The following is a 461,373-nucleotide window of genomic DNA, read 5'->3' as shown; positions in this document are numbered from 1 at the left end:
TGACCCTACACAAAATCAGCAAAAAAATCGTCGGCTACAAAGTGCTGAGCAAGGACAGCGCCGAAACCGCCCAACCGGAAGCGGAAAAGCCGTCGCTGGAGTCGATGCACGAAAACGTCGAGCGGCCGGAAGTGCTGGTCGGCTCCACTTACAAAATCAAGACGCCGCAGTCCGAGCACGCCTTGTACATCACGATCAACGACATCATCCTCAACCAGGACACCGCCCACGAAGAGCGCCGGCCCTACGAAATCTTCATCAACTCCAAGAACATGGAGCATTTCCAATGGGTACTGGCCTTGACCCGGGTGATCTCGGCGGTATTCCGCAAGGGCGGCGACGCCACCTTTTTGGTGGAAGAGCTGAAAGCGGTGTTCGACCCGCGCGGCGGCTATTTCAAAAAAGGCGGCGTGTTCATGCCGTCCTTGGTCGCCGAAATCGGTTCCGCGATCGAGTCGCACCTAAAGCATATCGGCATGATCAAGCCGGAGAAACTCAGCGATCATCATCAGCAGTTGTTGGACGAAAAGCGCCGCGAGTTCGAGGCTTTGCACGGTTCCAGCGAGGGGCAGGCGTTTCCGGAAAAGGCGGTGCTTTGTAATAAATGTTCGACTAAGGCGATGGTGTTGATGGATGGGTGTATGACTTGTTTGAATTGTGGGGAGTCGAAGTGTGGGTGATGTTGAGCCTGTAAGCAAGATATGTGACGTTTTTTATCTACCAAATGCTTCAGAAACGTTATACTAGACACTACTGGTGATGTCATCCATGAAAAAATTTGATAAATTGCTTAGAGAGCTGGAAGACATGGCCAGTGGCGCAAACACTTCGTGCAAAGACTTTACCGGATTGTTAAAAAAACTTGGTTTTGACATTGAAGATTGTGAAAGTGGCGGTCATAAAATTGCAAAGCATTCAGCCATTAAATTACTTGAATATCCCGATTACAACTGTGGACATAATCCAGGAACACATGTTAAACGCGTATACGTAAACAAATTATATAAATTTGTTAATAATTATAAAGATGTTATCAAGGAGCATTTAAAATGAAATTCGATCCAGAAGCATACACTATTTCAATTCGTAAGGAAGAACATTATGGTGAAATTTTATATGTTGGCAGAGTATCCGAATTTCCAAACATTAGCTCATTCGAAGAAACCTTTGAAGAAGCTAGGTCGTTAGTTATTGATGCCATTAAAACTCTGAAAAAAATAGCTGATGAAACACAGGCTGAGTTACCGAAACCTTATCCAGTACCATCAGATGAGTTTAGCGGTCGTGTTACGCTGAGATTGCCAAAATCCTTGCATGCAAAAGTATCAAAATTTGCAGAACAAGAAGATGTGAGTGTTAACCAATATTTAGTTACTGCTATTGCAACTTATGTCGGAGAAACGGATGGCATATCTAAAGTTGTCTCTGCAGCAACTGTTTCGGTTGGTCAAATAATTCATCATGCGATCAACACTGCGGTTACCACTGTCGCATCATGGATAACTATTCCGAGTTCAGGGAACGTGGTTATTACTAAATATGACAAAACACCTTACTTAACACTACCCTCAGGGTATAGCGGAGGGACACAATAATGGCTGAAGTAAAACAAATAGCGTACACAAACAAGGAACTATTATTACTTCTCTTGAAGGATCAAGGAATTAATGAAGGTAACTGGATATTGGGAGCTCAATTGACTTTTACTGCTATGAATATTGGCCACTCACCTGATGGCTCTGATGTATCACCTGCAGGTGTAGTCGGTGTTACCGGTGTTGTTATTGAGCGAGTTCCTGAGCCATTGCCGTTTTCGATAAATGCCGAAGAAGTGAATCCTACTAAATAGCCGCGTAAGGTGGGCACGGTTTCTGTGCCCACGCGGAATTTAAAACTTGTATGAATATTGTTTCGCTATCGCGAAGCCTGATTTAACGCCGGTTCGCGGACCGGCAACCGCGATACTTTCTTTTGTTTGGCCAAAAGAAAGGGCCGTAGGATGTGCTGAACAAAGTGAAGCGCATCGGTCACGTAATCGGACGCGTGTTTTAATTTTAAAGCCGGGTAGGGTGGGCACGGTTTTTGTGCCCACGCGGGATTACAAGTTTGAATCAATAATGATTCGCTACTGCGAAGCCTAATTTAACGCCGGTTCGCGGACCGGCAACCGCGATACTTTTCTTTGCTTGTCCAAAGAAAAGTATCCAAAAGAAACGACACCCCATGCCGCTTGAATCCTGCGCTCCTCCGGGTTTGTGCGGGGTTTTCGGAAGGGCTGTCCTAGCCCTCCGAAAACGCGCGGCATCCCTGCCGCGCCCCTGTCGGGCTGATCCGCCCAAACCCTCCGGTGCTCGGCGCGGCATAAGGGGATTTGATATGCGCTTCGCGCGAAAAGGTGCGGCCGCGTTGCGGCCATTTTTGACTGGTAACCAAGCTCCGGCTTGGTTACCTGATCTTGGAAGCTGTTGCTTCTCGATTAAATTAACGAAAGCTGGAGCTTTCAAGATAAAGTTCCCAAACTGGAGTTTGGGAACCAGAAACTGTATTAGTTGTTTAGATATCGTGAAGCCCGATTTAACGCCGGCTGGCGGGAAGCAAACCAATGAGCATTATTCTGCTGCCCGGTAAGCCGCTGATTACCTGCGAGACCGGTTCGGGGTTGGTCCCGTTATTCCGCCCCGAGCATCGCGGATTTTGACGAGATTAGCCCGAAGGGGCGATGCATGGATGCATCGCGTTTTACGCAGGGGCTGGGAAGCCCCTTCGGAAAACCCTCGGCAAAATCGAGAAGCGCAGGACAAATCGGCAGGACAGCCGATTTGCATGCGTAGCATCCGAAGGGCGAGGCTCTGGGATGAGCCGAGTGAGCTAGGCGGAATGCCGGGTGTCGTTTCTTTTGGGTACTTTTCTTTCGACTGCATGGATGCAGGAGGTAGAGCAATGCAGGAGCAATTGCCGAGGACAAGTAAAGAAAAGTATCCCGCTTGTCGGTGCGGGAACCGGCATTCAAAAAGCATCCGCCGCGATAGCGACGCTACTGAGACAAGCGGTTGTCGATAATTCAGGAGCGATCCGGTAGCCGGCACAGTAGCTATTCGCATATGCGTAATCGGACGCATGTACAAATTGGTATAGAGTTGCTGTAATGGTTTGGCTCGCGCGTTGCCTGTTTTAACGCCGGTTTTATCGTGCGGATGTGAAAACGGTTTGCTTCGTAATGCAAATTAGGCATCGCGTTGGATTCCAAGCTTGTTTAACGAAAACTGAGGTAGATGTGAAACTATCGTCTTTGATTTTATCTGTGTTGATTTTAGCGGCCTGTTCAACTCACCAACTAAAAACGGCATCGCCGGAAAATGTTTCAAGTTATGGCAAGGATATTAAGCTCAATGTCACGGGCGCACATTCTGAGATTGTCGATAAACTTACGCGTTATATTCAGGCTTCGCTTTTAACCGAGGGATTTAATGTTGTCGCCGACGAGAATGCTACCCACCTGGATGTAGCGATTTCGGAATTCGATCCCGGTAACGCTGCATTGCGCTTGACTATAGGTTTTGGCGCTGGCAGGGGATCGTTGGTTTATAACGCCAAATACACGAAAAACGGCAAGCTGTTGGTCGATTACGACGGAGCGGAGCGCTTCACCGGCTTGGAAATCGCACCGGGAACCAAATATGAGACTTTTAGAAATTTTGGCGGCGAGGAAACCTCGACGCTGATTTTGCTGGAAGAAGCCTCAAAACATATCGTTGAACAGGCCACGGCAAATAGGCGATAAGCCGACAGCCGTCTCGGCTTCGTCAACACCCGTAGCGAGGCATAACCAGCCGTATGTTTTATTTCGAACGCCTTGGTTTTTTAGGCTTGCACTAAGGCGCGCTTACGCCGGTTCGTGAACCGGCAACTACGATTCTTTCGCTACAAGCCATCGCAGGTTTTCGCCCTGTAAGCCAGCCTAGTGGACGCGCAAATCCGCGCCGGGCGAAATTGTGCTCGGCCAAAAAAGAATGTATCCAAAGACTGGCCATCCCATGCGACTTAGCTCGCTCGGCATGTGCTTGTACCTCGCTGCTTCGGGCGAATCCGCTGGCGACGCAATCGAAAGAAATTCGGCTGTCGATCCGTGAATCGACGTAGATTAACCGTCGCGATAGCGACAAATAATAAACCACGATCAATGAAACCCACACTCACCATGCAAATCTGGGTCGATGCCGACGCCTGCCCCAAGGCGGTCAAGGATATTCTGTTTCGGGCGGCGGAACGCTGCCGGGTTATGACGACCTTGGTCGCCAACCAATCGCTACCGATACCGCCTTCGCGCTATATCCGCATGTTGCAGGTCGGCCGTGGTTTCGATGTGGCCGACAATGAGATCGTCCGGCGCATAGCGGCAGGCGATTTGCTGATCACCGGCGACATTCCGTTGGCAGCGCAGGCCATCGCCAAGGGCGGTCATGTCATCGATACCCGCGGCGAAGCCTACAGCCGCGAGAATATCGGCGAACGTTTGGCAATGAGGGATTTCATGGATGGCTTGCGCGCCAGCGGCGTCGATACCGGCGGGCCGGCGGCGCTCAGTGCGCGCGATGTGCAAAACTTTGCCAATCAATTGGATCGGTTTTTGGCCCGGCAGGCCGACACGCGCTAGACTGCGGTCGAGAGTTGTCGTTAACCTTTAGTCGGCGCCGCGATCTGTCCGAAAGTTGCGATTTGCGCTAAATGCGAGCTTCGGTCATCCGGATTCGTTCCGCAACAATTTACAGCCACAACGAAAAGCCTTGATTTTCTTGACATAGGAAAAAGCCCTTTCCAAACTCTCGTGTACGGCTGCAGCAACAATCCGCCGACCGATCAAAAGCAGGTTGCCGACCATGCCATTGCGGATAGCCGAGATGGTCAAGCCAATTCGAGATGCACGACTGGAGATGCGTGTGGCGCGTAATCGCTTCGACGCAGATCAATGTTCTCATTATGCTAGTACTCGTTCCAGTGCTTGCAGCTGACACCTAACGGTTTGTCGTTTCGGTGCAGCCATTGTGCCGGACTGCCGGCCGAACGTTGCTAGCAAATGCGGTCAAATTTACATCCATATCACTGGAGAACCTTCATGAGCGAGCAAGCTAAGCATTTTCGCCAACTAATCGAAGCGCAGTTGGCAGAATGGATTGCCCAGGCCGATTTGTTGAAAGCCAAGGCTAAGCATTTGGCGGCCGACGCCAGGACAGAATTCGATCAGCAATTGCATAAACTGGAAGCGCAAAAGACGGAATTAACCGAATACTTGCATACGTTAAATCAAATCAACAAAACCGAATGGAACGATATCAAGCAAGAGGCCGAAAACAAATTTCATGGTTTTTGCGGTGCGGCCAAGCAATTCATGGATCAGTACAAATGAGGCGATTTCCAGCATCAGAAACAAGTACAACGACATTTTAATCCTAGTTGGCATTGCTTAGATTCTTGGGCCAACAGAAAGAGTGTCGGGCATCAATGGCAAATATTGGCTTGAAAGGCTGTTTATAACGCCGGTAGCTATGGATCGTGTTGTGCGAATGTGAAAGAGGGGGGGAAGGTTTTTTAACTCGTTTTTCGAAGCGTTGGATCAGGGCTGCCGATAAAGCCGGCGGACGCCTGAGCGCCCGCCGTTTTGAATGCGCCCGACTTAGTCGTCGTCCGGCCCGTTATGACAGGTGTAGCAGCCGACCGGTTCGCCGCGTTTGACCGTCTTGGTTCCCCATTCGGTGTTCCAGGTTCTGTCGGCAGCGGCGCGAGACAATACCGTACCGCGCAGGGTTTGGCCGTGGCAGGCTTTACATTCGCCGGGTTGGCGTTCGTAAAAAGCCGGATGACCGCGGTCTTCGTCCAATGCCCAACGGCTATCGCCGACGTTGTGCATGCCATGCGGTCCGGCCAACGTCGGCGCCAAACTGCCGGGTTTGTGGCAAGTCGAGCATTCGCTGATCGTACCGACGTGGCCTTGTAAGTCGGTAGCCGTAATGTCGTCATTGGGATGTGCCGCGTCGCCCGGCCAAATCGCGTGGGTGCTGCCGTGGCAGCCTTCGCAAGCAATGCCGCTATGGCCTTTGCTAAAGCGGAACAACTTGCCGTCGTTCTCGGCGAAGCGTTTATTGCCGGCCAATAGCGGCGAGGCGGCCGGATCGTTGCGGTCGTATGCGTGCAGCAAGCGTATGCCGTCGGTAGCCAGATCGGCATTGATCGCCGGCTTTGCCGAGGCGGGTATCAGATGTTTGACCGCATCGCCGGTGTGACAGGATTGACAACGCGGCTCGTCCGACCAGGCCTTGCGTTTCAAGTCGGTAGTGCGTTTGTCGATAGTACCGTATGTCTTTAAATTGTTGACGGCACCCACGGCTTGCATACCGCCGTGACAGTTTTGGCAAGTCACCGTATCGGTCATTGCCCCGCGTAAACATTTGGTTTCCGTGCCCGGATGGCATTGATAACAGGCTTGCTGATCCGGGGCCGGCACGCCGTTTAACGCGGGGTCTAAACCCGCGACCGGCGCCGGTTGGTCGTAAATGGTTTTGCCGTCCACTTGGCTGATTTTGTTGCCGGCGTGATACGCATGCATGACTTCGGACATCCATTTGTGGCCGACTTGATTGCCGGTCGGACGGCCGTTGCCGGCCAAATCCAACGCGGGGGAATAATGGCAACTGGCGCACAACACGGGTTGGTTGGCCTGCAAGGCGGTACGGTGGCGATTGTCGTGCAAGCGCAAGATATTGCTGCGGGTCTGCACTTCCACATCGGCCGCGTTCGACCAATTTTGCCCCTGCGCGGCTTTCTTGCCGGTGGCGTGGCAGTTGCTGCAGGTGGTTTCGTCGGAAACCGGTACGACTATGTCGGTAAAGGCCAGTTCGACGTTTGGATTGTTTTTGTCGTATGCGCTAATCCGCAGCATCGGGTAAGGATTGTTGTTGCCGTTATCGTCGGTCGGCAAAATCGGTATGCCGGTAGCGGAAAATAAATTCAGCGAACTGTTCCAATTCAGGGAACGCAAGCTGTCGTCCTGAGTATCGTTTGGCATGTATAAGCCCAACAAGCCTTGCCCTTCGGCCAATGCCGCACCGTATAACAGTTCGGCATTGGATTTATCGCTATTTGCGGCTTGATCCCAAAAATTGGTTTTATGCAAAGAGCTGCTATTGATCGAGCCTTGGCTATCGGCAACCGGCGCATAACGCAACTGCAAGGCGGAACTATTCAACACATGCGGCTTTCCGGCCGCATCCTGCGCGACGACCTGCGCGTTGACGACATTGAAGGGCGGTAAAATCGAAAACACCGTAAAGTCTTTGTCGACGCAATGCATCCCTAAGTCGTTGCTCGCCAGCAGTTTGAAATTGCGGAAAAACGTCAAATCGGTGGTAGTGTCGCCGCCGCCCGAGTTATTACCGGTTTGATACTGAAATTCGAGGGCGTTGCTTTTTTTCTTGGCGCGGGTCACCAAACGTACCGATATGCTGCCGCTGCCCTGGGGTAGGGTCAAGGTCACTTGCTGGTTATTCCACGAACCGACGGCGGATTTGTTCAAGCGCTTACCACCCAACAAAATCTTGCCGGGCTTGTTGCCTAAATTCTCGCCGGTTATGGTTAAGGTTTGCCCTGGGGCGCCGGAGTTGGGAGATAAAGCGCTGATGCTGGGTGTTTGCTTGGAATGGGCATCGGCGTTGGCTGGAAGATAAATTGATGTGAAAACAACAATTAACATCAGGAACGCAAAGTGCTGGAGTCTAGCCATGTCAGTCTCCAAAAGTATTTTAGGAAATACTAATTATGCGCGGCTAAGCAAAACTTTGCATGATTTTTTCATTAAATAATTTGTGGTTATTTTGACCATTCTGGCTGCCGAGCATGCGCCGAAAAACCTGGATTCGGCACAGACGATAAAACGTTTCGATGGATGCCGTGTGTTTAGCGTACAAGAAATTCTCAAAGCGATACCGGCCAGCGCCAAGATTTCGATACGATTTACCCTTGCAATTCCGTACGCCCGGCGGGGAAAATGGCTGCTCGACCCTATGTTAAAGCCAAGGAGCGCGTTATGAGCAGTCCCGCCCGTTATATCCGCTGGTTCCACGAATTGACCATCCACGACATCCCGCTGGTTGGCGGCAAGAATGCGTCGCTGGGCGAAATGTATCGAGAACTGGCCGGGCAGGGGGTAATAGTGCCGAACGGTTTTGCGGTCACTGCCGAGGCTTACCGTTATCTGTTGGATCAAGCCGGGGCGTGGGATGATTTGCACGCCTTGCTGGATAGGGTAGACGCCGACGACGTGGCCGATTTGGCCCGCCGGGCCGGACAAGCGCGGGAACTGGTATACGCAGCGCCGCTGCCTGAGGATTTGCAGGCCGAGATTTTAGCCGCATTCGCCGAATTGCAGCGCGAATACGGCGACCAGCTAACCGTCGCAGTGCGCAGTTCCGCCACGGCCGAGGACCTGCCGACCGCCAGTTTTGCCGGCCAACAGGATACTTATTTGAACATACGCGGCGGACAAGCGCTGCTGGATGCCTGCAAACGCTGCTTTGCCAGTTTGTTTACCGACCGGGCGATTCATTACCGTATCGATCAGGGGTTTGACCATTTCAAAATCGGTTTGTCTATCGGCGTGATGAAAATGGTGCGTTCGGATTTGGCGGCCAGCGGGGTGATGTTTTCGCTGGATACCGAATCCGGCTTCGAAGATGTGGTATTCATCACCGGCGCGTACGGTTTGGGAGAAAACGTGGTGCAGGGTGCGGTTGACCCGGACGAGTTTTACGTGCATAAACCGACGTTCAACCAGGGTTTCCGTGCCGTGCTGCGCCGCAATTTGGGGGCCAAGAAAATCAAGATGGTCTACAGCGACGGCAGCACCCGCGAGCCTATCCGCAACATCGTAACCTCGGCCGCCGAACGCGCCCGTTTTTGCATCAGCGATGCCGACGTGCTGCAACTGGCCGATTTCGCGCTGAAGATCGAACGGCATTACGGCCGGCCGATGGACATGGAATGGGCTAAGGACGGGCTGGACGGCAAGTTGTACATCGTGCAGGCTCGCCCGGAGACCGTGGCTTCCCAGCGAGAACCCCAATGGCTGGAGCAATTCGAATTGCTGCAACGTGGCGAGGTGCTGGTCAAAGGCCACGCAGTCGGCAGCAAAATTGCACACGGGACGGCGCGGGTGATTACCCGGCTGTCGCAATTGACCGATTTTAAGCCAGGCGAGGTGCTGGTGGCCGATATGACGACGCCGGATTGGGAGCCCGTGATGAAAACCGCCGCCGCTATCGTCACCAACCGCGGCGGGCGTACTTGCCACGCGGCCATCATAGCCCGCGAATTGGGGGTGCCGGCAGTGATAGGCTGCGACAACGCCACGGCGGCGATAACTAACGGGCAAACCGTGACGGTGTCCTGCGCGGAAGGCGACGTCGGCAAGGTTTATGCCGGCCACTTGGAATTTAACGTGCTGCGCACCGATTTGAGCGCGATGGAGCGGCCGAAAACCAAGATCATGTTGAATCTGGGCAATCCGGAATTGGCGTTTAAACTGAGCTTTTTGCCCAACGACGGGGTCGGTTTGGCGCGGATGGAGTTCATCATCACCGAATACATCAAGGCTCATCCCATGGCTTTGCTGCATCCGGAAAAAGTCGCCGACGCAGCCGAACTGGCGTTACTGCAAGATTTGACTGCGGGTTTTGAGCGGCCGGCGGAGTTTTTCGTGCAGCGTCTGGCGGAAGGTGTCGGCAGCATCGCCGCGGCGTTTTATCCCAAGCCGGTGGTAGTCAGAATGTCCGACTTTAAAAGCAACGAATACGCGACCTTGCTGGGCGGGCACTGGTTCGAGCACGACGAGGCCAACCCGATGATAGGTTTTCGCGGAGCGTCGCGTTACGTGCACCCGGCCTATGCCGAAGGTTTCGCGCTGGAGTGCGCGGCCATGAAACGGGTGCGTGATGACATGGGGTTGCACAACGTGATCTTGATGATTCCGTTCTGCCGTCGCATTGAGGAAGCCGAGAAGGTGTTGGCCTATATGGCCGAATGCGGTTTGCGCCGCGGTGCGAACGGTTTGCAGATTTACGTGATGTGCGAGATTCCGAATAACGTAATCTTGATCGACGAGTTCGCCAAATTGTTCGACGGTTTTTCCATCGGCTCCAACGACCTGACGCAATTGACGCTGGGCGTGGACCGGGATTCGGAAATCGTCGCTCACGATTTCGACGAGCGCGATCCCGGCGTCAAGACCCTGATTAAGTTAGCCGTGGAAGGCTGCAGGCGCAACGGCAAGCATTCCGGCTTATGCGGGCAAGCACCGTCGGATTACCCGGAAATGGCCGACTACTTGGTGGAAATAGGCATAGATTCGATGAGTTTGAATCCGGATACCGTGCTGAAAACCACCCAACGGATTGTCGCGTTGGAACGCCGCCGAGAAGCGAGTTGAACCCGTAGCCGTTCCATCCCGGCACGCCTTATGTCGGTTTTGTCAATGCAGCGTGGCTTGCACTTCCTGCACAGGCGTAAACATCTGCATGTGTTCGTTGGCGTTGAACAACACCTTTTGTTCGGTAAAGAATTCGGCGGCGGCGTCTATCGCGTCCAGAATCACCGCGTGGACGTATTCCTCGGCTCGCTCGGATTGCAGCATGTTGGCCGGCACCGCCGCTTCGAAACGGGCGATCAGGCTTTCTTGGTCGTAGGCCCGCAATCTTAATCCCAGAAAATCGGCTTGTTCGTGGACCCCGGGTAGCATGTAAACGATGTCCACCGTAGGGCTGCGCTGCTGGGCCGGATGATTGCGCAATGCAGCCAACTCACGTGCAACTTTGATGATGGCTTTGGCCACCACGCTGTCTTCCAATGCTCTGTCGGGCATCATCGAGCTGATATATAAGGCCATATTGTCCTCTAAACTGAATGGTTTCGTATTACTGAAAGCAAGTTTCAGGCCGCAGGAAAATGACGGGTTCCTTGCATTGGTTCGCCGTTTAAGCGCTTGATAATGCCCGTACTTTTAATTGAATAACAGATAACGCCGCATTCGTTGTCGCGGATTTTTGTAGCAAACGCGCGGGTTTTTATGCAGCGCGCGCTCGGGTTAGCGTAAACCCGACAGTTCACTCGGCGAGCAGTTGGGTCGCATAAACCCGCAATTGCTCAAGAATTTCGAGATTTACTCCCGGTCGCTGCGCCAGGTCTTGCAATTGTTGCAGGTAGACGCCCGGAGCGTTGTCCGGGCCGTCTACCTGCAAGCGTTGGCGACGGAAGGCGCGCCAAGCGGCTCGTTCGGCGTCGCTCAAAGTGTGCGGATAATTGCGGGCTCGGTAGCGAAACAGCATTTGCGCTAAGCGGGTGTCTGTAAACTGCAGGTTCAATTCGGCTAATCGAGCCGGCGGCGTTTGCCGTATGGTTTGCATGGCGGCTTTGTCGGCGTGACTGAAAAAACCGCCGCTATAGATCTGCAAGTCCGGATCGTCCGCCGGATCGGCAGGGTCGCGCACGAATACCTGCTGCAGCTTGGTCTGCAACTCGCGGCCGAATCCGGCTTGGATCTGTGCCAAATGCCGTTGGCATAAGCCGATGTCGATCTTCAATCGCTCGGCGTCGGCCGGGCGCACTACCTTGAGCGGCGCCAACACCGGAGATTTATTCACGTGCACGGTTTTGAGCGCGATGCGGGCAACGCCGTCCGGCAGTTCATCATTCGCCACGAATAAACGCTGTTTGATTCCATCGCTGCTGAGTTCCAGCAAGGCCGTCGGGTCGACGCTAAGGTCGTAAACCACAACCTCGTTTTGATTCTTAGGATGCAGACATAGCGGCAACACGATGGCGATACAGTGGTTTTTGGCCGGGTAGCGGCCGGAGACATGCACCAGGGGCGTAAAGCTACCGACATTCAGCAAGCGTAGCGCCGCTTGTTTGCTGCGGTTTACATACAAGTACTGGTACAGCTTGGCTTGCTTGCGGCCTATCAATTTGGCCAGAGCGATGGTGGCGTAGACGTCCGACAAGGCGTCGTGCGCGGCTGCGTGGCCTATGCCGTTGGCGGCGGTTAACAGCTCCAACCGGAAACTAGGCGTTCCATCCTCGTCCAGCGGCCATTCCACGCCGTCGGGCCGCAACGCGCGAGCGGCTCGCACCACGTCGATCAAATCCCAGCGCGAATTGCCGTTTTGCCATTCCCGTGCATATGGGTCGAAAAAATTGCGGTACAGCAGATTGCGAGTGACTTCGTCGTCGAAGCGGATGCTGTTGTATCCCAAGCTACAGGTACCTGCTTGCACCAACTCCGCGTGAATGCGGGCGATGAATTCGGCTTCGCAGCAGCCTTGCGCGTTGACCGTTTGCGGGGTGATGCCGGTGATCAAGCAGGCTTGCGGGTGCGGAAGGTAGTCGTCGGCAAGTTTGCAATACAGCATGACCGGATCGCCGATGGGATTGAAGTCCGTATCGGTGCGTATGCCGGCAAACTGACTGGCCCGGTCGCGTTGCGGGTCGGTGCCGAAGGTTTCGTAATCGTGCCAAAAAAAACTGTTTGCGCTCATGGCCTGAATGTAAAGTCTTAGCAAATACCTGGGATTTTTTCCGCAAAGCGGCTTTTGCGGCTCTCGGCATCGGGATTTTATTTTATAATTGCCGGCTAGTTTTATGAGACTCCGATAGGAAAGAATTATGAAAAAAACCTCGCTATTCGTTTCGGCTGCGTTGTTGCTGTTCAGCGGTCTGGTCAACGCACACGGTCCGGTCAGAGGCAAAATGACCGCCACTATCACCATCGACGCACCGGCCGCTAAAGTTTGGGACGTGATTAAAAACTACGACGATATGTCTTGGCATCCGGGCATCAAAAGCGTCAAAGCCGACGCCGGCAACAACAAAGGCTCCGTGCGGGTATTGACCTTGGCCGACGGTACCATTACAGAAGAGCTGAAAGCCTATGACGATGCCAAAATGTCTTACAAATACAAAATCACCGACATGAGCTCGACCGGTACTATCAAGCACGCCGGCCAGGACGAGGCCTTGCCCGTATTGCCGGTCGGCAACTATGCGGCCGAGATTTCGGTGGCGGATAAGGGCGGTAAGGCCGAAGTGGAGTGGGTAGCCACTTATTACCGCGCCTACGTCAACAACAATCCGCCGGCCGAACTGAACGAAGAAGCTGCCGACAAAGCGGTTACCGACGTGTTGACTACGGGTTTGGAAGCCATTGCTAAAAAAGTAGCCCCCGGCAGCAGCGCTAAAGCCAGCACCGAGTTAAAACGTTAACCGCGTCTGCAACGGCTTTCGGCGTGCGCCGCTGAAAGCCGTATGCGTTTTCGAGCCCAATATGCCCAACTATTCGTTTGCCGCTATCGTACTGCTGACATTGATCAGCAAAGTAGCGTCGGCCCAGCCTTTCGCCTTCATCACCAATCAGCTTGATAACAGCGTATCGGTGATCGATACCGCATCGCAAACTGTGGTGCAGACTGTCAAAATCGACGGCAAACCGGCCGGTGTTGCAGTCAATGGGCCGCGTCGCCACATCTATTTCAGCACCCCGGAAGGCGGCGGTTTCGCGGTGATGGACCGCGACTCCTTCCAAATTTTAAACAAGGTCAAAGTCGGCGGTGCCTCGTTAGGGATTGCCGTGGATAACAGCGGCGAACGGGTGTTCGTAGCGGATTGGTACGAACATTCGGTGGCGGTATTCGATACCGAAAAGTTTGTGCAAAAAGCCGTGATCAGCGTGGGCAAGTCGCCGTCCGGCATGACGGTTAGTCCGGATAACAAATGGCTGTACGTTGCTAACCGGGTGGACGATTCGGTGTCGCAAATCGATCTGAATAAATTGACCATACGCAATACCACCAAGGTGGGTGCCCACCCTTTCGGGATAGCGGTGGACAGCCAAGGTAAACGTTTGTATACCGCCAACGTAGAAAGCGACGACGTGACCGTTTTGGATACGAAACGCTTGAAACGGCTGGCGACCGTAAAAGTCGGCGCTCGGCCTTATGCCGTTACTTTGGCGCTGAACGACAAGCTGTTGTTCGTCACCAATCAGGACGACAGTACCGTTTCCGCCATCGATACCGCCTCGCTTAAAACCGTGGCAGTGATTCCGGTGGGCGACAAGCCGGAAGGTATCAGCACTCATCCGAACGGCCATTTAATCTATGTGGCCAATTGGTTTGACAACAATGTATCGGTGATAGACGCGGTATCGTTGACAGTGGTCAACACCATTGCCACCGGCGAGGGTAGCCGGGCATTCGGGGAGTTTATCAGCCCTTAACCGCGTGATACACTGCGCGCCGTTTTAATTTCCGTGTAAAAGACTATGGCAGAGACCGTTGAAGAATTGACGATACGCTACGAAGACGGCGGTATCGAGACCGTAAAAGAGTTGGATAAAAAAATCCTCAGCAAAGGGGCTTGGGCGACGGTCATTTTCCGTTATCAAGATTGGGAGCCCAGCAAAAACCAATATAGCGCCGACCGATTCAGCATACGCCGCTATCAAAAACGGAACGGCGAATATCAGCAAAAATCCAAATTCAACATTTCCAGCGAAAAGCAAGCGCAGGAAATCATCGATGCATTGCAGGGCTGGTTAAGCGAGCAATAAACGGGAGGGCCGAAAAAGGGCATTCGGACGTTCGGCTATTTACTGCCGTCGTCCACCCATTCGTAGATTTCGGTTAATAGAGGATCGCACTTGCAGCAGCTGCTGCCGCAATTGGATTGTGTAGGACTCAATCTAACCTTGCCCTTATTAATCCACTTACCCAACATGCCGCGAATCGCATCGGCGTCCACGCCGAAACGCAACACTAAATCGTTCAAACTGACCCGGCGCTTGTCTTGAAGATAGTTGCGCAAGTCCGACAAGATCACGTTAGCGCCCCATGCCGCTGATTGGGTTGCCGGCTACCGTAATAGCGCAAAATCCCGATTACCGCTACAAACAAAATAGTAAATAGAACTATCCAAAAAACGGCTAGGGCGGGTTGTTGCGCGAAGTTAACGGCTTGATAAAACACGGTCGCCGCCATATAAGCTAGAAAAGTCGTCCAGCAGCCGACGAATACGGCCCAGGCAGGGCTGGTTTCTTTGTAAATTGCCGCGCTGGCCGCCACGCACGGGGCGTACAGCAAGATAAACAGCAAATACGCGAAGGCCCCGGTTTTACCGGCGAATTGGTTTTGCATCACGCCGAAGGTTGCGACTTTAACTTCTTGCCGCTCTGCCGCTTGAGCGGCGTCGGAAATGGCTGCAATGCCTAAACCCAAGGGATCCAGCACTTTGTCGGCCAAATCGGCCAAATTCTCCGGCACCGTCTTGCACGCGGCCAACAGCGCCTGTTTTAATTCGAACTCCGGTGCGGCTTCTGCCTCCCCGGTTTCGGCCATCTGGCTATATAAGGCGTCCAAAGTACCGACGACGGCCTCTTTAGCCAGAACGCCGGTAAAAATTCCGACAGTGGCGGGCCAATTATCTTCACGGATGCCCATGGGGCTAAACAAAGGGGTTAATGTTCTGCCGATTTGGCTCAATACCGATTGGTCGCTGTTTTCCCGGCCGAAACTACCGTCCGTACCCAACGAGTTGAGTATGTTTAAAATTAATACCATGGGGACGATGACTTTGCCTGCGTTGAAAATAAAGGTTTTCAATCGGTCCCAGGTTTTAATGTAAATCCCGCGTAGCGTAGGTAAATGGTAAGTCGGCAATTCCATTAAAAACGGGGTGGGTTCGCCTTGCAGCAGGGTGTGGCGCATGATCAAGCCGGTCAATACCGCTACGAATATGCCGAATAAATACAGGCCGAACACCAGATTTTGTCCGCCGACCGGAAAAAACGCCGCCGCGAACAACGCATAGACCGGCAAGCGCGCACCGCAGGACATGAATGGGTTCATTAGGTTGGTCAGAATCCTATCGCGCGGATTGTCCAAGGTGCGGGTGGCGATGATGGCCGGCACGTTGCAACCGAACCCGACTATCATAGGCACGAACGATTTACCCGGCAGGCCGATTAAGCACATGAAGCGGTCCATCACGAACGCGGCCCTGGACATATAGCCGGAATCTTCCAGCGCCGATAGGAAAATAAATAGAAATCCAACGATCGGAATGAAGGTAGCGACCACCTGCACGCCGCCGCCTATGCCGTTGGTCAACAAAACCACCAGCCAATCCGGCCAGTCGAGGCTGCTCAACCCTGCGTTCAAGCCGTCCACCAGCAAGGCACCGACCGCTTGATCGAAGAAGTCGACGAAGGCGCTGCCGACGTTGATCGTGAACATGAACATCGCGTACATGACCAACAAGAATATCGGGATGCCGAGAAAGCGGTTTAACACGACGGCGTCTATTTTGTCGCTGGTATGGCGCGAAACTTCGGACAATTTACAAACGGCGGCTTGCACCAATTGATTGACTAGACCGTAGCGGGCGTCGGCGGCCAGAATGTCGATTTCGTCGTCCGTTGCCGATTCTATTTGTTTGCGTAAGGTTTCGGCATGAACCAAGGTTTCCGAATCGGCCAATTGTTTCGCCAAAGTGTCGCGTTCCAGTAAGCGTAAAGCCAACCAGCGGGCGTCGTAGCGAACCGACAAAAAAGCCAGCCTTGGGGTCAGTTGTGCGACCGCCGCTTCGATAGCCGAATGGTAGGGGACACACAGCCGGGGCGTTTGCGGTTGTAAACACGCTTGTTCTATCGCTTGCTTCAATTCGGCTATACCTTGGCCTGTCGCTGCGGTAACGCCGATGACCGGGCAGCCCAGATGCTGGGATAACTCGGCTAAATCGATCTTGATGCCGCGTTTTTTGACGGCGTCCATCATGTTGAGCACCAATATCATCGGCACCCGCATTTCGATCAGTTGCGTGGTCAAATACAGGTTGCGCTCGATGTTGGAGCCGTCGACGATGTTGATGATGATGTCGGCTGTTCGAGAAGCTACGTAATCGCGGGCGACTTTTTCGTCCAAAGATACGTTGTCGTCGTCGACTTCCAACGAATAAGTGCCGGGTAAATCGACAACGTAAACTCGATTGCCGCGAAATGGGTATTCGCCGGTTTTCTTTTCTACCGTGACGCCCGGCCAGTTGCCGACATGCTGACGGGCGCCTGTTAAGGCATTGAACAGGGTGGTTTTGCCGCAATTCGGATTGCCGACAATGCCTACGGTAAAACCGTCGCTCATAATTTTTCTATCATCAGTACCGAAGCTTCGTTTTTACGTAACGACAGCGAGAATCCGCGCAATTTGATTTCCACCGGGTCGCCCATCGGCGCAAAACGCGTGATCGTGAATTCGGTGCCGGGCGTCAAGCCCATGGCCAGCAGTTTTTTGCGGTACGCGCCGCCTGCCTGATCGAAACCGACAATGCGGCCGGAATCGCCGGCCGCTAACATCTTGAGTGAAGTCATCATAATGCGTCGCCACCTATAGCCAAAAGACAATTAATAATGGTTCTCATTAAAGCGAACTATAGCATAACGGCTTTGTGCTTTGCAGTAAGTAAATCGCATCGCCTTGTGGAACAAAGAAACAATCAATTCGCCGTTCGTGGCGCTCATTGCTAAAGTCGCGTATTAACAGTCGACAGCGTGGGCGTAAGCAAGAATAGGGCTGTACAAGCGCAAGGCCCACTCTTCGAAATTGGGCGAACTGGTGTTGATTAAGTCGTTGAAGTCGGCAAAAAACCGGGCAAGGTAAGGGTCGAAATGCACTTCGCCGGCATTCCAATCGCCGCCATGGTATTGAACCCTGGCCTGCTCTAAAGCTTGATCGCCTTCGCCGCTTAACCAGACAAACGCTGTTCGGCATGCAATCGGCAAGGGTTGCAGCATTCCCGCATGCCAACTTTGCAACAGGTTTTGAAACAACTCGGCTGCTGTAGGCTCATCGATAGGCAAAAACACCACCGTGCCGTCCGAGCCGATTACCGTACTCTGCAGTGTCAGGCCGTCCGCGCTGGCGGCTATATGGACTATCCAAGCGCGCAGCAACTTGTGATATTGGATATGCGATTTTTGATACAAGGATTGACTGGTGACCTGCGATAAGTGATAAACGTTTGCCGCGCTGTCCAATTTGAGGCCGGACAATGTGGCGGCAAATTTGACGGTGACTTCGCCTGGTAAGTGAAACGTTTTGTTGATTTGCCGGGAATAAGTCGGCGAGTCGAGTTTTTGGACCCACTCCGCATATCGTTGTCGGCTTTGAGAGGCCGGATGAGCGATATTGTCGAATGCAGCTGCGGCAAATCCCGCCAAGGGCAGCTTGCCTTGGCCGACGAGTTGCTGGTGCCGCTCGCTTAAAATCCGCGCCGACTCGCCCGTCTCGGCATTCAATAAGTCGCGCAACAAAGTTTCGCTTTGTACATAGCGGTCGTCAACCTCGCAGCCGAAGGGCTCATCGTCTTGATTGGTTGCGGTTTCGCCGGCAAAACAGAGCTTCAAGCTGTGCAGGCAATAGCTTTTGACCGGTGCTCTAAGGAATTGAGCCAACTGTTCCACACCCAGTTCGTAATCCGCGCCGTTGAGCTCGGCAAAAACTTCGGATGCATCGGCTTGGGCAACTGCTGCAAACCATTCTTTTGCGTAAGTGAATAAGCGTTGGTCTCTACCCGGCTTGACGTACTCCAGGCTGAACGGTTGCAAGGGATGCTCCAAAGTAATGGCCGCCAGCAAGGATCGATTGCCGGGCAAACGCCAACTCTGTTCGATAAAGTCGTGCAATTGACCGATCAATACCGACGGCGGTTTTACGCTATTGTCGCGCACGCTACGGCCGACCCAGCCGATATAAAGCGCTTCGCGCGCGGACAGCAGGGCTTCCAAAAATAAATACTGATCGTCTTGGCGGCGCGAGCGGTCGCCGGGCCGGTAAAAACCGCGTTGCGCCATTAAATCGAAGCCGTGCGGGTAATGGCTGCGCGGATAAGCGCCGTCGTTCATGCCGAGCAAGCATATCATCCGAAACGGGATGGCTCGCATCGGCATCAGGGTGCAAAAATTGACGCTACCGCTCAAAAAACGTTGTTGCAAATTGGGTTCGTCAATCGCCGACAACCAAGCTTCGCGTACCACCTGCAGCGATAGGGTATCCGAATTGTCGCAACCGCCTTGGGTACAGGCGCGTAGCCAGTTCGTAAGGGCTTGCCTCAAGGTATCCAGCATTTGCGCGTCGCGTTCGCTGTCGGACAGGAAAAAATCGTCCAGCAACGCCTGTAAGCGTTCCGACCATGCCGCGGCGCAAAGCGGCTCGTGCAACTTTTTGAAATAGGCGGTGAGTTGATCCAGCAAGTCGCATAGCGGACCTAGCCATTGAGCCTCCAGACCGCCGATTTCATCATACGGCTGAATCCCGTTAAACGCTGAGCCGGCGCCGACCGCATAACCCAGCAACATGCGGCGCAGACCGAACTGCCAAGTATTTTCGGGCAACGCGTTAGACATCCCTCCGCTTAGTGTCCGCTGTTCGGCATCCAAGCCCCAACGAATGCCGGCTTGCTCCAGCCACAAACGAATTTTTCCGACCGCTTGCCGGTCAATCCCGAATCGTTGACAAAGAGCCGGAGCTTCCAGCAAGGTCAACAATTCGCTAACCTGAAAACGCGATTCGGGCAGGCCGAGCAAAATCTCCAAGGCAGCCAGTAAGGGATGTGCGCCTCGCTGTTGTTGATCGGCCAGGCTAAACGGAATATAGCGCGGATCGTCGCCGGAAATTTGCCCGAAAACGGCGCGGATGTGCGGTGCGTATAGATTGATGTCCGGCACCATCACCACAATTTCGCGAGGCGCTAAAGGTTTGCCGGCCGCTACGGCGGATTCGAAACGCGCCAGCAAGCTGTCGTGCAGAATTTCGACTTCGCGTTGCGGGCTGTGGGCGACATGGAAGATGAGCGAATTATCCAAGGCGTCTAAGACTAAAGGTTGTGCCGGCGATGGCTCCAGATCGAGCACCGCTTGTTGCAGTCGTTGCAGCAGCGTGCGCTGCCCCTCTTCCCCGTAATCTTGAAACAAATCGATTTTTTGCTGCGGCCAGGGCCAATGGGCATACGCGGCAGTGTCGTCGAATTGGTCCAACAAACGGATGTAATCCCGGCCTTGTTTTCCCCAAGCGGCAAGGAGGGGGTTGGCGTGCAAATGCAGCGCTTCGGGATTTAGACTATCGCTCATGCCCGCTTTATGGCGTTGCCGGCGCTGTTTGGCCTTCAATAAGTCCTTGTCTTCTATGATATCCGCCCAGTAGTGACGGCACGGGTTTTGTACGAATAATACGATTTGGCAAAATTGCCCCAATCGTGCCAACACCTCCAACGTTTGCTGCGGCAAAGACGACAGGCCGAATAAAACGATGCGTCTCGGTAACGACTGCGGTCGCTCGGACAAATCGCCGATTCGCCGCAGGAAGGCCGTATGCACCGCCGCGCGGCTGGCATAGTCGGCCGTTTCGCCCAAATCCAGCAATACTTCGCGCCATAAAGCCGCTTGCCAAACTTGATCGTCCGGGATTGGGCAAGCGTTACCGTGTGCGTCGCGCAATTGATCGGCGCCCCGGGCCCAGTCGGCCATCCAATCCGATCGATACACTTGGTATTGGTCGAACAAATCGGCCAATTGTTCGGCCAATTGCCGGCGTTTGCGCTGGTCGGCGTCGCCGGACAGAAACTCGGCCAAAACGGCGAACGAGGGTTTTTGTACCAATTTCGGCAACAGCCGAAACAGCCGCCACGTCATGGGCGCTTTGGATAAAGCTTGCTGTTTAGGAATCTGCTCGCCAAGAACCGCCCGGTAAACGCTCCAAACGAATAACGAAGGCAGTTGAAATTTCAGCGCCGCGGCAATCCCCAGCGAACGATTCAGGGCTAGGTTTTGTTTTAACCATTGCCCCATACCGCTGCTTTGCACCAGGAACACTTCGTTTTCCAGCGGAGCCAGCGGGTGCTCGCGCAACCAGTATTCGACTACGTCGCGCAAGGTTTCCAGTTGATTGGCGTGTATGACGGCAATACCGCTGGCTAAAGAAGGGCTTTCGGTTGCGCTCATGTCGGCTCTGGCGCTATCAATGACCTAAGGTCAGCAACATTTGCTCCAGCTGGTGTATTTGCAGATCGCAAACTTCTATGCTGTCTTTGACTTGCCGCTTGAACATGAGGCTGATGGATTCGCCGGCATTTTCCCGCTCCGCGTATTCGGTCAACAGATGGCAAGCGTCGTTCATCGCGTGCTCGGCGTCGTCGAGCTGTTCGGTGTCCTGAAGTAGGTTGGAAGCGCTTAACATCATCAAACGGCTGCTCAATTCGTTTTGACGTCTGAACACCGACTCCGCGTAAGCGGCAAAGCTGTCGAAGGGTCCTGAAGCGGGAATAACTGCGGAACAAGCAACCGTCGTCAACAACGTTGCCACAGCCGCCGGAAATAAATTGAATCCGGGATAAGCCATTAAATATCTCAAAGTGGGTTAACCAATCCAGCCAGTCGGCGAAAATCCCGCAGCCGCTCGATCATCCACAATTTCACTGGAACCGTAACGCAGCAGTATAGCTCAGGCTATTCGCCGAAATGCTTATCGACGCGAGTGCCGTCGCGCCGCAATTTTGGCGTGAATATATTATCGGAAAATTAACCCGCTGCCTTTCCACCTTGGTGAATAACCCCCGATACGCATCTGATGCTGGAGAGGAAAACGGTAAAACTGGTACTATAGCCCGCTTCAACATCAAGACAAATCGAGGAGTGGGTTTTGACACAGGTTCAGGATGTTTCCGGTTCAATGACCGCGATGGAAAAGCGGGCGACAGTGTCATTAGCCGGCATTTATTCGCTGAGGATGCTGGGATTGTTCATGCTGTTGCCGGTATTGTCTTTGTTTACCGAACAAATGCCGGGCTCGACGCCCAAGCTGGTCGGTTTAACCATGGGAATTTACGGTTTGACGCAAGCAATCCTGCAAATTCCTTTCGGCTTGTTATCCGACAAGTTCAATCGGAAAACGGTCATTATCATCGGTTTATTGCTGTTTTTACTGGGTAGCGTGGTGGCGGCTCTAGCCGGCGACATCTACGGCATTTTAATCGGACGCGCCTTGCAAGGTTGCGGCGCGGTTTCGGCGGCGGTCATGGCTTTGGTCGCCGACTTGACTCAGGAAGTAAACCGCACGAAAGCCATGGCAACCATAGGCGCCAGCATAGGCGTTTCTTTTGGGGTCGCGATGACGTTAGGACCGGTCGTCGCCCACCATTTCGGCATCGCCGGCATCTTTTGGCTAATCGCGTTTTTGGCGATCTTGGCGATCTTGGTTGTGTTGTTCGTAGTGCCGAATCCGGAAAAAATTTCCGTGCATCGCGACGCCGAGTACATCCCGTCAGAATTGAGTTCGGTCATCGCCAATGCCGACTTGCTGCGTTTGAACTACGGCATTTTCGCACTGCATCTGATCCTAATGGCCAGCTTCGTCGTCGTGCCGTTGATGATGCGCGACGCCGGTTTGGATAGCGCCAGACATTGGTTGGTCTATTTACCGGTATTGGTGACTTCCATGGCGGCAATGATACCCTTCATTGTCGTCGCCGAGAAAAAACGCCGGATGAAACCGGTGTTTATCGGCGCGATTGCATCATTAGTCATCGCCAATCTCGGCTATGTGTTGTTCGGCAGAGACTTGGCCGGCTTGATTGCCTGCTTATGGGTGTTTTTTTGCGGCTTCAATTTGCTGGAAGCAACGTTACCATCGTTGATTTCCAAAACCGCGCCGGGGGACTTGAAAGGTACCGCCATGGGTATCTATTCCAGCGCTCAATTTATCGGTGCATTTCTAGGGGGAGCCTGTGGCGGTTGGTTGTACGGCGAGTATGGCCCTACGTCGGTGTTCGTGTTTTCCGCGGCGGTTGCCGCCAGCTGGGTAGCCGTTGCATATTTCATGTCGCCGCCGCGCTATTTGGTGAATTTGTTGTTGTCGTTGAAAGAGGTCGAACCGGAACGGGGCAGCGAGTTTTCCCGCCGGTTATTGGCCATCAACGGCATCGAAGAAGTGCGGCTGCACTTCGAAGAAAATACCGCATACTTGAAAATCGACAGCCAAGTGTTGAACAAGAACGAATTAAACGTCTTTTTAAAGCAATGGCACTGAGTTGTCCTTGACTTGAATTTTACTCACGGAGTGCAACATGTTGAACAAAGTCATGCTGATCGGGCGTTTGGGTGCAGACCCTGAAGTACGTTTCATGCCCAGCGGCGATCAGATTACCACTATCCGTCTGGCCACCAGTCGGCGCTGGAAAGACCGTAACACCGGAGAGCGCAAGGAAGAGACCGAGTGGCACCGAGTCGTGTTTTTCGGCCAAACGGCCAAAGTTGCCAGCGACTATCTGCGCAAGGGCAGTCAGGTTTACGTCGAAGGGCGGATTCGGACGCAGAAGTGGCAGGGGCAAGACGGCCAGGACCGCTACACGACCGAAATCGTTGGCGAGACGATGAATATGTTGGACAGCCGTAGCGGCGGGACGGCCAGTTATGCCGACACCGCGCCGCCGCCCGGCCGTGACGCCGATAACCGCCCGCCTGCGTCTGCGCCTATGTCCTCGCAGCCGTCGCCTGCCAGTTACGACGATTTCGATGACGATATTCCGTTTTGAATTCGCGTTCCAGCTTCAATAAAACGAACGGTAACAGGGCTATATGGAGGTTCCATGGTTCTCGCGGCCGAGGTTATTCCGAGAGTTTTCATGGGAGCAATGCCGTGGTTGTTGCGAGGGCGCGCAGCAGTCCATGCCCGATGAACTTACGGATATTGTCGACGCTGCTGCGGTTTACCAAAGGGCTAACCCGGCTCGCTACGGCGGCTGCGCACGTAGCGTAACCAATCTTCTTCGGTATCGATGTCCCATTGCGAGGCCAATTCATGCAAGCGTAAACCCAGCTTGCCGGCGCATTGCCGAGTCGCTTGCATGACTTGCTCGCTACCCCATGGCATATCGGTGAACAACTCCGGCACTACGCGGCTCATGCCGATTAGGGTATAGCCGCCGTCTTCGCTGGGCGCAATCACTACATCTTGCTCTGCGCTCAGCAGTTCCAAACCGTAGCGCAAATCATCCGCCGCCAAACTTGGGCAATCGCAGCCGACCAACAAGGCGTGCCGGTAGGTTGACAAGGCAACGCTCAAGGCATCCAGCATCTTAGCGCCTAAATCGCCGTCGCTTTGCTTTCTTAAGATCAGGGGGTAAGTTTTCGCGCATTCCTGAAAAAAAGGATGGGAACAGTCCGGCGCGCAATACAGTATGACCGGACATAATCGTTGTTCGAGCGCGCGTTCCAACGTCATCAGCGTTAAATGCTTATGTGCGGCGGCGGCTTCTTGTGCGTTGAGCGCCGGAATCAAGCGGGTTTTGACTTGGCCGGGTACCGGCGCTTTGCACAAAATCAACAACACACTATCGGGAAACAAATAATCCATGCGTCAAAACTTACGTTTAAAGTGAAACGGTAGCAGCATAAGCCGGAAAAAACTTAATCGGTGCGGATCGCGAAGTTCGGATAATCCTATAGTAATCTCGGCAGCGGGCAAACTCGCTTTTGTGCATAAGGTGCCAAAGCAACGATCCCAGCAGGATAAGCAAAAACCGTAATTACTGTCCGTTTCCGAACGTAGCGAAGAATGATGAATCCTATGCAGGGCCGGGGTGACGAGCAATTGACGCAAAGGCTTTTCCCAAGCCGCCGGCAGGCTGACGTTGCCGTGATTGAACAATGCGCAGCCGTTCAACACGATTTCGAATACCACCACTGCCGCCGGCGGTACGCCCAAAAGTGCCGTCACCAGCACTTTATAAATCATGGACAAAACGATTTCGAAGGGATGAAAGCGTAGTGCCGTGGTGGTATCGAAGTCTAAATCCGAGTGGTGTACTTGATGCAATTGCCAAAACCACTGCCAGCGGTGCGCTGCGACATGCTGGGCGTAAATCGCACAATCCAAGCAAAGCAGACTCAATAAGCCGGTTGGAATTTCGGGTAGACGGAATAAATTAAACAGCCCGAAGCCATAGGCACTAGCCGTTTGTGCGGCCGACCAAGCAGCCGAACCGAGCGTGATTCTCAGTAACACGGTATTCAAAGCAGCCAGACCCAAATTGATAGGCCAGCGCCGGATTCGCGCCAAGCGCGGCTGGCGCAACGGTTTCCACCATTCCCAACTTGCCATGACGGCGAAGATTACGAAAAACACGCCAAAGCGGAGTGCAGCTTCCATATTAAGAGTCCTTATAGTATTCAGCGGCCAACAACGCCGGATCGGCGCCGCAAAAATAACGCCAACGCCAGACCCACATCGCGATAACGGTACGTAAAACCCCGAATTGTCGCCAACGCCGGGCCGAGGTGAGCACTTTCGCCCGCAAACAACAAGGCGGGGCAAGCGATTTTAAGAGCTTGCTCAACGCAATGTCTTCCATCAACTGGATTTCCGGGAATCCCCGCACTGCTTCGAACGCGGTTCTGCGCACGAATATCGCCTGGTCTCCGGTCGCGATGCCTGTCAGTCGCGAGCGCCAGTTCATCATGGCCGCGATCACGGTAAAAATCGGCTCCGCACTAGCGAAGCCGAGGTCGAAGCGGCCCCAAACACCGCCGTTAGCCAGCGCTTGACGAATCGTTTGCGGCGCTTGCGGCGGCAACACCGTGTCGGCGTGCAAAAACAGCACTATGTCCGCACGGGCCAGCGCCGCGCCGGCGTTCATCTGCCGGGCTCGGCCGCGCGGGCTGCCGAGCAGGCAGTCGACTAAGGGCAGCGCGATTGCCGCGCTGGAATCGTTGCTGCCGCCGTCTACCGCAATGATTTCGCAATCCGGACGCAAGGCTTGCAAACCGGTCAAATGCGCTTTTAATCCTGCGGCTTCATTGTAAATCGGTATCACAATGCTGATGGAGGCTGTCATCCGCGCATCCAGGCATGGTAGCGCTGCAAAATTGTGAGCAACGTGCGGGGGGCATGATTGCGTTTCCAAACGCCGGCTACGTGTTGGTTGGCCTCGGCCAGGGTAGGGTATATGTGTATGCTGCCTAGGATTTTGTTCAATCCTAGGCCGTTGCTCATGGCTAACACAAATTCGCCGATCGATTCGGCCGCATGCCGGCCAACGATGGCGGCGCCTAAAATTTTATCGCTACCGGGTACGGTCAAAACTTTTACGAAGCCAGCGGTGGCGCGATCGGTTATAGCCCTATCCAGGTCGGCTAGTGAATAGTGCGAAACCTCGTAAGCGACGCCTTCGGACTGGGCATCTTGTTCGTTGAGTCCGACCCTGGCCACTTCAGGATCGGTAAACGTGGCCCAAGGCACCGCCGAGTAATCGGTACGAAACGCTTTGATTTGGCCGAACAGCGCGTTGATTGCGGCATACCAGGCTTGATGCGCCGCGGTATGCGTAAACTGGTAAGGCCCTGCCACATCGCCGACGGCAAAAATAGTAGGGTAATTGGTGCGCTGATAAGCGTCCGTAGCGATAGTGCGCCGAGCGGATAACGCTAACCCCAAGTTTTCCGCGCCGTAACCCTCCACAGTAGCGGCTCGGCCTATCGCCAACACGACCCGGTCGAATGCGATTTCCACTTCCCGTCCGGCGCATTCGGCGATTATGCGTGCCTGTCCGGTCGAATGATCAAAACGTTTCGCGGTGTGGCCTAGACGCAAGTCCACGCCGTCGGCGACCAGGCTAGCGGCAATACATTCGGATACTTCGGGATCTTCCTTGATCAGCAAACGCGGCAACATTTCCACTTGGGTGACTCGGCTTCCCAACCGGGCAAACGCTTGTGCGAGCTCGCAGCCGATAGGCCCGCCGCCCAATATCAAAAGTCGATCCGGCAGTTGTTGCAGGTTCCAAATCGTATCGGAGGTTAAATAGTCGATATGCTCGAGTCCGGGGATGACGGGGACTACGGGATGAGCGCCGGCGGCAATGACGATGGCGCGGGTGCTGAGGGTTTCTACCCCGGAGGCGCTGCTGACCTCGACCTGCCATGGCGATACGATATTCGCCGTGCCTTGTATGACGTTTACCCCTAATGAACGGTAGCGCTCTACCGAATCGTGCGGCGCCACTTGCGCGACCGCTTGCCGCACTTGCCGCATTACCGCGGGAAAATCCACTTCCGCTGAGGCGTTTTTGAGGCCGAACTCGCCGGCCCGGCGGATTAGCGCGACTAACTGAGCCGATTTCAACAACGCTTTGGACGGCACGCAGCCGGTGTTTAAGCAATCGCCGCCCATCCGCTCTTTCTCGACCAGGGTAACCTTGGCTTTTAGCGCGGCGGCTAGATAAGCGGTGACCAAACCGCCGGCACCGCCGCCGATGACCACCAGATTGTGATCGAAACGGGCCGGTTTGGGCCAGCGGGCAACAATTTTCCGTTGTTGCAGATAGTCGAGCGCGCGTTTGGCCAACAGCGGAAACAAACCCAACAAGGCAAACGAGACAATCAGGCCGGACGACATGATGTCGGCCGCCGATTCGATTTGCGCCAATTGAGTGCCGGCGTTGACGTAGACCAGCGTGCCCGCCAGCATGCCGGCCTGACTGACCCAGTAAAACGTGGCCGTTTTCATCGGCGTCAAGCCCATGGCCAGATTGATCAGAAAAAACGGGAATATCGGTACCAGGCGCAAGCTGAACAAATAATAAGGCCCGTCGCGTTGCAGACCCGCTTCTATCGCTTTTAGCCGGGAGCCGAATTTAGCCCGTACCCAATCTCTAAACAAAAACCGGGCCGCCAAAAACGCCAGGGTAGCGCCTATGCTGGAGGCGAACGATACCAGCACGGTGCTCCAGAACAAGCCAAAAATGCCGCCGCCGGCAATGGTCAACACCGCCGCTCCGGGCAGAGAAAGGCCGGTCACCGCGATATACAGGCCAAGATACCCCATCATTGCGGCAAAAGGATGGTTAAGGCGATAGGCTTCGATTTCGTTTTGTTGCGCTTTTAAATTTTCCAGCGTTAAGTAATGCGGCAGATCGGAAAGCAAAAACATCGCAATCAGTACGCCGAGTAACAAGGCCAGCTTTATTTTGGATGCAGTCATGGCAACCCCTCAATTCAATAACATCGGCGCCGGCTTACGCTAACGCACCGCCGCAACTGCTGCCTTGCCCGGCGGTACACCCGAAACAATGCCCGGCCGTTGCTATGGGGGCGCCCGGCAAATCGGCGACCTGCAGTTCGGCGATATGGCGCCTGGCAGCGTCGAAACCGCCGAGCGGCATGGCCAGCATTTGGTTGAAATCGCAGTCGTAAACATAGCCCTGCCAGTCGACGCTTAACGTATTAAGACACATCAAATTCGACAAATTTTCGCGCCGGAAATTTTGCCTCAGCAAGTCCAGGTAAGCCGGTAGTCTACCTTGACTCAGCAAGGTGCTGCCGAAACGTTGGATAGGCATGTTAGTCATGGCAAACAAACGGTTGAAGACAATACCGTATTCTTGTTGCAAATGGTTTTTGTAGGCTTGTTCCAAACCCAATTGTGCGGGCGGCAGCGTAGGGCCTTGCGGGTTGTATACCAGATTCAGCGCCAAGCCGCTGTCTACTCGGCCGTAGCCTAACCGGTTCAAATGCTTGAGTGCGGCGATGCTGTCGGCAAAAACGCCCTTGCCGCGTTGCTTATCTACATTGTCCTGCAGGTAACAGGGTAGGGAAGCGACTATCTCGACCCGTTGTTCGGCTAAAAACGCGGGCAAATACCGGTAGTCCGGATGCTGCAAAATCGTTAAATTGCAACGATCGATAACGTTTAAGCCTTGTTCGCTGGCTTGTTCCACTAACGCTTGGAAGTTCGGGTGCATTTCCGGCGCCCCGCCGGTCAAATCCAAGGTGTGCACCGCGGCGGCGCGGGCAAAGGCCAAGGCTTGCGCGATAGTCTGCGCGCTCATCGATTCTTTGCGTTTAGGGCCGGCATCGACATGACAATGTACACAGCTCAGATTGCACAAATACCCCAGATTGAGTTGCAGCACTTGCAGCGCGCCGCGGCGTAGCGGCGGAAAGTCGCTATTTGTTAAAAAAGGCGTGACATCGCGCATGCTTAATCCTTGGAAAACCAAATGTCGCCATAGGCTGAGGAAGCCGTACCGTGACTGTCGTCCGTATCGGTCATAATGGCGATGGCATCTATGGCGGCAACGTCTTGGTTGAAAAGGGTTTTAAAGTCCTCTCTTACCTGGCGTTTTTCCGTAAGCCAAGTATGCAAGGGGGCGGAGGCATCGCGAACCGCCAACATCATCGCCTGCCGACCGGCATAAGCATTAGGCCATTGACTACCTTGCGGGCTGGAACCAGTCCAGACATAGTTGATGGCCTTAGTTTGCCAAAAGGCCCAGCCACCCTTGACCAGCACGTAAATCCTCGCCGCATAATCGTCGCCGCCCTTGCTTTGTTCGTTGAGTCCGGACAAACGCCGCTCTATGCGCCAAGACCAATTCAGGAACGGTGTTTGGGTTAGATCGACGCTTTGGGTTTTGAACAAGCCGGAAGCGCTATCGCGACTCTCGGCGATCAAGGCGGGCTGGCCTGCGGCAATTCCAAAACCATACTGGGTGTGGCCGTGGAATGCTTTGGTTTCCCAACCTTGCAGCCGGTAGTTGCCGAATTCGCCCAAGTAAATCCGCTCCTGAGCCGGCGAAGAGAACGTGCTGAAGAAACTCAACAGGACAAAAAATAACACTTTCATAAGCTTGTTCCGATAAGAGCGCTTCGGTTTGCATACGACCCAATCCGGCGCCGGGAAATTCCCCGAATCCGTAAGCGGGGAATGAATTTGTAACAGAGGTTATGCGAGACGGCTTCTAAACTTGGTGACCTTTGAAGTTAGCAAAAAAGTGTAGGTTAGGCTAAGGCGTGATTTTTTCCATTTCCCAGTCGCCGCCCAGCGCTTTATACAGAGAAACCAAATTTAAGGTAATGGTACGTTCACTGCGACCTGTGCGTCTTGATACGTATAGGGTGCGTTGCGCATCGAGCAGCTCCGGATAAGCAGTCCAGCCTGGTGTTACACCGTCATTAACCGAATACTGCCGCCGCCACTTTGTCGGTTTTTAGTTGGACTCTACGACAATGATTTACTGTTCCGAAGTCGCGTCATCATGGCAAGACAGGATTTCGGCAGGGGCGAATACCGGTATTTCCGTTATCCGCTAGCGGATGTAATTGCTGAATTGCATCGCGCGTTGTATCCCCAGCGGAAGTGAACAGGGCGATGCAGGCATATTCGCCGTGCAGCGCCGCCCCCTACAGGGTAGGCGGCGTCACTATGCGCCGTGGCGTGAGTCGTATCCGTTCCGGTCAGCGCTACGCCCCGGGCATTATCTTTCACGATGCCGAATAACGGCATGCATCTAATTTAATCGCAAGAATCGGAGTCTCGAATATCGAATTTATCAGTATTGTCATACCGGCTTTTATTCGACGCAGGAGCAGTCGTCATGCGATATTCAACTAAGTGAACTGTTGTAACCGCCGGTCTGACGGCGATATTACTGATTTACGTATCGGAGAGTGTTAGCGGCGAAGACCCCAAGGTCGTCAGGCGATTTGCTATGACTGCGAAAGAGCGGTTAGGCAGCAAAGCGGCCGACAATCAACGCGTCAATAATTGCAAGGTGCCGCCGGAACGGCGGGGCGGTAAAATCCGTCCCGCTGGTTTAATGTTTTGACGCCGGATCGAAAACTCTCAATTAACAAGTAATGGAATTAACGCAAATTCACCGCTCCGGCGGCGATTGACTCACGCTGTTCGGTCACCGCCTCATTGGCGTATGCGCTTATCGTTCCGGTCTGACGCCAGGCATCGCGGGAGCGCAAGCAATTCAGTTGATTCGCATTGAGAACCCTTTTACCGATTTTCCAACCGATAGGATGTGCCATGGCACTAAGCTTAATCATAGGCAACAAAAATTATTCGTCCTGGTCGTTACGTCCCTGGTTGTTCCTGAAACACCACGGCATAGCGTTCGAAGAGGTGCGAATTCCCCTGTATCGCGACGATTCGCCGGCCCGCATCGCCGAGTTTTCACCTGCCGGCAAGGTGCCGGTGTTGTTGGACGATGATCTGACTGTATGGGATTCTCTGGCTATCCTGGAGTATCTGGCCGAACGCTTTCCGCAAACCCAGGGATGGCCCGCATTACCGTCTGAGCGCGCCAAAGCCCGTTCCCTGGCGGCGGAAATGCATGCGGGTTTCGCCAACCTGCGCAGCCACTGCGGCATGAATTGCCGCCGCCAACCTGCCGCCAAGGTGTTGCCCGACGTTGTTCACAAAGAAGTCGAGCGGATCGACCGCATCTGGCACGAATGCCGGGAAACCTACGCCGCCGACGGCCCCTGGCTGTTAGGCCGATTCGGTATTCTCGATGCCATGTACGCACCGGTCGCCTTGCGCTTTCATAGTTACCGATTGGGAGCGGGGCAGGTGGCTCAAGCTTACGTCGATACGGTGCTAAATCATCCGGCTGTCAAGGAATGGATAGCAGCGGGGCAAGCGGAAACCGAAATCATTCCGGCGTTCGAAGAATGAAGGCGAAGGTTTGGGGCGCGTTGTTGGCCGTTTATCTGGTATGGGGATCGACGTATTTGATGATCCGCTTTGTAGTCGAGACGCTGCCGCCATTTTTGTCGGCCGGATTGCGTTTTGTGGTGTCCGGCATCATTTTGCTGGCTTGGCGGCGTCTGGCCGGCGATGCCGTGCCGACCTGGCGGCAGTGGCGTTCGGCCGCCATTGTCGGCACTTTGTTATTGCTCGGCGGCAACGGCTTGGTCTGTTGGGCCGAACAAACCGTCCCGTCCGGCGTTGCCGCGCTGATCATCGGCGCCGTACCACTGTTTCTGGTGATTGCCGACGCGCTCAGGCCGAACGGCGTCAGACCGACGCTACGCGTATTGGCCGGTCTGTTCATCGGTTTCGCGGGGATTTACCTTCTGGTCGGACCGACGGCGTATTCGGACGGTATGCCGTTAAACATGGCCGGTGTGGCGGCGCTTTTACTGGCCAGTTTGCTTTGGGCAGCCGGTTCTATCTACAGCAAGACCGCGGATTTACCGAAATCGGCGTTGATGACGACGGGCGCGGAAATGCTGGCCGGCGGATTGGCCTTGTTGGTGGTCAGCGTCCTCAGCGAAAAATGGAGTGTCTTCAGCCTTGCCCAAGTATCGATCGACTCATGGCTGGCCTTGGCATATCTGATCGTATTCGGCTCGATGATCGGTTTCGCATCTTACGCTTGGTTGCTGCAGAATGCGCCGATTTCGCTGCTTGCAACCTATGCCTACGTTAATCCGCTGGTGGCGGTTTTTTTAGGCAACTGGTTCGCGCAAGAACCGCTAACGCCGTACATCCTGAGCGCAGCGGCGATCATCATCGGGGCTATCGTATTCATGAACAGCTCGCGCGGTTCACCGGCCAAGCCGGCAGCGGCGCGAGGCGTGGGGGAATGACGCACCTCAACCGGCTGACGAATCGTCTCTAGGCTCATCTGTCCACGACGTTCGCCAGCTCGTCGTCGAAAATACCGGGCATTTCATTGTGTATGGATCAACCCGCGATACTGTGTGCGAGCTACAGGCGTTTTTGAACACTATGCGAGATGAAATTTAGGCTATTTGCATTCTAGGCTTGGAAAGCAGCTCGACTCATGTTTTCAGACTGCACTGTTTTGTGCAAAACACGGTTGGATTGTAACTGGGTGTAATAGCTTGTTATGTGTAAAAGTTGGTTGGGAGTAATGCCCGTTATCGGCCAATACCTGTCGGTCGGGGTCACAATCCAATTTCCATAATTAAGTCATCTTTTGACCCATTTGGCTGTCCGGTATTCGGCGAGCCAATTGAAAATATCACTGCTTCACTACGGCCAGCAGTGGTCGTCTCGACTTTATCGATTCGATGCCCGTAATGGGGCAAGCTCTGCTGGAAGCTGCAACGGAAGCGAATTAGCGATAATGGCTTCCCATAGTTGATAGACTCGGCTGGTGTTGGTTAGCGGAATCATTCCACCTTTGAATGTTTTATCTAAGGCTTTTGCCTGTAAGTATGCTCTGCCGACTGCTTCAAGCGGAAAATGCTCGCGTTTCAAGCGTGTCTTGTTATATCCCCCAAGCCGATCTCGTAAAGATTTCTCTACTTCTTTTGCATTGTCTAATTCCGACACTGTATCTTTGTCTGCGTGGTGAAGCAGCAGCCAAAGCTCAAAACAAGGCTTGCTTAAAGCGATGGATACGCCCTTTTCTTTAGCTTCTTTGATGATTCGCCTAAATTCTTTTATGTGCGGGCCACTTACATAATGGTCAGTGTCTAACAGCATCCAGCGTTCGTCTTCCTCTTCGTGTTCGATACTCTCCAGACGCTGTAGAACATCAATAGCGTGGCATCTGTTCTCATCCAAAGGTGTTTCAACCACATGTACTTGCACCCTTGCGAGCCGGAAAAAATCGAAATATTGCTTCGGCGCATAGGAGTCATCGCTGGCGACAATAAACAGCCTGTCGTCGCGCAAAGTGCCAATATCTCTGTTTAACGGCCTAGGCTTTAGGTCTTTGATTAAACTCATTGAGACAAATTTTCATTTCCTAACAATGCGTTCAAATCGCCCAAAAATGGAATGGCACCATATCGACCTTGCAGGTAACGCCTACGAATGTCTTGGTCTGTTCGAACGTTAAAATCAGCCAAGGAATAAAGATGACTGGCTCCGGCTTGGTCTTTTTCCACAAACCATATTTCATCGCGACGCAGCAGTTCCAAATCCAGCAAATTCGATTCGTGCGTGGTGATTATGATTTGATGCCTACCACCTTGGCAGGATTTTAGAAAAAACTCCAAAAATTGCTTGGCAAGAATAGGGTGCATGCTACGGTCAATTTCATCAATAAAAAATACCGCATTGCTTGTTTGCAAGAAGTGTAATGCTGGCAGGAGATTTAATAGACGACGAGTGCCGTCGGATTCCTCACTCAAGTCCAATGAAATTACCTTGCCCGGTTGGTGCTCATGAGCTGCTTGAATGCTTAATCGATAAAAATGGTTTTCCTCGATACGCTCGATCAAAAGTTCATTGCCTTGTTCAAGGCTAATGACGGCGGTACCGTCTTTATCTTCAACTATATCTTCCAATAGCTTGGAAACGAATTTTTTTGGCAAAAGGTTACGTAACTCTTCTTCGCTGATTTCGGTTTTTTGCGGTTGCAAATGTGTTATCCCGGTAGAAGCTGCTCTAAGAAAATCTCCGGCAAATGTTAAGAACGTCGAATCACTAGCTAATAAGTGTCCAAGCGAACCGAAAGAGGAATCGGGCCCGATGAATGTCAAATTGTCATCGAACCAGTTAATTACATTTGCTAACTCACCGTCATAATCTGCGCTATCCAGTGTTGCCTGAATGGTTGCTAGGAACGATTGGTTTTGCAGTCCGCCGACTGTAAACAGAGCACCTAGCTTACCCTTCTTAAATTTTGTCTTGCCGGCTTCAACACGTACATTGCCTTGTTCATCAGTTATTCGTTCATACAGACTTTTTTGTTTAGAGCCGACTACTTCGTACAACCATTCTTCAATAATTTTATAGTCGTCGATTTTTGCTCCATAGCGGTAAAGTTTACTATCAACAATAAATTGAAGATCGAACACAGAAGGTTCGTCCGCTTCAGCTCCAAAGCGGAATTTTTCCCGCTCCATGCCGCTGTTTTTTTTCCTTGGCTTGAGAGCGATAGTTCTGAGATAGCGGAGCGCATTAAAAAGGTTGGATTTCCCTGCGCCGTTTGCGCCGTATAGAACAGCTGTTTTAAGTACTTTTTCTTTGGTACCAGGAATAGAACATGCATGATCTTCATGACTGCCACTAAGACGATTGCTGGCAACCAGCGACAATGTCTGTTCTGAAGAAAAAGAACGGAAATTGGAGACAGAAAACGAGATAATCATGTGCTTATATGTGGCTTTTTCACAGAATTTAATGCTTAATGATGAAATATTAGGTGATATTAGCACGGAATCTGTGATTTTATCGCATCATAATTATTACGTATTTGCATGCATTCGGTTTGTAAAACGTGCACCCTGATCGCTTGCGAGTTCGATATAGCTTGCGAGCATTACGCGCTGCTGGCCGGATTCGTGAGGTCACTAGTGGCTGCTTTGTAGCCCTCCAGTTCGCAGAATCTGGCTTTGGTCGACTGGCGGCTTTGGAGAAGCGCGAGTGGCAAAAATGGGTCGGGATAAGACGATCCTGCCTTGCCTTACCAAACGGTGAATTTTCCGCGCACTGAAATCCAACCAAACCAAACTGGACTTAACATTACATCCCAGCGGCTTTCATTCCAAGCTCAGAATGCACATGGCCGAAATTTATTTAGCCGATATTCGCCGCCCGACACTTTAGTGCCGAAATTGGACGTGCCAAGACTATCGGTTACTTTGTTTCAAAAGGTTGAGCACTGTCCGTTTCCCAGCCGCCGCCCAGCGCTTTATAGAGGGCAACCAGATTCAAGCTGACTGTACGTTCACTGCGTACCTGTTCATCTTGGGACAAATACAACGCGCGTTGTGCGTCGAGTAAATCCGGATAACCAGACCAGCCCTTGGCATAGCGTTGGTTGGCGAGCTCGACAGCCCTTTGGTTTGCGCTGACTTCTTGTTGCAGCAAGCGGTAGTGCTCTTGCTCTTTTGCATAGGCTAGCAGGGCGTTCTCAACCTCTTCAAAGGCAGTGAGGACGATTTTTCGGTAATTCAGCAATGCCTGGTCTTGCGCCTCCGATTGAGCGCTGAGATTGGCGAGTACTCGGCCGGCATCGAAAATCCGCCATTGCACAGTTGGACCGATAGACCAGGTGCGGCTAGCGGGCAGGAAAAAGTCGCTGACGCTGACGCTGGTGGCACCTACCGATCCGGTGAGAGAAAACTTCGGGAACAGCTCGGCTTTGACTTGGCCTATGCGGGCCGTCTCGGCGGCCAGCAAGCGTTCGGCCTGCAAGATGTCGGGGCGGCGCAGCAGCAGGTCCGACGGCAGCCCGACCGGCACCTGGGGCGGCGCTGCCGGAATAGCCGCCGTTACGCCCAGCTCCGCACTCAAGGCAGCGGGATTTTGCCCCAGCAGCACGCCCAGGCGGTGAATCGACGATTGCAGCGAGGTCTCGAGCGCCGGCGCTTGCGATTGTATGTTCGCCAGCAGCGCCAGCGCCCGTTGTAATTCCAATTCCGCCGCCGATCCGTGATTCACGCGGCTGCGGATAATCTTGACCGTTTCTTGCTGTGCGTTAATCCGGTCTTGCAGTATCGCCAGCTGCCGCTGTGTGCCCCGAGTTAGCGTGTAATAGCGCGCCACCTCGGATAGCAAGCTGACCAGCACGTCGCGGCGGCCGTATTCCATCGCGCTCAACTCGGCCGTTGCCGCTTCGATTGTCCGGCGTTTGCCGCCGAACAGATCGATTTCCCACGCAGCGTCGAAGCCGGCTTTGTAAACATCGTTTTCAAACGGGATGTTGGAGGATGTAGGCAGCGATCCCAGAATAGGCTGATTTTCGCTTTGTTTTTGCCGGGCATAGGCGCCGGACGCGCTCAGCGTCGGCCATAAGTCCGCCTCGGCAAAGCCTTGCTGCGCCCGGGCCTGACGGACGCGGGATTCGGCGATGCGTAGGTCGAGGTTGGCCGTAACCGCACGCTCGATCAGGGCGTTTAATTCGGCATCGCCAAACAGCTTCCACCAGTCGCCCGGCCTATCGTTTTGGCTGGCGATTTCCTTGGAAAGCTGGCCGCTCCATTGTGCGGGTGCATTGGAATCCGGAGGCCGGTAATCCGGACCAACGATACATCCGCCGGCCAGAAGCATGAACAATGCGGGAGTCGCGGCTTTTATTTTCATAGGCGTATTGGTCTTGAAGTCTTAATTGAGTAGCCGACGGTTTTCAACATTCAAGCCAAGCGGCGGCGGAATAAGTAATTGGCCGCACTCAAGGTCGCGATGGCGATAATCACCAGTGGATAGATGTTGGGCAACAGCGCCATAGGGCCTATGTCCTTGAGGAAAACGCCCTTTACGATGACGATAAAATGGAGCAGCGGATTGATCCAGTCCAGGATTTGCAGCCAGCCCGGCATGTTGTCGACCGGCGAGGCGTATCCCGATAGCAGGATGGCCGGCATCACAAAGCAAAACAACCCCAGAAATGCTTGTTGTTGCGTCGCGCAAACCGATGAAATCAACAGCCCGAATCCGGACAGCGCCAGACAATAAAAAATCATGCAGCCGTAAAGGAGCAACAACGATCCGGCAAACGGCACGCGGTAGACGAAAATGGCGGCCAGCAAAATAATGGTTCCCTGCATCACCCCCACCAACACGGCCGGAATAATTTTGCCGATCATGATCATGGCGGGCGTCAACGGCGAGACCAGCAATTGATCGAGCGTGCCTTGTTCGCGTTCGCGGGCGACCGAAAGCGCGGTGACGATGAGTGCGTTGATCGAGGTGATGAGGGCGATCAGGCTGGGCAGGATGTGCCGGAGATAATCCAGATTGGGATTGAACCAATGCCGGACAACCAAGCTTGACGGTGGGTATTTTTGCGCGGTTGCAAACCGTTCATTGCTGTAGTCGTTGACGATTTGTTGCAGGTAGCCCAGGGCGATTTGGCCGCTGTTGGAGCGGCGGCCGTCGAGTATGGCCTGAATCCGCGGTGTGCGGCCTGCGGCGAGGGCGCGCGAAAAATCCTGGGGAAAACGGATCACGATCAGCGCTGTCTGGTTGTCAATGGCATTGCGCACCTCGGTTTCGCTGTAAAGCGTGATCAGTTCGCTAAAGGCCCGGGCCTGCGAGAAACGCTGCATTAATTCCGCGGACTCGCGGCCGGAATCTTCGTTAAAGATGGCCAGCGTGTTGTTTTTGACTTCCAACGTCGCCGCAAACGGGAACAGCGCCAGTTGCAGAAATACCGGCACTATCAACACCATGCGGCTTTGCCGGTCTTGCAGCAGCATTTCGAGTTCTTTGACGACGAGCGTCAGGATACGTGCAAACATGATTACTCCAAACGGCGATGGGTTTTTAGCGCCGTCAAGCCGATGAAAAAGCTGCCGGCAAACACCAGAAACAGTCCGCTGTCCAATAAAACCGGCGCCACGTTGCCGGCTTGGAAAAGCGTTTGCATGGCGTTTACAAAATAGCGGGCCGGGATCAGATAGGTGGCGGCCTGAATAACGGCGGGCATGCTGCGGATTTCGAACAGGAAACCCGACAGCATCATGGCGGGCAGGAAGGCGGCATTGAGGGCGGCTTGGGCGGCGACGAACTGGTTGCGCAGCACGGTGGAGAGCAACAGCCCCAAGCCAAGGCTGCTGGCCAGAAACAGCGAACCTATCGCCCACAAGATCAGCAGCGAACCGCGAAACGGCACGTGCATCATTAAGGCCGCAACCCCGACGCACAAGAACAGCGAGACGATGCCCAGCAGGTAATAAGGCAGCAATTTGCTTAACAGCAATTCGGTACGGGTAACCGGCGTGGACAGCAGCGCCTCCATTGTGCCGCGTTCCCACTCGCGCGCCACCACCAGCGCGGTCAATAGCGAGCCGATCACGGTCATGATGATGGTAATCGATCCCGGAATCAGGTAGTTCCGGCTGTCGGCGGAGGGGTTAAACCAAAAGCGCGGTTCGATGCTGATAGCGGCAGGCGGCGTTTCGCCGCGTTCGCCGGCGCGTTGCCGCAGCCAACCGCTCCAGGCGCCGGTTACATAGTTTTGCACGAAGTTGGCGGTGTTGGGTTCCGTGCCGTCCGTTATTGCCAGCAGCGGCGCGGTGCCGGCCGGCTGCTTGAGTTTTTCGGCAAAATCCGCCGGCACCACCACAAAGCCGCGGATCCGACCTTCTATCAACGCCTGCTCAACCTCGGCCTGAGTTTCGGCGGCGTGTACGACAAAATAGGCGGAGCCGTAAAGATTGTCGGCAAAGCGCCTCGCTTCCGGGCTGGTGTCTTCCAGCACCAAGCCGATATGTACGGAGGTGGAATCGAGGTTGATGCCGTAACCGAAGATAAACATCATCACCACCGGCAGAACGAAGGCGATGAGGTTGCTGCTGGGATCGCGCAGGATTTGCCAGGTTTCCTTTCGGCAAAGGGCGCGCAGCCGGCGAAAGGACACGGGCGATTTCATATCGGGACCTCCGCGGCATGTTGTTGCACCAGCGCAATAAACGCGTCTTCCATCGACGGATCGGGATTGTGCGGCGACGCGATTTGTGTCTTGAGTTGATCGGGGGAGCCGGCCGCGATGACTTTGCCGCGATACACCAAGGCGATGCGGTCGCAATATTCGGCTTCGTCCATGAAATGCGTCGTCACCATGACGGTGACGCCTTTTTCGACGATGCCGTTGATATGGGTCCAAAACTCGCGGCGGGTTACCGGATCGACGCCGGAAGTGGGTTCGTCCAGAAACAGAATCGCCGGCTGATGCATGACGGCGCAGGCCAACGCCAAGCGCTGTTTGAATCCGAGCGGCAGGGTATCGGGAGTCGTGCCAAGGTATGGTTGTAGCTTGAATACTTCGATCATTTTCGCTACGGCGGTTTTTTGCCCGGTACCGCGTAAACCATATACGCCGGAGAAGAACTTCAGGTTCTGTTCGATGGTGAGATTGCCGTATAGCGAAAATTTCTGCGCCATGTAACCCAGGCGTTGCCGGGCTTCGCTGCCGCTGGTTTTGAGATCGATGCCCATGACACGCGCCGTCCCGGAGGTAGGCGTCAGTAGTCCGCACATCATGCGAAAGGTCGTCGATTTGCCGGCGCCGTTAGGACCGAGCAGACCGAAGATTTCCCCGCGTTTGACGGCGAAATTGACCTGGTCGGTCGCGATAAAGTCGCCGAAACGTTTGCTTAGCGCTACCGCTTCCACCACCGTATCGGCATCGCCGAGCAGCGGCTGCAGGCTTTGTGCCAGCACCGAATCGCCGCCGGGGCCGCCGCCCAAGGCCTCGATAAACGCATCCTCGAAGCGCGGCGCGACGGTTACAAGTTCCGCCGCGTCGCCGGCATCGAGTTCATCGAGGGGAGGACGGCCCGCGCCGCCGCGTAGCACTAGCCGAACGGCGTGACCTTGAATGACGCCATCCGAAACTTCGGGCCGGCGCAACGCTCTAGCCAGCAATTGCCGGCGATTGCCGCTCAGCCGTCTGATTTGCAGGCTGCGATCGTGAATACGCTGGGTGAGATCCGCCGGCTTGCCGGAGAAGATCAATTGTCCGTCGTTCATCAACAGCACTTCCGCGCACAATTCCGCTTCGTCCAGATACGCGGTGCTCCAGACTACCGCCATGCCCTGAGCGATCAGTTCATGCACCATTTTCCACAATTCGCGCCGCGAAATCGGATCGACGCCCACGCTGGGCTCGTCCAGCAGCAGCAACCTGGGACGGCCCAACAGCGCGCAGGCCAGGCCGAGTTTTTGTTTCATGCCGCCGGACAGGTTTCCCGCCAATCGGTTGGTGAAGCGGGCCAGATCGGTAAATGCCAGCAGACGCTTGAAGGTGGCGACGCGCTCGTCACCTATTAGCGCCCGCAGATCGGCGTGGAGTTCGAGGTTTTCGAGCACCGACAAATCTTCGTAGAGGCCGAATTTTTGCGGCATGTAGCCGATGAAGGCACGTAGTTTGTCCGCATCGCGAATCGGGTCGCAATGGTCTATGCAAATAGTGCCGGACGTCGGTGCCAGCAATCCGGCCATCAGCCGGATGAGCGTGGTCTTGCCGGCTCCGTCAGGCCCGACCAAGCCGGTAATTTGGCCGGGCCTGATGACGGCCGAGACGCAGTCCAACGCCGGTTTGGCCGCAAGCGGGAAGTTTTTCCGGACAGAATCGAGCGTTACCAGCGCATCGCCCGTCATGGAATTACCGTGCCTGCCGCACTTTCATCGAGCGTGACGGTTACCGGCATGCCCTGGCGCAGCCCGTCGTCGGGATTTTCCACAACGATGCGCAAGCGGTAGACCAGCGAGGTGCGCAATTCCTCGGTTTCCACGGTCTTGGGGGTAAATTCGGCACGAGGGGAAATGTAACCTATCCGGCCCTTATAGTGCTTGTCGGCCGAGGAATCGCTACGGATTTCGGCCTGCATGCCCGGATGGATGCGCCCCAGGTCGGGCTCATGGATATAGGCGCGTACCCAAACCGGATTCAGCAGGGACAGCGTGAAAACCGGCGTGCCTGCTTGCAAGATGGCGCCGGCCTCTTGTGCCCGGGTGAGAATCACGCCGTCGGCCGGTGCGGTTAATACCGTATCGTTCAATTGCAGTCCGGCAGTTGCCAATGCCGCTTCGGTTTGAGCCAGATCGGCTTTGGCTTGGCTAATATCCTCGCTGCGAAACCCGGCTTCCAGGAGTGCCAAATTGTCGCGCGCGGATTTAAGCCTCGCCTGGGCCTCTCTATGGTTGGCTTCCGCATTGTCGCGCTCTTGGGCCGAGACGCCTTTGTCGGCCAGCAAGTCCTCGGCCCGCTGGAACAAACGCTCGGCATTGACGGCGGTGGCTTCGCGCTCGCGGACCAGCGAGCGGGCCTGGGCAATTTCCTGCGGCCGATTGCCGGTTTCCCGCAGCTTCAGACGCGCCCGCAACGAGTCAACCTGAGCCTGAACGCTGGCGGCCTGAAGGCGATAAGGCTCGTCGTCCAGCCTGGCCAGCACTGCGCCGGCTTCGACTTTATCCCCCTCGTCATAGTGCAGTTGCGCCAACTTGCCGGAAACGCGAAAACCCAGGGTGACTTCGCGTATGTCGACATTGCCGTACAGTGTCGGCAAGGTGTCATTTTCGCCCCGATACGTGCGATAAACCCAGACTGTACTACCCGCAATGGCGAATAAAACGATGACGAAAGATAGGGTCTTTTTCACTAGGATGCCTCATCAATGATAGGTACATGCGAGAGGGTTACGCTGTTGTCCGCAATGCTTGACCGGATCGGTGCAGTACAATTTAGCGGCATTGTTCTACTCGCCCAAACTGTAATTCAACCCGGCTTCACCCATGCCACGCCGAACCGAAGCAAGGAGGCGGCGGGCGAGACTCAACAGGTCGTCGATCGCGGTGTAGGCCACCGGAATCACCACCAGACTCAGCGCGGTCGATGTCAGCAAGCCGCCGATCACGGTAATCGCCATCGGTGCCCGGAAACTCGGGTCCGCGCCCAGGCCGAGCGCGATCGGCAGCATGCCGGCGCCCATCGCGATGGTCGTCATCAGGATCGGTTGCACCCGCTTGCGGCAACTGTCGATCACCGCGTCCAGCCGGCTCAGACCGTGCTCGCGGCGGGCAATCATCGCGTATTCGACCAGCAGGATCGAGTTTTTGGTGACGACGCCCATCAGCATCAACAGCCCGATCACACTCGGCATCGCGAAGCTGCCGCCGGTCATCAGCAAGGCCAGAAAAGCCCCGCCCAGCGATAAGGGCAGCGCGCCGAGAATGGTCACCGGCTGACTGAAGTCGCCGAACAACAATACCAGCACCACATAAATGCACAACACGCCAATGGCCATCGCCCCGCCGAAACTGCCGAACAACTCGTTCATCCGTTGCGCATCGCCCGATTCTATCGTGCGCACGCCGGCCGGCAGATTTTGCAGCGTCGGCAATTGCATGGCCTCGGCCAACACGTCGCCGACCGCCCGCTCGCCCAACTCGATGTCGAAGGTGGTATTGCGCATCCGGTCCAGCCGGTCGATTTGCTGCAAGCCGCCGGCCAGGCGAATGTCGGCCAGGGTGGCCAAACTGACGCTGCCGCCGCGTCCGGCCACCCGCAGTTGGCCGATTTCGTCCAGACTCCGGCGGACGGATTCGGCCAGCCGCACCCGAATCGGAATTTGCCGTTGCGGCAGATTCAGCTTGGCCATCACGTTGGAGTAATCGCCGTAACTGGCGACCCTCACCACGTCGGCCAAGGCCTCGACCGTGACACCCAATTCGGCGGCCTTGCCGAAATCCGGAGTGATTTGAATTTCCGGGCGTTGCAGGCTGGCGCTGGAGGTAATGTTCCCGAGACCGCGCAGTTGCCGCAACTCAAGCTCGACCGCATCGGCGGCCCGGCGTAAGGCTTGCGGATCGTCGCTGGCCAGCGTCAGTTGCAATTTCTCGCCGCTGCCGCCGGCACCGACGGCCACCCGCACGCCGGGCAGATCGGCCAGTTTCTCGCGAATCGCCGCCTCGACCGCCGCTTGTTTATACGGGCGTTCGGCGCGGTCGCGCAGACTCAAGGTCAAGGTGGCCTTGCGCACTTCGTAGTTGGTGGTGGCGGCATCCGCGCCGCCGCCACCGCTACTGGAGACGCCGGCCGCGGTGAACACCTGGGTGACGTCGGGCAATTCGCGCAAGCGGCGTTCGGCCTCGACGGCGACACGGCGGGTTTGCGCCAGCGAACTGCCCGGCGGCAATTCCAACGAAACCTTGGTCTGACTGTTATCCGCCGCCGGCACGAAGCCCTTGGGTAGCAAGGGCATCAGGCTCAAAGAACCCACCACGAACACCAACACGCCGACGCCGACCGTCATTCGATGGCTCAGACACCACTCGACCGCCCGCAGATAAATACGCATCGCCGCGCTGTCGCCGCTATCGCGTTCCGGATGCGGCTTCAGCAGATAGGCCGCCATCATCGGCGTCAGCAAGCGCGCCACCAACAACGACGCCAGTACTGCGGCGGCGGCGGTCATGCCGAATTGGCGAAAGAATTTGCCCGGTATGCCGCCCATGAATGCGGTCGGCAAGAACACCGCCACTAGGGTAAACGTGGTGGCGATCACCGCGAAGCCGATTTCGTCGGCGGCGTCCATCGCCGCTTGCAACGGCGTCTTGCCCATCCGCAAGTGGCGGACGATGTTTTCGATTTCGACGATGGCGTCGTCCACCAAAATCCCCACCACCAAGGCCAGGGCCAGCAGCGACAGAATGTTCAGGCTGAAGCCGAAATACCACATCGCCGCGAAGGTCGGCAAAATCGACAAGGGCAAGGCGACCGCCGCGACCAGCGTCGCCCGCCAATCCCGCAAAAACCACCAGACCACAATGACAGCCAGGAAGGCGCCTTCGTAGAGCAAATGCATGGAGCCGGTAAAGTTGTCTTCGACCGGCTGCACGGTGTCGAAGGCCTCGCGGATTTGCACTTGCGGATGCGCGGCGGCAAACTCGGCCAGCGCCGCGCGCACCGCTTCCGCCACGGTGACTTCGCTGGTGCCTTTGTTGCGGACGATGTCGAAGCCAACCACCGGCTTGCCGTCCAAAGTCGCGTAGGTGGAACGCTCGGCGATGGTATCGCTGATGTCGGCGATTTGGTCCAGTTTGATGTGGCTGCCGTTGCTCAGCGGAATGTCCAGGTTGCGCAGCTCGCCGGCCGTCGCCACCCGGCCCAGGGTGCGCACCGCTTGCACGCCGCCGCCGATGTCGCCGCGGCCGCCGGACGCGTCTTGCTGTACTTTTTTCAGTTGCGTCGCCACCTCGCTGACCAGCGCGCCCAAGCCCGCCATCCGCACCGGGTCCAGGTCAACGTGCACCTCGCGATCGACGCCGCCGGTGCGGGTGACCTTGCCGACGCCGGTCACCGCCAACAAGCGCTTGCTGACGTCGTTATCGACGAACCACGACAAGGCCGCTTCGTCCATGTTGTCGGCGCTGACCACGTAGGTCAAAATTGCGCCGCCGGCGGTCGTGGTCTTAGAGACGATGGGCGCCGCCATCGCCGACGGCAATTCCGAGCGGGCGCCGTCCACCGCGTTGCGCACTTGATTTAGCGCCTCCTCGGAATTTTTATCGATGTTGAACTCGACCTTGATCGAAACCGAACCGTCGGTGATCGTGGTGCGCACGTGCTCGACGCCGCCGATCGCGGCGATCTTGTCTTCGATCTTGCGCGCCACTTCGGTTTCCAACTGCGCCGGCGCCGCGCCTTCCAGAGTAGCGGCGACGGTGATGGTCGGCACTTCGATGTCCGGAAAGTTTTGTTTGCCCAATTGCTTGAGACCCATGCCGCCCAGGATGGACAGCACCGCGAACAACAACAGACTGGGTACCGGCTTGCGGATGGCCCATGCGGAAAAATTCATGATTTTACTCCCGCGCCCGAAACCGCTCGACACGGCGCTTGGGCGCTGATAAATGGTGATGCGTTCGGCATCGTGGTTGAAAAAGCTGCCGTTGGCAGGCGCCCGCGGGCGCTTTAACTGACGGATTGCTTAGACCCGGTTTAGATCTTGGGCGTAACGTTGACGATGTCGCCGTCCTTTAAAAATGCGCCGCCGCCGGCAACCAAATGGGCATCGCCGGCAATCCCCTCGCGGATTTCCACCCAGTCGCCCACCCGGCGGCCGGTCACCACGTTGCGCTGTATCACCGTTTGAGTCCCGGTGGCGACCGAGGATTCGGCGATTTCGAACAAATAATCGCGGCCGTCCCGTAAAACCAGCGCGGTCTGCGGCACTACCAAGGCAGCCTGTTCGCCGACGGCGATGCTGCCTTGCAAATACATGCCCGGTTTGGCGGCGGCATTGGGAATATCGACGTAAACCAGCGCGTTGCGGGTAGCGTCGTCCACGGTTGGCGCGGTCATCCGCACAGTGCCGCTCACCCGGCCGCCGTCCGGCAAGCTCAATTCAACGGTTTGGCCGGGCCGAATTTGAGCGAGCTGCTGGGCGTTGACCTCGGCCCGCCACTCAACCCGTCCCTGCCGCACCAGCCGGAACAACTCGGTGCCCGCCGTCACCACATCGCCCATGCCGGCGCCGCGCGCCGAAATCACGCCGTCGTCCGAGGCAACGATGTGGGTCTGGCGCAAGCGAATCCGCTGGTTTTCCAACTCGGCTTCCGCCAAGGCCAGATCGGCGCGGGCGGTTTGTTCGGCGATAACGTATTCGTCGATTTTCTGCGACGATAGCGCGCCACTGTCTTGAATTTCGCGGGCGCGGGCGGCGTCGGCGCGGGCCTTGGCCAAATTCGCCCGGCTTTTATCGACGCTGGCTTGTTGTTTGTGCAGTTCGGCAACGACGGTGTCGTCGGCCAACACCGCCAAATCCTGACCGCGCTTGACCCGGTCGCCAACATCGACCAAGACTTGCTTGATGCGCAAACTGCCGATTTCGGCGCCGATTTTGGCTTCCTGCCAAGCCGCCACCGCGCCGTTGACCTTGATCGTGGTCGGCCAGTCTTGCTGACTGGGCGTCAGCGTTTCGACCGCCAGCACCGCCTTGGATCTGGCGGCGATCGCCGCCGGCGCGGGCGCGCTGGTCAGGGCCGGTAACGCAATGCTCAGTCCGGCCAAGGTCAGGCCGGCAATCCAGGTCGGTAACGAAAATGTTTGATGGATATTCATAGTGACTCCTCGCTCCGGGTCTCGCCCGCGCTCAATTGCGTATCCTGGGCGCGCCAACCGCCGCCCAAAGCCTTGTACAACGCGATCCAATACCGCACGCGATTTTGTTGTTGCGCGATGTAACTGATTTCTTGCGCGATCATTTGCCCGCGCGCATCTTCCAACGACAGCAGACTCAGCCCGCCGGCCCGCCAATTCAGCTCGGCCGCCCGAAAATACTGGCGGTATTGCTCGGCGCTACGGCCTTCGACGCGTTCCCGTTGCTCGGCGCCGTTCAGATTGACCAAGGCTTGCTCGACTTCCTTGATCGCGGCGCGAATATCGCTCCGGTAACTGGCCCATGCGCTGGCATAGGCGGCTTCGGCGCTATCGACCTTGGAGCGCAATTCGCCGCCGTCGAAGATCGGCAAGGTCACGGTCGGGCCGATCGACCAGGTGTTGCTGCTCAGGGTCAAGCCGGTGGTTTCGGTTTTGCGCTTGCCGATCGAACCGGTCAGGCTGACGCTGGGATAGCGCTTGGCGACCGCGTTGCCAATGTCGGCGCTGGCCGCCGCCAGCTTGCGCTCGTCGGCGGCCAGATCAGGACGCTGAGTCAATAGATCGGCCGGCACGCTATCCACCCGGAATTGGGTCGGGGTCGGTATACCGCTGCCTCGATCCAACCAAGCGCGCAACTCGGTCTCGGCCAGGCCGGTCAACGCCACCAAGGCTTTAACCGTGTTGTCGCACTCGACGCGTTGGGCGATCAGACTGGATTCGCTGGCGTGCAGGCTGGCCTCGGCCAAGACCGCGTCGGCCGGTGACGAAAAACCCGCGCCGGCCAGGACGCCGGTCAAGCGCGCGGTATCTTGCTTCGAAGCGATCGCGTTTTGATAGGCTGTCACCGTCAGTTGGCAGGCCCGGTAACCGACGTAATCGCTCGCCACTTCCGCCGCCAGACTCACTTTAGCGTTGTGTCGGGTCATTTCGGCCGCATCCAGCCGGGCCTGCTCGGCTTGGCGGCCGAAGGCAAATTTGCCGAACAAATCCAGCTCCCAGCTGGCGTCCAGGCTGCCGGACAGAATTTGGGTAATCCCGCTATTGAAGCTTGACCCGCTAGTGCCGGTGGTTTGCGCGCTGGTTCCGCTAGAGGAGCCCCCCTTGGAACGACTGAATGCGCCATTCGCGGTCAAGCTGGGCATGCCGCCGGCTTCGGCGCTGGCCAGGTTGGCGCGCGCCGAAGCAATGCTCGCCACCGCTTGATCCAGCGTCGGATTATCCTGTTCGGCGGCCTGTAGCAAGCGGGTCAACACCGGATCGTTGAACTGGTGCCACCAGTCCAGCCGTTCCGCCGCGCCGTCGGCCTCGGTGCGCCGAACTTGCCATTGCGCCGGCGTGTCGACGGCCGGTCGAACGTAATCGGGGAACACGCTGCAGCCGGCCAGCGCGCCGCCGGCCAGCATCGTCATGATCGCGGCCTTCATGACGGCCTCCGGCCGGCAATGCCGTATAAAAACACCTTCACCACGAATTCGACGTGGGCGCGCGCATCCCAGTCGGCCTCCAGAATGCCGAACAAGGCTTTGTTTCGCGGCTCGGCAATCAACATTTCCAAAAACAAGGCCGCCGCCGGCTCGAACTCCACTGCCGACAACCCGGTATCCCCGGCGTGCCGGTGCAGGTAAGCGGCGATCATCTCTTGAATGCGCTTGGGGCCGGTGTTCTTGATCAGTTCACTCAGTTCCGGAAACCGGCAGGCTTCGGCGACGCCCATTCGGTAAAACGAGATCATGTCGGGCTGCATGACTTTGCCCAGCAGCTTTTCGCCGAGCGCGATCAAGCCGTCGCGGCACGACAGATCCTGTAAATTTTCGATACCTTGCATTTCGGAAATGTCGGTTTCGACCAGCCTATCGACTGACGCCAGCATTAATTCCGCCTTGTTTTTATAGCGTTCGTAAATGGTCCGGGTCGAAACCCCGGCCGCCACCGCGATTTTGGCGATGCTGGCGGCGGCATAGCCCTCGCGCATGAACAACACCAGGGCCTGATCCAGCAAATGATCGTTGCGCTCGGCTTCGGTACCGGCTTTCGGCCGTCCCACCTTGGGTTTGTTAAGCGTTGTCGCTGTCATGGTCTGCTCCGGGAAAATAAAAATAAAACGTTTCGTTTTTATTATTTCCGAACAAACTCTTTTTGGCAAGAGCTAAACCCAAAAATTTACAGCTGTTTTCGCAAATTTACGCTTTCCGGCGCGGCTGACTTAAGCGCGTCGGGGTGGATAGCGGGAGAGTAGTGGAGATCGGTAAGCTTTTTTTCGAGCGCGGCCCGGCATTGGGCATGAAATATTCGGAAGATTATTTTGCCGCCGCCATCGAAGCCGGCCGGTTGCGTTCGGCGGACCCGCGGATTGCAGCGATGCATTTTCGCGGCTTATTGGAGTCGGAAGTATACGAGCCTTGGTTGCTGAACATCTTGCATGAACTCCCGCCTGATTTGATTCACGACGTGGTCGATCACGCCGTCGACGTGTTCATGAGGGCATACGGGCCGAATGGCAACTGAGCGACAGGAAGCAATGACCGGCCTGGGATGAAAGCAGTGTTTTTATCGCAACAGGTGCCGGTTCGGAATAACCTGGACATTCGTTGCTGCCAGATGCAAGACCGGCTCTAGCTCCGACTTTCAAGTACCAAATTGTCGAGCTCGGCGCCGGCCGGTTTAGAAAAAGACTCTGAATAACCGTTGAATTTGCTCGAATTCGTATAAATACGGCTTAGCAACGTCGTGATTGGCTGCGATGACTATCAAATCGTGCGAGAACACCGAGGTGTTGTACCAATTGAAGCTGCCTTCTATGACGATGTAGTCGTCGATGACGCAGTATTTCGAATGGATGGGTGAGTAGGGTACCGGAAGGTCGTCTCGCCCGTACACCAAGCCAACTCTGATTCCGGCCCATTTCAGGCGCTGCACCGCAGGCAGCAACGGTCGGTTTTGTTCTTCGTGCATCGGTCGTTCCACACCGACCCGACCTTGTCTGGCCAGATGCCCGTTGAACAGAATTTGTACGTCGACGCCGCGTTGTTTGGCTTGAACGAGGGCGTTGATCACGCTGTCGTTGTGGTCGCCCAACAAATCGCCAATCAGAAACAAGCAGATTTTGATCGAATGCCGAGCCCGGTGAATTTCCGCCAAAATGGCGTGATGCGGCCTATACAGCTTGCCATTGGCCATCGTCTGCCGGCCGAAGGTATACAGCAAATTGAACGGCGCCAGAGGATCGATGCCGTATTTCTGGATAACCCCGCCGCGCTGGCTTTGAAAAATGTTGTCCAGCAAACGGCATACACCCTTGGAGTGAAACGTCATGCCGGATTCCCAGTTGGCCCACCAACGATCGAAGGTGATGTTGAACGAACCCAGGATGCAGTCTTCATCGTTGAAAATGACGAATTTGGTATGCATGTCGGGTTCGACTTCGATCAGGTGATGTTTGGGCGTGCAAAACACCCCGACCAATTCTACGCCGGAACGCTTCAAATTGGCGTAAGTCGGGCTGTTGGTCAAGGTCATCTTGCGCCAATCCACCACGCATTGCACCCATACGCCTTGGTGACTGGCGTGTACCAAATGATTGACGAAGTCGTTGTCGTCTATGCAATCCACACTGACTTTAATCGTGCACAAACGATTCGGATTGTCGCGCTTGGCGATAATGACTTTATCGATATGATCGTGGATGAAGCGTTTGGGATGATAAGGGTGGTATTGCTGACCCTTGGTAAATTTCGGAATCAGATGCAAGGATTCGAAATGATGATTGTACCAATCCACGTCCGCTTGCAACTGTCCGGCGTCCAGTTCGTAGGTGCGGTAATGGTTGACGGTTGCGTGCTCGTCGCTAATGGTGCGTTGCTGATGTAAGCCGTCTTGCAGTTGGTACCAATCCATGAATATGTATTCGTTGCGCGACGGAATTGAACGCTCGCCCAGATGCACGACAAACGCAAATTTAATGCAATTAATTTTTCCGAACTGATTGGAATAGGGGTGTACGAAAAAATCCCGGCTAGCCCGTTTGTGGCGGTCCCAATGCACGTCGAAAGCATCGGTATCGACGACAAAGGTTTCGCAAATCGACTCGCGGTATACCCGCAAAATGATTTTCAGATTGGCGGACATGCCGTAATGCATGTCGAATTCTATTCGCCCCCAGCGCAGGCTGAACGTATCTTTAAAATCGTTAACCCGCTGAAAGAAACCTCCCAGCTTTCCAAACACCGGTTTTGCGTATTGTTCTGCTACTGGCATAGTGCGATCCAAACTCAAGCTAAGCGGAATTATGCACCAAATAGGCTTTCGTATCAGAACTGCCGTTTAGAGAACGGCATTTTTTTATCTGTCAATCGTCCGGAGCAAGGAAATGCACAAAAATCTTATTGACTTCATTCACGAAACTGATAATTTTAAACCGTTATTTTTTTTCAAATAACAGGTCCGGATAGCGGCTTTTACCGTGCTAATGGACTGGCCAAACATCTCTCTCGTAGATAGGAGGTTTTTATGAATAAAATAACCCCTCACTTGATCAGAGACTTAGATTCCACCTTGCCTGCAGGCACCGAATGCTATCTATGTTCTACTGTACGTAGGGCCTTGGCTAAACACCGTAATGGCAAAGAACCGATGGCTTATATTCCCAAAGACCAAGCGATCTCCATATTGGCTTCCCGCTTGGGCCGCGGCCTTGAAAGGTTTCTAACAAAAGACGTACGGGCGATGTTGCCTCACTCACAACTGTTCAATCCCGAAAAACTGGCTTGATCGAAGTTTATTTAACATTGCTGAACACTTAATCCAGATACCGATAATCCCCCTTTTTAGGGGGATTTCTTTGTGGGCGTATAATTTGCTTACCGGAGTTCGGCGTCATTCACTTACCGCAAACCTTATGTCCTTAATCCAGCAAAACAGCATTCCATTAACCGGCCAAGCCTTAATCGATACCGACCATGGCGAGTTCATCGCGCTGGTCAATCAATTGGATAGCGCGAGTAACGCCGAATTTCCGGCCTTGTTCAAGCAGCTCTACCAACATACCGAACGGCATTTCGACAGCGAAAACCGTTTGATGGAAGAGTCCGGTTTTCCGGCGGAAAGCGAACACAAAGGCGAGCATCAACGGGTACTGTCGGAATTCAAACAATTTCAAACCCGAATCGACAAAGGCTTGATTCCGTTCGGACGGGCCTTCGTCAAAGAGCGATTGCCGCAGTGGTTTGCCTTACACGTTGCCACCATGGACGCGGCCTTGGCCGCACATGTGAGATTGAATTCGGCGGCGCTGAAGCTTGATTGATTTTACCGAAACGAATGAATTGGCCGTTCCGCCGCGGCTCAACACCAAGCCGAAATACCGCGTAATTCGTAAAACTCTTTAACGAAATCGTCGAAGCGGTGCGACTCTATCGCATCGCGCATACCTTGCATCAATTCCAGATAATAATGCAGATTGTGGATGGTATTGAGCCGCGATCCCAGCATTTCCTTGCATTTGTCCAGATGTTTAAGATAAGCCCGCGAATAGTTTCGGCAGGTATAGCAACTGCAATGTTCGTCTAAGGGCCGAGTATCGAATTGGTATTGGCTGTTGCGAATTTTGATTACCCCGTAGCGGGTGAATAAATGGCCGTTACGAGCATTACGAGTCGGCATGACGCAATCGAACATGTCGACCCCGCGCCTGACCGCCTCCACTAAGTCTTCCGGAGTACCCACCCCCATCAAATAGCGCGGTTTGTCATGCGGCATGTTCGGCATTAATCCGTCCAGGGTGGCGAGCATTTCATGCTTGGGTTCGCCAACCGACAAGCCGCCAATTGCATAGCCGTCGAAACCGATGTCGGTCAATCCGCGAATGGACTCGTCGCGTAACTCCGGATACATCCCACCTTGTACGATACCGAATAACGCAGAATCGTTGCCGTCGTGAGCCAGTTTGCTGCGTTCGGCCCAACGCAAAGACAAGCGCATGGAGTCGGCTGCTTGCTGAAAGGTGGCGGGGTAGGGGGTGCATTCATCGAATATCATCACGATGTCCGACCCCAAATCCCGCTGCACCTGCATGGATTCTTCCGGGCCCATGAAGATTTTGCCGCCGTCTATCGGCGATTTGAACATTACGCCTTGCTCCGAAATTTTCCGCAAATCCCCCAAACTGAAGACTTGAAATCCGCCGGAGTCGGTCAAAATCGGTTTCTGCCAGCGCATAAAATCGTGTAAGTCGCCGTGCGCTTTCACGACCTGCATGCCCGGGCGCAACATCAAATGAAAAGTGTTGCCGAGAATAATTTGCGCGCCGAGCGCGTCCAGGTCTTCCGGCGTCAGCGATTTAACCGTCCCGTAAGTGCCTACCGGCATGAAGATCGGCGTTTCGACGATCCCGCGAGAGAAGGTCAGTTGGCCGCGGCGAGCTTTTCCATCGCGGCTTTTAAGGGTGAATTCCATGAAGTTACCGTTGAATGTTAACTGACGAATTATCCGAATTTTTGCCCTATCATGCCAGCTCGCTAAAACGGATCGGCGAGTCGTTTCTCGCCAACGCGTTGTCATAAGCTTGTTACATTGGCGAGACATCATAGAAACAGGTTATTGGTTGGTGTTAGCTCAGCATGATGTTACTTCCGGAAGGCTCATTCGATTTCGCATTGCAGGATGTTTTAAACAGGAACGATCACTTTCAATCGGTAACGGAAGGCGATGCCTGCGTCGGCAAAGTCGCGAGCTTGCTTCTGTATGTAGAGCCTGTCATGGCCGATAGCGGCTGTCTGCAGGTCTTGCAACGTTTCGTATCCGACGAAACCTTGCAGGCGGTCGCGATAGTCGACGACAAGCACAATGCGGTCGGCATTATCGATAGAGGTAAAATTTCCGACATCTTCTTACGGCCGTTTTCTCGCGATCTCTTGGGCAAAAAAGCGATTAGCGAGATTATGGATAAGCAACCCATCGTAGTCGACATAAAAACCGGCATCGACGACGTGGCGCGCATCATCATCGATTCCGGCGTTCGCCACATGGTAAATGGATTCATTATCCACGACCGTGGCGTTTATGTCGGCATGGCTACCGGCCTGTCTCTGCTCAAGGAAATAACCCACCGCAAACAGCGCGAACTGTTCATCATGGCGCATTACGATCTGTTGACCGGACTGCCTAATCGCTTGTTGTTCAAGGACCGTTTGCTGCAGGCTTGTCAAAATGCCAAACGGCTGGGCCATTTACTGGCGCTGATCTTCGTAGACGTCGACCGTTTCAAAGCCATCAACGACTCGATGGGACATGCGTTCGGCGACAAATTGCTGCAAAACATCGCCTCCCGGCTGGCCGCTAGCGTCCGGCAAAGCGATACCGTCGCCCGTTTGGGCGGCGATGAATTCGTGATCGTCCTGCAAAACGTCAAATCCTCTCAAGACGTATGCGGCATAGTCGGCGATATTGCCGAACAACTCCGTCAACCTATCCCGATTTACGAACGCGAAATTCACGTCACGACCAGCATGGGAATCGCCTTGTACCAGGATTATCAAGACAGCGCGGAGGAATTGGTACGCAAGGCTGACATTGCCATGTACGAAGTCAAGCAACGCGGCAGAAACGGTTACCTACTGTACGCGCCGGATATGGAACAACAAGACGACATCCGCATGTCGTTGGAAACGCAGCTGCGCATGGCGATAGACGGTGGAGAGCTGTCGCTGTACTATCAACCGCAAGTCGATCTCAAACAAAATTGCATGATAGGCGTAGAAGCCTTGTTGCGATGGAATCATCCGAATTTAGGCAGCATTTCGCCAGCGGTTTTCATACCGATTGCGGAAGAGACCGGCTTGATCATTCCGATAGGCGAATGGGCGTTAAAACAAGCGGTACAGCAGCATTTGGAATGGATTGCACAAGGCCTGCCGCCGCTGAGAGTGGCGGTCAACATTTCCGCCGTGCAATTTCAAGCCGATGGTTTTGCCGATAAAGTACGACGAATCGTTGCCGATAGCGGAATCGATCCGGCCTATTTGGAACTGGAGCTTACCGAAAGCGGGGTAATGAGCAGGGCGGAGCTGGCCATCAAGACTTTAACCGATCTGCGGGCGCTCGGGGTAAAGCTGGCAATCGACGATTTCGGCACCGGCTATTCCAGCTTGAGTTATTTGCGTCGGTTCCCTATCGATAGAATTAAGATCGACCAATCCTTCGTGCGCGACATTCACAACACGCCCGCCAATGAAGCCATAGTGAAAGCCATAATCGCCTTGGGCGACAGCTTGGGCTTGGAAATGCTGGCGGAGGGCGTCGAAAACCAGCAAGAATTAGCTTGGATCATGTCCCACCACTGCCGGGAAGCTCAAGGTTATCACTTTGCAAAAGCGCTATCGCCCGCAGATCTGCGTAGTTGGTATGCGCAATCGATAGTAATCAAATGTCCATAAACAGCATGGGCAAGCCGTAAGTCATCACGAAATAGCCAAATGCGGTAATCACGCTGGTACCGGTGCGGTAACCGAAAAATTGCCTGAAAATATAACTGACGATGGCGATGTACCAAGCCACTAGCGCTATCCCAAAGCCGATCGATACCTCTTCGCGATAGGATTGATGAGTCATGACCATCCAAAGATCCAACATTTCCGCGCCTATCGCCAAGGTCATGATGAAATTCTCGCAAACAAAAATCGACGTGAACAAATGACAGTAGTACTGCCATTTTTTCATCAGGACCAGCAACGTCGCGATGGTCGAAAAAGCCATTACCGTTCTTAACAACACCTCCAAGGTACCGTCTGCCGGATCGGCGATCAAACTTTCCACGATAATGCCGGATAGCAAATAAAAAGCGACGACTTTCCACATAAAACTGCGGGTTGGCGTCAAATGCGCCGGATTATTCAGAAACCAGCAGCTGGACAAGTATTGCAACAACAATGTCATAACTGAAACTAACGAAGTTAACCGAGCCGATTATTATATCCTTAGATTGTGTGCTGTTTTGCATGACCGTGTAGGCAAGCCAAACCGGCACGGTTAACCGGCGTTATCAATACGACGCGGCCCGGCTGCAGAGCACTAACCTGTCGGGTACGCTGATCTTCACAACGCCTTGGATTAGCGGGTGGCCAAATTGACGGTCAGAAGCGTTGCAACGGCAGGACCGTCTTGATCTTGAGTTGAACAAGACCAAAACCCGTATTGTGGATGCCAAATAAGAAAGTTTTAATTTCTTGGGTTTTGCCATCGGAGTAAGCAAGGGATTGAAGTCGGGCAAAAGTTATACGCATGTCTGCCCGGCACCGAAATCGCTTGCGAAAATCAAAGACCGTATAACGCAGTTGACCGCACGCAAACGTACGGCGATACCGTTGGAAGATATTGTAGGCAGTATGAATACCAGCCTTCGCGGTTGGTCAGGCTACTTTCACTATCGCAATTCCAATGGTGTACTGGGAAAAGCCCGCGTAGGTGCGATTAGCCTTGCGTAATCGCACGAATGTTTCGACATCCATTCCTCCGATTACGCGTTCGCTAATCGGAGCTCTAAATCGGGCGGCACAAAATTAGCGGCCAACCAGTTCCGTGATTACTCAAAAAAGTCATGGTAGGCGCGTTGCACCCACTGCCGGCCTTTCGTTTGCCGAGGCTATTCAATAGTTTCTTCGCAACCGTCATTTCGCATTCACTATCCTGTTGAGTCGACCGCAGGCATCGAAATCGTTTGCCTATTAAATTACCAAGCCTTTCATGTAACCCAACTAGCGTTTTTTAGTTTTTTGCTTTCGAATAACGTAATTGCCTAGCGACTTCTTCCGGTTCAAGCAAACCATCCAAGGGTAATGGGTCGATTTCCCGAAATAGGTTTAATTGGTGACCAGAAATATTCATATTAATCGGCTCGCCGTTCGTAGCGTTCCATTTCCAAATCGTTACCGCCTACCCAATCCTGACAATAAAAGCCTTGTTTTACATAACGGTGGAAGCTGGAATAAGGCCAGTCGCTTACCTTGGTTACCCAACCGTGTTTCACCGGATTGAAATGTAAATAATCTATATGGCGTTCATAATCGCGTTCGTCGCGAATGCAATGCTCCCAATACCGCCTTTGCCAAATTCCACGCTCGCCTCTTTTTACCCTGACTTGGGAACGTCGTTCACTAACCGGTAACCCTTTAGAGAACAGCGTTTTAATCATTTTCCAGCGACCTGAGAAATCCTCATCCCCTTCGGGTAAAGTCCAGATGGTATGCATATGCTCCGGCAGTACCACCCAAGCATCAATGTAAAACGGCTTTGCCGTTTTGCAATGCCGCACCGATTCCCGCAACAAATCGATCCGGTCAACCAATAATGTATTCTTCCGTTTCAGCAAATTCACCGTAAAAAAATAACAACCGCCCGGCACCCGATAACGTCGATAATTCGGCATGGATTGTCACGTCATTCGTAGGGCGGAAAAGCGATAGCGCATTCCGCCAAATCACCCCAGCCAAACCCAAACCAACGGCAACCGGAAAAATTCAACCTAAAATTCACGGCAAAACGCTCCTAAATGTCGGATTTCGCTGTGCTCATCCAACCTACGGGTCTGCAATAAGCGAATGGCTCCGCGAATCACCGGCAATATCTCAATCATCCGCCGCCGGTCGTAGGCGATCGGCAATCCCAGTGCCACCATACGGCGGAACCGCGATGCGTTCCGCCTTACGGCCTTTAAATTTGTCAAGTGATAAAAATTTTAAATTTAGATTCGTCTTTTATTGAAACTCTTCCCGCATCGACATCTATAAAAATGTTGCGGCATTGGCACCCGATACCACCTTGAGGCTTGCTAGGAATTACACCACCACACTTACCGCATTCGTAGTAAATGTCTTCCCTTGCTGGATAAGCCTTATCGGGATCGAATTGTAAATAATTTCTACTCATAAATTATTTTACCGATTCAAAATGTTGATAAAAAATAAAATGCCAGCTTCGTTGTCTACATTCTTGGTGGATATAGAATTCGAAGAAATAGTGTTCAATTTTATCAATTCGCTTGTTGCTTTTTAACGAAACTGTCTTTGAAAAGACAGTATGTTAAGATAAAAATAAATAAGCGTACTTTTGCAATTAAACACTGCGCCCTACAAGTTTGGGCAGATTGGGTTATCTAAACACTCTTTCAAATGTCCAGAATCCAATAGTTCTTTGACCGTAACTGGCAACTCAAACTGCATCCCCCCTCCGGGTTGATCAAACCAAGGGACAGTTGGACCCGCATCTACTTGTATGGGCTTAACGACTTCATAAGTATTTAGTTGCAGAGATATATAAGACTCCGGCAATGCCCTCTCAGGAAAGGGCGTTCCTTCTGGCGCAACAAAGTTCACCATATCTATCGACTCGAGCACCTGGAATTAAGGTTGCGGGGGCAGATGGACCGTCAAACCCTCGATTTGGGGGCCAGAACATGTCGTCCGCTTTCTGTACACCCCCAACCCCTAATGGCATTTCCCCCGATGCAGTAGTAGCCAAGTCTACCATCGGCAATGCGACTGGCAAATACGGAATGGCGGCGGAACCTCCGGTGATTAGTTCGTAGCTCCGATTAGCAAAGCGTAATCGGAGGAACGGAAGTTGAAACATTCGTGCGATTACTCGAAGCTAATCGCACCTACGCGGGCTAGCAAATTCACCGTAAAAAATAACAACCGCCCGGCAGCCGATAACGTCGATAATTCGGCATAGATTGTCACGTCTTTCGTAGGGCGGAAAAGCGATAGCGCATTCCGCCAAATCACCCCTGCCAAACCCAAACCACCGGCAACCGGAAAAATTCAACCTAAAATTCACGGCAAAACGCTCCGAAATGTCGGATTTCGCTGTGCTCATCCAACCTACGGGTCTGCAATGAGCGAATAGACCCGCGAATCACCGGCAATATCTCAATAATCCGCCGCCGGTCGTAGGCGATCGGCAATCCCAGTGCCACCATACGGTGGAACCGCGATGCGTTCCGCCTTACGGCCTTACGGCCCTTATTTCTTTTGTTATTTTCTCTAAGAATGGATTAGCAAAACCTTCAAAATAATCCGGTTGTCGTATCAAAAAATTCTTTGTAAATTCGTACGCTTCCTGTTTCTTCTCCAGCAAATATAAACATGCTGCAAATCTTTCAGGATATCCACCAAGCGTTTCAATATTCTCTTGAAGTAATGGTAACAGAGCCTCGTAATTTGCAATGGAGCATGCATAACTCAATCCCACAGTAAAATAAAGCTCAGCTAAGCGTTTACACTCCGATTCAATAAAATTTTGGCTTTGCTGCGAGTTAAAAGCAAATGCTCTCTCACCAGGAGTTATTGCTTCTAATGAACCTAAATTCACTGAATAAGTGGCAATACTACGGTCATATTTAACAGGATATTTTCCAACTTTAAGCGCAAATAGCTTCTCAATGGGAATTACGTGTAAGCCAACAAACGGAATAATCTCAACACGATCGGGATATACGGCAGTATTCAGGCCAATCCAACAAAGGAATCCATCATGAATTAACCAATCAACACATTCTTTACGAAATCGCTTAAAGCCTCGAAGCTCAAGGGCATCGAAACATTTAAGGCGAATCATTTTTTTAAGTTGTAAATTACTGGACATTATATAGCCTATTTAAAATTACAAGGTCGATCAATATCGCAAGATCGTAGGATAGCCCGCGTAGGTACGATTAGCTTTGCGTAATCGTACGAATGTTTGGATTTTCATTCCTCCGATTACGCGTTCGCTAATCGAAGCGTGTATTATCCAACCGTGCTTTTCAAAGGATAATACATCATGAAAACACACCTGAGGGGCTCCTCGGGTTTGGGTCACTGGATGCCGCATCGGAGCTTGGATTTCTAAATCCCTCGCGTAGACCATTGCAGCAGTGACCCGCCCTCGATCAACGATCGAACAGTCTCTTCGGCCCGGTTTCCGGCAGCCAGTTCGTAGCTCCGATTAGCAAAGCGTAATCGGAGGAACGGAAGTTGAAACATTCGTGCGATTACTCGAAGCTAATCGCACCTACGCGGGCTAGCAAATTCACCGTAAAAAATAACAACCGCCCGGCACCCGATAACGTCGATAATTCGGCATAGATTGTCACGTCTTTCGTAGGGCGGAAAAGCGATAGCGCATTCCGCCAAATCACCCCAGCCAAACCCAAACCAACGGCAACCGGAAAAATTCAACCTAAAATTCACGGCAAAACGCTCCGAAATGTCGGATTTCGCTGTGCTCATCCAACCTACGGGTCTGCAATAAGCGAATGGCTCCGCGAATCACCGGCAATATCTCAATCATCCGCCGCCGGTCGTAGGCGATCGGCAATCCCAGTGCCACCATACGGCCTTTAAGGTCGATTAACCCGCGCCGGAACGTTTACCTTACCTTGAAACGTTTGGGACGGGGTTAATAAACCCCGTCCCGCTCAGTTAATGCCGTCTGTAAAGCCTAGCGGATCTCTTTGGGTGAAGCGGGTCTGGTTCGGGTCGTAATAGCGGGCCCGGTAGTAAATCAGCCCGCTGGCATCCGGTTCCCGTCCGCTGTAGCCCCGTATGGGCGCACGCTATTGGCGCCGCCGATCTTGGTGCCGAAGGCGTCGAAGCGTTGCGTGGCGGTGACTGCCTTGGCGGCGTCGGTTACGGCCAGCACGGAACTCAGGCCGTCCTGGTGGTAGTAAAGCGCGGCGGCCAGCGGGCTGGCGACGCTGCCGGTCAGCCGGGCCAAGGGCTGGTCGAGGCCGGCTTGCACCTAGACGGCACTCGGGCTGTACCAGTTTGTACCCGAGTATTCGGCGTAGATGTTCGGGCCGTCGTACAAATAGTTGGTAACGGTAGCGCCTTCGGTTTTTTGGATGCGCCGGCCTTGATGGTCGTAGCGGTATTGGCCGGTGGTGGTGCCGTTGACCTGAATTTGATTCAGGCGCTGGAAGCTGTCGTATTGGTATTGGCTTTGATTGCTACCGGTGCAACTTTGTCCGCTAGGCCGGGTGACGGTGCCGCCCTTTTTGTGGGCGATTTTGTTTAAGGAGTCGTCGGCGTTCCAGACCAGGGTTTGGTCTATACCGTTCGGGTAGCGGGCTTCGATCAGCCGCCCTCCGGCGTCGTAGTCGTAGTTAGGCGCCCACAAGCCGATCAGACCGGGCAGGGCGGTGGCATCGCTAGGGCCGCTTTCCTGCGCCAGCCGCCTCGCTTGCAGCGCGTAAAACAGGTTGCCCACCAGCAAGCTGATAGCCACGCCGGGCAGAATGCGGCCGAACGATGAGAATGAGCTGGATCAGGTTATCGACGAACAAGCCGAAGAAACCGTCCAAGTCGCCTTCATGCCACCAGCTGAGCGCCATCGCCACCGCCTCCGTTTAGGTTTCGAACGACAATTTGCCGGCGAACGCCGCTTGCCAGTCGTCTGCGAAGGCTCGCACTGCTGCGTCGGTAGCGGGCTGGCCCAGCATTTGTTTGGCAATGTCTATCGGCAAGGTCGCCGCGGCGACGCCGAGCTGCATCACTTGCAACACTTGCCGCACGTTTTTGAAACTGGCGACCAGCAGTTTGCAAGGCAATTGGTAGCGCTCCACCAAGTTTTGCAGATCGGCGACCACGCCGACGCCGTCGCAGCCCTGGTTGTCGATGCGATTCAAATACGGTGCCAGATAATCGGCGCCGTTGAATGCGGCCAACATGCCTTGTTGCACGTTGTAGATCGCCGTCGCCAACACCGGAATATCGCGCTGCTTGACGAGTTTGATCGCCGCCAGACCGGCGGCGTGAGCCGGAATTTTGACTACGATGTCGAACGGCAAGCGGTGCAAGCGTTCGGCTTCCTGCACGATGCCTTCGACCGTCTCGCTTACGACTTGCACGTGAAAGCGGCTGCTTGGGCCCAAAATATCGAGCAACTGCGGCAGCAGCCGGTTCAGGCCCAGGCCGCCGGCCGCCAGTATGGTCGGATTGGTGGTGACCCCGGCTAGCGGCAGGGACGGGGCCAGCGGTTTGATTGCCGCCAAGTCGGCGCTGTCTAAGTAAAGTTCGATCATGAGGCGCGGAAAGTTGTTATTGAGTTGGACGGGGATTATTTAAAATGCGTCCGGTAAAAGCAATCTCGCCTCGACAGACCGACTATGCATTCAACCATTTCGCCGCCGACCAACCCTGGCCAAGCCGTACCGCTTCAGGAACATTCGGTCATTTTGCCTATGCTGCGTTCGATTAAACGACCGATCGCCGCGCTGACCTCGATACACCGTGCCCACGGAGATCTGGTGCTGGGACGATTTTTCGCGAAGCGGATTTTGTTCGTATGCGACCCGGCGGCCATCGAGCAGTTGTACGGTTACGAAGGCAAAGGCTTGTTGAACCGGGATTTTATTTACGAAGCCAAAAAAACCTTTTTCGGCGACGGCTTAGTCAATAGCCGTAGCGACTTGTGGAGCAAGCAAAGGCGATTGCTGCAGCCGTGGTTTACCAAGGATGCCGTCAAAAGCTGGGAGTCTATCATTTCAGCCGAAACCCGGGCGATGCTGCGGCAGATGCAGACTGCCGGGCAAACCGAGGTGGATTTGAGCGCGCGGATCAAGCTGTTGATTCAACGCATCTTCATCCGGATTTTATTGGGCCGCTCGGTCGACGAGCTGAGTAACAGCGCCGAGTTGATCCGGGTGATAGATACCATCAGCCAAGAGCTGCTACCGCAATTGGGCACCGAAATCATGTTCGGCCGGCTGAAGCGCTTTCTGCCGCTGAGAACCCGGCGGTACCGGCAAGCGGTGGCCTATCTGCGCGATTTCATCCGGCAGCAAATCGACAACAGGCCGGCTGTTCCCGGTCAGGATATGATTTCGCTGTTCATGCAGGCCGAAGATCGTAACACCGGCTATAAAATGTCCGCAGCCCTGCTGCAGGACGAGGCGGTCAACTTGTTCTACGCCGGCCAGGACACCACCATCAATACCTTGTTATGGTTCTTCTATCTGACCGGCAAGCACGCGAAGGTGCGGGAAAAGGTCGGGGCCGAGGTGCGCGCCTTGCCCGCCGACGCTACTGCGGCTCAGGTGTTGAGCGGGTTGCCTTATACCAAAGCGGCGATTCAGGAAACCTTGCGCCTTTATCCGCCAACTACCGCATTGTCCAATCAAACGGCGGCGGATATCCGGTTAGGTCCATACACCATTCGCAAAGGCACGACGATTATGTTCAGCATGTATGCCACGCATCGCAATCCGCGCTTTTGGGATCAAGCGGATAGCTTCGACCCGGAGCGGTTTACCGGCGACGGCGCGGACCGGCACCCCAAGTATGCGTATTTTCCGTTCGGCGGCGGTTTGCACAATTGTTTGGGCCGGCACTTCGTCGAATTGGAAATGCTGTTGATCATCGCCGAGTTTTTTCGGGTGTTCAGCTTCCAAACCGACATCTGCGCCCAAGAAGCGATAGGGATTACCCTGAAGCCGGACAGGCCGATTACAGGAAAAATAAAGGCCGCCGGCTGAGGCCGAATTCCCGGCGATAGAGTCCGCAGCCTATACCGGGCGGCTTTTCCTACCGCGTTGTCAGGTTATTTTTAGCGCAAGTTCAAGCACTTCCGTCATTTCAGCGCGATTGAGCGCACCGGGCGATGCTTGTATGATGCGAGATTCATTCCAAAAGCCGGAGCAATAGTTCATGACATCCGTCAAATACCGTTCAGTGTTTTCGCCGTCCACCGCGCAACAACGCCAAGACAATTTCGAAAATTATTGGGCGTTCTCCCAGCAACACAGCGGTGAGTTGTTCGAAGCCGAACAGGATTTGGCCAACAAGCGCGCCAGGTTGCAATATTTTCAAGACAACCCGGTCAGACTGCGCACGCCGTTGGCCGACCCGGACGCGTTTTACCGCAATTGCGTCAAATTGAAGGACGATCCCGCGAGTTTGGATAAAAAAACCTTGTTGCTCACCGGCATTTATAAATTTGCCCGTCACGAGTGGGTCGGCATCAAAGGCGCCTGGGACGTGGTACCCGACATGGCCAACTCGCACAGCGTGGAAGATAAAATCAGCCGGGTCCATTTGGCGGAAGAGTTTTGCCATGTGCGTTTTTTTCACGAAATGTTGCTGACCTGCGGCTTGGACAAAGTGGAATGGCAACCGCTGCCGCCGTATCAGGAATGGATATACGAACAATTTCCCAAGTTGCCGGGCTTTTTGATGGATGCACCGGCTTTTGTAACCGAATTGATGGGGGTGACTTTCTACTGTCATTTATATCGGTTGTTCGACGAGGTGTTGGCCGACGAACCGGAAGTCTGCGAACGATTGAAAGCCATTTTGGATGAAATTACCGTCGACGAAATCGCTCATGTCGGGCAACGGCGCAATTTCATCGGCTCTGTCGGCATTAAAATTTCTCAATGGTTGGTCAAGCCGTTTTATAAGCTGTTTTTCGCCGACATACCGGAAGTCGGCCGGTTATTCGACATCGAACAAATGATCCGGGATGGCGAGGGTTTCGATTTTAACGGCTTGGCCGAGCATTTAATTGAGCGCACGTGGATTCCGTCTTATTGCAAAGCTTGATCGGTGCGCGCTTGCTTTCCGTCCGCTTCGAATGTCTGCCCGGCTCTGCATAACGAGGTCAGCGATAGCGTTTGGCCATCTCGCTCAACGGCAACGCTTTGATTTTACCGGCGTGCCCGGCGCTGCCGAACGCTCGATAACGGCTTGCGCATAAGGCTTGCATCGCGTCGCGGGCGGCGGCGTAGATCTTACGGGCGTCCAATTCGGCGGCGTTGTCGGCTTGGGCGACAAAACGGCGGATAGCGCCGGTCGAGGCCATGCGCAAATCGGTATCGATGTTGATTTTGCGCACCCCGTAGCGGATGCCTTCCACGATTTCGGCTACCGGTACGCCGTAGGTTTCCGGAATATCGCCGCCGTAGTCGTTGATGACCTGCAACCACTCTTGCGGTATCGAGCTGGAGCCGTGCATGACGAAATGCATGTTCGGCAAGCGCCGTTGCAAGGCTTGCAGACGGGCGGTCACCAACACGTCGCCGGTAGGCGGCCGGCTGAATTTATAGGCGCCGTGGCTGGTGCCGATTGCCACCGCCAACGCGTCTACGCCCGTCTGTTCGACGAATGCGACCGCTTCGTCCGGGTCGGTCAACAATCGGCTGTGGTCGGGCGGATTTTCTGCGTCCGGCCTGGCTTCCAACGAACCCAAACAACCGATTTCGCCTTCCACGGAAACCCCGCAAGCGTGTGCCATTGCAACGACGCTTCCTGTCACAGCCGTGTTGTATTCAAACGAAGCCGGGGTTTTCATGTCGGCGAGTAAGGAGCCGTCCATCATCACCGAACTGAAGCCGTTTTGGATTGCTTGCGCGCAAGCGGCCGGGGTCGGGGCATGGTCGCGGTGCATGACCACGGGGATGTGCGGATAGCGCTCGACCGCGGCCTGAAGCAAATGGCGCAGAAAAATCTCCCCCGCATAGCGATTGGCTCCGGCCGAGCCTTGCATGATCACCGGGCTGTCGCAAGCATCGGCCGCTTGCATGATGGCCTGGACTTGCTCCATGTTGCTGACGTTGAATGCCGGCACGCCGAAACCGTGTTCGGCGGCATAGTCCAATAGTTGTCTTAGCGCGATTAACGCCATTTCGAATACTCCAGGAATGGATGTTGCGAGAAAAGTGTGTCGTACCGGCAAGCTTATAAACCGGCAGCCAACGCGATAAAAGCGCAGGCGGGCCGCCGTCGGAATCACGCGGCGATGCCTGTTTGATTCGCTTGAATGGCGAATTTTAACGTTAGCGGGGATTAAGGTGTCGGAGTTATCGACTGCGATGGACGGTTGGACTCGCCCATCGGGGTCGGGATTTGCGACGGGCAACCTTCGCCGGGTAGATTAGGTGCGCGTTTTACGCAATCCGGACCAGACAAACAAAGTCGAGCCGAACAACCAGAGTGCCGCGGGCACAGGCACGCTGGAGATGACCTCGATATTGCTCACGCCCCAGCCTTCGTCCGAAAGGCCTTGCAAATCGCCGTAGTCGAAACTGATGACATTGTGGCCGGCGATTAGGCTGATCCAGGTATCGATCAAAACTTCGCCGCCGTTACCGGTGACTTCGTTCGGGTAGGTCAGGGTGGTATCGACGCTGCTACCCGCCGGTGCAAACAAATTGACGTTCTCGCCGCCGCCGCCCAGTGCGTACTGACCGCTAAAAATTTCCGTGCCGTTCACCGACAGTATGAAGGTATCGCTACAGCAGTTACCGGCTCCGTCCAGCGTCAAATGCCCGCGCAAATCGAAACTCAACGAGGCCGCACCGGCGTAAGCGGAATCGAACGAAACGCTATAACTGCCGCCGGACAATGGGAACGCGGAATCGGGTAAAGTCCATGTACTTGCTGGCGCCGCCTGATTGGTCAATAGCAAGGCTAACGCCGATAAACCGACTGTGTTGAATTGAAATTTCATGCATGTCTCCTGATTTGCACTAATTTTTTTATCGTGAGACTACGGGCCCAGCAGTTTGAATGTAGCGACGGCGAGTATATTCAAGCCGGATTTTCGCGTCTACCATTCCTTATAAGCGGCAATGGAATTTTTAACCGCTGTGGTCTATAAGCAGTTTGTCGTGATGATGGTTGTGTCACGGATTTTAACGGCGGACCGCGCTTCGCCATGCAGTAAAATAATTTGTATTAGCAAATATTAATTCACTTGGTTTATGAGCGAACGAGACGAGACCCGTATACACGTCAATGAATTAAGAATCGGCATGCGTGTGACCGGATTCGAAACCCTGGATAAACGTTCGCCGTTTTTGTTGGATGTGGTCGATATCCGTACTCAAGCCGATATTCAAGCCATACAAAAGGTTTGCGATTACGTCTTTATCGACGTCAAATTGCAGAAAAAACAACACGGTTATATCCCAACCCGCGCCACGGACGCTAAAACCCAGCTCAGTTTTGCCAGGGCCTTCGACCAAACCGCCACTACCTTTCAACAGACCGGCTCCTTAATCAAAACGGTATTGGACGACATCCGTTTCGGCAATCCGTTCAGCGTGGAGCAGGTTAAAGCAGCCGTGGAAAACACCGTGAATGCCGTGTTGGCGCAAAGCGACGCCATGTTGTTGTTGACGCAGTTGAAACAAGAGGACGAATACACCGCGCAACACAGCATGAATGTCTGCGTCATGGCGATTTTGCTGGGGCGCGAATTAGGCTTGCCTATTGCCGAGCTCCGGGACCTGGGCGTTTGCGGTTTGATGCACGACGTGGGCAAAATGAAAGTACCGTTGCACATTCTGAACAAACCCGGCAGGTTGGATGAACAGGAACTGGTCATCATGCGCAACCATCCTGTACTGGGCCGCAATATTTTGATGTCGGCCCGCAATCTCTATCCGGGAGCGGTGGACGTGGCTTACTGCCACCACGAACGATTGGCCGGCGGCGGTTACCCGCGCGGTTTGGAGGGCGCTACGCTGTCCAAGTACACGCGGATAGTGACGGTGGTCGACACTTACGACGCGGTTACCAGCGATAGGATTTATAAAAAAGGCATACCGCATTTAAAAGCCTTGGGAATACTGGTCGACGGCATGAAAAAGGAATACGACAGCAGCTATGTGACCGAATTTATCAACTGCATCGGGTTTTACCCGCAAGGCAATTTGGCGGAATTGAGTAGCGGCGAGGTGGCTTTGGTGGTGGAACAGAACCGCAACGACCGGTTGAAACCGAAATTACTGATTTTGTTGAACGAGCGCCTCGAACCTTGCGAGCGGAAAATACTGGATTTAGCTGCAAAGCCGCTGGATCAACGCGGCCAGCCGTATCGGATCAAGCAAATCGTCAGAGCGCAGGAGCATGGGATCGATTTGATCGCGCTGCAGCAACAAGGGGTATTTACCCAATCTTATCCGAGTATTTAGCTTTCTCATGCGCAACGGAGTTAAGCGGCATGATTAAAATCATCGATGCCAAGCAATTAACCATCGGGATGTATGTGTGCGGATTCGACCGGAGTTGGTGGGATTTGCCGTTCTACCGGACTCGGTTTTTGCTTGTCTCCCTGGCCGACGTTCAGCAAATTCAAGCCTACTGCCGGCAGGTTAAAATCGATACCGAAAAAGGCCGCGATTGGGTGCCGGTGCAAACGATGCCCGCCCCCGAGCCACTGCAAGTCTGGCTATTTGATTGTGCGGCCGAATTAGACAAGGCCTTCGGCCCGGACGAACACTGTTCGGCCTTAGACGGCGGCGACCGGATCGTAGCGCAATTGCATTCCGGCCTTAAAACCCATGGCGACGATCTGCTGCTTTTATGCTTGCAAGCCGAAATCTTGCAGGACCGGCAAGTGGCGGACCTGGCGAAAGCGCTATTGCTGTTAGCCTTGGGATTGGTTTGGAAAGCCAAGCAAGAAGAAGCGTTGCAGTTGTGTAAGGATGGTTTGCGCCTGTTTCGATCCGCTTTGCCGGAAAGTGATGCAGACCCGGCCGCGGCGCTTGCTAGCGATAACCGAAACGCAATCAACTTTATTCAAGACTTTTGCGCTTTGTCGCTGGAAACTCCGTCCGGTCGCGAGTCGGGATTTGCCGGCGCGGCGGCCTTACTGGCCGGTCCAAAACTCAAAACCTACGATCCGCAACTGGCGGCGCATTTCATTGACGCTTTGGGGCTGTACCAACCGGGCGACATCGTAGAATTGAATGGCGGCGAACTGGCCATGGTGAAGACGATTTGGCTACAAACCCCGCGGCGAGCAACGGTGCGGCTACTGACCGATCCGCATAAACGTTTGTTGGAAAATCCGCAGGAATTAAGACTTTATTTGTCGGCCGCCAAAGCGCAAGCCATTGCGCGCATTTTAGCGGCCGACGAGCCCATCTTAGATCTGTTGACACAGCAGGCCAAACGCCAAACTGACAGCTAGCCGGGCCACCCCCGCCTATCGCTAAATTTGTACCGGTTGCGACGTTTAGAATTCGCATTTAAACCCCGCTTGCACCAAGCGCGGCGCGCCGGGCTGAATTCCGCTCACCCGGTCGGTAATGTAGGTATCGTCCAGCATGTTTTTCATCGCCATCTACAAGCTCCGATTAGCAAAGCCTGTTGCGGCTGGGCAATGCCGCTTAATCTGGCGGGTGAGACCCCGGCCCGGTAACTGCCGAGTATCTAGCCTTGCAGGCAGCCTGGTAGCAGGCTGCTTGATGCGTAGGTACTGGCGAGGAATAATGCTAACGGATAATGCCGACCGTGAAGGTGTTGAGTCTCGAAAGCTATAGTTGGAAAGGGCTAAGGGTTTTCGCTACCCCGCAAGCAACAAAGTCACTGGCGCCACGGCGAGTCAGTGGTTTCCACCCGCGATCTTAGGCCGTTTCGAGCCGGATAGTGAGATTAAATCGACGGCCGAGTCATAGATGGATGTACGCAATGCGTACCAAATGGGGGGCCTTTCCCGCTGGGAAAAGCCATAAGGTACGCGGAGCGTACCCTTGGCTGTGAACGGTTTTTGAACAGTTGATGAACGAGAATTTATCGGGCAAGGCTTCGGAAAAACCGCTTTCCGAACGCTTGGCAGACTAGGTGCTGCAAAACAAACAAAACGCCAGAGGCTATAACCGGGCGCTGTTTATGAGGTTGCGCGATGAGATCAAACAGGCCTTGGACGACGGCTGGACGGTGGCGCAGATTTACCGGCTGTTGTACGAGGAAGGCAAAGTGCCGTTCAGCTATCAGGCGTTCCGGCTGTATGCGAATAGCTTGATTTTGAATCCGGGGCAGACGCGAAGGCAGGCAAAGGGCGATAAGCCGGAGCCCGCCGCCAAGCAGGCGGCGGACAAGGTCAAGGGGTTTGTGTGGAATCCGAACCCTAACAAGGAGGATTTGGTTTGATGGGTAAGGCCGTAAGACATACGGGCGATAAGGTACACACCTCGGATAGGTTGTACCGAGCCAGCGGCGAGGCGCAACGGTCGCGAGCGATGCGCCTCCTTGCGTCGGCACATCCTATCGGCCATCAAATTTAGCGCACGTTATCGAGTTCGATGCCGCTAGGTGGGAGGAGTCCATCCCATTGCCTTACACCCCGGCACAAAGTTAATCCGCCGTACGGCCGTACGACCTTTAGATTTCAGTCGCAATATATTTTGCGAGAAGCAAAATTTCTTCATGGGCTTGTAAGCAGATGTCAGAATTTATTTTACTCCATTCATTTAAAAAGTCTTGAAATTGCATGGTTATATTACCTTCTAACTCGGTCATTAATTGTTTAATAGTTAGAAACCAACTACCACCTTCAGACCTACTAATATACCAGCGCATCCCAGAATATCTATTTACTATTTCTTTTAATTCAGCCTCAAGATTTGCCTTTTCGTTTTTCCAGCGCCACTTAACTACTGGTGCAATATATTTATCAGAGTCCGATGCCATAACTGGAATAAGTGCATTTTCTAGTTCTCCTATTTGAGAAAGCACTTTTATAAAATCGTTTTCCGAAATATTTTTAACGTGCATATCGGTCCAAATTTACCTATAAATCACTTAGAAATAGTTACGCCAGTTGGGTTTATGCTTTTAATTATGCGAGTCCAATCTCCTTTTGGGATTGGTGTTGATGCGAATTCAGGGTCATAAACATACTGACCATCCGTATAAACATCATGGTAATAGCCTTGATAGTAACCTTTATTGACTGGAATAAGAAGCATGCCAGGTACAACCGGTTCTACATGCAAAATATTACCGCCCTTTGCAAAATCGTATATTTTTCTTGAAATTTCATAACAATCTAAAGTATTTGAACTTCTAAATTGCTGCATATAATTTTGAATATCAGCGTTTGGAGGATTACTTGGGCTAGGTGGTCTTATTCGATTAATCAAATTTTGATATAAATCACTATTGAGAATCCCATCAATTGCATTGTCAGACCAATGTAATCCAGACGGATCAATCCTTGAAATAGGATTATTCCCAACATAGGTATAGGTATTAATTCCGCCAGCCAACCCAATCGGATCGCTCTGGATATACCGGCCCAGCGCCGGGTCGTAATTTCGGTGGACATTGTAATGCTTTCCCGTTTCCGTATCGTAATACTGCCCAGGGAAGCGCAGGTTAAAGGCCAAGTGGTTGCCGTCACCATCCGGGTCGTCGTTGGCTGCCGTTTCACCGAACGGTGCGCCTTGCCATTGCCAAATCAGGGTATTGCTGCTGGGGTCGGTGATTTTTCTCGGCGTACCCAGGTGGTCGGTATGGATGTAACCGGCTAAGGCAACACTGCCGTTGCTTTGCGATTTGAGTAGCGCGACCGGGATGTCGTCCAGCCAAATCGTTTCGGTTAACCGGCTTTCGCTATACGCCGATCAGGCGTCCGGCTTCGTCGTAGACGGATACCGAGGGGCCGTTCACCGTCAATTTGGCCACCCGCTGATCCAGAGCGTTGTGAAGGTACACGCTGATCGGCGTACCCGACAGGTGAGCGCCCAGCAGCCGGCCGCTGTTGTCGTAGACAAACCCGAGCGATCCTTCATTGAGCAAATGGCCGGCCGCGTCGTATTGGTAACTGCGGTTAACCGTGCCGGTCTGGCTGTCCAAGCGATGGTTGTTGGCGCCATAGCCGTATTGCGTCAGGCCCGATGGCTCGCTTTTACTCAGGCGGTTGCCGACGGCGTCGTAAGCAAAGGTTTGCCGGCCCAATTACCCAAGGCGTCGGTGACGCGATCCATGTCGTCGTAACCGAAGGTTTGTACCTCGGCGCCGCTCGATGCGGATTCCAAGCGGTCGGCCCGCTGTCGAACGCTAGGCTCACTCGATGGTTTTAATCCAACGGCAACGTTCGTTGACGATCGGTGCCGTGTAGGGATTGGCAATGCCTTTGGCGATCAGCGCGATGACCCGGTCGTCGGTGTCGTAGCCGACGTGGGCGTCGAGCGGATTAGCCAATTTACCCAAGCCGAATGCGTCGTAAATTTTCGCCACGTTGATGTTGATGTTGGTCACGTCTATGCACAACCGGGAGTCGAAATATTTGTTGACGAAATCGTGGGGCAGGGCGTAGCTCAGCAAGTCGTTAGGATCGCTGAAGGCGATGATGTTGGTCCGGGCTAAAATGCGCTCCGCATACTTGCCGCCTTCCGGTTGGCAGTATTCGGCTTGCCGGTTGGTGACGGGCGGAATCTTGCGGCCCAATTGCAGCATCGGCAATTGGTTGGACATCATGTAAATCGGTACCGATTTGTTTTTCAAAACATTGGACAAGGCGGTGGAATAGGCGGCGTTGTCGTTGTTCGCCAAAATGGAAGCGATACTCTGCAAGCCGTCTATGGTGATGCGGCTGCCCAGGCTGTGCGATACGAAGGCGTAGCTGTCGTTGTAGAACGGGGTGACGTTTTTGGACCAGCAGACTTGGTGCACGTCGTCCGGCAGGCTGTTCCAGTCGCCGTTGATCATCCAGCAAAACGACTGCGCGAACGCGGTCAGGATGTCGTCACGCTTTTCGCCCAAGTAAATGATAGGATCGGGGCCGGTGTCGTTGGAGAACTTTTTCAGCAAATCGTTGACTTCGGCACGGCGGAAGGACTGCTCGCCGGAGTTGTCGTAGGACAGCACTTCCTTGTCTTTGGCGGTGATTTCCGACCAGGTCAGTTCGTAAAACAGCAATTCTTGCTGCTGGTCTTTATCCAAATAACGATTGATGCGTAAATTGCCCAGACGCTTGTCCGGGGCTTTAGGATCGGCCAGGGTGATGTTTTTGTATGCCTTGGCGGTGACGGGCAAGTCCAGTTCCTTGGACAGCTTCTCCAAAAATTGGGTGGAATAACCGGGCAGATGATTGCCGACTCCGTGCACCATCAGCACTTTCATCTTGCGGCCCGGTGTTTCCAGTTGCGGTTTCAGTCCGCTGAAGCGTTCGCCGGTAATTTCGCACAAACGGGTATCTTCTTCGTCCTGCTTTTCCAGCAAGGCTTCGGCAAAGCCCTTGCCTATGCTGGAACAGCCGCTCAGGCTGAGGATAAACGGCAGCGCGACAAGGAAATTAACGATTCTGTTCATGCGTTCGACTCTTTTACCTTAAAAACTGAGCCAGCCGGCGCCGAACTCCGACGCGAACACCAGGCTGACTATGCTCATCAATTTGATCAGAATGTTTAGCGCCGGTCCGGAGGTGTCTTTGAAGGGATCGCCGACGGTATCGCCGACCACCGCCGCTTTGTGCGCGTCGGAACCTTTACCGCCGAATTGGCCGGTTTCTATCCATTTTTTGGCGTTATCCCAGGCACCGCCGGCATTGGCCATCATTACGGCCAATAAAAATCCGGAAGCGGTGGTACCGATCAATAAACCGGCCAGGGCTTCTTTACCCAAGACGAAACCGATCAGCAACGGCACGGTAACAGCCATTAGGCCGGGCGGCAACATTTGCCGCAAGGCGCTGTTGGTGCTGATGCCGACGCAGGTTTTGTAATCCGGTTTGGCCGTGCCTTCCATCAGGCCCGGAATTTCCCGGAATTGCCGACGCACTTCCAACACTATCGCATGGGCGGCTTTGCCGACCGCCATCATGGTCAGCGCGGAAAACAAATAGGGCAGCATGGCGCCGATCAGGATGCCGGGCAGCATGGTAGGGTCCAGCAAATTCAATTGTTCGACGTCGGCGGCGCTGACGTAAGCGGCCAATAACGCCAGCGCGGTCAGTACCGCCGAGCCGATCGCGAATCCCTTGCCGGTGGCGGCGGTGGTGTTGCCCAAGCTGTCCAAGGCGTCGGTACGCTGGCGGACTTCGGCCGGCATATGGCTCATTTCGGCGATGCCGCCGGCGTTGTCGGCCACCGGACCGTAGGCGTCGGTGGCCAGGGTAACGCCCAAGGTGCTGAGCATGCCGACCCCGGACAAGGCGACGGCGTACAGACCGGCCGATAAGCTGCCGTCGGCTTTGAAGCCTAGCCAAATGCTCAGCAAAATAGCGATAGCGACGATAATCACGGGAAACACCGTGCTCATCATGCCGACCGCCAAGCCTTGAATGATGGTGGTTGCGGCACCGGTTTCGCTGGCTTCGGAAATCGAGCGGGTCGGGTTTTCGGTGTAGGCCGTGTAGTATTCGGTGGCATGGGCGATGCCGTTGCCGGCCAATAGGCCGACCAGAATCACCAGCCAGTAGTAAAAGCTGACGCCCGACAAGAGAACGGTGAGCAGGCTTAACAGCAATACCGCGGCGGACGAGGCCCAAACCGAGTGTCTAAGGGTGTCCAGCAAATCTTTCAAACTGGCGTTTTCGTCGACGTGTTTGACGTATTTGCAAAAGAAGGCGGCGAATTTAGAGGTGGACGATACATGCAGGTCTTTTTCGCCAATCACGATGAAGATGCCGAACAAGGAGGCGACAATACCGGCCGCCGCGACCAGGAACGGCAGAGCCACATAGCCGCCGGCCTGTTCGGCGCCTATTGTCAGCCCCAACGTGGCGCAGGCGATGACCGAACTGCTGTAGCTTTCGAACAAATCGGCGCCCATGCCGGCCACGTCGCCGACGTTATCGCCGACGTTATCGGCGATGACCGCCGGATTGCGCGGGTCGTCTTCCGGTATGCCTTGCTCGACCTTGCCGACCAGATCGGCGCCGACGTCGGCGGCCTTGGTGTAAATGCCGCCGCCGACCCTGGCGAACAAGGCGATGCTGCTGGCACCGAAACCGAAGCCGGTAATATAGCTGAGCCGGTTGGGGTCGTCCGCGAAAATCAGATAAAGCGAGGTCATACCCAGCAGCCCGAAGCTGACCACCGACATGCCCATGATGGCACCGCTGCCGAAGGCGACTTTCAGGCCCAGTTGCAGACTATGGCTGGCGGCTTCGGCGGTGCGCAGATTGGCGCGCACCGCGGTATACATGCCTAGGTAACCGGCGCCGGCCGAAGCCACGGCGCCAAGTACGAAGGCGGCGGCGGTTTGCCATTGCAAAAAGCCGGCGATGATGCCGGCAACCACCACGACGAATACCGCCAGTATTCGGTATTCGCGATGCAAAAACGCCGCGGCGCCTTCCTGAATCGCCGCGGCAATGCTGCGCAAGGTGTCGTTGCCCTGCGGATACGCCAGCACTCGTCGCAGCTGCCAGAGTACGAAACCGATTCCGGCCAAAGCCATGATCAATGCGAAAACGATTGCCAGCGATGCGTCTGCCACAGTGTTACCCCGTTGTTGGTTGTTGTAATAGGACAGCCGAATTTTATGCCAAGCCTTGACGTTTAGCGAATTTGCCGCGTAAGCAATGCGCGTCAAGCGGGTGGGATGAAGTCCAGGTCTATGGCTTGAAAGGGCAGGCCGGCCAGTGCTGGCGAATAACGCCTCAATAGTTGCAGGCGTTCCGAACTCAGTGCGCCGGCGATTTTGTTCAGATCGGTCAGCTTGATGCCTTGGCGCACCAAGTACAGTAAATAGGTGTGGCGAATGGCTTCCGCATTGACTTGCGGCGTAGGCAAGCCGAAGTCGATCGCAAAACTGCACAACAGACTATCCAGCGCCTCGGCCCGTGGCCACTCGGTAAAGTGTGCGCCAAGCCGGCACAAGTGAGCGACCGCGGCGGTCATCGGCAGGTTGCGTTGGCCCGGCACCATGATCATCAGGGTTTCGGCGTTCAAGCAGTCCGGACTTAAGCTGACGATCTCGGCCAAACTCAAGCCGTTGCACAGCAAAGCCACCACGGCGTTCAGCGGCGGCTCCGAACCGCGGTATAGCGCCAGCACTTCGTTCCGGCTCATTTCGGTCGGCCCATCCACCGCCGGCAGCGCAGCAAAAGTAGGGCCGGCCAATCCATTTTGGGCGGGATAATAGGCGGCTTCCAAGGCCGGTTGGGCCTGCGCCGGCGGACGCCAACCCAAGCTTTTGGCAGTGGGAATTTCAGGTTGTTCGGCGCGCCGCAAGAATTCCCAAAGCAGTACCACAGTTAGCGCCAAGGCGAAACTTCCGCCGGCCGCCCAGCCGGCTTCGAGCGGATAGTCCGGGCCTATCGGCCGATCCGGCAAGCTGGCCCAGGAGACGACTTCTACTTGCGGATACGTTTGCCGTTGTTTGATGTCGATGTCGGCCAAACGCTGTTTGATGCCTTGCGCCACAGTTTCCAAATTGGCGAGATCTTGCTGCATCGCTTGCTGTTCGGAAAAGCCGGAGGCGTATTCGGCTGCCGCTTGTTTGTGGGCGTTCAGTTGCGCTTTTAGCGAGGCGACCGATTGTTTGGCGGCCAGATAAGCGTTTTGCGCTTCTTGTAATGCCATGTGTTGACCTTGCTCGGATTTCGCCGCGATTTTGCGTTCGATTTCCGCCAATTGCTCGCGCACTCGGTTCAGGTTGGGATTCAAGGCGATATAGTCGGCGGTGAAGCGGCCTTCGATCTCCGCCATCTGGTCGCGCAATTTTTCGGCTTGCTGCAACAGCACCGCCATTGCTTGCGAATCCGACTCCGCTACCACCGGCCGGCCTTCGCTAATGGCGGCCGATAGGGTATCGAGTTTGGCCTTGCTGCCAACTTCCGCCGCCAGCGCGTCGTTCAACGCTTTATTCAAGCCTTGCAAGCGGGCGTGCGCTTGGTTGTCGCCGCTTTCGGCGGACAGAATGTTGTGTTGCATGCCGAACTGTTCGATGCGGCGCCGCTGCTCGGCGATTTGCCGTTCGGTACGCTCCAGTTGCCCGTGTAATTGACCGGCCAATTTGTCGGAATTTTCCGCGGTAGCGTCGCCGCGTACTTTCAGGTAACTGGCTATCCAAGCGTCCAGGGCCAACTCCAGACGTTTAGGTTCCGGGCCATCCGCATAGAGGTGCAACAAATTGGTGTCCGGCTCGGCCGAGACCGAGAACTGACGGCGTAAAGTCTGCGGCTCCCAAGATTCGGCGTGGCGGGTAACTTCCTGCAAGCGTTCTACGGTCGCTTCCATAATCGCGGAGCCTAGCAGGATTTCGGTTTGTATGCCGAGGTGCTGCAGATCCGCCGCCGGACTGGCTTGGTCCAGGTCGGTTGCCGAGGTGGTCAGCAGGGTGGCGGAGCTGCGATATTGCGGCGTTTGCATGAACACGGCGGTTTGCGAGACGGCCAAACTGATCAGAAAAACGGCGAAAAACAGTTTGCTACGGCTGATGCGCGAGGTATTGCGCAATACGGGCCGGAATTCGACGGTTTGTTCGTGCATGATTTAACCTCGGCCTCGGTAAGATGGAGTGACCTAACCTAACTCCAATCGCGGGAATTTGGCAAGCGGGCTGAGCGGCTTTAACGTATCTTTGCAGAACATTGCTGCAGTGCGATGACGGAGGCCGGCAGACGGCAACCCATCGCAACCTTCAGGCTAAAATCCGGCAGCTGATTTGGTCGCCGCCTTTGGCCTTTGAGGCATACAACAGGATGTCGGCGGCTTCCACTCCGCTGGTTTCGTCGATATCCCGAGTGGGCCAAACGGTCGTCAAGCCGGCGCTGACTGTGACTATAGGCGCAATCGGAGACTTGACGTTAGGGATTTTTAACGAGCGAATATCGGATAACAGGGATTCTACGATTTGTTCGGCTTCGTCCAGTGCGGTGTTACCCAGTACTACGCTGAATTCTTCGCCGCCGAAACGTGCGCATAAATCGCTGGGCCGGCGGGTATAACGGCTCAGTACCGCACCGATTTTTTTCAAGCATTCGTCGCCGGACACGTGGCCGTAGTTGTCGTTCAAGGCCTTGAAATGGTCGATGTCCAGCATCGCCAACGAAATCGGCTGGTTTTGCCGCTGGCAGCGCTTCCATTCGCTACGCAAGAATTCGTCGAAATGGCGGCGGTTGGAAATGCCGGTCAAGCAGTCTATTTTCGACAGTGCCAATATCTGTTCTTCGGTGCGCTTGCGTTCGGTAATGTCTTGATGAGCGATGATGGTATAGCCCGAACTTACGCATTCCAAAGGATTGACCTGCATTTGAAACCAATAGCGAATATTTTGAAATTCGCAAGGATATTCCAAAAGAAAGGACTCTTTGAGACCGCCGATCACACTACGGATGCCGTCAGACGCTCGCGCGGCCAGCTGGTCGCCGGCTCGGGCCGCGTCGTCGCAGGCTTTCAAGTAATTGCTGCCGAACCAACTCCTGGGCAACAAGTTGTCGGAGTCGGAACCGAATTTGTCCCAACTCTTGTTGGTGTAATGGATAACCCCCTCCCGATCGATGACGGCGATGCTATCGCTGATGCTGTTGAGCAGGCATTGGAAAAAGGGTTGGGTGTCAAACATTTTTAAATATGCGGGTGAGCGAGCCGCGTTCGGCTCACGGATTTGCGGGCCAGGTCCGGTAAAACGCTAAGGCGGGCAAAAAAAGGGGACTTGCATGTCCCCTTTTTCCGCTGGCCCGATCTATTGATTGAAGGTAGAGCCGGGTGTGGCTGGCAGTTTAGGCATGGTTTGTTCCGGGAATTCGCCGGTTAACGCATTCAGAAAGGCGACGATGTCGGCAACGTCTTCGTCCGGCAGGTCTTTATCCAATTGCAATTTAGCCATCAGCTTGACGGCTTTGTCCAAGGTCGGTACCGAACCGTTGTGAAAATAAGGCGCGGTCAAAGCGATATTGCGTAAAGTCGGCACTTTCCAGAAATGTTCGTCGCTGTCTTTTTTGGTGACTTCGGCCAAGCCTTTGTCTTTGCTGAAGTGGTATTGCGCTTCAAAATAGCCGTTTTTATGCATTGGGAATTTTTGGAAGCTTCCCGGTCCGTTGAATGCCGGACCGCTGTGGCAACCGGTGCATCCGAGTTCAACGGCTTTTTGCATGCCGCGTACTTGCTGTTTGCTCAGCGCGGAGGTATCGCCGCTGACGTATTTGTCGTAAGGGCTATTGGGGGTAATCAGGGTTCTTTCGTAAGCCGCTATGGCCTTGGTGGCGTTATCTTTGCTAATCGAGTTTTGACCGAAGGCTTTCTCGAACGCAACTTGGTAACCCTTGATGGTTTTTAGGCGGGCAACCACGTCGTCCCAGCTTTTCATGCCCATTTCTATCGGGTTGGTGACCGGGCCGGCGGCTTGTTCTTCCAGACTGGCGGCGCGCCCGTCCCAAAATTGCACGGCATTGAACGCCGCATTCCAAACGGTAGGCGCGCTACGTCCGCCGGTTTGACCGTTGACGCCCATGGAATTCGGCCGGTTGTCTTCGCCGCCGGCCATGGTGTTATGGCAAGACGCGCAGGCTACGGTACCGGTTGAAGACAGGCGCGGGTCGTGGTAAAGCATTTGCCCCAACGCTACTTTCTCCGGTGTCGTAGGGTTGTCGGCCGGAGCCGGAGCAGTGGTAGGCAAGGCGTCCGCCGCCATCACGGACAGCGAACCGGCCAAAGCGATTGCAGAGACCAGTAACTGAATCTTAAACATGTCATCCTCCGAAGTTGTTATTGTAAGTAACGAGTTCAAATTGTAAGGTATTGCCAAGGACTAGGTAAATGTTATTCGGCTCGCACTCAAGGCGAGTCCTACCGAGTTCGTCGGCCGGTTCAGCCTATGTCCGGCCGGTGCACGTTCGGATTTTTCCTGCCTATTCGGCCGTGCGACTACCCCTGCATAAGCGGAGAAATCGGTTCCTCGCTACTCGGTAGTTTAAGCCTATGCGATTGATGTTACACTTTTGGACACTATTCACAGGGATCTTACATATGCAGCTTGCAATCAGCGTTCTCGGCAACAAGACCGAGGGCTTTCTTCCCGAAATACTTTCAGCGATCAGCACTTGCCAATGCAGCGTATTGGAGTTGATAACCGCCAATCTGATCGAACTGACTTCCGTGTACATATTGGTGGAAGGCAATTGGAATCACGTCGCCAAGCTGGAGGGTTTGCTGGCGGCCCTGGGCGATCGTTTCCACGTGCAAGTCGCCTTTTTACGTCCGGAGGATCAAGAGCAGGAACAGCCGGTTTACGAAAAAGGCGTGCCTTATACGCTGGAGACGATTTCGGTGGAAAAACGCGATTTGCTTTATGCGGTGACATCGTTTTTATGCGGACGCGGCGTGTTGATAGACGAAATTCAAGCCAGCTTGCATCCCGCCGCCATTGCCGACAACGCGGTGTTTTCCACGCGTTTTACCTTGCTCGTTCCGCCGCATGTGCGCATCTTGTCTTTGCGCGAAGAGTTTTTGGATTTTTGCGACGGTTTGAATATCGACGCCATTCTCGAACCTATTAAACGTTAAGCCATGACTACCGTAACTCTTGGACAAGCCGTTCCCGATTTTCAGCTGCCGGCCACCGGCGATAAAACCCTGGCCCTGGCCGATTTCCGCGGTAAGCGGCTGGTCTTGTATTTTTACCCCAAGGACAACACGCCCGGTTGCACTCAAGAGGGTCAAGCCTTCCGGGATTTGAGCGATCAATTCGAACAGGCAAATGCGGTGATTCTCGGCGTGTCGCGCGATAGCGTGAAAATGCACGAGGGTTTTAAAACCAAACAGGGATTTCCGTTCGATTTATTGGCGGATCAGGAGGAAAGTTTGTGCCAGCTGTTCGACGTCATCACAATGAAAAATATGTACGGCAAACAGGTACGCGGCATAGAGCGCAGTACCTTCTTGGTCGACGAGCAGGGCGTGCTGCAAAAAGAGTGGCGTAAGGTAAAAGTCAAAGGCCATGCCGAAGAGGTGCTGCAAGCCGTACTCGCGTTATAGCGAACAACGGCGTGCGGTAGGGGCGAAGCGATTAAGCCCGGCCACAGCAACGTTTGAATTTTTTGCCGCTGCCGCAGGCGCATAGGGCGTTGCGGCCCGTGTCTACGGTATTGTTGATTTTGCCGGAGGCTTTGATGACACCGTCCAAATACTGCCAGTGCGCGCCGTTTTTCACGAACCGGCTGATTTCATGCATGACGCAGGCTACCCCGTCCTGAGCGTAATAGGCTTTGAATTCCACGATACCCTTTCGGTCGCCGCTCGCGCCTTTTTTGCAGGCAACGATTTGTAAACGTTGCCAATCGGCGGTTTCTTTGCTGAAGTCAATGGCAATCGGCCGGCTGCCGGGATCCCAACTGGCCAGCAAATATTCGGCGTTACGCTGGATGTAAGCGGTATAGCGCGAACGCATCAAGGCTTCGGCGGTCGGGGCCGCCGCGCTGCCGTTGTGATAAGGCGCGCAGCAGTCCGCGTAACTACGCCCTGAGCCGCATAAACAAAGGTCTTTATCGAGATTGGATTCGTTCATGGCCAAATTTTAGCGGATATTCGCGTCGAACAACGCGGATTTTCCTGTGTAGCCAGGCCGTGAAGCTCGAAGCGGCGAGTCGGAAAGTGTTATCGGATAGGAGGTAATAGGTGCGAATATCGTTAAACGCGCAAATCTTCGTGGGCGCGGCAATTGGGGTGGCCTTAGGGCTGACATTTGCCACTATCGGCCGGCAGGCTGCCGGCGTGGAATTCGGCATTTATTTGTGTTCGCTGGTCGGCACCTTGTTTATCGACTTGTTGAAAATGATCTTGGTACCCTTGGTTTTCACCTCGATTGCGGTTGGGGTAGCCAATTTGCGCCAACACGAGCAACTGCACCGGGTTTGGATTTCCACCTTGAGTTTTTTCGTGTTGTCCATGACCTTGGCCGTGTTGCTGGCACTGCTTGCCGCGAATGTGTTCCAACCGGGCAAAGGCTTGCAACTTGCGATGTTTGCGCAAGCTGAGCATCAGATTGCCGCCCAACACATGAGCTTCGGCGAATTTGTCGCCGGCTTTTTGCACGGTTTATTCGTCAATCCGTTTGCCGCCCTGGCGCAAGGCAACGTGCTGGCCATCGTGATGTTTGCATTGTTATTGGGCATTGCGCTGGTAGTGGGCGGGGAACGCTACCGCAACATTCTGCAGTTGTTGCAAGAGGGCCTGGAATTGATGTTGAACATGGTAGCGTGGATCATGCGGCTGGCACCGTTCGGGATTTTGGCGCTGCTGACCCAGCTGTTGGCCACTCAAGAGCTTTCGGTGCTGCGCAGTTTGGCGGAATTTGTCGCAGTGGTTTTAGGCTCGATCTTGTTGCACGGCTTCGTAGTCTTGCCGCTGCTGTTGTATGCAATAGCCAGGGTCACGCCGGGGCGGTTTTTCCAAGGCGCCAAAGAGGCCTTGATTACCGCGTTTGCCACCAGCTCCAGTTCGGCAACGCTACCTATTAGCTTGCGCTGTGCGGAGCAGCATCTGCATGTCAAACCCGGCATTGCCGGTTTCGTGCTGCCTTTAGGCGCTACCGCGAATATGGACGGCACCGCCTTGTACGAAGCGTCGGCTGCCTTGTTCGTCGCCAACTTGGCCGGGGTGGAACTGGATTTGGCTCAACAAATGATCGTATTTTTTACCTCGATTTTGGCGGCGATAGGGGCGCCCGGCATTCCCAGTGCCGGCATGGTGACTATGGTGATGGTGCTGCAGTCGGTCGGCCTGCCGGCGGAAGCCATCGCCATTTTGTTGCCTATCGACAGGCTGCTGGATACGTTTCGGACCATGGTCAACGTGGAAGGCGATATGGTCGGCAGCTTAATCGTGCAACGTCTGGTGAATTCCAAATAAACCGACCAGGCAGCGGCCGGAGGGTTATCCGCGCCGCTGCCGTTCGGGCTTTAGGCTTCGGCTTCAGCCGGAGCTTGTGCAGCTTTCAGCAGGTCCAGGACGGCTTGGGCATGGCCTTCCGGATTGACCGCATACATCGCTTCCATCAAATTGCCGTCTTTGCCGATGACGAAGGTCGAGCGGACGATTTTCCACTTTTTGACACCGTCTTTTTCCACTTCCTGCCAAACCCCGTAGCTATCGCACAAGTCGCCGCCGGTATCGGCCAACAGCTGAACGTTCAAGCCGTATTTGCCGATGAATGCGCGGTGGCTGGCGCAATCGTCTTTACTGACGCCCACGACTACGGTATCCAGTTCGGCAAATTGCTCGGCTAGCGCGGTAAAGTCGTTGGCCTCGATAGTACAGCCCGGCGTGTCGTCTTTCGGGTAAAAATACAGCACCACGTTTTTCTCGTCGCGAAAGTCGGACAAATAAATCATTTGGTTGTCTTGATTGACGGCGCGAAAAAACGGCGCTTCCTGATTTTTTTCTAATAATTGTGACATCGGTTGCTCCTCTTGTAAGCGGTTGCCGGCCGATTGAACGCTGGAAAACGGCGGCGGATTGCGGCATCGCTTGGCGATTGCCGTGTATCAGGATAATCCCGTGGCGGATTCAACGCCAGTGCTCAATTGCGGCAGCCTTGCGACTTGACTTGGTGATCGAGGAAAGAATGCGGAGAAATAGGTGGAGACGGCGTAGTTTGCTATCGAAACAGGCGAGGCGAGTCGGTGTGCGGCAAATACCAAAGTGCCGCATAGCCGCTCAAGCATTACGCTCGAGCGGCGCGAGGCTTATTGGCCGGCTTTGGCCATTTCGGCGCGCATTTCGTCGATCACGGCTTTATAGTCGGGTTTGCCGAAAATCGCCGAACCGGCCACGAAGGTATCGGCGCCGGCCGCTTTAATTTCGCGGATGTTGGCGGTATTGACGCCGCCGTCGATTTCCAGGCGGATGTCGAAACCGCTGTCGTCTATGATTTTTCTAGCTTGACGCAGTTTAGGCAAGGCGGACGGTAGGAAGGATTGGCCGCCGAAGCCGGGGTTGACCGACATCAATAAAATCATGTCCACCTTATCCAGCACATGATCCAAATAGGACAGCGGCGTGGCCGGATTGAATACCAGACCGGATTTACAGCCGTGATCCCGGATCATTTGCAAGGAACGGTCGATATGCCGCGAGGCCTCCGGGTGGAAGGTGATATAGCTGGCGCCGGCTTTGGCGAAATCCGGAATGATGCGGTCGACGGGTTCTATCATCAAATGTACGTCGATAGGCGCGGTGACACCGTGTTTGCGCAAGGCTTCGCAAACCAGAGGCCCGATGGTCAGATTAGGCACGAAATGATTGTCCATCACATCGAAATGCACGATGTCCGCGCCGGCTTTTAAGACATTGTCCACTTCTTCGCCCAGGCGCGCGAAGTCGGCGGAGAGAATGGAAGGTGCAATTAAGTCGGCCATTATTTGATCCTCGTCGGGTATAAAAAACGGCCGCGTAACTTACGGCCATGCGATTAAAAAGCGCGCTATCGTATCGAAACGGCCTTTAGGCTGCAAGCGCAGTGTAAAGAAGCGAACTGATGAAGAAGTAATTTGCGGCATGCACATAAAGCTTAGAACTAGCTTACAATTAGCTATCGCCGCTTACCGAAATGCAGCCTATGGCGGGTTGCAATGAAACAGCAAGTTCGGGATCGGTTGAGGTTAGCTATCAGGTATGCTTTAGCTAGCCGGGCAAACAAACTGGGTATTCAGATCGGGCCGAGCCGGCCGATAATCTTTACAACTTGCCCGGGTTTCTATTGGGTTTGAATTCGGTGTTATTTATCAATGCTATGTTTTAGGTCGGCGCAAACAATGACAAGCACTTCTCGCGTTCTTGCTCGATACGGTTTTATAGAGTTGGCACGCTCCGGTTTTGGAAAAATGCGGCGTACTCTTAAACGCAAATCGGCGGTTAATTCAGCCGGCCGCCGGCGGCTAAGCAGCTCTTGGTTACCCGTGATCGCCTGCGTTTTTTATTTCGGCGAAGCCAGTTTTGTGTTGGCCGATGATGAAATAGGCGGGGTTCAAGCGCTCCCCGCCCCCGACTTTCCGCCGTTGCTGGCCAATGAAATTGTCATACCCGCCGATTCGCCGATCGGCATCATTTTAACCAGCCAACGCCATCCGCTGTTGCGCCGCGCCGATTTCAAAAACGAAGGCGAAGTGGTTAAAAGTATCTATGGAAAAGTCGAGTTCCAACCGATTTGGTTTTCCAAACATGTGCCGGAAAAAAATTTAACGGATTTACTCGCGCTACTCTCCAATGCCGAAGCAGACGGCTTAAGCCCACTGAATTACGATGTCGATTCCGTGCGCGAATGGATAGAACACCCCCCTTTGGACGCGAATACAACGGCAAGTTACGACGTTGCTTTGACTGTTTCGCTAACGCGATTTTTGCGCGATTTACGTCAGGGAAGGGTGGATCCCAGAAGCATGCCCATGCCTGCGCACATTGCGCCTAAGCCGGATGTGGACTTAGCGTCGCTGTTGCATCAGTATCTGGCGCAACAACGCCTGACCGATCTGGTTAGCGAGTTTGAACCCAAAGCGCGCCAGTATCGGCAACTCAAACACATTCTCGGTGAGCTGAGGCGGCAAGCGGTTATCGCGGCCAGGGGCCAATTGGTTTTCGCTAAACCGCTAAAACCCGGCGACAAGCATGCCAATGTTGCCGAGTTAAGATCCCGGTTGCACAGTTTGGGTGTATTGGCCGATCCTGCGGATGCGGCGAGCGAACGCTATGATGCCGTTCTGGCCGACGCGGTAAAAAAACTGCAACGGCAAGCGGGGTTGAAAGCGGACGGGGTAGTCGGAAACGCCACTGCAGCCTTGCTGGCTCAGTCCCCTGCGGAAAAAATTTCGCGTATCGAATTGGCTATGGAGCGGGCGCGTTGGATTCCCGATCCGACCGAAGGACCGATGATAGTGGTAAATATTCCGGCGTTCGAGCTATGGGCTTTCAATTCCACGGACGATCAAGCGCCGCTGAACATGAAAGTGATTGTGGGCAAAGCGCCGGAAAATCAAACTCCGGTGTTATGGGAAGAAATGAAATATTTGGAGTTCATGCCGTATTGGAATATACCCACGACGATCTTCAAAAAGGAAATTTTGCCTAAAACCGTCAGCAACAAAGCCTACTTAGCCAGTCAGGATATCGAATTGGTTAGACACTATAACCGCGAAGATCAAGGTGGCGGCAGTTACCTCCGTGCCCGGCAGAGACCGGGAAAAAAGAACCCCTTGGGACGGGTGAAATTTGTATTTCCTAATGCGGCGGACGTGTATTTACACGATACGCCCGCTCAGTCGGCTTTCAATCGCCCGCGTCGAGATTTGAGCCACGGCTGTGTGCGGGTTTCTCAGCCGGAGCAACTAGCCGAATTTGTTTTGGGCGGCCAAAAAGAGTGGGATAAAGAAAGCATCAAACAAGCGATGACGGGTGCTAAAACCCGTCACGTCACGTTAAAGCGCTCCGTGCCGGTATTGTTTTATTACGGCACGACTTACGTCGACCACAAAGACCAGTTGCATTTTTATCCGGACGTATACGGACAAGACGAATATCTGCGTAAAGCTTTGGATCAGTTACAAAACATCCAAGCGTCGGAGCCTAAACCCAACGATTCGCTAAGATTGTCCAGCAGCGCAGACCTGACTGTAAGCCCTTAACGGCTGATACAGTCAAGCCGATCCGGCTGGCTCGCGAATTTGATCAGCCGGCATCCATTACAATGCTCGCGGAAAGGAGAACCTAAAGCGACCAGGTTCTGAAGGTACCGGTGTCGAGATGGATGAAATTCGACTCGGGATAATAGCCGACGCCCCCCCTGTGCATGGCGATTGCCGCGTTATGGATGCGGCGCAAATCGAAGCGTTCTATGCGTATGTCGACCGCACGGCCGTACATGTGAAAACTGTTATTGGCAACGCCGGTATGTTCGGCGTGCAGCTTGGCGTTGGTTAACGGCGAGCGGTAACCGCATACCACGTTAAACGGCCGACTGAGATCCAATATTTGTTTTAAATCGTGCAATTGATCCAGTAATTGCGGATCTACCGGATGTATGTCTCCGGTGCGGTAATCGCGCAACAACACGGAGATTTCGCCGAGTGCGTCGTTTAAATAGCGGCCGCGCTCGAAATAAGTGACGTTTAATCTGTCGCCGGTGTGCGGATTTTGAATGGCCAACGATCTATGACTGTCCAATCTGGATCGGTTAGCGAGTATCAACGAATCTTGTTCCGGCTCATAGATCGATGTATTAAAGCGGTTCGGTTGAACCCGCGCATATTGCTGCCCGTTCGGACTGGTTACGCTACGTTTATATTCGGTGGTAAGGATCCGGTTGGATTTTTTGCTGTAAACGTCGCGTACCCTGGAGTGGTTATTGACGCGTCCGGCGCTGTTTTTCACGCGCTTCAAAGACGCCGTCGAAATTTTGCCGCTTTTATGTTTGCTTGAAACGCGAATTTTTTGCTTGGGCAGGCGGACCGCGCTACGCGCTTTCCGACCCTTGTCTTTGCGAATTGTCTCGACTTTTGCCGCGTGTGCAATTCCCGGTACGGCTAAAGACAAAATGGCGCCAGCCGCCAGACGGCTGAAAAAGCTGCGTCGAGATACCATCGCCTTGGACTCGTCTTGGGGGGAATTGTCGACATCAGGTTGTTGCATCCTTAAATCTCCTACTGTTCGTGCAATCTCTTTCACTAACGTTACCGGGCCGTTTCCCGGCCGCATCGGTAATGGGTGCAAGTATAGCATTGCTGGGAGCCGAACGGCTTCGTAAGCAAAATCCTACGCTCAATGCCGATCATCCTACCGATACTGTACTATTTCGCCACGTCTGGCGGCGGAGGCGTCGTTGCCCTAGTGGTTTGAATGGCAATTTGGAAATGCGATAAAACAGTGCCGACAAATTTTAAACACACGGACAAACCGTAGGCAACTTCCGAAGTCTTTCGGCCGGAATCCGCTAAACCCGTCTGCAAGCTGATTTTTCGCGCATGGTCACGACGATTTGAATCTCTTGTGACGATTTTGTGAGAACTTCCCGGCAAAATCTCATTGCCTAAAGGCATCCAATTCAGAGGATTTTTAAGGAGATTTACGATGAGATTAATTCAAAAAACTTTATGGGTACCGGTGTTGATTCTGGCCAATGCCATTTGGCCTTATCCGAGTGCGCACGCTGCAGAGGTGACGTTTACGGTAACGAATTTGTCGGCCGCCCAAGGTGTTGCGATAAGTCCGGTATTTTTAGCTTTTCACGACGGCTCTTACGATGCTTTCGACCAGGGTAGTGCGGCGTCGGCGGCGATTGAAGCGGTTGCCGAATTAGGCGATAGCAGCGGTTTGGCCGCAGCGTTTGCCTCTGCTTATGCCGATGGCGTGAGCGGTTCGGCGAGCGCTACGGTGAATGCTTTCGGTCCCGGAATCTTTTTGCCGGGCGGCAGCGGAAGTATCACGCTAAATTTGGATCCGGTAAAAAACCGTTACTTAAGCTATTTCGCCATGGTGGTTCCGTCCAACGACAGATTTATCGGCAACGACGAGCCGATGGAAATTCAGTTGTTCGACGAGATGGGACATTTTCTCGGCTTGAATTTCGTGGAGACCGGCGCGGGAATTTGGGACGCCGGAACCGAACTCGACGCTGCGGAAGGCGCGGCTTTCCTGGTGGGATCGAATGCAACGGTAAGCCCTGCGCAAAATGGGCTTATTAGTTTCGACCACGATTTCTCCGCATATGCCGGTTTAGCCACGCCGGGCGGTTATAACTTTACCGATTTGCCGGGAACGGCCACCCCGTTACTAAGTATTAGCGCGGTATCGCAAGTGCCGTTGCCGGCGGCTGTTTGGTTGTTCTGCAGCGCGCTGCCCGCCGTGATGTGGCGCCGTCGCAAACCTGCGGCAATAACCGGTTAAAGCCGTTGGGCTATCCGCTAAAAGCCGCCGTCGTAGACCTGCAATTGCAGGTTAGCCGGCGGCTTACCGGTCGGTTGGTCGGTTTTTAACGGCAAATGATGATACAGGAGTGTGTTGCGGTGAATGTCGATCGTTTGCGTATGTTCTCCGTTCTCGGCGTCCGGGTGCCACAGCGTGACTCGGTATTGGCCGGATGGCACGGCTAAAAGCCACCGGCCCTCGCGGTCCGATTGCGTCAGATATTCGGCGTCGGTAACGTAGATATAGCCCAACATCCAATCGTGAATGTTGCAGCCCAGCGTGACGATACCGGTTTGCTCGAACACGATGGGTTCGACCGGCGTTCCGCTGTACAGTTTGATTTCGAAACGCTTGGTACTCGAAAAAGAATAGACGTGGTGTTTGATATCGTCGCTATTCGGAAAATAAACCGGTGTGCCGCGTTTAATGGCCAAAATATGCGGGACGAACTCGCGGCTTTTTTGATCCAGCTCTATCGACACCGCTTTGAGCGAGGGGTGCTGAACCGCGCTTGCCGGTTGCGGGTGCGCGCTTACCACGACGTGGCTTACCGGATTTTCGCCGTCCGTTACCGTGCCGGAAAGTTCCAGGCCGTTCGAGACCTGCGTCAACATCGCACCAGCCATGCTTAAAAAAATACGCGATAAGCAAATTGCCATAATAATTCCTGTTGATCGGCGGGCTGTCCTAGATTAAGGCGAGACGGTCTATTGCTGACGATGCGGCTGAATTCCAGATTGAACTGGTGGCGTCGGGCCAAGGTTACATTGTAGTTTGCCGTAAGCGCATATCCGTGTTCGCGATTGTCCTCTTGCGGCATAAAGTCGTTTTGACCGCTACCGAAATATTCGTGGCGTAGACTTAGGCGGTGTGGGCCAAGCGATTTGCTGAGCAGCAGCGACGCCGCCCAAAAACCGGCGTCGACCGCTCTAAATCCGTTGCGGGTTTCGCCCATTTCGGTACTACCCTGCAGGCCTTGGCTTATCAAAGTAATTTGCCCGGGGAGTTCGGTCTTGACGCTTAACGACCAAAAGCGGGTATGCCAAGCATATTGGCCCTCCCTAAGGCCGGTAGGCTCGGCCAGATTATCGTAATAAAGGGCTCTTAACGTAAATTTTCCGTGAAGGTCGGCAGTCAGTCCGGCGTAATAGCCGGCGTTACCGTCTATTTCCACGAAAGGGCGCGTGTAAGCGGCTTGTTTGGGGAAATGCCGTGTTATACCGACGCCGACCGGCAGGCGTAGCCGGTCGTGCAGCGTCGCTTCATAATCGCTTAAACTCCAGCCCCGCCAAGCCAAAAGTAGGCCGGCGGTATCGTTGTTGGCGATGCCGGCGGCGAATAGACCGATATGGCCGCCGTTCGCTAAACGATAAGCCAAGCGGGTTTCGGCGCCGAAACTGCGCAGTTCTTGCCCGACCCAGGCATTGATCACCGAGGAATTCAAGGTATAAGGACTGCTCCAAGCAGTGCCGCTGTTCTCTAAGGAAATAGGCGGAAAAAACATCCCCAGCCTGGCGTTGAAATTCCATGCTCCGAGCGGTACCGGGCGGTAAGCGAAAAAACCTTCGCTCACATCGAGCGCTTGCTGCTGCCGATTGGCATATTTGATTGTCAAGAAACCCGACCAGTCCCAATTCAGGCTGGCTTTTAGGCTGGCTGCGGCTTCGTTAATGCGGATCGTCTCGCTGTCTGTGCCGTATCTAAACTTTCCTAAGCCGTTTTGCAATTCGCCGTTTTGCGCGTTGCCGGACATAAAACGCAAGTCTAATAAACCATGCCAGTCAAGCTCCGGGAACGACGGTTCGGCGTGTAAATCGAATGCGCAACCGATGCTCAGAAGGAAGGCAGTAGCGGCCAAGCCGCCGGGGGAGGGGGTGCGAAATCGAGCAACTAAGCGATCCGTTAACGCTGCTTGGCACATGAAGACGAGGCTATCGGCAAATCGAATCGGAATTCGCTTCCTTGACCTAACCTGCTATCCACGTAGATTCTGCCACCGTGTAAACGTGCAATTTTGTCTACCACCAACAATCCGAACCCGCCGCCTTGATTTCTGGCCTTACGGGATAAAGGCGAGCTCCAGTCGAACAGAGTAGGCAAATATTGCGGGGCGATGCCGACACCGGAATCGCGGACGTTAATCCACAAGCGCGTTCGATCGGCTGTAACCGATATGTGTATGCTACCGCCGTTGGGCGTATGTCTTAATGCATTGTCTATCAGATTGGTCAACAAGCGCTCGATTAAACCGATGTCGGCATCAGCCGGCGGCAACTCCGGGCGGAGTTCCGCCGTCAAGTCGATTTGCCGTTGCTGCGCGGCAAGCTGAAATTTTTGGCTCACGTCTTGTAGTAGTTCGGCTAGACAAAAGTGCTCCGGATTTAATCCGGTTTCGCCGCATTCCAGTTTGGCCAGTTCGAACAATTCTTGCGCCAATCGACTGACTTTTTCGGTTTGTCTTAAGGCGGTTTGTAAGAATTGTTGTTGTTCCTGCAGCGGTAGGCTATCCGCTTTACGTTGCATGGTTTCCAAAAAACCGTACAACGAAGTCAAAGGTGTGCGTAAATCGTGGGAAACGGTAGCGACCCATTCGCGCCTTTGCCGATCTTTCATTTGTAATTCGCTGAACTGGGCCGCCAACGCCGCGGCGCGATTAAAGGTTTCCGCCAAACGGCCGAATTCGTCGTCGCTATTCACCGGAATCTGCGTATTCACGTCGCCTTGCAACATGCGTTCCGTCGCGCCGGCCAGCGCTCTAACCGGTCGCGATACGTTGCGGGCTATCAGCACGCTGCCGGCCAAGGCGACCAGCAACCCTAGCAGCATTAAGCCGGCGGTAGCGTTAAACAGCGGCCAGTAAGGGGCTTGAGCGCGGTTAAAATCGATTTGTAAGACGGCAACGATCGTGGGATCTAGCGCAGCGCTAGGCAAACGCTGGATGCGGCTAATGTAGTCGAAATCGCCCGATGCCATCGCGGCTTCCGGACGGTTTTGCACAAAATCCGCGTTCAATAATTGTTGCGTTAGCCTGCCTTGCATTTTTTCTGGCAATGAACTGGTCAAAATGCGGCTTTGACCGGCGCTTAATTCGACCATGCTAATCTCTAAGGGTAACGGCGATAATTGTTTAAATTGTTCTACCCGTCTTTGATCGACTTGCTGGGCAATCGCTACCCAACCTATGGGAAGCGGCGCCAGAACCGGTACGATTGTCCATTCGTAAAGTTTGTTGTCCAAAACGCCGAATACCACGGCTTTACCGCTATTTTCCGCTTCCGCCAAGGCATCCGGAAACACGAAGCCGCTATCTTGTAAAGAATTTTGCGTGTCGGCGACGATTTCTCCTGTCAAATCAATGAAAAAAGCCCGTTGAGCCCTAATCCGTAAGGCTAGGTTTTCCAACGCCGAAGCGATGGTTTTAGCATCGCTGCTACCGAGGGTGGAGCGGAATCCGAAATCCGCCACTAATATGCGGGTTTCCCCGGCAATTCGCTCTCCGCGCTCCAGCAGTAGACGTTGAAATACCTGTTCCGCGTACATCAGATTTTGCGCCAGTTGGCGGATTAGATTGTCGCGCGATACTTGGTAGACGCTGACGATGGTCAAGGTTTGAATGGCCATGAATAAACCGGCAAAGAACAGCGCGATGCGGTTTTGGAAATTCAACGTCATAGCGCGCGAACCCTCTAGCTCCGGTTTATTAGGCGGTTTCGTCTTGCGGGGCGAATTTGTAACCTATGCCCCATACCGTCAAAATGCGTTTCGGATTTGCCGGGTCACGCTCGATTTTGGCGCGCAAGCGATTGATATGCGAGTTTACGGTATGTTCGTAACCGTCGTGCGAATAACCCCAGACTTGATTTAACAATTCCAAGCGGGTAAACGTCCGGTTCGGATGACGCACGAAAAAATGCAGCAAGTCGAATTCCCGCGCCGTTAACGATACCGGCCGGCCATTGAGATGGATGCTGCGCGCTTGAGTATCCACTCGCAAATCGGCTATTACGATTACGGTTTCCTCCGAAACGGAGTGGGTGTGTTTTAGAGCGTCCACCCTGCGTAGTAAGGCGCGCACTCTGGCTACCAGTTCGAGTGCGGAAAAAGGTTTAGCTATGTAATCGTCGGCCCCCATCTCCAAACCAACCACGCGTTGCACTTCCGCGGATTTGGAGCTGACGATGATGATGGGTGTGTAGTTGCTGGCGGCGCGTAAGCGCCGGCATACTTCCAGGCCGTCTATGCCCGGCAACATCAAATCTAAAATCAGCAGGTCGTAACGTTGACTATTCAAACGTTGCAGTCCGCTTTCTCCGTCCGGGGTATGCTCGACCGAATAACCTTCGTCGCGTAAAGGCTCCGTCAACAGCCAGGCGATGCCGGGATCGTCTTCGACTAGCAAAATGTGCTTGATCACAGTGCCTTCCTTCATGATCGCAAAACAGGATAGGGTTAGGCCGCTAGGCTAACAAACGATGAAAGCTGCTGGCTGGAGTCTGCGAATAGACGGGACATTATCGGCGAATATCGCGTTTATGCTTATCACGGAAGTTTCAAACATTCGTGAGAAATCCGTGATATTTATGTTTTTAGGCATGCGCAATTCAAATGTTAGAGTGCAAATGGATTTTTTACATTGCAGGCTATTGTAATTAATAAGCGTTTAGCGTTAGCCTGTAGGCGTATTCAAGGTTTGACGATAGCTGTCGACCTCGCTCCATTGGGATTTATTGCGCTATTGCCCGGCTTTACCGGGACGAAGCGGCCGCCTAGCTGAAAAAGTCCCGCTTTAGACGAGGCTGGTGTGAGCCTATCTCTCAACCAAGTCTCCTATTGGAAATAGTGAAGCTTTTTTCCGTGCCAGCAGTTTGCTGGAAGCTTTGCCTGCAGTTTTGCTGTAGGTGTTTACGCTCAACCCAATCGGCTGAAACGGAATCAATTATTAGCATGCATGGGGTTAGCAAGCGCATTCAATTATGGGTAGTAAATATGACTGAAACCGAACTGTCCATTTTAATTGCCGACGACAACGAAATGAATCGTTGGCTGTTGGCCGAGCAGCTCAACACCTGGACCAATCAGGTGACGTCGACCAGCGACGGCACCCAAGCTTGGGAAGCCTTGCGGGAAACCGTTTATTCCTTGATTTTTCTGGATGTCAACATGCCCGGCATCAGCGGTCTGGAGCTGGTGCAAAAAGCCAGAATGGCATCGGCAAACCGTTTGACCCCGATTATCGCAATCACCGCACACGTGCAGCGTCGCCAACCCCATTTGTTTATCGAGGACGGCTTCAACGATTGTTTGATCAAGCCTATCGTGCTGGCCGACTTGGAGCGCGTCATCGGTCAGTGGTGCAAGCCGCGCGAAAGCGTAAACGGCGATTATTACGTTAGCGCAGTGCTTAATCGCTTGGAGAACAATCGCGAAATGGGACGCAAGTATCTGCAAAAGCTGTTCGAAGAGGTACCGTCGCAATTCGTCAGTTTGGAGCAATACTTGCGCGACCGCCAATGTTCTAAAGCCTGGGAGGTTGCCCATAAATTACATGGATCGTTTTGTTTTTTCGGTTTCGCCGACTTTCGCGCCGTCGCCGAAATTTTGGAACAACATCTGATGGACGCGGACATGATTAAAGCCCAACAACAATATGTCTTGTTATCTGCCAAATTCGAAAATTTAAAGGCTGCGGAAAGCGAATTGTTAGCTCGGTTGAATTGAGTGCTAGCTTGACGAAAGAGCCCGGCATGCATCCCGTCTGCAAAATAGGAACTTTTCAATAAAAGCGCGTGTTTAAACAAAAATCATTCCAAACCGTTGCCGGCGTCGATTTGCATCTCGAAAGTCTGGTGGCCGACGACGGCGCTTTCCCACGTTATTGGCACCTGCTGTCGGCGAACGAGCGGCAAGCCGCTCAACGCTTCCAATTCGAAGAGTTGCGCCGCCGTTACGCGATTTGTCACGGCAAATTGCGCGTTTTATTGGCCGCTTACTTGGATATGGCCCCCGAAGCAATCGAATTTGCCCGTCACGCTTTCGGCAAACCTTATTTAATCGGCCGGCAACAACAAGCCTTGGCACTGCAATTCAATTTATCGCATTCCGGAGATCGTATGCTGCTCGCAGTCGGGCAACGACAGTTGGGGGTGGACATCGAGATGTGGAACCGGCGGCACGAGCCTGGCTTGCTGGCGCAAGAATGTTTATCCGCGGACGAGCTGGCTTATTGGCGGCGATTGCCGGATCAATTGCAAATACCGGCTTTTTACCGGTTTTGGACTCGCAAAGAAAGTTTGCTGAAGGCGGTCGGTGCCGGTATCGGCAATGGTGTTACCGATGTGGTGACGAGTACGGAGGGCGTTCCCAAGTTCTTGTCGCTACCGCCCCAATGCGGGACGATAGCGGATTGGTGCTTGTACGATGTGGCCGTCGGCGACGATTGCAGTGCCGCATTAACGGTTTTGGCTTAATCGCTACGGTTTGCGGATTGGCCTACTATCATGCCGTCCTCCATGTGTAGAACGTGATCCATACGCCCGGCTAATTCCGAGTCGTGGGTAACTACCAAAAAGCTCACCTGTAACTCCTGATTCAATTCCAGCATCAATTGGTAAATTTGATCGGCAGTTTTGCTGTCTAAATTTCCGGTCGGCTCGTCTGCCAGTACACACTTGGGGGTATTGACCAAGGCTCTGGCGATAGCGGCGCGCTGCCGTTCTCCGCCGGACAATTCGCCCGGCTTGTGTTGCAATCTATGGCTTAAGCCGACGCGCGTCAATAAGTCGGCGGATTTTTCCTGCGCGATTTTGATTGGCTGTTTGGCGATTAATAACGGCATCGCGACGTTTTCTAAAATGCTGAATTCGCCTAACAAATGATGAAACTGGTAAATAAAGCCAAGGGCCCGGTTGCGCAGCCGGCTTAATTTGCCGGCGCTGATGGAGCCAAGGTCTTCGCCGTCTAGCGTGACGCTCCCGGAAGTGGGTTTCTCCAGACCGCCCAGCAGATGCAGCAAAGTACTCTTGCCCGATCCGGACGCGCCCATAATCGCGACCCGTTGACCGGCGGTCACCTGTAAATCCACGCCTTTGAGCACGTCGACGTTCAAGTCGCCTTGGTTGTAGCGCTTGGTCAACTGCCGGCATTGCAGAATGATCGAATCACTCATAGCGAAGTACCTCGGCCGGATTGATACGCGAAGCTTGCCAAGCCGGGTACAAGGTTGCCAGTAGCGACAGCGAGAACGCGGCTACAGTGATCCAATACACGTCACTCCAAATTAATTTGGACGGTACTTCGCTGATGTAGTACACGTCCGCCGGCATGAATTTGTGGCCGAAGGCTTTTTCTATGGCCGGGACTATGGTTTGAACATTGAGCGCCAAGCCTATCCCGCCCAAGGTGCCGATAAACGTGCCTATGCTGCCGATGACGCAGCCCAGCACGACGAAAATGCCCATTACCGAACCGTTGCTCAGGCCCTGGGTTTTCAAAATAGCGATGTCGCCGCGTTTGTCCGTTACCACCATCACCAAGGTCGAGACGATATTGAACGCCGCTACTGCGACGATCAGCAGCAAAATAATGAACATCGCCCGTTTTTCGGTTTGTACCGCGCGGAAGAAATTGCTGTGCGCTAGTGTCCAATCGCTGACCCGGTAATCCGAGCCTAACGCGTCGGCCAAATCTTGGGTGATTAGCGGCGCATTGAACAAGTCGTCCAATTTCAGCCTTAATCCGGTCACCGCCGGTTCGAGGCGGAACAATTTAGCGGCATCGTCCAAATGCACCAGCGCCATGTTCCGGTCGTATTCGTACATGCCGACTTTGAACACGCCGACCACGGTAAAGCGTTTCAAACGCGGCAAGATACCAGCCGGCGTAGAATTCACTTGCGGGGTAATGATAGTCACCTTATCGCCGACGAATACGCCCAAGTAACCGGCAAGCTCCGCGCCTAACACGATGCCGAATTCACCCGGTTTCAGATCGCTTAGTTGGCCCAGTTTCATGTTGGCCCCGACTTCCGATACATTAGGTTCGAAATCCGGCAAGATGCCTTGCAATAGGGTGCCGCTGACTTGACGGTCGGCATTGACCATCACCTGGCCTTGAATATAAGGTGCGGCGCCTTCCACATGCTCCATGCCGTCGAGGCGCGCGGCGACGCTTTGCCAATCGTCCAGTTGTCCGAAACGCCCGCTAACCGTGGTGTGGGCGGTCATGCCCAAAATGCGCTCGCGCAATTCCGCTTCGAAGCCGTTCATCACCGACAGCACGGTGATCAGAGCGGTGACACCCAAGGCGATGCCGAGAACCGAAGTTAAGGTGATGAAGGAAATGAATTGCGTCCGGCGTTTGGCACGCGTATAGCGTAAGCCGATATATAGAATCAGCGGTTTGAACATGGAGTAGGGGTGTTAGGGGCGTTTGCAGTCGTGGCAATAGCCGTATAGGTACAAGCTATGCTCGGTGAGTTGATAACCCAACCGATTTGCAATTTCCGCTTGGCGTTTTTCAATGACTTCGTCGGTAAATTCGTCCACTTTACCGCATTTGACACAGACCATATGGTCGTGGTGGTTGCCTTTGTTCAATTCGAAAATGGAGTTGCCGCCTTCGAAATGATGGCGATTGACTAAGCCGGCCGCTTCGAATTGGGTCAGTACCCTATAAACGGTTGCAAGACCTATATCTTCGCCTTCCGCCAGCAAGATTTTGTAAACTTTCTCGGCGGACAGATGTTTGTCATCGGCCTGCTTTTCCAGAATTTCCAGGATTTTAACCCGCGGTAACGTGACTTTGAGACCGGCGTTGCGTAATTCCTGTGTTTCCATAAGCTCATTCTCTTGAATCGGTGGCGCGGCATTGTAGCGGTTTTTCGCCCGAGCCGTTGGCTGAATTATGGGATAATGGAGAAGCCGTGTGTTCTCACTTGATCCCGATACATGAAAATAGCCGCTCTTGTTATAACTGCTACAGTACCGTTTGCGCTTGTGGGTTGCCAAACCATACTCTCTAATTTACCCGGCGTCTACAGCATCGACATCGAACAGGGGAATATCGTCGATCAGGCCATGGTAGATCAACTACGGCCGAACATGACGAAAAGGCAGGTGCTTTACATCATGGGGTCGCCGATGCTGTCCGATACTTTTCACGAACAGCGTTGGGATTATTTGTATTCCGATCAGCCCGGCGGGGAAGCGCGTATGCAAAAACGCATTTCCTTGTATTTTTCCGGCGAAAATCTGGTCGGCGTGCAAGGCGATTTTCGCCCCAGCGCAATGCCGGTCGTCAAGCAGTCCACCGAGACCACGGTCGATGTGCCCAAACGAGAGTTGGACAGCACCATGGGTGAAAAAATTACCGGTTTGTTTAGCTCGGACCCCGACACCGCCGCCGTCGCAGAGCGCTCCCGCGAGGCGGTGAATGCGGCTAAAGGCGGCTTGGAAGATAGCGCCGAAACTCAAATTAACGAAGCCGCCAAATCGGCAGGCGGGCAAGATAAAACCCTGTGGGAAAAAATTTCCGGCATATTCGATTCGGAAGCGGACGGCAAAGCCGAGTCCGGCTCTGCCAACGCCAACAGCAAGGATGCGGGCAAATAAAAATCGTAGTCGCGTAATTTTCCTGCCGTTCGACACCGGATAGGCACTATCGTTGTGGCAACCCTAGCCGACGAGCGTACGAAGCGCTGGCGGCTTAACCTTCGCCGGCTAGCGGAAACGCGCTCAAGCCTAGAGGGCAAGCCTGCAGCCGGGCGCGTAGCATGGCGAACCCGGCACCCGCTCACTATTTCAACAATTCCGCCATTGCGATGACGTTTTTGGCCATTTCGCCCATCGAAATCTTTCGGTCCATCGCCAGTTTGCGGAGCGCGTGGTAGGCCTGATCTTCGGTATAGTTCTGCGACTTAATCAAAATCGCTTTGGCGCGATCGATGAACTTGCGTTCCTCCAGTTGGGTTTTGGCTTTTTGCAGTTCTTCTTTCAGCGCTTGTTGCTCGCGGAAACGAGCGATGGCCACATCGATGATGGCTTTGATACGCTTGGGCTCCAAGCCGTCTACGATATAAGCGCTGACCCCGGCTTTGATCACTTTATTGATGGTTTCGGTTTGCTGATCTTCGGCAAACATGATGACCGGCACGGCATAAAGCTGATTGATGTCCAGCACCATTTTCAGGATCAGGTCGTCCGGACTGTACAGGTTTAATACCACCGCGTCCGGTTGCAGGGCCTTGATGACTTCCGGCAAATTCAAAGACTGCAGCTTCAGCGTAGCTACTTGGTAGCCGTGCTGCTGCAAGCATTTTTCCAGCATCAGGTCGGATTCGAACTCATCGACCACTAACACTTTCAGCGCTGTCATGGTCACTCCAGCTCGATTTTGACGACGGAGCCGTCCGGCAGGATTTCTGTAATAAAGGTTTTAGGTTCTTCCAGGAAGTACAACAATCCCAGCAACAGCAAGCAACAGCAGCCTAACATTAAAAAAAACGTGTTGGTCGGAACGAAGGTTAACACGATCAAAAACACGATGGAGCCGGCGTTGCCGTAGGCGCCGACGATACCGGCCACTTCGCCGGTGATAGCTCGCCTGACTAAGGGAACGAAGGCGAATATGGCGCCTTCCGCCGCTTGCATGAAAATCGCGCACAGCAAGGTCACGCAGACCGCCGCGCTCACCGACCATTGCTCGGAAATCAAGGCCATCAACAAATAGCCGCCCGTTAATCCGGCGATAAACAGCGTCAACGATAATTTACGGCCGATTTGATCGCTGAGTAAGCCGCCTGCCGGTCGAGCAAAAATATTGGTAACCACGAAACTGGAAGCCAATAAACCTGCATTCAGCATGGAGATATGCTGAGTTTGGTTGAAAGTATTGAAGAAAAACATCGGCAACATAGACAGCACGGCCAATTTGGAACCGAAAGTAATCAAATAAGCGATGGCCAATATCACTACTTGCCGATAATGATATTGGTGAATGCTGGGAACCGGTTGACTCAGGCGTTCGGCGTTGTGGTTGACCAGATGTTTGGCATGCAGCAGAAACACGGCCCAAATCACGGCATGGATGCCGGCGGCCCAGGACGGCGACAGGATGGGATCCGCCAGGGCGGAAAGCTTCCAGGTCAGAAGCGATAAGGTGGCGTACAGGGGAAGCAGGCTAAAGACGTACAAAAACAGGTCGTTAATGCTGCTGACTTCCATGCTGCTGGCGCGTTTACCTTTCAAGCCCGCTAGCGCCGGCGGCAAGTTTTCGACCTTGAAATAGTAGACGACGGAAAAAATGATGGCCATGCCGCCGGTAACCGCGACCGCGTAGCGCCAACCTTGATCTTCTCCCAAATACAAAGCCAAGCCCGGCAAACAAATGGCGGCAATAGCCGAGCCGAAATTTCCCCAGCCGGCGTAAATGCCTTCGGCCGTGCCGACTTGGCTGGACGGAAACCAGTCGCCGATAACGCGCACGCCGACCACGAAGCCCGCGCCGATGAAACCGAGCAGAAACCGCGACCAAGCCAGCTCGGCGAAATTGTCGGCTGTCGCGAACATGAAGCAGGGAATGCTGCAAATGGCCAGCAGTACGCTATAACTGATTTTGGCGCCGAATCGATCGACCACCAAGCCGATAATGACGCGGGCCGGAATAGTCAAAGCCACGTTAAGCAACAGAATGATTTCCACGTCGGCGTTGCTGATGCCCAGGTCCTGTTGGATCAACACCATTAACGGGGCGTGATTAAACCAAATCACAAAGCTGATGAAAAAAGCCATCCAGCTCATGTGCAGGATTTTGGTTTTTCCTTGCATGGAAAGCAGGTCGAAAGGGATAACTGGCATGAAATAATCCAATAAACAAAACCGATACAGTTTGTGCGAGAAAGGTGTTGGCACGCAACATTAAAACGGTTGCGTAAAAAGAAAGCAATTTGGATTCAATTCAACACGCCTCAGGAGCCGTCTAATGCTCGAATAGTGCGCACCAATTTGGTTCATTTAAGCGGTGTCTCTGGCCAGATCGGTGCATTGCTGTCAATCGTATGCTTATTGAAATCATTAACTAATTGAATTAAAACAATAATATAAACTGGTATATATATTGCTGTTATCCGATTAAGTCTCCCGCTGAGCTTATCTTGTCATTGTTACCTGGACAAAGGCGTCCGTTTTTTTGCACATATGCAACTAAAACGGGTCGCCTTTTTTTTTGCTCCAAAAAAATGCGAACGAGCGGGAAGCACTCTTGAAATCCACGAGCCGGCGCAATTTCAAGCGGGGGCCGGAGTCAGCAAATTTATTATTTCGAGGTTGGCATGAACAACAAACAAACCTTGGTTGTTATCGGTAACGGTATGGTCGGACAACATTTTCTGGCCGGATTCGCCAATAGCGCCGCCAAAGAGCAATTCCGAGTCGTCACTTTTTGCGAGGAACCGCGCCCGGCCTACGATAGGGTGCATTTGTCCGAGTATTTTTCCGGCAAAACCGCAGAAGATTTATCGCTGGTTCCGGAAGGTTTTTTCGAAGAAACCGGCATAGAAATTCTGTTGGGCGATCGGGCCGCCGGCATAGATCGGAACAACAAAACGGTAACCTCTGCCAACGGGGTAACGATTGCATACGACAAGTTGGTATTGGCGACAGGCTCTTACCCCTTCGTGCCGCCGGTTCCCGGCCACGAACGCGAACGCTGCCTGGTTTACAGAACCATAGAAGATCTGGAAGCAATCCAAGCCGCCGCAGCGCAATCCAAAGTCGGCACCGTAGTCGGCGGCGGCTTGTTGGGTTTGGAGGCGGCCAAAGCCCTCAGAGATTTAGGTCTGGATACCCATGTGGTCGAATTTGCGCCGCGCCTGATGGCCGTGCAACTGGACGAGGGCGGCGGTGCAATGTTGCGCCGCAAAATCGAAGCGTTGGGCGTAAAAGTGCATCTAAGCAAAAACACCACCTTGATCGACGACGGCGAAACCTGTTTGCACAAAATGAATTTCGCCGACGGTGAAGTGTTGGAAACCGACCTGATATTGTTCTCTGCCGGCATCCGGCCGCGCGACGACATCGCCCGCAGCTGCGGACTGGAGGTCGGCCCGCGCGGCGGCATCGTCATCGACAACCAATGCCGCACCTCCGATCCGGACATCTACGCGATCGGCGAATGCGCATTGTGGAACGGACAAATTTTCGGATTGGTTGCGCCCGGTTACACCATGGCCCGCACCGTGGTCGCCGACTTGAGCGGTGAATCGGCTGAGTTTACCGGCGCGGATATGAGCACCAAGCTGAAATTGATGGGCGTTGATGTGGCCAGCATCGGCGATGCGCACGCCAAAACCGCAGGCTCTCTGGTCTATACCTACCAAGACGGCCGCGGCGAAATCTATAAGCGCCTGGTGACCAGTGCCGACAACAAATTGTTGCTGGGTGCCGTGCTGGTCGGTGATGCCAACGGTTATAGCACCTTGTTGCAATACAGTTTGAACGGTATCGAACTGCCGGCCAATCCGGATTCTTTGATTTTACCGCAGCGCCACGACGAGTCGGTCGGCTTGGGGCCGGACGCTTTACCGGAAAGCGCGCAAATTTGTTCCTGCTACGCGGTTTCGAAAGGCGATATTTGTTCGGCGATTGCCGCCGGTTGCACCACCGTACCCAAGCTGAAGGCGGAAACCAAGGCCGGAACCGGCTGCGGCGGCTGCGGGGCGCTGTTGAAATCGGTACTGGATTGCGAATTGAAAAAAGCCGGTTTCGAGGTCAATACCGACATATGCGAGCATTTTCCGCACACCCGGCAGGATTTGTACAACATCATTCGGGTTGAAAAAATCAAAACCTTCGACGAACTACTGGACAAACACGGCCGCGGTTTGGGCTGCGAGGTCTGCAAGCAAGCGATCGGTTCCATTTTGGCCTCCTACTGGAACGAATACGTCTTGGAAACGCCGCACTTGGGCCTACAGGATACCAATGACACGTTTTTGGCCAATATGCAAAAAGACGGCACTTATTCCGTGGTACCCCGAGTGACCGGCGGCGAAATCAGCCCTGACATGCTGATTGCGCTGGGCGAAGTAGCGAAAAAATACGGCTTGTACACCAAGATTACCGGCGGGCAACGGGTGGACTTGTTCGGCGCCAGGGTCGAGCAACTGCCGATGATCTGGGCCGAATTGATTGCGGCCGGCTTCGAATCCGGCCACGCGTACGGCAAATCGCTACGTACCGTGAAATCCTGCGTCGGCAGCACCTGGTGCCGCTTTGGGGTGGACGACAGCGTCGGTCTTGCGGTCGAGCTGGAAAACCGTTACAAGGGCTTACGCGCGCCGCATAAAATCAAAATGGCGGTGTCGGGTTGCACCCGCGAATGCGCCGAAGCGCAGGGCAAGGATATAGGCGTGATCGCCACTGAGAACGGCTGGAATCTTTATGTATGCGGCAACGGCGGCATGAAACCGCGCCACGCCGATCTGATTGCAACTAACTTGGACAAACAAACTCTGATCAAATACATCGACCGGGTATTGATTTTTTACGTGCGCACCGCGGACCGTTTGCAACGGACCTCGGTTTGGATGGAAAACATGGAAGGCGGGCTGGATTATTTGCGTTCGGTCATCATCGACGACAAATTGGGCATTTGCGCCGAACTGGAACAGCAAATGCAGTACGTCATCGATACCTATCAATGCGAGTGGAAAACCACGCTGGAAAACGAAAGCAAGCTAAAACGTTTTCGCCACTTTATTAATAGCGATGCCGCCGACGAAAACGTGGTATTCGTCGAAGAACGCGGTCAAATCCGCCCGGCAACCCCGGAAGAAAAACAACTGCGCACAGCTCAAGAGGAGATTGCTTAATGACAACCTGGATAGACGTTTGCCATATTGACGATTTGCAGCCGGACTCCGGTGTCTGCGCGTTGGTCAAAGGCAAGCAAGTGGCGATTTTTTATCTGACCCGGCCGAAAGCGGTCTACGCCATCGGTAATTTCGACCCGTTTAGCGACGCCAACGTACTGTCGCGCGGCATGATAGGAGACCTGGGCGGCAAGCTGATGGTGGCTTCCCCGATGTACAAACAACATTTCGATTTGACCACAGGGGTGTGTTTCGAAGACACACAAATCAGGGTGCCGGCTTATCCGGCCCGGATTAACGGCGATAGGGTTGAAATCCAGTTGGGGGAATAACGCATGAATTATCAGTATTACATTGCCGACGTATTTACCGACCGGATTTTCAACGGCGCACAAATTGCCGTATTTCCGGCCGCGGACGGGTTGGACGGCGACACCATGGCGCGCATCGCCCGCGAATTGAATTTATCGGAAACGGTGTTTGTGTCGCGTTTACCGGACGAAGCAAATACTTGGCGCATGCGCATTTTTTCGCCGTTCAAGGAAATCGACTTCGCCGGTCACCCGGTAATCGCCACGGCATACGTGTTGGCGGAAAGCGGCGAACTGCAATTGCCCAAACAGCTTACTCACTTGGTTTTGCGGCAAAACGTCGGCGATATAGAGGCTAACGTGACCAGCCGGGACGGCAAGCCGGTCTTCATTCAGTTCAGCCGCTCAGGCGATGCCATCATCGACCGCTTCGCCCCGACCGACGAAGAGTTATGCCAGTTTCTAGGCCTGCAAATTTCCGATTTGGATCATAAAAAATACTCGCCGCGCTTGGTTTCTTGCGGCATGCCGTATTTGATCGTGCCGGTATGGAATTACGAATCGGTGCGCAAGGCTCGTTTCAACTATGCGGCCTGGAGTCAATCCATCGCACCGCAAACCGCCGCGCAGGAAATTTTGCTGTTCGCGCCGAAATCGCCGAATCCGGATGCCGATTTCAACGCTCGCTTGTTCGGCCCCAACATCAGCTTATACGACGATCCGCCGGTCGGCAGCGCGATGCCGGCCTTTTGCCACTATCTGTGCTCGTTCGAGCATACCCAAAAAGGCACCCACACTTTTTCCGTAGAACGCGGCGAAATCAAAACCCGGCGCAGCTTGCTACAGCTGGAAATGGACAATAAGCAGCAGGAAAGGCTGATGGTGCGCATCGGCGGCCGCGCCGTGATTTTTGCGGACGGGTGGATTCATTTACCTGATTAATAGAGTTATCGAGGCCACAGCTTATGTTATTCGGTCGCAATCAGAAAAACCCGATCGTCATCGCCGACAAACAAGTCGTCAAGTGGACCTATTCCACTTGCAACTATTGTTCTACCGGTTGTTCTATCGAAATCGGCACCGATAAAGACGGCCAGCCGGTTGCCAACCGCGGGGTCGGCGGCGCCGACGTAAACCGCGGCAAGTTATGCGTGAAAGGCATTTTCGAGCACGAAGTGTTCGAAGCGGCAGGGCGCGGCGAAAAACCCTTGCTACGCCACGCCATCCACCAAGGCTACGATATGGTGAATTGGGATGTGGCGCTGGATCATATGGCCGCACAAATCCGCCGTATCCAAACCCGCTACGGGCGCGACTCGTTCGCGATCGTGTCTACCGGGCAATTGCTGACCGAGGAATTTTACACGCTGGGTAAACTGACCCGCGGCGTGATCGGCACCAACAATTACGACGGCAACACGACCTTGTGCATGGCCTCGGCGGTATCCGGCTATAAACGTTCTTTCGGTTCCGACGGCCCCCCCGGCTGTTACGAAGATTTCGAGCACACCGACTGCTTGATGGCCTGGGGCTCGAATTTGCCGGAACAACATCCCATCATTTACTGGCGCATGAAGGAAGCCCAGGAAAAGCGGGGTTTTCCGTTGATCGTGGTCGATCCCAGGGTAACCATGCTGGCGCAAAACGCCGACATCCACCTGGCGATCACGCCCGGCACCGACGTGGTGTTGCAAAACGCCATGATGCACGTGATTTTGGCCGAGGGCTTGGAAGACCGGGCCTACATCGAAGCCAATACCACCGGCTTCGAGCAACTGGAAAAAGAAGTCCAGAAATACGATCCGACCACGGCTGCCAAGATTTGCGGCATAGACGAAGATACCATCCGTTTGGTAGCGCGGATGTACGCTAAAGCCGACAAGGCCATGAGCATCTGGACCATGGGCATCAACCAAAGCACCCACGGCTCGGACGGCGTGGTCGGCATCAATAATCTGAATTTGATCACCGGCAACATAGGCAAGGCGGGCGGCACCAGTTTGTCCATCACCGGCCAATGCAATGCGATGGGCACACGCGAATGGTCGTCTTGCTCCGGGTTGCCGGGTTACCGTGCGCTGGAAAAAACCGAAGACCGGCAGGAAATCGCCGATTTTTGGGGCATAGACGCGGAATTTTTCCCCAAAAAACGCGGCTTGACCGAAACCGATATTTTTCCGGCGATCGAAGCCGGCGAAATCAAGGGCTTGTGGCTAGTGGCCACCAATCCTATGACCTCCATGCCTAACACCGCACGAATTCGCAAGACTCTGGAAAAACTCGAGTTCTTGGTGGTGCAGGACGCTTACGTCGACGTGGAAACCATCGAATACGCGCACCTGTTTTTACCGGCGGCGATTTGGGCAGAAAAAGAGGGCGTGTATACCAATACCGAACGCCGGGTCAACATCGTTCGTCAAGTCAAACCGCCACACGCCGACAGCAAATCGGATTTGGACATTTTCAACGAGCTGGCCAAACGTTTCGAACAAGGGCGAAAAATCCACTTTCCGGAGAAACCGGCCGAGGTGTTTGCAGAAATGAAGGCGTTGTCCAAAGGCCGCTTACTGGACATCTCCGGCATGGATCACGATTTGATCGAAGAAAAGCGCGGCATCCAATGGCCTTATACGGAGGCACAAGCCCGAAACGGAGAAGCCCCGCAAACGGCCGGCGTGCGCCTGTATACCGAGCCGGCCAGCTTTAGTTTTGCCGACGGCATGGCCAAATTGATTCCGTTGCCGTTTATCGACAATAACGAAGTGCCGGACGACGAATTTCCGTTTTGGCTGAATTCCGGGCGGTTGGTGGAACATTTTCACACCCGGACCCGGACCGGCAAGATAGGCAACAACAACAAATTCAGCCCGACGCCGTTCATGGAAATGAACCCGGACGCGGCGGCCGAATTGGGGATTACCCACCAGTCTTACGTCAGAGCCGTATCGCGGCGCGGCGACGCGGTGGTGATGGTTATGCTGACTCAGCGCGTGCCGAAGAACATGGTGTTCATCCCGTTTCACTTCTTCGACTGCGTCAACCGGTTGACCTTGGGCTTGTTGGATCCGCATTCGCGTCAACCGGCTTTCAAACAGTCGGCGGTGCGGATAGAGCACATCGACCAATTGCAAGCCGCGCGCTTGAACAAAGAACTAAGGGCTTATTGAGTCCTTGCCGGACGACAGCGCCGTCGCCGGCTGGGATTAGGTTAAGCCGGAACCTTTGCCTTCGAGTCAGACGAGCGACAATTAGCGTTCCGCTCGCCGATGCGCAATCGGCATACCACGGCGCCGCGGGTGCGGCGCGACTCCACGAATCGAACGGCACTCGGGCTTGTTTGTCCCGGGTCGGCCAAATTTTCGGCGCATTTCGCCGGTAATCGAGATTGACTATGTTTGAAGTAAGAAACGACGAACCCGACTACGCGTTTTTGTGGGATAAGGAAACCAAAACGCAAAACCGCTACGGACAAGACATCGAGTTGGCAAAGGCAGGCGACGATTTGCACGGCAAGAGCCTGAATATCAACGGCGACAGCGGCATCGGCGACAATCCCAATCGGTATAAGCAACACGGTTTTTTCTTTACCGCCGACAATTGCATAGGTTGCCACGCCTGTGAATCGGCCTGTTCGGAGAAAAACGACAATCCGGCCCACATCGCCTTTCGTTCGGTCGGCTTCGTGGAAGGTGGGACTTATCCGAATTATCAGCGCATCAATATTTCGATGGCTTGCAACCACTGCGACGATCCGGTGTGCTTGAAAGGCTGCCCGACCCGCGCTTACACCAAATTCACAGAATACGGCGCGGTGCTGCAAGATCCGGAAATCTGTTTCGGCTGCGGCTACTGTACCTGGGTATGCCCTTACAATGCGCCGCAGCTGGACCCGGTCAAAGGTCAGGTCAGTAAATGCAATATGTGCGTGGACCGTCTGGAAGTCGGCCTCAAGCCGGCTTGCGTCAGTGCCTGCTTGGGTAATGCATTGGATTTCGGCGTGGTCGAAAACATTCCGGAAGGGCGGGTGCAGGCCAAAACCGAGATTCCCGGCTTTCCCAGCGCCGAGATTACCCACCCCAACATCCGGTTTCAGCAAACCCGTTCCACCCATCGGGAAATGACCCGCACCGACAGTATGCCCGTCAAATATCACCGCGACGATCAGGTCGGTCTATTCAAACCGGTGGTGGACCGCAAGCACGGCGAAGCGATGCACTGGAATTTGCGCAAATTGCTGACCAGTCACGAGAGCGCGCACGTGATTTTCACCCTGTGTACCCAAGGCACGCTCGGCGCTTTCTTGCTTATGCTGCTAGGCCCTAGCCTCGGCTTGCCGGAACTGGCTTTGGTCAAGCAATCCCCGGTGTTCGCCCCGTTATTGGCGAGCGTCGTGTTGTTGTGCAGTTTGGGACTGTACAAATTGAATATGCATCTCGGCAAGCCGCATCGTTTCTACCGCGGATTCAACAATTTGCGTCTGTCGCCGGTCAGCCGGGAGATTGCCGGGGTGTCGGCGTTTTACACCGGATTGCTGGGTTATAGCGCGTTTGCGCTGTTCGATAACGGGTTCACCGATTTTATTGCCGGGATGTTCGGCATGTTGGCGCTGATCGGCGGCCCGGTCGGCTTGTTTTACATGTACAAACTGTACCGGATTCCGGCCCGGCCGTTTTGGAACCATTACCAAACCGGTACCGCGTTTTTCGGCAGCATGCTCAGTCTTGGCGGCTTGATCGTCGCGGTGGCGGCTTTGACGAATTTGCCGCTGTCAACAGCGGGTTTGCCAGCGCTGAGCGCCGGCTTGGCCGCCGTCATCGCTACAGGGCTCAGCCTGGAAGCGTTCGGACACCTGATGCATGCCCGCGACATGCAAGCCCTGGGCAACGAAGGCGCCGCTTCGCACTATCAACAAACCACGTTTTACGGTAAATCCTATTGGTTGCGTAACGGCCTGCTAGCCTATGCCGTCGTTCAAGCCTGGATGTTATCGCTAACCGGCGTTTCCGGCGGTTTCGGTCTGGCCTGTGCGCTAGCGTTGGCGATGGCGATGCTGATATCCGCGGTGTTCGGCCGTTCGCTGTTCTTCGTATTAGTGATTCCGACCACGATGCCGGGGGCGTTTTTCTGGAAAAACCAAGGTTTCGTCGAGCACGCCCGCGAAACCGGCCTGGCCGACGCGCCGCAGCACGGCGTGGTATACGAGCGCCACCACGCATTCGATGTCGGCGAATTGATGGCAACCATCAAAGCCCACTCCCTAGACGACATGATTAAGCACATCAAATGGATTTTCGGTAAATGATTCAACCTTAACCTAGCGAGGCATAAAGCATGCAAGCGGACCAGCGTATCTTTATATTGCAAGATTATTTGCAACCCTGTGCGGACGATCCCATTCGCTCGCTGGTATTGCAAACCGAGCACGCCGCCATCGTCGCCTGGCACGTCGCGCCCGGTCAGGAAATTGCCGCCCACGTACATCCGGGCGGGCAAGACACCTGGACGGTCATTTCCGGCGAAGCGGATTATTATTTGGGTGGCCGGCAAAGCATGAAACTGAAACCCGGCGACATCGCGGTGGCTAAAGTCGGCGAAGTACACGGTGCTTTGAATTCCGGCAGTGAGCCTTTCGTCTTCGTCTCGGTTGTGGCCGGCTCGATGCCGGGTTACCAGTTAGCGGATAAATAGCTAGGCAAGTCGATGAAAAGCCACATCCAAACCATGGTCCGCCAACTCGCCGCCGGCTTGCTGGAACGCGACGAACCCTTGCGTTTGGCCTTGCTGTCCGCGTTGGCCGGCGAACATCTTTTATTGCTCGGCCAGCCGGGTACCGCTAAAAGCGAAATGGCCAGGCGTTTGCATTTGGCGTTCAGCGACGGCGGTTACTTCGAACGCTTGCTGACTAAATTTTCGGTGCCGGAAGAGCTATTCGGGCCGCTGTCGATCAAGGCCTTGGAGGAAGACCGCTATCTGCGCTTGACCGAACGTTATTTGCCTAGCGCCAGCATTGCCTTCATAGACGAAATTTTCAAGGCTAACAGCGCGATATTGAATGCATTGTTGACGCTATTGAACGAACGCGAATTCGACAACGGCGATGCCCGGCTCAAAGTGCCGTTGATCTCGGTGATCGCTGCCAGCAACGAGTTGCCGGAGGATGATAGCTTGCTTGCCCTGTACGACCGGTTTTTATGCCGTTATCAGGTGCAGGCGGTCAGCGATGCGCAGTTTGTCGCGTTGTTACAGTTAACCGAAACCAAGGCTCAGCTTGACGCCGGATTGCGCTTCAGTCGCGACGAGATTGCCCGAATTCAAGCCGACGCCGTCACAGTGACCTTGCCGGAGCAGGTATTAACATTGCTTCAAGAGTTACGGCAATTTCTGCAACAAAACGGCCTACAGGTCTCGGATCGGCGCTGGCGCAAGGCCGTCAAACTGCTGAAAGTCGCCGCGTTTACCGACGACAGGCGGCAGGTGTCGATTTGGGATTGCGGTTTGCTGCAACATTGTCTGTGGTCTGAGCCGGAACAACGCGAAATGCTATTCGCATGGTACTGCCGTTACGTCGGCACCGGCAGCCAGTTAGGCTTGCCGGCCCTGGACAAATTGGTGGCGACTTGGGAAGCCGCCTTGCAGCGCGACAGTCACAGCCAAGTGCAACGGCTGGACCATCAAGGCCGGCCGGTATTTATCGCTGCCGACGGCCGCACCACTCTACAGCCCGTCACCCATAATGCGGTCATGCGCGACGGCCAGCTTTTGTACCTCGCTCCACCCGGCACCGAGGAGCGCAGCAATGACGGTACGGGTTACAGCAAGCAGGAACTGGCGCAGCGCTTTTTCGACCGCTTGTACCAACAGACGCATTTGGACGGCCAATGGGTACACCTGGACCAATACGTCGCCAATCCGGCCAACCGCTTCATCGAACGGATAGAAAATGCACCGTGCATGGAGCCGTTAAAACACAGTTCGGCCTTCATCGCCGCGCGGCTAGCCGAAACCGGACGTTTGACGGTGGAGCTGACCGCTTTGCGCGACAGCGTGCAAAACCAAGTCGATTCGTTAGCCGCTACCTTGCGCGATCCGCTATGGCTGCCGGCCGAGTTTGCGCAAACGGCGGCGGCCGGCTTGCAACAAGCCTTGCGGCATGTAACACAATTGCTTGCCCGGCTGCAGGCGGTGGCCGACGGTTACGCCGGTTTGCCGCAACTCGGCTGATGTTTCGCCGCTTCGAAACCCGCTTTGCCTTGCTGGACGCATTGCCGGACAGTCTTTATAGCCCGGTCGTTACCCATAGCCACGGTGAATTATTGGCACGCAGCGCTGCGGTGCTGCACTGGCGCGCTTGTCTGCTGGCCGGTCAATTACCGGAGCCGGACGCCACCGATTGGCCGGAACGCAACATTCGCCATACTATTTTGATGCGCCTGGAAACCTTGGAAATCGTGCAGTATTGCCGCGGCCAAGCGGAGCTGACCGACAGCATCTTGCTGGATCTACTGGAAGGTATAGGTAGCGCCGAGGATTATTTCGCTCTGAAACCGGACGGTTTCGTCGACAAATTGGCCCAGCGCCAGAAAATCAAAAACCAAGACTCGTCGTTCGCCGATCCGGAAGGACTGGCCGACCACGTCGAACGCTCGGGCGGCGGGGGTGAGCCTAACTTATCGTCACAGGCCCCCACCCGCCCATCCGAACCATTGCCGCAAGCAAACAACGTTGTCGACGAATCGCGATTGAGCTTGAATTCGCTGCCCCCCGGGCTGGCGGATTTGCCAAGCGAACCTAGCCCGGCCCAAAATGAAAATACCGATGGCAGCGTAGCGGCAACCCCGCCGTCAGGCAGCACTTCTTCAGGCCCCGGCGTTGAGATAGAGAAAATAGTGAGCGAACCTCTCGAACGCAACTGGCGTGAACTGGCACAAACCTGGCAGCAACTATCGGCCGTGTACGCCGAATTGGGCGGCTTGCTGGGCCGAGGTTGGGATTTGACTCAAGGCGTGTTAGCCGTGCACGGCTGGCGCGACATCGTGCGTTATCGGCGTTTGTTGCAGGACTCGCCGGAATTGGTCGAATTGATTGCGCTGATCGGACGTTTACGCCGTTCAATCGGCACGGAGAACTTACAGGCACTGGCCGAACGCATCGTCGCGCCGTTACGACGCCCGTACCCCGAGCCGCGGCCGCAGCATAATCCCCACCCCCCTATGGAAACCGGCGGCATCGAATTAGACGACGACTTGACGCGCATGCTACCCAGCGAACTGTCGCAACTGGGGCATCCCAAACTCAAGTGGTTATGGCATGCGCGTCGAGCGGAGCGGCGCTTGCTGACTTATTGCCGCCATGGTTTGCTGCCTGAGCCGCTTTGGGAGGAGCAGGACTTGGATGTGGACGCGCAATGCCCGCCGCAAGTCCAACCCGGCGGCTTGGGGGCCGGACCCATCATTGTATGTTTGGATACCTCGGCGTCTATGCACGGCGCACCGGAAACGATCGCCAAAGCCATTGTGTTGGAGGTGTTGCGGCTGGCCTACGCGGAACACCGGGCTTGTCATATTTACGCATTTAGCGGGCCGCAGCAGATACTGGAGCACGAACTGGATTTAACCCGCGGTGGCTTGAAGCAGCTATTACAATTTTTGCAACATAGCTTTCACGGCGGTACCGACGTCGTACAACCTTTACTGAACGCCTTGGCCAAACAACACAACGAAGCTTGGCTAAATGCCGATATTCTCCTGATTACCGACGGACGCTTCCCTTTACAGGCTCCGGCGTTTGAGCGCATCGAAGCCCTAAAACGCCAACAAGGCTTGCGCATTCATGGACTGTTGCTGGGCAACTGGCGCAGCCGGGCTTTGGAGGCCCTGTGCGAGCCTTTGCATCGGTTCAACGGAATGCAGTCCGGCGCAGAGGAACTTGATTAGGAGATGACCGAGCTAAACTTGTCGCCCGCCGATCACGCCGTTCGTTCCAGCAACGCATTGCGGGCCTCGGTGATCCGGATAAACTGCTCATGGCTGCCGCCGACGTCGGGGTGGGCCTTCTGAGCCAGCCGCCGAAAAGCGGTTTTGATCTGGGTGGGATCGAGCGCTCCGTCTAACGGCAAATTCAGGACTTGGCGATGTTGCCGGTCGCTGAGTCGGCGGTCGTGGTTTGGCGGTTGAATTCGGCTTTGGTTGTAGCGTGTTTGGTACTCGAATAGCCTTGCCTGCGCCGCGCGGCGTTGTTTGAGGGATTCCCGACGCAACGCCACTTGATCGTCTTGCCATTTTTGCCGCGACATGACCGCGCAAGCGGCAAAATCCATCCAACCTTTTGCCTCAAGTTCATCGAGATTAAACGGTCCGACCATATCGTAAGGCTCCTCCAGCCAAGCGTTTCGGCCAGCCGGCCCGGCTTCAATCCGCCCGATCGTCACGGTATCGACAATGCCGAGCGAGCCGTTCCAAATGACCCATAGCTCTTCTTGTTCCGGCCACGGACTGTGATGCATGCTTTTTCTCCGGTTGGCTGATTGAAAAGGTTTTTCAATCAGCAGCAAATTGAATACCAAGAATCCGAGCCTTTGTGAAAACAGCGCTATCCGGCGTCTGTCGGAAGCAAGCGCTAACGGCCTGAAATGGATATTTAGTCGTTCATTACCGATGAGGCACGGGAAAACGCACAAAATGTAATTTTTTCGACAAAGTAAAGCTTATTGCAAAAGGTCAAGCGGCACGGCTTGGGTAAGTGTTTCATCGTGGGATTAAATCCTTGCGTATAATCGGTTTTTCACTCACGTGCGATAAGGATACTTATGTTTGACTTAGAACTGTTTTTTGCCAATCGGGTGCAGCAATTACAGGCTTACCCTCTGTATTCCAGGGTGATGGAATTACCGAAACCGCAGCGATGGGCGGCGTGGTTGAGCGCGTTTTTGTTGAGTCAAATACTGGTGTTCGGTAGTTTATATCTGCTTTTCGGTTCGTTAGTCGTCATAGGGTTTTTCGCAAGTATTTTGGCCGGTTTGGCGACAGGGTTGGGCGCTTTGCCGGCCTTGTTCCTGAAAGATATATCGGCGCGGTTGTTTAACGGCATGTTAGGCGCTGCAGCGGGGGTGATGTTGGCGGCTACCGCGTTTTCTTTGTTGGTACCGGGAATTGACTTTGGCGAACAAGCTTGGCCGGGTAAAGGTTTGCTGGTTGTTTCGGTCGGCATGTTGTTGGGTGCGCTGTTTTTACATTTCGCGGATCAAAAGCTGCCGCACTTGCATTTTGAAACGGTTGCCGAAGAAAGCCTGGATTCCCTGCAAAAGATTTCGCTATTTATCATCGCGATAACCATACATAATTTTCCGGAAGGCATGTCGGTCGGAGTAAGTTTCGGCACCGGGGACCTGCACAACGGCAGCGTGCTGGCCATTGCCATCGCGTTGCAAAATATCCCGGAAGGCTTGGCCGTCGCCTTGCCGTTGGTCGGCTTAGGTTACGACAAATGGAAGGCTGTCGGTATCGCGACCTTGACCGGCTTAGTGGAACCGGTCGGTGGATTGTTGGGCATCACCATGGTGACGGTTTTTTCTTCGTTTTTACCGATAGCGATGGGATTCGCGGCCGGCGCGATGTTATTTGTCATCAGTGAAGAAATTATTCCGGAAACGCATGCCAAAGGCCGTTCCAGGGTTGCGACCTTTTCGTTGATGGGCGGCTTCATCATCATGATGATACTGGACAAGATAATCGGTTGATGGTTTAACGGGCCCAGGCAACTAGAGCTTTCATTATTTTCCGAAAAATCCACACATGGAATTGACGATCAATTGGTTCGGTTATTGGCATACGGCCGATATAAAGCAGGCGTTGTTTCCCATTTTTAGCAGTTTTGTCGTGATTGCAGCGGCCGAGATTGGCGATAAGAGTCAGTTGGTTTGCATGGTGTTGGCTTCGAAACATCGTAGCGCACCGGTATTTTGGGGAGCGGTTAGCGCATTTGCTACGCTAAACACCTTAGCCGTATTGTTTGGCGCTGCTTTGGCGCAATGGTTGCCCGAGTATTTGCTGGCAGCTTGCGTAGCGCTGATGTTTGCCGGGTTTGGCTTACACGCTATTTTCGCTAACGCGGAGGAAGAACAAGAGGAGGTGGTCGAAATCAGCCGGCGCGGTATGTTTTTGACCACATTGACGCTGATTACGGTAGCCGAATTTGGCGATAAAACGCAGTTGGCAGTAGCGGCTTTAAGTTCCACGGCAGAGCCGTGGGCGGTTTGGACAGGCGCTACTCTAGCCTTGGCGCTTACCTCGGGTTTAGGCATTTTGGCCGGTAAAACCCTGTTGAAACGCATGCGTTTATCGTTGTTAAAAAAAATCAGCGGTATTATTTTTATCGTTTTGGCACTCAGCGCGGCTTATCGGGCGCTGATTTCGCTGCCGACTTGGGTTTGGGACAAGATATGTTTCTCGGCGTTTGTCTAGTGTAAGACTGAATCGGAAATTGGGTGGCACGCATGGTTTTTCCGCAATACCGATGGCAGGACGTATTGGGAATGGTATCGACGGCCGTGCTGTATGCCGCATTAGGAAAATTAGTCTTAAATTACTTTTCGGCAGAAGGCAACGTGACGTTGGTATGGTTCCCGTCGGGCCTGGCTCTTGCCGTGTTGATTTTAAAAGGTCCGCGAGTTTGGCCGGGAATATTTGCCGGTGCGCTTGTCGCAGGCCTGATGGTCAACGACGGCTGGGGATTGAGCGCAGCCATAGCGGTGGGAAATACCTTAGAGCCGCTTTTGGCGACGTGGTGGCTGACGCACACGACAAAATTTTCTCCGGATCTTAACAAGCCGGAGCACTTTTATTATCTGGGCATCATCTCGATCTGCTGCAGCTTCATCAGTGCCAGCGTAGGCCCTGTGGCGATCATGAGCCAAGATCTATTACCCGTGGAAGCATTACCGATTGCATTGCTGCACTGGTGGATGTCCGACGTGTTAGGCGTAATTTCGGTGGTCCCGGTCCTGTTGGTTTGGCGCCAATGGCCCAAGGAATGGTTTACTCCGCAGCGATTGAAAGAAACCTTGGCTTTTTTGACGGTTTCCGTAGTAACGGCGCTGGATGTTTTTCTCGGCATGTTCCAGGCGCAACTGGGCGATCTTGCCCGCGATTACTGGATATTCGTCGTCATGTTCTGGGGGGCGACGCGTTTTGCTCGGCATGGCGTGCAATGGGTGGCGATTGTGACAGCAGTGACTGCACTATTGGGCGCTGCATCCGGTAACGGCTATTTTGCGCACGATTTTGAAAAAAGCGGCTTGGTCAACTATTGGTTATTCCAAATGGTGTTTTCGGCGTTGGGGACCTTGTTAGCGTTGATTTTGCACGATACCCGGCAGACCAGTGCCCGATTAGCCGCCAGCGAGCATAGGCTGCAATCGATTATCGACGTATCCCCGGTATCTTATGCGCTGATCGACGCAGAACAGCGCATCACCTTATTGAATCCGGCATTTATCTCTACATTCGGTTATACGGTTCGCGATATTCCGAGCTTGAGCGATTGGTGGGAAAAAGCCATTCCCGACAGCGCCAATAGAAATCGGATGCAACAATTGTGGGTAAAACGCTTAGGGAATGCCGGCCGGCCGGGAGTGGAGTTTGAGCCGGTAGAAATGGAAGTCAAGTGTAAAAACGGCGGGATCCGGCACGTGATTGCTACGACAGGCCAACTCAGCGGGGTATTCGAGAACGAGTACCTAACGATATTTTTAGACGTAACCGAGCAAACGCGGATAGGCAAGGCCTTATCCGACTCGAACGTTTTTTTAAATACGATACTGGAAACGTTACCGATTCGAATCTTCTGGAAGGACAAAGAGCGGCGTTATCAGGGGGCGAATAACCTGTTCGCGATGGATGCCGGCTGTGATTCGGTAGCCGAACTGGTCGGTAAAACGGACGATGATTTAGTCTGGTGGCAGATGGCGGAACGCTATCGAGCCGACGACGTAAGGGTCATCGAAACCGGTGAAAGCGCTTTCGCTTACGAAGAGCCGCAAATCAATAAGTACGGCGATTTAATATGGCTGCGGACTTCTAAGTTTCCGTTGCGCAATAGTAACGGCGATATTATCGGTTTATTGGGAACATACGAAGACATTACGATGCGTAAACGCATCGAAGATCAGCTCACCTGGCGTACCACTTTTCTGGAAGCCTTGCTGGATTCGTCTCCGGCCGGCGTTCTGGCGGTCGATACCCAAGGTAAAAAGTTGTTACAGAATCGACGTATCGCCGAGTTTTGGGAAATTCCTCCCGAAATAGCCGATGACGTTAACGACGAAGCTCAATTGGCGTTCGTCACCGATAAAACCAAACATCCCGATCAGTTTGCCGAGCAAGTCGCATATTTGTATGCGCATCCGGATCAAGCGAGTCGAGATGAGATTGAACTGATCAATGGTTTGGTCTTGGAGCGCTTTACCTGGCCTATTCTGGATAGACAAAACAATTGTTACGGGCGAATCTGGTATTTCAACGATATTACCGAACGACGCAACTCGGAGCGCAATTTGCTGCACAAGCAATATTACGAACGCGCATTGCTCGATAACTTTCCGTTCGTCGTTTGGCTAAAAGACCAAAACTGTAAATATTTGGCGGTGAACCGCCGCTTCATCGAAAGATACGGCATAGACGCCGACCAGGTAATCGGCAAAATGGATTTCGATCTTTTCCCCGGCCGGATTGCAAAAAAGTGTTATGAGCAAGATTGCGAAGTAATGCGTTCCGGTCAGCGCAGATACCGCGAAGAAAGTCTGTCGTTTAAAGGACAGGAGCAATGGCAGGAAATTTACCAAGCCCCGCTATTCGACGATGAGCGCAAGGTTTTGGGGACAGTCGGATTCGCGCGCGATATTAGCCAGCGTAAAGCGCATGAAGATGCTTTGAAATTAGCGGCTTCGGTATTCGAGAACAGCAACGAGGCTATGCTGATAACCGATGCCGACAATAGAATTCTCAATATCAATCCCGCTTACGAAAATCTGACGGGTTATCGCCGGGAACATGCGATTGGCCGCATTCCAAACATTCTAGTCAGTGCAGAGCAGCAGGCCGGGATGCCGGAGGCCGTTGATCAAGCCATTTCCGCCACTGGAAAATGGCGAGGGTTGTTAGTCGCACGGCAAGCATCCGGAGAGCGTTACAGTCAAGAAGTACTGATCAACGCAATCTTCGATTCCGGCGGGCATTTGTTCCGCAAAGTGATTATTTTCTTGGAAAGAAAATCCACACCGCCGGCCTAGGAATGATGATGCACCGGTGCGTGTAAGCCGGAGGGTGCGAAGTCTAATGGGCGTTGGAAACCAGTTCTTTTACGTATTGATACAGCAAACGCGCCGATTTCGGTGGTTTGTTTTGCTCCAGCTCTTTCAGGGAATTGCGTTGCAATTGCCTGACATATTGCACGTCGGCATCCGGAAACTCATCGACAAGACGAGTCAGCTGTTCCTTGCCATTGTCGCTTAATAGCAGATCGCGCCAGCGTTCGGATTGGTGGTGTTCGCGAACAGCGTGAGCGCTTTTGTTGCTGATTCGATCCAAATGTTCTTTAACTTGATCCACCAATTCCAACTCTTTTAGTTGCGCGGTAATGTATTTCAGCGAGCGCTTACGGGCCGCCGTTTTACCCATCTTTGCAACGTCCAACAGCGCCGATTCTATCGCTTCCGGTAAGCCGAATTCCCGAATTTGTTCCGGCTTATGTCGGCTTATCGCTTCCACCATGTCGAAAATCGCCCCCAATTCCTTTTTCAATTGGGTTTTGTTGGGGCGAATGGCGTAATATTCGACACTTTCCTCGCCGTCTTCGTCGAAATCCTCGTATTCAGTCATTTCTTAACAGAGTAATTAACAAAATTACAAAAGCAACCACTACGCTGAGCGGCAAAATTACACTAGGCCAATCGGCCGTCCGCGCTTTACTGTGGGTGATCGCCGATTTTGTTTTTGGCAACCACCAAAGAAATAGCGCTATTCCCAGCATTGCTATCAGCGCTTGTTCCGATAAGGACACATCCACCTCCAGCGGGATTTGAAGAAGTCATAAGCTCCGGAGAGCCAAGATCTTCCGTTTTGGAATGGGTTTAGTACCTTTCGTCACCACAGGCAACGGACATACCGACATGCGACTGGCGAATTCTATCAGACATTCCGTAAAAACTGCCGGCAATAGTGATGAGCTTGCTACAGGACAAAGATCAAAGTTTTTTCTAAACTCTACGGTAATCTGTCTGGCCGAGCGATAAAATACCCAGAGCCTGGATTCGGGTTTGGAACGGTAGTACTCTGTAGACGTGGTTGCGTTAACGTAACGGCTAATTCCAAGCGTATGGATAGACCATTTCAATAATTTTTTGAAAGATGAATAGGATTTTCCATTATCAATTTATGCAGGGCGACCGGCTTCAGTCAGCGCCGAGCGTTTAATCGCGCGACAGCCTGCTCGTATATGTTCAATTCGCAATGAATGTCTGATTTGGAATCTCATAGTCAACGACGCCACTTAAGGTATGCCATCGCATTACCTTCCATGCTCATCGGAAAAGATAAAGCGGTTCCGTGCCGGATCGTGGATTTCTGTATGGGCGGTTTTTTTCTGGAAGTCGATAACAGCGGCGATTATCTTAAAGCGTTGTCGGCAAAGCAGCGGGTGCTGGTAAGGTTTGTGGTTCAAGAGCACGATACCTTCGAAGTCGATGCGGAAATCGTGCATGTCAAACCGTCCGGTGTCGGTGTTGCGGTGGATCATATGCCGCCGTTGGCGTATAGCGCATTGTTGAAAGAATCAAGAACCGCCGGTAAATCGCAAAAGAGTGGCGGCGTTTCCAAATCGGCCAGAGAAGTCGAACAAGCCCATTGGGAGAAACGTTTCCTTGAGTTTCTAACCGCCAATATCCCGTTGTTGCTCAATGAATTTTTTCAGTCCCTTCATTCCAATATCGTTCTTTACAACAGTCAAAAGCTGTATTTTGCCAATCAGTCGCAGCTTGACGATTTCATTTCCGATTGGTCGGAAAGACGGCAAGCAATTATCGACGCGGTTTCCGAGTCGGTATGCAGTCAAGTCGAATTTATCGAGGAAAAAAAAGCCGTTAAAAATGACATTGTCATCGATAGCACTTCTATGCAGTTGGTCGATAAAAGCGAATTCGAAGATTGGTTGAATATCTCCGCCATCATCAGAGAATTGGATGCTCAATTCGAAGCAAGCCTCAACGCAATCAATTGGCAGCTGGCCCGTATCTACGGCCACTCGGTGGCTACATCAAGCAATCCGCTAAGACCTTCAGTGCTATGCGACAGTTTTCGTGAGCTGACTTTGTCGCTAAAAATGAGTAACGACTTGAACTTGATGGTATACAAAGTTTTTCACGCCACGTTGCGTTCGGGGTTGCCCGAGTTTTTTCATAAGGCACAAGACTTTTTACAAGGACAATCGGCCTTGGCCCGCGAGCTTCAGCCGGCTCCGGTAGTGGTCACGCGCGGATCTCAGCCCGTTTTCTACTTCGATAACGAAAATGTGGTACCAATAGAATTTTCATTAGCCAGCCAAGGGATAAATCCAGGCGCTACGGCCGGCACTCGGCCGGCACAAGCGGTAACTGTCGGCGCCGGCCAGCAGGTATCGGAAGCGGTTTCCGCCAAACTGATCCACGCGTTACAAACCCTGAATCAGTTTGTCGCCTCGTCTACAACCCCAAGCACGCCGGCATCGGCAGCGCAGCAACCCGGCGCATATTACCCTCTGTCCGATTTAACGGCGGCTATCAATCGGCTTCAGCTCACCTTGCTGGCTAGTAATTTCGATTTTTCACAACCGATAGACTGCAAAGAAAAGCTCTCCAAATTGCTGGCTAATGCCGAAGGAGCGGCCAAGGCCTTTAGCGGTAGCAATACCAGTTGTATCGAGATGCTGGATCATTTCTTCGATGCCGTCGGCAGTTACAGCTATGTTTCTCCGCTGCTAAAACGTTATCTGAATACCATGCAATTACCTTTACTGACGCTGTGCCTGGAAGGTATCGATTTCTTCGGAGACGACGAGCATCCCGCACGCGAGGTTGTCAATCAATTGATGCTGCTGGACTCGGCAATACAGCGTAACAAAGCGGTGAAAACCGTTCGAGTCAAGGAGACGGTCGACGAGTTGATCGGCAAAATCGTCAAACAATCGACAGCCAATCCCGATACGTTTAAAGAAGTGGCGCACGAATTGAAATGGTTGGCAACCGAAGTAACCAAATCGACTCAAGTGGTGATCCATCGCTTGATCGAAGTTTACGAAGGACGGCAAAAGCTGGAATTTGCCAGACATGCCGTGCAACAAGCGTTGAATGAGCGTTTGTTGCAGGCCCGGATTCCGACGGTGATTGTGGAATTACTGGAGACGGGTTGGCAGCAATTGTTGACTGTCGCCGAACTGACCAAAGAACAGCGGCCGGAAGAACGCGCGGCCTATTGGGGCGTGTTGGACGATTTATTGGCTTGGTTCAACGCTGACGATGCCACCTTAACGATGAAGCGCAGCGATATACAGCGCACCCTGGGGATCATCGACGATAAGCTCAAATCGATCTTTGCCGACGCCCGGCTACACCATCAACTCATTTCCGAGCTTACCGTTACGTTATTGGGAGTAGGCGAAAACGCTGCTAGAAAGCCGGCTATGAAAGTGGGCTATCAACCTCAGCCAACCGAGATCGTCGATCCTTTCCCTACAGTAACCGATTCGTTTTTACTGCAGGTTAAACAAATGCATGTCGGCGATTGGCTATCTGTAACGTTGCAAGACGGTAGCAGTGAGCCGATGAAGCTGATTTGGATAGGCGAATTTCTGAAAAGATACGTATTCGTTAACCGCGAAGGATTGAACAAGCGCGAATTCAGTACCAACGAGTTGGCCGCCATGCTGCGAACTTACGCCGCCAAACCTATAGAAAACTTGGACGTACCGTTAATAGAAAGAGTGACGGAAGCGATGCTGCAAAACATGCATCAGCAAGTCGTCGCCAGCGCAATTACCGATGCGGTTACCGATACCTTGACTCGGGAAGAATTTATCAAGCAATTCAAGCACGAAATTAGTAATTTAGGCCAGTCCGGGCATACTTTGTGCCATATCGAAGTTCAAGATTTCAGGTTGATCACCAATGTCTGCGGTTTAGCCGGCGGCGAACAATTACTTAAAAAAATCGCCGACTTGGCGCGCGCGCAACTGCCGGCTCATGACTTTTTGGCGCGTTTAGGCGAACAATCGTTTGCGGTATTGTTTAAAAATTGCACCTTGGACCAAGCATTCGGGCGCGCCACCGAGCTAGCCGATCGTGTGGCGGACAACCATTTTCAATGGCAAGACAACAGTTATGCCATAGGCGTCAGCATAGGCCTGGTGTTTTGCGATCAAAATAGTTTTGACGTCAGACAATTACTGCAACAAGCCGACTCAGCCAGCATGTTGGCGGAACAATCCGGGAAAAATCGGGTGCTGGCGTTTGCTTCGGACGACGAAGACATACGCCGTCAGAACAGTATTCACGAATGGATAGGCCGAATCGATCGAATATTTGCCGAAAACAGATTATTTACGCGCTGCCAAATGATTACCTCGATAGGGCAGAATCGAGGCCGGCATACGCACTACGAAATTTTATTGGGGGTAAGAGATGAGGAGGGGCGTATCATTCCGCCGGATACCTTCATACCGGCGGTGGAACGTTGTCAGCGTATGCCTGAAATCGATCGTTGGGTGATCGAAGACGTGTTGGCATGGATCAATAATCGCGCCGACGAGTTTGGCCGCATAGACGGATTTGCGATCAACCTTTCCGGGCAATCGGTTAATAACGAAACTTTCCTGGAGTTTTTAGTGGCTAAATTGGCGGCTTTAAGCGACTCGATTGCGCAAAAACTCACGTTCGAAATTACTGAAACCGTCGCTTCGGAAAATATTGCATTCACTATTCGGTTTATAGAAACCATTAAGCAATTCGGCTGCAAAGTTTCGCTGGACGATTTCGGCTCCGGCTATTCCTCCTACGCCTATCTGAAAAACCTGCAAGTTCATTATCTGAAGATCGACGGGGCTTTTGTAAAGGATTTAGCCCACAACCAAGCCGACGTGGCCATTGTCCGATCAATGAACGAAATCGCTCATTCCCTGGGGCTGCAAACGATAGCCGAATATGTCGAGAATGCTGAAATTCAGCAAATATTGGAGGAAATAGGCGTCGATTACGGGCAAGGTTATCATATTCACAAGCCGGCTCCGCTTGCCGAGTTGACCATCATACCGGCACCCGATAATCCGTTGAATATGCTGAACGACGACCGGTTTTGGGAGATTTGATTTTTCTTTTGAGCGATAACGCCGCTAACTGCGCGATCAGCGTTGAATTTTTTTGACTTCGCTAACCACGCTGCCATTGGCAAAACGGGTGGTAATCAAATCGCTTTCCGCTAATTCGCCGGCGGACTTAACGATCTTATCCCGGGCATTTCTGACGATGGCGTAGCCTCGCTCCAAGGTCGCCAAAGGACTGACAGCGTTTAAGGTTTGGCTGGTTCCGCCTAGTATTTGTGTCAAAGTAGCCAATTTAAATGCCACGCGCTGCTGCAAACGCCTTTCGATGTTTTGCAGTTGTTGGTTTAAGAATAAGAGGTGCCGCGTCGGTTGTTGCCGGTAAAAGGCTAGCCGCGTCAATGCAAATTGCCGGCTTCGATAGCTTGTGCAATTTTGCATGGTCAAGGTCAGACGTTGCTCCAATTCGTCCAAGCGTTGCGCGTTGCGCTGTAGTTTTTCTCCCGGGTGTTGTATTTTCAGCGCCTTATTCAGCCAAGATAACTGCAGGATTAATTGCTGCAGTTTGCGTTGCCAACGCTGTGCAAGCTGTTGTTCCATATATTGAAAACCGCTCAGCCATTCTTGTTGATGCGGAACTGCGTGTTCGGCGGCGGCCGACGGCGTGGCTGCCCTAAGGTCGGCCACTAAATCAGCGATGGTAAAGTCCACTTCGTGGCCGATACCGGCGATCACCGGTATTTTGCTGGCGGCTATAGCGCGGGCCACGCTTTCTTCGTTAAAAGCCCAAAGGTCCTCCAAACTGCCGCCGCCGCGCGCGACGATCAATACGTCGGCTTCCATGCGTTGGTTGGCCAGTTGTAAGGCGCGGCAAATCTCGCCTTTCGCAGCGTCGCCCTGGACGGCGGCCGGGTAAACTATCACGGGTACGGCGGGGAAGCGGCGTTTTAGTACGGTGAGTATATCGTGTATGGCCGCACCGCTAGGCGAGGTGACGATACCTATGGTACGCGGAATTAACGGTAAAGTTTGTTTGCGGGTTTCGTCGAACAATCCTTCCGCGTAAAGTTTGGCTTTTAATTTTTCAAATGCCAGCCGCAACGCGCCGTCGCCGGCTGGTTCGAGCTGTTCCACCACTAATTGATAGTCGCCGCGCGGCTCGTATAAACTCACTTGAGCGTTGACGACCACTAAGTCGCCGTTTCGCGGCATAGGGGTGAAACGGTTTTGTTGGCCGCGAAACATGGCGCAACGAACTTGTGCCTGCGCGTCTTTCAAACTGAAATACCAGTGACCCGATGCCGGAACACTGAAATTGGAGATTTCGCCCTGAACGGAAACGGTTAAAAAATGCTGCGCCAGCAAGCGCTTGGCTTCCCGGTTGAGTTCCGAAACGGTATAAACGGCGTCTTTAGCGGTCAAGGTTTACGGCCTAAAAAGTTTGCCACTCCAAAACCGGCGTAAATACCGAGCACCATGACAATCGCATCGGTATTGCCCAAACCGATGCCGGCAAAAGCCGGGCCGGGGCAGTAGCCGGTTAAGCCCCAGCCTACGCCGAATAATGCCGCTCCCATCAGTAAGCGCCGGTCCGGACCGGTTTTGTCGGTCAAATGAAAGCGGCTGGCAAAAATCGGTTTATGTTGTCTGAGCACCCAACGGAAACCCGTAACAGCAACGGCTAAGGCGCCCGCCATGACTAAAGCCAAACTGGGGTCCCAATTACCGCTTACATCTAAAAATGCCAACACTTTCTGCGGATTGACCATCTCGGAAAGGGCCAACCCGACACCGAACAGCAATCCGGCCAGGAAGGCAAACAACGCTTTCATGCTAAAACTCCCAGCACGTGACGCACTAAATAAACGCTTAATATGCCGGTCAGCATAAAAGTTAGGGTGGCAAGAATAGAACGAACCGACAATAAGGCGATGCCGCAGATGCCATGTCCACTGGTGCAACCGCTGCCGATGCGGGTGCCGAGACCAACCAGAAAGCCGCCGGCTGCGATCAAGGCCGATGAAGCATTTTGCCGAATGGGGAGTTGCGCATCGGTCAATTGAAACCAAGCGGCACTTCCCGCCAATAAGCCGAGCAAAAAACACGCGCGCCAATAGTAATTTGCCGGGTCGGGCTGAAATAAACCATTCATTATGCTGCTGACTCCGGCGATACGGCCGTTGCACCATAACAACAGAACAGCACTTAAACCAATTAACGAACCGCCTAAAAATGCGGAAAGCGGGGTGAAATTTTGCAAATTCCTTCCTCTTGATTGAAACTAGCGGGCTATTTTACGGTGGTTCCTCTGAGATTGCAGCGGCCGAGTGCAGCCGTCAACTAAGGAACTGCATGCATGGGTTAAAATCGAAATCCGGTTTACTTTGTTCGGTAAAGGAGCTTTATGCACGAACACCAAATCAGCAATTGGCAACATAGTCACGACTTTTCCCGCATTAACCGCAAGAGCGAAACGCGTACCCAATGGGTGTTGTTACTGACATTTGCGACGATGTTAGTGGAGATCGTGGCCGGGCTCAACTTTCATTCCATGGCGTTACTCGCGGATGGATGGCATATGGCTACGCATGTGCTGGCATTCATGATTGCTATTTTTGCCTATCGATACAGCCGGATACACGAAGGCGACCGGACCTTTGCTTTTAGTTCGGCGAAAGTCAGCGTCTTAGGCGGCTTTGCCAGTTCGGTGGCGCTTGCCGTAGTCGCTTTGATGATGATTGCCGAATCGGCGGAACGCTTGATCGTGCCGGAGCGGATTTTGTTCGACGAAGCCATTTTGGTCGCGGCTATCGGTTTAGGCATCAACCTACTAAGCGCTTTATTACTGAGTGATCACGGACACGCGCACGATCATCATAGCCATCATCACGCCCATTCCGACAAACACGAGCACCATCACCACCACGACCATAACCTGAAAGCAGCGTATTTGCATGTATTGGCGGACGCTTTAACCTCGATACTAGCGATAGTCGCCTTGTTGGCCGGCAAATATTACGGTTGGACCTGGTTGGACGCCGCCATGGGGTTTGTCGGGGCCGGCGTCATCTTGGTATGGGCTTGGGGATTGATTAAGGAAACCAGCCCGTTGCTGTTGGATCACGGCATAGACGAGCACTACTTGCAGGCCATTCAGTCAACGTTGGAAGACGATGGCGAGTGCATCGTTAGCGACATTCACGTATGGCGGATCAGTCCGTCGCACCATGCGGCCATCATCATGCTGGTGACGCAGGCGCCGAAGTCACCCACGTATTACAAAAATCTGCTGCGCAGCTTCGTCCATCTCGATCATCTCACTATCGAAGTGAACACCTGCAACGGCGCCGAATGTCGGCCGGAACAGCACGCATCTTGCCATTCACATCGTGAGTAAAGCGTGCCGCAAAGCGGTCTGTAATTGCATGACTCTGGCCGAACTTTGCGCAGCGCTGTAGGGCAGGGGAGGGAACTTACCCCAGATCGGTGCCGGCCAGGCCTTATCGCCGCGGTATCGCGCCACATGATGGATATGCAGTTGCGGTACTAAATTGCCGATCGCGGCGATGTTGATTTTATCGGGTTCGAATAAATGGTTTAGGGTCTCTGCCAGCATGCAGGACTCGGTCATCAGTTGTTGCCTGTCCACCTCCGCCAATTGGTAAATTTCCCTAACGTCCTCCCGTCTGGGTACCAGCACGCACCAAGGAAATTGACTGTCGTTGATGAGCAGCACTCGGCAAAGCGGAAAATCGCCGATCTCGATACTGTCTGTCTGCAATTGAGCGGCTAGCTGAAAATTCTCCATAACCATCGTATCGACCAGTTGAAAAAGGCTTTATTGTAACGCTTGAAGACCGCCGTAAAATGCGTTATGGTAATAAGTAAGCCTTTGAAAGGTAAATCGGATTTAGATATTTAGTTCAGATCACAAACGCAATAAAGGTGGAATATGTCTACCCCAAGCTACGTTTTCTCCGCTTCGTCCGAACGGGACGGGGCTTATATTTCGTTTCGATTTCTACTGGGTTTATACGCTATAGTTCCGCTCTGTTTGTTGACGATAGGTCTGGACAGTTGGCTGTTTAACCGAGAGTTACTCGATACGTTACCTAGCAGCCCCGGGCATTACCTGTTGTTCCAGATATTGTTCGGAACCCCGCATATTCTCGCCAGTAATCTATTACTGTTTAGCCATAAAGAGTATCGCCAGCGCTACCGCGGCAAATTGATCGGGATCACTTGTCTAATCGTGTTGGTATTCGGTCTCGGCAGTTTATGGCTATCGCATCATACCTTGTATTTATTTAGCGCTTGTTGGACCGTATATCACGTACTCAAGCAACAGCACGGTGTCGCCAAAGCGGTATGCCGGTTACCCAATCATGCGTTCTACCTGCAACTTTGGCTGGGCATAGCCGCCGGCATAGCCATCTATTTCGGCGTTTTTCTGAAAAACAGCCTGACGTCGGAACAAGCCCAATGGTGTGCGGATCTCGCTTGGATTTTCTGCGCGGCATTTCTTTGTAGCACTTGGTTTTGTCAGCGTTATGTCTCTAGCCAGTTGGGCTTGGCGTTTTTATGGGCAAATTGCTTGTTGGTGGTCGCAAGCTGTTTGGTTTATAGCCTAGGCTACTATTTTTTCGCGATTTTAATGCCGAGATTGGTGCACGACATTACCGCTTACAGCTTTTATATCAACCACGACATCAACCGACACGGTAGCCGTCCGGATAACGACTTGCACCGTCTGGCAAAAAGCATGAAATTGCCGGCGTGGTTGGTATTGCCCTTGTTGTCGTTCTTGTTAACTTTTATCTTGCAGGCCTACGGCGACAATTGGATTAACGCAATCGCACAAACCTTGTTCGCCACAGAATGGCATAAGGCGATATCAATCGGCCTCATAGGCTATCTGGCTTTGATGCATTACTACACGGAATCGTTTCTCTGGACTAGCGGTTCGCCGCTTAGGCGTTATATTCGTTTCAACAGTCCTTAATCGCTTTTACGAAAGAACATAAATTTGTCGCTACGTCTCAAATTTAAGGCGTAAAGCGTCGTTGTCATATTTTTGTCATCTATCGGCAATAAATTGGCGGGCTCCCGTACTCTTGCGGCTTACGCTCCCAATGAAAATCAGTCAAATCTCCAAAATAGTCACATTGCTGCTGCTGGTGGTTTTAACAAGTTTCGGTTCGGCGGTAGTTTGGTCACTGAATCAATTGAATACGGCATTCGAGACAGTCGAGTTTTTCGGCCAACAGAAAAGTCGGATTTACAATGACATCAATCAACAGGTTTATGCCTATCTATATAGCGGTAACGCTACGGTTTTAACCGATTTGGAACGAAACATCGATGCGTTGAAGACCGAATTTCTCGGCCGCGACGCTTTGCCTGACACGGTAAAAAATCGCTTGGTAGAATCATTGACCCGGTTTGTCGACATCGCTTTACCGGAATTACGCGCGGTCGGCAAATTGGCCGAACCCCAGCTGTTGCTCATCAATAACGAACAACAGTTGGCGGCGCAATTGCGTGCATTATTGCGTTATGTGGAAAAAGCCGACTCAAGCATGTTGGATGTGCAAAAACGTTATTGGTTAGTCATTGGTCAGGCACAAACCGACTTGCAAGCTTTGGGGCGATTGCGCCAACGCTTTTTTATCTCGGGTGCTACTGCGCCTGACGACCGCTTGTTGAATCAGGTCAACGGCCTAAACGATTTGATCATGCAGTTGACTCAGTTACCCTCACTAAAGATCGCGCAAACGGCCGATACGTCGAATAGCGATACCGAACATTCTGATAGCGATTCGGACGCATTGCGCTCCGAACCGATAGCCGAAATTCGGTCGTTAGCGCAACGTTATGCAAAAGATCTGGACAATGCCAAGGCTTTGGTTGAGAAAAAAAGCCGGATTCAAACCAACATCGGGCAAGCAATGCAAGATTTCAAAGGGGTTGTTGCCGATTTGGAGCAAGACATAAACACACACTATCAAGACGTACAGCGCGTGTTATACAGCACGATGTTCGTTTGTACAGCGGTTATCTTTGGAATGTGTTGCGCCGCGTTATGGGGTATTCGGCATTTGGCTGGGGTTATAAGCCGTATGACCGCTTATTTAACTCACTTGGCCGACGGGGACTTAAGAACGACTTTTCAGGCTAAAGGAAGCCGAATCCGGGAAATTCTGCTATTGGAAGACTCGTTGGCCAAACTTTACGCCTATTTGAATTTAATGATTCGACAAATTGACGTCGAATCCGCTGCGATCCGCACTTTCGGCGGCAGCTTGGAACACGTGGCACTCAATTTAAAGAGCGTGATAGCCGATCAACAGCAAGCGACGGAAATGGCCGCTTGGCAGATGGACGATTTAGCCAAATCCTTCTGCTGCGTGGCCGAAAACGCCAACAAAGCTCAACAAGGGACGAATACCGCTCAATCGCTGATCAGCAAAGGAGTGGAAAGTATTCAAATGACCCAAAAGCAAATGGACGATTTGGCGGCCGTTATTCATAGCAGCGCCGAGTCGCTCGCACAATTGCAGGGCGACGCAAAGGCGATCGAAACGGTGTTGAACATGATACAAACCTTTGCAGAACAGACCAATCTACTCGCTTTAAATGCGGCTATCGAGGCCGCACGTGCCGGAGAGCATGGTAGAGGTTTTGCTGTAGTGGCGGAAGAAGTAAGAAATCTGGCGGCAAATACTGCAGCATCAGCTCAGCAAATTCAGGCTTTAGTCCATCAACTGGGTAAAGCTACCAATGCTACGGTGATTTTGATGGGGAACCAGCAGCAATCGGCGAATAAAACGGCTTATTCAATGCAAATGGTCGGAGAAATATTCAAAAATATTCAGGAAAGCATGGATAAAATTTACATGCAGAGTGGACAAATAGGCGAAGCGACGGTGCGCCAATCCGAGGTGATTCACAGTTTGGCGCACAACTTCGAACGCACGGCAACTTTGTCCAAACAAACTACGCAAGCTTCGGAATCGAATCTGGTCAGTGCATCGTCATTGACCGAGGTATGCGAACGTTTGCATCAGCTAGTCGCTAAATTTACCTTGAGCTAGAAATACTGCCGCCTTTTTGCATTTTGTTGTAACCGTAAGTTTTTGTTCAGCAGAATGCTCAATTTTGCGAAAGGCGTTAGTGAAATATCTCGATATTATTTAACATAATATACATTATGCGAAGTATCGCGCTAAAAACTGGTTCAAGGCTTGTGATCTCCTCGGCATTACCGTTTCAGCAGCATTGGTGCATTACGCCCACGGTTTTCTCACAAGCGTCCGGCCCGATAATCGGCAAACGCTGTTTCTATTTCTTCGGCAGTGTTCATCACGAACGGGCCGTGCTGCACGATGGGTTCGCGCAGCGGCCGGCCGGCAAACAGGAGCGCTCTGCCGCCGGTAACGGCTTTCAGCATCACTCCGTCTGAATCTGGTCGATTGGCCAAAATCGCCAACTGTTGCGCGGCAATTTTGCGTTCCGCAATCAGCATTTCGCCGCGGTAAACGTAAACGAAGGCGTTGCGGTCTGCTGCTAAGGGTTGCGAAAATTCGCCGCCCGCCGGCAAATGCAGGTCCAAAATCAAGGGTTCGGTCAGCGGTTTTTGCACCGCGCCCGCTTGACCGTGACTGGTGCCGGCGATGATTCTCAGTTTGCCGCCGCCAGGCCATTCCAGTTCGGGAATCTCTTCGCTTTGCACGTCGCGGTAGCCCGGCGCTTGCATTTTGGCGGCAGCCGGCAGATTGATCCACAATTGTACCCCTTCCAACACACCGTCTTGCTGCTCCGGCATTTCCGAATGCACAATGCCGCGTCCGGCCGTCATCCACTGAATGCCGCCGCTTTTTAGCAAACCGCTGTGCCCGGCGTTGTCGCTATGCCGCATGCGACCGTTCAGCAAATAAGTCAGGGTTTCGAAACCGCGATGCGGATGTTCCGGAAAACCGGCAATATAATCGCCCGGCCGATCGCTACCGAACGCATCCAACATCAGAAACGGATCCAGCCGCTTATGCAGACCTTGTCCGAACATCCGGGTCAGTTTGACCCCGGCGCCGTCGGCAGTAGCCTGCCCCACTACCAATTGTTCTACGGTTCTGGAGTTTAGAACCGGCGTCAAGTGTTCAACGTGCATAAATTTCTCCCGGAACATGAATTTACAGCGCCAAGGCCGCTATCTCTGCCTGCGCGTCGCGTAAGGCCGCATTCAGGCTTTCTTCTCCCATGGCAAGGCCTTCCGCGTAAACAAAAGTCAAGTCGTTAAGACCTAAAAAACCCAGCATGGTTTGCAAATACGGGGTTACCAAATCGTTAGGCGTATCTTTATGCCGACCGCCGAACGCCAGCGCCGAATACACCTTTTTGCCGTTCAGCAGGCCTTGCGGGCCGTCCGCGGTATAGCGAAAAGTTACGCCGGCCCTCGCAACGGCGTCCAGCCAGGCTTTGAGCTGAACCGGAATGCCGAAGTTGTACATAGGTACGCCCAATACGATTCGGTCTGCCCGCTGGATTTCGTCGATCAGCCGGTCGAATCCCGCGACGGTATCGCGCTGCGCCGCGTCTCGCTGCCCATCCGGAGTAAACAAGGCTTGTAAGGCTGTCGAGTCCAATACCGGAGCCGGCGTCTGCACCAGATCGCGGCGGGTTAACGAGCTGCCGGCGTTTACTCGCCGCAATTTGTCGACCAGTAAATCGGATAAACGGCTGGAATGGCTACGCTCGCCGTTGATACTGGCATTGATTTGCAAGATGTTCATAGTCGTCTCCGACAAGTAATAGTGTGAATTAACTATAATTCGGAACAAACTCGCTGATAAGAGGGCAAAATGAATAACAATGTTCCGCCAGAGCAACAATTGATCCATGTGCAACCCAACGATTTATGGTTGTTCGCCAAGGTGGCCGATTGCGGCAGCTTTTCCAAAGCTGCCTCGATGCTGGGCTGGCCTAAATCCTCGCTATCGCGGCGCATCGCCTTGTTGGAGCAACGTCTGGGCGAACGTTTGCTACTGCGCACCACCCGTAAATTGGCGCTAACCGAATTGGGACTCAGGTTGTTGCAACACGGCCGACAAATCGACGAGGAAACCAGCGCCGCGGCCGCCTGGGCAGCCCACCGGCAAATCACCCCATCCGGCCGGCTTAAAATTTCGTTGCCCGGCGATTTGACGCAATTGACCTTAATTCCGCTATTGGCGCAGTTTGGCGAACGTTATCCGGAGGTGAAACTCGAACTGGATCTCTCACCGCGACGCGTGGATTTATTGGCAGAGGGTTACGATTTGGCAGTGCGAGTCGGCTCTTTGCCGGACGATGGCGCGCTGGCGGCTAAATTGTTGTATCGGCAGGCTTTCGGCCTTTACGCGGCGCCGAGTTATCTCGAACGCCGCGGTACGCCCGACAATCCGGCGCAATTGTTGGAACACACTGTATTGCAGCTGATACCGGCTAACCGCGAACCCGGCCCGTGGCAGCTGACGCGTAACGGCGACACCTGGCAAGGTTTGCCGCCGGCGGCGCTGTCGGCCAATTCGCCGGAAGTGTTGGTCAAACTGGCCCGCCTGGGCCGAGGCATTGTGGCAGCCCCGCAAAACTATGCGCAAGACGCGGTGACGCTGGGCGAGTTGCAGCGGCTTCTACCGGATTGGCAGTGGCCAAGCGTAGAGGTTTGGGCGGTTTTTCCCGGTCGCCGGCTGATGCCAACCAAGACGAGAGCGTTTTTAGACGCGTTGACCGCATTCCTGCAGACGCCGTAGCCGGCACCTTTTTGCTCAGTCCTGACAAGGACGCTGCAGACACTGTGAACCCCATCAACAAATTCAACCCAGCATTTCACTCGGGAAACTAATTGGCACCGACACCGGACTAACCCGCATACGGTTAAAGGCGAAAACCGGAAGCTTTACCGTCACAACCGCTTACTCTGACGATTGACCGGGATTTCCCCGGCATATCGCCCCCCTCTCGGAGGTGCACATGAACAGGATGCAATATCCAAGTGACTGGCCCGACATCGATCAGGCGCTATACGGCCATTCCGTCAAACTGATCAACGCCGCCATTAACTTGCTGGGGGTTAAACTACGGCTACACGCCGAGGAAAGTGCGCTGATGCAAGGCGACATCTTTTTGTTCAATCACTTTTCCCGCTTCGAAACCTTCATTCCACAGTTGTTGATACACGAACACGTCGGCGCGCTGACCTGCGCCATCGCTTCCGGCGAATTTTTCGCCGAAGATACTGTACTGGCGCGTTATCTGAAACGAGTCGGCGTCTACCCGCACGATCATCCCCGCCTGTTTCCGCTGCTGGCCCGACAAATCCTCAAGGGCCGCAAAGTTGTCATTTTTCCGGAAGGCGGCATGGTCAAGGACCGGCGGGTGATCGACAAACAAGGGCGGTACAGCATTTATTCGCGCATGACCGGCGACCGCCGCAAGCACCACACCGGCCCGGCGGTATTGGCGCAAGGCGTGGAAACGATCAAAACCGTCATCAGACAGGCGTTTGCCCGCAACGATCAAGCCGAGCAAGAACGCTGGCGGCAGTGGCTGGCGATGGACAGTTTGGACGAATTGCGCGCGGTGGCGCAAAAACCGACATTGATCGTGCCGGCCAATATCACTTTCTACCCGATACGCAACTCCGAAAACCTGCTATTCAAAAGCGTGGAACTGTTCTCTCACCACATGAGCTTGCGCCAGCAGGAAGAACTGCTGATCGAGGGCAACATCTTGCTGAAGGACACGGACATGGATATACGCCTGGGCAAGTTGATCGACCCGTGTTGTGTGTGGGATTGGCGCATGCATTGTTTAATGGGCCGAGTAGTGCCTACCATCCAAGACGCCGACCAGGTGTTCAATTTCCATCGGTCGCCGCGCAATTGGAAAGAACGTCTGTTGGGACGCTATTTCATTCGTAACGCCAATTGTTCTCGAGACCGGTACATGGTCGCGATATACCGCAATGCAACCGTCAACTTGGCCCACTTGGCATCCACCTTGATCATGCGTTACATCGGCGAAGGCCGGGCGCACATCGAAAAACGGCATTTTTACACGGTGTTGTACATCGCCATCAAACACTTGCAAAACCAACCGGACATCTATCTGCACGACAGTCTGCTGTCGCCGGCCGATTACGCCAACTTGCTGCATAACCAGAACGCCCGTTTCAACCAGTTCATCGAACAGGCGCAAGCCTCCGGATTGTTGTTGGAACAAGAAGGTTATTTGCATTTTCTGCCCAAATTGTTGGAAGACCACGATTTTGACCGGGTTCGTTTGGAAAACCCCATCGCGGTTTATCAAAACGAAGTCGCGCCGCTCAGCAAGATTCGAGACACCCTAGCCCAAGCCGACGCGCAATACCACGATCTGGAAGCACAGCAAATGGCCGCCTGGCTGTTCGAAGACGAACAGATTGCCTTGAAACACGAAGTACAGTGCTACAGCCAAGCGCATTTCGACAGCCTGGACCAACAGGAAACCGCATGCGCCGATCCGGCGCCCTTTTTCATCAGCCCGGTCAACAGCAACGAGTACGGCATTTTGTTGGTGCACGGGCTGATTGCCAGCCCGGCGGAACTGCGCGAGTACGGCCACTATTTGGCCGAGCAAGGCTATACGGTATTGGGTATACGCTTGCCGGGACACGGTACCTCCCCTTACGCGTTGCGCGATTTCAGTTGCGAGGACTGGCTGGACAGCGTCAAGCGCGGCTACAACATCCTCAAATACTCCTGCGATAAAATTTTCCTGATCGGCTTTTCGACCGGTGCGGCGCTGGCCATGACCTTTGCCGCCCGGCAACACATAGATGTTCAAGGCATAGTCGCGGTAGCCGTACCGATCAAATTCGAAGACAACCGCTTCATGTTGGTGCCGCTATTGCACGGCACCAACAAATTGGTCAAATGGCTATCCAGTTTCGAAGGGGTAAAACCGTTTTTACAACACGACAGCGAACACCCCGACATCAACTATAAAAATGTGCCGGTGCGCGCGCTTTACGAACTGCGCCGCTTGATTCAACAACTGGAAGCGGCACTGCCCGGGGTAAGCGCCCCTACGTTGCTGTTGCACGCCAATCAGGACCCGGTGGTGGATCCGGTGAGTTCCGCTATAGTCTACAAACGCCTGGGCGCCCGCTACAAACAGCTACTCAGCATCCGTGCCGAACGCCATGGCGCGCTGATGGAAAATTTGGATCACACCTGGAGCCGCATCGACGAGTTTCTAAGCCGCTGCCGGCACTCCCAGCTCGCTTCGGCGGCACTTGCCTCCCCGGAATATGAGGAGAATCTATCATGAACAAGGTCGTAATCAGTACCTATCTTAGAAGCCCGTTCACACCCGCACACAAAGGCGCATTAGCCGGGCTGCGTCCGGACGATCTGGCCGCGCAAGTGGTTAAAGCCTTGGTGGCTCGCTCAGGCGTCGACCCTAACGACATCGAGGATCTAATTCTGGGCTGCGCCTTTCCGGAAGCCGAACAAGGGATGAATATGGCCCGCTTGTTGGTGCATCTGGCCGGATTGCCGATGAGCGTGGCAGGCACCACGGTCAACCGCTTTTGCGGTTCCTCTATGCAAGCGATACACATGGCCGCCGGCGCCATAGCCCTCGGCGCCGGCGAAGCCTTCGTCTGCGCCGGCGTGGAATCGATGAGCCGGGTACCGATGGGCGGTTTCAACCCGTTGCCCAATCCCGACCTGTACCGCGATTTTCCCGGCGCCTTCATGAGCATGGGCGAAACTGCCGAGATCTTGGCCACTCGCTATGGCATCGCGCGCGCAGCGCAAGAACGCTTCGCGCTCGACAGCCAACGGAAAGCCGCGGCAGCGCAAAGCGCGGGTTGTTTTGCCGACGAAATCGTCACCGTTCAGGCTAACGGCCGTGTGGTAGCCGACGACGGCTGCCCACGGCCCGAATCGAACCTGGAAGCCATGGCGGCGCTAAACCCGGCCTTTCTGGAACAAGGCAGTATTACCGCCGCCACTTCGTCGCCGTTAACCGACGGTGCCGCCGCAGTATTGGTGTGCAGCGAAGCTTACGCCGACCGGCGCCACCTGCCGAAACTAGCCCGCATCGTCGCGACCGCGGTATCCGCCTGCCAACCGGAAATCATGGGCATGGGTCCGGTCGCGGCAAGCGGTAAGGCTTTGCAACGAGCCGGCCTGAAATTGGCAGACATGGATGTGGTGGAGTTGAACGAGGCTTTCGCCGCCCAAGTATTGGCCGTGTTGCAAGAACTACCTATCCCCGCCGACAGACTGAATCCGGACGGCGGCGCCATCGCCCTGGGACATCCCTTGGGGGCCAGCGGCGCGCGCATTACCGGCAAGGCTGCCGCTTTGCTGCAACGCAGCGGCGGACGGTATGCGCTGGCCACGCAATGCATAGGCGGCGGCCAGGGTATTGCGACCGTTCTGGAGAACGTGTCATGAAAGTACAACGGGTGGCAGTCATCGGTGCCGGCGTGATGGGCAGCGCGATAGCCGCGCATTTGGCCAATGCCGGTACCGACGTGGACCTGTTGGACGTCCCGGCCGAACAAGGACCGCGCGACGCATTGGCCGAACAAGCGATAGCCCGCCTGTTGAAAGCCGAACCCAAGCCCCTAATGCTGCCGGGCTACGCCAAGCGCATTCGTCCCGGCAATTTAGCCGATCATTTACACCGCTTACAGGATGCCGATTGGGTAATAGAAGCCATAGTGGAGCAACTGGAGGTCAAACGCGAACTCTACCGACGCTTGCACGCGCATTGCGGCCCCAACACCTTGATCTCGTCCAACACCTCCACCCTGCCGCTAAGTCTGCTGATGCAGGACAGTTCGGCGGAATTTCGCCGCCGCTTCATGATCAGCCATTTTTTCAATCCGCCGCGTTACATGCGTTTGCTGGAATGCGTACCCCATCCTGAGCTGGATATCGGCCTGCAGCGGCGCATCGAGGAATTTGCCGCGACCGATTTGGGTAAAGGCTGTATTCGCTGCCACGATACCCCTGGTTTTATCGCTAACCGGATAGGCACCTATTGGCTACAGATCGCCTTCCGCGCCGCCGAACGCCACCTGCTTGCCATAGAAGACTGCGACGCGGCCATGGCGTTGTTCGGCGTGCCGAAAACCGGGGTGTTCGGCTTGTTGGATCTGGTCGGTTTGGATTTGATGCCGAAAATCCTGGGCGGCTTCAGCCGCATGCTGCCGGCTGACGACGCGTTGACGCCGCTGTGCCGGGTGCCTTACCGCTTGCAAGCCTTGTTGGATGCCGGCTATAGCGGTCGCAAAGGCCAAGGCGGATTTTACCGCTTGCACCACGACGCTGGCGGCAAACACCGGCAAGCCGTCGATTTGAACAGCGGCGAATTTCGCAACGTCCGAAAAGTGCGCTTGAAAATCGGCCACTCCGCAGCCGAATTACGCGCATTTCTGTGTTCCGACGACGCGTTAGGGCGCTTTAGTTGGGAGGTGTGGGCGCACACGCTTTGCTATGCCGCCGGCCGGATTCCGGAAATTGCCGATACCCCCGAGGCGATAGACGCGGCCATGCGCCTCGGATACAACTGGCACTACGGGCCGTTCGAGCTACTGGATTTTTTGGGCGCCGATTGGTTTGTCGCGCGCCTGGCGGCCGAGGGCTTTGAAATTCCCGACTGGCTGCACAATGCCGCCCCTGTCTACCGTTACGGCAAGCATCAAGCCGAGTGCCGCGGCCCCGGCTACGATTATCGCCCTATCGTCCGACCGGCGGGCACGCTATTGCTGAGCGACATCAAACGGGGTAGCCGGCCGCTACTGGGCAACGCTTCGGCCAGCGTATGGCACATCGGCGACGAGGTAGCCTGTTTGGAATTGCATAGCAAGATGAACACGCTGGCCCCCGACCTGCTCGGCTTGCTGCCGCAATTGGTTTCCGACCTGCGCGGCAGCTTTGCCGGCCTGGTGATATACAGCGATACCGACTACTTTTCCGCCGGCGCCAATCTGGCTTTGATCGCCCCGGCGTTGCAGGCCGGCGATTGGGAAGCCATCGCCAATATCGTCCGTTTGGGACAAAACAGCTTTCGCGCCTTGAAATACGCACCGTTTCCGGTGGTCGGCGCGCCGTCCGGCCTAGCCTTGGGCGGCGGCTGCGAAATCCTGCTGCATTGCGATGCGCTATGCGCACACGCCGAAACCTACATGGGGCTAGTGGAAGCAGGAGTCGGCTTGGTCCCCGGCTGGGGCGGCTGTAAAGAGCTGCTGGGGCGTTGGCTGCAATTCAACAAACGGCCGGGTGGGCCGATGCCGGCCATTGCCCAAACCTTCGAGCTGATCGCGACGGCCAAAGTCAGTAGTTCCGCCGCCGAAGCGCAAAGCCGCTTATTTCTCGGCCGCGACGACCGCATCGTCATGAACCGCGATAGGGTTTTGGCACAAGCAAAAGCTATGGTGTTGCAATGCGCGCCAAGCTATCAAGCGCCTACCCCTTACAGCTACCGGTTACCGGGCGCCAGCGGCGCGGCGGCTTTGGACATGCAAATCCGCAATCTGCGTAAAGCCGGCAACATCAGCGATTACGACGTCGAAATCGCTACCCGCTTGGCACGCGTCTTGACCGGGGGCGATACCGATATGAATTTAGAACTGAGCGAGCAGGACATTCTGGATTTGGAATTAGCCGCCTTCGATGCCTTGGTCCGACAAAGCAGCACCCAAGCCAGGCTGCAACATTTGTTGGAAACCGGCAAACCCCTGCGCAATTGACCGAGTTGCGCGCCGCCCACCCCAGTAGGAGACGCCCGTCATGAACCTGTATTTAAGTGCCGGATTGCTGATCTTGGCCGTAGGCCTGATCGGACCGCTACGCCGCCGTGTGATGGTACGGCCTGTTTTCAACGCCATGCGCCGCAGCTTGCCGCCGATTTCGCAAACCGAACGGGAAGCCTTGGAAGCCGGCAAACCCTGGTGGGACGCGGAACTGTTTACCGGGCAGCCGGACTGGCGCAAGTTGCACGCCTTACCGGCGCCAAGTTTAAGTCCGCAAGAGCAAGCCTTTTTGGACGGCCCGGTCCAAACCTTGTGCGCCATGCTGGACGATTGGAACATCACCCACCGGCGCCGGGATTTGCCGCCCGAAGTCTGGCACTACATCCGCGAACAGCGCTTTTGCGGCATCATCATTCCCAAACACTATGGAGGACTGGAATTTTCCGAGTTCGCTCATTCGCAAATCGTCATGAAAATCGCCAGCCGCAGCACCAGCGCGGCCGTCACGGTGATGGTGCCCAATTCCCTGGGCCCTGCCAAGTTATTGTTGGCCTATGGTACCGAGGCACAAAAAAACCATTATCTGCCGCGCCTGGCGCAAGGCCTGGAATTGCCGGCTTTTGCCTTGACCAGCCCGGTCGCCGGCAGCGACGCCGCCTCGATGACCGATACGGGCGTGGTGTGTTACGCCCCGTTCGGCGCCGAACCCCGCGTACTGGGGATACGCCTAAACTGGGAGAAACGCTACATCACGTTAGGGCCGGTTGCCACCGTATTGGGTCTGGCCTTCAAATTGTACGATCCCGAACATTTATTGGGCGAACGCGATGAAATCGGCATTACTCTCGCCCTGATTCCCACCGACACGCCCGGGGTCAGTATCGGCAGACGACATTTCCCGCTGGACTCCGGCTTTCAGAACGGACCCAATTGGGGTAAAGACGTGTTCATTCCGCTGGACTGGGTGATCGGGGGGCAATCGCAATGCGGCAACGGCTGGAAAATGCTGATGCAATGCCTGGCTACCGGCCGCGCCATCTCCTTGCCAGCCTTGAGCGTGGGGGCGGCCAAATCCGTGTCGCGCTTCTGCGGCGCTTACGCCCGCGTCCGTCGGCAATTCGGTGTCCCCTTGGGAGCGTTCGAAGGCATAGAAGAAGTATTGGCCCGCATGGCCGGCACCACTTATCTGACGGACGCCGCCCGGCAGGTGACGTGCGCCGCCTTGGACGCCGGGGAGAAACCGGCGGTGATTTCGGCAATTTTGAAATACCACCTGACCGAAAGCATGCGCAAAACCGTCAACGACGGCATGGACATCCTGGGCGGCGCCGGGATTTGCCTGGGACCGAACAATTTCCTGGGTCGGGTCTATCAAGTGGTGCCGGTGGCGATTACCGTGGAAGGCGCCAACATCCTGACTCGCAGCTTAATGATTTTCGGTCAAGGCTCGGTGCGCTGCCATCCCTTCGTACAAGCGGAAATGCAGGCCTTGGATAACCCGGATTCGAACCGAGGTCTGATCGAGTTTGACCGGGTCTTACGCCGGCACACCGCATTTCTGCTCGGCAATCTGCTACGCGGGATCTACTATGGATTCGGCGGTTGTTATTTCAGCCGCGCTCCCGGCGACCGCCACACCCGCCGTTACTACCGGCGCATCAACCGACTGAGCACCGCCTTTGCACTGAGCGCGGATTTCGCCTTATTGGCGCTGGGCGGCGGCTTGAAACGCAAGGAACGCATTTCCGCGCGCTTGGGCGACGTACTCAGCTATCTGTATCTGTGCTGCTGCGCCTTGAAGCATTTCGAAGACCAAGGCTCGCCGCCGGCCGCCCTACCCTTGCTGGACTGGGCGTGTCAACACAGTTTGCACCGTGCGCAACAAAGCCTCTTGGCATCATTTTGGCTGTTCCCCACCCGTATTCCGACATTGCTGCTGCGCAGCTTGCTGTTTCCGTTCGGCAAACCCTATGCACCGCCGGCCGATCGCTTGTGCGGCCAATTGGCACAGCTATTGATGACAGACAACCCCGGCCGCGACGATTTAACCGCCGGCATTTTCCTGAGTCCGTCGGCGAACGACCCGAGCGGGCGCATCGAACATGCTTTCAAAGCGGTAATAGCCGCAGAAGCCGCGGAATCCGCCGTCAAACATGCACAAAAACAAGGCCGCTTAGCGCGCGGTTATCCGGACGAGGCCTTGCTGGCGACAGCCCTGAATGCCGGGATCATCGACGCCGAACAAGCCGAGAGGCTACGCGCCGCCAACGCGGCCCGGGCAAACGCTATCAAGGTGGATGACTTCGACCCGGCGGATTTGGCGTTGACACCGCGATAGCTCGCCGTCTTCGCTTATTGCCGTACTTCCTGCAACCGCGCGCCGGCTTTTATTCGTCTCTAACGATATGTCTAAAGGTCAAATTGATTCTGGCGCTTTTCGCCGTTTTCGACTTGGGCAATTCGTGCCGCCAATGATGCTGTATGCTACCTGCCATCAGTAACAAATCGCCGTGTGCCAATTCCAGGTCCAGGCGCAACCGTTTATTTTTGTGTCTAAAACGCAATAAACGCGTTTCACCGAAACTTAGCGAGGCTATCATCGGGTTTATTCCCAACTCTTTTTCGTTGTCGGCGTGACAACCCATCGAGTCCCTCTCGTTTCTATACCAATTCGCCAACACGCTATTGAAACGGTGACCGCAAGCCAACTCAACGCTGCTGCGCAACTCGGTCAACAACGATGTCCAGGGTATAGGGCTGTGTTCGACACCCGAATAGCGGTAACTCGCGGTTTGATCTCCGTACCAAGCCGTTAAGCGCGGCACCAAAATCCATTTGCCGCAGATTTTTAATTGTTCCTGCTGCCAAGCCAAGCCGTTCAGCAAGTTTTCGAAAAGTTCGTCCGCGCGCCGCGCTTGAATAAACTGGCGCCGACAATAGAGCTCGCCGTCCACCGGCAACAAGTTATCGCCGTCGCCAACCATCAAATCGTTAACGAAATCATGAGTTGGGCCGCCAAAATACGCAATATCATCACTAGCGGATAAACCGTGGCATAGGCAATCGACACCGCGGCGCAGGGATGAAAGGTGTTGGCAAAAGCCAGGGCCGGAGGGTCGGTCATACTGCCTGCAAGCAAGCCGCAGAGCGACAAAAAATTAATCTTAAACACAAACCGGGCCAGCAAGCCGACAAGTAAAAGCGGCAGCAGGGTAATCAAGGCCGCCCATCCCATCCAAATAAATCCGTCGCCTTGTACCAGAGTCTCGACAAATTGGTCACCGGAATGCAAGCCGACGCACGCCAAAAATAACACGATGCCGACGTCCTTTAAGATCATGTTGGAGCTTTTCGGCAAATGCCACGTCATCGTGCCCCAATTACCGATGCGGCTTAAAAGTATCGCTACCAACAGCGGCCCGCCGGCCATACCGAGTTTCAACGCAGACGGGACCCCGGGCAAATAAATCGGTAAGCTACCTAGGATGACTCCTAAAGTGATTCCGATGAAAATCGGCATGATTTGCGGATGACTCAATTCTTCCAAGGAGTTTCCCAATGCCAATTCGATCGCTTGCAGGGCGTCCGGACTGCCGACAACCAATAATTCGTCGCCGAACCGCACCCTGACCGCCGGATTGGGGGAAAATTCCACGTCCGGTCTATGCACCCGCGAAATCGTCACGCCGTAGCGAACACACAAGTGCCCCACCGTCTGATGAATGGCGCTTTCGTTGGTAACCACCAGGCGCTTACTCTGTAAAGTCGTATTCAGCTCGTGCAAGACAACATTGGCTTTGGGGCCTACCAGCATTTCCATACGCTCCAGATGGCTGATGTCGCCGACCAGCCTGACGACATCCCCGACCTGCAGTACAGTATCCGGATTGGCGATAGCTACTTCGCCTGCTCCGCTGGGCAAAATGCGGGTAATAACGACGCCCATGGCTTCGAAAAACGGAATCTCGGCGATTTTACGCCCGCTCAAATTAGGGTTTTCGACCGCTAGATCGCGCCAAATAGGCAAGGCAACCTGTTGTTGATGCCGGGCGAATTCGTCCGCTTCCACACTGACGTCGACGCTGAAGAGTTTCTTGACGACCAGCATCGATAAGATGATCCCGACGATACCGAAAGGATAGGCCACCGCATAGCCTAGACCCGGCATTTTCAGCGTTTCGGCAGTCACTCCCGACATTGAACCCAAAACTTGTTGGGCGGCCGCCAATGACGGCGTGTTGGTAGTGGCGCCGGAAAACAGCCCCACGGCCACCGGAATCGGAATATCGGCGCCCCAGCTAATCGCAAGCGTAACGGCTGCGCCTAACATCACGATGCCGGCCGCTAATCCGTTCAAACGTATGCCATACTTAAAAAAGGACGATACAAAACCGGGGCCGACTTGCAAACCGATCGCGTAAACAAAAAGAATCAGTCCGAATTCGCGTAGAAAATGCATAACCTCTGCATTGATGTTCAAGCCGAAGTGGCCGAACGCCAATCCGGAGAACAAAACCCCGGAAATTCCCAAGCGAATACCGGCCGCTTGCAAGCGTCCTAACACTAGCCCGGTCGAAACGACCAAACTGACGATCAACATTGCGTGCGGGACTGAATCTTGATGAAGTAATTGCGCGAGCCAAGACATAGCTATCCTGTGTTGAAGGCTAAACGAGTGTGATTGTCGGACATGTTGAGCCCGCTTATGATGTCTAACGGCCGAGCGACTCATCGACTATCCGAATTGTATATCAAGCCACTGAGGTATAAGCAATGAACGTAAATTTCGGCAAACAATCGGCAATCACGCTCAGTCTATTATTGATCGCAAGCTCCTCCGGCCTGGCTGCCGACCCCTCGGCCGGCAAGACCCGAGCGGCCGCCTGCCAGGGTTGCCACGGCGCCAACGGCGTCAGCAATAGCCCGTTATGGCCTAATTTGGCCGGTCAAACCGCCGCTTATCTGGAAGCGCAGTTAAAAAACTTCAAGACCGGCAAACGAAACAACCCCAGCATGAATCCGATAGCCGCCGACTTGTCGGACGCCGATATACAAAATTTAGCCGCGTATTTCGCCGGACTAGCGCCTAACAAACCCAAATCCGGCGCCAGCGCAGGTGCCGACAAGGTCGCGATGTGCATGGGCTGCCACGGTCAGCAACTACAAGGAAACGGGCAAATTCCCCGCCTGGCGGGCCAGCAGGCGAAATATCTGATCAAGCAACTGGAAGATTTTAAAAGCGGCAGCAGACAAGCAGGCCCTATGAACGCCTTGGCAAAATCGCTATCCGCCGAAGATATCCGCACGGTTGCCGAATACCTAAGCGGGCAGAACTAAAGGAGAGCTGAGCTGTTCTAACCCGTCTTGCCGCGTTGCCGACTATCCCGACTGCTTGAATCTTTAGCGGCAGTGTCTATAGTTGCGAATCGGCTTGCGGGTCACCCGAACGCAGGTCTACGACAACGCGAACTTTTGCCGATCTTCAATCGCTAAAGTCAGGAACGATACAGTAAAGGTGAATACGATGGTTAGAAATAGTCGCATCCTGATTGTGGACGACGTAGTCGACAATATCAGAGTTGCCATGAATATTCTCAAGGAAGAGAACTACGAATTTTCGTTCGCACAGAACGGCGGCGAGGCCCTGCGGCTCATATTCGAAGTCGGCGAAAGCTTCGATCTGATTCTGTTGGATATTATGATGCCCGGCTTGAACGGCTTCGAAGTCTGTAAAAAATTAAAAGAAAACCCCACCACTCAGGAAATACCCATTATTTTCCTGACCGCGAAAGTCGACGTTGATTCCATCACCCAAGGTTTTTCGATGGGCGCGGTCGACTATATCACCAAGCCCTTTCATGCCGCGGAATTATTGTCCCGAGTCGCCACGCATTTGGAGCTGTACCATTCTCGCGAGCTCTTGCTCAAACACAACATCAATCTCAAAGCCAAGGCCAAGCATGAAAAAAACCGCTTATTAAGCGAATTGGAAGACAGTCAAAAAGAGATGATTTTCATCCTGGCGGAATTGATGGAAGCCACCTCGGACGAAACCGGCAAGCATATCAAACGGGTCGCGGAAACTTCAGCGCTACTGGCCAAATACCATCCCTGTTTGAACGACGAGGATGTGGATCTGCTTTACCATGCTTCGCCCATGCACGACATCGGCAAAATGACCATCCCGTTGGAAATTTTGCATAAGCCGGAACGCTATTCGGAAGACGAGTTTTCCTTGATGAAAAAGCATACCATCAACGCTTACAGCTTGTTGTCGCATTCGGACCGCAAGCTCATCAAGGCCGCGGCCATCATCGCCCACGAACATCACGAAAAATGGAACGGTACAGGCTATCCGCGCGGTTTGAAAGGGCCGGACATCCATATTTACGGCCGCATCGTCGCATTGGCGGACGTATTCGACGCGTTAACCCACAAACGCCATTACAAAGAAGCCTGGAAAATAGAAGACGCCGTTGCCTACGTGCTCGATCATAGAGAAACGCAATTCGACCCCGAATTGGTGGATATTTTTCAAGAGCATTTAGACGAGTTTATTACCATCGCTATTTCGCAGTGACAACGCTTCCAAGCCCGCATCCCATGATGGCAGGCCGACACTACTCCCGCTCCTCTCTGCTTACGCTCGTTTATGTCCTGCTGCTTTTTCTAGCGTGCTTTTTCCACTGCTCCGCGTGGGCGGGCGAGTTGGAAAAAATCGCCATTCAATTGAAATGGCGGCACAGCTTCCAATTTGCGGGTTATTACGCCGCGATCCAACAAGGTTATTACCGAGAGGAAGGCTTGGAGGTTAGCCTCAAAGAAATCGACTTTAGCCAAGATTTCGTCGAACAAGTTTTACGCGGCGAGTCCCAATACGGCGTGTCCGATAGCACCTTGTTGATATACCACTTGAAAGGTCGTCCGGTGTTGCTGGTCGACCAGTATTTTCAACATTCGCCGCTGGTATTTCTGACCCGCCGCGATTCGGGCATAGTCAGTCCCTACGAAATGGCCGGTAAAACCTTGGCTTTCAATACGACGAACCAAGGGGACGCGTCTTTGAACGCTTTGCTGCTGAAGACGCTGGGTAGTTTGGACAAAATACGCGAAGTCCCGTTTTCCGACAACGTCTATCAAGACTTCATCGCCGGAAAAATCGACGTGGTTTCGGCTTATTCGACCTCGCAGCCTTTCTTGATGCAGGAACGGAATATAGACATCAACATCATCAACCCGCAAAACTACGGTATCGATTTCTACGGAGACAATTTATTTACCACACAGCAAGAGTTGACGGATCACGCCGGCCGAATCGCTCGCGTTAGTCGGGCTACCCGCAAAGGTTGGCGATATGCGTTGGAACATCCGGATAAAATCATAGACTTAATCCGGCGAAGCTATAATCCGGCCCTTTCAACCGCCTATCTGCAATACGAGGCGGCCAATACCCGGCAAATGATCATCCCGGAATTGATTCCTATCGGCAGCATAGATCCTTCCCGATACCAACTGGCGGCCGAGGATTACCGTAGGCTGGGTTTTGCGGACAAAGACAGCGTCGAAGAAAGTTTTTTTTATTCGACCAACCGCAGCGGCCAAGCTAACAAAATCGCTTTATCGCCCGAGGAAGAAGCCTGGATCAACGCCCATCCGGTAGTCATCTACGGTGCGGAGCGCGATTGGGCTCCCTACGATTTCATGGACCAGAAAGGCAGACATGCCGGATACAGCGCGGATTTGATCCGTTTGATCGGCAAATATTCCGGTTTGAACTTCACCCCGCAATTTAACGATTGGAGCGATTTACTCGCAGAAGCGCGCAAAGGCCGTATCGATTTGCTGCCGGCTCTTTATCAAACCGACGACCGCAACGAATTTCTGGCGTTTACCGAGCCTTATCAGCAAATACTCAGCTATTTTTTCGTACACGAAAGCATCTCCGCCAACAACTTGGAAGACTTGAACGGCAAGACTATCGCGATACCCAAGGATTTTGCGCAAATTCAGCAAATCAAGCAACGCATGCCCGGATTGAAGATATTGGAAACCGACAGCCTGATGGCCGCCGTGCATGCGGTCATAGAGCGTAAAGCCGACGTGTTGCTCGAATCCTATCCTGTCATGCATTACTTATTGCAACAGCAAAACATCAGCAGCATTCAGCCGTTCAAACCCTTTGCCACCAGCGACATCCGCATGTTGCGCATGGCGGTGCGCAAAAACCAGCCGCAACTATTGTCGATCGTACAAAAAGCGCTGGCGGCCGTCCCCGAATACGAACATCGCCGACTTGCCGAGCAATGGTTCGGCTTTAAGGAGTTTTCCTCCCCCACTCTGCAACTTAACGACGCCGAACTGGCCTGGCTAAATGCCCACCCGGTCCTGCGCTTCGTAGGCGATCCCAATTGGCTGCCTTACGAAGGCTTCGACAACCAAGGCCGATACATCGGCATCGTTTCCGAGTATCTGCGCCTGTTGGAACAAATATTAGGCATAGATTTCCAGGTGATTCCCACCGCGACTTGGGCGCAATCCCTAGCCAAGGCGCAAGCCGGCGAAGTAGACATCATTTCCGAAACCGTCAATTCGAATCTGGCTAAACAATGGGTGTTTACGCGATCTTATTTAAGTAGTCCGGTCGTGATCGTGATGCGCGATGACGAAGACTATGTGGACAATATCGAGCAAATCAAACACCGCAAACTGTCGCTGATTGAAAACTACGGCTATAACCCCGCTCTAAAAGCAGCCTATCCCGACATCGCGTTTAGCGAGGTGCAAACTATTCAACACGGTTTGGCGGCGGTTTCTACCGGCAAAGTCGACGCGTTGCTCTGTACCCTGGCACAAGCCAGTTATCACATCGCCAATCAAGGCTACAACAATGTCCGAATCGTCGGTAAAACCGAATTTGCCACTGAAATGGGCTTTGGGGTCAGGAAGGAGTTAGAGCCCTTAGTGCCTTTGCTCAACCGGGCGCTGGATGCCATTTCGCAAACCGAGCATCAACGCATCAATAATATTTGGGGTAAGGAACGGTTTGCCCCCAAAACCGATTATTGGTTGTTAGCCAAAATCGTCAGCGCATTTCTTTTGATACTCGCGCTAGTGTTTTTTCGCAACCACAAATTGTTGAGCGAAATCAAACGGCGGCAGGAAAGCGAGCGGCAAGTGCGGCAACTCAATCAACGCTTGGGGCTAGCCACCAGCGTGGCGTCGTTGGGCGTTTGGGAAATCGTATTCAATAGCCCGCCTAAAGTCATTTTCGACAACAAGATGCTGGAAATATACGGACTCGAACCTTCCAGCGAGTTGAATCTCCAGGACTGGTTACAACTCATACATAAAGACGACCGGGCGGCCGTGCAGCAGTCGATTCAAAAATTACGCATCCGCCGCGGCGAGGACCACATCGAATTCCGGATTGTTCGCCCCGACGGCGAAATTCGCAACATATACAGCGGCGCTAGAAGCACCAAAATGGAAAAACAAGCCGTCACCATCATCGGCGTGAATTTCGACATTACCCCTAGGAAATCGATTGAATTGGCTTTGCAAAACGCCAAATTGCAGGCGGAGAACGCCAACCGGGCAAAATCGCAGTTTCTCGCCAACATGAGCCACGAAATCCGCACGCCGCTCAATGCCATCATCGGCTTTACCGAACTGCTTAGCGAACAGGTTAAAGACGCCAAATTAAAATCGTTCGTCAATACCATACAATCGGCCGGCCATACCTTGCTGGCACTGATCAACGATATTTTGGATTTATCCAAAATTGAAGCCGGCAAATTGCGCATAGAAAAGAAAGTCTGCAACCCGCACGAGCTTTTTACTGAATTGGGACAAATTTTCATGATGAAAATGCGCGAGCGGGATTTGGACTTTATTTTGGATATAGACCCTAAAATTCCGGAGAATTTATTGCTGGACGCCACTCGTTTACGGCAAATTTTATTCAATTTGATCGGCAACGCGGTCAAGTTCACCGAACGAGGCCATGTTTGTCTGCGCGCGCGTTACGGTAACGAAGACCGTATCCGCAGCAGGGTGGATTTATACATAGACGTGGAAGATAGCGGTATCGGCATTTCCACCGACAAACAAGAAGCTATCTTCAACGACTTCGAACAAGTGGAAGGCCAAGACGTCAGACGTTACGGCGGTACCGGCTTGGGCTTGGGCATCAGCAAACGCTTGACAGAAATGATGGGCGGCACGATTTCTTTGAAAAGCGAGCCCAATACCGGCTCCACTTTTACCCTGCATTTCAAGGACGTCGATATTTCCACCATCAATCCGGAACCGCAACGGATTAAAACAGACGTGCCGGTCGAATTTCAGCCGGCAAGCATTTTGGTAGTGGACGATGTGGAAGATAACCGTAGTTTGCTGCGGGAGTGTTTTTCCGAAACGCCTCTGCGCGTGTTCGAAGTGGAAAACGGTTTACAAGCCGTACAGCGGGCGCGTCAAGGCGATATCGATCTGATCTTGATGGACATACGCATGCCGGTCATGGACGGTTATCAGGCGGCCGAAAAGATAAAAGCCTTTTCCGACGCCCCCATCATTGCGTTGACCGCATCCGTGATGCAAGACGATTACGAACGAGCGAAAAACTCCAATTTCGACGGTTATTTGCGGAAACCGGTATTGAAAAGCGATTTATTTACCGAACTCAAACGCTTTTTAGCGCACGAGTCGCAAGAAGCGCAAACCGAGTCTGCCGTAGGCCTGAGCCTCAATTCGTCGGAACTTAACGCGTTACCCGCCGTGCTGGAGGCCTTGGAAAATCTGGCGGCCAACTGCAGCGTGATCAGCCGGAACAACAATATGGCGGAAATCGAAAAATTCGCCAACGCGGTACTTAATCTTGGCAATACTCAAAACATACGCTGTATCAAAGACTATGCGTCGACACTGCAAACCTACATCGACAGCTTTGACATTGTAGCCATCAAACAAGCTTTGAACGATTATCAGAGCTTGATTCAGCAGTTATCCGCCGAAAACGCCAAAAATATCGGATGATCAATCGATCTGCATCAAACCATCTAATGTCAAACCGCAACTGGGTGCGAAAACCTGCATAAAAAACACGACTTCCGGCTGTTGCAACTCGTGAATATGCTTTGCCAACTGCTGCGCGGCCAGTTCGAACTCGGTATTGCCCGCTTTTAATTCGGCTTGACACTTTAAATAAGCCGAGATTTTGTCGGCGGCTTTGACCAAAACTTGTTGGTCGTCAGATAAATAGTGATGACAAATTAACGGCCGAAAATCCGCGCGCAGCCTTTCAGGTAACAAATTCAGCAATTCCGTTTCGGCTTGTTGTTCGATATTGCGATACGCGCTAAGGATCGCCGGGGAATGATATTTAATCGGCGTCGGCAAATCGCCGGTAATCACTTCGGTAACATCGTGGTACAAAGCGGCGCATGCGACGGCGTTGGCGTCCACCTCGCCGGCGAAATAACGGTTTTTGATCAACGCCAAGGTATGCGCAATTACCGCGACTTCCCAACTGTGCTCCATCACGTTTTCTTGCAACGCATTGCGCTTCAAGCCCCAACGCTTAATCCAGCGTAATCTGGAAAGATAAGCGTAAAAACTACTTTTGATTTCGCTAACGTTCATCGCTGTTAACGAAATTTACAAATTGACCCGCTGCGATTTGATCGGCACAACCACTCGCCTTCGCTCTTTTGTTTCTAAATAAGAAACAAGCCATGAAGCAACCATCCTATTGTAAATAACTCTCATAGTTATATAGTTAAGCCGTGCCCAACAAAAAGTAATTTAAACCCAGATACTTATGAACAATGAATCCGATTTATTAAAAGACGTTATTACCGGCATCACGGTGTTAGCAGGTATACACGTTTTAATGTCCGGCGAATTCGCCTATTCCACCCTATTGTTCGGAGCCGCTTCTCTTTCCACTAATTTGGGTTTAAAGCGAGACAAGTTGGACAAATGATTTTCTCCCTGCCTCTGTAGTTTTACCTCGCAGTACCTAAAGCTCTGCACACTCCATAGCCCTCACTCCGCTCAAGGTGAGGGCTTTTTTTGTGCGCGAATAATACTATTTATTATTGCTCACGCTGTATATCACGTAAGCGGCAAAGGACATTGTCAGTATGTAAATAGCGGCCGAAATCATATAGGCTCCCAATATGGTGATTATCGATGTAATTATTGTTTTTGAGATTGATTAAAGTGCCTATAACGGCTGTTCAACAGGCAACCTTGCATCAAAACGGTTTTTGAGCTTGGTCGCAACAAAAAACCGTGGATTATGGTAGCTAACTACGGCCGAAAAAGCATTAATTGATTGGAATAGCCAGTCTTTTGCTGCCCCAAGCGCCGGGAGCCGCCTCAAAAACCCCCGCACAAATACTGCCGCAAAAGCGACAAGCGCCGTGCTCGTCCAAATTCCATTCCGACAGCTGATACCAGTTTCTGCCTATCAGCATTCGCTTACATTGCGCACAATACGTGCTATCGGCCGCCTTATTATGGACATTACCCACATAGGCGTATCGAATCCCGTTCTTTATGGCTATGTCTCGCGCCATCAATAGCGTGGCAGCCGGAGTAGCCGGTTTATCCAGCATCTTCCAATCCGGATGAAAGGCGGTGAAATGCATGGGTACATCCGGCCCTAATTGCTCTACCACCCATTGAGACATCGTTTCCAACTCGGATACAGAGTCGTTAAGTCCCGGGATCAGCAACGTCGTCAACTCAAACCAAACCTGGGTTTCCCGTTTCAAATAAAGCAAGGTTTCCAGCACAGGCTGCAAATGGCCACCGGTAACCTTTTGGTAAAACTCCTCGCTAAACGCTTTCAGATCGATATTGGCCGCATCCATATACCGATAGAACTCAATACGCGGCTCGCTGCAAACATAACCCGCGCTGACCGCGACCGACTTTATCCCAAGTTCCCGGCAAGCTTGAGCAGTATCGATCGCGTACTCGTGAAATACCACCGGATCATTATAAGTAAAAGCCACGCTACGGCAATGATGGGTTTTAGCGGCTTGAGCGATTCGCTCCGGCGCTGCCGAACCGGTTAGCGTATCCATCTCCCTGGACTTGGAAATGTCCCAGTTTTGACAAAATTTACAAGCCAAATTGCAGCCCGCTGTTCCGAACGATAGAACCGGCGTACCCGGCAAGAAATGATTGAGCGGCTTTTTTTCTATGGGATCAATCGCAAAACCGCTGGAGCGGCCGTAACTGGTCATCACGATTTGCTTGTCGAGGTTTTGTCTTACAAAACAGAGTCCTCTTTGTCCATCGTGTAGCTTGCAATAGCGCGGACACAAATCACATTGCACCCGGCCGTCGTCCAAGCTGTGCCAATATCGAGTAACCGCCACTCCGGAATCAATTAATGTAGCCATACTACCCCCCACTCGAGCGGATTTTAAAAAACAAACGAACCGAATCCTTCCCCATGCATAAACCCATTGCCGCAATGATGGGCATATACCATAATCCATACGCGCATAGAGCGCTCAAAACACCTTATCCCGCGAGTCTGCGGAGGCCGCTATGATGAGAAATCCCGCAGTAGCCGGTAGCTTTTATCCGGCCGATCCCAGCGTATTGCAAGATATGCTCAATAAATTCTTAACCGGCGATGCAGAGCCGGCTCCGCCAAAGGCCATTATCGTCCCTCATGCCGGCTATATCTACTCCGGACCGATAGCGGCCAGTGCTTATGTGCGCTTACGCAAAGCCCGCGACCGCATTCGGCGGGTCGTATTACTGGGACCGTCGCATAGAGTAGCATTCGGAGGATTGGCCTTAAGCCATGCCGATAGCTTCGCTACACCGTTGGGCGCGGTTCCGGTCGACAGGGTTGCTGTCGAAAAAATGAGTGAACTGTCGTTTGTAAGCTACTTGGAACAAGCGCATAGCGCGGAACACAGTTTAGAAGTACACCTGCCTTTCTTACAGGCCAGCTTAAGCGACTTCGCGTTGATCCCGTTAATTGCCGGCGATGCCACCCCTGAGCAAGTAGCACAAGCATTGGCTCTGCTATGGGGCGGCAGCGAAACCTTGATAGTGATCAGCTCGGATTTAAGCCACTACCTCGATTACAACAGCGCGCAAGCCAAAGACCGCCGGACCAGTCAATTGATAGAAAGTTTGAATTATCGCCGGTTAACTCCCGACGCGGCCTGCGGCTGCGTGCCGGTATCCGGCTTACTTAGACTGCTTGAGCAAAAATCGTTGTCGATAAAAGCAATAGACGTCAGAAATTCCGGCGATACCGCCGGAGACAAACATCGGGTAGTAGGTTATGGCGCCTATGTGGTTGAATGACGACGAACAACAATTCCTGTTGAAACTCGCCCGCGCATCTATTGAACACGGCATCGAAACCGGTAGGCCTTTAAGCGTTGACCCGGCCGCCCTTCCCGCTCGCTTATCGGAGAAAATGGCCAGTTTCGTCACCCTGGAGCGGCTCGGTCAGTTGCGCGGTTGCATAGGAATGTTGGAAGCCGTTCGGCCCTTGGCTATCGATGTCGCGGAAAACGCATTCGCGGCCGCATTTCTCGATTCGCGCTTCCCTCCCATTACGCCGACGGAAATGCAGAATGTGGATTTACATATATCGGTGTTAAGCGCAGCCGTGCCGATTGCCGCCGAATCGGAAAATGCTTTACTACAGCAATTACGTCCCGGCGAAGACGGCGTCATACTCACGGAAGGTCGCCGCCGCGCAACTTATTTACCGGTCGTCTGGCATCAGTTGCCGGCTCCGAAAGACTTTATAGAGCAGCTCAAAACCAAAGCGGGACTACCCAAACACTATTGGTCGGATTCAATACGATTTTTCCGATATAGCACGCAAACGTTCTAACCGGCTTTGGAATTTTCAGGTCGGTAAATAGCGACATAAACCGGCACACCCTAGTTTTTCCCCGTTTCTATTCCCCGGTCAACACCCAGTCCAAGTCCGCCCCTACCCCGCGACAGTGTTAAAGCTGAGTTAATAACCTTGTTTGCATCCGACATGGAACCTTATAATAGGGGAATTTTCCGCTTGCGGATGCATTCTGTGTCGATACGACACAGCACATCATTTCCGCTCAATACTATTTAGGACATGACGATAAAAGATTCTTTCAAGCCCTGCGATCTGGTGATCTACGGTGCTTTAGGCGATTTATCCAAACGTAAACTTCTCATTTCCCTGTATCGCCTCGAAAAACACAATCTACTGGAAGCAGATACCCGCATCATAGGGGTAGACCGTTTGGAAGAGTGCAGTGCCGGTTTTATCGTCATCGCGCGCAACAGCTTGGAAGCTTTCCTGAATAACGAAATCGACGACGCGATCTGGGAGCGATTCTCAAAACGATTGTCCTATCTGAAAATCGATTTAACTAAACACGACGAATATGGGCAATTGCATGACGTCGTCGCCCCGGACCAGCGCGTCATGGTCAACTACTTTGCCGTATCGCCGCTGTTGTTCAAAAGCATCTGCCAAGGACTGCAACATTGCGGGGTGTTAACCCGCGAATCGCGTATGGTCATGGAAAAACCGATAGGCCACGACCTAAAATCGTCTCAAGAAATTAACGACGTGGTAGCGGACGTATTCCATGAAGATCAAGTCTATCGAATCGACCACTATCTGGGGAAAGAAACGGTTCTTAACTTACTGGCTTTACGCTTTGCCAATTCGCTGTTCTACACCTGTTGGAACCATAACACGATAGACCATATTCAAATTACCGTCGCTGAGGACATCGGCATTGAGGGCCGCTGGGATTATTTCGATAAAACCGGACAATTGCGCGACATGCTGCAAAACCATTTGTTACAGATTCTGACCTTTGTTGCAATGGAGCCACCCGCCGACCTTTCGGCTGAAAGCATACACATGGAAAAAATCAAGGTGTTAAAAGCGTTACGGCCCATTACCTCCCGAAACATCGAAGAAAAAACGGTACGGGGTCAATACACCGGGGGCTTTATTCAAGGCAAGCAAGTACCGGGCTATCTGGAAGAAGAAGGTGCAAACACGCAAAGCGTAACCGAAAGCTTCGTGGCAATTCGCGTCGATATAGACAACTGGCGCTGGGCCGGCGTACCGTTTTACATGCGTACCGGCAAGCGCATGCCCAATAAACGTACGGAAATCGTCGTAAATTTTAAACACCTACCGCACAACATATTCAGAGACAGCTTTCGCAGTTTGCCGGCTAACAAATTGGTCATTCATTTACAGCCGAATGAAGGCGTCGATGTAACGATGTTGAACAAAGTCCCGGGAATCGATGGCAACATCAAATTACAACAAACCAAACTGGATTTGAGCTTCTCGGAAACGTTCAAAAAGAATCGAATTTTCGGAGGTTACGAAAAATTAATTCTGGAGGCCCTGCGCGGCAATCCCACCTTGTTTTTGAGTCGCGAGGAAATAGAACAGGCTTGGACCTGGGTGGATTCTATTCAAGACGCCTGGGAAAACACGCATGCCTCGCCCAAGCCCTATCCGGCCGGAAGTTGGGGGCCGTTGGCATCGGTTGCATTACTGGCGCGAGACGGACGCGCCTGGGAAGAATAAACACGCCATCCTTATTGAGAGATTTAATGATCATGGTCAAAGAATTCTTTTTCGAACAAAAACAACACTTAATCACGGCGCTGGCTGCGGAATGTCAGGACGTTTTGCACGAAGCGTTAAGCAAACACGGTGCGGCAACCTTGTTAGTATCCGGCGGGACCACTCCGGCACCTTTGTATGAGGCTTTATCCAAAACCGATTTGAATTGGAAAAAAATTAAGATTGCCCTAGTCGACGAACGTTGGGTCGATAGCGATCATAGCGCCAGTAACGAAGCGCTGATCAAGCGCAATTTATTAATAAACAACGCCAAATCGGCCACCTTCACAGGCATGAAAAATTCGGCGCCCACTGCGGTCAAAGGCCAAGCGGAAACGGAAGCGAATTACCAAAAACTGCCGCAACCGTTTAGCCTGGCCATCGTAGGCATGGGGATCGATGGTCATACAGCTTCGCTATTTCCCGCTGCCAAAGGCTTGGAAGGCGCATTGAAAGCGGATGGCGAGCAATTGACTGCCGCTATCAACGCCATGCAAAGCGACGTAACAGGGCCTAATACCGAACGCATTTCATTGACGTTAACTGCCTTGATGAAAACCGAACGCATCGTCGTGTTATTCACCGGCGAAGACAAATTGGCGGTCTTCAACATGGCGCAAAAACCGGGACCGATAGCGGACATGCCCATACGCGCCATTTTGCACCAAGAACAAGTGCCGGTAGAACTTTATTGGGCGCCATAACCTCCAGCTTTGCCGACTGTTTTATTGCGGGGTAACAAGCAGTCGGCCCGGCTGTATTCAGGGCTGTTTAAGTCTATCGCATTAGTCTATGCACGCATCCACTACAGGATAATCCTATGAAATCTGACGAACGCCCCGTATCGCCGCGCAACTTACAGTTGGATTTCTTTCGCGGTCTGGCCTTGCTGGTAATCTTCATCAACCATATGCCCGGCAACCCCTGGTTTGATTTTACCCCGTCTCGCTTGGGGCCAAGCGATGCGGCGGAGACCTTTGTATTTTTATCGGGATTTGCCGCCGCAATCGCTTACGGCCGTTCTTTCCGTAATGCCGGCCTGGCGATAGGCTCGGTGCGCGTATTGTTTCGTTGTGCACAAATTTATGCCGCGCATATCGCTTTGTTCATACTGATGGTCACCTTATTACTGAGCATGCGCCATCTCAACCTGATCGGCGAAAACTGGCAACTGGATAATTTGCAATATTTTTTCGATGATACCGCAAACGCCGTACTAGCCTTAACCAGCCTGCGCTATGTACCAAATTTCATCGACATTCTTCCGATGTATTTCGTCATATTGCTTTGGTTGCCGGTTGTCTGGTGCTTATCCACGTTTCATACCGCGCTACCGCTTGCGTTTTCCCTGGCTTTATACCTAAGCGCCGGCTATCATGGCTGGGAGTTGATTGCCGACCCCGTGTCTCATCGTGCTTGGTACTTCAATCCATTTTGCTGGCAACTGGTTTTTTTTACCGGTTTTGCGCTTAGCAGCGGTTGGCTGCCGGTTCCAAGCGCTAATCGCCGCTTGATAAGCCTGTGCCTCATCTACGTTGTCTTTTGTTTTCCACTGGAAAATCCGTTAGGCTACGACAACTTACCCTGGTTCGCACAATTACGCGAAAATTGGGCCGCTTTGTTGAGTAAAAGCCAGCTCGGTTTTTTACGTTACTTGCACTTTTTAGCCATGACTTATTTGGTTAACAGTTTTATGCAGCGTCATCAACATTGGCTACACAGCAGGATAGCCGATAAAATCGTAATACTCGGCCAACAGTCCCTACCGATGTTTATGTTCGGAACCTGCTTGGCCTTTGTCGGCGGCATGCTGTTGGATAACATCGAAGTTAACTTATTAAATAGCGCATGGATCAATGTCGCCGGCCTTGGCATCATGTTATTGTTCGCTCAGGCGCTGCATTGGCTGGATCAAAAACCCTGGAAAAAGCTACCCGAGCAATCCGCCGCCCCTATCCGGCCGATTCATTATTGGCCTTCGCAAGCACTACTGGCCGGCGCGTTATTGTTACTTACGCTCAGTCCTTTGATGGTCATACAACAGTCTTCAGAGCCTGATTTAACCATGGCCGAGCTTCCTTTGGAGGATAAAGTCATTGTGCCTCCCGACGAGCAAGCCTTGGATACCGAAGAGGTAGCCTATCAACCCCCAGAACAACCCATCGCCCTGCCGGACAGTCTATAGCCTCTTGCAGGCCGTAATGCCAGCTTCGATAACCGGAATCATCCTCAATGCACCCGATACTAGAACAAGTCACTCAAGAAATCGTTAACCGCAGCCGAGATGGCAGACAAGCCTATTTGGCTCGCGTGGATTCGGCGATATCGGCCGGGCCGCAACGCAACCAATTGCCGTGCGCCAACCTAGCTCATGCCTTTGCGGTGTGTTCGGCGGCTGAAAAAGACGAACTGTCGCATAGCCCCAAGGCTAACGTTGGCATCATATCCGCTTACAACGACATGCTGTCCGCTCATGAACCTTATAAAGATTATCCGGCACTCATCAAAGCGGCTGTGCGCGAGGCTGGCGGGGTAGCGCAATTCGCCGGCGGAGTTCCGGCAATGTGCGACGGGGTTACTCAAGGGATGCCCGGCATGGAGCTGTCGCTGTTCAGCCGGGATGTCATTGCGTTAGCTACCGCTATAGGCCTTAGCCACAACATGTTCGACGCCGCGTTGTATCTGGGGGTGTGCGACAAAATCGTACCCGGACTATTGATCGGTGCATTGAGCTTCGGGCATTTACCCGCGGTTTTCGTACCCGCCGGTCCTATGCCTAGCGGCTTGTCCAACAAAGAAAAATCGCGTGCCCGGCAAAAATATGCCGAAGGTAAAATCGGCGAAAAAGAATTACTGGAATCGGAGGCTCAGTCTTACCACAGTCCCGGTACTTGCACCTTTTACGGCACGGCCAACAGTAACCAAATGATGGTCGAGATCATGGGCTTACACCTGCCCGGAAGCTCGTTCGTCAATCCCAACACTGCTTTACGAGACGAACTGACCAAAGCCGCCGCCAAACAAGTATTGAAATTCACCGCCGCCAGCGCAGATTTCCGGCCTATCGCTCACGTGATCGATGAAAAAGCCATCGTCAACGCGATTGTCGGACTACTGGCAACCGGCGGTTCCACCAATCACACTATCCATTTGATCGCCATCGCCAGAGCGGCCGGTATCATCATCAATTGGGACGATTTCGACGCCTTGTCTAAGATCATTCCGTTGTTAACCAAAATTTATCCCAACGGTCCTGCCGACGTGAACCAGTTTCAAACGGCGGGCGGCATGAGTCTGTTGATCCGCGAATTGTTGGCACACGAGCTGTTACACGGCGACATCTTGACGATAGGCGACCAAAAAGGCTTGGCCCAATATAGCCAAGTACCGACACTGGACAACGGTCGACTAGCCTGGCAGGAAGGACCTGCGCAAACCTTAGATGCGGAAATCATCGCCAGCGTAGCCAAACCCTTCGCCAATAGCGGCGGTTTACACGTGATGCACGGCAATTTAGGCCGCGGCGTCTCCAAAATCTCTGCGGTTGCCGAGAAACATCAAGTCGTAACCGCACCGGCAATGGTATTCGACGACCAATTGGATGTAGTAGCGGCGTTTAAACGCGGCGAGTTGGAAAAAGACGTCATCGTCGTATTGCGTTTTCAAGGTCCGCGCGCCAACGGCATGCCGGAACTGCACAAACTCACCCCGGTGCTGGGCGTGCTGCAAGACCGCGGTTTTCACGTCGCCTTATTAACGGATGGACGAATGTCCGGTGCATCCGGTAAAGTACCGTCTGCGATTCATATGTGGCCGGAATGTATCGACGGCGGCCCGCTGGCTAAAGTACGCAACGGGGATCTCATCGTATTAAACACTCAAACCGGGGAAGTCAACGTTCAAGTGGACCCGCAAGAATTCGCGGCGCGGGTACCGGCAGCCAATAGCGCGACCGGCCATCATTTTGGAATGGGCAGAGAATTATTCGGCGCAATGCGCGCCCATGCTTCGACAGCGGAAACGGGCGCAACCAATTTGTTCTTCGTAGATTAAAGGAATTAATGCACTTAACGGCGCGGATCTCCGAAACACACCAAGTTGCTAGGTCGCGTGCCGAATTTTAAGCTCGGCGGCCTTGCGCCAAAACCGGTTAAACCGATCAATTTGCCGCAACCTCGACGCGCTAGTCCCTAAAATGCGTCCGATCTACCCCGAGCCGACTTACAATAACAAGAAAATCACTCAATACTGGAAACGAGAAGATGTCAGTCACGATAAGCGAAGTCATGAATACATCGCCGGTGATGCCGGTCATGGTCATTAATCACATAGAACACGCGGTACCTTTGGCGCAAGCACTGGTAGCCGGAGGCCTAAAAGTCTTGGAAATTACCTTGCGCACCCCCATTGCGCTGGAATGTATCCGCCGCATTAAAGCGGAAGTGCCTGGCGCTATAGTCGGTGCCGGCACCATCATCAACACCCAGACCTTGGAACAAGCTATAGCGGCCGGATCGCAATTTATCGTCAGTCCGGGTATTACGCCTAGCCTGCTGGATGCCGCGTTGAACTGCGGCGTACCGGTTTTACCCGGCGTCAACACTGCCAGCGAAGTCATGTGTTTATTGGAAAAAGGCATCACCGCGATGAAGTTTTTCCCGGCCGAAGCCGCCGGCGGCATTCCTATGCTGAAATCCATCGGCGGCCCGTTACCGCAAGTCACCTTCTGCCCTACCGGCGGGGTGAATCCAAAGAATGCGCCGCAGTATCTGGCGCTGGACAACGTCGCTTGCGTCGGCGGCTCTTGGATGGCGCCGGCGGAGTTAGTCGATACCGCAAACTGGGCGGAAATCAGCCGCCGCGCCGCCGAAGCCGCGGCACTTAAAGTCTCCTAAAAACAAGCCTGGCCGAAAATCGCCGTTTCGGCCAGGCTGCTTTGTTTATACCGCTTTGCCCTCGCAATACCGTTTGCGGCTAATCGAAAGGTTGTAGCAAGTTTTTCAACAAGGCTTGATCGGTAATTTGAATAAAACGGTTTTGCACCACAATCAGTCCCTCGTCTTGAAATTTTTTCAATAAGCGGCTGACAGTCTCCAGCGCCAACCCCAAATGGTTGCCGATTTCTTGCCGGGTTAGCGACAGTTTGAATTCCGACGACGAAAATCCGCGCCGTTTCAAGCGCTCGGATAAACTCAGCAAGAAATAGGCTAAACGCTCCTCGGCCGGCCGTTTGCTTAAAACCAACAAGTTTTTATCTTCTTCCATCTTTTCCCCGGAATGACGAAACAATTCGCGGGTCAGACCGGGCAATTTTTGAAACAACTGGTCCAGACTATCGGCCGGCAACACGCAAAACGTCATGGTTTCCAACGCTACTGCCGCGCAGCCGTGCCGCTGCGTGGATAAACCGTCGAACCCTAATAATTCGCCCGGCAACAAAATATTCAAGATGTGTTCGTTACCGTGACTATCGTTGGCGATTAATTTTGCGCTACCGGATTTCACCGCCAAAATCCCTTTGAAACTATCGCCCTCGCGATAAATAAAATCGCCGCGTTGCAAGGTTTTTTTAGCTTTTACTACCTTGCTGATGTTATCGATTTCAGCTTGGGTTAATCCTCTGGGAAGGCAGATATTGTCCAGGCTGCAATTACCGCAAATAACTTGATTTGTGCTCACGTGAGGTTAATTCGTTTCTGATGCTTGTTGATAATAATCGACGATGCGCTCCACTTCGGTTTTGGAGCCGAAAATCAGCGGAACCCGCTGGTGTATGTCGTGAGGTTTGACATCCAACACCCGGTCTTTTCCGGTACTGCACACACCACCCGCTTGCTCGATAATAAATGCAACCGGATTAGCCTCATACATCAAGCGCAATTTGCCCGGCCGGTTAGGGTCGCGCAAATCGTAGGGATATAAAAACACGCCGCCGCGATTCAAAATCCGGTACACGTCGGCCACCAAGGACGCTACCCAACGCATATTGAAATTTTTGCCGCGTACGCCTTGCTCGCCGGCTAAACATTCGTCGATGTAACGCCGTACCGGCGGCTCCCAAAAGCGATGGTTGGACATGTTGATCGCAAATTCGCTGGTTTCTTCCGGAATGCGCATATTGCGGTGAGTCAGCATGAATTCGCCGATATCCTGATCCAAGGTAAAGCCGTTGACACCGTTGCCGGTAGTTAGCACTAACATCGTCGACGGCCCGTACAAAACAAAACCCGCGCAGACTTGCTCGGTACCTTTGCGCAAAAAATCTTCCGGTTCGGGATCTATCCCTTCCCGGCAACGCAATACCGAGAAAATGGTGCCTACCGTCAAATTGATATCGATATTGGAAGAGCCGTCCAAGGGATCGAACAGCACCAAATACTTACCTTTCGGGTATTGCTTAGGGATTTTAATCGGGTCGTCTATTTCCTCGGATGCCATGCCGCCCAAATGGCCACCCCAATCCAAAGCCTTGACCATGATGTCGTGGGTGATGATGTCCAGTTTTTTCTGAACTTCTCCTTGTACGTTTTCCGAGCCGGCACTACCCAATACGCCGATTAACGCACCGCGATTGACGCGATGGGAAATTTGTTTGCAGGCTGTACCGATATTGTTCAACAACAAGGTAAAGGTACCGGAGGCGTCAGGCAAGCCGCGTTGTTGCTCGATAATGAATTGAGTTAGTGTTACCGGGTCGGTATTTTGAGTCGTCTGGTTCATAGTGGGTGGAAATGCCGAGAATTAAGCGAAACGATCGATTGCGACAACTTCATCTAAGCTAAGTTGGCCGCCGCGGGCTTGCGCGGGTTCCAGGGCTTTACCGATGGCGACAAACATGCTGATCGCATAATCTTCCGGTAAAGCAATCAAATGTCCGACTTGTTCAAAGTCGAAACCATCCATCGGGCAAGAATCGTAGCCCATTGCCTTGGCTGCCAGCATCAAGGTTTGCGCCGCGATGCCACAGGAACGCATGGCCTCGTCGCGCTGCACCTGCGGTTTGTCTGAATAATAATTATGCATCGCTTGCAAAAGGAAAGCCCTCGCATCGGCAGGCGCGTTACGCCAATAGCGTTCCGGTTGTTTTTCCCAGGCTTTTAGATCGGCGCATAACACGATCAATAACGACGCGTCGGTAACTTGCGCTTGATCCCAAGCCGCGCTGCGGATTTGCCGGCGCAAATTGCTGTCCCGCACCATCAAAAAGCGCCAATGCTGGATATTGAAGGCCGTCGGCGATAACAGGGCTAACCTTAATAGCGAGTCGACTTCTTCACGGCTAATTTCGAATTCGGGATCGAATCGCTTTACCGCGCGGCGCGATTCAATGGCAAGACGGGTATCCATAGTTGAGTTTCAGTAGGGTGTTGGAGTCCGAGAGTAAGGCTATCGTTCAAACCTTCTCGCTGATCAAACCGGTCGTAGCTGTTCGAATGACGGAGGTAGGCAAAGGTTGTCCTTGATGAGCTTCCATAAATCCCATTTTTAATCCTTTTGCTTCGAGTTGGCGTTTGAGCTCATCCAAATGAGCGTTGATAGTATCCACGGTAGCGGAAACTTCGCTCCAAAACCGGGTATTGACGGAGCCGTCGTAACAGGAAATTCTGCAATGTATTGTACCAAGATTGGGTGGAGTGATGCTAATACTGACCGCCCAGTTGTTACGCTCTTCTCCCGAGTCCAAGCCGCTGTGCCGCTCGTGTTCGATGACCAGTTTAAGTGCGCTAGGCTGCTGGTCGCTATAAAAAGGAATTTCCACCATCCAACTCTGTTTTGCGGAATCCTCCCGCGGGAGAGAATTGAGCTGATCTAACGATAGCCTGGCATGCGTACTTTCGGCTTTACGCAAAGTCTCCTGCAACACTTCCGCAGACTCCCGCTGGAAACCGGTTTTCTCCGGTTCGGGTAAAGCCGGGCTTTTTTCGATAAATTGCATCAACTTTCCCAACTTGACTTTCAGATCGTCCTGTAAATTTACCTGCGCATTATCGGCTGCCGCTTCGGCGAGTTTACTTTCCATGAACAAACCCGACTGAGTCACTACCCGGCGCAATTCATTAGCCTCGGTCAATTGCCGTAACGATGGAACCGAATCGAGAATCTGACGGGCCAAATACTTTAAAGTCTCGGCAACCGTCGGTTCTAAACGAGCGTTTTGCTCGAGACTCAGCAATTGCTGCATCAACGGTATCGGCGAATCTTGCAACGGCAACAAACGGCGAACTGCAGCGGCCAGTTGCCGTTCGTCGAACACCTCGGGCTTGTCGATCTGCGGTCTTACTTGGATGACGGGGTTGCCGTCAGTAACGCTTAACCGAATTTCAACTTTACTGCCGACGCTTAATTCGGGTACGCGCACGCGCTCGTCAACCCGGTCGGAATCCGCCAAAGGTTCGCCGACTTTAACGAATGAGACCTCCTGCCGATGCGGAGCAAGCTTGACTTGTTCAAGGGTAACGCCCACTTCCGGGGCCTTCTGCCCTTGAACCGATTCTGAAGACAAACCGGGCAAAGATGACGGCGCTACCGACGGCGACGGCAGCGGCATATCCGGTTTAACCTGCGCGAAAACCGGCGCGACCGGAGCGTCGATTCGAACCGGCTGCGATACACCGGTTCGATTGGTTGCCGGACCGGTGACCTGCAACGGTTGCGCAATAGCCGGATCGAGCGGCTGCTTTAGTGTAAAATTTGCCGCCTCTTGTACTTTAACGCTGACAAATTGCAGCTGTTTGTTATCTACGGTCACAATAATAGCGGCGGGGTTTGCGACATGGCCGGCCATCGGCCTGGAAACCGTTTCCGCTGCGCCAACAGTCACAGTATCGGTTTTCAACTCCGCGACGGCTTCGATTCGGAAGCTAACCGTGCCGGGCAATACTTGAATAACGGTTGCCACTCTGGGCTGACCGTTCGCCAGTGGTAGTAAATGTTGCGGAAGCACTCTGGACGCCTCGCCGAGGGCCGGCCCTTTCGCCGCTTGCGTATCGGCTGCCGGGAAGGCCTGCGTCTTAGTTGGTTTCGCAGCCGAATCCGCCAAACTTGACAAGCTGAGTTTATCTTCGCTGACTTGCCGCACAACCGGAGCGACCAGCTCTTGTTGGGAAGTAAGCGGCGCGGCCGTTAGATTAGCCGCCGGCGCAGGGCTAACTTGTCCGGCCTCGGGTGCCACGGCAATCGTCCGTAAAATAAGCGCCGCAGGCGGTTGCGTGTTGTTCTTGACCGGTTCCGGGAGAATTTTAAATTCCGGATTCGCGCCTAGCTTTACCACCTGTAGCCGTAACGTCTGTCCGGATTGCAGCTCGTTAGGCCTATCGGCTTTGACCTGCAGGATTTTTCCGTCGATTTGTAACGTGAAGTTGTCCAGCGCTATTTGCCTTTCCAGCAATTTAGCCTCGATAATTTGATTCAACTTTAGCGGCATGCCCAAGAGCGGATCAATTTTGGCTGGGGTTGACGGCAAAGCCGTATCCGATAACGATATTAGATCCATACCCACCGCCTTAAGCCTGCCAAGATCGCGTTCATTCGGCCAAAATCATCCGCCGAATGGCCCGATGCCGTTACTCTAGCGGTATTAGTAACGGGGGATAGCGATTATTGCAAGCACAATTTTAGTGCATCCTTTACGCGCTTGGCGACGCTAATCCCGCTCTTGCCGAATCGAAAATTTAGCCGTCAATAACTCTTTCCGGTTTATCCGGAAAAACGTCAACAACCCTATTCTTCCAAGCTAAACGGCTCCCAATGAGAATTTTTTTGTCAGAAACGACAATCTCGCGCCAAATGCACCGGCTCCATGCGACTTCGTCTGCTGGCCTGAATATTTTGAGTATCTTCTGTTAAGTTTAATTCAAGCTTACAATGCGACAAAACACCCCGGGTTGATTTGGAGCTTGGTGTTATGCGTATCTTGTTGCTATTGCTAATCTTGCTTTCCCCTGCGGCATACTCGGACGCAGTGTACAAATGCACCGACCAATCCGGACGTATCGTCTACCAGCCCTCGCCTTGCTCCGGTGCGGACAAGCAGCGCTTACTGACAATCCCTAGCGACCCTCAAGCCAACGTAGAGGCCAAAGCGAAGTTGGATGCGGTTCAACAGGAATACGATGCAAGAAAACGCGAACAACAGAGCTTGGAACAGCAACAGTCGCAACGGCAAAGAGAAGCGGCCGCATTGGAAATAGCCCGGCAGAATGCCATAGCGCAGCAACAGCAAGCAATTGCCCAACAGCGTCAGGCCGAAGCCTTGGAGCGGCAAAACCGCCGGTCGGGCGGCTTTAATTATCCTTATTATTACGGTATGCCCCGCCCAGCCCCCATCCCCCATCCTTCACCGGGACAACAGGATTCGGAGCCCAACCAGCGTCACCCCTGGAAAAACTATCAGTAACTCCTGCTTTTTTCAGGAACTCCGGGAAACTGTTGTCAAGTTAATCATGAAAGAAGCGACACCTGATCGCGCAGATAGCCTGACAACTCGGGACACTACGCCGTTGCCCCGTCCGGTGCGCCGACCTCGGCCGGTTTAAGTGCATGACGTAGAACAACGGCAGTACGCAGGCGATTTTTGCCGAAACACGACATCCGTTCGAAGTCTTCCCGGGCTATCGGTACGAACTGACAATCCAGGTCGCTTTGCAGGCGTTCGTCCGGGTCGGGGTCGTGCATGTATAGACAATCTTGATCGAACCCGCTCATCGCTACCCAATGCGGAGCTTTTTTCCCGTCCATGGCAAAGGTACTGATCAGGATTAATGGAATTCCCCCGCTTTCGAATGCCGTCGTCAAGTCGCTCAAGGTGACATTCGAATAATGGATAGGAATGTTTTGCCGCTGCGCATCGCGTTTAAACCCCTTATCCACCAGATCTATGATTTGCTTTTTATCTTCGTTGCGAACGCTGTCGATGAATAACGGCCCGTGCTGATTGACCCACACTTCCACGGCAAAGCCGCGCCGTTGCGCAGCCAAAGCCAAACCGGTCGGATGGCAACCGCCGTGACCGGAGGTCATGAAGATGGTGGTCGCCTCGCGCCATAAATTGATTTCTTCGTCGCGAGACGGCCGATAGGTAGTGTCCAACGCCCGCATCGCCATCATCAGGGCTGCCGGGCCGCAGGTGAAAGGCGTGGTTTGTTTGAGCCACGGCAATGAACGGTGTTGCGGTTGATCGCTATAACGGCGAATCCGCTTTTGAAAACGCAAGGCGTCCTTGTGATCTTGATAATAGTCCCGATAGAAACCGAACTGCTGAAACCCCAAAGACCGGTACAACGCGATAGCCGCGCTATTCTCGACGCTAACTTCCAAGCGCAAATAAAAGCGGCCGTTATCCCTGGCAGCTTGTTCGCCGGCCTGCAGCAAGGTTTTAGCGATGCCTTGGCCGCGCAACTCCGGATCGACTGCCAGCGAATACACTCTGGCAAGGCGGGTGCCCGGATGATACAGAAACAGCACGTAACCGACGCAATGTTGGTTAATCTCCGCAACCAACAATAATCGGTGTTCGGTTTCGGTGGTTAACCAATGCCGAAAACTGCGCCGGCTTAAACGATCGCTACTAAAACACGCATTCTCCAAACTCACCAATGCATTCAAATCCGTCAATACGGCCGGCCGAATCAGCATCAAGCACCCAATCCGGCCAAGGCTTGCCCAACGGCTTGCCGTCCACGAAATAACACCAATTCCCGCCATGCCGGATCGGACGGGCAAAAATGCCGGTACATGGCTTGCCGATGCGCAATGCGCTCGGCTTCGTTGTCTTTTGCCGCCCACAACTTATGGTCGCGCAACAAGGTGTCGAACAATTGCTCGGTACTGTAGCTGCCGAACTCCAAGGTGACGTAACAACCGGAGTCGCCCATGACCGCATGCCAAAGGTAATCCAACAAACCCGTTTTAGGTACGGAACTGGAGGTACCGGCCAGCGGTAGCGTTAGCGCATCGCCGTACCAACGCGCGGCTAATTCGGCGGCACCGCTATCCGGCGGATGATCGCAAATCAGCTCGCCGTAGCCGTACGGCCCTAGCCCGGTATGTAAATCGATAACGCCCAAGCGCCGTTCGGCCAATGCGTAGCGTTCGATCAAGTCTTCGCAGACCAAGCGGCCGTGAGCAGAGGTTTGACCGCCATAGAAAGGACCTTCCGGATCCAGATATTGGCCGCCGCTCACGGCAATCTCCAAGGCTCGCCGGCCATGGTTGCGTTCGTATGCTTGCAGGGCGCTAAAGCGTAACGCCTCATCGTCGGCCCACAATGCGCTCTTCAATTGCCGATAGCCGTCGTTAATCGGCAAGGCAGCGGAAAAATCCACCGCATTTCTATTTAAATCCACGCCGTCGGCGTCGCAGCGCCTACACCAGGCGTAGCCCCACGGCGTCAACGCATGAAGGAACAGCAAAGCCACACCGTCCGGTTGCTGCAGATGACCTTGTTGTAGCAAACGCAAACAATCCAGCTGTATTGCGCTGCCGGCGAAACCTTCCACCCCATGAGTGCCGGCAATGATTACCAATACCGCCTCGGCGTCGTCGCTGCCCATCCAGACGCTGTCCGTGAATAAGGCTTCGCCTGCCGGCCCTTCTCCCGGACATTCAAATTCCAAATGCCGATGGCTGCCCGGTACCCCGGCCACACGCGTTAACCAATGCTGCCGCGCTGTTTCGTAACTCGCCGGGAACAAACCGACATCGACAATCGGATAGCACACAGTCATAAGCCGGGCCTCAAGCAAAAGTGCAGATAAGAAATTTCGTGTTCACATGTTACTCCTAGTTTACAATCCTGTTCGATTCTGCCACTTTCCGTTACCTATCTCTTTGCTCTGCAAACATGGCCACCACACTTTTGGTCGTCGATAATTTATCCGATTGGGGACCTTATTATCCTAGCGAACAAGTCATCAGCTTCGAAAATTATTTAGCGTCCACCGACAGCAAATCCGAACAACGAACCCGAATCATCAATTTATGCAACAGTTACGCTTATCTGTCAGACGGCTATTATTGTTCGTTACTGGCTGAAGCGCGCAATCACCACGTCATCCCTTCGGTCCGTACCATTAACGACCTTGGCAAAAACGCGCTGTTTCGATTGCAATTGGACGAATTCAGCCAACCTTTGGCCCGCGCATTCAAAAAACCCAGCCCATTAGGCGAATTCAAACTTTACAGCTATTTCGGCAGTACGCCGGAAGCCGATTTTCAAGAACTGACCCGGCGACTATTCGAACGTTTTCCCTGTCCGGTATTGGAAATTACTTTTCGCCTGCACCAGCAATGGGAAATTACCGATTTAAATGCCGTTTCCCCGCGCCAGCTGGACGATGCCATGCAAACCTTGTTTGCCGACGCATTAGACAAATTCAGCAAAAAAATCTGGCGTAGAAGCCGCGTTCGCAAAAACGCCCGCTACGATTTGGCCATTCTGATTAATCCTACCGAGAAATTACCGCCCAGTAACCGCTCCGCCCTGAAAAAATTTATCAATACCGGCCGGCAAATGGGTATAGACGTAGAGCTGATCACTCAAAAACATTATGGCAGGATTCCGGAATTCGACGGTTTGTTTATCCGCGAAACCACCGCTATCGATCATCACACTTACCGGTGCGCCAAAAAAGCCGAAGCGGAAGGCTTGATAGTGGTCGATGATCCCACCTCGATTTTACGTTGCGCCAACAAAGTCTATCTGGCGGATTTGTTTCGCACGCATAAAGTACCGACGCCCAAAACCTGGATTTTGCATAAAGACAATCGTAGCCATTTAGACCAACTGGAAAGAAATGCCGGTTTTCCGGTAGTGATTAAAATTCCGGACGGATCGTTCTCGCGCGGCATCGTTAAAGTCAACAACCGGCGCGAATTGGACAGCAAAGTCGCCGAACTATTCGAGCAATCGACGCTATTGTTAGCTCAAGAGTTTTTATATACCGAATTCGACTGGCGCATCGGCATTTTTAACCGTAAAGCCTTATACGCCTGCCGATATTTCATGGTGAAAAATCATTGGCAAATTTACCGGCACGGTTCCGGACGCACCGATAGCGGCGGTTTCGCCACGATGCCGACATTCGAAGTGCCTAAAGGCGTATTGGATGCGGCGCTCAAAGCGACCCAGCCGATAGGCAACGGCTTTTACGGCGTCGACGTAAAGGAAGTCGGCGGCAAGGGTTTCGTGATCGAAGTGAACGACAATCCCAGCATCGACGCCGGCGTCGAAGACAACTATTTAGGCGACGAGTTATATCGCGTGATCATGGCCGAATTCTTGCGCCGGATGGAAAATCGCAGTCGCGGTCTGGATAACGACGAAACCAATTAAGCTGCCTTTGTTTCACCGTCTGAGGTTTTGATAATCCGCGCACGGCTAACGTTTAGGCATTTCGCCGACCCGTTCGGCCAACCGATACTATTAATCCGGCATTTTAAAAAATCAGCCCCAAAAATTGTTTCAGCCCCCTATGAACATGTCCGACTTCGCTCAACTACCGCAAAAGCCCGTTCCTCGTTTTCCCGGCTGGTGGGCGGCATTAGGACCCGGCGTGGTCTGGATGGCTTTGGCGCAAGGCAGCGGCGAGTTGATTTGGTGGCCCTACATGATCGCCAAATACGGTTTGACGTTTCTATGGTTGCTGATGCCGGCCTGTTTGCTGCAATACCCGCTGAATTTGGAAATCGGCCGCTACACCTTGTTGACCGGGGAAAGCATTTTTCATGGCTTCATCCGCTTGCACCGCGGTTTCGGCATATTTCTGTGGATTTTGATGAGTGTTTCGTTCCTGTGGTTCGGCGCCTTTGCATCCGCCGGGGGGACGGCAATGGCGGAATTGACGCACTGGCCGAACGGCTGGAGCCAGCGCGAGCAAAGCCTGTTTTGGGGTTACGCATCGATAGCGGTATTCATCGGCGCGATATTGGCTAGCGGGGTGGTCTACACGCTGATCGAACGCTTTATGAAACTGGTCGCGCTGGTCACTGTGATCGGCCTGGTATCGGCTTGTATGCAAGAAGACGTAGTAGCGACTTTACCCGAATTCGTGCGCGGACTATTGGGTCCGACAGCAGCCATGCCCAGGCCGTGGCAAGCTTCCGACGCCAGCAAACTGCTAACCGCGATTACATTTGCCGGCTTGGGCGGTTTTTGGATCCTGTTTTATTCGTATTGGCTGCGCGACAAAGGCGCCGGCATGGCCGGCTTGATCGGCCGCATCACCGGCTTGGGCGGTGCCGAAGAAGCGGTTTCCAGCGACGGCATATTACCCAAGGACAACGAGGACAGCCGCGGTCAATGGAAATTGTGGAGACGCTTTCTCAGTCTGGACATCATGATCGGCATTATCGGCAACTTGCTGACGACGCTTATGACCTGTCTGTTAGCCTACGCCCTGTTGTTTCCCAAAGGGCTGTTGCCGCAGGAGTACGAATTAGCGGTGGTGCAAAGTCAATTTTTTGCCGTCAGTTGGGGAGAAATCGGCCGTTTGCTGTTTTTAGTCGTCGCCGCCGCTTTTTTGACCGACACTTGGTTGGCGACCGCCGACGCCGTCAGCCGCATCCAGGCGGACATCGTGCAGACGTTGTTCCCACGCACGAGAAACTGGCCGGCCCGCCGTTGGTATTACCTGTTTTTGGCTTTGTTGACGGTCATCACCTCGTTTACCATGCAGCTGGACGCGCCCGGCCCGTTGATATTGACCAGCGCGCTGATCGGTTTTGGCGGAACTATCCTGTTTCCGCCGGCATTGTATCTACTCAACTACCGCTTGTTACCGGCACATTTGCCGGAGTGGGCCAAACCCCGGGGTACGCCTTGGTTGCTGGGTTTGAGCTTTGTCGTGTATCTGGCGTTGGCGGCAGCCTATCTATACGCCAGTTTCCGCTTATAACCCAAGGCCGCACCTGCTGGCGCAAATGATAGAGACCGAGCGTATTTTGGCAGCATCTGCGGCGTTTCGCGGCCTACACCCCGATTTGTTGACATTCTTGGCCGCGTCGGCGCACTATCATCGCAGCGACTACGAAACGCCGCTGTTTGCTCCCGGCGATCCGGCCGGCGGACTGTATTGCTTGGGCAACGGCCAAGTCACGCTGTTCAACGCGCGCGATTCGGTGACTATCGAACAGCCTTTGGCGCGCCTCGACAGCCTATTCGGCGAGTTTCCGCCCGGACCCAATCCCTGTCATCGATACGGGGCCAACGTTGTAGCGAACAGTGCTTGGTTATATTGGCCCGGAGACGCATGCTTGGCGGCCTTAAGCTACGAAGCTTCGCTGGAACTCGCCGGTTACGACTGTTTGACGACCCGGCTGATTCGATGTCGCATGGCCGTTACGATGCGGCTTTGCGGGGCGTTTTCCGGACTTGCATCACCCGTCGCTCAAGACTTGAGCGAACAGCTCGCGCTCAAATTCGTGCCCGCCAGGCAAGATGTAAACCGGCTTTTATCTGCCGAACAGCCGGCCTTCTACATCGTGGTTGCCGGATGCCTAACCTTAAAAACGGCCAATGCCGGTAGTCGTCCAACATATCGTTTGGAACCGGGCGGGCTGGTAGGCGCAAATGACTATATGCCTTACCCGGATCAAGCGGCATTACAGACCAACAGAGATAGCTTACTCGCCTATCTGCCGATCGATAGACTGGAAAACTTGTTGTTGCGTCATCCTGTAGCCTTGAATCGCTTTTTGCTCGCTAAGCTAAACCGCCTCGAGCCTGCGGCATCACCGGTACCGGAGGATAGAAAAGCGGTTATCGCCCTGATCAATTTGTCCGATGCGGTAAATACCGGGCTTTTCGTCTCGCAGCTTTCGGATGCGTTGCGGACACAAGGCGCAACCGAGACGATTGATCGGGCGCATTTGCAGCAAAACAATGCCGCCTGCGCCGCTACCGATGCGGAAGATGCCATGCTGGCGGATTATCTGGCGGCTCGAGAACATACCAATCGCTTTTTACTGCTAATAGCCGGCACGGTATTCGATGCCTGGAGCCGGCGTTGCATGCGCCATGCGGATCACATCGTGTTGGTCGTTGCAGCCGGCGACTGTAAGCAGGTCTCTGCGCTGGAAGCGCAGATTGACACCTACCTGCAAGAGCAACAACTGCGCCCTCGATTAGTCATTCATCACCTTGCCGACACCGTTTCAATAGAACACAGCGCCGATTGGCTAAAACTTAGAAAAGTCGAAGCGCATTACCATGTGCGTTCGGCCAATACCGAAGACTTTGCCCGGCTGGGCCGCTTGTTGAGCGGAAGCGCCTATGGATTGGTCTTAAGCGGCGGCGGCGCCAGAGGTTTTGCTCATGCCGGCGTATTGAAAGCCATGCGGCAAAAAGCCGTCCCGGTCGATTACATCGCCGGCAACAGCATGGGGGCTTTGGTGGCCGCACACTATGCCATGCGGCAAAACCCTACCGACCTGTTGAATGCTTTGCTCGAATTGTGCCTGACCCGCGATAGCCTCACCCTGCCCTTAGTCTCGCTATTTTCCGGAACCCGAATCACGGCTGCCCTGCAAGCCTTGTTCAAACAGGTCGAAATCGAGGATTTGTGGTTGCCGTTTTTCTGCGTAGCCGGCAATCTTAGCGACGCTTCGCTCGAAGTATTCGAGAGCGGCCGGCTGACGCCGGCTTTGTTGGCTTCAAACAGCCCACCCGGCTTGTTTCCACCGCAAATGATAGCCGGTAACATTTTGGTCGACGGCGCCTTGCTGAACAATTTGCCGATAGACGAAATGCGCCGGCGTTTACCTCACGGCAGGATTATCGCAGTCGATGTCGATCCCTTGGAACCTTTGAAAGCCGATGCCGATTTATTAGGCGGCTTCAGTGGTTGGCAATGGCTACGCAATCGTTTCAATCCCATCAATTCGCCAACTTCCCATCCGCCTAGCTTGATGGAACTACTAAAGCGGGTTTGGAAACTAGCCGCGTTGGCGGCAAAAATGCGCAATCCGAATCATACGGCCGATTTGTTGCTGCGCCCGCCGGTTGCCGAATTTGCAGTAACCGCCTATGCAAAAGCTCACATCATCGCAGATATCGGTTATCGTTACGCACTGACGCTACTCGAGCAACCGAGCCCGGGTAATGCCTTGCTCCAACCGAACGCTGTTCCGGGCGATAAACCGGCGCAGGATCTTGTAGACAAGCTTTAATCGCCTTGCTCAACGTCGGCAAATGTAACGGTAGGAACATGCTGCCGTGCATGCCGGACACTTTGCGCATCTCTAACGGCTGTTTGAAAATCGTTGTCCATCCGCAAAACAATAAGCGTTTCAGCGGCCAAAAAGCGCTGGTTATCAATAAAACGGCACGGCCCTTGTACGGCCTCAAGCGATGCTGCGCCAAACCGGCGATTTGCATTTGCATGGCGGGATCGTTAACCATCGCGGCCATGCGCCTGTCGTCCAGATTAAGCCATTGAAAAATAGGCGACTTCACCAAAATTTTCAGCAGCGAGAATAAACGACCCGAGCGTAACAGGCTGCGCGGATAAACGCTATCCAACAATATCAAGCATTCGGGCTTGAGGTTATAGTGCAATCCCAATATTCTAGCGGTCTCCAATGCCGTAATGCCGCCGATGGAAAATCCGCCGAGATAAAATTTGTGTTGCTTATGCTGAGCAATCAAGGCTGCATATCCGCGGGCAATCTCTTCGATACTCGCGGCACCGTCATCGACGCGCGGCGGATTCAGAATATGTAATTTGCAAGAATTTCCCAACTTGTCCGCCAGCGCTCGAAAGCGAAAAAAATCGCCCTCGCCCGAAGCCGCCAAATAAAAATGGGTCAACTCCCGTTCCGAAATAGGCAATTTACACTCCCGGTCGAAGCGCTCCGGATGCGCATGGCAAAGCTGAGCTGCTTGTTCGGCAATCGTCGGAAATTCCAGCAAAAATGCTATCGTTTGCCGGCAACCAAAACTTTTTTCGATGGCCACAATCAAACTGATCGCGGTTAACGAATCCGTATCCTGCTCAAAAAAATTATCTTCGACGTTCAGTTGCGGATTTTTTAACACCTGCCGCCAAATTTCGAGCAATTTAGCTTCCATCGCATTTGCAGGCAACCTTGGCAACGACGCTTGTTTAGAGACTGCCGGCAGCGGCAATTGATCGTAAGCAATTTTACCGACCGTTGTGGTCGGTAAAGCCGCCATAACCGAGATGAGTTTCGGTATCATGTAATCCGGCAAGCGATGTCGCAACAAGGCATACAAATCATGCTGCAAATCCGTAGGATTCGGGGCTTGCGATTCGACATAAGCGACCAGCACTTTTTGTCCTGTTCCACAGTGCGCGGTAACCGCCGCGCGCTGCACTTCGCCATGCTGCAGCAATGCAGATTCAACCTCGCCGGGCTCTATGCGATAGCCCCCCAGTTTGACTTGTCGGTCCAAGCGTTCTGAAAAATACAACCGTCCGTCGGTACCGATGTAACCGCAATCTCCGCTACGGTACACACTGCCGTGATTTTGTTGATCGAACGGATTCGCTACAAATTTGTGGGCGGTTAACGCCTGTTGATTCAAGTAGCCTTTACCGACGCCCGAGCCACCGATGACGATTTCTCCGTGCACGCCCAACGGCAACAATTGCATGCGTTTATCGACCACGAATATGCAGGTATGGTCAAGCGGACTACCGATAGGTAGAGGCTCCACGTCGTCGACCGAACATTGCCAGGCACTTGCCAAAATGGTAGTTTCCGTCGGTCCGTATACGTTAAACAATTTGGCCCCCGTCCTTTTGATAAAAGCCGCCGCCAAACCGGCGGGCAGAGTTTCTCCTCCGCAACAGGCGATCCGCAGAGGAATGCGCCCGTCGCCCGGTAAGCCTTGCAATAAAGCCTTTAGGCTGCCGGGCACCAATGCCAAGGCGTGTATAGCTTCGTCGATCACGAATTTGGCAAAGGTTTCCGGCGTGGGACGTTGCCATGGTGCCAATATTAAGCAGGCCCCCTGAGTAAGCGATAAACCGATTTCGATTAACGCCGGGTCAAAGTGGGTTTGTACGTTTTGTCCGACATGCTCCCCCGGCCTGATTTCGAACTGCTGTTGTAACCAGGCTAAGCGTAGCGACAATGCACGGTGATGGATTTTTACCCCTTTAGGTTGCCCGGTACTGCCCGAGGTGAAGATTAAATAGGCCGTATCCTCCGGTTGCGGATGAGAGAAACTCAAGGGATAACTAGTCAGTAAGATGTTTTGGTCAACCCAGATGATGTTGGTGTGCAAACCGGACACCGATACACCGTCTTGAGTTACCGCCAATAGCGCAGCTGCTTGCCCTTGACTGAGTAGGTGGGCGATACGTTGCGGCGGACTTTCGCAATCCAAAGGCAAATAGACCGCCCGGATTTTTAAGATAGCCAATAAGCTGACGATCGTTTCCGGACAGCGCGGCATGCACACCGCTACCACGCTTCCCGTCCCGCAATGGCGAAGTTGCAATTCATGGCCTAAGCGATCACTTAATCCGTCCAATTCGCGATAAGTAAGTTGCTTTTGCCCTGATCGAACCGCTACCGCGTCCGGCGTATTGGCTACCCATTGCTTGAATTGGCCGATGACGCCAACGAAGTCCGGCAGCTCCTGTTGCCTATTAAATATATGAAATATATATTCTTTTTCGCTATACGGCACCAAATCCAGCTGCCAAAGCGGTAACTGCGACCTGACAGTCACTTGCTGCAACAAGCCAATAAAGCGCGCGGACAGATAGGCCAATTCGTCTTGATTGAAACACGTTTCCGCCGCCTCGAACACAATTTCCACGTCCCGCTGGGCGCTAAATTCGCAAACTGTTACGGCTAGGGGATAGCGAGCGACACCGCTAAACAATTGGCAGGCTTCAACTTCCGCATGGCCGAATTTTACCGAATAGTCCTGGCGTTCGTAGGACAGCACCAAGTCAAATAAACTGTCCCGTTTGCTTTTCAACAAATGTAAACGTTGATTGATGGCGCTCAACGGAAAGCGTTGATGTTTATGTACCTTTCGAATCGCTACGGAAAATTGCTTCAATAATTCGTCGAAACACGTTTCGAAATCGAGGTCTATGGAAAGCGGCGACAAACTGGCGAACATTCCCAACACGTTCTTGAAACGCGCTCCGGCCCGATTCAACGACGGCAAACCTACCGTAATGTGCGGTTGCTGGTGCGCCCTGGCAAAATAAACGCACAGCGTAGTCAGCAGCAAGTGATAACAGGTCGACTGCCGCGTCTGCGCCCATTGTTCCAATTGATTGTACAGTGTACGAGATATTCGAAAGCGATGAAGAACTGCCCGAGTTGCTTCGACGTGCCGATTCGCTTGATATTTCTCGCGCAGCAACAGTTCGGGTATCTGCGGGATTTGTTCCTGCCAGAACTGTGCGTCGCGCTGATAGGTCGGCGACTCGAGATAGCTTTTTTCCAAACCGACGAAATCGGCAAAATTCTCTTCGCCGTTGTGCGGTATTTCGTTTTGCGCTAGTAAACAATTATAAAGCGTTGCCAAACGGTCAATGACGATTTTGGTACTCCAACCGTCGGCAATGACATGATGGTATTTGGTTAACAACGCAAATTTCCGCTCAGTCAGCTTTAGCAACGCAAATTGCCAGTAGCAACCATCCCCATCGACGTCAAACGCTTCTGAAAATCTGGCAGACAACCATTCGTTAGCTTTGAACGTCGGATCCGGCGCCGCTGAAAAATCCAAGAACGGAAACTCGACCGTCTGCTTAGACTTCACCGAAGTAATGAGTTGGCCGTTTCGAGTGTGCGTTATTCTAGTACGGAGTATAGGGTTTTCCGTTACCAGGCACTGAATAGCTTGTTGCAATAAATTTTTATCGACATGACCGTATATCAGCAAATAACCGCCTATGTTGTACATAGGACTATGCGGTCTGGCAATTTGATCGTACCAAATGGCTTTTTGATTCTCAGTCAGCTGCATCGGCTAGTCTTCGTCCAAGAAATATACTCACCTTGACGTGATCCGCTGGAAGAATTCCCTCTTTGAAAGTCCTAAGCTAGACCATTTTCAATCAGCAAATGCTAATTTGATCCGGGTTTTGCAGTCTCAGAGGCAGTCGGATACCCATAAGTCTGACAGTATATGCTTACAGAACAAAAATTGCCGAACAATATACAGTTTTATCGATTTATTGTTTTCTAATGCGTGCTTGCTGTAGTAATGCGTCTATAAAAAATCGGCAATAGGACGGCAAATAGAGTTGCTGCAAATAGGCGATTTTGGTAACGGACGGCGGGATGAGATGTTTTAACGAAAGCGCCACCAAGTCCTCATCTCTCTCCGCTTCGTATGAAGTTTCCGCGATGATGCCCACTCCTAATCCTAGCCTAACGTAAGTTTTAATCACGTCGGAGTCGGCGGCGGCAAGTATGATATCGGGCTGCAAGCCCGCGTCTGAGAAGGACTTATCGATTGCCCCCCTACCGGTAAAGCCGGGACAATACGTTAAGATGGGGAAAGCAGCCAAATGTGTTAGCTCAATAGGCGTTTGCAACAACACATGGTTTTTAGGCACTATCGCCACGTGATGCCATTCATAACAAGGCCGTATCACTAGACGTTCGTCTTCGGCCAATTTTTCCGTGCAAATCGCAATGTCGGCTCGGTGTTGGTGCAGTAGGTCGATCAATTCACCCGGGGAAGACTGCACCATATAAATTTTAACGCTCGGATAACGGACTCTAAAGTTCTGAACGGGATTCGGCAACAAATACTTGGCTTGGGCATGCGTAGTTGCGACATGCAAGGTGCCGCTTCGGTTGTCGCGAAAATCATCGGCCATGGTCTGAATGTTTTTTTTTGCCTGATGAATGCGCTCCACTTCACACATGATGCGTTCACCTAACGGCGTAAGCCCCAATAGGCGTTTACCATGCCTCTCGAACAACGGCGAGCCCAGTTCGGACTCTAACATCTGCAATTGGCGACTGACCGCTGATTGCACAACATGCATGCGCTCAGCGGCCTTACTTAGATTGAAACCAGTCTCTTGCAGGGTACGCAACAACTCCAGTTGACTCAGATTCATAAACCGGTGAAATCAATCCGCACTCAAAATTCGGCAAACGAGCGATACCGCTCCGGAACAGAAAAAGCTTCCGCAACCGGCAAACAGGTGATATACCCTTGATAGGTATTCAGCGCTTTGGCAAAGCCGGGCTCTTGCTTTAACGCCGCTATACCTTGATCGGCCAATTTTAAAACATAGGGTAAGGTAGCTTCGGTCAGAGCTAACGTGGACGTTCTCGGATAAGCGCCCGGCATATTGCTGACACAATAATGCGTGACTCCGTGTTTTATGTAGACAGGTGCATCGTGTGTGGTCGCTTGCGCAGTTTCGATACAACCGCCTTGGTCGATACTGACATCAACGATAACGGCTCCCGGCCGCATACTGAGCACCATTTGTTCGGTGACGACATGAGCGGCCCGAGCACCATGTATCAATACCGCACCAACAACCAAATCTGCATCTCGAACAAGCTCTGCGATAGTGGCCGGCTCGGAAATAACATATTCGATCAACGGCGAGATTTCCCGCTGCATTTTGAGCCCATTTTCCGGAAATAATCCGGCTACCGTTACGTTAGCGCCTAAGCCGATCGCCGTGCGGGCCGCGTGGGTACCGACAATCCCATCTCCGATGATCAAAACATTCCCATGGCGCCGCCCTAACACTGAACCCAACATGACGCCGTTACCGCCATGACAAGCGGCTAAGTAGTAACAACCCATTTGTACTGCCATGTTACCCGCTACCGCGCTCATAGGGGCAAGCAAGGGTAATCTAGCGTCCGGCCCCTCCAAGGTTTCATAAGCCACAGCGCTAGTCTTGCCGTTTAACAATGCTTCGGTCAACTCCCAGGGCACTCCGGCAAGATGGAAGTAGGTGAAAACAATTTGATTGTTCAGATAACCATACTCCGCTGCGATAGGTTCTTTAACTTTTACCACTAAATCGCATGCCCAAGCCTGATCGACAGTCACTATGGAGGCACCAACCGACCGGTAAGCGTCATCGCTAAATCCGGATCCTTTCCCGGCGCTTTGTTCCACGCACACATCATGACCGTGCGCGACCAGCACCGACACACCTTCCGGCGTAAGGCCTACCCTGTTCTCTTTGACTTTAATTTCCTTGATTAACCCTACTTTCATAAATCGAACTCCTCTTGAATGCGCTGAGCGGTCAAAATTTCAATATCCGTATCAAGACCGGGAACATCGTAGCGTCGAACATAAAATCCGATTTAACGGGCCTGCCATTCGCCATGTCGCAGGATTGTCTAATACCCATCAAGCGCCGATCTCGAATACAAATAGTATTTGTATCTATGCCGAATAAAGCAGGTTTGATGCCAATTGTTTAAAAAATCGGCGGCTGATAGACGCAAAATTTAAACTTCTTTATCCGCAATGAAACTCGCATGATTCGGGTACCGTTCCGCTATTCCATTGTTAAGCGCCCATCAAAAAACTCGAAGTCATAAAGACTTTTATTTTCATAAAGATACTGCTTCAGTATCTAATTTCGTCATGCCAAAACGCCAATACCCATAAGCTCGCTGCTTTCCAATCAAGGCCGGTGCAACAATTTTGCCCATCGCCGTTCAAACACGCCATTCGCCTTTAATTATTCGAGGCATGTCATGAATACAACAATTGCTAATGATCTAACTGCACAAAACTCAGTTTTGCAGCGGTAAGAAAATAACTGACCAAAATTGGCCGAAGGCAAACTATGCTCAAACGCCAATATGATGCGATGAGGCGGAAAACAGCGTGGTTGAAGGGAGTTTACTTGTGATCGGCTGCAATTCCCAAAATCGGGGCTCCACTGGAAAACAAAGCCCACACTTGAGAACCGGCAATGAGTCCGATTTGGCGAATGCATTCGTGAGTCATAGAAACCGCTAAGCTTTCCCCGCTCGGTAACCCAACATAGGTTGTTGTGCTGAGTTCATCTTCAACCATTCGAATGACTTTACAGCGTAATTTATTGTTTAGCGGGTAAAAATTCTGGTTTTGATTCGTGCTTAATATGATGTCGGTGTCGCTCAACAACAAAAAAGCATCGGACATAGTCGTTAACCCCATATTACTCAGAGAAGCTAATTCCAACGTAACGACAACCTTTGTCCCATCTTTTAGTTCGACGGTTACCATCGCGTTCACTGCACCATGAACGATTTCAGTAACGGTTCCGAATAATTGATTTATCGCACTGGCTTTGACAGCCATACGTTGCAAAAGCAATAAGGTGTCGACATCTTCCAGCAAATCCTGATTTAGTTGCGAGATAAATTCCGAATGCCGCTTTTCCAACCTGTTATATAAAAGCAACAAAGAACGTCCCGCATCAGTTAAAAAAGTGCCTCCGCCCTTACTTCCCCCTGTGGTGGTGCTAATCAAAATTCTAGGAGCTCGTGAATTTGCGCCTTCTATAATCTGCCATGCACCTTTGTAGCTTAAGCCAACCAATTTTGCCGCCTGACTGATAGATCCGGTCGAATCGATCGCTTTCAATAGGTCTATCATTCGCCTATCGATTGCACCCGCCAAACGCAACTCGCCTTCGACAAAATTCATCGCAACTAGCAGCTATTCGATGCGCCTGACACACTTCAAAGACTTAGGCTATTCGACATATTTGCAACCAAAGTGGTATTCGTAGTCGGCCATAGAACGCTTAATTACTTCATGGGCTTCTTCGCGTCCATACACATTGGTAATTTCACATATGCTTTTTTCACTGGGTAAGTGTTTGTAGGTGAGAAAATAATGTTTTAGCCTATTAATATAAGATTCCGGGCAGTCTGATACGTCACGCCATTGCCGATAAAATTCATCGCCTTTCATCACCGCAATAATTTTGTCGTCAGCTTCACCACCATCAAGCAGGCGAAAGCCACCAATCGGGATCGCCTGCAACAATATGTCCCCATGGGTGACACTTCGTTCGCTTAATACGCAAATATCCAAGGGATCCCCATCACCCTTACTTACGGTCCGTCCTGATCTCAATTCCGCGTATTCAGCTGTTTTTTCCGCGCAATATGTGCGTGGGATAAAACCGTATAGCGTGGGGATCATGTTTGAAAACTTCTGTGGCCTATCAATTTTCAAATATCCCGTTTCTTTGTCAATTTCGTACTTTACGGTATCGGAAGGAACGATTTCGATAAACGCGGTAACAATGTCCGGTGTGTTAGCTCCCGGGTTTATTCCATGCCAAGGGTGTGCTTTATGTTGAATATTCATTTCTAAACAATGTTTACACGGTAAACACAATCTACCATGTTTATGTGTTTTAAAATTGAAATAATCTGTTTATGTGGCTTGAAATTTGGCCTTACCGCGCAAAATATCCGCCAGCTAAACAAGTGCTTAGGCATTTTGTCGGGGCAAAATCGACTGCTGAAAGCTGGACTAAAAACTATCATTGCCTATTCAGCTGCACTTTCGTGTTAAAATGGGCTTTTTTTAGAGGTTAACCTGATGGCGAAAGAAGATCAAATCGAAATGGATGGCAAAGTGATAGACACCTTACCTAATACGATGTTTCGTGTGGAATTGGAAAATGGTCATATTGTGACTGCCCACATCTCCGGAAAAATGCGCAAGCATTACATTCGTATCTTAACAGGCGACAAAGTCCGAGTAGAAATGACTCCGTATGATCTGACTAAGGGCCGCATCACCTTCCGCAACCGCTAACCTTGTTTTAAGCAATTGATTAGCGGTTGCGCTGATTCATCATACAATTTGGTTGAGCTCAGAAACGACAAGCTGCTTACTTTGAATATTGAAAGACAATTGATCGTTTTCTATATAGATTCGTACGTGACCGCCATTGACTAGGCGGCCGAATAACAAATCCTCCGCTAACGGTTTTTTCACTTTTTCTTGGATCAACCTCGCCATAGGCCTTGCCCCCATTTTCTCGTCGTAGCCATGTTCTGCGAGCCAAATTCGTGCGTCGGGCTCCAATGTTAAGGTGACGTTTTTGTCCGCCAACACCGCTTCGAGTTCGAAAATAAATTTATCCACCACGCTACCGATTACGTAGGCATCCAAAGCCTTGAACTGTACTATTGCATCGAGTCTGTTTCGGAATTCCGGAGAAAAGGTGCGCTCTATTACCTTCATACTATCGGTCGCATGATTTTGCTGAGTAAATCCTATCGATGCTCGACTACTTTCGGTTGCTCCCGCGTTTGTTGTCATGATTAGAATGACGTTTCTAAAATCCGCTTTACGTCCGTTGTTGTCTGTTAATGTACCGTGATCCATCACTTGCAACAGCAAGTTGAAAACATCGGGATGCGCTTTTTCCAATTCATCTAACAACAGCACGGAATGAGGATGTTTGGTTACTGCCTCGGTGAGTAAGCCTCCTTGATCAAAGCCAACATATCCCGGAGGCGCTCCAATTAGACGAGAGACGGTATGACGCTCCATATATTCGGACATATCGAAACGGATCAACTCTATCCCCAACACCTTTGCCAGCTGTTTAGTGACTTCAGTTTTGCCAACACCGGTAGGACCAGCGAACAAAAATGAACCTATAGTTTTTGTGGTATCTCGCAATCCAGCCCTAGACAATTTGATGGCCGAAGCAACTTCGGCTATGGCCTCGTCTTGGCCAAACACCAACATTTTCAGGTTCTTCTCCAAACTGCTCAGCTTATCCTTATCGCTAGACGAAACCGACTGGGGAGGTACTCGCGCGATTTTGGCAATGATTTCTTCGATCTCAGAAGCATCTATCACTTCTTTACGTTCGGATGGAGAAAACAGGCGTTGCCGTGCGCCGGCTTCGTCGATCACGTCGATAGCTTTATCCGGCAAATGCCGATCCGATATATACCTCTCCGACAGCTCGACAGCGGCCCTTAACGCTTCTTGCGTGTATTTCAAGCCATGATGCTCTTCGAATCGAGTCTTCAGTCCCTTCAATATCTTGACAGTATCTTCTACCGAGGGCTCAACTACATCGATTTTTTGAAAGCGTCTAGCCAAGGCATGATCTTTTTCGAAAATCCCTCGATACTCCTGATAGGTCGTCGAGCCAATACAACGTAATTGACCCGACGCCAGCACAGGCTTAATCAAATTAGACGCATCCATGACTCCGCCGGAAGCAGACCCGGCACCAATAATGGTGTGGATTTCGTCAATGAACAAAATCGAGTTGGGTTCTTTTTTAAGCTGAGCTACCAGTGCTTTAAGCCGCTTTTCGAAATCCCCCCGATACTTCGTGCCGGCCACCAAGGCCCCCATGTCCAGCGAATAAATGACATTATTTAAAAGTATCTCCGGTACTTGTTCTTCAACGATCCGCTTAGCAAGTCCTTCGGCGATAGCAGTTTTACCAACGCCGGCTTCGCCAACCAATAATGGATTGTTTTTACGTCTGCGACACAACACTTGGATAGTTCTTTCAACTTCCAACTCCCTGCCGATTAACGGATCAATATTGCCTTTCAAAGCCTCTTCGTTAAGGTTGGTAGCGTATTTTTCGAGCGGACTGGATAGGCTTTCACCCATGCCACCACGCTCATTCTCGGTTTCTTCGTTATGCTCGGCTTTGGGTTGTTGCTCGATTTTAGAAACCCCATGAGCCAAATAATTCACAACATCCAATCGGGTAATGTCTTGTTTATTCAGCAAATAAACCGCATGCGAATCCTGTTCGCTAAATAATGCTACAAACAAATTCGCACCAGTCACTTCCTTTTTATCGGACGCTTGCACATGAAATACCGCACGCTGCAACACTCGTTGAAACCCCAATGTCGGCTGGGTTTCTCGTTGTATACCCTCCGGAATCAGCGAAATCGTTTCATCTATAAATCGGGTCAGCTCGCTCCTCAGGGCATTGACATTACAACCACAGGCGATAAGGATCGGAATGGTCGTTACATTGTCCAACAAGGCCAACAATAAATGCTCAACAGTAATAAATTCATGCCGTTTCGCGTGAGCGTTGGTAAAAGCGGCATTTAACGTAACTTCAAGTTCTTTGCTTAACATGGCTTACCTCTCACGCTTCTTCCATAGTGCACATCAACGGATGATGATGCTCCCTGGAAAATTCATTAACAATATATACTTTGGTTTCGGCGACATCCTTTGTATAAGTCCCACATACTCCTACGCCTTGGGTATGAACCTGCAGCATAACTTGCGTGGCTCGCTCCTGACTCATACTAAAAAAATCGGTGAGTATCTGAACTACAAAATCCATAGGCGTGAAATCGTCGTTGAGCAAAATGACTTTGTACAACGGCGGTCTTTTCAACTGCGGTTTCGCAGTTTGCACGACAATATCGCCATCAGAGTCTTTTAAAGGATCGAAGTCAGTCATGGTTTCGGTGCGTCTCTCTAGGGTTCAGCTCTAACATAGCGCCTTCAATGCCAAATTTCAATGACTACACAAGTAAAAAACAATTCGCGTAAAATGTTCGGCTTTTACTGCATTTTAATCGGTAATGGCTTGGAAACCTCACGTTACGGTCGCCGCCGTAATCGAAAAAAACGGCCGATACTTGATGGTTGAAGAGACCACGGAACAGGGCGTTGCGTTCAATCAACCAGCGGGACATATAGAGCCCGGCGAAGACTTGATTGCCGCAATCAAACGCGAAGTTTTAGAAGAAACTGCATGGCAGTTCGAGCCTAGTGCATTGGTTGGGGTGCAGCTTTGGCGAAAAACTTCAAATGCGCCGACCTTTTTACGCTTTTGTTTCACCGGAATCGTCACGCAATTAACCGAACAACTAACGCTAGACTCCGACATCATCGCTACACATTGGTTAACTTTGGAAGAAGTTAACATGCGAAAACATCGGTTACGCAGCCCTTTAGTCCAAATCAGTTTAGACCAGTACCTAAAAGGTCAACGTTATCCACTTACCATAATCGGAAATTTTCTCGATTTAGCATGACAAAACACATCATCGTCGGCATGTCCGGCGGCGTCGATTCTTCAGTCACCGCATTACTAGTGCAAGAACAAGGCCACAAAGTTACCGGTTTATTCATGAAAAACTGGGAAGAGGACGACGGCACCGAATACTGCACGGCGATGCAGGATTTGGCCGACGCCCAGCAAGTTTGCGACAAACTCGGCATCGAACTGAAGACCGTCAACTTTGCCGCCGAATATTGGGACGAAGTGTTCGAGGTCTTTTTGTCGGAATTCAAGGCCGGTCGCACCCCAAATCCCGACATACTTTGTAACAAACACGTCAAATTCAACGCGTTTCTAAACTATGCGATCGAAGATCTTGGCGCCGAGTACATCGCCACCGGCCACTACGCCCGCGTCCGCGAACGGGACGGCGAATTCGAACTTTTGAAAGGCCTGGACCCGGCCAAGGAGCAAAGCTACTTTCTGTACGCAATGGGCCAGAAAGCGCTGTCGAAAACGCTGTTTCCGATCGGCCATTTGCACAAAACAGAGATTCGGGCGCTGGCCGATAAAGCCGGCTTCGCCAACAGCCGCAAAAAAGATAGCACCGGCATCTGCTTCATCGGCGAACGCAAATTCAAGGAATTCCTGCAACGCTACCTGCCCCACCAACCCGGCGAAATGCGCACCCCGGAAGGCCAATACATCGGCAAGCACCATGGCTTGATGTACTACACACTGGGCCAACGCCAGGGCTTAGGCATCGGCGGCGTCAAGGACGCGCCGGACGAACCTTGGTTCGTGCTGGAAAAAGACCTGGAGAATAATATCTTGATCGTCGGCCAGGGGCACGATCACCCGCTGATGCTGCACAACACCCTGGAAGCCGGCCAACTCGATTGGTGCGGCAGCAAGCCGTTGACCGAAACCATCCGCTGCGCCGCCAAAACCCGCTACCGGCAACCGGATCAGGATTGTGTCGTCGAGCCGCTGGACGGCGGATTACGCGTCAAAGTCCGCTTCGACGAGCAACAACGGGCGATTACGCCGGGGCAATCGGTGGTGTTTTATCTGGGCGAGGTTTGTTTGGGGGGCGGGATTATTGAGGCTAAGTACAATGAAAATTAACAAGTTAAAACTAGCGAATTTTCGTTGTTTTGAAAAATACGAAATTGATTTTTCTGACAGATTTACTTTATTGATTGGCGACAATGGCAGTGGAAAAACTACAATATTGGACTCATTATCACTTAATATTCAAGACTTATTATCTCAGTTTTCTACTAATCAAATCACTTGCGAAAGAAGTTTATCTCTCGACGATATGAGCTTTACAATAAGCTCAATGGGACAAAGCATCACCAAAGAATATGAACAACAAACATTTATTGATGCCGAATATACAACCAACAACAACCGTTTTGAATGGAAACATGGCAGAGACTCAAAAAGCTTATTCTTGTTTAATAGGAACAGCACCATTCTTCAAGACTCATTGAATAATTCAGCAACGACTATATCTTTGGAAAAACAATTTTCCAACCTAAAGAATACGTCTACCATACTTCCTATAATTACCTATTATGGTACAGCTCGTCTATGGAGGAAACTAGATCGGAATGAAATTGACACTCTCCCTCCAAGCTCACGTTTTTTGGGCTACAAAAACTATCTAAACCCAGGTTCCCATATAGAACAAATATTCCGCTGGTTTAAAACCCAAGAATTGGCAGCGTTGCAAAAAAATGAAACTCGCCACGTACTAGAAGCTGTCCGCAACGCCATCATCGAAATGATTCCCGGCGCCAAACGTGTATGGTGGGACGTCGATTGGGATGAAATCAGGATCGAAACAGAAATTCAGGGTAAAACCCAACCTATCCCATTCCACCTCCTCAGCGACGGTTACCGCAACATGATAGGCATGGTCGCCGACATTGCCTATCGTATGGCGACGCTGAATCCGCAACTGGAAGCCGACGTCATCAAACAAACCGAAGGCATCGTGCTGATCGATGAAATCGACCTGCATTTGCACCCGAAATGGCAGCGGGAAGTCGTTGGCCGTTTATTGAATACCTTTCCCAAAGTCCAATTCGTCGCCAGCAGCCATTCGCCGTTTATTATCCAGTCGCTGTATGGACGTGAAGATTGTTTACTTTGGGACTTGGAAAAAGCCCAGCCGATTGCGATTGAAAGCGAAAGTATCGAAGATATTGCCGAAGAGCAGCAACATGTCGAAATTCCGCAAAAGAGCAAACGCTATCTGGACATGATGGACGCTGCCGAAGCCTACTATCGAAAATTGCACGAAGTAAAAAACGAATCGGATATGGAAGTCATGCAGTTACGGTCAAAATTAGACGAATTATCCATTCCTTTCAGCGATGATCCGGCATTCGCAGCACAATTAAAATTCGAACGCGATTCCGTATTAGCTTCAAAAGATAAATAGCCATGCGTCCGATTGAAAAAGGAACAGACCTAGGCGAAATAAATCCCTATGAAAGAGCTCAACAGCCGTTAATAGAACGGCTAGGCGAATATTGTTCATATTGCGAACGATGGATTGCCAGCGGCATTCATGTCGAACATAAAAAACCGAAAAATGAATACCCGGAAACTAAATTTAGTTGGAACAATTTTTTGTTAGCCTGCGGCAACTGCAATTCCGGCAAAGGTCATGGTCAATTGAACTTAGAAGATTATCTTTGGCCCGACAGCGACAATACCTTTATGGCCTTTAATTACGACTCACAAGGCAGAGTATTGCCGAATAAAATCCATACCGATTCAATTAATCGAAAGATCGAAGCAACTTGGCTAGCGCTGGGCTTGAATAAACATCCTGATAGCCAAATTTCCGGCCAACAAACTCCTACCAGCAAAGACAAACGCTGGCTGCATCGGCAACAAGCTTGGCAAAATGCCGCTAAGCGAAAGTCACAACTGGCAGCCTTCGACACCGAGGAACGTAGAACCGAGATTGTCGAAATGACAATACAACGAGGCTTCTGGTCCGTCTGGATGACGGTATTCCAAGACGATGTTGACATGCGCCGCCGTCTGATAGAAGCCTTTCCCGGCACAGCCAAGGCGTGCTTCGACGAAAACACCCAACCGATTCAACGCCCCGGCGGGCAAATCTAGCCACCGCAGGCAAACCGTTTTACGTTTTAGAAATTTAGGACACACACCATGACCCTCACCTCCATCTCCCCCATCGACGGCCGCTACGCCGGCAAAGTCGACGCCTTGCGCCCCATATTCAGCGAATACGGTTTGATCCGTTATCGCGTAGAAGTCGAAGTGCGCTGGCTGCAAGCCCTGGCTGCCGAAACCAAGATCGTCGAAGTGCCAGCTTTGTCTGCCGAAGCGAACGACATGCTGAATAAAATCGTCAGCAGTTTCTCCGAAGCCGACGCCCAAGCTGTCAAGGACATCGAGAAGACGACCAACCACGACGTCAAGGCGGTCGAGTATTTTCTGAAAGCCAAAATCAAGGACAACGCCGAACTGCATGCCGTCAACGAGTTCATCCACTTCGCCTGCACCTCGGAAGACATCAACAACCTGTCTTATGCCTTGATGCTGAAGGAAGGCCGCGGCCTGGTGCTGGCCGAGATCGACGCCACGATAGATGCCATCAAAAAACTGGCATTGGACAGCGCCGAACAACCGATGCTGTCGCGCACCCACGGCCAGTCGGCCACACCGACCACGGTCGGTAAAGAAATGGCCAATGTGGTGGCGCGCATGCAACGCCAGCGCCAACAACTCGCCCAGGTCGAACTGCTGGGCAAGATCAACGGCGCGGTCGGCAATTACAACGCGCACAGCGTGGCTTACCCGGATGTGGACTGGGCGCAGTTTGCACAAAACTTCGTCGAGTCGCTGGGCCTGACGTTCAACCCTTACACGATCCAGATCGAGCCGCACGACTACATGGCGGAGTTTTTCCACGCCTTGTCGCGCTTCAACACCATCCTGCTGGATTTCGACCGCGACGTTTGGGGCTATATCTCGCTGGGTTATTTCAAGCAAAAAACCATCGCCGGCGAAGTCGGCTCCTCGACCATGCCGCACAAGGTCAACCCGATCGATTTCGAAAACTCGGAAGGCAATCTCGGCTTGGCCAACGCGATTTTCAGCTTTCTGGCCGACAAATTGCCGGTGTCGCGTTGGCAGCGCGACCTGACCGATTCGACCGTGTTGCGCAACATCGGCGTCGGCATCGCCCACACCAGCATCGCCATCCAATCCAGCTTGAAAGGCATCTCCAAGCTGGAATTGAATCCGGCGGCACTGGATCAAGATTTGGATATGAACTGGGAAGTGTTGGCAGAACCGATTCAAACCGTAATGCGGCGTTACGGCATCGAAAAACCTTACGAGAAATTAAAGGAATTGACCCGCGGCCAGCGCGTGACCGGCGACGGCATGAGAGCGTTCGTAGAAAAATTACAGATTCCGGAACCGGCAAAAGCGGAGTTGATGACTTTAACCCCGCATAGCTATACCGGTTACGCTGCGGAGCTGGCTAGAAAAATAACAGAGTAAAAAAACAGCGAGCACGCCGGTGGAGGACTTACAACATACGTCGCAGTTTCGCATGCCCACCGGCCTACCGCCGATGCCGTTGACGGGGTCTTTAATCCTCCGAATCATCTGAACTTTACTGTGAGACCGCACTAACCAAGACCTATCATATCGTTAAAGCCAATCGTGCTCAAAAAACGAGATAAAGTGTGAACCTTACGCTCGAAACGTCACTATGTACTAATCCGACGCTTTCCGTACCCGCTCTTTGCGTAGTAATTGCCTCTTCCAGTTGATTCTCGGGCAGGACACGCGTTGCCGCTTAGTTGTTCCACCCGTCAACGCCCTTCCGCATTCGTTAGAATGTTTCCGGGTTTAACACCGCAGTAGTGCTCGCTAAAAAGTATGAACCTCTAAGCAAATCTTGCAAGGTTCGTGTTAATTTTTGCGGGCAAATTGCCGTCAAATTTAGATAAATTTTTCGGCAAAACTCAAGCGACCAACAATAGTTGCCGGGCTTTTTCCCCATAACTATCGTCGGTCAATTCCGCAAGTTGCCATAACAAGGTTTTAGCTTGTTCGTTCTCGCCGGCTTGCTGCAGTGTCAACGCCTGATAAAACTTGAATTTATTGGAATCTCTGACCGCACCGGAAATCCCGTTTAATTGCTCAGCCGCCGCTTCGGTTTGTCTGGCGGATAAATAAATGACTGCCAAATCCAGACGCGAAGCCTGATCTTCCGGATCGCGATCCAAGAGTTGTTGGAACAAATCGAGCGCTTGGTCGCGTTGCCCTGAACTTAACGCGACCAATGCCAAATGGCGTAACGCATTATTATCATCCGGCCTAAGCGATAACGCAGTTTCCAAAGTCTGTCGAGCGCTACCCAAGTCATTGTTTAAAAACAGGGTAATCCCCAACTGCGCCCAGGCTTCCGCATAAAACCGGTCGAGTTCGAGCGCGCGCTGATAACACGCTATGGCTTCCGGCAAACGGTTTTGCGCCGCCACCGCGATGCCTAAGCGAGTATGTAAATGCGCATCGTCCGGTTTTAATTTCAAGGCGCGTATCGCCGCATACTCGCCGCCTTGAAAATCGCCCAACAATACCCGAATACGGGCTAAATTGTCCCAAGCAGTCACGTTTTCCGGGTCGCAAGCGACAGCCTGCTCCAAGTGGGCTAATCCTTCCCCGGCTTGGCCGGTATTCAGCAACACCTGACCGATATTGCAGTGCGCCATGGACATGTCCGGATTCAAGCGTAATGCGGTGCGCAAATGCACCAACGCTTCCTGCCATTGCCGGCGCTGCGCCATCACGAAGCCGACGTTATTGTGAGCGCTGGCGTTATCCGGCTCCAGCTCCAGCACCTCGCCGTACAAACGAGCGGCTTCCGCCAAGTCGCCGGCGCTATGCGCCAACACGCCTTCCTTCAACAAGTCCAACACTTGATTCATCACACTATCCTTTCAATTAAACCGTAAACGACGTCACTGACTGAAATGTCCGGCACCTGGAATTGTACGTCGTCCAGGGAAATATCGAACGGCTGGCCTTCGTGGTAATGAATCGGCAAACTGATACCGAATTGATAACCGGAGCCGAATTGGTAAGACGCCAACTGCCAGCGGTTTTCGTACACGGTGAAAAATAACGCCTCGACCTCCACATAGCCGGACACGTCGAAAGTAAAGTTCGGTTGCGCGTGTATCGACAGATTGGCCGTTAAATCCAAACCGGTAGCCGGGGTCCAATCGATGTGCACACCGGCTTCCGCTGCACCCTCTATGCCTAAGGTGCCGCCGATTTCCAAGCCGCCGGTCACGCTGACGCCGGTAATACCTACACCGATACCGGCCCGCGCCGACAAGCGCAATCCGGCGTCCGCCGGCACTTTCAAATGGGCGTCGCCGGTAACATGGGTATTTTCCTCGTGGGCCGGGTTGTATTCTATGCCGAGGCGCAATTGGTCTATCACGCCGGGGCCGATACCGGCTTTGGCGGACAAGCCCCCGCCCACTTCGGCGACGATGCCCGGTACGATAGGCACTTTCACCGAGGCGCTGAACAACGATTTTTCCAGCTCTTTACGAGCAAAAATTTCTACATTGTTGGGGATACCGATTTCTCCTGATACCGTCACCTCACCGTTGGGGTCGAAGCGAATTCCCGCTGTGCCTTGCAGCCAAGGTGCGATTTTGATGGTGGCCGAACCGCTGCCGTAAACGTTCAAGGCGCCGTCCGGCAACGGTTCGCCGCTGGGCTTGCCGTCTTCGCCGATCGCCCGGTTGCTGGCACCGACCGTGACTTGCGCCGTCAACATGCCGCGTTTATAAGCGCCACTGAATTCGGCAGTAAACGCGCCGTCGTCGTAACTGACCGTCAATTCGCTATCGACGCCCGGAATCGCCGGTTGGGCGCTACCGGTGGCAGAAACTTTCCAACCGTCGTCTACCTGTTGCAGCTTGGCATGGATGGAACCGGAACGTATCGCAGGATTAGAAGATAACTGCAAATCGCCTTCATAGATCAAGCCTTCCGCTTCAGTTCGTCTCACCGCGATTGTCGCTTGCTCAACTCCGGGTATATCGGGATCTACCGTACCGGTCACGGCGAACTCGTCTCCGTTGAAATTCACGTGCAAGCTTCCAGACTTCACACCCCGAACTCGACCCTGTCCAACCGTTAACTGACCTTCTCCGCTAAAACGGTCGTCTCGATAGGCAATAGCAACGAACGACGGATCGTCAAACAAATTCGGATCGAAATTAAAGCGCCCGGCGACCGCAAACGAAGCCCCCCCCTTAGCGCCCTTAGACGCTTCCGCGCCGATGTACCCTGTACCCACTTTATCGATTGCCAGATTAGCCTGCCCTTCCACTGCCAGTCCGCGTTTGGTACTCAAAGCTATGGTCAACGAGGACCCCGTAATCTTCACAGGCCCCGGCAAACTGAGTTCACCGCTGGAAAAAGACTTCTGCAGACTGACTTCGTCACTGGTAATCGCAACCTCGATATTGGCTTTGCGAATCATCTGAATATCGGTAAGGACTTGCGCTCTAACCGTGACCCCTCCAAGGTCGTCGGTTTGCACATCGACCACTTTTAACGGGCTCATTCCCTTCAATTCAATATTCGAGGCACCGAAAAGTTCGATTACAGTTTGCCGCATAGCCGAAAAATTGGCGTATCCTGCCTGAGGCAAGCCTTCCATGCGGTTGACCGGGATTTCGATTTCGATACCGTGCCCGAACAAACCGGGATTGGCCGAAAACAAACTGCCGCGTATCCTGGCTACAACCTGTTCTTCAGGCGTTAAAGCAATCGTAGTTGGGCGAAAACCGGGAATAAATTTTCGGTCGGTAAATGGTACCGCTGCCGGCTCCGCGCCGGCCGGAATTTTGGCGGAAAACGAACGTCCGCCACTAGCATTGTTATAAATAACGAAATTCGACGGTTTCGGCTCCAAACCTGCGTTCTTGACCTGCTGGAGCGACATCGGCTCTACAGGCTCCATTTGAATAGCATCGTCGGCAATCTGCTTCTTAGTATATGTTTTCTCCGGGCCGTTAACTTTTTTATCAAATTTACCGTCTATGATTTTTATTTCATGGTTTGCTTTAAGTGTTTCGTAGTCAGGCCGTTTGGATTCCGTCCACATCACGTCGGGGGTTTTCGACACCAAGAGATTGACGCATCGTTCAATTTCATGGGCTATTAACGAACCGGAACTGGTATTACTCGATGCATCCAACAACCAAAGATTATCAATATTTTCATCTTCCCCACCTAGTTGGTATTCCAGTTTATGGTCGACGTGAAACGGCATCATCTCGCCTTTAGGCGTCCAATAAGGCCGTAAAACACGGTCGCGAACCTTGGTTTCTGTGCCAACCAGCCTGACGCCGGTCTTTTTTATACTGAAAAAATATACCGGTTCCGATCCCTGTTCGAATTTCCAGGCTTTGGACTTTTTTGCCGTTAAAGCTTTGTTCAGGCCTGCACCATCACGCACATTGTTGTCCCATATTTGGGCTTGCTTACCGCTACGTTCATCGGAGCTGCGCCTTACGGTTACGGGAAAAGAGGTAAACGGCTTTTTCAAGGACGGTAAATCTACACCTTTTAATTTCAGTTTGTGTTCAGAACTTCCTTTTTCAAATATCCCCTCAGGTCCATCGTATTTATTGGGATCGGGCGGCGTGTCCGGGGCCGGTGCAGCTTTGCCGGTACTAGTAGCTGTTTTTCCTTTATCTGCCCTGTAAATTTTCCGCGATACCTGCATCCCCTGCTGCAGCGTGTGGGTCAACTCGTGCGCCAGCAAATCCCGTCCCGACTCGGTTTCCGGGGCGAATTCGCCTGGGGCAAAATAAATGTCGTCGCCGACGGTGAAGGCGCGGGCGTTCAGGTTTTTGCACAACTCGGCCGCTTCGGCGTCGTTGTGGATGACGACCGCGGAAAAATCCTGGCCAAATTGCTGCTCCATGTCCTTGCGCACCGCTTCCGGCAAGGGATCGCCTTTGCCGCGGGTATTCTCGATGCGTTGCTCGATTTCCTGCTCGACGCCGTCTTGGCCGCCCGCGCCGGTTTCAGCCGCTTGCTGTTCCTCCGCTTCCGCCTCGGCCCGGAATAAACGGGCTTGTGCTTTAACCTCCTGCTGCTCCTCGCCGGCTTTATCGGCACTGCGCCTTAATTTGGCCGCCGCGGCGGGCTTGGTCTCCTGCTCCGCTTGTGCCGGTTGGGCGGCTCTGCGTAGTCGGCGGGCGGCCTGTTCCATGTCTTCTTTGCCTTTACGAAACAGCCGTTGCACCGGCTGCTCTTCCTTGTCCTCGGTTTCCACCGAACGTCGCACGCGTTTAGCCGCTGGTTCCTGTTGTTTTTCCTCGTTTTGCTGAGCGGCGGCGCGGTTGACCCGGCGCATTAAGCGCTGGGCGCTGGGCACCGGCTTGCTGGAAATCATTTTTTTGTCTTCCTTGGCCTCTTCCTCGCCGCCGGATTTACCGGCACGGGACACTTCCTTGGCGACTTTGTCGGCTTCTTTCTCTTCCGGGTCGCTAGGCTGACTAACCGCCATCTTGCGCTTCAGATACGCCGGCTTGCGCTGTTTTTTTTCTTCGCCGGCTGACGGGGGCGGACTGCTTTTGCGGCGGGCTTTTTTCTTACGGAGTGTGGACGCTAAAGTGGCCATACGCTAACTCCTCAATTGTTTTAATTGTGCCGGCGGATTGCGGCCCAATTTTTGATATTCGCGCTGCAGGGCGAACATCAAAGGTTCGACCCCGATAGGTTGTTGCGGCGGGCTGCAACCGGCTGCGGTCAACACTACGTTGCGGATTTGTCCGCCACTGATGTCGCAATAACTGGCTAAGGTACGGCACAAATCCTCGCCGGGACTACGCTCACCCAAATGGCTGCGCCACAAATCGAAACGTTCCTGAAAACCCGGCAACGGAAATTCCACGATGGCGTCCAAGCGCCGGGTAAAGGCGTTGTCTATACGTTCGCGGCTGTTAGTGGTCAAGATGGTGATGCCGGAATGATTTTCTATCCTGGTCAGCAAAAAATTGGTCAGCATGTTGGCGTAGCGCTCGCCGCTGTGCTGCGCGTCGGTGCGCTTGCCGAACAAGGAATCGGCTTCGTCGAACAACAGGATCGCATCGGCCGCCGCCGCCAAATCCAGCAAGGTGCCAAGATTCTTTTCGGATTCGCCGACGTATTTGTTCATGATCGCCGCCAAATCCACCCGGTACAAGGGTGCACCGACCGCCGTGGCCACGTAACTGGCCGCCAAGGTCTTGCCGGTGCCGCTATCGCCGACGAACAAGGCTCGGAGGCCGGCATTGTGCGAGGCTTGCAAGGTAGCCCCCAAGGCTTCCCACAACGATTCGCGGCTATGGGCGCGAGCGATGAAATCGTTTAAATATTGCTCCACCAAAGGCGGAAACACCACCGCCTGCCGCTCCACCCGCCGCCGCACCGGTTCGGCCAGCAAACGCAGGCGTTCGGCGCCCAAGTCGCGGCGGGCTGCGGCGATGTGTTCGAAACTCAATTTGGCTTTTTGCTGCTTGGCTCGCAGCACCGCGTTGCCGGCGACTTTTTCTATGGTCGGCCCGCTCAACAAGGCACTGGCCGCGCGTTGCGCCAATTCCGGCTGTTTCAGATAACGTCCCCATAGCTCGGCCCGCTCGGCATAATCCGGCACACCGAGCTCTATCTCCAGCAAATCCGATCCTGACACCGCATCGGTCATGCCTAACACCACGGTATGCGGAATCTCCGGTTCTATAGCCGGCATCGGCCAACTTTCTCCGGCCGGCACTTGCAATTTGATCACCGGCAGCCAGCCGGCCAGCTTGCAGGCCAAGGGTAACGCCGCTTGCTGTTGCCAGACATCCGCCGGAACTTCTATCGCATGCAAGCCCAACAACTCGGCCAGTTCGGCCGCCAAGGCCCGCCGCCCGCTACCGCTGTTGCCGCGAATCGCCAAACCCCGCACATTGCCTTTGGCCAGCAAAGTCGCCAAGTGCGGCAGTTGCCGGCGGATGCGTTCCGGCAACAAGGCACGCTCGCTCAAAGCAATGGGCGTACAGCCCGGCCAAATCGCCGGCCGCGCGCACATTACCGACCATAGCGCCGGTTCCACCCGCAGTTGCCGTAAGGATAAAGGTCCGGAACCGTCCAAGATCAATACCTGCCGACGCACCAACGGCATCGCGTGAATATCCAGCGCATCCCAGGCAGGACCGCCGAATAACTCCTCTAAAATGTTCAAGGCCAGATGCACCGCCAGCCGGTTACCCGGGTTGGGCGCTTGCAACTCGCTCAAGGTTAACGTGACCAGATAATCGGTTTCGGCGCTGCCGACCAAAGCCAGCAGAAAAGCGTCGGTTAAGCTGATGCGCTGCTCCGCCAGCCAACGTCCGAACGTGCCGGGCAAAGCCTTCAATTGCGCGGTGGCGGCATCGCGCAAAGCCTCCCAGGCCGGTACGGCCTCTAGGTTGAGCTGCCTGGCGGCTTGAGCGGTCAGTTGATCGGCCAACTCCGCGTCGCCCGGCATCATACGCCGCCAATAGTCCGCCAAACCGACCCGCACCAAGGCGGCCAAGGGTTGGCGCTGATAGGCGTGCAGTCCGATCAAGTCGGTGGGCGCTTTGGTTTTTTTAGTCATAATGAAAAGCGACCACCTTACCCAGCCAGGGCAACCAGCCGGGATCGACGTCCAGTCCCGCCAAGCGCACCGGTAACCGTATCGCGGACATCGCCGCATACAGGTCGAGATGGCTGGATGTGTAATAAATCTGCGCCGGCAAGTGCAGCAACGCCGGATGCCAAACCTCGGCTTTACCGTACCAGCGCCAGGCCAAATCCAGGACTTGGGCACTGTCCGGCAACGGCGGCAAACGCGCAAGTTCGGCCCGGCTGCGGCAGCCTAATTGCACTGCGATGTAATCGATCAAGGGATCGTCGTCCCGCAAATCCAGTTGCTGCCCCAGGCGGTACAACCAAATCCAGGCGTTGGGCAGGCTTTCGGCATGCGCCAGCATCAAGCGGCGCATTTCCGGCCGATTCAACATATTCAACAAATACAGCAGACCGCCTTGCTCGGTGCTAAAGCTGTCGCAATCGGGCAGCATAGCGGGTGCTTCGCTTTCCGCAAGCGCATCGAGACTATTATCCTCTGCGCCTTGCTCGGGAGTATCGTTAGCCGGCTGTCGATTCGCTACGGCACCAACATCGTCGGCCTGTGCGCTCGGCCGAACGTTGGTGGCCGGGCGGTGAGTGGGATTGCTCGGCGTCGGCGGCCGAGGGCCTGCCTCGTCTCGTTGTTTACTGACGGATGCGCGTTGCCAGCCGGTTTCGCCGTCGTTTAACCGGCGAGAAGCCGGCTGCTCCGGTATCGGCGCCTCGTCAGCCAATGCATCCTGCCTAGTAGCCGGCGCTAAAGGATGCGACTGGCTACGCGACGACGCATGCCTCGCTGTCGCACCCGTCAAAACCTGTACGATGCCGGCGATGCAAGCTTCCGAATTGGTATGCAGCCTCAAAGGCGCGGCCTCCAGCGCAAGCAAAAGCGCAGCCAAGCGCGTTCTGGCGTCGTCGGCCGGCAAAGCGGCAACGATAGGCTGCCAGCGGGCCAACAGAGCCTGCGGCACCTGCAACGGTATTGCTTGAGCCGGAACCCATGATTCCGGATCACCGCCGGCCGGCGCCGAACCGCTGGTCCGTTCGACGTCCGTACTACCTGTTGCGGGCACCGTCGGCAGCAAACGCACGCCGGCTCTGGCGGCTAACGCTACAACCAGATTGCCGGCTTGCGCCGGTGCAATACTCTGCCAGACGCCGGTTAAAGCGTCGCTACGGGCCAAGGCTGAGGTTACGGCCGCTAACTCGTCCGGGTGGTCGCTCGCTAAGGCGGCAAAACGGCGACCCTGCGGCAGAGCAAACCAATGCTGCCAGCGCCGCCAATACCACGGTATCTCCGCGCTTCCGGTCGACAGGTCTAGCGCCAACGCAGCCAGCAGTTCGGCCAGATTGGCGAATCGCACCACCAGCCCGCTATCGCCGCTTTGCATGACGGCGCGGGTTTCCTGCAACAATCGGCCGGGCAATTGCCGGGCTGTCGCTTTGGCGTGCAGCCTGCGGATAAACACCCATTCACCGCGCCCGGCTTGCGGCCAATCGCCGCCTTGCAATTGCGCCCGGACCGCCGCGGCCTTGGTCTGACACGCGCGTTCGGCTTTGATGGTTAACCGATGGATAACGGTCGTATCGCCGGTCAAACTGGCCATGGCCGCTACAAACGCTGTTGCGTCAATTTATTTGCGACTACGCTAAACCGGGTATTGATGCTGACGCCCGGCTGCAGCATGTCGACGATTTTGACCCGGGTACTTTGCGGGGTATGGTCCTCGACCGCCAACACCGCCACCACTTGCTGTTGAGTATCCAACAGCTGCAAGCGCGTGCCGGGCTGCGGCGCCCGGTTCAGTTTGACTTGCAAGCGCTCCCCTATACTGGCGGTGCGCGGCGGCACGTGCACGTTGCCGCGCACGATTTCCTGCGGATCGCCCAGCGAAGCGTGGATCAACACCGCGCGTATCATATTGCGCATCGCGCTGCGTCCGGCCGCCGAAGCATCGCCGGCCAGTTGCCGGAACCACCAGGCAATCAACTCGGATACGGTACGCACCGCATTGAAATCTTCGGTTTCGGCCCGGTCCATGCCAGGCCACCAGGATACGTCTTCGACCCGAATCCGATCGTCTTCGGCTAACTGGCCCCACTGCAGGCGCAACGACGGCGGCAACACATTCAGCTTTTCCAGCAAGCAAAACTGGCAATGCTCCAGCTGATCGCGCAAATCCTGGGCTTGTTTGCGTAAAGGTCCGCTGCCGGTTGCCAAGTCCTCCAACGATAAAATCTTGGCGGCGGCCGCTTGGGTTTGCAGACTGCTGACGTCGAAAACCGGCAGCGCGAACGCCGACCACTGTTGCATGACGATCTGGGTCTGCAGATGTACGGTTTGCAAGCGGGCCTGCAAGGTGTCGCTATTGGCCGGCGTCAGTAGCAAGCTAGGCCGGGCCCGGAAACGCGCCTGACGCAGCTGCCCTAAATAATCGAATTGCTGGAACGGCGGTAATTTAGGTTGCAAGCCTTTCAGGCTGGCCCAATCGTCCATCGGAATTTCGCACACCGCCGCCAGAAACGGATCCAACGCCGCCGGCAAATCCACTTCTTCGTCCCAATCGCAACCCGGTACGATGTCTTGACTGCTGCCGTAGCGCAGATCCAACGGATCGGCCAAGGCGGCACTAACCGGCGTGCCGCGTACCCGCACGTAATACAAACCGCGCAAGCCGGTGGTTAAAATCCGGGTCCTATCGTTGTTACGGGCCCAAACCTTGCGCCAGTCTTCGTCGAGCAAGCGTTGCGCGACGCCGTAATCGCCCAACTGCTCGATGCGGAAACGATCCATGCTTTCCAAAGTCTCCCTCGCCACCCGAATTTGCCCGGCCAACTTGTCGATTTGCGCCAGCTTATTGGCCTGCTCGCGCAATTTGCCTTGCAACTTGCGCTCGATGGCGTTGTAACGGTTTTCGAACAGCGAAATCCATTGGGTCAGAATTTTGCCGGCCTTGAACAGGGCATGGTAACGGTACTGCACTTTCAACAAGCTGTATTGGCCGGGATCCAGCTGATTGTTTGTCGGATTGGTGGCCGCTTTGGCCGCCAAGGCGTCCAATACCTCCGGCGCTTCTATCTTATTCGGCCGGTTGAAGGGATCGTTGGCCTGCGAATCGCCGCCTTCCACTTCGCCGATTTTGACCATTTGCCGGCGCAAGGTCGACGCGTCGGTAGCATCGAACAAATCGGTCAAAGTCGCCACCAATTCCTTCATGCCGTAATAGGACTTGGCGTATTCGTTGATCTCCGGGTTGATATGGTCGATCACGCTGAAGCGGTATTCCTTGGCTTCGAATGCCGGCGTGGTGACCGCTTCCTTGGTGATGCGGGCCAATTGGTCCAAGCGGGTTTTATTGATACCCAGCTCGAAAGCCGAGAACGTTTCCGGCCTGCTGTTCAATAAAAATCCGGATTTGGATACCGAAGAGGTCGAGGCCAGCGCAGTATTCAACAAATTGGCGCTCAGCGCGCTGGTGGCTGTGGCCCTAGGCGCTGCAACGGCACCGCCGCTATTGAACAAGCCGGCGGAGACGGAGGCAAACATTGGCTTGACCGCTGTGGATACCACCGGCTGAACCGCGGCGGATGCAGACGGAGTCTCGGTTTTCGGAATAGTAGTGGCGGACAAACTGGCGTAAGGCAACCAGCGCGCCACCTGCAAGCCGGTGCCGTCGCCGGCCACCCCGCCGGCCAAAGCCGCCAAAGCCACGGTTTGCGAATCCAATTGCTGACGTTGCAACAACAGAAAATCGCGGGTTTTCTCGACCCGGCTGCGGATTGCGCGGATTTGGTTTTCGATCGACTCCAACTCCACCAAGGCCACCGCATATTGCACCACCAAGCCGTCGCCGGCCGGCTCGGCTATTTCCGGCGGGTGGGCGGGCAAGCCCTCGTCGTCCGGATGTACCAGCCAGTTATCGTAGAACACCGGCAAGGCCGGCACCCCGTTGCTGTAGGGGTAAGGAATGCTGCTGTCGTCGTTGCGCGGCCCGCGGTTTATCAAGGCTTGATAAACGCTCTCCGGCGTAACCGGCGGCAATTCCGGCTTGGGCAAGTCCAGATTCCGAAACTGAGTGACATCCAGTACCCGGTGCTCGACCTCGGCCGCCGGTTCCTCGGTTTCCGGCAACACGTCGCCCGGGTCGGCCGGCAACGGCGCCAAGCTGGACGAGTCGACGAAATACAATACGTCGAATTGCTGCCGCCAACTGCGCCACGCCTCGTAAGCGCGCATGTAAAAGCGGAAAACGTCGCTTTGCAACTTGGCATCGGTCGGCGGAATGTCCAGCAAATCGTGGCGGTAATCCGGCTCGTTGACCGCCAGCAACAGGCGTATCTTGTCGCCGGCCGGCCGGCGCAAATCGATGACCCGCCGGGCGATGTGCCGGTTCAGGAGTTCCGGCACCGCTTCCTCCGGCACCGGCACCATGTCCACCCCTAAGTGAGCGGGCAGCCATAACAAACTTGGCGCCAGCGCAGCCGGGTTTTGCAGCCAGTCCAACGGTAATTGCCCGGTAGCCGGCAAAAAATCCAGATGTAAATTGTCCTGCAGAAATTGCGCCAGTGGCGTCGCAACATTTTCCGGCGCCAACGCGGCTTGCATGACGCGCCGCATCGCCGCACCGGTTTGATTCAACAGCACCCGGTAACCGCTATTGGGCAACGCCTCGTAACGGCCTGCGGCTTGCGATAACCATTTCAACCTGAATCGGGCTGCCGGCGCTGCGCCGGCCGGCACTTCAGCGGGGGGTACGTTTTCTATCGCCAGCAATGCCAAGGGCACCGCGTCGCCTAAATTGGCCAAAAAGCCGGCATCGACTCTGTCCGCCGCCAGCCAGTTTTCCACCTGCTCTTGCGGCCGGTTGTCGCTGGCGTCCGCGCTGATCGTCAAGCGTTGCAAGCCCAAGCTGCCGGCCAACACCCGGCGCACGTCGCGGGTCGGATCCAGTTCGGTACGTTGGCAAGGATCTACTCCCGGCGCGTCGATTCGGCCGTCCAAGCGCTTTAACAACAGGTAATACACGCCTACCGCGTTGGAGGCACCGCTCTCGGCTAAATATTGGGCTATCAACTCGCGCCATTCGGCCCGCAAGGGGTAATACAAACTCAAGGCGTGGCCGTTGCCGGCCAAAGCCAAACCGGCGCTGACGCTAAACCCCGATTCGGCCGCACCGCTGGGACCGAATTGCAAATCCAGGCCGTGCACTATGCCGGCCGCTTTGCCTTGCAACACATGCGACAAGCGCGCATCGGCGTAGGCTTGCGCCCGGTCGAATTCCTCTTCGCCCAAATGCCGGCCGGCAAACATATGCACTTGCTGCAATACGCGGGAACTGGCCGCCGGTCGATTCACCCATATCGTTGCCATATCCGCCTCCCGTTACCGCTTGATGATAAGGTTCATTGAAAGGAGGCCCACAATTCCAGCAAAGCCGCATTCAAGCCCAGGCCGGCGCCGTTGGCAACCACGAACTCGCCACTGCTTTGCTCGGCCGGTTTGCCCTGCCAAGCGGTCAAAAACGCCGCCAGATTATTAGCTTGTGCCAATTGCTGCAGGGTTTGCCAGATGGCCGAATCGTAAATCCGTTCCACCGCCAATAAAATCCGTAGTGCCGTACCGACGGCCGCGGCGTCGGCAGCCGCGCTGGAGGTGAGCAAGGCGTTGAGCGCCGTTTCTTCGCTCTCGTTCAGCGGCGGACGCGCTTCGGCCAGCATAGTGAAATTGACCCTGCGCAAAAACACGCTGTCTTCGTCTTCTATCAAGCCGCCGGCATCGGCGGGGCCGGCATTCGGTTCCGGCAGCGTGGGCAATGCCGTTCCTAAAGCCAGCACGATGCCGCTGATCGCGGTTTCCGCGGCACGGCTGGGACGACGGACGTAAACCGGCATCGCGTCGCCTAACCGTTGCCAAATCGCATCCCATACCGGACTGTCGCCCGGCGCGGCGTGTACCGGTTGCACCGGATACAGTTTCAATTTCAATAAATCCAGTTGCGGCAAGGCGCGAATCTGCGGATCGAAACCGCGCTCCAGTTGCGCGGCGTAATGGCCGTAATCCAGGTTGGACAACGGCACCAGCACCACCACGTTTACCGGCTCGCCGTTGCTCAAATCGATGGGCGGCAAGGCCAACGATTCGGCTTTGATCAGCTCCAGGTCGGATTGGCGTAACGGGGCGATGGACACTTGATAATTTTCCGGAAAATAACTCTGCCTTCCGGCCACCGGATCCAGTGCTTCCTTGGGCAAACTGCCGACCGGCGGCAGCAGCGAAAAATAATCGCTGGCGTGAAAATCCCCGGTCAAACCGCCGGCCCTGCGGTTGGTCAAAATATCGCTGAGCAAGCCTTCGTACATCCGCGCCAAATCGCGTTGCAAGCTGTCTACCCCGGGTTCCGCCCGCAAGGGGTGACGCGCCAGTTCGGCGTCCAGCCAGCGAGGAGCGCCGTCTTGAATCGCCACCAGGCCCAATGCCACGGCGTCTTCCGGCAACAATCCGTGTAAGCTGTCGTCGCCCAGCAATTCACGCATCAGCCTGGCGCGGATTTGCAGCGGGCTTTGCTGCGGCAGCGGAATCGGCAACGGTACCAGCCCCATTTGCACCGAGTCGGTGATCAACGCATATTGCGCGCCGCGTTTGTCGCCCAAATCGCGCGGAAACACCTCGGCGATGTCGGTACCGACGTCTATATAGCGTAAGACCACGGCATAAAGGCCGCGGCTCAGCATGCCGAACACCCCGCTGTTCAAGCCGGCCAGCAAGGCGGAGTCGCGCAAATTGGCAGTCAGGCGGGTGCTCAATTCCAACATCCGCCCGGCTTGCGTGACCGCCAAACCCGGCTCCAGCGTCAACATCCCGGTCAAAGGATCCAAACGCAAGGCCAGTCCGGACACCACCCCGCTGCCCAGCACCTTGCCCAATTCGCGTAAACGCTGGTCCAGATACACTTGGTCGCGGGTCAGGTCCTCGGCGGTTAGCAGGCGGCCGTCGAAATAATGGGTGCGGGTCAGGCGCGGATCGATGTCGGCCACGCTCAAGTCGTTGACGTTGACGCCGGCCGCGATTGGATTGCCTAAGGGTTGAAATGCAATTTCCGCCATAGCGAGCTCCTTAGCTTACGGCTGGCGAGCCAGCCAAGCCAATTGACTGGCCGTGACCAGAAACGGCCTGACCAGATTGTTAATGGATATCGCCGTCGCATCGGCCGCCAAGGCCGCCAAATCGATTGCAGTCAAATCGGCGATGCTCAAACGGATACGCGCCAGCAGCAAACGTGCCCCGGCTTCCAATTCTTCCGCCATCAAGCCGGGATCGACGCCGCTGTTGTCCAAGGCGTGCAGCAAGCGGGCGTGCAGTTCCAGCTGCGGCGCATCCTGCGGGCTATTGGTTTGTACGTCTTGCAGCAAGGCTTGTTCGGCGGCCAGAAGGGTCGGCAAAGCGTCCGCCACCGGCGGATGTACCGCCCAGGGTGCGAACGCTTCGGCAGCTTGGGCCGGCGGCAATTCCGGAATCAGTTCCAGCCGCACGCTGTCCGAGGTCCGGCTGGGCTGCACCGCGTCGGTACTCAGATTCAGCTTGCGCGCCAGCACCGGCTGTTGAGCAACCGGACAATCTTTTTGCCTGACGCACACTTTCAGCCATAGCTGGTTTTGGTCGTCGTCGTAACCTTCACTCAAATCGCTGACGCTCTGCGCCAGCAGCCAATCGCCCAAACTAACGCAGTAATGCTCGTTGATCAGCACCTCGCGCCCCAAGCCGTCTATACCCATGCCGGGACTAACCAGCAAGCGAATCACCGGGGTCAAAGAACCTGTCGGCGGCGGGCCGATTTGCGACGATACCGCCATGCCAGCCAAGGTGCCGTAGCCGTGCAGCCAATACTGCTGCCGGCTCAAGCGGCGGCGATGGTAAGCCTGCTCGTCGCGGGTGGCTTCCAAGCCCAGCATCATGCCGGCTTCGTAAGCCACCCGCCGCAAAGGTTCCGATAGGCTGGCGTCCTGCTGCAGCGTGCTGAAATCGTCTAAGGTGTCCATACGGCCTCCGCAAACGGCTGGCTGCCAGCCGCGCTAAAGTGGTGGGCGAAATTAGTGTGCCGTCGCATTGATGTCCTCCGGAGAAAACGCCGCCGGGTTTTTCAACACACCCTCCCGGCCGAGATAAGTGTCGTCCAAGGTCACCCGTTTGGCCGGCTGGGCGGTTTCGACGAAGGTATCCACGCCCAGCAGCGGCGAGATACCCAACACGAACGGCCGTTCGGTTTCTATGATTTTGTATTGCAAATGTCCCGGCAACTGTTCGGCCAGCACCGCCTCCACATTGCTGCGCAGCTTGACCGCCCGGCCGTGCAGCAACACGCTGAGCTGATGGGCGTATTGCTCGAAGAAGGCCTTGACCGCGGCGGCTTCCTCGGCGCTGGCCAGTTCCGGCGCGAACAAAGCGATGAATTCTTTGGCGTCCAGCTCGGACAATATCAAACTGTCGCCGACGATGCTGTTGCCGCTCATCCCGGTACCCAAGGTCAAGGGATGTTCGGCGTCATCCATATCGATGCCTAAAATGGTCGCCATGGTGCGGCGCAGCCGGAAGTTTTCCATTACCACGATTTCACCGCGCTGCACCCCGCCGTCGCTGGCAATATCCAAGGCTAGATTGACGGCCGCCAACGTGCCTTTGTACTGCTGCACCAAGGTCAAATCGCCCAGCCAGCGACGCTGACGGCTTTCCGGCCAATGGGCCGGCCATTGCCCGCCCAGGGCTTCCGCCAACCAGGGTAGATGTTCGGCCGGCGCGGCGTCCGGATGGACCAGCTGTTCGGCCGCGGCGATGCGGCCTTCCAGCGGGGTTAGCACGCCTTCGAAAGCCGCCAGCAAGCGTTCGCGCAAATCCGCACCGTTGGCCGGCCCCAGGCCTTGGTTGGCGTCCGGCGCCCATTCTTGGCGCAGATATTCCGGTAGGTAGTTTTCCTGGTAGCAAAAGCGCGGGTAATAAAGCCTAAGCGCATGCACGGCCGGCGAGCTGCGGCCGTCGCCGCGCAAGCTGACCCGGATTTCCAGATAACGGCCACGCAGCTGCCGTACCGGGCCATCCCGCCGCTGCAGCAAAATTTCGTATAAGCCGCCACCGGCCTGTGCATCGGCCAAACCTGTCCCGAACGGCAATTCGGATGACATGGGATTCAATACCGGCGCGGCTTGCTCGATGAAAGCCGGACGCGGTCCGTCGCCGTCGGCGAATGCGCGCACTTCGATGCCTATCGCGCAACCGGACGGGATGCAGGCATCCAAATATAAACGGTGCCAGTGAGTGTCGACTTGCAACGAGTCAAACAGACGCTGCTGGTCAAGCGACGGGCCGATCACCGCGCTGCCTTCGCCAAAATATTGCGGTCTGCGCAAGGCATGCAGTTCGCGCGCCAAGGGCGGGCTAGCCGGGTTGCTGGCATCGCTTCGGGCTTGATAACGCAACTGTCCGTCGGCGCTGGCCACGAACCGGGCGAACCGTTGCGACAACATCGGAAAGCGCTCCCGTACCAGACGGGCGCTACCGGTTTCGGCTTGACTGTCCCAATGCAGACTCAACACCGGACAATCGCGCTGAACGAAATCGGGATCCCCGGCCGCTTGCGGCGCCAAGGCCGCCAAGCGCACGCCGTCAGCGACCGGCAGGCTGGAATCGCCGGCCAAAGCCAAATCCACCGCGAACGGCAGTTCTGCCGGGCAGGCATAGACGGAAAACGGCGCGTCGCCGCGTTCGGCCAGCGCCCGGGCCAACACGCTTTGGCTACCGGCGCCGTCGTGGCACAGCACATAGAGCTGTTGTAAATCGCAGCAGATTGCCAAGGCCTGCCAGCCGGCCGGCAGGTTTTGCTGCCACAAACGCTGCAGCGGATGCGGGTTGGTTTGCAAGGGTTCGAAACGCACGGCTTGCGGGCTGTAAGGTAATGGCAGGGGCTCGCCGGCACACAGCATCAAGCGGCTGGCGGAAATCAGCCATATCCGGTTTTCCGCGTCTATGCAAGCCCTAAGCGGCAGTTGCTCGGTGCCGTCCTCGCCCGGCAGGCTGCTCCAGGTACAAGCCGTTTGCCAGCGTCTGGCCAAATGAAACAGCAACAAGCCATGACTATCCGTGCCGTTGCTGAACGGTAAGGCCAATCGTCCATCGCCGGCCGGCTGGCCGTAACCGCTAACGGGCTGAACGGACACCGCGGCGAACGCCAGGTCGGTAAAACCGCCGACCGGGGCCGCCACGTCGCGCAAATCACCGTCTTGCAAACTCAAAAAACCGCGGCCGCTGTCGAATTGCACCCGGCTACGGTCCGCGCTCAAACGGCCGATTTGTCCGAAGCTGTCCACGGCCATCGCTTCGGCGTTCTGCCAGGCGAGCAACGCGGCGGCGGGGTCGGAGACCGGCAAACGCAGAGCTTGGTTTTGCGCCAAGGTCAACGCGTGGGCTTTGGGATTCCACGCCAGTTCCAGGCTGTCTTGCTCGAAGTCGGCGGCGCCGCGCAACAGAAAATATGGGGTATTGTTGACGTCCATCGCCGCCTCAACAAATATCCGGGATCACCGGTACCGCCACGCCCAGGCCGGTAGCGGGCGACTGGCCTTCCAGCGGACCTATGCCTTCCGGCAAACCGGGCGTGCCCGGGCCGGTTTCCACCCGTACGCCCATCAGCTCCGGCAATTGGTATTTGGCCAGTTCGACCGCCTGGTTGGCGTTCAAACGTCGCCAGCCGTTGCTGTTTTTCTGAAACAAAGCCACCGCGTGTATGGCCTGAACCCCGGCCACGCGCGCCACCTGCGGCAACAAATCGGCCTGGCGCACATCGTTTTCCTGCGGATAAAACGGCCAGCCGCCGCCGCGCGGCCCGCCGGGCGGCAACGGCCACAAATAATCGATCAAGGCCAGCCGCACGTCGCGCAGGGTTTGTTGTTCCGTTTCCGGGTCCAGTACGTCTATACGCACGCTGATCGCCACCGGTACGAATTCCGGGCTCAACACGTACAGTTCGGTACCGACCAGCACTCTTTGCAACAAGTAGGCAAACACGTCTTTCAACAAGCCTTGATTCGGTTTGGGCGTATGTCCGATTGCCGGTTGGCCGGGCGGCAGCACGAATACGCTGATCGCGCCCGGCACCCCGTCGCGGGCGCTTCGGATGGAAGCGCCGGGCAAAAAGCCGGGCAACACTTCGGCCCTAGCCACCGGATTGACCGGATTGGCTTCGGCGATGATTTTGAAATCGCGGGCCGTCACCGCCCGGTTGCGGTGGGTGAGAAATTGCGGAATGCGCTTTTCGGCCTGATCCACGGTTTCGGCGTCCAGACCACCGCTCAACGGCCAATCGTGCCGCACCTTGTAGGCCGAACTGCCGTTGACCAGTTCCTTGATGGAACCGGCCGGCAGGTTACCGGCGCTGCCGCCGCCGTACAAATACGCCGCGGCGCGGATTCTAGCGCCGGCCGGCGGCCTCAACCCGGTGCTGCCGTCGCCGAAATATACGTAACCGGCTTGCGGGTTCAAGCGGTAGACCTTGGCGTCGGCGGCCTGACCGGCCAGAAAATCCACCCGCTGCCAACGCACCCAGCTACCGTTTTCTTCCACGTCCAGTTGCAAGGTCGCCGCATCCACGTCTTTATCTGGCAGCGCGACGACCTGATCCGGTTGGCCGCTGCCGATGCCGACCAACAGGTCTTGTTTTAGACCTTGAGCCAATACGTCCACCGCGTTGATGCCCAGATAAGCCAGCTGTAAATTCGGATAGTCCGGACTGCGCACGCGCAACCAGAATGCCACCCGCTCGGCGGCCACCTGGTCGGCCGGTTCCGGCGGCAATTCGCCCAACCCGCTTTGCATGGGATCGGCTGGCGCAAAAGCCTGCAACAAGCCCGCATTTTTCGGCAAGCGCAGCCTGACCACGCCGGCTTGCCGGGCACCGCGGGAACTGTCGGCCAACACGTCCAGTTCGATGAAGCTGGTGCGTTCGTCCAGCACCGTCATCAACTCCCAAACCAATTTGCGCGGATTCAGCTCGTTAATGCTATCGCCTTCCAGCGCGTCGGCCGGAGCTATGCCGACATTGAAAATCAGCCCGGCCAACTGATCGCGCAAGGCCGGCATTTGCTCGGCAAGCTGCCGGGGCGCGATGCAGGCTAGATAAAAGCTTCGATCCAGACTGGAACTCAAGTCCAGACTGTCTTTGCCCGGCACCAAGCGGCGCGGCTGGAACGGCTGCGGAATCTGATCGGCGCGCAAGCCGTATTGCTGTTGCAAATCCTGCAAGGTCAAACCCAGGGCAGCCAATTCGGTGGCTTGCAGCTGCCGTTTGATCAACACTTGCAAACTCAAACAGGTCGGCTGCAATTCGCCCACTGCGGTCAGCACCTGCTTGCCGGCCCTGAGCTGGCTGCCGTCCGCCAGCAAAGGCCCCGCCAGTACGCTGGTCGGGCCGGCGTCCACGCTGACGATACCCTTGGCCGGCCGGGCCGGCCGCTCCGGAATCTGCAACAAATTCAACAGCACCCGACGCTGGCGCTCCGGGATCAAATTGGCTCGATACAAGATGGTTTCGGTCAGCCAGGCGAATAAATCGATGAAACTGTTGAGCGGGTCGCCGGGGGAAATTTGGGTGAGTTCCGGCAAATGGTTGGCCAGCCGGGCTTTGGCTTCCGCGACCAGATCGTCGAAGCGCCTGTCGTCTAAATTCGGTACCGGTAGTGGCATAACGGCCTCTCAGTTCAGCGTCAAGCCGGCACGCTCAAATTGAGCGTGAAGCCGAATTCCGCCGGGCGCTGGCTGTGGCGCAGCTTGTAGCGGATGTTGATGTGTACGTCGGCCACGCTGGCCGGGCTGGCCTGCACCAGCACTTCGTCGACCACGACCCGTGGTTCCCATTGCTGCAGCGATTTGCGCACCACTTGTGCGATCAAATGGCGAGTGGTCTCGTTGTTCGGCTGGTGCACGAAATTCAGCAAACCGCCGCCGAACGTCGGCCGCTGCAAGCGTTCGCCGGGCCGCGTCAATAAAATGTTCAGCATGGCTTCGCGCACGCTGGCGTCGTCTCGGCTCCACTCCAGACGACCGTCGGCGTCCAAGCCGCCTAGCGGCCAGCTGATGATGCTGGGAATCGGCAGTGCCATCGTCAACCTCCTTTGATTTTGGGGAACGGCAGGCAGATCCTGACCCACGGTAGCCAGAAAAACACGATGTTCAACAGAATCACCATAATCATCAACAATATCATCGCGATCAAGGTGATGACCGGCAGGCTGAAGGAACAGATCCACTGTATCCCCAGTTCCGGCCCGGACGGATCTTTAACCGTATCTTCGCTGGCCCCCTTGTTCAATTTCAATTTGTTCATCAAATCGAAGGTATCAGCCGGGGTAATCAGCGCGGCGCCTTTGGCCAGGCCGCGGCGCAAGTCCGACAAAGCCGGCATTTGGATCATCGACGGCCGGCTGGCCTCCGGATCGAACGGGGCGGCTACCCTAAACGGGACACTGAATGCGTCGCTACGCGCCCATTGAATTTGCTCCTGACCGTATTCGTTTTTGAAACGCACGAACGGTATGGCCTGAAACAGGTCGCCGGCGTTTTGGCCGAACTTGGGCAAGGGGATTTCCTTGACCTTGGCCAGGGTTTGATCCAACAAGCGTTGCCCCAAATGATCGCGAATTTCCTGGGCATCCGCGGACAGAACCCGCAGGCTCAGCGCGATCGTCCCGCCGCCGGACGCCGCCGGCAAGGCTTCGAAACCCGACAGTTTGTCTATGCCGCCGGCCGCGTCGGCCAATTGCTCCTGACGAACGATCCAGGCCACCAAAGGGTTGTCGCCGCCGCGCGCCGCGCATTGCTGCAGATAGTTCAACAGGCTTTGGTTACGATAAGGCGCGAACAAGCCTTGGTTCAATTCGCTGTAGGCTTGCACCCGTAAATCGAAGGGCAGGACCGCATCGTCGAACAGCCACAAACGACTGCACAGGTCCTCCAGCGCCGCGTTGTCGGCGATGCCGCTTTCTCCCAGGTGATAGCGGTTGACCAGCACCCGCAACAATTCGAAAAAACTTTTGTTGGGCACGCCTTGCGCCACCGGTACGCTGTAATAACTTTGCCAGACTTGCGCCGCGTCGGAACCGTAACCGAACGGCCACGGCAACATCCGCCCGGCCACCGCCAGGGTATCGGCCTGGTCTTGCGGGTCGAAGGCTTGAGCGGCGTCGCCATCGCGCAGATAGTAAAACCCGCCCAAAGGGACAAAACCGTACAACAAGGTATGGGTCTTGCCGTTGGCGTCCTGGGTTTTCAGGGGGTGCAAGGGGTGCACTTCCTCGCCGCTGTAAGCCGCGTCGCCGTTGCCTTTATGCAGCACGCCGTTGGCACACAGGCGGCGGCGCAAATCCGGATCGCGCAATTCGCTGGGCGCTTGCCTCCAGCCCAGGGCTTGACCGTCTTCCAGCAACCAGGCTTGCGAGGTAGCGCCAGTGCCGATGCGGCGGATCACGAAACCGGCTGAGGTGATTTTCATCGGGTCCAAAGCCGGTTCGCCAAAGCGGTCGCACACCACTTCGCAACTCAATAAATAAAAGGTTCTGTGCAACGGTAAGCGCAACACCGGCTCCTGACCGTGACGGCTATGCCGCTCTTCCTGTTGCCAGGCTTGAAACTGCGCAGACTCGAATTGACGGCGCTGCACATCCAATTTGAAACGGTTGACGAAATCCGCATCCAGATAGCGGTTAAGGCCGCAATGGCTGCCACTGCGGAAAAACGGCGGTTTGAGGCGAACGGCGTGTAAATTCGGATTCGGCGTCATAATCGTTACCAAATATTGCCGGCGCCCGGCGTGTATGAAGCGCTAACCACCGACGAGGTGATCACGGTATTGGCCTGGACAATGCCGCTGAAACTGGCCGTGCTGGCGTTGACCGTGACCGTGCTGGCATTGATGGTAACGCTGCTGGCGTCTACCGTGACGCTGCCGCTGCTGCGTACCGCAATGCCGCTGCTGCTCAGGGTGACGCTTTGGTCGGCGCGTTCTATGCTGATTTCGCCGCCGCCGGATTCGTCTATGGAAATCTTGTAACCGGAACGGGTTTTCAGCTCCAGTTTCGGGCCGTTGGCGTCGTCGAAATCCAGCACGGTTTGTTCCGGGGTACGCAGTACATAATGGTCTTGCACCGGATCGGCGTCTTCCGGTGCGCTGGAACTGCCGGCCCACAACGAACCCAGTACCAGCGGCAGTTCCGGGCTGATAAAACCCAGCACCACGATTTCATCCAGTTTAGGGATACAGCTGACGCCATAGCCCTGCCCGGCGGACGGCACCACCACGCTGGCCCACAATTCCATCGCCGTCGCGAACAGGCGGACTTTGACTCGGCCGCGGCTGTCCGGGTCGGCGTTGTCGGTAACCTGGCCGAGCTGCAAACTGTGTAGATTACCCAAGGTATGGCTGTTCACGGCTGCCACCCGCCTTTGTTGACTTTCAAATGGGTTTCGAAGCCGCTGTTATTGTCGAAGCGATGCACGCAATGCACGATTTGATAAAGACCTTTCAGGCGCGGCGACACCCCGTCCAGATCGATTTCGCGGCCGGGTTTCAAGCTGGGCTCGCCCTGGCAGACTATATCGCCCTGCACGAAACGCTTGGCCTGGCGGCGAAAGGCGGCTTTGGCGTAGGCTTCGGCTTCGCTGCTGCTGCGCGGTACCGGCTGCGGCACGATTTCCTCGCCCGGCCAGCTTAAATTGCCTAACGCAGCCGCGGCTTGGGTACCGCGCGGCGCCGGACTCAGCGCATCGGCCCGGTAATCGACCGCTTCCGCCGTCGCCAAGTTGTAGCCATTGACCAGGCTGGCCAGCGCTTGATGATTCAAATCCGCCAGCAGCCGTACTTTCAACGCGCTGTCCTGAGCGCTCAAGGCCAGCGGGTTGGAATCGGCCTGTTCCGGTTTGGCCCGCAGCCGGCCGTTGTCCAGCCGCACGGCCACATCGAACTGCTTGCCCAGCCGCAGCAAAAAGGCCAAATCGCTTTCGTTCAACTGCAGCCAATTCGCGCTGATGCCGGACATGGCCACGTCGGTTTGCAAACCGGCGGCGGAGGCAACGCTTTGCAATACCTCGTCCGGGCTTTGGTCTTCGAAACTGCGGTTATGCCGGCTGCGTGCCAAGCGGTGCAATTTGTCCTGCAACAATAAAGCGATGCTGGGTGCGCCTTCGCCGTAACATTCCTCGATGGCGGTGATTTCCCCGCTGAACAGTTTCAGCGGCTGGTCGTCGCCGGTTTCGATGTCTATCCCGGCGCCCAAGGCTATATCGTTCAGCGCGAAATCCGGGGTATCGCCGCCTTGCGGCCTGCCCCAGTTGGACAGTTGCAATTCGGCGTGGGCGCAGCCGTGCAAAGGCAAATTGACCTGCATCGCCAGCAAGGCTTGTTGCAAGTCTTCGCGCTTTTGCCCGTCTATCTTGATGGTCGGGCGGCTGCTGACAAAGGCGGAATCGGCCATGGGTTTGCGTTACCTCAATCGATTTGCAAGCGTTGTTGGCGTTGGCGCAACACGTCCAGCATCTGCGCCAGTTCGTGCTCGGCGGCGGACAACGGCAACTGTTCGGCACTCGGCCGGTTTTCGCCGGATTCTGTCACACTATCGGTCAGTTCCAGCTGAACCTCGTCTATCAATACCGGCATACGCCCTCCTGTTTACTCATCAATCAATCGAAACCGACACCGCTGTCGGCGGCGGTTTTCAACAAGGCAGTCACCGAAACCCCGCTGCGGCTGCCGCCGTCCGCCGCCGAGCGGGTAGCGGTCGTAACGGCGGTCGGCTTAGCTGCGCTTGCAGCGCCAGCCTTAGCGGCCGCACTTACCGTTGACGCTGCCGGACTACGCAAGGCTACGCTGCCACTCTGCAAAGCGGCGGCCGTCAAACCGGAAGGTTTGCCGGCCGGGCTGAAAGCACCTTCTATGCCGGTACCCAAGCGGGAGGAATTACCGTATTTGAAGGCCGGGCCTGGCACCGGCCGGTTGGCTTTGGCGGCCGCATTTGCCGCGCCGCCGGAACCCGCCGCCGTAGCGCCTGCGACCGAACCGGGAGCCGCAGAGTTTGCGCCGGCCAAAGACGGATTGGCGCCGATCCCGCCGCCCGGACTGATGCCGACGTTCAAACTGATTCCGCCTTCTATGCCCAAACCTATGCCTATGCCGGCGCTTACCCCGAAGTCGGCACTGAAGCCGATGGCAGCGTCGATGCCGATTTTCGGCAACGCCAACACCGGTGCCTCGGGCAAGCGTGGCGACTCTATGCCGTTATACAGCGAGTTGTCGCGCCAATTGCCGGCTTGGTCGCCGCTGCCGCCAGGCACAGGGCCGGCGCCGGCCGGACTCAAGCTTGGGGTATCGCGTTCGGCTTGTTCGACCTCGCGGTTACGGAATTGGTAGCGGTCTTCGCTCAGCTTCAAGGACACGGTAGCGCGCAGCGGCCGGCCTTCCGGCGAGAAAAAATCCAGGGTCTCGTCAAAGCTTTGCACCAAACCTAAAAATTCGAATGCCCCCCATTGGAACAGACAGCGTTTAGGCGCTTTCAGTTTGTCACCTTCCGCAATGGGCTTGATGAAGGCTTCGGCGATTTTTTTGGTTTGCAGCCGCACGTCCGAACCTTGTTCAATGGTTTTGTCGCCGCCAGCCGAGCCGCTGCTGGCACTGGGATCCCCGGCACCTTGGGCGGAGCTGTTGTGCGGTTCTATATAAGTGGTGTCGAACATCAATTCTATGCTCAAGGTCGACGAGCTTTTGTCGACGAATTGCGCGGAGCGGCTGTTGCCGTTGCGGGCGTTTTCCTTCAAGGTATTGGACAGGCTGACTTTCAAACTGACCGGGTTGAATTGCACGTCGATGGCATTGTCCAGGTCCGGACTGTCGTTATCGCCGCTCACCGGTATCAGCTTGCCGCGTTCAATGGCGATCATGCCGCCCCCCTGCCCTGGGTACCGGCCGGAGCCGGGCGTTGCAATTCCAAACCTTGATGCACCAAATGCAGTTCTTCGATAGCGACCTGACTGGCGGTGGCCGACAAATCCGGGCCTTTGAATTTGGTCGGCAATACCCCACTCAATTTCCAGACCATCACGGCGTTGTCCGTGACCACATCGCCGTCGACGCTGGGGTTGGCATAGACGATGATTTCGCCGCTCATTCGGTATCCGTAATTAGCTTGGTTAGTCGTCGCGTCGAACCAGGCCCACAAATCGTTGACGTCGGTTACCCCGCGTTTCAAAACGATAGGCACGAATTTGGTCGGACCGCTGCGGTGATGCTCGCCCCAGTTGTAACCGCCTTCGCCGATGACCTTGGGCTCCATCGTGGCTTCGAACCCGGTCACTTCGCTGAAAAATCCGCTGCACAGCAAACTGCTTTGATCGCTGTTGTACAAGTTCACTTTGAAGCGAAACGCAATGAATTCCGAAATCTCAGCCACCTGTCACCTCCGAGCGCCATTCGCCGTCCAGGTTGGTGAAGGTCAAAAACACCCGGTCGACCGGAAAGGCCGGCGCCACCATGATCTCGAACGCTATCGCGCCCTCCTGCGGCGCACTTTGCTTAATCGAAAACGCCTGCTCGGCGGAGCCACCGCGCAACGCACCTTGCAGATACAAGCGGCGGAAAAACTGCTCCAACACTAAGCGCGGCCTGGGATCGCGCACATCGACGTTGAAGATCAATTGTTCGCCCAAAGCCTGCAGTTGCCGGCGCAAAAAACCCAGAAAACGCATCACTTCGGCGGAACGGAAACCGTCGTACCGTTGCTTGTCCAGCGGATGGTCGATTGCCAACAAAGCCGGTACCACCAGACGCTCGTCGTCCAGCGCCAATTGACTTGCTCCGCCCGCCGCGCGCCGATAACGCAACACGCCTATGCCAGGCGTCTCGCGCAACTGCAGCGTTTGGGCTTGATTCAAATACGGGTAGGGTAACAACTCGCTTTGCAAAGGCTGTGCGGCCACCGAGCGCCACGGCCCGTCGCGACGCGCCACTGCGGATTGTCGGCCGGCAATCAAACCTACCGGCGAGCTTAAACCGACGCCGGGGCCGCGCAAATAAGGCGCCAAAAACTGCATATGTCGCAACGCCTGACCGCTGCCCGGTTGCGCTTGATAGGCCGCCAGCTCGGTCAATACGGCCGGATCCAGTACCGGGCTGTCCAGTTCGCCGGAATAGTTCAAAGGCAAGGTCCAAAGGCATTGGATGTCCGGCCGCAAGCTGAACAGCCAGCGCAGCACCCCGGTCGGCGCTTGGTTCATGTCTATGCCGTCCGCCGCCGCCGTCAATAACGGTAAACCTATCAATTGGTTGAAGGCGCGCGGCGCCGGCATCTGCTCGATAGCCGGATAGGGGCCGCCCAGCGTATTCGACTGTTGGGTACACGGTAAAAATTCGGGGGCTATGCCGTCCAGGCGTTGGCCCGGAATATCCGGCAAACGCGGCGGCACTTGCAAGCGCTCCAGGTCCGGCATCGCCAACACGCCGACGCCCTGCACGACCAAGGCAAGCGCCAGCCCGCGCAAGCGTTCGGTATCGAACAGTTCGGTGTCCGGCAGCGGAAGAAAACCGTCTTGCCCCTGATCTTCCGGTATCCGTATCACCCACAGTTTGTCGCCGCCGTTGGCGAAAAAGTCCGTCACGGCTTGCGGCAACCAAGCCGTGGCGCCGGCCAATACGCTACGGTACCGGGTGGCGGCGCTTGCGGCATCCGGAAACAAATCGCGAAATTCGGCGCCGGACTGCAACGGCAACGGTAATTGGAACAAACCGCGGCTGCGGCTCCAGATCAGTCTATCCAGCAACAAGTCGGCGGCTTGGGCCAGCGCGGCCGGGTCTACACTCGGCATCGCAGTCCATGCCGCGACGAATTCGCTCAGCAAATCGTTGCCGGCCGGCACAGCCGACAACGCTGCTTGCAATTGGGCTAACAAACCGGCGCTATCCACGGCCTCCCGGTTAAGCAAAGGGCCCAGCAATTCGGCTTGCAACACGTCGTCTAAGGTCTTGGTCAACACCAACTTATCGGCGACTGTATCCAATAACGCATAATCGAGCGCTTCGCTATGCAGCCGTTCGGTTCTGAGTTGGTGCAGGGCGACAGTCATGTTGGCGAGCAAACCGTCTTTATCTATTGCGGTGCCGCGCAACCACCGCGCGGTCAAATTGCCGCCGGCCGCCATTTCCAATTGCGCCAACAACAGGATTTCGTCGACCGCCCGGCCGAAACCGGCCGCCCGCATGTCGTCCAGCGCGGCCGGCATCGCCGCCAAACGTTGAAACCGCGCCCGGCCCGGGGCATGGCCGAGCATCGCCACTTCCAGCGCCGCGACTCGGCGTTCGCTAGGTCTTGGCGTCAAGGCTACCCGGGCACCGGCAAACCATTCCATACTCGGCTACCCCGCCTCAGCTTTGGATGATGGTCTGGACTTTTAAGGTCAGCTCTTCTATGGCCACGTCGCCGCCGCCCTTGGCGGTCAACGACGGCCCGGTCCACTTGATCGGCATGGCTTTGACCAAGGTCCAGGTCACTACCGCACTGGTACTGGTCGGATCTTCGTTTTTCAATTTAACGACCACGTCGCGTTGCGCGGTGACGTCGCCGTTGCGGATTTGCTCCAGCCAGCTGTAAATGTTGTCGGCGCCTATCACCCCGCGCTTCAGGGTAACGTCGCCGGCTTTATGTATGCCGGGAATGGTCCGCACATAGTTGACCGGATCGTTGCCGTTGCGGTATTCGGCCACGGTGACTTCGGCGTTTAAACCGGAGACTTCGGAAAAGCCGCCTTGTACATCGCCTTCGCTGCCGTCGCCCAGATTGACCAGATAATTGAATGCGCCGTAAGGCGTGGGTCTGTATTGAGCCATGGTGAATTCCTCTTCAATAGGGAGTTAAGCCGTTAGGCGTCGGCGGTTTTTTGGCCGATGCGGAAAATGACGAATTCGGCCGGCTTCAAGGCCGCCACGCCGACTTCGCAGACCAAGCGGCCGTTGTCCAAATCGTTTTGCGTCATGGTGCTGCGGTCGCAACGCACGAAATAAGCGGTCTTAGGACTTCCCAGCAAGCGGCCGTTGTACCATTCGTTGTACAAAAAGCTCTCGACCGTAGCCCGCACGTTATCCCACAAGCGTTCGCCGTTCGGTTCGAACACCACCCATTGGGTGGATTTGTCGATGGAGCGTTCCAGATACAAGAAGTAGCGGCGTACGTTCACGTATTTCCATTCCGGGTCGCTGGACAAGGTCCGGCCGCCCCACACCCGGTGTCCGCGCCCCGGAAACGAGCGCAAACAGTTGATGCCGTAGGGATTCAGCAATTCCTGTTGAAAGCGGTTGATTTCTTGGGAGAAGCGCAACGCGCCTATCACCGGCTCGTTCGCCGGCGGCTTGTGCACGCCGCGCTGCACGTCGGTATTGGCGTAAACCCCGGCGACGAATCCGGCCGGCGGCACAGTCACCGTACTCAACAAACCGCGCGGATCGGCAATCACCACCCAGGGGTAGTACAGCGCCAGGCGCGAATCGTCGAAGTTGGAGCTGAAATCGCGCACTTCGGAAATGGTCATGTCCGCGCGGCTATCGACGATGCCGACCCGGTATCGCATGCGCAAGCAGTGGCGCAGCATCTCCATGACAATGGCCTGATGGCTGGTCTCGTCGTTCGCGGCGGCGGCGGGCGTCATGACGATGGAAATATCTTCGATGTTTTCCAGTGCGATGAAGCCGCTGCTGCCGTTGACTTCGTCCTCCACCCCGGCGTAATGCACCGCTACCGGCACGTCGCCGTCGTGGCCGCCGCTCATGCGGATCAAATAGCGCGGACCGTGAATCGACAGAGGTCCGGGATTCAACGGGCCGGGTTCGAACAAATCGAACAAGGCCGCCAACACCTCGGCGCCCGTTGCATCGTCGGCCAGAGTACAGGCGACTGGGCTGCTCAATTGGTCGTAACGTTTGTCCGGCGTCTGCGCCAATATTTCGGTCAAACTGTTATCGCCGGCCGGTGCGCTGGACACATTGCCGTAGCTGTAAATAACCGGGTCGTCTTCGTCGCCGGCATGTACGGCGATATCGAAATTGCGTTGTACCACGACGGCGCGCACGTTATCCGGCGCGGCCGCCAAGGCCGCGAGCCGTATCGAAACCGGCGCGGCCACGCCGGGATTCAAGCCGGTACCGTCCACTACGAACAGATCCCCGGCCGCGTTCAATGTGCCGCGCAGGGTAGTCAAGGTACCCCAGTGCGGCGAACCGGTGTAGATGGATAAATTGGTCTCGGCGCTAAACGTTAAAACAGCCGAAGTACCATTGGCCAGAGGGCCGCTGCTGGGGTTGCGCGCGAACATTCGGGTAAAGGTGATGTCGGTATCGGCGTCATCGACCATACCCGCCAGCATCAACCGACCTGTCGTACCGGGGGCGGCGCCGTTGGCGCGTAAATCGGTGCCGGTGACGGCTACCCCGTCCGCCGTGGTTATCACACAACGGTTATTGAAAATGGTGTAGTGATCACCTTCTCGAAACACTAATCCAACGAAATCCAGCGGAAAATGCGCGTCGGGAAATTGGGCGACGATGCCCGGAGCGCGCACGGCGTTAGACAAACCGGTGGCGGTCAAAAACACCAATTCCCCTTGCGCCGGTGCCGAGGTGACTTCCCGGCGCAACAAGTTTTCGCTGTCGCGCCATAACAGCTCCAAGGTGAAATTACCCATCGCTCCCGGAAATCGGCTGGTAAACCGCACGTCGGTGACGGCCGGATTGCTGCGGGCCACGCCGTCGTCCGGTCCGGCGAAATTACCGACTCTGGACACGAACAATTGTTTACCGCCGCCGTCGAAAAAAGCCTTGGCCGCGATAGCCGTATGATTGAGTACGGGGTTGCCGTCTAAAGTTAGATCGCGGATGTCGCCGTAGATCCGGCTATATTCGCCGAAACTGGTCACAACTTCCGGATTGCCGCGCAACGGTCCGAAACGGGTGGGACCGACGATGGCCGATACGCTGGTTCCCACGCCCTCTATCGATTTGGCACGAAAACTGACTTCTTCTACAAACACACCCGGTGCAAGATATTCAGGCATGCTCCCCTCCTTAAATTAACTGGAACTACGGTGACAAGAAAAACTCAAGCATCGGGATGCTCAAATCGGTTGTACGGCCACATGGTCCCGGCCCTGGGATCGAATCAGCGCGTATTGGCCGGGCAGCACGGTTAAATCGATTGCGGCGGCAAAGCCCGCGGCATTCAAACGTCCTAATTGCATGTCGGTTAAATCGGCCGGGTCCAGCGGCGTATCGGCTGCGGCGTCCGCCAGAGCCCGGACCGACAGCGTGGCTGCATAGTTGACGACGCCTTGCGGCAACGGCGGCAAGCGCTGCATGGGCAACACGAAATCGCCGTGCCGGTCGGCCTGCGCGCGAAACAACAGGCTGCCGGCAACGCCCAAATCGACCGTTAACGTCAATATCGCCCAGACCGCAGGCGCACTATCGGCCGCAAAGCGCAAATTGCCGCGCAACGCGCCGCCACGGCCTATCGCGGTACCCGAGGGTGTCGGGTACATCACCAAGCTATGGCCTTGGGCGTTGCCGGCCAGAATCTCGAAACGTCTGGGATTGTATTTGCCCGGGTTATCGCTGACGCTGCCGCTCAAGGTATAAGGGATTTCCGGCAAGGCTTGCCGGTCGGCGTCGCCGGCTTCTCCCGGCACGATACGGGCGGACGCGCGCCGCCACAACGCGGTCTTGCCTTCGCCGTGGCGCCATCGCAAATCGGCCGGCCGGGTATTGTCGAACAGCACCGACACCGTACTATTGATACGCTGCATCTGCGCAGGGTCGGTAGCGCTGGTGCCGTCTAACCAAACGATTAGGTCGCTGGCGAACAGTAGATTGGTTTCCAGTACCCGTAGCGCCGTCATACCGCGCCTGCCGGGAATATTCGGGTGGAAACCGGTGGCCCCTCGCTACGCGGCTGCCGCAATCTCAGTCGAACGGTACGGGCTACATACGGCACGCTGCTGGTATAGGGGGAACGAAACACGTCCCATATCCGCATCAAATCCTCGGTACTCATTTCGTCCGGCATGATGTTCAGGATTTCGCTTGCCCCCCAGTCCTCGTCAATATCCTGAATCTGGGAAACGTCCAGTTGGCATTCGTTAGCCAGCTCCACCATGGCCCAACTCATCAGATCGGCCTCTATCGTGGCGCTGCCGGCGTTGGCAATCAACAGAAAATGCAGGTTGACCGGTAATTCGGCTTGAGGAGCGGACAGATCGCTGCCGCGTTGCGCGAAGGTACGCTGACGGCCGTGCGGGTCTATGGTCATGCGGTGCAGGTAAATGCCGAGCAGATTGCCGGTCAGATTATTGGCAATGTCGGTGCTACCCAACAGGCGCACGATGGCATTGGTCGGCTCGCTGCTCAATTCGGTGGGCAGCCGGCTGGTCAAAAACGCTTCCAACGCCAATAATACGCCGGTAACCCCGCGGTACGACGCCATGCACTCTCCTCGTTCGGGCCTAACATGACTTGCCTTGATGAGCTAAGCTCATTAGCCGCTTTTGTGAACCGTTCGACTCAGCAAAGTCGAAAAAAGCGTGCTAATGCAAACAAGCCAACTAAATTCCGTGCCTCAGTTCAAATTCTGCTTACTAGGTTTAGCAGAGTTTTAAAATCCTGCCGGAATAAACTGCATTAAAATTTCATGAAGCCCCCGGCGGATTCCGTTGAAGCCGCGTGTTTCGAGCTACGGCATTACGGCGCCCACCAGATTTGGCCGCTAACGTATCGTTTAGCCGGCCTGTTTCTCTTCCAACCGCTCTTCAAAATCCGTCTTGCCGTTTGCACCCGCCGGTAAGTTGGCGAAATTTTCCGGCCGCATATTTTTCGTGCACCCTGCTTTTCATTGGTAGAATGTTCGGTTCGGTATCGGCCTACGCTTTTTAACTGTGTTGAATTTCATCTGGACAGCCTTGTTTCTTACGGCGTTCTTGATAGCCGCGCTAAAATTTTGGCTGCTTGGCGAACAAGCCGTATTCGGCACCTTGTTGAGCGCGATGTTCGAAGCGGCTAAAACGGCGTTCGACATCTCCTTAGGTTTGACCGGCGTGCTGGCGCTGTGGATGGGCATCATGAAAATCGGCGAACACAGCGGTTTCGTCACGCTGCTGACCAAAGTCTTGAATCCCTTGTTCCGGCGCTTGCTGCCGGAAATCCCGACCGATCATCCGGCCTTGGGCGCGCTTACCATGAACATCGCCGCCAATATGTTGGGCCTGGACAATGCGGCGACTCCGCTAGGCCTTAAAGCCATGCAAGCCATGCAAAGCCTGAATCCGCGCCCGGATACGGCCAGCGATGCACAAATCGTGTTCCTGGTTTTGAATACGTCGTCCGTTACCCTGTTTCCGGTCACGATATTCGCTTACCGGGCGCAAATGGGTGCCCACAACCCGACCGACGTCTTCATTCCTATCCTGATCGCGACTTACGCGTCGACGATGGCCGGCTTGCTGGCGGTAGCTTGGATACAGAACATTCGCTTGTGGGACAAAGTGTTACTCGCTTATTTGGGCGGCATCAGCCTGTTGCTGGCCGGACTGATCGGCTATTTCGCCGGATTGCCGCGCGAACAAATGCTGCAACAATCGGCGGCGCTTAGCCAGATTTTGCTGTTCAGCCTGGTTGTCGCTTTCATTGCGGCCGCGGCGCTACGCCGCTTGAACGCCTACGAACTGTTCGTAGACGGTGCCCGCGACGGCTTTCACACCGCGGTCGGCATCATTCCGTATTTAGTGGCCATGCTGGTGGCTTTCGCCGTGTTTAGAGCCAGCGGCGCCCTGCAAATCGCCACCGACGGTGTGGCCTGGCTGGTAACCGGTTTGGGGATGGATAGCCGTTTCGTAGACGCCTTGCCTACCATGCTGATGAAGCCGTTCAGCGGCAGCGGCGCCCGGGCGATGATGCTGGACGCCATGCAAACCCACGGCGCCGATGCGTTCGCCGGCCGCCTGGCGTGCATAGTGCAAGGTAGCACCGAAACCACTTTTTACGTGCTGGCGGTCTATTTCGGCTCGGTCAACATCAAGCGCATCCGCCATGCCGCCGCCTGCGGCCTGATTGCCGACGCGGCCGGGATGATCACGGCGATTTCTACAGCTTATTGGTTTTACGGTTAACCCCCTTCAATTCAACCCTATGCAAATACATTTAAAAACCCTGGGCTGCCGCTTGAACGAAGCCGAATTGGAAACCTGGGCGCAAGCTTTTCAGATCCGCGGCCACGGCATCACCCGCAATCTTCACGACGCGCAAGTAGTCGTATTGAATTCCTGCGCCGTCACCCAAGATGCGGTAAAAAAATCCAAGCAGTTGATCCGCCGCATCCACCGCGACAACCCGCAAGCCAAACTGGTAGTTAGCGGCTGTTATGCCACCTTGAATCAAAGCGAAACCGAACAACTGATGGGCGTGGATTTGGTGATAGGCAATAACGACAAACACCTGCTGGTGGAGAAAACGCTGGCGGAACTCGATATGGACAGTATGCCTGCCATGTCGACCGAACCCGGCGAAGTATCCTTATTCAACCGCGGCCGCCAACGCGCTTTCGTCAAAGTGCAAGACGGTTGCCGCTACCGCTGTACGTTTTGCATCGTCACCGTGGCCCGCGGCGAAGAACGCAGCCGCAGCATTGCGGAGATCGTCGCCGAAATCAACGCCTTGCATAGCCAAGGCATTAACGAAGCGGTCATCACCGGCGTGCATTTAGGCGGATACGGCAGCGACATCGGCAGCAATCCGGTCGAATTGATTCGGACTATTCTGGCGCAAACCGAAATCCCGCGCTTGCGCATGGGTTCGCTGGAACCTTGGGAGCTGCCGGAAGGTTTCTTCGAATTGTTCGATAACCCGCGCTTGATGCCGCATTTGCATTTACCGTTGCAAAGCGGCAGCGACAGCGTGTTACGCCGCATGGCAAGACGCTGCAAAACCGCCGAATTCGCCGACCTGGTAGACTCCGCAAGGGCGCGGATAGCGAATTTCAATGTCACCACCGACATCATCGTCGGCTTTCCGGGCGAAACCGAACAGGAATGGCGGGACAGCCTGGATTTCATTCGTTCGATAGGCTTCGGCCATATCCACATCTTCAGTTATTCGCCGCGAGAAGGCACCAAGGCGGCCGGTTTGCCCGATCAGGTCCGCAACGAGGTCAAACGCCGGCGCAGCCGCGAATTGCATCAATTGGCCGATGCCATGAAACGCGATTTCGCCGAACGGAATCTGGGCAACCAAGCCGAGGTACTTTGGGAAGGCCAAACCGAACCCTTAAGCGACGGACGTATCCGCTATTTTGGCTATACCCCCAATTATTTGCGGGTTGCTTGCGAGGTTTTGCCGGCAAACTTACTGGAAAATCGAGTGTTCCCGGCAAAATTGCTGGAAATCGCCGACCAATTTATTCGGGCGGAACCGGCCTAAACCATCCGCGCGGCCAAGCCTGAATCGCCTTACCAAGCGCAACTTGCAGGCAAGTCCGGCGATGGTTTTTGCACCGAGTCCGATTCCCCCCCAACCGCGGGTCGGTTAGCGTAAAAACTGTCGTTTCGCTAGCAATAAACGCGACTTTCGTGCATTTTCGCTGCAGCGGGCAACTGGCGTATAATTCGCGCCAATTTTTGAACCATACTCGAGGAACCATGAGCATCACACTGTCCAACCGTGTTAAAGCCGTCAAGCCGTCGCCGACTCTAGCCATCACGGCTCGCGCCGCCGCGATGCGCGCCGCCGGCAAAGACATCGTCGGCCTAGGCGCCGGCGAACCGGATTTCGATACGCCCGAGCACATCAAAGCCGCCGCGATCGAAGCATTGAATCAAGGATTCACCAAATACACCGCCGTAGACGGCACACCCGGTCTGAAAAAAGCCGTTATCGACAAATTCAAACGCGATAACGGCTTAAGTTACCAACCTAAACAGGTTTTAGTCTCTTCCGGCGGCAAACAAAGTTTTTACAATCTGGCGCAAGCTTTGCTTAATCCCGGCGACGAAGTCATCATCCCGGCTCCCTATTGGGTATCCTATCCCGACATGGTGCTGTTGGCCGATGGCGTACCCGTGATCGTCGCAGCCGGCCAGGAACAAGGTTTTAAAATCACGCCGGCCCAGTTAAAAACCGCGATTACCGATAAAACCCGTTTGCTGGTCATCAATAGTCCGTCCAATCCAACCGGTGCGGCCTACAGCCTGGACGAATTAAGCGCGTTGGCCGAAGTGCTGCAGGACTATCCGCAGATACTGATCGCCACCGACGATATGTACGAACATATCTTGTGGAACAAGGGCGAGTTTGTGAACATCCTGAATGCCCGCCCGGATTTCTACGAACGCACCATCGTGTTGAACGGAGTATCCAAGGCGTACTCGATGACCGGCTGGCGCATCGGCTACGCAGCCGGCCCGGCCGATTTAATCGAAGCCATGTGCATCATTCAATCGCAAAGCACGTCCAACCCGACTTCGATTTCGCAAGTCGCGGCTGAAACCGCGCTGAACGGCGACCAAAGCTGCATCGACAACATGATGGTGGAATTCAAAAAACGCCACGATTTCGTGGTAGCCGCCTTGAACGACATAGACGGCGTCGCGTGCTTACCGACCGACGGTACGTTTTACGTATTTCCAAGCGTACACAAACTGATCGAACGTTTGAACGGCATAGACGACGACTTGCAATTTGCCGAATATTTGATCGAAAAGGCCGGGGTCGCATTGGTACCCGGGTCGGCATTCGGTTGCCCCGGTCATATCCGCATCTCTATAGCCACCAGCATGGCTAATTTGGAAAAAGCCCTGGAAAGAATCCGCCAAGCCGTCTAAGCACCGCTCAGCGGCGCCCCCCCCAAAAAACCCGAGCATAAAGCAAAGCTCGGGTTTCCAGTCTTCAGCCCCAGGTTAATCGTAACGTTTGGCGCTAGCAGGTAGTTTGGCGAAAATAGGATCGCAGGCAATTCCATAACGTTCGGGGTAATAGACTCCGCCTAAATGTAAACCGTGCGGCGGCGCGGTCATCGCGGCTAGTCTGCGGTCTTTGACAGCCAGCAGAGTCTCGGTCCATTCCACGGGCTGCTTACCCATGCCGATTTCCATCAACACGCCGGCGATATTGCGCACCATGTGATGCAAAAATGCGTTTGCGCAAATATCGATGATCACCCGGTCTTGCTGCCGGTAAACCTCGATGAAGTGCATATAACGATTAGGACTGAGCGACTGGCAACCTTGGGCGCGAAACGACGAAAAGTCGTGCTCGCCGAGCAAGGCTTGAGCCGCCATATGCATGCTCTCCGCTTGTAAAGGCAAGTAACACCAAGTGGCCTGGGTACGTAACAAGGCCGATTTAACCGGTCGATTCAAGATGACGTAGCGGTAGTACCGGGCAATTGCGCTATAGCGGGCATGGAAGTCGTCCAGGGCCGGCATGGCCCACAACACCCGGATGTCGTCCGGCAAATGACTGTTGCCGCCCATCAGCCAAGCGCGCATATCGCGCTGCACCGGGGTATCGAAATGTACGACTTGTTCTATGGCGTGCACCCCGGCGTCGGTCCGCCCCGCGCAATGTACCGTAACCGCTTGGTCGGCAATTTTACTAAGGGCGCGCTGTAATTCGCTCTGCACGGTCGGTTTGCCGGCCTGCCATTGCCAGCCGGCGTAGGCGCTACCGTCGTATTCCAGCCCTAAAACGATACGCGGCATGGTTAATGGATATAAATCCGGCAACCAACCGGTACGCGGTCGAACAGACAAATGAGATCGGCATTTTTCATGCGTATGCAACCGTGCGACTCGGGCTTGCCCTGCAGCAAATGGTCCGGGCAACCATGGATGTATATGTAGCGCCACGCGGTGTCGACCGCACCGTAACGATTATGCCCGGGTTGCAATCCACCCAGCCAAAAAATTCGAGTCAGTATCCAATCGCGCTGCGGATATCGGGCGGCCAATTCCGGGGTATATATTTCGCCGGTCGGGCGTCTGGCCGTAAAAACGCTATTGATCGGCAAACCGGCGCCGATTTTTGCCCTGACGCTATGCCAGCCGGTTGGCGTACATTCGCTGCCTTTCAATTGGCCGGGGCCATTTTTAGCGGTAGATACGACAAACTCCAGTTCGACATCGCCAAGTCGCAACAAACGCAAACGTTGCCGGGCTATATCGATATCCAGATATTCGGCCGGTTTATCGCCGTCCGCATACCGATTGGCGTTATTGCCGGCAACATTCATCGAATAAACAAGGCGATGGACTCGACGTGAGCCGTTTGCGGAAACATATCCATCACTCCGGCCTTAACCAGTTTATAGCCCAATTCGTTTACCAAGATTCCGGCATCGCGCGCCAAAGTAGAAGGATTGCAAGATACGTAAACGATACGCTCCGGCTGCCAATGCTTAAAGTTGTGCAACACTTCCGACGCTCCGGCACGCGACGGATCCAGCAATATCTTGTTGAATTTTTGCTTACACCAAGCTGCGTCTTTAAGATCTTTACTCAAGTCAGCGACGTGAAACTCCACGTTCTGAATGCCGTTTAACCGGGCGTTTTCCCTGGCATGCCGCACTAGCGGCAAGTCGCCCTCTACGCCCACGACGTGACCGGCTTGGCTAGCTAACGGCAAAGTGAAGTTACCCAAGCCGCAAAACAAGTCCAACACCCTGTCCTGTTGACTAAGCTGCAATGCCTCTATGGCACGCGCCACCATTTGCCGATTGATGTCGTAATTGACCTGAGTAAACATGGCCGGGCGGAAATTAAAGCGTATCCCGTACTCCGGTAAAGCGTAGCCCGGAACCACTTCCGGTTCGCCCGGCAACGGCACAATGCTATCCGGCCCTTTAGGCTGTAGACACACAGAAAATTGATGTTCACGACCGAAGCTGCGCAGACGCTCTATATCGTCGAGGTTTGGCGGGACTAGCATGCGAAATGCCAACACGCATTCGTCGTCGCCGATCGCTACTTCGATTTGCGGGATTTTATCTTTGACGCTCAAGCCGGCAATCATCTCGCCCAAAGCGGTCAATTTGTCCCCGACACTCGCATGCATGACTCGACAACTGTCAATTTCAGCCAGAAACGGATTGCGCCGCTCGCGAAAGCCTACCAATACCCTTTGCTTCTTCGCCACCCATTTGACGCCCATCCGGGCTTTGCGCCTGTATCCCCAATGCGGCCCGGTCAATGCCGGCCAAATTTCCGGAATGTGCAGTTTGCCGATGCGGCTAAATTGTTCTTGCAGCAATGCCTCTTTGAAATGAATTTGCTCTGCATCGTCGACGTGTTGAAAACTACAGCCGCCGCATACGCCGAAATGCGGGCAGCCGGGCTCAACCCTATGCTCGGAACGCCGGTGCAAGGCAACCGGCTTGCCTTCGGCATAGTCTTTACGGCTATCGGTATAAATAAAATCAACATTTTCGCCGGGCAAGGCCTCGTCTATGAACACAACTTTACCGTTGACGTGCGCGACGCCGCGGCCGTCGTGTGATAACGACTCAATGATTACGTTGACGGGTTCTGTAGGAAGTTTTTTCTTATGAGACATGCAGATATAAACATCCGGATTCGCCGCAACCAATCCGGAAACAAACTAAAAAAATGAGACCTTTGCGCCGATACGGCGGTTTAGCTGGGAAATACCCCGGTCGATAAATAGCGGTCGCCGCGGTCGCAAATAATCGCCACAATAACGGCGTTGTCCAGTTCTTTGGCCAACTGTAACGCGCAATACACCGCGCCGCCGGAAGATACGCCGGCAAAAATACCTTCTTTGGCGGCCAATTCCCGCGTGGTGTGTTCCGCATCGAGCTGTTCGACTTCAATGACTCTATCCACCCGCTCGGCGTCGAATATTTTGGGCAAATATTCTTGCGGCCAACGCCGGATGCCGGGAATTTTCGATTGGCCTTTAGGTTGCACGCCGACGATTTGCACGGCGGAACTTTGCTCCTTTAAAAACCTGGAAGTTCCCATAATCGTTCCGGTAGTCCCCATCGCACTGACGAAATGCGTGATTTTACCGGCGGTATCGCGCCAAATCTCCGGCCCCGTGCCTTCGTAATGCGCACGCGGATTGTCCGGATTGGCGAATTGGTCGAGTATTCGTCCTTCCCCGCGCGCTTCCATGGCCCGCGCCAAATCGATCGCCGCTTCCATGCTACCGGACGCCGGCGTCAAAATAATCTCGGCACCGTAGGCTTTCATCGAGGCAATACGTTCGGCGCTCATATTGTCCGGCATGATCAACGTCATTTTATAACCCTTGATCGCCGCCGCCATGGCCAATGCGATGCCGGTATTGCCGCTGGTCGCCTCGATCAAACGGTCGCCCGGTACAATCTCACCACGTAGTTCGGCATGCTTGATCATACTGAGCGCCGGCCGGTCTTTGACCGAACCCGCAGGATTATTGCCCTCAAGCTTGACTAAAACGGAATTGCTCGAATTTGAGACAAGCCTCTGTAAGCGCACCAACGGCGTGTTGCCCACTTGGGACTCTATGGTAGGAAAATTCATGTTAGGTAAAAAACTGAGTGAATTAGTCGAAATTATACCAAACGCCGTCCCCGCAACCGTAACAATACCATGCCGTCAATTACTCTATAATCGCCCTATTGCGACCGATTATTAGCGTTTGATATGGACAACACAGCAATTTGCATACCTGATTTAAACAACCCCGAATACTACATCAATCGCGAACAAAGCTTGCTCGAATTCAATTATCGGGTTTTAGCGCAAGCACTGGATGAAAGTCTTCCGCTGCTGGAACGTCTAAATTATCTATGCATTTCTTGCTCCAATCTTGACGAATTTTACGAGGTCCGCGTCGCCAGTTTGTTGCAGATGGCTGAAATGGACGCCAGCGCCATCAGTGCGGACGGCCTCAGCATTCACGAACAACTGGAAAAAATTGCTTTCAAAGCCCACGAGCTCGTCAGCGAACAATACCGCGTTTTGAACGAAGTATTGATCCCCCGTCTGGAAAACGAACGCATTCGTTTCCTACGCCGCGACCGTTGGAGCGAGTCGCAAAAAAACTGGCTGGAAAAATATTTCAACGAAGAACTGCTGCCCATTCTGACGCCGGTTGGCCTGGATTCGGCTCACCCCTTCCCGCGGATTCTGAATAAAAGCTTAAATTTCATTATTTCCTTGACCGGCAAAGACGCATTCGGACGCAACAGCGGCAGAGCCGTTTTACAAGCCCCGCGCGCGCTTCCGCGTATCGTGCAACTACCCGTTTCCGAAACCGATAGCGGTCCGCACGATTTCGTGTTCTTGTCGTCCATCATCCATGCTTTCGTATCCGATTTGTTCAACGGCATGACGGTTAAAGGGTGCTACCAATTTCGAGTGACTCGCAACAGCGACTTTTTCGTCGACGACGATGCGATAGACGACCTGCTGTTAGCCGTGGAAGGCGAACTGGCCATGCGCAACTACGGAGACGAGGTACGCTTGGAAATCGACGCCAACTGTCCGGACGAAACCGTCAATTTCTTATTGGCACGTTTCGATTTGACCCAAGACCGCTTGTTCTTGTGCAGCGGGCCGGTCAATTTAAGCCGGATTCAAGCAATTTACGGTTTGGTGGACCGCACCGACTTAAAATTTCCGCCGTTCAAACCCAACATCCCGCCTTCGCTCAGCCGCAACAAAGACTTTTTTGCTGCCATTCGAAAACAAGACATTTTATTGCATCACCCTTATGAATCGTTCTTACCGGTAGTGGACTTTATCCGTCAGGCCGCCGCCGACCCCGACGTGCTGGCAATCAAACAAACGTTGTACCGGACCGGGGTAGACTCTCCGATTGTGGCCGCGTTAATCAAAGCGGCCAGAGCCGGAAAAGAAGTCACCGTGGTCATTGAGTTAAGAGCTCGTTTCGACGAAAAAGACAATATCGGCTTAGCAGCCAAACTACAGGAAGCCGCCGCTCACGTCGTGTACGGCGTAGTGGGTTATAAAACGCACGCCAAAATGTGCTTGGTTTTACGCAAGGAAGGCAATACCTTAAGAAATTACGTGCATCTCGGCACCGGGAATTATCATCCGAAAACTGCGCGTCTTTATACCGATTACGGTTTGTTCAGCTGCGAAAAAGAACTGGGGGAAGACGTGCGCCGGGTCTTCATGCAGTTGACCAGTCTGGGCAAGGTCAGCAAGCTCAACAAGCTGCTGCAATCCCCGTTTACCCTGCATCCCGGCTTGCTCAAAATGATCGATAAGGAAATCGAGCACGCCAAAAAAGGCAGGCCGGCCCGCATCATTATGAAGGTTAATGCGGTCGTCGAAGAACAAGCCATTCAAGCGTTATACCGCGCATCCCAAGCCGGGGTAGACATCAAGTTAATCGTGCGCGGCATCTGTTGTTTACGCCCCGGCATTCCGGGTATTTCGAACAACATCGAAGTGCGTTCGATTGTCGGACGATTTTTAGAGCACGCTCGGATTTACGCGTTTATGAACGGCGGCGATTGGTCTATCTACGCATCGAGCGCTGACTTGATGAACCGAAATCTGTTTAAACGCGTGGAGATTTGTTTCCCTATCGCCGACAAAAAAATCGGCGAACGCATTTTAAGCGACATGAACGCCGCCCTTAACGATAATTCGCAAGCCTGGATTTTACAAAGCAACGGGCAATACAGCCGGGCAACGCCGGGCGACAAGCCAATCTTTCAACTTCAAACCGACCTTTTGAAGCAATTTTGCCAATAAACACTGTCTAAAATGAAGAATTCGCTACGCCAAGTCGTGCTGGATACCGAAACTACAGGTATCAATCCTAAGGACGGTCATAAAATCATCGAAATCGGCTGCGTGGAGCTGATCAACCGCAGACTAACGCAAAACCGCTTCCATGTGTATGTCAATCCGGATAGAGAAATAGATGCCGGCGCAATCGAGGTACACGGTATCAGCAATGATTTTTTGCAAGACAAACCACGCTTCGCCGATATAGTTGAGGATTTCTTGCAATTTACGGCCGGCGCGGAACTGATCATACACAACGCCCCTTTCGACGTCGGCTTCCTGAATCACGAGCTGGCTTTATTAGGCGGAACGCTAGGTAAGATAGAAGACAGCTGTACGGTATTCGACACCTTGGCATACGCTCGCAAAAAACATCCGGGCGCACGCAATAGCTTGGATGCACTGTGCAAACGTTATGGAATAGACAACAGTCATCGGGAACTACACGGGGCACTACTTGACGCGGAGATTTTAGCGGACGTGTATTTGATCATGACTGGCGGCCAAGCTTCGCTGCTTGAAGAAAGCAAGCAAGTCGAAGTTGCCGTCAGCCAAGTCATAGAGCGTTTGCCGACTCAACGCCCCAAAATTAAGATTATTCGCGCTTCCGACGACGAATCAGCCAATCATTACGCCAGAATGGAAAAAATTAGCAAATCTAGTAGCATTAATATGTGGCCAAAGGAATAAGGCAACTTGTCTATCAATATTGAAATTATTATTGGTTAAGTTATTCGATAACTGCTTATATAAAACAAGGCTATTACCGCTTGTTTAACCAATAAATTCAATCAACTCAAATTAACCCCAGGCTTCAACTAAAAATAGAATCAAAAGAATATCCGGTATCTTCTAAAATTTCTTTTAGGCGTTTTAAGCCTTCCATTTGAATTTGCCTAACTCTCTCGCGAGTAACGCCTAATTCCAGCGCAACTTGTTCTAATGTTGAACTTTCAAATCCACATAATCCGTAACGACGGCAAATAACTTCCCGCTGCTTATCCGCTAACTGATATACCCATTGGGTAACGTTGGTTTGAATTAAATCTTCCTGGAGAATTTCGGCCGGAGATCGGCTTTCTTCTTCCGAGATTGTTTCTAATAAGGGTTTATCGAACTCTTTACCGTAAGAAACATCGACAGATGTGACGCGCTCGTTCAGTTTGAGCATCTTATTGACCGTACTAACCGGCTTGTCCAAATGCTTTGCAATGTCGTCCGCAGTGGGCTCGTGATCGAGTTGCTGAGCCAAGCTGCGTTGTGCTTTGAGATAAACATTCATCTCTTTTACGATATGAATCGGAAGCCGAATCGTACGAGTCTGATTCATAATGGCTCGTTCTATGGTTTGCCGGATCCACCAAGTTGCATAGGTTGAAAACCTAAAGCCTCTATCAGGATCGAACTTTTCTACCGCTCGAATCAATCCGAGATTGCCTTCCTCTATCAGGTCCAGTAGGGGCAAACCACGATTGAGATAGCGACGGGAAATTTTTACAACTAGGCGTAAGTTACTCTCTATCATCACCTTACGTGCTTCCGGGTCTCCTTCCAAAGCCCTTTTGCCATAAATCTTTTCTTCGTCGGCCGTCAATAACTGCGACTTGCTTAATTCGTTCAGGTAAGCGCGTGTCGCATCGAATCCGCTTTCGGAATGGAACTCTTCAGCTTCATTCTCATCGCTTACTTTTATATTTTCACTGGAATCGGCCTCAATATTCTCGTCTTCAATCTCGTCGAAGGCTATGATGTCCGGAATATCCATATCCAGTTCTTTATTTATATTTATTACTTCTTCCATCATGACTCTTCTCCAGGTGTTGATGCTTGAGTTAATTGGCTTTCAATACTGGCAAATTTCATCCGTATATCGGACTATCCAGCCCGAACTAACTGCTTATGCTTTATTATTTGACTTCCCTTGTTTGCCCTTAAAAGCGGCCCTATGGACTTAAAATACTGAGTCCGGTAATACGTTTACAGAAAAACATTAATTATCAATGGCTTAGAGTTTAAATCGCTTTCAAAGTCGGAACTCAGTATAACTTTAAAACTTTTTTGCTATCAATTGATTTTGCTGTATTTTTTTTAATTAGTTCACGAAAAAATATCCGTTGCAACCGCGCCTCACTATCGTTTAGCCTGCAAGCGATTGTTTTAACAACCAAAAGACTCAAGTCACCCGCAGAGCGGCTTTCGGCATTATTTAAGCAGGATCTTTTTCGCTAGATTGATCTGCGCCGCCAAATAATCCGAGCCACCCTTGTCGGGATGTAGTCTAGCAATTAATCTACGGTGCGCCAATATAATCTCTTGTTCGGAAGCACCTTGCTCCAAGCCAAGGATTTTCAGGGCTTCCTGCCTGGTCATCGTAGCTCGATTTGTCGGCGCACTGCCTTGGCCTTCGCCGGATTGTCGGGATCTACCGTTTAATCGCAGCCACAGCTGTCTGATCAAGGGGCCGTAGCGCGACCACGAATCCAAGATGCGAAACAAGAAGGTAAGGCTCAACATGATTACCCCGAACAACAGGCTCAATTTACCGCTGACGATTAACCATAATAGCAAGACCGCACCGCCTATCAGCCCACCTTGTTTAACCCACCGTCGTCTTTGCCGATCCGACAAACGGCTGAACCAGCGACTGGCTTGATAAACGGCGAAGATTAAAATCAACAACACCAAAAAACGAAACATTTTCCCTCGCTTGCATCCTAGTTGTTGAAATTATGCCGTAAAATAGCGCATGTTTGAGATCGGGAGAGTCACCATGGCGCCCAGCCAACCGGCGGTTTTGGGTTTTGCTGCATTCAGCGGCACCGGAAAAACCACTCTATTGACCTCGCTGATTCCGATTTTGCAAGCACGAGGATTAAAAGTCGCAGCGCTTAAGCTTAGTCATCACGACTTTGAAATCGATCACGCCGGTAAAGACAGTTATAAATTACGTAAAGCCGGTGCATCTCCCGTCATGCTGGTATCGCCCTTTCGCCGGGCTATCATCGAGGAATTCCCCGCTCCGCAGGAAATAGAACTGGAGAAAGAGCTTGAGCTGCTAATCGCCGGCAGCGATGATGTGCGGATAATCTTGGTAGAAGGGTTTCGCCATCAACGTTTCAGCAAAATCGAGCTCCATCGCCCGGCACTCGATAAACCGTTGCTGTATCCGAACGACGATAGCATCATCGCAATCGCCAGCGACCAAAACATAGCCCCACGGCCTCCAATACCCTGCCTAAACCTAAACGATCCTCACGCCATCGCAAACTTCATTTGTCAACATTTCTCGCTAATCTCTCGTGACTAATCTTTGCTATCCCGCTCAAAATCTGTTGACTTCCGAGCAAGCCAAAGCCTTGCTGTTTTCTTCACTGCCGGTAATAAACGATTCAGAAGCCATCCCCACCGCCCATGCACTCAATCGCATCCTACAGCAATCGGTGTTTAGCCCGATAGCCATACCGCATTTTCGCCAATCCGCCATGGACGGCTATGCGGTTTCCAGCGCACAACTGAGCGGCGATAAACTTGCGCGATTAACGGTGTGCGGCACATCCTGGGCAGGAAAACCCTACACCGGACAGGTGCCTAGCCGCCAATGCCTACGCATTTTTACCGGAGCGCTGATTCCGGACGACATCGACAGCGTGATAGCTCAGGAACAGGTGAACGTCGCCGACGGTTATGTGGAATTTCCCGTCGGCCTGGAGCTACGCAAAAATATTCGCGAAGCCGGCAGCGACGTAGAACAAGGCGAACGGCTATTAACGGCTCCGCACAAGCTGAGTGCCAGAGATTTAAGTTTGCTTGCCGCCGCCGGTATCGGAGAATTGAGTGTTAAGCGGCGGATAAAAATCGGCTTTTTCTCTAACGGAGACGAACTGGTTCCGCTCGGCCAAACCTTGCAACCCGGCCAAATATACGACAGCAACCGCTATCTGCTTGCCGGGCTGCTAAGCGATGCCCATTATCAAGTCAGCGATTTAGGCGTCATTCCAGATCATCCCGCGCGACTGGAACAAACGCTTAACGATGCAGCCAGCCATTTCGATGTGTTAATTTCCACCGGCGGCGCTTCGGTCGGAGACGCCGATTACGTCAGGCAGACCCTGGAGCGATGCGGCCAAGTCAATTTCTGGAAATTGGCCATAAAACCCGGAAAACCGTTAACTTTCGGCACGCTAGACCGATGTATGTTTTTCGGCTTGCCGGGTAATCCGATTGCAGTGCTGGTTACTTTCGAGCAATTTGTCAAACCCGCGTTGTTGCGCATGACGGGCATTCAAACCAAACCCATTCGAATACAAGCCCGTTGCAGCACCCCGCTGAAAAAATCGCCCGGCCGCGAAGAGTTTCAGCGCGGCGTGTTGTCGCAAGACGCAAATGGCGAATTCACGGTCGCCAGTGCCGGCCGGCAAGATTCCCACCAGCTCAAAGTGGCGAGTTTAGCCAATTGTTTCATCGTGTTAGACAGCGCCTTAACTAACGTGGAGGCCGGCCAGATGGTTAACGTGGAACCGTTCGATCACTGGCTATAAATTCACCGCGGGTAGCCATGGACGGCTTAATTTCCTCCCTCCGGCTTGATACGCAAAAACCACCCGTAGTACAAAGCATGTGCTACCAAGAACACCACATAGCCGGACCATAACACATCGGATAAAAAATGCCCGCCGGCCGTCATGCGGGTGATTCCCAAAGTCCAAGCCAATGCCAGAGTCAGTACGAAATACATGACTTTGTGCGACTGAGATAAAAAATACAACACGAAAAAAGCGTATCCCACCGAACAATGCCCGCAAACAAACGACTTATCCGGAGTACTGCCCGGTTTCAAGGGCGGAACGTAAGCGTATTGGCCGCCGAATTCCTGCACGTGCACAGGACGAGGCCGCCCCCAATGATCTTTGAATATCAAGTTCACGACCAAACCCGGCCCTAGCAGGATTACAAGCAATATATATAAGGCTTTGCGACGATAGCGCCGGGTGTAGGCATGCCAATGTCCGAGTATCGAAATTGACAAAAGCGACAGCCCGACCACGACACAAAACGGAAAGGCGTAATCGTAGAGGATTTTAACCGGCTGCAACTGTTGATAAGGCCAATGCTGAGCGGCCGGGCCCGCCTGATAAAACATTTGTGCCACGCGGTAATCCAAATCGGTGCACCAAAACAACACGCTGGTCGAACAAACGACGGCGAACCAAACCAGCAATTCGTAACGCGCCCTACGCCTAGCTCTATGCGGCATATTAGTCCTTGGACGAAATTCGTTTTTGCAACGCAGGATAGGGCCAGCTACCCAGTCGTTGCCCGAAATAAATGAAATATTCTGATTCTTTTCGGTTCGGGTTAGGCAGTTGCCCGACTAAATCCAAGCGTTCGAACGCCGAATACAACGGCGCGGGCAACTTCATATTGCCGTCTCCGACGATAAAAGCATTCTTGCCGGCAAATTCATCCGGCCCCGGCCATACCTCGTATTGTGACACAATCTGCCCCGAAGCCTCGTAACGATACACTTTGGGATGATCCGGTAAATAAAACGCGAGTTGGCTGGCTAAATAACGGTGGCCCAAAGCCACTACAAAGGTGTCTTGCAAATCGGCTTGAGTTTTTTGCCGTTCCATCTGAATCGCTGCGGCAACCGCTTGCCAATTTTTAAACCGGGTGGTTGGGTCCCAAACGCTATCTTTAATGGGAAGTAAGGACAACAATACCGGCAACGCATAGGTCAGCAACACCAGCACCGCACCGACATAGACCGCGGCGTGCGAGGCTTTTTGCCAAATCGAATCCGCATAGCGGCCCGCCAGTAAAATCAAGGCACTGAAATAAAACGGCATAGGCCAATTGCCCTGTACCTTTTGCAGCAAACTCAACAGCAACACGGCTAACAACAAAGCAGGGCCCATTAGCCATAAAAATCGTTGTTCGGCGTTCAAATTTTTGAAACGGTAAGCGCATATCAGCGAAGTCGATAGGACAAGAGCAAAGGTCAGCGGCGACAGCAACAGCAGCTGATACAGTAGAAAGTCTGCAGCCCATTTGAAATGCTTGGTCAGCGCGGCCGGTTCGTGATTGGCGAAATGCCCTTTGCTATGACCGAACATCACCCAGTCATGGTTTAAGTTCCACATCAATATCGGTACAACCGCGATCAGTATAGGCGCTAAATACCACCAGAATTCACGCCGCAAGTAGTGCCGATAAGCCGCATTGGCGAGCAAAAACAGCAACAGCATAACCGGCAAAGCCAATGCCGCTTGTTTGCTCAACAACGCGGCGGCACTGGAGAATCCTGCAAGCCACCAAGCCTTGTCCGAGCGCTCGAACAAGGCTTGGCGCAGATAGTACAAAGTCATGATCCAAAAACAGTACAAAGGCGGGTCTATCGTCATCAGCAAATTGGCGATCACGTTGATCGGCGTCGCCAACAATAAAATGAATGCGAACGCCGCGGCACGCGCACCGTAGAATGCCTTACAGGTAGCGTGAAAGTAGAACAAGCCAACCGTTCCGAGTAACACCGCCGGCAAACGCACGACCGCGGTGTAATCCCCCAAAGCCCAGGTGAATAAGCCGATTAACCATGCCACCATCGGCGGTTTACTGTAATAGCACCAGTCCGGGTGTCGCGACCAATCCCAGTAGTAGCTTTCGTCGCCGATCAAATCCAGACCGTTGACAAACAAAAACAGCACGCGCAGCCCGAATATCCACGCCAACAACCGAAGCAGATGCGCATCTACCCAGCGCAAGGTTTTATCCAGCATTTATCGCTACTCCAACCGCTCTAAATAATGCAATTGCAGTTGCAAACTGCGCTCGCCCCTAAACTCATTGACGTCCAACTTATAGACCGCTTGTAGTTTACGGCACCCCAACCAATGCTCCGGTTGTTCGGCAAAAAACGCAATAGCGTCAATCAACAAATTGCTGAACGGCATTTTCAAGACAAATTTAAGATGCTGCCTGCCAACGATACGGCACTGAAACACGTCGAACACACCGTCGAAAGTCGGCTCAGGAAAAGCTTGCCCCCAAACCGCCGCCTGGCGCAGGTTCTCGGCGAATTCCAGACTCAGATGCTGTTGGTCGAGTTCGCCATCCGACCAAACTTTGTGCTGCAAATCGACTTCGCTTAATCTGGCCGCCACCGTTTCGGCGAACTGCAGCGCGAAATGCGGATAATCCTGCAGCTTGATCGATAAGCCGGCCGCCATGGCATGACCGCCGAACTTGCTCAACAACTTGGGATGCTCGGCGGCGATATCGCTGAGCACGTCGCGGATATGCACACCGGCAATGGAACGGGCCGACCCTTTCAATTCACCGTTGTCGGCCGGCGCAAAGGCAATCACCGGCCTGTGCAAACGGTCTTTGATCCGAGCCGCCAAAATACCGATGACCCCCTGGTGCCAACCGGCGTCGTACAAGCAAACGCCGGCCGGCGCGTGCTGTTCGTCCATGGCGCGCATGCCGGACAACAAGGCCAGCGCTTCGGCCTTCATTTGTTCTTCTATGCTTTTCCGGTCCTGATTCAATGCATCCAGTTGCACCGCCATGTCGCGGGCGAGCTCCGGATCGTCCGTCAACAAACAGCGTATGCCCAGCGACATATCGTCCAACCGGCCGGCCGCATTCAGCCTGGGCGCCACCGAAAAGCCCAAATCCGCGGCTTGCACGCTGCCGGGGTTCTTGCCGGCAATTGCCAACAACGCCTTGATACCGGTCCGGCATTGACCGCTACGAATCCGCAACAAACCTTGGTGCACCAGAATGCGGTTGACTTGATCCAAGGCCACGACGTCGGCTACCGTACCCAATGCCACATAATCCAGCAATTGCGCCAGATTCGGCTCGGCAATACCGGCGGTTTCGAACCAACGCAACTCCCTTAGCCGAATCCGCAAGGCCGTCAGCACGTAAAACATCACGCCGACACCGGCAATGTTACGGCTAGGAAATTTATCGTCCGGCAAATTCGGGTTGACGATGGCATCCGCATCCGGAAGTTCGTGTCCGGGTAGATGATGATCGGTAATCAAAACCGTGATCCCAAGCCGCTTGGCGGCGGCCACGCCTTCCAAACTGGAAATTCCGTTGTCGACGGTTAAGATCACGTCGGCCTGTTGCTTTCGCACCAACTCGACGATCTCCGGCGTCAGCCCGTAGCCGAATTCGAAACGATTGGGCACGACAAAGTTGAGCTGCCGCGCACCGAACAATGCCAAGCCTTTTAAGGCCAACGCGCAGCTGGTTGCACCGTCCGCGTCGAAATCGGCCACCACGCTCAACGCTTTGTTTTCGCGGACAACGCTAACCAGTTGGTCGACCATGGTGTTAATCCCGGACAACAACCACGGACTCGGCAAGTTCGCCAGGCCCCGTTCCAAGTCCTCGGCTTTGTTTACCCCCCGGCTGGTGAAGATGCGCAGCAAAATGGGATCCAAGCTGCCCAAATCGGCCGCAGTTTGCGCCGGAGCGCGCCGGACAATCGCTTTTTTAACGCCTTGCAGATACATAAATTACGCAATAAAAAAGCCGGCTTAGGCCGGCTTGTTAGCGAGCGGTCAGTTACATCGAATCCAAAATCGCCTTTTTCACCGCGTCTAACGATGCTTCTATCGTTACCGGGTGAGCATCCTTACATTGGGAAATCGCGGTATCCGGGTCTTTAATGCCGTTACCGGTCAAGGTACAGACTATCGTACTGCCTTCCGGAATTTTGCCGCCGGCTAAATCCTGCATGGCGCCGGCCAGCGAAGTTGCGGATGCCGGCTCGCAAAAAATCCCCTCGTATTGAGACAGCATTTTTTGTGCGCGCAAAATTTGTTGGTCCGTCTGCGTGTCGAACCAACCGCCGGATTCTTTTTGTGCTTTCCAGGCCAAATCCCAGGATTGCGGGTGGCCGATGCGAATCGCCGTGGCGACGGTTTCGGGATGATCCACCATGTGCCCTGCCACGAACGGTGCCGCGCCGGCTGCTTGATAGCCGCACATCACCGGCCGTTTATCGGTAACGGCTTGGTGAGTCGAACTGTCGGTTGCGTATTCGCTATAGCCCTTCCAGTAGGCGGCGATATTGCCGGCATTACCGACCGGCAGGCAGTGAAAATCGGGCGCTCTACCCAATTCGTCGACGATTTCGAAAGCCGCGGTCTTTTGTCCTTCCAAACGGAACGGGTTAATGGAATTGACGATAGCAACCGGAGCGTGATCGGCCACTTGTTTGACCAAAGCCATACCGGCGTCGAAATTGCCGTTGATCTGAATGATTTGCGCGCCATACATCAGGGTTTGCGCCAATTTGCCCAATGCGATCTTTCCTTCCGGAATCAGTACGAAGGCCTTGATGCCGGCCCGCACCGCGTAAGCCGCCGCCGCCGCCGAGGTATTGCCGGTCGATGCGCAAATAATCGCTTGGCTACCCTGCTCGACGGCCTTGGTTACCGCCATCGTCATACCACGGTCTTTAAACGAGCCGGTGGGATTTAGCCCTTCGAATTTCACATAAATGTCGACGTCCTTGCCGATGATGCGCGGAATATTGTGCAATTGAATCAGCGGCGTATTGCCTTCGCCCAAGCTGATCAGCCGGGTGGATGCGGAAACCGGTAAACGGTCGCGATAATGTTCGATCACTCCGGTGTAGCGTTTTTGTGTTGCCATTATTTATCCTAAAGTTTCCAAACGGATGCGACTGACGTTGCCGGTAACGGTAGGCAAGGCTTCGATTTCGGCAATCGCCGCATTCATTTCTTGTTCCAAAGTTTTTTGAGTCAGCATGATGATGGGCACCGAGACTTCGCCGTGCAAAGGCTCTTTTTGAATCAATGCTTCGATACTGATCTGATGGGCCGCCAATATGCGGGTCACCTCCGCCAGTACGCCGGGTTTGTCGTCGGCCGTTAATCTCAGGTAATAAGCAGTTTGAAAGCGTTCGGCCGGCACCACCGGAATATCGGCGATTGCCTCGGGCTGAAAAGCCAGATGCGGCACCCGGTTTTCCGGGTCGCTGGTCAGGGCGCGCACCACATCGACCAAATCCGCCACTACCGCCGACGCGGTCGGTTCCGCGCCCGCTCCGGCACCGTAATACAGCGTCGGCCCTACCGCATCGCCGCAAACCAACACGGCATTCATCACCCCTTCTACGTTGGCTATCAGACGGCGTTTGGGAATCAGAGTGGGATGTACCCGTAATTCTATGCCTTCGGCAGTTTTACGGGCGATACCCAAGTTTTTGATGCGGTAGCCCAATTCCTCGGCATATTCGACATCCAGGCGCGTGATCCGGGTGATGCCCTCGGTATAGACCTTCTCGAATTGCAGCGGGATGCCGAAGGCGATGGATGCCAGGATAGTCAACTTGTGGCCGGCGTCTATGCCTTCTACGTCGAAGGTCGGGTCGGCTTCCGCATAACCCAAGGCCTGCGCTTCTTTCAAAACATCAGCGAAATCCCGGCCTTTGTCGCGCATTTCGGTCAGGATGAAATTGCCGGTACCGTTGATGATGCCGGCCAGCCATTCGATACGGTTGCCTGCCAAACCTTCTCTAATGGCTTTGATGATGGGAATGCCGCCGGCCACGGCTGCTTCGAAGGTCACCATTACGCCTTTTTTACTGGCTTCGGCAAAAATTTCATTGCCGTGCAACGCGATCAGCGCTTTATTGGCGGTTACCACATGTTTACCGTTGGCAATCGCCGCCAGCACCAGTTGCTTGGCCAAATCGTAGCCGCCGATCAACTCAACGACGATGTCGACCGTAGGATCGTTGACCACATCGAACGGGTCGGCCGTCAAGGCAATACCTTCGGTATTGCAAATCCGCTGCAGGTTAAGGTGACGGGCCGAAGCTCGGCCGACCACGATTTCACGTCCAGCCCGCCGGGCGATTTCTTCGGCGTTGCGTTTAAGTACGTTGACGGTACCGCCCCCGACAGTACCCAATCCCAATATACCTATAGTTACCGGCTTCAAACCCAACTCCTGACGCTTATCCAAAAATTCGCCGGATTATACTACGTTGTCTTTTTTCAGCATATTACGGATGCTGCGCAGCGCTTGCCGGGTTCTGTGTTCGTTCTCGATCAAACTGAATCGGATGTGATCGTCGCCGAATTGACCGAAACCGATACCCGGGGAAACGGCTACTTTGGCATCGATGATTAACTTCTTGGAGAACTCCAAAGAGCCCATCGCTTTGTACGCTTCCGGTATCGGCGCCCAAACGAACATGGTGGCCTTGGGTTTTTCGACCTTCCAACCCATGTTATTCAGGCCGTCGCACAACACGTCGCGGCGCAAACGGTACATGTTGCTGATTTCCGTCACGCAATCCTGCGGCCCTTCCAGCGCGGTGATTGCCGCCACTTGAATGGGAGTAAACGTGCCGTAGTCCATATACGATTTGATCCGGGTTAAGGCGGCGACCAAGGTCGGATTGCCGCACATGAAACCCACCCGCCAACCGGGCATGTTGTAACTCTTGGACAATGAAAAAAATTCGACGGCAATGTCTTTCGCTCCCGGCACTTGCAATATCGACGGCGCGACATAGCCGTCGAACACGATGTCGGCGTAAGCAATGTCGTGAACTATCCAAATGCCGTGCTCTTTACAAATCGCCACTACCTTTTCGAAGAAATCCAGCTCGACGCATTGACAGGTCGGATTGCCCGGAAAATTCAAAATCAACATCTTCGGTTTTGGCCAGCATTCTGAAATCGCTCGATTCAACTCGTCGAAAAAATCGACGCCCGGCGTCAACGCCACGTGGCGAATATCGGCTCCGGCGATCACGACGCCGTAAGGATGAATGGGATACGCCGGGTTAGGCACCAAAACCACGTCGCCAGGGCCCAAGGTGGCCAGAGCCAAATGCGACAAGCCCTCTTTAGAGCCTATGGTCACGATGGCTTCGCTGTTGAAATCCAAATCGACGTCGAAGCGGTTTTTGTACCAGCCGCATATTGCCTTACGCAAGCGGGGAATACCTTTGGAAACCGAGTAGCGATGCGTATCGCCGCGTTGCGCGACTTCCAACATCTTGTTCAAAATGTGCGCCGGCGTGGGCTGGTCCGGGTTGCCCATACCGAAATCGATAATGTCCTCGCCGTCGGCTCGCGCTTTGGCTTTCAATTCATTGACGATGTTAAAAACGTAGGGCGGTAAGCGGCTGATGCGGTGAAATTCTTCCATTAATAACTCTTGTGGGGAATTAAAGATAGCTGTTGGACAAAGCGCGCTAAGTTACTGAGGTTGCCGAAGCTTGTCAATTTACTGAAGCGGATTTCCACGTTGCGCAACTACGCCAAGGCTAATCGCCGACTTCGGCTGCCGGAGAACTAAAACAAGATCTCCGCTTGACTGTTGAACTTGGGCTGCTCCAACAGCATTTGCCGATAAACCGATGCCGCGACATCCGCTCCGATAGCCGGGTTGTCATCGCTGTCGAAAACAAACTCTTCTTGCCGGGCATAAAGTGCGGACGCCATATCCGCGGCAATTCTAACGTAGTGCACGTGTTGCCGATAGGCGGCCCGGTAGCCGGCTTGCCGGTGATAACGAATAACCGCTACCAAAACCTCCGGCAATTCCCATTTTTTCGCGACCATGCCGCCGATTTCCGCGTAATCCATGCCGATTTCCTGCTGCAACAGCGAAGACAAATTCAATTCAGGTGTTTGTCTCGCCCGGAGCAGAATCGCATCCATCCGTAACGGTAACAAATCCACTATACATAACAAACCCAAGCAATGCAGCAAACCCCCGGTGTGCACCGCATCGCTAAACTCTTTATCGGCGAGGGGCGCGGCCAGTCTGTATGCCGCTTCGGCCGCCAATGTACTGGACAACCAAAACCGCTTGATATCAAACGGACGGCAAGCGGTAACGCTAAACGGTGCAATAACCGACAGGCCGATGCAAACCGCTTTCACCAACGTCAATCCCAGCCTTGCACAAGCTACGCTGGCGCTGGTAATAGGTTGTGCCGGCGCGTACCACGCCGAATTTGCCAGCGCCAACAAGCGTGCCGTCATCGCCGGGCTTTCTTCGATAACGGCCGCTAATCGATCGATAGACAAGTCGTCGTGTCGCATCAATGTCAACAAACGCTGAGTTTGAGCCGAAATACCGGGAATTCGTTTGGACTGGAGCACCAACTCGCGTATCCGGTCGGTCATGGATGCTCGATTGGGTTGTCCCAGGAGTCTGTCGGTTCGGCTGCATTGACCATAAAGTTTTGCCGGAACAACTTCAGCACTTGTTCAACCGCAACCGGCGGACTGAAAAAATACCCCTGTATCACGTCACAGCCCAAACCCATCATGACCATGGCTTGTTCCTGGGTTTCCACGCCTTCGGCTACGATTTGATAGTCCATGGCGTTGGCCAAGCCGATGATGGTACCCAGCAATACCGGAGTTTGCGGATTGTATAAAACGTCTTGCACAAAAATCCTATCGATCTTTAAGCAATCTACCGGCAATTCCTTCAGCGACGCTAACGACGAATAACCGGTGCCGAAATCGTCGATGGCAATTTTGACCCCCAGAGCTTTTAAGTCCCTAAACACGTCCATATCGATGTCGGCGTGCATTACGCTTTCGGTGACTTCCAATTGCAAGAGTTCCGCAGGCAAGCCGGTTTGTTTAAGGATGTCCCGCACGGTGACTAATAGTTTAGGATCGGCGAAATGCGAAGGCGAAATGTTCACCGCAATCCTGACCTGTTCCAAACCGTGCGCACGCCACTCCATCATTTGCCGACAGGCTTGCATTAACACCCATTCGCCGATTTTGTTGATCAAGCCCAGGCTTTCCGCCAAAGGAATAAACTCATAGGGGGACACAATGCCGCGTTCGGCATGTTGCCAGCGTATTAAGGCCTCCAAACCGACAATCCGGCCATTGGCCATACTGATCTGCGGTTGGTAGTGCAACACAAACAGCTCTTTTTCGACCGATTCCCGTAGCAGCTGCTCGTCTTTCAACCGTTTAATCGCATGTTCGGTCATTTCCGGCTTATACGTCGCATACCGTTGCTTGCCGGCTTTTTTGGCCGCATACATCGCGGCATCCGCGGCCTTCATGAGCTCGTGTTCGTCTCTACCGTCTCTGGGAAACAAGGCTATGCCGATACTTGCCCGCGGTCTGAAATGATTGCCGGAAATGTTTAGCGGCCGGTTGACTTCCTGCAAACAGCGTTCGGCCACTTCGTTAATCTGCCGTTCGCTGGCAACCGCATCCACCAGAATGCAAAACTCGTCGCCTCCCAGGCGTACGGCAAAATCGACGTCGCGAATCACGGATCGGATGCGTTCCGCGACCGCGATTAAGTACTGATCGCCGACGTTATGCCCGAAGCTGTCGTTGATGTATTTGAATTCGTCCAAGTCGATATACAAGAATCCGAAAGCCTCCTGCTTACGCCGCGCCAACTTGATGTATTGTTCTATCCTTTCGTGGTAGTAGGCCCTACTGGCCAAGCCGGTCAACTCGTCGTAATACGCCAAGTTATGTATCATCAACTCGGTGGCCTTCAGCTTGGTAACGTCTTGCACCGTACCGGTGACTATTTTCGTTTGCGTGACCAAAGCCGTTTCCTGACGCACGATAATCGGACTATCCGCTGTCACTGCCAAGGCGTATTCTATGGTTCCGCCGCCCTCTCCATCCAAGGTGGAATAAATCGCATGTTCCACTTTTGGCCTATCGTCGGGGGCAACCAATTCGAAATAAGCGCTTAAAGTGCCGGCAAAATCATTCGGGTCGATACGAAACAATTCGGCCAAATACGCCGAGATAATGAATTGATTGCTTTCAACGTTCCAAGTCCAATAGCCTAGCCGAGCTATTCTTTGTGCCGCAGCCAATTGCAGCTTGCTATCGCGCAATTCGGCCGTGGCCCGGCTGGAGCGTAACAGGAACTTGATGTGGTGAATCAATACCGTGTAATTCAGCGGTTTGATGATGAAATCCGAAGCCCCGACGTCGAACGCCCGGTTGATGGATTCCATGTCGCCTAAACCCGTGGACATAATCACCGGCACGTCGGTCAGGGCGGGGTATTCGCGCAGCATTTTGCAGGTTTCGAAGCCATCCAGACCTTCCATGACCGCGTCCAACATAATCAAATCCGGCATACTCAGCTTGAGTTTGTCCAACGCTTCGTAACCGCTACCGGCTTCCTCGACTTTGAATCCCACCCTGGACAGTTGCTCACGGGTGATGAGCCGGAAATTCGGATCGTCGTCCACCACCAATATGGTGATATTGGTCATTTCGAAATCCGGCAGTTCATAATCTACCGTCACATCGGCCGATACCGCCGAAAACTCCTGTTGCGAGGTTTGCAACTCGCGTAAAGCCTCTAAAGTGATTTGATAACGCCGTTCGAACAACTCCTCCAAACGCGCGACAGCCAGCTCGTCATTGGCTCTGCCCGCAGTTTCCAATTGCAAACAGACATCGGCTAATTCTTTGGCGCCTAAATTCGCCGAAGCGGACTTTAGCGTATGGGCCGGCTTGGTGACGTTAGACAATGGACCGTCGCGAAACGCACGTTTGATTTGTTCGTATAAATCCGGAGCGGTATCCAAATACAAGCCCACGGCTTTATCGAACAAGGTACTGCCGTCTGGATCGGAAATCGCTTGCAACTGCGCCACCGTGCCGACCTCGAGGATGGCGGAACTGACGGCAGCGGCAGGCGTAAGTTCCATGATTTTTTCCATTGATGCGCCGGCTTCCTTGGCAGCACCGGGCAACCAGGTTTCCAAGCTTTGCCGCAGCTGATCCATGGTAAACGGCTTGCTGAGATAATCGTCCATACCGGCTAAACGGCATTCGTCCTGTATGCCTTTTTGCACGTCGGCCGTCAAGGCGATCACCGGTGCGCGTTCGCGATGCGAATCCAACTCTAACGTACGAATTCGCCGGGTGGCGGAAAAACCGTCCAGCTCCGGCATATGACAATCCATCAAGATCAGGTCGAACTGGCTGACGGTTACCGCGCGCACCGCCTCGGCACCGTTATTGGCGATTTCGACTTCGCATCCCAAGCGCTGCAAAAACCGTTTCGCGACCTCTTGGTTGACCGGGTTATCCTCGGCGACCAACACTTTAGCGCTGAACAGATTCGCGTGCTGCTGGCCCAAGCCATCGTTGTACGAAGTAGAGGTATCCGCTAAAGTCTGCAGCAAGCAATGCAGCAATCGGTCTTGAAACACCGGTTTGTTAAGAAAAAACCGAATGCCTAAGTGTTCGCGTTCTTTATCGCTGAGCGCTATATTGTCCGAACTCAGCATGATTAATTTCAAAGCGCAATGCGCGCGTCGGCCTTAATCGCTTTGGCAAGGGACAAACCGTCCATGAACGGCAAATGCCAATCCAACAACGCCAGTTTGAAATGCGTTTCCGCCGCCGTATCGTGCAACAACTTCAGCGCTTTCGGCGCACTGCTGACGCAGGTGACTTTTGCCCCCCATTGAATCAGTTGCCGATACAGGATTTCCCGGTTGGTGGAATTGTCGTCCACCACCAGCACGTTAACGTCTAACAGCTCCTTGATCTGCGCTGTTTGAATCGTGCTTTTATTGCTTACCGGTAAAATCAGATTGAAATAAAGCGCGAGCCGACCTTAGGCGTGCTGACTAATTTCAATTCGCCGCCCATCAATTCGACCAGCTGCCGGGAAATAGTCAACCCCAGCCCGGTACCGCCGTATCGGCGGGTGATGGTCCCGTCTTGCTGAGTAAAGCTCTCGAAAATATGCTCTTGATGTTCCGGCGGAATGCCGGGGCCGGTATCGATGACTTCGAACAACAAGGAAACTTTTTCGCTGTTTCTGTCGAGCAAGGACCCGCTCACTTTCAGCTGCACCTCGCCGACTTCGGTGAATTTGATCGCGTTACCCACCAAATTAATCAACACTTGCCGCAAACGTTCCGCGTCGCCGCCGACCACGAAGCCCCAATCGGCCGGCAGATTCAGAATCAGCTCGATACTCTTGCGCCTAGCCTGCTCGGATAGCATATCCAAGGTGTCTTCCAAGGTGCGGCGCAAATCGAACTCGGTTTCTATCAGCTGCAGTTTTCCGGCTTCTATTTTGGAAAAATCCAGAATATTGTTGATGATGCTCAACAAGGATTCGGCCGAGCGGAATGCGGTCTCCGCCAACTTGCGCTGCTGATCTTGCAGGCCGGATCCCAGCAGCAGCTCGGTCATACCCAGAACGCCGTTCATAGGCGTCCTGATTTCATGGCTCATCATGGCTAAAAATTCACTTTTGGCCTTGCTGGCCGCCAAGGCCTGTTCCTTCGCCTGCAAAGCCTCGGTAATCGCTTGCTCCAGCCGCCGATTTTTGATCGACAACTCCTCGGTGCGCGCTTTCACCTGTCTTTCCAAATCCGCTCTGTGACCGGCTAATTGTTCGTCGCGCTCTTGAATTTCCGCCAGCATTTCGTTGTAAACGCTGGCTAAATCGCCGAATTCGTCGGAACTTGTGCGCTCGAAAACCGGCTACCTCTGTTGATCGCCAGCCACGACACTCTGAATTGGAAATTCTTTTTCGCGCTTACCGCCCGCATCGCGTCCATCAGCGCCAACAAGGGTTCGGAAAAAATGCGTTGCAACCGTGACGATACGAATAAAATCGCCATCGCCGTCAAAATCACGATCGCCGCCGCAATCAGATAAAACGCCTGCAATATGGCGTGCAACTCGCTTTGGTCGTCGACCAACTCCAACACGCCGATCAACTCTTTGTACAGCAAGACCGGCTTGTAGTAATGAATGTAGCTGTCCCGGTAAGCCAACCTTTGACCGTAACGGATAAATTCGCCCGCCCCGGTTTGGTCGGAAATATAATGCCGGTACAGACTGGCGATTTTTTCCGAAAACAGCTCCAACCACGACATCTGCGCAAAATCCGGGGTACGCCGCAATACTTGCGCGACCGGATCGTCTTCAACCCAAATGGACGAGTCGGAACCGCTTTTCACGTATTCCGCGAACAAATGACCGTCTTTGTCGTACAGTCTGGCACCCAAAACGCTTTTGCGGGTTTGCATGCCCGCCAGCATTTCCCGCGCCGTATCGGCGTCGTTGAAGGCCAAGGCCGCGGAACTGTTCCAGGAAATGATGTCGCCTATCAGCACCAATTGCCGTTCGGTGTCTTGCTTCTTGGCCCAATACTCGTAAAGGATGAACGCCGAGGTCGCCATTAACAAGGCGACCAACGCGGTCAGCGTCATGATGGTGATCAGTTTGGTTCTGATCGGGGCATTCGACACCCAGGTCATTTATCGTTTTCCCGAATGACGGCCAGCTGCAACAGACGCGAGCTGATTTTTAGTCGGGAACGATTGACTTGATTCAAATCGATGTGTATCACTACCTTGCCGCCTTCATTATCCAATCCGATCATGCCGCCATTATCCAATATATCCAAGCCGTTGCCGACCGTTAGTACCGGCGAGTCCTTCAGTTCTTGAAAAACCTGCGCCATGACGTTGCGTTTTAAATCGTGAATGAACAGTACCTGACATGATGTTAAATTGGTTAATCGCGACATATTGTTGACCGATACCGCCCGGCCGTTGACGTCTACCCCTTGCAGCGGCATGAATGCTTCCTGTACTACATTATCGCCGATCACGCAGACGTTGAGAGGTTGGGACGATGCCTCCGGCCAAGTGGTGAACCGAGCGAAATTTAGGGTCAAGGCCGCCAGCACGCTTTGTTCATCCACCGCAAGGGCACAGGGCATGCCGAAAGTAAAACTAAAACCCAGCCACAAATAGAACGCAATCCGTGCCACCGGACTACGCCGACGCGTTATTCGGCCGTTGCTCCGCTTCAAAATTCCCATACCATTTTGGCGTACATGCCGCGGTCGACGAGTGTAGGCAGCGTCAAATTTTCCTGCACAAACTCCAAATGTTTGCTGGAGATTAAATTTTGCCCTACCAAAGACAGCTCCAATCCCGGTACTGGCCGCCATGCCGCCCGCAAATCCAGGGTGACATATGAATCGATTCTTTCACCGTTGGCATTATCGGCCGAGATAGTCATCGCGGAATCGACGTAACGCAACCAAACATCCAAATCGGTATCTTCTCGCGGCGACACCAAGCCGCGCATCGAAATTCGCTGTTGCGGACTGACCGGTATTAGTGGCGAACTGCCGGGATCCAAGTCGGTAGCCAAATAACTGTAGTTGGCATCCCAACGCCACCAGTCCAGCATTTGCCAAACCGCCGCTAACTCAAAACCATAGGTCTTGGGACTGAAGGCATTGCTCAGCACCAGCTGTTGTTCCAGATAACCGTTACGGGTTATCAGGTCGCCCAACATCACCGAGCGGAAGTTGTCGTAATCGTTGTAAAACGCGGTCATGTCCAATGACAGCGCATCTATCATCGTAGTCCTGTAACCGATTTCGTAGGCCAGTAAATGTTCCGCTTTAAACTCGGCATTGCCGATGGTGTACAGCGCTACCGGCGGCGAGGTTAAGCCGGGTGCGATGGTTTGCGGCGGAAAGGTACGAAAAAAAACCTTGCCGTTGTGTTCGCCGCGCGACGGCGTGCGCACCGCTCTGGAAACGGCCGCCCATAATCTGTGCTGGTGATGCGGCGCCCACAGTAAACGGGCGGAAGGTTGATATTCGAAGCCGCTATAGTCGTTGTGTTCGAGTTTGGAACCGAGGGTAAACCACAGCTTTTCCTCCACCAGCATCATTTCGTCTTGGAGAAAGGCACTGTACCACTGATCGTTGCGGCTTTCGGGAGTCGCTTGGAAATACTGAGTCGAATCAATATCGTCCATGGTGTAGCGATACCCGACACCCCAGACAACATCGTGCCGGTCTGACCAGCCGAACCGGTGCTGAAAATCGAAATCCAGCTGGTCGCGCCATTCGGCTAAAAACCCATCTTCTCTATGGTAGGTATCGAAGTAAACTTGCGCGCTGTAATCGGAGGTAGGCGACAGCGTGTGCTGCCATTTCGCCACTATATTGCCGCCGTCCGCATGGGCGCGGTCGTTGAACGTCGTCGCGTAGGGTGCGGCCAATTGCGGCGTGGATAAGATTTCATCGATGTTGGTGTGATAAATATCGCCCTGCAGTTTGACTTCGTCCTGCATGCTCACATTCGAGTCAACCCGGAAACCGCCCTGAAACTTCTCCCAGCCGTCTGCCGAGGGCCGACCGTTAGCAAAATGGTTTTGATCGCGTTTAAAGCCTTTAAAATAGACCCGGCCGCTGGTGCGTTCGTCCAGCTTGGCGCCATATCGAAGCGCGCCGAAGCCTTGTTCTTCGCTGCCGATTCCGCCGCTGAGCAAACCGCCTTGCGTCCGGGTCGAATGCTTGGTGATAATGTTGATCACGCCGTTGACCGCGTTAGCCCCCCAAAGCGTACCGCCCGGACCACGGATGACTTCTATCCTATCGACGTCCTCCAGCATCACGTCTTGCATTTCCCAATAGACCCCGGAAAAGGTGCGGGTATAGGTGCTGCGGCCGTCGATCAAAACCAATAATTTATTGGCGAACCGCCCGTTGAATCCGCGCGAAGACACCGCCCATTTGCTGGAGTCGATTTTCGCGACGTCCATGCCGGGGGCTAGCCGCAACGCATCGGGAATATTGGTCGCCCCGGAGCGTTTGATGTCTTCCTGGGTAATGACGAATACCGCCGCCGCCGCGTCGTTCAAAGCCTGGGCTTTTTTGGCCACCGAGGTGATTTTGACGTTCAACAACTCTTCGACCGACAAATCCAGCAACTCGTCTGCGGGATAGGCATCGGCATAAACGCCTTGGGCAAACACGGCGAAAACCAATGGCAGCCAGCAACCAAGCCGTGTCATGAGCGAGTCTCGCCGCAAGGCGCCCGATGGCGGATAGGCTTGATCCTGCACATCCTTAACCCTTGTCCGGTAACGGCGGGACAATCCATACTACCGTACCCCGCGCAGGCATGCGTCAACGGCAATAGCTCCGGTTCCAAGCGCCGCATCATGCGTTCAAAACTCCCACATCGCCTTAAAATAAACACCGCGGTCTATAGCAGTCGGCAACGTCAAATTTTCCTGTACGAATTCCAAGTGCTTGTCCTCCAGTAGATTCTGACCGACACAAGCCAATTCCAGCTGTTTGACCGGCCGCCAAGCCAAACGTAAATCCAAGGTAACGTAAGCCGGTATGTTGATCAAACCGACGCCGCCGTCGGTATTGATGGCGCTGCTGCGATCCACGTAGCGCAGCCAAACATCGAAATCCACATCGGGAAGCGGTGAAAGGGCGCCGCGCAACGACACACGCTGCGCCGGCGATTGATTAATTTCCACGTTGCCGGCACCGTCCAGCCGGGTATTCAAATAACTGTAACTGGCGTCCCAACGCCACCAGTCCAGCATTTGCCAAACTGCCGCCAATTCGTAGCCGTAGGTTTTAGGATGATTGAAATTGGTATAGGAAAGCTGCTGCTCCAGATAATCTCCGCGGTTGAGCAATTTGCCCAAGCGTGTGGAGCGAAAGCGGTCGTAATCGTTGTAAAACAGCGTCATATCCAGCGACAATGAATCGATCATCGTGGTTCTGTAACCGAATTCATAGGCGACCAATTCTTCGCTGACGAATTTCGGGTTGCCTTGCAAGGTCACGACTACAGGCGGGGTTTCCAAACCCGGAGAAATCACGATTCCGGGTAGCGCCGTCACAAACAGCGCCGAATTTTGCTCGGCCCGCGACGGCGTTCTAACGGCTCTGGACATAGCAACCCAAAGCCGGTGCTGGTGGTGCGGCGCCCACATCAAACGCAAGGAAGGCTGGTATTCGAAGCCGCTATAGTCGTTATGTTCCAGCTTTGAGCCTACGGTTAGCCACAGCCGGTTTTCCACCAGCATCATCTCGTCTTGCAGGAATAAATTGAATAACTGCGCATTGCGGCTACCGGGACTGGTTTGCAGATAAAGGGTATCGCCGAAATCGTCCATCTCGTAGCGATACCCTGCGCCCCAAACGAGGTCGTGCCAGTCCAGCCAGGCCGTCCTATGTTGAAATTCCATATCCAGGGTGTCGCGCCATTCTTCGACAAAACCCTCTTTGCGGTGGTAACTATCGTAATAGGCCTGCAGACTATATTCGGAATTGGGCGACAAGGTGCGTTGCCATTTCGCCAGCACATTGCCGCCGTCCGCCCGCACGGCATCGTTGAACCGGCTGACAAAAGGCGCCGTCGGCGACGGCATGGACAACCGTTCGTTGATGTCGCTTTGATAAATGTCGCCTTGAACTTTGAGCTCGTCTTGGGCAGTCAAACGCGAGTCGAGTCTGAATCCGCCCTGCAGCTTCCCCCAGCCGTCGCCGGCGCCTTGGCCGTTGCGACGGGTGTTTTCATCGCGTTTAAAGCCTTTGAAGTAAACCCGGGCGTAATTGTCTTCACCCAATGTCGTCCCGTACCGTAATGCGCCGAATCCTTGTTCCTCGGTTCCCGCCCCGGCTGCCAGCACACCGCCTTGGGTGTTGGCCGCATGTTTGGTGATAATATTGATCACGCCGTTTACCGCATTGGCGCCCCATAAGCTGCCGCCCGGGCCGCGGATAATTTCGATCCGTTCCACGTCTTCCAGCATCACATCCTGCATCTCCCAATACACCCCGGAAAAGGCCCGGGTATAAGTATTACGGCCGTCCACCAGCACCAAAAGCTTGTTGGCGAAGCGGCCGTTGAAACCGCGGGCACTGACGGCCCATTTGTTAGCGTCGATTTTGGATACGTCCATCCCGGGAGCCAAGCGTAAGGCATCCGGGATACTGGTGGCGCCCGAGCGCGTGATGTCTTCGTTATTGATTACGAAAATCGCCGCGGCAGCGTCATTTAGCGACTGGGATTTTTTGGCGGCCGAGGTAACCTGCACCTGCAACAAGTCTTCCACGCTCATGTCCAACAGCGCCGGATCCGCTTCGTTAGCCGGCCATGCCGGTAAGGCATAAGCCAAGCATAAAGCTAATAGCAAAGGCTGCCGATTGATTTTTTTCACGCGAAACTCTGAATGTGGGCGAATTAAGCCTGCTCTACAAAACTATCGATCAAAACCAAGTGTATAGACAATATAGTTTAGGATGCGACTCATCACACCGCCCTAGATTAACAACCCGCCAAAGCAGAGTATTTCGACCTGGGTAATTCTATTTGTCAGGTTACAGAATGCATAAACCGCGAAGCGAAGATTCTCCGCAGGCGGGGTTTTCACTCCCCCTCAGACCGCCTCGAGCATCGCAGCATTTGGCGAGAAGCGCAGGATTAAGGCGGTATGCGGGGCGGCTTTTTCTTTGGTTTCTTTCTTTGGGCCGAGCAAAAGAAAGAAACTCGGCTGTCGGGCCGAGACCCGGCTTTAGAATAGGCATCGCGTAGCGTTTCCTTGTTATTTTCCGAACCCTTTGAAGTGCACCGGCTTAGGTAAAGAAAAACGGCCGGTCAAATCTAACAAAGTAAAAGTAACGCGTAACATAAGCCGAACAAGGCTAGCCTATGCGCTTGCGATTTCAAATCACAACCATGAACGCAAGTTAATTTGTGTGAAGCGCTGGGCAAATACCCAAACTGAAGAAAGCCGCTTGCACAGCGGCTTAAACCGTGCGGACGCTAAACCGCCTGATTTGAAGAGGAAGGGCTCATTACTTTAGACGAAGGGGCGGCGGTTTAAGCGGCAAAACCACAAACCGCCGACGATCGCTCAATTTTGCGCGCGCATCCCGCTAAACGCCGGCACCACTAACAAACTGCACAAAATCGTAAAACTGATTCCCAAGGACAACAACAGCCCCATGCTGGCCGTACCGTTGTGCGAATTGAAAGCCAGGCTGGAAAAACTGCACAAAGTGGTCAATGCGCTGTAAAACACCCCGCGAGCGGAACTGGATTCCAGCAATGCGTGTTGGTCGCTATCGGCGTGTTGCAGGCGATAGACGATATGAATGCCGCTGTCCACCCCCATCCCGAGCAGTAGCGGCAACACGATGATGTTGGCGAAATTAAACGGATTTTGTAACAACACGTTACAAGCCCCGGTCAAAATGGCCGCCAAAAGCAGCGGCAAGACGATCAACAAGGTCGACTTGAAGCTTCTGGTTAAGGCTAACAACAACAACACTATCATGCCCAAAGCGGCCGAAAAGGCCTGGATAAAGGCCTCGACTACCGCTTGCCCGGAGGTAACGTCGCCTATCGGCAAGCCGAACGAATTAGGAAAAGTTTGCATAATGTCGGAGACAAAGGCTTTTAGATGTTCGGCGTCGTTCAAATCTTGCTCGGGCAACACCAATACCCGGTAACGCCCGTCCGTACCCAGCCACTGCGCGCGCACCGGGTCGGGAATATCGTCTATGCCGACCGCTTGCGCACTCAAACCGTCGCGCAACATCGACATAGTCTGCGGCAACAAATGCAACACGCTGTGTTGCAACGCGGCGTATAGCTGTGCCGGGTTTGCAGAGGCATCCGCCGCGCCGACAAATCCCTGTATGTCCTCCCGCAAACTCAGCCACAGCGGCGCGCTCGGCGCGCCGCCCGCTTGCTCGCCTAGCTTAGTCAAAATCCCGGCCAATTTTAACAAAGCCGCGCGCACGTCCGAGGGCTCGGGAGCCGCGGCAAAGCGTTGCAATTGACCGGGCATTATCAGATTGAGATTGTCGATGACATCGAGCTTCTCGTCCTGCTGCTCGGGCAGCAGATTGCTCAGGGTCAAGGCCTCGTGCACGCTCGGTAATTTACGGAACTTAGCCGCCAAGGCGTCCGCCTCGGGTAAGCTATCCGCCAATGCCGAGGTAGCAAACGGCGAATCCGTTTGGCTGCGCAACAATTTTTTGAATGCCGTTACCGATTGGGTGTTCGGATCGCGCAAATTGATGGGATTGGAATCGAAGCTCAAGCGCGTCAATGTCAAGCCGCCCGCCACTGCAACAAGCAAGGCCGCAATTTGAATCGGCCGTCTATAGCGGAACGGAAAACGGTAAATCCAGTCGGGCAAAGGTTTAACCGCCCTATGCTGCCTGTTCTTGCCGGGCAGCAACTTCAACATAGCCGGCAGCATGCTAAGCGAAACCGCCAAGCCGATGAAAATACCGGCACCCGAGATGATCCCCAATTCCGATACGCCTTTAAAATCGGTCGGCACGAAAGCCAGAAAACCGATGGCGGTGGTCGCCGCGCATAGAAACAGCGAAGCTCCCACGCTATGCATGCTATCGGCGATGGCGCCGTCTACCTCCATCCCCTGCTGGCGGCATTCCTGATAACGCAAACACAGATGGGTGGCGAAATCCACGCCCAGGCCGATGTACAGCACGGCAAAGGCAATCGATATTAAATTTAAATGCCCGACCGCCAACGCCGCAAATCCGGCCGTCAGCGCTAACCCGGCCAGCAAGGCGACAAACGTCACCAGTAACAATCTAAACGAGCGAAATCCGACATATAAGGTTAGGCAAACCAGAAACAAGGACACGATGCTGGACCACAGCATTCCCTGGTTGACGGTTTCCATTTCCTCGTGCTCCAAGGCAATTTCGCCGGTGACGCTCAGCGTCGCGCCCGGAAAGCGTTGCGCCAGTTGCACGGCTAATTCGCGCAGATTAGCCATAGGCAAAGCGGCGGGCAGCAGTTGAGCGTAGTCCAGCCGTGGTTTGACGATCACCAAACGGCGGTTTTGCTCGCCGCCGAAACTATCTTCCGTCAACAGCTGTTGCCAAGACACAAAGTGGGCCTGCCCCGCTTTAACCTGGGTCAAGGCTTGCCCTATTGCCGTTAGCAGAGGATCCAGCGGCATGACTAAATCCTGCTCCTTGCCTTCCAAAGCCAAACCGATGATGTCCATTAAACCCGCAAACGAATAATGTGCGGATAAATAACCGATGAAGGGCTGAGCGTTGACTAATTTGTCCGCTAAAGCTTCCAGATCCGGCAAGCTCAAGTACAACAAGCCTTGCTGCCTAAAATAAGCGTTATCCGTCGGGATATAAGCCGATTGAAACAACTCGCGGTTGGCCGACACGCTACGCTGGACAAACCCGGCAGCCAAGGCGGCCTGTTCCGGCTGTTCCGCCTCCACCACCAAAATAATGGCCGCGGCATCCTGCGGAAAAGCCCGATCCAGTTCGGCTCTGATTTTAACGAACGGCAAGTCTTTGGACAGAAGATCGTTGGTATTGGTATTGATGCCTAGATGACCGGCGGTGTAATAGCCGCTAGCCACGCTCAAACCGATGAAAAACAGCAGAGTCAACCACGGAAAACGTAGCGGCAATCGGCAAAAAGACACAAATAAACGGTCGAAAAATGACGAGGAGGCAGGCATAGTATCGGATTTTACAGGCATGAGGGAAAGTTCGGGCGCCAACGCACAACCGAAAAATGCAACCGGTCATTATAAGCAAAAGCCGATCAATTCGTAGCCAATAATCATGGCTGCCCATACCCGCGGCTGTCTATTCGCTTAGCGAAGCGAGGGGGTTTTAGCTTATCCCGAAACCTATGCGCCTCTGATTCTGCGGCTTTACCAATTGCTCCACGCTTAAACTGAGTTATAGTTTTCGGGCATCAAAACCAATATTAACGACCGGGAATGAATGTGTTAAAGATTAGCCGCTCGCGATGGGAAAAAGGCGAAAACCGCAAAGAATACGCGCCGACCTGTCTGATCGCCGCGTCCCTGTCGCTGGTTTTATTTTTTAATCCGGCATCCGCGCTGGATAACGATTATGCGGCGCGCATGCGCGCTTTGCTACAAAGCCAATTGCTCGGCGCCTTGCAAACCGATTTGGTGATACAAGCCATCCGCGCCCAAAATCTGGCCAATCAGGCCATAAGTCCACAACAAATCCAAACCTTGGATCAAACATGGCGGCGGGAAATCGAAAGCAGGCAGCAGCCTTGGATAAACCGGACTTTAACGACGCCGCTTTCGCGGTATCTGCGGCAACTGTGCGACGGCAGCCACGGGTTGTACACCGAAATTTTCGTGACCGACGCGCACGGTTTGAACGTCGGGCAAAGCAATCCGACTTCGGATTATTGGCAGGGAGACGAAGCCAAATGGCAACAAACCTTTCTGCTGGGCCAAAGCGCCGTTCATATCGGCGAAGTCGATCAGGATGAATCCACCCAAGTCTTTCAAGCGCAATTGAGCTTTACTTTGACCGATCCTGATACTCAAGCCCCGATAGGCGCAGCCACCGTCGGCGTCAACCTAGACCTTTTAATGGAATGAGCTATGTCTTTAGTCAGCGGATTTAAACAGTTATCCATCGGCAAGACGGTTACCGTAGGCGTAATCGCGCTGATTTCCCTGGGCTACGGTTTATTAATCGCCACGTCGGGCTCCGGTTTGCGGGAAGCCTTGATTCAACGCAGCAATGCCGACAACGTACAGCTAACGCGGTTATTGGTATCGACCATGCGCGGCGGCGTCCGTTGGAACAGGCCGGACGCTATCGCCCGTGCTTATGCCGACTTGGCCGAACACCCGGATTCCCATCTGATCCAACTATTGGTTGTCGACGCACGATTTCAGCCATTGAGCGCATGGCACAAAGCCGGCGGCAACCCGGCCGGCGACCTGTTAAGCACGCTAACCGAACGGCACGACATTCTGAGCCGGCAAGCTTATACCACCGTCAGCCAGCCGGATAGTTTCACGGTTTTCCAGGCGATCAGCGCCGGCAAACCGCCAGAAACCATAGGCTTTTTGGCCGCCAAATTCGACACTAGCGATCTGAACCGGTACGTGGACCAACTCAATCGGAGACAACTGGCTTACTCCGGCTTAATTTTGCTCATTTCGATTGCCATTTTGCTGTTGCTGATCCGTCATCTAGTCAGCCGGCCTTTAGGGGTTGCGGTAAAAGCGATGGAAGACATCGCCAGCGGCGACAGCAATTTAACTCGCCGTTTGGACGAAGAGGGCCACCTGGAGATTGCCCTGCTCAATCGCGGCTTCAACGCCTTCATCAACAAGTTGAACGACGTCATTAACTTGGTCACCAACTCTTCGATTGCCCTATCCGACGAATCTATCCGCATGTCGGACGTTACTTTGCAAAGCAAAGAACAAGTGATTCACCAGCGGCGGGAAATCGCCTTGATTGCCGAAGCGGTCGACAAAATGGCCAATGCCTCCGCCGCCGTTTCCAACGACGCCAATGCAGCCGCACAAGCCGCCGCCGATGCCCGCCAGCGCTCCGACCAAGTCACTCGACTAATGAGCGACGCGGTTTGTGCATTTAAAGATTTGGCGAATAATGTCCATTCCATGGGCGGCATCATTTCCGCCGTCGAAGCCGACAGCCGCGACATCGGCAGCGTGGTATCCATCATCAATAAAATATCCGAACAAACCAATTTACTGGCGTTAAACGCGGCTATCGAAGCGGCACGCGCCGGCGAACAAGGCCGCGGCTTTGCCGTGGTCGCCGACGAGGTGCGCTCCTTATCCAACCGTATTCAGGCGGAGACACGAAACATCCATCATCAAATTCGCCAATTGCAGGGCCGCGTCCAGCAAATGACCGCCGCCATGGCCGTCAGCGTGGAAAAGAGCGAGTCCAGCCTAGGTCAGGCGGCGGACGCCGACGTCGCCTTAAAAGCCGTCAAAAATTCCATAGACGACATCAGCAAACTCAATCAACACATTGCCGACGAGACCGAAGGTCAAAACACCCAAGTCGCGGCAATCCGGGCGCGGGTGAATACCATTGCCGACATTGCCGAGCAAACCACCCAAGTCGTTACCCAGGCCTCCAATTACGGCACCGAATTTTCGGTCATGGCTAAACAACTACAGGATTTGGTGCGGCAGTTCGTGCAAGCCCAAGCGGGCGCCAATATACAAAAAGAAATAGACGAATCGTCGTTGTTTTAACCCGCGGTTGTTCCCCCGATTCCGTCAGATTGATACGATAAGGCATGCTCGACGTTACCGGTATATTATTGGCCGCCGGCTCCGCAACCCGTTTCGGCGCGGATAAATTGTTACACCCGCTAACCGGCGATGAAACCGTCGCCAGCCAAGCCTGCCGCCGTTTACTGCACGCTACCGGTAGCGTAATCGCCGTGGTACGCCAGGAAGACAAGCCGTTGGCCGAGCGCTTGCTGTCGCTGGGCGCGACTGTCGCGTTCTGCGCACAAGCCGAACGAGGCCTAAGCGCCAGTTTAGCCTGCGGAGTTGCCGCCGCCCCCGCCTCGAATGCCGTGCTGATCGCTTTAGCGGATATGCCGTGGATACAACCGGCCAGCATCGCGGCAATCGCCCGGGCCATGTGTGCCGGCGCCTGGATCGCCGCTCCCGCTTACCGCGGTCGCCGCGGCCACCCGGTCGGGTTCTCGCCGTTATTGCGCGCCGAGCTGTTAGGTCTCACAGGCGACCAAGGGGCAAAACCGGTGTTGCAAAATCATGACGGGCGGGTAACACTGATCGACTGCGACGATCCCGGTGTTTTGCTGGATATCGATACGCCCGCCGATTTGCTGCAAACTCCGCTTAACGATCATGAAGGCCTGGCAAATGAAAGGGAGTTTGGTAGGAGCGGCGCATAGTCGCGATGATGGCCTCGCGAATCGCGGCTATGTGTCGCCCCCACCATGACTTTCATAGTAACCATGACCGATCACACCGATCTATTGAACCTGCAATTGCAACTGCAACAAAACCGCACACCCTATGCGCTGGCTACGGTAGTGGAAATCGTCGGCTCGTCGTCCGCGAAACCGGCCGCAAAAGCCCTATTCGCTGCCGACGGTAAACTGCTGGCCGGCTGGATAGGCGGGGGCTGCGCACAGAGCATGATTGCCGAAACTACGCTGGATTGTCTGGCAAGCGGCGAACCCAAAGTCGTAGACGTCGATTTGACCGACGAAATATTCGGGGCCGGCATGCCGTGCGGCGGCCATATGCGGGTTTACGTCGAAGCCGTGCTACCCAAGCCGCAGCTCTGGCTGATGGGTCACGGCCGCATTGTGGAAAGCCTCTGCGAGTTTGCCGCCGTCCTGAATTTCGACGTGATTGTCGATGATCCGCAAGCGCGCCCGGAACGCTTTCCGAAAGCCGTCCGCATTATCGCCGACGATCCGCGCTACCAATTGCTGCGCCCGGAACCCGGCGACTTTGTTTTGATCGCCACTCACCATAAAGGCGATTACGCTTCGCTAAGCCAGGCGCTCAATTCCGCCGCCGTATACATAGGCTTGGTCTCCAGCCGCAAACGCGCGCGCTTGATCGCGCACCGCTTGGCCCAAGCCGGTATCGGCCGCGAACAAATAGCGAAGATACGCGCCCCGGCCGGCTTGGATCTGGGCGCGAAACATCCCGAAGAAATCGCACTCTCCATCGCCAGCGAAATGCTTATGCTGAAGCGCGGCGGGCACGGACAACCCTTGAGCGATTGCGCTTGCGCCGGCGCCGACTTTACGGACTGATGCGCACCGTTTAGACTGAACGCCGATAACCCATCGACAGGGACGGTCGCCAATTAGCACACCCAGGTAGCTGCCATGATTACTTTGACCGTTAACGGCGTCGATCGCCAACTCGATTTGCCCGGCGACACCCCGCTACTGTGGGTCTTGCGCGACGCGTTGGGATTAACCGGCACCAAGTTCGCTTGCGGTGTATCGGTATGCGGCGCTTGCACCGTTCATATCGACGGTTTGGCCGCCCGCGCCTGCGTAACGCCGTTATCGGAAGTAGCCGGAAAAACCGTCGTCACAATAGAAGCCCTGCACGAAGACGAGATAGGCCGCAAACTGCAGCAATCATGGTTGGACGGCAACGTTCCGCAGTGCGGGTATTGCCAACCGGGTCAGTTAATGTCCGCCAGTGCATTGTTAAGGCAAAATCCCAATCCTAGCGACGCCGACATCGACAAAGCCATGAGCGGCAACTTATGCCGTTGCGGTACCTATACCCGCATACGCACAGCTATCAAACAAGCCGCAAAATCGTAGGAGACCAGCCGATGATCGCCAAGGACACAGCACCTTTTTCCGCCGCCGACGCCGAGTTCGACATCGTCAACGTCAGCCGACGGGATTTCTTGAAAAACCTGGCGCTCTCGGGTTTCGTGCTCGCGGCCGGTTTCCCGGATGCTTTATTGGCCGACGCTGCCGAAACCGATAGCGAACTGAAAAAATACGGTGCCGATGCGATGCCGCACGGCTGGGTCGATAACCCCTTGGTGTTCGTCGCCATTGCCGAAGATGGCAGCGTTACCATTATTTGCCATCGTTCCGAGATGGGCCAAGGCGTGCGCACCAGCTTACCCCTGGTCGTCGCTGACGAAATGGAAGCCAATTGGCTGCAGGTTACCGTCAAACAAGCACCCGGCGACGAAGCTAAATTCGGCAACCAAGATACCGACGGCTCGCGCAGCACCCGGCATTTTTTCATGCCGATGCGCCGAGTCGGCGCCGCCGCCAGACACATGCTGGAAACCGCCGCCGCCGCTCAATGGCAGGTTCCGGTTAACGAAGTGAAAGCCGAATTACACCGGGTAGTACATCCGGCTAGCGGCAAATCCCTGAGCTACGGCGATTTGGCCATTGCAGCCGCCAAGTTACCGGTCCCTGAACGAACAAGTTTACGCTTGAAAAACCCGGCGGAGTTTCGCTACATCGGCAAAGGCAACCTGAACATTTACGACGGCCGCGACATGGTGTCCGGTAATAGTCAATACGGCATGGATACCCGTCTGGACGGCATGTTATACGCGGTAGTCGCCCGGCCTAAAGTTCTGGGCGCCCAGGCGAAGCGCTTCGACGCCGCAAAAGCCCTGCAAGTCCCCGGCGTTTTGCAAGTCGTCGAACTACCTAGCAGCCCGCTGCCGGCAGATTTTCACCCCTTGGGCGGCGTGGCCGTGGTCGCCACCAATACCTGGGCCGCCATTCAAGGCCGCAAAGCCTTGAGCGTGGAATGGACGGACAGCCCTCACGCACATTACGACTCGGCGGACTACCGCAAGCAACTGGAAGCCGCGGCCCGCCAATCCGGTAAAGTCGTGCGCGAACAAGGACAAGTCGATCAGGCCCTGCAAGCGGCCAGCCAACGGGTGAGCGCCGAATATTACGCGCCGCATCTGGCGCAAGCTCCCATGGAGCCGCCGGCCGCCACAGCCCGCATTGTCAACGGCCATTGCGAAGTTTGGGCGTGCACCCAAGCACCGCAGTTGTCCAGAGAACGCGTAGCCAAGTGGTTAAAGTTGCCGGAAGAACGAGTCACGGTCCACGTCACGCTATTGGGTGGAGCCTTCGGGCGTAAGTCGATGCCGGATTACTTGATAGAAGCGGCTTTGCTGTCCAAAGCGATGCGCGGCAAACCGGTTAAAGTCACTTGGACCCGCGAAGACGATCTGCAACACGCCTATTTTCACACCGTGTCGTTGGAACGCTTGGAAGCGGGACTCGACACCGACGGTAAGGTGCAAGCCTGGCTGCACCGTAGCGCCGCTCCCAGTATTTCCGCCACTTTCGGCCCGGACAGCAAACATCAGATGCCTGCCGAACTGGGCATGGGCATCATCAACCTGCCGTATGCGATTCCTAACATCCGCATCGAAAATCCGGAAGCCGAATCGCACACCCGCATCGGCTGGTTCCGCTCGGTATCCAACATCCCGCGCGCCTACGCCGTTCAGTCGTTCGTCGCCGAATTAGCGCAAACCGCAGGCCGCGACCACAAAGAGTTTTTACTGGATTTGCTCGGTCCGGCCCGTCGCATCGATCCGCGCGAGTTAAACGACAGCTGGAATCAAGGCGAGTCGCCGCTAAGCTACCCGGTGGATACCGGCCGCTTGCGCCGTGTCATAGAAACCGTTTGCGGCCAAGCCGGCTGGGGGCGCAATTTGCCGAAAGGCCAAGGCCTAGGTCTGGCCGCCCATTACAGTTTCGTCACCTATGTCGCGGCTATCGTTCAAGTCGTCGTCGCGGAAGACGGCAAGATTCAGGTGCCACGAGTGGATATTGCCGTCGATTGCGGCCCGCAAGTCAATCCGGAAAGAATCCGTTCGCAGTTCGAAGGCGCTTGCATCATGGGCCTGACCCTAGCGATGCATAGTGAAATCAGCTTTAAAAACGGCGCCGTCGTGCAAGACAACTTCCATGATTATCCATTGCTGCGTATGGACGAAGCACCAGGCGAGATTCGGATACATTTGTTGCCATCAGACGCCTACGACACACCCTTGGGCGGTATCGGCGAACCCGGATTGCCGCCGATTGCCCCCGCACTGTGCAATGCGATCTTCGCGGCAACCGGCAAACGCATCCGCCAATTACCGATACGCGATCAACTAATGCCCGACTGAGGCAGCGTTATAGCCGCCCGGATACACTCGGCTGTAGAGGAGCCGGATTCCGGCGTGTTAAAAAATGATGGCCGATTCGATTTTATCCTTACCAAGCCCGCCTGCCGGTGCTAAGCTTTGACCGTTCCAGCCTGCATTCGACTAGGTTCGACCGTTAGCGATAGCTAATTTATTCTTGGCATTCGATAAAACGTGAGCGGCTTTTCCAATGGCATCCGCCGCCGCATGGCGAGTTTGTGCGGTCCGCGCATTCCAAATCCGCGTTAAAGTCGACCGAAAAAGCACGGCAAACGGACATATCCAGTTTCCGATCTCAAAAGGCCGCTATGAACACCACCAGTCTCCCGGGAACGGCAATTCAGCCCGCTACCAATATATTGCTGGTAGACGACGAACCCAACGTATTAAAAGCGCTGTGCCGAGTGTTGCGCAATCCGCACTATCATTTGCAAACCGCCGACAACGGCGTCAGCGCTTTAGCGCTAATGGAGCAACACAACTTCGATTTAGTCATTTCCGACATGCGCATGCCGCAAATGGACGGCGCCGAATTTCTGCGCCATGCGGCGAAACGTTGGCCGGATACCATGCGCATGCTGCTGACCGGATACGCGGACATAGAATCGACGATAGCCGCCGTCAACGACGGCCAGATATTTTGCTACTGCTGCAAACCCTGGGACGATGACGACCTGCGTACCCGGGTACATTTCGCGCTGGAACAAAAGCGGGCGAGGGAGGAACGCGCCCGTTTGTTCGACATTATCAACAGCAAAAACAAGGAACTGGAAGAACTCAACGCCAGCTTGGAAGAAAAAGTCGAAAAACGCACCGCGCAAGTGAAAAAATCGCTGAGCATGGTCGATCAAGCCCATAACGAACTGAAAAAACAATACACCGAATCGATCAAGGTTTTCGCCAAAATCATTGAAATGCGCCCCGGCATTAAAAGTGGTCACGCCAAATACATCGCCGAAAATGCCCGCCGAGTGGCGACTTGCTTGCAATTGGAAGCCGATGAAATCAAAAGTATCGTGTTCGCGGCGCTGTTACTGCAATTAGGCAAAATAAGCCTGACCGATAGCTTGTTGAACACGCCCATCAACCAGATGAACCGACAACAGCACAAAGCGTTTTTAAATCATGCCATCGAGGGTCACGACTTGCTCGCCGGTATAGATCCGCTGAAAACGGCGGCCGATTTCATCCGCTTGCAATACGAACACTACGACGGCAAAGGCTTTCCTCTCGGTCTGGTGGGTAAAGAGATTCCGGTCGGTGCCCGCATCTTGGCGGTAGTCAGAGACTATTTGAATTATTTGGACGGCGCTATCAGCGGGGAAAGAATGACCGCCCCGCAAGCCAAGGACATGCTGACTAGCCGCAGCGGCAGTTTTTACGATCCGCTGGTGGTCGAAACCTTTTTACAAGTGCTGCAAGAAACCGAAAGTATGGAGGCACGCCCCATCATCGAAGTGGCCTGGAATCAACTGCGCCCCGGCATGGAGGCGGCGGAGATTCTGGTCAACGACACCGTGTTTTTGAAAGACCACATCGTCACCGAAAATCACGTTCTGGCGATCATGAATTTAAAACACAGCGGCTGTAAGCTAGTATTGAGGATACGCACCGGTAGCGAATCGGTTTATTGACATTCGCCCCCCGTGTTGCCTCCTTCGCTTCGGCAAATTTCGGGCGGCGATGTGTCTGGCATCATGAGGCCGTCACTAAACCGCTGCCCGCCAGCCTTGCCGAAATTCGAAGCACCGAGAATGTAACCGAAACCTACGCATATCCAATCCCTTTTGCGATATTCGAAAGCGATCTAACAGCTTCGATAAGCGCACGGCCGACCGGGCTTGAACTAAACTAACCGGCATCGCCTTGCTCTCTCAGGATGTCGACCGCCATGACCGAACTCTTCCCCAACGGCAGTTCTTATCCGCTAGGTTCGACACTCAGGCCGGGCGGTGCCAATTTCAGCATTTACGCCAAAAACGCCGCAGCGGTACAGCTGCTGTTGTTCGACGACATCGCCGACGAGCAACCCGCCCGCATCGTAGACTTCGATCCCTGCCGACAAGCGACTTTTCATTACTGGCATGCCTTCGTGCCGGACATCAAAGCCGGCCAACTCTACGGTTATCGGGTCAGCGGACCGGCCACATCCGAGCGCGCCAAGGATAAATTGCTATTGGACCCTTATGCGCGCGGCATCGCAGTCGGCCCGAATTATCAAAGAAAAACGGCTTGCCAGCCCGGATGCAATTGGGGGCAAGCCATGAAAAGCGTAGTCGTCGATTACCGCGGCTACAATTGGGGCGACGACGCACCGCTGCGCAAACCCTTCCGGGGAACGGTGATCTACGAAATGCATGTGCGCGGCTTTACCCAACATCAAAGCTCCGGCCTGCCGGCCGACAAGCGCGGCACTTATGCCGGCGTCATCGAAAAAATCCCCTATTTGCAAGAACTCGGAGTTACCGCAGTGGAACTGTTGCCGGTGTTTCAATTCGACCCGCAAGACGCACCGCCCGGCCTGGTCAACTATTGGGGCTATACGCCGGTTTCGTTTTTCGCCCCGCACAGCGCCTACAGTTCCGACCCGTCGCCGCTCGGCGCCATCGCCGAATTTCGCGACATGGTCAAAGCCCTGCACAAAGCCGGCATAGAAGTAATATTAGACGTGGTGTTCAACCATACCGCCGAAGGCGATCACCGAGGGCCGGTTTTAAGCTATAAAGGCTTGGCCAATGACGTCTACTACATCCTCGATCCGCACACCGGCAGCTATAGCAATTATTCCGGCACCGGCAACACCTTGAAAGCCAATCATTCCGTAGTCAGACGCTTAATATTGGACAGCTTGCGTTATTGGGTCACCGAAATGCACGTGGACGGCTTTCGTTTCGACTTGGCATCCATCCTGTCTCGCGACGAAGAAGGCCGGCCATTTCCCAACCCACCGATTTTATGGGACATAGAAACCGATCCCGTGCTCTCCGGCAGCAAGCTGATAGCGGAAGCCTGGGACGCCGCCGGCCTTTACCAAGTCGGCCATTTCATCGGCGACTTCTGGAAAGAATGGAACGGCCAGTTCCGCGACGATATCCGTTCGTTTTTGCGGGCGGACAGCGGCAGCGTCGCCAAATTACCCAACCGCATCTTCGCCAGCCCCGACATTTTCCTATACGAGCAAAAAGATCCGGAAACCAGCATCAATTTCGTGACCTGCCACGACGGCTTTACCCTGGCGGATTTGGTGTCCTACAACGACAAACACAACGCCGCCAATCTGGAACAAAACCGCGACGGCTGCGACAACAACTACAGCTGGAATTGCGGCGCCGAAGGACCCAGCGACGACCCGCACATCAACGCCCTGCGCAAGCGGCAAATCAAAAACTTTCTGGCGTTGAACTTGTTGTCCGCCGGCACGCCGATGCTGACCATGGGAGACGAAGCGTGCCGAACCCAGGCAGGCAACAACAACGCCTATTGTCACGACAGCGAATTGAGCTGGTTCGATTGGTCGTTATTGGAACAACACGCCGATATTCACCGTTTCGTAAAAAGCCTGATTGCGTTGCGTAAAAGCATGTATTCGCAGAGCACGAGTTCCACGACGTTGAACCAATTCTTTCAACGCATCCACATCGAATACCATGGGGTTAAGTTAAACCAAGCGGATTGGTCGGCCAATTCGCACAGCTTGGCGATCTTGGTCGCCGAACTGCAGCAAACCCAAGTGTTTTATTTTATTTTCAATAGTTTTTGGGAATCACTGGAATTCGAATTGCCGGACAGTTTCAATAACCGAGCGCTGAACTGGCGACGCGTGCTGGATACCGCGCTAGCCTCGCCCATGGACTGCGTTGCGCTAGACAGCGCCACCGACCTCCTCGCCAACCGCTATACAGCCGAATCCCGCTCTATCGCTATGTTAATCAGCGTCTAGCAAAAATCCGGCGTATGCGCTTTACCCCAAACGCAAGCATGCTGATTTCCTGTCGGCAATGACTGGGTGAGGCATTTGCAGTGACGGGTTATCGACCAGCCGATACCAATGCTCTGATAATGTTTCATCAGCAACCAACAAACCTTTAAGATCGGATGACAAACGGTGTACTGGATTAATTACGAGTTTTGACCACACTTTTGCGAGGACCGACGCCGCCAATGTAGTGAAACCCGGAGCGCAATCTCCCCCCTGACATAACGCTAAGTGCCCCGGCTTTCGATACCGTATCCGTTTATGAAATCCGCCAAACAGAAACCTTTTTACATTGGAACAGGCTCATTCTCATGGCGCTATTTGCTGTCAGGTCAAAACGTTGGTTGGACTGGCCGATGCTGCTAAGTTGCAGAAGATGGTAGGTCATCAAGACTATTATGGTTTTCTAAATTAAGTAAGAACGCTCAACCATTTGAAAAGAGACTCTGGCATGGAGACTTATGGCCTATGATGCGTGCGTTACAGCTAGCGCCAATTTTTTTCAAACAGTGGGACGTAGTTACTTAGGAATAATCCGGCGGGCGTTTCGAATAATGAATGACTCCATCCCAACCCATGACAATTTGGATTTCCGCTTACTGTTCGAATCGTCGCCCGACCTCTATCTGGTTCTAAATGCGAATCTGGAAATCGTCGCGGTCAGTGATGCCTACACCCGAGCCACGTTGACCTGCCGGGAGGAAATATTGGGAAAAACGTTGTTCCAAGTTTTTCCCGACAACCCCGACGATCCGACCGCGGAAGGCCAACGCAATTTGAGTGCCTCCTTGCAGCGGGTGTTGCAGTCCGGCAAGCCCGACACGATGCCGGTGCAAAAATACGATATTCCCAGGCCCGACGGCGCGGGTTTCGAGGAGCGCTATTGGAGCCCGATCAATATCCCGATTCTGGGCAAGGACGGCGAGGTGGCCTATATGCTGCATCGGGCCGAAGATTTGACCGAGTTTATCCGCGTCAAACAGCAGGGTGTCGAGCAAAGCCAGCTCAACGACACCTTACGCGCCCAGGCCGTCAAAATGGAAGTCGAGCTGTTCGCCCGCAGCAAAGAGATCGCGGCCGCCAGCGCGGAGTTGAAGGGCGCCAATCAGGAATTGTCGCGCCTGTATGCCAAAACCTTGGAGTTGGATGAGCTGAAGACCCAGTTTTTTGCCAACGTCAGCCACGAGTTTCGCACACCGCTAACCTTGATGCTGGGACCGCTGGAAGAGTTATTGGCCCGCTTTGCCCCGCAAGGCCCTCAGCCTGCCGCAACCGCATACGAGCAGCTTAGCCTGGTACATCGAAACAGCTTGCGTCTGCTGAAATTAGTCAATTCGCTGCTCGACTTTTCTCGCATCGAAGCCGGGCGGATGGAAGCGGCCTATGAAGCGACCGATCTGGCCGCCTATACCGCTGAACTGGCCAGCCTATTCCGTTCGGCTACCGACAAGGCGGGTCTGCGGCTTGCCATATCCTGCCCGACTTTACCGGAACCGGTGTATGTGGACCGGCAAATGTGGGAAAAGATTGTCCTCAATCTGCTCAGCAACGCCTACAAACATACCTTTTCCGGTGAAATCGAGGTGGCGCTGCGCTGGCGCGAAACCTCGGTCGAACTAGCCGTGCGCGATACCGGAGTGGGAATTGCGCCGGATCAACTTAGTCACGTATTCGACCGCTTCCATCGGGTGCCGAACGTGCGCTCGCGCAGCCATGAGGGCAGCGGCATCGGCCTGGCGTTAGTGCAGGAGCTGGTCCGCTTGCACGGCGGCGCAGTCGGGGTAACGAGTAGGCCGGGTGTCGGCAGCACGTTTACCGTGACTATCCTCGCCGGCACCGCACATTTGCCGGTGGAACGGATTCGTCCGTCCCGGACGACGGACGCTCATCCGCTGGCCGCCGATTTTTTCGCTGAGGAAGCGTTGCGTTGGGACTTGGAAAAGGAACACGAATGTGGCACAAGCCAACAAACCGGAACGGATGGATCAATAGAGTTAAGTACCGGGTTGAACGCGCACATCGTGGTTGCCGACGACAATGTCGACATGCGCGGCTATGTTGCCCGGCTTTTACGACAGCAGGGCTATGCGGTCACGGCGGTTCACGACGGCTTAGCGGCGCTGGCAGCAGTGCGCCAACGTCGGCCCGATCTAGTGCTGACCGACATCATGATGCCGGGCCTGGATGGCATCGGATTGCTGAGCGCTCTGCGCGAAGATCGGGAGACCAGTGCCATTCCGGTCATTTTGCTCTCGGCCCGGGCCGGAGAGGACGAACGCATTGAAGGCTTGAAACACCGGGCCGACGACTATCTGACCAAGCCATTCAGCGCGCGGGAGTTATTGGCTCGGGTTGGATCATGCCTTGAAATATCGAGATTGCGCAACGATGCCGAAACTCAGCTCCGCCTGCAAGAAACCGAGCGTGAATTTCGCTCGCTGGCGGAGACGATGCCGCAAATGGTCTGGGCCACCCGGCCGGACGGTTGGAATGTTTATTTTAACCGTCAATGGGTCGAATATACCGGGCTTACGCTCGAAGAAAGTTACGGTCACGGTTGGAATATTCCTTTCCATCCGGAAGACAAGCAACGCGCATGGGATGCATGGCAACGTGCGACGCAGCATAGGGAAAGCTATTCATTAGAATGCCGCTTGCGGCGAGCGGACGGCGTTTACCGCTGGTGGCTGGTCCGGGGCGTGCCGCTGCTAAACGAGCAAGGCCGGATACAAAAATGGTGCGGCACCTGTACCGACATTCAAGAATTAAAAGAAGCGGAAACTGCTATCCGAGAAAGTGAAACAAGGCTGCATTTTGCTTTGGAGATGTCGAATACCGGCGCCTGGGAAGTCGACTTGGAAACGCGCGCGGCGTACCGATCGATCGAACACGCCCGTATTTTCGGCTATTCCGACACGGCGTCGGCATGGTCAGTCGACAAATTCCTGGCACATGTGTTGGCGGCAGACCGCCTCAAGGTAGCGGCAGTGCTGCAAGAGGCGTTTGCCAGCGGCGGCGAAGGCAGATTCGAATGCCGGATTCGGCGTACCGATGGCGAAATCCGCTGGATCATGGTAGCCGGCCGCTATCGCGTCAACCGAACGGATGGCAAAAGCCAGGTCGCCGTGGGCGTTATTCAAGACATTACCGACAGCAAGCGCATCCAGGAGGAACTCAAACTGCACCGCGACCAGTTGGAAATGTTGGTTGCCCGCCGAACCGAAGAACTGGAAAAAGCCATGGCGTTGGCGGACGCCGCCAACCACGCCAAGAGCGCCTTCCTGGCCAATATGAGCCATGAAATCCGCACGCCGATGAACGCCGTGCTGGGTTTTTGCTATCTGTTGGAACAGCGCCACCTGGACGGCGAATCGCTGGCCTTGGTGCGCAAAGTCCACCATGCCGGGCATGCGCTGCTATCGCTGATCAACGATATCCTGGACTTTTCCAAGATCGAGGCCGGCCGGCTGGAAATCGAGCGCGCGCCGTTCAAGCTGACCGAACTGCTGGACAACCTCGCCGCTATCATGGCGACTGCCGCCCATAACAAAGACTTGGAATTGGTCATCACCCCACCCGCCGAAATCGACGCCTTGGTTGGCGACGCCTTGCGCCTGCAACAAATATTGATCAACTTGCTCAGCAACGCGATCAAATTCACCGAACGCGGCGAAGTCGAGTTACGCATTAGTGTGGAATCCGCGGACAAACAGCAATGTAAGCTGCGATTTGGGGTGCGCGATACCGGTATCGGCATTTCCAGCGAACAGCAGTCGCTGATTTTTTCGGCGTTCGGCCAAGCCGATAGCAGCATCAGCCGCCGATTCGGCGGCACCGGCTTGGGTTTGAGCATCAGCATGCAACTGGTGGAACTGATGGGCGGCCGCTTGCAAGTGACCAGCGAAGTGGACCGGGGCAGCGAATTCTGGTTTGTGTTGCCGTTGCAGCGTGACCAGCGCGTGGAGCGCCGGCCAACCCAACTGGCTCGGCTCGAATTACTGATCGCAGATGACTGCGCCAGCGTGCGCGACGCCCTGGCCGTTGTTACCGACTCTCTGGGTTGGCTGGCCGATACCGCCGCTTCCGGCGAGGCCGCCCTGATGAAAGCGCTGGCCAGAATGCACAGCCAACGTTTTTACGATGCGATCGTATTAGATTGGAAAATGCCGGGCCTGGACGGGCTAAATACCGCTAAAGCCATACGCCAAGCGCTTCAGGAAAAACCCCGGGACTTGGATCCGCCGATAATGCTTATGGTAACCACTCGTTTGCGTGAAGAACTATTATCCCAGCCGGGTATTGAGGGAGTGGTTAAGGTGCTGAGCAAGCCGGTCACCGCCTCAACGCTCTACTCCGCCATCGCCGACGTGCTAAACCAACGCGGTCAGGGACTGTTTCGGCCAGCCCCGGCGCAGCTCGGTAACGCCGGCAATCGCCGGATTCCCGGCGTACGCGTGCTGGTGGTGGATGATAGCGAAATTAACCGGGAAGTGGCAAAGAGCATCCTGGAGGCGGACGGCGCGATCGTCGATACGGCCTGCGACGGCCAGGACGCGCTGGAATGGCTGCGAGCCCATCCCGATGCGACGGATATCGTGTTGATGGACGTGCAAATGCCGCGCCTGGACGGCTATGCCGCCACGCGCTTGATCCGGGCGGATGAACGCTGGCGGGAGCTACCTATCGTCGCGCTGACCGCCGGCGCCTTCCAAGAATTGCGCGATGCCGCGCAGGATTCCGGCATGAACGATTTTATTGCCAAGCCGTTCAACGTGGCGCAGATGATGGAAACCATTCAACGCTTGACCGGATGCTTGGCCGGAAAGGCCACCTCAGGCGTGAGCGACGCAACCGCAGCCGTCGGTTCGGCAAGCGTACCGCCGCCGCTGCCGACAACCGACGCCAGTGAATCCGACTTGCCGGCTATCGATCTGGCGGCCGCGCGCGAGCAATGGGGCCAGCTCGGCGTCTACCGCACCTATCTGGATAAATTCCTCGCCGCTTTCGTGGAGGGCGGAACGTCTATCGCAGCCGCCTGCAACGAAGGCGACCTGAAAGCAGCGGCAGCTCAGGCCCATAAACTTTGCGGAGTGGCTGGTTCGCTGCGACTACCCCGAGTCGCAGAATTGGCTCGCCAACTAGAAACATGCTTGAATGCGGGCGATACGGCGATTAAACTGACAGCAGAGCTGCAAGCCGCGATAGATCAAGTACGCGCGGCAGTCGACGCTTGGCCGGAAGCCGACAATCCCGTTGCCTCGCCGGATCCGGTTGCCGACTCGCTTGGGAATGGCTTGTTTGCGTTATTCAAGGGCATGCTGGAAGCGCTCGACCGTAACGACCCCGATGATTCCGAAATCTGGTTGGGCCGGCTGCGGCAGCACCCGAATTCTATCCAACTGGCCGAGTTGGACGCGCTACTGGCCGACTTCGATTTCCGCGCGGCGGAAGCCGCCGTACGCAGCCAGTTGCAGCGCCTGAATTTATCGATACCGGAGTAAGCCATGCCTTACGGCCCCATCCTCATCGTTGACGATGAGCCCACCAATTTGGCCATCCTACGCCACACGCTCAAAGACGAACACAGGTTAATGCTGGCTCGAAACGGCGCGGAAGCGCTCGAGCTGGCGAGCAAGCACCATCCCTGTCTGGTCCTGCTCGATATCCAGATGCCGGAAATGGACGGCTATGCGGTCTGCCGCGCCCTAAAAGCCAATCCGGCGACCGAGGCCATCCCGGTGATTTTCATTACGACACTGTCCGAATTGGAAAAAGAGGAAGCCGGCTTCGACGCAGGCTGCGTCGATTATTTGATCAAACCGGTTTACCCCCGGATCGTGCGGGCACGGGTGCGGACCCACCTATCGCTGGTTCAGGCCAAACGCTTGGAAAGAACGTACGGCGAGGCCCTCGCCATGCTCGGCAAAGCCGGCCATTACAACGACAGCGATACCGGCCTGCATATCTGGCGCATCGCGGCTTACGCCCGACAACTGGCCGAGGCCGTCGGCTGGCCCAAGGAGAGTTGCGTTTTACTGGAGCAAGCCGCTCCGATGCACGACACCGGCAAAATCGGCATTCCCGACTCGGTGTTGCGCAAACCCGGCCAACTGGATGCGGACGAATGGGCCATCATGCGTACCCATTGCCGGATAGGCTACGAAATCCTGTCCAGCAGCGACGCGCCGGTATTTGTGTTGGCCGCCGAGGTCGCACTTCGCCATCACGAGAAGTGGGACGGCAGCGGTTATCCCGATGGCCTGCTTGGCGAAGCCATTCCCGCATCGGCGCGCATCGTCGCGCTGGTCGACGTGTTCGACGCACTGACCATGAAGCGCCCTTACAAGGAGGCTTGGCCGGTGGAACAGGCCTTGAAAACCGTGCGCGAGGGCTCGGGCCGCCATTTCGACCCTGCGCTGGTCGAAGCATTCGAAACCTGCCTGCCACGTATTTTGGAAATCAAGGCCGATTGGGACAGTCGGGAAACGCAGCAAGGCGTCTGATGCCGCCGCCCAGTTCGAATTTGCAGATTTGGTATTCACCCGAATTGGCGCTGCCACTGCGCCCATCGGCAATAACCGAGGAAAAAGGTCCAACTGCGACGTTGGCTCCTTCGCTGCCAACGAGATCGGCCATGCTATCAGTACACGCAAAGTTCGGCCGCACCATCGACATGGCACGCGCTCAGCAAACCGCCGACAAGGTCTTGGGCATCGTCGAAGACCATCTGGAAAACCGCGATTAGCTGATCAACGACCGGTGATTGCTTGCCGACCTTGCCGTTTATCCCTATCTGGCTCTGGCCCCGGCAGGAGGCATCGCCACCAGCGATTACCCCAACATCGTCGCCTGGTTTCGGCGCATCCGCGCCCTGCCCGGTTACCTTTCGATGCCGGGCCCTGGCAGGCGTGACACGGCAATATTTTGAGCTTACGTTCGGTTCGACACCTTAAGGCTGGATACGGACTTTCTTTTACCTCAGGGAAAAAACCGATGCGATAGCGACTCCATGCGGTAAGCGCATGCACTGTCCAACCTTCGATAACAATCCGGCGCCCATGTTGGCATCAAACCCGACTATTCAATTTGCCTCATAAACCCCATAAGTCCAATAATCCTTGCCAGGGCGCAGGCGACAATGCCAGCCCCGGGCGCGCAGTTCGCGGCCGATCAAGTGATTCATCACACCGTGCCCCACCAACAACACGCTGCCGTGCACTTCGGCAAAATCGATCAAGCGTTGCGCGGCCAAGCCGGCACGCCGTTTGGCCGCCCGGTACGATTGGCCATTGCGGGAAAAGCCGGCCAACCATAGCAGGCGCAACAAGACCAGCCATACGCCCACCGGCAGGCAAACACAACCTTGATTAAAATGCGGTAATCGAGCTTCTCCGAACAGCGCATCGGCGACCGGATTTTCGCCAACAGCCAATGCGTGTGCCGATTGCCGGGAACGCGGCAGATCGCTGCACAACACCATGCCGATGCGCTGAAACACGTCAAGGCTAACCCGCGGCGGCGCATCGACGATACCGGCGACGCGATAGGCTTCGGCGAGCCGAGCCAAGTCGCGCGCCCGCAGCCAGCCGGTCAAAGCCACGCTAGGCTGGCCGTGGCGCATCAAAATAATGCGAGGGTTTTGTTTAGCCCTCACGGATACGGTTTGCCGTCTTTATGGGTGAACAGCCAACCGCCGTCCGTGCCGACCGCCAACAAATCGTCGTCGGGATAGTCGACCCGGTCGCCCGGCGTGCGGTCGCCTATTTCCAGATACAGCACGTCCTGCGCCGATTCGTTGACCAAGCGATGGGCGTTGCCGCTACCCGCCTTGAAGCCCGCGCATAGACCCGGCGCCAACAGCGTCGCCCCCGCGTCGGTATACAGCATCGGCGTGCCTTGTAGCACGTATATGAATTCGTCCTGCTTGGCGTGGGCATGGCGCAAGGCGGAAATCGCGCCCGGCGCCAACTTGGTCAGATTGACGCCGAAGTTTTGTAGCCCGAACGCGTCGCCGAGCGCACGTTTTTCCCGCCCCGCCAATCCGTGGTCATACAGGTCGCGAATCGCTTGCGGATACAGGGATTTTCTCGGCCGCGGCGGCACTTGCTCGGCAGCGACGGCGTCTGGGAATGGTGGTTCAGTCATGTGAAACGGTCCGGTGGCGCATGAAAGAGAAAGCGGTTATTAATCCGGCTCCATTGTTTGCGGGTATAGCGTTCTTACCCTTTGGGACATAAAGGCTGAGCTAGTCGAAGCCCGAGGTGTCACACTCAGCAAATCTCAGGACGAACGCAGTATTTTAGTGCTGACTTAATAATCGACAAACGGCGCGCAGATGAAATCTATGTCACCGTAATTGCAACCGCTTTGACTCAACAGCGCGGTGATTTGACCGCGATGGTGGGTTTTGTGGATGAATAAAGTGGTCAACAGGGTGGTCACGGCCAATACCTTGTCTTGCCCGGTGGACAGGCTACGGAACGCAATGCGTCGTTGCAAGTCGTCAACTCCCAAGCATTGAATCAAATCCAGCAAGGCCTCATCGCTGGCGCTTTGCGCGGCGCGCAGCTCGGCGAAATCGTTGTAAAGTTGCAAATCCAAGCGTTGGTAAGGCGCGGGCTGATCCTGCAAGCGCGCCAGCCACAGCCGGTCGCCCAGCAGCAAATGATTCCAGGTGCCGTGAATCGAACCGAAAAACACACCCCTATCGCGTTTGCGTTCGGCGTCCGCCAAGGTCGCGCAAGCGTCGTAGAGGCGCCGGTTAACCCACTGGCTGTAACGGGCCTGCAAGGCAAAATGTTCCGGCAAATTCATCAGGCTCCCCTGCACTCGGCGGCTATGGTTTCAACAAAGGCCTGCCGCAAACGGCGGAACGTCGGTCCCGGGCAATCGGGCAACGGCCGGCAGTCAATGCTGGCGACCGGAATCAGCTCCGCGCCGGTGCCGGTCAGGAAACATTCATCGGCCGCGTACAAATCGTACACGCCCAACGGCTGTTCGTTAGCTTCGATGCCGTTGGCCCGCGCCAACTCTAACACCAATTCGCGGGTGATACCTTCCAGCGCCCCTTCGCTGCACGGCGGCGTCAGCAAAAGGCCGTCTCGTACGATAAACACGTTATCGGCGCTGCCTTCCGCGACCCGGCCTTGGCCATTGAGCAGCAGCGCCTCGTCGGCGCCGGCATGGTTGGCTTCGATTTTGGCGAGAATGTGGTTCAAATAATTCAGGCTCTTGATGCGCGGATCGAGGCCGTCGGCCGGCAAGCGGCGCACCGACGATACGATCAGCCGCGCACCGGCCTGTTGTTGGCCGATGTCCATCATCGTCAATTGGTCGGCAATGGCAATGACATTGGGCGATGCGCAGCTCTTGGGATTCAAGCCCAACGGGCCGGCGCCGCGCGTGACCATCAAGCGGATGTAGCCGTCGTCCTCGGCGAACGCCGCGATCAGCCCTTCGATGGCCGCGATCAATTCGGCGGCTGACAGCGGAATTTGCAACGCAATCGCCCGTGCCGACAACTGCAGACGCTGTAAATGTTGCGGCAGGCGAAAGGCGCGACGCTTGTAAAAGCGTATGCCTTCGAACACGCCGTCGCCGTACAGCAGGCCGTGGTCGTTGACCGGAATTCCGGCGCGTTCGGCAGGCAGCAGTTGGCCGTTCAACCAGCATATGGCGCGGTCAGTCATCGTATTCTCCTGAGTGTATTTTACCGGTGTTTAAAGGAGGCACCACTTTAGACTAAAATGCCACAACCACTACAGATGCAATAAGGCTTAATTATATCGATACAGTTTAACACCCAGGCATACTGTAGCCATGGCGCCGCGTCCAAACTGTATTGCAAGCACCCATGAACCTACGCTACGAAAACCTCGCCGAGCATTTGCTGAATGCCATCGCCCAAAACCTGTACCGGCCGGGCGAACGTATGCCCAGCGTGCGCCAGCTCAGCCAACAGCACCGGGTCAGTACCGCGACGGCAGTCAGCGCGTTGCGACGGCTGGAAGATCAGGGCCATATCGAGGCGCGCCAGCGCTCCGGCTACTACGTCAGAGCCCGCACACGTTCGCCGCTGCAGGAACCGGCCATGTCGGCGCCGCCGCGCGAACCGACGCTGGTGACCGGGCAAGAGCTGGTATTACGGCTAATCAAGGCCGCCAACAATCCGAAAATCGTGCAATTGGGCGCGGCAGTGCCGGCGGCGGCGTTTCTGCCGACCCGGAAAATGGCGCAAATCTCGGCTAGCGTGGCCCGCCGCTACGGCCAGCGCCTCGCCCATTACGAATTCCCGCCGGGCGCGCCGGAATTGCGCCGGCAAATCGCCCGACGCATGTCGGAACATGGCTGTCCTGTGGACCCCAATGACATCCTGATCACCAATGGCTGTCAGGAAGCGATAACGCTAGCCTTAAGAGCCGCCACCCGACCCGGCGACATCGTAGCCATCGAATCGCCGACCTTTTACGGGCTATTGCAAATCATCGAATCACTGTCGCTACGTGCGATCGAAATTCCCACCCATCCGCGCGACGGCATCGCACTGGACGCCCTGCAACTGGCCTGCGAGCAATGGCCGATCAAGGCCTGCATTGCGGTGCCCAACTACAGTAACCCCTTGGGCTATTGCATGAGCAATGAGCGCAAGCGCGCCCTCGTCGAACTGGTCAATCGCAACCGGATTGTGCTGATCGAGGACGACGTCTACGGCGACCTGGGGTTCGGCCTGCAACGGCCGTCGCCGGCGAAAAGTTGGGATAACGAGGAGCGGGTATTGTATTGCTCGTCGTTTTCCAAATCGCTGAGTCCCGGTATGCGGGTGGGCTGGCTGGTGGCAAGGCCGTTGCATGAGCAAACCGAGTATCTGAAATACGTCAGCAATCTGGCGACGCCAACCCTTGTGCAATTGGCAGTCGCGGACATGCTGGCCGCAGGCGGCTATGAGCGCCACCTGCGCCAAGTGCGCAACCAATACCGGCAAGCGGTGGAACGCATGACGGCGGCCATCGGCGCTTATTTTCCGCCGGGCACTCGGGTCACCCAGCCGGCGGGCGGTTTCGTGCTATGGGTGGAACTGCCCGAAAGCGTCGATGCAACGGCGCTGAGCCGGCGGGCGTTGCCGCAAGACATCAGCATCGCGCCCGGTCCGATATTCTCGGCCACGCAAAAATACCGCAACTTTATCCGCCTCAACTGCGCGGTCGATTGGGACGAGCGGCTCAATCAGGCACTGGTCAAATTGGGTCAAATGGTTGGCGCGAAATAGTGCGGCTGGTCTTTCGGCACCTAGCAAGCGACAATGTTGACAGAAAAGGAAAGCGGGCCGTAGGCACATAAGCCTTTCCATTGTTGATGCACGGCCCATAGTTCATCCTGACTGGGAAACTGCTCCAGGGCAAGTTCTCGCTCCACGGGCTGAGTGAGTCCCGTGCGATCGTGGAGCAGAAACCCGTTACCGTTACTGCTGATGGCAAACGGGGCATCCAGTAATTCGGCATAAGCCAGAGCCTGCTGCATGCCATGCCCTACTGAAAATTTAGCCTGTTTGGCTTCTATAACCGCTATGGGAAGATTGGGTTTTGCATACAGCACATAATCGGCTCGTTTTGGCCCACCCTTGACCTCGGGATTTTTGATCCGTGCCGCCAGTTTGCCGCGCACCATGACGCGGCCATCGGTAAGTTGCACTTCTTCACGAAATTGATGCTGCTGCCAGCCTGCTTGCTGGATCGCTGGCGTGATGAATTTGGTGCAGATATCGCGTTCGCTGAGGGTTAGTTTGTCCAAGCGACTTTCCTTACGGTTTAAACGACTCTAATTAATCGGTGCTTTTGTCTAACTCAACCAACAAGGTGGGTGATATACGTCGTAAATCATGCGGCGCTCAATAAGCCGCAGTCAATTTAGGTCTTGTAATTTCAGCTGAGCCTTTTGGGGCTCTGTGACGGCAAACATGTCCGGCTAAATATTCATCGCACAGCACGCGTACTGTATAAGCGTTTTCAGAATTTGCCGCCTCTTGTTTTAACGCTAAGGCTTTTACCTTTGATTTCGCTTGCTTTGCTTCTAATGTAGAACCCGCCAGAACCACGCTGGTTTTTCAAAGCCTCCAAGGCGACAATAGCTGATGGAAATGACATAGAAGGCACCCACCAACGCTGCTTCTGTATCTATAAAACCAAGTTCTCACCCCTACCATGGCAAGACAAATGCAGTCCAGGGTAATCAGCAAAAGCCATATGCTGTCCAGGTAGCAAAGCTTTAGCGGTTCCATTTTGGCATGGGTTTCCTGTAACGAATAATGGCGCGAGTATCACCCGAAAAAAACCATACTAAAAACCATACCAACCGGTAAAGTGCGGGTAAGTGTCGACAATGAAATGACAACAGAAAATACGAAATATTACTTATATATCATATTCTTATAAATGAACACCCAGAAAATACAAGGCACCAAGCAAGACGATAAAACACAACACACCCCCATGATGCAACAATACCTGCGCATCAAGGCACAGCATCCCGAGATATTGTTGTTTTATCGGATGGGCGATTTTTACGAGCTGTTTTACAACGACGCCAAGCGCGCCGCGCAATTGTTGGACATCACCTTGACCGCGCGCGGCGCATCGGCCGGGGCGCCGATTCCGATGGCCGGCATTCCGTATCATGCTGCCGAAAATTACATCGCCCGCTTGCTGAAACAGGGCGAATCGATCGCTATTTGCGAGCAGATCGGCGACCCCGCCAAATCCAAGGGACCGGTCGAGCGCAAGGTGGTGCGCATCGTCACGCCCGGCACGGTCACCGACGAGGCTCTGCTGGAAGACCGCAAGGATAACCTGTTGCTAGCCTTGGCCCACTTCGACAAATCGATTGGGCTGGCCTGCCTGGATTTGAGCAGCGGCAAGTTCGTGTTGCAACAACTGGAAAACGACAGCCAATTGCTGGCGGAAATCGAGCGCTTGAATCCGGCCGAGCTCTTGTTCAGCGAAGATCTGGCCTTACCGGCTGCCATCAAAGAGCGCAAGGGCCTGTGCAAGCGGCCGCCCTGGCATTTTGATTTGGACAGTTGCCGGCAATTGATTTTGAAGCAATTCAACTGCCACGACTTGAAGGGCTTCGGTTGCGAGCAGCTGCCGGCGGCGATTTGCGCGGCCGGCTGTTTGCTGCAATACGTGCGCGACACCCAGTTCAACGCCCTGCCCCACATCCAGGGCATCGCCGTCGAGCACGCCGACGACAGCATCAGCCTGGACGCCGCCAGCCGCCGCAATCTGGAGTTGGACAGCCACCCCAGCGGCCAACTGCAATACACTTTGCTCGGCGTGTTGGACAAGACCGCCACCGCGATGGGCAGCCGCTGTTTGCGGCGCTGGCTGCATCGGCCGTTGCGCGACCAGGCCGTAGTCAACGGCCGTTACGCCTGCATCGCCAGCCTGATCGACCACGAGCTGTACCGCGATTTGCAAACCAGCCTGCGCCAAGTCGGCGACATCGAGCGCATCAGCTCGCGGATTGCGTTGAAATCGGCCAGACCGCGCGACCTGTTGACCCTGCGCCTAACCTTGGCGGTGCTTCCTGAGCTGCAACAAAAACTGGCCGGCAGCGACAATCCTCATTTGGAAGCCTTACGCCAGCAACTCAAAGAACACCCCGAATTGGTCGATCTGCTGCAACGCGCCATCATCGACAATCCACCGGTCTTGATCCGCGACGGCGGCGTCATCGCGCCAGGCTTCAACGCCGAACTGGACGAACTGCGCAACCTGAGCCAGAACGCCGACCAATTCTTGATCGACATGGAACAACGCGAGCGCCAAGCGACCGGTATCGCCAACCTCAAGGTCAATTACAACCGGGTGCATGGCTATTACATCGAAATTTCCAACGCCCAGGCTGACAAGGTGCCGGTACATTACACCCGCAAACAAACGCTGAAGGGCGCCGAGCGCTACATCACGCCGGAATTGAAGTCGTTCGAGGACAAGGTGCTGAGCGCGCGGGAGAAATCGCTGGCTTTCGAAAAAGCCCTGTACGACGACTTGCTGGGCACGCTGGGCGAAGCCTTGCTGGATTTGCAACAATGTGCAAGCGCGTTGGCCGAGCTCGACGTGCTGGTCAACTTTGCCGAGCGCGCCGAAACCCTGAACTGGACCCAGCCGGTGTTGACCCAGGAGCCCGGCATCCACATCGTCGCCGGCCGCCATCCGGTGGTCGAGCAACTGTCAAGCATTCCCTTCGTCGCCAACGACCTGGATTTTTCCGGCGAGCGGCGCATGCTGGTCATCACCGGTCCTAACATGGGCGGTAAATCGACCTACATGCGCCAAGCGGCGCTGATCGTGTTGCTGGCCCACATCGGCTGCTACGTGCCGGCGCAATCTTTGAGTTGCGGGCCGATCGACAAAATCTTCACCCGCATCGGCGCCTCCGACGACTTGGCCAGCGGCCGCTCTACCTTCATGGTGGAAATGTCGGAAACCGCCAACATCCTGCATAACGCCAGCGCCAACAGTCTGATTTTGATGGACGAAATCGGCCGCGGCACCAGCACATTCGACGGCTTGTCGCTGGCCTGGGCCTGCGCCGATTACCTGGCGCGCCACGTCAAAGCCTTTACCCTGTTCGCGACCCACTATTTCGAACTGACCACGCTGGCCGAGGAGCAAACCGGCATTCACAATATTCATCTGGATGCGATGGAGCACGGCGACAAGATCGTGTTTTTGCACGCAATCAAGGACGGCCCGGCCAGCCAGAGCTACGGCCTGCAGGTCGCAGCGCTCGCCGGCGTGCCGCAAGCGGTGATAATCAATGCCAAACACAAGCTGGCGCAACTGGAAAACACGGCTTATATCGAACAGCAGGAGCGTAGCGAAATCGACCAATTCGATTTGTTCACCAGCCGGGAATGCCATCCGGCCGTAGTGTTACTGGAACAGCTTGAACCGGACAATTTGAGTCCGCGTCAAGCGTTAGACACGCTCTATCGGATGAAGAAGATGCTGAAAGACATGTAACTTTCAACATCCGAAACGCATTGAGCTAAGGCGATTGCCTTAAATAAACATCCCCGAATGTCGCCGAATTTTTGTTCAGCGACAAAGCTGGAAAAAGAACCGCAGATGACGCCCTGCGAGCTTTTTCCAGCACCGGTAGCCGGACAAAACAGCCGATCAGTTGAGTCGCTTTCGCAGGCAACCGCCTCGGCAAGCCAACCGTATTACCGATAGCCGCCGTTACCGATCAATGCGCCGGCCGCCGCACCGATACCGGTCGCCAAAGGGTCGCCCCCACCCAATTCATAACCGACTACCCCACCGACTACACCGCCCACCAGACCGGTGCCGGTGCGTTGGTCGTAATAACCGATCCGCGGAGCGGGTATCGGAACCGGCGCATATTGAACGACCGGCGGCGCATAATAAGGCACCGGCGCACCATAATACACGCGTTCTACCGGAACATATTCGCGAACTACTCCGCCATGGTGACGCCAATGATTGTGATGGTGGCCGTGGTGACCATGGTGATGTCCATGGTGATGACCGTGATGGTGGCCACCCCCGTCGGCGCTGGCCCAGGCGGAAAAAATCAACGACACCACGGCGGTAAACATTAAAACGATTTTTAACATGTCACTCTCCTTCTCGTTAGGATTTATTTTGAGCAAGAGTGTGCGCGTGCCGGCTTAAAAAGTTCTTAACCGAACGCCGCTGACATTGACGCGCGTGCGGCCGTTATCGCTTTTCTGACTTGTTCCGGGGCAGTACCGCCTATGTGATTTCGCAAAGCGACCGAACCTTCCAGCGTCAAAATATCAAAAACCTCAGGACCGATAGTCTGAGAAAAGCCTTGCAGTTCCGGCAAACTTAATTCGGACAAATCGCGTTCGCTATCCAAACCCAAGCGCACCGCCTGACCGACTACCTCGTGGGCATCCCGAAACGCCATGCCCTTGCGCACCAGATAATCGGCAAGGTCGGTCGCCGTGGCAAAACCGCGTTTCGCCGAACGGTACATATTTTCACGCTTGGCTTGCACGTGCGGCACCATATCGGCAAACGCCCGCAAACAATTCATTAAGGTATCGACCGTATCGAACAAGGGCTCTTTGTCTTCCTGATTGTCCTTGTTATAGGCCAAAGGCTGGCTTTTCATCAGCATCAACAGCGACATCAAATGTCCGGTCACCCGCCCGGATTTGCCGCGCACCAACTCGGGCACGTCCGGATTTTTTTTCTGCGGCATGATGGAGGAACCGGTACAAAAAGCGTCCGGAATATCGATGAAGTCGAACTGAGCGCTGGCCCATAACACCAGCTCCTCGGAAAAGCGCGACAAATGCAACATGATCAGACTTGCCGCCGCGCAAAATTCGATGGCGAAATCGCGGTCGCTGACCGAATCCAAGGAGTTGTTGGACGGACGGGAAAACCCTAGCAAATCGGCAGTCATATAGCGGTCTATCGGATAACTGGTACCAGCCAGCGCCGCGGCCCCCAAAGGCATCACGTTGATGCGTTTGACGCAATCGTGCAGACGTTCTTTGTCGCGGGCCAACATTTCGAACCAAGCCATTAAATGATGGCCGAACGTCACGGGTTGCGCGACCTGCAAATGGGTGAAGCCCGGCATGATGGTAGCGGCTTCCTGTTCGGCTTTATCCAGCAATGCGGTTTGCAGGCGCTCCAATTGCCTCATAATTGCCGCTATTTCATCACGCAGATACAGGCGAATGTCGGTAGCGACCTGGTCGTTACGGGAGCGGCCGGTATGCAATTTTTTGCCGGCGATGCCGATCAAATCGGTCAAGCGCGCCTCGACGTTCATATGCACATCTTCTTGCTTGATAGACCAAACGAAGTCACCGTGCGCAATTTCCGCTTGAATTTGCGCCATGCCTTGCCGAATAGCGGCCAACTCGGCGTCGCTCAAAATGCCGATCTTATGCAACATGGCCGCATGCGCCAGCGAACCTTGAATATCCTGCAGCGCCATGCGTTGATCGAAACTCACCGAGGCGGTGAATTCCTCCACGAATGCGTCAGTGGCTTCGGCAAAACGGGCGCTGGATAATTTCTCGGTATTTACGCTACTCATGATTGGACGATTATCAAAACAAAATCCGGATTATACCGGGCACATCCCGTTTGGTGCGAACCTGACGCCGTTTCGTGTTAGTCGCAAATAAGCCGATTGACTTGAACACTTTTTTAGAGAATCAAACTCCGGACACTTGACGGATGCATGCCCGCTTCGTTCGGCCTCTGATTTGCGCTATGTTTGCGGCCCTTCTGCCGGCGCGCTGACACCTTGGGCAAGATAATGCGCGCGCCACTGCACCGCCCAGCCGGGCAGTTGTTCGGCGCTCATCGGTTTGGCGAGGCCGTAGCCTTGGGCCAAATGGCAGCCCAGGGCCAGCAAGCGCTCCGCATGCCGCTGAGTTTCCACGCCTTCTGCGATAACCTGCCGGTTAAAGGTATCCGCAAGGCCGATTACGCTGTTGACTATGGCCAGATCGTCTTTGTCGTTCAGCATGTCGCGAATGAAACTCTGATCGATTTTTAAGGTGTCGACCGGCAGATGACGTAAATAGGTCAGCGACGAGAATCCGGTTCCGAAATCGTCCAGTGCAAACCGCACCCCCATTTCCCGGCAGGTTTTGATTTTTTCCGATACCGCTGCCAAATCCTCCAGCGCACTGGTCTCCAATACTTCCAGCTCCAACGAAGACGGCGGCACGTCGGGAAATTGGGCCAGTAAGCCCGAGAGCCGGCAAACGAAATCCGCTTGCTGAAATTGCCTGGCCCCCAAGTTAACGCTAACCGGCAAATCCAGACCGATTTCGCGCCAGGCGCGGATTTGGCCGAGTGCCGTGCAAATCACCCACTCGCCCAGTTCCACACTAAGCGGGTGATTTTCAACGACCGGCAAAAAGTCCGCCGGCAAGATTAAGCCGCGCTCGGGATGCTGCCAGCGAATCAAGGCCTCCGCACCGACCACGCCGCCGGTCAATAAATTGACCTTAGGCTGGTAATACAACCGCAAGGCATTGCTGTCCAAAGCCTGACGAATGTCTTGCAAGCGTTCCTGCCGGGTTTTGAGTGCCGCGTCGCGCTCTATGTCGAAAAAATGGTAACGGTTTTTTCCGCTTTGTTTCGCAATGTACATGGCTTGGTCCGCGTGGCGGATCAACTGGTCGGCATCGACCTCGTCCTGCGGATAAAAAGTCACGCCGATGCTGGCCGAGACCTGCAACGACATTTCGTTGACCCACACCGGTTGCGCAGCCGCTTGTAATAATCGCTGCAGGATCGGTTCGCAATCGTCGATTTGCTCCAGATCGACCAAAATGCCGACAAATTCGTCGCCGCCGATTCTGGCTAACGTGTCGCCGTCGCGTAGCGTAGCTTTCATGCGTTGCGATACCACAATCAACAATTCGTCGCCGATATGATGATCGTAACTATCGTTGACCGCTTTGAATCCGTCCAGATCCAAATACACCACAGCCAAGATGCAATGGCGGCGATGGTTGGCCATCATTGCCTGTTCCAGGCGATCGGACAACAACACCCGGTTCGGCAGGTTGGTCAATGCGTCGTAATGGGCAATATATTCCAGTTGAAACTGGTGTTCCTTCATCTGGGTAATGTCGGTGAACAAGGCCACGTAATTTTGGATTTTGCCGGCAGCGTCGTTGACTGCGCTAATAGTCAACATTTCGGCAAACACGGTGCCGGATTTGTGCCGGTTCCAAATTTCGCCGTACCAATGGCCTTTTTCCTGCAATGCCTGCCACATTGCGGCGTAAAAGTCCGCATTGTGCCGGCCGGATTGCATGACGCGCGGGTTTTTGCCGAGCACCTCGTCGCGGCTATAACCCGTGATCCGGCTGAAAGTTTCGTTGACTTCGAGGATGGCGCCGCCGGCATCGGTGATCATGATACCTTCGCGCGCATGACTGAATACTTTGCCGGCCAATTGCAATTTGAGGTCCGCGTGCTTGCGTTCGGTAATGTTGCGCCTAACGCCGATAAGCCCCAATACGCCGTCCCGGCCGTCACGAAAGGGAATTCTTAAGGTCTCGAAACAACAGTGCACGCCGCCGGACGACACCAGCCATTCTTCGCTGACGATTGCGCTTGCAGCGTTAAGAACCTCTTGGTCGTTGGCCGGCACGGCCGATGGGCCGCCAAGATAAAAATCACGATCCGTTTTTCCTATGACTTCGTTGGCCGATACGCCGCAAAAATCGCTGAAAGCGCGGTTACAATCGAGGTAAATTCCGTCGCAAGCCTTGATGAAAATATGATCCGGTATATTGTCGAGCAAGCTGCGCAAGAGCGCTTTTTCTCGATGCAAGAGTTGATTGAGCTCTGTCAGTTCTTGCAATGTGGTCTGCAATTGCGCATTCGAGCCGGCTAACGCCTCAGTCCGTTCGATGACGCGCTGTTCCAATTGCGCATTCAACGTTTCCAGGGCCGCTTTCGCTTGTTCCAATTGCCGGGTGGACGGCAGGCCTAGCGCGGCCGGCATGATTCGCCAAAGCAACACGGCGGTACTGAGCGAAATCAATGCGGTAAACACTTTGGCAAAGGCGTTCGCCCAATAAGTTGGACGCCAAATGGTGATGACGTCAAAGGCGTGGGTCACGCCGCAAGCGACGATGAATAATCCGAACAGGACAAACAACTTGCGGTGATGAATGTCCGGCCGCATTTTCACGAAATGCCAGATCGCATAGGGAATGGAAAAATACGCCAATACAATGGCTGAATCGGATGCAACCAGGGTCCACAGCAAGACCGGGTTCCATTGAATGCAAAAACCATGGGGGATTAAGCCGTTCAAACCAAACGATTCCGCAACCCACTGCCACATAGCACACCATTTCTATAAGCTGAAGTATTTGGCCATCAATCGAACCGAGACCAAGAGGTGAAAACTCTACCGCAGTAAGGAAATTAGCTAGCCCTACCTTAGCAGCATTGTGGTATGGATTTCACATTTTCACAAACTTCGAGTCCGGGCTGACAGCGCCGTCCGGCCGGCGACAAACGCGGAACAGGCAACGGAGCCGGCACGACTGGAACGCATCGAAGCATTGCCGGGATCAACCGATCACCACCAACCAGTCGCCCCAAAACCTCATTTTTAATCCCAGGGTGCTTTGCAGCGTGCCCAACATGGCGCGGCTGTCGCGAATGTTCAGCCGGCCGTTAATTTTCAGCGTGCGTAAGGAATCGTCTTTAAATACCACGACGGCTCGGCTATAACGGCCGATGGCTCCGACGACGTTTTCCAAGGTTTCGTTTTGATACACCAGAAATCCGTTGATCCATGAGGTGGATAAAGTCGAAGACAAGCTTTGCGGCTCGCCGATGGCGTTAGCGGACACCGTCACCGCTTGACCGGAACTTAAAACCACGGGTTGTTTCCAACGCCGGTTTTCCGCAACCTCCACCCGACCGGCCAACACTTTGATTTCGTCGGAATCGCCGTGTCTATCGACGATGAAGCGCGTCCCCAGCACGCGGGTGGCCGAACGCCGGCCTAGAACCACAAACGGCAGATCGGGATCGGGTTTTACTTCGAAATAGGCTTCGCCTTTCAGCAAGCGCACCGAGCGCTGACTCTGATCCATCGTTACCGCCAGCGCGCTCCCGCTATTCAGTATCGCTTTAGAACCGTCCTGCAATTGCACGGTCTGGGTTTGCCCTACCGCTACGGAATAGTCCGCGCCGAAATATATCCGCGCCGGCTCCCACAATAAAGCCGCGACTAGCACGCCGGCCGCTAAAGCCGGCACAACCGGCCGAGTGTTAATGCAGCGTTTTTTTTTAACCGGTGCTATCGCGTGCCGGGCCGCACTGGTGGTCAGGCTTTCCAGCAAAGCGTCATCGCCCCACATCTCACAAATTTCGTAAAACGCAGTTTTATGGGCCTCGGCCTGCTCCAACCAACGCAAGAACTCGGCTTCGTCGCCTCGGGTAACGCGTTCCGAGCGCAACAGGACAAACCAATCGGCCGCCTGCTCGTCTACACTATCGTCCGCATCGGTTTGCTCGGTATTGTTGTTCATAATCGTTAACTTCGTTTACTGGTTCACTCTGAAAGCCCTAGCGATGAGCCTCACCGCTCGCGCGGGCCGCGTTTCACGTTCCCGCCTGATGGTCTTGACTCCCGGTTAGTTTAGCCAAATCGCACCGGGCGAAAAGCAGCCTGCGGGGCTATTGCGTCCCGGGCGGACGCAACGTCAAGGTATGCACCGAATTTCCGGCCGCGAACGGTAACGGCAACCCGGTCAGCCAATAGGGCTGCTGATCGCGGTAGTGAGCGGATAAAGGATGGCCGGATTGTCCGCCCGGCATATGCAAAATGCCTTCCGCGAAACGGCCGGGCGACACCACCAGCCGCTCGCTGGCGCCGAAACGCGCGCCCGTTACCCGCACGCAATAGCCGCCGCATCCGGCCAAGGCTTGCCGCGGCATGTCCAGCAGCGTTGACAAAGCCGGCAAAGCTTTGGCGAATGGGTGGGAAAACTCGGCCCGGTTAACCTCGCCCCAATTCAGGGCCGCCAATGCTACAGCCGGATGCGCGGCTTGCAAATTGGCGGCTGCAGCGGTCAATTGGCTCAAAATAAAAGTTTGCCAATCGTGTTGTGCCGGTTCCGGCACTAATTGCGGAGGACGGCTGTCCAGCAACGCCTGCAGCGGCGTATCGACATAGTTCCAGCTGTATTCGAAATCAGGTTCCAATTGCCGGCAGCGCTGCAAAAACGGGCTAAAAACCGACGCTATCAATTGTTTGCGAAATTCGATCAGCAGCGGCAAACCCAAGCTATCGGTATCGGCCCTACCGTTCCAGCTTAACAAATAATTGCGCAAGCCGTTCAACTCGGCGTTGCCGGCGGTTTTATCCGGCGTTAATACGCTAAGCGCCAATTGTTGGTAATAGGTATAAAACTCGCTGTAGGTATCCTGCTGCAGATTGAATAAAGACCATTCGTCGAATCGGCTCATTTGCCGCAAGCGCTGATCGATGCGGTAAGCCCGATAACCGCTGGCAAAGTTGCGTCCCACCGAATACGGCAGTTCGGTCCCAAAGCGCCTATCGTTGGCGGACAGCAAAAAGCCGGCGGCCGGATCGACGCTTTTCGGCATGTCCGCGGCGGCGAGATATCCCGACCAGGCCGCATCGCCGTCGGCCCACGAGCGGGCGATTGAACCGTCGCCGGAACGGCGTAACGGCAATTTGCCGGTCAGGGTCCAGGCGATGTGGCCCGTGGAGTCGGCCAGCAACACGTTCAATTGCGGACCGCCTGCCCGGTTGGCGACGGCGATGGCTTGCTGCAGACCGCCGGCTTGTTCCAACTCCAATATGTCCAGATTAACCGCATCGACATCCAAAGCCGTCCAGTGAATCGCCGCTTTTTGACCCAGTAAAGGCTGTTGCGCCACCGGCCCCCACAGGCTTTCTTCCACCAGCAATTCTTTATCGGCCTCGCCTTTGATACGGATCAATTCGCGGCGCTGCTCGAAATTCCGCCATTCGCTGCCGACCCGGTATTGCCCGGCCCGTTGCGTATCGCCCTCCAGCAACACTAAATCCAGAAAATCGCCGGCCAGATTGGTCAAGCCCCAGCCCACATGCTGATTGCTGCCGGCCACCAAACACGGGGTTCCCGGCAAAGACACGCCGGCGGCCAGCACGCCGGGGTATTCGAGCTGTACCCGATACCAGATATTGGGAACGTTAATGCCCAGATGCATATCGTTGGCAACGATGGCCCGGCCGTCCGCGGTTTTGGCGCCGGATACCGCCCAGGCATTGGAACCGGGCATAGTTTCTTCGGGCGCGTGCGCCAAGGCCCGGCCGGCCGGCAAACTTTCGCTCAGCAAGGCATGCAAGGCCGCTATCGGCAACGGTCCGGAGGGTACCCGCGCCGGCGCATGTTGTTGCAAGGCGTCGGTGTAACGGTCGCTGTCCGGGGTTAAAAATGTCACCACCTCCGCCGGCAAGGCCTGGTCCATGACGGTCAGCATGCGCTCGTATTGTTCCGCCCAGGCGGTTAAATTGTCGAACATGCCGAAGATCACCAGCAAGCTGTCCTCCGCCTGCCAAGGCTCCGGCCGGTAGGCCAATACGTCGAATTCAAACGGCAAAGCCCGCGCGCGTTGCAGATAGTCGTTAACCCCGGCGGCATAAGCTTCCAAATAACTGCGTTGCGCTGCCGGCAATTTAAGCAACACCTGCTTGGCGCGCATATTAAAACCGTAGGTTCTTGCCTTGACGTCGCTGCCGACGGCGATAGCACCGAACAATTCGGCCAAGCGCCCGGCATTCTTGCGCCGCATCAAATCCATTTGAAACAGACGGTCCCCGGCATGCAAATAACCCAAGGCCCGGACGGCATCGCTACGGCCGGCTGCAATTATCCTGGGTACGCCCAAGTTGTCGGTTTCGATCCGGACCGGCTCGACCAAGCCCGACAGTGCTTGCTCGCCGTCCGCTGCAGGTAACGACTGGCGCAGCCATAGATAGGCGGCTGCGGCCGCCAGAACGGTCGCGCATGCAACGGCGACTAACACTGTTTGCCAGGCTTTGTAGGTCTTTGTCATGATGGTTGTCGAGAACAACAGTTAACGATAAGAGTCACTCTTCCGCGCGAAAGACAGTGTCTTTCCACTCCGAAAGTAGTCCGGGATGAGGAGATAAAATACCGCTTTTGCATTTTAGAATTTGGTCGGAAAAATCGTCCCTAAGAATTGAGGGGAGTGATTTCCGACCAAGCCCCAAGCGCGGGATCGACCGGCTGAATCGCCCGTTCGTCCGGCACCTGCGGATACTCTATCGCAGCGATTTGCCCGTCTTCCAATTTGATGCAACGGTCCGCCAGCCGGAAATATTTGTCGTCGTGGGTAATCGCCACCACCGTTTTACCGCGCGCCTTTAATGCCGGCAGCAATTCGGTATAAAAAATCTGCTTGAATTCCGGGTCTTGGTCTGCAGCCCATTCGTCGAAGATATAAATCGGCCGGTCTTCCAAATAAGCGGTCAACAAAGCCAAGCGTTTGCGCTGACCTTGCGACAAGTTTACCGAGGAAAAGCGCCCGTTGGCGATTTCAACCTTATGATTGAGTTGTAGACGTTCCAGATAGTCGGCGATAAACGCTTGATGCGGTTGGCTATCGATTCCGTACAGTTCGTCGAACAAATGGAAATCGGCAAATATGACCGAAAAGTTTTGCATGTACGCATCCCGGTTGCCGGCATCCACCCGCGTCCCATTCCAGAACACGCCGCCTTGTTCCGGATGATATAGCCCCATCAACAGCATGGCTAAGGTGGTTTTACCGCTGCCGTTCCCGCCCACCAAAAAAATTAATTCGCCGGGCCTGATGGTTAAATCGATAGGTCCCAGGGTAAAACTGCGATTTTCTTTTTCCCTATGAAACTGGTGAGTCACCCCACTCAATATCAAGTGTTCAAACTCGGGCTGTTGCGGCATCCCTGCGCTGATCGAACTGCAAGATTGCGCCAAACTCCGCTCCAAAGCCGTCACCTTTTGCAAAGCCACCTTGGCTCTGGCGAAGGTCGGTATGCTGTTGGTTAAAACGGTCAACGGCGACATCATGAATAGAAAAACCAAAACGTAGCCGCCGACGACCTCCGTATTCAGCGCTTGCCAATGCGGAAACACAAACAAAATGGCCGCAATCGTCAGGTAATACAACAACTGTATCCATTGGTTGATCAGCAAAAAATGACCGATTGCCGCCAAGGAATGCCGGCGATAACCTTCGGCATGCGCTTCCAACGCGCCGGACATAAACCCCTGCGCGCGGCGGCGGTGTAACTTCAATTCCCGCACGCCTTCGGTCAAGCCGCTGAACCCGCGACTAAGTCCGTCATATTCCTCCCTAGCCGCGCGTAAACGGCACTGCGAAAACCGGTTACATACACCGAAGCTCAAAACGCCGAAACCGATTGCCGAAGCCAGCACCGCGGCCAACTGCCAGGACAACCAGGTTAAATAGCTCATACAACCCGCCACGATCGCAAAGTTGATGCAGATCACCGGAAACAACTCGCTGGCGCCGGCAATGCTGACCACGTCTTCGGTCAAATGGCTCAATAAGGCCGGCTTACCTATGGTTTGCAATACCGGGTAAGGCGCTTGCAATATCAAACCGGCAATGCGTAACCGCAAGTTCTTCACGAGCCGGGTGCTGAAACGATTCAATCCGTAGTGAGAGGCGAATCGGCTCAATAACACCACTGCCACCAGACCGGCAAACCCCGCATGACCGAAAAATACTTCGGACTTACCTGCCAATACGCCATTAATGAACGCGATTAAACCGGCATTGCTCAAACCGCTGACGATTCCGGTCAACATGACAAACAAAAGGGTAAGCGGCGACGACCGCCATAAAAATGTCCACATTTTCTTTTCGAAAACTCTATGTCGTGAAAAAACGCAACACTGATGCAACGCTCATGCTTTAACCGGATTCAGCTAGCAAAATCTTGGGCACTTAGAACGCCTTAATGCCCCCTACTACTGAAAGCGTTAGCAACACGGGTCTTCTCTCTGGATCTCGCTAAAAATTGCTTCGCGAAATGACTGTTCCTGCCAAACCGTGCGTGCCCAGCTCGGTCGATGCATGAACGGTTTGGCGCGGTGGATGCTCCGATTTTCCCGTCCATCTTTCGACAAGCTCTCAAGAAACAGCAAGATTAACTCCATAGCAGCCTTTCCCTGTTTCTTGTTACCCCCCCGCGCCCGAAGGGGGCTTACTTTGCTCAGAACGAACGCGAACATCCTTGCAACGCGAAACAGGGAATTAATTTGTAACCATCCTAACGCTCATGAAAAAGCGGCATCCCCCCGGCAAATGAAAGTTTTTCGGTGGGAGCGACGCCTTCGTCGCGACGAGGGCGTCGCTCCCACAATGACTTTCATAAATAAGCAGTAGCAACGGCGCATCACGCCCACCATCGCCTTAGAGTAAGACGGCAATAAGAAACAAAACCCCCAGTTCGATTTGCAATCGGATTAACCAAACCGAGACAGCGAAATAAACTATGTTAATTAACGCCATAAAAACCGGTCATATCCCTCAATCAGCGGCACAACCAGCTTGGAGTTTAAACTCCGTCGCTGTAATGCTAATGATTAACATTTGGCGCAAAGCTTGCTTTAGCGATGGTGAAGTTTACGTTGACAACCCCGGCGCTGGAAAAAATAAAATGCAAGATAAAGAGAGGGATTAAGGCTGTCGCCAACTTGCAATCCGGGGCAAACAACTAAGCCGCCCACCCGTCAACCGCATAAGGAATTGAGCAATGACCCTAGAATCGATCTATCAAGACCATCAAGCCGAACTGCAACAGCATCTAGCGCGCATCGTAGATTGTCCCGAAATCGCTGCAGAATTGGTTCAAGAATGCTTCATCATCTTTTCGCGTGAAATTCAGAAACAAGTCATCGAACATCCGCGCGGATTTCTATTTCGTACCGCCCGCAATTTAGCTTACGACCACATCAAGCACCGCAAAGTAGTCGAAAAATATCAGAACAACGCCGACCCGACCCTAATGCCGGCACTGGAAACGCCGTCTACCGAGCACCTATCGTTAGTCGACGAAAAACTAGCCATATTTTCTGCCATTGTCGAACGCCTGCCGGAACGGGCGCGCGAAGCTTTTATCCTAAACAGGGTATACGGGATGACCTATCCGGAAGTCGCCAAGGAAATGGCGATCAGCGAAAGCGCGGTGGAGAAATTGCTGGCGCGGGCCTTATTGCACTGCAAACAGCAATTTAAGCGACGCCAACTCGAATTAAACGACATCTGAGGACATTGGACTAGTCAGTCGTCTTAACTGCGCAAGGTAACGATAGGGCATCCTGCTTACGACCAGTCCAGTCAGCGCATTAAAAAAAGATGCGGAAGTGATGACGCCACGTAGCGCCTAAAATCCGACCACATGCACATGCCGCTCATAACAGGAAAAGTCATTTCGGGAAGTTATTTTTTTAGCAAACCTATAGTCCGAGCTAGGGTAGATTGATCTGTCTAGCCGACTGTCAGCCGATACACGCCGTTAAAGCCTATTTTATGCGGCGAATTAATACCTCATACACCGGAGACAACAATGAGTTGGGACGAAGAAGACACCACTATTTATCAAGTCGTAATCAATCATGAAGAGCAGTATTCCATTTGGCCGGAATACAAGGACATTCCCGCCGGCTGGCGAGCCGTCGGCCCCAAAGGCCCTAAGCAGAAGTGTCTGGATTACATCAAGGAAGTTTGGACAGACATGCGGCCGCTGAGCTTGCGGCAGCATATGCGGGAGGATGGGTTGGAATAAGTTCGAGAAGCGCAAGGATGCGTGCTTTTTTCAGTTTTCGGATCGAGATAATAATAAGCCGTCCTATCCATTGAGTTCGATTAAGTAATGCTGCACGTTTAACATGTAAATCAATTGTAAAAATTCTTCTTCATTTAAATAAATTCCATTTTTTTGCAAAATGCTTAGCAACATTTTTAAATTATTTTTTCCATTACAATATTCAAATATTTTTTCCAATAACATCGCAATATCTGAAGGAATAGAAAACGATTGCCCTGCCACACTTATTTCTATATGTTCACTAGCACGACCTAGTTGATCGAATGACTTTTTTCTGACAAAAAACAACTCGCGATCCATTACAATTCTGGGTACTTCACACCAAACAGCTTCATTTGCTCTAAAAAATCGTTGAATCGGTTTTTCGGTATTAAATGAATTCTGTTCGGTATGAATTTTCCTTAAGGTAAAAAAATGCACCAACTGTTTAGTATTTCCAGTCTCAGGGAAAAGCTTTTCTAAATTTAGCAAGCTAAAACGCTCAATCCCCATATCAACCACATCAAACCCCATTTTTCTAAAAAAATCAGGCAATTCATTTATTCTTCTTCGATCTAATTCTGTCGGATCTCCTGGTACCTTAAAAGGGTTTGAAAAATTGATCCATAAACCATCTGCCTTCAATACTCGATAAATTTCTGCTGATAATCGTTTCGGATTGCTGACAATATCGAGCACATATTGAGTAATAACCACAGACAACGAGTCGCTATTAAACGGCATGTTCATGACGTCAGAAACAATATAACGAATATCGTTTTCTGTCGATTCCGGCGGTGTTAAATTAATCTGTTGCCAGTCGGCTTTCTCCAAATGAAAAGCCAACGGCTCACCTTCGATCAATTTTTTGGCAGTTAATAGCGTCGGTAAAGATAAATCAACCGCATAAGACACTCGAAAGCGTTCGGCAACACTATATAATAATCCACAAGCGCCGGCTCCTAAAACCGCAACAGAATCTCTATCTTTACAATGCCGGGCAATAGTTCCATTAAATAAAGCTTTTACTTCAGATAAATCAGGCATCCCTGACCAATCTTGATAAAAATAAGGCAACATATCATGAAATGTGAAACCAGATTTTACAGAGCTCCAAGCCAGGGTATTATCTTGACTAGGCAGGTTTTGTAAAAAATTCATAATAGGTAGACAGGATTCTTCCAAAAAACTGGTATTCCCTGACAACCCATTTTTAGTCATCGCTATTCTGTCCGATAGATCCATTGCATTATAATATTGTTCAAAATCATCCAGATTCCGAATAATTTTTTCAAATGAATGCCGAGTTTCTTCCATTTCCATGACAAAACCTTGCAACGATGAAAAAGGATCCGGCAATAGAAAAATATTAATATCGTCAATAATAGGATAACTGATTCCACAATCAGAACACATTACGATAGATGGAGATGAATCATCCAAATCTCCATGACAAAGAATACATTGATACATTGAAAAACCCATTATTCAAATGTTGATATCCGACAGTGTTTTAATTGGTCAATTTCATATTCTGCAGTAATATGACAGTTTATTTTGTCTTTCTTCAGTTGTTTGGCTTTGCGCTTTTGTAGCCATCGAATTACTCCGGTTACATACAAAACCGGGCATGCCAAGCCGGAAAAAAGCACTAAAATCCGCCCCGTCCAACCGAAAGCATGACCACTGTGCAATGGCCATTGCCAATCTATAAAAACATCACCAAAACTGCCTGTCCCTCTATCATAGATATTAACAATATCACCGCTATATTGATCGATAGCGAAATCACGATAACCGATAAACCGGCTTAATTCAGTTAGGTCACGTTTCATTACAACATAGACGTCCTCACGATTTTTCGGTGCATTCAGCATCCACAATTTACCGGCCGGATAACCTTTCTGCACAATAGCTTCCGCGTCCGCGGCATTTATCGGCTGTTGACCCGCTTGCGGCACGCCGCTGTGAACCTCTGCCGGAACAGTGCTAAATACATCGGGCCGATTGACTGGTGAAAATAGTTTGACTAGTTCATTCATTTGAATTGGCAAATTCATGTAAATACCGGAAAATAATACAGGCATGAGCACAATAGTTGCGTAAAAGCCGACGGTTTTATGCAGATCGAAGTTAAAACGTACAGACCCTGGCCGAAGCTTGAAGGTTAATGCCTGCATGAATTTGCCAGTCAGCGGCCACCAAACAATCAGACCCGTTAACAGTGAAATAATCGAGAAGGCCGCCAAGATACCGTTGATAATGCTGCCGGTTTTGCCTAGCAACAAACACCAATGCAACTGCATAATGAAACTAACCAAGGGTCGCCCCCAATAGCGTCCCTTGGGATGCCAAAGCTGTATACCTTTGACCTGACCCGTATAAGGATCAACGAAGATGTAATAACCGTTATCAACGAAATTATAATAACCGTCGCCGTTATTCGCCTGCTGTGCCTCCTTGGCGAAGTACAGCAGCTTGTAAGCGACATCCGGCTTGCGGGGATAGTACACTTTAAAAAGACGACCGCCCTGCGGCTTGACTGACTCTGCCGCCGCGATAATTTCGTCCAAAGCATATAATTTTTTCTGATTTTCGGGTGGAACTAAGACAATAGCCAACTCCGGATTCAAGACTTCCTGAGCTTCCTGATAAAACACCAGAATGCCACCAGTTAGACCGACAACAGCCAATATAACCCCGACGAATAAACCGAGATATAAATGAACATCAAGCCACAGCTTACGGCGCGCTTTCAGTCGGGCTAATCGTCGAGCATTGAATTTATCTATTGTCATCGTAGGCATCGAAATATCCTCTTTTCATTTGGCTTCGTTCTTCTATTTAAGAGCGCCGCGCATCTCCACGAACAGATTTCATCATGCCATTTAACATACGTTTTCCTTTGAAGAGCCATGACATTAGTTCAAACAATGGTACATATCTCCAGGGAATTCCCTCCGGAGGTAACCATCTCGACTTTCGAGAATCATCCCAGAAAAAAACGACCGCAGAACTGAATTCCGTTGTTTCCACGCCATGCCACCAGTAAATTGGAAAAAACAACATTTCTCCCGCTTTAACTTCGCATTCGTAATATACGGCTTTTTGATATAAGGGGTATTTCTCTAAATCAACCGGCTCTCCTTCAATCTTACTAAAATGCAATTTCTGATACAGGTAAGGAGTTTGATTTGGAGCGAAAAGTTTTACCCGTTTGCTTCCTGAAACCTGACACAGTAACGCCTTACCGAAAGGGTGAAAATGAATTTGCGAATGCACGTTGCTACCGATATAACAAACCGCGACGAATTTTGTGGAATCAATGTAAGCAGGAACCGTAAAGTCGCCAACGACTTCCGGCAAAATACTCTCTACACTTTGTTCGCTTAAATAAACTCTTTCATTACCAATCGGCTCCTTATGAACCAGTTCCAAATAATTCGCCAGTTTCATTAACTCTGAGTGCGCTCCGAGATAGGCGCCGTTACGCATGCGTTTGACAGGAACTGAACGTTCACCGGCAATTGACTTAAAATATTGAGAATTCCAAAGCGAACAGGCATCCCACTCGGAAACAACCCCCGTTATCAATACGGGCTTACCTGGTTCAGCGTATAATCTATTAAACTCTTCAATCGACGGCGCATTAACTCTGTCCACCTGTAATGGCAATTCTTCACTCAAATACATTTTTCAACCTCCTGTTATTCAATCATACTGACATCAATATGCCCCATACTTAAAATGGGTGAGAGCACTTATTGATAGCTAGATGCGTTATAGTCTAGGTATATTATCTACTGCGCTTTAACATCCCAATCAAATTCATTGTCTAATATATTCCAAAGTTTTTTATTATATGGCTCGAAAAATTCATATAATCTACCAACACTTTCATCATCGGCCGGCGGCAGTACAACAGGATTTTCATTGACTCTATCTTTAAACTGAGGGGTTGCAAAATTAGGCAATCCAACAAAGCCATATATTTTGTTTAAAAAGTTATTGCTATCTGAAAAATAATCTTGCGCATCCAACACTAATACGTTATTTTTCCCAAAACACTCTATCCAATAACTAACTGCCTTATAATAAATGCTTGTTTGCACTGGATCGCAAGCACAAGTAGTAAACATAGGATAATCCGGAAAAACCGATAACGCCTTATCCACATACGCCGGAAACGAATTTAAAAAATATAAATTATCCGAGCGTTTTTTTCCGGCCATATATACTTCCCATTTCCATTGAGAATAAAATCTTTTAACGGGATCTCTTAATGTTAAAACAACTTTTGTTTCCGGTCGTTCCTTAGAAAGATTATAAATCAGCTCCATCCAATGAAGATAAGGAGCCAAAAACGGAGTTAATGCAATTCCATATTTAGATGCAAGTTTTCTCTTTTGTCGTTCTGTGGGATAATACATGCGCCATTTTTCAAGATCGGCAGAGAAACATTCTTTAACTAATGGAGGTATCACATTCGGATGCAACATGATATTGACTGCCAAATCACTAGTGCCACTCTTTATAGGTCCAACAACACAGAAATCCGGCAGAGTTCTCTTGCCGGAAAATTTTCGCACAAAACTACGCCATACCGGAACATAGCCGAAATAATGCGGAAGGAATTGATATTCAATCCACTTCGATAAGTATTCAATATTAGAAGGGAGTTTATCTTCGGGAACATAGCCCTTAATAATACTCGTATATTCGGTTGCCAACAAATAAGATCTGGATAGCTGCTTTCTTTTATAATAAAGATAATGATCCATTTATTTAAGCGACCTATAAGTTTATATTCATGGAAAACGGTGGTTTGCTTTATTTAAAGCTCACCACCCAAATAAATTTGATCCTTGCCGTACAACCTTCGCGCATCGGCAAAACCTTTACGTTCGCAAGCTTCCAACACTTTACTTATTTCTTTAATATAAAGATCGTCATCTTCCGGCTCTAATGCCATGAAATATTGCAGCCAGGGTTCGCGGCCTATCGCGTAGATATAAACTCGCTCCGCTTGGACTGCATCCAACAAGTTCAAAGCCGCATGAGCATCGCTGCCTTTGGAACGCCGCGACTGGCAATGCTTGTGCTCGGGTAATTTCGGCAGCAGCGGCCCGTATACCCAGGATAACGGCGCACCTATGCATTCCATGCCTAAAAAAACGGTTTGGATCGGGCCGTACTCCGCACTCAGATTTTCGTACATGCGCCGGTCAAGGCAGTTGGAATCGGCGGCAAACAGCAAGCGTTGCGGACCGGCACAAATCAGGTAGCCGCTTTTAGCAAACGGCAAGTCGTTATGTTCGCCGAGAAACGGCACCGCAATGCAAGCACCGCCGGAAAACGAAAAACTATCTAACGGATCAACTTCCGTGACTTTGGAGAAGCCCAGTTCCCGAGCCAACAGTTTCATCGATATGTCGCCGTAGAATATGCCGGAACTTTTAGGCACCACTAACATACCGATTTTATGACGAAGGCGTAGCAACGCTTCAAACACGCAGTGATCGTGATGAACGTGGGTAACCAACACATAATCGATATAGGGCGGCAAGTCCTGAAACGTGTAACGTTCTATGCCGCCCTGACTGGGTTGTATCGCTATAAAAGGATCGATCAGAATCGCAACGTCGTTATATTCGATCAATACACAGGCATGACCGAAATAGCGAACCCGAATACCACTGCCCTGCCATTTTTCCGCCATGTAAGGGGGCCGGTCGGTCAATAGGCTGATCAATTTTTTGTCGTCTCCGGCATCGAGTCCCAATAGCTCGCGGATATAACTCAAAGGTTGAGGCTGGTTATCCAGTTTAAACAGTTCGTCGATCTCTGTCCTCGCAAACGGTATAGTCCATTCGATACTATCGTCCGTTGGCAGGCGCGGCGTGCTCATGTAATAGGCCCTAGCGCGATCATGAGTTTGGGTAAAGAGGTGCAACGATTGCAAGTGCTTTTTGTAATGCGTACTTTTGTAAAACAAGCTTTCAATACAACGCACAATAGGCCGATTGTTATAGTCGTACAGCAATTCGATAAAGCCGCGCAACGACTCCGGCAGCACCGCATAATACGGTTCCAGACTCTGGCCCGTGGCTTCTTTATCCAGCAGGTTTTGAAAAGCGATCAAATCCTGCGCCATTTGCTGAGTGGCACCGTGCTCTTTGTCCATCCGCTCCAGCATTTGCTCTATCTCGGCTGTCCGTTCGACCGGAACATTGACAAACGGTCCACCCAATAGCTTTGGATTAGCGCTGGATTCGACGTGAATGCCGGGCTTTTGTAGATATGAACTCAAGTTTTTCTTTTGGTAATTCAGCATATGCAAGCTGTACGGCACCGGAGAAAAAGTATGCGGCCAAGCCACCCACTTGTCGACTAGCGCTTCCACCGCCGTCGAGTCGGCGAGGCGATATAGAAGTTTGTGGTTCATGCCAGCTTTCTCCGACTACAACAAACAGATTGACCGCTTTTCACCATCGTTGTTACTAAAACTCTACCCGAAGGGACCCCACGACCGTCAACGGCTCTCCCGGATAAACACCAAGCCGGGGAGCGACGTTAGCAGCGGAGTCGGTAGGATCGGTAGACGCATAATATTGTTTATCCAGCAAATTACGGACACTAAGTTGAGTCGTCACACGGGCACTTTTAGTGTCCCATCTGTAAGCGGCGAAAGTATCCATCCGCACATAACCGGGCATCTGAAAGGAATTGGCGTTGTCGCCTTCACGTTGCCCGACAGCAACACCGCCCAAGCCAAAACTCAAACCGTTCAGGGCGCCATAACCGTTAAGATCATATCTGAGCCACATACTTCCCGAATGCTCGGGTACGTTACTAAGACGGTTACCTGCCGTGTCTCCGCCGAAGTCTTTAATAACGCGTGCATCGGTAAAGGCATAGCTACCGATCAGGCTCAACGCCTCCGTCACACGTCCTGTCATATCCAACTCAATACCCTGACTGCGTTGCAGGTTGGCTATTTTGTCAAATGGATCCGACGTACTCAGGTCATTAACCAAGATATTGTCTTTAGTCAGATGGTAGTAGGCGAGAGTGGCTAGAAACCGCTGATCGAACAATTGTGTCTTGATGCCTGCTTCAAACTGTTCGCTGGTTTGCGGATCGAATGTTCTTCCGTCGGCAGAGTTGGCATTGTTGGCGCCAAACGAGGTTGTCCAGTTGCCGTAAACGCTCAGCTGTTGCCAGGGTTGATAGAGAATGCCGACACGAGGACTAAATCCTTCGTCTTTACGGATGAGCGCTCCGTCGGCACGGACCAGATTTTCAAGCTGATGTTCGGCATCTGCGAAATTGGAAGCGTTGGCCCTACCAGTTTCAGCCCAATCGTAGCGGCCGCCACCCATGATATGCAGCCGATCCCAAATGGTGATTTGATCCTGGAAGTATGCACCATACCAACTGTTGTACGTGACCGCATGATTATTACCTATCACGCCAGCAAAGTAATCGGACGTCGACAGCGCAGTGTCGAAAGTGCTTTGCGGAATGCCGTAGCTAGGATACGGGTTATAAATATTGATTGCCAATGCCGGATCTGGAATCTTCCATCTTCCGTCTACGTTGTATTTATCGAATGCTCGATAAAAGTCAAAGCCGCCTAACACTTCATGCTTTGTTTCTCCGATGTCGAATTTACCCGTGATATCCAAATTAGTGGAATACACTTCCCGACTACTAGTTTGCCTGAATATATTCCGACTCATCATTCCGGTAACTTGATTTAGTGCGACAGCATCATTGAACGCCGGCGCGGGAGTGACTTGCGTTGTATTTCCATCGGCCAAACTCGCTAAAAAACGATTATGTATTGCCCAGTTATCGTTAAAACGATAATTTATTTCTGAACCTATTTTTACACTGGACTGTTCACTTAAAGGAGTATTCGGGTCTCCCAAATTGCGGCTAATAGGAATAGCCGCAGGACGATTACCGATGACCGGAATCCCAAAATCAGCCATCGCATTCTTATTTGTCCCTTCGACATCGACGGTAACATCCAGTGCATCGGTTGGCCTCCAAGTAATGCTGGGATTAACCAAAACCCGATCGGAGGTAACGAAATCCCGAAATGATTTATTGTCTTGATAAGCACCTGTAAAACGATAAAGCAGGGTTTTATCAGCGTTGATGGGACCGGTTGCATCCCACTGGGTACGGTATAAATCGTACGATCCGAATCGTTGTTCAAGCGAGTAATAGGGTGTATCCAAAGGTTTCTTGGTATTAATATTGATCAACCCGCCCGGCTCAGTCCGGCCGTAGAGTTGGGCCGGTCCCTTAAGTACCTCGATACTTTCCAGATTTCCCGTGTCGAAGCTGCCGAATCCCCCTTCGTTACTCAAAACACCATTACGATAGATATTACCCGTGCGAAAGCCGCGGACAATAAATCCGTCTCCCGACCCCAAAGACGACTGCGGACGCACCCCGCTGATGTTTTCCAGCGCATCCGCGACGCGTGAACTTTTTTGATCGTCCATTACGGCTCGCGGCAACACTTGTATGGAAACAGGCGTTTCCATAATCGGCGTATCGGTTTTAGTGGCCGCACTAGCATGGGATACGGCATACTCCTTGTTGTAAGGATTGCTAGCATCATGAACAGCTTTACCCGTCACGGTGATTACCTCCATCGTTTTACTCGACTGAGGCTCGGAAACAGTTTCCTTAGCTAAAGTAATACTGTTATCTCCCGTCAAACGATAAACCACCCCCGTTCCCCGCAACAACTCCTTAAGACCATCTTGTATACTATAATACCCTTTAACAGGTTTAGATTTTTCATCTAGCACAATGTAAGCCGGATATATTAACTCAATACTAGTTTTTTCTGCGAAACTATTCAATGCGGATGCCAAATCGCTTGAAGGCATGTCGAATTGTATTTTTACGCCTGCAACTTGTTCAGATGACGCCGGATCAGTATAAAGAAACGTTAACACAATCATTCCTTTTATAAAGCGATTTTTAATATTATATATTGGATTAATTACAATTTTATTAGGCGAAAAGTTATTTTTTTTATTGTGAACCATTCGGTGGTTTTCCTTAAATATGTCCTGTTTGAAAATAATTTTAAAAATCGAAATCAATAATTACAGTATGTTGTTGTCAGTACAAGCTTTACATTTACAATAAGGTAGACGCGCTACTGCAAACTTTACCCCACCTATACATATCGTTTTGATCAAATCATATTCAGCAACCATTGCTATAGTAATTTCCATGGTAATAGTCAGGCTCCCTAATGAATCCATTCCGACTAAAATATGTGTGATAACGGCCTAGTAGCTCGTCATCTAGCGAAGCACACTCAATCCCTAACTCGGATAACGTGCTTTGCGTTGCTCTACAATCGTAGCGAATCGCATCCTCTTCCAACAACGCCGATGCATCATCTTGCTTTTGCTCCGAAAACATCGGCAGCAACGGCAATAAAGCAAAATCGTTGGACTGAGTTTTGCCAATCTCAAGCAACTTATTCACCCAGTCGCGATAAGGAATGCGATGCAGCCGGTATCCCAAGCGGCTAAACCCATTGACCAGTTCATCGGAATAAGGCGGGATAGGATGATTTAGATGAAAACAACCGCCAACCGAACTCGGTTGCAACGACAATGCGACCATGGCGCGGCTCATGTAATCGACGGGAGCCATATCCATACGTAGGTGCTCTGCGGGGGCGTAACCGATCTGAATGCAACCTTTAATCAAGCGACACAAATAATCTTCGGTATTCCAAACACCGCTACGGCTATCGCCGGCAACGGTCGCCGGCCGATACACGGTTACCTGAATCCCTCTGTCCTTAGCCAATCTCACCAACTTTTCCGCCACCCATTTGCTCTGGGCGTAACCATTAGCCAAGTCTGCACCGGATGCCGGCTCGTCCTGCTCCCCATGGCCATACGGATTATTGAAAGAGGTTTCGCTAAACACCGATAAGGTTGAAACATAATGAACTGCTTTAGCTTTGCCGTAACAAGCCAGACGCAGCACTGCTTCAGTCGCTAATACGTTGGCGGCCTTTAACGCTTGGTAAGGTTGGACAAAGTTGACCTGCGCCCCGTTGTGATAAATAGCGTCAACCCGCCCGGCAATTTCTTCATAACGAGATACCGACAAGCCGAGCCGAGGCTCCGCCAAATCGCCGCACACCGCAATAACCCGGCTCCAATCGATTCGGTCTTGCAGGGCATAACGGCCGATCTGGCGTTGCAACCGGACTTGTGCTTCCCCTTCATTGACAGCCCTGATCAAACAATAGATGTTGGCCCGTGTTTGCTCCAACAATTCAGCCAGTAAAAATGTACCGAGAAAACCGGTCGCACCGGTTAACAGCATCGCTTGCGCCTCGACTACGGGGACGGCTGTCGAAGCGGTTGGCCGAATTTCAGGATCTAGTTTCGCTTCGGCCTCCAAATCGAGCAATTTATCGTCTTTTCTACTGCCGTCGATTAACTCGCCCTGGGCTACCAGGGTCGAGCATTCAAACAAATCCACCAGCGCAACGTCGACACCCACATTTGTTTGAATAGCTGAAACCAGTTCTATCGCAAGCAAGGAATGGCCGCCCAAATCGAAGAAATCGTCATGTCTGCCAATCTGTTCGACACCCAATAAACCGGACCAAATTTCCGCCAGCTTAATTTCCGTTTCCGAAACAGGCGTATCGGCCCGAATGTCGGACACCTTGTCTTTGGCTGCCGCCGACAATAATGCGTTACGATTCAGCTTACCGTTTGCGGTCAATGGCATCCGCTCCAGCCACACAAATGCGTTCGGCACCATATGATCGGGTAACGCGGATTTGAGATTTTCCCGTAACCTTTCTGTAGAGGCATTACCGACAACGTAAGCCGTCAATTGCTTATTTCCGGGCTGAGGTTCACTAGCCAAAACTACAGCGTCCTCTACATCCGGCTGCGCCATCAGACGGGCCTCGATCTCCCCCAATTCGATCCTAAAGCCACGGATTTTCACCTGATGATCGACACGCCCTAAAAATTCGAGGTTGCCGTCAAGCCGGTAACGCGCCAAATCGCCGGTTTTGTAGAGCCTGCCGCCAGCCGCTTGAAACGGGTCGGGGATAAATTTTTCCGCGGTCAATTCAGGCCGCCGCCAATAACCACGCACCACACCTGCGCCACCGATATGAAGTTCGCCTTGAACTCCAATAGGAACCGGATGACCGTAGCGATCCAGAATGTAAAGTCGAACGTTGCTGATCGGCCGGCCTATCGATACCGGCCGGTCCAAATCGTTCTGGCTGATAGGGTATACGCTGCTCCAAACCGAACCTTCGGTCGGGCCGTATTCGTTATATAACGGTACATTCGGCAACATTGCGTAATGCCGGTTAACCACGTCGATTGCACACGCTTCTCCGGCAACGATAGCCGTTTTCAGGGTTTCTAAGCGGATTCCGGCTTGTTTCACCAGCAAACCATAAAACGACGGCAAGGCTAGCAAATGCGACACCCGATACCGCGTGATCAATTCAGTCAATGCAACCGGATCTTTGGCGACCTCATCTTCCGGCAAGCATAAACAACCGCCCTGCCCCAGCGTCCAGAACAGTCCTGCCACAGAACTGTCGAAGGCAAACGAGGACAGCAACAAATAACAGGTAACAGGTGCGCGATAAGTAGTAAACCGCGCAACGGTGGATTGCAGCGCGTTACAATGCGAGACCATCACGCCTTTGGGTTGTCCGGTAGAACCGGAGGTATAGATCATGTAAGCCAAATTCAGCGAGTGGCCATACTGCGTAAGGTTATCAACGGAATATTGTTGGATGGCGGGCCAATCGGCATCCAGATAAGTCGTATCCTTGATGCCGAAGGCTAATTCCGCCGCTAGATGCTGTTGAGTCAGTAGTACGGCAATCCGCGCATCTTTCAACATATAGTCGACGCGCTCTTTGGGATAGTGGGGATCAAGCGGAACATAAGCTCCACCCGCCTTCAGTATACCCAGCATGCCGACCACCATCTCCAATGACCGTTCGACGCAAAGGCCGACCGGCACATCCGGCCCTATGCCCTTGGAGCGTAGATAATGAGCGAGCTGATTGGCTTTGGCGTTAAGTTCAGCGTAACTTAAAGCCTGCTCTGCAAACACCAGCGCAACCGCGTCCGGCGTTTTTCCCACTTGCGCCTCGAACAGCGCGTGCAACTCTTGTTCGGTGGAATATTCGGCAGCGGTGTCGTTAAAATCATCCAAGATTCGCCGTCGTTCACCCTCAGGCATAATGCAGAGAGTATTCGCCGCTTGCTGGGGGCACTGTTCCAATGCCGTTATCAAACTGTCGATGGCGGTACAAACATAAATGCCGATACGTTCCGGACCGATACCGCTCACGCATTGCACGGTAAGATTAAAACCTTGCCCCAAATCGTCAACCGACAGCGTCAGCGGATAATTGGTACGCTCTTCGCTGCTAATCACACGCATCCCCTCCCACTCCAGCAGCGCCGATTGATCGGATACCGCAACGATCCTGGAGTGCCGGTAATTGAGTAGCGCGGTGAACAAGGGTAACGATGCCGGGACAGCACTACAACGCTGCGCCAGCGCAAGAGTGGCATGCTCGTGCATCAATAATTCGTTCAAATTGTCGTAGATGCTGCCGATTATGTCGCGCACAGTCCGGCCGGTCAGTGAAACCCGTATCGGCAAAGTATTGATAAACATGCCGACCGCACTGTCCGCTCCTATGCCACCGCCTTGCAACCGGCCCGACAATACCGTGCCGAATACCACGTCATCACGGCCGCTGCATTGTCCCAACACCAAAGCCCACGCCATATGGAACAAGCTTGCCGGAGTAACGCCGTGTTGCCGGGCGCTGTTGCGGGCGCGTTGCGCCAATTCCGCTTCCAGCGATAGAACAGCTTCTTCGACTTGTCCGCCGCTGCCTTGCACATTCAGCACCCCGAATGGCGCGGTCGGTTCGTCGATGTCACCAAGCTGCCGCCGGAAATAGCTTTCATGATCCGCCTGAGAAAGCGCACGCATACGGGCGATGAAGTTCCGGTAGGGTTGTATGGCTGGCAATTGCTCGGGCCGACCTTCAAGTATCAAGCGGATTTCCGACAAAATAAGCTGAAGCGTATAGTTATCGTCCACCATGTGATGGTTGAGCATCGCAAACCAGTATTCATCCGATTGGCTATCCTTAATGGCAAAGCCAGCCAACAGCGGAGCCTTCTGCAAATCCATCCTGAGCCGGCGAGGATCGGTGCGTTCCATCAAGCATTGGTAAATCCGTTCTTTCGGTTCAGGGGCCCATTCTTCAATGGTCAGCACGGCATGGCGATGCACGACCTGAACTGGCTGCGACAAACCGTTCCAGCGTATCGAACTGCGTAAAATGTCGTGTCGGTCAATCACCGTCTGCAGTGCCTCCAAGAAGCCTTGCAGACGCGCGCGATTATCGAACACGATGACGGAGCGAGTGATGTACGGATCGCCCCTGGTTTCCATCAAATGGTGAAACAAAATACCTTCCTGCAACGGCGCCAGAGGATAAATATCCTGAATTCCGGCCACCCCTTCCGCAACGCTAGCCACGATCAAATCGATCTCATCCTGGGTGAAGCTGAGTAACGGCAGCATATCCGGGGTTATTTTCGGCGTTCCCGATGCATGCCTGTCCATCACAACGCCGTTTCTTATTGCAATCAACAAATCCTGCTTATGCGTTTTTAATGTGGACATTAATGCCTGATCGACAGCGCCTTGCGGTGCACGAATGACTAATTCGCCATCCAACTCGCTGACGACGATATTTTTTTTCTGCATCTCTGCAAAAACTTCCTGCAAGCTCATACCCGAAACTCCTCAAAATACGCTAGGTTTAACGACTGCCCGAAATGCTCGGGTATCAAATTGGGCGGCATATCAAAAGCCGGACTATTGTCTTGGTAATCGACTATCGTTTCCGCCAAAACAGACAATGTCGGATAGGCAAAAACCGCCCGCGGCTCCAGCAGCCAGCCTAGCCGACGTAATCGTTCGACCAGTGTCAGCACCATCAGCGAATGACCTCCCAATTCGAAAAAATGATCGTTGCGGCCAACGCGCTCCAGTTCCAACAGATCCTTCCAGATACAAGACAACGCGATTTCTTTTGTTCCTTGCGGCTCTTCGTAGCGATGGCTGATCACAGCCTCCCTATCAGGGGCAGGTAAAGCGCCGCGTGCCAACTTGCCATTGGCGGATAAAGGCATCAAAGGCAAAATGACAAAGGCGCTAGGCAGCATATAATCGGGTAAGGCTTCGGCCAAAATGGCGCGAAGGTCGCCAATGGACAACGCACTGTCATCGTTCGAGGTCAAATACGCCACCAAACGCTTGTCGCCGGGGTGATCTTCCCTGGCAATGACGACCGCGTCCTTGATCTCCGGCTGCTTAAGCAATTGGGCTTCGATTTCGCCCAGTTCGATCCTGAAACCTCGGATCTTGACTTGGTGGTCGATACGGCCCAAATAATCGATGTTGCCGTCCGGGCGGTAGCGCGTCAGGTCGCCGGTTTTGTATAGGCGGCTGCCTGCCGGGCCGAACGGATCCGGAATGAATTTTTCCGCCGTTAAATCGGGACGGTTTAGGTAGCCCCGGCCTAGGCCAATACCGGCGATGTGCAGTTCGCCGGGGGTAGTAATCGGCACCGGGTTCAGACTTCGATCGAGAATGTACAGACGGAGATTGCTAATCGGTTTGCCGATGGGAATCGCGGTTTCCCGGCAATCTTGCGGACAAGCCCAGTAGCTGACGTCGACCGAGGCTTCGGTTGGGCCGTACAGATTGTGCAACCCGGCCGGCAGTTTTTGTTGGAAGCGCTGTACCAGATCGGCCGGCAGTGCTTCGCCGCTGCACACCACCCGTTTCAGGCCGGTGCAGCGTTCGGCGCCCGGCGTGTCGACGAAGACTTGCAACATCGACGGTACGAAGTGGACCGTGGTAATACGTTCGCGGCGAATCAATTCGATCAAGCCTTGACTGTCTTTATGCAACTCGGGCGGTGCCACGACCAATCGGGCGCCGGTCATCAACGGCCAAAAGAATTCCCAGACCGACACATCGAAACTGTACGGGGTTTTTTGCAGGACTGCATCCTTGCTGTCCAGACCGTATTCGGCCTGCATCCATTGCAATCGATTCAAAATGCCTTGATGCGGCACGCCGGCGCCTTTAGGTTGGCCGGTAGAGCCGGAGGTATAGATACAATAGGCCAGGTTGCTCGGTTGAAGGTTGGGACGGGGATTGCCGGCGGAATACGCCGCGACCTGCGTCCAATCGCTATCCAGACTGAGCACTGGAGCCCCGGCAAAATCCAATTCGGCAAATTTCGCTTGGGTCAAGATCACGACCGGTGCGATGTCGGCCAGCATGAAGGCTAACCTTTCGGCCGGATAGTTGGGGTCGAGCGGCACATACGCCCCGCCGGCCTTCAGGATGCCCAGCAGGCCGACGACCATCGCCAACGAGCGCTCCAGGCAAATGCCGACCAACACGTCCGGGCCTACGCCCCGTTCGATCAGGTAGTGCGCCAGTTGGTTGGCTTGGGCGTTCAGTTCGGCGTAGCTCAGGCTCTCGCCTTCGAAGCTCAGCGCGATGGCGTCCGGAGTTTTCTCGACTTGCGCTTCAAATAGCTGGTGGATGCAGCGCTCTTGCGAGTAGGCAACTTCTGTGGCGTTCCAATCATGCAGGATTTGTCGGCGTTCGGCCGAGGTCAGGCTGGGCAGATTGGCCAATCGGGCCTCGGGTTGTTCGGCGAAGGCGTTTAGCAGGTGTTGCAAGTGTTCCAGCATCCGCGCCGCGACCGCCCCGGGAAAGCGGTCAGCATCGTAGTGCAGTGTCAGGCGCAGTTGCGGGCCGGGAAACACGGCCAGTGTCAACGGGTAATTGGTCGGGTCTTGCCCGGCAACTTGATCGATGCGTAACGGCCCGCCGATTTCCAGCAGGGCTTGGTCGAGCGGGTAGTTTTCGAATACTAGCAGGCTGTCGAACAAGGCCTGACCGCGACCAATGTCCGACCAGTTTTGAATCTGTGCCAGTGCTGCGTAGTCGTATCGGCTTTGAAGTCGGCCTTGCTCGAAGACGGTTTGCAACCAGTCGCTCAGTTTCTGCTCCGGCTCCAGCTTGAGCCGCATCGGTACCGTGTTGATGAACAGCCCGACTTGCCGTTCGATACCGGCCAGTTCCGCCGGCCGGCCGGCGACCGTGACGCCGAACACGACATCGCGCCGCCCGCTATAGTGGCTGAGCAGCAAACCCCAGGCGGCTTGAGCCAGGGTGTTGAGGGTTAAACGCCGTTGTTTGACGTAGTCTTGCAAGCGAGCGCTGAGCGCATCGCTCAGACAGAGGTCTTGCGGATGCAACGGGCCGACCGAGCCTTTGCTGTGGGGAGATTGGTCGACGCCGAGAACGGTAGCCGCTTCGAACCCCGCCAGTTGCGTTCGCCAGTAATGTTCGGCGGCGACTTGATCTTGGCGTTGCAGCCAGGCGACATAGTCGCGGAACGGCCGCGCCGGTGCTAACTCCGCGGCATGGCCTTCGGCGAGTGACCGGTATAGATGGAACAGCTCTTCGACCAGAATCGGGCTGCTCCAGCCGTCAAGCAAGACGTGGTGATAGCTCCAGAGCAGGTAGTGACGCTCGTCCCCGCAAGCCGCCAGATTGACCCGCATCAAGGGGGGGCGTTCGAAATCGTAGCCTTGACGGCGGTCGTCGGCTTGTAAGGTTTGCCAACGGATTTGCTGTTCTTCTGCGCTTAAGTTACGCCAGTCGTGTTCGGTGATCGGTACGCTCGCGTGGCGTTCGACGCGTTGCAACGGTTGCGACAGGCCTTGCTCGATAAACCCGGTCCGCAAGATGGCGTGGCGCGCCAGCAGGTGTTGCCAGGCCTGCCGGAAGGCGGTTGTATTCAATGGCCCATTTAGCCGACACGCCAATTGGATGCGGTAAGCCTGGGTATCGGGTTGGTAACGGCTATGAAATAACAGCCCGTGTTGCAACGGGGTCAACGGGTAGAGGTCGTCCACTTGACGCGGTGCGAACGCCAACTCATCCAGCTGAACTTGGTCCAGCCCGGCCAGCGGGAAATCGCTGGGCGTATAACCGCCGACATCGGCGCGCCGGCAATGTGCTATCAACGTTTGCAGGTGGGTCTGGTAGCGGTCGGCCCAGCGTTCCAGTGTGGCGCGGCGATAGCGTTCCCGACTGTAACGCCAACTGAGGTGCAGTTGGCCGGATTGGATGTGCGCAACAACGTCAAGTTCGTGCGGGCGTTCGCCGCGCGAATCGCGGCTCGGACCGGATGTATCGACACTGGCTTCGAACAAAGCGTCGCCGGCAAATCCGGTATCGAGTTGTCCCAGGTAATTGAAGATGATACGGGCCGCCGGTTGCGCGTTCAGGGCTTGGCGCAGGTTAGCGTCGGCCGACAGGTAACGCAACGCGCCGTAACTGAGTCCGTTTTCCGGTACGGCGCGCAGTTGTTCTTTGATGCGTTTCAGTGCGTCAATTGGCGTGTCGTCCGCTTTAACGGTCAACAGCAATGGATAGACGTTGGTAAACCAGCCGACCGTGCGCGAGACGTCGAGGTCGTCAGCCAGGTGTTCCCGGCCGTGGCTTTCGCGGTCGATCAACAGATAAGTGGGGGTTGTAACGTCAATTTGATCACCCAAGGCAAGCACTAACGCGGTCAACAGTACCTCATCGATGTGGGTGCGGTAGGCCGTCGGGACCTCGTTCAACAAGGCCCGGGTTTGTTCGGCACCCAAGCACCATTCGACGCTGTCTTCCAGCTCGACCCGATTGGCGCCCGCCGGATAATCGACCGGCAGACTTTGCGCCTGCCGGTAGCGAGGGTCCAACCAGTATTCGGCTTGTCCGTTGAAATCGCCGTTTACGGCCCGCTGCGCCAGCCGTTCGGCCCAGTGTTTGAACGCGCTGGTTTTTGTCGACAGACTAAGTGTTTGCTGCGCAAGGCCCTGCCGGCAGGCGTTATCCAGGTCTTCAAGCAGGATGCGCCAAGACACGCCGTCGACCGCCAGATGGTGAATCGCTATTAGCAGTTGCCGCTCGCCGCCGCCCAAGTCGAACCAAACGGCTCGTAGCAGCGGGCCCTGCGCCAAATCGAGCGAGGCTTGGCAAGCGGCGGCTTGCGCGGCGATAGTGGCCTGACGTTGCCGATCCGGCAGCGCGGACAGATCGACCACGGTCAATACCGCGTTCCGCTTGTCCGCTTGATGGGTTTGCCGCCAAGTCAGGCCGACCTGTTCGAAACGCAGCCGTAGCGCATCGTGGTGAGCGATCAAACTGTTCAACGCAGCGGCACAGAGTTCAGGTGTCAAACCCGGCTTGATCCGCAAACGCAAGGCCTGATTCCAATGCTGCGGCCGGACGAAATCCTGTTCGAAAAACCAGTGCTGGATCGGCGTCAAAGGTACGTTGCCGCTAACCGAGCCCTGTTCGGCCAGCGTCTGACCGCAATGCGTCACCACTTCGGCCAATTCGGCCAAGCTCGGCCGCTCGAACAACTGCTTGGGCGTAAACACCAGCCCGACTTGGCGGGCGCGGCTGACGGCTTGAATGCTGAGAATCGAGTCGCCGCCCAGTGCGAAAAAGTGGTCGTGCCGGCCAATGCGTTCCACCCGCAGCAGGGTTCGCCAGATTTGTGCCAGTGCTTGCTCGGTTTCGCTGCGCGGCGCTACATAGGCCTTTTTCAGTTGTTCGCTCAGATCCGGCGCCGGTAATTGCTTCCGGTCCAGCTTGCCGTTGGCGGACAGCGGCATGGCGTCCAACACCACGAAGGCGCCGGGCAGCATGTAGTCCGGCAGCTGGTGTTTAAGTTGGCCTTTGAGACGCTCGACGACGGCTTGCTCGGCTTCGGTGTCGGCCACCGCCGCGTACGGCACCACGTACGCCACCAAGCGCTTGTCGCCGGGGTGATCTTCTCTGGCAATGACGACCGCATCCTTGATCTCTACTTGCTTGAGCAAGTGCGCTTCGATTTCCCCCAGTTCGATCCGGAAACCTCGGAGCTTGACTTGGTGGTCTATCCGGCCCAGGAATTCCAGTGCGCCGTCGGCGCGATAGCGGACCAGATCGCCGGTTTTGTACAGCCGGCCGCCGGCCGGGCCAAAGGGATCGGGGAGGAAACGCTCGGCGGTCAGTCCGGGGCGTTGCCAATAACCGGGCACAATGCCGGCGCCACCGATGTACAGTTCGCCGGCTACGCCGACCGGGACCGGGTTGAGGCATCGGTCCAAAACATAAAGCCGCACGTTGGCGATGGGCCGGCCTATCGCCAACGGCCGCTCCAGGTCGTCCGCCCCGGCTTGATAGACGCTGCTCCAGACGCTACCTTCGGTCGGGCCGTATTCGTTGTAAAGTTTGGCGCCGGGCAGCACGGCCAGGTGGCGTTTGACCACGTCGGTCGGACAGGCTTCGCCGGCGACGATGGCAACCTGCAGGCTACTTAAGGCTTGGGGCGATTGCTCCAGGAGCAGCGCATACAGCGAGGGTAAGGCTAACAGATGGGAAATTCCCTGTTGCTCGATCAGGGCCGCCAGGGCTGCCGGGTCTTTACTGTTGTCGTCAGAGAGCAGGCACAAGCAGCCGCCTTGCGTCAGGGTCCAGAAGAGGCCGGCCACCGAGCTGTCGAAAGCAAACGAGGACAGCAGCAGATAGGCGTTGACCGGATCGGGATAGCCCGTCAGCCGAGCCCAGGTGGAATGCACCGCGTTGCGGTGATTCACCGCTACGCCTTTGGGGCGGCCGGTGGAGCCTGAGGTGTAGATCAAGTAGGCCAGATGCAAGGGATGCAGGCTCAGCTTGGGGTTGGTCGCGGGATAGCCGGCCATGGTCAAACTGTCGCGGTCGAGATAGATGACTCCGTCTCTTGCCGCCGTCAAGTCCGCAGAGTCGGCAAATTCCGCATAGCATGCTTCCCGGGTCAACAACAACTCGACGCCGGCATCGGCCAGTATCAAGGCCCGCCGCTCGGCCGGATAGCTGGGGTCGAGCGGCACATAAGCCCCGCCGGCCTTCAGGATGCCCAGCAGGCCTATCACCATCTCCGGCGAACGCTCCAGGCAAATGCCGACCAACACGTCCGGGCCCACGCCCCGCTCGATCAGGTAGTGCGCCAGTTGGTTGGCTTGGGCGTTCAGTTCGGCGTAGGTGAGGTGGTTATCTTCAAAGCTCAGCGCGATGGCGTCCGGGGTTGTCTCGACTTGCGCTTCGAATAGCTGGTGGATGCAACGGTGTTGCGGGCAATCAAGCTCGGTCGCGTTCCAGGCCGCCAGATCGCGGTACTCCGTCTCTGTCAGAAATGGCAATTCGCCTAGCCGGCAATCCGGATTGTCTAACACGCCGCGAATAAGCGTTTCAAAATGTTTAGTCATCCGCGCAACGGTTGCGGATTCCAATATGCACAGTCGGTAACGAAAAGACAGCGATAACTCGCCCTGCGTTTCGGCCGCCAACAGGGTCAGATCGAACTCTTCGCTGCCGTCGCGAAAGGCAAGACCATCGGCGCGCAAGCCAGCCCAACGAATCGGCAGGCCGGTCTTGCCTAGCGCCATCGCCGCCGCCACGCTATCGGTTGCATCCTGTAAAACGAAGAAGGCCCGATAGAGCGCATCAGCAGCGACATTCTCTTTTCTCAGATTGTCCAACAGCACGCCGTTCGGATAATATTGATGCGCCAACCCTTCCACCACCGTTCGCGTCACTTGCGCCAAGTAAGCGCGAAACCTTAAATGACCTTCCGGTCGGCTACGGAGTGGCAGCGGATTGACGAAATAGCCGACCGTATTGGCAAAACGCTGTTGAGGGCGGCCCAAGGTAGGCGAGCCGACAATCAAATCGTTTTGGTGGCTATAACGATAAAGCAAGGTCTTGAACGCGGTCAGCAATACGGCGTAAAGCGTGGTGCGACAGTCCGCGGCAAGCCGTTTCAAACCGGCCAGCGTTTCGGCCGACAGCGTCAATACTTCGCTGCCGGCCCGATAAGACGGTGTCGGTGTTGATACGCTCGGTAGCCCCAAGCTCGGCAAGTCGCCGGATAATTGCTCCCGCCAGTAAGCCAGGTCGCACTCGGCGCTGGGACTCGCCAAATAGCGGCGTTGCCAAAGCACGAAGTCGTTGTAAGCGGCGGACGGCGTCGGCAAGTGCTTGGTTGCACCTTCCCGTTGGGCCGCGTATAACTCGGCTAGTTCCTGCAACAACACTTGCAGCGAACGAAAATCGACGATCAAGTGGTGAACGACAAATGCCAAGACATGCTCGTGTTCGCTACAGCTGAACACGGCAGCCCGTAACAGGGGGCCGTTTTGCAAATCGAAGCTCGATTCGTTAAAAACCCGCAAATGGCGCTCGCACTCAGCCTCATCCGTACAATTTTTACGTTCCAGCGGTGCGGGTGCTCCGGTAGTTGGCTTTCTGACCGGTTGCAATTGCTCGTCCAAGCCGAACCCGCAACGCAGTTGATCGTGACGTTCGCATAGTGCCATCCAGGCGTTGGCCAACGCCGCATTGTCCAACGGCCCGAATATTTGCAATGCGGCAGTCAAGCGATACAACGCCGCTTCGTCTTCGATGTTGGCCCGCATCCAGAGCGCTCTCTGGTTAAAGGACATCGCACAGACCGGTTGTTCGGTTTGCGCGTCGGATTGCGGTGTTGCCTCATTCCGCTTGAGCAACTGCAAGGCGAGTTCGGCCGCATCGCACAAACTGGAGTCGCCCAACAAGTGGTCGAGCGGCAGATCGATATCTAACAGTTCGTCGATGAAGTATTTAGTCTCAACGGCCTTCAAGGAATCCAAGCCTAGACTGGTCAACGGCGCGCCGGCATCGACCATGCCGGCCGGCAACGCCGCCAACTCGGCAATTTTGTGCGCCAAATGCGCCGTTAACAGCGCTTGCCCGGTGTTTTGTTCCAGCGCTTTCAAGCTCAAGCGCAGCAACATCCGGGTATCGTTACCGGCGTCCGGCCCGGAATTCGAAGCCTTGATTTCGATTTCGCCGTCTGCCGCAACGATCGCCAACTGCCCGGAGCCGTATGCCTGGCAACAGGCTTGGCGCCGCACTTTGCCGCTACTGGTTTTCAATAGCGAGCCGGGTTTTAGCAGGATAATCCTGTCGGGCTGCACGCCGCATTCGTCGCTCAAGCGGCTGCGAATCGCGGTAAATTCGCGCTCGAAGTTAGGTTGACGCAAGCGGTCGCGGCGCAATTCCGCTAACAGAATCAACTGTTCGTGCCGGTCGGCCTGCAGCGAACAGGCTACCGTCGCGGCCGGCACCAATGCATCGCAAGCGTCTTCGGCGGCACGTTCCAAGTCGTGCGGGTAGTAATTGCGGCCGCGGACGATAATCAGATCCTTCAAGCGGCCGGAGACGAACAACTCGCCGCCGTCGACGAATCCCAGGTCGCCGGTGCGCAGCCAGCGCTTGCCGCCGGCATCGCTGACGAAAGTCTGCGCATCGGCCTGCGGCTTTTGCCAGTAACCGGCAGCAATAGCGTGGCCGCTCAAGCAAATTTCACCGATCTGCCCTGCCCGGCACTCCACGCCGCTGTCGGGATCGACGATTTTCAGGTCTTCCTTACGCTCAGGCCGGCCGCAGGCAACGATGAGCCGGGCATCGGCGTCATCGGCCGACACGGGTTGGGCGATGCGTTGCTCCAACGCGGATTTGGCGAAGGCCTGAAACCTGGGAGCGGCGCCTCGGACGCCGCCGCTTACCAGCAAGGTCGCTTCGGCCAGACCGTAACAGGGGTAAAAGGCGCGCCGGTCGAAACCGCAGGCCGCAAACTTGCCGGCAAAATCGGCCAAAGTTTTCGCGTTGACCGGCTCCGCGCCGTTGAACGCCAAGCGCCAACTACTCAAGTCCAAGCCGGCGGCGTCGCATTCGGCGATTTTTTGCACACACAAGTCGTAGGCAAAATTCGGTCCGCCGCTGGTATGCGCCCGGTAGTCGGCTATCGCCTGCAGCCAGCGTAGCGGTTTCTCCAGAAACGCCAGCGGCGCCATCAGTACCGCATGAGCGCCGCAGTACAAAGGTTGCATCACGTTACCGATCAAACCCATGTCGTGGTATAGCGGCAACCAGCCGACGACGGTAGCGTTTTCGTCGTGACCGAAACGTTGACGAATCAAGGCTTGATTGGCCAGCAAATTGGCGTGGCTGATCACCACGCCTTTGGCCTCGCCGGTGGAGCCGGAGGTGTATTGCAAAAACGCCACGTCGGCCGGACTAGCCCTGTGACGGCACCAGTCGCTTGCGTCCGCGCCGGGCTCGCCGTCGGTCAACAACCAAGCCGATTTGTCAAACTCGCCGTCCGTGGCCGAATAACGGCACACTTCATCCGCCACTTTGCGAGTCGCCAGCAACGAAGCTGCATCGCAGTCGTGCAATATGGCGCGCAAACGCGGCATGTGGCGCCGACTGCCGGGCGGATAGGCCGGTACCGCTATACAACCGGCGTACAAGCATGCGAAGAAGGCGACGATGTAGTCCAAACCCGGCGGGTATAACAGTAGCGCGCGCCGGCCTTGCATATCCATAGCCTGTAAACGGGCGGCCCAGCAACGCGCCCGCCTATCCAATTCGCCGTAGCTCACCTCATCTTGAGCCCCCGCGCCGAAATTTAAAAAGGTGTAAGCCGTGCGTAACGGGTGCAATGCCGCTCGATTTTGCAAAACCTCCGCTAACGAGGTGGCGTCGGACAATATCTCGGAACCATAGCCGCCGGCATCCGAACAAGAATTCAGCTCTAACACTTCGCCTCCAGGTCTTTCAAGATCGATACACCCATCGGGACGCAAACGCTCAGGTTTTATAGCCTTTCACCCATCGAACGCCGCATCCCGAATTTGCCGGCAACACAGCCTAAACTGCAGCCGAAAGGATTGCGTTGGAGACGACTGGAAAAATTGATTACCTCACTAAAAAATCCCCAGGTTGACTTCAGGAGATTCGAACGGCTGGCCGGAACGGAAAAACTAAATCCCTCTCGTCGCCAAGAGCTTTTACGGTTAGCGCATCCAGCGGACAAAATTGCAGGAATCGCCTAAAGGCTCTCTAACCCTGATCCGCCGAGTACAATAATTTGAAAAGGCTTACGTTATAAGCGGCACAGGATTTCGCCTAACAGCCAAACTAGGCTTTCTCTTATGCCGGCTCGCCATTAAACCGATGAATGCTGCGCAGCCAACACCTTGGCAACGGCTTGGATGATGAGTTGTGCGGTTTTCGCGCCGGCGTCGATATGCCCCACGCTACGTTCGCCTAAAAACGACGCCCTACCTTTGGTTGCAGGCATATCGCGGGTAGCTTCGACGCCGTCTGCCGCCACTTGGCAAAGGTGATCCAGAATAGCGTCGACGGATTTACCGGCAGAGACGTCTTGCCGCAACGCCGCCGCAACCGGCACCCATACGTCTAGCATGGTTTTCTCGCCGACATCGGCTTTTCCGCGTTGCTTGACCGCTTCTATTGCCTGTACAAAAGCGTCGGCAAAGTGGTTTAAATCGCAGTTTGAAGCCTGGCTGTGCTTGTGCAAATGGATGAACAAGGTGGCGTACAAAGAACCGGACGCTCCGCCGATAGCGGCCATGACTATCGTGCCGATTTTCTGCCATGCCGAGGGCCAATCCAATTCGGCGATTTCCTTGCGGTGTTCTTGTAAGGCCTGGATGCCGCGTTGCAGATTGAACACGTGATCGCCGTCGCCGATCGCTTGGTCCAAGGCCGTCACTTCCTCGGCGTTTTGTTGGATAACAAGCGCGACCGTATCGATCAAATCGGGAAACAATGCAGGGTTGATAGACATAAAAACTCCGGTGATTGGTAAAACAGCAGGCATGATACCGAGTTACAACTCAATCCGGCGCACAGCCTCACTTGAAAGTATCCATTCAGCCTAAGCCCGCCTGCCTTTGTAAGGCCGCATTAATCCGCTCCAAGCGGTGTTGCCGCGAATAAATTCGCACGCCGTATAGTTTTTCCGGCCGAATTCCGACTAAGTTTCGGTCGTCACTCTCAATACTTCCTCCAGCGTGGTCGAGCCCTGCAGGGCTTTGCCGACGCCGTCGTCGTACATGGTTTGCATGCCTTCCTTGATCGCCTGCTGTTGGATCACGAAGGCTTCGTCGTGTTTCATGATTTGCTTGCGTATCGTGTCGCTCATGGTTAGAAACTCGATGATGGCCAAGCGGCCTTTGTAACCGATGCCGTTACAAGCCGGACAGCCAACCGGTTTGTATAGCCGAATCTCGCCTTCCGGCTGCCAGCGGCGCAACTGCATTTCTTCTACCATGGTATCCGACACCGGATAAGCCTGTTTGCAAGACGGACACAAACGCCTGACCAAACGTTGGGCCAAAATGCCGTTAATGGTCGAACTCAGCAAATATTCCTCCAGGCCCATGTCCTGCAAGCGGGTAATACCCGCCGCAGCGTCGTTGGTGTGCAAGGTGGATAACACCAAGTGGCCGGTCAAGGCCGATTGCACGGCGATTTTAGCGGTTTCCAAATCACGCATCTCGCCTATCATGATCACGTCAGGGTCTTGGCGGACGATGGAGCGCAAGGCCGAGGCAAACGTCAGGCCGATTTGCGGCTTGGCCTGGATTTGATTGATACCTTCCAACTGATACTCGACCGGATCTTCCACGGTGATGATCTTGCGTTCGGAAGTATTCAAGGTCTTCAGCGCCGCGTACAGCGAGGTCGATTTACCGCTACCGGTCGGCCCGGTGATCAAGATGATGCCGTGCGGCTGCGCCAGCACTTGCATGAAGTTGTCCGCCTGTTTACCGACAAAGCCCAAAGCGGCGAAATCCAGCACCGCATTTTCCTTGTCCAGCAAACGTATTACCACGCTTTCCCCGTATAAGGTCGGGATGGTGGAAACCCGCAAATCCAGCTCTTTACCCACCATCTGCAATTTGATGCGGCCGTCTTGCGGCAAGCGGCGCTCGGCAATGTTCAATTTGGCCATGATCTTGATCCGCGACAACACCGCGGCGGTGGACGCCACCGGCGGCGAATCGATGTCCTGCAGCACGCCGTCTATGCGCAAGCGCACTTTCAGGCTTTGTTCGAACGGCTCTATGTGTACGTCCGACGCCCGGCTTTCCACGGCTTTTTGCAAAATGAAGTTGACCATGCGGATGATGGGCGCCTCGCTGGCCAAATCCTTGAGATGCTCCAGGTCTTCGTTGTCTTCCTGTTCGACGTTCAGGCCGTCCATCAGTTTATCCATTTGCGACTTGCCTTCGCCGTACTGAATTTCCAGCGCGGCATCGATTTCCGACAATTGGCCGACGTGTAAACGGATTTGTTTACCGGTCGCCAATTGCAAAGCCTGAAGCAAATAGTCGTTTTCCGGATCCATGACTCCGACGTCCAGAGTGCCGTTTTCGGCTTGCAGCCCAACTACGTGGTAATTTTTCAGAAAACGCAGCGACACTTGTTGGTCCAACGGCGATTGCGGCGGATAATGCTCCGGCTTTAAGCGCGGCAAGCCGTGGGTTTGCGCAAAGGTTTCCGCGACATCGTTGTCGGAACACAGTCCCAGCTTGATCAACATTTTGGGCAAGGAATCGTCCTGTTGCGCCTTTTGCATGCGCCGGGCTTTAGCCAGATCGCTGTCGGACAGTTTGCCGTTACGCTTCAGCGCGTTTAAAAATTCGGCGTATTTTTCCGGAGCCGGAGTCGTTTCCATCGCAAGGTCTCGCTATAGTGATCGAAGCCGCCGCCGATCGATAGCCGGAGCGCGGCGGATTTACCCATTATAACGTTCGGTACGCGCAGAGTCGGCCGTTTTACAATAAACCCGGCTAGGCACGACCTGCCTAAACCTGGAACACACCGGAGGCTACTATGGCGTCCTCGCCGATACCTTGCGCGCTACACGACTATATCGAGATAGCCTGTCTCTATCGCTACCGGCTCAAGCTGAACTTGGTCGACGGCACCATGCTGGAAGGCATTGCTCTGACTACCGAAACCACCCCCGAACGCCGGGAAATGCTGGTACTGGGCCCGGCGCCGGAGCAACGCATAGAACTGAACCGGGTAAGCAAACTGACGGTATTGACCGAAAACGCCCGCTTCCAAGAGCTGCGCCTTAGCTAACGCAAGCCGTATAAAGGCAGCTCGGCAATACGCTTGTCTATTTCCGCCAGCATGGCTTGATACAAAGGACTTTGGGTATTGCCGAAACGTGCGGCGAACGCTTGTTGTTCCAGTTGTTCCGGTAGGCCTTGAATATCCGGTACCACCTGTTGGTAATCGCTGATCCCGGCCATCTTGGCTTGAAAAGCCCGGGCGGTTTGCGGACTGGCAATCGCCAGTTCGCCGAAGCGGGTGCCGGTGCGGTCGGCCAATAAGTCGATGAAACTGAAACCGCTGCCCGTTTCGGCGTCGCTCAATTCCTTGTCCACGCCTATGCGTTCGCTCAATAATTTAGCGTCCACGGTGGCCAGCAAAGCCGAGGCGATAAAGTGCTGCGGAATGTCGACGCGCTTATAAGCGTACACCGGGTAGTCTTTGGCATACACCAGGCCTAACGGCAGAAAGCCGCGCAAGTCCTGTTTGAAGATGTAACTGCCGACCGCAATGATCACAGCACGGTTTTCCCGAATCGCGGTTTCGGCGTCCGACCGTCGATAGGCGCTTTCGAACAGGGGTTGCAATAATTCCGCCAGCGATAAGCGCCAGGCCGGATCGTGGCGCAATACGATTTCGTTGATTTGCTGCTGGTAAAAATCCAGATTCGGATAGTCGCGGTGTTTACTGCGGGCTAGTTGTTTGGCGGCTTCGACCATGGCACCCAAATAGCGAATTTGCACGCCGTGCTCGATAAATTGCACCTCTTGTACGTATTGCGCGCCGAGTTGCCAATATTGATTAAACGGCGGTAGATGTCCCAGCCACGGCAATATCAGGTTGGCCGCGCTGTCGGGGATGGAGATTTCGCCGATTTTGAGCGACTTGATGCGAATGCCCTGCTCGGTTTGCCGCAATTTGAAGCTGAAATCCAGATAACGTCCCCACACGGTTTTGGGAACGTAAACGGCGATTTGCACCCAAACCAGATTAGCGCCCATCTGAATTGCCACGGTGTTTTCGACAAAATGATTCAGCAGATAACTAGCGGCAATGTTGATGTCCTTTTGATCCAACACAATGGTTTTGCTGCCTTCGCGTTCTTCAGGACTCAACTGCAACAGCTGTTTGGCCCGCTCTATATCGTCCCTATTCCAAGCGTGCGGCACTTCCAGCAGCGGCGTGTCGTCGATCGCAAACATCAACAGAAGGTTGAACAAAACCGCCAAACTCAAGCCGATTGCCGCTAACCGCTTCAACAATCCCAGCCGTTTTTCCCGTTGCAGCATTACTCAAACGTTAACTCGAACCCGGCCTCTTTCAGGTAAACCTGTTCCTGGGTCAAATCCGCGTAGGTCAACGGCGATTGCTCCAGCCATTGGGGCGGAAACTCCAACGCGATTTTCTTGCCGGAAATAGCGATAGTAAAATCCGGGCGCAGCGTATGCCGGTTACGGTGTAACAGATAAGCCACACGCAGCAGTATGGCTAAAATAGGCGCATTGCGCTGCCAGGGCGTCGGTAAGTCTTCAAAGCGCGCCATGCTGAACTTTTTGCGGTGCGTGCGTATCATGCGCGACAGCAACAGCTGGTCCTGCTTGGAAAAACCGGCCAAATCGCCGTTCTCGACAATGTAGGCGCTGTGCTTGTGGTATTGGCTGTGCGCAATCTCAAGGCCGATTTCGTGCAAATCGGCCGCCCATTCCAAAAAGTGCACGCTATCCGGATTATCCTCGAAGCAGGGATGATGGCTGAGCTGGCCGACCAGATAATGCAAAGTGTCTTTCAGTTGGGCGGCATGGCGGCGATCGGTATGGTAACGCTCGGCCATCAGCGTGCTGGTATGGGTACGAATATCGTCGTTGTAAATCCGACCCAACAAATCGTAGATCAGACCCTCGCGCAACGCGCCGTCCGACACCGTCATTTGCTGAATGTTCAGAATTTTGAAAGTGGCATAGACAATGGCAACCGCGCCTAAAAACACCGGTTTGCGTTCCACGCTCAAGGCCGGCAACACGGCTTGCTGGATATTTTCCAGCGTGAACAAATAGCCGACCAATTTTTCCAAGCCGTCCATGGTGATGCCGTTATTGCTATAGCCCTGGGTCTGCAAGACGGCGCTGATCGCTTTCAGGCTGCCGGAAGCGCCTATCGCTTCGTCGAAATTGTCGCTGAGGTAGGTGTCTTGAAAGGGTTCCAATTGCAGCCCGGCAAACAAAGTGGCTTTGCGAAAGGCTTTTTTGGAAATCGCACCGTCTTTGAAAAATTCTTGACTGACGGTCACGCAGCCCATGTTCAGGCTTTCTTTCTGTAACGGTTCGGCGCCCTGTCCTATGATGTATTCGGTGCTGCTGCCGCCTATATCCATCACCAAGCGTTTGTTGCCGCTGCCGGCCAGACTATGGGCGACGCCTTGATAAATCAGCCGTGCCTCTTCTATGCCGGAAATGATTTCGATCGGATGGCCCAAGGCCTGCTCGGCTTTGGCGATGAATTCCGCCGCATTTTTGGCCTGCCGCAAAGTATTGGTACCGACGATACGCACGCTGTGCGGCGGAAAATTGCTGATTCTTTGTCCGAAGCGTTCCAAACAGATCAAGGCCCGCTCTTGAGTGTCCTTATCCAGCACTTTTTGAGCATTCATGCCGGCTGCCAACCGCACCATTTCCTTCAAGCGGTCTATGATTTGCAACTTGCCGTCAGTCAATGCACAGATAATCATATGAAAACTGTTGGAGCCGAGATCGACAGCGGCAACATGGGAGGGTATGGCATTTGGCAATGCGGTATTCCTGTTCGAAGGCCCGGAGGTATGATTTCTGATAAAATCCGTTGTCTTTTTCGCGGCCCTTAAGTTAGCGGCGCAGTTTCATCGTTGCGGCATTATAAACTACCCCATGAAGGCTTTATCCATCCGGAATCTTAAAAAGACTTACAAAAACGGCTTCCAAGCCTTGCGCGGCGTGGACCTGGAGGTAGAAAGCGGCGATTTTTTCGCCTTATTAGGCCCGAACGGTGCCGGTAAATCCACCTTGATAGGCATCATCAGCTCGATGGTCACCAAGACCAGCGGCGAGGTCAACATCTACGGCCACGATTTGGACAAGGCCAACGCGCTGGCTAAAAGCTGTATTGGCTTGGTGCCGCAAGAAGTCAACTTCAATCAATTCGAAACCGTCAAAAACGTGGTGTTGATCCAGGCCGGCTATTACGGCATACCCCGTAAACAGGCCTTGCCCAAAGTGGAAAGCTGTTTGAAACAAATGGATTTGTGGGACAAGCGCGACACCATCTCCCGCCGCTTGTCCGGCGGCATGAAACGCCGTCTGATGATAGCCCGCGCCATGGTGCATTCGCCCAAGTTGTTGATTTTGGACGAACCTACCGCCGGCGTGGATATCGAGATCCGCCGCGCCATGTGGCAAATGATGCAAGACGTTAACAAGGACGGCACCACCATCATTCTGACCACCCATTATCTGGAAGAAGCCGAAAGTCTGTGCCGCAACATCGCCATCATCGACGACGGCCAAATCGTCGAGCAATCCGCGATGAGCGCCCTGCTCGGCCGCATGCACACCGACCACTTCGTATTCGATATCGCCGGCGAATTGCAGGCCGCCCCGCAAATCGACGGCTACCGCATCGAATTGACCGACCCGCATACCCTGGAGGTAGCCGTGCCGAAACACTTGGGTTTGAACCGCTTGTTTCAACAACTGTCGGCAGCGGACATCGACGTCTTGAGTCTGAAAAACAAATCCAACCGTCTGGAACAATTATTTATCGATCTGGTGCAATGAAGAATTCCGTCGCTTTCAGGACTATTTTGTACAAGGAAATCTGCCGTTTCACCCGCATCTGGCCGCAAACCTTGTTGCCGCCGGCGATTACGACCGCACTCTACTTCCTGATTTTCGGCAAATTGATCGGCGATCGTATCGGCACGGTGCTCGGCGTGAGTTATATGGATTACATCGTACCCGGCGTGATCTTGATGTCGGTGATCAGCCATTCCTATTCCAACGTGGTCTCTTCGTTTTATTCCAGCAAATTTCAACACCACGTCGAAGAACTGCTGGTCGCCCCCGTATCCAACGGGGTGATTTTGACCGGTTACGTCTGCGGCGGCATTGCCCGCGGGGTGATGGTAGGCGCGGTAGTGGCCGGCATTTCGGTGTTGTTTACCCACGTCGGCGTCTTGCACTGGGGCATTACCATTGCCGTATTGATTTTGACGGCCACACTGTTCGCGTTGGCCGGCTTCATCAACGCCGTGTTCGCCGACAGTTTCGACGACATTTCCATCATTCCCAACTTCGTATTGACGCCGCTAAGCTACCTGGGCGGGGTATTTTATTCCCTGGCCATGCTACCGCCGATTTGGCAAACCATCGCCCAAGGCAATCCGATTTTGTACATGATCAACGCTTTTCGTTACGGCTTGATCGGCGTCAGCGACGTGGACATAGGCCTGGCCTTTCAAATCACCGGCGGCTTTATCGGCTTTTTGACCTTACTCAGCTTGTTTTTGCTGCAAAAAGGCATAGGCATTAAAAACTGATACTGCCGCTTTGTCGGCACAGGGCTTTTTGCAAAGCCCTGTCAAAATGTCGCCCTCAAGGCTTAGGCTCGGAACCCTCCCGCTTTTTATCGGATAACTCCTGCCTATGTTCCTTCGCCAATACCTGAGTCACAAAAAACAAGCCGCCCAGTAAACTCAGCAGCATCACGATTTCTACTATCAACCTCGCCATACCCTTACCCTCCCGACACACCCAACGGCGGCGGACGTTTGACCTGAACGCAAAATATTCGGCGGATCGGCCCGCTATCGGTGCAATCGCCGAACCGCAAGGCTGCAAATATCGCAGCCTCGCGCCGTTCGACAAGCCAAGGCAGGCACAAGTTTTAGGCCATGGCTAATTTCACGGCATTAGCAAAGGCTAACGTCACACCATCGAGGCAAAGAAAAGAGATGAAGCTCGGAAATTTCAGCCGATGCCAGGACTGGATAAGCGTGAGGAAAAAACTGCACGTTAACAGTCATCCTCCGCTAAACTTGCAAGCATTATGTTGAAGCAGTGGTTACCTTCAGTCCTTGTCGTGTTGCTGGCAGTCGTGCCGGTGGGCTTGGTCTTTGCCCATTATTCCGAACTCACAAGCCAGTTGATCGTTGCCGGCGAAGAGTTGAATGCCGACGGCAGTCCGGGTTCGCTGCATGCCGGTCATTGCCAGCCGGACAAGGCGCACGTTGCCGGCTGCGGTTTTCATATTTGCCTGGATTGCGCCATTACTCCATCGTTCGGCTTCACCCTAATCCACAGTCCTGACCTTTTTAACGATAAGGCAACCACCGCACTGCTTTCGTTGCTATCTCCCCCGGCTGTAAAACCGCCTATTCTTTCTCGCTAGGTTCTGCGGGTGCGTCGTTTCGCACCCATCGCAAACGATAGGCTCGACTGTGATTGAGGCGGTCGGGTCCTCGTTGTTATCAACCGAGTGAGGACCATCATGACATTGTTTTATAGTCTGAAGCCTGCCTGGTATGCGGCAGCTTTGATGTGCGTCTGCAGCATTGCCGCTGCCGGCGAGCAAACGCTGTTGACCCTGGAAGCAGCCACTCGAAAGGTGGTGCAGGACAATCCCAACCTGGCGCAAATCAAGGCTCGCGCCGAGGCGATGGCAGCCATACCATCGCAGGAAGCCAGCCTGCCGGACCCGCAAATCAGCTTCAATGCAATGAGTCTGCCGACCGACAGCTTCAGCACCCGGACCGAAGACATGACGCAAATTGGTTTCGGACTGTCCCAAGGCATCCCGTTTCCCGGCAAACTGGCGTTACGCGAGCAAGCTGCGCTGCACGAAGCCGAGGCTGCCACACTGAATGCCGATGAATTGCGCTTACGTTTGTTAAGCGACGTGCAAACCCTGTGGTGGCAGATTTTTTATCTGGATCGGACGCTGGACATCGTCGACAACAACCACAAGCTGTTACAGCAATTCGTCGACATTGCCCGCAGCAAATACGAAGTCGGCGAGGGTTTGCAGCAGGACGTGTTGCTGGCTCAATTGGAATTATCCAAACTACTGGAACAACAAATCAATTTGTCCGCCATACGGCGCGGCACCGCGGCCAAACTCAACGCCCTGATGGACCAACCCGCCAACAGTGCGCTGCAAATTCCGCGCGCGATTCCGCTCGAACTGCCGGAGCTCAAGCCCGAAGACCTACTCTATCAACAAGCACACGTCGCACGACCGATGCTGGCCAGCGAACGTAAAGGCCTAGACGCCGCGCAATCCAAACTGGAGTTGGCCCGGAAAGAGGTTCTGCCCGATTTCAATGTCGAAGCCAGCTACGGCGCCCGCAACAACATGCTCGACGGCAGCCGGCGTTCGGACTTGTTGAGCTTGGGCGTCAGCATGAATGTGCCGATTTTCGCCGCCGGCAAACAAGCCAAAGCCGTGGATCAGCGGACCAGCGAATGGCTACAGCAACGCTACGCCCTGCAAGACCGCTGGAACGGGATTCGCGCTGAAATCAGCCAAGCATATAGCGAGTACCTGCGTGCCAAACAACAATTCGTCTTGTTCGATACCGGCATCATACCGCTGGCCCGGCAGACGGTCGCATCCATGCTGGCCGGCTATCAGGTCAATAACGTCGATTTCCTGAATCTGGTGCGCAGCCAAATCACCTTGTTCGAATACGAAACCCAATACTGGAAAACGTTTACGGAAGCTCATCAAGCGCTGGCGCAACTGTGCGCGACTGTGGGCGAGGACGACATCTATGAATAAGCCGCTATGGTTAACGGCTACGCTGGCGCTGACGATAGGATTGACCGGCGGCTATTGGCTGGCCGTACACTCGGAACGACCACAGGCGACGCCGCCAATGCCGGCCCAAGGTGCTAGGAGCACGGAGCACGGACCGGCCTATGCCGACAAGCACGCGAGTAACCAACCGAAAGTGCTGTTTTATCGCAATCCCATGAATCCGGCGATGACCTCCCCGGTTCCAGCCAAGGACAACATGGGTATGGATTATCTGCCGGTTTATGCCGAAGACCAAGTGCAAACCGGCGAGCCGGCAGGAGCCCTAACCATCGATGCGGTGACCGTGCAAAACATAGGCGTGAGGACCGCAATTGCCAAAATGACCCGGCTCACCCATGTAGTGCGCGCCGTGGGCCGGGTCGCTTACGACGAAGAGCGGATTGTACGGCTGCATCCTAAAACCGAAGGCTGGATAGAAACGTTACGCGCCGATAAAACCGGCGAATGGGTCAGGAAGAATCAGGATTTATTGAGCATTTATTCGCCGCAACTGGTAGCCACTCAACAGGAATACCTACTGGCATTAAACAACCTGAAAGTGCTGGAACGCAGCCCGATCGAAGAAATCCGCCGCGGTGCTCAAGATTTGGTCAATAGTGCCCGAGAACGTTTGAAATTGCTGGACGTGCCCGAACATCAACTGCACGAGTTGACCGACAGCCGTACCATTAAAAAGAGCCTGCACATTCATACCCCGGCAGACGGTATCGTCATCAACATCGGCGCCCGCGAAGGCCAATACGTAACCCGTGAAACCGAGCTGTACATGATCGCCGACTTGTCCAAGGTTTGGGTCTATGCGGAAATCTACGAATACGAACTGCCCTGGATCAAGGAAAACGATGCGGTAGAAATGCAGCTGGCCGGTATCCCGGGCCGCACCTTCAAAGGCCGTTTGGCGTTTATTTACCCGTACGCGGAAGCCAAAACTCGAACCATCAAGGTGCGGCTGGTATTCGATAACGCCCATTTGCTATTGAAACCGGACATGTTTGCCGACGTGACCATCCTGGCAAGCAAGCAGATGGAGAGTCTGGCGATTCCCGCCGAAGCCGTAGTCCGCTCCGGGGCGGGTACTCAAGTGTTTGTAGTCCGCGCACCCGGCAAGTTCGAACCGCGGGAGGTCACGCTGGGCCTGGCATCCAATGGCGATGTTGCCATACTTGAAGGTCTGAAGGCTGGCGAACAAGTCGTGACCTCCGCTCAGTTTCTGATCGACTCCGAATCGAAATTGCGCGAAGCCACTGCCAAAATGCTGGAGCCGTCCGCGCCACCAACACCCGACGTCAATAGTTTGCCCATGGAATCGGGAGCGCATGACCATGACTGATTTCATCATCAATAGCGCGCTGAAAGACCGTTTCATAGTCTTGCTGGCGGCTATCGTCCTGGCAATCGGCGGCCTTTGGTCGTTCCGGCAAATGCCGCTGGACGCGATTCCGGATTTGTCGGACGTACAAGTCATCATTTTTACCGATTACGCCGACCAATCGCCGCAAGTCGTGGAAAACCAGGTCACTTATCCCTTGACCACCGCGATGCTGGCGGTACCTCACGCCAAGGTCGTGCGCGGTTACTCCTTTTTCGGCTTGTCGTTCGTCTATGTGATATTCGAGGACGGCACCGACATGTATTGGGCAAGGTCGCGGGTGCTGGAATATCTCAATTACGTAAAAAACCGCTTGCCGCAAAGCGTCAGCCCAACCTTGGGGCCGGATGCCACCGGCGTCGGCTGGATCTACGAATATGCGCTGGTCGATAAAACCGGCAAGCACGATCTGGCGCAACTGCGTTCCATCCAGGACTGGTATTTGCGCTATCCCTTGCAAACCGTGCCCGGCGTATCGGAAGTCGCCTCGGTCGGCGGTTACGTCAAGCAATACCAGGTGGAAGTCGATCCCAATGTGTTGCAGGCCTACGACATTTCCTTATCCACGGTCATGATGGCAATCAAGCGTTCGAATAACGATGTCGGCGGGCGTTTGTTGGAAGCCGGGGAAACCGAATATATGGTCAGAGGCTTGGGTTACATCAAATCGATAGACGATTTAAATGCGATACCGGTGGGCGTCAATGCCAACGGTACACCGATTCGTTTGCAGGACGTTGCCCATGTGCAGATTGGCCCGGAACTACGCCGCGGCGTCACCGAACTCGACGGCGAAGGCGAAGTCGCCGGCGGCGTAGTGGTGATGCGTTTCGGCGAAAACGCCCTGGCAACCATAGAAGACGTGCGCAAAAAGCTGGACGAACTCAAACAAGGTCTGCCGGAAGGCGTGGAAATCGTCCCGGTCTACGACCGCGGCAGTTTGATCGAACGCGCGGTCGCCACCTTGAAAGAGGCCTTGACTCAGGAGTTGTTGATCGTTTGCAGCCTGGTCGCGCTATTCTTGCTGCATCTGCGCTCGTCGCTGGTGATTGTGCTGAGCCTGCCGTTGGGTCTATTGATGGCCTTTATCGTGATGAAATGGCAAGGCATCAACGCCAACATCATGTCGCTGGGCGGTATCGCGCTGGCGATAGGCGACATGGTCGACGGCGGCGTGGTGATGGTGGAAAACGCCCATAAACATTTGGCGGCAGCGGCCGAGAAAAAACGCGCCGCATTGACCCGGCAGGAGCATTGGCAAGTGATAGGCAACGCCTCGCGGGAAGTCGGTTCCGGGCTGTTTTCCTCGCTATTGGTGATTACCGTGTCCTTCCTGCCGATCATCACCATGCAGGCGCAGGAAGGCCGGCTATTCAGTCCCTTGGCCTATACCAAAACCTATGCGATGGCAGCGGCGGCAATCCTGACCGTTACCCTGGTGCCGGTATTGATCGGCTATTGCGTGCGCGGCACTATCATTCCCGAGCAACGTAACCCAATCAACCGCATTCTGCATGCACTGCATGCGCCGATCCTGAAATGGGCGATGCGCTGGCGCGTCGCTACGGTGTCGATCGCGGTTTTGTTGATGTTGTCCACCTTGTACCCCTTGTCGAAAATCGGCAGCGAGTTCATGCCGCCGCTGGACGAAGGCGATATATTGTATATGCCCACCACCTTTCCGGGCATCTCCATTACCAAGGCCAAGGAAGTGTTGCAGCAGACCGATAAAATCATCAAAACCTTTCCGGAAGTGCAGCACGTATTCGGCAAGATCGGCCGAGCCGAAACCGCCACCGACTCCGCGCCGCTGATGATGGTGGAAACCACGATACAGCTCAAACCGCAAGACCAGTGGCCGGACCCAAGCAAAACCACGCGGCAATTGATGGCACAAATGGATAAGGCCATTCGCTTTCCCGGCCTGGCCAACGCCTGGACCATGCCGATCAAGACCCGTATCGACATGCTCTCCACCGGCATTAAAACTCCGGTCGGCATCAAGGTGTCCGGACCGGATCTGAATGTGCTGCAGTCGCTGTCGTTACAAATCGAACAGGCGATCAAAACCCTGCCGGATACGCTGTCGGCTTACGGCGACCGGGCGGTAGGCGGCTATTTCCTGGATTTCGACATCAACCGTCAGGCCGCGGCACGCTACGGTTTGACGGTCGGCGACGTGCAAGATGTCATTCAAAGCGCCATCGGCGGCATGAACATCACCGAAACCGTGGAAGGCTTGGAGCGTTATCCGGTCAATCTCCGTTATCCGCGCGACTTGCGCGACAACATGGAAGCCTTGCGGCGGGTGTTGATTCCGACCCCGACCGGCAGCCAAATACCGTTGACGGCGGTTGCCGACATCGGCTTCAAACGCGGTACAGATGTGATCAAAACCGAGGATGCCCGGCCCAACGCCTGGGTTTACGTCGACCTGAAAACCTCGGATATCGGCGGCTACGTCGGACAGGCCAAGTTAACCTTGGCCGAAAAAGTCGCGATACCGCCCGGTTATTCGGTAGCCTGGTCAGGCCAATTCGAATACATGGAACGGGCGGCGCAACGTTTACGTATCGTGATACCCATTACCTTACTGTTGATATTCATATTGTTGTATTGCACCTTCCGCAATATCAGCGAACCGGCCATCGTCATGCTGACCATACCGTTCAGTCTGATCGGCGGCGTCTGGCTGGTATATTGGCTGGACTACAACTTATCGGTAACGGTCTACGTCGGCCTGATTGCATTAGCCGGTACCGCTGCCGAAACCGGGGTGATGGTGTTGAGTTTCATCGACATCGAAATCGCCGGACTCAGGGCGCAAAAATCAGCGCCTTTAAACGCGGAAGAAATCAGAGCGGCATGCGAAACCGCTACCGCCATGCGGGTGCGGCCGGTGGCGATTACTTCGCTGGCCAACATTTTCGGCCTGTTCCCGATTATGTGGTCCACCGGCACCGGCGCGGACGTCGCCCAACGCATCGCCGCACCGGCCTTGGGCGGGATGTTGACCGTGCTGGTCTTAAGCCTTTTGGTATTTCCGGTGATTTACAGCTTGGTATTGCAAGCGCAAGAGAAATGTAAAAAAGGCGGTAATTACTCAGCACCTGTCCAAAAATAGAGGCCTTACTACTTCTTCGCTTAAAATCGAATGCTTATTGCAACCCCACTATTTCATGCATACCGCCAAAATTCCCGTCACGCTGATCACCGGCTTCCTCGGCAGCGGTAAAACCACGCTGCTGAATCGCTTACTGGCGGACGGGGTGAAATCCGCCTTGCTGATTAACGAGTTCGGCGAGACGCCGGTGGATCAGGATTTGCTTGCGCGGCAACAGCTGCCGCTAACGCTGTTGTCCGGCGGCTGCTTGTGTTGTCAGGTGAAAGGCGCGCTGGCGCCGACCTTGAAAAACTTGTGGCTGACCTGGCAGCAAGCGGCGGACAAACCTTTCGAACGCATACTGATAGAAACCAGCGGCGTCGCCAGCCCGGAACCCATCCTGGATACCTTGTTACGCGAACCCTGGCTGAGCAAGCATTACCGGCTGGATCGAGTCATCACTACCGTGGCTATCCCGTCTGCTTGCGACCAACTGCAACGCTATCCGCAAGCGCGGGCGCAAGTGGTGTGGGCGGACTATTTGCTGTTGACTCATGCCGATCTGGCCGATACCGAACAACAAGCCGCCGTCGACCAAGCGCTGCAACTTTTGGCGCCGGCTACGCCGCGCTGGCTGGTGGACCGGCAGCATTTTGCCGCCGACCGCCTAAGCGCCTACAACAAACCGTTGTTTCGGCGCATGCCGGACGCTACGGCTATTACTGAGCACGGCTTTCAAAGTCTATCGTTGTACTTTTCCAACACTCCGCCATGGCCGGAATTCCAACAGTGCTTGACGACCGTGCTGGCGAAACACGGCGACCTGTTACTACGCATCAAAGCCGTGATTTTTCCGCCGAACGACGCTGCGCCGCCGTTTGCCGTGCAGGCGGCAGCCGGGCGGTTGTATCCGCCGCAAACCTTGTCAATCCAAGCCGGTTCCGATCGGCGCAGCCGCTTGGTTTGCATAGTCAGCGGCGATGTCCGGCCTTTGGCGCACACGTTAACCACTCTCTTCGGCGAATTTATCGACGCCAACGCAATCAAACTGCATTGTCCCTAATCCGCACATAAAAACGCCGCACGTATAACCTTAAGGCTAACGCGCGGCGCAAAGCGTTGTGGCACCAACTCGGCCGGATGCAATCGGCAAATCGCGTTACGTTTCCGGCATAGACGGTTAAAACCGAAACATCGCGGCTTAATGCCGGCCGAATCCGCGTCTACCGCTGTTTTTGCTCATTTTACCAAACGGGCCCATACCGGATTTACGGCTGCCAGTGTACTCTGCTTCGCTAACCGATAAATCGCTGTCTTGGTCCAGCATCGCAAAATATCGGATGATTTCGCCGTTGCTGTTGTTAGGCGCAATGTCGGTGAATTCGTCCAAATCCAGCGAGGTGCTGTTATCGGCGTCGGCCAAATTGAACAATTCGGTGGCGAAAGCCAAACTACGGTCGGTTTCGTTGACGGTAAACTCCTCTAAGCTCAGTGCGGAATCACTGTCGGTATCCAACTCGGTAAAGCGGGTTTCGATCTTGGCGGAGAAATAGGTTTGCATTTCGGCCAGCGTCAAGCCGCCGCTGCTGTCGGTATCGGCAGCGGCAAATTCGGTGGCGCGATCGGTTTGCGAACCGCCGGCCATCACCGGTTGCGCCATCAGCCCCAATGCCATCAAACCTGCTGTTGCTATCCATCGTTTTGTCATTGTATTTACCTCTTAAGTAAGGGCGTTTTAGGCACGCCGTCCGCACTGCCAATTCAGTGCGGAACAACGCGGCGCATGTCGATTGAGGGACGGGGGAGTTGCCCAAACCTAACGCGCGACAGGATTCTAGTACGCGGCCGGCCGGTAGGATTCTTAGCTTAGGTAAAATCGAGTAAAGATTTGTAACGGCTTGCGGAGCCATTCGATAAATGAGGATGACGGCTCCGCCTTGCCGGCCGAGCGCGCCATTTAAATCCGCCCCCCCAACAAATCGGCGGCTTAAGCCGCTTCACCTAACGCAATCCCGGTACCGGTCGATTGTCGACAGTGCGGCCTTGCTCAGGCAAAACACCGCGTTCGAAAGGCCGTATCGACGCGCCGGCTAAAAGAAGGAGCGGCAAACGCTCAAGCGTCTTTCCATTTAATGTTGCAGCCGATGCTGGGATATTGATTGGGATTGATAGGCTGGCCGGTAAGCAGCGCATCCAAAGCCTGGCACAAATCCTCCCCGCTTGGCGGAATATCGTTTTTAGGCGTAGAGGTATCCAAGCGCCCGCGGTACACGCAACGCAATTCGGCGTCGAACAAGTACAAATCGGGGGTACAGGCCGCTTGATACGCTTTGGCCACTGCTTGGCTCTCGTCGTACAAATAGGCCGCAAACGGATTGCCCCATTCGGCCATCATGTCCCGCATCTTGTCCGGCGCGTCTTGCGGATAACTCTCGATGTCGTTGGAACTGATAGCAATAGTATTGATTCCCCAGTCCGCATAATGCCGGGCAATGTCGATCAACTGATCCTTGACGTGCAACACGTAAGGACAATGGTTGCAGATAAACATGATCAGGGTACCGTTTGTCCCCTTCAGTTCCGACAAGCCGTATTGCGCGCCCGTGACGGTATCCGGCAAATAAAAATGCTGTGCCGACGTACCCAAAGGCAGCATAGAAGACGGTGTTGCAGCCATATAGCTTCTCCCCTAGCCTATGAAAAAACATCAGTATAGTCCGCTCAATGCGAACTTGGCTAAGCACAATGACAGCTCGGCTAAACCAGCCTCATTGCTCCACCGTCACAAACGACAACTTGCCGATCCCGGAACGTTGCGCGCTGGCCATGACTTTGGCGACCGAATCGAAGATTGCTCCCCTATCCGCTTGCAGTTGTATGCTGATATCCGGGTCGATTTGCTGCAGGGTTTTCAATTCGCCTTCCAAAGCCTCCAGGGGCACGGCCTTGCCGTCCAGTTCGGCTTCGCCGCTCGCCGTCACCGCCAGAATGGCTACGTGTTTATCCGGAGTCGGTTCGGTTTGCTCGGTTTTCGGCAGCTTGACTTTGACCACTTGGGTCAATAGCGGCGCAGTGACGATAAACACGATCAATAAAACCAGCATGACGTCCACCAGCGGCGTGACGTTGATTTCACTCAATTCACCCCCCTCTTCGTCGTCGTTAAGCTGCATGGACATGGGCAATCTCCGTATGCAAGCGGGTCAAATCGTTTTCAATGCACGCCAGCAAGTAATCGGTGGCGAAATGCTCCAGGCGGGCGATTAAGCGGCGGTTGTGACGCAGGAAAAAGTTGTAGGCGATCACCGCCGGTATCGCCACCGCTAAACCCAGCGCGGTGGCGATCAGGGCTTCGCCGATGGGACCGGCAACCACTTCCAGACTGGCGTTGCCCTGGGCGCTGATGTCCTTCAAGGCATGCATAATCCCCCAGACCGTGCCGAACAAGCCGACGAAGGGTGCGGACGTGCCTATACTGGCCAACCAGCCCAAGCCGCTGTCCAAGCGGGCTTTTTCCTTTTGCAATTGCTGTTTCAAAGCCCGCTCTATCAGCTCGTGCCATGCCGGATTGTACTTGGTCGGCGCCTGGGTTTTGTGCAAGGCCCGGTGATAGGTCTGGTATCCGGCCTGCCACAAACGCCCTACCGGGGTATCGGCATCGATTTGCGCCAAGGTTTCCGACGCAACCACCGGATTGTGCAACGCGGTCGGCTCGAACGAGCGTAGCAAGCGGTAGTTGCGGTAGCGATGCCAGACAACCTCGCCGGCTTTCAGCAAGATGACGCTCCAGGTCAGCAGGGAAAAACACCCCAAGACGCATAATGTGCCATCGACGATGGCGGTTTCGGAAAAATTCATACGATGCTCCTGTATTTCGAAAAAAACTCTGTTGCGCGCTACGCACGCACGGCGTTCAACGCAAACTGAACACGATGGGTATGCTGACCCAGCTTGGCTCCGCCACGTCGCCGCGCTTGGCCGGTACGAAGCGCCAATCGCGGACGGCATCCAGCGCCGACTCGTCCAGCACTTCGTGTCCGCTGGAACGCTGCACATTCACCTGCTCGGCCCTGCCGTCCGCAGCTACCAGTACCCGCAACACCACGGTCCCCTGCCAACCGCGCTGTCTGGCCGACAGCGGATAATCGGGTTTGGGATTGTTTAAATAGGCGGCGTTGCTGTCCACCGGCTGGTAGACGTCGTTTCTGGGGGCGGCCGGGGCTTGCTGCACCGGGGTAGGCACGGCCGCGGCCGCGACACTTTGCGGTTGTGGCTGTTCTGCTTGTGGTTCAACCAGTTTGCGTTTCGGTGCGTCGTCGGCCTGAGCGACTTTGGGTTTGGGCTTGATTTTGGGTTTAGCCGGTTTGGGTTTGGCTTCCTTGGGCGTTTCCGGTTTGGGCGGTTGCGGCGCCTGCACGGCTTGCGGTGCCGGCGGCGCCGACAATTCCATGGCGATCATCGGCAATGGTGCGGCGGCGGAAAACGGCAAGGGCTGCGGCCGAGTGGCGTACCAAAACAATAAATAAGCGTGCAGCAACGCGACCAGTAAGGCTACCGCCGTTAAGGCCAAAGAACGGCGTAATGAAACGGCCGTATGAGGCACGGTAACCGACCAGCTATTGTCCGGCTCGGGCAAGGCGGATACGTCCAGCAAATAAATGCGTTGCTCGCGTAGCCTCTCGAGCCAATTAAGTACGGCTTGCCCCATGGCTATCGCGCCTCTTTTTTTAAGCGCTTAGCCGGCTTGGGCAGATAATCCGCATGCGCTGCGGAATTTTTAATGCGCGCCGGGTTAGCGTTTTCCTGCGCCAATCGCCGCTCCAATTGATGCACCTGGTATTGCAGAGCTTCCAACGCGCTTAACGTCTGTTGAAATTGCTGCTGCAAATATTCGAAGTGCACCTGAAAGTAACGCGCCGCGGGAAACGCTGCGTCCGGTACCGGCAAGGGTTCCGGTGCGGAATGCTCGGAACTGAAACGATTATGCATGCTATATCCCCCTTAAAAACGCCGTTATCCGGTTTACCCCGTTACGGTCGAACTTCGGCTACTTTCGCCGCCGGCTTGCCGCCTGCGCCCAATGCGGCGTAACAAACCGGCGTCAGAATCAAGCTGGCCGCCATGCCGACGAACAAACCGGCGGACAAGGACAGCGTCATCGGTACCAAGAATTGGGCTTGCGGGCTGGTTTCCAGCAAAGTCGGCAAAAAACCGGCAAAGTTGGTCAAAAAAGCCAGGAAAATCGGCCGAAACCGTAAAGTGCAGGCTTCTACGATCATCTGCTCGGTACTTTTTCCGCCGGCATCGTGCTGGCGCAGATGATCCAGCAGCACCAGACTGTCGTTGACCACCACGCCGCTGGCGGCCACCATGCCGACCAGGGACTCCATGGATAAAGGCAAACCGAACGCCCAATGCGCCAACACCCCGCCGCTCCAGGCAACCGGCGCGGCCAATAAAAAGATCAAGGGTTTGCTGTAAGATCGAAACGGCACCGCAATCAACACGTAGATCAGCAGCAAAGCCAATACGGTGTGCTCGCCGAACGCCGCCAGCATCGCTTGCTGTTCCTGACGTTGCTGGCCGGTACGGGCGGATAATCCGGGAAATTGCGTTTCCAATGCCGGAAGCCATTGCTTTTCCAGGACGGCATACAGCGCATTAGCATCGCCCAGGGTCGGATCGACCCGGGCCTGGATGCTCAACACCCGCTGCCGATCTTCGCGGCTGATCCGGGCATTGCCTTGCACCAGCGCCACTTCGGCCACGCTGCTCAGCGGCGCGCTACTGCCGTTAGGCAGAGTGACCGGCAGGTTGTGCAGTTGCTCTAAAGATCGCCTGTGCTCCAACGGGTAGCGCACGATGACCTTGACTTCCTTGCGCCCGCGGATGAAACGGTGCACTTCTTGGCCGTAATAAGCGTGCCGTACCTGCTGAGCCAAGGGTTCCAGCCGCAAACCCAGACGCTCGGCGCCCGGCTTCAGCTGCAAGTGGATTTCCGGCTTGCCTGATTCGGCCGAGTCCACCACGTCGTAGACGCCGGGATAAGCCTTGATCGAGCGTTCCAGCTCGGCGGCTGCGGCGGTCAATAACTCAGGCCGGTCCGCGCCCAGCGTCAACTCGATGTCGTAGGCTTGATCGCCTTCTTTAAAAATGAAATCGACTTTACCTTGACCGAGGTCGCCGATGCGTTGCCGCCAATCCCGAATGAACGGTTCCACCTGCACGTGTTGCCGGCCCAGCGCGGACAACTCCAGCCAAATGCCGCCCATATGTTCCCAAACCATGGTTTCGACGCCGACGATGATGCCTTGCTCCCCTAGGCTGCCGCGGCCGGACCCGGCGAGCTTGGCGTCCCATTCGGCCCGCAACTCGAACAAGGCTTGTTCCACCCGGCCGGCCAAGGCTTGCATCTCGGCGTAAGACGTGCTTTGCGGCATTTGCATCGACACCCAAAAACTGTCCTTGGTTACGTCCGGATTGATGGATTGCCGCACCCGGTCGCCGGCCACCAAGGCCCAACTCAAGATCAGCAACGCGGCGAACAGCGCCACCGTCAAATACCGCCAATCCAGCGCGACCTCCAGCAGCGGCCGATAGATGTTGACCACAAAATCGTCCAGCCCCCGGTTCAACCTGGCTCTTAGCCGCTGCAAGCGGGTTGGCGCAGCATCCTGCCGGATCGGCGCGACCAGATGCGCCGGCAAAATCAATAAGGCTTCGATCACGGAAAATAGCAAGGTCAAAATCATGATGACGCAGATCGGTTTCATCATCTGCCCGGCCCAGCCCGGCAGATTCAACCCCGGCAAAAAAGCCACCAATACCACCAGCACCGATAAAGTGACGGGCAAGGCGACCGCCTTGACGCCATTGACTGCCGCAAGCAGCGGCGCCTCGCCGGCCTCGGCTTGCCGGCTGTGTATGCTTTCGCCGATGATGATGGCGTCGTCGACCAGCACCCCCATCGCCAGCAAAAAACCGAATAAAGACAGCATGTTCAACGACACGTCCAGCAGCGGCATCAGGCAGAACGCCCCCAGCACCGAGGTCAATATGCCCACGCCGGCCCACAAGGCGACCCGTGCGCGTAAAAACAGGGTCAATACCAGACACACCAATACGAATCCGCCAAGAGCGTCTTCAGACAAGGTCGCTATGCGTTCGTCGTAGGCTTGCGAATCGTCCCACCAGCAAATCAGGCGCAAACCTTCCGGCAAGCCGGCCCGGATGGACTCGACCGTCGCTTTGACTTGGCGGGCCACTTGCACGCTGTCGCTTTCGGTGTGCACCTCCCAGCCTTGCGCGGTTTGCCCGTTGTGCCGCCAGGTAAAAAGCCTTTCCTCCAGACCGTCGTGTATCGTCGCCACCTGCGCCAAACGCAGATGGTTGCCGTCCGGCAGGGTTTTCAGTACCAGATCGCGCAAGGCGTCGGCCGATCTGGCCCTGGCATGCACTCTCAGCAGCAACTCGCCGTCCGGATTTTTGATCAACCCGCCCGGCGCGTCCACCGATGCGGCGCGCACCGCTTGCGCCACTTCGCCCAGGCTCAAGCGGTATTTGCGTAACCGCTCCGGCGACACTTCTATGCCGATTTCGTAGCCGATTTCGCCGTAATTGCGCACCCGGCTCACGCCGGGGATGGCGGCCAATTGCTGCTGTATGCCTTCGCCGAACTGCTGCAACTCGAAGGCGTCGGTATCGCCGTGCAAGGCCACCCAAATCACGCCGTCGTCGCCTTCGCGGCCGGACAAGGCGACTTCTATGGTTTCCAATTCCTTGGGTAGACGCAAAATCGCTTGTATGCGTCCGCGGATCAGCGCCAGCATTTGATCGCGGTCGCGGCCGGGCAGAATTTCCACCTCTACTTTGCAGAGCTGGGCAAAGATTGTGCCGCGCACGCGCTTGATGCCCGGCAGGTCGTGCAGCGCCTCTTCGATGGGAATGCAGACCGATTGTTCGATTTCGGCCGGTCCCGCGCCCGGAAATTCCGCTTTGACTTCGATTTGGTGCGGGCTAAAACGCGGAAACACTTCCTTGTCCACGCTGCGCAACCCGATCATGCCGCCGGCCAGAATCAGCAACATCAACAAGTTGGCGGCGACCGGGTTGCCGGCAAACCAAGCCAATACGCCGGAAAACGGCTTTACCGGCTCTGCGCTAGTCATGCAACACCCCACTGTCCCCGTCGTCGGCAATCTGCACTTGCATGCCGGCTACCGCCAGCGGCAATTCGGAAACCACCACCCGCTCCCCGGCCGTTAGTCCCGCGCTGACGATGCTGTTACCGCCTTGGTTACGCAGCACTCGGACTTGGCGCAACTCCAGACGTCGGTCGGCATTCACCAACTTGACTTGCTGCAAATTGTTAATACTGGCGCGCGGCAGTACGAACAGCTTGTCGCGGGTAATCCCCTCGATTTGCGCTTGCACGAATAGCCCGCTAAACAGCGGCATGGTGGCCACGGCCCGCTCGGGATCGTCCACCTGGGCGATTAAAAACAGTTGACCGTTGTCGCTATCCAGGGCCGCTTCGCTACGCACGATGCGCGCCGGCCATTGCAAGCTACGGCCGCCGATTTCAGCCTGCAAGCGAACCTGCGGCCATTGCGGGTTTTTGGGGTTGGTCAGCGGCAAAGCCAAAAACGCCAAGTCGTCGACGGCGATAGGCAGGCGGATTTCGGCAACGTCATTGGCATAGATGCGGGCGACCGGGCTGCCGGGGCTTAAAAACTGCCCGCGGCCTATCCGCTTGTTCAACACTCTGCCGGCGAACGGCGCCCGGATATCGCAGCGGCTGCGGTTCAATCCGGCCTTGGCCAATTCCGCCTGCGCCGCGGACAATTTGGCCTGCGCTTCGGCCAATTGCGGTTTGCGCAAGGCCAAATCGCCGGCTTCGCCCTGCCCTAGCGCCTGCCAATCGCTCAGCGCTTGTTCCGCTTGGGCCTTTTCGTTGATCAACACCCGTTGCGCCTCGGCCACGCCGGCCTCGGCGGCGGCGATGGCATAGTCGTAATCGCGCGGGTCTATGCGCACCAACACCTCGTTGGCGGCGAAAAACCCGCCGGAGGCCAAGGCCGGATGCACGGTTTGCACTTGGCCGCCGACTTGAGCGATCAAATCGATTTCCTCGCGCGGCGTAACCACGCCTTGCGTTTCGACCGTCAAGCGCAGGGTTTGCGGTTCGGCACGCCACACCTGCACGACCGGCAAAATCGCTTGCGCATCTTGGCTTATCCGTCCCGGTCTCAGCTCTATCATGGCCCAGGCGGCGCCGACCGCGCCCAGCAACACTGCAACCGGCAATAAGGTTTTGACGGAAGAACGTTTCAAGCTCACACCGCACCGCCCAAAGCCAGCAACAAGGTAATGCGGTTGGTCAACAATTGGCGTTTAACCCGCAAATGCGCACTTTGCGCGTTCAAGGTGCTGCGATAGCTATCCAACAGGGTCAAAATTTGAATCAAGCCTTGCTGGTAGGAATAAACCGCCAATTTGCGGCTGGATTCGGTTTGTTCCACGGCCTCCCGCAAGGCGCTTTCCTGCTCCCTTAATCGCGACTCCGCCGCCAAGGCCTGCTCGACTTCGCGAAAGGCGTTGAGGGCAACGCTCTGGTAGCGATTGTAAGCTTCGCGCACCCCGGCTTGGTTCAAACGAATTTGGGCTTCTAAACGGTCGCCGGTGAACAGGGGTTGCGCCAGGCCGGCCGCGAAATTCCAGGCCGCGGCCCGCGGGTCGAGCAAATCGGTCAAGGCCGGGCTGACGCTGCCGCCGGCGGCGGTCAAGCTTACCCGGGGCAACAAGGCTTTTTGCGCGCTCTCCAGCCGCGAATCCGCCGCGCGCAAGCGCCGAAACGCCGCCGCAAGATCCGGCCGGCGCTCCAGCAATTCGGCCGGCAAACCGGTAGCCAAGCTTACCGGCGGTTCCGGCAAGTGTTTGCCCGCTTGCAAACTGTCGTCCGGATAGCGGGCAATCAGATTTTGCAGCTGCCGGCCCAGAGTCTGCAGGTCGTTTTTGGCTTGCGCCAACTGCGCTTGGGCGTTGGCCAGATCGGTCAAAACCAAACGCAAGTCCAAGCCGCGGGTCAAACCTTTGTCGAAACGGCCGCGAATCAAGCCGACTATCACGCTACGATCCTCAACGGACTGAGCGGCCACCTGCGTTTGCAATTGCGCTTCCAGCCATTCGAAATAGACTTGGGCTATACGGGCCGCCAGCGATAAACGAGCGGCCCGGTAATCCGCCGCCAGCGCCTCGGCGTCTTCGAGTGCCGCTTGCCGGCCGGCTTTGATCCTGCCCCAAACGTCCAATTCCCAATTGAGGCTGAATAAGGCGCTGAACGAACCGGTAGGCGCATAACCGCTGCCGTCGGCATTTTCGCTACGCTGATAATCCGGTTGGAAAAACAGTTGCGGCCAACGGCCGGCTCCGGCAATGGTAGCCTGCTCGCGGGCCGCGTCGACCCGCGCCGCCGCGGCTTGCAAATCGAAATTGCGCTGCAATCCGTCCAGCACCAAGGCGGTTAAGCTCGGATCGTCGAAAATCGCCAGCCAAGACGGCGGCAAAGCCTGATTAACCGGATCTTCGGCACGCCACTGTCCGCCGAAAAGAAATTGCAAATCGCTACGCTCGTGCAGCGTAACCGGCTGACAGCCCGCGATCAGCAAGGCCACCGCCCAGACGCTAGCCCAACGCTGCTGGCGTGCGCTCGCGGCGTATAAACGGTTCCGAGTAGAATTAGGGCTTTGGCGATTGAGTCTCTGGCGGCGATTGGCAACTCTCATGACCGGGCAATGCAAACGTCTTATTTATCTAAGACGTTTCAGCCGCCGAATTCCCCACCCTTTTTTTAGAAACAGCTTATTTAACTGAACTTCAGACACCGCGTAGACCGCGCCGCGCGGCTCCGGGAAGCTGAATTTTTTTGGATTTCCGGTCAAAACCGTCGCGAATCAACAATCGGTTTTCCGGTTTGTCAATCCGCAGCCATTGCGCCACAAGGCCTGTTGTGCTGCGCGCCGGGGTATCGGCGCTCGCCGGATTCAGGGTTTACAGCGGTTCTTGGCCGCCCCCATCTTCCTCCGAACTAACGATTTTTTCTACCGTTTTAAATTCGGGTACCAAGCCGTGCAGCAAGTCCAGGATGCGTCGCTGGTCTCGCTGCCGGCAAGCGTCGGTCAATGCGCCGATCTGCGCGAACCAAAGGTCGTTTTGGTAGATACGGGCCTTGGCCAGACGCAGTTTCGCATATCCCGTTTCCAGCAACTGTTCTTCGCCGTGGAACAACTCCTCGTACAATTTTTCCCCGGGACGCAAGCCGACGAATTCGATTTTCACGTCCTTACCCGGCAGCTTGCCGCTCAGGCGGATCATTTGTTCGGCCAAATAGACGATTTTGACCGGCTCGCCCATGTCCAATACGAACACTTCGCCGCCTTGGCCGACAGTTTCCGCCAGCATGATCAACTGGCAGGCTTCCGGTATGGTCATGAAATAGCGGGTAATCTCCGGATGGGTGACGGTGACCGGGCCGCCGGCTTGAATTTGACTGCGAAACAGCGGCACGACGCTACCGGCCGAATCCAGCACGTTGCCGAAACGCACCGTGGTAAAGCGGGTAGAGCCGGGTTTATCCAGGTTTTGACACAATATTTCCGCCGCCCGCTTGGTTGCGCCCATCACATTGCTCGGATTGACCGCCTTGTCGGTGGAAATTAACACGAAGCGTCCGACTCCGCAGGCAATGGCGGCTTCCGCGACATTACGGGTACCCAGTAAATTGTTGTGCACCGCTTCCCGCACCTGCCCTTCCAATAGCGGTACGTGTTTGTAGGCCGCGGCGTGAAACACGATATCCGGGCGCTGGTCCTCTATCACCTGGCGCACGGCCAGCGCGTCGGTCACATCGCCCAGCACCGCCAGCCTGCTCAGTTGCGGGGAAAGGCGCTGCAAATCGGCGTCTATCCGGTACAGATTGAATTCGCATTGATCGAATATAATCAATAATTTAGGCTGAACTTTCGCTAATTGTTTACACAGTTCCGAACCTATCGAGCCGCCACCGCCGGTGACCATGATGGTTTTGCCCCGCAAGCCGAGCTGGATGCGTTGCCAATCCAAATTAACCGGGTCTCGGCCAAGAATATCGGTGATGGATACCGCCCGCAAATTGGCTTTGCCAACCGTACCGCTCAATAATTCGGTCACCGACGGCAAAGTTTGAAACGGCACCCCGCAGGTTTCGCAAACTTCCACCATGCGCCGCATCTCTTTGTCGCTGGCCGAAGGCACCGCGATCAACACCACTTCGATGTCCCATTGCGCGATCAGCTGCGGCAGTTGTTGCACAGTGCCGGTCACGCGGATGCCGCGGATTTCCCGCCGGAACTTGGCGCTATCGTCGTCGGCGAAAACCACCGGAATGTAACCGCTGTAAGGATTGGCAATCAAATCCCGCACCAGCATTTCTCCGGCCGCGCCGGCGCCGATGATCAAAGCCCGCTGACCGGTGCGTTCGATGAACGCGCGTTCTTTCCAGAACCGGTAACCGAATCTTGGAATGGATAACAAAGCCAGCAATATCAATAAATACAGCGGTATTACCGAGCGCGGCACCCCTTGTAAACGATCGAATAAAAACAGTACGCCGGCGATTAGAAATATGCCGCTGGCTACGGCCTTGGCGATCCGGATCAAATCCGGCAACGAAGAAAAACGCCACACGCCGCGATAAAGGCCGAAAAACCAAAATGCCGACACTTGAATGCCGATCACCAGCGGCAAAAACAACAATGCCGAATAGAAAAAGAAGTCCGGAATCTGCTGCAGATTAAAGCGCAACCAATAAGCGCCGAACCAAGCCAATGGCACCATGGCAAGGTCGTGCAGAAAAATCGTGGTTCTGGAGCGAAATTTAAAACTCATGGTAAGGCGGTTTCCGGGCGGCCGGCTTCCAAAAGGCGTACCAAAACCAACAAGGGTGAATAAGCGAGCAGCAAACCGGCCAATGCGTAACTTGGATTCAAAAACACCAGCAGGGAAATCGGCAACAGCCAAGCCAGATTAATGCCCCAACAGCTCAATAACACGGCTAAATGGCCGTAACGTTTGGCCGCGCGTTGATAGCCGTGCGAGCAATGCGCTTGATGCCATACCTGACCGCTAAGCATGCGATACAACAGGGTGTAGCTGGCATCCACAATAAACAGGCCGAATAAAATCAAACCGCAATATAGCAATACGCCTGCTTGCCGGGCAGCGCACAGTATCAGCAATCCCAGCAGTAATCCTAAAAAACCGCTGCCGACATCGCCCATGAAAATCTTGGCCTTGGGCCAGTTCCAACATAAAAAACCTAAAGCGGCGGCGCTTAAACTCAGCGCAGTCGCGGCTAAACCGGGATCCGGAAAATAGCTGTAGCCGGCCAATGCCGCCGATACGAACAAGGCTTCCGAAGCCGCAATGCCGTCGGTACCGTCCATGAAATTGAACAAATTCAAAAACCACACCAGCAAAAACGCTCCCACCGGATAGCCCAACCAATGCCAGTCCATCCACAAGCGATGCAACCAGCCGTCCAACGGCGCCGGAATCCACAGCAAGGGCATACCGTGCATCAAATACAACGCCACCAATGCCGACACGGCATGTATCAAAAACCGCCAGCGAGCGGGTATGTGGCTATGGTCGTCAAAAAAACCGATCACGGCAACCGGCAGACAGGCGGCCAATATCCAGACGGTTTGCGCTGAAATCGCCTGCCGACCGGCAAGCAAGGCCACGCCGACGGCAAAACTCAACACAATGGCCAAGCCACCACCGCGTGGTGTAGGAAGACTATGCGAACTGCGTTGATTGGGAATATCCAATACCTTGCGCGACAACGCATAATTTCGAATCAGACCGGTCAATACGACCGACAAGACAAAAACCAGAAAAAACTGTAATAACACGCTTAGAGGGAATCCAGGAATCGGACCAGGTCCGGAAGAGAGTTAGGTAGATTTTTTGTTGGTCGAAAGCCTAAGTCGGCTTCTATTCTGGCCGACGAATACCACGCCGAGCCGGTCAATTTATCCAGGGCGACGCTATCGAACGGAAACCGCCGCTGCAATAAGCGGCCGATGCCGTCGCCCAATCTAGCCAGACCGTGCAACAAACCATACGGCAGCGCCCAAGCGATCGGAGCTTTACCTAATGCCGCCCTGATTTCATCGTAAAGTTGCCGGGTGGAATAAGCGTGCCCGTCGGTTACGATATAAACCTTGCCGGCGGTCTGTGCGGATTCGGCGGCTAATATGGCGGCCCGCACCAAATCGTCGACATGCACCATAGAGCGGCGATTACCCGTATCCGGCAGCGGTGGGAACAGACCACGGCGAATGGCTTTGATCATCATCGGCAGATTGCCCTTGTCGGTATTGCCATACACCATACTGGGGCGAATCACCAGCGGATGCGGCACATAACCGCCATGCAATACCAATTGTTCGGCTTGGTATTTGGACTCGCCGTAAGGGCCGTCGGCCGGCGCGGAAACGGTTTCGTCCATCGGTTGCGGCTGGCCATCGCCCACCGCCTTGACGCTGCTAAAAAAAACGAATCTCGGCACCCCGGCCTGTTTGGCCGCTTCCAGCAGCTTGCGGGTACCCTCGACGTTGACGTGCCGGTACTGAGATACATTGGCGACGTGTGCGGCCAAATCGTGCGCCTTGCCGGCTAAATGGAATATCATGCTGACGCCTAGGCATAACCCAGCAGGACAGTCATCCATCGCTAAATCCAGCGCAAAATGCTCGGGGTTATTCGCATCGCCAAGCCCTCGGCTTAGGGTGCGCACGATATAGCCGTGTTCTTGCAACGCCGCAACCAAGCGCTGGCCGATAAATCCGCCAGCACCCGTCACTAATGCAATCGACTGTTGCCGTTCACTCACGCCGGAACTTTGCTCAGAGCCAATCGCCACGTTCATCACGGCAACCGCCACCAATGTTTAAGGAAATAACGCAGCATGCTGGCAAGGTGCCAGTAGCGATAACGCCAATTGTGATGACTGCTGCGTTGTGCATCGTGTATAACTTTAGCTCCGGAACAAAGCACGAGCTTAAAACCGGCCTTGCGCAGACGTGCACAAATATCGACATCCTCGTAATAAAGATAAAAGCCTTCGTCGAATCCGCCAATCTTTGCGAAATCGGCGCTACGAAACAATAAAAACATTCCGGCCAGCCAGTCGGGAGACCCATCATTTTGCGGATCACTAGAATAAACCGCGCCATCGCGTCCTAAGGCTTTGGTAGCCAGACTACTCAATGTCGGAAACGCTCGCGCGCTATCTTCCCTGTTACCCGCGGAATTGAATACGACAGGTGCCGCCAATGCCGCTCCGGCCTGATGCAAACTGTTCAACAATTCAGGAAAGGGATCTTCCGGCAATAGAACGTCCGGATTCAATACGCAAAACCAATCGCCGGCGGCTGCCCGGAAAGCGGCATTGTGGTTGGCACCAAATCCCTTGGGCTGCGAATTTTCAATCACTTTCACCGAAAACGGTAGCCGATCGATTTCAAATGGCCACACCTCGGGAATATTGCGCGTCAAAATCAATTCAAAACGCTCCGGCTGCGGCAGTTTCAGCAAATCGTCGAGCAGGTGTTGAAGCAAACCGGCTTGCCCGTGACTCACCACGGAAAGCGAGATTAATTGAGGTTGGAGTGCGACGGCCATGTGCAAATCAGTACCTATTGAACAATAGTAAGCCTTTGAGTAACAAATTTTCCAATCTGCCTTGCCGCCACACCCGCTTGTTGCAGCACAGGTTAATCCTGCGAAACAACGAACGCTTACCCAGCAGGAACCGCTCTAGCAGTGTTTTTTGCTCGTGGTTCAGTAAATCTGCGTATATTTCGGCAAACGCCGCGGCTTGAGCGGATGCGGCAAAAACCCCACTTTTATCTCGTCGAAGGAAACGGATGAGTTTGCGGCTAAACGCTTGTAGCGGATTGAGCGTGGCGCCGATGGTATTGTGATCGTGCAAGCGGTATCGAATAAAACTGCGCGAATCGTATATGACGCGACCAACTGCGGAAATTACCAAATACAACCACCAATCGTGCATTTGCACGGTCGGCGGCCACCGCTCCAGCAAAACCCGGCGAGCCTGGGCATTAATTACGCTAGTGCAACCGGTTACAACGTTTTCGACTAATGCATTACCCAGCCCCATCCTTGCTGGAACCGGAGATAAACCAAGAGGCGCCAGTTGCGGGTTTACATATTCAAGCCGCCCGCAATACAACAACGGTTTGCCGTCCTCCTGTGACTGCAATGTTTGTACGGCAGCGCTTACTTTACCGGGATACCAAACATCATCTTGATCGCAAAACGCGTAATAGGCATATTCGTCGCCAGCCGATCGCAACAACTCCAAAAAACTGTCGACAACGCCGACGTTGCCACCGTGCAACAAACGTGTAATTTTTCCGGCTGCCGCATAACGCTCGAGCACGCTCAAACTGCGGTCGGAGGAACCGTCGTCTCTTACCCAAATACCCAGATGCGGATAATCTTGCGCAATGAGACTGTCGAGTAACGCTTCAAGAAACCGTTCGCCGTTATAAGTAGACAATAACACGGCCACTGCCGGCGTACCGGGACAGGATGAGGCTTGCCGCATTGCAGACCGTTATCCTCGACGCAAATAGCGTTCTTTTGCAATCCTGAAATAGCCACGCAACTGAATCAGAAATAGCGGCGACGTTACAATCTGCATGGTCCGCCACACGTTCGAACCGGCGGATCTGCTACGAATGCCCCAAACCAGCAAATGCGGCATCAAACCCAAGCGGCGCCCCTGAAAAATAAACTTACGCCAAGTCTGCTGACCTTGTTGCTGAATCGCTGGGTCTTGTTGTCGTTGCTGTTCGTGCAGTCGAAAGTAACTGAGCGGTTCGGCGATGTAGTAGCCATTCCCCCTACCCAACAAATTAAGCCACATGGCGACATCGCCTGCCCCAATCCCTATCAAGCCGCCAATACTCATAAAGTGCGGTTTAACCCAAGCCAAATCGATTTTCCTGAACATCGCAGTGGAAGGCTCGCCTAAAAAATTAATTTGCCCGGCAATCAACGCATTGGCGCAACTGATCCCATCCAATTCGCTGTCCTCACGGCACAAGCGTTGAGTGGCAGGCAGATCGGGCAAACGTTCTCCCCGGCTATCGATCAACACCCGCTTGGAGGTCACCAAGGTTACTCCGGGATGCGCGGCAAATACGTTGAGCATTTTTTCAATGCAGTTAGGCTCCAATACATCGTCGTCATTCAAAAACTTGATGAATTCGCCGTTAGCTCGGGCAAAGCAGTTTAAATAATTGCCCAAACCACCCTGCGGCGGCTGGTTTCGAATATAGGTCACCCGGCCGTCTTGTTGCGCAAGTTCGCGCGTCATTGATTCGATGCTGTTGTTGGCGGAATCGTCGCATACGATGATTTCCAGATGTGAATAGGTTTGCGACAATGCGCTGGTTAACGCTTGCCGAAAATAATCGGCGCGGTAGGCTGGAATCAGCACACTGACCAATGGCCGGCTTTCGGACGAACGCGCAGGCAAGGTGAATTCCATGATCAATTTCGAGCTATTGCGAGTCTCCCTGCCTGCCAACTCGGGTATGTCGCTGCAACCGTGGCGGCAGCGCCCTATCGGTTCGAGTCCGGCATATCGGGCAATTCTGACCAGTTCTTCTTCGTTATAAACGTGCTTGTGTCCCCATTCCCGCATCGCGATATTCATCATCTCGCAACGATTTTCCACCCAATCGAAGCCGAGTTTGAACATGTCGCCGTCACCGCGCCAGTCCTCCGAGGTATAGCGTCTGACGAGGTCATCCAGATCCGGCATTGCAATTCGCACTACGCCGCCGGGTTTCAACACCCGCCGGCATTCGCGCAAAAAACCCAAACCTTCCGCTTGCGTCAGATGTTCGAAAAAATGCTCGCTATATATGCCGTCGACACTGCATTCGGGGAAAGGTAGGCCTTTACGCGCATCCAGTTTTCTATCGTATGGCTTGACGATATCCATGTTGACGAAGCCGGTAATGTGTTGCCTACCGCAGCCAATATTCAAGAAAGTTTTTTGCACGGGGTTGCTCCGTCAATCAGCGGCAAAAATCCGGCCAGCCGTTCGGTTGAATCGTTTGAATTGGAATTAGGTCTTATTTTCCCACGGAAAATCATCCGCCGGACAAGGAACTTCCAGAAAATCACCTAGTTTTTTGTACGCCCCTTTTTCGGCGACATTCAGAACCAACAAATCGTCCGGGCGATTACGAAAATAGTCCATTACGACATCGTTATGAAAATTGTAATGCCGAATCAGGATTTCCTTGTTGTAAGGATCGTCTTCGGACACGTCATGCACCAGTGCTCTGGCGTCGTAAGCAAACCCCGGATAGCAATAATCCACGTGCTTAAGCTCGCTCAAACTGCTTAACACCTGTTCACCCCACATTTTTTTGTGGAAGCGGGTCAAGGAGTTGTACCACTGTTCCGGATTGTCGCGCACGGTCAGAATGAATTTACTACCTTTGAAGCGCATGTCCATGGCCTGAAAAGTGTATGGCAGACTAAACGGAACATCCTGAAAAGCCTGTGCGGTGTGGCAATACCGAATAATCGGCTTGAAATCCCGCACAGCCCAGCTTTTCAATAGGCGCTCGCCCCAAATTTGCCGGCCTACTGCAAACCCCAGGGATTGCAGTGCAACCGTCAGCGAGCTGGTGCCGGTCTTGTTTCTCCCTATACCGAAGATTTTGCGTTTTCCGATTGATCGAACACATGCCGAACCAATATGGAATGCCGTATCGATTTTACCCTTCATGATTTGATGGCGGATTCGCGTTTGAATTATTGACCGGACAGGATGGCTTCAGTTAAGACTTTTGCTGCAAATAATTGCGTACGTCATTAAGCGTATTCAACTTGTCGATATCCGCATCCGGAATTTTGACGCCGAACTTCTGTTCGACTTCCAATAAAAAATTCATTACTTCCAAGGAGTCCACCCCAGCCTCCTCTAACAATTCGTCGCCCTTGAGCTGCGCAAGGTCGACTGAGGTACCGACGTTTTCCAATAATACGATTAGCTCTTCGTGGGTCACATTCATTAATCCGCTCCTATTTCAGTTTTGAACAATACCGTGCTAGCCCAAGACAAACCGACGCCAAATCCCGCGACGACCACTATGCGGTGGTCAGCGGCACTTTCGTTCAGCAGCAATGGAATGGATGACGATACGGTATTTCCGTAATCGGCAGCGCCGAACGGCACCTTATCGGGCGCCACACCTAACTTTTTGGCGATAGTGTCGACTATGTAACGACTACCTTGATGTAACAAATAACAATCAACGTCGTTTTCCGTGAGGTTATTATCCGATAAGGCCCGTCTGATACTGCTGGGTACCTCGGTCGCGGAAAACGAGAAAACGCCGCGTCCGTTCATGGCCAGTTTGCCGTTTTCTTCCACTTGTATGGCACTGGACTCGCAGCCGCGGCTACCGAATACGAAACGGCCGGATTGCCATAACGGGCGACCGCCGATCAACGTTGCCGTGGCACCATCGCCGAACAACAGACTGGTATTCTTGTCTTGCGCATCGATGATTTTGGAATAAGGATCGGCGGTAAACAGTATCCCTTTTTCAAATCCATTGGCCTGCATGAAGGCTTGAATCACCGACAAACCGTAGACGAACCCCGAACAACCCAAGGAAATGTCAAACGCGGCGCAGCTGTCCGACAAACTCAGCTTGCCGTGCACGTTGGCCGAAGTATGCGGTAAGCCGCTCCCATCCGGATTTTGTGTGCAAACCACGATACATTGGATTTCATCAGAATCGAACAAGACTTTTCGCTGCAAATCGGCAAACGCCTTGCAACATAAGTCGGAAGTTTCCTCGTCCGCCGCTTTGACCGCCAAGCGCAACATACCGATTTTGTCGTGCAGAAAACTTTCATCGACGGCAAACTGGCTTAGCCGCTCCCGATTATCGATCCGTTGAACGGGAATATAAGTGCCTATGGCTTGAATACCGATCATGCCGCTACCAACGAAAAGTAAATATCCCCTAATCGCTTGCCGTCCAACAAGATTTCGCTTTTGGTCAGGCGATAGTTCAGATTATGTTTCAATAGCAATGCCAGTCCGCTTTGTGCGTCAGACTCCTGATCCAAGTCGATACGGGTAAAGATCCATTTTCCGACCGCATCCGGAAATAATTGCTGGTGTAGGTATTTGTTCATCGACACCAGGGTTTCTATGAAGCTAAAAGGGCTCTCGCCTATCAGCCAAATGCCATCCCCCTCGATTCGACATTGCGACGTTACCCGCTCTTCGTCGTATGGCATCCGTTTTCCGACGGCGGAATCTGTTTGTAACGCAGTTAATGCCATCCAATAATCAATCCCGTCGAGTTCGCATTGACACCGCGCTTTAATATCGCTAAGCCCCGCTAAATCAGACTTATCCGTCGTAAGGTGTGACATACAATTCGGGGTATGCACGAAATCATGCGCGGAAAATCGTATCTGCCGCCTGAGCCCATCCGGAAATCCGGCCAACATCACGTTGAACAAATCCGGACCTTGGACATATGTTCGGTTACCTTTAAATGTAAATTCAACCACCGCGCTATTTAACATAAATTTTCACTCTGATACTTACCGTTCCGGTCCGGCCTTGATGCGTGGCATGCGTTTGGCCGGATTCCCAAAAACGGAATCTCCATCCGGTAGGTTTTTGACCACCACGCTCCCCATCCCTAATGAGCAGTTTTGACCAATCTGCAGATTGTCCCGGACATTAACGCCTAGTCCCAACGAACTACCATCGCCGATTACCGAGTTGCCGCCTATCAAGCAGCCTACCGACATCCAAACCTTGCGTCCGATCTGCACCGCATGACCCAAGTTGCAAAGATTGCCGATCACCGATTGACTACCGACCCGGGAACATTTCATCGCCCCTCTGGGTAACACACAATTGGCGCCGATTTCGACCTGATCCTCTATGATCACCCCAGCCACATGGGGAAAACGCAATACCCTGCCATCCAAGGCCTTATACAGCGCAATCCCGTCGCAGCCAACGACGGTATTTTCTCGAATCGTAACGTCTTTGCCTATGAAAGTCCCCCGCTTGATCACACAACCGGCCGCAATACGGGTTCCAGCACCAATGCCGACACCGTCTTCAATGATTGCACACGGATGAATCTCTGCCTCAGGATCAATCATCGGCACAGCATCGATTATCGAAGAAAAACTGTTGAATCCCGGGTAGACGATCAACCGATCGAGCAAATCTATGAACAATGCTCGGGGATCGGCGGTAACCAAAAGATTGCAACCCGTCAATGAAGATACGAGGTCCGGACGAGTAATCACCAAGGCGTTTTTGAGCGCTACCGGCAAAGTTTGCCGCGGCACTTTCTCGAGAAAACACACGGTATTTGCCGCAACGCAGCGTCCGTCCGCAACCCCGGCAATCTCGGAAATGTTCGATTCTCCGTCGATATACTGCACCGCGGTACCGATGCCAGCCAAAATATCGCGGCACAAATCTACAATGGAGGCGACAGAAAGGCGCTGAGTTAACTTGATATATTCCATCATTGTTCCAACAACAGACGGATGACCGAACAAATCACCTTAATTTCGTCCAGGCCGACACCGGTACCCGTGGGCAATACGATTACTCGATTGGCGACTTGGTTAGTATTAGCCAACAGCAATCCGGCATGGGGGAACAGCTGTCGATACGGCAGCATGTTGTGGCATCCGGGCCAAAAGTATTTTCGCGCAAGAATATTTTCGGCATGCAGCGCGGCAATGATCTCGTCTCGCCCGACTGCGCTGTGTTCGGTAACCTCTACAACGACATACTGGTAATTGTTGCGTTCATACTCTGCGTAACGCACTACCTCGATACCGGGTATACCCGCGAGTTGTTCGCAATACGCCAGGTAATTGCGTCGGTTGACTGACACGACCTCCTGAATCGCATCCAGATTAACCAAGCCCATAGCCGCAGAAATTTCAGTCATTTTGCCGTTGGTTCCGGGATAAATGACATTATCGAATCCGGCAAAACCAAAATTACGCATCAGTTTCATCGTTTCCGCCAAATCATCGTCGTTGGTTACGACGGCTCCGCCTTCGAAGGTATTAAAAAATTTAGTGGCATGAAAGCTCAATACTTCGCAGGCACCGAAATTGCCTATCATCTGTCCATGATGCGAACAACCGAAGGCATGTGCAGCGTCGAACAACAAATTAAGGCGATATTCTTGGGCAATTTCCTGCAATTCGGAGACTGCCGCCGGGCGCCCCCATAAGTGCACGCCGATAATTCCGCTGGTGCGCGGGGTAATCATTTTTCTTACGGCGTCCGGGTCTAGCGTATGCGTTTTGGAGTCTATATCGGCGAACACCGGCGTGATGGCTTGCCAATGCAGGGCATGCGCGGTGGCAATAAAGGTATAAGACGGAATAATGACTTCGCCACTAAGACCGAGAGCGCGAATTGCAATTTCAAGGGCAACCGTGCCATTACACATCGCCACGCAATGTTTCACCTGCAGAAAATCGGCAACACGCTGCTCGAACGCTTGTAACAACGGTCCATTGTTGCTGAACCACCTTCGCTCGAATATGTCGTCAACATAATCCAGAAAAGCCTGTTTACTGCCGATATTGGGTCGCCCTACGTGCAAAGGGCTATCGAACGCAGGTGCGGCGCCGTTTATAGCAAGGTCGGTTATGCTCCTAATTGGTTTCATGATCACAGGCGGCTGGCAAAATGCAAAATAGGTTACTCAACAATTTATAGCCAGCAGCAAAGCGACAGGCAACAGACGAAACGAGATAGAACAAAGACCGAAGTTCAAGTTTTCCACACAAACGTTAAACCGCTTAAGAATTCGATTGACTGCGGGAAAATATTTTAGATGGCGCCCAGGCAAAAGACACAACGCCTAAACGCCGATAAACAAACCACAACAGCACCAGATTCCACAAGGTAGTGCTGACGGCGGATGCCCAAGCAGCGCCGATTAGACCCAGTACGGGTATCAATACCGTGTTCAAACCGACATTCAAAACGGCAAACAATGCAATTACCTTGGCCGTGTCCCGTTCATGCCCCGTCATATTCAACAGCAACGCCACGGAACCACTAGCGGCGTTGACCAATTGTCCAAGGGCTAAAATCACCATGGCCTGATAGCCGAGGACATAATCGTGACCGAAGAGATGTTGCAAAAGCCATTCGCCAAATATTATTAAAACCGCTACTACCGGCAAACTAAAGGCCAACACGGCCCTACTGCTCAACATCACCAAGCGCTGTAAGCGCTGCATATCCCGCTGCGTATAAAATCGGGCGTAATAGGGTGCCAAAATGGCATTGATGGTTTGTAAGGCGAATATCACCACGCTTGATAGTGAAATAGCGACTTTGAATACCCCAACCTCTGTCGGCGTACACACGTAGCCCAAAATCAACACCGATACATGCTGGTTGATCATGAACATACCGACCACAAAAGCTAACGGCAATGCAGACCTAAGCCATTGCCCACTATGGTAACAAGGTGGGCTGTCCAAGAAAGCGGACGGGGTTTTCCGATTCAACAAAAACGAAATAATGACAAATGCCGCGCCCGCCGCGGCGCAATTTACCCCCATGACTTGGGCGGAAGTAAAGCGGTAATCCTGCCAAACCCATCCTAGTATCAACAAAACGATTAACAATAGGCCGGGGCGCAGCACTGTTTCAGACAATTGACCTAAAACCACGTGACGCAATCCGCGTAAAGCACTGTCGCGCAAATTTCCCAAAGTAATAAAAGGTATCAGTAATAACGCTGGCACCAAAGTCGCTCTCTGTTCGGTATTAAACGAGTCTGCCCAGACGATCAGCACCGCCCAGGCGACGGCCGCAATTAATACCGACAGCAATCCGGCCAACCCAGTCGACCAGCGCCACAACCCCCGCATGATCTGCCAGTCTTCATTAGCTTGAGCCTTTGCCGTTTCGCGTACCAACAAATTCGGCAGACCTAATTGCGCAGGCACCGTCAATAGAAGCACTAATGACAATGCATAGGAATAAATTCCGTAACCCTCGGCCCCCATTACTCGAGCGAGCAACATCGTCAGCAACAATGCTAAGCCGGTGCCGCCTAATTTGACTAACACGCTGCCCATTGCATTTAGCGACAATTCTCTGCTCAGCGCACTACGCCCCAAAAAAGCTTGGATTTTGTTTATCAATTTATTGATTCCGAAACAACAAATCGAGTAGCAAGCGGTGATACACCCTATTCGTGAGCGGCAATTGACAATACGGAATTTTAGTTACTGGATATTTCATGCTTTCTTGCTGAGCAGGCAACGGAAAATTCTAACGCAGCGGACTCAACAACACAACGCGAGCCATCGCTGGACCACAATCGGTCGAGCATGGAACGTCAGAACAACGAAAACCCGCTAATAATGTTCATCTTTCAGCCGCATGGCGACCACAAAGGCTCGCGCCGGCTCGATAAAATGAAGGCAATAAGCTCTTAATTTCGATAACTTTAGAAGCATCAACGCTTTCGGTACGACAATCCGAAAGGCACAGCGCCCCGCGAAATCCCAGATAATCGGCTTGCAAGGGCAATAAGTTGCTTATGTCCGAGACTTTGAGCGAACCGGCCAAACCGGTAAGCAAATGGTAATTGCGGGCAATTTCGGTAAATTTCTGTAGCGCGGCAAAATCCATCGCCTCGGTCAAAGAACCGTGCCGCTTGTCCGCAGTATCCAACATCACCCCGCGAAAGCCGGCCTGACGTAATTGCGCAATGATGCCGAAGTCCGGTTGCGAGTCGGCGAACAATACGGCGACCAATGCAATGCGTCGCTCGGTCACGGCAGACAAAGCGGTAAGACAGGCTTGCCAATCACCGCCGGGAAAAAAGCCGATTTTGATAAAATCCACCCCGGTCTCGGCCATGGCCTGCACCGCAGGCAACAATACCGCCGGTTCCATCGGCAAATCGCCGACGGTAGCACTAACGACGCAAGCCGCGGGCAAACCGGTAACGATGCGTGCCACTTCGGCTACCGGCAAAGCGCCCAATGCGCCATGTGCCGGTTGTTTCAAATCGATGATGTCCACTCCTAGCGGTGCTACCAGCAACGCCTCGTCCAGACTGTTAACGCTCGCCAGCATGCCGGTCATAAGGCCACCGTGTTTTGTCGATGGTGTTCTATCGCTTCCATCAACCATTCCCAAGCCTGCCGTTCCTTGTCGCCCGCACATTTTTCCAAACCGATTTTCAAATAAGCCAATTCCGACATGACTTTGTCCCACGGCAACAGATTCAAGCGGCTGATTAAAATCGCCGCTTCCAGCACGGCAAACTGGGCGCGGTTGAATCCTTTGAAAGGCCGATGATTGACGGTATAAACCGGACGACAGATCAACCTCGGCCTGACCGGGTCGTCTTCCACGGCTTCCAACTCCAATTCGGTATGGGCCAAGGTATTGGTTAAATAATAGCCTTTCACGTATTCCGCCGGCTGTAGCGGCCAATCGCGCCGGCCGGTCAAACAACCGGCAAATATGCGTACGTCGTCACAACAATTAATCACGGCGGATCGGGTCGCTAAAATATTGTCCAAGGTGGCCGCAGGCTTGAACGGCAAGATATGAAAACGGTTTTCCACCAGGTGAACGCCCATCGGAGCGATATGCGCGGTACCGCAAGCACCGACACTAGTCACTAGTATTTCTTGTATCATTCGAAAAATTGGTTACTCTTCCATAGAATCAATTAATAAAGAATAACATTACATGCAGAGCATCAACATCCACGATCTGGCAATTTTATTGATTGAGCCGTCGACCGTTCAACTGAAAGTCATATTGCAGCATTTGAAAAGCGAAGGCATCAGCCGTATCGAAGGTGCGGCCAGTGGCGCGGCCGCCCTGGAAAATTTGAAATTCCACCGGCCGGATTTGATCATCAGTAGCTTGTATTTGCCCGACATGACCGCCATAGAATTGGTGGAACACATCAAACACGACGAAACCTTACAGCATATTCCGTTCATGCTGGTATCCAGCGAAACCAGCTTTAACGTGCTGGACACCATTCGCCAAGCCGGCGTCGTGGCGATACTGCCCAAACCGTTCGCCCACGAGGATTTAAAACACGCGCTACGCTCCACGATAGAATTCATAGACCCCCAAGAAATCAATCTGGAACACTACGACATCGACAATATCCGGGTATTGGTAGTGGACGACAGCGCTTTGGCCCGCAAACATATTTGCCGGGTTCTGAACAACATGGGGATTCAAAATATTACCCAGGCAGTAGACGGCAAACAGGGGGCGGAGCTTTTCGCCCAAGACCAATATGCGTTCGATTTGATCGTCACCGATTTCAACATGCCTGTCATGGACGGCCAAGCCATGATTCAATACATCCGGCAAGACCTGGGCAACACCTTGATTCCGATATTAATGGTGACCAGCGAAGACAACGAGACCCGCTTGAGCAACGTGTACAAAGCCGGCGTCTCCGGGATCTGCGATAAACCCTTCAATCCGCAAACTGTCAAGGAAATGCTTTACCGGGTTTTGGAAGCCGGCTAAGCTGCTTACGCTCGTATTGCTACGCGAGCGAACTCACCCGGCTATCCGGTTTATTCGGCTACGACACGGGTTATTTGCGAACCTATCCGTTTTATGCCTTGTTGCAACACCCCGGCATGGCTGCCTTTCAGCTCCAGCGCATAATCCGCGCTCAACCGCCGGTTATGGACGTCTACCACATGCACTAACAGATAAGAAACCATATCGCTCAATTTACTGAGCTGGCCTACCACCAACCAATCCGTTTGTAGCTTGCGGCCGAAGTCTGCCGCGGCATCGTTGTGTGCGAATAGATAACCGACACTCGGGTTGGCAGCGTTCCATTCCTCTATCGGCACAACAGTCGATCGCGCAATGCCCTCCTCGACCAACCTGCGTTCCAGCATGGGACGTATAGCCGACACTCGCGTTCTTTCCGCTTCGCGGTACGGTAACGCCGAATAATCGCGCAATTCGAAATTCAACACCGCGATGCGCGGTTCGGCACCCGCGTAACCGACAACAGCATGGAACGCGATAATAATCGCCGCTATCTTCGCTCCGATAAAAGCTTTCATATAGCCTGCCTAGCTAGCGAACTAAATTTGTGCGTGATAAAGGTCGGCGAATTGCTGCCAACCCAACTCGGCTATCAGCTGCTGCTCGTCGTCCAATATTTGATAAAACACTGGGTCCGTGCCGCGTATGCTAAACAGCACTATCGCATCGATAGCACCGCCGCCTTCCCGATGCGGCTCATCGCTAGCCGGACTCACCGTGTAACTGCCTTGAGGGCGCACTTCCTTCAGGTCTCCGGACGGCGTATACAAACGATGCTCGCCTTGAATCACCAAGGTATGGTTTAGCACTTTGTGCCGGTGCAACACGATCTGCCGGCCGGCGGCAAACTTGAATAACACGTCTATCACCCCGTGCACGGGGTCGATGTTTAAAATCCGATAGTGTAAATACTCGAAACCGTCTAAGGTTTGCCAAACGATTCGGCTGTCGTCGAACGTAAATTCGTTCATCTGTTGCTCCCGGTTGATTAAGAATTCAGCGACAGATTAAGCGAATGCCCTGTATTCGTAAGCCGAAATCCTCCTTCTAAACACGGGCAATTTGCCCGATAGGCTGCCGGCAATATTCAAAGATGCGCTAACTTTCTAAAATCGCCGCTGAGCCACTCATTTCAGGTAGGTTATGAATCTGCAATTACACCTATGTAGCCGAATCGCCGCGGTGAGCCTATTGTGCTTGAGCGGCATCGCCGCCTATACGCTGTACGACAGTCACCGGCAACAAAGAGCGGAACTCGAGCGCATCGCCAACACGCTGACGGCACAATTGGCGCTGCAACTCAACCGCGAGCGTTCGGGATTAGGCAATAACCGACCGTTTCCGGATTTCGAGGTATGGAAACAGAGCAGCCCCGCGGCCGGCATTTGCATCAAGTTAAGCGATTACCGCTCGGAATCGGTCAAATATCTATGTAACGGAGCCGTAGCGCACGCCGCTGAGGTGCCCGCCGCTTTTACCCGCGCTTATCAATGGCTGTTTCATCCCGATGCCCCACTTGGCAAAAAGTTGGCCGTAAACCGGCGCGCAGTCGCCGAGCTGCAAGTGTGGGCGGATAGCACCACCCTCATCGAGCGAGCCTGGCAGCAAATCGCCGGCTTGCTACAACTCTCGGCAAGCAGCATCATCGCGGCCGGCATCATGATTTTTATCAGCATCAATCGAATCTTCGCTCCGGCCCGCACTATCGCCGCTAACTTAGAACGTTGGCAATACCAAGAGCTCGCCGCTCAACGCCTACCCGCTTTCAAGCAAACCGAATGGCAAATCATCGCCGGTGCATTCAACCGCTTTGCGGAAAGTCAACAACAATTGCAGCAACAGCGGCAGCGTCTGATAGGCCAACTCATGGCCGTACAAGAACAAGAACGGACTAGTCTTGCACACGAACTGCATGACGAATTCGGGCAATGCTTGACCGCGATCAATGCGGTTGCCGCATCACTCAAGCGCCTACCCGCCGACAAGCACACCCAAGTCGGCATCCAAGCCGAGCAAATCAACCGCTATTCGAATCGTTTAATGGCGAGCTTGCGCGAAACCTTACGGCGCCTGCGGCCTTTGGAACTGGAACATTTAGGGCTAGCCGGCAATTTACGCAGCATAATCGACGAATGGAAGCCGATTTGCGCTACCCAAACCGAATATACCTTGAAAATACACGGCGACTGCATGCCTATTGCCAACGAAATAGCGGTCACGCTGTTACGGACGGCCCAAGAATGCTTAACCAATATCGTTAAACATGCCGAGGCAAAACACGTCGAGGTGGAACTGGACGTCGGCATCGGGCAAGTCAAACTACGCATTCAGGACGACGGGGTCGCGGCGAAGCTGCCTTTGCCTATTTCCGACGGCATAGGTCTGATCGGCATCAAAGAACGGGTGCGGACGCTGCAAGGACAAATGGCGTTATCTCTGGCGCAACCGCACGGTTTGATAGTGGAAATCCGCTTGCCGGTATCCAGCTCCGGAGCGAGCGGATGAGCATTCGCATTTTATTGGCGGACGATCACCCCATCGTGCGCGAGGGCTATCGCACCCTGCTGGATCAACACCAAGGCATGCAAATCGTCGCACAAGCCGGCGACGGTGACAGTGCGTATCTACTGTACCGCCAACACAGTCCGGATGTTGCAGTGATAGACGTGGCCATGCCCGGAGTCAGCGGATTGACGGCGATCTCTCGCATCAAGCAGGCCGAACCGGCAGCCAGAATTTTGGCCTTCAGTATGCACGTCAAGCCGGCGTTTGCCCTACAAGCCACCAGAGCCGGTGCCTTGGGCTACGTCAGCAAAAGTAGCTCGCCGGAAATTTTGATCAATGCCATCTTAGACGTCAACCGCGGGAAACCGGCATTGAGCCCTGATGTTGCGCAAGCACTGGCCATGGAAAAAATCGGTCATGATAAGCTAAACCTCGAACGGCTAAGCGTACGCGAATTCGAAATTTTGCGCTTGTTAATCGCAGGTTACTCGCATCAGGCTATCGCCGAGCGCCTGCATATCAGCGCTAAGACAGTCGGCAACAGCCACTATTTGATTAAGCGCAAATTGGATGTCGCCAGCGACATCGAGTTGACCCGATTTGCCTTAAAACTAAACCTGATCGATTTGCTCGAGTGCGACTAGCGCGGGTTGAACCGACTCCGTGCCGGAATAGGGTTTGAAGAGAACGGGTAGAGGAATAGCTTTCCCCTACCCTAAGCCGTCGTTATTCGGCAGGTTGCGCTTTTTCCGCGCCGGATTGCGGCTCTTCCGCCGGTGGAATAACCTCCGGAGCCGCTGGTTGCGACGAACCTTCTACACCGGACTCGGCCGGGGCCGCGCTATCCGCGGGCGCTGGGCTAGTGGCCGGTTCCGGTGCGGCCGGAGCGGGAGTTTGCGGAGCCGGCTCGGGTGGCAACAACACTTCAACCTTCGCGGTTTTACGCAAATTTTCTATCATGTTTTGCGCTTTTTGCCGTTGCAGCATCGGCCTGATTTGTTCTTTGACCGCATCGAACGGCGGCGGCGTCAATGCTCTGGAGTCTTCCCGCAGAATGACATGCCAACCGAATTGAGTTTGCACCGGCTGTTTGCTGAATTGACCGTTTTGTAACGCAATCACGGCTTCAGAGAACGGCGGCACCATGCGGTCTGCGGTAAACCAGCCTAAATCCCCACCTTCGGACCCCATGGGATCGATGGAGTGCTTTTTAGCCAGTTCTTGAAAATTCCCGCCTTTTTCCAGGTCGGCGATTAATTTTTTCGCTTCGTCTTCGGTTTTGACCAAAATATGGCTGGCTTTATATTCCTCGCCCATGTTGGCCATTTTAGAATCGTATTCGGCTTTGATTTCGTCGTCGGTAACCGGATTGGCTTTCAAATAGTCCTGCAGAGCGGCTTGCGACAACAGCGAATTTTTGACCGTCTCCATGCGCTCCATCACTTCCGGCGACTTGTCCAATTGCTTTTGCAGCGCTTGTTGAATCAACAGCTCGCGTTGAATGAGTTCTTCCAATAATTGCTCTTTCGGAAAACTCTGGCCTTGGCTACGTTCCGCGATCTCTTTTTCCAAAGTCGCCAAGGTTTTTTTGCTGATGTAAACACCGTTTACCGACGCAACGGCGTCTTCTCTGGCTACCACTGGGGCGGTTGAGGCATCCTTGTTCTTATCTTCTGAACAACCCGGCAACAACGCAACGCCGGCCAAAATTAATGGGATAAATTTCAGTTTCATGTAGTTAATTTCCTTTGTTATTTTCTGAGGGGGTTAACGCGTTGATACCCAGGGCATGAATCTCCTCTTTCATCATGTCGCCGAGAATTCGATAAACTAATTGATGTCTTTGTACCAGCGACTTACCTTCGAACTGGTCGGAAACGACGGTGACATTGAAATGTCCGCCGCCGCGCTGATTGCCGCCGTGGCCGGCATGCGCGGCGCTATCGTCGATGATTTCAATTAATTCAGGTTTAAGCGCTTGATCGAGTAGCTGTTTGATGGAATTTGCTGTCATTTTGGCAATACTTGTTTGAAAGGTTTAACGGTTACACCGGCGTATACGCCGGCAGTCAGATAAGGATCTTGATCGGCCCATTGCCTAGCCTCGCTTAAGCTGGAAAACTCGGCAACGATAAGGCTACCGGAAAATCCCGCCGCGCCCGGTTCCTCGCCGTCGATGGCGGGAAACGGACCGGCCAGAACCAAGCGCCCCTGGCTTTGCAAAGCGGTGAGACGGGCCAAATGATCCGGCCTAGCCGCCAAACGACGCTCCAAACTATTCGGTACGTCTTCACCCACGATCGCATACAGCATTATTTTTTCACCTCTGTTTCTTCAGGCGCATACTTATACAAGAAAATCATCTGCACGACGATGAAAACCAACATCAAACCGGGAACCCCGAATGTTTTGAAGTTAACCCAAGCGTCGGTATCGTAATGGTTCATCACGTATAGATTCAAGCAACCGACCCCGATAAAAAACAATGCCCAACTTACGTTCAAGCGTTTCCAGATAACCGCAGGCAACGTCAAACTCGCTCCCATCATGCGTTCGATAAAGGTTTTGTTGCCGATGAATTGACTGGTTAAAAATGCTGCACCAAACAACCATTCGATGATGGTCAGCTTCCATTTGATAAATTGCTCGTCCTGCAAATACAGGGTTGCTCCGCCCATCACCAAAATCAACCCCAGCGTAATCCACTGCATGGTTTCCACTTTACGATATAACAGCCAGTAAATCGCCACTTGCACGACGGTCGCGGCAATGACAACGCCTGTAGCGATATAAATGTCGTACCACTTATAAGTTATAAAAAACAGAATAATCGGGAAGAATTCTAAAATAGGCTTCATTAGTACTGTATGAAAGATGGATTAATTATCTAGTAAATTAGCTGAGAAGCTGTAAAACGCGGTAGCAAGGCATGATTTAGCTGTTCACGCGTAATAATCGACACGGGTTATCGTCTGTTCGAGCTGCGTCAATGCCGCTTGATCGCGGATTTGGTTGTAAGCCGATACGGCTTTGCGCGCTTTCGGATTGGATTGAGAATAACCGTCTTCCTGGCTTAAACCGGCCTTTTCCAAGGCATTTTTGATTTGATCCGGCGTAGAAGCGGGTACCAGCTGACTGCCCGGCTGCGCGACTGCGTTAGGATCGCTAACGGCGCCGTTCTGATTTTCCCCCGCACCCGTTTGTTCCGCCTTCAAATACCCGGCAGCGTACGGAGTCAACGATGAGCTGTGGATGATGGGGTTCACAATTCGCTGTCGGCAGAGCTGTCGATCGGGAGGCCAATTGTAGTGAGAATATCGCTAAATGTACATGAGCGGAAATACTTTGCTGCTAGAATGCCCGCTTTTACGATGGGAGCCATAACATGCAAGAACCAGCCGTCGAACTGGAAGCCGCTACCTTCCGCAGCCTGATCAAACACCTGCAACAGCACCCTGAGGTCCAAAACATCGACTTAATGATTTTGGCGGATTTTTGCCGCAATTGCTTGGCGAAGTGGTACGCCGCGGCCGCCCGGGAACGCGGTCTGGACATCGATTACGAAACGGCCCGCGAAGTCGTCTACGGCATGCCCTACAGCGAATGGAAGTCCCGTTTCCAAACCGAAGCGACCCCGGAACAACAAGCCGCCTACGACGCCAAACAAAAACTAAAATCTCAATCATGACAGCCGATAACCATTACGATTCGATGTTCACCGGCATCATCGGCCAGGAATATCAAATGCTGAAGTTGATTTGTCCTTACGCGGCTGAAATGAGCCGTTTAGTGGGCTTGGAAATCGGGAAATATTGCGAAACTCGGCAACAACCGCAGCTTATCGTCGAGTTGGGCGGCGGTACCGGCATAACCACCTTGTCGCTATTAACCGCCTGCAATAACACCCGGGTATACAGCATAGACAGCGCAGCCACCATGCAAGATCAAGCCAAGCAAAGTTTACATGCCTGGGAGCAAAGCGGCCGCCTGGAGTTCTGCATGAACGACGCGCTAACCGCATTACGCGCGTTGCCGAATGCCGGCGCGGACGCGATTGCTTCGGCCTATACCCTGCACAATTTTGCGGCCGATTATCGTGCGGCCGTTATTCCGGAAATATACCGGGTGCTGAAGCCGGGCGGATTATTCGTCAACGGCGATCGGTACGCGCTGGACGATGCTGCGGCGCATACGCGCAACACCCAAAACGAGGTCGCGGGTTATTTCAAAGTATTAACGGAAATCAACCGCTTGGATTTGTTGGAACACTGGATCATCCATTTATTCAACGACGAATCGGAAAACCACATTATGCGGGAGGGGGTTGCATTGGCTCAGCTGAAACAAGCCGGCTTTCGAAACCCGGAATTGAAATTGCGCCACGACGTCAACGCGCTGATAACCGCTATCAAGTAATCCGTCGCCGCCATCTCCCGGCGAAGTTAAGGTACGAGGTTCACCATGGCCGAAAAGCTAGACAAATCAGGTTCCAAATCGGCCGACGACTTCGCCGACGACTTAGACTCCATGTTCAACCTGGATGACGCCGATCTGCCCAAGGCGTCTTTGGCGGACGATAGCGATGCCATCGATCGCTTGTTGGACGAAAACGCCTTTAGTGCCGCCGATGAACCCGCCTTCGAAGAGGACATCCCGGCACAAGCCGATGTCCCGGCCGGCAGCCGGATTATCGATGATCCGGAATACGACGAATTCGGCGAAGACTTGGACGACATGCTTGACGAAACACCGCCGCAACCAAGCTCAGCAGCCTTTCGAGCCCGGGAAGCCGACGACGTCTTGGAGCAAATGGTCGAGATCGACGAATTTTCCGACAATACTGAGGTTACGGCCGAAGACAATGCCGATTTTCTAATGGCCGACTTCGACATTACCGCAGACGACCGGCCAAGCGCGGCAGCCTCATCCCGAGACGCAGCCGAGTTAGCGCTAACGGCCGAGGAGATTGTTGCAGCCGCTGAGCCCGAGTCGGCCGAGACAGAAGACATCGTTGCCGAATTCGACGACTCGGCGGAGGAACCCGCATCGTTTGAACCAGACCAGCCGCAAGTCCCGCAAATTCCGGCGGCGTCTAACCTCCCTCGCGCCGAAAATACCCCGCCTAATCCGCCAATTGCGCCGTCGGTAGATTACGCCGGAATCATCGCCGGCCTGGAAAAACAACTACAAGAACTCAAGCAAAAACAGCTACATATCACCCAGGACCTACATCTAAAAAGCGACAAAGAAGAGTTGCACTCGTGCCTGGAAGACTTGGAAAAACTACAAAGCGAACAACGTAAAGCCAAGCGCAACATCGATCAATTACTGGAAAAAAAACCGGTTTCCGCCTATGTCGCCAACGGCTTGGCCGTATTGGCCTTGATAGTAGGCGGCAGTCTGGGTTATCAGGGCTACGTGGCTAAAGCGCAAGTCGGACAAGTAGTCGAAGCCTACCAGGCGCTACAGGCTCAGGTAGTCGCCGCACCGGCCGCCGACGCCGCCGAGAAAGAAATGTTGCGCAACCAACTGGACGAATTGGCTAGAACCAATAGCGTCAATTCCCAGCAAATCGCCGAACTTAGCAAATTGTTACCCGCCGGCAGCGGGGCGGATAAACCGGTCGGCGAACTGGGCGATCAATTTGCCAAATTAAACGATCAAGACATGCAAATGGGCGCCGCCATCGAATCGTTGCAACACAAGATTGCCGCGCTGGAAAAAGGCAAACCGGTAACGGCGGCGGCTAAACCGGCGCCGAAAAAACCGGCTCCGGAGCCGGAAAATTGGGCGGTGAATCTCATCGCTTTCAAACAAGACTGGTATGCCAAACGGAAGGCGGAGGAATACGCCGGCAAAGGCGTGCCGGCCAAGGTCAGCAAGACCGAAAACAAGGGTGAAGTTTGGTATAGGCTCAGCGTAGACGGCTTTAACAGCCAATACGATGCGGCGGCCTACGCGGCGAAAATCAAAAAGACCTTGAATTTGGACTCGGTGTGGGTCGCCAAGGTTAAAAACTAACCCCGCCGCCATATTGTTTACATCCTCGGCGTAACTAGCCGCTAATCAATGCCGCCACCAATTCCACTCGGTTGGCTACCTTCAACTTGTTATAAATATGTTGCGAATGGCCAATCACTGTACGTTCGCTGATATTCAATTTGTCGGCAATCTTGGCATGGGAATCGCCCAGTGCCAGAGCCAAGGCTACTTGAGACTCGCGTAAGGATAGCGGCTGATTTTTCAAGCCGATTGAAAAGCAAAGCGGCAACGGTGCCAAGCGATGTATAGTAGCGGCATAAATACCGCTTTTGCCGACTGCCGCAGCTTCCAACCATCGCGCTCTGAACTCGAAACGTCCCCAACGATTACACCGACGAACGATAGCCGGTTCGGCATCCGCATCATCGTCAATCCGGGCAGGCAGTTTTTCTGCCAAGGTTTTCAGAATCTGCTGCAAGAGCGGGTTAAGGGGAGGGATATACCAACCACGGCCGGTTTGCTGGCGACGCTCCAAGGCATAATCCAGGAGTTTGGGCGCCAAACCGTCCGCATACAAGACTTTAGCGGATTCGAAAACAATCAACCCCTGCTCGACATCTACCCAATTGTTCCGCCATTCGCTAACAGGTTGCTCCATCGCACGAGTCAAAAATGGGATCAGTCGCCATAGGGTATCTTCTTCGGACTTGCTAAAACCAGCTTCGCTGCTGGGTCTGTTGATGGTCAAAATGCCTATGATGCCGTCCTTGTTCATCAGCCTTAAATGCAAATGGTGATGCATCTGTGAAGGCTGGGTGATACAGCGGTAAAATTCGTGCGCTAGGTACTCATGCCAACCCACCCGCAACCATTGCTCCGAACGACTGATCAGCGGCAGCTTAGCGATTTCCCTACCGGACAAAAACAGTTCCTGCATACGGTCTTTTTGATAATACTCGGAAACCAGTAACGCTTGGACGTCCTCCGCGTTGGGAAAAGACCAATCGGAAAATCCGTCCAAGCCTTGCAGTCGGTCGTTATAGCAAACGAAGCTGGCTTGTGGGAATGGCACTAAGGTCCGCAAGGCCTGAAATAAATCCGGCATAAGTACCCTCCAATCCAAACCTAGACTACAGAGCAAACGCAGATGATTTTCCTGTCGGCGTTTCAAATGCTTATATGTCCGCACGGTTTAACTCCTAGCAAAAAAACCGCAATCTATCCCGAATAGGATCACCGTCCAGTCTTTTACATATTAAATTTCCATTAAAAACAATTATAAGCAGCGATTTCACCGGTAGATAGAATGAAAACGGTAACAAATTACGGTGTTTTTTTCTAACGGGCAAAACTATCTTAAAAAATGGTGCCAGCCAAATTAACCAATCGATAAAACATAAAGTGAAATTATGCAGGAGCACAATCATGAGTTTTCGTATTTTAACGGCAACACATTCCAACATTCGAATTGCCAATTCCCCACTGGATAATGTTGGCATTCCCTACTTACCGTTCCAGATCAAACCAGCTGGATTATCGCCGCTTAAACGAGGGGCATTGTCCTTCGGCTTGCTGAGCGTACTGTGTCTGGCATCCGCTATGCCGGTCCGGGCCGAGTTCAATGCCAAGCAATGCACGGCCCAGATCAAGGCCAAAAATACCAGCCCGAATCACAACATTAAAATTGACAAACTATCGACCGCCGCCGGCCCGATATACGTCTATGGGTCACGCAGCCCCAGTAATCCGCATCGCGTTTTGGACAACAGCGGCGCTTACGAAACCTGGACGGTTGAACTGGATAGTCAATGGATAGATGACGAAGGCACCGGTTGCAAGCAAAACCACCGAGTAAAAGTCGATTTACTTCGCGACGGTAATAAGTGCAGCGACATCAAATTCCCTACGTCAACGGAGAATCATCCAATCCCAAGGATAACTTCGTGAATCCCAGCAAGGGCGGGGCGATTTTCAATATCGGCGATTTACAAAAAGCCTACGAAGATTGTCTGACGGACAAAAAATGTGATTGCAATGGACCGCGCAATCAATAGCTTCAACTGTTTTCTTAAAGCACTGCATCTTTTTAATTTTGGAAACAACTATGACCTTAAAGAAAAACGCGAAATACTTACAAATTGCAATTCCGATGGCAGTAATGCTGGGCGGAAACATTCCCGACGCCTCGGCTTTAACGACACCCGGCGTTACGCCTCTGGGAAAGCCAACCATGATAACTAACAACTATGGCTTAGTGAGTTTTCAACCGCAAACCTTTTTCCTGGCGAATATTCCATCAGAGTTCCGGCATTACTTTACCAGTCAAGTTAACCCTAACGATCCCAAGACTACCGGACAAGTCATTGATGAAAACCTTGATGGAGATAACATAGCAGGAGAATTGGTCGAATACGGAAACTACGCCCCCAAAAGCGTATCGCAAGCTACCGTAGAAAACACCGGCTTATATTTGTCCTATGCAGAATATAATAAGAACTTCAGAGATCCTGAGATATGGGGGGTGGCGAGCGACACCACTTTTATCCAAAGCTTCAGGAAGGACAGTGCCGATGCGCAATTAAAATTCACGATCACTGCGGCGGAATTGAAAACCGAGTTTGACTTTGGTACTGGAATTGCCGATTTCACAACCGACATTAGAGCTTGGGACAATTCAGACGAATTTACATTAGGTGAGAAGCCATTTGCCGAATTTCATCAACATGCAGGCATCCACGACCAATATGGCGGCCTTTATTACCCGAGCTTCACCTCGTTGGAAAAATCCGGGCCGATGACCTATGCCGAAGAAACAGATTCAACAAATGGCTCCCATTTTCATAAGGTCAAATTTGATCCTTACACGGGCACACTGGATTTATCGAGTATTGACGTCGGCGAGGAATTTACCGTCGAAATGTATTCAATGGCTCTGGCCATGGGAATGTACGGTGAATTCGGTCAAAGTGCCGCTTACTTTAAAGACCCCTTGTCGCAGACAGGTGGCGTACAACTGGAAGTGATTGGCCTGACTCCGACCGACAATCCCCGTGTCCCCGCAGTCCCTTTACCCGCGTCTGTGTGGCTGTTCGTTACAGGTATTTTAAGCTTGCTTTTGCAACAAAGGCATCGTGTCGTTTGAAAATAGGCTTGCTACACCATGCATAGACATGGGTCATAGAAAAGGCACGCAAAACAATGATCTTCAACCAAGCACTAGGTAAATAACGCACAATAATCTCGCGCCGCCTGCTCCGGTGCGTAATCGAACAATCCGCCTATCACTGCCAACACGTCGGCGCCGGCCTGCAACAGCTGGCCGGCGTTGTCCGGCAATATCCCGCCTATCGCCACGATAGGCAGCGACAAACGCTGTTTGGCCAGCCGCAACGTCTCTACCTCGGCCTTGGTTGCCAGAGGTTTGCTACCGGACGGAAAAAAACGTCCGAATGCCACGTAGTCCGCCCCGGCCCGCGCGGCCTGTTCGGCTTTTTGCAAATCGTTATAGCACGACACGCCGATAATTGCCCCCGGCGGCAAGCGGCGGCGCGCTTCATGGAGTTCGCCGTCCTCCTTACCCAAATGCACGCCGTCGGCACCGGCCGCCAACGCCAAATCGACACTGTCGTTAATCACCAGTGGCACTTGAAACGCGTGGCACAAAGCGGTCAGATCGGTCGCTAATCGATAGGCCGCGGCATCTTGCCGATGTTTGTCCCGGTACTGCACCACGGCGGCACCGCCTTTCAATGCCGCCTCCACCTCGGCCAGGATTTTGCTTGGGGATTTGCCTTCGCTCTGGGTAATTGCGTATAAGCCGCGAGCCGGAAATTTCATGGCTCTATCCAAAACAAACGATCGGGATTATGTTGCCCGTGTCCGGTACGATAGGCATTTTCCAGAGACTGCCAGACAAAGTCTTGGGCTTCCAGCACCGCATTGAAGACATCCAGGCCCTGCGCCAACAAAGCGGCAATCGCCGCCGCCAAGGTACAACCGGATCCGTGATAATGGTGCGGCAAACGCTGCCAATGAAACACTTCGCGTAAGCCGTCCGGCATGAACAATCGGTTGTCTACTTGTTCGCTATTTTCGTGAGTGCCGGTGATCAACACATAGTTTGCGCCTTTATCCTGTAAAAATGTCCCGCATGCGGGCAAATCATCCAAACCGGCCAATTTTCTGGCTTCCGGGCTGTTGGGGGTCACAATCGTAGTCAGCGGCAATAAGCGGTTTAGCACCGTTTCTATTAAACGCCGTTCGGATAAATCCATGCCACCGCCGGCGGCCAAAACCGGATCCAACACGACCGGCACCCCCGGACACTCCTGCAAAATTTCCCCGACCGCCTCGGCAATCCCGGCGCTACCGAGCAAACCGATCTTTATCGCCGACACGGTAACATCGGCCAGCAACGTGCGGGCCTGAGCCAATAGATGCTCCGCAGATTGCGGAAACAGCCGTTTAACGTTACCGGTATCCTGTTCGGTCAATGCAGTGATGACGCTGACTGCGTGGCAGCGGTGACTGACTATCGCTTCGATATCGGCTTGCACGCCGGCACCGCCGCAAGGGTCGTGACCGGAAAAACACAATACGACAGGACGCTCGCTCATGCTTGTTCCCCTTCACTTGCCAGCAATTCGAGAAACTCCTGCTCGCTGATCACTTGCACGCCTTTGTCGCGGGCGGAATTCAATTTTGTCGCCCCGACGTTTTCGCCGGCAACCAGATAATCGGTTTTTGCCGAAACCGAGCTGCCGACTTTGGCGCCTTTGGCTTTGGCTTGCTTGCTCAACTCGTCGCGGCTGCCGGAATGCAGGGTACCCGTGAACACCAAGGTTTTGCCCGCCAGCGGGCGACCGCTCGGGCCGGACGCATCTCGCTGGGTTGCTTGCAAATTGAAGCCGATCATCAACAGCGCGTCGAATAACGGTTTGATAGCGGCAAACCCTTCGGTGATAACCGCTGCGGTTTTTTCCGCAAAACCTTCGACGCCGACGATATCGTTTTCCGATAATCCAAAAATATCGCTTAACCGGTAATGAGCCAGCAAACGTTCGCAATTGCCCAGCCCCATGCGAAATACGCCAAAAGCCGCTAAAAACCGCCAATCTTCGACCGCTTCCAGGCGGCTGCGCTGTAATTGCTCGACCAGGTTAATCGACTGCTTGGGACCAAAACCCATCGCTTCGAATTGCGCGGCAGTGAGCGCGTAGATTTCGTCCACCCGGCGGATACCTGCCTCGTAAAGCTTTTTGATCGTCGCAGCACCGAAACCGTCGTTGTTTTTCAATACCCGAAAAAAATGCTCCATGCTGTTGGCAATTTGGGCGGGACACGCCAGATTATTGGGACACACCAAGTAATCGTTGTCCCAGATCAATTCATGCCGACAGCTCGGACAGTGTTCGGGAACCTTGGGCTCGGCTGCAATCAATACCTGTTCTATTTTCGGAATCACTTCGCCGGAACGCGCCAAGCGGATCAGAGTACCCGGCCCAATACCCTTTTCCAAAACCATTTTGTAATGATGCGCGGTAGCGCGCGACAACAACGCCCCGCTCAGCCGCACGGGTTCCAATTCCGCTACCGGCGTCACCCGGCCGGAACGCGAGGTCTGCGGAATCACGTCGACGACTCTTACTTCGGCGCTGGCTAGGTTTTCTTTGTAAGCCAATTGCCAACGGTGATGATGGCGGGTTGCCCCCATATATTGCTTGAGCGCCTCGTCGACGATCTCCAGAATTACTCCGTCGACGTCGTAATCCAGCGTGTGCCAAATCGATTTGACGATATCGTTGAAATTCGCCCGCAACTCCAGCCAGCTTCCTTGCCAGCCGGGCAACAATGCGAAGGGATAAAATACCGCCGCCCCGTCCTTAATCGCTTGTTCGGCATGTTCGTCCAGTTCCTTTTCTTTTATCACGCTAGCTTGAAAGTTGCGCGGATTGTCGAAAAAGGCCGACAGCTTGGCGTCGAAATAGGTGCGACTGACTACGATTTCCCCCTGCCCCAAGCCGCGTTCGCCGCGATTGGCAACTTGCAAGCCGCGCTCGAACACGCGGGTAATGTCGGTGCCTTTACGGCCGTCGCCGCGCGTATACAACGTATGTCCGTCGTCGTAGGCGGCGTAACCGTCCAGTTTAGGCGTCACCTTGATGATCAATTCGGCAAAATCCATAGCGCGCTCTTGCGCCGCCTTCTCTATTCTCGCCGCCCATCGTTCGACTTCCTCCAGACTGTAGGCTTTATCGGTAGACAGCATGGTAACCGGCAAATCTACGGTTTTACCGGCGAAAACCGGCTCCGGCTCTACGCTTTCCAATAAGGGATGTTCAGGATGCCGGCTTTGCAATTGGGCCAAAAACACGAAATCGTAGTCGGCGTCGCTTACCGCCGGTTCGCCGCCTCGGTACAAAGCATTAGCCAATTGCAGAAATTCCACCAACTCGGCGTCGCTTAAAGACTCTACCGAGTCAGGCTGCCGACATATGGCACAAAACCCGGATTCGGTTAAATGGGAAAAATTCAAACCAGCCTGGGCAATCAGCTGTTTTTGACTGGAATTCAGCATGGCGGCAGCAATATAAAGGAAGGCAAAGCGGACGGTGCATTATAGTCGATGCACCCGGCGGCATAGATAAAAAAGGGCGGGATAATCCCGCCCAAATACCTATCTTTCAAGAGGATCATGTCAACGGTAGGAAACATTGACATGGTTTAATTTTACCGTTGCGGCTCCCGATCGTTTTGATTTAGATCAAGCTTAGCGCAATCATCGCGCCTCAGCGTTCGGCATCCGCCTCTCGGCAATTTTTGCACAAGCCTTGAATTTCCAAGGTTTTGTATTGCGCTTTGAACCCGGCTAGTTCGAGTTCGTCGGCCAATGCGGCAAAGACCGGCGCCGCCAATCTTTCCTCGACGTTTTGACAACATCTGCAAATCAGCAACAATTGATCGTGTTGAGTTCCGGAACGCCGGCATCCCACAAACGCATTCAAGCTTTCGATACGGTGGATCAGGCCGTGTTCCAGCAGGAAATCCAACGCTCTATACACCGTGGCGGGTTTGGCAGCATCGTTGATCGGCCGAATGAGATCAAGCAAGTCGTAAGCCTTAATGGCTTTGTGGCTGTGCCAAATCAATTCCAACACTTTCAAGCGGATAGGCGTCAATTGCACGCCGCGCGCCAAACAGAGACGCTCGGCCTCCGACAAGGCGTCGCTGATACATTTGGCATGATCGTGTTCGGCCTTAAGGGCCGGAAAAAAAGGACCGTCTATCATTTGAAATAGTGACACAATTCATTTATCCGGCGAACATTCGCCCGTATTCTATATTTCACCTAGGGTAAAACTCCGCTGCACAAATTTTTGCTTAATACCGATCTCATGAACCCGATAAAGCGCTGGAATTATAATCAATCCGCTTCGAGTTGCATTAACCCCGTGTCCGGAAAACACCTTCCGGCGCCCCATTCCACTCACGCCCATTTCACTCGATACCGACGTTAACCATGAAAGACGCTGGTTTTGCGGTGTTTATACCGCTTTGGTTACTCATTGTAGGCAGTGCTTATTATTACCAAGCCGAAGACGACAAACAGTACGCCGATAAGATTGCCTATAAACAGGCTGAAATGTTTTTTCATCACATTCTGCTGATGCGCGAATGGAATGCCCGGCACGGCGGCGTTTACGCACCGGTTACCGCACAAAATCCGCCGGACCCTAATTTACAAACTAACGAAAGCACCATCATAGCCTCCGATGTCGGCGAGCTTACTCTCATTGCTCCCGGCTATATGACCCAGCAACTTGCCGAATTGGAGCACGGTCATTCGGGCATCCAGTTTCACATTACCCGGTTAGAGCCCTCGCTCCCGGAAAATACCGTCGACGAATGGGAACGTACTGCTTTACACGCCCTACAAAACGGCCGGAGCGAATATAAATCGCTAAGCGACATCGGCGGTGTCGCCTATTACCGCTATATGGCCCCGCTTGAATCGGAACAAAACTGTTCAACATGCCCTCCCGCCGGCAATCTTCGCAGCGGCATCAGCGTCAGTATTCCGGCCGCCAATATCGATAGCTTTGTCGCCGACCGTATAGAGCGTTTGAAACGGGCGCATCTACTCATCGCAGCTGCCGGTTTGGTTGCCGTGTTGTTTGCCTATTGGACGCAATCCAGACTCAACAAGCGCTTACACAAAGCAAAATCTCACCTGCAACTGGCTTACCTGGATGCCTTAACCCTGCTGCCTAACCGGCGTTATTACGACGCCTTTTTACGCAAGGAATGGAAACGCGCGGCCAGACACGGGTATCCATTATCTATGATCATGATCGACATAGACTTTTTCAAAGCTTATAACGACAGTTTAGGCCATGCCGAAGGCGATCAATGTTTACGCACGGTAGCCAAGACCTTGCGCCGTTTTTTCAGACGCTCCGGCGATTTGATCGCCCGTTACGGCGGCGAGGAATTTTGCGTAGTCGCCGCCTGCGATAACGAGCAAATCTACCAGCTGGCGGAAGTGATGCGCCAAGCGGTAGAGAGTATGCATTTACCCCATCCGGATTCGAAAATATCCGCTTACGTCACGATCAGCTTAGGCGTGGCAACGTTGATACCCAAAGAAGACCGAAATTGCGCGGACTTGATGCTGTATGCGGATCAAGCCCTGTATACCGCAAAACACTCCGGCCGTAATCAAGTCGCAAAATACGCCGGATACGAACCGTGTAAACCGTTGACTACGCAATAAGTTTGACCATCTCCGGCCTTTATCGGCCGGACAGTTCCGCATGCGCCACGGCCAATCGGGCGACCGGTATCCGCGGCGCGGAACACGACACGTAGTTCAGACCCAATTGATGACAGAACTTTATCGAACGCGGATGGCCGCCGTGTTCGCCGCAAATCCCCACTTTCAAATCCGGCCGTTGTTCTCGCCCCAATTCCACGGCCATTTTCATCAGCTTACCCAAGCCCAATATATCCAAGGTTTCGAATGGGTTGTCCTGCAACAAACCGGAATCTTCGTATAAAGGCAGGAATTTGTTTTCCGCGTCTTCGCGCGAAAACGAAAACGTCGCTTGCGTCAGGTCGTTGGTCCCGAACGAGAAAAATGCCGCGTATTCCGCCAAGCGATCGGCTCGGGTACAAGCGCGAACCGTCTCTATCATCGTGCCGAATTTAAAGTTCAAATCGATTTTGTACTGCGCTTCGACTTCCGCCCGGATTTGATCGACGTACTCCCTAACTTTTTTAAGCTCTTGCGCGGTAATGACTTGCGGCACCATGATTTCCGGCTCTACCGGAATACGCTGTTTGGTGCAGATAGCGGCAGCTTCCAGAATGGAGCGAATTTGCATCCGATAAATTTCCGGATAACTCATGCCCAAGCGCACGCCGCGATGGCCCAGCATCGGGTTGACCTCGAACAATTCCAACACCTTGGCCAGCATCATTTCCTTTTTCCCAATCGCTTCCAGTATGGTTTCCTCGTTCAACAAGTGGAACGGCGCCGGCAAATCCGCATGGCCGTGCAGGGTTTCCAAGGTAACCCTTTGGCCTTTGACGATGGTCAAATAGTGCTTCAGGGCGTCGATTTCCTCCAACAGCTGATGTTCGTTCGGCAGGAATTCGTGCATCGGCGGGTCCAGCAAGCGCACGGTCACCGGATAAGGCGACATCGCCTCGAATAATTGCCGGAAATCGTCGCGCTGAATCGGAAACAGCTTGGCTAACGCGGCTTCCCGTTCCTGGGTATCTCTAGCCAAAATCATATCGATCACCAACGGCAGCCGGTCGACTGCATTGAACATACGCTCCGTCCGGCACAAACCTATGCCCTTGGCGCCGTAACTGGCGGCCAAGCGCGCCATCTCCGGCGTGTCGGCGTTCGCGTGCACCCGCAAGCGCGCGGTGTCGTCGGCCCAGCTGAGCAAGGTTTTCAGATCCTCGGAAAACTTGGGCGCTATGGTGGGAATACGCCCCATGTAGATACAACCGGTACCGCCGTCTATGGTAATCAAATCGCCTTCGCTGATTTGTATGTCGCCGACCACGGCCAAGCGGGTGCGCACGTCCACCCGAATATCTTCCGCACCGGCCACGCAGGCCTTGCCCATACCGCGCGCCACCACGGCCGCGTGCGACGTCTTGCCGCCGCGACTGGTCAACACCCCTTGCGCGGCGAAAAAGCCGTGGATGTCTTCGGGTTTGGTTTCTTCGCGCACCAAAATCACGTCTTCCCCGGCCTTACCCCATCTGACCGCGGTATCGGCGTCGAATACGCATTTGCCGCAGGCCGCGCCGGGCGACGCCGGCAAACCGCGGGCGATCGGTTCGCGCCCGTGGTCGGAAGCCAATTGCGGATGCAACAACTGTTCGAGCAGTTCCGGATTGATTCTGAGCAAAGCCTTATCTTTGTCGATTAAGCCCTCGTGCACCATGTCGATGGAGGTTTTCACCATGGCCGTCGCGTTCATTTTGCCGTTACGGGTTTGCAAGCAATACAACACGCCGCGTTCTATGGTGTATTCGTAATCCTGCACTTCCCAGTAGTGGGCTTCCAACTTGTTGCGCAACTCCACCAATTGCCGGTATTGTTCGGGCATCTCTTTGGCCATTTCGTGCACCGGTTTGGGGGTGCGAATCCCGGCCACCACATCCTCGCCTTGGGCGTTGACCAAGTATTCGCCGTACATCTCGTTGACGCCTGTACCCGGATTACGGGTAAAACCGACCCCGGTCGCGCAATCGTCGCCCATGTTGCCGAACACCATGGTCACGATGTTGACCGCAGTGCCGTTGGCTATGGCCGGCGTGATGTGAAATTCGCGCCGGTAATCGATGGCGCGTTTTCCCAACCAAGAGTTGAATACGGCCTTAATAGCGATTTCCAATTGCTCGTACACATCTTCCGGAAACGGCTGCCCGGTTTCCTCGTGTACCACTTGCAAAAACAGCTCGCTGATTTCCTGCAACTGATCGGCATTCAGAGCGACGTCCGCCTTGATACCGGCGTTGCGCTTGACCGCATTGAAGTGCACGTCGAACTTTTCGTCCTCCACGCCCAAGGCGACCTTGCCGAACAATTGAATGAAGCGCCGGTAGGCGTCGTATGCGAAACGGGGGTCGTCGGTCATCTCGATCAGGGCAGCCAATGTCTGCTTGTTCAAACCCAGATTCAAGATCGTGTCCATCATCCCAGGCATGGAAATCGCCGAACCGGAACGCACCGAGACCAACAACGGCTCGCTGGCGCCGCCGAATTGTTTGCCGGTAGTTTGCTCGATTTGGCCGATTTGCCAACGCACCTCCTCCATCAAGCCTGCCGGCAATTGCTTGTTTTCCAGATATTGCAAACAAGTCGCCGTGGTGATCACGAACCCGGGCGGCACGTTCAAGCCCAACTGGGTCATTTCGCACAGGTTGGCACCCTTGCCACCCAGTAATGCTTTGTTTTTTCCATCACCTTTATCAAATGCAAAGCTAAATTGCGGGTTCATCACTGACCTCGGAAAGTTAGGGGAAACTGGGGGAATTATAGTAGTTTGTGCAGGGTATATCGGCCGTTTGAGCCAAGATCAGCCGACATTTTGACTAATGGCTGCAAGAGCGGCCGCGGACTATAATCATTGGGTCAATCAAACGCTTGGAATTTCGCCGCCGGAAAATTCATAGTTTGGTTGAGAGAAGCATAATCGGTTTGTTACGACCCATTGCGGTCTATCATTCGATCTGTTTCAATGACAGCTATTTGATCGTTACCAGTCATAGTCGCCTATCGACAATGACACAAAAATAGAACGATTAAGGAACCTCTGAAAAACTGTCGTTTTGAGCGACAGCATTTCTTAAGATGGGTCAAAAACTTCAATAATCGAGCGTATTTTCATCAAAGCAGCCTGTTGCTCTCGCAAACAAGCCCCTTTCCTGGCCTATTTTCAAATTTCCGACGCAATCAGGCAGCGACGTTCATAGCATCGCCGCACAGCACGTTGGCAATCGCGGTCAAAAAGGTTAATCGAGCGGCGTTTTTGGCTAAACCGCGATAGCGATTTTTGGCGTAACCAAACCGGGCTCTAATGTCCCGAAACACGTGCTCGACTTTGGCCCGGCGGCTGGCCAGTTTGCCAGGGCGCATCGCAATGACACAGGCCGGTGGATTTTCGGTCGGCATCTCGGGGTTGGTCCAAGCCTTGATAGCCGGCGCGCCCTGCACGAATTGTTCTTCCGTGCAGCAAATGGGCGGCTTCGGCCACGTCGCTCACGTTCCCGGCGGCGACTTTGAGCGAAGCTCGGATGAGTAAAATGTTTGCATTGCCGGAGAAACGAGCGAATAACCCAAGAAGCTAAGGGCTGTCGCTACTCTCCCAATCAAGCATTGCAAATAATCTTGAACGACAGGTATGCATTTTACTGCGATCATTAAAGTCGAAGGCGCCGAAGTCAGAAAAGGGTCGGGACAAGACGATCATGCCTTGCCCTACCGAACGGTGAATTTTCCGAGCACTGAAATCCAACCAAACCAAACTGGACTTAACATTACATCCCAGTGGCTTTGATTCCAAGCTCAGAATGCAAATAGCCACAAAAAATGGCACATTGCGACGAAGGCAGGCTCAGAGCCGGACAGCGCGGCCCCTAACCTACCCTTGAACCCAGGCGGACGTCAAGCAGGATTGCCATCGGCGTGTGCGTCTGCAGATCGTAAATCCATGTCGTAGCGTCCGGCCCGGATGATGAGGATACGAAATGCTGACTCGGATCATTCGTCCTTTCCGGTTATGCGCAACGGCGCTACCCGGCCGCTGTTGATATAGGCTTGATAGTCGGCAAGTACCATGGCGTGATCGAACGCCAGTTGTTCCGGCAAATTGTCGAAGCTAAACAAACCGAAATTTTTCGCGTCGTCGCCGGCGACCGGCGTGCCGTGCGCTTGCGCCACGTATACGGCGGTAACGCTGTGGTTGCGCGGGTCGCGCTCCGGGTTGGAATAAATCCCCAGCAAGGCGATCAGGGTCACGTCGAGGCCGGTTTCCTCCTTGGCTTCGCGGATTGCGGCACGCTCTACCGTTTCGCCGACGTCGACGAAGCCGCCCGGCACCGCCCAGCCATAGGGAGGGAAGCCACGTTCTATCAACACGAACGGGCGTTGCGGATGATCGACCAATTCGATCAAAATATCGGCGGCAAGCAACGGGGTAACGGGTATAGGCATAATCCTGACTCTGGGTTGGACGGAGGAGTTAAAGATTTTAATCGCTAGACCAACGTTTAACCAGTTAAGCTGAGCTAAGCTATCGCCTCGTTCAGACCGTCAAGGAGTAAAGGTGATGACCATGCTTTACTACAGCCATAGCGATTTTCTGCTGCACGATACCGGCCCCGGCCACCCCGAATGCGCCGAGCGTCTGCGGGCGATAGAGCGTGTCATGCAGCGGCCGCCGTTCAACAGTTTGCGCCGCGCCACTGCCGAGATTCCGGCCGACATCGAAGACAAGCTGGCGTTGATTCATAGCCCGGCGATGATTTCCAGGGTATTGAACGGCATGCCGGGCGAAGGATACGCCCACTTCGACGCCGATACGGTCGCTTCGCCCGGCTCCAAACAAGCCGCACTCAGAGCGGTAGCCAGCGTTTGCGATGCAATCGACCGGCTGATGAGCGGCGACGCCGACAAAGCTTTTTGCGCGGTGCGCCCGCCCGGCCACCACGCCATGCCGAATTATCCGATGGGTTTTTGTCTGTTTAACAACGTCGCGATTGCCGCCGAGTATGCCCGCCGTCACCATGGCTTACAACGCATCGCCGTCGTGGATTTCGACGTACACCATGGCAACGGCAGCCAGGCGGCGTTTTACCAACAACCCCAGGTGATGTACGCTTCCAGCCACCAATGGCCGCATTATCCGGGCAGCGGCCATCCGTCGGAGCACGGCGCGGGCAACATCGTCAACGTGGCTTTGCCCACCGGAACCGACGGTACGGCCTTCAGAGAGAAATACCAAGAGATTATCTTACCGGCGGTGCGAAAATTTCGGCCGCAGTTACTGTTGGTCTCGGCCGGCTTTGACGCCCATAAAGACGATCCTTTGGCTTCATTACGCTTGAACGAAGCCGATTATGCCTGGGTCACGCAACAATTAGTCGAGATAGCCGACAGTTGTTGCGATGGACGCATGCTGTCGGCGTTGGAAGGCGGCTATAACCTCACGGCTTTGCCAGCCAGCGTCGCCGCCCACGTGGCGGCAATGGCCGGGCTTGAATCGGTGGATTGAATAGGTGCTCTGGCCGGGCGGAGCAGAACACACTAGCAAACCGACTCCGCTCATTCGGCTTGCTAGCCCTAAGGTTTAATCAGATTACCACGCGTGCCCACTGTGTTCGGGTGAGCACGCGCTTATGGTGCTGGCGCCTCAATTTTCGGTTATTAACCCCTTACCCAGCTCAAGCGGACAAATGCCGAAATTTGCAGCACAAAAGGTCTCACTTATTTTATGGCCGGTACGGTGTACACGTAATCGGCATCTTTCATCGGCGTATGGCAGGCGAAACACGTCGCGGATTTTTCTTGATCGTGCATCTCCAGGCGGTCGGCAACCCAATGCCCGAAACCCCAACCGCCGGTTTGCGCATATTTTTTACTGTCTTTGACCATGGCTTCCGCCCCAGCGAATTCACCCGGTACCACGGCTTGTGGCCAATTCGGATGGCTGGATTCTTTCCAACCAACCTTGGCTAAAATGGTGCCGTCCGGCCAAGACTTGGTGCTACCGCTGCGCGCAGCCTGGATGGCAATATCGTTGCCTAAAATCACCCGCACCAATTTTTTGTCCAGGCGATGGGAAATACCGATCACCCGCCAGTCTTTGTACGCGCCGAATTCCGGTTGCGGCGGATTGGCCGGGACCGATTCCGCGCCGGCAAACGGTGCGGCACCGAGTGCCGCAATACTCAATAGAACTGCTGCGAACATGCTTGGTTTCATCTAAATCTCCTAAATCCGTATGAGTAGTTGACTGAAGCGCTGGGAATTTTAACCAGATACGCGCAGATCGGCTAACATTAAAACTGCCATTTTCGCTTGACTTGAGCGGAAATCCTGTATCGGGGGATGCTTGTCGCAACCACCCGCCGGTATTTTTAATCGGCGAGTGGCGCGGCTGTAAGGAGATAAAGAAAGGGATTAGCGGTCAAGCGGCGAGTTTTTTACGCGAAGCGCCGGCGGCAACGATCAACATGGCGCCCATCAAAGAAAAAGCGGACGGCAGCGGAACCGGCGATCCACCTGAATTTTCGATAATGTTAACCAGCGTTATCGGACTGATATTGGCATCGAATCCATAAGGACCGATAAAGTTCAGACTTAAACTGGTTAAGTTTAAAAATACCGAGTCGTCCGAAAATTCGTCGAATTTAAACAACTGCTGCCCGCTGCCGTTTACGGAACGCACCCCGGAGCTGGAGCTGCCGTTAGCCACTAATTCCAGATCCAACGACAAGTCGATGTTGTCTATGGCAAAACTAATGGCATTGCCGAACGCCGTTAAGTCAGTCACATCGAATGTCCATTGCACCGAGCCGCTTCCGGCCGACTTGATCGAATTGGATATCAACAACACGCCGTTATCGGCCAACACTGTTTGCCTGCTCAATACGCTGCCATCCGTCGCGTAAACCGTAAAAGTCCGGGTGGCATTGCTTAGATCGGAACCCGCCAATACAGGGGATGTTGCCACTGTAGCCCCTAGGCTATTGCCTTTGTCGCTGACCGATTGCCAATCGGTAAAACCGTCTAGGCTGAAATCGCCAGCGTTAGCGCAATTAGACATAAAAATCGCAAACGCCCATGCGGCGAGAGTCGTTTTTCTTGATTTGCTGAGTGCCATAAAGGTTTCCTGTGAAATGAATGAATTGTCGCGGTTTAAATGGTCGATTGAGACTGACGTCTAGCGGCGAAACCGGCAAAGCCTATTGCTATGAGCAAGGCGATATTCGGTTCCGGAACGGTTGAGCCTGTACGGGTATCGGTGGCGAGCAAACTAAATGCCGCATCCCAGGCATTACTTCCGGAAAATTTGATTTCCAAGCTTTGCACGTTGGAAAACGCTAACGGATTGCTAAAGTCGGCAAAATCGAATGCATAGTGCCCGGCAAGCGTAATCATTTGAACCGCATGAACCGAACCGGCATTGACGATAAACTCGATGCCGATAGGGCCGGCATCTTTCGCGTCCACGTTGAACAACAATGCCGTAGCCATGGACGAGAAATCTATGCTGTCGAAAGCATAAAACACCGAAGCGCTGCTGGTGGAGCCGGGGTCGTTGGTGCTGACGACCAAATTACCGCTATCGATGCCAACATAGGTTTCGTATGGCGAATTGGCAGCGGCCGACAAACTTCGTTCCAAATTGCTTAAATCGGTATGTGTCGCGCTTATGTGAACAGGTCCGTCCACGCCGTTGATCACTTCTTGGTAGGTTTGAAAGTCATCGATTAATACGTTGGCGGCCGCCGGTTGAATGGCAAACACCGACAATAAAGCCGGCAGCACTAGAGGTGTTTTCGCTATCTTCACGTGGACTTCCTTTGAAATGAACAATTTGGAGTTTTAGGTTGCTGTTAAGCAGCATTTATGCCACTCTCCTTTTGCATTCCGCATTCAAGGCTTGGAAACTTGAGCCATTTAACTTTCCAACCATAAAACTGACAGCAATGACAGGTATTTAATGTCAAGCCTGACAAACCTGTCGTCATGGCCGGCGGGCATGACGACAGGTCAAAAATCGCCCTGAATGCAACAATCGATTAATCACAGCAAATAACTGCCGTAAAATGACAGGCCGAAAGCCGCCAACCCTTGCCGAAGCGCGGCGGCTCTTACTCAACACCGCTTATTTAACTTCTCATCATTCGCCATGGGTGTCTTAGAAAATTTCGAACAATTCCCGCTAAAAGACTTTACCGAAAAGGCGTACTTGGACTATTCCATGTACGTCATTTTGGACCGCGCCCTGCCCCACATCGGCGACGGCCTCAAACCCGTGCAGCGCCGCATCGTCTATGCAATGTCCGAATTGGGCCTGACCGCGTTAGCCAAATATAAAAAATCCGCCCGCACGGTCGGCGACGTGCTGGGTAAATACCATCCGCACGGCGATTCCGCCTGTTACGAAGCCATGGTGCTGATGGCCCAGGATTTTTCTTACCGCTATCCTTTGATCGACGGCCAGGGCAACTGGGGCTCGCCGGACGATCCCAAATCCTTCGCCGCGATGCGTTACACAGAGTCTCGCCTGACCGCATACGCGCAAACCTTGTTGAGCGAACTGGGACAAGGCACGGTCGACTGGGCGGATAATTTCGACGGTACCTTGCAAGAACCGGCGCTGTTGCCGGCCCGTCTGCCGAATGTGCTATTGAACGGCACCATGGGGATCGCAGTCGGCATGGCCACCGACATTCCTCCCCACAATTTACGCGAAGTCGCCAACGCCTGCTTGCAGCTACTGGACGATCCCGGTACGCCGATGGAGATTTTGCTGCAACACGTCAAAGGTCCGGACTATCCGACCGACGCTGAAATCGTTACCTCGGCCGCCGACCTGCAAAAGCTGTATCTTTGCGGCAACGGCTCGGTAAAAATGCGCGCCAAATTCGAATGGGAAGACGGCAACATCGTCATCACCGCCCTGCCTCACCAAGTTTCCGGCGCCAAGCTGCTGGAGCAAATCGCCGCCCAAATGTTGGCTAAAAAGCTGCCGATGATCGAGGATTTGCGCGACGAATCCGATCACGAGAATCCGACCCGGCTGTTGATCATCCCCAAAACCAAGCGCATCGATGTCGAAGCCGTGATGTCGCACCTATTTGCAACCACCGATTTGGAAAAAAATTACCGGGTCAATCTGAACATGATCGGCCTGAACGGCAAACCGCAAGTCAAAAACCTCAAACAGATCTTGAGCGAATGGCTGAGTTTTCGGACCGAAACCGTACGCCGCCGTTTGCAACACCGCCTCGACAAAGTCTTGGCGCGCCTGCATATCCTGGCGGGCTTGTTGATCGCTTATCTGAACATCGACGAGGTCATCGCCATTATCCGCCACGAAGAACAGCCGAAACCGGTGTTGATGGCGCGCTTTGAATTGACCGACCTGCAAGCCGAAGCAATCTTGGAATTGAAATTGCGTCACTTGGCGAAGCTGGAAGAAATAAAAATCCGCGGCGAACAGGACGAACTGGAACAAGAACGTTTGCAGTTGGAAGCGACTTTGGGCTCGGAACATCTATTGAACCGGCTGATCCGCGGCGAAATCGAGCGGGACGCGGAAAAATTCGGCGATGCGCGCCGCTCACCCATCGTTGAACGCGACGCAGCACAGGCCTTGGACGCCAGCGAATTGATAGCCAACGAACCGGTGACCGTCATCTTGTCGCAAAAAGGCTGGATACGCGCGGCCAAAGGTTACGACATCGAGGTCGAAAGCCTGAGTTATCGGGCCGGCGACGGCTATTTGTCCTCGGCCAAAGGCCGCACCACGCAAGCGGCTTACCTGCTCGACTCGACCGGCCGGGTCTACACCATCAGCACCCACGACCTCCCTTCCGCGCGCAGCCAAGGCGAACCGTTGACCGGGCGGCTCAATCCGCCGGCCGGCGCGTTGTTTACCGATGTGTTCAGCGGTCAGCCGGACGATTGGGTTTTGCTGTGCAGCAGCGCCGGTTACGGTTTCCGCGTGCAATTGAAGGAGTTATTCAGCAAGAACAAAGCCGGCAAGGCGGTTTTGAGCTTATCCGACAAGTCCGGTGTAATAAGCCCGGCGGCGATTGCGAGCGAACACGAGCTGCTCGCCGTCGCCAGCTTGCAAGGCAGATTATTGATTTTTCCGGCGCAAGATTTGCCGGAATTGGCAAAGGGCAAAGGCAACAAGCTGATCCAAATTCCGCCAGCCGATTTGGCGGCCGGCAAAGATGCGCTGGTCGCGGTGTGTGCGTTCAAAACCGGCGGCGAACTGAAAATCGTCTCCGGTAAACGCCACCTGACCTTGAAACCCCAGGACATTGCCCAATACACAGGTCATAGAGCCAATCGCGGCAATTTACTGCCCAGAGGCTTTCAAAAAGTCGACGCCCTGTACACAACCAGCGAATGAGCCCCCTCTAGCAACGTGTAGCTCATGCCGGAATCGCCCACCCTAACTGCCGGAATTCACTACGAAAACGCCGCAAATGGCAGCTTAATCGTGCATTTGAGCGGTTACTGGCAAACCGGCAGCGCTATTCCGGATATACACACTCATGTCGCCGAGTTAACTCGGCGACAACCTCGCGCGCTCAAGATTAAAGTCACCGTCACGACTTGGGACAGCCGTCTGCCCTGTTTTCTGTTCAAACTGCTGGAATTCACCGGTCGAAAAGGTATAGACACCGAGCTGGACGAATTGCCGGATAGCCTGCGGGCCTTGTTGCAACTCGCCCTGACGGTGCCGGAACGTAGCGACGCGCAACGCGTATCGCTACCCGAATCGACACCGGCTAAAATCGGCCGCTTCGTTGTGAACTTTGCCAACCATACCGCCGAATTCGTGCAATTCATTGGCGAATTGATGCTGGCTGCAGCTGCCGCATTCGGCGGAAAAGCCCGTTTCCGTTGGCTGGACGTACTGATCGCCATTCAAGATGCAGGGCCCGGCGCCTTGCCTATCGTCGGTTTGATCAGTTTATTGGTCGGCTTGATCTTGGCGTTCGTCGGCGCGGTGCAGCTGGCCTTGTTCGGCGCGCAAATTTATATCGCCGACTTGGTGGCGTTAGGCACCGTTAGGGAAATGGGTACGCTGATGACCGCAGTGATCATGTCCGGCAGAACCGGGGCCGCCTATGCCGCGCAATTGGGCATGATGAAGGTCAATAGCGAAATCGACGCCTTACGGACCATGGGCCTTTCCCCTATCGAATTTCTGATCTTTCCTCGCATGCTGGGTTTGATACTGATGATGCCGCTGTTATGCCTGTATGCGGACTTAATGGGCATCATAGGCGGCGCTATCGTCAGCTTGGCGATATTCGACATTGCTCCGGCTCAGTACTATTACGAAATCCGCAAAGCGGTGCAATTGGACGATTTGGCGATAGGCTTATTCAAAGGCTTGGTATTCGCCGCGTTGATCGCGAGCGCGGGCTGTATGCGCGGCATGCGCTGCGAAAACAGCGCCGCCGGCGTCGGCGATGCGGCGACCGCCGCGGTGGTCGACAGCATCATCTACATCGTCGTGGCCGACTCTGTCATCACCCTGCTGTGCAATCAATTGGGTATCTAGCCGTCCAACCATGACCTATCCCCACATCAGCGTCTCCAATCTGACCATGGCCTACGGCGATTACATCGTGCAGCGCGATTTGAACTTTACAATAGCGCGCGGCGAAATCTTCATCGTCATGGGCGGCAGCGGTTGCGGTAAAAGCACGTTGCTGATGCATATGATCGGTTTGAAAACCCCGCGGCAAGGCGACGTGTTCTACGAGCAACAAAGCCTTTGGCAAGCCAACGCGGAACAACGCAACCGCATCATGCGCCGTATCGGCGTGTTATACCAAGGCGGCGCCTTATTCAGTTCCATGACGCTAGCGGAAAACGTCGCCTTGCCGTTGAACGAATTTACCGAATTGAGTAAATCCGAAATCGCCGACATGGTTTCGTACAAATTGGCTTTGGTAGGCTTGGCCGGCTTCGAAACTTATTATCCGGCCGAATTGAGCGGCGGCATGCAAAAACGCGCCGGCTTAGCCAGGGCCATGGCTTTGGACCCTGAAATTTTGTTTTTCGACGAACCTTCATCAGGCCTGGACCCTATCAGCGCCCGTTTGTTGGATGATTTGATTGTGAGTTTGCGCGACGCTTTAGGGACCACGGTAGTCGTCATCAGCCACGAATTACCGAGCATATTCGCAATCGGCACCAACTCGGTGCTGTTGGATGCGGATGCAAAAACCATGTTGGCCCAAGGACCGCCCAAACAAATCCTCGAACACGCCCAAGACCCGCGTATCATACGCTTTTTGACGCGCGGTACCGGCATAGCGCAGTCCGCCCCAGCCAAAACCGATACATGAGTAAATCCATCAGTCCCACTGCGATCGGCGGTTTCACCATCGGCGCCGTGCTGCTGTTAATCAGCGGCCTGTTTTTGTTCGGCGGCGAAAGTCTGTTCAGCCCGGAAAAACAACGTTACGTGGTGTTTTTCGAATCTTCTCTGAACGGCCTGGAAATAGGCGCGCCGGTTAAAATGCAAGGAGTAAAAGTCGGCCAAGTCACGGATATTGCCTTGCAATTCGATAAAAAGCGCGACAAATTATTCAAGCCTGTGGTCATCGAAATAGAACCCGAGCGGATCAGCGGCTCCGGCGCATCACCTCTACCCGTCGCCGAAAACGAAGACGACAGAAAAGCGCAACTCGACAAATTGGTCGCTCTGGGTTTTCGCGCCCGTTTGGAGCTGCAAAGCTTTTTGACCGGCTTGCTGTATGTCGATCTGGACGTCTATCCCAACAAACCGGCCCTGTATGCCGGGCTCAATTACCAGGATTTGATGGAAATTCCCGGCATCCCGACTACTGCCGACGAATTGCGCAATACGGCCGAAGAAGTAGTGGAAAAACTCAAGGAGTTGCCGCTGGATCAAATCGTGCGCGACTTCGCCGAAAGCCTGCACGAAATCCGCAGCTTGTTGGCTTCGGAAGACTTGAAGAAAACCCAAGTCTCGCTGGCCAATACCTTGCAACAAGTGGAAACCACCTTGGCCATTCTCAATCGAAATCTGGAACCCTTGCTGCGCGACAGCCACGCCACCATCGTCAATTCGGAACATTTGGTTAAAGATACCCAGGCAGTAATTGCGCAGTTGCATGCCGGCTTGCCGCAAATTTTGCTCAGCGCCGACAAAACTCTGTCGGCCGCCGCCGCTACATTGAACCAAGCCGAAAGCTCCTTGCAGAGCATGGGAAATGCGGTCGGTCCCGATTCGTCGCTGAACGCCACGCTGAACGCGCTAAAACAGGCTGCCAAGGCGATTCGTGATTTAAGCGACTATGTGCAGCAGCACCCCGAAGCACTGTTGACAGGAAAGGACGACTAGCCACCATGAAACCAATACCTCTGCCGCGCTGTTTTCCGATATTGTTACTCGCCTTATGGGGCTGCGCCTCGACTCCGGCCGCTAATTTTTTTTTGCTGGAACCGCTGCCGATGCCGCATCAACGAGAGGCGGCCGGCTTTTTGCCCGTGACGCTGGAACTCGGGCCGATCAAAATTCCGGCGTATTTGGACCGAGCGCAACTGGTTTATGCAACCGCTGACAACCGCTACCGCTTAGATGAATTCAACCGCTGGGCCGAGCCTTTGGACGACAACATCGGCCGGGTTCTGACTATCGACTTGCAAAACGCGTTAGGCGCCAAGGTTCTGCCGCCGCATTCGCCGCTGGCCGACCAAACTACTTATAAAATCGCGCTAAACGTGCTGCAATTTCACAGGGATGGGCTGAACCAGGCAATCCTGAACGCCGATTGGCTGATCAGCCAACAGGGCAAGCAGTTAGTGCAGACACCATTTAATTGCGCGCAACTCGTTCGCGGCGATACGGCCGCAGATCAAGTCGCCGCCTTGAATACCTGCTTGAACCAATTGAGCGGCAAACTCGCGGATAATGTAAAGTCACTGCTACGCCGATAACCCTACCGACCACCGTCGGCCTCACTTGCCATGCGCATAATTTCCCTGAATTTAAACGGTATCCGTTCGGCCGCCAACAAAGGTTTGTACACATGGTTGACCATGCAAAACGCCGATTTCGTTTGTCTGCAGGAGCTCAAAGCTCAAGCGGCTGACCTGACGGCGCACATGCAAAATCCCGACAATTACCACGGTTACTTTCATTATGCCGCCAAGAAAGGTTACAGCGGGGTCGGCCTATACAGCCGCTTACCGGCGGATTGCATCATCGAAGGCCTGGGCTACCCGGACATTGATGCGGAAGGCCGTTATTTGGAAGCCCGCTTCGGTAATCTGTCGGTGATTTCCTTGTATCTGCCCTCCGGTTCCAGCGGCGAGGAACGACAAGCCGTGAAGTTCAGCGTCATGGCCCGCTTTTTCCGGCATCTGCAACAGCTGAGAAACTCCGGGCGGCAAATCGTGATCTGCGGTGACTGGAATATTGCCCACAAAGAACAAGACTTGAAAAATTGGCGGGGCAATCGGAAAAACTCCGGTTTCCTGCCGGAAGAACGCGAATGGTTCGGCAAGGTGTTAAGCGAATTGGAATGGGTGGACGTTTATCGCCGGCTGCACCCGGATGCAACCGAGGCTTGCTACACTTGGTGGAGCAATCGCGGCCAAGCCTGGACGAAGAATGTCGGTTGGCGTATCGACTATCACATTTCGACGCCGGAACTTGCCCGCTCGGCTACAGCCGTCAGTATTTATAAAGCACAACGCTTTAGCGATCATGCCCCGCTTACCGTCGACTACCAGTGGACTATCGACCGCTGACGGCCTGTTTCCTGTGATCACACAAAAACACACTCAAAGCATGGTTAACGAAATGTTACACTGGCGCACCAGACGAGGATTCCAACTAAATTTAAAACTCAGGGGGTTTTATGAAAGGTAATGATCAAGTTATCGCTCATCTCAACGACTTGCTCGCCGGCGAACTGACCGCCATCGACCAATATTTCGTGCATTCGCGCATGTATGAAAACTGGGGTTATCACAAACTATCCGAGCGCATCGCTCACGAAGTTCAAGACGAAACCAACCACGCCGACGCACTGATCAAACGCATTCTGTTCTTGGAAGGGACGCCGGATTTGACCAAGCGCGATCCATTGCAAGTAGGCCGTGACGTCGAAGAAATGTTGAAAAACGACCTGAACGTCGAATTGTCCGTCGTGCAGCATCTGCGTAAGGTCATGGCATATTGCGAATCCGTGCAAGATTACGTCACCCGGGAAATTCTTCGCGCCATGTTGGACGATACCGAACACGACCATGCCCATTGGTTGGAACAGCAGTTAAACCTGATAAGCCATATCGGCTTGCAAAACTATCTGCAATCGCAAATGTAACACCGCAGCAAGCGAACCGGGGCCTGTCAGCACCATCGCCGTAAAGTTAAGCCGTTTGTAGCAAATGCAGGGTTGAATGTATTCGACCCGATGCCGCCAACAATGCGAATCAATGCGCACCTACCCTTTTTAACTTAAACGCATTGATGTTAGCGTCCCGGTCCTCGTCTTCGCGACACTCGGTCGCTTGGCCTTCGCTCCGCTTGATTTCCGGAGATCGCTTATCCCCATGCTGCAAAATACCGTGTTACCCATACCCGCCGATCTGCCCGCTACCCTACGCGAACATGCCGAGCCGCTTTACGCCAAGTTGGCCGCTACCCTGTCCGCAGCCGATCTTGACATATGCCGAGACGAAAGAATCAAACAATCGGCGCCGAAAGTATGCTTATGCAGTCAGTTCGTATTGGAAAATTGGCTGAAAGAACCTGCAATAATCAAGGATTTAGTTGAAAGCGGCGACCTATTCTCGCCCGTACGACGCCAAAGCTATGCCTCGACCACGGCACAATTTGAAGTTGACTCCGAAGCCGCGCTAGCTAAACGCCTAAGACAGTTTAGGCGGCGAGAGATGCTGCGCATCGCCTGGCGGGATTTAGCCGGCTGGGCGGACCTGGACGAAACGCTGGCCGATTTAAGCGAGCTAGCCGATTGTTGCATCCGCTCGGGGTTGGATTTTTGTTACGCGCAAGCTTGTCAGCGTTGGGGCACGCCTATCAGCCGCGCCGGCCATCCTCTCAATATCGTCGTTCTGGGCATGGGGAAACTCGGTGCCGCCGAACTGAATTTCTCGTCCGACATCGATTTGATTTTCGGGTTTGCCGAAGACGGCCTGTTAACCGAGAGAAAAGAAATCAGTTACGGCGAGTTTTTTACCAGAATCTGCCGCTCCTTGATCAAATTGCTGGATGAAACCACCGTAGACGGCTTTGTATTCCGAACCGATGTGCGCTTGCGTCCGTTTGGAGACAGCGGCCCATTGCTGATGGATTTCGACGGCATGGAAAAATACTATCTGTCCCAAGCACGAGAGTGGGAACGTTACGCCATGATCAAGGCGCGTCAGGTAGCGGGCGACTTCGTCACCGGCCAACAACTGGCCGGCATCATCAAACCCTTCGTGTATCGCCGTTATTTGGACTACGGTGCGTTCGAAGAACTGCGTGCGCTCAAATTTCAAATCACCCAAGAACTCAAACGTAAAGACCGTTTGGATAACGTCAAACTCGGCCCCGGCGGCATCCGTGAAATCGAGTTCATAGGCCAAGCCTTCCAACTGATACGCGGCGGGCGGGAACCCCGTTTGCAGCAACGTGAAATTCAGGCGGTATTAAAATCCTTGGCCGAGCTACAGCTGATGACACACAACGATGTGTCGTTATTGACAGAAGCCTATCGTTTTTTGCGTCAGGTCGAAAATCATATCCAAGCGTTCCAAGACAAACAAACCCACGATCTGCCCAAGCAAGAAGCCTATCAAATGATACTGGCTTATTCGTTGGGTTATAACGATTGGCCTAGCTTCAAGGCGCGATTGGATAGTGTTCGGCAAGGCGTGCACGGCATTTTCGAGCAGGTATTTTCTTTATCCGAACAAGATCGTCAGCACCAATCGTCCAAAGTAATCTGGAGCGGCGTAGATCCGGTACGCTGCTTGGCCTTACTGGGGGAATGCGGCTATATCGATGCAGAGGACACCTTTAAAGCCCTACAAGACTTCAAAACCTCAAGCGCGGTCAAAAAGTTGACCAACAAAGGCGCCAACTTTCTTGATCGCTTGATGCCTTTGGCTCTCGAAACCATTGCCAACATCGAAACGCGCGAAGTCACGCTTAAACGGGTATTGGCGTTGTTTTCCGCGGTTTCCGGCCGTAGCGTGTATTTAGCCTTGCTTGCGGAAAACCCGGACGCGCTAAACCAACTGGTACGCTTGGCGTCCGCCAGCTCTTGGATCTGCGATTACCTGGGTAAGTATCCGATTTTATTCGACGAATTACTGGATCCTGCGGCGCTTTATCAGCCGTTAAACAAAGCGGCTCTAGCGCAAGACCTGCAACGCGAGCTGGATAAGTTGGAGAGCCGCGACAGCGAAGCCTTGATGATTGCTCTTCGCCAGTTCAAGCACATCAACGTTCTGCGCGTCGCTGCAGCGGACGTCATGAGCGTCATTCCTGTGATGGTGGTTAGCGACTATTTGACATGGATCGCAGAGGTCGTATTAGATCAAGTCGTGATGCGTGCTTGGTCAATGTCAATTGACAAATACGGCTGCCCGCCCGGCGCATCCGCGCAACAAATCAGCGGATTCGGCGTCATCGGTTTCGGTAAATTAGGGGGAATCGAATTAGGCTATGCCTCCGATTTGGATTTGGTGTTCTTGTATCGATGCCAAGACGATTTGGCGATGACGGACGGCCCCAAATCGATCAGCTGTGCGCAGTTTTACATCCAGCTCGGTCAAAAGATTCGGCATATTTTGGACACCAAAATGCTATCCGGAATACTTTATGAATGCGACCTTCGCTTGCGTCCGAACGGCGATTCCGGGCTGTTGGTCACCCATATTGACCATTACGAGGACTATCTGCGCAATCAAGCCTGGACTTGGGAACATCAAGCGCTGGTTAGAGCGCGATTTATTAGCGGCGATGTCAACATGCAAGAAGAGTACCAAAGCATCCGGGCCCGCATTTTGGCCTTACCTAGAGACACCCGACAGCTGAAACAGCAAGTAGCGGAAATGCGGGAAAAAATGCGCACTCACCTCGCCGATGAATCCGCAGACGCGTTTGACTTAAAGCAGAGTAAAGGCGGCATGGCAGACATTGAGTTTTTGGTCCAATTCGGGGTACTGGCTAGAGCACAACATAACGCAAAGTTAACAATTTATACCGACAACATCAGAATTCTGGAGTCACTGACTCAAGACGGCTTCTTGAACTCGGACGACGCACATGCCCTAAAAGAAGCATACAAAGCCTACCGAAATTTCGCCCACCATCAAATTTTACAAGGCGAACGCGCTGTGGCCAGCCCGCAAGAATTCGATAAGCTGCGCGGCAAAGTCGATGCGATTTGGGAACACATCATGCTGAACCGAACAACATAGGCCTGATCTAGCCCCGCACGTTGCACTCTGCCGTTTGTCGCCTAAACTCACCTGTGCTGCAACTGGCAAAGCCGCTAGCTTTATTTAGTAAAAGTAAATGCCTGAAAGCATCACAGTTTGCCTTCATTGTTCTTGATATGCCTTACTCACAAGGCTAGCTTAGTCCGTCGACACGAATTTTAAGGAAGTCATGTCTATCATCGAAATTGCAATCTCGCTCTTAGCAGTCGTATTTGCCGGAAGTATCGGTTTTTGGTTGGGTCGCAGTAGCGCAGAAAACCAATACAAACAGAGTACCGAAACCGATAACAAATCTTCGCAAACGGACGTGCTCGACACCGTAAAGCACTATTTACGGAGCGTAAACGCGTTCGCAGAAGACATTATCCCCACATGGTCACAGCATATCGAGAACTCCAGACTACAGATGGAACAGGCAGTCGGAGACTTAACCACTCAATTCGCAGTCATTACCCGCAACCTCGATAACGTTTTAAAATCTTCCGGCAGCACCTTTTCCGAACGTCACGAAGATATTTTTCTATCCAGCAATAGCCGTCTGGAAGAAGTGGTCAACTCACAAGAACTCTCGCTAAAACAAAACACACTGGTTCTGGAGCGTATACGCTCGCTGGCCGGCTTTATAGACGAGCTAAAAAACATGGCCAAAGAAGTGGCAAGGATTGCCGACCAAACCAATCTGATTGCATTAAATGCCGCAATCGAAGCCGCACGAGCCGGAGAAGCGGGAAGAGGATTCGCCGTGGTAGCCGACGAAGTAAGAAAGTTATCCAACCAATCCGGGGAAACCGGGAAAATGATAGGCTCGAAAGTCGACCAAATTAATAATGCGATGAATGCCGCGCTCAGTGCGGTGGAAAAAAGTGCTGAAAACGAGATCAACTCCATCGAATCCGCAAGAAGCAACATACAATCGGTACTTGGAGATCTGCGCTCGATTTTCGAAAACTTGCAAAATGATTCAAGTCATTTAGGTGTATCGGCCCAAAAAATAAAACAAGAAATCGATCAATCTCTGATTCAGTTCCAGTTTCAAGATCGCATAGGACAAATTCTGTCCCATGTCCGCGATAGCATTAACGAATTTCCGCATCACGTAAACGCTAGCCACAGCACGGAACTTGAAAAACTGAAACCCCTGAATATTAACGCCATGCTGAACGCTTTAAGAAGCAGCTACACGATGGAAAGCGAACATCATGCGCACGGGGGCACGAATTCTTCTTCCACCACCAATGACGAAATTACATTTTTCTAGGATTTTCAAATTATGTCGAAAACTATTTTGATCGTTGACGATTCGGCGTCAGTCAGGCAGGTCGTAAAAATCGCTCTTACCGGAGCCGGTTACGATGTTATCGAAGGCGTGGATGGCAAAGACGCTTTGTCGAAATTAACCGGCCAGAAAGTACATCTGATCATTTCGGACGTGAACATGCCTAATATGGATGGCATTACCTTTGTTAAAGAAGTTAAGAAGCTAGCGGCCTATAAATTCACTCCTATCATCATGTTAACCACCGAATCTCAAGAAACTAAGAAACAGGAAGGTCAAGCAGCCGGCGCTAAAGCCTGGGTGGTAAAACCCTTTCAGCCGGCGCAAATGTTAGCGGCCGTATCTAAACTTATTTTGCCTTAGCGAATTTAAGAGTTGCAGCCATTTACAGACTGCCCTGAAATCGCTATTTCTTCAATATTGTCAATTTCGATTACATACCATGCAAACTCTGACTTTAGAAGATGAACTAACGATTTTTACTGCAGCAGAGCTGAAACCGCAGCTTTTAAATTTTCTTAATTCGGAAAATGAATTGGAAATCGATTTGTCCAAGATCGTAGAAATGGATACTGCCGGGCTGCAACTTTTGATTTTGATTAAGCGTGAAGCGAATAAAGCAAGTAAAAAACTTCATTTCATTTTTCACAGTAAAACTGTATTGGAAATACTAGAACTAACCAATTTAACCGCTTCATTCGGCGATCAAGTAGTGTTAGCTCGCAACGAGGGGTAGCCGTATGAGTATCGATGACGAAATGCGGGAAGCATTAATCACTTTCACTGTAGAAAGCCTGGAATTATTGCAAGAAATGGAGGACGGTCTACTCAGCCTAGAAGACGGGTCCGATGCCGGCGAGCGAATCAACGCCATATTTCGAGCTGCACACACCATAAAAGGCTCATCCGGTTTATTTGGTCTTGACCATATAGTAGCGTTTACCCATGTCGTAGAAAGCGTACTCGATGCCTTACGCGACGGCACTATATCAGTCAGTTCGGAATTAATCGCCGCTCTGCTCCCCTGCTGCGATTACATCACCTTGCTTATCCGGGCAGTTGCGGATGGTCAAATGGAAACCGATCCGGACATGATCGCCACGGGTCAAGAATTGATAACAGGCTTACAAGTATTTTTGACGCAACCGGCTACAAGCAACAAACCCATTACTGTAAGCGAACCCCAAAGCCAAGTCGTAAGTCTGGGAAGCGGCGACTTTGAAAACGGCAATTGGCACCTATCCATCCGCTTTGGCGTCGACTCGTTGAGGGACGGCATGGATCCCTTGTCGTTTATTCGCTATCTAGGCACCTTGGGCTCTATCAGGCAAATTTCTACCCTTAGCGAAAGCCTGCCTGACGCGGAAAAAATGGACCCTGAATCCTGCTACCTGGGATTTGAAATCAATTTGCAAAGTAATGCCGGCAAAGAAGAAATAGAAAACGTTTTTGAATTCGTCAGAGACACCAGCATTATCCGCATCCTGCCGATGGATAGCAAAATTGAAGATTTCATAGCCTTGATCAAGGAGTTACCGGAAGACGATGCGTTTCTTGGCGAATTATTAGTCAAAAGCGGGGCACTGACTCACCGCGAACTTCAAGAAGCCTTAAACCAGCAAGTTAGCGAAAACAGAATTCCGGAAAATGACGCGCTTTCGGTAAAACCCAAACAGCCTATCGGCGAAATTTTGGTTGAACAACACGCCGTACAACAACCCATAGTCAATGCGGCACTGGACAAACAAAAACAAATTAAGGATAACAAAGCCAAAGAAAATCAAAGTATTCGAGTAGATGCCGAACGCTTAGATGTATTGATCGATCTAATTGGAGAGCTCGTTATAGCCGGTGCCGGGGTCAATTTGCTAGCCTTGGAAACAAGGGAAGCGCGCCTGCATGAAGCTACCGGTGAAATGATGCGTCTTGTTGAGGAAGTACGCGATAGTGCTCTCCAACTGCGCATGGTACCAATCGGAACCACATTCAGCCGATTCCATAGAGTGGTTAGGGATGTTAGTAAAGAGCTAGGGAAAGATATCGAATTGCTAATCAACGGCGCCGATACGGAGGTCGACAAATCCGTTGTAGAAAAAATCGGCGACCCGCTCATGCATTTGGTGCGCAACTCCATGGATCACGGCATCGAAACAGCTGAAGTAAGAAGAGAGCGCGGCAAGCCTCCACGCGGCAGATTGGGCTTAAATGCTTACCATGCGTCAGGCAGTATCGTAATCGAGGTTATGGACGACGGTGGCGGTCTAAACCGTGATCGCATACTAGCTAAAGCCATAGAACGCGAGCTTATTGCCCCCAATGCAGTTTTGAGCGATCAAGAGGTATATGCCTTAATTTTTGAACCCGGCTTTTCAACCGCACAACAAATATCGAATTTGTCCGGCCGCGGGGTCGGCATGGATGTGGTTAAACGTAACGTTACCGCTTTGCGCGGGCGTATCGAGGTTGAAAGTCAATTAGGGCTGGGTACCACAATGCGAATCCACCTACCTTTGACGCTAGCCATCATCGATGGATTTATGGTAGGAGTCGGTTCGTCTACTTTCGTCATTCCTCTCGACAGAATTCTTGAGTGCGTTGCTCTGCCGGAAGATACCGAAGACCGCGAATATGTAGATTTAAGAGGTGAAGTACTGCCGCTAATCAAACTGCGTCAATTGTTCGAAATTGAGGGAGAAACCCCTAAACGGGAAAATATCGTAGTTGTAGAGTATGCGGGCAATAAGGCCGGGTTAATCGTAGACCAATTATTAGGGGAGTTCCAAACTGTCATTAAACCGCTTAGCAAGCTTTTCACGCATATTAAAGGCGTGGCAGGCTCCACTATATTGGGAAGCGGTAAAGTTGCACTGATTTTAGATGTGGCTACGCTATTGGATTTTGTCTCCGTAAAAGCGCAAGCAGCAATTAGTTCCAAAAATATTTAACTCTGTGCTCATTATTTAGCAAATTGCGGCTTAACGCTCCTTTTGTACATCATGTAGTTGAGAAATGACGGTACGAGAGGCGAAAATGTGAAACACATTCAATAACAAGTTTACTATTCATCCTTGGAGGATGTTTTATGGGCATACTCAATATTTTTGAAAAAAGCAAATCGACCATAGCTGCCGACTTATTCCATGAATTTCTGGATAACAGTAGCAACGGAGTTATTTTTTTTGATGGCAATTTAATAGCAACTCATGCCAGCAAAGCAGCAATAGAACTGTATAAAAAGTTCAAAGCATCGTTCGATGCGGATATTCCAAATTTTGACATTTCCTCAATCGCCGGCACCTCGTTGAAAAACTTTTCCCTAATACCGCTAACAGTCCTCGAAGATCTGCGCAATCGGAAAAGCTGGGCAAAAATACTCGACTTAGGCCCGGATAAGTTTCACTTTACGCTTACTCCTTTTGTCCGCGATACCGGTGAGTTTACCGGCGCGATGTTGGAGTTTTGGTGGGCTACCGAGTATCAAAAAATGGAAGTTGAAACGGCTAGATATGCTTCTATTGTTAAAGAAATGACCGTACCTGTCATGACTTGCGATGTAGATCGCAACATAACTTATGCCAATCCCGCGGTTATTGATTTACTCAAACGCCACAAAACAACTTTGGAACAGATATTTCCCAGGTTCGATCCGAATAATCTTATCGGACAAAATATAGATCAATACCACAAAGATCCGAACAAACAAAAAGACATCTTTGCTGATGTCAATAAAATGCCTTATAAAACCACTATATCAGTACTCGATATGTCGTTCGCGCTGACTGCATTTCCACTAAAAAATAATAAAGGAAAAGTTACCGGATATGCAGTGGAATGGTTTGACGTAACCGATGAGGAAAAAGCCATTAAAAAAGTGGAAAGTATAACGCAAGATATTATTAACGGTCTTCTAAAGAATAGAATTGATATAAGCGGCATTGAAGGATATATGCAACACTTGTCTACCAGCATCAATCAAATGTTGGACGCAATCATATCGCCTTTAAACGTAGCCGCCGACTATGTCGACCGCATCGCCAAGGGTGCCATTCCGCCGAAAATTACCGACAGCTATAACGGCGATTTCAATGTCATCAAAAATAACCTCAATACCTGTATAGACGCGGTTAACGCCTTGGTGGCCGATGCCGTGATGCTGTCTCAAGCAGCAGTCGAAGGCAAACTCTCGACCCGTGCCGACGCCGGCAACCATCAAGGCGACTATAGAAAAATCGTCGAAGGCGTGAACGACACCCTGAACGCCGTCATCGGCCCGTTGAACGTAGCCGCCGATTATGTCGACCGCATCGCCAAAGGCGCCATTCCGCCGAAAATTACTGACAGCTATAATGGCGATTTCAATGTCATCAAAAATAACCTCAATACCTGTATAGACGCGGTTAACGCCTTGGTGGCCGATGCCGTGATGCTGTCTCAAGCAGCAGTCGAAGGCAAACTCTCGACCCGTGCCGACGCCGGCAACCATCAAGGCGACTACAGAAAAATCGTCGAAGGCGTGAACGACACCCTGAACGCCGTCATCGGCCCGTTGAACGTAGCCGCCGACTATGTCGACCGCATCGCCAAGGGTGCCATTCCGCCGAAAATTACCGACAGCTATAACGGCGATTTCAATACCATCAAAAATAATCTGAATAACTGTATCGAGGCAATTAGTAATATGGTGGCCGAAGCAGCCGCCTTGGAACAAGCAGCCATAGAAGGACGTTTGTCCACCCGCGCTGATGCGCAACAGTATCAAGGCGATTACCGCAAAATCGTTCAGGGCGTAAACAACACCTTAGACGCCGTCATCGGCCCGTTGAACGTAGCCGCCGACTATGTCGACCGCATCGCCAAAGGCGCCATTCCGCCGAAAATTACCGACAGCTATAACGGCGATTTCAATGTCATCAAAAATAACCTCAATACCTGTATAGACGCGGTTAACGCCTTGGTGGCCGATGCCGTGATGCTGTCTCAAGCAGCAGTCGAAGGCAAACTCTCGACCCGTGCCGACGCCGGCAACCATCAAGGCGACTATAGAAAAATCGTCGAAGGCGTGAACGACACCCTGAACGCCGTCATCGGCCCGTTGAACGTAGCCGCCGACTATGTCGACCGCATCGCCAAAGGCGCCATTCCGCCGAAAATTACCGACAGCTATAACGGCGATTTCAATACCATCAAAAATAATCTGAATAACTGTATCGAGGCAATTAGTAATATGGTGGCCGAAGCAGCCGCCTTGGAACAAGCAGCCATAGAAGGACGTTTGTCCACCCGCGCTGATGCGCAACAGTATCAAGGCGATTACCGCAAAATCGTTCAGGGCGTAAACAACACCTTAGACGCCGTCATCGGCCCGTTGAACGTAGCCGCCGACTATGTCGACCGCATCGCCAAAGGCGCCATTCCGCCGAAAATTACCGACAGCTATAACGGCGATTTCAATGTCATCAAAAACAACCTCAATACTTGTATAGACGCGGTTAACGCCTTGGTGGCCGATGCCGTGATGCTGTCTCAAGCAGCAGTCGAAGGCAAACTCTCGACCCGTGCCGACGCCGGCAACCATCAAGGCGACTACAGAAAAATCGTCGAAGGCGTGAACGACACCCTGAACGCCGTCATCGGCCCGTTGAACGTAGCCGCCGACTATGTCGACCGCATCGCCAAGGGTGCCATTCCGCCGAAAATTACCGACAGCTATAACGGCGATTTCAATACCATCAAAAATAATCTGAATAACTGTATCGAGGCAATTAGTAATATGGTGGCCGAAGCAGCCGCCTTGGAACAAGCAGCCATAGAAGGACGTTTGTCCACCCGCGCTGATGCGCAACAGTATCAAGGCGATTACCGCAAAATCGTTCAGGGCGTAAACAACACCTTAGACGCCGTCATCGGCCCGTTGAACGTAGCCGCCGATTATGTCGACCGCATCGCCAAAGGCGCCATTCCGCCGAAAATTACCGACAGCTATAACGGCGATTTCAATGTCATCAAAAATAACCTCAATACCTGTATAGACGCGGTTAACGCCTTGGTGGCCGATGCCAATATGCTCTCTCAGGCTGCTGTGGAAGGTCGCTTACAAACCAGGGCTGACGCCAGCAAACATTCCGGTGACTATCAAAAAATCGTTCAAGGGGTAAACGACACCTTAGACGGCGTTATTCTTCCTTTGAATGAAGCGGTTGACGTTATTATGGGATTGGAACAAGGCGATTTAACTCGAACAATTGATGGAAATTACAAAGGGAATTTAGGAGAGTTTAAAGAGACTGTTAACAATACAATATCAAAGCTTTCTAAAACCATTTCTGAAGTTATAAACGCCGCAGGTCAATTAGGCAATGCTGCCGAACAAATCAGTGCGACCTCGCAATCGCTTTCTCAATCATCCAGCGAGCAAGCCGCCAGTGTCGAGGAAACCAGTGCAAGCGTCGAACAAATGGCCGCCAGCATCAGCCAAAACGCTGAAAACGCAAAAATTACCGATGGAATGGCCGGAAAAGCGGCTAAAGAAGCCAATGAAGGTGGTGTCGCGGTAAAACAGACGGTTGCTGCGATGAAAGATATTGCGGCAAAAATTGGAATCATCGACGATATTGCCTATCAAACCAATATGTTAGCACTTAACGCAGCTATCGAAGCCGCACGTGCGGGCGATCATGGGAAAGGTTTTGCTGTAGTAGCTGCAGAAGTCAGAAAACTAGCAGAGCGCAGTCAGGTTGCAGCACAAGAGATTAGCGAATTAGCTGAAAACAGTGTCAAAACTGCGGAGATAGCGGGTAAATTACTTGATGAAATCGTCCCCAGTATTGCAAAAACATCAGATTTAGTTCAAGAAATCGCTGCCGCATCGCAAGAACAATCAGCTGGAGTCAACCAAGTTAACACTGCGATGAATCAAATGAACCAGATAACGCAACAGAATGCATCCGCTAGCGAAGAACTTGCCGCAACAGCCGAACAAATGACCAGCCAAACGGAACAATTGCAAGGTTTGATGAGTTTTTTCAAAATTGGGAATGGGCAGGGAAATAACTTATCAATTCGTCCACCTCAAAAATCGATACGTGGTGTCGAAAACTTTAAAACGCCAGCATCGGCGAGCCGTCAATTTTCTGAAAAAAATTATGATGGAGAATTTGACCTCAAAAAGTTTGAACGATTTTAAGGAGATTACAAATGTCTGCAATCACCACAACGACAGGTAATCAATTACCCATGCATTCCGAACCGCGTGCTACCGCTGTCGGCCAATATTTAACCTTTGTTCTTGGCGGAGAAATATACGCTTTAGGTATTTTAAATATTAAAGAAATTATCGACTACGGTAATATTACAGAAGTACCCATGATGCCTAGCTTCATTCGAGGAGTCATTAATTTAAGGGGTAGCGTGGTACCCGTTATTGACTTAAAAGCACGTTTTGGAAAGGGCAATACCAACATAGTAAAACGAACAGGTATAGTCATTGTTGAAACAACTAACGCTGCGGATGATAACGCACAACAAGATATCGGTATCATCGTCGATGCCGTCAATGAAGTAGTCGAAATACCTCAACAAGAAATCGAACCACCGCCTAGCTTCGGCACCGGAATTAGACCCGATTTTATAAGCGGAATGGCGAAACGTGACGGGCGTTTCGTCATATTGTTAAATGTTAATCGAGTTCTCTCAATTGATGAGATGGCAAATCTTAGTAAAACGATAATTGACGATACGATGCATGGTGACGTCTAATTCTCATAGCCATCAAAATTTTAATAGCGTAAACCTAAGACAAGATGAATTTCTTTGGGTAAAAGACTATTTATATAAACATGCTGGGATTGTACTCAACGATAGCAAACAAGCATTAGTCTCCGGTAGACTCGACAAGCGTATTCGATATTATGGATTTGATAATTACTCTGATTATTTCCGCTCGCTTGGAAAGCCGGGGTTTGAAAACGAAAGTTTTATGATGATAGATCTATTAACTACCAATGAAACCTATTTTTTTAGAGAACCAAAACATTTCGAATTCTTAAAGTCTGTTTTTTTCCCCACACGCAGTTCCGGCCAACCGCTTCGGCTATGGAGTGCAGCGAGTTCAAGCGGAGAAGAAGCTTATACATTGGCCATGCTAGTTTCCGAGCATTGCCCTTATTCAAACTGGGAAATCATAGGAACAGATATTTCAACAAGAATTATCGAAAAAGCTCGGCGGGCACTTTATCCAATATGTGCCGCAGAAAAAATCCCACTACCCTTTTTAAAAAAATACTGCCTTAAAGGAAGCGCCGAATTCGATGGCTTTTTTTTGATTGAAGAAAGCCTGTGTAAACATGTCAAGTTTTTATATGCAAATTTGATAGATAAGCTTCCTGACCTTGGTTTGTTTGACGTCATTTTTTTAAGAAACGTCATGATCTATTTTGACGTACCAACCAAACAAAACCTAGTCGACCGTATTCAAAATCATTTGATTCCCGGAGGATATTTTATTGTCAGCCACTCCGAATCTCTGAGCGGCATGAAAACTAATTTACAGCAAATTGCGCCGTCGATTTATCAAAAGCCTGCATGAATACTCAATTCCGAAAGCCGGAATCTTACATCGATATCTTCTTGCAACCTGGAGAATTTTATTTCGGAGACCGGGAAACGAGAATTCGAACATTATTAGGCTCATGTGTAGCCATCACCATGTGGCATCCCCGCTTACAAATTGGCGGCATGTGTCATTATCTGCTACCGCTGCGGTCTTTAGTCAAAGATTCCAGCGATTTAGATGGACGCTATGCAAGCGATGCCATCATGCTGTTCCTGCAAGAACTAGACAAGTCAAGTACCTGGCCGCACGATTACGAGGTAAAAATATTCGGAGGTGGCGACCAATTCCCATCCCACCAAAGACATCCCACACTCAGTGTGCCTGACAAAAATATTACCGCCGGACAAAGCTTGCTAAGGCAGCATGGATTCACTATTAAAGTCGCTCACCTGGGCGGTACCGGCCATCGAAACGTAATTTTCGATGTTTGGAGTGGATACGTTTGGCTCCAACATGTTGCTATGCACTAGGATTTGATATGTCGGTACAGAAAATACGAACCTTGATAGTAGATGACTCTGCCGTTGTGCGCCAAGTACTCACGCAAATGTTGGAAAAAACAGAAGCGATTGAAGTCGTTGGAGCGGTATCGGATCCGATATTCGCCATGGCAAAAATGAACCAAGACTGGCCTGACGTTGTAGTTCTCGACGTAGAAATGCCGCGTATGGACGGAATCACTTTTCTTAAAAAAATCATGTCGGTTCGGCCCACTCCTGTGGTTATTTGTTCGACGCTCACTGAAAAAGGCGCGGAAACGACGTTACAAGCGCTCGCAGCAGGTGCCGTAGGAATAGTCACTAAACCCAAAGCAGGGTTAAAAAGCTTTTTAGAGGACGAAGCCAACGACATCATACACGCAATCAAAGCAGCATCATTAACGGATATGCGGCGAATGAAATCACTCACCATGAGTTCCGCCCGCAGCCAGCCCGTTTCGAAACCAAATGATTATCAGGCTGTACAAGCAATGTCCTCCACTACCGATCGAATCGTGGCTATCGGAACCTCCACAGGCGGAACCCAGGCACTGGAAGTTGTACTCACACATTTGTCGCGTATCTGTCCCGGCATCGTCATTGTTCAACACATGCCTGAAAAATTCACGGCTGCTTTCTCCGCTCGTTTAAATTCACTATGCGAAATTGAGGTAAAAGAGGCCGCAAGCGGAGACAGGATAATTCCAGGGCGCGCATTGATCGCTCCAGGCGGACAGCATATGTCGGTAAAACGCAATGGTGCGCAATATATTGTTGATGTGCAAAACGGTCCTTTGGTAAACCGTCATCGACCATCGGTAGATGTGCTGTTTCGTTCAGTCGCAAAATGGGCCGGAAAAAACGCACTCGGCATCATCATGACAGGCATGGGAGATGACGGTGCTCGCGGCTTGAAAGAAATGTATAACATCGGTGCGCAAACTGTAGGTCAGGATGAGCACAGTTGCGTTGTGTACGGCATGCCCAAAGAAGCTGTAAGATTAGGCGCCGTTCAGAGAGAAGTACCGCTAAGTTCTATCGCCGGAATCATAGAAAGCTATGGCAAACAAGATCTCTCCGGTTGATTAAAGCACAGCCGGGCTAACGTGCATGAAAGCTCGGCAAGCGCCCTAGCCAATCAAAAGCATTGATGTGAGAGCAACGCTCCGTCGCGATTCGAAAGGCTATTCGTGACAAGGGCGTCGCTCCTACGATGATTTTCGTAAAATCGATTACGCCGAAAAAGAGGAGCCACAGCCGCAAGTCGTGGTCGCATTCGGGTTTCGAATCACAAATTGCGCTCCGGACAGATCCTCTTTGTAATCAATTTCAGCACCGTTCAAGTACTGTATGCTCATTGAATCGATTAATACGGTTACTCCGCCATTGACAACAAGCGTATCGTCTTCGTTTACCTCTTCATCAAAGGTAAAACCGTATTGAAATCCGGAACATCCCCCACCCGTAATGTAAACTCTCAATTTGAGATTGTCGTTGCCTTCTTCTTGAATCAAACCAGCAACTTTGCTGGCTGCACTGTCGGTAAAAACTATCGGATTAGTCATGTCAATTCTCTAGTGGCCAAATAAAAGCTATTTACCTAGTATTTTAATCAAGAATCCGTCAACTGACTATCTTTCAAAACGTTTTGCTATTCCACCAGTTGAGCCCATCTTAAACGATTGGCATTGCTGACCACGGTAACTGATGACATTGCCATGGCAGCACCGGCTAGCATTGGATTCAGCAGTATGCCGAAAACAGGATATAACAACCCTGCAGCAATCGGAATCCCGACTGTGTTATAAAAAAAGGCACCTAGTAAATTTTGTTTTATATTTTTAACGGCCAACCTTGACAACGCCATCGCTTCCGGTATTCGAAGTAGTGAACCGCGTAATAACACAACGTCAGCGCTTTCGATGGCAACGTCCGTGCCGGTACCGATTGCAAAGCCGACATCCGCTTGTACCAATGCCGGAGCATCGTTAATGCCGTCACCCACCATGCCGACAATTTCTCCGGCAAGTTGCAATTCCCGGACTACCGATGCTTTATCCTTTGGTAACACCTGAGCACGGATTTCTTTTATACCTGCTTGAGCCGCAATGGCATGTGCGGTGACCTGATTGTCACCCGTCACCATCAGTATGCGTATGCCACTGCTCTGCAACTTCGCTATCGCCTCGGCCGAATCGGGCTTGATAGGATCGGCTACCGAAATAATTCCGGCCAGGATATTGTCAACCGACAAAAGCATCGGCGTTTGTCCTAACTCGGCCAGACGCTGAAGTTCTTGCTCGAGCGGAGAATAGTCGAGACCGTGCCGTTCCATTAAAACCGCGTTCCCAAATAAACAATCCTGATTAGCAATCCGGCCGGATATGCCTTGGCCAATCTCTGCATGAAACTTTCGCACTTTATCCGGTTGAATACCTGCAACCTGAGCCGCTGTTAAAATCGCTGCTGCCAGCGGGTGCTCGGAGCCGGATTCCAGGCTGGCAGCGTATTGCAACACTTGAGTCTGAGTAAAACCGTTAATTGCCACGGTTTCCTGCAATACCGGTTTCCCTACAGTCACCGTTCCGGTCTTATCCAATACAACGCAAGTCAACTTTCCGGCAGTTTGTAAGGCTTCGCCTTTCCGAATCAAAATGCCTAGCTGGGCGGCACGTCCTACTGCAACCATCACCGAAATCGGCGTCGCCAGACCTAACGCGCAAGGGCAAGCAATTACCAGTACCGTCATCGATGTGACAAAAGCATATCCCAGCGACGGCTCGGGCCCGACTAACAGCCATGTGATAAAAGTTACGACGGAAATGCAAACGACCACAGGCACAAAAATCGACGAAATCTTGTCTGCCAGCTTTGCCAATGCCGGTTTACTATTTTGAGCCTGGCGTACGCTCTGGATGATTTGCGCTAACGCCGTGTCTCGCCCTATGTGGAGGGCAGTAAACAAAAAGCTGCCGCTTTGATTAATTGTCCCTGCGGAAACATTGCTACCCACGGTTTTCTCCACCGGTAGTGATTCGCCGGTCAACATCGACTCGTCGATGGTTGAATGCCCCTCCGTCACTACCCCGTCAACGGCGACTTTTTCTCCAGGCCTAACCCGTAATGTCTCCCCCAAGCCTACTTGGTCGATAGGAATATCGATTTCCGCACCCTCCCTCAACACGCGAGCAGTCCTTGGCTGCAAACCTATCAACGCTCTAATTGCCGCAGATGTCTTACCTCTAGCCCTAGTCTCCAGAGCACTGCCCAGATTAATGAAAGCCAGGATAGTGGCTGCCGCTTCGAAATAGGCGTGATTGGACAGACTCGGCAGGCTATCTGAATAATCTATGACAATAGTGGAGTAAAACCATGCAGAACCGGTACCCAATGCGATTAAGGTGTCCATATTCGCCTGCTTAACGCGAGCTAACTTCAGTGCCCCGCTGAAAAAATGCCCTCCGCTATACCAAAGGATTACCAGCGTCAGCAAAGATACCCCCCCCCAAAAGCCGCTACTTCCGGCTTTACCGATTTCCGGAAACCAATCAAGATGAGCGCCCAGCATCAAGGGGACACCTAACGCTCCGGCTACCGCGGCTTTTTGCATTAAAGATTTGTAGCGTTGCGCTTCTTGAGCTTCCTCATCGGCAGGATCTTCCAGTCCTTCCATGATTGCGGCATCGTACCCCGCCTGTTTTAAAGCACGTTTCATTTGCGCCGGGTCGGCGGCTCCTGACACGGTCGCGGAATGGTCGGCAAAATTGACATTGACAGCCTCAACCCCCGATACCCCAGCCAATGCATTTTCCACAGCAGCGATACAGCCGGCGCAACGCATGCCTAAGATCGACAATCGCACTTCGGTATCGGCATTATCATTTTTTAAATTCATTCACAACCCTCTGCTAGTCGCGTCAAGAGACCATCCAACATATTCCGGCTATTCTATCGAGAAACCCGCCCTTTCGATCGCGTCCTCTAACGACTCAATACTCAGTTTGGCGGGATCGAACTCGACCTCGACTTTTTTTTCTTGATGTGACGCTTTTACCGCCAACACGCCGTCAATGGCAGATAAGGCTGAAGTCAAGGTGTTTTCGCACCCTCCACATTTCATGCCTCCCACTGCTATAGCTATCGACTCAGTCATATCCATCCTCCAATCATAATGGTTCAAAAATCGCCTCAACCGGCCAGCTTATAGACTATCTTTCGCTGTGCATGATATAAGGCAGACATTCTCCATCATAGTTCAACGCACTTGGTTAAGTAAACCCAATGACGGACTTCCTAATCGGCCGCCAGCAAATACTCGATAAAAACCTGAATACCTACGCTTACGAAATTCTATTCCGCGGCAATGACTTCGATTTATCTCAAAAAGACGGCGCCACATCGGCTACCAACCAGGTAATTACAGATTTGCTATTAGAAATAGGCCTAAAAGACCTGGTCGGTCCACACTTGGCCTTTATTAATTTTACAGAACAAAATATTCTGGATAAAACTCCATTAAAACTACCAAAAAACCGGATAGTAATAGAAGTACTGGAGAACGTTGTTATCGATTCCGCCTTAATTTCAAACTTAAGGGAACTATCGCAACAAGGCTATGTTATTGCCCTAGACGACTTTGAATTGACTCAAGAATGGCTACCCATTTTAGAATTTTGCAATATCGTTAAAATTGACGTTCTTGCAAACGGATTAAACAAGTCGCACGAACTTATCGAGAAGCTAAAGCCCTATAAACTGAAATTGCTTGCCGAAAAAATCGAAACGCATGAAGAGTTTAATCTATTACGTAACTGGGGTTGCGAATTATTTCAAGGCTTTTTCTTCAGCAAGCCGCATATTGTCGAAGGCAAGCGTTTAAGCGTAAGCCAAACTTCAGCCATTCAATTGCTAAACGCCATTAACAGACCCAATGTCGGTTTCGATGAAATTAGCAAAATTATCACTATCGATGCAGGCTTAACTTATAAACTGCTGCACTACATAAATTCAGCATCATTTGCCCTTCCTAATAAAATAAAATCCATACAACAAGCATTAACGATATTAGGATTAAAAGAAATAAAACGCTGGGTTAATATTTTAACTTTGTCTGCCATGTCGGCAAAACCGACATCGGTATTACAAAATATCTTGATAAGAGCCAAAATGTGCGAATTGCTAGCACTGGAACTGAATCAGGAGCCTGAAACCTTTTTTTTAGTCGGCTTACTCTCCGGCTTGGATAGCATATTGGACATGTCCTTGGAGAAAGTTTTAGAGCAACTACCTATATCGGAACCGATCACTCAAGCAATATTGGTCAAATCCGGTCATGCCGGTGCAGCCCTGGACTACGCTTTAGCCTATGAACGCTGGAACGATGTAGAGCCGAGATTTCACTCCATACCGCCACAACGTATCGCGGCGATCTATCTGGAAGCGGTACAATGGTGGGCCAATCAAATCTATCCGCTATTACATTGACCGCTATAGCCGATAGTATTTACTCCGTTCGAAACTCCACCTTTCTTGTTTATAGTTCATGCCGTTAAAATCGCTTTCCAACCAAACTATTGCCCTAGCCGGAATTGCTCAGGCTTGCTCGTTAGTTAGACAACTCGCCACCACAGGTAATTCGGATAATGCCGCCACTATCTCTAGCATATCCAGTATCCTCAAAATCGATGCCGACAGCGTAGTAGACGTGTTCGGCGGGCTCACCGGAGTAAAGCACGGTCTGGAACAATTAGAGATTCAACTGACTAGCCGTATGGTAGCTAACCCGGAACAAGCCCGCTATGCAGCACAACTGCTACATTTACAAAAACAACTGGGGCAAAATCCTGACATGCTGCAACACATCCGTTCCGGCGTCTTGAAAGCCCAAGCACAAGCGGAACAATTCGGTATCATGCACGAAAATGTCCTGGCCAATTTGGCAGACTTGTATCACGCTACTATCAGCACCTTGCCCCCCCGCATCATGATCAATGGCGATCACCAATACTTAAGCAACCAAACCACGGTCAATAAAATTCGCACGTTATTACTAGCCGGAATTCGTTCCGCCTTGTTGTGGCGTCAATGCGGCGGCAGTCGCTGGCATTTTTTGTTTGCCCGACAAAAGTTACAACTCGAAGCCCGCAATTTGTTGACTCAAATTTAATAAGCATGCCTGAACTACCGGAAGTCGAAACCACTAGACTGGGCATTTTGCCGCACGTCACCACGAAACGCTTCAAACACATTGAGATACGCCAACATCAACTCCGCTGGCCGGTGCCTGCTGAATTGCCGGATTTACTGAGCAATGCGACATTGCATGAAATAACTCGTCGCGGAAAATATTTGCTTTTCAACACCGAAGCCGGAACCATGCTGCTGCATCTAGGCATGTCGGGTAATCTGCGAATTACTCAAGCCGATTGCACGGTTGGCAAACACGACCACATTGACTTCGTTTTCGACGACGGCACCGTGTTACGTTTTAACGATCAGCGTCGATTTGGCGCCGTGCTCTGGACAACCGCGCCTGACACACACCCTTTGCTAGCCGAACTGGGTCCGGAACCTTTATCTGCAGATTTTAACGTAACCTATTTATACAAGCGCCTAAACAACCGGCAAGTGCCGTTGAAAAGCGCGATCATGGACGCCAAGATCGTCGTCGGCGTTGGTAACATCTATGCGAACGAAGCATTGTTTCATGCGGGGTTAAATCCCAACCGCGCTGCCGGCACACTATCGGAGCAAGAATGCTTAGTGCTGATCGACTCAATTCAATCCGTACTTCGACAAGCGATTCAACAGGGCGGAACGACACTCAGAGATTTTTTAAACGCCCAAGGCAAACCCGGATATTTTCAACAATCCTTATCCGTATACGGCCGTCAGGGTTTGGCGTGTCCGGTTTGCTCGGAACCGGTACGCCATGTCAAGATAGGCCAGCGGGCAAGTTACTATTGCCCGCGTTGCCAGTCTTGAATTAATGGCTATTTTTCCAATCGAAAACCGCCGTAACCCGATTACCGCGGCCGTGAAACGTCACTTCACTACATAGCGCTTCGACCAGTTTAACGCCTCTGCCACTAAACCCCATGTTCTCATCCAAAGCCGGATGGGAGCGAGTTTTCCAATCGAAGCCATCGCCGCTATCGACAACTTTTATCGTCAACCGTCCCCCGTTTTCTCTAGGCACATGGTTAAAGGACATCTTTATCCAGCCGGTTTCCTTTTCATGCAAGCGCCGTTCTTTTAATTGATAGTACTCTAAAAAACCATCCGGAGACTTTTTAGTCCCGGAATTTAACTTTAATAAGCCGTGATCTAAAGCGTTGGCAAACAATTCGCTGACGATGATAAATATCGCCTGCCTATATTGCTGCAAACATTGAATATCGATTAACGAATTAACAAAAATCGGAACAGGATTAACGCTACGTAATGTCTTAATATCAAACATCATGCTTTCTTGCCACCGTAAAGGCTCAATATGTTTGGAGGCAATCTCGCATTCCGGCTGTATCCAGGGAACTTGGTCAACAATGCAGCACAATTGCACCAACGAAATATCGTCCGACTGCTGCGATCCCAGCGTGTATTCCTTCAAACTAGTCTGCAACGCATCCAAACCATTATCAGGATTCGTAGTGAGTGCATTTAAAACGCGTTGCGAGCCGAATTGCTCGGCACATTGATTGCGGGCTTCAAAAACGCCATCGGTCAGCAAATACAATCTGTGGTTATTGGTCACGCTAAAATTTTTAACCACAAATTGCTGTTCTTCTAAAATTCCTAAAGGAACATTTTTCGACTTTATTTTAATATAGCTCGCGTCAAGAGTATTAATTAAATAATGTTCCGGCAAACCACAGGAAATCACACTCAATACCTTAGATTCCGGATACAACGCAACCGCGGATGCCGCCAAAAACATATTGGCCGGCAACATTTTGCATAATTTGCTGTTAATCGATTGTACGATAGCCAGCAAGTCGAATCCTTTGCGCGACATTCCGTAAAAAATATCGGCCACAGGGGTAGCACCTATCGATGCGGAAAATCCATGTCCGGTGAAATCGCCCAGCAACAGATAAAGATTGTTATCCGGGGTTTTTTCCACCATCAAAACATCCCCGTTAAATAAAGACATCGGAGAAATAATGGACTTTACCGATGAAGTATTGAAATAGTTGCTTTGCAATATATTGCTAAATATTTTTGCAGCGATTTCCTGTTCTTGGGAAAACTGCGGTTTTTGCCCTTCTCTCTCCAGCTGCTGAGGATTATTGAGCCGGAGATTTCCAGCCAGCCTTAGCGCACTCTCCAAACTCAGCAGCAGCATTTCCTTATGAAACGGAAATGCAAGTACATTTTCAATGCCGGCGCAACGATAAGCAGCCAATTTAATATCATCAGGATCGTTAACAATGGCAACAACCGGTAGGTAATAGCTTAGACTTTTTCGAATGAACGGAATTAATTCGGCTAGATTTCGCTCGGCTAAAATTAATAAAATACTTACCGAAGCAATTTCTGCAATTGAAATATCGATTTTTTTAACGTTTGTAACGACCTTGCACTGGTACCCACATTTAGAAATAAATTCAATTGTTTGAATATTACCTTTACCCCAGTCGTCGACTAATAGCAAGACTTGCACAGTCGATTCAAGCTCTGATAGGTTATATTCCATTCCAGTAGGCCAAGCATGCATTGTAGGAATTCATGTAAATTCCATATTTTCTGTATATATTCTACGATTGACAGGGCGAGCAGAAGAGAAGGCGGATTTTATTATCAATTACTTAAGATATCGATAGCTTTTTGAATACATTCAACAGCCTCAATACCCGAATCGGTTAAATATCCGCCATCTTTCTGAGTAATCAAATTTTTATGCCAAAGCCGTTCCGCGGCGGCAATCATGTCCGGATCTGCATCACTATGCACCTTTATCCCCTCCTGAATAGAGGCGAGATTGAACAAGGTTAAAAGACGAAGTTCGTCGAGGATTTCATGATTTAAGGACATGATTAAATTCCAATGCTATATATTGAAGAATTAATTTATATTAGTTTTCAACCAGCTAAGCACTCTTTTGACTAACAACTGCGTGTCTTCCTTATAAGAGTGATCCAAGCCATCCAAGCGAATTTGCCAATACGCGGGGTTTTCCCGTGCCAAGACGCGACGCTGTCTGGCCGAGTAGAGCACGGCAGGCAAATCGAATTCCGCATAGATGTCCAAAAACGGTAACGCAAACCGTTGCAGAAATTCCTGCACGTTTGTTTGCGGCTGCGCAGCATCGGGCAAGCCTAAACTAATCGCTATTAAAGCCGACACGCCTTTAGCCGAAACCGTTAAAGAATAGGCCGCCATGTTCGCTCCCAAACCGTATCCAACGATAGCGATATTTTTTGCGCCACGCTCGCGCAGATAAGCCAATCCGGCTTGGATGCGGGCATTGGCCTCGTCAAACAGCGGATAGTATTCCTCCGCTCCCGCGCCTATTTCTCGTAGCGGCATCTGCACCGACAAGGACGCAAAACCGTGCAGGGGTAACTCGGTACGCAATAAATGAACGACCTGTTTTCTATCCGGATGTTGACCAATATCGTGCAATATCAAAACCGCATATGCGTTATCGGTTTTTTCCGCGTCAAGAAATAACCCTAAAAACTTATGGTCAAGCGCTGTCAGCCATACCACCTGCTCTATGGGCAAAATTTGCTGTATTTCGCCGGCGTAATCAAGCTCCCGAATACTATCGCCAGCCCATGCAAAGGCGGACACACAATACAAGAATAAAAGGCGTGAACGCCAAAAACTCACAAATAAGAGGAACCACCGCTATAGAAATCGCTGTAGGTGTAGTGTTTATGAGCATGACGCAACAACACCATTATGATCGACGCAAGCGGCAATGCTATCAATATTCCAAAAAAGCCGAACACCTGCCCGCCCGCTAAAACTGCGAATATCACCGCAACTGGATGGAGCCCGATTTTATTGCCTACCAGCCACGGCGTCAGCAGCATGCCTTCCATGCTCTGACCGATGGCAAAGACCGCAAGAACCCAGAACCAATGAAACACATCTTGAAATTGCAGTAACGCGGCAATCGATGCACTAATAATTCCTACAACCGCCCCCATATACGGCACGAAACTGATCAAGCCGGCCGTTAAGCCTATAGGTAATGCCAAATCCAAACCCACCCCCCATAAGCCGGCACTGTAAATACCTGCCAATGAGAGCATCACGTAAAATTGGCCGCGCAAAAATGCGCCCAATACGTTGTCGGCCTCCCTAGCCAACAAAGCCACTACGGAAGCCGAACGGCGCGGGAACAAATCGTGTACGCCCGCAACCAATACATCCCAATCGCGTAACAAATAAAACGTAATGACGGGTATAAGAATCAAATTCATTACCCAGCCGATCACAATGACGCCGGAATGAGAAACGGATTGTAATATACTCTGGGATACCGCCTCGCCGTCTTGCCAATATCCACGCACCAAATTCAATAATTGATCAATTTTGATGGGCCTTATGCCTTTACCCAAATATTTTTGTAAAATAGGAACAATAGACTGATTGAACCAATGTAAATAAGACGGCAATTTTTGAATGAATATTTCAATTTGATATTCGACGGTAGGCACTATAATCAAAAACAGCGTTGTCGCAGCGGCAAAAATTGCGACGAATACCAATAAAACCGCTGTTGTTCGGTTTAAGCGAAAGCCTCGATACTGTATTACCTCCAAACGATCCACCCACGGATCGCCAAGATAGGCCAAAACTGCGGAAACGGCAAACGGAGTTAAAATCGGCATCAATAAGTAAATCAAGCCGCATAAACCTATTGCCAATGCAATCAACAACCATTTTTGTGAGTCGCTCACGCTTCACCCCGATTCGGAAGCCGATTCTCGCCGCGATTTTATAATTTCCAATATTATAGGTAATATCGAAACCAACACTATAGCCAATATAGCCAATTCAAAATTTTGCTTGACTACCGGGATATTACCGAACCAATATCCGGCAATACTACATATGGATACCCAAGCAGCGCCGCCGATAATATTGTAGACAATGAAATAACCGTACGACATTCGGCCGATACCTGCGACGAATGGCGCAAACGTACGGATTACCGGCACAAAGCGAGCCAACACGATAGTCTTTCCACCATAGGTATCATAGAAAGCCTGGGCCTGGTCTAAATGTTTACGGTCTATCCAGCCTATATCGTAAGCTTTTCTGCCCAAGCTTCGACCGATGGCATAATTCAGTGTATCCCCGGCAATGGCAGCCAACGACAACAAACCTATCAACCAACCGAGCTCCAACGAACTGATGGAAACAAACGCGCCGGCCGCAAATAACAAAGAATCTCCTGGAAGAAACGGCATGACCACCAAACCGGTTTCGATGAAGATGACAATGAATAATATCGCGTAGGTCAAATTTCCGTATTCGCTTATGATATTAGCCAGATGTCTATCAATATGAATTAAAATATCGAATATGAATTGCAATAAATCCATGGGTAGTCCAAAACCATAATAGTGAGTAGTTCTAATAGAACAAATGCAAAGCGGCGACAGCAGCGCTCAACATGCCAAGAATAATAGCGACTATCCATAGCCATTTTTTCGACGCCTTAGTCGGCGTTCGCAACGTGTCCACACCTAAAATACGCGCATTGACCGCCTTGAACTTACCCCCGGCATCCGGGCCAACTTGGTACAGTATGACGTCGCCCTTAACCGGTCTTCTGGCCATGCCTTTCAATGCGGAGATATGGACGAAAATATCTTTGTCACCGTCCTCGGGCTGAATGAAGCCAAAGCCTCTATCGTCCTTCCAAGCTTTTAGCACACCTTTTTGAAAATTATCCGACATACCTTGCTCCATAAGTTCAGGCACCCGTGCCCCAAACATTCGCTTGGCGGCAATGACATAACCGCCCCGCGCCGTTTAGAAATCGAAAAATGAATTGATACGAACCGCCACTGCGATCTTTTCGAATCCGGCATCCAGCGTCCGGAAGAGTGACTAAATTTTGTCGCCGAAGACAGGCTATCTGCAACGCAGATCTTATCGATCGAGAGGATAGGCGTTCCAAGTATCAATGGAACGCCGGGATACATTAGAATTTTTTATCGATCAACACTTTGCCGTCGATCACCAATTTAGACACGCCGCCTAACTGCTGATGAAGAGTGCAAGTTGCGGTTTTGAAATTATCGCCCTGTTCGCCGGTCCATTCCAAAGTCACGTAGGTTTCTTTATCGGTATCGGTTTTGCTTGGAAAGAATACCTGCGAACCGGTTTTATTCTGTATCAGTTTCGGGCATTTTTGATTGGCCATTTCCTGCATGGCCACCAATGTCCGAATCTGGGAAGCGGCCTCTTTTTGTTCGTTAGATTGCTCTTTACTGGCCCCAACCAACAAGAAACCGACTACAAATACTCCGACAACGGCAATCACTAACTTCTGCGTTTCACTCATTGTTTTCTGCGTTTCACTCATTGTTGCTCTCCTCTTATAGTTGTTATGTTCGGCCTATCCGAAAAGTCGCGGGCCGGATTCTATGCCAGATTCGCGCCATCGGCAACGAATGATCCTAGCCCCGCGGAACTCCGAGCGAAACGACAGCTTAGGTTATGACTCCACCTGAGCAACCCAATCGCCAAGATTGTAATAGTTGGTAACCCGTGCAACTTTGCCGTCGCGTATGTCGAAAAATGCACCGGCAGGCAAACGGTATGTCTGGCCGTTCGCTTCCGGCAAGCCTTCGTCGGTATTCAAATATTCGCCTAACACTACAAATTCCGCAGCTGCTCGGCTACCGTCCTCGTTAGCCATGACGACCATATCGACCAGCTGCTCGCGGTAGTGATGGTTCATTTTGTCCATAAACTTGGCAAACGCTTCCTTGCCTTGTTCGCGCGATCCTTGATTGATGTCGTGCACCACGTCATCGGTCAACAAACTTAAGAAAGTATCCATGTCGCCATTGTTGAAGGCTTGATAATATTTCTCGATTAGTTGTTTAGCTTGCTGCATGCTTACGCTCGTACCATAAGGTTTAAAAGGACGCAGATTCTGCCAGAATCGCCAAAATTTTTCAGCCTAAAATTCGATGCCCTGTTCGGCTTTGATACCCGCTTGAAATGCATGTTTGACTGCCTGCATTTCCGTTACGGTATCGGCGACCGCCACTACTTCCGCCGCCACGTTCCGGCCGGTCAGAATCAAATGCAGCCAATGCGGCTTTTCGTCACGGATGAAATCGGCAATTTCCTGGCCGCTGATCCATCCGTATCCGCAGCAATAATTGATTTCGTCCAACACCACTAAATCATAACGCCCGGAAGTAATCTTTTGCTTGCTGAATTCCCAGATTTCCCGGCTGGTTTTAATGTCTTGTTCCGGATTTTGGGTATCCCAGGTAAAGCCGTCGCCTAAGGCGTGCCATTCGATGTTATCGAAGCGTTGCGCCGCATTATGTTCGCCGGTTTGCCATTGGCCTTTAATGAATTGAATCACGCAGACCTGCATACCCCAGCCGGCCGCTCTGAACGCCACGCCGAACGCGCTGGACGACTTGCCCTTACCTGCGCCGGTATTGACCAACACTACGCCGTGCCGCCGCTCTCTCGTTTTCATTTTAATCAGGCCTCAACGGCGAAAATGGTTTTGGATTTTAACGGCCAAGATCGTGGCCGCCAGTAAAAAGGTAACCGCGTTCGCGCAAATAATCGCCGTATCGCGTAAAAATATGCCGTAAATCAGCCATAGAAACACGCCCAAAGTAAATAATCCGTACATGCCGAACGATAAAGACTCGGTATCGCGCGTTTTCAAGGTTAATACGGCTTGGGGTACGAACGATACAGTCGTTAAAATCGCCGCCAGATAACCCACCAAATCGGGAACAATCCCCATCAAACGCCCACGCCTCCAATACGGTGCATTAAAAAATATCCTGCGGCAAGCAACAAAAACTGTAAAAAAGTCAGCAACCAGAAATAGCCGACGAACATCATGACTCGCACCGGCTTGTCTTGTTGTTTGTTTCCAACCATTAACCAACCGGCAGTTGCCGATATTGCCAAAACGGCGAGCAAGCCTAAAAGCGCCAGATGCATAAGTCTCAACGGGGTGGCGGCGGCGCCAAAACTTCCCGGGTGCCGTTGGTCTCGGCCGGACTGACCACGCCGGCGTTTTCCATTTCTTCTATGATGCGTGCGGCTCGGTTATAACCGATCTTGAAACGCCGCTGTACGCTGGAAATGGAGGCTTTGCGCGATTGGGTCACGAAAGCCACCGCTTCGTCGTACAGACTGTCCATTTCTCCGCCGTCACTTTCCGCGCCGGCCACCTCGCCGTTATCGTTGCGCTCTTGAGTGATCTCCTCCAGATAATCGGCCGGCCCGGTTTGTTTCAAAAACTCCACCACTTGATGAACCTCGTGATCGTCGACGAATGCGCCGTGCGCGCGTTGCGGAATACTGGTCCCCGAGGGTAAAAACAACATATCGCCGTTCCCCAGCAAGGCCTCGGCCCCGCCTTGGTCTATGATGGTCCTGGAATCGATGCGCGAGGACACCTGGAACGAAATTCTGGTCGGCACATTGGCTTTGATCAATCCGGTCAGCACGTCGACCGAAGGACGCTGAGTCGCCAACACCAAATGGATGCCGGCGGCGCGGGCCTTCTGCGCTAATCGGGCGATAAGCTCTTCCACTTTTTTGCCGACCACCATCATCATGTCCGCTAACTCGTCGATGACGATGACGATACTCGGCAAGCTGCTCAATAGCGGATAATCTTCCAGTGCCACCGGTGTTTCCGGCCTGAACAGCGGATCGCGCAACGGTTGGCCTTTCGCTTCGGCTTCTTTAACCGCATGGTTGTAGCCGGCTAAATTCCGCACACCCACGCTGGACATCAATTTGTACCGGCGCTCCATTTCGCCTACCGCCCAACGCAAGGCATTTTGCGCGTCTTTCATGTCGGTAACCACAGGCGTCAACAGATGCGGTATGCCCTCGTATACCGACAGCTCCAGCATTTTGGGATCTATCATGATCAAGCGCACGTCTTCCGGCTTGGCTTTGTACAACAAGCTCAGAATCATGGTGTTAATCGCAACCGACTTACCGGAACCGGTGGTGCCGGCTACCAGAGCGTGCGGCATCTTGCCTAAATCGGCGACAATAGGGTTGCCGGAAATGTCTTTACCCATCGCCAAGGTCAATTTGGACTTGGCCCGTTCGAAATCGTCCGATTCCAGCAAATCGCGCAACGACACCATTTCCCGTTCTTGATTGGGAATTTCCAAGCCGATCACCGACTTGCCTTGAATGACTTCGACGATGCGCACGCTGGTAACCGACAAGCCCCGCGCCAAATCTTTCGCCAAACTGCTGATGCGGCTGACTTTAACCCCCGCGGCCAACCGCAATTCGAAACGCGTGATTACAGGGCCTGGCAGAACCGCTTCCACTTCGGCGCTGATACCGTAATCCTGCAGCACTTCTTCGACTTGGCGGGAAATATCTTCCAACTCGCTGTCGGAATAGCGCTTGACTTTGATTTCACGCTTTTCCAGCAGGGATAGCGGCGGTAAGGCATTGCTGTAGACTTCGGCAGGGAAATCCGCCGGTTTAACCGTTTTCTTCTTGCCGCTTTTAGCGGTTTCGGGGCTTTTCCCGGTATCGGCGGTTGTTTCCCGGCTAGAAGCTTTAAGGATTTGGATAGCGTTGCGTTGCGCTTTGCTCTCGCCATCCTCCTCCTGTTCCACATCCCGCCGTTTTCTGGGCACCGCCGGTTTTTTCGCTTGCGGTTCGCGATTTCGGGCCGGGACCGCCACCGCTTGCCGACCGACGGCGGTGGCCGAGGATAAGGCAAATTTGCCTATCCAATTCATAACACTCAGCCACGACAAGCCGGTAAGCAAGGTAATCCCGGTCATAAACATGCCCAACAACAACAAGGTAGAACCCGAATTACCCAGTAGATGTACCAAATTATCGCCGATTTCCCTGCCTAAAATTCCGCCGGGGCTTTCCGGTAAATCGACCTTGCTGCGTAAAAAATGCAAATGCAAAAAGAAAATTGCCGAACCCGAAACCACGGTAGCGACGAAGCCGCCCGCCCGCAGCAACATTTGCCAACGCGTAGCTTGAATGCTGTCCAAGGCATACAGCACGTAGCCTATCCAAAAAATCATCAACGGCATCAAATACGCCATCAAGCCGACAAAGCTCAACACGAAATCGGCCAACCAGGCTCCGAACAAACCGCAGGCGTTGTTGATATCTTGGTACGAGGTGCTATGACTCCAACCCGGATCGTCGGAATTGAAGGTCAGCAAAGCAATCAGTAAAAAAAGCCCGCCGCAAGAAGATGCCAGCAAGGCAATTTCCCTATATCCGCGCGTATTTTTCTCTTCCACCACAGCACTCATGTTTCAATGCTCTCAAAGTTTAATCCCGATAAAACAGTATTATAGACGACTAACAGCAGATTCCGCTTGAACTCAGCGTAATTCCGGCCCGGCCGATAGCGGCTTTGCGGTTTTAACGCCCGCCGTTTGTCCGTATAATTTTCCCATCTCAAAACCGCATCCTGGAGAGCCCTCTAACATGGCTGACGCTAAACATTGCAAATTATTGATATTAGGCTCCGGCCCGGCCGGCTATACCGCGGCCGTGTACGCCGCCCGCGCAAACCTGAAGCCGGTGATGATTACCGGCATGCAACAAGGCGGTCAATTGACCACCACCACGGAAGTCGACAATTGGCCCGGCGACGTAGACGGGGTGCAAGGCCCGGAATTGATGGACAGAATGCTGCGCCACGCGCAACGTTTCGATACCGAGGTCATCTTCGACCACATCCACACCGCAGACCTGAGCCAACGTCCGTTTAGCTTGACCGGCGACTCGGGGGTTTATACCTGCGACGCCCTGATCATTGCAACCGGCGCCTCCGCCAAATATTTGGGTCTGGAGTCCGAGGAAAACTTCAAAGGCCGCGGCGTCTCCGCTTGCGCCACCTGCGACGGTTTCTTTTATCGCAACAAACCGGTCGCGGTCATAGGCGGTGGCAACACCGCCGTGGAAGAAGCCTTGTATTTGGCCAATATCGCTTCCGAAGTCGTGGTTATTCACAGGCGCGACAAATTCCGTTCGGAAAAAATCCTGGCGGACAAATTGCTGGAAAAAGCTCACTCCGGCAACGTGCGCATCGAATGGAACCATACCCTGGACGAAGTGTTAGGCGACGAAATGGGCGTCACCGGGGTACGGATCAAAAATGTAGACAGCGATGCAACGCAACAAATCGATGTTCACGGCGTATTCATCGCCATCGGCCATACGCCCAATACCGATATTTTTACCGGGCAGCTGGACATGCAAAACGGCTACATCGTGGTTAAAAGCGGCATCAACGGTAACGCCACGGCCACCAGCGTACCGGGCGTATTCGCAGCCGGAGACGTAATGGACTCGGTTTATAAACAGGCCATTACTTCGGCGGGTGCCGGCTGCATGGCCGCGCTGGACGCCGAAAAATACCTGGACGATTTAGCCGGATAATACCATCCGCATCCGCTAACCCGGCGTCCGGCAAACACGAGCGGCCGCCGGGTTTAGTCTCGGTTTTTCGCCACGAACGACATCATGTCCCTCACATCATCAGCGCACTCAGGTATATCGGCAGACCGTAAACCCTGCGAGCGGCGGTTTGCAGTGACAACCAAGCGAAACACGCCAGGCCGCTACGGCGCAGATAGCCCGTTGTTCTCCGTCAGCCTTTGACATGCAACTCGTCCAACTCGACTCCCGTAATCCTGGCCAAGCGTTTCCGCCCCTCGCTCTCGCCTTAAGCGATCCGGAGGGCTTATTAGCCTACGGCGGTTGCTTGTCGCCGCAACGTTTGTTGAATGCTTACCGGCACGGCATTTTTCCTTGGTACGGACCGGGCGAACCGATATTGTGGTGGTCCCCAAACCCGAGACTGGTACTGTTCCCCGATAAATTGCAGGTATCCCGCAGTCTGCGCAAAACCCTGCGCCGGCAGACTTTTGACGTCACTTTCGACAAGGCTTTCTCGACGGTAATGCAAGAATGCGCCGCGCCAAGAGAGGGACAACAAGGTACTTGGATCACGCAAGACATGCTGGCCGCGTACAGCGAATTACATCGTTTGGGCTACGCGCACAGTGTCGAAGCTTGGCACGACGGTGTATTGGCGGGCGGATTGTACGGGGTAACCATAGGCCGGGTTTTTTTCGGCGAGTCGATGTTTCACCGCCAGCGGGATGCGTCTAAAGTAGCCTTCGTTCAGCTCGTGCAACAGCTGACAGACTGGGGATACCGGCTAATCGATTGCCAAGTCAGCAGCGGCCATTTGCTTAGCCTGGGCGCGCAGGCAATACCTCGGACCCAATTCGCCGACCTGATCGCGGATTGGTGCGGCAACCCCGCCGCGGATAGCGCTTGGCAGTCGTCATGAACAGTGCGCTTCCGCTTTGGCTGACCTCGGAATCCGCCTGCGGCTATTTCGACGACCGTTTGTCGCAATCCATTGTGGTTCATCCGCGTTTCGCGATGAATTCGCAGCTGTACGAGCAATTGTTGGCGAAGGGTTTTCGCCGCAGCGGCGAGCAGGTCTATCGCCCGCATTGCTCAGGCTGCAACGCCTGCGTACCCACGCGCATCCCGGTTGCCGCCTTTAAGCCCAGCCGCCCGCAAAAGCGTTGCCAAAAACGCAATCTGGGCACAGAGGTTGTCATCAAGACACCGGAATTTACCGAGCGCCATTTCGAACTTTACCGGCTTTACCTCGCCAGGCGGCACGACGGCGGCCTGCGGCCGGAGATTACCCGCGAAGACTATCTGCATTTCTTGACCAGCAGCTGGTGCAACACTTGGTTCGTGGAGTTTTTGATCGACGGCAAACTGGCGGCGGTCGCCGTGGTGGATGCGTTTGCCAATGCCTTATCGGCGGTTTATACCTTTTTCGATCCGCAGTTCGACGCATACAGCCCCGGGGTTTACGCGGTGCTTTGGCAGATCGAAGAAGCAAAACGCCGTAATCTGGATTTTTTATACCTGGGATTTTGGATCGCGGACTGCCGTAAAATGCGCTACAAAAATCAATATCAGCCGCTGCAAGGCCTAATCGGCGATAGCTGGCAACCCGTTCAACCCCATCAACCTACTCACGAGGATTAAGCAGTGCCTAAAGCCAACGAACTCAAGCAAGGGACCGCGATAGAAATCAACGGCGAACCCTATGTCGTCAAAAATATCGAAGTTCGCAATCCGACCTCGCGCGGTGCTACCACGCTGTACAAAATTCGTTTCACCCACATGAAAACCCGGCAAAAGCTGGACGAAACGTATAAAAGCGACGACATGCTCAAGGCAGCGGATTGTTCGCGCTGTAACGTCCAATATTCTTACCAGGACGGCGACACCTACTATTTTATGAACAGCGAAACCTACGAGCAGTATGCGTTGTCCGCCGACGATCTGGAAGGCCAAACCGACTATTTAACCGACGGCCTGGAAGGCATCATCATGTTGCTGATGGACGATAGCGCACTCGGCATCCAGTTACCGACCACGATTACCCTCGAAGTCGTGGAAACGCCGCCGGCCATGAAAAGCGCCAGCGCCACCAACCGCACCAAAACCGCAAAACTGTCGACCGGCCTGGAAATACAAGTACCGGAATACATCGAAAGCGGCGAAATGATCAAGGTCAATACCGAAACCGGCAAGTTTTCGTCGCGCGCATAAAACCGGCTTGCCGGCAAAGTTGGCTATTTTGAAGGCTTTGTCGAGCGTACCTACCCAATCGCAGAACCAACCTCGTTCCGGCACCGCGGAACGAGGCGCCGCTCGCCTTATCCAAGCGACCACTTAAACCAACCGCTCAAAAGCGTTCGAAATTTTTCAAATCGTCGCGAAAAAAGCCCGGCCTTGCGGAGGCAAGCAACGCATGATTTTCCATTTTTCCGGCGCGCGTGGCGGCGTGCACCGGACGGGATTCTCTGGTCTTTTGCGCCAGTTGAAAAAAACTCATCAACGCTTGCAGTTGTTCGGCTTGCGCCGTCATTTCCTCGGCGGTGGCCGCCAATTCCTCGCTAGCCGAAGCGTTTTGCTGGGTAATTTGGCTCATTTGCCCCATCGCCGAATTGATTTGGCTGACCCCGGCCGCTTGTTCCTGCGAAGCCGCCGCGATTTCTTGCACCAAATCCGAAGTTTTGACGATACTCGGTACGATGGCGGCCAACAAGCCGCCCGCCGCTTCGGCGGTTTTGACACTGGACTGTGCCAACTCGCCGATTTCTTGTGCGGCGATTTGGCTACGCTCCGCCAGCTTGCGCACTTCCGCCGCCACCACCGCAAAGCCTTTGCCGTGGTCGCCGGCGCGAGCGGCCTCGATGGCCGCATTCAGCGCCAACATATTGGTTTGATAGGCAATATCGTCAATGATGCCGATTTTGGCGGCGATCGCATTCATCGCCTCTACCGTTAGCTTTACCGCTTCGCCGCCCTGATGCGCTTCTTTGGCCGCTTTGCTGGCCATGCCGTCGGTGACTTTGGCATTCTCGCTGTTTTGGTTGATGCTCGCCGCCATTTGCTCGATGCTGGCGCTGGTTTCCTCGACTCCGGCCGCCTGTTCGCTGGAAGCCTGCGACAAAGCTTGCGAAGTAGCGTTGACTTGTTCGGACGCGTTACCGAGCTGTTCCGCCGCCATGGCCACCTCGCTGATCGTCTGCGCCAATTTTTCCACGGTATTGTTTAGGCCCAGTTTCACCTGCTCGAAAGCCCCCTGATATTCGCGGGTGACCGTCTTGGTCAAATCGCCGTTTTCCATGGCTTGAGCCACCTCTATGGTATCCTTAAAGGCGGTATCTACCGTGCCCGACAACTGATTCAACAATTCCGCCACCTCTTTGGCGTACCCTTGTTTAGCCTGCAAATCCATCTTGACGTCGAAATTTCCCTGATTGGCCGCAGCCACCAAATCTTTGATTTCAGATATGATTTGCTTCAAACCGTCCTGCATGACCTTCATCGAATACATCAAACTCGTGCAATCTCCGCCCGCAAGTTGAATGGACGTGGAAAGGTCGCCTTCCGCAATCTTGTTCGCCACTTGCGCGGCCACATCCGGTTCGCCGCCCAGCTGACGCATTAAATTGACAATGATCAGCCAGCTCATCATGCCGATCACCAACAAAGCCAACACCCAGATAGCAATCGAAATTCCGGTCGCGCTGCTGCCGACGACAGCCGCATCGGCTAAAGCCTGATTGGCTAATTCGGAGTTATAGTCCAGCTCTTTCCAGATTGCGGCCTGCAACCGCTCGATCGCCGGCATCAAATTTTCCCTGACGGCTATCTCCGCATCTTTAGTGCGATTTTGCTTGGACAAATTTTGCACATTCAGCCGCTGAATATCGTAAGCAGCTAACAAGGACTTAACTTCGTCAAACATTTGCTGCTCTTTTTCGTCCGACATGCAATTTGCACCGCCGCAAGCAGTCGTCGTGTACGCCGCTAATGCTTGATCCAATTTGGCCCGCGCATCGTTGATCTTCACCTCCGCGCCGGCCATACCGGCTTCATCGGTAATGATGACGTGAAACAAGGAACGTTCGCGTAAATTGTCCAACTGTCCCAAAATATCGAAAAAGCTCCGATAAGTAGGCACGGTATTCAACCCTGCATAACTCGCCGTGTCATAAACCTTACCCAATTGCACGTAGCCGACGACGGCTATGGCGCTGATGCCAAGCAACGCCGAGCCGGCCAACGAGATCAATCTTTGTTTAACCGTCATTTGTCCCCCCTTCTTCAGGATATGCTGAGCGACGTGTTGATCCCTTCTCCGGCGAATCAATCACCTTAGCGATACGAGACAGCCCGGATAAGCGAAATTTTAGTGTAGTTGAGCTTTCAGGGAATATCCCAACAATCCCCCTCCTCAGAACCGTTCTTGCCCAAGCTGAACCGCCGGCGGAACTTATCCCCACATCGAATGTTCATTGCATATACTGAAGCGGCAAATCGGCATTGCCGGAAAGACGAACGCCGGCATAGGCTCTAACAACCGTGTTGCTATGCATTGCATTCATTACACAACACACTGGAACGCAGATACTGTTTCAGCTAACCGGCACGCACAGCCTGGGGGAACATAGCCATGAATCAGAATAATTTGGAAAACATCGGCCAATACCTGCTCAACCGGCTTTATGCCGCGGGAGTAACGGACATGTTCGGCATACCCGGCGACTACGTGCTCGGTTTTTACGATTTGTTGGTCAAAAGCCCGATACGCCACATAGGAACCACCCGAGAGGATAGTGCCGCCTTCGCCGCGGACGGCTACGCGCGTTGCCGCGGCTTGGGGGCTTTAGCCGTCACTTACGGCGTCGGCGCTTTGAATACGGTCAATGCCGTTGCCGGCGCTTTTGCGGAAGCGTCGCCGGTCGTGGTGATTAGCGGCGCGCCGGGCGTGCAGGAACAAATCGACGATCCCTTGTTGCACCACCGCTTCGGCCCGTTCAATTTTCAACGGGAAATCTTCGAACGCATCACCTGCGCCACCGTGGTCCTGTCGGACCCGGTAATCGCTTTCAGACAAATCGACCAGGCCATCGCCGCCGCCAAACGTCATTGCAAACCGGTATATATCGAAATTCCGCGCGATCAGGTCGGCGCGCTGGGTTACCCCTTGCCGGTGGAAGCCGTGCCCGGCTTTACCAGCGATCCTACTGCGCTGGCGGAAGCGGTCGCCGAAACCTTGACCCTGCTGGCCCAAGCCGATTCGCCCAGCATCGTCGCCGGCATCGAACTGCACCGGCGCGGCCTGCAAACCGCAGTACTTGAACTGGTGGAACGTACCGGCGCACCGGTAGCCGCTACCTTGACCGGCAAATCGGTAATCGCCGAACGCCACCCGGCTTACCTCGGCATCTACGAAGGCGCCATGAGCACCGAGTACGCGCGTTACGTGGTCGAACAATCCGATCTGGTCCTGATGCTGGGCGTCACCTTGAACGACATAGACACCGGCATTTATACCGCCAAACTTAACCCGCGGCATATGATACGGGCCGCTCAGGACGAGGTCGTGATCAGCTCGCACCGCTATCCCAAAGTAGCGCTGGCCGACTTTTTACCGGCCTTGGTCGCCGCGCTGGCTCCCAACGACGAACGCTTCGTCGCCAAAACGACTGCCGTCGGCGCCCCGGACTTTCCGCTAGCCGATAAGCGGATCAGCATGCAACGCATGATAGGCCGTTTGAACCAAGCGCTTACTCCGGAATTTATCGCGGTTTGCGACGTCGGCGACTGTATGTTCGCGTCCATCGATTTACGCGTACACGAGCAAAGCGAATTTTTATCCTCCGGCTTTTATACCACGATGGGTTTTGCGGTACCGGCCGCCTTGGGCGCGCAAATCGCCCGTCCCGACAAACGCGCGCTGATCTTGGTCGGCGACGGCGCTTTTCAAATGACCGGCACCGAGTTGGCCACCCACGCTCGCTACGGTTTAGCGCCCATCGTAATCGTGTTCAACAATCAAGGCTACAACACCGAACGCTTCATCCTGGAAGGGCCGTTCAACGACATCAGCGATTGGCATTTCGAGCAACTAGGTCAGTTGTTCGGGCCGCTGCAAGGCTTCGTCGCCGACACCGAACAAAGTTTCGAACAGGCGTTGCTTGCTAGCATCGCCCAACGCGACATGCCCAGCATCATCAACGTGCGCCTGGCGCCCAGCGATACCTCGTCGGCAATGCGGCGCTTGGCCGAACATATGCACGACAAAGTCAAAACCGGCGCCTAAATCCGGATACGACATGGAAGATCTGCTCGAACAGCTTAATTTCAACCTGCTCATCGTGCGGATCGGCCGCCGCGGCTGCGAAGCCGCCGACGCCCGCATCCGCCGCGTCAACCGCACCGCTGCGCAGTTATTAGGTTATCAGGAAGCGGAACTCGCCGATCAACCGTTGACCGCGATCTTGGAAAGCCGGGAGCTGGCGATTTGGCAACAAGCCCTGAGCGATCTGAAAGCTTCCGACAATTGTTTCGGGGCCAAAGTCATTACCAAACAGCGGCTGTCTTTTCCGGCGGTGCTGTCGATTTCGCCATTACCGCAGGCTAGCGACGAGGATTTTGTACTGGTGATTCAAGCGCTCAAATCCAGCAACGATTTTCTGGTGATGCGCCGGGTAGTGGAACAAAGCGCCAACGCCGTAATGATTACCGACCGCGACGGGGTTATCGCCTACGTCAACCCCAAATTTACCGTGATGACCGGTTACAGCTCCGAGGAACTATTGGGCCGGCGGCCGTCCATGTTGCAATCCGGCAAAATGAGCGGCGACGATTACCGGGCGATGTGGAATGCGCTAATCGAATCCGGCGAGTGGCAGGGCGAAATGTTGAACAAACATAAAGACGGTCATTTGTACTGGGTGCACGAAAGCGTCAGCGCAATCCGTAACAGCCGCGGCGAAATCAGCCATTTTTTGGCGATCGAAGACGATGTCAGCCAACGAAAAGCCACCGAAATGGCGTTGGAAGAAAGCGAACAACGCTTCAGGCAAATGGCCGAGTTATCCGGCGAATGGCTGTGGGAACAAGATCCGCAAGGTTATTATCTGTACAGCAGTGTCGCGGTCGAACAAATTCTAGGGTTAAGCCAACAGCAAATCATCGGCAAACACTACACCGAACTGCTGACGGCCCAGGACAAGCAAGCCCAAACCACTTTCTCCAACAGCCAGCGCTCCTTTCACGCCTTGGTCAACCATTACCGGCATAAGGACGGTCATCTGGTCATCACCGAATCCACCGGCCTGCCGCTGACGGACGCCAACGGCAAACTGCTGAAATGGCGCGGGGTAGACAGAGACATTACCGCCCGCATGCAATACCAGAACGCGCTGATCGAATCGGAAAAGCGCACCCGTCTGATCTTGGAAAGCTCGATCAACGCCATCGTAATCATGGATGCTTACGGGATGGTCACCGATTGGAACCAACGCGCCGAAACCCTGTTCGGCTGGTCCGCGCAGGAAGCCATAGGCCGGCGCCTGGACCGGCTCATCATCCCGGAACGGTTTCGCGCCGCGCATCGGCAAGGCATGCAGCAATTTCTAAAAACCGGTCAAAGCGCAATCTTGAACCGGCAAATCGAACAAATCGCGGTACGCCGCGACGGCAGCGAATTTCCGGTGGAACTGAGCATTTCCCCGCTGAAACTCGGCAACAGCTATATTTTCAGCGGCTTCATTCACGACATTAGCAGCCGTAAAGCGGCGGAGCAACGCATACGTCAGGCCCAGGTCGAATTGGCCGTCGCACAAAACGAGTTGAAAATCGCCCAGCGCATCCAAGCCAATTTGTTGCCAAGCTCGGCCATTGCCACCGACCAGTTCGAAATAACCGGCGTTTGCTTGCCGGCCGATAAAGTCGGCGGCGATTACTACGATTATTTCTATCGCGACGCCGAACATGTCGATATCGTCATCGCCGACGTATCCGGCCATTCGATAGGCCCATCGTTGTTTATGGCGGAAACTCGCAGCGCATTGCGGGTACAAACCGGCAGCCCGGCTTCGCCGGCCGCCTCCTTATCCGCGTTGAATCAATTCTTGTTCGACGATTTGGACCACGCCGATTACTTCATCAGCTTGTTTTACATGCAGATCGATTTATCCCGGCGCTTGATGCACTTTGCCAATGCCGGCCACCCGCCACCGTTGCTGTGCCCATCCAACAACGCCGACATCGTGGAATTAGACGCGGACGGCCTGCTGATCGGGGTACGAAAGCACGTCGAATTCGCCGAACAAACCGCGCAATTGAACGACGGCGACCTGGTATTGTTTTATACCGACGGCTTGATAGAAGCCGAAAATCCGCAACAGGAATTCTTCGGCATACAGCGGGTGAAACACATCCTGACCGCCGAGCGCGAGTCCGAACCGCAAGCCGTGATTGACGCGCTGTTAGCCGCATTAGTCGACTTTTGCCAACGCGATAACTTCCACGACGACGTCACTTTGGTCGTGCTGCGTTGGAAATCCGCTTAATCGGGCATGGGCTCGCGCCCAAACAAAAAAAGCCCGTCCGAAAGCGGGCCGGACGGGCCTGGGGAGTAAGCTGAGGTTTGAAAAAACCGGTCTGACCTTATCGTTAGCACGGTGCTGCAAAATAGAACCCGGCGTTCCTTGCCGGTATGACGAGCTTCCTTAATTCTTTTTCCTGCGTCGGCGGTTACGGCAACCAACCGATGCGATCGCGCCCCCCCGGTGCAACCAGTGAATTCGCTTGGAAATAACTTTCCAAAGCATCCAAATCCAACGCGCCGCCCAACCGGTCGGTGCCTTGGGTCAGGACGTAAAACTGGTCGCCGCCGTCGGCCATAAAGCTGTTGACGGTTATCCGGTAACCGGCATCCGGCTCAACCTCGATACCGCCGATTTTGATGCTGGCCGGATCGACGTTGTCGCATGCCGTGCCTTTTTCCTGCCAGGTGTAACTAAAACTTGCCGATACTTGCAAAATCCGGTTGAAAGGTTGACCGCTAGCCGGAGCGCCCGCGGGATAACCTTCGGTACAGCCGGTAAACTGCTGTTCCAGCAAGGTATGAATTTGCGCCCCGGTCAAGGTCAAGGTCACCAGACTGTTGCCGAAGGGCTGCACGGTAAAGGCCTCGCCGTAACTCACCTTGCCGTCGCCTTCCGCGGCGGCGCCGGAGGCGAAACTCAAATCGGCGCGGATGCCGCCCGGATTCATAAAGGCCGCCACCGCCTCGCCGAAACCGACGGCGGCCGTTGCCGCCCATTGCGCATCGGCGATCACATCGCCCAGCGCGGATTCGCCGGCCGCCGTCGCGGTACGGGTAATATCGGCGCTAATGCTGCCTATCACCCGGTTGGCCACCGGTTGAGCAATCGCTTTGTAATGGTCGACAATCGCTTTGATATCCGTATTCGGAAGCACATCGGCGCTGCTCCGGTCGACGACGATGTTGTTGGCTTGCACGTCGACCACCTCGCCGCTGGCGCGGTTGATGCTGACATCGATGTCGGTCAGCACCCTGCCCTGCGCGTTGGCGCTGGTGACCGAAATCAGCCTGCCCGCCCGATTAGGCAAGCGGCAGTTATAAGCTTGATGGGTATGCCCTGAAATCACCAAATCCACCGCGTCGTCCAGTTGATTGACGATGCCTTGCAACGGCGAACCGTCCAAGCCCTCGTCGCAGTTATTGATGGTCGATTCGCTTTGGGTCACCGGTATGGTACCGCCCTGGTGCAGCAACACCACGATAGCTTCCACGCCGCGCGCGCGCAGCTTGGGCACCAGCGCGTTGACCGTGGCGGCTTCGTCTTTGAAACTCAAGCCGGCTACGCCGCTGGGGGTAACGATGGTCGGCGTCTCCTTCAAAGTCATGCCGATAAACGCCACCCGCACGCCGCCGATCACGTTAATCGCATAAGGTGCGAACAAGGTTTTGCCGCTGGCCGCGTCTACCACGTTTGCCGCCAAAAACTTGAATTTGGCGCCTTCGAACGGCACCGGAGTGCCGACATCGGCACCGCGGCAAGAATTAGGATCGCTAGGGTGGCAACCGCCGTTTTGCATACGCAACAGCTCGGCTTTACCTTCGTCGAATTCATGGTTACCGACCGCATTCAGCGCCAAACCGAGCCGATTCATGGTTTCAATGGTAGCTTCGTCGTGAAACAAAGCCGAAACCAATGGCGTTGCCCCGATTAAATCGCCGGCCGATACCACGATGCTGTCCGGGTTGCGGCTTCGCAGCTCCGCTACGTAGCCGGCCAGCCAATCCACGCCGCCGACCGGAATGCTCGCCGAGCCGCTGGGCGTAGGGCGAAAATTGCCGGGCGATTCCAATTGGCCGTGAAAATCGTTAAATGCCACGATTTTGATGGTTTTGGTCGGGGTGGTGGAAGGCGCCGCGCAAGCGTTGCCTATCAAACCCAAACTCAAACCCAAAGCCGCGGCGCCGGTTAAATTTTTCAACGTCATGCTCGTCCTCCCGCTTAACGCTTGCCGATACGGCCGCGGGAAACCCCGCTCAGCAAGCCCAAACCGGCGCCGAACAACCAAACCGCAGCCGGTACCGGCACCGCAGTCACACTGACCGCACCTAAGGCTGCATTGATGCTTAACCCGGAATCGTCGGTAGCGGACCCGCTCAGCAAACCGCTAATGCTATGACTGCCGGCGTCCAACCAATACACGGCTCGGCTGTAAGCGGTATTGGCGTATGCTGCGTCGAAATCGGCTGCGACGCTGTCCGGGTAGCTGGCGGCCGGCACCGAGGTTTCTCCCAACCAATCGCCGTTGTCGAACACTTGAAAGCGGTCACCGGCGAAACCGGCGTCGACCACCCGCAAATACGCCGGGGCCGTCAAATTAAAATCGAAACTCAATGCCTCGCCGTCCAAATCTATCCATTCCAATCCGCCGGACAAAGACGCCCATTCGTCAACGTCGAAGGCGTACCAAGTGCCGTCGGCCGTCAAGGTAGCCGCCTGCGCACAAGTCGCGGCCATGCTCAGCAAGCCGGCCAAACACACTTTTTGCAAGTTCATAAACTATCTCCCGGCCGAGGCGACGCAACGGTCGCTGGCTTTTACGATCAAGCGGCTATTATGCGAGCGCATGGCCGCCAGACCGGCGCAAACGCTGCCGAACAACCAAATCGTGCCCGGTAACGGCACGCTGGCCGGCGCCACGCTGAAACTCGCGGTATCGGGTGTTTGCAGGGATTGATCGCCGCCGACCAAAATCGACCAATTGGCCGCATCGTTGACCAAGGCCGCATAATCGGCGAACTCGCTCAAGCCGCTTCTAGGACCTATGTATTCGGCATAATCGCTACTATCGGTCAACACCACGGCATTGACCCCGGCGCTCAACCCGGTCGGCACGATATTGACATCGCCCTCGCTGGAGATAGCGGTTAGAAAAATTCCGGGCGTGCTGTAATCGCTGCCCAAATAGGCATAGAGGGTTTCGCTGGTAGCGCTGATTCCGAAATTGCTGCCGCTGCCGCTTAACGTTCCGACCGAAACCGAACGGCCGGCTTGGTCGATGTTGCTAAAGCGAATCACCGTGCCGGCCGAAATCGCGTTATTGCCGGTGTGCCAACTATGAAACGATTCGCCGCTGTTAAAACTGCTGCCGTTCCATTCGTTGTCGCTGAAGAAAATGGTGGTATCGGCGGCGATATCGACGAACGTCGTCATCGCCCAGCCGTCTTCGTCGGCGTTGAACGCCGTAAACGCCAAATCACCGCTGGTTAAAGCGGCTGAAGCTTGACCGCTCAACAACGCCAAGCAGGCTGAGGCCAGTAAAGTGCGAAACATAAAAATCCCTCCGGTCGGTTAGCTATCGAAACTGCGGCCAGCTTAGGGATTTTTTGTGATGGGCTTATGATTTAGGCGTGAACATTCGATGAAACGTATTACACGGTCCGACGCACACCGGGAATGGGGCATTGAGTTCGGGAGGTGCACGATAAAGCCGGTTAGTAGTTCGCGCCATCAATACGCTTACTCATCGCGCAAGCTCCCAGTTCAATTTTTTCCAGCGGAAAACGAGCGGGACGGCATTCTTATCAGCAAGGCCTTCAAGATATTCGCCTTGAGTTCAGCTACTGAAGGGACGCGGATATGGCGGGAATGGACAGATGATCTTCAATAATTACCATGCCATGCAGTTTATCCGGGAGGTCAAAAACGAACGGCTGACGGAGTCTATGATTCTGCATCTGCACGATGTCCTGACCGAAAACACCTTGGAGGACCCTAAAAAAACCGGTCAGTATCGGGAAGCCGGTGACGATATTCACGTGGTCGATGCCACCGCCTCGGTGTTGCTGCATACCCCGCCCGATGCTGCCGAGCTGCCGGACAGAGTCGCCAAACTATGCGCCTTCGCCAACGATACCGACGCCCAGGAATTCATCCACCCGGTTATTCGGGCGATTGTGCTGCATTTCATGATCGGTTACGACCATCCGTTCGTGGACGGCAACGGACGTACCGCCAGGGCGTTGTTTTACTGGTCCATGGCAAGCCAAGGCTATTGGCTGATGGAGTTTACTTCCATATCGCAAATCATTAAGCAAGCGCCGGCGCAATACGGCAGAGCCTATCTTTATTCCGAAACCGACGATAACGATTTGACGTATTTCATCGTGTATCAACTGGAAGTCATCAGAAAAGCCATAACTGCTCTACATCAATATCTGGAAAAGAAAACGGCGGAGATATTCGAGATAGAGCAATGCCTGGAAGGCTCGGCTTTACAAGGCAAATTAAACCACAGGCAGTTGGCGATTCTGAGACATGCGCTGGATCACCCGACGACCATCTACACCATCCAGCAACATCAGGCCGCCCATAAACTCAGCTACCAAACCGCGCGCACCGATTTACTCAAAATGGCGGACGAATTTCATATCCTGAGCAAGCGCAAATATGGAAATGCCTTCGTTTTTTTAGCCCCCCCCCCCGATCTCGGACAGAAACTGACTCAACTGGAAGCACGCTATAAGGCCAGACAGGGGGCGTAGGAGATTAAGGTAACAATTGCCGGTTTTCGGAAGCGGAGGTGTTTTGGGGTTTGGTGGTTGCTATCGGCCATTAGCAGGGTGTTGAAATTTGCCTATATGCCTTCGGCTTCAAAACCATTTTTTGGTTTTGTTGGGCTTCTGGAAGCCCGATCACACCTCAAAAACCGGTTTTAGCCGGTTATATTCGCCCCGAAGGGCGTTAAATTCCGCCTTTTGGCGGATTTCAGGCGCACCACCGCCTAGGCGGTACTGTATCGCCAGCCGAAAATGGTACCCATGCGCGTCAGGTTATAGGCGGCAAAGGTAAAAATCGTTTGCGCGGCGACCTTCTTTAACCCCCGGAACTTGGTTTGGCGTAGCGGGCCGACTGTCTTGGCCCAACCGAAGACTTCTTCGATCCGCTTACGGATTTTGAGACTTTTACGGTAACCGTCGTGCCGGGTTGTGCGACCGTCAATGGCGGAGCCTTTGTCTTTGCTGGCGACATGCGGCGTGACTTTGCGCTGGCGTAACTTGGCGACAAAATCCTGCGTATCGTAATTTTTGTCGGCGGCCAAGGTCGCGCCCGGTTTGTGGATCGTGCGTTTGACCATGGCATGGGCCGCCTCGCGTTCTGCGGTGCCGGTGGCCTGGGTGACTTCGACGTCGACGACCAAGCCATTACGGTTCTCCATCAAGGCATGACCGAGGAAAGCCAGCTGAGACTTGTCGCCCTCGCTCTTTTTGTACAACCGGGCATCGGGATCGGTGCGTGATGCGTGGGTTTCGTTACTGCGTTTCTCGCCCTTGAAGTTGACCGTGGGATTGCGGCCGCCGTCTTCCGGCGGCGGGGTCGAGCCGTCTTTTTTGACGAAACTTTTGTGCGAGGCCCAAGCTTGAATCAGCGTGCCGTCCACCGAGAAATGCTCGTCAGAGATCAGCTGTTTCCACTCGGCCAAGGCCAGTACCCGTTCGAAAAACAAACGACTGATCCGTTCGTTGAGCAAACGGTCGCGGTTGGCGCTGAAGGTCGAGTGATCCCACACCTCGTCATCTATCGTCAAGCCGACAAACCAGCGGTACAAGAGGTTGAAGTCGATATGCTCCACCAGTTGCCGTTCCGAACGGATGGAAAATAGCACTTGCAACAAACTGGCGCGCAACAAGCGTTCCGGCGGAATGGAATCTCGACCGCGACGAGCGTAGAGCGCGTCGAACTCGTCGTTTAGCGTGGCGAGCAACAAGTCGACCACTTGACGCAGCTTGCGTAGCGGATGCTTTTTGGGAATCCGGCTTTCCAGGGTTCGGTAACTGAACAGGTCTTCTTGAGTAATGTCGGCGCCGCGCATGGGGACAGTGCAATATATTGGAGATAGAACTATTTTATCATTTAGAACAATACTTTATGATTTACCAACACATCTGACTCAACCAGCCAATGCGGGTTACAGGGGAGATAAAATCAACAGCCTGTTAAGTGCCATTAGATTTTCTCATTTGCTCTATTTGCTTTCTTGCTTCGTCAGGCGTTGCAAGATTGTCCGTTTCGGCATTTCTGACAAACCTTCGAATACGTTCTACTTCGTCAAAATAATTTATGATTTGTTCTTTCTCGGAACCTCCAAATAACTCTGGCCGATCAAGCATTCGCCTGTATAGGTCGTAAAATTCTGACTCACCGTGACGATATGCCTTTAAATTATCTTCAACTTTAAGCCCCCGATGAAATGCCAAGAGTATTGCTGTTACAGCAGATATAACAGTAACGGTTACCTTTGAGTTATTGCCATCAGCCACAAATGGGGTAAGCGTAGGAATCAAAACTGCAGAAGGGATTGTCCAAATCAACATATAGTAATGAAGGGACTTATACATTGCTGCCTTATTTTTCCAGTAGCCTAAAGTGCCTCTGATTCTAGAATAGTGCTGTATTAGCGCATGTTTAGACTCATCTGAAAAATGAGGGCTTTCTTGAAAAGCGTCCCCTGGAGGGGCAAGCTCGACTTTCTTACGAATAGCCATCAATGCCGGGTAAAAGCTAATAACCAGCACAGACAGATAAATAACAGTAGCTAAGATCCAATTGTCCATCTGATACGCGCTTAACAAGGAATTAGATAGTTTCCGTATATCTACCAATTAATACTCTTAAGCGCCTAGCAAAAAGTTAGCGTGTATTTAGAGCCAAATCCACGGCCAATTTCCTCAATGGCCTGTTCCAGTTCATCCGGCGTATATGCTTTGAAAGGCAGCCATTCATATTTCATCTTATGCCACAGCAATTCGATTCGGTTCAATTCAGGACTGTAGGGAGGCAGAAAATAAAATCGCATGCCTTTCTCTTCCAATAAATCCCAATAAGGTTTCAGCTTTTTGGCGGTATGAATGGAGGCATTGTCCAAAATCACCACCATCGGCTTGCTGACGCGTTCGATCAACGCCATCAGAAAGCCAAAGAACCACAGACCATTTACGCTCTGCCAAAGTTGGGTCAACAGTAGCCGCCCCGATGACAGCAGCGCGCCGATCACATTTATGCGCTGCGCGCGCTTAGCGGTAATGGCATGGACTTCGCCGCGCTTCGTCCAAGCCGAACGATTCGGTGGTTGCGGCGCAAATCCGGCTTCATCCACATACGCCAATTCGATATCACCGGCTTCCGCTTGCTTAATCAGTTCTGCGATATCGTGTCTCGCTTGTTCGAAGCGTTCGGGATCTCGCTTTTTTTTAAACTATAGCGCGTGCGCTTCCAGACATAGCCCATGCGTTTCAACTCGTTTCGCAACGTACCGGCACTGATCGTCACGCCGCATTCCGCCGTCAGTCGACTGACCAGAGCCCGACAGGTCAATGGTTCTGCCTCAATCCAGCCTTTGAGCTGATTGCGATTCGCGTCCGTCAGTTTACTCGGCGCACCACTGCGCGGCTGATCCGGTAAGCTCGCTAGCCCGTTTCTCCACCACTTCCGCCGCCGCTCACGAATCGCTTCCGGCTTTACACCCTGATGCGCGGCAACCGCAATCACTGTTTGACCATCGGATAACATCAGGATGGTTTGCGCCCGTTCGCGCTCTCGCCAATCACTCCCTTTCTTGACGATTATTTGGAGTTGCTCTCGTTCGGTTTCGCTCAATTCAATCGGTTTTACGCGCATTCCTTTAGTTATCGCTCTGTTCAAAACCCTGCTATTCTACTGCATGGCGATTTATTGTTAAGCGCTTATACACGATAGTTATTTGATTAGCATGAGATTTTCCTTTCTGTATATAATCTGTGACAGTAGTTATGGCTGGTAACGATCTTCTTGCCGCCATTGAATCAGAATAAGCGATAGTCCGCAAAGGGTCGATTCAAACCTTCCGGCACTAGATTAAACGCAACGCCCTCAACGTGCCTAGAGCTCGTAGGATGGGTAGAGGCGCTAGCCGAAACCCATCAAAAACACCATCGATTACGCCAAATCCAATTCAGGATATATGCCGCCCGCCCAATTTGCCGGGAGAATCCCGCGATTGACGAAATCATGAAATGAAGAATATCGCCAATCAGCAACACAACGGACATAACCGTGTTTTACTGGATTGTAATGAATATAGTCGACATGCTTGACGAAGTCGTCCTCGTTTCTAATTCGATGCTCCCAAAACCGTCGTTGCCAGATACTGCGCTCCTGTTTGCTTTCGCGGCTTTTGGAAATTCGCTCGCCTTTTTCGACCTGTTTACTAAAGTGGGTCTTAATGAACCGCCAGCGACAACTAAAATCATCATCACCTTCCGGCAAAGTCCAAATAGTATGGAGATGCTCCGGTAAAACAACAATCGCGTCGATATTAAACGGGTGTTGATCTTTTACGTTACGAAAAGACTCGCGAAGCAGTTCAATCTTATCGGTTAGCAAAGTCCGATTTCGCTGCGCCAAATTGACTGTGAAAAAATAACAACCGCCTTTGAGGCGATGTCGACGATATTCTGTCATATCTCATCTATCGGCGTTTCGTTTGATGGGTTTCGCTTCTCTCTACCCATCCTACTGTCGGCAATTGGCTCACCCCAGGGCATTGGATAAACTTTGTCTGTTGTCTCGTATGGGTCGACTCAGGCCTTCCAGCACTAGATTAAACGCAACGGCCTCAACGTGTCTAGCGGATGGATTATTCCGCCGGCCCAGCTAACAGCCTTTCCGCCTGCCGATAACTCAAGCCGGAAATTCCCGATTTTTGCATCGATTGTTTCAGCGAATAAGCCAGCGCCGAGGCAAGGACGCGGGAGTAGTACGGCAGGGTTTCCAGGTACACCGGCAAGGCGGCGTCGATGGTTTCGGCTTGTTGCAGTTTTTGTTCGAGTTGGCGGCGGCGGCCGGCGATTTCTTCGAGAAATGCGGGATCAGCGGCGCAATCGTCGGATAACGCCAAAGTCCAGGTTAAATCGGATTGTAATTGGCAAGCGCCGATATAGCGGCCGGATCGGGCCGGCGACCATTGCTCCGGCGCGATCAGCGACAGCCGGTACTGGGTATCCTTGAAGTACAGCCAATAGGTTTGCCCGGCGGTCGGTTTGAAGCGAATCCGGCTGTTTAACACGAACAGCGAGGTGAACAAGTCGCTGCTGATTTGTTGAAGGTTCTTGGCGGGTACGACCAGTTGCTGCTTGGCTTGTTGCAAGCTGTCCAATAGCGCGACCAAGCCCTTGCCCTGCGGATTTGCCGGTTTAATCGTTGAATTCATCTTTCCAAGTATTCGGTAAGTTTGCAAAAACAGTTTCCGGCAGGTTTGGTCAACGTAGTGAATTTGGACGTCTATACCCGCGCGAAGGGAATTTTTAGCTTCTCTCGGAGGGGGAAGGAGATTTTTCTACTTTTATTGGCTCCCTAAGTATCATGGCTATAGCGATGAATCGCCGTGCGGCGCAAACCGGTTGCGGTAAACCATGCTCAGGCGCGGATGGCGGCTCAGCTTGCCGGGGGCAAAAAGCCAGCGCGTAGTCCGGTATCTTGGCCCCCCAATACACGCCACGCACGTATTCGCGCCAGCCGATGATTTGCCTGATAAAACCTTCTACCTCTACCAGCGGCGCTCCGCTCTAGCGATAAGCCGCTTCGGCTGGTTCAACCACTTCGCGCGGGTTGAGCATCTTGCTGTTCATGGCAAGCGACAGTAGCGAATGAAACAAGCGCCAACCGCGCGCCGGCTCCGCGTTCTGAAAATCGCCGAACTACGCCAAGCCCTCCCTGATGAACGCATAACGCTTCCGCCCGATTCAGCGGCCAGCGTCGGCAATCCCGAAACGTTGTCCAGCCGCCTTATCAACGCAATCAGGGCAATGTCCATAGCGATATGCCGGAATTTGCGGCAAATAACATAGTTATTGCTTTATTTCGATTCAAAATGGCTAGATTCAATTTAAGCAATTGATTTAAATAAAATAATATCCAATTTAGCCGATGGCAAGGTAGTTGCTTTAGTAAGGCTGCTCGACCGATTAATCCCGTATATATCGTATCGGAATAGCCTAGCCGGCCGGTCGCAAGCTCGAGTACATCAATCCGGCAACTTTGGGTTGCCGTTATCGAATATTTAACTAAACGTCGCACACGCGTTTTCCTGTTTAACACGAGGTGTCAAATGCACTTTACAAACAAACTGGTGCTGAGCGGAGCCTTGCTGGTGTCGCAAGTTTCGTTCGCCCACGGGCCGAAACCCATGCCGTTGATCGACGTGCCGGTGCCGCCGGTGCCGGGATTGACGGACGGTTCCGATCCCATCGTTACCAACAAAAATATCGCGGTAGCGCTGGGTAAAGCCTTGTTCTGGGAGATGAACGTCGGTAGCGACGGCATGGCGTGCGGCTCTTGCCATTTCAACGCGGGTGCGGATCGGCGGGTTAAAAACCAATTGAATCCGGGCGACAAGGGTACTCTTGCGACCGCCCACAGCTTCGAAACGACGGCGTCCGGCGCGGACGGCGGCCCCAACTATACCTTGACGCCAAGCGATTTTCCGTTTTATCAATTCAACGACCCTATTCACCAAGCTAGCGGGGTCAAATTCCAAACCGACGACGTCGGCGCATCGTCCGGCACGTTTAGCGGTCAGTTCAAAACCGCGTCGCGCTTTAGCGGCAGTAACGATACCTGTAGCCGTAGCGCCGATCCCTTGTTTAGCGTCAATCATACCGGAACCCGCCGGGTGGAGCCTCGCAACGCCCCGACCATGATCAACGCGGTATTCAACCATCGTAACTTCTGGGACGGACGGGCGAACAACGTGTTCAACGGTAGCAGCAACTGGGGCGAGCGCGATGCGGAGGCCGGGGTGTGGATCAAAAAAAATGCCCGTAGCGTCGTCAAGCAGCCTTTGCATTTGATCAATTCCTCGCTGGCTTCGCAGGCCGTGGCCACGGTGCAAAGCGATACCGAAATGGCTTGCGTCGGGCGTAATTTGGCCGACGTCGGACGTAAACTACTGTCGCGTCAGCCTTTGCAAACCCAGCAAGTACACGGCGAAGATAGTGTGTTCGCGCCTTTGCAGTTGGTGGCGGGTACCCAGAAAGGCCTGAACACCACTTATAAAGCCCTGGTGATGGCGGCTTTCAATCCCAAATATTGGTCGTATAGCCGGGTAGGCGAATTCGGCGCGCCGGCCGCCGGCGGCAGTGCCTATAACCAAATGGAAGCCAACTTTTCGATGTTCTTCGGCTTGGCGCTGCAGCTTTACGAGGCGACCTTGGTGTCCGATCAGGCGCCCATCGACCTGAGCCCGCGCGACCCGGTCACTATGGAGCCGACCTGGGAAGGCATGGGCTACAGCGCGGCGGAAATTGCAACCCTAAAGGCCGGGCTACAAAAATTCGAAAGCAATCACTGTAATTTGTGCCATTCGGGACCTTTGTTGACCAATGCGGCGATTGCCGCCAACTCGGCGTTGGTGACGCCGACCGACGGCGCCTTCTTCGGTCCCGAGCATTTCCGCATTCCGTTCGGGCCGACCGCGATGGGACCGGCGATTAGCCCCGGAGCGCCCTACCCGGCTCAGGAAGGCGGCATTACCCCGCACGGCAACGTGGTGGGGCGGCAGGACATACGAACCGGCACCCAGCTGATCGACTTCGGTTTCGCCAATACCGGCGTGGCCGACCCGAATAACGACCTTGGCGTTGGCGGCAACGATAGTTTCGGCAATCCTTTGTCTTACGCGGCGCAATACAAACAATATCTACTCGGCAATTACGACTCCGTGGTCGATTCGGTGGTTTATAACCAAAAGGTCTGCGATTTCAGAGCCTTGTTCAGCTACAACGATAATTTTGAACTGCCGGACATTTTTACCGCGCTGGACGGTTTGCAGGTCGATGGCTCTCGCGAAGGGCAAGCCCGCAATCGGGATTGCATCAGCGATCCGAGTTTAGCGGCGTATATCCCGACGATCACCGCGGCTAATGCCAACAAAGATACGGCAAAAATGGCCGTCTCCAGCAAAGCCGCGTTTAAAGTGCCGACCCTGCGTAACGTCGAGCTGACCGGGCCTTTCATGCACAACGGCAGCATGGCGACCTTGGAACAAGTGTTGGAATTTTATTCCCGCTTGGGCAACAACCAAAATCCGGATCAGGATAACTTCATGCCGTCCATTGCCTTGAATGCAAGCAATAGCGCGCAGTCCCGCGCGCAAATCGTTGCCTTTTTGAAAACCCTGACCGACGAGCGGGTGCGCTACAAGCGGGCACCGTTCGACCATCCGGAAATCGCGATTCCGCACGGTCATCAGGGAGACGAAGTCGCGGTGGTCGCCGGCAATGCCTTGGGCAGCGCGTTTGCCAAGGACGAGCTGTTGACGATTCCGGCAACCGGTGCAAACGGATTAACCGAACCGTTAGTGCCATTCGAGCAGCATTTACCCGACTAAAGCCCGCTTACGCCCGCAGCCGCATTTTCGGCAGCGGGCGTAAGCGGCTTTACCGACCTAGTCGTGCGGTGCCGAATGCGCCGTACCGCAGTTTTTGAGAGAGTTTATGAGCAAAAAAGAGTTCAGCCGGTGGATGGCCGGCACCGCATTATTGATTTGCGCGGCACCTTACGCGCAAGCCAATACCTTCAGCAGCAACGCTACCGTCACCTTCACGATAGACAGCATCGTCAATACCAGCGGCGTGGCGGAGGATTGGCAGGGCTTGCAGATCGGCGGCCGTTATGCGCTGGATCAAAGCCTTTCCTACCTCAACGACGCCGAGGCGGTGAATGGGGCGTTTACCCCTATCGATGCCAGCGGCGATTATTCGGCCAGTATAGGGCCGGGCAGTTTCACGAAAACCATGGCGATTTCCGGCTCCACGAGCAGCGGCTCCGCCGATGCTTACTACCTGGGGTTGTTCGACTTGACCTTCCTGAACAGCTCAGCCCATTCCTTCGATATTCAAGTGACCTTGAGTTACGACTTGTCTACGTCGGTCAGCGGGGACTATAGCGAAAGCGCTATCCAACTGGACTATTTCAACGCTACTGGCGGCTTCGATTCCGGGGCGAACGGGCTTTCGGTCTACGCCGCTACCCCTTATTTTTCTGCCGACGGCTTGATCGGCGCGGTGGTTTACAACTTCAGCTTAAACCCCGGCGACAGCGAGGCGGTTTACGTCGACGTCGGCACATCCGCCTACATCGAGACGGCGCCCGTGCCGTTGCCGGGCGCTTGGTATTTGTTTGCCACGGCAATCGCCCTACCGATGTGGCAAAGAGTTAAACCACGCATCGCTTAACACCTTTTGTCGCAATAAGCGGCGCTTTGCCCGGGTTGGTCAGGGCGCCTATTTTCATAATGGAGAAATCAACAATGTCGAAACAACATGCCAGTCTGACCAAAGTTATCAAAGTGCTGCTGACCGGAACCGCGCTGTCTGCCGCCTGCGTTTCCAGCGCTTCCGCCCACGTGATGTACAACACCTACAATCACCACACCGCTTATTTGGCCACGGATGCCGGCGACAATGGCACAGACGGTTGGGTATGGGGCTTTGGCGGCACATCGGGCGGTAACTCCGCCAATACCAACCCCGGTTGGGTAGGCACCAGCAACGGCGATGCGCCGTTCGGTTACGTCGGCGCGCCTATCTTGAACTGGGCGGCAACCCTGCATGGCGCGGGCGGCGCGTTGGAAGTATCGCAACAAGATGCCTACGACGACTACGGCGTATATGCCGACATCGATACCGCCGGCGGTGCTTGGCGCGATGCGTCCGGTACCGGTTGGAAGCACAATACCGACATCGGCTTATTCAAGTCGGAAGTCACCCAATACGTACACCTTAATTTGTCCGCGATTAACGGCCCGATCGCCAATTTCGGCGTTACCGTGTTCGAAGGCATGGCGACCAATTTAACCGGTTATTCCCACCACGGCCCATGGAACAATGCCGAAGCCGGAACCCCTTATCTGCCGCCGCTGAAAATTCCGGTCGGCGTTACCAACCCGTTCGGCAACACCGGCTTGGATACCGTCGTAGGCTACGACGATAGCGTCGACAGCGTCAACGCGTTTACCTTCCTAGCCGAAGCCGGCGTCGTCTACACCATCGCCTTGGGCGGCAGCGGCGGCCTCCATTGGAATCAACAGCACGACGGTTACGTGTTGGACATCACCTCCAGCCCGGTGCCGGTGCCTGGGGCGGTTTGGTTGTTCGGCAGCGCCCTGGCCGGCTTGATCGGTATGCGCAGAAAAACCGCGGCGACGAGCTGAAAGTTGCCCGATTAAGATCTTGGCGGCGTTTTTTACAGTAGTTACGGTTTCCGCGTTGTCGCGGTAACCTCAAAACTGCTTGGACGCCGCCGGTCTCGGGTTAAACCCGGATGAGGAATTCCCTGCCCGGCAGCGATTGCCGCCGCGAGGCCGATTACAGACAGCTTCGCTTTTTAGGACAGCGATTCGGTGGAAAACTTAACCTCGCGGGAATGTATATGGTCAAACAACACCACCCAAGCATCTCTGTGAAACAGCCCTCCCGTTGGGTGGCCCGCAATACATCGATATACCGAACCAGCGTCCCCAGCTGCCACTCCTGCAAGTTTGCCGTAAAAAATACGTCCCACCCGGCACCCGATACCGCCGGCAATCCGTGGAAGCCGCCAGACGCTCCGCCAGAACAGTCATTAGCCGCCGCGAGGCGGTTCCGGAACGCCGAAGGCACATCAGACAACCGGGTTACCTGTATTTAAGAGCCGTTACATATGGCATCCGGACATCTTTCTCGCGGGTTGATGAAATCCTGCGTATGGGTGACTTGGCAGTACTGTTTAAGGAAAATTTAATTATTAAATACAGTTTTAGGGAACCTCTGATTAATACCCCTCGAGCGATATAATTCATCAACAGCCCCGATTTCGAGATAGCGCGCATGGATCAATATCGACAGCTCAGTTTTGCCGACGCCGAATACGCCAACAAAGGCAAAGTCACGCGGCGTGAAAAGTTTCTCGATCAACTCGAAGACTTATTGCCGTGGTCCGTCATGCTGGCGGTGATTGAACCGCATTATGCATCCGGCCAAGGGTGTGGTCGCAAACCGTTTCCCTTGAGTGCGATGCTGCATGTTCACGTGGCGCAGATTGTCTACAACTACTCTGATCCGGGCATGGAAGACGCGCTGTATGAAATTGAATCGCTGCGGCGTTTTTGCCGTATCCGTCTGGAAGCGGTGCCGGATGAAAGCACGATTTTACAGTTTCGACACTTACTGGAAGCCCACGGGCTAACCGAGCAAATCTTCCAGGCCATCAACCAAACGCTGAGTGAACGCGGCCTGTTTTTAAAAGCTGGGACCATCGTCGATGCCAGTCTGATTGCCGCGCCGACCTCGACCAAAAACCAAAGCAAGGCGCGCGATCCCAAGATGCAATCGAGTAAAAAAGGTAATCAGTGGTTTTTTAGCAGCAAGTTTCATATCGGCGTTGACCACGAAACCGGCTTGGTGCGTACCCGCCGGGAACGTGAGCGACGTGGCTGAAGCCGCCCATTTGCTGCACGGCGAAGAGCCATTCGTGCACGGTGACGCCGGCTATCAAGGCTTGGACAAGCGCCCCGAGATGCCGATCGAAAACCCACCCGCTTGTGTCATTGCGATGCGTCCGGGCAAACTGGCCATGTTGACCCAAGACGAGAGCGCGGAGGCCAAAATACTGCGTGAGGCCGCCTGAGAACTGGCCGGCCGCCGTGCAAGGTCGAGCACGTATTTCCGGACATTAAAATCCGCTTTGGTTATGCCAAGAATCGCTATCGTGGCTTAGCCAAAAACACTGCTCGTCTGACCTTTCTGACCGCGATTGCCAATATGCTTCGGGGTGACGCTTATGAACGTCGCTGCCTGATTGCGTCTGAAGTTTGAAAAATGGCCCGGATACGGGGCTTGGGCAGCGAAAAATCGGCTGTTTTGATGAAAAATACAGTCGATTATTGAGTTTTAACCGGTTAGTTACAACGCTGATTTTCAAAACGGCAGTTTTTCAGAGGTTCCCGAAGCGGTTCTGTTATGTCAGTCGGCGAATTGTTGAGTGTAGTAAATTCGTAGCGTCAAAATTCCCGCCAATTGAGTTCAATTATTAGCCTCAAAGGCCACCGTTTCGAAAAGTCGTTTATCCTGATTTGCGTACGGTGGTATCTTGGGTTCTGTCGCAAAAAATTGGGTGAGTCAAAGTCGGTCGGCCTTGGGTCGGGCAGAATTTTCTTGCTAAAGCCAACAACTGGCGATAAGCCGGAATGCCAATTTGCGAAAGCTGTCCCTAAAGGCAAACCTATTGGCCTTTGACCTTAATATAGGTTTCATCCATCCACCACCAAGTCGCTGTCAGCCGCTTGTTTTTCATCGCGGCTTTGGCCATCAAAGGCGAATAGCGAACCACTCAACGGTTAAGCGTCGCATGATCGACCTCAACGCCTCGCTCCGCCATGATCTCTTCCAGATCGCGGTACGCGGCGCCATAACGAACGTAAAAATACACGGCGTAAAGAATCGCGTCTTTCGGATAATAGGTGCCACGGAAGCTGATCATGCGATGAGGCTGCTCAAATTTGGACTATTATCCAAGTTCAGCGGCGTATTTGCGGCAGAACCACCATACGGCAGCCGAATTTAGTGATCGCGCCGTCGAAGCGCATTGCGATAGCGCGCCAGCGCCCACAGCGGAAAATATTTATCGTAACCGTGATATTTGAGGTAAAAAAACCGCGGGAACCCAGGCGCGTTGAAGCATTCGTCTTGCCAGAATCCATCCGCCCGTTGATTTTTCAGTAGATAACACGCAGCCTCCTCAACTTCATTACTCCCCACTTCTCCAGCCGCCAGCAGCGCCATTAGGGCGAGCGATGTATGAAACGCCGAGCTGCTCGAGCATTCACCGCGCGAGGCGGTATCGTGATAACTGCCATTGCCCTCGCCCCAGCCGCCATCGTCGCGTTGCTTGGCTTTTAGCCAAGCAACGGCCTTGCGAATGCCGGGATCCTGTTTATCGACGCCAACCGCCTCGAAGGCCAGCAACACCGACCAGGTGCCGTAAATATAGTTGGTGCCCCAACGGCCGAACCAGGAGCCGTCGGCCTCCTGCTGATTACGCAAATACTGCATGCAACGGTCTAGCGCTTCGCGGTATTCCAAATGCCGGGCGCTCAGTTTTCCCAGCAACATGGCGCAGCGGGCGCTGACATCGGCAGTGGGCGGGTCCAGCAGTGCGCCGTGGTCGGCAAACGGGATTTGGTTGAGCGCATAATGCGTATTGTCGGCATCGAAAGCGCCATAACCGCCATTTTCCGATTGCATGCCGGCAATCCAGTTGGCCGCGCGATGAATATTTTCGTTAAATTCCGCTTTATCGGCCTGCATCATCGCGTAAGCAACCAACGCAGTATCGTCGACGTCCGGATAATAACTATTGCCAAATTGAAAAGCCCAACCGCCGCCGCGCAAATTGGGCCGCTGAACTTGCCAGTCACCGGGTTCGTCGCGGAGTTGCTTGCCAGCCAACCAGCCCAGCGCCTGGGCTACAGCTTGTGCGGTCTGCTTATTGTGACCCTGGCGTTGAGCTTCTTGTAGCGCGAGTACCGCTAACCCGGTATCCCAAATCGGGGACACGCAGGGCTGACAGTAAGCCATGTCGCCATCGATCACCAATAATCTATCGATTGCCGCTCTGGCGATTTGCCGCTGTTCATTGTCGGCAGGAATTCCCAGATAATCCATGGCTTCGTAGGCATTGACCATTGCGGTGAATATGGCCCCGAGTCCATCGTGGCCGTTCAGCCGAGCCATGAACCATTGTTGTGCCCGGGCGGTTGCCTTGCGGCGGACAAAACCGGGTATCAAGGGCTCCATCAATCGACCTAGCCGATCCAGCATCAGTATGGCCTTGCCCAGCCGGGTACTGACGTGAGAAAAATAATGCCGCTCCTGGGCCGGCGGGGTGAGGAATAACTCGGCAATACCGATTCCTAGCGGATTGCGCGCCTTGACCCGGTTGGAGCAAAGAATCGACAACGGCACTATCACGCTACGCGACCAATAGGCAATCTTGTCTAAATGAAATGGAAACCATTGAGGCAACAGCATGATTTCGACCGGAATAAACGGAACGGCGCGCCAGGGAACTTGCTGAAACATCGCCAGCATGATTCGGGTAAACACATTGCTGTTGGCGGCCCCACCGCGAACGAGTATCCAACTTCTGGCCTTGCACATGTGTTCCGCGTCCGGCGAATCGCCGGCCAGTTTTAAAGCGTAATACGCTTTGACGGAACAACTCAAGTCGCCGTCCCCGCCGATATAGAGCGGAAAACTGCCGTCGGCGCTTTGCCGACAGCGCAAGAACTTGGCGAGCTTTTCCTGAAGCGCCGTATTGATTTCATCCATGTAATGCATCATCAAGATGTACTCGGCAGGAATGGTGCAATCCGCTTCCAATTCGAACACCCAATATCCCATTGGGTTTTGCAAACGTTGAAGACTATCCTTAGCCAGGTTTATTGCTCTGTCGACGTTTAAAAAGTCGTTACCGAAATCGGCATCCGAACCCGGCAATGAAGAGTTTTCCGTTAACATGATAGATGTTTGTCCGCTTTCACCGGTACGACAAAGATAGCTTCAGCATGTGCAAGCCATTAGCCATTCAAAAAAAACCGCCGCAACGAATAGCACGTTGCCGCGGCGAAAAGGTATTCAACCCAATGGGCAGACTGTCTTGGCGCCCCAAACCGACGTTGGCGCAGCCTAAATTGCCCCAGCATGGCTTGAACCGCCGAGAATCAGTGTAAGCGCCCGTTCATGCATCGTCTGTACGCTGGCACACATAGCGCCCCAGTTCTCGCTCACTCGCTCACAAGCATTCCAGCGTGCAAGCCCACAAAATTACTGGCAATATATATAGCTTGCGCATTACCAAGAGAACGGAATCAGTAAACCTTGTCGGCTTGAGGTCACTCTCGGTGAGGATTGTTCAGGCCAACCTTACAATTTCCATTGAACTCGAACGTAGCTGATGACCGATCTCAACACCCCTGATCTTAACCAGTTATTGAACGCCCTACCCAGCCCCGAATATCAGCGGCTGCAGCCTTATTTGGAACCTATCGAACTGCGGCTGGGCGACGTAATTTACGAACCCGGCGATAAGTTGCAGCACGTCTATTTTCCTACCACTTGCATCATTTCGCTTTTGTACGTGATGGAAAACGGCGCCTCGGCGGAAATTGCCGTTATCGGCAGGGATGGCATGGTCGGCGTGGCCTTATTCATGGGCGGCGGCAGCATGCCTAACCGGGCCGTGGTGCAAAGCGCCGGTCATGCCTTTCGGCTGAGGGCGCATCTGCTGATGAAAGAGTTCAACCAATTCGGCCCCATGTTGCAAATACTCCTGCGTTATACCCAGGCTCTGATTACCCAAATGGCCCAGACTGCGGTCTGTAATCGGCATCACACTGTGGACCAGCAATTGTGCCGATGGCTGCTATTGAGCCTGGACAGATTGCCGTCCAACGCACTGAACATGACTCAGGAATTGATCGCCAATATGCTCGGCGTGCGTCGGGAAGGCGTAACCGAAGCTGCCCGCAAATTGCAACAGGCGGGATTGATTGATTACAGCCGCGGCCACATCACCATACTCGATCGGCCGGGGCTGGAAGCGCGGGTGTGCGAATGCTACCAAGTCGTCAAACTCGAATCGGATCGACTGTTCCCCCCCCCCCCTCGCCGTAGCTGAAAAAGAAGCTCGGAGCATTGTCGCAAAGCTAAATCTCCCACCCTGGCGATTTAGCCCAACGATAATTCGCCGATTTCCGGTAACGCAGGACCCGCTGATCCTACTCGTCAATCTTTTTTATCAACCTGCATTTCCACGATGCCTTGCTCAACTTCGGCGACGCCCTCCGGTAAATTGCCGGCCTTAGCCGCTTTTATACCCGCTTTCAGCTTGGCGTTAGCCCGTTGCAGGCGAATAGAGCTGCCATTCTCGTTTTGTTTCTTTAACGCTTCCCAAGCAACCTTCGCGCTATCGATAAAACCCTCAGTATCGCCGGTTTTGCCTATCTCAACCGCATTTCTGGATAAGGCGATCAGATTGGTAAAGCTTTCGTTCAACGGGCTACCTGCGGCCTGCACGCTCAGCGACGCGCAAGACAAAAGCAGCGCAACTAATAAATTTCTTGTTTTCATAAAAATACCTAATAAATTAACAATCTAAGATCGAAAACAAGCTTTTCCACTCGCTTAAGATCAACAGCCTTCAAGCATTTGCTCAATGCCCTGAAATCATCGCAGATCGCCCGAATCGCCTATCGCATGGATAGGCTTCGCATTGAATCCGCAAGTTTTCCGATTGGCAATTGCACTGTAGCGAACCTGGGCTTCCCCGGTCTGTACGCTAAAGCACATAAGATCTGTGCGGTGGAAATTTAAGTGTCGAGCGCCCTATTCCTATGTGCGCCAACATACAGACAACAATATCCAGTAGCGGTAATCTCCGCCTGCACAGAATAGTTGTCCTATTCCTGCTACCCCGGCAGAGCAGCCTGCATTTGTTGTATCGCCAGTCGGACTCCTCACGACATCGCTAGAGGGCAAGTGTGCCAATCATCCTAACTATTCATGCCGGAAACCAACTCCTGGACGCACTGCCCGCCAAGGATCGCGACAACGTCCTGGCACACTGCGAACCGGTAAACTTGGGATTTGCCAAAATTCTGTATTTGCAGGGGGATCCCATACGACACCTTTACTTTCCCACTACCAGTTTTATTGCCGCAGTCACGCCGGTGCATCAAAACAATGGCTTGGAAGCCGGTTTAATCGGCAACGAGGGCGTTTTGGGCATTACTCGGATGCTGGAAGTCGAAATCGCACCGTATCAAGCGTTGGTGCAGGGTGCCGGCTCCGCTTTACGAATACCGGCGCCGCTGTTTTTGGAGGAATTGGGCCGGAGCCCGGCATTACAAATGCGGTTAAAACGCTATCTATATGTTTCGATTATGCACCTAGCGCAAACCGCGGCCTGTAACCGCTACCACCCTTTGGAGCCGCGATTGGCACGCTGGCTGCTGATGACGCATGACCGCGCGCAAGCGGACACCTTTCATGTCACCCATATTTTTCTGGCTTACATACTGGGCGTACGCCGGGTCGGCATTACCAAGGCCGCGCATTCGCTGCAGGAACAAAATTTGATCAGCTATCGGCGTGGCAACATTACAATTTTGGACCGCAGCGGCCTGGAGCACGCCGCCTGCGGCTGTTATCGAGCCGCGAGCCAGAACTACGACAGATTCATGGGCAGCTGATAAAGCAGCGCTAGATAGCGCTCCTAGATTTCCGAGACCTCGACAATCATCCGGTTTCTGCCAGACTTTTTCGTTGGTTTTCTCGAACTTGCGACCGATAGTGTCCATGGCCTTATCGATTTCTTGTCTGGTCTTCTGCGCCGAACCGTCCCTTTCGCATGCACCAATAAGCCCCAAGGCTAATAGGACGCAGCTCAAGACGAGTAATATGCTTTGCTGGTGATGACTAATGGTTTTCATAGGATGCGGCTCGGTTGTGTGATCGAATGTTCGCAAGTTGACGCGAGAACACCGGCTCCAGATTCAATCGGCATACGCGACAGGCAGTATCTATGACACTGCATTCGACGGCATTTTAAGAATGCGACCGCCGGTGATCTGTGCGATGTCGAACATACAACCTCTACCGTTTAACACTTATCGGCCGCTGAAACACAGCAGCTTAACCCCATCCCCCCTGTCTTATTTGTAAACGAGAGTCCAAGCTAACCAACCGAAATTAGGCTGAATCTCGAGTATTTGGCGCCAATAACAGCCGTCATCCCAAACTAGACGTCGCTGCCATGGCGTTTATTCGCGCTAACTTTATCCCGACCAACACATGGCGCGGCGCTGAAAAACTTCGCAAACTCAACTGCCGTGACCGGTTTCGAGAACAAATACCCCTGACCGTAATCGCAGCCGGCCTGGATAAGTATATCGCGCTGCTTTTCGGTTTCCACACCTTCGGCAATGACTTTCATACCGAGGATATGCGCCATCATGATGATGGCTTCGCACAGGGCCATGTCGGTGGAATTGGGAGTCAGATTAGAAATAAAGCCTTGGTCGATTTTTAAAAAATCGATTTGATACTTTTGCAGATAGGATAGGGCCGAATAGCCGGTACCGAAATCGTCCAACGCAATCTGTATGCCGGCGTCTTTAAATGCCCGCAATTTCTCGGCGACCGTAGTGGAGGCTTCCAATAACAGCCCTTCGGTAATTTCCACCACGACAGAACAGCCCGGTAATCGCAAACGCCGCAAATGCTCGAACCAGTCGCTTAGTTTGTCGCTATTGTTATGAAATTGCGCAGGCGATTTATTGATACTGATCTGGAACTCGGCGTATTGCTTGCCACGCCAGATCGCCACTTGTTCGGCTACTTGATGAAATACCCAGGAACCTATTTCACAGATCAATCCGGTGTCTTCCGCGATGGGAATAAATTCGCTGGGATTGATCGAGCCGCGGGTGGGATGATCCCAGCGTATTAGAGCTTCGGCTTTATGTATTGCGCCCGAGGCGAGATCCACAATCGGTTGATATGCCACCCAGAATTGCTTATCGGCTAATGCGTGGCGCAAATCATTGGTCAGCCGTAAACGCGCTTCCGCGGCAGCCTGCATCGCAGGCGTAAAGTAGCAAAAACGGCTGCGCCCTTGTCTTTTGGCGGTATACATAGCCTGATCGGCTTTTTTCAGCAATTCTTCCAGATTATCGGCATCGTCGGGATATAGCGCGATGCCTATGCTGACCGAGATGTAACAGCGCTGATCCTTCAACTGGAACTGCGCCATCATAGTCCGCAGAATGGCTTCGGCGACTCTGTCTATGCTGTTCAGGTCCTGCAATTCTCCCATGATCAAGGTAAATTCGTCGCCGCCCGGTCTGGCCAGAGTATCGGTTTCCCGAATGCATTTGATCAAGCGCTGCGTGGTTTCCTTGAGCAAGCGATCGCCGACATCGTGTCCCAAGCTATCATTGATATCCTTGAAATGATCCAAATCCAGAAACATTAGCGCCAATTTTTGATGGCCGCGTTGGGTTTTATTGATAGCCTGCTGCAAGCGGTCTAGAAACAGCCGGCGATTCGGAAGGCCGGTGAGCGGATCGACGTTGGCTTGTCGGTGAATGATTTCTTCCGCTCGTCGTTGTTCGGTAATATCGGACGACATGGCCACCCGCCTGACGATCTTCCCGTCGTCGCCATACACGGTGCTAATGGATAAGCGGGCCAGAAAATCCTCGCCATTTTTATGGCGATTCCAAATCTCGCCTTGCCAATGTCCGGTGTGACATAAAACTTGCCACATGGCCTCAAAAAAAGCCTGATCATGACGACTTGATCTCAATAGAGAAGTCGGCTGCCCGATGGCTTCTTCCGCCGAATACCCTGTCTGTACGGTAAATGCAGGATTGACCGCGACAATTCGATTGTCGGAATCGGCGATCATGATCGCCTCTTCGATCGCCATGTATATCGTCGCGGCCAACTGCAATTCTTGTTCGTTGCGTTTGCGCTCGCTGATATCCACCATCGCCGCCAGACAGGTTCGATTCTGCGTATCGGCAGCCGCCTCGACGGTTACCCAGCCGGATCTACCACCGGATACCAGCATGATCTCGCAATGCTGTACGCCAACATTGACGAACACCTGTTGTATGAATTGATTGAACTCATGCCGATACTGGCAAGCAATAAATTCGGAAAACAGCCGTCCGGTTATCTTTTTACGCTCTACTCCCAACAGACGTTCACCGCTGATATTGGTTTGCTGAACGCGGCCGTCGTCACCAAGAGTAAAGTAGGCAGCTGGAGCGAATTCGTACAGTTCCGCATAGCGTTCCAAGGCTTGTTCTGCACTCGCGCGGGCTTCCCGCAAGGCGTCGTTCTGCAGTTCCAGTTCGATCTGGTGCACTTTCAATTCATGCAGCAGCTGGTCTTGCGGTTCAATCGACTGTTGCGTTGCGGCTTCCGCCAACTGCATTTCGGCGCGCTGTTGCAGCTGTTTTGCGGCGCGTTTTGAATCATTCCGAGTTTTCATGGCGGTTCCTCAATTCGGCTTCCAGCCTCTTGGTTTCCGAGATATCGATAAAAGTTATTACCACGCCGTCGATCAAATTGTCCTGAGTGCGATAGGGCATGATCCGGACCTTAAACCAACGCTGGTCGCTGGCTTTGACCTGCTTTTCGACGAACACCAGCGTACGCAGGACTTCCTGCGCATCCTGCTGCAATTGCGGATATTCCAGATCGGTAACGATATCGGACAGCGGCCGCCCGACGTCGGCGGCGATCAATTTGAACAAATGGCTGATATGGCTGGTAAAGCGGCGGATATGGAGGGCGCTGTCGAGAAAAACCGTCGCGATCTCCATGCTGTTCAGCAAATTGTTCATATCATTGCTGGCGCGAGACAAGTCGTCGACTTTGGCTTGCAATTCGGCATTCACGGTTTGCAGTTCCTCGTTCAAAGACTGCATCTCTTCTTTAGAAGTAGTCAACTCCTCGTTAGTGGACTGCAATTCCTCATTGGTCGATTGCAGTTCTTCGTTGGCGGACCTGAGTTCCTCCTGCGAAGTTTGCATTTGTTCGCGTAAGGTTTGTAATTGCTCCCGGGCTTGCAGCAACTCTGCCTGGACAAGTTCCTGCGACGCGTTCGGCGACTTGCGGGCAGATTTGCCGACTGGCGGTTTCGCGACATCGGTAAACACCACCATCAACATACCCTTTAACGCTTCCGGTTTGTTGATGGCCTTTACCGACAAATTCACGGTTTGGCTGCCGTTGTCGGTTGCAACCGCTAGCCCTTGTATCTGCACAATATCGCTTTGAGTTTTGGCGGTGTTTAGCGCCCCCATCAGTTCGTTTCGCAAACCCTCGCGGGCCATGGCATGGATATTCCAATTGGCCTTGCCGGCAGCCGGCTCCAGATATTTACCGGTACGTCCGCATATATACAGAATGTCGCCCTCGGCATTGACCAACACCGCCGCCGGCGCGAAGTATTGCAGCAATAACTGATCCGCCAGGAGTTGCAGATTGGCGATAGGATGGTTTGTATCGGCTTCTTCGACCATGGTTGCGACAGGAAAATATTTGGTGGGAAAATCGATATTTAACGGAAAAGGCGTGTCGATACGCCGATAAAGCCTCAGCTTATTGTCGATCGCGCTAAGCAAGTGACTCGCATTGCCTATGGTTTCGGCATTACCGAGCATCAAAATACCGTGGCCGCACAGCGTATAGTGGAACAGCAAAATCAATTTTTTCTGCAATTCCTGGCTTAGGTAAATCAACAGGTTGCGGCAGCAAAGCAAGTCCAGCTTGGTAAACGGCGGATCCATGATCACATTATGCGGCGCGAAAATCACCATCTCCCGGATTTCCTTTTTAATGCGATAACCGCTGCCATCGACCGTGAAGAATCGGCTAAGCCTGTCCTTGGAAATTTCGCCGGCGATAGTGGCCGGATAGAATCCTTGCCGCGCCTTGGCTATCGCATCTTGATCCAGGTCGGTAGCGAAAATCTGCAGTTTGAACAGCTGTTGATATCGATTTTGCGCTAAGACTTCCTTGAAAATCATAGCCAAGGAATAAGCCTCTTCCCCGGTCGAGCAACCCGGCACCCAAGCCCTGAGGGACTTGCCAGCCGGATGTTCAGCCAGCAGCGCCGGAATCGCTTCGGACTTTAGCGCATCCCACACCACAGGATCACGAAAAAAACTGGTGACGCCGATCAGTAATTCCTTGAACAGCAAATCACATTCCTGAGGGTTTTCCCGAAGATAACGCACATAGGTCGCTATCGCATCGATTTGATGCACGCCCATGCGCCGTTCGATACGCCGGTAGACAGTGTTTCTTTTGTAAAGAGAAAAATCGTTACCGGTGCGATCGCGTAGCAGAATCACAATCTGTTCCAGCGCGGTTTGGCTTTTTATTTCCACTTCCACATCGGGAACCACATGCAGACCGCGCGGACTATGCTGGAGATAAGCCAATATCTTTTGCCACAAATCGTGAGGCGGTGCCACGATATCCGCCAAGCCGGCGTCGATGGCGCTGCGCGGCATAGAATCGAATTGTGCGGAGTCGGGCGACTGCACCGCCGCCAAACCGGCGTTCTCCTTAATGGCACGGAGCCCCAAGGTGCCGTCCGCACCCATACCCGATAAAATCACCCCGATCGCCCGTTCGTGCTGGTCTTCGGCCAATGAGCGGAAAAACCCGTCGATCGGTAATCGCACGCCTCTCAGAGCCGGAGGTCCAAGCAGGTACAATTTGCCGCGTAATATTGATAAATCTTTATTGGGGGGAATCACGTAAATCCAGTTCGGCTTAACCCGCATGCGGTCGCCAGCCTGAACTACGGTTAGCGGCGTGACGCGCTGCAACAACTCCGGTAGCATGCCTTGATGATTAGGATCTAGATGCTGAATAACGACAAACGCTACGCCGCTGGCAGCCGGTACATGGGCAAAAAAATGTTCCAACGCATCCAATCCGCCAGCAGATGCGCCTATGGCAACCACAGGCGGTGTGTTATCGCTGTCGGTAATAAGTTTGGCTGGGGTGGGGTGCTGATGTGAGCTGATTACCGCTAAGGCACCGGAACCTACCGTGGCAGCGTGAGTTTTAACCATTTTTCAGCTCACTTAAAATTGGATGCATGCAGAGAAGAAGGCCACTACGTTGTTGTCATCTCTTTCCGCAAATCCGGTCAAGACGTTCGACAAGGTTCGCAAACTCTTTATTCTCACGCCCTTAATAGCTTTAAGCTAACACAGTTAGATCCGACGATTCAGTGCGTTAACAGACATTAAATCACAGATCCGAAAAGGGCATAATTACCCAAACAGACGAATTCAACCGCATTCACCGGGCTGCGAAACGCTTGGCATTGCGCCGAAGCGCTCGCCGCTTGCTTTTGGGTAAATGCCTCAACGTGAGGAAGGTAGTGGTGCGCGCACCGGATTCATTATTGCCGAAGGGACCTAACAGGAGTAGCGTCTTGATGGGTGGCGCTGCAACGCCGGCTGGTCTGTGTGCTTGATTTTGGTCAAACAACATTCGTCACCGATATTCGAGAAATGAGACTTTGATGGTTTTGCCGTAAGCCCGCATTAAAAGCAGGCTTACGTTTATAGCGGAACTGCTGTTGGCTCTAAACTCGTCAATCTTCAATCCAGATTAGTTCAACCCGGCGATTTTCGGATTTACCCGCCTCGGTAGCATTATCAGCGATAGGCTGGGTTTCACCGTACCCCTTTGCCGACAACTTGTTGGTAACCCCTTTCATCTTCAGATATTCCACCACCGAGTGCGCCCGGCGTTGCGAAAGCTGCATGTTGTACGATGCGCTGCCTTCGCTACTCGCATGCCCCTGCACTTCAATTTCATTTTTCTGAGGAAAGGCCATCAAATCCTTG

At 53.6% G+C, this 461,373-nt stretch carries 368 protein-coding genes and 5 pseudogenes (2 of these 373 cut by a window edge); 149 read left to right on the top strand and 224 right to left on the bottom strand.

Annotated features, from left to right (window positions below):
* From F1E05_RS10820 to F1E05_RS10780, 7 genes are all read left to right on the top strand, one after another.
* Window positions 1-680: the 3' portion of a TSCPD domain-containing protein gene (locus F1E05_RS10820; protein ID WP_150048338.1), read on the top strand. The gene continues 1 nt to the left of window position 1, outside the view; 680 of the gene's 681 nt are visible here — the last part of the coding sequence; its start codon straddles the left edge of the window (only 2 of its three bases are visible, at window positions 1-2); the stop codon is at window positions 678-680.
* 88 nt (window positions 681-768) lie between these two features.
* Window positions 769-1,053: a hypothetical protein gene (locus F1E05_RS10815; RefSeq protein WP_150048336.1), complete on the top strand. Its 285-nt coding sequence runs from the start codon at window positions 769-771 to the stop codon at window positions 1,051-1,053.
* Window positions 1,050-1,595 (top strand): toxin-antitoxin system HicB family antitoxin, encoded by a 546-nt coding sequence (locus F1E05_RS10810; protein WP_150048334.1) that lies wholly within the window; start codon window positions 1,050-1,052, stop codon window positions 1,593-1,595. The genes F1E05_RS10815 and F1E05_RS10810 overlap by 4 nt, the downstream gene beginning before the upstream one ends.
* Entirely contained in the window at window positions 1,595-1,849 is a 255-nt protein-coding gene (locus F1E05_RS10805) for a hypothetical protein (protein ID WP_150048332.1), read from the top strand. The genes F1E05_RS10810 and F1E05_RS10805 overlap by 1 nt, the downstream gene beginning before the upstream one ends.
* 1,425 nt (window positions 1,850-3,274) lie before the next feature.
* The gene (locus F1E05_RS10790) at window positions 3,275-3,781 is read left to right on the top strand and encodes a DUF4410 domain-containing protein (protein ID WP_190303109.1); all 507 of its coding nucleotides are present in this window, start codon (window positions 3,275-3,277) and stop codon (window positions 3,779-3,781) included.
* Window positions 3,782-4,180: 399 nt separating this feature from the next.
* Window positions 4,181-4,654 (top strand): YaiI/YqxD family protein, encoded by a 474-nt coding sequence (locus F1E05_RS10785; protein WP_269473480.1) that lies wholly within the window; start codon window positions 4,181-4,183, stop codon window positions 4,652-4,654.
* Window positions 4,655-5,113: 459 nt separating this feature from the next.
* Entirely contained in the window at window positions 5,114-5,404 is a 291-nt protein-coding gene (locus tag F1E05_RS10780; protein WP_150048326.1) for a sll1863 family stress response protein, read from the top strand.
* A 267-nt stretch (window positions 5,405-5,671) separates the two neighbouring features.
* Here F1E05_RS10780 and F1E05_RS10775 read toward each other — a convergent pair whose 3' ends face one another.
* Window positions 5,672-7,774 (bottom strand): IPT/TIG domain-containing protein, encoded by a 2,103-nt coding sequence (locus F1E05_RS10775; protein ID WP_150048324.1) that lies wholly within the window; start codon window positions 7,772-7,774, stop codon window positions 5,672-5,674.
* Window positions 7,775-8,077: 303 nt separating this feature from the next.
* Between F1E05_RS10775 and ppsA the strand changes: the two genes are divergently transcribed.
* Window positions 8,078-10,474, top strand: coding sequence for a phosphoenolpyruvate synthase (gene ppsA / locus F1E05_RS10770; RefSeq protein ID WP_150048322.1), 2,397 nt, complete (start codon window positions 8,078-8,080; stop codon window positions 10,472-10,474).
* A 42-nt stretch (window positions 10,475-10,516) separates the two neighbouring features.
* Here the strand turns inward: ppsA and F1E05_RS10765 are convergent, their stop codons facing one another.
* Both F1E05_RS10765 and sbcB read right to left on the bottom strand, forming a co-directional pair.
* Window positions 10,517-10,930 (bottom strand): hypothetical protein, encoded by a 414-nt coding sequence (locus tag F1E05_RS10765; protein ID WP_232056626.1) that lies wholly within the window; start codon window positions 10,928-10,930, stop codon window positions 10,517-10,519.
* 217 nt (window positions 10,931-11,147) lie between these two features.
* The gene (sbcB, locus tag F1E05_RS10760; RefSeq protein ID WP_150048320.1) at window positions 11,148-12,578 is read right to left on the bottom strand and encodes an exodeoxyribonuclease I; all 1,431 of its coding nucleotides are present in this window, start codon (window positions 12,576-12,578) and stop codon (window positions 11,148-11,150) included.
* A gap of 127 nt (window positions 12,579-12,705) precedes the next feature.
* Between sbcB and F1E05_RS10755 the strand changes: the two genes are divergently transcribed.
* The 3 genes from F1E05_RS10755 (at window position 12,706) to F1E05_RS10745 (ending at window position 14,647) form a co-directional block, all read left to right on the top strand.
* Entirely contained in the window at window positions 12,706-13,302 is a 597-nt protein-coding gene (locus F1E05_RS10755; protein ID WP_150048318.1) for an SRPBCC family protein, read from the top strand.
* A gap of 61 nt (window positions 13,303-13,363) precedes the next feature.
* Window positions 13,364-14,314 carry a YncE family protein gene (locus F1E05_RS10750; protein WP_150048316.1) on the top strand — a complete coding sequence of 317 codons (951 nt, stop codon included), beginning with the start codon at window positions 13,364-13,366 and terminating at the stop codon, window positions 14,312-14,314.
* A 45-nt stretch (window positions 14,315-14,359) separates the two neighbouring features.
* A complete protein-coding gene (locus F1E05_RS10745) occupies window positions 14,360-14,647 on the top strand; it encodes a hypothetical protein (protein WP_150048314.1) in 288 nt (95 codons plus the stop codon).
* Window positions 14,648-14,682: 35 nt separating this feature from the next.
* On the opposite strand, the gene F1E05_RS10740 is transcribed toward F1E05_RS10745, so the two are convergent.
* The 5 genes from F1E05_RS10740 to F1E05_RS10720 form a co-directional block, all read right to left on the bottom strand.
* Window positions 14,683-14,916: a FeoC-like transcriptional regulator gene (locus F1E05_RS10740; RefSeq protein WP_150048312.1), complete on the bottom strand. Its 234-nt coding sequence runs from the start codon at window positions 14,914-14,916 to the stop codon at window positions 14,683-14,685.
* The gene (feoB, locus tag F1E05_RS10735; RefSeq protein WP_150048310.1) at window positions 14,913-17,231 is read right to left on the bottom strand and encodes a Fe(2+) transporter permease subunit FeoB; all 2,319 of its coding nucleotides are present in this window, start codon (window positions 17,229-17,231) and stop codon (window positions 14,913-14,915) included. Before feoB ends, F1E05_RS10740 begins: the two co-directional genes overlap by 4 nt.
* Window positions 17,228-17,461, bottom strand: a complete 234-nt coding sequence (locus F1E05_RS10730; RefSeq protein ID WP_150048308.1) for a FeoA family protein — start codon at window positions 17,459-17,461, stop codon at window positions 17,228-17,230. The genes feoB and F1E05_RS10730 overlap by 4 nt, the downstream gene beginning before the upstream one ends.
* Before the next feature lie 162 nt (window positions 17,462-17,623).
* Window positions 17,624-21,085: an exodeoxyribonuclease V subunit gamma gene (recC, locus tag F1E05_RS10725; protein WP_150048306.1), complete on the bottom strand. Its 3,462-nt coding sequence runs from the start codon at window positions 21,083-21,085 to the stop codon at window positions 17,624-17,626.
* 16 nt (window positions 21,086-21,101) lie between these two features.
* Window positions 21,102-21,482: a hypothetical protein gene (locus F1E05_RS10720; RefSeq protein ID WP_150048304.1), complete on the bottom strand. Its 381-nt coding sequence runs from the start codon at window positions 21,480-21,482 to the stop codon at window positions 21,102-21,104.
* A gap of 300 nt (window positions 21,483-21,782) precedes the next feature.
* Here F1E05_RS10720 and F1E05_RS10715 point away from each other — a divergent pair, with 300 nt between their 5' ends.
* Both F1E05_RS10715 and ssb read left to right on the top strand, forming a co-directional pair.
* Window positions 21,783-23,168, top strand: coding sequence for an MFS transporter (locus F1E05_RS10715; protein WP_232056625.1), 1,386 nt, complete (start codon window positions 21,783-21,785; stop codon window positions 23,166-23,168).
* A 37-nt stretch (window positions 23,169-23,205) separates the two neighbouring features.
* Window positions 23,206-23,673 (top strand): single-stranded DNA-binding protein, encoded by a 468-nt coding sequence (gene ssb / locus F1E05_RS10710; RefSeq protein WP_150048302.1) that lies wholly within the window; start codon window positions 23,206-23,208, stop codon window positions 23,671-23,673.
* Between the two features lie 185 nt (window positions 23,674-23,858).
* On the opposite strand, the gene F1E05_RS10705 is transcribed toward ssb, so the two are convergent.
* From F1E05_RS10705 to F1E05_RS10680, 6 genes are read right to left on the bottom strand one after another with little or no spacing between them, the layout of a single operon-like run.
* Window positions 23,859-24,494: a TIGR04282 family arsenosugar biosynthesis glycosyltransferase gene (locus F1E05_RS10705; protein WP_150048300.1), complete on the bottom strand. Its 636-nt coding sequence runs from the start codon at window positions 24,492-24,494 to the stop codon at window positions 23,859-23,861.
* A 3-nt stretch (window positions 24,495-24,497) separates the two neighbouring features.
* Window positions 24,498-25,289, bottom strand: a complete 792-nt coding sequence (locus F1E05_RS10700; RefSeq protein WP_150048298.1) for a sterol desaturase family protein — start codon at window positions 25,287-25,289, stop codon at window positions 24,498-24,500.
* Between the two features lies 1 nt (window position 25,290).
* A complete protein-coding gene (locus F1E05_RS10695) occupies window positions 25,291-25,974 on the bottom strand; it encodes a TIGR04283 family arsenosugar biosynthesis glycosyltransferase (protein WP_150048296.1) in 684 nt (227 codons plus the stop codon).
* Window positions 25,971-28,118: an FAD-dependent oxidoreductase gene (locus F1E05_RS10690; RefSeq protein ID WP_150048295.1), complete on the bottom strand. Its 2,148-nt coding sequence runs from the start codon at window positions 28,116-28,118 to the stop codon at window positions 25,971-25,973. Before F1E05_RS10690 ends, F1E05_RS10695 begins: the two co-directional genes overlap by 4 nt.
* Before the next feature lie 34 nt (window positions 28,119-28,152).
* Window positions 28,153-29,115: an arsenosugar biosynthesis radical SAM (seleno)protein ArsS gene (arsS, locus tag F1E05_RS10685; protein WP_150048293.1), complete on the bottom strand. Its 963-nt coding sequence runs from the start codon at window positions 29,113-29,115 to the stop codon at window positions 28,153-28,155.
* A 2-nt stretch (window positions 29,116-29,117) separates the two neighbouring features.
* On the bottom strand, window positions 29,118-29,762 hold the full coding sequence (locus F1E05_RS10680; protein WP_150048291.1) for a DUF3047 domain-containing protein: 645 nt from the start codon (window positions 29,760-29,762) through the stop codon (window positions 29,118-29,120).
* A gap of 525 nt (window positions 29,763-30,287) precedes the next feature.
* Here F1E05_RS10680 and F1E05_RS20900 point away from each other — a divergent pair.
* The 3 genes from F1E05_RS20900 to F1E05_RS10665 all read left to right on the top strand — a co-directional run bounded on the left by F1E05_RS20900 (window position 30,288) and on the right by F1E05_RS10665 (window position 32,521).
* Window positions 30,288-30,416 carry a 2OG-Fe(II) oxygenase gene (locus F1E05_RS20900; protein WP_197737355.1) on the top strand — a complete coding sequence of 43 codons (129 nt, stop codon included), beginning with the start codon at window positions 30,288-30,290 and terminating at the stop codon, window positions 30,414-30,416.
* A 537-nt stretch (window positions 30,417-30,953) separates the two neighbouring features.
* Window positions 30,954-31,604 (top strand): glutathione S-transferase family protein, encoded by a 651-nt coding sequence (locus F1E05_RS10670; protein ID WP_150048289.1) that lies wholly within the window; start codon window positions 30,954-30,956, stop codon window positions 31,602-31,604.
* The gene (locus F1E05_RS10665; RefSeq protein ID WP_150048287.1) at window positions 31,601-32,521 is read left to right on the top strand and encodes an EamA family transporter; all 921 of its coding nucleotides are present in this window, start codon (window positions 31,601-31,603) and stop codon (window positions 32,519-32,521) included. Before F1E05_RS10670 ends, F1E05_RS10665 begins: the two co-directional genes overlap by 4 nt.
* A gap of 436 nt (window positions 32,522-32,957) precedes the next feature.
* Here the strand turns inward: F1E05_RS10665 and F1E05_RS10660 are convergent, their stop codons facing one another.
* The 11 genes from F1E05_RS10660 to F1E05_RS10610 form a co-directional block, all read right to left on the bottom strand.
* Window positions 32,958-33,632, bottom strand: coding sequence for an RloB family protein (locus tag F1E05_RS10660; protein ID WP_150048285.1), 675 nt, complete (start codon window positions 33,630-33,632; stop codon window positions 32,958-32,960).
* Window positions 33,629-35,002 (bottom strand): AAA family ATPase, encoded by a 1,374-nt coding sequence (locus F1E05_RS10655; RefSeq protein ID WP_150048283.1) that lies wholly within the window; start codon window positions 35,000-35,002, stop codon window positions 33,629-33,631. Before F1E05_RS10655 ends, F1E05_RS10660 begins: the two co-directional genes overlap by 4 nt.
* Before the next feature lie 487 nt (window positions 35,003-35,489).
* Window positions 35,490-36,938 carry an efflux transporter outer membrane subunit gene (locus F1E05_RS10650; protein WP_150048280.1) on the bottom strand — a complete coding sequence of 483 codons (1,449 nt, stop codon included), beginning with the start codon at window positions 36,936-36,938 and terminating at the stop codon, window positions 35,490-35,492.
* A 50-nt stretch (window positions 36,939-36,988) separates the two neighbouring features.
* A complete protein-coding gene (locus tag F1E05_RS10645) occupies window positions 36,989-38,095 on the bottom strand; it encodes an ABC transporter permease (protein WP_150048278.1) in 1,107 nt (368 codons plus the stop codon).
* A 2-nt stretch (window positions 38,096-38,097) separates the two neighbouring features.
* On the bottom strand, window positions 38,098-39,228 hold the full coding sequence (locus F1E05_RS10640) for an ABC transporter permease (RefSeq protein ID WP_150048276.1): 1,131 nt from the start codon (window positions 39,226-39,228) through the stop codon (window positions 38,098-38,100).
* Window positions 39,225-40,958: an ATP-binding cassette domain-containing protein gene (locus tag F1E05_RS10635; RefSeq protein WP_150048274.1), complete on the bottom strand. Its 1,734-nt coding sequence runs from the start codon at window positions 40,956-40,958 to the stop codon at window positions 39,225-39,227. The genes F1E05_RS10640 and F1E05_RS10635 overlap by 4 nt, the downstream gene beginning before the upstream one ends.
* Window positions 40,955-41,959 (bottom strand): secretion protein HlyD, encoded by a 1,005-nt coding sequence (gene hlyD, locus F1E05_RS10630; protein WP_150048272.1) that lies wholly within the window; start codon window positions 41,957-41,959, stop codon window positions 40,955-40,957. Before hlyD ends, F1E05_RS10635 begins: the two co-directional genes overlap by 4 nt.
* Window positions 41,960-42,055: 96 nt before the next feature.
* A complete protein-coding gene (locus F1E05_RS10625; RefSeq protein WP_150048270.1) occupies window positions 42,056-45,160 on the bottom strand; it encodes an efflux RND transporter permease subunit in 3,105 nt (1,034 codons plus the stop codon).
* Between the two features lie 140 nt (window positions 45,161-45,300).
* Complete coding sequence (locus F1E05_RS10620) at window positions 45,301-46,422, bottom strand: efflux RND transporter periplasmic adaptor subunit (protein WP_150048268.1); 1,122 nt, start codon at window positions 46,420-46,422, stop codon at window positions 45,301-45,303.
* On the bottom strand, window positions 46,419-47,885 hold the full coding sequence (locus F1E05_RS10615) for an efflux transporter outer membrane subunit (RefSeq protein WP_150048266.1): 1,467 nt from the start codon (window positions 47,883-47,885) through the stop codon (window positions 46,419-46,421). The genes F1E05_RS10620 and F1E05_RS10615 overlap by 4 nt, the downstream gene beginning before the upstream one ends.
* A complete protein-coding gene (locus tag F1E05_RS10610) occupies window positions 47,882-48,535 on the bottom strand; it encodes a TetR/AcrR family transcriptional regulator (RefSeq protein ID WP_150048264.1) in 654 nt (217 codons plus the stop codon). The genes F1E05_RS10615 and F1E05_RS10610 overlap by 4 nt, the downstream gene beginning before the upstream one ends.
* A gap of 143 nt (window positions 48,536-48,678) precedes the next feature.
* Here F1E05_RS10610 and F1E05_RS10605 point away from each other — a divergent pair, with 143 nt between their 5' ends.
* Complete coding sequence (locus F1E05_RS10605) at window positions 48,679-48,966, top strand: TetR/AcrR family transcriptional regulator C-terminal domain-containing protein (RefSeq protein WP_190303108.1); 288 nt, start codon at window positions 48,679-48,681, stop codon at window positions 48,964-48,966.
* 156 nt (window positions 48,967-49,122) lie between these two features.
* Here F1E05_RS10605 and F1E05_RS10600 read toward each other — a convergent pair whose 3' ends face one another.
* Window positions 49,123-50,715, bottom strand: coding sequence for a phospholipase D-like domain-containing protein (locus F1E05_RS10600; RefSeq protein WP_150048262.1), 1,593 nt, complete (start codon window positions 50,713-50,715; stop codon window positions 49,123-49,125).
* A gap of 252 nt (window positions 50,716-50,967) precedes the next feature.
* On the opposite strand from F1E05_RS10600, the gene F1E05_RS10595 reads away from it, so the two are divergent.
* Both F1E05_RS10595 and F1E05_RS10590 read left to right on the top strand, forming a co-directional pair.
* Window positions 50,968-51,228, top strand: coding sequence for a hypothetical protein (locus F1E05_RS10595; protein WP_150048261.1), 261 nt, complete (start codon window positions 50,968-50,970; stop codon window positions 51,226-51,228).
* A gap of 127 nt (window positions 51,229-51,355) precedes the next feature.
* Window positions 51,356-51,763 (top strand): bacteriohemerythrin, encoded by a 408-nt coding sequence (locus tag F1E05_RS10590; protein WP_150048260.1) that lies wholly within the window; start codon window positions 51,356-51,358, stop codon window positions 51,761-51,763.
* Between the two features lie 38 nt (window positions 51,764-51,801).
* On the opposite strand, the gene tgt is transcribed toward F1E05_RS10590, so the two are convergent.
* On the bottom strand, window positions 51,802-52,911 hold the full coding sequence (gene tgt / locus F1E05_RS10585; RefSeq protein WP_150048259.1) for a tRNA guanosine(34) transglycosylase Tgt: 1,110 nt from the start codon (window positions 52,909-52,911) through the stop codon (window positions 51,802-51,804).
* 164 nt (window positions 52,912-53,075) lie between these two features.
* Here tgt and F1E05_RS10580 point away from each other — a divergent pair, with 164 nt between their 5' ends.
* Window positions 53,076-54,890: a putative bifunctional diguanylate cyclase/phosphodiesterase gene (locus F1E05_RS10580; RefSeq protein ID WP_232056624.1), complete on the top strand. Its 1,815-nt coding sequence runs from the start codon at window positions 53,076-53,078 to the stop codon at window positions 54,888-54,890.
* On the opposite strand, the gene F1E05_RS10575 is transcribed toward F1E05_RS10580, so the two are convergent.
* Complete coding sequence (locus tag F1E05_RS10575; protein WP_232056623.1) at window positions 54,877-55,389, bottom strand: hypothetical protein; 513 nt, start codon at window positions 55,387-55,389, stop codon at window positions 54,877-54,879. The genes F1E05_RS10580 and F1E05_RS10575 overlap by 14 nt on opposite strands.
* 290 nt (window positions 55,390-55,679) lie before the next feature.
* Between F1E05_RS10575 and F1E05_RS20895 the strand changes: the two genes are divergently transcribed.
* Complete coding sequence (locus tag F1E05_RS20895; protein WP_150048258.1) at window positions 55,680-55,937, top strand: group II intron maturase-specific domain-containing protein; 258 nt, start codon at window positions 55,680-55,682, stop codon at window positions 55,935-55,937.
* 401 nt (window positions 55,938-56,338) lie between these two features.
* Here the strand turns inward: F1E05_RS20895 and F1E05_RS10565 are convergent, their stop codons facing one another.
* The 8 genes from F1E05_RS10565 to F1E05_RS10535 form a co-directional block, all read right to left on the bottom strand.
* Entirely contained in the window at window positions 56,339-56,878 is a 540-nt protein-coding gene (locus tag F1E05_RS10565) for an REP-associated tyrosine transposase (protein ID WP_150048257.1), read from the bottom strand.
* A gap of 293 nt (window positions 56,879-57,171) precedes the next feature.
* Window positions 57,172-57,378 (bottom strand): hypothetical protein, encoded by a 207-nt coding sequence (locus F1E05_RS10560; protein ID WP_150048256.1) that lies wholly within the window; start codon window positions 57,376-57,378, stop codon window positions 57,172-57,174.
* A gap of 200 nt (window positions 57,379-57,578) precedes the next feature.
* A complete protein-coding gene (locus F1E05_RS20890) occupies window positions 57,579-57,827 on the bottom strand; it encodes a TNT domain-containing protein (protein ID WP_150048255.1) in 249 nt (82 codons plus the stop codon).
* A gap of 628 nt (window positions 57,828-58,455) precedes the next feature.
* Window positions 58,456-59,094, bottom strand: coding sequence for a hypothetical protein (locus tag F1E05_RS10550; protein ID WP_150048254.1), 639 nt, complete (start codon window positions 59,092-59,094; stop codon window positions 58,456-58,458).
* An 814-nt stretch (window positions 59,095-59,908) separates the two neighbouring features.
* Window positions 59,909-59,995 (bottom strand): RHS repeat-associated core domain-containing protein, encoded by an 87-nt coding sequence (locus tag F1E05_RS20600; protein WP_232056866.1) that lies wholly within the window; start codon window positions 59,993-59,995, stop codon window positions 59,909-59,911.
* The gene (locus tag F1E05_RS20595) at window positions 59,995-60,231 is read right to left on the bottom strand and encodes a hypothetical protein (RefSeq protein ID WP_232056622.1); all 237 of its coding nucleotides are present in this window, start codon (window positions 60,229-60,231) and stop codon (window positions 59,995-59,997) included. Before F1E05_RS20595 ends, F1E05_RS20600 begins: the two co-directional genes overlap by 1 nt.
* Window positions 60,232-60,717 carry a hypothetical protein gene (locus tag F1E05_RS20590; RefSeq protein WP_232056621.1) on the bottom strand — a complete coding sequence of 162 codons (486 nt, stop codon included), beginning with the start codon at window positions 60,715-60,717 and terminating at the stop codon, window positions 60,232-60,234. It abuts the gene before it with no gap.
* Between the two features lie 121 nt (window positions 60,718-60,838).
* Window positions 60,839-61,513 carry a transaldolase family protein gene (locus tag F1E05_RS10535; protein WP_150048253.1) on the bottom strand — a complete coding sequence of 225 codons (675 nt, stop codon included), beginning with the start codon at window positions 61,511-61,513 and terminating at the stop codon, window positions 60,839-60,841.
* 84 nt (window positions 61,514-61,597) lie between these two features.
* Here F1E05_RS10535 and F1E05_RS10530 point away from each other — a divergent pair, with 84 nt between their 5' ends.
* Together F1E05_RS10530 and F1E05_RS10525 are read left to right on the top strand one after the other, a co-directional pair.
* Window positions 61,598-62,965 carry a cytochrome P450 gene (locus F1E05_RS10530; RefSeq protein WP_150048252.1) on the top strand — a complete coding sequence of 456 codons (1,368 nt, stop codon included), beginning with the start codon at window positions 61,598-61,600 and terminating at the stop codon, window positions 62,963-62,965.
* A 172-nt stretch (window positions 62,966-63,137) separates the two neighbouring features.
* Complete coding sequence (locus F1E05_RS10525; RefSeq protein ID WP_150048251.1) at window positions 63,138-64,031, top strand: hypothetical protein; 894 nt, start codon at window positions 63,138-63,140, stop codon at window positions 64,029-64,031.
* A 58-nt stretch (window positions 64,032-64,089) separates the two neighbouring features.
* On the opposite strand, the gene fba is transcribed toward F1E05_RS10525, so the two are convergent.
* Window positions 64,090-65,112, bottom strand: a complete 1,023-nt coding sequence (gene fba / locus F1E05_RS10520; RefSeq protein WP_150048250.1) for a class II fructose-bisphosphate aldolase — start codon at window positions 65,110-65,112, stop codon at window positions 64,090-64,092.
* A 249-nt stretch (window positions 65,113-65,361) separates the two neighbouring features.
* A complete protein-coding gene (locus F1E05_RS10515; RefSeq protein WP_150048249.1) occupies window positions 65,362-65,937 on the bottom strand; it encodes a hypothetical protein in 576 nt (191 codons plus the stop codon).
* 253 nt (window positions 65,938-66,190) lie between these two features.
* On the opposite strand from F1E05_RS10515, the gene F1E05_RS10510 reads away from it, so the two are divergent.
* The 3 genes from F1E05_RS10510 (at window position 66,191) to F1E05_RS10500 (ending at window position 69,368) form a co-directional block, all read left to right on the top strand.
* Window positions 66,191-67,405 carry an HD-GYP domain-containing protein gene (locus tag F1E05_RS10510; protein WP_150048248.1) on the top strand — a complete coding sequence of 405 codons (1,215 nt, stop codon included), beginning with the start codon at window positions 66,191-66,193 and terminating at the stop codon, window positions 67,403-67,405.
* Window positions 67,406-67,434: 29 nt separating this feature from the next.
* Window positions 67,435-68,406, top strand: coding sequence for a DUF3391 domain-containing protein (locus F1E05_RS10505; protein WP_150048247.1), 972 nt, complete (start codon window positions 67,435-67,437; stop codon window positions 68,404-68,406).
* 653 nt (window positions 68,407-69,059) lie between these two features.
* Complete coding sequence (locus F1E05_RS10500) at window positions 69,060-69,368, top strand: TraK family protein (protein ID WP_197737354.1); 309 nt, start codon at window positions 69,060-69,062, stop codon at window positions 69,366-69,368.
* A 231-nt stretch (window positions 69,369-69,599) separates the two neighbouring features.
* On the opposite strand, the gene F1E05_RS10495 is transcribed toward F1E05_RS10500, so the two are convergent.
* The 9 genes from F1E05_RS10495 to F1E05_RS10460 form a co-directional block, all read right to left on the bottom strand.
* Window positions 69,600-69,992 carry a hypothetical protein gene (locus F1E05_RS10495; protein ID WP_150048246.1) on the bottom strand — a complete coding sequence of 131 codons (393 nt, stop codon included), beginning with the start codon at window positions 69,990-69,992 and terminating at the stop codon, window positions 69,600-69,602.
* A gap of 23 nt (window positions 69,993-70,015) precedes the next feature.
* Window positions 70,016-70,678, bottom strand: coding sequence for an RHS repeat-associated core domain-containing protein (locus F1E05_RS20745; RefSeq protein WP_269473509.1), 663 nt, complete (start codon window positions 70,676-70,678; stop codon window positions 70,016-70,018).
* A gap of 154 nt (window positions 70,679-70,832) precedes the next feature.
* Complete coding sequence (locus F1E05_RS10485; RefSeq protein ID WP_150048244.1) at window positions 70,833-71,177, bottom strand: hypothetical protein; 345 nt, start codon at window positions 71,175-71,177, stop codon at window positions 70,833-70,835.
* Window positions 71,132-71,257, bottom strand: a complete 126-nt coding sequence (locus F1E05_RS20740; RefSeq protein WP_269473478.1) for a hypothetical protein — start codon at window positions 71,255-71,257, stop codon at window positions 71,132-71,134. The genes F1E05_RS10485 and F1E05_RS20740 overlap by 46 nt, the downstream gene beginning before the upstream one ends.
* 28 nt (window positions 71,258-71,285) lie before the next feature.
* Entirely contained in the window at window positions 71,286-72,533 is a 1,248-nt protein-coding gene (locus tag F1E05_RS10480; RefSeq protein ID WP_150048243.1) for a hypothetical protein, read from the bottom strand.
* 18 nt (window positions 72,534-72,551) lie between these two features.
* Window positions 72,552-74,624, bottom strand: a complete 2,073-nt coding sequence (locus F1E05_RS10475; protein WP_232056865.1) for a sodium-translocating pyrophosphatase — start codon at window positions 74,622-74,624, stop codon at window positions 72,552-72,554.
* A 131-nt stretch (window positions 74,625-74,755) separates the two neighbouring features.
* Window positions 74,756-76,660: a GumC family protein gene (locus F1E05_RS10470; RefSeq protein ID WP_150048241.1), complete on the bottom strand. Its 1,905-nt coding sequence runs from the start codon at window positions 76,658-76,660 to the stop codon at window positions 74,756-74,758.
* Between the two features lie 151 nt (window positions 76,661-76,811).
* Window positions 76,812-77,735, bottom strand: a complete 924-nt coding sequence (locus tag F1E05_RS10465) for a sensor domain-containing diguanylate cyclase (protein ID WP_150048240.1) — start codon at window positions 77,733-77,735, stop codon at window positions 76,812-76,814.
* A gap of 120 nt (window positions 77,736-77,855) precedes the next feature.
* Complete coding sequence (locus F1E05_RS10460) at window positions 77,856-78,860, bottom strand: cytochrome-c peroxidase (RefSeq protein WP_150048239.1); 1,005 nt, start codon at window positions 78,858-78,860, stop codon at window positions 77,856-77,858.
* A 278-nt stretch (window positions 78,861-79,138) separates the two neighbouring features.
* Here F1E05_RS10460 and F1E05_RS10455 point away from each other — a divergent pair, with 278 nt between their 5' ends.
* Both F1E05_RS10455 and F1E05_RS10450 read left to right on the top strand, forming a co-directional pair.
* Window positions 79,139-79,675, top strand: a complete 537-nt coding sequence (locus tag F1E05_RS10455) for a glycine cleavage system protein R (protein WP_150048238.1) — start codon at window positions 79,139-79,141, stop codon at window positions 79,673-79,675.
* A 3-nt stretch (window positions 79,676-79,678) separates the two neighbouring features.
* Complete coding sequence (locus tag F1E05_RS10450) at window positions 79,679-80,146, top strand: peroxiredoxin (RefSeq protein ID WP_150048237.1); 468 nt, start codon at window positions 79,679-79,681, stop codon at window positions 80,144-80,146.
* Window positions 80,147-80,177: 31 nt separating this feature from the next.
* On the opposite strand, the gene F1E05_RS10445 is transcribed toward F1E05_RS10450, so the two are convergent.
* Entirely contained in the window at window positions 80,178-80,675 is a 498-nt protein-coding gene (locus tag F1E05_RS10445; RefSeq protein WP_150048236.1) for a YchJ family protein, read from the bottom strand.
* A gap of 110 nt (window positions 80,676-80,785) precedes the next feature.
* Here F1E05_RS10445 and F1E05_RS10440 point away from each other — a divergent pair, with 110 nt between their 5' ends.
* Complete coding sequence (locus tag F1E05_RS10440; protein ID WP_150048235.1) at window positions 80,786-82,018, top strand: dicarboxylate/amino acid:cation symporter; 1,233 nt, start codon at window positions 80,786-80,788, stop codon at window positions 82,016-82,018.
* A 50-nt stretch (window positions 82,019-82,068) separates the two neighbouring features.
* On the opposite strand, the gene F1E05_RS10435 is transcribed toward F1E05_RS10440, so the two are convergent.
* The gene (locus F1E05_RS10435) at window positions 82,069-82,566 is read right to left on the bottom strand and encodes a peroxiredoxin (RefSeq protein WP_150048234.1); all 498 of its coding nucleotides are present in this window, start codon (window positions 82,564-82,566) and stop codon (window positions 82,069-82,071) included.
* A 288-nt stretch (window positions 82,567-82,854) separates the two neighbouring features.
* Complete coding sequence (gene rpe, locus F1E05_RS10430) at window positions 82,855-83,526, bottom strand: ribulose-phosphate 3-epimerase (RefSeq protein ID WP_150048233.1); 672 nt, start codon at window positions 83,524-83,526, stop codon at window positions 82,855-82,857.
* Window positions 83,527-83,991: 465 nt separating this feature from the next.
* On the opposite strand from rpe, the gene F1E05_RS10425 reads away from it, so the two are divergent.
* Complete coding sequence (locus tag F1E05_RS10425) at window positions 83,992-85,785, top strand: L,D-transpeptidase family protein (protein ID WP_150048232.1); 1,794 nt, start codon at window positions 83,992-83,994, stop codon at window positions 85,783-85,785.
* 82 nt (window positions 85,786-85,867) lie between these two features.
* Here F1E05_RS10425 and F1E05_RS10420 read toward each other — a convergent pair whose 3' ends face one another.
* Window positions 85,868-86,788: a YcbK family protein gene (locus F1E05_RS10420; RefSeq protein WP_150048231.1), complete on the bottom strand. Its 921-nt coding sequence runs from the start codon at window positions 86,786-86,788 to the stop codon at window positions 85,868-85,870.
* Window positions 86,789-87,226: 438 nt separating this feature from the next.
* Here F1E05_RS10420 and F1E05_RS10415 point away from each other — a divergent pair, with 438 nt between their 5' ends.
* Window positions 87,227-88,042: a spondin domain-containing protein gene (locus F1E05_RS10415; RefSeq protein ID WP_150048230.1), complete on the top strand. Its 816-nt coding sequence runs from the start codon at window positions 87,227-87,229 to the stop codon at window positions 88,040-88,042.
* Between the two features lie 17 nt (window positions 88,043-88,059).
* Here F1E05_RS10415 and F1E05_RS10410 read toward each other — a convergent pair whose 3' ends face one another.
* From F1E05_RS10410 to F1E05_RS10395, 4 genes are read right to left on the bottom strand one after another with little or no spacing between them, the layout of a single operon-like run.
* A complete protein-coding gene (locus tag F1E05_RS10410) occupies window positions 88,060-88,722 on the bottom strand; it encodes a methylamine utilization protein (RefSeq protein ID WP_150048229.1) in 663 nt (220 codons plus the stop codon).
* The gene (locus F1E05_RS10405) at window positions 88,692-89,921 is read right to left on the bottom strand and encodes a hypothetical protein (protein ID WP_150048228.1); all 1,230 of its coding nucleotides are present in this window, start codon (window positions 89,919-89,921) and stop codon (window positions 88,692-88,694) included. The genes F1E05_RS10410 and F1E05_RS10405 overlap by 31 nt, the downstream gene beginning before the upstream one ends.
* Window positions 89,922-89,965: 44 nt before the next feature.
* Window positions 89,966-91,735, bottom strand: a complete 1,770-nt coding sequence (locus tag F1E05_RS10400; RefSeq protein ID WP_150048227.1) for a sensor histidine kinase — start codon at window positions 91,733-91,735, stop codon at window positions 89,966-89,968.
* Window positions 91,736-91,763: 28 nt separating this feature from the next.
* Window positions 91,764-92,477 (bottom strand): response regulator transcription factor, encoded by a 714-nt coding sequence (locus tag F1E05_RS10395; protein ID WP_232056620.1) that lies wholly within the window; start codon window positions 92,475-92,477, stop codon window positions 91,764-91,766.
* Window positions 92,478-93,049: 572 nt separating this feature from the next.
* Between F1E05_RS10395 and F1E05_RS10390 the strand changes: the two genes are divergently transcribed.
* Both F1E05_RS10390 and F1E05_RS10385 read left to right on the top strand, forming a co-directional pair.
* Window positions 93,050-93,781, top strand: coding sequence for an Hpt domain-containing response regulator (locus tag F1E05_RS10390; protein WP_190303107.1), 732 nt, complete (start codon window positions 93,050-93,052; stop codon window positions 93,779-93,781).
* A 68-nt stretch (window positions 93,782-93,849) separates the two neighbouring features.
* Window positions 93,850-94,530, top strand: a complete 681-nt coding sequence (locus F1E05_RS10385) for a 4'-phosphopantetheinyl transferase family protein (RefSeq protein ID WP_150048224.1) — start codon at window positions 93,850-93,852, stop codon at window positions 94,528-94,530.
* On the opposite strand, the gene lolD is transcribed toward F1E05_RS10385, so the two are convergent.
* Genes lolD through fur form a run of 3 tightly spaced genes read right to left on the bottom strand, consistent with a single transcriptional unit; the run spans window position 94,527 to window position 96,897 of the window.
* Complete coding sequence (lolD, locus tag F1E05_RS10380) at window positions 94,527-95,228, bottom strand: lipoprotein-releasing ABC transporter ATP-binding protein LolD (protein WP_150048223.1); 702 nt, start codon at window positions 95,226-95,228, stop codon at window positions 94,527-94,529. The genes F1E05_RS10385 and lolD overlap by 4 nt on opposite strands.
* Complete coding sequence (locus F1E05_RS10375) at window positions 95,221-96,468, bottom strand: lipoprotein-releasing ABC transporter permease subunit (protein WP_150048222.1); 1,248 nt, start codon at window positions 96,466-96,468, stop codon at window positions 95,221-95,223. The genes lolD and F1E05_RS10375 overlap by 8 nt, the downstream gene beginning before the upstream one ends.
* A 12-nt stretch (window positions 96,469-96,480) precedes the next feature.
* Window positions 96,481-96,897, bottom strand: a complete 417-nt coding sequence (gene fur, locus F1E05_RS10370) for a ferric iron uptake transcriptional regulator (RefSeq protein ID WP_150048221.1) — start codon at window positions 96,895-96,897, stop codon at window positions 96,481-96,483.
* Between the two features lie 159 nt (window positions 96,898-97,056).
* Between fur and F1E05_RS10365 the strand changes: the two genes are divergently transcribed.
* Window positions 97,057-97,671, top strand: a complete 615-nt coding sequence (locus F1E05_RS10365) for an outer membrane protein assembly factor BamE (protein WP_332095483.1) — start codon at window positions 97,057-97,059, stop codon at window positions 97,669-97,671.
* A gap of 184 nt (window positions 97,672-97,855) precedes the next feature.
* On the opposite strand, the gene F1E05_RS10360 is transcribed toward F1E05_RS10365, so the two are convergent.
* The gene (locus tag F1E05_RS10360; protein ID WP_150048220.1) at window positions 97,856-98,434 is read right to left on the bottom strand and encodes an ANTAR domain-containing response regulator; all 579 of its coding nucleotides are present in this window, start codon (window positions 98,432-98,434) and stop codon (window positions 97,856-97,858) included.
* A gap of 2 nt (window positions 98,435-98,436) precedes the next feature.
* Window positions 98,437-99,915, bottom strand: a complete 1,479-nt coding sequence (locus F1E05_RS10355; protein WP_150048219.1) for an MFS transporter — start codon at window positions 99,913-99,915, stop codon at window positions 98,437-98,439.
* Between the two features lie 473 nt (window positions 99,916-100,388).
* Here F1E05_RS10355 and nirB point away from each other — a divergent pair, with 473 nt between their 5' ends.
* The 8 genes from nirB to F1E05_RS10315 all read left to right on the top strand — a co-directional run bounded on the left by nirB (window position 100,389) and on the right by F1E05_RS10315 (window position 112,173).
* Window positions 100,389-102,929, top strand: a complete 2,541-nt coding sequence (gene nirB, locus F1E05_RS10350) for a nitrite reductase large subunit NirB (RefSeq protein WP_150048218.1) — start codon at window positions 100,389-100,391, stop codon at window positions 102,927-102,929.
* Window positions 102,929-103,261, top strand: coding sequence for a nitrite reductase small subunit NirD (gene nirD, locus F1E05_RS10345; protein ID WP_150048217.1), 333 nt, complete (start codon window positions 102,929-102,931; stop codon window positions 103,259-103,261). The genes nirB and nirD overlap by 1 nt, the downstream gene beginning before the upstream one ends.
* A 3-nt stretch (window positions 103,262-103,264) precedes the next feature.
* On the top strand, window positions 103,265-104,182 hold the full coding sequence (locus tag F1E05_RS10340) for a PhzF family phenazine biosynthesis protein (protein WP_150048216.1): 918 nt from the start codon (window positions 103,265-103,267) through the stop codon (window positions 104,180-104,182).
* A gap of 23 nt (window positions 104,183-104,205) precedes the next feature.
* Window positions 104,206-106,407, top strand: coding sequence for a molybdopterin oxidoreductase family protein (locus tag F1E05_RS10335; RefSeq protein WP_150048215.1), 2,202 nt, complete (start codon window positions 104,206-104,208; stop codon window positions 106,405-106,407).
* Between the two features lie 224 nt (window positions 106,408-106,631).
* Window positions 106,632-108,542, top strand: coding sequence for a DmsC/YnfH family molybdoenzyme membrane anchor subunit (locus tag F1E05_RS10330; protein WP_150048214.1), 1,911 nt, complete (start codon window positions 106,632-106,634; stop codon window positions 108,540-108,542).
* 29 nt (window positions 108,543-108,571) lie between these two features.
* On the top strand, window positions 108,572-108,928 hold the full coding sequence (locus F1E05_RS10325; RefSeq protein WP_150048213.1) for a cupin domain-containing protein: 357 nt from the start codon (window positions 108,572-108,574) through the stop codon (window positions 108,926-108,928).
* A 12-nt stretch (window positions 108,929-108,940) separates the two neighbouring features.
* Window positions 108,941-110,461 (top strand): AAA family ATPase, encoded by a 1,521-nt coding sequence (locus F1E05_RS10320; protein ID WP_150048212.1) that lies wholly within the window; start codon window positions 108,941-108,943, stop codon window positions 110,459-110,461.
* Window positions 110,461-112,173, top strand: coding sequence for a VWA domain-containing protein (locus tag F1E05_RS10315; protein ID WP_190303106.1), 1,713 nt, complete (start codon window positions 110,461-110,463; stop codon window positions 112,171-112,173). The genes F1E05_RS10320 and F1E05_RS10315 overlap by 1 nt, the downstream gene beginning before the upstream one ends.
* A gap of 32 nt (window positions 112,174-112,205) precedes the next feature.
* Here F1E05_RS10315 and F1E05_RS10310 read toward each other — a convergent pair whose 3' ends face one another.
* Window positions 112,206-112,742 carry a J domain-containing protein gene (locus F1E05_RS10310; protein ID WP_150048210.1) on the bottom strand — a complete coding sequence of 179 codons (537 nt, stop codon included), beginning with the start codon at window positions 112,740-112,742 and terminating at the stop codon, window positions 112,206-112,208.
* Window positions 112,743-113,117: 375 nt separating this feature from the next.
* On the opposite strand from F1E05_RS10310, the gene F1E05_RS10305 reads away from it, so the two are divergent.
* Genes F1E05_RS10305 through F1E05_RS10295 form a run of 3 tightly spaced genes read left to right on the top strand, consistent with a single transcriptional unit; the run spans window position 113,118 to window position 117,524 of the window.
* Window positions 113,118-113,975 carry a ZIP family metal transporter gene (locus F1E05_RS10305; protein WP_408631337.1) on the top strand — a complete coding sequence of 286 codons (858 nt, stop codon included), beginning with the start codon at window positions 113,118-113,120 and terminating at the stop codon, window positions 113,973-113,975.
* A 55-nt stretch (window positions 113,976-114,030) separates the two neighbouring features.
* A complete protein-coding gene (locus tag F1E05_RS10300; protein WP_150048208.1) occupies window positions 114,031-114,699 on the top strand; it encodes a TMEM165/GDT1 family protein in 669 nt (222 codons plus the stop codon).
* Between the two features lie 32 nt (window positions 114,700-114,731).
* Window positions 114,732-117,524, top strand: coding sequence for a PAS domain S-box protein (locus F1E05_RS10295; protein WP_232056864.1), 2,793 nt, complete (start codon window positions 114,732-114,734; stop codon window positions 117,522-117,524).
* A 43-nt stretch (window positions 117,525-117,567) separates the two neighbouring features.
* On the opposite strand, the gene yjgA is transcribed toward F1E05_RS10295, so the two are convergent.
* On the bottom strand, window positions 117,568-118,113 hold the full coding sequence (gene yjgA, locus F1E05_RS10290) for a ribosome biogenesis factor YjgA (protein ID WP_150048206.1): 546 nt from the start codon (window positions 118,111-118,113) through the stop codon (window positions 117,568-117,570).
* A gap of 634 nt (window positions 118,114-118,747) precedes the next feature.
* Between yjgA and F1E05_RS10285 the strand changes: the two genes are divergently transcribed.
* A complete protein-coding gene (locus F1E05_RS10285) occupies window positions 118,748-122,626 on the top strand; it encodes a DUF1631 family protein (protein WP_150048205.1) in 3,879 nt (1,292 codons plus the stop codon).
* Window positions 122,627-122,662: 36 nt separating this feature from the next.
* Here F1E05_RS10285 and xseA read toward each other — a convergent pair whose 3' ends face one another.
* Genes xseA through F1E05_RS10270 form a run of 3 tightly spaced genes read right to left on the bottom strand, consistent with a single transcriptional unit; the run spans window position 122,663 to window position 124,838 of the window.
* Window positions 122,663-124,000: an exodeoxyribonuclease VII large subunit gene (gene xseA, locus F1E05_RS10280; protein ID WP_150048204.1), complete on the bottom strand. Its 1,338-nt coding sequence runs from the start codon at window positions 123,998-124,000 to the stop codon at window positions 122,663-122,665.
* Complete coding sequence (locus F1E05_RS10275) at window positions 123,997-124,410, bottom strand: DUF6691 family protein (protein WP_150048203.1); 414 nt, start codon at window positions 124,408-124,410, stop codon at window positions 123,997-123,999. The genes xseA and F1E05_RS10275 overlap by 4 nt, the downstream gene beginning before the upstream one ends.
* The gene (locus F1E05_RS10270) at window positions 124,407-124,838 is read right to left on the bottom strand and encodes a YeeE/YedE family protein (protein ID WP_150048202.1); all 432 of its coding nucleotides are present in this window, start codon (window positions 124,836-124,838) and stop codon (window positions 124,407-124,409) included. Before F1E05_RS10270 ends, F1E05_RS10275 begins: the two co-directional genes overlap by 4 nt.
* Window positions 124,839-124,982: 144 nt before the next feature.
* Between F1E05_RS10270 and dmeF the strand changes: the two genes are divergently transcribed.
* Window positions 124,983-125,975, top strand: a complete 993-nt coding sequence (dmeF, locus tag F1E05_RS10265; protein WP_150048201.1) for a CDF family Co(II)/Ni(II) efflux transporter DmeF — start codon at window positions 124,983-124,985, stop codon at window positions 125,973-125,975.
* Here dmeF and F1E05_RS10260 read toward each other — a convergent pair.
* Window positions 125,961-126,392, bottom strand: coding sequence for an HIT domain-containing protein (locus F1E05_RS10260; RefSeq protein WP_408631317.1), 432 nt, complete (start codon window positions 126,390-126,392; stop codon window positions 125,961-125,963). The two genes, dmeF and F1E05_RS10260, sit on opposite strands and share 15 nt — an antisense overlap.
* Window positions 126,393-126,530: 138 nt before the next feature.
* Here F1E05_RS10260 and F1E05_RS10255 point away from each other — a divergent pair, with 138 nt between their 5' ends.
* Window positions 126,531-127,580, top strand: coding sequence for a hypothetical protein (locus tag F1E05_RS10255; protein WP_150048199.1), 1,050 nt, complete (start codon window positions 126,531-126,533; stop codon window positions 127,578-127,580).
* A 130-nt stretch (window positions 127,581-127,710) separates the two neighbouring features.
* On the top strand, window positions 127,711-129,672 hold the full coding sequence (locus F1E05_RS10250) for a methyl-accepting chemotaxis protein (protein ID WP_150048198.1): 1,962 nt from the start codon (window positions 127,711-127,713) through the stop codon (window positions 129,670-129,672).
* Window positions 129,673-129,881: 209 nt separating this feature from the next.
* Here the strand turns inward: F1E05_RS10250 and F1E05_RS10245 are convergent, their stop codons facing one another.
* The gene (locus F1E05_RS10245; RefSeq protein ID WP_150048197.1) at window positions 129,882-130,745 is read right to left on the bottom strand and encodes a pirin family protein; all 864 of its coding nucleotides are present in this window, start codon (window positions 130,743-130,745) and stop codon (window positions 129,882-129,884) included.
* Window positions 130,746-130,767: 22 nt separating this feature from the next.
* On the bottom strand, window positions 130,768-131,367 hold the full coding sequence (locus tag F1E05_RS10240) for an FMN-dependent NADH-azoreductase (protein WP_150048196.1): 600 nt from the start codon (window positions 131,365-131,367) through the stop codon (window positions 130,768-130,770).
* Window positions 131,368-131,436: 69 nt separating this feature from the next.
* Between F1E05_RS10240 and F1E05_RS10235 the strand changes: the two genes are divergently transcribed.
* The 5 genes from F1E05_RS10235 (at window position 131,437) to F1E05_RS10215 (ending at window position 140,706) form a co-directional block, all read left to right on the top strand.
* Window positions 131,437-132,366 (top strand): LysR family transcriptional regulator, encoded by a 930-nt coding sequence (locus F1E05_RS10235; protein WP_232056618.1) that lies wholly within the window; start codon window positions 131,437-131,439, stop codon window positions 132,364-132,366.
* Window positions 132,367-132,586: 220 nt separating this feature from the next.
* A complete protein-coding gene (locus F1E05_RS10230; protein ID WP_150048195.1) occupies window positions 132,587-134,926 on the top strand; it encodes an alpha/beta fold hydrolase in 2,340 nt (779 codons plus the stop codon).
* Window positions 134,923-136,062, top strand: a complete 1,140-nt coding sequence (locus F1E05_RS10225) for a thiolase family protein (RefSeq protein ID WP_150048194.1) — start codon at window positions 134,923-134,925, stop codon at window positions 136,060-136,062. The genes F1E05_RS10230 and F1E05_RS10225 overlap by 4 nt, the downstream gene beginning before the upstream one ends.
* Window positions 136,059-138,365 carry a 3-hydroxyacyl-CoA dehydrogenase/enoyl-CoA hydratase family protein gene (locus tag F1E05_RS10220; protein ID WP_150048193.1) on the top strand — a complete coding sequence of 769 codons (2,307 nt, stop codon included), beginning with the start codon at window positions 136,059-136,061 and terminating at the stop codon, window positions 138,363-138,365. Before F1E05_RS10225 ends, F1E05_RS10220 begins: the two co-directional genes overlap by 4 nt.
* 40 nt (window positions 138,366-138,405) lie before the next feature.
* A complete protein-coding gene (locus tag F1E05_RS10215) occupies window positions 138,406-140,706 on the top strand; it encodes an acyl-CoA dehydrogenase (protein WP_150048192.1) in 2,301 nt (766 codons plus the stop codon).
* A gap of 49 nt (window positions 140,707-140,755) precedes the next feature.
* On the opposite strand, the gene F1E05_RS10210 is transcribed toward F1E05_RS10215, so the two are convergent.
* Together F1E05_RS10210 and F1E05_RS10205 are read right to left on the bottom strand one after the other, a co-directional pair.
* Window positions 140,756-141,352: an alpha-ketoglutarate-dependent dioxygenase AlkB family protein gene (locus tag F1E05_RS10210; protein WP_150051922.1), complete on the bottom strand. Its 597-nt coding sequence runs from the start codon at window positions 141,350-141,352 to the stop codon at window positions 140,756-140,758.
* A complete protein-coding gene (locus tag F1E05_RS10205) occupies window positions 141,352-143,016 on the bottom strand; it encodes a putative transporter (protein WP_150048191.1) in 1,665 nt (554 codons plus the stop codon). Before F1E05_RS10205 ends, F1E05_RS10210 begins: the two co-directional genes overlap by 1 nt.
* A gap of 125 nt (window positions 143,017-143,141) precedes the next feature.
* Between F1E05_RS10205 and F1E05_RS10200 the strand changes: the two genes are divergently transcribed.
* The 3 genes from F1E05_RS10200 to F1E05_RS10190 all read left to right on the top strand — a co-directional run bounded on the left by F1E05_RS10200 (window position 143,142) and on the right by F1E05_RS10190 (window position 149,402).
* Window positions 143,142-143,705 (top strand): c-type cytochrome, encoded by a 564-nt coding sequence (locus tag F1E05_RS10200; RefSeq protein ID WP_150048190.1) that lies wholly within the window; start codon window positions 143,142-143,144, stop codon window positions 143,703-143,705.
* A 187-nt stretch (window positions 143,706-143,892) separates the two neighbouring features.
* Complete coding sequence (locus tag F1E05_RS10195) at window positions 143,893-144,948, top strand: HD domain-containing phosphohydrolase (protein ID WP_150048189.1); 1,056 nt, start codon at window positions 143,893-143,895, stop codon at window positions 144,946-144,948.
* A gap of 128 nt (window positions 144,949-145,076) precedes the next feature.
* On the top strand, window positions 145,077-149,402 hold the full coding sequence (locus tag F1E05_RS10190) for an ABC transporter substrate-binding protein (protein ID WP_232056843.1): 4,326 nt from the start codon (window positions 145,077-145,079) through the stop codon (window positions 149,400-149,402).
* Here F1E05_RS10190 and yfbR read toward each other — a convergent pair whose 3' ends face one another.
* Window positions 149,403-150,008, bottom strand: coding sequence for a 5'-deoxynucleotidase (yfbR, locus tag F1E05_RS10185; protein WP_150048187.1), 606 nt, complete (start codon window positions 150,006-150,008; stop codon window positions 149,403-149,405).
* A gap of 178 nt (window positions 150,009-150,186) precedes the next feature.
* Here yfbR and F1E05_RS20250 point away from each other — a divergent pair, with 178 nt between their 5' ends.
* Complete coding sequence (locus tag F1E05_RS20250; RefSeq protein ID WP_190303305.1) at window positions 150,187-150,351, top strand: hypothetical protein; 165 nt, start codon at window positions 150,187-150,189, stop codon at window positions 150,349-150,351.
* Window positions 150,352-150,697: 346 nt separating this feature from the next.
* On the opposite strand, the gene amrS is transcribed toward F1E05_RS20250, so the two are convergent.
* The gene (amrS, locus tag F1E05_RS10180) at window positions 150,698-151,783 is read right to left on the bottom strand and encodes an AmmeMemoRadiSam system radical SAM enzyme (protein WP_150048186.1); all 1,086 of its coding nucleotides are present in this window, start codon (window positions 151,781-151,783) and stop codon (window positions 150,698-150,700) included.
* Window positions 151,784-151,934: 151 nt separating this feature from the next.
* Here amrS and amrB point away from each other — a divergent pair, with 151 nt between their 5' ends.
* The 7 genes from amrB to F1E05_RS10145 all read left to right on the top strand — a co-directional run bounded on the left by amrB (window position 151,935) and on the right by F1E05_RS10145 (window position 159,902).
* Window positions 151,935-152,711 carry an AmmeMemoRadiSam system protein B gene (amrB, locus tag F1E05_RS10175; protein WP_150048185.1) on the top strand — a complete coding sequence of 259 codons (777 nt, stop codon included), beginning with the start codon at window positions 151,935-151,937 and terminating at the stop codon, window positions 152,709-152,711.
* Window positions 152,689-153,252 (top strand): AmmeMemoRadiSam system protein A, encoded by a 564-nt coding sequence (gene amrA, locus F1E05_RS10170; protein ID WP_332095593.1) that lies wholly within the window; start codon window positions 152,689-152,691, stop codon window positions 153,250-153,252. The genes amrB and amrA overlap by 23 nt, the downstream gene beginning before the upstream one ends.
* Before the next feature lie 246 nt (window positions 153,253-153,498).
* Window positions 153,499-154,968, top strand: a complete 1,470-nt coding sequence (zwf, locus tag F1E05_RS10165) for a glucose-6-phosphate dehydrogenase (RefSeq protein WP_150048184.1) — start codon at window positions 153,499-153,501, stop codon at window positions 154,966-154,968.
* 26 nt (window positions 154,969-154,994) lie between these two features.
* Entirely contained in the window at window positions 154,995-155,711 is a 717-nt protein-coding gene (gene pgl / locus F1E05_RS10160; RefSeq protein ID WP_232056842.1) for a 6-phosphogluconolactonase, read from the top strand.
* 116 nt (window positions 155,712-155,827) lie between these two features.
* Entirely contained in the window at window positions 155,828-157,192 is a 1,365-nt protein-coding gene (locus tag F1E05_RS10155) for an OpgC family protein (RefSeq protein WP_150048183.1), read from the top strand.
* 47 nt (window positions 157,193-157,239) lie between these two features.
* The gene (edd, locus tag F1E05_RS10150; protein WP_150048182.1) at window positions 157,240-159,060 is read left to right on the top strand and encodes a phosphogluconate dehydratase; all 1,821 of its coding nucleotides are present in this window, start codon (window positions 157,240-157,242) and stop codon (window positions 159,058-159,060) included.
* Window positions 159,061-159,269: 209 nt separating this feature from the next.
* Window positions 159,270-159,902: a bifunctional 4-hydroxy-2-oxoglutarate aldolase/2-dehydro-3-deoxy-phosphogluconate aldolase gene (locus F1E05_RS10145; protein ID WP_150048181.1), complete on the top strand. Its 633-nt coding sequence runs from the start codon at window positions 159,270-159,272 to the stop codon at window positions 159,900-159,902.
* Window positions 159,903-159,981: 79 nt separating this feature from the next.
* Here the strand turns inward: F1E05_RS10145 and F1E05_RS10140 are convergent, their stop codons facing one another.
* Genes F1E05_RS10140 through F1E05_RS10125 form a run of 4 tightly spaced genes read right to left on the bottom strand, consistent with a single transcriptional unit; the run spans window position 159,982 to window position 164,500 of the window.
* Entirely contained in the window at window positions 159,982-160,686 is a 705-nt protein-coding gene (locus F1E05_RS10140) for a helix-turn-helix domain-containing protein (protein ID WP_150048180.1), read from the bottom strand.
* 6 nt (window positions 160,687-160,692) lie between these two features.
* The gene (locus tag F1E05_RS10135; RefSeq protein ID WP_150048179.1) at window positions 160,693-161,727 is read right to left on the bottom strand and encodes a class 1 fructose-bisphosphatase; all 1,035 of its coding nucleotides are present in this window, start codon (window positions 161,725-161,727) and stop codon (window positions 160,693-160,695) included.
* A 21-nt stretch (window positions 161,728-161,748) separates the two neighbouring features.
* The gene (locus F1E05_RS10130) at window positions 161,749-162,354 is read right to left on the bottom strand and encodes a nitroreductase family protein (protein ID WP_150048178.1); all 606 of its coding nucleotides are present in this window, start codon (window positions 162,352-162,354) and stop codon (window positions 161,749-161,751) included.
* A gap of 46 nt (window positions 162,355-162,400) precedes the next feature.
* Window positions 162,401-164,500, bottom strand: coding sequence for a flagellar hook-length control protein FliK (locus F1E05_RS10125; RefSeq protein ID WP_150048177.1), 2,100 nt, complete (start codon window positions 164,498-164,500; stop codon window positions 162,401-162,403).
* Window positions 164,501-164,911: 411 nt separating this feature from the next.
* On the opposite strand from F1E05_RS10125, the gene F1E05_RS10120 reads away from it, so the two are divergent.
* Entirely contained in the window at window positions 164,912-165,403 is a 492-nt protein-coding gene (locus tag F1E05_RS10120) for a DUF4124 domain-containing protein (protein WP_150048176.1), read from the top strand.
* 95 nt (window positions 165,404-165,498) lie between these two features.
* Here the strand turns inward: F1E05_RS10120 and F1E05_RS10115 are convergent, their stop codons facing one another.
* Window positions 165,499-166,641: a GNAT family N-acetyltransferase/peptidase C39 family protein gene (locus tag F1E05_RS10115; protein WP_150048175.1), complete on the bottom strand. Its 1,143-nt coding sequence runs from the start codon at window positions 166,639-166,641 to the stop codon at window positions 165,499-165,501.
* Window positions 166,641-167,732 (bottom strand): DUF2817 domain-containing protein, encoded by a 1,092-nt coding sequence (locus F1E05_RS10110; RefSeq protein WP_150048174.1) that lies wholly within the window; start codon window positions 167,730-167,732, stop codon window positions 166,641-166,643. The genes F1E05_RS10115 and F1E05_RS10110 overlap by 1 nt, the downstream gene beginning before the upstream one ends.
* Window positions 167,733-167,848: 116 nt before the next feature.
* Here F1E05_RS10110 and F1E05_RS10105 point away from each other — a divergent pair, with 116 nt between their 5' ends.
* From F1E05_RS10105 to F1E05_RS20580, 3 genes and pseudogenes are all read left to right on the top strand, one after another.
* Complete coding sequence (locus tag F1E05_RS10105; protein WP_150048173.1) at window positions 167,849-169,339, top strand: RimK family protein; 1,491 nt, start codon at window positions 167,849-167,851, stop codon at window positions 169,337-169,339.
* A 145-nt stretch (window positions 169,340-169,484) separates the two neighbouring features.
* Window positions 169,485-170,900 carry an Nramp family divalent metal transporter gene (locus F1E05_RS10100; RefSeq protein ID WP_190303304.1) on the top strand — a complete coding sequence of 472 codons (1,416 nt, stop codon included), beginning with the start codon at window positions 169,485-169,487 and terminating at the stop codon, window positions 170,898-170,900.
* A 25-nt stretch (window positions 170,901-170,925) separates the two neighbouring features.
* Window positions 170,926-172,737: pseudogene (locus tag F1E05_RS20580) on the top strand (patatin-like phospholipase family protein); the annotation flags it as partial.
* Window positions 172,738-173,044: 307 nt separating this feature from the next.
* Here the strand turns inward: F1E05_RS20580 and F1E05_RS10090 are convergent.
* From F1E05_RS10090 to F1E05_RS10070, 5 genes are all read right to left on the bottom strand, one after another.
* Window positions 173,045-176,965 (bottom strand): non-ribosomal peptide synthetase, encoded by a 3,921-nt coding sequence (locus F1E05_RS10090; protein WP_150048171.1) that lies wholly within the window; start codon window positions 176,963-176,965, stop codon window positions 173,045-173,047.
* A gap of 208 nt (window positions 176,966-177,173) precedes the next feature.
* The gene (locus F1E05_RS10085) at window positions 177,174-178,073 is read right to left on the bottom strand and encodes a LysR substrate-binding domain-containing protein (RefSeq protein WP_150048170.1); all 900 of its coding nucleotides are present in this window, start codon (window positions 178,071-178,073) and stop codon (window positions 177,174-177,176) included.
* Between the two features lie 23 nt (window positions 178,074-178,096).
* A complete protein-coding gene (ald, locus tag F1E05_RS10080) occupies window positions 178,097-179,203 on the bottom strand; it encodes an alanine dehydrogenase (protein ID WP_150048169.1) in 1,107 nt (368 codons plus the stop codon).
* 639 nt (window positions 179,204-179,842) lie between these two features.
* The gene (locus tag F1E05_RS10075; RefSeq protein ID WP_150048168.1) at window positions 179,843-180,634 is read right to left on the bottom strand and encodes a TOBE domain-containing protein; all 792 of its coding nucleotides are present in this window, start codon (window positions 180,632-180,634) and stop codon (window positions 179,843-179,845) included.
* Window positions 180,635-180,682: 48 nt separating this feature from the next.
* Window positions 180,683-181,306 carry an inorganic pyrophosphatase gene (locus F1E05_RS10070; RefSeq protein WP_150048167.1) on the bottom strand — a complete coding sequence of 208 codons (624 nt, stop codon included), beginning with the start codon at window positions 181,304-181,306 and terminating at the stop codon, window positions 180,683-180,685.
* 237 nt (window positions 181,307-181,543) lie between these two features.
* On the opposite strand from F1E05_RS10070, the gene infA reads away from it, so the two are divergent.
* The gene (gene infA, locus F1E05_RS10065; RefSeq protein ID WP_013819653.1) at window positions 181,544-181,762 is read left to right on the top strand and encodes a translation initiation factor IF-1; all 219 of its coding nucleotides are present in this window, start codon (window positions 181,544-181,546) and stop codon (window positions 181,760-181,762) included.
* Between the two features lie 39 nt (window positions 181,763-181,801).
* On the opposite strand, the gene clpA is transcribed toward infA, so the two are convergent.
* Together clpA and clpS are read right to left on the bottom strand one after the other, a co-directional pair.
* The gene (clpA, locus tag F1E05_RS10060; protein ID WP_150048166.1) at window positions 181,802-184,084 is read right to left on the bottom strand and encodes an ATP-dependent Clp protease ATP-binding subunit ClpA; all 2,283 of its coding nucleotides are present in this window, start codon (window positions 184,082-184,084) and stop codon (window positions 181,802-181,804) included.
* Window positions 184,085-184,094: 10 nt separating this feature from the next.
* The gene (gene clpS / locus F1E05_RS10055; RefSeq protein WP_150048165.1) at window positions 184,095-184,418 is read right to left on the bottom strand and encodes an ATP-dependent Clp protease adapter ClpS; all 324 of its coding nucleotides are present in this window, start codon (window positions 184,416-184,418) and stop codon (window positions 184,095-184,097) included.
* A 124-nt stretch (window positions 184,419-184,542) separates the two neighbouring features.
* Between clpS and F1E05_RS10050 the strand changes: the two genes are divergently transcribed.
* From F1E05_RS10050 to purB, 5 genes are read left to right on the top strand one after another with little or no spacing between them, the layout of a single operon-like run.
* Window positions 184,543-184,998, top strand: a complete 456-nt coding sequence (locus F1E05_RS10050; protein ID WP_150048164.1) for an NUDIX hydrolase — start codon at window positions 184,543-184,545, stop codon at window positions 184,996-184,998.
* On the top strand, window positions 184,995-186,092 hold the full coding sequence (gene mnmA / locus F1E05_RS10045; protein WP_150048163.1) for a tRNA 2-thiouridine(34) synthase MnmA: 1,098 nt from the start codon (window positions 184,995-184,997) through the stop codon (window positions 186,090-186,092). The genes F1E05_RS10050 and mnmA overlap by 4 nt, the downstream gene beginning before the upstream one ends.
* Complete coding sequence (locus F1E05_RS10040) at window positions 186,082-187,419, top strand: AAA family ATPase (RefSeq protein ID WP_150048162.1); 1,338 nt, start codon at window positions 186,082-186,084, stop codon at window positions 187,417-187,419. Before mnmA ends, F1E05_RS10040 begins: the two co-directional genes overlap by 11 nt.
* A gap of 2 nt (window positions 187,420-187,421) precedes the next feature.
* On the top strand, window positions 187,422-188,114 hold the full coding sequence (locus F1E05_RS10035; protein WP_150048161.1) for an HNH endonuclease: 693 nt from the start codon (window positions 187,422-187,424) through the stop codon (window positions 188,112-188,114).
* 48 nt (window positions 188,115-188,162) lie between these two features.
* The gene (gene purB, locus F1E05_RS10030) at window positions 188,163-189,524 is read left to right on the top strand and encodes an adenylosuccinate lyase (RefSeq protein ID WP_150048160.1); all 1,362 of its coding nucleotides are present in this window, start codon (window positions 188,163-188,165) and stop codon (window positions 189,522-189,524) included.
* 470 nt (window positions 189,525-189,994) lie between these two features.
* Here the strand turns inward: purB and F1E05_RS10025 are convergent, their stop codons facing one another.
* From F1E05_RS10025 to F1E05_RS09930, 21 genes are read right to left on the bottom strand one after another with little or no spacing between them, the layout of a single operon-like run.
* Window positions 189,995-190,960 carry a tetratricopeptide repeat protein gene (locus F1E05_RS10025; RefSeq protein WP_150048159.1) on the bottom strand — a complete coding sequence of 322 codons (966 nt, stop codon included), beginning with the start codon at window positions 190,958-190,960 and terminating at the stop codon, window positions 189,995-189,997.
* Entirely contained in the window at window positions 190,960-194,691 is a 3,732-nt protein-coding gene (locus F1E05_RS10020) for an eCIS core domain-containing protein (RefSeq protein ID WP_150048158.1), read from the bottom strand. The genes F1E05_RS10025 and F1E05_RS10020 overlap by 1 nt, the downstream gene beginning before the upstream one ends.
* A 3-nt stretch (window positions 194,692-194,694) precedes the next feature.
* A complete protein-coding gene (locus tag F1E05_RS10015) occupies window positions 194,695-196,671 on the bottom strand; it encodes an ATP-binding protein (RefSeq protein WP_190303303.1) in 1,977 nt (658 codons plus the stop codon).
* Entirely contained in the window at window positions 196,664-198,292 is a 1,629-nt protein-coding gene (locus F1E05_RS10010) for a hypothetical protein (protein ID WP_150048156.1), read from the bottom strand. Before F1E05_RS10010 ends, F1E05_RS10015 begins: the two co-directional genes overlap by 8 nt.
* A gap of 5 nt (window positions 198,293-198,297) precedes the next feature.
* On the bottom strand, window positions 198,298-202,056 hold the full coding sequence (locus F1E05_RS10005) for a hypothetical protein (protein WP_150048155.1): 3,759 nt from the start codon (window positions 202,054-202,056) through the stop codon (window positions 198,298-198,300).
* A gap of 32 nt (window positions 202,057-202,088) precedes the next feature.
* Complete coding sequence (locus tag F1E05_RS10000) at window positions 202,089-203,789, bottom strand: hypothetical protein (protein WP_150048154.1); 1,701 nt, start codon at window positions 203,787-203,789, stop codon at window positions 202,089-202,091.
* 15 nt (window positions 203,790-203,804) lie between these two features.
* On the bottom strand, window positions 203,805-204,722 hold the full coding sequence (locus F1E05_RS09995; protein WP_150048153.1) for a hypothetical protein: 918 nt from the start codon (window positions 204,720-204,722) through the stop codon (window positions 203,805-203,807).
* Window positions 204,723-204,773: 51 nt separating this feature from the next.
* A complete protein-coding gene (locus F1E05_RS09990; protein WP_150048152.1) occupies window positions 204,774-207,227 on the bottom strand; it encodes a phage tail protein I in 2,454 nt (817 codons plus the stop codon).
* A 7-nt stretch (window positions 207,228-207,234) separates the two neighbouring features.
* Complete coding sequence (locus F1E05_RS09985; protein WP_150048151.1) at window positions 207,235-209,412, bottom strand: putative baseplate assembly protein; 2,178 nt, start codon at window positions 209,410-209,412, stop codon at window positions 207,235-207,237.
* A gap of 20 nt (window positions 209,413-209,432) precedes the next feature.
* The gene (locus F1E05_RS09980; RefSeq protein ID WP_150048150.1) at window positions 209,433-209,828 is read right to left on the bottom strand and encodes a GPW/gp25 family protein; all 396 of its coding nucleotides are present in this window, start codon (window positions 209,826-209,828) and stop codon (window positions 209,433-209,435) included.
* A gap of 2 nt (window positions 209,829-209,830) precedes the next feature.
* Entirely contained in the window at window positions 209,831-211,504 is a 1,674-nt protein-coding gene (locus F1E05_RS09975; RefSeq protein WP_150048149.1) for a hypothetical protein, read from the bottom strand.
* Between the two features lie 5 nt (window positions 211,505-211,509).
* A complete protein-coding gene (locus F1E05_RS09970) occupies window positions 211,510-212,151 on the bottom strand; it encodes a phage baseplate assembly protein V (RefSeq protein WP_150048148.1) in 642 nt (213 codons plus the stop codon).
* A complete protein-coding gene (locus tag F1E05_RS09965) occupies window positions 212,148-213,194 on the bottom strand; it encodes a phage late control D family protein (protein WP_150048147.1) in 1,047 nt (348 codons plus the stop codon). Before F1E05_RS09965 ends, F1E05_RS09970 begins: the two co-directional genes overlap by 4 nt.
* A gap of 14 nt (window positions 213,195-213,208) precedes the next feature.
* Complete coding sequence (locus F1E05_RS20245; RefSeq protein WP_190303302.1) at window positions 213,209-213,376, bottom strand: hypothetical protein; 168 nt, start codon at window positions 213,374-213,376, stop codon at window positions 213,209-213,211.
* A 23-nt stretch (window positions 213,377-213,399) separates the two neighbouring features.
* Entirely contained in the window at window positions 213,400-214,653 is a 1,254-nt protein-coding gene (locus F1E05_RS20240) for a CIS tube protein (RefSeq protein ID WP_190303301.1), read from the bottom strand.
* Entirely contained in the window at window positions 214,650-215,162 is a 513-nt protein-coding gene (locus F1E05_RS09955) for a phage tail protein (RefSeq protein WP_190303300.1), read from the bottom strand. The genes F1E05_RS20240 and F1E05_RS09955 overlap by 4 nt, the downstream gene beginning before the upstream one ends.
* Window positions 215,155-217,113, bottom strand: coding sequence for a hypothetical protein (locus tag F1E05_RS09950; protein WP_150048146.1), 1,959 nt, complete (start codon window positions 217,111-217,113; stop codon window positions 215,155-215,157). The genes F1E05_RS09955 and F1E05_RS09950 overlap by 8 nt, the downstream gene beginning before the upstream one ends.
* 16 nt (window positions 217,114-217,129) lie before the next feature.
* Window positions 217,130-217,591 carry a phage tail protein gene (locus F1E05_RS09945; RefSeq protein ID WP_150048145.1) on the bottom strand — a complete coding sequence of 154 codons (462 nt, stop codon included), beginning with the start codon at window positions 217,589-217,591 and terminating at the stop codon, window positions 217,130-217,132.
* A gap of 32 nt (window positions 217,592-217,623) precedes the next feature.
* Window positions 217,624-219,807 carry a phage tail sheath family protein gene (locus F1E05_RS09940; RefSeq protein ID WP_150048144.1) on the bottom strand — a complete coding sequence of 728 codons (2,184 nt, stop codon included), beginning with the start codon at window positions 219,805-219,807 and terminating at the stop codon, window positions 217,624-217,626.
* Between the two features lie 60 nt (window positions 219,808-219,867).
* Window positions 219,868-220,647, bottom strand: coding sequence for a carboxypeptidase regulatory-like domain-containing protein (locus F1E05_RS09935; protein WP_150048143.1), 780 nt, complete (start codon window positions 220,645-220,647; stop codon window positions 219,868-219,870).
* Window positions 220,644-221,231 carry a DUF4255 domain-containing protein gene (locus F1E05_RS09930; RefSeq protein ID WP_150048142.1) on the bottom strand — a complete coding sequence of 196 codons (588 nt, stop codon included), beginning with the start codon at window positions 221,229-221,231 and terminating at the stop codon, window positions 220,644-220,646. Before F1E05_RS09930 ends, F1E05_RS09935 begins: the two co-directional genes overlap by 4 nt.
* A gap of 448 nt (window positions 221,232-221,679) precedes the next feature.
* On the opposite strand from F1E05_RS09930, the gene F1E05_RS09925 reads away from it, so the two are divergent.
* The 3 genes from F1E05_RS09925 (at window position 221,680) to F1E05_RS09915 (ending at window position 225,615) form a co-directional block, all read left to right on the top strand.
* The gene (locus F1E05_RS09925; RefSeq protein ID WP_150048141.1) at window positions 221,680-222,909 is read left to right on the top strand and encodes a nucleoside recognition domain-containing protein; all 1,230 of its coding nucleotides are present in this window, start codon (window positions 221,680-221,682) and stop codon (window positions 222,907-222,909) included.
* Window positions 222,910-222,928: 19 nt separating this feature from the next.
* A complete protein-coding gene (gene mtaB / locus F1E05_RS09920; protein ID WP_150048140.1) occupies window positions 222,929-224,215 on the top strand; it encodes a tRNA (N(6)-L-threonylcarbamoyladenosine(37)-C(2))-methylthiotransferase MtaB in 1,287 nt (428 codons plus the stop codon).
* 218 nt (window positions 224,216-224,433) lie between these two features.
* A complete protein-coding gene (locus F1E05_RS09915; RefSeq protein WP_150048139.1) occupies window positions 224,434-225,615 on the top strand; it encodes a pyridoxal phosphate-dependent aminotransferase in 1,182 nt (393 codons plus the stop codon).
* 75 nt (window positions 225,616-225,690) lie between these two features.
* Here F1E05_RS09915 and truA read toward each other — a convergent pair whose 3' ends face one another.
* The 4 genes from truA to cysM all read right to left on the bottom strand — a co-directional run bounded on the left by truA (window position 225,691) and on the right by cysM (window position 229,314).
* The gene (gene truA / locus F1E05_RS09910; RefSeq protein WP_150048138.1) at window positions 225,691-226,494 is read right to left on the bottom strand and encodes a tRNA pseudouridine(38-40) synthase TruA; all 804 of its coding nucleotides are present in this window, start codon (window positions 226,492-226,494) and stop codon (window positions 225,691-225,693) included.
* A 2-nt stretch (window positions 226,495-226,496) separates the two neighbouring features.
* Window positions 226,497-227,024 carry a L,D-transpeptidase gene (locus tag F1E05_RS09905; RefSeq protein ID WP_150048137.1) on the bottom strand — a complete coding sequence of 176 codons (528 nt, stop codon included), beginning with the start codon at window positions 227,022-227,024 and terminating at the stop codon, window positions 226,497-226,499.
* A complete protein-coding gene (gene rlmD, locus F1E05_RS09900; RefSeq protein WP_150048136.1) occupies window positions 227,021-228,343 on the bottom strand; it encodes a 23S rRNA (uracil(1939)-C(5))-methyltransferase RlmD in 1,323 nt (440 codons plus the stop codon). Before rlmD ends, F1E05_RS09905 begins: the two co-directional genes overlap by 4 nt.
* A gap of 80 nt (window positions 228,344-228,423) precedes the next feature.
* The gene (cysM, locus tag F1E05_RS09895; RefSeq protein WP_150048135.1) at window positions 228,424-229,314 is read right to left on the bottom strand and encodes a cysteine synthase CysM; all 891 of its coding nucleotides are present in this window, start codon (window positions 229,312-229,314) and stop codon (window positions 228,424-228,426) included.
* Between the two features lie 123 nt (window positions 229,315-229,437).
* Between cysM and ppk1 the strand changes: the two genes are divergently transcribed.
* Together ppk1 and dnaQ are read left to right on the top strand one after the other, a co-directional pair.
* Window positions 229,438-231,522, top strand: coding sequence for a polyphosphate kinase 1 (gene ppk1, locus F1E05_RS09890; protein ID WP_150048134.1), 2,085 nt, complete (start codon window positions 229,438-229,440; stop codon window positions 231,520-231,522).
* Window positions 231,523-231,534: 12 nt separating this feature from the next.
* Entirely contained in the window at window positions 231,535-232,248 is a 714-nt protein-coding gene (gene dnaQ, locus F1E05_RS09885) for a DNA polymerase III subunit epsilon (RefSeq protein WP_150048133.1), read from the top strand.
* Between the two features lie 124 nt (window positions 232,249-232,372).
* Here dnaQ and rpoS read toward each other — a convergent pair whose 3' ends face one another.
* The gene (gene rpoS / locus F1E05_RS09880) at window positions 232,373-233,362 is read right to left on the bottom strand and encodes an RNA polymerase sigma factor RpoS (protein WP_150048132.1); all 990 of its coding nucleotides are present in this window, start codon (window positions 233,360-233,362) and stop codon (window positions 232,373-232,375) included.
* Between the two features lie 398 nt (window positions 233,363-233,760).
* A complete protein-coding gene (locus F1E05_RS09875) occupies window positions 233,761-234,255 on the bottom strand; it encodes a J domain-containing protein (RefSeq protein ID WP_150048131.1) in 495 nt (164 codons plus the stop codon).
* Between the two features lie 73 nt (window positions 234,256-234,328).
* On the opposite strand from F1E05_RS09875, the gene mobB reads away from it, so the two are divergent.
* A complete protein-coding gene (gene mobB / locus F1E05_RS09870; RefSeq protein ID WP_150048130.1) occupies window positions 234,329-234,865 on the top strand; it encodes a molybdopterin-guanine dinucleotide biosynthesis protein B in 537 nt (178 codons plus the stop codon).
* On the top strand, window positions 234,858-236,096 hold the full coding sequence (gene moeA / locus F1E05_RS09865; protein ID WP_150048129.1) for a molybdopterin molybdotransferase MoeA: 1,239 nt from the start codon (window positions 234,858-234,860) through the stop codon (window positions 236,094-236,096). The genes mobB and moeA overlap by 8 nt, the downstream gene beginning before the upstream one ends.
* 26 nt (window positions 236,097-236,122) lie before the next feature.
* Here the strand turns inward: moeA and F1E05_RS09860 are convergent, their stop codons facing one another.
* The 15 genes from F1E05_RS09860 to F1E05_RS09790 form a co-directional block, all read right to left on the bottom strand.
* Window positions 236,123-236,812 (bottom strand): phosphatase PAP2 family protein, encoded by a 690-nt coding sequence (locus F1E05_RS09860; protein ID WP_150048128.1) that lies wholly within the window; start codon window positions 236,810-236,812, stop codon window positions 236,123-236,125.
* 1 nt (window position 236,813) lies between these two features.
* Entirely contained in the window at window positions 236,814-238,337 is a 1,524-nt protein-coding gene (locus tag F1E05_RS09855) for an ArnT family glycosyltransferase (RefSeq protein ID WP_150048127.1), read from the bottom strand.
* A gap of 6 nt (window positions 238,338-238,343) precedes the next feature.
* The gene (gene recJ / locus F1E05_RS09850) at window positions 238,344-240,089 is read right to left on the bottom strand and encodes a single-stranded-DNA-specific exonuclease RecJ (protein ID WP_150048126.1); all 1,746 of its coding nucleotides are present in this window, start codon (window positions 240,087-240,089) and stop codon (window positions 238,344-238,346) included.
* Window positions 240,090-240,141: 52 nt separating this feature from the next.
* Window positions 240,142-241,236 (bottom strand): threonine synthase, encoded by a 1,095-nt coding sequence (gene thrC, locus F1E05_RS09845; protein ID WP_150048125.1) that lies wholly within the window; start codon window positions 241,234-241,236, stop codon window positions 240,142-240,144.
* Between the two features lie 3 nt (window positions 241,237-241,239).
* A complete protein-coding gene (locus F1E05_RS09840; RefSeq protein ID WP_150048124.1) occupies window positions 241,240-242,550 on the bottom strand; it encodes a homoserine dehydrogenase in 1,311 nt (436 codons plus the stop codon).
* A 36-nt stretch (window positions 242,551-242,586) separates the two neighbouring features.
* Complete coding sequence (gene alaC / locus F1E05_RS09835) at window positions 242,587-243,771, bottom strand: alanine transaminase (protein ID WP_150048123.1); 1,185 nt, start codon at window positions 243,769-243,771, stop codon at window positions 242,587-242,589.
* A 146-nt stretch (window positions 243,772-243,917) separates the two neighbouring features.
* Window positions 243,918-244,757 (bottom strand): HDOD domain-containing protein, encoded by an 840-nt coding sequence (locus tag F1E05_RS09830; RefSeq protein WP_150048122.1) that lies wholly within the window; start codon window positions 244,755-244,757, stop codon window positions 243,918-243,920.
* Complete coding sequence (locus F1E05_RS09825) at window positions 244,754-247,882, bottom strand: EAL domain-containing protein (RefSeq protein ID WP_150048121.1); 3,129 nt, start codon at window positions 247,880-247,882, stop codon at window positions 244,754-244,756. Before F1E05_RS09825 ends, F1E05_RS09830 begins: the two co-directional genes overlap by 4 nt.
* Window positions 247,883-247,890: 8 nt before the next feature.
* Window positions 247,891-248,121 (bottom strand): response regulator, encoded by a 231-nt coding sequence (locus F1E05_RS09820; RefSeq protein WP_190303299.1) that lies wholly within the window; start codon window positions 248,119-248,121, stop codon window positions 247,891-247,893.
* 65 nt (window positions 248,122-248,186) lie between these two features.
* On the bottom strand, window positions 248,187-249,035 hold the full coding sequence (locus F1E05_RS09815; protein ID WP_150048119.1) for an ATP-binding protein: 849 nt from the start codon (window positions 249,033-249,035) through the stop codon (window positions 248,187-248,189).
* Between the two features lie 17 nt (window positions 249,036-249,052).
* Window positions 249,053-249,877 carry a CHASE sensor domain-containing protein gene (locus tag F1E05_RS09810; protein WP_150048118.1) on the bottom strand — a complete coding sequence of 275 codons (825 nt, stop codon included), beginning with the start codon at window positions 249,875-249,877 and terminating at the stop codon, window positions 249,053-249,055.
* The gene (locus tag F1E05_RS09805) at window positions 249,874-250,395 is read right to left on the bottom strand and encodes a YfiR family protein (protein WP_190303298.1); all 522 of its coding nucleotides are present in this window, start codon (window positions 250,393-250,395) and stop codon (window positions 249,874-249,876) included. Before F1E05_RS09805 ends, F1E05_RS09810 begins: the two co-directional genes overlap by 4 nt.
* 38 nt (window positions 250,396-250,433) lie before the next feature.
* Entirely contained in the window at window positions 250,434-252,443 is a 2,010-nt protein-coding gene (locus F1E05_RS09800; protein WP_150048116.1) for a TonB-dependent receptor plug domain-containing protein, read from the bottom strand.
* 156 nt (window positions 252,444-252,599) lie between these two features.
* Window positions 252,600-254,618: a TonB-dependent receptor plug domain-containing protein gene (locus tag F1E05_RS09795; protein WP_232056841.1), complete on the bottom strand. Its 2,019-nt coding sequence runs from the start codon at window positions 254,616-254,618 to the stop codon at window positions 252,600-252,602.
* 696 nt (window positions 254,619-255,314) lie between these two features.
* Window positions 255,315-257,897 carry an MMPL family transporter gene (locus F1E05_RS09790; RefSeq protein ID WP_232056840.1) on the bottom strand — a complete coding sequence of 861 codons (2,583 nt, stop codon included), beginning with the start codon at window positions 257,895-257,897 and terminating at the stop codon, window positions 255,315-255,317.
* A 309-nt stretch (window positions 257,898-258,206) separates the two neighbouring features.
* Between F1E05_RS09790 and F1E05_RS09785 the strand changes: the two genes are divergently transcribed.
* The 10 genes from F1E05_RS09785 to F1E05_RS09740 all read left to right on the top strand — a co-directional run bounded on the left by F1E05_RS09785 (window position 258,207) and on the right by F1E05_RS09740 (window position 275,427).
* Window positions 258,207-258,845 (top strand): hypothetical protein, encoded by a 639-nt coding sequence (locus F1E05_RS09785; protein WP_150048115.1) that lies wholly within the window; start codon window positions 258,207-258,209, stop codon window positions 258,843-258,845.
* Between the two features lie 3 nt (window positions 258,846-258,848).
* Window positions 258,849-260,495, top strand: coding sequence for a methyl-accepting chemotaxis protein (locus F1E05_RS09780; protein WP_150048114.1), 1,647 nt, complete (start codon window positions 258,849-258,851; stop codon window positions 260,493-260,495).
* A 44-nt stretch (window positions 260,496-260,539) separates the two neighbouring features.
* Window positions 260,540-261,169: a nucleotidyltransferase family protein gene (locus F1E05_RS09775; RefSeq protein WP_150048113.1), complete on the top strand. Its 630-nt coding sequence runs from the start codon at window positions 260,540-260,542 to the stop codon at window positions 261,167-261,169.
* 45 nt (window positions 261,170-261,214) lie between these two features.
* Window positions 261,215-262,048, top strand: coding sequence for an XdhC family protein (locus F1E05_RS09770; protein WP_232056839.1), 834 nt, complete (start codon window positions 261,215-261,217; stop codon window positions 262,046-262,048).
* 75 nt (window positions 262,049-262,123) lie between these two features.
* Entirely contained in the window at window positions 262,124-262,576 is a 453-nt protein-coding gene (locus tag F1E05_RS09765; RefSeq protein WP_150048112.1) for a (2Fe-2S)-binding protein, read from the top strand.
* Window positions 262,577-262,587: 11 nt separating this feature from the next.
* Window positions 262,588-264,930, top strand: a complete 2,343-nt coding sequence (locus tag F1E05_RS09760; RefSeq protein WP_150048111.1) for a xanthine dehydrogenase family protein molybdopterin-binding subunit — start codon at window positions 262,588-262,590, stop codon at window positions 264,928-264,930.
* A 326-nt stretch (window positions 264,931-265,256) separates the two neighbouring features.
* Window positions 265,257-266,582 (top strand): HD domain-containing phosphohydrolase, encoded by a 1,326-nt coding sequence (locus tag F1E05_RS09755; RefSeq protein ID WP_150048110.1) that lies wholly within the window; start codon window positions 265,257-265,259, stop codon window positions 266,580-266,582.
* Window positions 266,583-266,839: 257 nt separating this feature from the next.
* Entirely contained in the window at window positions 266,840-268,888 is a 2,049-nt protein-coding gene (glgX, locus tag F1E05_RS09750) for a glycogen debranching protein GlgX (RefSeq protein WP_150048109.1), read from the top strand.
* 590 nt (window positions 268,889-269,478) lie between these two features.
* Window positions 269,479-274,425 (top strand): response regulator, encoded by a 4,947-nt coding sequence (locus tag F1E05_RS09745; RefSeq protein ID WP_190303297.1) that lies wholly within the window; start codon window positions 269,479-269,481, stop codon window positions 274,423-274,425.
* A gap of 3 nt (window positions 274,426-274,428) precedes the next feature.
* A complete protein-coding gene (locus F1E05_RS09740; RefSeq protein WP_150048107.1) occupies window positions 274,429-275,427 on the top strand; it encodes a response regulator in 999 nt (332 codons plus the stop codon).
* Between the two features lie 578 nt (window positions 275,428-276,005).
* On the opposite strand, the gene F1E05_RS09735 is transcribed toward F1E05_RS09740, so the two are convergent.
* The 4 genes from F1E05_RS09735 to ilvE form a co-directional block, all read right to left on the bottom strand.
* Window positions 276,006-276,545 (bottom strand): histidine phosphatase family protein, encoded by a 540-nt coding sequence (locus F1E05_RS09735; RefSeq protein WP_150048106.1) that lies wholly within the window; start codon window positions 276,543-276,545, stop codon window positions 276,006-276,008.
* A 29-nt stretch (window positions 276,546-276,574) separates the two neighbouring features.
* Window positions 276,575-277,069 (bottom strand): cupin domain-containing protein, encoded by a 495-nt coding sequence (locus tag F1E05_RS09730; RefSeq protein WP_150048105.1) that lies wholly within the window; start codon window positions 277,067-277,069, stop codon window positions 276,575-276,577.
* 165 nt (window positions 277,070-277,234) lie between these two features.
* A complete protein-coding gene (locus F1E05_RS09725; protein ID WP_150048104.1) occupies window positions 277,235-277,738 on the bottom strand; it encodes a DinB family protein in 504 nt (167 codons plus the stop codon).
* Window positions 277,738-278,613 carry a branched-chain-amino-acid transaminase gene (ilvE, locus tag F1E05_RS09720; RefSeq protein ID WP_150048103.1) on the bottom strand — a complete coding sequence of 292 codons (876 nt, stop codon included), beginning with the start codon at window positions 278,611-278,613 and terminating at the stop codon, window positions 277,738-277,740. The genes F1E05_RS09725 and ilvE overlap by 1 nt, the downstream gene beginning before the upstream one ends.
* 164 nt (window positions 278,614-278,777) lie before the next feature.
* On the opposite strand from ilvE, the gene F1E05_RS09715 reads away from it, so the two are divergent.
* On the top strand, window positions 278,778-280,190 hold the full coding sequence (locus tag F1E05_RS09715) for an aminotransferase-like domain-containing protein (protein WP_150048102.1): 1,413 nt from the start codon (window positions 278,778-278,780) through the stop codon (window positions 280,188-280,190).
* Between the two features lie 68 nt (window positions 280,191-280,258).
* On the opposite strand, the pseudogene F1E05_RS09710 reads toward F1E05_RS09715, so the two are convergent.
* Window positions 280,259-280,711 (bottom strand): annotated as a pseudogene (locus F1E05_RS09710) (type I restriction endonuclease); the annotation flags it as partial.
* Between the two features lie 641 nt (window positions 280,712-281,352).
* On the opposite strand from F1E05_RS09710, the gene mutS reads away from it, so the two are divergent.
* Complete coding sequence (gene mutS, locus F1E05_RS09705) at window positions 281,353-283,947, top strand: DNA mismatch repair protein MutS (protein WP_150048101.1); 2,595 nt, start codon at window positions 281,353-281,355, stop codon at window positions 283,945-283,947.
* Window positions 283,948-284,150: 203 nt separating this feature from the next.
* On the opposite strand, the gene F1E05_RS09700 is transcribed toward mutS, so the two are convergent.
* From F1E05_RS09700 to F1E05_RS09675, 6 genes are all read right to left on the bottom strand, one after another.
* On the bottom strand, window positions 284,151-284,564 hold the full coding sequence (locus F1E05_RS09700) for a hypothetical protein (RefSeq protein ID WP_150048100.1): 414 nt from the start codon (window positions 284,562-284,564) through the stop codon (window positions 284,151-284,153).
* 65 nt (window positions 284,565-284,629) lie between these two features.
* The gene (gene argH, locus F1E05_RS09695; RefSeq protein ID WP_150048099.1) at window positions 284,630-286,030 is read right to left on the bottom strand and encodes an argininosuccinate lyase; all 1,401 of its coding nucleotides are present in this window, start codon (window positions 286,028-286,030) and stop codon (window positions 284,630-284,632) included.
* A gap of 177 nt (window positions 286,031-286,207) precedes the next feature.
* Complete coding sequence (locus F1E05_RS09690; protein WP_232056837.1) at window positions 286,208-288,784, bottom strand: EAL domain-containing protein; 2,577 nt, start codon at window positions 288,782-288,784, stop codon at window positions 286,208-286,210.
* 262 nt (window positions 288,785-289,046) lie between these two features.
* The gene (locus F1E05_RS09685) at window positions 289,047-290,015 is read right to left on the bottom strand and encodes a FecR family protein (protein WP_150048097.1); all 969 of its coding nucleotides are present in this window, start codon (window positions 290,013-290,015) and stop codon (window positions 289,047-289,049) included.
* Between the two features lie 148 nt (window positions 290,016-290,163).
* Window positions 290,164-292,554: a penicillin acylase family protein gene (locus tag F1E05_RS09680; protein ID WP_150048096.1), complete on the bottom strand. Its 2,391-nt coding sequence runs from the start codon at window positions 292,552-292,554 to the stop codon at window positions 290,164-290,166.
* A gap of 140 nt (window positions 292,555-292,694) precedes the next feature.
* The gene (locus F1E05_RS09675) at window positions 292,695-294,383 is read right to left on the bottom strand and encodes a cyclic peptide export ABC transporter (protein ID WP_150048095.1); all 1,689 of its coding nucleotides are present in this window, start codon (window positions 294,381-294,383) and stop codon (window positions 292,695-292,697) included.
* Window positions 294,384-295,024: 641 nt separating this feature from the next.
* Between F1E05_RS09675 and F1E05_RS09670 the strand changes: the two genes are divergently transcribed.
* From F1E05_RS09670 to F1E05_RS09660, 3 genes are all read left to right on the top strand, one after another.
* Entirely contained in the window at window positions 295,025-295,213 is a 189-nt protein-coding gene (locus F1E05_RS09670; RefSeq protein WP_150048094.1) for a hypothetical protein, read from the top strand.
* 72 nt (window positions 295,214-295,285) lie between these two features.
* Window positions 295,286-295,798, top strand: a complete 513-nt coding sequence (locus F1E05_RS09665) for an RNA polymerase sigma factor (protein ID WP_150048093.1) — start codon at window positions 295,286-295,288, stop codon at window positions 295,796-295,798.
* Between the two features lie 300 nt (window positions 295,799-296,098).
* On the top strand, window positions 296,099-296,317 hold the full coding sequence (locus F1E05_RS09660) for an MbtH family protein (RefSeq protein ID WP_150048092.1): 219 nt from the start codon (window positions 296,099-296,101) through the stop codon (window positions 296,315-296,317).
* Window positions 296,318-296,380: 63 nt separating this feature from the next.
* Here F1E05_RS09660 and F1E05_RS09655 read toward each other — a convergent pair whose 3' ends face one another.
* From F1E05_RS09655 to gspE, 10 genes are all read right to left on the bottom strand, one after another.
* Entirely contained in the window at window positions 296,381-297,823 is a 1,443-nt protein-coding gene (locus F1E05_RS09655; RefSeq protein WP_150048091.1) for a methyltransferase domain-containing protein, read from the bottom strand.
* Window positions 297,823-299,145 (bottom strand): PepSY-associated TM helix domain-containing protein, encoded by a 1,323-nt coding sequence (locus F1E05_RS09650; protein WP_150048090.1) that lies wholly within the window; start codon window positions 299,143-299,145, stop codon window positions 297,823-297,825. Before F1E05_RS09650 ends, F1E05_RS09655 begins: the two co-directional genes overlap by 1 nt.
* Window positions 299,146-299,182: 37 nt before the next feature.
* Window positions 299,183-300,031 (bottom strand): cupin-like domain-containing protein, encoded by an 849-nt coding sequence (locus F1E05_RS09645; RefSeq protein WP_150048089.1) that lies wholly within the window; start codon window positions 300,029-300,031, stop codon window positions 299,183-299,185.
* Window positions 300,032-300,138: 107 nt separating this feature from the next.
* Entirely contained in the window at window positions 300,139-301,119 is a 981-nt protein-coding gene (locus tag F1E05_RS09640) for a sulfotransferase domain-containing protein (protein ID WP_150048088.1), read from the bottom strand.
* Window positions 301,120-301,172: 53 nt separating this feature from the next.
* Window positions 301,173-302,783, bottom strand: coding sequence for an MBL fold metallo-hydrolase (locus F1E05_RS09635; RefSeq protein WP_150048087.1), 1,611 nt, complete (start codon window positions 302,781-302,783; stop codon window positions 301,173-301,175).
* A 55-nt stretch (window positions 302,784-302,838) separates the two neighbouring features.
* Window positions 302,839-305,412, bottom strand: coding sequence for a TonB-dependent siderophore receptor (locus F1E05_RS09630; RefSeq protein ID WP_232056835.1), 2,574 nt, complete (start codon window positions 305,410-305,412; stop codon window positions 302,839-302,841).
* Between the two features lie 163 nt (window positions 305,413-305,575).
* The gene (locus F1E05_RS09625) at window positions 305,576-310,210 is read right to left on the bottom strand and encodes a non-ribosomal peptide synthetase (protein ID WP_150048086.1); all 4,635 of its coding nucleotides are present in this window, start codon (window positions 310,208-310,210) and stop codon (window positions 305,576-305,578) included.
* The gene (locus tag F1E05_RS09620; RefSeq protein ID WP_150048085.1) at window positions 310,207-320,172 is read right to left on the bottom strand and encodes a non-ribosomal peptide synthetase; all 9,966 of its coding nucleotides are present in this window, start codon (window positions 320,170-320,172) and stop codon (window positions 310,207-310,209) included. Before F1E05_RS09620 ends, F1E05_RS09625 begins: the two co-directional genes overlap by 4 nt.
* 407 nt (window positions 320,173-320,579) lie before the next feature.
* On the bottom strand, window positions 320,580-321,224 hold the full coding sequence (dhaL, locus tag F1E05_RS09615; protein ID WP_150048084.1) for a dihydroxyacetone kinase subunit DhaL: 645 nt from the start codon (window positions 321,222-321,224) through the stop codon (window positions 320,580-320,582).
* A gap of 189 nt (window positions 321,225-321,413) precedes the next feature.
* Window positions 321,414-323,120 carry a type II secretion system ATPase GspE gene (gspE, locus tag F1E05_RS09610; protein WP_150048083.1) on the bottom strand — a complete coding sequence of 569 codons (1,707 nt, stop codon included), beginning with the start codon at window positions 323,118-323,120 and terminating at the stop codon, window positions 321,414-321,416.
* A gap of 158 nt (window positions 323,121-323,278) precedes the next feature.
* On the opposite strand from gspE, the gene F1E05_RS09605 reads away from it, so the two are divergent.
* Window positions 323,279-323,533, top strand: coding sequence for a Rho-binding antiterminator (locus tag F1E05_RS09605; RefSeq protein ID WP_150048082.1), 255 nt, complete (start codon window positions 323,279-323,281; stop codon window positions 323,531-323,533).
* On the opposite strand, the gene F1E05_RS09600 is transcribed toward F1E05_RS09605, so the two are convergent.
* Together F1E05_RS09600 and ppx are read right to left on the bottom strand one after the other, a co-directional pair.
* Entirely contained in the window at window positions 323,530-324,795 is a 1,266-nt protein-coding gene (locus tag F1E05_RS09600) for a hypothetical protein (protein WP_150048081.1), read from the bottom strand. The two genes, F1E05_RS09605 and F1E05_RS09600, sit on opposite strands and share 4 nt — an antisense overlap.
* Window positions 324,795-326,291 carry an exopolyphosphatase gene (ppx, locus tag F1E05_RS09595; protein WP_150048080.1) on the bottom strand — a complete coding sequence of 499 codons (1,497 nt, stop codon included), beginning with the start codon at window positions 326,289-326,291 and terminating at the stop codon, window positions 324,795-324,797. Before ppx ends, F1E05_RS09600 begins: the two co-directional genes overlap by 1 nt.
* Window positions 326,292-326,406: 115 nt before the next feature.
* Between ppx and F1E05_RS09590 the strand changes: the two genes are divergently transcribed.
* Both F1E05_RS09590 and F1E05_RS09585 read left to right on the top strand, forming a co-directional pair.
* Window positions 326,407-327,312, top strand: coding sequence for an ABC transporter ATP-binding protein (locus F1E05_RS09590; RefSeq protein WP_150048079.1), 906 nt, complete (start codon window positions 326,407-326,409; stop codon window positions 327,310-327,312).
* Window positions 327,309-328,073, top strand: a complete 765-nt coding sequence (locus tag F1E05_RS09585) for an ABC transporter permease (RefSeq protein ID WP_150048078.1) — start codon at window positions 327,309-327,311, stop codon at window positions 328,071-328,073. Before F1E05_RS09590 ends, F1E05_RS09585 begins: the two co-directional genes overlap by 4 nt.
* A 55-nt stretch (window positions 328,074-328,128) precedes the next feature.
* Here the strand turns inward: F1E05_RS09585 and F1E05_RS20235 are convergent, their stop codons facing one another.
* Window positions 328,129-328,266, bottom strand: coding sequence for a hypothetical protein (locus F1E05_RS20235; protein ID WP_190303295.1), 138 nt, complete (start codon window positions 328,264-328,266; stop codon window positions 328,129-328,131).
* A gap of 316 nt (window positions 328,267-328,582) precedes the next feature.
* Here F1E05_RS20235 and F1E05_RS09580 point away from each other — a divergent pair, with 316 nt between their 5' ends.
* The 5 genes from F1E05_RS09580 to F1E05_RS09560 all read left to right on the top strand — a co-directional run bounded on the left by F1E05_RS09580 (window position 328,583) and on the right by F1E05_RS09560 (window position 335,887).
* Entirely contained in the window at window positions 328,583-328,924 is a 342-nt protein-coding gene (locus tag F1E05_RS09580) for a hypothetical protein (protein WP_150048077.1), read from the top strand.
* 99 nt (window positions 328,925-329,023) lie between these two features.
* Window positions 329,024-330,313 carry a TolC family protein gene (locus F1E05_RS09575; protein ID WP_232056834.1) on the top strand — a complete coding sequence of 430 codons (1,290 nt, stop codon included), beginning with the start codon at window positions 329,024-329,026 and terminating at the stop codon, window positions 330,311-330,313.
* Window positions 330,306-331,682, top strand: a complete 1,377-nt coding sequence (locus F1E05_RS09570) for an efflux RND transporter periplasmic adaptor subunit (protein ID WP_150048076.1) — start codon at window positions 330,306-330,308, stop codon at window positions 331,680-331,682. The genes F1E05_RS09575 and F1E05_RS09570 overlap by 8 nt, the downstream gene beginning before the upstream one ends.
* Window positions 331,675-334,845, top strand: a complete 3,171-nt coding sequence (locus tag F1E05_RS09565) for an efflux RND transporter permease subunit (RefSeq protein ID WP_150048075.1) — start codon at window positions 331,675-331,677, stop codon at window positions 334,843-334,845. The genes F1E05_RS09570 and F1E05_RS09565 overlap by 8 nt, the downstream gene beginning before the upstream one ends.
* A 55-nt stretch (window positions 334,846-334,900) precedes the next feature.
* Window positions 334,901-335,887 (top strand): CobW family GTP-binding protein, encoded by a 987-nt coding sequence (locus tag F1E05_RS09560; RefSeq protein WP_150048074.1) that lies wholly within the window; start codon window positions 334,901-334,903, stop codon window positions 335,885-335,887.
* A 138-nt stretch (window positions 335,888-336,025) separates the two neighbouring features.
* On the opposite strand, the gene F1E05_RS09555 is transcribed toward F1E05_RS09560, so the two are convergent.
* The 24 genes from F1E05_RS09555 to F1E05_RS09440 all read right to left on the bottom strand — a co-directional run bounded on the left by F1E05_RS09555 (window position 336,026) and on the right by F1E05_RS09440 (window position 360,675).
* Complete coding sequence (locus tag F1E05_RS09555; protein ID WP_150048073.1) at window positions 336,026-336,532, bottom strand: EF-hand domain-containing protein; 507 nt, start codon at window positions 336,530-336,532, stop codon at window positions 336,026-336,028.
* Between the two features lie 405 nt (window positions 336,533-336,937).
* Window positions 336,938-337,501 (bottom strand): thioredoxin family protein, encoded by a 564-nt coding sequence (locus F1E05_RS09550; RefSeq protein WP_150048072.1) that lies wholly within the window; start codon window positions 337,499-337,501, stop codon window positions 336,938-336,940.
* 91 nt (window positions 337,502-337,592) lie between these two features.
* Window positions 337,593-338,003 carry an ExbD/TolR family protein gene (locus F1E05_RS09545; RefSeq protein WP_150048071.1) on the bottom strand — a complete coding sequence of 137 codons (411 nt, stop codon included), beginning with the start codon at window positions 338,001-338,003 and terminating at the stop codon, window positions 337,593-337,595.
* On the bottom strand, window positions 337,987-338,682 hold the full coding sequence (locus F1E05_RS09540) for a MotA/TolQ/ExbB proton channel family protein (RefSeq protein WP_150048070.1): 696 nt from the start codon (window positions 338,680-338,682) through the stop codon (window positions 337,987-337,989). Before F1E05_RS09540 ends, F1E05_RS09545 begins: the two co-directional genes overlap by 17 nt.
* A gap of 55 nt (window positions 338,683-338,737) precedes the next feature.
* Window positions 338,738-339,532 (bottom strand): energy transducer TonB, encoded by a 795-nt coding sequence (locus tag F1E05_RS09535; protein ID WP_150048069.1) that lies wholly within the window; start codon window positions 339,530-339,532, stop codon window positions 338,738-338,740.
* 2 nt (window positions 339,533-339,534) lie between these two features.
* Entirely contained in the window at window positions 339,535-339,813 is a 279-nt protein-coding gene (locus F1E05_RS09530; RefSeq protein ID WP_150048068.1) for a hypothetical protein, read from the bottom strand.
* A 41-nt stretch (window positions 339,814-339,854) separates the two neighbouring features.
* Window positions 339,855-342,992, bottom strand: a complete 3,138-nt coding sequence (locus F1E05_RS09525) for an efflux RND transporter permease subunit (RefSeq protein WP_150048067.1) — start codon at window positions 342,990-342,992, stop codon at window positions 339,855-339,857.
* Window positions 342,985-344,163 (bottom strand): efflux RND transporter periplasmic adaptor subunit, encoded by a 1,179-nt coding sequence (locus F1E05_RS09520; RefSeq protein ID WP_150048066.1) that lies wholly within the window; start codon window positions 344,161-344,163, stop codon window positions 342,985-342,987. The genes F1E05_RS09525 and F1E05_RS09520 overlap by 8 nt, the downstream gene beginning before the upstream one ends.
* Window positions 344,160-345,608 (bottom strand): efflux transporter outer membrane subunit, encoded by a 1,449-nt coding sequence (locus F1E05_RS09515; RefSeq protein ID WP_150048065.1) that lies wholly within the window; start codon window positions 345,606-345,608, stop codon window positions 344,160-344,162. The genes F1E05_RS09520 and F1E05_RS09515 overlap by 4 nt, the downstream gene beginning before the upstream one ends.
* A 265-nt stretch (window positions 345,609-345,873) precedes the next feature.
* A complete protein-coding gene (locus F1E05_RS09510) occupies window positions 345,874-347,748 on the bottom strand; it encodes a polysaccharide biosynthesis protein (protein ID WP_150048064.1) in 1,875 nt (624 codons plus the stop codon).
* A complete protein-coding gene (locus F1E05_RS09505; protein WP_150048063.1) occupies window positions 347,745-348,776 on the bottom strand; it encodes an MraY family glycosyltransferase in 1,032 nt (343 codons plus the stop codon). Before F1E05_RS09505 ends, F1E05_RS09510 begins: the two co-directional genes overlap by 4 nt.
* Before the next feature lie 2 nt (window positions 348,777-348,778).
* Complete coding sequence (locus F1E05_RS09500; protein ID WP_150048062.1) at window positions 348,779-349,795, bottom strand: NAD-dependent epimerase/dehydratase family protein; 1,017 nt, start codon at window positions 349,793-349,795, stop codon at window positions 348,779-348,781.
* Window positions 349,795-350,550 carry a glycosyltransferase gene (locus tag F1E05_RS09495; RefSeq protein ID WP_150048061.1) on the bottom strand — a complete coding sequence of 252 codons (756 nt, stop codon included), beginning with the start codon at window positions 350,548-350,550 and terminating at the stop codon, window positions 349,795-349,797. Before F1E05_RS09495 ends, F1E05_RS09500 begins: the two co-directional genes overlap by 1 nt.
* A gap of 7 nt (window positions 350,551-350,557) precedes the next feature.
* Window positions 350,558-351,499, bottom strand: coding sequence for a glycosyltransferase family 2 protein (locus F1E05_RS09490; protein WP_150048060.1), 942 nt, complete (start codon window positions 351,497-351,499; stop codon window positions 350,558-350,560).
* 9 nt (window positions 351,500-351,508) lie between these two features.
* Window positions 351,509-352,966 carry a glycosyltransferase gene (locus F1E05_RS09485; protein ID WP_150048059.1) on the bottom strand — a complete coding sequence of 486 codons (1,458 nt, stop codon included), beginning with the start codon at window positions 352,964-352,966 and terminating at the stop codon, window positions 351,509-351,511.
* Window positions 352,967-353,032: 66 nt separating this feature from the next.
* The gene (locus F1E05_RS09480) at window positions 353,033-353,704 is read right to left on the bottom strand and encodes a sulfotransferase (protein WP_190303294.1); all 672 of its coding nucleotides are present in this window, start codon (window positions 353,702-353,704) and stop codon (window positions 353,033-353,035) included.
* 52 nt (window positions 353,705-353,756) lie between these two features.
* Window positions 353,757-353,990: an acyl carrier protein gene (locus tag F1E05_RS09475; protein WP_150048058.1), complete on the bottom strand. Its 234-nt coding sequence runs from the start codon at window positions 353,988-353,990 to the stop codon at window positions 353,757-353,759.
* On the bottom strand, window positions 353,990-354,925 hold the full coding sequence (locus F1E05_RS09470) for a ketoacyl-ACP synthase III (RefSeq protein ID WP_150048057.1): 936 nt from the start codon (window positions 354,923-354,925) through the stop codon (window positions 353,990-353,992). Before F1E05_RS09470 ends, F1E05_RS09475 begins: the two co-directional genes overlap by 1 nt.
* Window positions 354,922-355,233 carry a hypothetical protein gene (locus F1E05_RS09465; RefSeq protein ID WP_150048056.1) on the bottom strand — a complete coding sequence of 104 codons (312 nt, stop codon included), beginning with the start codon at window positions 355,231-355,233 and terminating at the stop codon, window positions 354,922-354,924. The genes F1E05_RS09470 and F1E05_RS09465 overlap by 4 nt, the downstream gene beginning before the upstream one ends.
* Before the next feature lie 312 nt (window positions 355,234-355,545).
* Window positions 355,546-356,499 (bottom strand): LbetaH domain-containing protein, encoded by a 954-nt coding sequence (locus F1E05_RS09460; protein ID WP_150048055.1) that lies wholly within the window; start codon window positions 356,497-356,499, stop codon window positions 355,546-355,548.
* Window positions 356,496-357,665 carry a DegT/DnrJ/EryC1/StrS family aminotransferase gene (locus F1E05_RS09455; RefSeq protein ID WP_150048054.1) on the bottom strand — a complete coding sequence of 390 codons (1,170 nt, stop codon included), beginning with the start codon at window positions 357,663-357,665 and terminating at the stop codon, window positions 356,496-356,498. The genes F1E05_RS09460 and F1E05_RS09455 overlap by 4 nt, the downstream gene beginning before the upstream one ends.
* A gap of 133 nt (window positions 357,666-357,798) precedes the next feature.
* Window positions 357,799-359,160 (bottom strand): flippase, encoded by a 1,362-nt coding sequence (locus F1E05_RS09450; RefSeq protein ID WP_197737425.1) that lies wholly within the window; start codon window positions 359,158-359,160, stop codon window positions 357,799-357,801.
* A 226-nt stretch (window positions 359,161-359,386) separates the two neighbouring features.
* The gene (locus F1E05_RS09445) at window positions 359,387-360,112 is read right to left on the bottom strand and encodes a (5-formylfuran-3-yl)methyl phosphate synthase (RefSeq protein WP_150048053.1); all 726 of its coding nucleotides are present in this window, start codon (window positions 360,110-360,112) and stop codon (window positions 359,387-359,389) included.
* Window positions 360,109-360,675, bottom strand: coding sequence for a DUF447 domain-containing protein (locus tag F1E05_RS09440; RefSeq protein WP_150048052.1), 567 nt, complete (start codon window positions 360,673-360,675; stop codon window positions 360,109-360,111). The genes F1E05_RS09445 and F1E05_RS09440 overlap by 4 nt, the downstream gene beginning before the upstream one ends.
* 52 nt (window positions 360,676-360,727) lie before the next feature.
* Here F1E05_RS09440 and F1E05_RS09435 point away from each other — a divergent pair, with 52 nt between their 5' ends.
* Window positions 360,728-361,534: a response regulator gene (locus F1E05_RS09435; RefSeq protein ID WP_150048051.1), complete on the top strand. Its 807-nt coding sequence runs from the start codon at window positions 360,728-360,730 to the stop codon at window positions 361,532-361,534.
* Window positions 361,535-361,584: 50 nt separating this feature from the next.
* Here F1E05_RS09435 and F1E05_RS09430 read toward each other — a convergent pair whose 3' ends face one another.
* Together F1E05_RS09430 and F1E05_RS09425 are read right to left on the bottom strand one after the other, a co-directional pair.
* Window positions 361,585-362,091, bottom strand: a complete 507-nt coding sequence (locus F1E05_RS09430; RefSeq protein WP_150048050.1) for a DUF2380 domain-containing protein — start codon at window positions 362,089-362,091, stop codon at window positions 361,585-361,587.
* A gap of 21 nt (window positions 362,092-362,112) precedes the next feature.
* Window positions 362,113-362,544 (bottom strand): cupin domain-containing protein, encoded by a 432-nt coding sequence (locus F1E05_RS09425; RefSeq protein ID WP_150048049.1) that lies wholly within the window; start codon window positions 362,542-362,544, stop codon window positions 362,113-362,115.
* 172 nt (window positions 362,545-362,716) lie between these two features.
* Between F1E05_RS09425 and F1E05_RS09420 the strand changes: the two genes are divergently transcribed.
* Together F1E05_RS09420 and F1E05_RS09415 are read left to right on the top strand one after the other, a co-directional pair.
* On the top strand, window positions 362,717-364,078 hold the full coding sequence (locus F1E05_RS09420) for a sensor histidine kinase (RefSeq protein WP_150048048.1): 1,362 nt from the start codon (window positions 362,717-362,719) through the stop codon (window positions 364,076-364,078).
* Window positions 364,075-364,722, top strand: coding sequence for a response regulator (locus F1E05_RS09415; RefSeq protein WP_150048047.1), 648 nt, complete (start codon window positions 364,075-364,077; stop codon window positions 364,720-364,722). Before F1E05_RS09420 ends, F1E05_RS09415 begins: the two co-directional genes overlap by 4 nt.
* An 82-nt stretch (window positions 364,723-364,804) precedes the next feature.
* On the opposite strand, the gene F1E05_RS09410 is transcribed toward F1E05_RS09415, so the two are convergent.
* The 5 genes from F1E05_RS09410 to F1E05_RS09390 all read right to left on the bottom strand — a co-directional run bounded on the left by F1E05_RS09410 (window position 364,805) and on the right by F1E05_RS09390 (window position 367,344).
* The gene (locus tag F1E05_RS09410) at window positions 364,805-365,812 is read right to left on the bottom strand and encodes a peptidylprolyl isomerase (RefSeq protein WP_150048046.1); all 1,008 of its coding nucleotides are present in this window, start codon (window positions 365,810-365,812) and stop codon (window positions 364,805-364,807) included.
* 4 nt (window positions 365,813-365,816) lie between these two features.
* Complete coding sequence (locus F1E05_RS09405; protein ID WP_150048045.1) at window positions 365,817-366,092, bottom strand: BolA family protein; 276 nt, start codon at window positions 366,090-366,092, stop codon at window positions 365,817-365,819.
* Complete coding sequence (locus F1E05_RS09400) at window positions 366,089-366,391, bottom strand: YciI family protein (RefSeq protein WP_150048044.1); 303 nt, start codon at window positions 366,389-366,391, stop codon at window positions 366,089-366,091. The genes F1E05_RS09405 and F1E05_RS09400 overlap by 4 nt, the downstream gene beginning before the upstream one ends.
* On the bottom strand, window positions 366,391-366,936 hold the full coding sequence (locus F1E05_RS09395) for a septation protein A (RefSeq protein WP_150048043.1): 546 nt from the start codon (window positions 366,934-366,936) through the stop codon (window positions 366,391-366,393). Before F1E05_RS09395 ends, F1E05_RS09400 begins: the two co-directional genes overlap by 1 nt.
* An 84-nt stretch (window positions 366,937-367,020) precedes the next feature.
* Window positions 367,021-367,344: a hypothetical protein gene (locus F1E05_RS09390; RefSeq protein WP_150048042.1), complete on the bottom strand. Its 324-nt coding sequence runs from the start codon at window positions 367,342-367,344 to the stop codon at window positions 367,021-367,023.
* A 119-nt stretch (window positions 367,345-367,463) separates the two neighbouring features.
* Between F1E05_RS09390 and F1E05_RS09385 the strand changes: the two genes are divergently transcribed.
* The 3 genes from F1E05_RS09385 to F1E05_RS09375 are packed head-to-tail and all read left to right on the top strand — an operon-like array spanning window position 367,464 to window position 370,099.
* Window positions 367,464-367,766: a DUF1244 domain-containing protein gene (locus tag F1E05_RS09385; RefSeq protein ID WP_150048041.1), complete on the top strand. Its 303-nt coding sequence runs from the start codon at window positions 367,464-367,466 to the stop codon at window positions 367,764-367,766.
* Window positions 367,763-368,494 carry a class I SAM-dependent methyltransferase gene (locus F1E05_RS09380; RefSeq protein ID WP_150048040.1) on the top strand — a complete coding sequence of 244 codons (732 nt, stop codon included), beginning with the start codon at window positions 367,763-367,765 and terminating at the stop codon, window positions 368,492-368,494. The genes F1E05_RS09385 and F1E05_RS09380 overlap by 4 nt, the downstream gene beginning before the upstream one ends.
* Window positions 368,495-368,539: 45 nt before the next feature.
* On the top strand, window positions 368,540-370,099 hold the full coding sequence (locus F1E05_RS09375) for an SPOR domain-containing protein (protein ID WP_150048039.1): 1,560 nt from the start codon (window positions 368,540-368,542) through the stop codon (window positions 370,097-370,099).
* Window positions 370,100-370,133: 34 nt separating this feature from the next.
* Here the strand turns inward: F1E05_RS09375 and F1E05_RS09370 are convergent, their stop codons facing one another.
* Window positions 370,134-371,165: a helix-turn-helix transcriptional regulator gene (locus F1E05_RS09370; protein ID WP_150048038.1), complete on the bottom strand. Its 1,032-nt coding sequence runs from the start codon at window positions 371,163-371,165 to the stop codon at window positions 370,134-370,136.
* 320 nt (window positions 371,166-371,485) lie between these two features.
* Between F1E05_RS09370 and F1E05_RS09365 the strand changes: the two genes are divergently transcribed.
* Window positions 371,486-372,007, top strand: a complete 522-nt coding sequence (locus F1E05_RS09365; RefSeq protein ID WP_150048037.1) for a hypothetical protein — start codon at window positions 371,486-371,488, stop codon at window positions 372,005-372,007.
* 157 nt (window positions 372,008-372,164) lie between these two features.
* Complete coding sequence (locus F1E05_RS09360) at window positions 372,165-373,202, top strand: hypothetical protein (RefSeq protein ID WP_150048036.1); 1,038 nt, start codon at window positions 372,165-372,167, stop codon at window positions 373,200-373,202.
* Between the two features lie 74 nt (window positions 373,203-373,276).
* On the opposite strand, the gene thiE is transcribed toward F1E05_RS09360, so the two are convergent.
* The 4 genes from thiE to F1E05_RS09340 form a co-directional block, all read right to left on the bottom strand.
* A complete protein-coding gene (thiE, locus tag F1E05_RS09355) occupies window positions 373,277-373,897 on the bottom strand; it encodes a thiamine phosphate synthase (RefSeq protein WP_150048035.1) in 621 nt (206 codons plus the stop codon).
* A complete protein-coding gene (gene thiD, locus F1E05_RS09350; RefSeq protein WP_150048034.1) occupies window positions 373,894-374,676 on the bottom strand; it encodes a bifunctional hydroxymethylpyrimidine kinase/phosphomethylpyrimidine kinase in 783 nt (260 codons plus the stop codon). Before thiD ends, thiE begins: the two co-directional genes overlap by 4 nt.
* Window positions 374,673-376,637 carry a BRCT domain-containing protein gene (locus F1E05_RS09345; protein ID WP_150048033.1) on the bottom strand — a complete coding sequence of 655 codons (1,965 nt, stop codon included), beginning with the start codon at window positions 376,635-376,637 and terminating at the stop codon, window positions 374,673-374,675. The genes thiD and F1E05_RS09345 overlap by 4 nt, the downstream gene beginning before the upstream one ends.
* 211 nt (window positions 376,638-376,848) lie before the next feature.
* Window positions 376,849-377,349 carry a transcriptional repressor gene (locus tag F1E05_RS09340; protein ID WP_150051900.1) on the bottom strand — a complete coding sequence of 167 codons (501 nt, stop codon included), beginning with the start codon at window positions 377,347-377,349 and terminating at the stop codon, window positions 376,849-376,851.
* Window positions 377,350-377,579: 230 nt separating this feature from the next.
* On the opposite strand from F1E05_RS09340, the gene F1E05_RS09335 reads away from it, so the two are divergent.
* Entirely contained in the window at window positions 377,580-378,833 is a 1,254-nt protein-coding gene (locus F1E05_RS09335; RefSeq protein ID WP_150048032.1) for a diguanylate cyclase domain-containing protein, read from the top strand.
* A 19-nt stretch (window positions 378,834-378,852) separates the two neighbouring features.
* Here the strand turns inward: F1E05_RS09335 and ppdK are convergent, their stop codons facing one another.
* From ppdK to F1E05_RS09320, 3 genes are all read right to left on the bottom strand, one after another.
* Window positions 378,853-381,585, bottom strand: a complete 2,733-nt coding sequence (ppdK, locus tag F1E05_RS09330) for a pyruvate, phosphate dikinase (protein ID WP_150048031.1) — start codon at window positions 381,583-381,585, stop codon at window positions 378,853-378,855.
* Between the two features lie 455 nt (window positions 381,586-382,040).
* On the bottom strand, window positions 382,041-382,301 hold the full coding sequence (locus F1E05_RS20885) for a transposase (RefSeq protein ID WP_408631330.1): 261 nt from the start codon (window positions 382,299-382,301) through the stop codon (window positions 382,041-382,043).
* A 546-nt stretch (window positions 382,302-382,847) separates the two neighbouring features.
* The gene (locus F1E05_RS09320) at window positions 382,848-383,300 is read right to left on the bottom strand and encodes an NUDIX domain-containing protein (protein WP_150048030.1); all 453 of its coding nucleotides are present in this window, start codon (window positions 383,298-383,300) and stop codon (window positions 382,848-382,850) included.
* Window positions 383,301-383,415: 115 nt separating this feature from the next.
* Between F1E05_RS09320 and F1E05_RS09315 the strand changes: the two genes are divergently transcribed.
* Window positions 383,416-384,360, top strand: coding sequence for a histone deacetylase family protein (locus F1E05_RS09315; protein ID WP_150048029.1), 945 nt, complete (start codon window positions 383,416-383,418; stop codon window positions 384,358-384,360).
* Window positions 384,361-384,572: 212 nt separating this feature from the next.
* Here F1E05_RS09315 and F1E05_RS09310 read toward each other — a convergent pair whose 3' ends face one another.
* From F1E05_RS09310 to F1E05_RS09300, 3 genes are all read right to left on the bottom strand, one after another.
* Entirely contained in the window at window positions 384,573-385,070 is a 498-nt protein-coding gene (locus F1E05_RS09310; protein WP_150048028.1) for a cytochrome P460 family protein, read from the bottom strand.
* Between the two features lie 205 nt (window positions 385,071-385,275).
* Window positions 385,276-385,914 (bottom strand): hypothetical protein, encoded by a 639-nt coding sequence (locus F1E05_RS09305; protein ID WP_150048027.1) that lies wholly within the window; start codon window positions 385,912-385,914, stop codon window positions 385,276-385,278.
* 92 nt (window positions 385,915-386,006) lie between these two features.
* A complete protein-coding gene (locus F1E05_RS09300) occupies window positions 386,007-386,663 on the bottom strand; it encodes a PEP-CTERM sorting domain-containing protein (RefSeq protein WP_150048026.1) in 657 nt (218 codons plus the stop codon).
* Between the two features lie 340 nt (window positions 386,664-387,003).
* On the opposite strand from F1E05_RS09300, the gene parC reads away from it, so the two are divergent.
* The 18 genes and pseudogenes from parC to F1E05_RS09205 all read left to right on the top strand — a co-directional run bounded on the left by parC (window position 387,004) and on the right by F1E05_RS09205 (window position 408,791).
* Window positions 387,004-389,241 carry a DNA topoisomerase IV subunit A gene (gene parC, locus F1E05_RS09295; RefSeq protein WP_150048025.1) on the top strand — a complete coding sequence of 746 codons (2,238 nt, stop codon included), beginning with the start codon at window positions 387,004-387,006 and terminating at the stop codon, window positions 389,239-389,241.
* Between the two features lie 24 nt (window positions 389,242-389,265).
* Window positions 389,266-390,405 (top strand): MlaE family ABC transporter permease, encoded by a 1,140-nt coding sequence (locus F1E05_RS09290; RefSeq protein ID WP_150048024.1) that lies wholly within the window; start codon window positions 389,266-389,268, stop codon window positions 390,403-390,405.
* 10 nt (window positions 390,406-390,415) lie between these two features.
* Window positions 390,416-391,198, top strand: coding sequence for an ABC transporter ATP-binding protein (locus F1E05_RS09285; protein ID WP_150048023.1), 783 nt, complete (start codon window positions 390,416-390,418; stop codon window positions 391,196-391,198).
* Complete coding sequence (locus F1E05_RS09280; RefSeq protein ID WP_150048022.1) at window positions 391,195-392,220, top strand: MlaD family protein; 1,026 nt, start codon at window positions 391,195-391,197, stop codon at window positions 392,218-392,220. Before F1E05_RS09285 ends, F1E05_RS09280 begins: the two co-directional genes overlap by 4 nt.
* A 5-nt stretch (window positions 392,221-392,225) precedes the next feature.
* A complete protein-coding gene (locus tag F1E05_RS09275; protein WP_150048021.1) occupies window positions 392,226-392,816 on the top strand; it encodes a PqiC family protein in 591 nt (196 codons plus the stop codon).
* 30 nt (window positions 392,817-392,846) lie between these two features.
* The gene (locus F1E05_RS09270; RefSeq protein WP_150048020.1) at window positions 392,847-393,632 is read left to right on the top strand and encodes an exodeoxyribonuclease III; all 786 of its coding nucleotides are present in this window, start codon (window positions 392,847-392,849) and stop codon (window positions 393,630-393,632) included.
* A gap of 110 nt (window positions 393,633-393,742) precedes the next feature.
* The gene (gene bfr / locus F1E05_RS09265; RefSeq protein ID WP_150048019.1) at window positions 393,743-394,210 is read left to right on the top strand and encodes a bacterioferritin; all 468 of its coding nucleotides are present in this window, start codon (window positions 393,743-393,745) and stop codon (window positions 394,208-394,210) included.
* A gap of 229 nt (window positions 394,211-394,439) precedes the next feature.
* Window positions 394,440-397,319, top strand: coding sequence for a bifunctional [glutamate--ammonia ligase]-adenylyl-L-tyrosine phosphorylase/[glutamate--ammonia-ligase] adenylyltransferase (gene glnE / locus F1E05_RS09260; protein WP_150048018.1), 2,880 nt, complete (start codon window positions 394,440-394,442; stop codon window positions 397,317-397,319).
* Window positions 397,320-397,509: 190 nt separating this feature from the next.
* Entirely contained in the window at window positions 397,510-398,598 is a 1,089-nt protein-coding gene (locus F1E05_RS20735; protein ID WP_150048017.1) for a methyl-accepting chemotaxis protein, read from the top strand.
* Window positions 398,599-398,610: 12 nt separating this feature from the next.
* Window positions 398,611-398,979, top strand: a complete 369-nt coding sequence (locus tag F1E05_RS09250; RefSeq protein ID WP_150048016.1) for a response regulator — start codon at window positions 398,611-398,613, stop codon at window positions 398,977-398,979.
* Between the two features lie 79 nt (window positions 398,980-399,058).
* Window positions 399,059-399,352 (top strand): STAS domain-containing protein, encoded by a 294-nt coding sequence (locus F1E05_RS09245; protein ID WP_150048015.1) that lies wholly within the window; start codon window positions 399,059-399,061, stop codon window positions 399,350-399,352.
* Window positions 399,353-399,356: 4 nt separating this feature from the next.
* The gene (locus tag F1E05_RS09240) at window positions 399,357-401,561 is read left to right on the top strand and encodes a chemotaxis protein CheA (RefSeq protein ID WP_150048014.1); all 2,205 of its coding nucleotides are present in this window, start codon (window positions 399,357-399,359) and stop codon (window positions 401,559-401,561) included.
* Window positions 401,562-401,698: 137 nt separating this feature from the next.
* A pseudogene (locus F1E05_RS20880) lies at window positions 401,699-402,262 on the top strand (PAS domain-containing protein); the annotation flags it as partial.
* A 300-nt stretch (window positions 402,263-402,562) separates the two neighbouring features.
* Window positions 402,563-405,799, top strand: coding sequence for a methyl-accepting chemotaxis protein (locus F1E05_RS09225; RefSeq protein WP_232056833.1), 3,237 nt, complete (start codon window positions 402,563-402,565; stop codon window positions 405,797-405,799).
* 11 nt (window positions 405,800-405,810) lie between these two features.
* A complete protein-coding gene (locus F1E05_RS09220; RefSeq protein ID WP_150048013.1) occupies window positions 405,811-406,371 on the top strand; it encodes a chemotaxis protein CheW in 561 nt (186 codons plus the stop codon).
* Window positions 406,358-407,200, top strand: coding sequence for a CheR family methyltransferase (locus F1E05_RS09215; protein WP_150048012.1), 843 nt, complete (start codon window positions 406,358-406,360; stop codon window positions 407,198-407,200). The genes F1E05_RS09220 and F1E05_RS09215 overlap by 14 nt, the downstream gene beginning before the upstream one ends.
* Window positions 407,197-407,697 carry a chemotaxis protein CheD gene (locus tag F1E05_RS09210; RefSeq protein WP_150048011.1) on the top strand — a complete coding sequence of 167 codons (501 nt, stop codon included), beginning with the start codon at window positions 407,197-407,199 and terminating at the stop codon, window positions 407,695-407,697. Before F1E05_RS09215 ends, F1E05_RS09210 begins: the two co-directional genes overlap by 4 nt.
* Before the next feature lie 8 nt (window positions 407,698-407,705).
* Window positions 407,706-408,791 (top strand): protein-glutamate methylesterase/protein-glutamine glutaminase, encoded by a 1,086-nt coding sequence (locus F1E05_RS09205; protein WP_150048010.1) that lies wholly within the window; start codon window positions 407,706-407,708, stop codon window positions 408,789-408,791.
* A gap of 147 nt (window positions 408,792-408,938) precedes the next feature.
* Here the strand turns inward: F1E05_RS09205 and erpA are convergent, their stop codons facing one another.
* The 3 genes from erpA to F1E05_RS09190 all read right to left on the bottom strand — a co-directional run bounded on the left by erpA (window position 408,939) and on the right by F1E05_RS09190 (window position 411,859).
* Window positions 408,939-409,271 carry an iron-sulfur cluster insertion protein ErpA gene (gene erpA / locus F1E05_RS09200; protein WP_150048009.1) on the bottom strand — a complete coding sequence of 111 codons (333 nt, stop codon included), beginning with the start codon at window positions 409,269-409,271 and terminating at the stop codon, window positions 408,939-408,941.
* An 86-nt stretch (window positions 409,272-409,357) separates the two neighbouring features.
* On the bottom strand, window positions 409,358-411,601 hold the full coding sequence (locus tag F1E05_RS09195; protein WP_150048008.1) for a heavy metal translocating P-type ATPase: 2,244 nt from the start codon (window positions 411,599-411,601) through the stop codon (window positions 409,358-409,360).
* 48 nt (window positions 411,602-411,649) lie between these two features.
* On the bottom strand, window positions 411,650-411,859 hold the full coding sequence (locus tag F1E05_RS09190; RefSeq protein WP_150048007.1) for a heavy-metal-associated domain-containing protein: 210 nt from the start codon (window positions 411,857-411,859) through the stop codon (window positions 411,650-411,652).
* Window positions 411,860-411,987: 128 nt separating this feature from the next.
* Between F1E05_RS09190 and F1E05_RS09185 the strand changes: the two genes are divergently transcribed.
* Genes F1E05_RS09185 through mutM form a run of 3 tightly spaced genes read left to right on the top strand, consistent with a single transcriptional unit; the run spans window position 411,988 to window position 414,690 of the window.
* Window positions 411,988-413,190 (top strand): EAL and HDOD domain-containing protein, encoded by a 1,203-nt coding sequence (locus F1E05_RS09185; RefSeq protein WP_150048006.1) that lies wholly within the window; start codon window positions 411,988-411,990, stop codon window positions 413,188-413,190.
* Window positions 413,191-413,248: 58 nt separating this feature from the next.
* Window positions 413,249-413,872 (top strand): high frequency lysogenization protein HflD, encoded by a 624-nt coding sequence (gene hflD / locus F1E05_RS09180; RefSeq protein WP_150048005.1) that lies wholly within the window; start codon window positions 413,249-413,251, stop codon window positions 413,870-413,872.
* Between the two features lie 5 nt (window positions 413,873-413,877).
* Window positions 413,878-414,690, top strand: a complete 813-nt coding sequence (mutM, locus tag F1E05_RS09175; RefSeq protein ID WP_150048004.1) for a bifunctional DNA-formamidopyrimidine glycosylase/DNA-(apurinic or apyrimidinic site) lyase — start codon at window positions 413,878-413,880, stop codon at window positions 414,688-414,690.
* 1 nt (window position 414,691) lies between these two features.
* Here the strand turns inward: mutM and F1E05_RS09170 are convergent, their stop codons facing one another.
* The 12 genes from F1E05_RS09170 to F1E05_RS09115 form a co-directional block, all read right to left on the bottom strand.
* On the bottom strand, window positions 414,692-416,422 hold the full coding sequence (locus tag F1E05_RS09170) for an ATP-binding SpoIIE family protein phosphatase (RefSeq protein WP_150048003.1): 1,731 nt from the start codon (window positions 416,420-416,422) through the stop codon (window positions 414,692-414,694).
* A gap of 83 nt (window positions 416,423-416,505) precedes the next feature.
* Window positions 416,506-416,739 carry a TIGR02647 family protein gene (locus F1E05_RS09165; RefSeq protein WP_150048002.1) on the bottom strand — a complete coding sequence of 78 codons (234 nt, stop codon included), beginning with the start codon at window positions 416,737-416,739 and terminating at the stop codon, window positions 416,506-416,508.
* 30 nt (window positions 416,740-416,769) lie between these two features.
* Window positions 416,770-417,501, bottom strand: coding sequence for a DUF3530 family protein (locus F1E05_RS09160; protein WP_232056831.1), 732 nt, complete (start codon window positions 417,499-417,501; stop codon window positions 416,770-416,772).
* Window positions 417,502-417,536: 35 nt separating this feature from the next.
* The gene (locus F1E05_RS09155; RefSeq protein WP_150048000.1) at window positions 417,537-418,619 is read right to left on the bottom strand and encodes an AI-2E family transporter; all 1,083 of its coding nucleotides are present in this window, start codon (window positions 418,617-418,619) and stop codon (window positions 417,537-417,539) included.
* Window positions 418,620-418,622: 3 nt separating this feature from the next.
* Entirely contained in the window at window positions 418,623-419,267 is a 645-nt protein-coding gene (locus tag F1E05_RS09150) for a DedA family protein (RefSeq protein WP_150047999.1), read from the bottom strand.
* A 31-nt stretch (window positions 419,268-419,298) separates the two neighbouring features.
* Window positions 419,299-419,625, bottom strand: a complete 327-nt coding sequence (locus tag F1E05_RS09145) for a cold shock domain-containing protein (protein WP_150047998.1) — start codon at window positions 419,623-419,625, stop codon at window positions 419,299-419,301.
* A gap of 247 nt (window positions 419,626-419,872) precedes the next feature.
* The gene (locus tag F1E05_RS09140) at window positions 419,873-420,235 is read right to left on the bottom strand and encodes a hypothetical protein (protein WP_150051896.1); all 363 of its coding nucleotides are present in this window, start codon (window positions 420,233-420,235) and stop codon (window positions 419,873-419,875) included.
* 153 nt (window positions 420,236-420,388) lie between these two features.
* Window positions 420,389-420,793 (bottom strand): ketosteroid isomerase-related protein, encoded by a 405-nt coding sequence (locus tag F1E05_RS09135; protein ID WP_150047997.1) that lies wholly within the window; start codon window positions 420,791-420,793, stop codon window positions 420,389-420,391.
* A gap of 66 nt (window positions 420,794-420,859) precedes the next feature.
* Window positions 420,860-421,396, bottom strand: a complete 537-nt coding sequence (gene cobO, locus F1E05_RS09130; protein WP_150047996.1) for a cob(I)yrinic acid a,c-diamide adenosyltransferase — start codon at window positions 421,394-421,396, stop codon at window positions 420,860-420,862.
* A 12-nt stretch (window positions 421,397-421,408) separates the two neighbouring features.
* Entirely contained in the window at window positions 421,409-421,675 is a 267-nt protein-coding gene (locus F1E05_RS09125) for a SemiSWEET transporter (RefSeq protein WP_150047995.1), read from the bottom strand.
* Window positions 421,675-421,878, bottom strand: coding sequence for a hypothetical protein (locus F1E05_RS09120; protein ID WP_150047994.1), 204 nt, complete (start codon window positions 421,876-421,878; stop codon window positions 421,675-421,677). Before F1E05_RS09120 ends, F1E05_RS09125 begins: the two co-directional genes overlap by 1 nt.
* Before the next feature lie 5 nt (window positions 421,879-421,883).
* Complete coding sequence (locus tag F1E05_RS09115) at window positions 421,884-424,202, bottom strand: DNA translocase FtsK (RefSeq protein ID WP_150047993.1); 2,319 nt, start codon at window positions 424,200-424,202, stop codon at window positions 421,884-421,886.
* A 178-nt stretch (window positions 424,203-424,380) separates the two neighbouring features.
* Here F1E05_RS09115 and trxB point away from each other — a divergent pair, with 178 nt between their 5' ends.
* The 4 genes from trxB (at window position 424,381) to efpL (ending at window position 427,548) form a co-directional block, all read left to right on the top strand.
* Window positions 424,381-425,337, top strand: coding sequence for a thioredoxin-disulfide reductase (gene trxB, locus F1E05_RS09110; RefSeq protein WP_150047992.1), 957 nt, complete (start codon window positions 424,381-424,383; stop codon window positions 425,335-425,337).
* Window positions 425,338-425,560: 223 nt separating this feature from the next.
* Window positions 425,561-426,256 carry a leucyl/phenylalanyl-tRNA--protein transferase gene (gene aat / locus F1E05_RS09105; RefSeq protein WP_150047991.1) on the top strand — a complete coding sequence of 232 codons (696 nt, stop codon included), beginning with the start codon at window positions 425,561-425,563 and terminating at the stop codon, window positions 426,254-426,256.
* Window positions 426,253-426,978, top strand: coding sequence for an arginyltransferase (locus tag F1E05_RS09100; protein ID WP_150047990.1), 726 nt, complete (start codon window positions 426,253-426,255; stop codon window positions 426,976-426,978). Before aat ends, F1E05_RS09100 begins: the two co-directional genes overlap by 4 nt.
* A 3-nt stretch (window positions 426,979-426,981) precedes the next feature.
* Complete coding sequence (gene efpL, locus F1E05_RS09095; RefSeq protein WP_150047989.1) at window positions 426,982-427,548, top strand: elongation factor P-like protein EfpL; 567 nt, start codon at window positions 426,982-426,984, stop codon at window positions 427,546-427,548.
* Window positions 427,549-427,684: 136 nt separating this feature from the next.
* On the opposite strand, the gene F1E05_RS09090 is transcribed toward efpL, so the two are convergent.
* On the bottom strand, window positions 427,685-429,601 hold the full coding sequence (locus F1E05_RS09090) for a HAMP domain-containing methyl-accepting chemotaxis protein (protein ID WP_150047988.1): 1,917 nt from the start codon (window positions 429,599-429,601) through the stop codon (window positions 427,685-427,687).
* 363 nt (window positions 429,602-429,964) lie between these two features.
* Between F1E05_RS09090 and F1E05_RS09085 the strand changes: the two genes are divergently transcribed.
* Together F1E05_RS09085 and F1E05_RS09080 are read left to right on the top strand one after the other, a co-directional pair.
* Window positions 429,965-431,617 carry an alpha-keto acid decarboxylase family protein gene (locus F1E05_RS09085; protein WP_150047987.1) on the top strand — a complete coding sequence of 551 codons (1,653 nt, stop codon included), beginning with the start codon at window positions 429,965-429,967 and terminating at the stop codon, window positions 431,615-431,617.
* A gap of 13 nt (window positions 431,618-431,630) precedes the next feature.
* Entirely contained in the window at window positions 431,631-433,874 is a 2,244-nt protein-coding gene (locus tag F1E05_RS09080; RefSeq protein ID WP_150047986.1) for a PAS domain S-box protein, read from the top strand.
* A gap of 184 nt (window positions 433,875-434,058) precedes the next feature.
* Here the strand turns inward: F1E05_RS09080 and F1E05_RS09075 are convergent, their stop codons facing one another.
* From F1E05_RS09075 to F1E05_RS09065, 3 genes are read right to left on the bottom strand one after another with little or no spacing between them, the layout of a single operon-like run.
* Window positions 434,059-435,837 (bottom strand): bifunctional metallophosphatase/5'-nucleotidase, encoded by a 1,779-nt coding sequence (locus F1E05_RS09075; protein ID WP_150047985.1) that lies wholly within the window; start codon window positions 435,835-435,837, stop codon window positions 434,059-434,061.
* A gap of 14 nt (window positions 435,838-435,851) precedes the next feature.
* Complete coding sequence (locus F1E05_RS09070; protein ID WP_150047984.1) at window positions 435,852-436,406, bottom strand: hypothetical protein; 555 nt, start codon at window positions 436,404-436,406, stop codon at window positions 435,852-435,854.
* 3 nt (window positions 436,407-436,409) lie between these two features.
* A complete protein-coding gene (locus tag F1E05_RS09065) occupies window positions 436,410-437,183 on the bottom strand; it encodes a hypothetical protein (protein WP_190303291.1) in 774 nt (257 codons plus the stop codon).
* A gap of 323 nt (window positions 437,184-437,506) precedes the next feature.
* On the opposite strand from F1E05_RS09065, the gene F1E05_RS09060 reads away from it, so the two are divergent.
* Window positions 437,507-438,394, top strand: a complete 888-nt coding sequence (locus F1E05_RS09060; RefSeq protein WP_150047983.1) for a Fic family protein — start codon at window positions 437,507-437,509, stop codon at window positions 438,392-438,394.
* Between the two features lie 239 nt (window positions 438,395-438,633).
* Here the strand turns inward: F1E05_RS09060 and F1E05_RS09055 are convergent, their stop codons facing one another.
* The 6 genes from F1E05_RS09055 to F1E05_RS09030 form a co-directional block, all read right to left on the bottom strand.
* A complete protein-coding gene (locus F1E05_RS09055; protein WP_150046768.1) occupies window positions 438,634-439,722 on the bottom strand; it encodes an IS5 family transposase in 1,089 nt (362 codons plus the stop codon).
* Between the two features lie 124 nt (window positions 439,723-439,846).
* Complete coding sequence (locus F1E05_RS09050) at window positions 439,847-440,464, bottom strand: DUF4231 domain-containing protein (RefSeq protein WP_150047982.1); 618 nt, start codon at window positions 440,462-440,464, stop codon at window positions 439,847-439,849.
* 65 nt (window positions 440,465-440,529) lie between these two features.
* Window positions 440,530-441,045, bottom strand: coding sequence for an IS630 family transposase (locus F1E05_RS09045; protein ID WP_232056862.1), 516 nt, complete (start codon window positions 441,043-441,045; stop codon window positions 440,530-440,532).
* Entirely contained in the window at window positions 441,045-441,527 is a 483-nt protein-coding gene (locus tag F1E05_RS09040; protein WP_150047952.1) for a helix-turn-helix domain-containing protein, read from the bottom strand. Before F1E05_RS09040 ends, F1E05_RS09045 begins: the two co-directional genes overlap by 1 nt.
* 297 nt (window positions 441,528-441,824) lie before the next feature.
* The gene (locus tag F1E05_RS09035) at window positions 441,825-442,349 is read right to left on the bottom strand and encodes an REP-associated tyrosine transposase (protein WP_150047981.1); all 525 of its coding nucleotides are present in this window, start codon (window positions 442,347-442,349) and stop codon (window positions 441,825-441,827) included.
* Window positions 442,350-442,524: 175 nt separating this feature from the next.
* Complete coding sequence (locus F1E05_RS09030) at window positions 442,525-443,097, bottom strand: DUF2452 domain-containing protein (protein ID WP_190303290.1); 573 nt, start codon at window positions 443,095-443,097, stop codon at window positions 442,525-442,527.
* Between the two features lie 897 nt (window positions 443,098-443,994).
* Between F1E05_RS09030 and F1E05_RS09020 the strand changes: the two genes are divergently transcribed.
* The 4 genes and pseudogenes from F1E05_RS09020 to F1E05_RS09005 all read left to right on the top strand — a co-directional run bounded on the left by F1E05_RS09020 (window position 443,995) and on the right by F1E05_RS09005 (window position 449,740).
* The gene (locus tag F1E05_RS09020) at window positions 443,995-446,274 is read left to right on the top strand and encodes a cytochrome-c peroxidase (RefSeq protein WP_150047979.1); all 2,280 of its coding nucleotides are present in this window, start codon (window positions 443,995-443,997) and stop codon (window positions 446,272-446,274) included.
* Between the two features lie 106 nt (window positions 446,275-446,380).
* A complete protein-coding gene (locus tag F1E05_RS09015; protein ID WP_150047978.1) occupies window positions 446,381-447,121 on the top strand; it encodes a hypothetical protein in 741 nt (246 codons plus the stop codon).
* Between the two features lie 74 nt (window positions 447,122-447,195).
* Window positions 447,196-448,098 (top strand): VPLPA-CTERM sorting domain-containing protein, encoded by a 903-nt coding sequence (locus tag F1E05_RS20560; RefSeq protein ID WP_232056830.1) that lies wholly within the window; start codon window positions 447,196-447,198, stop codon window positions 448,096-448,098.
* 655 nt (window positions 448,099-448,753) lie between these two features.
* A pseudogene (locus F1E05_RS09005) lies at window positions 448,754-449,740 on the top strand (IS5 family transposase).
* Between the two features lie 409 nt (window positions 449,741-450,149).
* On the opposite strand, the pseudogene F1E05_RS20555 reads toward F1E05_RS09005, so the two are convergent.
* Both F1E05_RS20555 and shc read right to left on the bottom strand, forming a co-directional pair.
* Window positions 450,150-450,404, bottom strand: a pseudogene (locus F1E05_RS20555) (IS6 family transposase); the annotation flags it as partial.
* An 80-nt stretch (window positions 450,405-450,484) separates the two neighbouring features.
* Window positions 450,485-452,443, bottom strand: a complete 1,959-nt coding sequence (gene shc, locus F1E05_RS08995) for a squalene--hopene cyclase (RefSeq protein ID WP_150047976.1) — start codon at window positions 452,441-452,443, stop codon at window positions 450,485-450,487.
* 436 nt (window positions 452,444-452,879) lie between these two features.
* Between shc and F1E05_RS08990 the strand changes: the two genes are divergently transcribed.
* On the top strand, window positions 452,880-453,602 hold the full coding sequence (locus tag F1E05_RS08990) for a Crp/Fnr family transcriptional regulator (RefSeq protein WP_150047975.1): 723 nt from the start codon (window positions 452,880-452,882) through the stop codon (window positions 453,600-453,602).
* 107 nt (window positions 453,603-453,709) lie between these two features.
* Here F1E05_RS08990 and F1E05_RS08985 read toward each other — a convergent pair whose 3' ends face one another.
* Window positions 453,710-454,054, bottom strand: a complete 345-nt coding sequence (locus F1E05_RS08985; RefSeq protein ID WP_150047974.1) for a hypothetical protein — start codon at window positions 454,052-454,054, stop codon at window positions 453,710-453,712.
* Window positions 454,055-454,464: 410 nt separating this feature from the next.
* On the opposite strand from F1E05_RS08985, the gene F1E05_RS08980 reads away from it, so the two are divergent.
* Complete coding sequence (locus F1E05_RS08980; protein WP_197737424.1) at window positions 454,465-455,175, top strand: Crp/Fnr family transcriptional regulator; 711 nt, start codon at window positions 454,465-454,467, stop codon at window positions 455,173-455,175.
* Window positions 455,176-455,723: 548 nt separating this feature from the next.
* On the opposite strand, the gene F1E05_RS08975 is transcribed toward F1E05_RS08980, so the two are convergent.
* The 3 genes from F1E05_RS08975 to F1E05_RS08965 form a co-directional block, all read right to left on the bottom strand.
* A complete protein-coding gene (locus F1E05_RS08975; protein ID WP_150047973.1) occupies window positions 455,724-457,985 on the bottom strand; it encodes a sensor domain-containing protein in 2,262 nt (753 codons plus the stop codon).
* Entirely contained in the window at window positions 457,969-460,587 is a 2,619-nt protein-coding gene (locus F1E05_RS08970; protein ID WP_150047972.1) for a chemotaxis protein CheB, read from the bottom strand. The genes F1E05_RS08975 and F1E05_RS08970 overlap by 17 nt, the downstream gene beginning before the upstream one ends.
* A gap of 530 nt (window positions 460,588-461,117) precedes the next feature.
* Window positions 461,118-461,373 carry the end of an OmpA family protein gene (locus F1E05_RS08965; RefSeq protein ID WP_150047971.1) on the bottom strand. The gene runs 791 nt beyond the window's last position, so only the last 256 of its 1,047 coding nucleotides appear in the window; the start codon falls outside the window, past its right edge — the gene reads right to left on this strand; its stop codon occupies window positions 461,118-461,120.

The sequence above is a fragment of the Methylomonas rhizoryzae genome, from assembly GCF_008632455.1.
Lineage (GTDB): Bacteria > Pseudomonadota > Gammaproteobacteria > Methylococcales > Methylomonadaceae > Methylomonas > Methylomonas rhizoryzae.
The sequence above is the reverse complement of the archived record's forward strand: the minus strand, read 5'-3'. Positions and strand labels throughout refer to the sequence as shown.

Coding starts and splice junctions, on each gene's coding strand:
- F1E05_RS10465 (WP_150048240.1), bottom strand. CDS start 77,735: ATGTTTGACACCCAACCCTTTTTCCAATGCCTGCTCAACAGCATCAGC.
- F1E05_RS10415 (WP_150048230.1), top strand. CDS start 87,227: ATGAGATTAATTCAAAAAACTTTATGGGTACCGGTGTTGATTCTGGCC.
- F1E05_RS09980 (WP_150048150.1), bottom strand. CDS start 209,828: ATGGCACTGCCGATTCCCAGCATCATCAGCTGGCCGCTAGGCGGCTTG.
- ppsA (WP_150048322.1), top strand. CDS start 8,078: ATGAGCAGTCCCGCCCGTTATATCCGCTGGTTCCACGAATTGACCATC.
- F1E05_RS10420 (WP_150048231.1), bottom strand. CDS start 86,788: ATGCAACAACCTGATGTCGACAATTCCCCCCAAGACGAGTCCAAGGCG.
- F1E05_RS09460 (WP_150048055.1), bottom strand. CDS start 356,499: ATGATGGAATATATCAAGTTAACTCAGCGCCTTTCTGTCGCCTCCATT.
- F1E05_RS09030 (WP_190303290.1), bottom strand. CDS start 443,097: ATGAATTCAACGATTAAACCGGCAAATCCGCAGGGCAAGGGCTTGGTC.
- F1E05_RS10750 (WP_150048316.1), top strand. CDS start 13,364: ATGCCCAACTATTCGTTTGCCGCTATCGTACTGCTGACATTGATCAGC.
- recC (WP_150048306.1), bottom strand. CDS start 21,085: ATGAGCGCAACCGAAAGCCCTTCTTTAGCCAGCGGTATTGCCGTCATA.
- F1E05_RS09365 (WP_150048037.1), top strand. CDS start 371,486: ATGAGTTTTCGTATTTTAACGGCAACACATTCCAACATTCGAATTGCC.
- F1E05_RS10215 (WP_150048192.1), top strand. CDS start 138,406: ATGAACCTGTATTTAAGTGCCGGATTGCTGATCTTGGCCGTAGGCCTG.
- F1E05_RS09640 (WP_150048088.1), bottom strand. CDS start 301,119: ATGGATCATTATCTTTATTATAAAAGAAAGCAGCTATCCAGATCTTAT.
- F1E05_RS10775 (WP_150048324.1), bottom strand. CDS start 7,774: ATGGCTAGACTCCAGCACTTTGCGTTCCTGATGTTAATTGTTGTTTTC.
- F1E05_RS10305 (WP_408631337.1), top strand. CDS start 113,118: ATGGAATTACCGAAACCGCAGCGATGGGCGGCGTGGTTGAGCGCGTTT.
- F1E05_RS09530 (WP_150048068.1), bottom strand. CDS start 339,813: ATGCATAATCGTTTCAGTTCCGAGCATTCCGCACCGGAACCCTTGCCG.
- F1E05_RS09760 (WP_150048111.1), top strand. CDS start 262,588: ATGATCGCCAAGGACACAGCACCTTTTTCCGCCGCCGACGCCGAGTTC.
- F1E05_RS09755 (WP_150048110.1), top strand. CDS start 265,257: ATGAACACCACCAGTCTCCCGGGAACGGCAATTCAGCCCGCTACCAAT.
- F1E05_RS09830 (WP_150048122.1), bottom strand. CDS start 244,757: ATGACCGACCGGATACGCGAGTTGGTGCTCCAGTCCAAACGAATTCCC.
- F1E05_RS09125 (WP_150047995.1), bottom strand. CDS start 421,675: ATGGGGATTGTTCCCGATTTGGTGGGTTATCTGGCGGCGATTTTAACG.
- F1E05_RS10120 (WP_150048176.1), top strand. CDS start 164,912: ATGCGTATCTTGTTGCTATTGCTAATCTTGCTTTCCCCTGCGGCATAC.
- F1E05_RS10580 (WP_232056624.1), top strand. CDS start 53,076: ATGATGTTACTTCCGGAAGGCTCATTCGATTTCGCATTGCAGGATGTT.
- F1E05_RS10515 (WP_150048249.1), bottom strand. CDS start 65,937: ATGAAATTTCAATTCAACACAGTCGGTTTATCGGCGTTAGCCTTGCTA.
- glnE (WP_150048018.1), top strand. CDS start 394,440: ATGCTGCAAAATACCGTGTTACCCATACCCGCCGATCTGCCCGCTACC.
- F1E05_RS10560 (WP_150048256.1), bottom strand. CDS start 57,378: ATGAGTAGAAATTATTTACAATTCGATCCCGATAAGGCTTATCCAGCA.
- F1E05_RS09625 (WP_150048086.1), bottom strand. CDS start 310,210: ATGAGCTTGCAGGAAGTTTTTGCAGAGATGCAGAAAAAAAATATCGTC.
- ppk1 (WP_150048134.1), top strand. CDS start 229,438: ATGGACAACACAGCAATTTGCATACCTGATTTAAACAACCCCGAATAC.
- F1E05_RS10805 (WP_150048332.1), top strand. CDS start 1,595: ATGGCTGAAGTAAAACAAATAGCGTACACAAACAAGGAACTATTATTA.
- F1E05_RS10105 (WP_150048173.1), top strand. CDS start 167,849: ATGGCCACCACACTTTTGGTCGTCGATAATTTATCCGATTGGGGACCT.
- erpA (WP_150048009.1), bottom strand. CDS start 409,271: ATGACTAATCCGATAGTTTTTACCGACAGTGCAGCCAGCAAAGTTGCT.
- F1E05_RS09425 (WP_150048049.1), bottom strand. CDS start 362,544: ATGAACGAATTTACGTTCGACGACAGCCGAATCGTTTGGCAAACCTTA.
- F1E05_RS10245 (WP_150048197.1), bottom strand. CDS start 130,745: ATGCACGTTGAACACTTGACGCCGGTTCTAAACTCCAGAACCGTAGAA.
- amrA (WP_332095593.1), top strand. CDS start 152,689: ATGGCGCCTATGTGGTTGAATGACGACGAACAACAATTCCTGTTGAAA.
- F1E05_RS10130 (WP_150048178.1), bottom strand. CDS start 162,354: ATGGATACCCGTCTTGCCATTGAATCGCGCCGCGCGGTAAAGCGATTC.
- nirB (WP_150048218.1), top strand. CDS start 100,389: ATGAACAACAAACAAACCTTGGTTGTTATCGGTAACGGTATGGTCGGA.
- F1E05_RS10135 (WP_150048179.1), bottom strand. CDS start 161,727: ATGAACCAGACGACTCAAAATACCGACCCGGTAACACTAACTCAATTC.
- F1E05_RS09305 (WP_150048027.1), bottom strand. CDS start 385,914: ATGTCTAATTGCGCTAACGCTGGCGATTTCAGCCTAGACGGTTTTACC.
- F1E05_RS10650 (WP_150048280.1), bottom strand. CDS start 36,938: ATGAAAATAAAAGCCGCGACTCCCGCATTGTTCATGCTTCTGGCCGGC.
- F1E05_RS09660 (WP_150048092.1), top strand. CDS start 296,099: ATGAGTTGGGACGAAGAAGACACCACTATTTATCAAGTCGTAATCAAT.
- F1E05_RS09060 (WP_150047983.1), top strand. CDS start 437,507: ATGATCTTCAATAATTACCATGCCATGCAGTTTATCCGGGAGGTCAAA.
- thiD (WP_150048034.1), bottom strand. CDS start 374,676: ATGAGCGAGCGTCCTGTCGTATTGTGTTTTTCCGGTCACGACCCTTGC.
- F1E05_RS09195 (WP_150048008.1), bottom strand. CDS start 411,601: ATGAATTTAAAAAATGATAATGCCGATACCGAAGTGCGATTGTCGATC.
- F1E05_RS10235 (WP_232056618.1), top strand. CDS start 131,437: ATGAATAACAATGTTCCGCCAGAGCAACAATTGATCCATGTGCAACCC.
- F1E05_RS10815 (WP_150048336.1), top strand. CDS start 769: ATGAAAAAATTTGATAAATTGCTTAGAGAGCTGGAAGACATGGCCAGT.
- F1E05_RS09700 (WP_150048100.1), bottom strand. CDS start 284,564: ATGTTAAAAATCGTTTTAATGTTTACCGCCGTGGTGTCGTTGATTTTT.
- F1E05_RS09855 (WP_150048127.1), bottom strand. CDS start 238,337: ATGCTGGATAAAACCTTGCGCTGGGTAGATGCGCATCTGCTTCGGTTG.
- F1E05_RS20735 (WP_150048017.1), top strand. CDS start 397,510: ATGTCTATCATCGAAATTGCAATCTCGCTCTTAGCAGTCGTATTTGCC.
- F1E05_RS09380 (WP_150048040.1), top strand. CDS start 367,763: ATGACAGCCGATAACCATTACGATTCGATGTTCACCGGCATCATCGGC.
- F1E05_RS10110 (WP_150048174.1), bottom strand. CDS start 167,732: ATGACTGTGTGCTATCCGATTGTCGATGTCGGTTTGTTCCCGGCGAGT.
- F1E05_RS09945 (WP_150048145.1), bottom strand. CDS start 217,591: ATGGCTCAATACAGACCCACGCCTTACGGCGCATTCAATTATCTGGTC.
- F1E05_RS09415 (WP_150048047.1), top strand. CDS start 364,075: ATGAGCATTCGCATTTTATTGGCGGACGATCACCCCATCGTGCGCGAG.
- F1E05_RS09250 (WP_150048016.1), top strand. CDS start 398,611: ATGTCGAAAACTATTTTGATCGTTGACGATTCGGCGTCAGTCAGGCAG.
- F1E05_RS20240 (WP_190303301.1), bottom strand. CDS start 214,653: ATGATCGCCATTGAACGCGGCAAGCTGATACCGGTGAGCGGCGATAAC.
- purB (WP_150048160.1), top strand. CDS start 188,163: ATGACCCTCACCTCCATCTCCCCCATCGACGGCCGCTACGCCGGCAAA.
- F1E05_RS09220 (WP_150048013.1), top strand. CDS start 405,811: ATGTCTGCAATCACCACAACGACAGGTAATCAATTACCCATGCATTCC.
- F1E05_RS09905 (WP_150048137.1), bottom strand. CDS start 227,024: ATGAATGTTGCCGGCAATAACGCCAATCGGTATGCGGACGGCGATAAA.
- tgt (WP_150048259.1), bottom strand. CDS start 52,911: ATGGAATTCACCCTTAAAAGCCGCGATGGAAAAGCTCGCCGCGGCCAA.
- F1E05_RS08990 (WP_150047975.1), top strand. CDS start 452,880: ATGACCGATCTCAACACCCCTGATCTTAACCAGTTATTGAACGCCCTA.
- infA (WP_013819653.1), top strand. CDS start 181,544: ATGGCGAAAGAAGATCAAATCGAAATGGATGGCAAAGTGATAGACACC.
- F1E05_RS09775 (WP_150048113.1), top strand. CDS start 260,540: ATGCTCGACGTTACCGGTATATTATTGGCCGCCGGCTCCGCAACCCGT.
- F1E05_RS09410 (WP_150048046.1), bottom strand. CDS start 365,812: ATGAAACTGAAATTTATCCCATTAATTTTGGCCGGCGTTGCGTTGTTG.
- yfbR (WP_150048187.1), bottom strand. CDS start 150,008: ATGAACGTTAGCGAAATCAAAAGTAGTTTTTACGCTTATCTTTCCAGA.
- trxB (WP_150047992.1), top strand. CDS start 424,381: ATGGCTGACGCTAAACATTGCAAATTATTGATATTAGGCTCCGGCCCG.
- mutM (WP_150048004.1), top strand. CDS start 413,878: ATGCCTGAACTACCGGAAGTCGAAACCACTAGACTGGGCATTTTGCCG.
- F1E05_RS09825 (WP_150048121.1), bottom strand. CDS start 247,882: ATGCTGAGTTCGGACAATATAGCGCTCAGCGATAAAGAACGCGAACAC.
- F1E05_RS09065 (WP_190303291.1), bottom strand. CDS start 437,183: ATGTTTCGCACTTTACTGGCCTCAGCCTGCTTGGCGTTGTTGAGCGGT.
- F1E05_RS09860 (WP_150048128.1), bottom strand. CDS start 236,812: ATGCCGCATAGAGCTAGGCGTAGGGCGCGTTACGAATTGCTGGTTTGG.
- F1E05_RS09665 (WP_150048093.1), top strand. CDS start 295,286: ATGACCCTAGAATCGATCTATCAAGACCATCAAGCCGAACTGCAACAG.
- F1E05_RS10125 (WP_150048177.1), bottom strand. CDS start 164,500: ATGGATCTAATATCGTTATCGGATACGGCTTTGCCGTCAACCCCAGCC.
- F1E05_RS09650 (WP_150048090.1), bottom strand. CDS start 299,145: ATGCCTACGATGACAATAGATAAATTCAATGCTCGACGATTAGCCCGA.
- F1E05_RS09115 (WP_150047993.1), bottom strand. CDS start 424,202: ATGAGTGCTGTGGTGGAAGAGAAAAATACGCGCGGATATAGGGAAATT.
- F1E05_RS09225 (WP_232056833.1), top strand. CDS start 402,563: ATGCAACACTTGTCTACCAGCATCAATCAAATGTTGGACGCAATCATA.
- F1E05_RS09290 (WP_150048024.1), top strand. CDS start 389,266: ATGCCGGAATCGCCCACCCTAACTGCCGGAATTCACTACGAAAACGCC.
- F1E05_RS10550 (WP_150048254.1), bottom strand. CDS start 59,094: ATGTCCAGTAATTTACAACTTAAAAAAATGATTCGCCTTAAATGTTTC.
- F1E05_RS09940 (WP_150048144.1), bottom strand. CDS start 219,807: ATGCCTGAATATCTTGCACCGGGTGTGTTTGTAGAAGAAGTCAGTTTT.
- F1E05_RS09090 (WP_150047988.1), bottom strand. CDS start 429,601: ATGACGGTTAAACAAAGATTGATCTCGTTGGCCGGCTCGGCGTTGCTT.
- F1E05_RS09725 (WP_150048104.1), bottom strand. CDS start 277,738: ATGAATTTGCCGGAACATTTTGCCTTGCAGGCCCGTTACAGCCAGTGG.
- F1E05_RS09965 (WP_150048147.1), bottom strand. CDS start 213,194: ATGGCCGATTCCGCCTTTGTCAGCAGCCGCCCGACCATCAAGATAGAC.
- clpA (WP_150048166.1), bottom strand. CDS start 184,084: ATGTTAAGCAAAGAACTTGAAGTTACGTTAAATGCCGCTTTTACCAAC.
- F1E05_RS10335 (WP_150048215.1), top strand. CDS start 104,206: ATGTTATTCGGTCGCAATCAGAAAAACCCGATCGTCATCGCCGACAAA.
- F1E05_RS09055 (WP_150046768.1), bottom strand. CDS start 439,722: ATGCGCGGCGCCGACATTACTCAAGAAGACCTGTTCAGTTACCGAACC.
- F1E05_RS09320 (WP_150048030.1), bottom strand. CDS start 383,300: ATGCCTATACCCGTTACCCCGTTGCTTGCCGCCGATATTTTGATCGAA.
- F1E05_RS09975 (WP_150048149.1), bottom strand. CDS start 211,504: ATGACGCCGAATCCGAATTTACACGCCGTTCGCCTCAAACCGCCGTTT.
- F1E05_RS09590 (WP_150048079.1), top strand. CDS start 326,407: ATGAAGGCTTTATCCATCCGGAATCTTAAAAAGACTTACAAAAACGGC.
- cobO (WP_150047996.1), bottom strand. CDS start 421,396: ATGAAAACGAGAGAGCGGCGGCACGGCGTAGTGTTGGTCAATACCGGC.
- F1E05_RS09630 (WP_232056835.1), bottom strand. CDS start 305,412: ATGGTTCACAATAAAAAAAATAACTTTTCGCCTAATAAAATTGTAATT.
- F1E05_RS09815 (WP_150048119.1), bottom strand. CDS start 249,035: ATGCTGGCGGAAATTCAAGAGCGCGACGAACAATTAGCCGGTCACAGA.
- F1E05_RS09560 (WP_150048074.1), top strand. CDS start 334,901: ATGCATACCGCCAAAATTCCCGTCACGCTGATCACCGGCTTCCTCGGC.
- F1E05_RS10495 (WP_150048246.1), bottom strand. CDS start 69,992: ATGCACGTTAAAAATATTTCGGAAAACGATTTTATAAAAGTGCTTTCT.
- F1E05_RS20900 (WP_197737355.1), top strand. CDS start 30,288: ATGCAGGCATATTCGCCGTGCAGCGCCGCCCCCTACAGGGTAGGCGGC.
- hflD (WP_150048005.1), top strand. CDS start 413,249: ATGCCGTTAAAATCGCTTTCCAACCAAACTATTGCCCTAGCCGGAATT.
- alaC (WP_150048123.1), bottom strand. CDS start 243,771: ATGGAAGAATTTCACCGCATCAGCCGCTTACCGCCCTACGTTTTTAAC.
- F1E05_RS10020 (WP_150048158.1), bottom strand. CDS start 194,691: ATGGCCACTTTAGCGTCCACACTCCGTAAGAAAAAAGCCCGCCGCAAA.
- F1E05_RS10535 (WP_150048253.1), bottom strand. CDS start 61,513: ATGATCGAACTTTACTTAGACAGCGCCGACTTGGCGGCAATCAAACCG.
- F1E05_RS09645 (WP_150048089.1), bottom strand. CDS start 300,031: ATGTATTTGAGTGAAGAATTGCCATTACAGGTGGACAGAGTTAATGCG.
- F1E05_RS10070 (WP_150048167.1), bottom strand. CDS start 181,306: ATGAATATTCAACATAAAGCACACCCTTGGCATGGAATAAACCCGGGA.
- fba (WP_150048250.1), bottom strand. CDS start 65,112: ATGGCGTTAATCGCGCTAAGACAACTATTGGACTATGCCGCCGAACAC.
- F1E05_RS10700 (WP_150048298.1), bottom strand. CDS start 25,289: ATGGAAGCTGCACTCCGCTTTGGCGTGTTTTTCGTAATCTTCGCCGTC.
- F1E05_RS09995 (WP_150048153.1), bottom strand. CDS start 204,722: ATGGACACCTTAGACGATTTCAGCACGCTGCAGCAGGACGCCAGCCTA.
- F1E05_RS09385 (WP_150048041.1), top strand. CDS start 367,464: ATGCAAGAACCAGCCGTCGAACTGGAAGCCGCTACCTTCCGCAGCCTG.
- F1E05_RS20235 (WP_190303295.1), bottom strand. CDS start 328,266: ATGGCGAGGTTGATAGTAGAAATCGTGATGCTGCTGAGTTTACTGGGC.
- F1E05_RS09170 (WP_150048003.1), bottom strand. CDS start 416,422: ATGCATGCTTGGCCTACTGGAATGGAATATAACCTATCAGAGCTTGAA.
- F1E05_RS10220 (WP_150048193.1), top strand. CDS start 136,059: ATGAAAGTACAACGGGTGGCAGTCATCGGTGCCGGCGTGATGGGCAGC.
- F1E05_RS10655 (WP_150048283.1), bottom strand. CDS start 35,002: ATGATTATCTCGTTTTCTGTCTCCAATTTCCGTTCTTTTTCTTCAGAA.
- F1E05_RS10475 (WP_232056865.1), bottom strand. CDS start 74,624: ATGGCTTTGGCCGGAATCGGTTTCGTACTCTGGCAGCTGCGACGAGTG.
- F1E05_RS10050 (WP_150048164.1), top strand. CDS start 184,543: ATGGCTTGGAAACCTCACGTTACGGTCGCCGCCGTAATCGAAAAAAAC.
- F1E05_RS10115 (WP_150048175.1), bottom strand. CDS start 166,641: ATGCTGATTCGGCCGGCCGTATTGACGGATTTGAATGCATTGGTGAGT.
- F1E05_RS09275 (WP_150048021.1), top strand. CDS start 392,226: ATGAAACCAATACCTCTGCCGCGCTGTTTTCCGATATTGTTACTCGCC.
- glgX (WP_150048109.1), top strand. CDS start 266,840: ATGACCGAACTCTTCCCCAACGGCAGTTCTTATCCGCTAGGTTCGACA.
- F1E05_RS08985 (WP_150047974.1), bottom strand. CDS start 454,054: ATGAAAACAAGAAATTTATTAGTTGCGCTGCTTTTGTCTTGCGCGTCG.
- F1E05_RS09400 (WP_150048044.1), bottom strand. CDS start 366,391: ATGCTGTATGCGATCGTGGGTGAAGACGTACCGAATAGTTTGGAGCGT.
- F1E05_RS09545 (WP_150048071.1), bottom strand. CDS start 338,003: ATGTCCATGCAGCTTAACGACGACGAAGAGGGGGGTGAATTGAGTGAA.
- F1E05_RS09930 (WP_150048142.1), bottom strand. CDS start 221,231: ATGGCGTCGTACCGCGGGGTTACCGGCGTATTATTGGCGTTGGAAGCG.
- F1E05_RS10660 (WP_150048285.1), bottom strand. CDS start 33,632: ATGAGTTTAATCAAAGACCTAAAGCCTAGGCCGTTAAACAGAGATATT.
- F1E05_RS09990 (WP_150048152.1), bottom strand. CDS start 207,227: ATGGACGTCAACAATACCCCATATTTTCTGTTGCGCGGCGCCGCCGAC.
- F1E05_RS10325 (WP_150048213.1), top strand. CDS start 108,572: ATGCAAGCGGACCAGCGTATCTTTATATTGCAAGATTATTTGCAACCC.
- F1E05_RS09480 (WP_190303294.1), bottom strand. CDS start 353,704: ATGAAGGGTAAAATCGATACGGCATTCCATATTGGTTCGGCATGTGTT.
- feoB (WP_150048310.1), bottom strand. CDS start 17,231: ATGAGCGACGGTTTTACCGTAGGCATTGTCGGCAATCCGAATTGCGGC.
- F1E05_RS10085 (WP_150048170.1), bottom strand. CDS start 178,073: ATGAATCTGAGTCAACTGGAGTTGTTGCGTACCCTGCAAGAGACTGGT.
- F1E05_RS09035 (WP_150047981.1), bottom strand. CDS start 442,349: ATGACAGAATATCGTCGACATCGCCTCAAAGGCGGTTGTTATTTTTTC.
- F1E05_RS09370 (WP_150048038.1), bottom strand. CDS start 371,165: ATGCCGGATTTATTTCAGGCCTTGCGGACCTTAGTGCCATTCCCACAA.
- shc (WP_150047976.1), bottom strand. CDS start 452,443: ATGTTAACGGAAAACTCTTCATTGCCGGGTTCGGATGCCGATTTCGGT.
- F1E05_RS09515 (WP_150048065.1), bottom strand. CDS start 345,608: ATGAGAGTTGCCAATCGCCGCCAGAGACTCAATCGCCAAAGCCCTAAT.
- F1E05_RS10025 (WP_150048159.1), bottom strand. CDS start 190,960: ATGAATCAAGTGTTGGACTTGTTGAAGGAAGGCGTGTTGGCGCATAGC.
- F1E05_RS10620 (WP_150048268.1), bottom strand. CDS start 46,422: ATGAATATCCATCAAACATTTTCGTTACCGACCTGGATTGCCGGCCTG.
- F1E05_RS09810 (WP_150048118.1), bottom strand. CDS start 249,877: ATGACCTGGGTGTCGAATGCCCCGATCAGAACCAAACTGATCACCATC.
- F1E05_RS09050 (WP_150047982.1), bottom strand. CDS start 440,464: ATGGACAATTGGATCTTAGCTACTGTTATTTATCTGTCTGTGCTGGTT.
- F1E05_RS10705 (WP_150048300.1), bottom strand. CDS start 24,494: ATGGATTATTTGTTTCCCGATAGTGTGTTGTTGATTTTGTGCAAAGCG.
- F1E05_RS20250 (WP_190303305.1), top strand. CDS start 150,187: ATGAACAATGAATCCGATTTATTAAAAGACGTTATTACCGGCATCACG.
- F1E05_RS09280 (WP_150048022.1), top strand. CDS start 391,195: ATGAGTAAATCCATCAGTCCCACTGCGATCGGCGGTTTCACCATCGGC.
- F1E05_RS10810 (WP_150048334.1), top strand. CDS start 1,050: ATGAAATTCGATCCAGAAGCATACACTATTTCAATTCGTAAGGAAGAA.
- F1E05_RS10040 (WP_150048162.1), top strand. CDS start 186,082: ATGAAAATTAACAAGTTAAAACTAGCGAATTTTCGTTGTTTTGAAAAA.
- F1E05_RS09240 (WP_150048014.1), top strand. CDS start 399,357: ATGAGTATCGATGACGAAATGCGGGAAGCATTAATCACTTTCACTGTA.
- F1E05_RS10765 (WP_232056626.1), bottom strand. CDS start 10,930: ATGGCCTTATATATCAGCTCGATGATGCCCGACAGAGCATTGGAAGAC.
- F1E05_RS10460 (WP_150048239.1), bottom strand. CDS start 78,860: ATGTTTAAGATTCAGTTACTGGTCTCTGCAATCGCTTTGGCCGGTTCG.
- F1E05_RS09340 (WP_150051900.1), bottom strand. CDS start 377,349: ATGATAGACGGTCCTTTTTTTCCGGCCCTTAAGGCCGAACACGATCAT.
- truA (WP_150048138.1), bottom strand. CDS start 226,494: ATGCCGCGTATCGTTTTAGGGCTGGAATACGACGGTAGCGCCTACGCC.
- F1E05_RS10445 (WP_150048236.1), bottom strand. CDS start 80,675: ATGAACGAATCCAATCTCGATAAAGACCTTTGTTTATGCGGCTCAGGG.
- zwf (WP_150048184.1), top strand. CDS start 153,499: ATGACGATAAAAGATTCTTTCAAGCCCTGCGATCTGGTGATCTACGGT.
- lolD (WP_150048223.1), bottom strand. CDS start 95,228: ATGAGTGATTCGATCATTCTGCAATGCCGGCAGTTGACCAAGCGCTAC.
- recJ (WP_150048126.1), bottom strand. CDS start 240,089: ATGTATCTGCAAGGCGTTAAAAAAGCGATTGTCCGGCGCGCTCCGGCG.
- ppdK (WP_150048031.1), bottom strand. CDS start 381,585: ATGAACCCGCAATTTAGCTTTGCATTTGATAAAGGTGATGGAAAAAAC.
- F1E05_RS09780 (WP_150048114.1), top strand. CDS start 258,849: ATGTCTTTAGTCAGCGGATTTAAACAGTTATCCATCGGCAAGACGGTT.
- F1E05_RS09580 (WP_150048077.1), top strand. CDS start 328,583: ATGTTGAAGCAGTGGTTACCTTCAGTCCTTGTCGTGTTGCTGGCAGTC.
- F1E05_RS09540 (WP_150048070.1), bottom strand. CDS start 338,682: ATGAATTTTTCCGAAACCGCCATCGTCGATGGCACATTATGCGTCTTG.
- F1E05_RS09635 (WP_150048087.1), bottom strand. CDS start 302,783: ATGAACCACAAACTTCTATATCGCCTCGCCGACTCGACGGCGGTGGAA.
- argH (WP_150048099.1), bottom strand. CDS start 286,030: ATGAGTAGCGTAAATACCGAGAAATTATCCAGCGCCCGTTTTGCCGAA.
- F1E05_RS09150 (WP_150047999.1), bottom strand. CDS start 419,267: ATGGATTTATTGCAATTCATATTCGATATTTTAATTCATATTGATAGA.
- F1E05_RS09420 (WP_150048048.1), top strand. CDS start 362,717: ATGAATCTGCAATTACACCTATGTAGCCGAATCGCCGCGGTGAGCCTA.
- mtaB (WP_150048140.1), top strand. CDS start 222,929: ATGCAAATACATTTAAAAACCCTGGGCTGCCGCTTGAACGAAGCCGAA.
- ilvE (WP_150048103.1), bottom strand. CDS start 278,613: ATGACTGACCGCGCCATATGCTGGTTGAACGGCCAACTGCTGCCTGCC.
- F1E05_RS09680 (WP_150048096.1), bottom strand. CDS start 292,554: ATGACAAAGACCTACAAAGCCTGGCAAACAGTGTTAGTCGCCGTTGCA.
- F1E05_RS09950 (WP_150048146.1), bottom strand. CDS start 217,113: ATGGAATGGTTTGCCGGTGCCCGGGTAGCCTTGACGCCAAGACCTAGC.
- F1E05_RS09500 (WP_150048062.1), bottom strand. CDS start 349,795: ATGAACGTGGCGATTGGCTCTGAGCAAAGTTCCGGCGTGAGTGAACGG.
- F1E05_RS10275 (WP_150048203.1), bottom strand. CDS start 124,410: ATGAAAGCGTTGTTTGCCTTCCTGGCCGGATTGCTGTTCGGTGTCGGG.
- F1E05_RS10200 (WP_150048190.1), top strand. CDS start 143,142: ATGAACGTAAATTTCGGCAAACAATCGGCAATCACGCTCAGTCTATTA.
- rpe (WP_150048233.1), bottom strand. CDS start 83,526: ATGGCCGACTTAATTGCACCTTCCATTCTCTCCGCCGACTTCGCGCGC.
- F1E05_RS09040 (WP_150047952.1), bottom strand. CDS start 441,527: ATGCGCGTAAAACCGATTGAATTGAGCGAAACCGAACGAGAGCAACTC.
- F1E05_RS10695 (WP_150048296.1), bottom strand. CDS start 25,974: ATGACAGCCTCCATCAGCATTGTGATACCGATTTACAATGAAGCCGCA.
- F1E05_RS08970 (WP_150047972.1), bottom strand. CDS start 460,587: ATGGTTAAAACTCACGCTGCCACGGTAGGTTCCGGTGCCTTAGCGGTA.
- aat (WP_150047991.1), top strand. CDS start 425,561: ATGCAACTCGTCCAACTCGACTCCCGTAATCCTGGCCAAGCGTTTCCG.
- F1E05_RS10210 (WP_150051922.1), bottom strand. CDS start 141,352: ATGGTTGGCGACGGCGATAACTTGTTGCCGGTGGACGGCGAGCTCTAT.
- F1E05_RS10690 (WP_150048295.1), bottom strand. CDS start 28,118: ATGACTGCATCCAAAATAAAGCTGGCCTTGTTACTCGGCGTACTGATT.
- F1E05_RS09210 (WP_150048011.1), top strand. CDS start 407,197: ATGAATACTCAATTCCGAAAGCCGGAATCTTACATCGATATCTTCTTG.
- F1E05_RS09685 (WP_150048097.1), bottom strand. CDS start 290,015: ATGAACAACAATACCGAGCAAACCGATGCGGACGATAGTGTAGACGAG.
- F1E05_RS09800 (WP_150048116.1), bottom strand. CDS start 252,443: ATGACACGGCTTGGTTGCTGGCTGCCATTGGTTTTCGCCGTGTTTGCC.
- F1E05_RS09675 (WP_150048095.1), bottom strand. CDS start 294,383: ATGTGGACATTTTTATGGCGGTCGTCGCCGCTTACCCTTTTGTTTGTC.
- F1E05_RS09245 (WP_150048015.1), top strand. CDS start 399,059: ATGCAAACTCTGACTTTAGAAGATGAACTAACGATTTTTACTGCAGCA.
- F1E05_RS10295 (WP_232056864.1), top strand. CDS start 114,732: ATGGTTTTTCCGCAATACCGATGGCAGGACGTATTGGGAATGGTATCG.
- F1E05_RS09140 (WP_150051896.1), bottom strand. CDS start 420,235: ATGAGTGAAACGCAGAAGTTAGTGATTGCCGTTGTCGGAGTATTTGTA.
- F1E05_RS10665 (WP_150048287.1), top strand. CDS start 31,601: ATGAAGGCGAAGGTTTGGGGCGCGTTGTTGGCCGTTTATCTGGTATGG.
- F1E05_RS10425 (WP_150048232.1), top strand. CDS start 83,992: ATGCGGCGTACTCTTAAACGCAAATCGGCGGTTAATTCAGCCGGCCGC.
- F1E05_RS09070 (WP_150047984.1), bottom strand. CDS start 436,406: ATGAACTTGCAAAAAGTGTGTTTGGCCGGCTTGCTGAGCATGGCCGCG.
- F1E05_RS20890 (WP_150048255.1), bottom strand. CDS start 57,827: ATGGTGAACTTTGTTGCGCCAGAAGGAACGCCCTTTCCTGAGAGGGCA.
- F1E05_RS10090 (WP_150048171.1), bottom strand. CDS start 176,965: ATGCAGCTGACTGAGAATCAAAAAGCCATTTGGTACGATCAAATTGCC.
- F1E05_RS09565 (WP_150048075.1), top strand. CDS start 331,675: ATGACTGATTTCATCATCAATAGCGCGCTGAAAGACCGTTTCATAGTC.
- F1E05_RS10035 (WP_150048161.1), top strand. CDS start 187,422: ATGCGTCCGATTGAAAAAGGAACAGACCTAGGCGAAATAAATCCCTAT.
- F1E05_RS09440 (WP_150048052.1), bottom strand. CDS start 360,675: ATGATACAAGAAATACTAGTGACTAGTGTCGGTGCTTGCGGTACCGCG.
- F1E05_RS10310 (WP_150048210.1), bottom strand. CDS start 112,742: ATGCATCACAGTCCGTGGCCGGAACAAGAAGAGCTATGGGTCATTTGG.
- F1E05_RS09075 (WP_150047985.1), bottom strand. CDS start 435,837: ATGACGTTGAAAAATTTAACCGGCGCCGCGGCTTTGGGTTTGAGTTTG.
- F1E05_RS10780 (WP_150048326.1), top strand. CDS start 5,114: ATGAGCGAGCAAGCTAAGCATTTTCGCCAACTAATCGAAGCGCAGTTG.
- F1E05_RS09670 (WP_150048094.1), top strand. CDS start 295,025: ATGTTAATTAACGCCATAAAAACCGGTCATATCCCTCAATCAGCGGCA.
- F1E05_RS10505 (WP_150048247.1), top strand. CDS start 67,435: ATGATTAAAATCATCGATGCCAAGCAATTAACCATCGGGATGTATGTG.
- F1E05_RS10720 (WP_150048304.1), bottom strand. CDS start 21,482: ATGGCTTATCCCGGATTCAATTTATTTCCGGCGGCTGTGGCAACGTTG.
- F1E05_RS10315 (WP_190303106.1), top strand. CDS start 110,461: ATGTTTCGCCGCTTCGAAACCCGCTTTGCCTTGCTGGACGCATTGCCG.
- cysM (WP_150048135.1), bottom strand. CDS start 229,314: ATGAATTTTCCTACCATAGAGTCCCAAGTGGGCAACACGCCGTTGGTG.
- F1E05_RS09470 (WP_150048057.1), bottom strand. CDS start 354,925: ATGATCGGTATTCAAGCCATAGGCACTTATATTCCCGTTCAACGGATC.
- F1E05_RS09655 (WP_150048091.1), bottom strand. CDS start 297,823: ATGGGTTTTTCAATGTATCAATGTATTCTTTGTCATGGAGATTTGGAT.
- F1E05_RS10195 (WP_150048189.1), top strand. CDS start 143,893: ATGGTTAGAAATAGTCGCATCCTGATTGTGGACGACGTAGTCGACAAT.
- F1E05_RS10145 (WP_150048181.1), top strand. CDS start 159,270: ATGTCAGTCACGATAAGCGAAGTCATGAATACATCGCCGGTGATGCCG.
- F1E05_RS09535 (WP_150048069.1), bottom strand. CDS start 339,532: ATGGGGCAAGCCGTACTTAATTGGCTCGAGAGGCTACGCGAGCAACGC.
- mutS (WP_150048101.1), top strand. CDS start 281,353: ATGAACACCCAGAAAATACAAGGCACCAAGCAAGACGATAAAACACAA.
- F1E05_RS09165 (WP_150048002.1), bottom strand. CDS start 416,739: ATGTCCTTAAATCATGAAATCCTCGACGAACTTCGTCTTTTAACCTTG.
- F1E05_RS10450 (WP_150048237.1), top strand. CDS start 79,679: ATGACTACCGTAACTCTTGGACAAGCCGTTCCCGATTTTCAGCTGCCG.
- F1E05_RS09270 (WP_150048020.1), top strand. CDS start 392,847: ATGCGCATAATTTCCCTGAATTTAAACGGTATCCGTTCGGCCGCCAAC.
- F1E05_RS10205 (WP_150048191.1), bottom strand. CDS start 143,016: ATGTCTTGGCTCGCGCAATTACTTCATCAAGATTCAGTCCCGCACGCA.
- F1E05_RS09935 (WP_150048143.1), bottom strand. CDS start 220,647: ATGACGGCGCTACGGGTACTGGAAACCAATCTACTGTTCGCCAGCGAC.
- F1E05_RS10410 (WP_150048229.1), bottom strand. CDS start 88,722: ATGGCAATTTGCTTATCGCGTATTTTTTTAAGCATGGCTGGTGCGATG.
- F1E05_RS10470 (WP_150048241.1), bottom strand. CDS start 76,660: ATGCACGAACAAACCGTCGAATTCCGGCCCGTATTGCGCAATACCTCG.
- ssb (WP_150048302.1), top strand. CDS start 23,206: ATGTTGAACAAAGTCATGCTGATCGGGCGTTTGGGTGCAGACCCTGAA.
- rpoS (WP_150048132.1), bottom strand. CDS start 233,362: ATGATGGAAGAAGTAATAAATATAAATAAAGAACTGGATATGGATATT.
- F1E05_RS09335 (WP_150048032.1), top strand. CDS start 377,580: ATGAAAGACGCTGGTTTTGCGGTGTTTATACCGCTTTGGTTACTCATT.
- F1E05_RS09525 (WP_150048067.1), bottom strand. CDS start 342,992: ATGACTAGCGCAGAGCCGGTAAAGCCGTTTTCCGGCGTATTGGCTTGG.
- F1E05_RS10745 (WP_150048314.1), top strand. CDS start 14,360: ATGGCAGAGACCGTTGAAGAATTGACGATACGCTACGAAGACGGCGGT.
- F1E05_RS09285 (WP_150048023.1), top strand. CDS start 390,416: ATGACCTATCCCCACATCAGCGTCTCCAATCTGACCATGGCCTACGGC.
- F1E05_RS10005 (WP_150048155.1), bottom strand. CDS start 202,056: ATGGCAACGATATGGGTGAATCGACCGGCGGCCAGTTCCCGCGTATTG.
- F1E05_RS09430 (WP_150048050.1), bottom strand. CDS start 362,091: ATGAAAGCTTTTATCGGAGCGAAGATAGCGGCGATTATTATCGCGTTC.
- F1E05_RS10300 (WP_150048208.1), top strand. CDS start 114,031: ATGGAATTGACGATCAATTGGTTCGGTTATTGGCATACGGCCGATATA.
- F1E05_RS10455 (WP_150048238.1), top strand. CDS start 79,139: ATGCAGCTTGCAATCAGCGTTCTCGGCAACAAGACCGAGGGCTTTCTT.
- thiE (WP_150048035.1), bottom strand. CDS start 373,897: ATGAAATTTCCGGCTCGCGGCTTATACGCAATTACCCAGAGCGAAGGC.
- F1E05_RS09555 (WP_150048073.1), bottom strand. CDS start 336,532: ATGACAAAACGATGGATAGCAACAGCAGGTTTGATGGCATTGGGGCTG.
- F1E05_RS10100 (WP_190303304.1), top strand. CDS start 169,485: ATGTCCGACTTCGCTCAACTACCGCAAAAGCCCGTTCCTCGTTTTCCC.
- F1E05_RS09205 (WP_150048010.1), top strand. CDS start 407,706: ATGTCGGTACAGAAAATACGAACCTTGATAGTAGATGACTCTGCCGTT.
- rlmD (WP_150048136.1), bottom strand. CDS start 228,343: ATGTCTCATAAGAAAAAACTTCCTACAGAACCCGTCAACGTAATCATT.
- F1E05_RS09080 (WP_150047986.1), top strand. CDS start 431,631: ATGGAAGATCTGCTCGAACAGCTTAATTTCAACCTGCTCATCGTGCGG.
- pgl (WP_232056842.1), top strand. CDS start 154,995: ATGATCATGGTCAAAGAATTCTTTTTCGAACAAAAACAACACTTAATC.
- F1E05_RS09190 (WP_150048007.1), bottom strand. CDS start 411,859: ATGACTGAGTCGATAGCTATAGCAGTGGGAGGCATGAAATGTGGAGGG.
- F1E05_RS09085 (WP_150047987.1), top strand. CDS start 429,965: ATGAATCAGAATAATTTGGAAAACATCGGCCAATACCTGCTCAACCGG.
- F1E05_RS09770 (WP_232056839.1), top strand. CDS start 261,215: ATGACTTTCATAGTAACCATGACCGATCACACCGATCTATTGAACCTG.
- dnaQ (WP_150048133.1), top strand. CDS start 231,535: ATGAAGAATTCGCTACGCCAAGTCGTGCTGGATACCGAAACTACAGGT.
- F1E05_RS09735 (WP_150048106.1), bottom strand. CDS start 276,545: ATGCGCCACGGCCAGCCTAGCGTGGCTTTGACCGGCTGGCTGCGGGCG.
- F1E05_RS10260 (WP_408631317.1), bottom strand. CDS start 126,392: ATGGTTATGGAGAATTTTCAGCTAGCCGCTCAATTGCAGACAGACAGT.
- F1E05_RS09585 (WP_150048078.1), top strand. CDS start 327,309: ATGAAGAATTCCGTCGCTTTCAGGACTATTTTGTACAAGGAAATCTGC.
- ald (WP_150048169.1), bottom strand. CDS start 179,203: ATGAAAGTAGGGTTAATCAAGGAAATTAAAGTCAAAGAGAACAGGGTA.
- F1E05_RS10600 (WP_150048262.1), bottom strand. CDS start 50,715: ATGCCAGTAGCAGAACAATACGCAAAACCGGTGTTTGGAAAGCTGGGA.
- F1E05_RS09020 (WP_150047979.1), top strand. CDS start 443,995: ATGCACTTTACAAACAAACTGGTGCTGAGCGGAGCCTTGCTGGTGTCG.
- clpS (WP_150048165.1), bottom strand. CDS start 184,418: ATGACTGACTTCGATCCTTTAAAAGACTCTGATGGCGATATTGTCGTG.
- F1E05_RS10510 (WP_150048248.1), top strand. CDS start 66,191: ATGAGCGAACGAGACGAGACCCGTATACACGTCAATGAATTAAGAATC.
- F1E05_RS09510 (WP_150048064.1), bottom strand. CDS start 347,748: ATGAGTTTTAAATTTCGCTCCAGAACCACGATTTTTCTGCACGACCTT.
- F1E05_RS09100 (WP_150047990.1), top strand. CDS start 426,253: ATGAACAGTGCGCTTCCGCTTTGGCTGACCTCGGAATCCGCCTGCGGC.
- F1E05_RS09405 (WP_150048045.1), bottom strand. CDS start 366,092: ATGACAGCAAATTCCATCAAACAGCTACTCGATCAAGCGCTTAAACCT.
- F1E05_RS10240 (WP_150048196.1), bottom strand. CDS start 131,367: ATGAACATCTTGCAAATCAATGCCAGTATCAACGGCGAGCGTAGCCAT.
- fur (WP_150048221.1), bottom strand. CDS start 96,897: ATGGAAACACAGGAATTACGCAACGCCGGTCTCAAAGTCACGTTACCG.
- F1E05_RS09915 (WP_150048139.1), top strand. CDS start 224,434: ATGAGCATCACACTGTCCAACCGTGTTAAAGCCGTCAAGCCGTCGCCG.
- F1E05_RS10400 (WP_150048227.1), bottom strand. CDS start 91,735: ATGACGTTGAATTTCCAAAACCGCATCGCGCTGTTCTTTGCCGGTTTA.
- sbcB (WP_150048320.1), bottom strand. CDS start 12,578: ATGAGCGCAAACAGTTTTTTTTGGCACGATTACGAAACCTTCGGCACC.
- F1E05_RS09740 (WP_150048107.1), top strand. CDS start 274,429: ATGCCTTACGGCCCCATCCTCATCGTTGACGATGAGCCCACCAATTTG.
- F1E05_RS09600 (WP_150048081.1), bottom strand. CDS start 324,795: ATGCTGCAACGGGAAAAACGGCTGGGATTGTTGAAGCGGTTAGCGGCA.
- F1E05_RS10640 (WP_150048276.1), bottom strand. CDS start 39,228: ATGAAATCGCCCGTGTCCTTTCGCCGGCTGCGCGCCCTTTGCCGAAAG.
- F1E05_RS10360 (WP_150048220.1), bottom strand. CDS start 98,434: ATGACAGCGCTGAAAGTGTTAGTGGTCGATGAGTTCGAATCCGACCTG.
- parC (WP_150048025.1), top strand. CDS start 387,004: ATGGGTGTCTTAGAAAATTTCGAACAATTCCCGCTAAAAGACTTTACC.
- F1E05_RS10230 (WP_150048195.1), top strand. CDS start 132,587: ATGAACAGGATGCAATATCCAAGTGACTGGCCCGACATCGATCAGGCG.
- thrC (WP_150048125.1), bottom strand. CDS start 241,236: ATGGCAACACAAAAACGCTACACCGGAGTGATCGAACATTATCGCGAC.
- F1E05_RS10375 (WP_150048222.1), bottom strand. CDS start 96,468: ATGTTCAAACCGCTGATTCTATATATCGGCTTACGCTATACGCGTGCC.
- F1E05_RS10645 (WP_150048278.1), bottom strand. CDS start 38,095: ATGTTTGCACGTATCCTGACGCTCGTCGTCAAAGAACTCGAAATGCTG.
- F1E05_RS09310 (WP_150048028.1), bottom strand. CDS start 385,070: ATGAAACCAAGCATGTTCGCAGCAGTTCTATTGAGTATTGCGGCACTC.
- F1E05_RS10320 (WP_150048212.1), top strand. CDS start 108,941: ATGAAAAGCCACATCCAAACCATGGTCCGCCAACTCGCCGCCGGCTTG.
- F1E05_RS09135 (WP_150047997.1), bottom strand. CDS start 420,793: ATGCAGCAAGCTAAACAACTAATCGAGAAATATTATCAAGCCTTCAAC.
- F1E05_RS10525 (WP_150048251.1), top strand. CDS start 63,138: ATGACATCCGTCAAATACCGTTCAGTGTTTTCGCCGTCCACCGCGCAA.
- F1E05_RS09475 (WP_150048058.1), bottom strand. CDS start 353,990: ATGAATGTGACCCACGAAGAGCTAATCGTATTATTGGAAAACGTCGGT.
- F1E05_RS09015 (WP_150047978.1), top strand. CDS start 446,381: ATGAGCAAAAAAGAGTTCAGCCGGTGGATGGCCGGCACCGCATTATTG.
- dmeF (WP_150048201.1), top strand. CDS start 124,983: ATGCACGAACACCAAATCAGCAATTGGCAACATAGTCACGACTTTTCC.
- F1E05_RS09145 (WP_150047998.1), bottom strand. CDS start 419,625: ATGTCGGATAATTTTCAAAAAGGTGTGCTAAAAGCTTGGAAGGACGAT.
- F1E05_RS10615 (WP_150048266.1), bottom strand. CDS start 47,885: ATGAAGGCCGCGATCATGACGATGCTGGCCGGCGGCGCGCTGGCCGGC.
- F1E05_RS10730 (WP_150048308.1), bottom strand. CDS start 17,461: ATGATGACTTCACTCAAGATGTTAGCGGCCGGCGATTCCGGCCGCATT.
- F1E05_RS08975 (WP_150047973.1), bottom strand. CDS start 457,985: ATGAAAACTCGGAATGATTCAAAACGCGCCGCAAAACAGCTGCAACAG.
- F1E05_RS20560 (WP_232056830.1), top strand. CDS start 447,196: ATGTCGAAACAACATGCCAGTCTGACCAAAGTTATCAAAGTGCTGCTG.
- mnmA (WP_150048163.1), top strand. CDS start 184,995: ATGACAAAACACATCATCGTCGGCATGTCCGGCGGCGTCGATTCTTCA.
- yjgA (WP_150048206.1), bottom strand. CDS start 118,113: ATGACTGAATACGAGGATTTCGACGAAGACGGCGAGGAAAGTGTCGAA.
- F1E05_RS10635 (WP_150048274.1), bottom strand. CDS start 40,958: ATGACGGGCGATGCGCTGGTAACGCTCGATTCTGTCCGGAAAAACTTC.
- F1E05_RS09715 (WP_150048102.1), top strand. CDS start 278,778: ATGAACCTACGCTACGAAAACCTCGCCGAGCATTTGCTGAATGCCATC.
- F1E05_RS10015 (WP_190303303.1), bottom strand. CDS start 196,671: ATGACTAAAAAAACCAAAGCGCCCACCGACTTGATCGGACTGCACGCC.
- F1E05_RS10755 (WP_150048318.1), top strand. CDS start 12,706: ATGAAAAAAACCTCGCTATTCGTTTCGGCTGCGTTGTTGCTGTTCAGC.
- F1E05_RS09395 (WP_150048043.1), bottom strand. CDS start 366,936: ATGAAGCCTATTTTAGAATTCTTCCCGATTATTCTGTTTTTTATAACT.
- F1E05_RS10610 (WP_150048264.1), bottom strand. CDS start 48,535: ATGACAGCGACAACGCTTAACAAACCCAAGGTGGGACGGCCGAAAGCC.
- F1E05_RS10250 (WP_150048198.1), top strand. CDS start 127,711: ATGAAAATCAGTCAAATCTCCAAAATAGTCACATTGCTGCTGCTGGTG.
- F1E05_RS10330 (WP_150048214.1), top strand. CDS start 106,632: ATGTTTGAAGTAAGAAACGACGAACCCGACTACGCGTTTTTGTGGGAT.
- F1E05_RS10010 (WP_150048156.1), bottom strand. CDS start 198,292: ATGGCCAGTTTGACCGGCGATACGACCGTTATCCATCGGTTAACCATC.
- F1E05_RS09465 (WP_150048056.1), bottom strand. CDS start 355,233: ATGCCATACGACGAAGAGCGGGTAACGTCGCAATGTCGAATCGAGGGG.
- amrB (WP_150048185.1), top strand. CDS start 151,935: ATGATGAGAAATCCCGCAGTAGCCGGTAGCTTTTATCCGGCCGATCCC.
- F1E05_RS09875 (WP_150048131.1), bottom strand. CDS start 234,255: ATGTTTCGTTTTTTGGTGTTGTTGATTTTAATCTTCGCCGTTTATCAA.
- F1E05_RS10355 (WP_150048219.1), bottom strand. CDS start 99,915: ATGCCAGTTATCCCTTTCGACCTGCTTTCCATGCAAGGAAAAACCAAA.
- F1E05_RS10680 (WP_150048291.1), bottom strand. CDS start 29,762: ATGAAAGTGTTATTTTTTGTCCTGTTGAGTTTCTTCAGCACGTTCTCT.
- F1E05_RS09360 (WP_150048036.1), top strand. CDS start 372,165: ATGACCTTAAAGAAAAACGCGAAATACTTACAAATTGCAATTCCGATG.
- F1E05_RS10255 (WP_150048199.1), top strand. CDS start 126,531: ATGTCTACCCCAAGCTACGTTTTCTCCGCTTCGTCCGAACGGGACGGG.
- F1E05_RS09570 (WP_150048076.1), top strand. CDS start 330,306: ATGAATAAGCCGCTATGGTTAACGGCTACGCTGGCGCTGACGATAGGA.
- nirD (WP_150048217.1), top strand. CDS start 102,929: ATGACAACCTGGATAGACGTTTGCCATATTGACGATTTGCAGCCGGAC.
- F1E05_RS09495 (WP_150048061.1), bottom strand. CDS start 350,550: ATGGCCGTCGCACTCCAACCTCAATTAATCTCGCTTTCCGTGGTGAGT.
- F1E05_RS09745 (WP_190303297.1), top strand. CDS start 269,479: ATGAATGACTCCATCCCAACCCATGACAATTTGGATTTCCGCTTACTG.
- F1E05_RS09490 (WP_150048060.1), bottom strand. CDS start 351,499: ATGCGGCAAGCCTCATCCTGTCCCGGTACGCCGGCAGTGGCCGTGTTA.
- bfr (WP_150048019.1), top strand. CDS start 393,743: ATGAAAGGTAATGATCAAGTTATCGCTCATCTCAACGACTTGCTCGCC.
- edd (WP_150048182.1), top strand. CDS start 157,240: ATGCACCCGATACTAGAACAAGTCACTCAAGAAATCGTTAACCGCAGC.
- F1E05_RS09765 (WP_150048112.1), top strand. CDS start 262,124: ATGATTACTTTGACCGTTAACGGCGTCGATCGCCAACTCGATTTGCCC.
- F1E05_RS20245 (WP_190303302.1), bottom strand. CDS start 213,376: ATGCCGGTATTGATAGACGAGGTTCAGCTGGAACTGACCGATAGTGTG.
- arsS (WP_150048293.1), bottom strand. CDS start 29,115: ATGCGCGATGTCACGCCTTTTTTAACAAATAGCGACTTTCCGCCGCTA.
- F1E05_RS10575 (WP_232056623.1), bottom strand. CDS start 55,389: ATGACATTGTTGTTGCAATACTTGTCCAGCTGCTGGTTTCTGAATAAT.
- F1E05_RS10075 (WP_150048168.1), bottom strand. CDS start 180,634: ATGAATTTTGTCGAAGGCGAGTTGCGTTTGGCGGGTGCAATCGATAGG.
- F1E05_RS09315 (WP_150048029.1), top strand. CDS start 383,416: ATGACCATGCTTTACTACAGCCATAGCGATTTTCTGCTGCACGATACC.
- dhaL (WP_150048084.1), bottom strand. CDS start 321,224: ATGTCTATCAACCCTGCATTGTTTCCCGATTTGATCGATACGGTCGCG.
- gspE (WP_150048083.1), bottom strand. CDS start 323,120: ATGGAAACGACTCCGGCTCCGGAAAAATACGCCGAATTTTTAAACGCG.
- F1E05_RS10480 (WP_150048243.1), bottom strand. CDS start 72,533: ATGAACAGAATCGTTAATTTCCTTGTCGCGCTGCCGTTTATCCTCAGC.
- F1E05_RS09215 (WP_150048012.1), top strand. CDS start 406,358: ATGGTGACGTCTAATTCTCATAGCCATCAAAATTTTAATAGCGTAAAC.
- F1E05_RS09985 (WP_150048151.1), bottom strand. CDS start 209,412: ATGCCACTACCGGTACCGAATTTAGACGACAGGCGCTTCGACGATCTG.
- F1E05_RS09345 (WP_150048033.1), bottom strand. CDS start 376,637: ATGCTGAATTCCAGTCAAAAACAGCTGATTGCCCAGGCTGGTTTGAAT.
- F1E05_RS09455 (WP_150048054.1), bottom strand. CDS start 357,665: ATGAAACCAATTAGGAGCATAACCGACCTTGCTATAAACGGCGCCGCA.
- F1E05_RS10530 (WP_150048252.1), top strand. CDS start 61,598: ATGCATTCAACCATTTCGCCGCCGACCAACCCTGGCCAAGCCGTACCG.
- F1E05_RS10670 (WP_150048289.1), top strand. CDS start 30,954: ATGGCACTAAGCTTAATCATAGGCAACAAAAATTATTCGTCCTGGTCG.
- F1E05_RS10785 (WP_269473480.1), top strand. CDS start 4,181: ATGAAACCCACACTCACCATGCAAATCTGGGTCGATGCCGACGCCTGC.
- F1E05_RS09435 (WP_150048051.1), top strand. CDS start 360,728: ATGCAGAGCATCAACATCCACGATCTGGCAATTTTATTGATTGAGCCG.
- F1E05_RS10625 (WP_150048270.1), bottom strand. CDS start 45,160: ATGAATTTTTCCGCATGGGCCATCCGCAAGCCGGTACCCAGTCTGTTG.
- F1E05_RS10285 (WP_150048205.1), top strand. CDS start 118,748: ATGTCTGATTTGGAATCTCATAGTCAACGACGCCACTTAAGGTATGCC.
- F1E05_RS10390 (WP_190303107.1), top strand. CDS start 93,050: ATGACTGAAACCGAACTGTCCATTTTAATTGCCGACGACAACGAAATG.
- F1E05_RS10590 (WP_150048260.1), top strand. CDS start 51,356: ATGTCCTTAATCCAGCAAAACAGCATTCCATTAACCGGCCAAGCCTTA.
- F1E05_RS10000 (WP_150048154.1), bottom strand. CDS start 203,789: ATGGCGGAAATTGCATTTCAACCCTTAGGCAATCCAATCGCGGCCGGC.
- F1E05_RS09120 (WP_150047994.1), bottom strand. CDS start 421,878: ATGCATCTGGCGCTTTTAGGCTTGCTCGCCGTTTTGGCAATATCGGCA.
- F1E05_RS09375 (WP_150048039.1), top strand. CDS start 368,540: ATGGCCGAAAAGCTAGACAAATCAGGTTCCAAATCGGCCGACGACTTC.
- F1E05_RS09185 (WP_150048006.1), top strand. CDS start 411,988: ATGACGGACTTCCTAATCGGCCGCCAGCAAATACTCGATAAAAACCTG.
- F1E05_RS10340 (WP_150048216.1), top strand. CDS start 103,265: ATGAATTATCAGTATTACATTGCCGACGTATTTACCGACCGGATTTTC.
- F1E05_RS09445 (WP_150048053.1), bottom strand. CDS start 360,112: ATGACCGGCATGCTGGCGAGCGTTAACAGTCTGGACGAGGCGTTGCTG.
- F1E05_RS10565 (WP_150048257.1), bottom strand. CDS start 56,878: ATGCCGAATTATCGACGTTATCGGGTGCCGGGCGGTTGTTATTTTTTT.
- mobB (WP_150048130.1), top strand. CDS start 234,329: ATGGCGCCCAGCCAACCGGCGGTTTTGGGTTTTGCTGCATTCAGCGGC.
- F1E05_RS10435 (WP_150048234.1), bottom strand. CDS start 82,566: ATGTCACAATTATTAGAAAAAAATCAGGAAGCGCCGTTTTTTCGCGCC.
- F1E05_RS09550 (WP_150048072.1), bottom strand. CDS start 337,501: ATGGCTGCAACACCGTCTTCTATGCTGCCTTTGGGTACGTCGGCACAG.
- F1E05_RS09605 (WP_150048082.1), top strand. CDS start 323,279: ATGGCGTCCTCGCCGATACCTTGCGCGCTACACGACTATATCGAGATA.
- F1E05_RS10155 (WP_150048183.1), top strand. CDS start 155,828: ATGAAATCTGACGAACGCCCCGTATCGCCGCGCAACTTACAGTTGGAT.
- F1E05_RS10595 (WP_150048261.1), top strand. CDS start 50,968: ATGAATAAAATAACCCCTCACTTGATCAGAGACTTAGATTCCACCTTG.
- F1E05_RS10225 (WP_150048194.1), top strand. CDS start 134,923: ATGAACAAGGTCGTAATCAGTACCTATCTTAGAAGCCCGTTCACACCC.
- F1E05_RS09730 (WP_150048105.1), bottom strand. CDS start 277,069: ATGACTGAACCACCATTCCCAGACGCCGTCGCTGCCGAGCAAGTGCCG.
- F1E05_RS09575 (WP_232056834.1), top strand. CDS start 329,024: ATGACATTGTTTTATAGTCTGAAGCCTGCCTGGTATGCGGCAGCTTTG.
- amrS (WP_150048186.1), bottom strand. CDS start 151,783: ATGGCTACATTAATTGATTCCGGAGTGGCGGTTACTCGATATTGGCAC.